This window comes from Pseudomonas guariconensis (genome assembly GCF_040822035.1).
Lineage (GTDB): Bacteria > Pseudomonadota > Gammaproteobacteria > Pseudomonadales > Pseudomonadaceae > Aquipseudomonas > Aquipseudomonas guariconensis.
The window spans coordinates 57,672-509,657 of sequence record NZ_CP162012.1 but is presented as its reverse complement, the minus strand read 5'-3'; the positions used below and the strand labels follow the sequence as shown (position 1 = coordinate 509,657).

411 protein-coding genes, 2 tRNA genes, 4 rRNA genes, 1 other RNA gene, 2 pseudogenes and 1 riboswitch (2 of these 421 running past the window's edge) are annotated in these 451,986 nt (G+C 63.1%); of the genes and pseudogenes, 196 read left to right on the top strand and 224 right to left on the bottom strand.

The window, feature by feature from the left end; translation table 11 throughout:
* From dbpA to yccS, 3 genes and pseudogenes are all read left to right on the top strand, one after another.
* Positions 1 to 211, top strand: the final stretch of a protein-coding gene (gene dbpA, locus AB1N67_RS02340; protein ID WP_367863853.1) for an ATP-dependent RNA helicase DbpA. Its footprint begins 1,127 nt before the window's first position; the window shows 211 of its 1,338 coding nt (coding positions 1,128-1,338); the start codon falls outside the window, past its left edge; the stop codon is at positions 209 to 211.
* An 88-nt stretch (positions 212 to 299) separates the two neighbouring features.
* Positions 300 to 1,514: pseudogene (locus AB1N67_RS02335) on the top strand (NAD(P)/FAD-dependent oxidoreductase); the annotation flags it as partial.
* Between the two features lie 129 nt (positions 1,515 to 1,643).
* Positions 1,644 to 3,827 (top strand): YccS family putative transporter, encoded by a 2,184-nt coding sequence (yccS, locus tag AB1N67_RS02330; protein ID WP_043207349.1) that lies wholly within the window; start codon positions 1,644 to 1,646, stop codon positions 3,825 to 3,827.
* A 47-nt stretch (positions 3,828 to 3,874) separates the two neighbouring features.
* Here yccS and AB1N67_RS02325 read toward each other — a convergent pair whose 3' ends face one another.
* Entirely contained in the window at positions 3,875 to 4,612 is a 738-nt protein-coding gene (locus tag AB1N67_RS02325) for a substrate-binding periplasmic protein (protein WP_367863504.1), read from the bottom strand.
* A gap of 224 nt (positions 4,613 to 4,836) precedes the next feature.
* Between AB1N67_RS02325 and AB1N67_RS02320 the strand changes: the two genes are divergently transcribed.
* Positions 4,837 to 5,289 (top strand): GNAT family N-acetyltransferase, encoded by a 453-nt coding sequence (locus tag AB1N67_RS02320; RefSeq protein ID WP_043207347.1) that lies wholly within the window; start codon positions 4,837 to 4,839, stop codon positions 5,287 to 5,289.
* 34 nt (positions 5,290 to 5,323) lie between these two features.
* On the opposite strand, the gene AB1N67_RS02315 is transcribed toward AB1N67_RS02320, so the two are convergent.
* The 8 genes from AB1N67_RS02315 to tkt form a co-directional block, all read right to left on the bottom strand.
* Positions 5,324 to 5,620 (bottom strand): helix-turn-helix domain-containing protein, encoded by a 297-nt coding sequence (locus tag AB1N67_RS02315; RefSeq protein ID WP_043207283.1) that lies wholly within the window; start codon positions 5,618 to 5,620, stop codon positions 5,324 to 5,326.
* Positions 5,621 to 5,632: 12 nt separating this feature from the next.
* Positions 5,633 to 6,133 (bottom strand): M48 family metallopeptidase, encoded by a 501-nt coding sequence (locus tag AB1N67_RS02310; protein WP_070571097.1) that lies wholly within the window; start codon positions 6,131 to 6,133, stop codon positions 5,633 to 5,635.
* A 104-nt stretch (positions 6,134 to 6,237) separates the two neighbouring features.
* On the bottom strand, positions 6,238 to 7,302 hold the full coding sequence (gene fba / locus AB1N67_RS02305; protein WP_043207275.1) for a class II fructose-bisphosphate aldolase: 1,065 nt from the start codon (positions 7,300 to 7,302) through the stop codon (positions 6,238 to 6,240).
* A gap of 99 nt (positions 7,303 to 7,401) precedes the next feature.
* The gene (locus tag AB1N67_RS02300; RefSeq protein WP_070571096.1) at positions 7,402 to 7,731 is read right to left on the bottom strand and encodes an MliC family protein; all 330 of its coding nucleotides are present in this window, start codon (positions 7,729 to 7,731) and stop codon (positions 7,402 to 7,404) included.
* 79 nt (positions 7,732 to 7,810) lie between these two features.
* The gene (locus AB1N67_RS02295) at positions 7,811 to 8,026 is read right to left on the bottom strand and encodes a hypothetical protein (RefSeq protein ID WP_043207346.1); all 216 of its coding nucleotides are present in this window, start codon (positions 8,024 to 8,026) and stop codon (positions 7,811 to 7,813) included.
* A 32-nt stretch (positions 8,027 to 8,058) separates the two neighbouring features.
* A complete protein-coding gene (locus AB1N67_RS02290) occupies positions 8,059 to 9,222 on the bottom strand; it encodes a phosphoglycerate kinase (RefSeq protein WP_043207267.1) in 1,164 nt (387 codons plus the stop codon).
* A 12-nt stretch (positions 9,223 to 9,234) separates the two neighbouring features.
* Complete coding sequence (epd, locus tag AB1N67_RS02285) at positions 9,235 to 10,296, bottom strand: erythrose-4-phosphate dehydrogenase (protein WP_070571095.1); 1,062 nt, start codon at positions 10,294 to 10,296, stop codon at positions 9,235 to 9,237.
* 148 nt (positions 10,297 to 10,444) lie between these two features.
* A complete protein-coding gene (tkt, locus tag AB1N67_RS02280; RefSeq protein ID WP_043207258.1) occupies positions 10,445 to 12,442 on the bottom strand; it encodes a transketolase in 1,998 nt (665 codons plus the stop codon).
* A 249-nt stretch (positions 12,443 to 12,691) separates the two neighbouring features.
* On the opposite strand from tkt, the gene AB1N67_RS02275 reads away from it, so the two are divergent.
* The 5 genes from AB1N67_RS02275 to AB1N67_RS02255 all read left to right on the top strand — a co-directional run bounded on the left by AB1N67_RS02275 (position 12,692) and on the right by AB1N67_RS02255 (position 17,707).
* The gene (locus AB1N67_RS02275; RefSeq protein ID WP_043207256.1) at positions 12,692 to 13,684 is read left to right on the top strand and encodes a metalloregulator ArsR/SmtB family transcription factor; all 993 of its coding nucleotides are present in this window, start codon (positions 12,692 to 12,694) and stop codon (positions 13,682 to 13,684) included.
* Positions 13,685 to 13,704: 20 nt separating this feature from the next.
* The gene (gene metK / locus AB1N67_RS02270; protein ID WP_043207253.1) at positions 13,705 to 14,895 is read left to right on the top strand and encodes a methionine adenosyltransferase; all 1,191 of its coding nucleotides are present in this window, start codon (positions 13,705 to 13,707) and stop codon (positions 14,893 to 14,895) included.
* A gap of 168 nt (positions 14,896 to 15,063) precedes the next feature.
* Positions 15,064 to 16,734, top strand: a complete 1,671-nt coding sequence (gene ligB / locus AB1N67_RS02265) for an NAD-dependent DNA ligase LigB (protein ID WP_367863503.1) — start codon at positions 15,064 to 15,066, stop codon at positions 16,732 to 16,734.
* Positions 16,735 to 16,794: 60 nt separating this feature from the next.
* Positions 16,795 to 17,190 (top strand): DUF1090 domain-containing protein, encoded by a 396-nt coding sequence (locus tag AB1N67_RS02260; protein WP_043207250.1) that lies wholly within the window; start codon positions 16,795 to 16,797, stop codon positions 17,188 to 17,190.
* 121 nt (positions 17,191 to 17,311) lie between these two features.
* A complete protein-coding gene (locus tag AB1N67_RS02255; protein ID WP_102081301.1) occupies positions 17,312 to 17,707 on the top strand; it encodes a DUF1090 domain-containing protein in 396 nt (131 codons plus the stop codon).
* 136 nt (positions 17,708 to 17,843) lie between these two features.
* On the opposite strand, the gene AB1N67_RS02250 is transcribed toward AB1N67_RS02255, so the two are convergent.
* Entirely contained in the window at positions 17,844 to 18,290 is a 447-nt protein-coding gene (locus tag AB1N67_RS02250) for a cytochrome c (RefSeq protein ID WP_043207244.1), read from the bottom strand.
* Between the two features lie 116 nt (positions 18,291 to 18,406).
* Between AB1N67_RS02250 and AB1N67_RS02245 the strand changes: the two genes are divergently transcribed.
* Entirely contained in the window at positions 18,407 to 19,558 is a 1,152-nt protein-coding gene (locus AB1N67_RS02245; protein WP_090343247.1) for a murein transglycosylase A, read from the top strand.
* A 109-nt stretch (positions 19,559 to 19,667) separates the two neighbouring features.
* Here the strand turns inward: AB1N67_RS02245 and AB1N67_RS02240 are convergent, their stop codons facing one another.
* Together AB1N67_RS02240 and AB1N67_RS02235 are read right to left on the bottom strand one after the other, a co-directional pair.
* Positions 19,668 to 20,054: an MAPEG family protein gene (locus AB1N67_RS02240; RefSeq protein ID WP_043207241.1), complete on the bottom strand. Its 387-nt coding sequence runs from the start codon at positions 20,052 to 20,054 to the stop codon at positions 19,668 to 19,670.
* 30 nt (positions 20,055 to 20,084) lie between these two features.
* Complete coding sequence (locus AB1N67_RS02235; RefSeq protein ID WP_043207239.1) at positions 20,085 to 20,918, bottom strand: EamA family transporter; 834 nt, start codon at positions 20,916 to 20,918, stop codon at positions 20,085 to 20,087.
* Between the two features lie 214 nt (positions 20,919 to 21,132).
* Between AB1N67_RS02235 and AB1N67_RS02230 the strand changes: the two genes are divergently transcribed.
* Positions 21,133 to 22,368, top strand: coding sequence for a sodium:proton antiporter (locus AB1N67_RS02230; RefSeq protein WP_043207237.1), 1,236 nt, complete (start codon positions 21,133 to 21,135; stop codon positions 22,366 to 22,368).
* A 32-nt stretch (positions 22,369 to 22,400) separates the two neighbouring features.
* Here AB1N67_RS02230 and AB1N67_RS02225 read toward each other — a convergent pair whose 3' ends face one another.
* On the bottom strand, positions 22,401 to 22,802 hold the full coding sequence (locus AB1N67_RS02225; RefSeq protein ID WP_043207235.1) for an acyl-CoA thioesterase: 402 nt from the start codon (positions 22,800 to 22,802) through the stop codon (positions 22,401 to 22,403).
* 179 nt (positions 22,803 to 22,981) lie between these two features.
* Positions 22,982 to 23,077: riboswitch (S-adenosyl-L-homocysteine riboswitch) on the top strand.
* Between the two features lie 21 nt (positions 23,078 to 23,098).
* On the opposite strand from AB1N67_RS02225, the gene ahcY reads away from it, so the two are divergent.
* The 5 genes from ahcY (at position 23,099) to AB1N67_RS02200 (ending at position 29,637) form a co-directional block, all read left to right on the top strand.
* Positions 23,099 to 24,508 carry an adenosylhomocysteinase gene (gene ahcY, locus AB1N67_RS02220; protein ID WP_043207233.1) on the top strand — a complete coding sequence of 470 codons (1,410 nt, stop codon included), beginning with the start codon at positions 23,099 to 23,101 and terminating at the stop codon, positions 24,506 to 24,508.
* Positions 24,509 to 24,665: 157 nt separating this feature from the next.
* Positions 24,666 to 25,511 carry a methylenetetrahydrofolate reductase [NAD(P)H] gene (metF, locus tag AB1N67_RS02215; protein ID WP_043207230.1) on the top strand — a complete coding sequence of 282 codons (846 nt, stop codon included), beginning with the start codon at positions 24,666 to 24,668 and terminating at the stop codon, positions 25,509 to 25,511.
* 93 nt (positions 25,512 to 25,604) lie between these two features.
* Positions 25,605 to 26,681 (top strand): hypothetical protein, encoded by a 1,077-nt coding sequence (locus tag AB1N67_RS02210; RefSeq protein ID WP_332771528.1) that lies wholly within the window; start codon positions 25,605 to 25,607, stop codon positions 26,679 to 26,681.
* A gap of 48 nt (positions 26,682 to 26,729) precedes the next feature.
* Entirely contained in the window at positions 26,730 to 27,518 is a 789-nt protein-coding gene (locus tag AB1N67_RS02205; protein WP_043207226.1) for an ABC transporter substrate-binding protein, read from the top strand.
* Positions 27,519 to 27,735: 217 nt separating this feature from the next.
* On the top strand, positions 27,736 to 29,637 hold the full coding sequence (locus tag AB1N67_RS02200) for a DEAD/DEAH box helicase (RefSeq protein WP_317848027.1): 1,902 nt from the start codon (positions 27,736 to 27,738) through the stop codon (positions 29,635 to 29,637).
* Between the two features lie 64 nt (positions 29,638 to 29,701).
* On the opposite strand, the gene AB1N67_RS02195 is transcribed toward AB1N67_RS02200, so the two are convergent.
* The 3 genes from AB1N67_RS02195 to AB1N67_RS02185 form a co-directional block, all read right to left on the bottom strand.
* A complete protein-coding gene (locus AB1N67_RS02195; protein WP_043207221.1) occupies positions 29,702 to 30,280 on the bottom strand; it encodes a YceI family protein in 579 nt (192 codons plus the stop codon).
* A 34-nt stretch (positions 30,281 to 30,314) separates the two neighbouring features.
* Positions 30,315 to 30,866: a cytochrome b gene (locus AB1N67_RS02190; protein ID WP_043207219.1), complete on the bottom strand. Its 552-nt coding sequence runs from the start codon at positions 30,864 to 30,866 to the stop codon at positions 30,315 to 30,317.
* A gap of 270 nt (positions 30,867 to 31,136) precedes the next feature.
* Complete coding sequence (locus AB1N67_RS02185) at positions 31,137 to 32,978, bottom strand: FAD-dependent oxidoreductase (RefSeq protein WP_367863502.1); 1,842 nt, start codon at positions 32,976 to 32,978, stop codon at positions 31,137 to 31,139.
* A gap of 231 nt (positions 32,979 to 33,209) precedes the next feature.
* Between AB1N67_RS02185 and AB1N67_RS02180 the strand changes: the two genes are divergently transcribed.
* Positions 33,210 to 34,616, top strand: a complete 1,407-nt coding sequence (locus tag AB1N67_RS02180) for an adenosylmethionine--8-amino-7-oxononanoate transaminase (RefSeq protein WP_090343256.1) — start codon at positions 33,210 to 33,212, stop codon at positions 34,614 to 34,616.
* 144 nt (positions 34,617 to 34,760) lie between these two features.
* Positions 34,761 to 35,480, top strand: a complete 720-nt coding sequence (locus AB1N67_RS02175) for a 16S rRNA (uracil(1498)-N(3))-methyltransferase (RefSeq protein WP_090343258.1) — start codon at positions 34,761 to 34,763, stop codon at positions 35,478 to 35,480.
* Here the strand turns inward: AB1N67_RS02175 and AB1N67_RS02170 are convergent.
* From AB1N67_RS02170 to AB1N67_RS02140, 7 genes are all read right to left on the bottom strand, one after another.
* A complete protein-coding gene (locus tag AB1N67_RS02170) occupies positions 35,477 to 36,094 on the bottom strand; it encodes a hemolysin III family protein (RefSeq protein WP_043207212.1) in 618 nt (205 codons plus the stop codon). The genes AB1N67_RS02175 and AB1N67_RS02170 overlap by 4 nt on opposite strands.
* 110 nt (positions 36,095 to 36,204) lie before the next feature.
* The gene (locus AB1N67_RS02165) at positions 36,205 to 36,666 is read right to left on the bottom strand and encodes a chemotaxis protein CheW (RefSeq protein WP_043207211.1); all 462 of its coding nucleotides are present in this window, start codon (positions 36,664 to 36,666) and stop codon (positions 36,205 to 36,207) included.
* Positions 36,659 to 41,944, bottom strand: coding sequence for an Hpt domain-containing protein (locus tag AB1N67_RS02160; RefSeq protein WP_367863501.1), 5,286 nt, complete (start codon positions 41,942 to 41,944; stop codon positions 36,659 to 36,661). Before AB1N67_RS02160 ends, AB1N67_RS02165 begins: the two co-directional genes overlap by 8 nt.
* Before the next feature lie 10 nt (positions 41,945 to 41,954).
* Positions 41,955 to 43,958: a methyl-accepting chemotaxis protein gene (locus AB1N67_RS02155; RefSeq protein WP_232092099.1), complete on the bottom strand. Its 2,004-nt coding sequence runs from the start codon at positions 43,956 to 43,958 to the stop codon at positions 41,955 to 41,957.
* A 71-nt stretch (positions 43,959 to 44,029) separates the two neighbouring features.
* The gene (locus tag AB1N67_RS02150) at positions 44,030 to 44,584 is read right to left on the bottom strand and encodes a chemotaxis protein CheW (protein WP_043207204.1); all 555 of its coding nucleotides are present in this window, start codon (positions 44,582 to 44,584) and stop codon (positions 44,030 to 44,032) included.
* On the bottom strand, positions 44,581 to 44,946 hold the full coding sequence (pilH, locus tag AB1N67_RS02145; RefSeq protein ID WP_043207202.1) for a twitching motility response regulator PilH: 366 nt from the start codon (positions 44,944 to 44,946) through the stop codon (positions 44,581 to 44,583). The genes AB1N67_RS02150 and pilH overlap by 4 nt, the downstream gene beginning before the upstream one ends.
* 49 nt (positions 44,947 to 44,995) lie before the next feature.
* Positions 44,996 to 45,397 carry a PleD family two-component system response regulator gene (locus tag AB1N67_RS02140; protein ID WP_043207200.1) on the bottom strand — a complete coding sequence of 134 codons (402 nt, stop codon included), beginning with the start codon at positions 45,395 to 45,397 and terminating at the stop codon, positions 44,996 to 44,998.
* A 239-nt stretch (positions 45,398 to 45,636) separates the two neighbouring features.
* On the opposite strand from AB1N67_RS02140, the gene gshB reads away from it, so the two are divergent.
* From gshB to AB1N67_RS02070, 14 genes are all read left to right on the top strand, one after another.
* On the top strand, positions 45,637 to 46,590 hold the full coding sequence (gene gshB / locus AB1N67_RS02135) for a glutathione synthase (RefSeq protein WP_043207196.1): 954 nt from the start codon (positions 45,637 to 45,639) through the stop codon (positions 46,588 to 46,590).
* A 140-nt stretch (positions 46,591 to 46,730) separates the two neighbouring features.
* Entirely contained in the window at positions 46,731 to 47,630 is a 900-nt protein-coding gene (locus tag AB1N67_RS02130) for an energy transducer TonB (protein ID WP_043207195.1), read from the top strand.
* A 119-nt stretch (positions 47,631 to 47,749) separates the two neighbouring features.
* Positions 47,750 to 48,319 carry a YqgE/AlgH family protein gene (locus tag AB1N67_RS02125; RefSeq protein ID WP_043207193.1) on the top strand — a complete coding sequence of 190 codons (570 nt, stop codon included), beginning with the start codon at positions 47,750 to 47,752 and terminating at the stop codon, positions 48,317 to 48,319.
* Positions 48,319 to 48,744 carry a Holliday junction resolvase RuvX gene (gene ruvX / locus AB1N67_RS02120; RefSeq protein WP_182817036.1) on the top strand — a complete coding sequence of 142 codons (426 nt, stop codon included), beginning with the start codon at positions 48,319 to 48,321 and terminating at the stop codon, positions 48,742 to 48,744. The genes AB1N67_RS02125 and ruvX overlap by 1 nt, the downstream gene beginning before the upstream one ends.
* 51 nt (positions 48,745 to 48,795) lie before the next feature.
* Positions 48,796 to 49,314 (top strand): bifunctional pyr operon transcriptional regulator/uracil phosphoribosyltransferase PyrR, encoded by a 519-nt coding sequence (gene pyrR, locus AB1N67_RS02115; RefSeq protein WP_043207188.1) that lies wholly within the window; start codon positions 48,796 to 48,798, stop codon positions 49,312 to 49,314.
* A gap of 12 nt (positions 49,315 to 49,326) precedes the next feature.
* Positions 49,327 to 50,331: an aspartate carbamoyltransferase catalytic subunit gene (locus AB1N67_RS02110; protein ID WP_043207186.1), complete on the top strand. Its 1,005-nt coding sequence runs from the start codon at positions 49,327 to 49,329 to the stop codon at positions 50,329 to 50,331.
* The gene (locus AB1N67_RS02105; RefSeq protein WP_043207184.1) at positions 50,328 to 51,599 is read left to right on the top strand and encodes a dihydroorotase; all 1,272 of its coding nucleotides are present in this window, start codon (positions 50,328 to 50,330) and stop codon (positions 51,597 to 51,599) included. The genes AB1N67_RS02110 and AB1N67_RS02105 overlap by 4 nt, the downstream gene beginning before the upstream one ends.
* Before the next feature lie 192 nt (positions 51,600 to 51,791).
* Positions 51,792 to 52,322 (top strand): ATP-dependent protease subunit HslV, encoded by a 531-nt coding sequence (hslV, locus tag AB1N67_RS02100; RefSeq protein ID WP_043207181.1) that lies wholly within the window; start codon positions 51,792 to 51,794, stop codon positions 52,320 to 52,322.
* Between the two features lie 76 nt (positions 52,323 to 52,398).
* Positions 52,399 to 53,742 (top strand): ATP-dependent protease ATPase subunit HslU, encoded by a 1,344-nt coding sequence (gene hslU, locus AB1N67_RS02095; protein ID WP_367863500.1) that lies wholly within the window; start codon positions 52,399 to 52,401, stop codon positions 53,740 to 53,742.
* Between the two features lie 143 nt (positions 53,743 to 53,885).
* Positions 53,886 to 54,263: a gamma-butyrobetaine hydroxylase-like domain-containing protein gene (locus AB1N67_RS02090; protein WP_070571077.1), complete on the top strand. Its 378-nt coding sequence runs from the start codon at positions 53,886 to 53,888 to the stop codon at positions 54,261 to 54,263.
* A 351-nt stretch (positions 54,264 to 54,614) separates the two neighbouring features.
* Positions 54,615 to 56,294, top strand: a complete 1,680-nt coding sequence (phaC, locus tag AB1N67_RS02085; RefSeq protein ID WP_043207173.1) for a class II poly(R)-hydroxyalkanoic acid synthase — start codon at positions 54,615 to 54,617, stop codon at positions 56,292 to 56,294.
* A 60-nt stretch (positions 56,295 to 56,354) separates the two neighbouring features.
* Complete coding sequence (phaZ, locus tag AB1N67_RS02080; protein ID WP_043207169.1) at positions 56,355 to 57,212, top strand: poly(3-hydroxyalkanoate) depolymerase; 858 nt, start codon at positions 56,355 to 56,357, stop codon at positions 57,210 to 57,212.
* A gap of 68 nt (positions 57,213 to 57,280) precedes the next feature.
* The gene (gene phaC, locus AB1N67_RS02075; protein WP_367863499.1) at positions 57,281 to 58,963 is read left to right on the top strand and encodes a class II poly(R)-hydroxyalkanoic acid synthase; all 1,683 of its coding nucleotides are present in this window, start codon (positions 57,281 to 57,283) and stop codon (positions 58,961 to 58,963) included.
* Positions 58,964 to 58,967: 4 nt separating this feature from the next.
* On the top strand, positions 58,968 to 59,582 hold the full coding sequence (locus AB1N67_RS02070; protein WP_043207165.1) for a TetR/AcrR family transcriptional regulator: 615 nt from the start codon (positions 58,968 to 58,970) through the stop codon (positions 59,580 to 59,582).
* 112 nt (positions 59,583 to 59,694) lie between these two features.
* Here the strand turns inward: AB1N67_RS02070 and AB1N67_RS02065 are convergent, their stop codons facing one another.
* The 3 genes from AB1N67_RS02065 to AB1N67_RS02055 all read right to left on the bottom strand — a co-directional run bounded on the left by AB1N67_RS02065 (position 59,695) and on the right by AB1N67_RS02055 (position 61,354).
* Entirely contained in the window at positions 59,695 to 60,471 is a 777-nt protein-coding gene (locus AB1N67_RS02065) for a phasin family protein (RefSeq protein WP_367863498.1), read from the bottom strand.
* A gap of 10 nt (positions 60,472 to 60,481) precedes the next feature.
* Positions 60,482 to 60,904, bottom strand: a complete 423-nt coding sequence (locus AB1N67_RS02060) for a phasin family protein (protein ID WP_043207160.1) — start codon at positions 60,902 to 60,904, stop codon at positions 60,482 to 60,484.
* 174 nt (positions 60,905 to 61,078) lie between these two features.
* The gene (locus AB1N67_RS02055) at positions 61,079 to 61,354 is read right to left on the bottom strand and encodes a polyhydroxyalkanoic acid system family protein (RefSeq protein ID WP_043207157.1); all 276 of its coding nucleotides are present in this window, start codon (positions 61,352 to 61,354) and stop codon (positions 61,079 to 61,081) included.
* A gap of 124 nt (positions 61,355 to 61,478) precedes the next feature.
* On the opposite strand from AB1N67_RS02055, the gene ubiE reads away from it, so the two are divergent.
* From ubiE to AB1N67_RS02005, 10 genes are all read left to right on the top strand, one after another.
* On the top strand, positions 61,479 to 62,249 hold the full coding sequence (gene ubiE / locus AB1N67_RS02050) for a bifunctional demethylmenaquinone methyltransferase/2-methoxy-6-polyprenyl-1,4-benzoquinol methylase UbiE (protein WP_043207154.1): 771 nt from the start codon (positions 61,479 to 61,481) through the stop codon (positions 62,247 to 62,249).
* Positions 62,249 to 62,872, top strand: coding sequence for an SCP2 domain-containing protein (locus AB1N67_RS02045; protein ID WP_070571072.1), 624 nt, complete (start codon positions 62,249 to 62,251; stop codon positions 62,870 to 62,872). The genes ubiE and AB1N67_RS02045 overlap by 1 nt, the downstream gene beginning before the upstream one ends.
* Positions 62,869 to 64,479, top strand: a complete 1,611-nt coding sequence (ubiB, locus tag AB1N67_RS02040) for a ubiquinone biosynthesis regulatory protein kinase UbiB (protein WP_043207148.1) — start codon at positions 62,869 to 62,871, stop codon at positions 64,477 to 64,479. The genes AB1N67_RS02045 and ubiB overlap by 4 nt, the downstream gene beginning before the upstream one ends.
* Positions 64,480 to 64,552: 73 nt before the next feature.
* Complete coding sequence (gene hisI, locus AB1N67_RS02035; protein ID WP_027592414.1) at positions 64,553 to 64,945, top strand: phosphoribosyl-AMP cyclohydrolase; 393 nt, start codon at positions 64,553 to 64,555, stop codon at positions 64,943 to 64,945.
* 1 nt (position 64,946) lies between these two features.
* Positions 64,947 to 65,282: a phosphoribosyl-ATP diphosphatase gene (locus AB1N67_RS02030; protein WP_043207145.1), complete on the top strand. Its 336-nt coding sequence runs from the start codon at positions 64,947 to 64,949 to the stop codon at positions 65,280 to 65,282.
* A gap of 163 nt (positions 65,283 to 65,445) precedes the next feature.
* Positions 65,446 to 65,718 (top strand): twin-arginine translocase TatA/TatE family subunit, encoded by a 273-nt coding sequence (locus AB1N67_RS02025; protein ID WP_043207142.1) that lies wholly within the window; start codon positions 65,446 to 65,448, stop codon positions 65,716 to 65,718.
* Between the two features lie 3 nt (positions 65,719 to 65,721).
* Entirely contained in the window at positions 65,722 to 66,099 is a 378-nt protein-coding gene (gene tatB / locus AB1N67_RS02020) for a Sec-independent protein translocase protein TatB (RefSeq protein WP_043207140.1), read from the top strand.
* Positions 66,096 to 66,887, top strand: a complete 792-nt coding sequence (tatC, locus tag AB1N67_RS02015; RefSeq protein WP_182942194.1) for a twin-arginine translocase subunit TatC — start codon at positions 66,096 to 66,098, stop codon at positions 66,885 to 66,887. The genes tatB and tatC overlap by 4 nt, the downstream gene beginning before the upstream one ends.
* Complete coding sequence (locus tag AB1N67_RS02010; protein WP_043207137.1) at positions 66,884 to 67,591, top strand: 16S rRNA (uracil(1498)-N(3))-methyltransferase; 708 nt, start codon at positions 66,884 to 66,886, stop codon at positions 67,589 to 67,591. Before tatC ends, AB1N67_RS02010 begins: the two co-directional genes overlap by 4 nt.
* Positions 67,592 to 67,688: 97 nt before the next feature.
* A complete protein-coding gene (locus AB1N67_RS02005) occupies positions 67,689 to 69,293 on the top strand; it encodes a methyl-accepting chemotaxis protein (RefSeq protein WP_043207133.1) in 1,605 nt (534 codons plus the stop codon).
* Between the two features lie 98 nt (positions 69,294 to 69,391).
* On the opposite strand, the gene AB1N67_RS02000 is transcribed toward AB1N67_RS02005, so the two are convergent.
* From AB1N67_RS02000 to hutC, 14 genes are all read right to left on the bottom strand, one after another.
* Positions 69,392 to 70,126: an amino acid ABC transporter ATP-binding protein gene (locus AB1N67_RS02000; protein ID WP_043207132.1), complete on the bottom strand. Its 735-nt coding sequence runs from the start codon at positions 70,124 to 70,126 to the stop codon at positions 69,392 to 69,394.
* Positions 70,119 to 71,081, bottom strand: a complete 963-nt coding sequence (locus AB1N67_RS01995; protein ID WP_043207130.1) for an amino acid ABC transporter permease — start codon at positions 71,079 to 71,081, stop codon at positions 70,119 to 70,121. Before AB1N67_RS01995 ends, AB1N67_RS02000 begins: the two co-directional genes overlap by 8 nt.
* Before the next feature lie 109 nt (positions 71,082 to 71,190).
* Complete coding sequence (locus AB1N67_RS01990) at positions 71,191 to 71,988, bottom strand: transporter substrate-binding domain-containing protein (protein ID WP_043207344.1); 798 nt, start codon at positions 71,986 to 71,988, stop codon at positions 71,191 to 71,193.
* 247 nt (positions 71,989 to 72,235) lie between these two features.
* Positions 72,236 to 74,809 carry a glucans biosynthesis glucosyltransferase MdoH gene (gene mdoH, locus AB1N67_RS01985; RefSeq protein ID WP_102081308.1) on the bottom strand — a complete coding sequence of 858 codons (2,574 nt, stop codon included), beginning with the start codon at positions 74,807 to 74,809 and terminating at the stop codon, positions 72,236 to 72,238.
* Entirely contained in the window at positions 74,802 to 76,523 is a 1,722-nt protein-coding gene (locus tag AB1N67_RS01980) for a glucan biosynthesis protein G (protein ID WP_367863497.1), read from the bottom strand. The genes mdoH and AB1N67_RS01980 overlap by 8 nt, the downstream gene beginning before the upstream one ends.
* A 263-nt stretch (positions 76,524 to 76,786) precedes the next feature.
* Positions 76,787 to 77,224: a D-aminoacyl-tRNA deacylase gene (gene dtd / locus AB1N67_RS01975; RefSeq protein WP_043207126.1), complete on the bottom strand. Its 438-nt coding sequence runs from the start codon at positions 77,222 to 77,224 to the stop codon at positions 76,787 to 76,789.
* Entirely contained in the window at positions 77,221 to 78,192 is a 972-nt protein-coding gene (pip, locus tag AB1N67_RS01970; RefSeq protein WP_367863496.1) for a prolyl aminopeptidase, read from the bottom strand. The genes dtd and pip overlap by 4 nt, the downstream gene beginning before the upstream one ends.
* Positions 78,193 to 78,371: 179 nt before the next feature.
* The gene (gene hutG / locus AB1N67_RS01965; RefSeq protein WP_090343280.1) at positions 78,372 to 79,175 is read right to left on the bottom strand and encodes an N-formylglutamate deformylase; all 804 of its coding nucleotides are present in this window, start codon (positions 79,173 to 79,175) and stop codon (positions 78,372 to 78,374) included.
* A 10-nt stretch (positions 79,176 to 79,185) separates the two neighbouring features.
* Positions 79,186 to 80,391 carry an imidazolonepropionase gene (gene hutI / locus AB1N67_RS01960; protein ID WP_317848014.1) on the bottom strand — a complete coding sequence of 402 codons (1,206 nt, stop codon included), beginning with the start codon at positions 80,389 to 80,391 and terminating at the stop codon, positions 79,186 to 79,188.
* A 15-nt stretch (positions 80,392 to 80,406) separates the two neighbouring features.
* Positions 80,407 to 81,804, bottom strand: coding sequence for an amino acid permease (locus AB1N67_RS01955; protein WP_043207117.1), 1,398 nt, complete (start codon positions 81,802 to 81,804; stop codon positions 80,407 to 80,409).
* Positions 81,805 to 81,948: 144 nt separating this feature from the next.
* Positions 81,949 to 83,481: a histidine ammonia-lyase gene (hutH, locus tag AB1N67_RS01950; protein ID WP_043207115.1), complete on the bottom strand. Its 1,533-nt coding sequence runs from the start codon at positions 83,479 to 83,481 to the stop codon at positions 81,949 to 81,951.
* Between the two features lie 86 nt (positions 83,482 to 83,567).
* A complete protein-coding gene (gene hutU / locus AB1N67_RS01945) occupies positions 83,568 to 85,241 on the bottom strand; it encodes a urocanate hydratase (protein WP_090343286.1) in 1,674 nt (557 codons plus the stop codon).
* Between the two features lie 203 nt (positions 85,242 to 85,444).
* On the bottom strand, positions 85,445 to 86,017 hold the full coding sequence (locus AB1N67_RS01940; RefSeq protein WP_182942186.1) for a HutD family protein: 573 nt from the start codon (positions 86,015 to 86,017) through the stop codon (positions 85,445 to 85,447).
* Entirely contained in the window at positions 86,014 to 86,724 is a 711-nt protein-coding gene (gene hutC, locus AB1N67_RS01935) for a histidine utilization repressor (protein ID WP_177343683.1), read from the bottom strand. The genes AB1N67_RS01940 and hutC overlap by 4 nt, the downstream gene beginning before the upstream one ends.
* A gap of 146 nt (positions 86,725 to 86,870) precedes the next feature.
* Between hutC and AB1N67_RS01930 the strand changes: the two genes are divergently transcribed.
* The gene (locus tag AB1N67_RS01930; protein WP_367863495.1) at positions 86,871 to 88,238 is read left to right on the top strand and encodes a formimidoylglutamate deiminase; all 1,368 of its coding nucleotides are present in this window, start codon (positions 86,871 to 86,873) and stop codon (positions 88,236 to 88,238) included.
* 74 nt (positions 88,239 to 88,312) lie between these two features.
* Here the strand turns inward: AB1N67_RS01930 and AB1N67_RS01925 are convergent, their stop codons facing one another.
* From AB1N67_RS01925 to AB1N67_RS01905, 5 genes are all read right to left on the bottom strand, one after another.
* Entirely contained in the window at positions 88,313 to 88,885 is a 573-nt protein-coding gene (locus tag AB1N67_RS01925; protein ID WP_043212575.1) for a lipocalin family protein, read from the bottom strand.
* Positions 88,882 to 89,136, bottom strand: a complete 255-nt coding sequence (bamE, locus tag AB1N67_RS01920; RefSeq protein ID WP_043212571.1) for an outer membrane protein assembly factor BamE — start codon at positions 89,134 to 89,136, stop codon at positions 88,882 to 88,884. Before bamE ends, AB1N67_RS01925 begins: the two co-directional genes overlap by 4 nt.
* A 218-nt stretch (positions 89,137 to 89,354) precedes the next feature.
* Positions 89,355 to 89,951, bottom strand: coding sequence for a DUF924 family protein (locus AB1N67_RS01915; RefSeq protein WP_090343300.1), 597 nt, complete (start codon positions 89,949 to 89,951; stop codon positions 89,355 to 89,357).
* Between the two features lie 3 nt (positions 89,952 to 89,954).
* Positions 89,955 to 90,965 (bottom strand): class 1 fructose-bisphosphatase, encoded by a 1,011-nt coding sequence (locus AB1N67_RS01910; RefSeq protein ID WP_013974568.1) that lies wholly within the window; start codon positions 90,963 to 90,965, stop codon positions 89,955 to 89,957.
* A gap of 242 nt (positions 90,966 to 91,207) precedes the next feature.
* Positions 91,208 to 93,658, bottom strand: a complete 2,451-nt coding sequence (locus AB1N67_RS01905) for a glycogen/starch/alpha-glucan phosphorylase (RefSeq protein ID WP_367863494.1) — start codon at positions 93,656 to 93,658, stop codon at positions 91,208 to 91,210.
* Between the two features lie 180 nt (positions 93,659 to 93,838).
* Between AB1N67_RS01905 and AB1N67_RS01900 the strand changes: the two genes are divergently transcribed.
* Complete coding sequence (locus tag AB1N67_RS01900; protein WP_043212564.1) at positions 93,839 to 94,243, top strand: YkgJ family cysteine cluster protein; 405 nt, start codon at positions 93,839 to 93,841, stop codon at positions 94,241 to 94,243.
* A 159-nt stretch (positions 94,244 to 94,402) separates the two neighbouring features.
* Here the strand turns inward: AB1N67_RS01900 and typA are convergent, their stop codons facing one another.
* Both typA and thiI read right to left on the bottom strand, forming a co-directional pair.
* Complete coding sequence (gene typA / locus AB1N67_RS01895) at positions 94,403 to 96,223, bottom strand: translational GTPase TypA (RefSeq protein WP_043212561.1); 1,821 nt, start codon at positions 96,221 to 96,223, stop codon at positions 94,403 to 94,405.
* 127 nt (positions 96,224 to 96,350) lie between these two features.
* A complete protein-coding gene (gene thiI, locus AB1N67_RS01890; protein ID WP_043212559.1) occupies positions 96,351 to 97,805 on the bottom strand; it encodes a tRNA uracil 4-sulfurtransferase ThiI in 1,455 nt (484 codons plus the stop codon).
* 490 nt (positions 97,806 to 98,295) lie between these two features.
* Between thiI and glnA the strand changes: the two genes are divergently transcribed.
* From glnA to ntrC, 3 genes are all read left to right on the top strand, one after another.
* Complete coding sequence (gene glnA / locus AB1N67_RS01885; protein ID WP_043212556.1) at positions 98,296 to 99,702, top strand: type I glutamate--ammonia ligase; 1,407 nt, start codon at positions 98,296 to 98,298, stop codon at positions 99,700 to 99,702.
* A gap of 354 nt (positions 99,703 to 100,056) precedes the next feature.
* On the top strand, positions 100,057 to 101,142 hold the full coding sequence (gene glnL / locus AB1N67_RS01880; protein WP_090343303.1) for a nitrogen regulation protein NR(II): 1,086 nt from the start codon (positions 100,057 to 100,059) through the stop codon (positions 101,140 to 101,142).
* Complete coding sequence (gene ntrC, locus AB1N67_RS01875; RefSeq protein ID WP_367863493.1) at positions 101,139 to 102,575, top strand: nitrogen regulation protein NR(I); 1,437 nt, start codon at positions 101,139 to 101,141, stop codon at positions 102,573 to 102,575. Before glnL ends, ntrC begins: the two co-directional genes overlap by 4 nt.
* Positions 102,576 to 102,821: 246 nt before the next feature.
* On the opposite strand, the gene AB1N67_RS01870 is transcribed toward ntrC, so the two are convergent.
* The gene (locus AB1N67_RS01870; protein WP_043212550.1) at positions 102,822 to 103,259 is read right to left on the bottom strand and encodes a hypothetical protein; all 438 of its coding nucleotides are present in this window, start codon (positions 103,257 to 103,259) and stop codon (positions 102,822 to 102,824) included.
* Here AB1N67_RS01870 and trmL point away from each other — a divergent pair.
* On the top strand, positions 103,258 to 103,719 hold the full coding sequence (gene trmL / locus AB1N67_RS01865; RefSeq protein ID WP_043212548.1) for a tRNA (uridine(34)/cytosine(34)/5-carboxymethylaminomethyluridine(34)-2'-O)-methyltransferase TrmL: 462 nt from the start codon (positions 103,258 to 103,260) through the stop codon (positions 103,717 to 103,719). The genes AB1N67_RS01870 and trmL overlap by 2 nt on opposite strands.
* 91 nt (positions 103,720 to 103,810) lie before the next feature.
* Here trmL and secB read toward each other — a convergent pair whose 3' ends face one another.
* From secB to AB1N67_RS01850, 3 genes are read right to left on the bottom strand one after another with little or no spacing between them, the layout of a single operon-like run.
* Complete coding sequence (gene secB / locus AB1N67_RS01860; RefSeq protein WP_043212546.1) at positions 103,811 to 104,293, bottom strand: protein-export chaperone SecB; 483 nt, start codon at positions 104,291 to 104,293, stop codon at positions 103,811 to 103,813.
* A 38-nt stretch (positions 104,294 to 104,331) separates the two neighbouring features.
* Positions 104,332 to 104,586 (bottom strand): glutaredoxin 3, encoded by a 255-nt coding sequence (gene grxC / locus AB1N67_RS01855; protein ID WP_043212544.1) that lies wholly within the window; start codon positions 104,584 to 104,586, stop codon positions 104,332 to 104,334.
* Between the two features lie 2 nt (positions 104,587 to 104,588).
* Positions 104,589 to 105,002, bottom strand: coding sequence for a rhodanese-like domain-containing protein (locus AB1N67_RS01850; RefSeq protein WP_043212541.1), 414 nt, complete (start codon positions 105,000 to 105,002; stop codon positions 104,589 to 104,591).
* Positions 105,003 to 105,204: 202 nt separating this feature from the next.
* On the opposite strand from AB1N67_RS01850, the gene gpmI reads away from it, so the two are divergent.
* The 5 genes from gpmI to AB1N67_RS01825 all read left to right on the top strand — a co-directional run bounded on the left by gpmI (position 105,205) and on the right by AB1N67_RS01825 (position 110,856).
* Positions 105,205 to 106,740 (top strand): 2,3-bisphosphoglycerate-independent phosphoglycerate mutase, encoded by a 1,536-nt coding sequence (gene gpmI / locus AB1N67_RS01845; protein WP_043212538.1) that lies wholly within the window; start codon positions 105,205 to 105,207, stop codon positions 106,738 to 106,740.
* A 168-nt stretch (positions 106,741 to 106,908) separates the two neighbouring features.
* Positions 106,909 to 108,192, top strand: coding sequence for a murein hydrolase activator EnvC (locus AB1N67_RS01840; RefSeq protein WP_090343308.1), 1,284 nt, complete (start codon positions 106,909 to 106,911; stop codon positions 108,190 to 108,192).
* Between the two features lie 79 nt (positions 108,193 to 108,271).
* Positions 108,272 to 109,597, top strand: coding sequence for a S41 family peptidase (locus AB1N67_RS01835; RefSeq protein ID WP_043212530.1), 1,326 nt, complete (start codon positions 108,272 to 108,274; stop codon positions 109,595 to 109,597).
* Between the two features lie 8 nt (positions 109,598 to 109,605).
* The gene (locus tag AB1N67_RS01830) at positions 109,606 to 110,370 is read left to right on the top strand and encodes a divergent polysaccharide deacetylase family protein (RefSeq protein ID WP_043212528.1); all 765 of its coding nucleotides are present in this window, start codon (positions 109,606 to 109,608) and stop codon (positions 110,368 to 110,370) included.
* 87 nt (positions 110,371 to 110,457) lie between these two features.
* Positions 110,458 to 110,856 (top strand): hypothetical protein, encoded by a 399-nt coding sequence (locus tag AB1N67_RS01825; protein ID WP_070571688.1) that lies wholly within the window; start codon positions 110,458 to 110,460, stop codon positions 110,854 to 110,856.
* Positions 110,857 to 110,914: 58 nt separating this feature from the next.
* On the opposite strand, the gene AB1N67_RS01820 is transcribed toward AB1N67_RS01825, so the two are convergent.
* Entirely contained in the window at positions 110,915 to 112,861 is a 1,947-nt protein-coding gene (locus AB1N67_RS01820) for a BCCT family transporter (protein ID WP_232092098.1), read from the bottom strand.
* A gap of 476 nt (positions 112,862 to 113,337) precedes the next feature.
* Between AB1N67_RS01820 and betI the strand changes: the two genes are divergently transcribed.
* The 7 genes from betI to trxC all read left to right on the top strand — a co-directional run bounded on the left by betI (position 113,338) and on the right by trxC (position 124,788).
* Positions 113,338 to 113,994, top strand: coding sequence for a transcriptional regulator BetI (gene betI / locus AB1N67_RS01815; protein WP_070571690.1), 657 nt, complete (start codon positions 113,338 to 113,340; stop codon positions 113,992 to 113,994).
* 38 nt (positions 113,995 to 114,032) lie between these two features.
* A complete protein-coding gene (betB, locus tag AB1N67_RS01810; RefSeq protein ID WP_043212517.1) occupies positions 114,033 to 115,505 on the top strand; it encodes a betaine-aldehyde dehydrogenase in 1,473 nt (490 codons plus the stop codon).
* 77 nt (positions 115,506 to 115,582) lie between these two features.
* The gene (betA, locus tag AB1N67_RS01805) at positions 115,583 to 117,280 is read left to right on the top strand and encodes a choline dehydrogenase (protein WP_043212515.1); all 1,698 of its coding nucleotides are present in this window, start codon (positions 115,583 to 115,585) and stop codon (positions 117,278 to 117,280) included.
* 263 nt (positions 117,281 to 117,543) lie between these two features.
* On the top strand, positions 117,544 to 119,286 hold the full coding sequence (locus AB1N67_RS01800) for a potassium/proton antiporter (protein ID WP_043212513.1): 1,743 nt from the start codon (positions 117,544 to 117,546) through the stop codon (positions 119,284 to 119,286).
* 35 nt (positions 119,287 to 119,321) lie between these two features.
* Positions 119,322 to 122,630, top strand: coding sequence for a mechanosensitive channel MscK (gene mscK, locus AB1N67_RS01795; RefSeq protein WP_043212512.1), 3,309 nt, complete (start codon positions 119,322 to 119,324; stop codon positions 122,628 to 122,630).
* 160 nt (positions 122,631 to 122,790) lie between these two features.
* Positions 122,791 to 124,251, top strand: coding sequence for a protein adenylyltransferase SelO (selO, locus tag AB1N67_RS01790; protein ID WP_367863492.1), 1,461 nt, complete (start codon positions 122,791 to 122,793; stop codon positions 124,249 to 124,251).
* A 102-nt stretch (positions 124,252 to 124,353) separates the two neighbouring features.
* Complete coding sequence (gene trxC, locus AB1N67_RS01785) at positions 124,354 to 124,788, top strand: thioredoxin TrxC (protein ID WP_043212507.1); 435 nt, start codon at positions 124,354 to 124,356, stop codon at positions 124,786 to 124,788.
* Here trxC and AB1N67_RS01780 read toward each other — a convergent pair.
* Positions 124,785 to 125,558, bottom strand: a complete 774-nt coding sequence (locus tag AB1N67_RS01780; RefSeq protein ID WP_043212506.1) for a ParA family protein — start codon at positions 125,556 to 125,558, stop codon at positions 124,785 to 124,787. The genes trxC and AB1N67_RS01780 overlap by 4 nt on opposite strands.
* A 308-nt stretch (positions 125,559 to 125,866) precedes the next feature.
* On the opposite strand from AB1N67_RS01780, the gene AB1N67_RS01775 reads away from it, so the two are divergent.
* From AB1N67_RS01775 to AB1N67_RS01695, 17 genes are read left to right on the top strand one after another with little or no spacing between them, the layout of a single operon-like run.
* Entirely contained in the window at positions 125,867 to 126,583 is a 717-nt protein-coding gene (locus tag AB1N67_RS01775) for a beta-ketoacyl synthase chain length factor (protein WP_367863491.1), read from the top strand.
* Complete coding sequence (locus AB1N67_RS01770; protein WP_043212502.1) at positions 126,559 to 127,377, top strand: 1-acyl-sn-glycerol-3-phosphate acyltransferase; 819 nt, start codon at positions 126,559 to 126,561, stop codon at positions 127,375 to 127,377. Before AB1N67_RS01775 ends, AB1N67_RS01770 begins: the two co-directional genes overlap by 25 nt.
* Positions 127,346 to 127,618 carry a phosphopantetheine-binding protein gene (locus tag AB1N67_RS01765; RefSeq protein WP_043212500.1) on the top strand — a complete coding sequence of 91 codons (273 nt, stop codon included), beginning with the start codon at positions 127,346 to 127,348 and terminating at the stop codon, positions 127,616 to 127,618. The genes AB1N67_RS01770 and AB1N67_RS01765 overlap by 32 nt, the downstream gene beginning before the upstream one ends.
* A 9-nt stretch (positions 127,619 to 127,627) precedes the next feature.
* On the top strand, positions 127,628 to 127,882 hold the full coding sequence (locus tag AB1N67_RS01760; protein WP_070091934.1) for an acyl carrier protein: 255 nt from the start codon (positions 127,628 to 127,630) through the stop codon (positions 127,880 to 127,882).
* Positions 127,879 to 128,424 carry a hypothetical protein gene (locus AB1N67_RS01755; RefSeq protein ID WP_090343318.1) on the top strand — a complete coding sequence of 182 codons (546 nt, stop codon included), beginning with the start codon at positions 127,879 to 127,881 and terminating at the stop codon, positions 128,422 to 128,424. The genes AB1N67_RS01760 and AB1N67_RS01755 overlap by 4 nt, the downstream gene beginning before the upstream one ends.
* Positions 128,421 to 130,100, top strand: a complete 1,680-nt coding sequence (locus tag AB1N67_RS01750; protein ID WP_367863490.1) for an AMP-binding protein — start codon at positions 128,421 to 128,423, stop codon at positions 130,098 to 130,100. The genes AB1N67_RS01755 and AB1N67_RS01750 overlap by 4 nt, the downstream gene beginning before the upstream one ends.
* Positions 130,093 to 130,827, top strand: coding sequence for a glycosyltransferase family 2 protein (locus tag AB1N67_RS01745; RefSeq protein ID WP_090343324.1), 735 nt, complete (start codon positions 130,093 to 130,095; stop codon positions 130,825 to 130,827). The genes AB1N67_RS01750 and AB1N67_RS01745 overlap by 8 nt, the downstream gene beginning before the upstream one ends.
* The gene (locus AB1N67_RS01740) at positions 130,824 to 131,762 is read left to right on the top strand and encodes a glycosyl transferase (protein ID WP_102081442.1); all 939 of its coding nucleotides are present in this window, start codon (positions 130,824 to 130,826) and stop codon (positions 131,760 to 131,762) included. Before AB1N67_RS01745 ends, AB1N67_RS01740 begins: the two co-directional genes overlap by 4 nt.
* Entirely contained in the window at positions 131,743 to 133,287 is a 1,545-nt protein-coding gene (gene hutH / locus AB1N67_RS01735; RefSeq protein ID WP_182817006.1) for a histidine ammonia-lyase, read from the top strand. Before AB1N67_RS01740 ends, hutH (AB1N67_RS01735) begins: the two co-directional genes overlap by 20 nt.
* Complete coding sequence (locus tag AB1N67_RS01730; RefSeq protein WP_043208556.1) at positions 133,280 to 133,705, top strand: thioesterase family protein; 426 nt, start codon at positions 133,280 to 133,282, stop codon at positions 133,703 to 133,705. The genes hutH (AB1N67_RS01735) and AB1N67_RS01730 overlap by 8 nt, the downstream gene beginning before the upstream one ends.
* Positions 133,702 to 134,304, top strand: a complete 603-nt coding sequence (locus tag AB1N67_RS01725; protein WP_043208558.1) for an outer membrane lipoprotein carrier protein LolA — start codon at positions 133,702 to 133,704, stop codon at positions 134,302 to 134,304. The genes AB1N67_RS01730 and AB1N67_RS01725 overlap by 4 nt, the downstream gene beginning before the upstream one ends.
* On the top strand, positions 134,294 to 136,615 hold the full coding sequence (locus tag AB1N67_RS01720; protein WP_336202487.1) for an MMPL family transporter: 2,322 nt from the start codon (positions 134,294 to 134,296) through the stop codon (positions 136,613 to 136,615). The genes AB1N67_RS01725 and AB1N67_RS01720 overlap by 11 nt, the downstream gene beginning before the upstream one ends.
* Complete coding sequence (locus AB1N67_RS01715; RefSeq protein WP_102081439.1) at positions 136,612 to 137,097, top strand: DUF3261 domain-containing protein; 486 nt, start codon at positions 136,612 to 136,614, stop codon at positions 137,095 to 137,097. Before AB1N67_RS01720 ends, AB1N67_RS01715 begins: the two co-directional genes overlap by 4 nt.
* Positions 137,094 to 138,287: a beta-ketoacyl-[acyl-carrier-protein] synthase family protein gene (locus tag AB1N67_RS01710; RefSeq protein WP_090343337.1), complete on the top strand. Its 1,194-nt coding sequence runs from the start codon at positions 137,094 to 137,096 to the stop codon at positions 138,285 to 138,287. The genes AB1N67_RS01715 and AB1N67_RS01710 overlap by 4 nt, the downstream gene beginning before the upstream one ends.
* Entirely contained in the window at positions 138,284 to 138,754 is a 471-nt protein-coding gene (locus AB1N67_RS01705; protein ID WP_367863489.1) for a hotdog family protein, read from the top strand. The genes AB1N67_RS01710 and AB1N67_RS01705 overlap by 4 nt, the downstream gene beginning before the upstream one ends.
* On the top strand, positions 138,747 to 139,475 hold the full coding sequence (gene fabG, locus AB1N67_RS01700) for a 3-oxoacyl-ACP reductase FabG (RefSeq protein WP_102081438.1): 729 nt from the start codon (positions 138,747 to 138,749) through the stop codon (positions 139,473 to 139,475). Before AB1N67_RS01705 ends, fabG begins: the two co-directional genes overlap by 8 nt.
* Positions 139,475 to 140,701, top strand: coding sequence for a beta-ketoacyl-ACP synthase (locus AB1N67_RS01695; RefSeq protein WP_043208697.1), 1,227 nt, complete (start codon positions 139,475 to 139,477; stop codon positions 140,699 to 140,701). Before fabG ends, AB1N67_RS01695 begins: the two co-directional genes overlap by 1 nt.
* Positions 140,702 to 140,755: 54 nt before the next feature.
* Here AB1N67_RS01695 and AB1N67_RS01690 read toward each other — a convergent pair whose 3' ends face one another.
* Entirely contained in the window at positions 140,756 to 141,649 is an 894-nt protein-coding gene (locus AB1N67_RS01690; RefSeq protein WP_043208570.1) for a LysR family transcriptional regulator, read from the bottom strand.
* A gap of 123 nt (positions 141,650 to 141,772) precedes the next feature.
* Here AB1N67_RS01690 and AB1N67_RS01685 point away from each other — a divergent pair, with 123 nt between their 5' ends.
* Positions 141,773 to 143,017 carry an MFS transporter gene (locus AB1N67_RS01685; RefSeq protein ID WP_102081437.1) on the top strand — a complete coding sequence of 415 codons (1,245 nt, stop codon included), beginning with the start codon at positions 141,773 to 141,775 and terminating at the stop codon, positions 143,015 to 143,017.
* Positions 143,018 to 143,138: 121 nt separating this feature from the next.
* Here the strand turns inward: AB1N67_RS01685 and hemE are convergent, their stop codons facing one another.
* The 10 genes from hemE to pilM all read right to left on the bottom strand — a co-directional run bounded on the left by hemE (position 143,139) and on the right by pilM (position 157,826).
* The gene (hemE, locus tag AB1N67_RS01680) at positions 143,139 to 144,203 is read right to left on the bottom strand and encodes a uroporphyrinogen decarboxylase (protein WP_043208573.1); all 1,065 of its coding nucleotides are present in this window, start codon (positions 144,201 to 144,203) and stop codon (positions 143,139 to 143,141) included.
* Between the two features lie 238 nt (positions 144,204 to 144,441).
* Positions 144,442 to 145,860, bottom strand: a complete 1,419-nt coding sequence (locus AB1N67_RS01675; RefSeq protein ID WP_043208574.1) for an FAD-dependent oxidoreductase — start codon at positions 145,858 to 145,860, stop codon at positions 144,442 to 144,444.
* A 123-nt stretch (positions 145,861 to 145,983) separates the two neighbouring features.
* On the bottom strand, positions 145,984 to 150,429 hold the full coding sequence (gene gltB / locus AB1N67_RS01670) for a glutamate synthase large subunit (protein WP_043208577.1): 4,446 nt from the start codon (positions 150,427 to 150,429) through the stop codon (positions 145,984 to 145,986).
* Between the two features lie 364 nt (positions 150,430 to 150,793).
* Positions 150,794 to 152,431, bottom strand: a complete 1,638-nt coding sequence (locus AB1N67_RS01665) for an AAA family ATPase (RefSeq protein WP_043208580.1) — start codon at positions 152,429 to 152,431, stop codon at positions 150,794 to 150,796.
* A 15-nt stretch (positions 152,432 to 152,446) separates the two neighbouring features.
* The gene (aroB, locus tag AB1N67_RS01660) at positions 152,447 to 153,544 is read right to left on the bottom strand and encodes a 3-dehydroquinate synthase (protein ID WP_090343351.1); all 1,098 of its coding nucleotides are present in this window, start codon (positions 153,542 to 153,544) and stop codon (positions 152,447 to 152,449) included.
* Positions 153,545 to 153,641: 97 nt separating this feature from the next.
* Positions 153,642 to 154,160, bottom strand: a complete 519-nt coding sequence (gene aroK / locus AB1N67_RS01655) for a shikimate kinase AroK (protein ID WP_043208585.1) — start codon at positions 154,158 to 154,160, stop codon at positions 153,642 to 153,644.
* Positions 154,161 to 154,164: 4 nt separating this feature from the next.
* The gene (locus AB1N67_RS01650) at positions 154,165 to 155,412 is read right to left on the bottom strand and encodes a type IV pilus secretin PilQ (protein WP_043208699.1); all 1,248 of its coding nucleotides are present in this window, start codon (positions 155,410 to 155,412) and stop codon (positions 154,165 to 154,167) included.
* On the bottom strand, positions 155,357 to 156,373 hold the full coding sequence (locus tag AB1N67_RS01645) for a pilus assembly protein PilP (protein WP_238556597.1): 1,017 nt from the start codon (positions 156,371 to 156,373) through the stop codon (positions 155,357 to 155,359). Before AB1N67_RS01645 ends, AB1N67_RS01650 begins: the two co-directional genes overlap by 56 nt.
* Positions 156,370 to 156,906, bottom strand: a complete 537-nt coding sequence (locus AB1N67_RS01640; RefSeq protein ID WP_102081435.1) for a PilN domain-containing protein — start codon at positions 156,904 to 156,906, stop codon at positions 156,370 to 156,372. The genes AB1N67_RS01645 and AB1N67_RS01640 overlap by 4 nt, the downstream gene beginning before the upstream one ends.
* Positions 156,906 to 157,826, bottom strand: coding sequence for a type IV pilus biogenesis protein PilM (gene pilM / locus AB1N67_RS01635; RefSeq protein WP_102081434.1), 921 nt, complete (start codon positions 157,824 to 157,826; stop codon positions 156,906 to 156,908). The genes AB1N67_RS01640 and pilM overlap by 1 nt, the downstream gene beginning before the upstream one ends.
* 160 nt (positions 157,827 to 157,986) lie before the next feature.
* On the opposite strand from pilM, the gene AB1N67_RS01630 reads away from it, so the two are divergent.
* Positions 157,987 to 160,440 carry a penicillin-binding protein 1A gene (locus AB1N67_RS01630; RefSeq protein WP_102081433.1) on the top strand — a complete coding sequence of 818 codons (2,454 nt, stop codon included), beginning with the start codon at positions 157,987 to 157,989 and terminating at the stop codon, positions 160,438 to 160,440.
* 145 nt (positions 160,441 to 160,585) lie between these two features.
* Here AB1N67_RS01630 and AB1N67_RS01625 read toward each other — a convergent pair whose 3' ends face one another.
* The 3 genes from AB1N67_RS01625 to rpmE form a co-directional block, all read right to left on the bottom strand.
* On the bottom strand, positions 160,586 to 161,854 hold the full coding sequence (locus tag AB1N67_RS01625) for a malic enzyme-like NAD(P)-binding protein (RefSeq protein ID WP_043208592.1): 1,269 nt from the start codon (positions 161,852 to 161,854) through the stop codon (positions 160,586 to 160,588).
* A 180-nt stretch (positions 161,855 to 162,034) separates the two neighbouring features.
* On the bottom strand, positions 162,035 to 162,856 hold the full coding sequence (locus AB1N67_RS01620; protein WP_102081432.1) for a thermonuclease family protein: 822 nt from the start codon (positions 162,854 to 162,856) through the stop codon (positions 162,035 to 162,037).
* A gap of 2 nt (positions 162,857 to 162,858) precedes the next feature.
* Positions 162,859 to 163,074, bottom strand: coding sequence for a 50S ribosomal protein L31 (rpmE, locus tag AB1N67_RS01615; RefSeq protein ID WP_023378219.1), 216 nt, complete (start codon positions 163,072 to 163,074; stop codon positions 162,859 to 162,861).
* A gap of 170 nt (positions 163,075 to 163,244) precedes the next feature.
* Between rpmE and AB1N67_RS01610 the strand changes: the two genes are divergently transcribed.
* From AB1N67_RS01610 to AB1N67_RS01600, 3 genes are all read left to right on the top strand, one after another.
* A complete protein-coding gene (locus AB1N67_RS01610) occupies positions 163,245 to 165,464 on the top strand; it encodes a primosomal protein N' (protein ID WP_102081431.1) in 2,220 nt (739 codons plus the stop codon).
* 191 nt (positions 165,465 to 165,655) lie between these two features.
* The gene (gene argS / locus AB1N67_RS01605; protein WP_043208601.1) at positions 165,656 to 167,392 is read left to right on the top strand and encodes an arginine--tRNA ligase; all 1,737 of its coding nucleotides are present in this window, start codon (positions 165,656 to 165,658) and stop codon (positions 167,390 to 167,392) included.
* A gap of 1 nt (position 167,393) precedes the next feature.
* Positions 167,394 to 168,101 carry an SPOR domain-containing protein gene (locus AB1N67_RS01600; RefSeq protein WP_043208603.1) on the top strand — a complete coding sequence of 236 codons (708 nt, stop codon included), beginning with the start codon at positions 167,394 to 167,396 and terminating at the stop codon, positions 168,099 to 168,101.
* 43 nt (positions 168,102 to 168,144) lie between these two features.
* Here the strand turns inward: AB1N67_RS01600 and AB1N67_RS01595 are convergent, their stop codons facing one another.
* The gene (locus tag AB1N67_RS01595; RefSeq protein WP_043208605.1) at positions 168,145 to 168,561 is read right to left on the bottom strand and encodes a TM2 domain-containing protein; all 417 of its coding nucleotides are present in this window, start codon (positions 168,559 to 168,561) and stop codon (positions 168,145 to 168,147) included.
* A gap of 167 nt (positions 168,562 to 168,728) precedes the next feature.
* Here AB1N67_RS01595 and AB1N67_RS01590 point away from each other — a divergent pair, with 167 nt between their 5' ends.
* On the top strand, positions 168,729 to 169,358 hold the full coding sequence (locus AB1N67_RS01590; protein ID WP_043208607.1) for a C40 family peptidase: 630 nt from the start codon (positions 168,729 to 168,731) through the stop codon (positions 169,356 to 169,358).
* Positions 169,359 to 169,521: 163 nt separating this feature from the next.
* Here the strand turns inward: AB1N67_RS01590 and AB1N67_RS01585 are convergent, their stop codons facing one another.
* A complete protein-coding gene (locus tag AB1N67_RS01585) occupies positions 169,522 to 170,520 on the bottom strand; it encodes a PilT/PilU family type 4a pilus ATPase (RefSeq protein ID WP_336202454.1) in 999 nt (332 codons plus the stop codon).
* 66 nt (positions 170,521 to 170,586) lie between these two features.
* On the opposite strand from AB1N67_RS01585, the gene AB1N67_RS01580 reads away from it, so the two are divergent.
* From AB1N67_RS01580 to AB1N67_RS01540, 9 genes are all read left to right on the top strand, one after another.
* A complete protein-coding gene (locus AB1N67_RS01580) occupies positions 170,587 to 171,273 on the top strand; it encodes a YggS family pyridoxal phosphate-dependent enzyme (RefSeq protein ID WP_043208611.1) in 687 nt (228 codons plus the stop codon).
* Between the two features lie 38 nt (positions 171,274 to 171,311).
* Positions 171,312 to 172,130 carry a pyrroline-5-carboxylate reductase gene (gene proC, locus AB1N67_RS01575; RefSeq protein WP_043208613.1) on the top strand — a complete coding sequence of 273 codons (819 nt, stop codon included), beginning with the start codon at positions 171,312 to 171,314 and terminating at the stop codon, positions 172,128 to 172,130.
* Positions 172,131 to 172,140: 10 nt separating this feature from the next.
* On the top strand, positions 172,141 to 172,728 hold the full coding sequence (locus tag AB1N67_RS01570) for a YggT family protein (protein ID WP_043208615.1): 588 nt from the start codon (positions 172,141 to 172,143) through the stop codon (positions 172,726 to 172,728).
* A gap of 87 nt (positions 172,729 to 172,815) precedes the next feature.
* Positions 172,816 to 173,955 (top strand): homoserine O-acetyltransferase, encoded by a 1,140-nt coding sequence (locus AB1N67_RS01565; RefSeq protein WP_070571721.1) that lies wholly within the window; start codon positions 172,816 to 172,818, stop codon positions 173,953 to 173,955.
* 7 nt (positions 173,956 to 173,962) lie between these two features.
* Positions 173,963 to 174,583 (top strand): methionine biosynthesis protein MetW, encoded by a 621-nt coding sequence (gene metW, locus AB1N67_RS01560; protein ID WP_043208620.1) that lies wholly within the window; start codon positions 173,963 to 173,965, stop codon positions 174,581 to 174,583.
* 31 nt (positions 174,584 to 174,614) lie between these two features.
* Positions 174,615 to 175,049, top strand: coding sequence for a DUF4426 domain-containing protein (locus AB1N67_RS01555; RefSeq protein WP_043208621.1), 435 nt, complete (start codon positions 174,615 to 174,617; stop codon positions 175,047 to 175,049).
* Entirely contained in the window at positions 175,046 to 175,642 is a 597-nt protein-coding gene (gene rdgB / locus AB1N67_RS01550; protein ID WP_102081429.1) for an RdgB/HAM1 family non-canonical purine NTP pyrophosphatase, read from the top strand. Before AB1N67_RS01555 ends, rdgB begins: the two co-directional genes overlap by 4 nt.
* On the top strand, positions 175,639 to 176,826 hold the full coding sequence (gene hemW, locus AB1N67_RS01545; protein ID WP_102081428.1) for a radical SAM family heme chaperone HemW: 1,188 nt from the start codon (positions 175,639 to 175,641) through the stop codon (positions 176,824 to 176,826). Before rdgB ends, hemW begins: the two co-directional genes overlap by 4 nt.
* 9 nt (positions 176,827 to 176,835) lie before the next feature.
* Positions 176,836 to 177,162 carry a DUF3392 family protein gene (locus AB1N67_RS01540; protein WP_043208627.1) on the top strand — a complete coding sequence of 109 codons (327 nt, stop codon included), beginning with the start codon at positions 176,836 to 176,838 and terminating at the stop codon, positions 177,160 to 177,162.
* Positions 177,163 to 177,207: 45 nt separating this feature from the next.
* On the opposite strand, the gene AB1N67_RS01535 is transcribed toward AB1N67_RS01540, so the two are convergent.
* The 5 genes from AB1N67_RS01535 to AB1N67_RS01515 all read right to left on the bottom strand — a co-directional run bounded on the left by AB1N67_RS01535 (position 177,208) and on the right by AB1N67_RS01515 (position 181,026).
* Positions 177,208 to 178,614, bottom strand: coding sequence for a trypsin-like peptidase domain-containing protein (locus tag AB1N67_RS01535; protein WP_102081427.1), 1,407 nt, complete (start codon positions 178,612 to 178,614; stop codon positions 177,208 to 177,210).
* 157 nt (positions 178,615 to 178,771) lie between these two features.
* Positions 178,772 to 179,494 carry a tRNA (guanosine(46)-N7)-methyltransferase TrmB gene (gene trmB / locus AB1N67_RS01530; protein ID WP_102081426.1) on the bottom strand — a complete coding sequence of 241 codons (723 nt, stop codon included), beginning with the start codon at positions 179,492 to 179,494 and terminating at the stop codon, positions 178,772 to 178,774.
* Between the two features lie 9 nt (positions 179,495 to 179,503).
* Positions 179,504 to 180,298 carry a thiazole synthase gene (locus tag AB1N67_RS01525; protein WP_043208630.1) on the bottom strand — a complete coding sequence of 265 codons (795 nt, stop codon included), beginning with the start codon at positions 180,296 to 180,298 and terminating at the stop codon, positions 179,504 to 179,506.
* A gap of 52 nt (positions 180,299 to 180,350) precedes the next feature.
* Positions 180,351 to 180,551 (bottom strand): sulfur carrier protein ThiS, encoded by a 201-nt coding sequence (gene thiS, locus AB1N67_RS01520; protein ID WP_028689131.1) that lies wholly within the window; start codon positions 180,549 to 180,551, stop codon positions 180,351 to 180,353.
* Positions 180,552 to 180,654: 103 nt separating this feature from the next.
* Positions 180,655 to 181,026 carry a DUF423 domain-containing protein gene (locus AB1N67_RS01515; protein WP_043208631.1) on the bottom strand — a complete coding sequence of 124 codons (372 nt, stop codon included), beginning with the start codon at positions 181,024 to 181,026 and terminating at the stop codon, positions 180,655 to 180,657.
* A gap of 64 nt (positions 181,027 to 181,090) precedes the next feature.
* Between AB1N67_RS01515 and mtgA the strand changes: the two genes are divergently transcribed.
* A complete protein-coding gene (mtgA, locus tag AB1N67_RS01510; RefSeq protein ID WP_043208711.1) occupies positions 181,091 to 181,789 on the top strand; it encodes a monofunctional biosynthetic peptidoglycan transglycosylase in 699 nt (232 codons plus the stop codon).
* 96 nt (positions 181,790 to 181,885) lie between these two features.
* Here the strand turns inward: mtgA and rpoH are convergent, their stop codons facing one another.
* The 4 genes from rpoH to ftsY all read right to left on the bottom strand — a co-directional run bounded on the left by rpoH (position 181,886) and on the right by ftsY (position 186,051).
* Entirely contained in the window at positions 181,886 to 182,740 is an 855-nt protein-coding gene (rpoH, locus tag AB1N67_RS01505; RefSeq protein ID WP_043208632.1) for an RNA polymerase sigma factor RpoH, read from the bottom strand.
* Positions 182,741 to 182,852: 112 nt separating this feature from the next.
* Positions 182,853 to 183,878, bottom strand: a complete 1,026-nt coding sequence (ftsX, locus tag AB1N67_RS01500) for a permease-like cell division protein FtsX (RefSeq protein ID WP_043208634.1) — start codon at positions 183,876 to 183,878, stop codon at positions 182,853 to 182,855.
* On the bottom strand, positions 183,875 to 184,546 hold the full coding sequence (gene ftsE / locus AB1N67_RS01495) for a cell division ATP-binding protein FtsE (RefSeq protein WP_043208636.1): 672 nt from the start codon (positions 184,544 to 184,546) through the stop codon (positions 183,875 to 183,877). Before ftsE ends, ftsX begins: the two co-directional genes overlap by 4 nt.
* Positions 184,543 to 186,051, bottom strand: a complete 1,509-nt coding sequence (gene ftsY / locus AB1N67_RS01490; RefSeq protein ID WP_102081425.1) for a signal recognition particle-docking protein FtsY — start codon at positions 186,049 to 186,051, stop codon at positions 184,543 to 184,545. Before ftsY ends, ftsE begins: the two co-directional genes overlap by 4 nt.
* 230 nt (positions 186,052 to 186,281) lie before the next feature.
* Between ftsY and AB1N67_RS01485 the strand changes: the two genes are divergently transcribed.
* From AB1N67_RS01485 to AB1N67_RS01460, 6 genes are all read left to right on the top strand, one after another.
* Positions 186,282 to 187,637: a pitrilysin family protein gene (locus AB1N67_RS01485; RefSeq protein WP_090343382.1), complete on the top strand. Its 1,356-nt coding sequence runs from the start codon at positions 186,282 to 186,284 to the stop codon at positions 187,635 to 187,637.
* Positions 187,630 to 189,126 carry a pitrilysin family protein gene (locus tag AB1N67_RS01480; RefSeq protein ID WP_090343385.1) on the top strand — a complete coding sequence of 499 codons (1,497 nt, stop codon included), beginning with the start codon at positions 187,630 to 187,632 and terminating at the stop codon, positions 189,124 to 189,126. The genes AB1N67_RS01485 and AB1N67_RS01480 overlap by 8 nt, the downstream gene beginning before the upstream one ends.
* Positions 189,126 to 189,728, top strand: a complete 603-nt coding sequence (rsmD, locus tag AB1N67_RS01475; RefSeq protein WP_102081424.1) for a 16S rRNA (guanine(966)-N(2))-methyltransferase RsmD — start codon at positions 189,126 to 189,128, stop codon at positions 189,726 to 189,728. Before AB1N67_RS01480 ends, rsmD begins: the two co-directional genes overlap by 1 nt.
* Positions 189,729 to 189,902: 174 nt before the next feature.
* The gene (locus AB1N67_RS01470) at positions 189,903 to 191,162 is read left to right on the top strand and encodes a M16 family metallopeptidase (protein ID WP_367863488.1); all 1,260 of its coding nucleotides are present in this window, start codon (positions 189,903 to 189,905) and stop codon (positions 191,160 to 191,162) included.
* Complete coding sequence (locus tag AB1N67_RS01465; RefSeq protein ID WP_367863487.1) at positions 191,159 to 192,565, top strand: M16 family metallopeptidase; 1,407 nt, start codon at positions 191,159 to 191,161, stop codon at positions 192,563 to 192,565. Before AB1N67_RS01470 ends, AB1N67_RS01465 begins: the two co-directional genes overlap by 4 nt.
* A gap of 60 nt (positions 192,566 to 192,625) precedes the next feature.
* Positions 192,626 to 193,618 carry a hydrolase gene (locus tag AB1N67_RS01460; RefSeq protein ID WP_043208643.1) on the top strand — a complete coding sequence of 331 codons (993 nt, stop codon included), beginning with the start codon at positions 192,626 to 192,628 and terminating at the stop codon, positions 193,616 to 193,618.
* 49 nt (positions 193,619 to 193,667) lie between these two features.
* Here AB1N67_RS01460 and AB1N67_RS01455 read toward each other — a convergent pair whose 3' ends face one another.
* Together AB1N67_RS01455 and AB1N67_RS01450 are read right to left on the bottom strand one after the other, a co-directional pair.
* Entirely contained in the window at positions 193,668 to 194,522 is an 855-nt protein-coding gene (locus AB1N67_RS01455; RefSeq protein WP_102081422.1) for a sulfurtransferase, read from the bottom strand.
* Between the two features lie 35 nt (positions 194,523 to 194,557).
* Entirely contained in the window at positions 194,558 to 195,223 is a 666-nt protein-coding gene (locus AB1N67_RS01450) for a TetR/AcrR family transcriptional regulator (RefSeq protein ID WP_043208646.1), read from the bottom strand.
* A 237-nt stretch (positions 195,224 to 195,460) separates the two neighbouring features.
* Here AB1N67_RS01450 and AB1N67_RS01445 point away from each other — a divergent pair, with 237 nt between their 5' ends.
* From AB1N67_RS01445 to AB1N67_RS01425, 5 genes are all read left to right on the top strand, one after another.
* Positions 195,461 to 196,891, top strand: coding sequence for a coniferyl aldehyde dehydrogenase (locus AB1N67_RS01445; protein ID WP_090343393.1), 1,431 nt, complete (start codon positions 195,461 to 195,463; stop codon positions 196,889 to 196,891).
* A gap of 13 nt (positions 196,892 to 196,904) precedes the next feature.
* Positions 196,905 to 197,390, top strand: a complete 486-nt coding sequence (locus AB1N67_RS01440) for a twin-arginine translocation pathway signal protein (protein WP_070571732.1) — start codon at positions 196,905 to 196,907, stop codon at positions 197,388 to 197,390.
* A 15-nt stretch (positions 197,391 to 197,405) separates the two neighbouring features.
* Positions 197,406 to 199,004 (top strand): GMC family oxidoreductase, encoded by a 1,599-nt coding sequence (locus AB1N67_RS01435; RefSeq protein ID WP_102081421.1) that lies wholly within the window; start codon positions 197,406 to 197,408, stop codon positions 199,002 to 199,004.
* A gap of 112 nt (positions 199,005 to 199,116) precedes the next feature.
* Positions 199,117 to 199,596, top strand: a complete 480-nt coding sequence (gene coaD / locus AB1N67_RS01430; protein ID WP_043208653.1) for a pantetheine-phosphate adenylyltransferase — start codon at positions 199,117 to 199,119, stop codon at positions 199,594 to 199,596.
* 109 nt (positions 199,597 to 199,705) lie between these two features.
* Entirely contained in the window at positions 199,706 to 199,957 is a 252-nt protein-coding gene (locus AB1N67_RS01425) for a YfhL family 4Fe-4S dicluster ferredoxin (protein ID WP_043208655.1), read from the top strand.
* Between the two features lie 133 nt (positions 199,958 to 200,090).
* Here the strand turns inward: AB1N67_RS01425 and mutM are convergent, their stop codons facing one another.
* Both mutM and AB1N67_RS01415 read right to left on the bottom strand, forming a co-directional pair.
* Entirely contained in the window at positions 200,091 to 200,903 is an 813-nt protein-coding gene (gene mutM / locus AB1N67_RS01420; protein ID WP_102081420.1) for a bifunctional DNA-formamidopyrimidine glycosylase/DNA-(apurinic or apyrimidinic site) lyase, read from the bottom strand.
* A gap of 6 nt (positions 200,904 to 200,909) precedes the next feature.
* Positions 200,910 to 201,722 (bottom strand): HDOD domain-containing protein, encoded by an 813-nt coding sequence (locus tag AB1N67_RS01415; RefSeq protein WP_178113791.1) that lies wholly within the window; start codon positions 201,720 to 201,722, stop codon positions 200,910 to 200,912.
* Positions 201,723 to 201,915: 193 nt separating this feature from the next.
* On the opposite strand from AB1N67_RS01415, the gene AB1N67_RS01410 reads away from it, so the two are divergent.
* From AB1N67_RS01410 to ilvD, 3 genes are all read left to right on the top strand, one after another.
* The gene (locus AB1N67_RS01410) at positions 201,916 to 202,452 is read left to right on the top strand and encodes a type 1 glutamine amidotransferase domain-containing protein (RefSeq protein ID WP_043208659.1); all 537 of its coding nucleotides are present in this window, start codon (positions 201,916 to 201,918) and stop codon (positions 202,450 to 202,452) included.
* Positions 202,453 to 202,624: 172 nt separating this feature from the next.
* A complete protein-coding gene (locus AB1N67_RS01405) occupies positions 202,625 to 203,821 on the top strand; it encodes a class I SAM-dependent rRNA methyltransferase (RefSeq protein ID WP_043208660.1) in 1,197 nt (398 codons plus the stop codon).
* A 303-nt stretch (positions 203,822 to 204,124) separates the two neighbouring features.
* Complete coding sequence (ilvD, locus tag AB1N67_RS01400; protein ID WP_070571736.1) at positions 204,125 to 205,966, top strand: dihydroxy-acid dehydratase; 1,842 nt, start codon at positions 204,125 to 204,127, stop codon at positions 205,964 to 205,966.
* A 90-nt stretch (positions 205,967 to 206,056) separates the two neighbouring features.
* Here ilvD and AB1N67_RS01395 read toward each other — a convergent pair whose 3' ends face one another.
* Positions 206,057 to 207,112: a phosphorylcholine phosphatase gene (locus AB1N67_RS01395; RefSeq protein WP_043208665.1), complete on the bottom strand. Its 1,056-nt coding sequence runs from the start codon at positions 207,110 to 207,112 to the stop codon at positions 206,057 to 206,059.
* A gap of 245 nt (positions 207,113 to 207,357) precedes the next feature.
* Between AB1N67_RS01395 and AB1N67_RS01390 the strand changes: the two genes are divergently transcribed.
* Positions 207,358 to 208,749, top strand: coding sequence for an L-cystine transporter (locus tag AB1N67_RS01390; RefSeq protein WP_367863486.1), 1,392 nt, complete (start codon positions 207,358 to 207,360; stop codon positions 208,747 to 208,749).
* 105 nt (positions 208,750 to 208,854) lie between these two features.
* Here the strand turns inward: AB1N67_RS01390 and AB1N67_RS01385 are convergent, their stop codons facing one another.
* Complete coding sequence (locus AB1N67_RS01385) at positions 208,855 to 209,370, bottom strand: dihydrofolate reductase (RefSeq protein WP_043208669.1); 516 nt, start codon at positions 209,368 to 209,370, stop codon at positions 208,855 to 208,857.
* 53 nt (positions 209,371 to 209,423) lie between these two features.
* Here AB1N67_RS01385 and AB1N67_RS01380 point away from each other — a divergent pair, with 53 nt between their 5' ends.
* A complete protein-coding gene (locus AB1N67_RS01380; protein ID WP_102081418.1) occupies positions 209,424 to 210,815 on the top strand; it encodes a DUF2868 domain-containing protein in 1,392 nt (463 codons plus the stop codon).
* Positions 210,808 to 212,172 carry a GTPase/DUF3482 domain-containing protein gene (locus AB1N67_RS01375; protein ID WP_102081417.1) on the top strand — a complete coding sequence of 455 codons (1,365 nt, stop codon included), beginning with the start codon at positions 210,808 to 210,810 and terminating at the stop codon, positions 212,170 to 212,172. Before AB1N67_RS01380 ends, AB1N67_RS01375 begins: the two co-directional genes overlap by 8 nt.
* Positions 212,173 to 212,205: 33 nt before the next feature.
* Here AB1N67_RS01375 and AB1N67_RS01370 read toward each other — a convergent pair whose 3' ends face one another.
* The 6 genes from AB1N67_RS01370 to AB1N67_RS01345 all read right to left on the bottom strand — a co-directional run bounded on the left by AB1N67_RS01370 (position 212,206) and on the right by AB1N67_RS01345 (position 220,054).
* Positions 212,206 to 212,757: a phosphonate degradation HD-domain oxygenase gene (locus AB1N67_RS01370; protein WP_102081416.1), complete on the bottom strand. Its 552-nt coding sequence runs from the start codon at positions 212,755 to 212,757 to the stop codon at positions 212,206 to 212,208.
* Between the two features lie 131 nt (positions 212,758 to 212,888).
* On the bottom strand, positions 212,889 to 213,914 hold the full coding sequence (locus AB1N67_RS01365; protein ID WP_043208679.1) for a putative 2-aminoethylphosphonate ABC transporter substrate-binding protein: 1,026 nt from the start codon (positions 213,912 to 213,914) through the stop codon (positions 212,889 to 212,891).
* Between the two features lie 30 nt (positions 213,915 to 213,944).
* On the bottom strand, positions 213,945 to 215,669 hold the full coding sequence (locus AB1N67_RS01360) for a putative 2-aminoethylphosphonate ABC transporter permease subunit (protein ID WP_090343411.1): 1,725 nt from the start codon (positions 215,667 to 215,669) through the stop codon (positions 213,945 to 213,947).
* A 1-nt stretch (position 215,670) separates the two neighbouring features.
* On the bottom strand, positions 215,671 to 216,735 hold the full coding sequence (locus AB1N67_RS01355) for a putative 2-aminoethylphosphonate ABC transporter ATP-binding protein (protein ID WP_043208682.1): 1,065 nt from the start codon (positions 216,733 to 216,735) through the stop codon (positions 215,671 to 215,673).
* A 180-nt stretch (positions 216,736 to 216,915) separates the two neighbouring features.
* Positions 216,916 to 217,785 (bottom strand): LysR family transcriptional regulator, encoded by an 870-nt coding sequence (locus tag AB1N67_RS01350; RefSeq protein ID WP_043208684.1) that lies wholly within the window; start codon positions 217,783 to 217,785, stop codon positions 216,916 to 216,918.
* A gap of 10 nt (positions 217,786 to 217,795) precedes the next feature.
* Positions 217,796 to 220,054 carry a heavy metal translocating P-type ATPase gene (locus AB1N67_RS01345; protein WP_043208686.1) on the bottom strand — a complete coding sequence of 753 codons (2,259 nt, stop codon included), beginning with the start codon at positions 220,052 to 220,054 and terminating at the stop codon, positions 217,796 to 217,798.
* 112 nt (positions 220,055 to 220,166) lie between these two features.
* On the opposite strand from AB1N67_RS01345, the gene cadR reads away from it, so the two are divergent.
* Positions 220,167 to 220,610, top strand: coding sequence for a cadmium resistance transcriptional regulator CadR (gene cadR, locus AB1N67_RS01340; protein ID WP_043208688.1), 444 nt, complete (start codon positions 220,167 to 220,169; stop codon positions 220,608 to 220,610).
* A 33-nt stretch (positions 220,611 to 220,643) separates the two neighbouring features.
* Here the strand turns inward: cadR and AB1N67_RS01335 are convergent, their stop codons facing one another.
* Genes AB1N67_RS01335 through AB1N67_RS01325 form a run of 3 tightly spaced genes read right to left on the bottom strand, consistent with a single transcriptional unit; the run spans position 220,644 to position 223,272 of the window.
* Positions 220,644 to 221,615, bottom strand: a complete 972-nt coding sequence (locus AB1N67_RS01335) for a thymidylate synthase (RefSeq protein ID WP_043208690.1) — start codon at positions 221,613 to 221,615, stop codon at positions 220,644 to 220,646.
* Between the two features lie 48 nt (positions 221,616 to 221,663).
* Positions 221,664 to 222,473: a prolipoprotein diacylglyceryl transferase gene (gene lgt, locus AB1N67_RS01330; RefSeq protein WP_043208691.1), complete on the bottom strand. Its 810-nt coding sequence runs from the start codon at positions 222,471 to 222,473 to the stop codon at positions 221,664 to 221,666.
* A 16-nt stretch (positions 222,474 to 222,489) separates the two neighbouring features.
* On the bottom strand, positions 222,490 to 223,272 hold the full coding sequence (locus AB1N67_RS01325; protein WP_043208693.1) for a sulfite exporter TauE/SafE family protein: 783 nt from the start codon (positions 223,270 to 223,272) through the stop codon (positions 222,490 to 222,492).
* A 131-nt stretch (positions 223,273 to 223,403) separates the two neighbouring features.
* Between AB1N67_RS01325 and AB1N67_RS01320 the strand changes: the two genes are divergently transcribed.
* Positions 223,404 to 224,150, top strand: a complete 747-nt coding sequence (locus AB1N67_RS01320) for an NRDE family protein (protein WP_102081415.1) — start codon at positions 223,404 to 223,406, stop codon at positions 224,148 to 224,150.
* 58 nt (positions 224,151 to 224,208) lie between these two features.
* Here the strand turns inward: AB1N67_RS01320 and ptsP are convergent, their stop codons facing one another.
* From ptsP to ilvA, 4 genes are all read right to left on the bottom strand, one after another.
* Entirely contained in the window at positions 224,209 to 226,488 is a 2,280-nt protein-coding gene (gene ptsP / locus AB1N67_RS01315) for a phosphoenolpyruvate--protein phosphotransferase (RefSeq protein ID WP_070571747.1), read from the bottom strand.
* A 22-nt stretch (positions 226,489 to 226,510) separates the two neighbouring features.
* Positions 226,511 to 226,990 (bottom strand): RNA pyrophosphohydrolase, encoded by a 480-nt coding sequence (locus tag AB1N67_RS01310; RefSeq protein WP_029614755.1) that lies wholly within the window; start codon positions 226,988 to 226,990, stop codon positions 226,511 to 226,513.
* A 281-nt stretch (positions 226,991 to 227,271) separates the two neighbouring features.
* Entirely contained in the window at positions 227,272 to 227,697 is a 426-nt protein-coding gene (locus AB1N67_RS01305) for a DUF2269 family protein (protein WP_102081414.1), read from the bottom strand.
* Positions 227,698 to 227,735: 38 nt separating this feature from the next.
* Positions 227,736 to 229,250, bottom strand: coding sequence for a threonine ammonia-lyase, biosynthetic (ilvA, locus tag AB1N67_RS01300; RefSeq protein WP_090343422.1), 1,515 nt, complete (start codon positions 229,248 to 229,250; stop codon positions 227,736 to 227,738).
* Positions 229,251 to 229,391: 141 nt separating this feature from the next.
* Between ilvA and rpiA the strand changes: the two genes are divergently transcribed.
* A complete protein-coding gene (rpiA, locus tag AB1N67_RS01295; RefSeq protein ID WP_043211467.1) occupies positions 229,392 to 230,066 on the top strand; it encodes a ribose-5-phosphate isomerase RpiA in 675 nt (224 codons plus the stop codon).
* A gap of 103 nt (positions 230,067 to 230,169) precedes the next feature.
* Here rpiA and AB1N67_RS01290 read toward each other — a convergent pair whose 3' ends face one another.
* From AB1N67_RS01290 to AB1N67_RS01275, 4 genes are all read right to left on the bottom strand, one after another.
* Positions 230,170 to 231,075 (bottom strand): SdiA-regulated domain-containing protein, encoded by a 906-nt coding sequence (locus tag AB1N67_RS01290; protein WP_043211469.1) that lies wholly within the window; start codon positions 231,073 to 231,075, stop codon positions 230,170 to 230,172.
* A gap of 65 nt (positions 231,076 to 231,140) precedes the next feature.
* Positions 231,141 to 232,064 carry an SdiA-regulated domain-containing protein gene (locus tag AB1N67_RS01285; protein WP_090343424.1) on the bottom strand — a complete coding sequence of 308 codons (924 nt, stop codon included), beginning with the start codon at positions 232,062 to 232,064 and terminating at the stop codon, positions 231,141 to 231,143.
* A gap of 145 nt (positions 232,065 to 232,209) precedes the next feature.
* Positions 232,210 to 232,875: a fumarylacetoacetate hydrolase family protein gene (locus AB1N67_RS01280; protein ID WP_102081413.1), complete on the bottom strand. Its 666-nt coding sequence runs from the start codon at positions 232,873 to 232,875 to the stop codon at positions 232,210 to 232,212.
* Between the two features lie 26 nt (positions 232,876 to 232,901).
* Positions 232,902 to 234,299 carry an FAD-binding oxidoreductase gene (locus AB1N67_RS01275; RefSeq protein WP_090343430.1) on the bottom strand — a complete coding sequence of 466 codons (1,398 nt, stop codon included), beginning with the start codon at positions 234,297 to 234,299 and terminating at the stop codon, positions 232,902 to 232,904.
* Between the two features lie 170 nt (positions 234,300 to 234,469).
* On the opposite strand from AB1N67_RS01275, the gene serA reads away from it, so the two are divergent.
* Together serA and AB1N67_RS01265 are read left to right on the top strand one after the other, a co-directional pair.
* The gene (serA, locus tag AB1N67_RS01270; protein WP_043211478.1) at positions 234,470 to 235,699 is read left to right on the top strand and encodes a phosphoglycerate dehydrogenase; all 1,230 of its coding nucleotides are present in this window, start codon (positions 234,470 to 234,472) and stop codon (positions 235,697 to 235,699) included.
* A 108-nt stretch (positions 235,700 to 235,807) separates the two neighbouring features.
* Positions 235,808 to 237,027 (top strand): IS3 family transposase gene (locus AB1N67_RS01265; RefSeq protein WP_102081846.1). Its coding sequence is split into 2 segments (ribosomal slippage): positions 235,808 to 236,156 and positions 236,156 to 237,027, totalling 1,221 coding nucleotides; the frame shifts between segments, so codons are not numbered across the junction.
* Between the two features lie 166 nt (positions 237,028 to 237,193).
* Here the strand turns inward: AB1N67_RS01265 and AB1N67_RS01260 are convergent.
* Complete coding sequence (locus AB1N67_RS01260; RefSeq protein WP_043211481.1) at positions 237,194 to 237,670, bottom strand: DUF4399 domain-containing protein; 477 nt, start codon at positions 237,668 to 237,670, stop codon at positions 237,194 to 237,196.
* A gap of 227 nt (positions 237,671 to 237,897) precedes the next feature.
* Here AB1N67_RS01260 and AB1N67_RS01255 point away from each other — a divergent pair, with 227 nt between their 5' ends.
* A complete protein-coding gene (locus AB1N67_RS01255) occupies positions 237,898 to 238,377 on the top strand; it encodes a transporter substrate-binding domain-containing protein (protein WP_043211568.1) in 480 nt (159 codons plus the stop codon).
* Between the two features lie 54 nt (positions 238,378 to 238,431).
* Here AB1N67_RS01255 and AB1N67_RS01250 read toward each other — a convergent pair whose 3' ends face one another.
* Together AB1N67_RS01250 and AB1N67_RS01245 are read right to left on the bottom strand one after the other, a co-directional pair.
* The gene (locus AB1N67_RS01250) at positions 238,432 to 238,935 is read right to left on the bottom strand and encodes a DUF523 domain-containing protein (protein ID WP_102081412.1); all 504 of its coding nucleotides are present in this window, start codon (positions 238,933 to 238,935) and stop codon (positions 238,432 to 238,434) included.
* Positions 238,922 to 239,557 (bottom strand): 2OG-Fe(II) oxygenase, encoded by a 636-nt coding sequence (locus AB1N67_RS01245; protein WP_232092096.1) that lies wholly within the window; start codon positions 239,555 to 239,557, stop codon positions 238,922 to 238,924. The genes AB1N67_RS01250 and AB1N67_RS01245 overlap by 14 nt, the downstream gene beginning before the upstream one ends.
* A 109-nt stretch (positions 239,558 to 239,666) precedes the next feature.
* Here AB1N67_RS01245 and AB1N67_RS01240 point away from each other — a divergent pair, with 109 nt between their 5' ends.
* Positions 239,667 to 240,419 carry a DUF2059 domain-containing protein gene (locus tag AB1N67_RS01240; RefSeq protein ID WP_090343438.1) on the top strand — a complete coding sequence of 251 codons (753 nt, stop codon included), beginning with the start codon at positions 239,667 to 239,669 and terminating at the stop codon, positions 240,417 to 240,419.
* Here AB1N67_RS01240 and AB1N67_RS01235 read toward each other — a convergent pair whose 3' ends face one another.
* On the bottom strand, positions 240,420 to 241,349 hold the full coding sequence (locus AB1N67_RS01235; protein ID WP_090343441.1) for an alpha/beta hydrolase: 930 nt from the start codon (positions 241,347 to 241,349) through the stop codon (positions 240,420 to 240,422).
* Positions 241,350 to 241,482: 133 nt separating this feature from the next.
* On the opposite strand from AB1N67_RS01235, the gene AB1N67_RS01230 reads away from it, so the two are divergent.
* On the top strand, positions 241,483 to 242,046 hold the full coding sequence (locus AB1N67_RS01230) for a DUF6436 domain-containing protein (protein ID WP_043211490.1): 564 nt from the start codon (positions 241,483 to 241,485) through the stop codon (positions 242,044 to 242,046).
* On the opposite strand, the gene AB1N67_RS01225 is transcribed toward AB1N67_RS01230, so the two are convergent.
* Positions 242,025 to 242,591 (bottom strand): sugar O-acetyltransferase, encoded by a 567-nt coding sequence (locus tag AB1N67_RS01225; RefSeq protein ID WP_043211492.1) that lies wholly within the window; start codon positions 242,589 to 242,591, stop codon positions 242,025 to 242,027. The genes AB1N67_RS01230 and AB1N67_RS01225 overlap by 22 nt on opposite strands.
* 87 nt (positions 242,592 to 242,678) lie before the next feature.
* Here AB1N67_RS01225 and AB1N67_RS01220 point away from each other — a divergent pair, with 87 nt between their 5' ends.
* Together AB1N67_RS01220 and AB1N67_RS01215 are read left to right on the top strand one after the other, a co-directional pair.
* Positions 242,679 to 245,042, top strand: a complete 2,364-nt coding sequence (locus tag AB1N67_RS01220; RefSeq protein ID WP_336202437.1) for a penicillin acylase family protein — start codon at positions 242,679 to 242,681, stop codon at positions 245,040 to 245,042.
* 41 nt (positions 245,043 to 245,083) lie between these two features.
* Positions 245,084 to 245,902, top strand: coding sequence for an alpha/beta fold hydrolase (locus AB1N67_RS01215; RefSeq protein WP_367863485.1), 819 nt, complete (start codon positions 245,084 to 245,086; stop codon positions 245,900 to 245,902).
* Positions 245,903 to 246,245: 343 nt separating this feature from the next.
* On the opposite strand, the gene AB1N67_RS01210 is transcribed toward AB1N67_RS01215, so the two are convergent.
* The 14 genes from AB1N67_RS01210 to AB1N67_RS01145 all read right to left on the bottom strand — a co-directional run bounded on the left by AB1N67_RS01210 (position 246,246) and on the right by AB1N67_RS01145 (position 260,814).
* Entirely contained in the window at positions 246,246 to 247,031 is a 786-nt protein-coding gene (locus AB1N67_RS01210; RefSeq protein WP_043211500.1) for a MetQ/NlpA family ABC transporter substrate-binding protein, read from the bottom strand.
* A gap of 195 nt (positions 247,032 to 247,226) precedes the next feature.
* Positions 247,227 to 248,162 carry a sigma 54-interacting transcriptional regulator gene (locus AB1N67_RS01205; protein ID WP_090343451.1) on the bottom strand — a complete coding sequence of 312 codons (936 nt, stop codon included), beginning with the start codon at positions 248,160 to 248,162 and terminating at the stop codon, positions 247,227 to 247,229.
* A 63-nt stretch (positions 248,163 to 248,225) separates the two neighbouring features.
* A complete protein-coding gene (locus AB1N67_RS01200) occupies positions 248,226 to 248,807 on the bottom strand; it encodes an alpha/beta hydrolase (protein ID WP_070571765.1) in 582 nt (193 codons plus the stop codon).
* A gap of 231 nt (positions 248,808 to 249,038) precedes the next feature.
* Complete coding sequence (locus tag AB1N67_RS01195) at positions 249,039 to 249,440, bottom strand: biopolymer transporter ExbD (RefSeq protein ID WP_043211507.1); 402 nt, start codon at positions 249,438 to 249,440, stop codon at positions 249,039 to 249,041.
* Position 249,441: 1 nt separating this feature from the next.
* The gene (locus AB1N67_RS01190) at positions 249,442 to 250,164 is read right to left on the bottom strand and encodes a MotA/TolQ/ExbB proton channel family protein (RefSeq protein ID WP_043211508.1); all 723 of its coding nucleotides are present in this window, start codon (positions 250,162 to 250,164) and stop codon (positions 249,442 to 249,444) included.
* Positions 250,165 to 250,199: 35 nt separating this feature from the next.
* Positions 250,200 to 250,994, bottom strand: coding sequence for an energy transducer TonB (locus tag AB1N67_RS01185; protein WP_367863484.1), 795 nt, complete (start codon positions 250,992 to 250,994; stop codon positions 250,200 to 250,202).
* A 369-nt stretch (positions 250,995 to 251,363) separates the two neighbouring features.
* Positions 251,364 to 252,353 carry a sulfate/molybdate ABC transporter ATP-binding protein gene (locus AB1N67_RS01180; RefSeq protein WP_070571769.1) on the bottom strand — a complete coding sequence of 330 codons (990 nt, stop codon included), beginning with the start codon at positions 252,351 to 252,353 and terminating at the stop codon, positions 251,364 to 251,366.
* Between the two features lie 3 nt (positions 252,354 to 252,356).
* Positions 252,357 to 253,229, bottom strand: a complete 873-nt coding sequence (gene cysW / locus AB1N67_RS01175) for a sulfate ABC transporter permease subunit CysW (protein WP_043211515.1) — start codon at positions 253,227 to 253,229, stop codon at positions 252,357 to 252,359.
* Positions 253,230 to 253,242: 13 nt separating this feature from the next.
* Positions 253,243 to 254,061: a sulfate ABC transporter permease subunit CysT gene (gene cysT, locus AB1N67_RS01170; protein ID WP_043211517.1), complete on the bottom strand. Its 819-nt coding sequence runs from the start codon at positions 254,059 to 254,061 to the stop codon at positions 253,243 to 253,245.
* Between the two features lie 113 nt (positions 254,062 to 254,174).
* Positions 254,175 to 255,182 (bottom strand): sulfate ABC transporter substrate-binding protein, encoded by a 1,008-nt coding sequence (locus AB1N67_RS01165; protein WP_043211519.1) that lies wholly within the window; start codon positions 255,180 to 255,182, stop codon positions 254,175 to 254,177.
* Between the two features lie 48 nt (positions 255,183 to 255,230).
* Positions 255,231 to 255,413, bottom strand: coding sequence for a sulfur starvation response protein OscA (oscA, locus tag AB1N67_RS01160; protein WP_043211521.1), 183 nt, complete (start codon positions 255,411 to 255,413; stop codon positions 255,231 to 255,233).
* 198 nt (positions 255,414 to 255,611) lie between these two features.
* A complete protein-coding gene (locus AB1N67_RS01155; protein WP_043211523.1) occupies positions 255,612 to 258,665 on the bottom strand; it encodes an efflux RND transporter permease subunit in 3,054 nt (1,017 codons plus the stop codon).
* Positions 258,662 to 259,729 (bottom strand): efflux RND transporter periplasmic adaptor subunit, encoded by a 1,068-nt coding sequence (locus AB1N67_RS01150; protein WP_043211525.1) that lies wholly within the window; start codon positions 259,727 to 259,729, stop codon positions 258,662 to 258,664. The genes AB1N67_RS01155 and AB1N67_RS01150 overlap by 4 nt, the downstream gene beginning before the upstream one ends.
* Positions 259,726 to 260,814 (bottom strand): efflux RND transporter periplasmic adaptor subunit, encoded by a 1,089-nt coding sequence (locus AB1N67_RS01145; RefSeq protein ID WP_102081404.1) that lies wholly within the window; start codon positions 260,812 to 260,814, stop codon positions 259,726 to 259,728. Before AB1N67_RS01145 ends, AB1N67_RS01150 begins: the two co-directional genes overlap by 4 nt.
* 147 nt (positions 260,815 to 260,961) lie before the next feature.
* Here AB1N67_RS01145 and AB1N67_RS01140 point away from each other — a divergent pair, with 147 nt between their 5' ends.
* Positions 260,962 to 262,122, top strand: coding sequence for an AAA family ATPase (locus AB1N67_RS01140; RefSeq protein ID WP_102081403.1), 1,161 nt, complete (start codon positions 260,962 to 260,964; stop codon positions 262,120 to 262,122).
* Between the two features lie 117 nt (positions 262,123 to 262,239).
* Here the strand turns inward: AB1N67_RS01140 and AB1N67_RS01135 are convergent, their stop codons facing one another.
* The 7 genes from AB1N67_RS01135 to AB1N67_RS01105 all read right to left on the bottom strand — a co-directional run bounded on the left by AB1N67_RS01135 (position 262,240) and on the right by AB1N67_RS01105 (position 270,551).
* On the bottom strand, positions 262,240 to 263,133 hold the full coding sequence (locus AB1N67_RS01135; protein WP_043211529.1) for an ABC transporter permease subunit: 894 nt from the start codon (positions 263,131 to 263,133) through the stop codon (positions 262,240 to 262,242).
* Positions 263,130 to 264,050: an ABC transporter permease subunit gene (locus AB1N67_RS01130; RefSeq protein WP_043211531.1), complete on the bottom strand. Its 921-nt coding sequence runs from the start codon at positions 264,048 to 264,050 to the stop codon at positions 263,130 to 263,132. Before AB1N67_RS01130 ends, AB1N67_RS01135 begins: the two co-directional genes overlap by 4 nt.
* A complete protein-coding gene (gene potA / locus AB1N67_RS01125) occupies positions 264,047 to 265,189 on the bottom strand; it encodes a polyamine ABC transporter ATP-binding protein (RefSeq protein WP_043211532.1) in 1,143 nt (380 codons plus the stop codon). The genes AB1N67_RS01130 and potA overlap by 4 nt, the downstream gene beginning before the upstream one ends.
* Before the next feature lie 71 nt (positions 265,190 to 265,260).
* Complete coding sequence (locus AB1N67_RS01120) at positions 265,261 to 266,355, bottom strand: polyamine ABC transporter substrate-binding protein (protein WP_043211534.1); 1,095 nt, start codon at positions 266,353 to 266,355, stop codon at positions 265,261 to 265,263.
* A gap of 160 nt (positions 266,356 to 266,515) precedes the next feature.
* Positions 266,516 to 267,613 carry a polyamine ABC transporter substrate-binding protein gene (locus tag AB1N67_RS01115; RefSeq protein ID WP_043211536.1) on the bottom strand — a complete coding sequence of 366 codons (1,098 nt, stop codon included), beginning with the start codon at positions 267,611 to 267,613 and terminating at the stop codon, positions 266,516 to 266,518.
* Between the two features lie 169 nt (positions 267,614 to 267,782).
* Positions 267,783 to 269,144 (bottom strand): aspartate aminotransferase family protein, encoded by a 1,362-nt coding sequence (locus tag AB1N67_RS01110; RefSeq protein WP_102081402.1) that lies wholly within the window; start codon positions 269,142 to 269,144, stop codon positions 267,783 to 267,785.
* A 48-nt stretch (positions 269,145 to 269,192) separates the two neighbouring features.
* Positions 269,193 to 270,551, bottom strand: coding sequence for a glutamine synthetase family protein (locus AB1N67_RS01105; RefSeq protein WP_043211541.1), 1,359 nt, complete (start codon positions 270,549 to 270,551; stop codon positions 269,193 to 269,195).
* A gap of 667 nt (positions 270,552 to 271,218) precedes the next feature.
* Here AB1N67_RS01105 and AB1N67_RS01100 point away from each other — a divergent pair.
* A complete protein-coding gene (locus tag AB1N67_RS01100; RefSeq protein ID WP_043211544.1) occupies positions 271,219 to 272,595 on the top strand; it encodes a glutamine synthetase family protein in 1,377 nt (458 codons plus the stop codon).
* A gap of 73 nt (positions 272,596 to 272,668) precedes the next feature.
* Here AB1N67_RS01100 and argA read toward each other — a convergent pair whose 3' ends face one another.
* Positions 272,669 to 273,967 carry an amino-acid N-acetyltransferase gene (gene argA / locus AB1N67_RS01095; RefSeq protein ID WP_043211546.1) on the bottom strand — a complete coding sequence of 433 codons (1,299 nt, stop codon included), beginning with the start codon at positions 273,965 to 273,967 and terminating at the stop codon, positions 272,669 to 272,671.
* A gap of 224 nt (positions 273,968 to 274,191) precedes the next feature.
* Positions 274,192 to 275,334: an acetylornithine deacetylase gene (gene argE / locus AB1N67_RS01090; protein WP_043211548.1), complete on the bottom strand. Its 1,143-nt coding sequence runs from the start codon at positions 275,332 to 275,334 to the stop codon at positions 274,192 to 274,194.
* Positions 275,335 to 275,456: 122 nt separating this feature from the next.
* Here argE and AB1N67_RS01085 point away from each other — a divergent pair, with 122 nt between their 5' ends.
* Positions 275,457 to 276,824: an inorganic triphosphatase gene (locus AB1N67_RS01085; RefSeq protein WP_090343462.1), complete on the top strand. Its 1,368-nt coding sequence runs from the start codon at positions 275,457 to 275,459 to the stop codon at positions 276,822 to 276,824.
* 98 nt (positions 276,825 to 276,922) lie between these two features.
* On the opposite strand, the gene AB1N67_RS01080 is transcribed toward AB1N67_RS01085, so the two are convergent.
* Positions 276,923 to 277,393 (bottom strand): Lrp/AsnC family transcriptional regulator, encoded by a 471-nt coding sequence (locus tag AB1N67_RS01080; protein ID WP_043211551.1) that lies wholly within the window; start codon positions 277,391 to 277,393, stop codon positions 276,923 to 276,925.
* Between the two features lie 125 nt (positions 277,394 to 277,518).
* On the opposite strand from AB1N67_RS01080, the gene AB1N67_RS01075 reads away from it, so the two are divergent.
* The 3 genes from AB1N67_RS01075 to AB1N67_RS01065 all read left to right on the top strand — a co-directional run bounded on the left by AB1N67_RS01075 (position 277,519) and on the right by AB1N67_RS01065 (position 280,064).
* Positions 277,519 to 277,845, top strand: coding sequence for a hypothetical protein (locus AB1N67_RS01075; protein WP_043211552.1), 327 nt, complete (start codon positions 277,519 to 277,521; stop codon positions 277,843 to 277,845).
* 129 nt (positions 277,846 to 277,974) lie between these two features.
* The gene (locus AB1N67_RS01070; protein WP_367863483.1) at positions 277,975 to 279,657 is read left to right on the top strand and encodes a GspE/PulE family protein; all 1,683 of its coding nucleotides are present in this window, start codon (positions 277,975 to 277,977) and stop codon (positions 279,655 to 279,657) included.
* A 92-nt stretch (positions 279,658 to 279,749) separates the two neighbouring features.
* Positions 279,750 to 280,064: a DUF2388 domain-containing protein gene (locus AB1N67_RS01065; protein ID WP_043211555.1), complete on the top strand. Its 315-nt coding sequence runs from the start codon at positions 279,750 to 279,752 to the stop codon at positions 280,062 to 280,064.
* Between the two features lie 224 nt (positions 280,065 to 280,288).
* On the opposite strand, the gene gcvP is transcribed toward AB1N67_RS01065, so the two are convergent.
* The 10 genes from gcvP to AB1N67_RS01015 all read right to left on the bottom strand — a co-directional run bounded on the left by gcvP (position 280,289) and on the right by AB1N67_RS01015 (position 292,651).
* Positions 280,289 to 283,162: an aminomethyl-transferring glycine dehydrogenase gene (gcvP, locus tag AB1N67_RS01060; protein ID WP_090343467.1), complete on the bottom strand. Its 2,874-nt coding sequence runs from the start codon at positions 283,160 to 283,162 to the stop codon at positions 280,289 to 280,291.
* Between the two features lie 168 nt (positions 283,163 to 283,330).
* Entirely contained in the window at positions 283,331 to 283,714 is a 384-nt protein-coding gene (gene gcvH / locus AB1N67_RS01055; protein WP_043211560.1) for a glycine cleavage system protein GcvH, read from the bottom strand.
* Positions 283,715 to 283,761: 47 nt separating this feature from the next.
* Positions 283,762 to 284,844 carry a glycine cleavage system aminomethyltransferase GcvT gene (gene gcvT / locus AB1N67_RS01050; RefSeq protein ID WP_043211562.1) on the bottom strand — a complete coding sequence of 361 codons (1,083 nt, stop codon included), beginning with the start codon at positions 284,842 to 284,844 and terminating at the stop codon, positions 283,762 to 283,764.
* A gap of 126 nt (positions 284,845 to 284,970) precedes the next feature.
* Positions 284,971 to 286,593: an iron ABC transporter permease gene (locus AB1N67_RS01045; protein WP_070571786.1), complete on the bottom strand. Its 1,623-nt coding sequence runs from the start codon at positions 286,591 to 286,593 to the stop codon at positions 284,971 to 284,973.
* Positions 286,594 to 286,743: 150 nt separating this feature from the next.
* Positions 286,744 to 287,745, bottom strand: coding sequence for an extracellular solute-binding protein (locus AB1N67_RS01040; RefSeq protein ID WP_102081398.1), 1,002 nt, complete (start codon positions 287,743 to 287,745; stop codon positions 286,744 to 286,746).
* 95 nt (positions 287,746 to 287,840) lie between these two features.
* Positions 287,841 to 289,058 carry a 2-octaprenyl-3-methyl-6-methoxy-1,4-benzoquinol hydroxylase gene (locus tag AB1N67_RS01035; RefSeq protein ID WP_167358063.1) on the bottom strand — a complete coding sequence of 406 codons (1,218 nt, stop codon included), beginning with the start codon at positions 289,056 to 289,058 and terminating at the stop codon, positions 287,841 to 287,843.
* A gap of 9 nt (positions 289,059 to 289,067) precedes the next feature.
* Positions 289,068 to 289,550: a DUF4442 domain-containing protein gene (locus tag AB1N67_RS01030; RefSeq protein WP_317848079.1), complete on the bottom strand. Its 483-nt coding sequence runs from the start codon at positions 289,548 to 289,550 to the stop codon at positions 289,068 to 289,070.
* Complete coding sequence (gene ubiH, locus AB1N67_RS01025; protein ID WP_090343476.1) at positions 289,547 to 290,746, bottom strand: 2-octaprenyl-6-methoxyphenyl hydroxylase; 1,200 nt, start codon at positions 290,744 to 290,746, stop codon at positions 289,547 to 289,549. Before ubiH ends, AB1N67_RS01030 begins: the two co-directional genes overlap by 4 nt.
* Positions 290,743 to 292,077 carry a Xaa-Pro aminopeptidase gene (gene pepP / locus AB1N67_RS01020; RefSeq protein WP_043212152.1) on the bottom strand — a complete coding sequence of 445 codons (1,335 nt, stop codon included), beginning with the start codon at positions 292,075 to 292,077 and terminating at the stop codon, positions 290,743 to 290,745. The genes ubiH and pepP overlap by 4 nt, the downstream gene beginning before the upstream one ends.
* A gap of 19 nt (positions 292,078 to 292,096) precedes the next feature.
* Positions 292,097 to 292,651: a YecA family protein gene (locus AB1N67_RS01015; protein ID WP_043212150.1), complete on the bottom strand. Its 555-nt coding sequence runs from the start codon at positions 292,649 to 292,651 to the stop codon at positions 292,097 to 292,099.
* A gap of 180 nt (positions 292,652 to 292,831) precedes the next feature.
* On the opposite strand from AB1N67_RS01015, the gene AB1N67_RS01010 reads away from it, so the two are divergent.
* The 4 genes from AB1N67_RS01010 (at position 292,832) to AB1N67_RS00995 (ending at position 294,215) form a co-directional block, all read left to right on the top strand.
* Positions 292,832 to 293,014 carry a TIGR02449 family protein gene (locus AB1N67_RS01010; protein WP_102081456.1) on the top strand — a complete coding sequence of 61 codons (183 nt, stop codon included), beginning with the start codon at positions 292,832 to 292,834 and terminating at the stop codon, positions 293,012 to 293,014.
* Positions 293,011 to 293,328 carry a cell division protein ZapA gene (locus AB1N67_RS01005; protein WP_043212146.1) on the top strand — a complete coding sequence of 106 codons (318 nt, stop codon included), beginning with the start codon at positions 293,011 to 293,013 and terminating at the stop codon, positions 293,326 to 293,328. The genes AB1N67_RS01010 and AB1N67_RS01005 overlap by 4 nt, the downstream gene beginning before the upstream one ends.
* Before the next feature lie 17 nt (positions 293,329 to 293,345).
* Positions 293,346 to 293,525, top strand: a non-coding RNA gene (ssrS, locus tag AB1N67_RS01000) — 6S RNA.
* An 81-nt stretch (positions 293,526 to 293,606) separates the two neighbouring features.
* On the top strand, positions 293,607 to 294,215 hold the full coding sequence (locus AB1N67_RS00995) for a 5-formyltetrahydrofolate cyclo-ligase (RefSeq protein ID WP_102081397.1): 609 nt from the start codon (positions 293,607 to 293,609) through the stop codon (positions 294,213 to 294,215).
* Positions 294,216 to 294,233: 18 nt separating this feature from the next.
* On the opposite strand, the gene AB1N67_RS00990 is transcribed toward AB1N67_RS00995, so the two are convergent.
* Positions 294,234 to 294,383, bottom strand: a complete 150-nt coding sequence (locus AB1N67_RS00990) for a hypothetical protein (RefSeq protein ID WP_167358061.1) — start codon at positions 294,381 to 294,383, stop codon at positions 294,234 to 294,236.
* A 177-nt stretch (positions 294,384 to 294,560) separates the two neighbouring features.
* Between AB1N67_RS00990 and AB1N67_RS00985 the strand changes: the two genes are divergently transcribed.
* Positions 294,561 to 295,013, top strand: coding sequence for an EVE domain-containing protein (locus AB1N67_RS00985; RefSeq protein ID WP_102081396.1), 453 nt, complete (start codon positions 294,561 to 294,563; stop codon positions 295,011 to 295,013).
* 73 nt (positions 295,014 to 295,086) lie between these two features.
* Here AB1N67_RS00985 and AB1N67_RS00980 read toward each other — a convergent pair whose 3' ends face one another.
* Entirely contained in the window at positions 295,087 to 295,491 is a 405-nt protein-coding gene (locus AB1N67_RS00980) for a flagellar basal body-associated protein FliL (protein WP_043212140.1), read from the bottom strand.
* A gap of 157 nt (positions 295,492 to 295,648) precedes the next feature.
* Between AB1N67_RS00980 and AB1N67_RS00975 the strand changes: the two genes are divergently transcribed.
* A complete protein-coding gene (locus AB1N67_RS00975) occupies positions 295,649 to 296,626 on the top strand; it encodes an NADPH:quinone oxidoreductase family protein (protein WP_090343480.1) in 978 nt (325 codons plus the stop codon).
* A gap of 75 nt (positions 296,627 to 296,701) precedes the next feature.
* Here the strand turns inward: AB1N67_RS00975 and AB1N67_RS00970 are convergent, their stop codons facing one another.
* The 5 genes from AB1N67_RS00970 to trxA all read right to left on the bottom strand — a co-directional run bounded on the left by AB1N67_RS00970 (position 296,702) and on the right by trxA (position 302,184).
* Positions 296,702 to 297,352 carry a gamma-glutamylcyclotransferase gene (locus AB1N67_RS00970; RefSeq protein WP_043212177.1) on the bottom strand — a complete coding sequence of 217 codons (651 nt, stop codon included), beginning with the start codon at positions 297,350 to 297,352 and terminating at the stop codon, positions 296,702 to 296,704.
* A gap of 278 nt (positions 297,353 to 297,630) precedes the next feature.
* Positions 297,631 to 298,599, bottom strand: a complete 969-nt coding sequence (locus AB1N67_RS00965; protein WP_043212136.1) for a CDP-6-deoxy-delta-3,4-glucoseen reductase — start codon at positions 298,597 to 298,599, stop codon at positions 297,631 to 297,633.
* Positions 298,599 to 300,065, bottom strand: a complete 1,467-nt coding sequence (gene ubiD, locus AB1N67_RS00960) for a 4-hydroxy-3-polyprenylbenzoate decarboxylase (protein WP_070093669.1) — start codon at positions 300,063 to 300,065, stop codon at positions 298,599 to 298,601. Before ubiD ends, AB1N67_RS00965 begins: the two co-directional genes overlap by 1 nt.
* 205 nt (positions 300,066 to 300,270) lie before the next feature.
* Positions 300,271 to 301,530, bottom strand: a complete 1,260-nt coding sequence (rho, locus tag AB1N67_RS00955; RefSeq protein ID WP_043212134.1) for a transcription termination factor Rho — start codon at positions 301,528 to 301,530, stop codon at positions 300,271 to 300,273.
* Between the two features lie 327 nt (positions 301,531 to 301,857).
* Positions 301,858 to 302,184 carry a thioredoxin TrxA gene (gene trxA, locus AB1N67_RS00950; RefSeq protein ID WP_012274768.1) on the bottom strand — a complete coding sequence of 109 codons (327 nt, stop codon included), beginning with the start codon at positions 302,182 to 302,184 and terminating at the stop codon, positions 301,858 to 301,860.
* Between the two features lie 247 nt (positions 302,185 to 302,431).
* Between trxA and ppx the strand changes: the two genes are divergently transcribed.
* Positions 302,432 to 303,934: an exopolyphosphatase gene (gene ppx, locus AB1N67_RS00945; protein WP_043212175.1), complete on the top strand. Its 1,503-nt coding sequence runs from the start codon at positions 302,432 to 302,434 to the stop codon at positions 303,932 to 303,934.
* Here ppx and ppk1 read toward each other — a convergent pair.
* Both ppk1 and AB1N67_RS00935 read right to left on the bottom strand, forming a co-directional pair.
* Complete coding sequence (gene ppk1, locus AB1N67_RS00940) at positions 303,921 to 306,146, bottom strand: polyphosphate kinase 1 (protein ID WP_043212132.1); 2,226 nt, start codon at positions 306,144 to 306,146, stop codon at positions 303,921 to 303,923. The genes ppx and ppk1 overlap by 14 nt on opposite strands.
* Complete coding sequence (locus AB1N67_RS00935; protein WP_043212130.1) at positions 306,143 to 306,367, bottom strand: hypothetical protein; 225 nt, start codon at positions 306,365 to 306,367, stop codon at positions 306,143 to 306,145. The genes ppk1 and AB1N67_RS00935 overlap by 4 nt, the downstream gene beginning before the upstream one ends.
* 208 nt (positions 306,368 to 306,575) lie before the next feature.
* Here AB1N67_RS00935 and AB1N67_RS00930 point away from each other — a divergent pair, with 208 nt between their 5' ends.
* Positions 306,576 to 307,220: a DedA family protein gene (locus AB1N67_RS00930; protein ID WP_167358062.1), complete on the top strand. Its 645-nt coding sequence runs from the start codon at positions 306,576 to 306,578 to the stop codon at positions 307,218 to 307,220.
* Between the two features lie 501 nt (positions 307,221 to 307,721).
* Here AB1N67_RS00930 and AB1N67_RS00925 read toward each other — a convergent pair.
* Positions 307,722 to 308,348 (bottom strand): annotated as a pseudogene (locus tag AB1N67_RS00925) (sterol desaturase family protein); the annotation flags it as partial.
* Positions 308,349 to 308,461: 113 nt separating this feature from the next.
* Between AB1N67_RS00925 and elbB the strand changes: the two are divergent.
* Positions 308,462 to 309,127 (top strand): isoprenoid biosynthesis glyoxalase ElbB, encoded by a 666-nt coding sequence (elbB, locus tag AB1N67_RS00920; RefSeq protein WP_043212126.1) that lies wholly within the window; start codon positions 308,462 to 308,464, stop codon positions 309,125 to 309,127.
* A 53-nt stretch (positions 309,128 to 309,180) separates the two neighbouring features.
* On the opposite strand, the gene AB1N67_RS00915 is transcribed toward elbB, so the two are convergent.
* From AB1N67_RS00915 to bcsE, 16 genes are all read right to left on the bottom strand, one after another.
* A complete protein-coding gene (locus AB1N67_RS00915) occupies positions 309,181 to 309,633 on the bottom strand; it encodes a YaiI/YqxD family protein (protein ID WP_070571798.1) in 453 nt (150 codons plus the stop codon).
* A 98-nt stretch (positions 309,634 to 309,731) separates the two neighbouring features.
* Complete coding sequence (locus AB1N67_RS00910; protein WP_090343489.1) at positions 309,732 to 311,675, bottom strand: cytochrome c/FTR1 family iron permease; 1,944 nt, start codon at positions 311,673 to 311,675, stop codon at positions 309,732 to 309,734.
* Between the two features lie 127 nt (positions 311,676 to 311,802).
* Positions 311,803 to 313,224 carry an efflux transporter outer membrane subunit gene (locus tag AB1N67_RS00905; RefSeq protein WP_090343492.1) on the bottom strand — a complete coding sequence of 474 codons (1,422 nt, stop codon included), beginning with the start codon at positions 313,222 to 313,224 and terminating at the stop codon, positions 311,803 to 311,805.
* Positions 313,221 to 314,096 (bottom strand): efflux RND transporter periplasmic adaptor subunit, encoded by an 876-nt coding sequence (locus tag AB1N67_RS00900; RefSeq protein WP_367863482.1) that lies wholly within the window; start codon positions 314,094 to 314,096, stop codon positions 313,221 to 313,223. The genes AB1N67_RS00905 and AB1N67_RS00900 overlap by 4 nt, the downstream gene beginning before the upstream one ends.
* Positions 314,093 to 314,305, bottom strand: coding sequence for a DUF1656 domain-containing protein (locus AB1N67_RS00895; protein WP_332771288.1), 213 nt, complete (start codon positions 314,303 to 314,305; stop codon positions 314,093 to 314,095). The genes AB1N67_RS00900 and AB1N67_RS00895 overlap by 4 nt, the downstream gene beginning before the upstream one ends.
* Complete coding sequence (locus AB1N67_RS00890) at positions 314,302 to 316,392, bottom strand: FUSC family protein (protein WP_332771286.1); 2,091 nt, start codon at positions 316,390 to 316,392, stop codon at positions 314,302 to 314,304. Before AB1N67_RS00890 ends, AB1N67_RS00895 begins: the two co-directional genes overlap by 4 nt.
* Positions 316,389 to 316,841 (bottom strand): MarR family winged helix-turn-helix transcriptional regulator, encoded by a 453-nt coding sequence (locus AB1N67_RS00885; RefSeq protein WP_043212113.1) that lies wholly within the window; start codon positions 316,839 to 316,841, stop codon positions 316,389 to 316,391. The genes AB1N67_RS00890 and AB1N67_RS00885 overlap by 4 nt, the downstream gene beginning before the upstream one ends.
* A 171-nt stretch (positions 316,842 to 317,012) precedes the next feature.
* Positions 317,013 to 320,534, bottom strand: coding sequence for a cellulose synthase complex outer membrane protein BcsC (gene bcsC / locus AB1N67_RS00880; RefSeq protein ID WP_367863481.1), 3,522 nt, complete (start codon positions 320,532 to 320,534; stop codon positions 317,013 to 317,015).
* Positions 320,522 to 321,631 carry a cellulose synthase complex periplasmic endoglucanase BcsZ gene (gene bcsZ, locus AB1N67_RS00875; protein ID WP_367863480.1) on the bottom strand — a complete coding sequence of 370 codons (1,110 nt, stop codon included), beginning with the start codon at positions 321,629 to 321,631 and terminating at the stop codon, positions 320,522 to 320,524. The genes bcsC and bcsZ overlap by 13 nt, the downstream gene beginning before the upstream one ends.
* 2 nt (positions 321,632 to 321,633) lie before the next feature.
* Positions 321,634 to 323,913, bottom strand: coding sequence for a cellulose biosynthesis cyclic di-GMP-binding regulatory protein BcsB (gene bcsB, locus AB1N67_RS00870; RefSeq protein ID WP_090343504.1), 2,280 nt, complete (start codon positions 323,911 to 323,913; stop codon positions 321,634 to 321,636).
* Positions 323,910 to 326,522 (bottom strand): UDP-forming cellulose synthase catalytic subunit, encoded by a 2,613-nt coding sequence (gene bcsA / locus AB1N67_RS00865; protein ID WP_090343507.1) that lies wholly within the window; start codon positions 326,520 to 326,522, stop codon positions 323,910 to 323,912. The genes bcsB and bcsA overlap by 4 nt, the downstream gene beginning before the upstream one ends.
* Positions 326,519 to 327,226: a cellulose biosynthesis protein BcsQ gene (gene bcsQ / locus AB1N67_RS00860; RefSeq protein ID WP_090343510.1), complete on the bottom strand. Its 708-nt coding sequence runs from the start codon at positions 327,224 to 327,226 to the stop codon at positions 326,519 to 326,521. Before bcsQ ends, bcsA begins: the two co-directional genes overlap by 4 nt.
* A complete protein-coding gene (gene bcsR / locus AB1N67_RS00855; RefSeq protein ID WP_090343513.1) occupies positions 327,223 to 327,441 on the bottom strand; it encodes a cellulose biosynthesis protein BcsR in 219 nt (72 codons plus the stop codon). Before bcsR ends, bcsQ begins: the two co-directional genes overlap by 4 nt.
* On the bottom strand, positions 327,438 to 329,048 hold the full coding sequence (gene bcsG / locus AB1N67_RS00850; RefSeq protein ID WP_182942118.1) for a cellulose biosynthesis protein BcsG: 1,611 nt from the start codon (positions 329,046 to 329,048) through the stop codon (positions 327,438 to 327,440). The genes bcsR and bcsG overlap by 4 nt, the downstream gene beginning before the upstream one ends.
* A complete protein-coding gene (gene bcsF / locus AB1N67_RS00845; RefSeq protein ID WP_090343520.1) occupies positions 329,041 to 329,214 on the bottom strand; it encodes a cellulose biosynthesis protein BcsF in 174 nt (57 codons plus the stop codon). Before bcsF ends, bcsG begins: the two co-directional genes overlap by 8 nt.
* Positions 329,211 to 330,701 carry a cellulose biosynthesis protein BcsE gene (gene bcsE, locus AB1N67_RS00840; protein WP_090343543.1) on the bottom strand — a complete coding sequence of 497 codons (1,491 nt, stop codon included), beginning with the start codon at positions 330,699 to 330,701 and terminating at the stop codon, positions 329,211 to 329,213. Before bcsE ends, bcsF begins: the two co-directional genes overlap by 4 nt.
* A gap of 542 nt (positions 330,702 to 331,243) precedes the next feature.
* Here bcsE and AB1N67_RS00835 point away from each other — a divergent pair.
* The 5 genes from AB1N67_RS00835 to AB1N67_RS00815 all read left to right on the top strand — a co-directional run bounded on the left by AB1N67_RS00835 (position 331,244) and on the right by AB1N67_RS00815 (position 337,370).
* Positions 331,244 to 331,936 (top strand): GntR family transcriptional regulator, encoded by a 693-nt coding sequence (locus AB1N67_RS00835; protein WP_197852738.1) that lies wholly within the window; start codon positions 331,244 to 331,246, stop codon positions 331,934 to 331,936.
* Between the two features lie 116 nt (positions 331,937 to 332,052).
* A complete protein-coding gene (locus AB1N67_RS00830; protein WP_043212089.1) occupies positions 332,053 to 332,553 on the top strand; it encodes a sigma-70 family RNA polymerase sigma factor in 501 nt (166 codons plus the stop codon).
* Complete coding sequence (locus AB1N67_RS00825; protein ID WP_269475559.1) at positions 332,537 to 333,517, top strand: FecR domain-containing protein; 981 nt, start codon at positions 332,537 to 332,539, stop codon at positions 333,515 to 333,517. Before AB1N67_RS00830 ends, AB1N67_RS00825 begins: the two co-directional genes overlap by 17 nt.
* Positions 333,518 to 333,781: 264 nt before the next feature.
* Positions 333,782 to 336,106 carry a TonB-dependent siderophore receptor gene (locus AB1N67_RS00820; RefSeq protein ID WP_367863479.1) on the top strand — a complete coding sequence of 775 codons (2,325 nt, stop codon included), beginning with the start codon at positions 333,782 to 333,784 and terminating at the stop codon, positions 336,104 to 336,106.
* A gap of 82 nt (positions 336,107 to 336,188) precedes the next feature.
* A complete protein-coding gene (locus AB1N67_RS00815; protein WP_367863478.1) occupies positions 336,189 to 337,370 on the top strand; it encodes a PepSY-associated TM helix domain-containing protein in 1,182 nt (393 codons plus the stop codon).
* Positions 337,371 to 337,426: 56 nt separating this feature from the next.
* Here the strand turns inward: AB1N67_RS00815 and rrf (AB1N67_RS00810) are convergent.
* The 8 genes from rrf (AB1N67_RS00810) to AB1N67_RS00775 all read right to left on the bottom strand — a co-directional run bounded on the left by rrf (AB1N67_RS00810) (position 337,427) and on the right by AB1N67_RS00775 (position 345,807).
* Positions 337,427 to 337,542: ribosomal RNA gene (gene rrf, locus AB1N67_RS00810) — 5S ribosomal RNA — on the bottom strand.
* A 109-nt stretch (positions 337,543 to 337,651) separates the two neighbouring features.
* A 5S ribosomal RNA gene (gene rrf / locus AB1N67_RS00805) occupies positions 337,652 to 337,767 on the bottom strand.
* Positions 337,768 to 337,894: 127 nt separating this feature from the next.
* Positions 337,895 to 340,785, bottom strand: a 23S ribosomal RNA gene (locus tag AB1N67_RS00800).
* Positions 340,786 to 341,019: 234 nt separating this feature from the next.
* Positions 341,020 to 341,095: transfer RNA gene (locus AB1N67_RS00795), tRNA-Ala, on the bottom strand.
* 22 nt (positions 341,096 to 341,117) lie between these two features.
* A tRNA-Ile gene (locus AB1N67_RS00790) sits at positions 341,118 to 341,194 on the bottom strand.
* Positions 341,195 to 341,279: 85 nt separating this feature from the next.
* Positions 341,280 to 342,816: ribosomal RNA gene (locus AB1N67_RS00785) — 16S ribosomal RNA — on the bottom strand.
* Together the 16S, 23S and 5S rRNA genes with 2 tRNA genes alongside form the textbook arrangement of a ribosomal RNA operon.
* 574 nt (positions 342,817 to 343,390) lie before the next feature.
* On the bottom strand, positions 343,391 to 344,611 hold the full coding sequence (locus AB1N67_RS00780; RefSeq protein WP_043207788.1) for a CaiB/BaiF CoA-transferase family protein: 1,221 nt from the start codon (positions 344,609 to 344,611) through the stop codon (positions 343,391 to 343,393).
* A 14-nt stretch (positions 344,612 to 344,625) separates the two neighbouring features.
* Entirely contained in the window at positions 344,626 to 345,807 is a 1,182-nt protein-coding gene (locus AB1N67_RS00775) for an acyl-CoA dehydrogenase (protein WP_043207786.1), read from the bottom strand.
* Between the two features lie 162 nt (positions 345,808 to 345,969).
* On the opposite strand from AB1N67_RS00775, the gene AB1N67_RS00770 reads away from it, so the two are divergent.
* From AB1N67_RS00770 to AB1N67_RS00725, 10 genes are all read left to right on the top strand, one after another.
* Positions 345,970 to 346,887 carry a LysR family transcriptional regulator gene (locus tag AB1N67_RS00770; RefSeq protein ID WP_043207782.1) on the top strand — a complete coding sequence of 306 codons (918 nt, stop codon included), beginning with the start codon at positions 345,970 to 345,972 and terminating at the stop codon, positions 346,885 to 346,887.
* 419 nt (positions 346,888 to 347,306) lie between these two features.
* Positions 347,307 to 348,428 carry a Re/Si-specific NAD(P)(+) transhydrogenase subunit alpha gene (locus AB1N67_RS00765; RefSeq protein ID WP_317847760.1) on the top strand — a complete coding sequence of 374 codons (1,122 nt, stop codon included), beginning with the start codon at positions 347,307 to 347,309 and terminating at the stop codon, positions 348,426 to 348,428.
* 11 nt (positions 348,429 to 348,439) lie between these two features.
* Positions 348,440 to 348,754, top strand: coding sequence for an NAD(P) transhydrogenase subunit alpha (locus tag AB1N67_RS00760; protein ID WP_023631272.1), 315 nt, complete (start codon positions 348,440 to 348,442; stop codon positions 348,752 to 348,754).
* Between the two features lie 2 nt (positions 348,755 to 348,756).
* A complete protein-coding gene (locus tag AB1N67_RS00755; RefSeq protein WP_367863477.1) occupies positions 348,757 to 350,187 on the top strand; it encodes an NAD(P)(+) transhydrogenase (Re/Si-specific) subunit beta in 1,431 nt (476 codons plus the stop codon).
* 204 nt (positions 350,188 to 350,391) lie between these two features.
* A complete protein-coding gene (locus AB1N67_RS00750; RefSeq protein WP_102082118.1) occupies positions 350,392 to 351,885 on the top strand; it encodes an acetyl-CoA hydrolase/transferase family protein in 1,494 nt (497 codons plus the stop codon).
* A 377-nt stretch (positions 351,886 to 352,262) separates the two neighbouring features.
* Complete coding sequence (locus AB1N67_RS00745) at positions 352,263 to 352,478, top strand: DUF1127 domain-containing protein (RefSeq protein ID WP_043207772.1); 216 nt, start codon at positions 352,263 to 352,265, stop codon at positions 352,476 to 352,478.
* A 294-nt stretch (positions 352,479 to 352,772) separates the two neighbouring features.
* Positions 352,773 to 353,090, top strand: a complete 318-nt coding sequence (locus tag AB1N67_RS00740) for a DUF2388 domain-containing protein (RefSeq protein ID WP_043207771.1) — start codon at positions 352,773 to 352,775, stop codon at positions 353,088 to 353,090.
* A 168-nt stretch (positions 353,091 to 353,258) separates the two neighbouring features.
* On the top strand, positions 353,259 to 353,552 hold the full coding sequence (locus AB1N67_RS00735; RefSeq protein WP_043207769.1) for a DUF2388 domain-containing protein: 294 nt from the start codon (positions 353,259 to 353,261) through the stop codon (positions 353,550 to 353,552).
* A gap of 36 nt (positions 353,553 to 353,588) precedes the next feature.
* On the top strand, positions 353,589 to 353,909 hold the full coding sequence (locus AB1N67_RS00730) for a DUF2388 domain-containing protein (RefSeq protein ID WP_043207767.1): 321 nt from the start codon (positions 353,589 to 353,591) through the stop codon (positions 353,907 to 353,909).
* On the top strand, positions 353,906 to 355,864 hold the full coding sequence (locus AB1N67_RS00725) for a DUF4105 domain-containing protein (RefSeq protein WP_197852483.1): 1,959 nt from the start codon (positions 353,906 to 353,908) through the stop codon (positions 355,862 to 355,864). The genes AB1N67_RS00730 and AB1N67_RS00725 overlap by 4 nt, the downstream gene beginning before the upstream one ends.
* A gap of 33 nt (positions 355,865 to 355,897) precedes the next feature.
* Here AB1N67_RS00725 and AB1N67_RS00720 read toward each other — a convergent pair whose 3' ends face one another.
* Positions 355,898 to 356,299, bottom strand: a complete 402-nt coding sequence (locus AB1N67_RS00720; protein WP_367863476.1) for a GFA family protein — start codon at positions 356,297 to 356,299, stop codon at positions 355,898 to 355,900.
* Between the two features lie 269 nt (positions 356,300 to 356,568).
* Between AB1N67_RS00720 and AB1N67_RS00715 the strand changes: the two genes are divergently transcribed.
* The 9 genes from AB1N67_RS00715 to AB1N67_RS00675 all read left to right on the top strand — a co-directional run bounded on the left by AB1N67_RS00715 (position 356,569) and on the right by AB1N67_RS00675 (position 366,830).
* Positions 356,569 to 357,876, top strand: coding sequence for a CitMHS family transporter (locus AB1N67_RS00715; protein WP_043207764.1), 1,308 nt, complete (start codon positions 356,569 to 356,571; stop codon positions 357,874 to 357,876).
* Between the two features lie 69 nt (positions 357,877 to 357,945).
* Positions 357,946 to 358,716, top strand: a complete 771-nt coding sequence (locus AB1N67_RS00710) for a TerC family protein (protein ID WP_043207762.1) — start codon at positions 357,946 to 357,948, stop codon at positions 358,714 to 358,716.
* A gap of 253 nt (positions 358,717 to 358,969) precedes the next feature.
* Complete coding sequence (locus AB1N67_RS00705; protein WP_367863475.1) at positions 358,970 to 360,628, top strand: Na/Pi cotransporter family protein; 1,659 nt, start codon at positions 358,970 to 358,972, stop codon at positions 360,626 to 360,628.
* Between the two features lie 33 nt (positions 360,629 to 360,661).
* The gene (locus tag AB1N67_RS00700; RefSeq protein ID WP_250034278.1) at positions 360,662 to 362,068 is read left to right on the top strand and encodes a pitrilysin family protein; all 1,407 of its coding nucleotides are present in this window, start codon (positions 360,662 to 360,664) and stop codon (positions 362,066 to 362,068) included.
* A gap of 104 nt (positions 362,069 to 362,172) precedes the next feature.
* The gene (locus tag AB1N67_RS00695) at positions 362,173 to 363,195 is read left to right on the top strand and encodes a DUF5924 family protein (protein WP_043207757.1); all 1,023 of its coding nucleotides are present in this window, start codon (positions 362,173 to 362,175) and stop codon (positions 363,193 to 363,195) included.
* Between the two features lie 148 nt (positions 363,196 to 363,343).
* Entirely contained in the window at positions 363,344 to 364,477 is a 1,134-nt protein-coding gene (locus AB1N67_RS00690) for an ABC transporter permease (RefSeq protein ID WP_043207755.1), read from the top strand.
* A complete protein-coding gene (locus AB1N67_RS00685; RefSeq protein WP_182816882.1) occupies positions 364,474 to 365,268 on the top strand; it encodes an ABC transporter ATP-binding protein in 795 nt (264 codons plus the stop codon). The genes AB1N67_RS00690 and AB1N67_RS00685 overlap by 4 nt, the downstream gene beginning before the upstream one ends.
* 3 nt (positions 365,269 to 365,271) lie before the next feature.
* Complete coding sequence (locus AB1N67_RS00680; protein WP_043207751.1) at positions 365,272 to 366,210, top strand: MlaD family protein; 939 nt, start codon at positions 365,272 to 365,274, stop codon at positions 366,208 to 366,210.
* Positions 366,207 to 366,830: an ABC-type transport auxiliary lipoprotein family protein gene (locus AB1N67_RS00675; protein WP_043207750.1), complete on the top strand. Its 624-nt coding sequence runs from the start codon at positions 366,207 to 366,209 to the stop codon at positions 366,828 to 366,830. Before AB1N67_RS00680 ends, AB1N67_RS00675 begins: the two co-directional genes overlap by 4 nt.
* On the opposite strand, the gene AB1N67_RS00670 is transcribed toward AB1N67_RS00675, so the two are convergent.
* The 6 genes from AB1N67_RS00670 to AB1N67_RS00645 form a co-directional block, all read right to left on the bottom strand.
* Positions 366,812 to 368,041 carry a nucleoside recognition domain-containing protein gene (locus AB1N67_RS00670; RefSeq protein WP_043207747.1) on the bottom strand — a complete coding sequence of 410 codons (1,230 nt, stop codon included), beginning with the start codon at positions 368,039 to 368,041 and terminating at the stop codon, positions 366,812 to 366,814. The genes AB1N67_RS00675 and AB1N67_RS00670 overlap by 19 nt on opposite strands.
* Before the next feature lie 173 nt (positions 368,042 to 368,214).
* Positions 368,215 to 369,567: a glutamate/aspartate:proton symporter GltP gene (gene gltP, locus AB1N67_RS00665; RefSeq protein WP_043207745.1), complete on the bottom strand. Its 1,353-nt coding sequence runs from the start codon at positions 369,565 to 369,567 to the stop codon at positions 368,215 to 368,217.
* A gap of 731 nt (positions 369,568 to 370,298) precedes the next feature.
* Positions 370,299 to 370,769, bottom strand: coding sequence for an inhibitor of vertebrate lysozyme family protein (locus tag AB1N67_RS00660; RefSeq protein WP_253132586.1), 471 nt, complete (start codon positions 370,767 to 370,769; stop codon positions 370,299 to 370,301).
* A gap of 2 nt (positions 370,770 to 370,771) precedes the next feature.
* Positions 370,772 to 370,933 (bottom strand): DUF1328 domain-containing protein, encoded by a 162-nt coding sequence (locus AB1N67_RS00655; RefSeq protein ID WP_003252966.1) that lies wholly within the window; start codon positions 370,931 to 370,933, stop codon positions 370,772 to 370,774.
* A gap of 41 nt (positions 370,934 to 370,974) precedes the next feature.
* The gene (locus AB1N67_RS00650; RefSeq protein WP_043207741.1) at positions 370,975 to 371,259 is read right to left on the bottom strand and encodes a hypothetical protein; all 285 of its coding nucleotides are present in this window, start codon (positions 371,257 to 371,259) and stop codon (positions 370,975 to 370,977) included.
* 173 nt (positions 371,260 to 371,432) lie between these two features.
* Positions 371,433 to 372,254: a BON domain-containing protein gene (locus tag AB1N67_RS00645; RefSeq protein WP_043207740.1), complete on the bottom strand. Its 822-nt coding sequence runs from the start codon at positions 372,252 to 372,254 to the stop codon at positions 371,433 to 371,435.
* A 213-nt stretch (positions 372,255 to 372,467) separates the two neighbouring features.
* On the opposite strand from AB1N67_RS00645, the gene algB reads away from it, so the two are divergent.
* Both algB and AB1N67_RS00635 read left to right on the top strand, forming a co-directional pair.
* Positions 372,468 to 373,814 (top strand): sigma-54-dependent response regulator transcription factor AlgB, encoded by a 1,347-nt coding sequence (gene algB / locus AB1N67_RS00640; protein WP_043207739.1) that lies wholly within the window; start codon positions 372,468 to 372,470, stop codon positions 373,812 to 373,814.
* Entirely contained in the window at positions 373,811 to 375,589 is a 1,779-nt protein-coding gene (locus AB1N67_RS00635; protein WP_367863474.1) for a KinB sensor domain-containing domain, read from the top strand. Before algB ends, AB1N67_RS00635 begins: the two co-directional genes overlap by 4 nt.
* A 116-nt stretch (positions 375,590 to 375,705) precedes the next feature.
* Here AB1N67_RS00635 and AB1N67_RS00630 read toward each other — a convergent pair whose 3' ends face one another.
* The 8 genes from AB1N67_RS00630 to AB1N67_RS00595 form a co-directional block, all read right to left on the bottom strand.
* Complete coding sequence (locus AB1N67_RS00630; RefSeq protein ID WP_043207735.1) at positions 375,706 to 377,307, bottom strand: EAL domain-containing protein; 1,602 nt, start codon at positions 377,305 to 377,307, stop codon at positions 375,706 to 375,708.
* A gap of 101 nt (positions 377,308 to 377,408) precedes the next feature.
* Complete coding sequence (locus AB1N67_RS00625) at positions 377,409 to 378,185, bottom strand: N-acetylmuramoyl-L-alanine amidase (RefSeq protein WP_043207733.1); 777 nt, start codon at positions 378,183 to 378,185, stop codon at positions 377,409 to 377,411.
* An 81-nt stretch (positions 378,186 to 378,266) separates the two neighbouring features.
* A complete protein-coding gene (locus AB1N67_RS00620) occupies positions 378,267 to 378,662 on the bottom strand; it encodes a hypothetical protein (protein WP_052352394.1) in 396 nt (131 codons plus the stop codon).
* A gap of 96 nt (positions 378,663 to 378,758) precedes the next feature.
* Positions 378,759 to 380,729, bottom strand: a complete 1,971-nt coding sequence (locus tag AB1N67_RS00615) for a GGDEF domain-containing protein (protein WP_253132584.1) — start codon at positions 380,727 to 380,729, stop codon at positions 378,759 to 378,761.
* Between the two features lie 28 nt (positions 380,730 to 380,757).
* The gene (locus AB1N67_RS00610; protein WP_043207730.1) at positions 380,758 to 381,612 is read right to left on the bottom strand and encodes an endonuclease/exonuclease/phosphatase family protein; all 855 of its coding nucleotides are present in this window, start codon (positions 381,610 to 381,612) and stop codon (positions 380,758 to 380,760) included.
* A gap of 12 nt (positions 381,613 to 381,624) precedes the next feature.
* Positions 381,625 to 382,257, bottom strand: coding sequence for a thiol:disulfide interchange protein DsbA (gene dsbA, locus AB1N67_RS00605; RefSeq protein WP_043207728.1), 633 nt, complete (start codon positions 382,255 to 382,257; stop codon positions 381,625 to 381,627).
* 186 nt (positions 382,258 to 382,443) lie between these two features.
* Positions 382,444 to 383,061, bottom strand: a complete 618-nt coding sequence (locus tag AB1N67_RS00600; RefSeq protein WP_043207726.1) for a cytochrome c — start codon at positions 383,059 to 383,061, stop codon at positions 382,444 to 382,446.
* A 31-nt stretch (positions 383,062 to 383,092) separates the two neighbouring features.
* A complete protein-coding gene (locus AB1N67_RS00595) occupies positions 383,093 to 383,395 on the bottom strand; it encodes a cytochrome c5 family protein (protein ID WP_043207724.1) in 303 nt (100 codons plus the stop codon).
* 208 nt (positions 383,396 to 383,603) lie between these two features.
* Here AB1N67_RS00595 and yihA point away from each other — a divergent pair, with 208 nt between their 5' ends.
* Positions 383,604 to 384,233, top strand: coding sequence for a ribosome biogenesis GTP-binding protein YihA/YsxC (gene yihA / locus AB1N67_RS00590; RefSeq protein ID WP_070575832.1), 630 nt, complete (start codon positions 383,604 to 383,606; stop codon positions 384,231 to 384,233).
* A 378-nt stretch (positions 384,234 to 384,611) separates the two neighbouring features.
* On the opposite strand, the gene polA is transcribed toward yihA, so the two are convergent.
* Entirely contained in the window at positions 384,612 to 387,377 is a 2,766-nt protein-coding gene (polA, locus tag AB1N67_RS00585; protein ID WP_367863473.1) for a DNA polymerase I, read from the bottom strand.
* 75 nt (positions 387,378 to 387,452) lie between these two features.
* Here polA and AB1N67_RS00580 point away from each other — a divergent pair, with 75 nt between their 5' ends.
* Both AB1N67_RS00580 and AB1N67_RS00575 read left to right on the top strand, forming a co-directional pair.
* A complete protein-coding gene (locus tag AB1N67_RS00580; protein ID WP_043207720.1) occupies positions 387,453 to 387,740 on the top strand; it encodes a DUF2782 domain-containing protein in 288 nt (95 codons plus the stop codon).
* 69 nt (positions 387,741 to 387,809) lie between these two features.
* Positions 387,810 to 388,760, top strand: coding sequence for a homoserine kinase (locus tag AB1N67_RS00575; protein ID WP_043207718.1), 951 nt, complete (start codon positions 387,810 to 387,812; stop codon positions 388,758 to 388,760).
* A gap of 112 nt (positions 388,761 to 388,872) precedes the next feature.
* On the opposite strand, the gene AB1N67_RS00570 is transcribed toward AB1N67_RS00575, so the two are convergent.
* Complete coding sequence (locus tag AB1N67_RS00570; protein WP_102082107.1) at positions 388,873 to 389,778, bottom strand: zinc ABC transporter substrate-binding protein ZnuA; 906 nt, start codon at positions 389,776 to 389,778, stop codon at positions 388,873 to 388,875.
* 66 nt (positions 389,779 to 389,844) lie between these two features.
* On the opposite strand from AB1N67_RS00570, the gene zur reads away from it, so the two are divergent.
* From zur to AB1N67_RS00550, 4 genes are all read left to right on the top strand, one after another.
* Positions 389,845 to 390,330 (top strand): zinc uptake transcriptional repressor Zur, encoded by a 486-nt coding sequence (gene zur, locus AB1N67_RS00565; RefSeq protein WP_043207713.1) that lies wholly within the window; start codon positions 389,845 to 389,847, stop codon positions 390,328 to 390,330.
* Positions 390,327 to 391,100 (top strand): zinc ABC transporter ATP-binding protein ZnuC, encoded by a 774-nt coding sequence (gene znuC / locus AB1N67_RS00560; RefSeq protein ID WP_043207710.1) that lies wholly within the window; start codon positions 390,327 to 390,329, stop codon positions 391,098 to 391,100. The genes zur and znuC overlap by 4 nt, the downstream gene beginning before the upstream one ends.
* A complete protein-coding gene (gene znuB / locus AB1N67_RS00555; RefSeq protein ID WP_043207707.1) occupies positions 391,093 to 391,875 on the top strand; it encodes a zinc ABC transporter permease subunit ZnuB in 783 nt (260 codons plus the stop codon). The genes znuC and znuB overlap by 8 nt, the downstream gene beginning before the upstream one ends.
* 129 nt (positions 391,876 to 392,004) lie before the next feature.
* Entirely contained in the window at positions 392,005 to 392,712 is a 708-nt protein-coding gene (locus AB1N67_RS00550) for a PA5502 family lipoprotein (protein ID WP_367863472.1), read from the top strand.
* Between the two features lie 81 nt (positions 392,713 to 392,793).
* Here AB1N67_RS00550 and katE read toward each other — a convergent pair whose 3' ends face one another.
* Positions 392,794 to 394,953, bottom strand: coding sequence for a catalase HPII (gene katE, locus AB1N67_RS00545; RefSeq protein ID WP_367863471.1), 2,160 nt, complete (start codon positions 394,951 to 394,953; stop codon positions 392,794 to 392,796).
* A gap of 206 nt (positions 394,954 to 395,159) precedes the next feature.
* Here katE and AB1N67_RS00540 point away from each other — a divergent pair, with 206 nt between their 5' ends.
* From AB1N67_RS00540 to AB1N67_RS00530, 3 genes are all read left to right on the top strand, one after another.
* The gene (locus AB1N67_RS00540) at positions 395,160 to 396,167 is read left to right on the top strand and encodes a methionine ABC transporter ATP-binding protein (protein WP_043207700.1); all 1,008 of its coding nucleotides are present in this window, start codon (positions 395,160 to 395,162) and stop codon (positions 396,165 to 396,167) included.
* Positions 396,167 to 396,838, top strand: a complete 672-nt coding sequence (locus tag AB1N67_RS00535) for a methionine ABC transporter permease (protein WP_043207697.1) — start codon at positions 396,167 to 396,169, stop codon at positions 396,836 to 396,838. Before AB1N67_RS00540 ends, AB1N67_RS00535 begins: the two co-directional genes overlap by 1 nt.
* 64 nt (positions 396,839 to 396,902) lie before the next feature.
* Positions 396,903 to 397,673: a MetQ/NlpA family ABC transporter substrate-binding protein gene (locus AB1N67_RS00530; RefSeq protein ID WP_043207694.1), complete on the top strand. Its 771-nt coding sequence runs from the start codon at positions 396,903 to 396,905 to the stop codon at positions 397,671 to 397,673.
* A gap of 118 nt (positions 397,674 to 397,791) precedes the next feature.
* Here the strand turns inward: AB1N67_RS00530 and AB1N67_RS00525 are convergent, their stop codons facing one another.
* From AB1N67_RS00525 to AB1N67_RS00505, 5 genes are read right to left on the bottom strand one after another with little or no spacing between them, the layout of a single operon-like run.
* Positions 397,792 to 398,424, bottom strand: a complete 633-nt coding sequence (locus tag AB1N67_RS00525) for an SCO family protein (RefSeq protein ID WP_070575736.1) — start codon at positions 398,422 to 398,424, stop codon at positions 397,792 to 397,794.
* Positions 398,421 to 399,320 carry a heme o synthase gene (gene cyoE, locus AB1N67_RS00520; RefSeq protein ID WP_367863470.1) on the bottom strand — a complete coding sequence of 300 codons (900 nt, stop codon included), beginning with the start codon at positions 399,318 to 399,320 and terminating at the stop codon, positions 398,421 to 398,423. The genes AB1N67_RS00525 and cyoE overlap by 4 nt, the downstream gene beginning before the upstream one ends.
* Positions 399,305 to 400,378 carry a heme A synthase gene (locus tag AB1N67_RS00515; RefSeq protein ID WP_090344084.1) on the bottom strand — a complete coding sequence of 358 codons (1,074 nt, stop codon included), beginning with the start codon at positions 400,376 to 400,378 and terminating at the stop codon, positions 399,305 to 399,307. Before AB1N67_RS00515 ends, cyoE begins: the two co-directional genes overlap by 16 nt.
* A 9-nt stretch (positions 400,379 to 400,387) precedes the next feature.
* On the bottom strand, positions 400,388 to 400,972 hold the full coding sequence (locus AB1N67_RS00510; protein ID WP_102082105.1) for a hypothetical protein: 585 nt from the start codon (positions 400,970 to 400,972) through the stop codon (positions 400,388 to 400,390).
* Positions 400,938 to 401,678 (bottom strand): SURF1 family protein, encoded by a 741-nt coding sequence (locus tag AB1N67_RS00505; protein WP_367863469.1) that lies wholly within the window; start codon positions 401,676 to 401,678, stop codon positions 400,938 to 400,940. Before AB1N67_RS00505 ends, AB1N67_RS00510 begins: the two co-directional genes overlap by 35 nt.
* A 63-nt stretch (positions 401,679 to 401,741) precedes the next feature.
* Here AB1N67_RS00505 and AB1N67_RS00500 point away from each other — a divergent pair, with 63 nt between their 5' ends.
* A complete protein-coding gene (locus AB1N67_RS00500; RefSeq protein WP_043207682.1) occupies positions 401,742 to 401,945 on the top strand; it encodes a twin transmembrane helix small protein in 204 nt (67 codons plus the stop codon).
* 57 nt (positions 401,946 to 402,002) lie between these two features.
* Here AB1N67_RS00500 and AB1N67_RS00495 read toward each other — a convergent pair whose 3' ends face one another.
* The 4 genes from AB1N67_RS00495 to coxB are packed head-to-tail and all read right to left on the bottom strand — an operon-like array spanning position 402,003 to position 406,244.
* Complete coding sequence (locus tag AB1N67_RS00495; RefSeq protein WP_043207681.1) at positions 402,003 to 402,890, bottom strand: cytochrome c oxidase subunit 3; 888 nt, start codon at positions 402,888 to 402,890, stop codon at positions 402,003 to 402,005.
* Positions 402,891 to 402,906: 16 nt separating this feature from the next.
* Positions 402,907 to 403,473 carry a cytochrome c oxidase assembly protein gene (locus AB1N67_RS00490; RefSeq protein ID WP_070575720.1) on the bottom strand — a complete coding sequence of 189 codons (567 nt, stop codon included), beginning with the start codon at positions 403,471 to 403,473 and terminating at the stop codon, positions 402,907 to 402,909.
* 10 nt (positions 403,474 to 403,483) lie between these two features.
* Positions 403,484 to 405,073, bottom strand: a complete 1,590-nt coding sequence (gene ctaD, locus AB1N67_RS00485) for a cytochrome c oxidase subunit I (protein ID WP_043207679.1) — start codon at positions 405,071 to 405,073, stop codon at positions 403,484 to 403,486.
* A 43-nt stretch (positions 405,074 to 405,116) separates the two neighbouring features.
* Positions 405,117 to 406,244 (bottom strand): cytochrome c oxidase subunit II, encoded by a 1,128-nt coding sequence (gene coxB / locus AB1N67_RS00480; RefSeq protein ID WP_043207676.1) that lies wholly within the window; start codon positions 406,242 to 406,244, stop codon positions 405,117 to 405,119.
* Between the two features lie 376 nt (positions 406,245 to 406,620).
* Between coxB and AB1N67_RS00475 the strand changes: the two genes are divergently transcribed.
* Positions 406,621 to 407,262, top strand: coding sequence for a hypothetical protein (locus AB1N67_RS00475; RefSeq protein WP_043207674.1), 642 nt, complete (start codon positions 406,621 to 406,623; stop codon positions 407,260 to 407,262).
* 59 nt (positions 407,263 to 407,321) lie between these two features.
* On the opposite strand, the gene AB1N67_RS00470 is transcribed toward AB1N67_RS00475, so the two are convergent.
* The 6 genes from AB1N67_RS00470 to prlC form a co-directional block, all read right to left on the bottom strand.
* Positions 407,322 to 408,857, bottom strand: a complete 1,536-nt coding sequence (locus AB1N67_RS00470; RefSeq protein WP_367863468.1) for a SulP family inorganic anion transporter — start codon at positions 408,855 to 408,857, stop codon at positions 407,322 to 407,324.
* 186 nt (positions 408,858 to 409,043) lie between these two features.
* A complete protein-coding gene (locus tag AB1N67_RS00465; protein ID WP_043207671.1) occupies positions 409,044 to 409,763 on the bottom strand; it encodes a carbonic anhydrase in 720 nt (239 codons plus the stop codon).
* Positions 409,764 to 410,046: 283 nt separating this feature from the next.
* Positions 410,047 to 411,105, bottom strand: a complete 1,059-nt coding sequence (locus AB1N67_RS00460) for a PA0069 family radical SAM protein (RefSeq protein ID WP_367863467.1) — start codon at positions 411,103 to 411,105, stop codon at positions 410,047 to 410,049.
* An 81-nt stretch (positions 411,106 to 411,186) separates the two neighbouring features.
* On the bottom strand, positions 411,187 to 413,187 hold the full coding sequence (locus AB1N67_RS00455; RefSeq protein ID WP_367863466.1) for a M3 family metallopeptidase: 2,001 nt from the start codon (positions 413,185 to 413,187) through the stop codon (positions 411,187 to 411,189).
* A 128-nt stretch (positions 413,188 to 413,315) separates the two neighbouring features.
* On the bottom strand, positions 413,316 to 413,597 hold the full coding sequence (locus AB1N67_RS00450; RefSeq protein ID WP_043207663.1) for a YheV family putative zinc ribbon protein: 282 nt from the start codon (positions 413,595 to 413,597) through the stop codon (positions 413,316 to 413,318).
* Positions 413,594 to 415,645 carry an oligopeptidase A gene (gene prlC / locus AB1N67_RS00445; RefSeq protein ID WP_250034257.1) on the bottom strand — a complete coding sequence of 684 codons (2,052 nt, stop codon included), beginning with the start codon at positions 415,643 to 415,645 and terminating at the stop codon, positions 413,594 to 413,596. Before prlC ends, AB1N67_RS00450 begins: the two co-directional genes overlap by 4 nt.
* Positions 415,646 to 415,748: 103 nt before the next feature.
* Here prlC and AB1N67_RS00440 point away from each other — a divergent pair, with 103 nt between their 5' ends.
* Positions 415,749 to 416,297 carry a gamma carbonic anhydrase family protein gene (locus AB1N67_RS00440; RefSeq protein WP_043207659.1) on the top strand — a complete coding sequence of 183 codons (549 nt, stop codon included), beginning with the start codon at positions 415,749 to 415,751 and terminating at the stop codon, positions 416,295 to 416,297.
* A gap of 103 nt (positions 416,298 to 416,400) precedes the next feature.
* The gene (locus tag AB1N67_RS00435) at positions 416,401 to 417,051 is read left to right on the top strand and encodes an HAD family hydrolase (protein ID WP_043207657.1); all 651 of its coding nucleotides are present in this window, start codon (positions 416,401 to 416,403) and stop codon (positions 417,049 to 417,051) included.
* A 96-nt stretch (positions 417,052 to 417,147) separates the two neighbouring features.
* On the opposite strand, the gene AB1N67_RS00430 is transcribed toward AB1N67_RS00435, so the two are convergent.
* Entirely contained in the window at positions 417,148 to 418,239 is a 1,092-nt protein-coding gene (locus tag AB1N67_RS00430; RefSeq protein WP_043207653.1) for an aminopeptidase, read from the bottom strand.
* Between the two features lie 66 nt (positions 418,240 to 418,305).
* Between AB1N67_RS00430 and AB1N67_RS00425 the strand changes: the two genes are divergently transcribed.
* Both AB1N67_RS00425 and AB1N67_RS00420 read left to right on the top strand, forming a co-directional pair.
* Entirely contained in the window at positions 418,306 to 418,722 is a 417-nt protein-coding gene (locus AB1N67_RS00425) for a hypothetical protein (RefSeq protein ID WP_367863465.1), read from the top strand.
* Between the two features lie 78 nt (positions 418,723 to 418,800).
* Complete coding sequence (locus AB1N67_RS00420) at positions 418,801 to 419,214, top strand: hypothetical protein (protein ID WP_043207647.1); 414 nt, start codon at positions 418,801 to 418,803, stop codon at positions 419,212 to 419,214.
* Positions 419,215 to 419,234: 20 nt separating this feature from the next.
* Here the strand turns inward: AB1N67_RS00420 and AB1N67_RS00415 are convergent, their stop codons facing one another.
* On the bottom strand, positions 419,235 to 419,468 hold the full coding sequence (locus AB1N67_RS00415) for a DUF1161 domain-containing protein (RefSeq protein WP_043207645.1): 234 nt from the start codon (positions 419,466 to 419,468) through the stop codon (positions 419,235 to 419,237).
* 70 nt (positions 419,469 to 419,538) lie between these two features.
* Entirely contained in the window at positions 419,539 to 419,964 is a 426-nt protein-coding gene (locus tag AB1N67_RS00410) for an OsmC family protein (protein ID WP_043207643.1), read from the bottom strand.
* 151 nt (positions 419,965 to 420,115) lie between these two features.
* On the opposite strand from AB1N67_RS00410, the gene AB1N67_RS00405 reads away from it, so the two are divergent.
* Positions 420,116 to 421,120 (top strand): LLM class flavin-dependent oxidoreductase, encoded by a 1,005-nt coding sequence (locus AB1N67_RS00405; protein ID WP_070575681.1) that lies wholly within the window; start codon positions 420,116 to 420,118, stop codon positions 421,118 to 421,120.
* A gap of 82 nt (positions 421,121 to 421,202) precedes the next feature.
* On the opposite strand, the gene AB1N67_RS00400 is transcribed toward AB1N67_RS00405, so the two are convergent.
* The gene (locus AB1N67_RS00400; protein ID WP_043207638.1) at positions 421,203 to 421,424 is read right to left on the bottom strand and encodes a DUF1161 domain-containing protein; all 222 of its coding nucleotides are present in this window, start codon (positions 421,422 to 421,424) and stop codon (positions 421,203 to 421,205) included.
* Positions 421,425 to 421,530: 106 nt separating this feature from the next.
* Positions 421,531 to 421,746 carry a dodecin gene (locus AB1N67_RS00395; protein ID WP_043207635.1) on the bottom strand — a complete coding sequence of 72 codons (216 nt, stop codon included), beginning with the start codon at positions 421,744 to 421,746 and terminating at the stop codon, positions 421,531 to 421,533.
* Between the two features lie 153 nt (positions 421,747 to 421,899).
* On the opposite strand from AB1N67_RS00395, the gene AB1N67_RS00390 reads away from it, so the two are divergent.
* Positions 421,900 to 422,223 (top strand): YqjD family protein, encoded by a 324-nt coding sequence (locus AB1N67_RS00390; protein ID WP_043207633.1) that lies wholly within the window; start codon positions 421,900 to 421,902, stop codon positions 422,221 to 422,223.
* Here the strand turns inward: AB1N67_RS00390 and AB1N67_RS00385 are convergent.
* A complete protein-coding gene (locus tag AB1N67_RS00385; protein ID WP_043207631.1) occupies positions 422,220 to 423,116 on the bottom strand; it encodes a LysR family transcriptional regulator in 897 nt (298 codons plus the stop codon). The two genes, AB1N67_RS00390 and AB1N67_RS00385, sit on opposite strands and share 4 nt — an antisense overlap.
* A 161-nt stretch (positions 423,117 to 423,277) precedes the next feature.
* Here AB1N67_RS00385 and trpB point away from each other — a divergent pair, with 161 nt between their 5' ends.
* On the top strand, positions 423,278 to 424,495 hold the full coding sequence (gene trpB / locus AB1N67_RS00380) for a tryptophan synthase subunit beta (RefSeq protein WP_043207629.1): 1,218 nt from the start codon (positions 423,278 to 423,280) through the stop codon (positions 424,493 to 424,495).
* A complete protein-coding gene (gene trpA / locus AB1N67_RS00375) occupies positions 424,492 to 425,301 on the top strand; it encodes a tryptophan synthase subunit alpha (protein ID WP_043207627.1) in 810 nt (269 codons plus the stop codon). Before trpB ends, trpA begins: the two co-directional genes overlap by 4 nt.
* A gap of 84 nt (positions 425,302 to 425,385) precedes the next feature.
* On the opposite strand, the gene AB1N67_RS00370 is transcribed toward trpA, so the two are convergent.
* Positions 425,386 to 425,715 carry a DOPA 4,5-dioxygenase family protein gene (locus tag AB1N67_RS00370; RefSeq protein WP_043207625.1) on the bottom strand — a complete coding sequence of 110 codons (330 nt, stop codon included), beginning with the start codon at positions 425,713 to 425,715 and terminating at the stop codon, positions 425,386 to 425,388.
* Positions 425,716 to 425,769: 54 nt separating this feature from the next.
* Between AB1N67_RS00370 and AB1N67_RS00365 the strand changes: the two genes are divergently transcribed.
* Positions 425,770 to 426,387, top strand: coding sequence for an NAD(P)-dependent oxidoreductase (locus AB1N67_RS00365; protein ID WP_367863464.1), 618 nt, complete (start codon positions 425,770 to 425,772; stop codon positions 426,385 to 426,387).
* Between the two features lie 45 nt (positions 426,388 to 426,432).
* Here AB1N67_RS00365 and AB1N67_RS00360 read toward each other — a convergent pair whose 3' ends face one another.
* Positions 426,433 to 427,332, bottom strand: coding sequence for a LysR family transcriptional regulator (locus tag AB1N67_RS00360; protein WP_090344097.1), 900 nt, complete (start codon positions 427,330 to 427,332; stop codon positions 426,433 to 426,435).
* A gap of 109 nt (positions 427,333 to 427,441) precedes the next feature.
* On the opposite strand from AB1N67_RS00360, the gene betC reads away from it, so the two are divergent.
* From betC to AB1N67_RS00345, 3 genes are all read left to right on the top strand, one after another.
* Positions 427,442 to 428,959, top strand: coding sequence for a choline-sulfatase (betC, locus tag AB1N67_RS00355; RefSeq protein ID WP_090344099.1), 1,518 nt, complete (start codon positions 427,442 to 427,444; stop codon positions 428,957 to 428,959).
* 14 nt (positions 428,960 to 428,973) lie between these two features.
* A complete protein-coding gene (gene choX, locus AB1N67_RS00350) occupies positions 428,974 to 429,900 on the top strand; it encodes a choline ABC transporter substrate-binding protein (protein ID WP_090344101.1) in 927 nt (308 codons plus the stop codon).
* 87 nt (positions 429,901 to 429,987) lie between these two features.
* On the top strand, positions 429,988 to 431,553 hold the full coding sequence (locus AB1N67_RS00345; protein WP_182816838.1) for a SulP family inorganic anion transporter: 1,566 nt from the start codon (positions 429,988 to 429,990) through the stop codon (positions 431,551 to 431,553).
* Positions 431,554 to 431,580: 27 nt separating this feature from the next.
* On the opposite strand, the gene aroE is transcribed toward AB1N67_RS00345, so the two are convergent.
* Both aroE and hemF read right to left on the bottom strand, forming a co-directional pair.
* The gene (gene aroE / locus AB1N67_RS00340) at positions 431,581 to 432,405 is read right to left on the bottom strand and encodes a shikimate dehydrogenase (protein ID WP_070575653.1); all 825 of its coding nucleotides are present in this window, start codon (positions 432,403 to 432,405) and stop codon (positions 431,581 to 431,583) included.
* Positions 432,406 to 432,429: 24 nt separating this feature from the next.
* Positions 432,430 to 433,341, bottom strand: coding sequence for an oxygen-dependent coproporphyrinogen oxidase (hemF, locus tag AB1N67_RS00335; protein ID WP_043207607.1), 912 nt, complete (start codon positions 433,339 to 433,341; stop codon positions 432,430 to 432,432).
* 132 nt (positions 433,342 to 433,473) lie between these two features.
* On the opposite strand from hemF, the gene AB1N67_RS00330 reads away from it, so the two are divergent.
* Positions 433,474 to 434,451, top strand: a complete 978-nt coding sequence (locus AB1N67_RS00330; RefSeq protein WP_090344114.1) for an NADPH:quinone reductase — start codon at positions 433,474 to 433,476, stop codon at positions 434,449 to 434,451.
* 80 nt (positions 434,452 to 434,531) lie between these two features.
* Here AB1N67_RS00330 and AB1N67_RS00325 read toward each other — a convergent pair whose 3' ends face one another.
* From AB1N67_RS00325 to dprA, 3 genes are all read right to left on the bottom strand, one after another.
* Positions 434,532 to 434,840 (bottom strand): hypothetical protein, encoded by a 309-nt coding sequence (locus tag AB1N67_RS00325; protein WP_367863463.1) that lies wholly within the window; start codon positions 434,838 to 434,840, stop codon positions 434,532 to 434,534.
* Positions 434,841 to 435,196: 356 nt separating this feature from the next.
* The gene (locus AB1N67_RS00320; RefSeq protein ID WP_043207599.1) at positions 435,197 to 435,754 is read right to left on the bottom strand and encodes an L-threonylcarbamoyladenylate synthase; all 558 of its coding nucleotides are present in this window, start codon (positions 435,752 to 435,754) and stop codon (positions 435,197 to 435,199) included.
* Between the two features lie 37 nt (positions 435,755 to 435,791).
* A complete protein-coding gene (gene dprA, locus AB1N67_RS00315; protein WP_043207790.1) occupies positions 435,792 to 436,883 on the bottom strand; it encodes a DNA-processing protein DprA in 1,092 nt (363 codons plus the stop codon).
* Positions 436,884 to 437,097: 214 nt separating this feature from the next.
* Between dprA and def the strand changes: the two genes are divergently transcribed.
* From def to AB1N67_RS00290, 5 genes are read left to right on the top strand one after another with little or no spacing between them, the layout of a single operon-like run.
* Positions 437,098 to 437,604, top strand: a complete 507-nt coding sequence (def, locus tag AB1N67_RS00310; protein WP_016394290.1) for a peptide deformylase — start codon at positions 437,098 to 437,100, stop codon at positions 437,602 to 437,604.
* A 60-nt stretch (positions 437,605 to 437,664) separates the two neighbouring features.
* Positions 437,665 to 438,597 (top strand): methionyl-tRNA formyltransferase, encoded by a 933-nt coding sequence (gene fmt, locus AB1N67_RS00305; protein ID WP_043207598.1) that lies wholly within the window; start codon positions 437,665 to 437,667, stop codon positions 438,595 to 438,597.
* Positions 438,594 to 439,904, top strand: coding sequence for a 16S rRNA (cytosine(967)-C(5))-methyltransferase RsmB (rsmB, locus tag AB1N67_RS00300; RefSeq protein ID WP_090344116.1), 1,311 nt, complete (start codon positions 438,594 to 438,596; stop codon positions 439,902 to 439,904). Before fmt ends, rsmB begins: the two co-directional genes overlap by 4 nt.
* Before the next feature lie 22 nt (positions 439,905 to 439,926).
* Positions 439,927 to 441,300, top strand: a complete 1,374-nt coding sequence (gene trkA, locus AB1N67_RS00295) for a Trk system potassium transporter TrkA (RefSeq protein ID WP_043207594.1) — start codon at positions 439,927 to 439,929, stop codon at positions 441,298 to 441,300.
* Positions 441,301 to 441,312: 12 nt separating this feature from the next.
* A complete protein-coding gene (locus tag AB1N67_RS00290; RefSeq protein WP_043207591.1) occupies positions 441,313 to 441,627 on the top strand; it encodes a tetratricopeptide repeat protein in 315 nt (104 codons plus the stop codon).
* Between the two features lie 95 nt (positions 441,628 to 441,722).
* Here AB1N67_RS00290 and AB1N67_RS00285 read toward each other — a convergent pair whose 3' ends face one another.
* Positions 441,723 to 442,610, bottom strand: a complete 888-nt coding sequence (locus AB1N67_RS00285; protein ID WP_043207587.1) for a lysophospholipid acyltransferase — start codon at positions 442,608 to 442,610, stop codon at positions 441,723 to 441,725.
* A 41-nt stretch (positions 442,611 to 442,651) separates the two neighbouring features.
* Positions 442,652 to 443,203: a DNA-3-methyladenine glycosylase I gene (locus AB1N67_RS00280; protein WP_043207586.1), complete on the bottom strand. Its 552-nt coding sequence runs from the start codon at positions 443,201 to 443,203 to the stop codon at positions 442,652 to 442,654.
* 87 nt (positions 443,204 to 443,290) lie between these two features.
* Between AB1N67_RS00280 and glyQ the strand changes: the two genes are divergently transcribed.
* From glyQ to AB1N67_RS00260, 4 genes are all read left to right on the top strand, one after another.
* Complete coding sequence (gene glyQ / locus AB1N67_RS00275; protein WP_043207584.1) at positions 443,291 to 444,238, top strand: glycine--tRNA ligase subunit alpha; 948 nt, start codon at positions 443,291 to 443,293, stop codon at positions 444,236 to 444,238.
* Positions 444,235 to 446,289: a glycine--tRNA ligase subunit beta gene (gene glyS / locus AB1N67_RS00270; protein ID WP_043207582.1), complete on the top strand. Its 2,055-nt coding sequence runs from the start codon at positions 444,235 to 444,237 to the stop codon at positions 446,287 to 446,289. The genes glyQ and glyS overlap by 4 nt, the downstream gene beginning before the upstream one ends.
* A gap of 3 nt (positions 446,290 to 446,292) precedes the next feature.
* Positions 446,293 to 446,820, top strand: coding sequence for a D-glycero-beta-D-manno-heptose 1,7-bisphosphate 7-phosphatase (gene gmhB, locus AB1N67_RS00265; protein ID WP_043207580.1), 528 nt, complete (start codon positions 446,293 to 446,295; stop codon positions 446,818 to 446,820).
* Positions 446,821 to 446,884: 64 nt separating this feature from the next.
* Complete coding sequence (locus AB1N67_RS00260) at positions 446,885 to 447,655, top strand: 1-acyl-sn-glycerol-3-phosphate acyltransferase (RefSeq protein WP_070575627.1); 771 nt, start codon at positions 446,885 to 446,887, stop codon at positions 447,653 to 447,655.
* Between the two features lie 249 nt (positions 447,656 to 447,904).
* On the opposite strand, the gene AB1N67_RS00255 is transcribed toward AB1N67_RS00260, so the two are convergent.
* Both AB1N67_RS00255 and AB1N67_RS00250 read right to left on the bottom strand, forming a co-directional pair.
* Complete coding sequence (locus tag AB1N67_RS00255; protein ID WP_043207576.1) at positions 447,905 to 449,527, bottom strand: MFS transporter; 1,623 nt, start codon at positions 449,525 to 449,527, stop codon at positions 447,905 to 447,907.
* A 96-nt stretch (positions 449,528 to 449,623) separates the two neighbouring features.
* Positions 449,624 to 451,270, bottom strand: a complete 1,647-nt coding sequence (locus AB1N67_RS00250) for a GMC family oxidoreductase (protein WP_043207574.1) — start codon at positions 451,268 to 451,270, stop codon at positions 449,624 to 449,626.
* 237 nt (positions 451,271 to 451,507) lie between these two features.
* On the opposite strand from AB1N67_RS00250, the gene AB1N67_RS00245 reads away from it, so the two are divergent.
* Positions 451,508 to 451,986 carry the 5' portion of a LysR family transcriptional regulator gene (locus tag AB1N67_RS00245; protein ID WP_070575617.1) on the top strand. Its footprint extends 409 nt past the window's final position, so only the first 479 of its 888 coding nucleotides appear in the window; the start codon lies at positions 451,508 to 451,510; the stop codon falls past the right edge of the window.

The window sequence follows — 451,986 nt, the reverse complement described above, 5'->3', positions numbered from 1 at the left end:
CGCCGCAGGCCGCAAGGACAAACTGCGCCCAGGCGATATTCTCGGCGCGCTGACCGGCGACGCAGGGATCCCCGGTAAACAGGTGGGCAAAATCGCCATCTTCGACTTCCAGGCCTTCGTGGCGGTGGAGCGCGCTGTGGCCAAACAAGCCATGCAGCGCCTGAACAGCGGCAAGATCAAGGGTCGGTCCCTGAAAGTCCGCATCATCTAAAGATCTGCACGACTCTGTGGAAGCGGGTTTACCCGCGAAGGCGGCAGTGAGTCCACCATCGCATTGCGGGTAAACCCGCTTCCACGGGGGCCAGTGTGTCATTTCAGAAAAGGTTTACACCGTGCATTCCACCGACGTGATCATCATCGGCGCCGGCGCCGCCGGCCTGATGTGCGCCCAGCTCACCGCCCGCCGAGGACGCCGGGTGCTGGTGCTCGACCACGCCAACAAGCCGGGCAAGAAGATCCTCATGTCCGGGGGCGGTCGCTGCAACTTCACCAACATGTACACCGAGCCCGCCAACTTCCTCTCGCAGAACACGCACTTCTGCAAGTCGGCCCTGGCCCGCTATACCCAGTGGGATTTCATCGAACTGGTGTGCAAGCACGGCGTGCCTTACCACGAGAAGAAACTTGGCCAGCTGTTCTGCGACAACAAGTCCAGCGACATCCTCGACATGTTGCTCGCCGAATGCGACGAGGCCGGGGCCCAGATACGCCTGCAGACCAGCATCGAGCAGATCGAGAAGACCGCCGAAGGCTATTGTCTGCAAACCTCCGCCGGCCCGTTCGCCTGCCAGTCCCTGGTGATCGCCACCGGCGGCCTGTCGATCCCGACCCTGGGCGCTACCGGCTTTGGCTACCAGGTCGCCCGTCAGTTCGGCCATACCCTGCTGCCGACCCGCGCGGGTCTGGTGCCCTTCACCATCACCGAGCCTCAACTCAAGGCCCTGTGCACCGAGCTCTCCGGCACCGCACTGGACTGCGTCGCCAGTTGCAACGGCACCAGTTTCCGGGAAAACCTGTTGTTCACCCACCGCGGCCTGAGTGGCCCGGCGATCCTGCAGATTTCCTCGTTCTGGGAGGCGGGCGATACCGTGGAGATCAACCTGTTGCCCGATCGAGACGCCCTCAGTTGGCTGCAACAGCAGCAGGCCGAACGCCCCAACAGCGAGCTGAAGACGCTGCTGGGCGAGGTTTTCACCCGCAAGCTGGCCAATCTGCTGGCCGAGCAATGGTTCGTGTCCAAGCCGATGAAGCAGTACACCCCGGCCGAACTGGCCCAGGTGGCGGATAAGCTGTCGGCCTGGCAACTGGTGCCGGCCGGTACCGAAGGCTATCGCACCGCGGAGGTGACCCTCGGCGGCGTCGATACCCGCGAGGTGTCTTCAAAGACCATGGAATCCCTCAAGAGTCCTGGGCTGTACTTCATCGGCGAAGTGCTCGATGTCACGGGCCACCTGGGCGGGTTCAATTTCCAGTGGGCATGGGCCTCGGCCAACGCTGCAGCGCAGTTCGTGTAGAGTAGAATCCTTTCAGCAGCACGGAACGCTTCTTGCTGGTCTGTGCTGAGGTGCCGATTTTCTGGGGCTGCTGCGCGGCCCACTATGAATGGCGCCAAGGTATTCATTCGATCACTGCCCAGGGCCATCATGTCATCGAGCTCGTTCCGCCATTCATTGCGTCGTTTGTGGGGCCAAGACAAGTTCAGCTACAGCATCAGGGTAACGATCGCACTCACCGGCAGCCTGGCGCTTTGCTGGTACCAGGACGAAATGGCGCTGTTGATCCCGCTGTTCCTCGGCATCATCGCCAGCGCCCTGGCCGAGACCGACGACGGCTGGCAAGGCCGCCTGAGCGCCCTGGCCGTTACCTTGGTGTGTTTCGCCATCGCCGCCTTGTCGGTGGAGCTGCTGTTCCCTTACCCCTGGATCTTCGCTGGCGCACTGGCCCTGGCAGCCTTCGCCCTGACCATGCTCGGTGCCTTGGGCGAACGCTACGGCGCCATCGCCTCGGCGACGTTGATCCTCTCGGTGTACACCATGATCGGCGTGGACCAGCGCGGCGGGCAGGTCAGCGATTTCTGGCACGAACCGTTGCTGCTGGTGGCCGGTGCGGCGTGGTATGGGCTGCTCTCGGTCCTGTGGCAGGCGCTGTTCTCCAACCAGCCGGTGCAGCAGAGCCTGGCAAAGTTGTTCATGGAGCTTGGCCGCTACCTCAAGCTCAAGGCCAACCTGTTCGAGCCGATCCGCAACCTGGACCTGGAAGCCCGCCGCCTGGAACTGGCCCAGCAAAATGGCAAAGTAGTGGCGGCGCTGAACGCAGCCAAGGAAATCATCCTGCACCGGGTTGGCAACAGCCAGCCGAACGCCAAGGTCAGCCGTTATTTGAAGCTGTACTTTCTGGCTCAGGACATCCATGAGCGGGTCAGTGCCTCGCACTATCCCTACAACGCACTGGCCGAAGCGTTCTTCCACAGCGATGTGATGTTCCGCTGCCAGCGCCTGCTGCGCCAGCAAGGCTCGGCCTGCCAGCAACTGTCCCACTCGATCCGCCTGCGCCAGCCGTTCGTCTACGGCGGCGGGTTCGCCGAAGCGCTGGAAGACCTCAACGCCTCCCTGGAACACTTGCGCCAGCAAAGCAATCCAGCCTGGCGCGGCCTGTTGCGCTCTTTGCGGGCGCTGGCCGGCAACCTGGCGACCCTGGACCGCCTGCTGGGCGCCGCCAGCAACCCCGACAGTCTGGCCGATGCCAGCGACAGCAGCCTGCTCGACCGCTCGCCACGCAACCTCAAGGATGTCTGGAGCCGCCTGCGCACGCAGCTGACGCCCACTTCGCTGTTGTTCCGCCATGCCCTGCGCCTGTCCCTGGCGCTGTCGGTGGGCTACGGCATGGTGCACCTGATCCACCCGACCCAAGGCTACTGGATCATCCTGACTACCCTGTTCGTCTGCCAGCCCAACTATGGTGCGACCCGCCGCAAGCTGGTGCAGCGCGTAGTGGGCACGGCTGTCGGCCTCACGGTGGGCTGGGCGCTGTTCGACCTGTTCCCCAGCCCGGTCATCCAGTCGATGTTCGCGGTGGTCGCCGGGGTGGTGTTCTTCGTCAACCGAACCACCCGCTATACCTTGGCCACGGCGGCGATCACCCTGATGGTACTGTTCTGCTTCAACCAGATCGGCGATGGCTACGGCCTGTTCCTGCCACGCCTGTTCGATACCCTCGTGGGCAGCCTGATTGCCATCCTGGCGGTGTTCCTGTTCCTGCCGGATTGGCAGGGGCGGCGCCTGAACAAAGTGCTGGCCAATACGCTGACCTGCGCCAGTGCCTACCTGCGCCAGATCATGCAGCAATATGCCCATGGCAAGCGCGACGACCTGGCCTATCGCCTGGCCCGGCGCAACGCCCACAACGCCGATGCGGCACTGTCGACCACACTGGCCAACATGCTCATGGAGCCTGGGCACTTCCGTAAGGAAGCCGATGTGGGCTTCCGCTTCCTGGTGCTCTCGCACACCCTGCTCAGCTACCTCTCCGGGCTCGGTGCACACCGCGACACGGCGCTGCCGCCGGAGGTTCACGAGCAGTTGATCGATGGCGCCGGCCAGAGCCTGGCCAACAGCCTCGATGAGATCGCCAATGGACTGGCCGCCCGCCTGCCCGTGGCCATCCACAGCGATGCCGAGGAAGCCCTGGCCGGCGCCTTGGAACAGATGCCCGAAGAGTTGGACGAACATCAGCGTCTGGTGCAAACCCAACTGGCGCTGATCTGCCGCCAACTCGGGCCGCTGCGTACCCTGGCGGCGCACCTGATCAAGGAAAGCCCAACGGGCTGACGCTCCCAGGCCAACCCGCTCTTGAAGCCAGAGGGCGCTGAGGCGGATCAGAACCCGTGTTGGCGCAACAGACGGGCATAGCTGCCATCGGCCTTCATCGCGGCGATGGCGCGGTCGAAGCGCTCGATGATCTGCTGATGATGGGGATGCTTGAGGCTGACGAGGATGTGCAGGTTGTTTTCGCCCAACGCGGGCTCTACGAAGGTCACGGCCTCACGCACCTCCTTCGGCTCGCGTTGCAGGCTGTAGCGCGCGACGAATTCGTCCTCCACCGTCAGGTCGACCCTGCCCGCCGCCAGCATGCGCACCGCCGAGGAGAAGTTGCGCACCGCCACCTTGTGCAAACGGGCGTCGTCGTCGAATTCCGGGGAATAGGCGTAATCGCGTACCACGGCAATGGAATAGTCGTAGAGGTCGGCCAGCTGACGGTAGCTCAAAGGCGTATCTTGCGGCCTGAGCAGGCGGATGCGGTTGACCAGGTAGGGTTTGGAAAATGCGCCCAGACGCGTGCGCGAGTCGTTGTACCAGGTGTTGACCAAGATGTCGTAGCGGCCTTCGCCGATACCCATCAAGGCCCTGGCCCAGGGCACCTGCTCGACATTGCTGGTGTAGCCAGCACGGGTCAGTGCCGCGGTGACGATGTTGGTGGCCAGGCCGCCGCCGGGCAAGTCGCTGTCTGTGAACGGCGGCCAACTGTCGGCCACAAGACGCAACTTCTCGGCCGCCACGGCGGGAGTGACCAGCACGATCAACAGTAAACCAAGCGCGCAAAGCAATGGCCGCATGCTCGAGTCCTTTCGCAGGTGGGTGATCCACTCTGATGGTGGCGATCCGCACTACTACAGGATGGGCAGATTACACAAAGCCCTCTCGGACGGCAGCCGACAAATGATATCAAATAGCCTCTATTTTGGCCGAATGCGGTTGAAGCCGTTTTTGGGCAATGTCTGACTCGTCGCCAGCGCCGGGATTTGCGATGATCGACCGCCCCTTCAAAGAGTTCATACCCATGTCCATCGAGTGGATCTGCAAGCACCATACCGACCTTGGCAAGGAGCAACTCTATGCCATCCTGCAGTTGCGCACTGAAGTCTTCGTGGTGGAGCAGCAATGCGCCTACCAGGAGGTCGACGGCCAGGACCTTTGCGCAGATACGCTGCACTTGATGGGTTGGGAACAAGACCGCTTGGTGGCCTACCTGCGCCTGCTCGACCCCCAATCCCAAGGCGGCGACGTGGTCATTGGCCGGGTGGTAACCGCCCCCGCCGCGCGCGGTGGCGGCCTGGGCCATCAGCTGTTACTCAAGGGGCTGGAGTGCGCCGAGCACTGCTGGCCTGGGACACCGATCTACCTGTCGGCCCAGGCACATCTGCAGGCCTACTATGCGCGGCATGGATTCGAGGTGGCGGGAGAGCAGTACCTGGAGGATGGCATTGCGCATATCGGTATGCGCAAGGCTTGAGGCGAGAGGGCATCGAGCGGCTGGGGCGCTCAGGTCATGGATACCCCAGCACGTCCCTGATCTTGCGCAGGTGCTGGATGATCCACTGCTTGTCGATGGCACCCCAATCGTGGATGCGGTAGTGCCCGGCGTGATTACGCGCCCCGGCCTGCTGCTCGAATTCACAAACGATATCCAGGTCGGCCAGTGCGGCGATGGTGTCCTGTGCGGTGCGACGAGGCATGCCGGTAGCCTCCATCAGCGCCGGAACACTGGTTGCGGTCTGGCTGTCGATCAACCAGGCCACATAGAGACGCCGGTAGAAACTGCTCTTGGTCTTGCTCACATCCATGCTGCTCGATCCTCAGGTGGTGCCCGGCAGCTCCTGGTAGGTCAGGTAGACGCGCAGGTCGAATTCCAATTGATGATAGTCCGGCTCCATGTGCTGACAGAGCTGGTAGAACGCTTTGTTGTGGTCCCGCTCGCGCAGGTGCGCCAACTCGTGCACCACGATCATGCGTAGAAACTGGGGCGCCGCGTCCTTGAACAGCGAGGCGATGCGGATTTCCTTCTTGGCCTTGAGTTTGCCGCCCTGCACACGGGAGACAGCAGTGTTCAGGCCCAGGGCGCGATGGGTCAGATCCAGGCGGTTGTCGAACAGCACCTTGTCCAGATTCGGCGCACTGCGCAGATATTGCTGTTTCAAGTCCTGGGCATAGCTGTACAGCGCTTTGTCGCTCTGTACGTCGTGTCGATCCGGGTAGCGCTGGCGCAGGTAATCGCCCAGGCGATCGGAGGCGATCATCTGGCGGACCTGCTCTTGCAGGTGAGGCGGGTAGGCTTGCAGGTAGCGTAATGCGGTCATTGCACGGCGTTCAGCGAGAAGAGCCGCGAGTGTATCCGATCCGCATCCAATATGAACGAGGGGCCGTTTCGCCAGCGCGAAACGGCCCCTCGTTCATGGCAGGATCAGTTGACCTTGGCGGCCAGCTCACCTTTGGCGTAACGCTGGAACATGCCCTCCAGGGAGATCGGCTTGATCTTGGAGGCGTTGCCGGCGGTACCGAAGGCTTCGTAACGGGCGATGCAGACATCACGCATGGCCTTCACGGTCTCGGCGAAGAACTTGCGTGGGTCGAACTCGCTCGGGTGCTGGGCCATGTAGCGACGGATGGCACCCGTGGAGGCCAGGCGCAGGTCGGTATCGATGTTGACCTTGCGCACGCCGTACTTGATGCCTTCGACGATTTCTTCGACCGGCACGCCGTAGGTTTCCTTGATATCACCGCCGTATTCGTTGATGACCTTCAGCCATTCCTGCGGCACCGAGGAAGAACCGTGCATGACCAGGTGGGTGTTGGGAATGCGCTTGTGGATTTCCTTGATCCGGTCGATGGCCAGGATGTCACCGGTTGGCGGCTTGGTGAACTTGTAGGCGCCGTGGCTGGTGCCGATGGCGATGGCCAGGGCGTCGACCTGGGTCTTCTTGACGAAGTCGGCGGCTTCTTCCGGGTCGGTCAGCATCTGGCTGTGATCCAGAGTGCCTTCGGCGCCGATACCATCTTCTTCACCGGCTTGGCCGGTTTCCAGGCTGCCCAGGCAACCCAGTTCGCCTTCGACGGACACGCCGCAGGCGTGGGCGAATGCCACGGTCTGCTGAGTGACGCGAACGTTGTACTCGTAGTCGGACGGGGTCTTGCCGTCTTCCTTGAGCGAGCCGTCCATCATCACCGAGCTGAAGCCCAGCTGGATGGAACGCTGGCAGACGTCAGGGCTGGTGCCGTGATCCTGGTGCATGCACACCGGGATGTGCGGGAACTCTTCGATCGCCGCCAGGATCAGGTGACGCAGGAACGGGGCACCAGCGTACTTGCGGGCGCCGGCCGAGGCCTGGACGATGACCGGGGAGTCGGTGGCATCCGCAGCTTCCATGATGGCGCGCATCTGCTCGAGGTTGTTGACGTTGAAAGCCGGAACGCCGTAGCCGAACTCGGCGGCGTGGTCCAGCATCTGGCGCATGCTAATGAGTGCCATTGTGTATCTCTCTCCCGACAAGCGTCGTTGTTTCGTGCAAGCCTGCCGCAGGGGCGGTTGCTGTTCAAGTAGTGTGGGCCACCGTCGCGGCCCGGCCAGTCACGGTGCCTTGCAGCCCCGCCCAATCAGATCGTTGGTCGCCACCCAATACACCAGGCCTTCGTCGCCCTTGGTGTGGAAGGCAAGTACCCCGTCGCTGTACAGCGCGCCCGAGGCGCCCGGCTCGGACTTGAGCCGGTAGACCTGGTCGCCGCCGCCTAGGCGTACGTCGACCGCATCCTGGCTCGCATCGGCGAATCGCCAGAGCACTTCGGCCTGGCTGTCGCAGACCCAGCGGGTCCAGTTGTCCGCCGGAGCGGATGGGGCCGGTTGCAGCAGCGAGCATCCTGCCAGGGTCGCCAGGGCCAATGCGGCCAGAAGCGCTTTCATCCAAAAACCTCGTCGTGGATCCGCTACGCGGCCCCTAATCCAAGACCACAAAACCCAACCTTGGTTGCCTGGCGCCCGATCAAGGGCAGCCCGGCGCCTGGCGCTGGTGTTCGTCGTCGTACTTTTCCAGGCCCTCCGGGCCCATGCGCTTGTTGATGACCGGCGCAGTTTCCGCTTGCCACTGAGACTGGTAGCAGCCGCCCTTGGGCGGCTGCGACGGCTCGGTATCGGCAGACTTGCTGGAGCAGGCGCCCAGCAACAGGGCCAGGATCATCACAGGCAATTGCTTGACCATCAGGTCGCTCCCTTTGCCAGGCGCCGCCATACTCAGGCCTTGGCCCGCTCTTCCAAGATAGCCACGGCGGGCAGGACCTTGCCTTCGACGAATTCGAGGAACGCGCCGCCACCGGTAGAAATGTAGGAGATATCAGCGCCTACGCCATATTTGTCGATGGCCGCCAGGGTGTCACCGCCACCGGCGATGGAGAAGGCGGCGCTGTCGGCGATGGCCTTGGCCAGCACTTTGGTACCGTTGCCGAACTGGTCGAACTCGAACACGCCGACCGGGCCGTTCCACAGAATGGTCTTGGACGACTTGAGCAGCTCGGCGAACTGTTCGGCAGTCTTCGGGCCGATATCCAGGATCATGTCGTCATCGGCCACATCGGCGATGGATTTGACGGTGGCTTCGGCGCTCTCGGCGAACTCCTTGGCAACCACTACGTCCACCGGCAGCGGCACGCTGACCTTGGCGGCGATCGCCTTGGCGGTGTCGACCAGGTCAGGTTCGTACAGCGACTTGCCGACCTTGTGGCCCGCCGCGGCGAGGAAGGTGTTGGCGATGCCGCCACCGACGATCAGTTGATCGCAGACCGTGCTCAGGCTGTTGAGCACATCCAGCTTGGTGGAGACCTTGGAGCCGGCGACGATGGCGGCCATCGGTTTGGCCGGGGCTTTCAGGGCCTTGCCCAGGGCATCGAGTTCGGCCGCCAGCAGCGGGCCTGCAGCCGCAACCTTGGCGAACTTGGCAACCCCGTGGGTCGAACCCTCGGCGCGGTGGGCGGTACCGAAGGCATCCATGACGAATACGTCGCACAGGGCGGCGTACTTTTGCGCCAGCTCGTCGGCGTTCTTCTTCTCGCCCTTGTTGAAGCGCACGTTCTCGAACAGCACCAGATCGCCGGCCTTGACCTCGACACCGTCCAGGTAGTCAGCGACCAGCGGCACGTCGCGGCCCAGGGCCTTGCTCAGGTAATCAGCCACCGGCTTGAGGCTGTTCTCGGCGGAGAACTCGCCTTCGGTGGGGCGACCCAGGTGCGAGCAGACCATGACGGCAGCGCCCTTCTCAAGGGCCAGCTTGATGGTCGGCAGCGCGGCCAGGATACGCGCATCGCTGGCTACCACACCGTCTTTCACAGGGACGTTGAGGTCTTCGCGGATCAGTACGCGCTTACCTTGCAGGTCGAGGTCGGTCATCTTCAACACGGTCATGAATGCAGTCCTTCAGGGCTGTTTGGTGCGGGTTTGGTGGACGACGTGCAGGAAATGACCGGCAACGTCGAGCATACGGTTGGCGAACCCCCATTCGTTGTCGAACCAGGCCAGCAGGTTCACCAGGCGGGGGCCGGAAACACGGGTCTGGCTGGCATCGACGATGGCCGAATGCGGGTCATGGTTGAAATCACAACTGGCGTGGGGCAGCTCGGTATAGGCCAGCAGCCCTTTCAGCGGGCCGTTCAGCGCAGCCTCGCGCAACACCCGGTTGACCTCTGCCGCGCTGGTATCACGGGCGGTCTGCAGGGTGATGTCCAGGCACGAGACGTTGACGGTCGGCACGCGTACGGCTTTGGCCTGGATTCGACCGGCAAGTTCCGGAAGCAGGCGCTCGATGCCGCGCGCCAGACCAGTGGACACCGGGATCACCGACTGGAATGCCGAACGGGTGCGGCGCAGGTCCTCATGGTGATAGGCATCGATCACCGGCTGGTCGTTCATCGCCGAGTGAATGGTGGTGATCGACACATACTCGATGCCAAACGCCTGGTCCAGCACGCGCAACAGCGGCACGCCGCAGTTGGTGGTACAGGAGGCGTTGGACACCAGGCGCTCCTCGCCGCTCAGGCAGTCCTGGTTAATGCCATAGACCACCGTGGCGTCGACATCCGCTTCACTGGACATCGGCTGGGAGAACAGCACCCGCGGCGCGCCGGCATCGAGAAAGCGCTGGGCATCGGCACGAGTGTTGTAGGCCCCGGAGCACTCCAGCACCAGATCGACGCCCAGCGCCGCCCAGTCGATGCCCTCCGGGGTGGCGCTGCGCAGGACCTTCACACAGTCGCCATTGATGTGCAGGCAGTCGCCGTCAACCCTCACCTCGCCAGGGAATCGCCCGTGGGTGGAGTCGAAACGGGTCAAGTATTCGAGGCTGGCCTGATCGGCCAGGTCGTTCAGCGCGACGATCTCGAAGCCGGCGTCCGCTCCTCGCTCGAACAGTGCGCGCAAGACACAACGACCGATACGGCCGTAACCGTTGAGTGCAACTTTGTAGGGACGCGGATGGGGCATTCGATACTCACGGAACAGATCTATTGTCAGCAGCCTGCGGGATTGCGGTGTGGCATTCGCAGGCAAGCCCGCTCCCACAGGGATACACGACCACCGTGGGAGCGGGCTTGCCCGCGAATCGGGGCGACACCGCCCGCAGATCCTTACATCAGTCTTCCAGCAGCTCTTCAGCGGTACCCAGAATGTTCTCCAGGGTGAAGCCGAATTCCTCGAACAGTGCGGAGGCCGGCGCCGACTCACCGTAGGTGGTCATACCGATGACGCGGCCTTCCAGGCCCACGTACTTGTACCAGAAGTCCGCGTGGGCAGCCTCGATGGCGATACGCGCACCGACTTCCAGCGGCAGAACGGACTGCTTGTAGGCGGCGTCCTGGGCGTCGAACACGCTGGTGCACGGCATGGAAACCACACGCACCTTGCGGCCCTGCTCGGTCAGCTTGGCATGCGCCTGGACCGCCAGCCCCACTTCGGAACCGGTGGCGATCAGCAGCAGCTCAGGCTCGCCGGCGCAATCCTTGAGGATGTAGCCGCCGCGGCTGATGTTGGCGATCTGCTGGGCATCGCGCTCCTGGTGCTGCAGGTTCTGACGGGAGAAGATCAACGCCGATGGGCCGTCCTTGCGCTCCAGGGCCTGCTTCCAGGACACGGCGGATTCCACCGCGTCGGCTGGACGCCAAGTGTCCAGGTTCGGCGTGCTGCGCAGGCTGGTCAGCTGCTCGATCGGCTGGTGGGTCGGGCCGTCTTCGCCCAAGCCGATGGAGTCGTGGGTATAGACATGGATGACGCGCTGCTTCATCAGGGCGGACATGCGTACCGCGTTGCGGGCGTATTCCATGAACATCAGGAAGGTCGCGCCATAAGGCACCAGGCCGCCGTGCAGGGCGACGCCGTTCATGATGGCGGTCATGCCGAACTCGCGCACACCGTAGAACACGTAGTTGCCGCTGGCGTCATCGGCGCTGACGCCTTTGCAGCCTTTCCACAGGGTCAGGTTGGAGCCGGCCAGGTCAGCCGAGCCGCCGAGGAACTCAGGCAGCAGCGGGCCGAAGGCATTCAGGGCGTTCTGGCTGGCCTTGCGGCTGGCGATGGTTTCACCCTTGGCGGCGACTTCGTTGATGTAGGCCTGGGCCTTCTCGGCGAAGTCGGCCGGCAGCTCGCCGCGTTCACGGCGCTTGAACTCGGCGGCCAGCTCAGGGTAGGCCTTGGCATAGGCGTCGAAGCGCTGGTTCCAGTCGGCTTCGAGCTTGGCGCCGGCGGCTTTGGCGTCCCATTCTGCGTAGATGTCGGCCGGAATCTCGAACGGACCGTGGTTCCAGTTCAGTTCCTTGCGGGCCAGGGCGATTTCATCGTTGCCCAACGGCGCGCCGTGGCAGTCTTCCTTGCCCTGCTTGTTGGGCGAACCGAAGCCGATGATGGTCTTGCAGCAGATCAGGGTCGGGCGATCGCTCTTGCGGGCGGTCTCGATGGCAGTCTTGATCTCGTCGGCGTCATGACCATCGACGTTGCGGATCACCTGCCAGTTGTACGCCTCGAAGCGCGCCGGGGTGTTGTCGGTGAACCAGCCGTGCACTTCGCCGTCGATGGAGATGCCGTTGTCGTCGTAGAAGGCGATCAGCTTGTTCAGGCCCAAGGTGCCGGCCAGGGACGCGACTTCGTGGGAGATACCTTCCATCATGCAGCCGTCGCCCAGGAACACGTAGGTGTGGTGGTCGACGATGGTGTGGCCTTCACGGTTGAATTGGGCCGCCAGGACTTTTTCCGCCAGGGCGAAGCCCACGGCGTTGGCGATACCCTGGCCCAGCGGGCCGGTGGTGGTCTCGACGCCTGCGGTGTAGCCGTACTCCGGGTGACCCGGCGTGCGACTGTGCAGTTGACGGAAGGCCTTGAGGTCGTCGATCGACAGGTCGTAGCCGGTCAGGTGCAGCAGCGAGTAGATGAGCATCGAGCCGTGGCCATTGGACAGCACGAAGCGGTCGCGGTCGGCGAATTTCGGATTGCTCGGGTTGTGCTTCAGGTAATCGCGCCAAAGCACTTCGGCGATATCCGCCATGCCCATGGGGGCACCTGGGTGGCCGCTGTTGGCCTTTTGCACGGCATCCATGCTGAGGGCACGAATGGCGTTGGCACGTTCACGACGGCTGGGCATCGCTGAGTCTCCTGGGGATTGAAAAGGTAGTGAAACGAAAAAGGCCGCCATTTTCGCCCACAGGCGGGGCCGGGGGCAAACTTTTCCAGCCACAGGCGACAAGCTCGACACTGCAAGCAGAGGCAGATCGGCGCCCGATCTGCTCCAACCTTGCAGCTTGCCCCCTGCAGACCGCAGCTCATCGCCAATATCAAAACTTTTTGATATTGCTATTGCTACGACAGCATCCCCTGTCTAGACTGCCGCCTCATGAACCAAAGCGCGCCCATCACCCCTCAACGCAGCGACGAGCTGGCCGCCCTGTGCAAGGCCGGCGGCGACCCGCTGCGCCTGAACGTGCTGCGCGCGCTGGCCAGCGACTCGTTTGGCGTGCTGGAGCTCGCACAGATTTTCGACATCGGCCAATCGGGCATGAGCCATCACCTCAAGGTACTGGCCCAGGCTGAACTGGTGGCCACGCGCCGCGAGGGCAATGCGATCTTCTACCGCCGCGCCTTGCCCGACAGCCTGCGCTTGGGCGGTCGCCTGCACGCAGCCCTGCTCGAAGAGGTGGACGGCCTGGCCCTGACGCAGGACGTGCAGGCCCGTATCGCCCAGGTGCAACAACGCCGCGCCGCCACCAGCCAGGACTTTTTCCTGCGCGTGGAAGAAAAGTTTCGCGCCCAGCAAGACCTGATCGCCGGCCTGCCGCAGTACCGCGACAGCCTGCTGGCTCTGCTCGACAACCTGAGTTTCGGCCCCGAGGCCAGCGCGCTGGAAGTCGGTCCAGGCGATGGCGGCTTCCTGCCGGACCTGGCACGGCGCTTCAATCAGGTCACGGCCCTGGACAACAGCTCGACCATGCTCGAATTGGCCCGCCAGGTCTGCGAGCGCGAAGGGCTGGATAATGTAAACCTGCAGTTGGCCGATGCACTGGGTGCAACGGATGTGGAAGCCGACTGCGTAGTGCTGAACATGGTATTGCACCATTTCAGCGACCCGGCCCTGGCCCTGCGCCTGCTGGCCAAACGGGTGAAAGCGGGCGGCAGCCTGCTGGTCACCGAGCTGTGTAGCCATGATCAGAGCTGGGCGCGGGAAGCCTGCGGCGATCTCTGGTTGGGCTTCGAGCAGGAAGACCTGGCCCGTTGGGCCCGGGTAGCGGGGCTAGTACCCGGGGACAGCCTCTATGTGGGCTTGCGTAACGGTTTCCAGATTCAGGTCCGCCATTTCCAGCGGACGACTGGCGACACTCACCATCGGTAAATTTTTAGGAACCCGTCGAGATGAGCGAATACTCCCTTTTCACTTCCGAGTCCGTGTCCGAAGGGCATCCGGACAAGATCGCCGACCAGATTTCGGACGCGGTCCTTGATGCAATCATCGCCCAGGACAAATACGCCCGCGTTGCTTGCGAAACCCTGGTCAAGACCGGTGTCGCCATCATTGCCGGTGAAGTGACCACCTCCGCCTGGGTCGACCTGGAGGAGTTGGTGCGCAAAGTCATCATCGACATCGGCTACAACAGCTCCGACGTCGGCTTCGACGGCGCGACCTGCGCCGTGATGAACATCATCGGCAAACAGTCGGTGGACATCGCCCAGGGCGTCGACCGCTCCAAGCCGGAAGACCAGGGTGCGGGCGACCAGGGCCTGATGTTCGGCTACGCCAGCAACGAAACCGACGTCCTGATGCCTGCCCCGATCTGCTTCTCCCATCGCCTGGTCGAGCGCCAGGCCGAAGCGCGCAAGTCCGGCCTGTTGCCGTGGCTGCGTCCGGACGCCAAGTCTCAGGTCACCTGCCGTTACGAAAACGGCAAGGTCGTGGGTATCGATGCCGTGGTCCTGTCGACCCAGCACAACCCGGAAGTCTCCTACAAAGATCTGCGTGAAGCCGTCATGGAGCTGATCGTCAAGCACACCCTGCCTGCCGAACTGCTGCACAAGGACACCCAGTTCCACATCAACCCGACCGGCAACTTCATCATTGGTGGCCCAGTGGGCGACTGCGGCCTGACCGGTCGCAAGATCATCGTCGACTCCTACGGCGGCATGGCGCGTCATGGTGGCGGCGCGTTCTCCGGCAAGGACCCGTCCAAAGTCGACCGCTCGGCAGCCTACGCCGGCCGCTACGTGGCCAAGAACATCGTTGCCGCAGGCCTGGCCGACCGTTGCGAGATCCAGGTGTCCTACGCCATCGGCGTGGCCCAGCCGACCTCCATTTCGATCAACACCTTCGGCACCGGCAAGATCGCCGACGACAAGATCGTACAATTGGTCCGCGAGTGCTTCGACCTGCGCCCGTACGCCATCACCACCATGCTCGACCTGCTGCACCCGATGTACCAGGAAACCGCTGCCTATGGTCACTTCGGCCGTATCCCACAGCAGAAGACCGTCGGCAACGACACCTTCACCACCTTCACCTGGGAACGCACCGACCGCGTCGACGCCCTGCGCGCCGCAGCCGGCCTGTAAGGGTAAGCGGCTGATTGCAGGCCGCACGCTACAGGTTGCAAGGAAAAGCCCCTGCCGAGTGATCGGCAGGGGCTTTTTCGTGACATATCGACTGACAACTCCGCCCGCCGCCCTGGCCTGCGATTGCCTAGGCTGAGCATTCCCTCCTGCCAAGCAAGGATGCTGGCCATGCCCCCAATGCTCATCGCTGCATTGCTCATACTTCTGCCGATCGTCAGTCAAGCCGACGTCTGTCCATCCTGGCCCCCGGCCCGTGCCCACGAGGAAATCACCCGACTGCGCGAAACCCTGGCCACCTGGGACGACCAGTACCACCGCCAAGGCCATTCACCCGTGGCGGACGAACTCTACGACCAGAGCCGGCAGCGCCTGCACGCGTTGCAAATCTGCTTCGACCTGCCAGGCAGCGATGAGCCGCTGGCCAGCGCCCGCGGCGCCCTACCTCACCCGATACCTCACACCGGCGTGATCAAACTGGCCGATGAACAGGCAGTGGTAGCTTGGCTGCAAGGCAAGCGCGATGTCTGGATACAACCGAAGGTGGATGGCGTCGCAGCGTCGTTGGTGTACCGCGAAGGGCGCTTGGTGCAGTTGCTCAGCCGCGGCGATGGCCTTCTGGGACATGACTGGAGTCGCCATATTCCCCACCTGAGCGGCATCACTCGGCAACTGCCGGAGCCGATCGACCTCGTGCTGCAGGGCGAACTCTATTGGCGTCGGGACAATCACACGCAAGCTCTGGCCGGCAGCGCCAACGCCCGCGGTACGGTGGCAGGCCTCCTGGCGCGCAAGAGCCTGGATGATGCCCAAGGTGGCGGCATCGGTCTGTTCGTTTGGGATTGGCCCGATGGGCCGCCCCGTCAGGCCGACCGCCTGTCACGGCTGGCGCAGCTCGGCTTTGCCGATAGCCAGCGCTACAGCGTCGCCATCGAGACCTTCGACCAAGCCTCGCACTGGCGCCAGCATTGGTACCGCTCCCCCCTGCCCTTCGCGACCGATGGCGTGATTCTGCGCCAGGACAGTCGGCCGCCGGCCAAACGCTGGCGGGCCAAGCCGCCCTCTTGGATAGCGGCCTGGAAGTACCCATTCCAACAAGCCCTGGCCGAGGTGCGCGAGGTGCGCTTTCGGGTAGGACGGACCGGTCGCATCACGCCCATGCTGCACCTGCACCCGGTCGTATTGGATGACCGCCGCATCAGCCTGGTCAGCCTCGGTTCGCTGGCCCGCTGGCAGCGGCTGGACATACGCCCTGGTGACCAAGTGGCGATCACCCTGGCCGGGCTGACCGTGCCGCGACTGGAAAGCGTGGTGCACCGCTCGACGCACCGGGAGCCCGTGACGCCGCCGGACGCCACACAGCACCATCCACTCAGTTGCTGGCGGCCCGACGACACCTGCAAGGAGCAGTTCCTCGCCCGCCTGGCCTGGTTGAGCGGCCGCCAGGGTTTGCAGATGCCCAACCTTGGCTCCGCCATCTGGGCGCGCCTGGTGGAAAGCGGGGCCGTGAGCAGCCTGCATGACTGGCTGGCCTTGGAGCGCGACGACCTGCAGCGCATATCGGGCATCGGCACGGCGCGTGCAGAGCAGTTGCTGCAAGCCTTTGCCAATGCTCGGCAGCAACCGTTCGAGCGCTGGTTGCGGGCCCTCGGTGTCCCGGCTCCGCGCAACCTCCCACTGGGACCGGATTGGCAGACCCTCGCGGCCAAGCGCCGTGAACAATGGCTGGCCGAGCCCGGTATCGGCCCTGGACGCGCCGCGCAACTGGAGGCGTTCTTCACGGATGAAACGCTGGCCCTGCTGGCCATGCAATTGCGCGCACACGCAATCCAGGGTTTCTAATTTCGTCAGATCAGGGCAGCATTTCGTTTTCCGCTGTCCTGCCTTCGAATGGAGTCCCCGATGAAATTGCTTTCGTCTCTTGCACTGTCCGCTTTGCTCAGCATCGCCGCCAGCCCTCTGCTGGCCGCCGAAGAGCAGCCTGGGCTGACAGGCTGCGCGGCCAAGCGCCAGGCTATCAGCGAACAGCTCGAACAAGCGCGCAGCCATGGCAACAGCGAGCAGCAGGCCGGCCTGGAAAAGGCCCTGGCCGAAGTCACCGAACACTGCACCGATTCCAGCCTGCGCAAGGAGCGTGAGCAGAAGGTCCTCGAGGCCCGCCACGAAGTGAACCAGCGCACCAAGGACCTGGACAAGGCCATGAAGAAAGGCGACCCGGAGAAGATCAACAAGCGCAAGGAAAAGCTCGCCGAGGCCAAGAAGGAGCTGCAAGAAGCCGTCGATGGACTGGAGCGCTGAGTCAGTCACGCCGGAGTAGGGTTTTTCTGAAAGCGATGTAGCACCCGTTTCCAGGGTTCACTCGGCAAACGGTTGTAGGCACTATCCCCTACAAATTTTGTTGCTATTGAAGGAAGTGTTCATGAAAGCCCGTTCCGCCCTGACAATTCTGGCCATCCTCGGCCTGGCCGCTGGCACTGCGCAGGCAGCGCAGCCCGCCCCAGGCCTGACCGGTTGCGCGGCCAAACGCAGCGCCATCGAGAACCAGCTCGAATACGCCCGCAAGCACAACAATTGGGGTCAGATCCGTGGCCTGGAAAAAGCCTTGAAGGAAAACGCCGCCCACTGCACCGATGCCGGCCTGAAACACGAGCGTGAAGCCAAGGTCGCCGAGGCCAAGGCGGAAGTGGCCGAACGCAAGGGAGACCTCGCCGAGGCTCATGCCAAGGGCGACAAGGACAAGATCGCCAAGCGCGAGCGCAAGCTTGCAGAGTCCCAGGCTGAACTCAAGCAGGCCGAGCTGGAGCTGGACAAGTGACATCGGCTCCCTGGGCTACCGCTGAGAGGGGCAGTGCACGGTAGTTGTGCCCCTGCATATCGGGGCCGTTGCGCGGCCCTTCGCAGTTTCCCGCAGGCATTGCGGGAAGCAGCCTCAAGCCCGGCCATGCGGGCAATCAATGATTGCGAAATTCCGTGTGGCAGGCCTTGCATGCGGCCTCGACCTTGTCCATTGGCACCTTCAGGCTTGCCGCCTCCAGCGGCTGGTCACGGGTCACGCTGACCAGCTCGCCCGTCACCCCTTCCAATTGCCGAGCCAAATCCTGGAAACGCGCCTGACGCTCCCACACCTCAGGCCGCGCGCTGCTGTCACCCTCATCCTTGACCTGCGGAAAATGCTGCCACGGCTCGCGGGACAGACCATCGAGCTTCACCGCACCCTCGGCGAACCGGGCGCCGTCAAACGGTAATCGTCCCCGCAGCATGCCGCCCATATCCTCGCTGGTCTTGAGCATTTGCTTGAAGATCGCCTTGCGCTGACCCAGTGGTGAGTTAGGATCGACACGGTCACAGGCCGCCAGGGACAGGCCGACCAACAGCAGAACGGTGAAACATTTCAACATCACGGTCACATTGGCAGAGGGAAAGGGCCGACAGTATCCTCGCCTGCTCGACAAAGACCAATACCCCCACGAAAAACATGGGCAGCCGTACAGGCCGCCCATTCAAGGATTCAACCATGAGATCTGCTCTGCGCCACCTTGCCTGGGCGCTTCCCACCCTGGCCCTGCTGGCCGGTTGCAACGGCGGCGAGAATGCCAAACCCGAACCCCACGCCGTGGCGACCTACGCCCCGGCCACCTGGCAAGACCTGCCAAGCGTCAGCGACGACGACCTGTTGGCCGGTTTCCAGGCCTGGCGCAACGGATGCGAAAAGCTCAAGCGTGACCCGGTCTGGGCCGCTACCTGCGAGGCCGCGGCCCGCATGCCTGAAGACGCCGCCCAGATCCGTGCCTTCCTACAGCAGAACCTATCGGTCTACGGCCTGCGTTCAGCGCAGAACAACGCCCACGGCCTGATCACCGGTTACTACGAACCGGTCTACCCCGGAAGCCTCAGCCGTACCGAGACCGCCCACGTGCCGGTGTACGGTATTCCCGAAGACATGATCGTGGTCGACTTGGCCAGCATCTACCCGGAACTAAAAGGCAAACGCCTGCGCGGGCGCCTCGATGGCCGCGTGCTCAAGCCCTACGACACCGCTGAAGTGATCAACCGCGACGGCGTGAAAGCGCCGGTACTGGCCTGGCTGACCGATCCGATGGACCTGCAATTCCTGCAGATCCAGGGCTCCGGGCGCATTCAGCTAGAAGACGGACGCCAACTGCGCCTGGGCTACGCCGACCAGAACGGCCATCCCTACCGTCCCATCGGTCGCTGGCTGGTGGAGCAAGGCCAGTTGAAGAAAGAAGACGTGACCATGGGCAGCATTCACGCCTGGGCCCAGGCCAACCCGCAGCGGGTTCCCGAGCTGCTGGCCAGCAACCCCAGCTACGTATTCTTTGGCACCCGTCCAGACAGCAATGAAGGCCCGCGCGGCTCGTTGAACGTGCCGTTGACCGCCGGTTACAGCGTCGCCATCGATCGCAAGGTGATCCCCCTGGGCAGCCTGCTGTGGCTGTCCACTACCCGTCCGGATGGTAGCCCGGTGGTGCGTCCGGTGGGCGCCCAGGACACCGGCGGCGCCATCACCGGCGAGGTCCGCGCAGACCTGTTCTGGGGAACTGGCCCGCAGGCCGGCGAACTGGCAGGGAACATGAAGCAGCCAGGGCAGATCTGGATGCTGTGGCCCAAGGGCGCGGCGCTGCCTGAGGTGCCGAAAGTCCCTTGATCAGGGTTGGATGCTTCGCGGCGGAACCCGCTCCCACAAGCCTGCACAGACCTCAAGACCCACAGTGCCATGGGGGAGCGGGTTTAACCGCGAAGAGCGCGACACGCTTTCAGATGGAAACCACGAAAAACGCAATGATCAGCGCCAGCCCGGCAAACCACACCAGTGAACGCAGGATGGCCAGGTCGGCCAGGTAGCAGATGATGAAGAGTAGGCGACTGGTGATGTACAGCACCGCCAGTACATCCTGCGTCACCTGCTCCGCGTTACCGACGATATCGGCAACGAGCACCGCGGCAGCAAAAGCGGGAAAGGCCTCGAAGCCGTTCTGCTGGGCGGCATGGGCACGGCGTGGCAGGCCCGACAAGGTATCGAGGAAGGCGCGCGGATCGTGGTTTTCACGCAAGCCGAAACGGCCACTGCTCAGTTTCGCCGTCAACCCACACAGCGGCGGCAGGATCATGGCAATCAGGATGCACCACAGGGCAACGGTCATGGAAAGGACTCCTTGTTCAAATGATCGGTTTCAGAGCTTCATCACCAGCATGCCAGCCAGGACCAACCCGCAAGCTAGGAGTCTTGGCCCGCCAAAAGGTTCTTTGAGGTAGCGCATGCCCAGCAGCACCACGAGGATCACGCTCAGCTCCCGCAATGCCGCCGCTTCGGCAACCGACCCCAGGTGCATGGCCCATAGCACCAGGGCATAGCTCAACAACACGCACAACCCCACCGCCAACCCCAGGCGCCACTGGGTGCGCCAGAACAACACGAACGGCGCCCGCCGCGCCACGCTTGCCAGCAACGGAAACGGCCAAGCACTGAGCAAGGTCAACCACACCAGGTAATCCAACGGCTTGCCCCAGATTTGCACGGCCCTGCCGTCGAACCAGGTGTAGCAACCGATGCACAGACCGATCAGCGCGACCACTGGCAGCATCGACCACGGCAGCCGATCCCCGCCGCCGCCCTGCCAGAGCAGGCAGGCCATGCCGCACGGAATCAGCAGGATGCCAATGATCTGCTTGTCGCTGAGCGATTCTCCGGCAAAGGCCAGCGTCAGCCCCAGCACCACCAAGGGCGACAGGCCGCGCATCAGAGGATAGACCAGCCCCAGATCGCCAACCCGATACGCCTGGATCAACAAAAAGCGGTACAGCTGCTCGGCCAGCGCCGATGCGAGCAACCAAGGCCAGATGTGCGCCGGAGGAATGTCTACGAACGCCACCGCCGCCACGGCGAAGGCGAGGGCTACCAGGTCCATGCTGGCAATCACCAGCAAACGCTCGCCACTGAATTTGATCAGGGTATTCCAAGTCGCGTGGAGCAGGGCCGCGACCAAAACCAGCGAAGTTGCCAACACGGGAGGGTCCTTGCACAGAGTCCAGGCCCTCGTTGGCCTGATTGTCCGACACTATATCGATTTCCAGTCCTAATGTAGGAATCAGCGCCCTGTCCGGCGGAACGAATCTTTCGGATCGGGTCATAAGGTGTGTCCCGAAACGCTCACCAGGCCATCAAAGAACTGCCCGAGCATTTCGGGTAACGACTTGGAAGCCACTGTCACAGGATTTCGGATGCTTGAACTTGTTGCCGCTTTTATCTGCCTGACCACCCTCCTCACCTACGTCAATTACCGCTTCATCGGCCTGCCGCCGGCCATCGGCGTGATGGTCACCGCCCTGCTGTTCTCCTTGATCCTGCAAGGCCTGAGCCTGATCGGCTTCCCCGGCCTGGAAGCGCGCGTCGAGGGGCTGATGAACCAGATCGATTTCAACGACCTGTTGATGCACTGGATGCTGTCGTTCCTGCTGTTCGCCGGCGCGCTGCACGTCAACCTTGCCGATTTGCGCAGCTACCGCTGGCCGATCGGCCTGCTGGCCACCTTCGGAGTACTGATCGCCACGCTGGTCATCGGCTATCTGGCCCATTGGGTTTTCTCGATGTTCGGTTGGAACGTGCCGCTGATCTACTGCCTGCTGTTCGGCGCGCTGATCTCCCCCACCGACCCGATCGCCGTACTCGGCGCACTGCGTACCGCCAATGCCTCCAAGCCACTCAAGACTACGATCGTGGGCGAGTCGCTGTTCAATGACGGCACGGCGGTGGTGGTATTCACCGTCCTGCTGGGCATCGTCCAGCTCGGCGAGGCGCCAAGCTTTGCCGACACCGCCTTGCTGTTCGCCCGAGAAGCCATTGGCGGGATCGCCTTTGGCGGTGTGATTGGTTACGCCACCTATCGCATGATCAAGAGCGTCGAGCAGTACCAGGTCGAGGTGATGCTGACCCTGGCATTGGTGATCGGCGGCTCGGCCATGTGCTACGAGCTGCATGTGTCGGCGCCGATCGCAATGGTGGTGGCCGGCCTGATCATCGGCAACCTGGGGCGTAACCTAGCGATGAACGACATGACCCGTCGCTACATGGACGGTTTCTGGGAATTGATCGACGACATGCTCAATGCCCTGCTGTTCGCCCTGATCGGCCTGGAATTGTTACTACTGCCGTTCAACTGGCTGCACCTGGCCGCCGGGAGCGTGCTGGCCGTGGCAGTGCTGCTGTCGCGCCTGCTGACCGTGGCGCCTGCGATCGTATTGCTGCGCCGCTGGCGCAGCGTGCCCAAGGGGACTGTCCGCGTACTGACCTGGGGAGGTTTGCGCGGCGGAGTGTCGGTGGCCCTGGCGCTGTCGCTGCCCGCTGGCGCCGAGCGTGACCTGCTGCTGTCGATCACCTACATCGTGGTGCTGTCTTCGATCCTGGTGCAGGGGTTGAGCATCGGGCGGGTGGTGCGCGGGGTTACTGCACAGCCTTGAGGCTTTTGGGGCTGCTTTCGCGGCCCCCGATGTCATTCCACCGCGGTATCGGGGAACTGGTCCTGGATGTACTTGATCTCGGTTCGCCCATGGGGGGCCGGCAGGCCGTCCTCGCCCAGGTTGACGAAGACCATCTTGTCGACGGTCAGGATGCTTTTACGGGTGATCTTGTTGCGCACTTCACACTTGAGAGTGATGGACGTACGGCCGAACTCGGTGGCGGTAATGCCCAGCTCGATGATGTCGCCCTGACGCGAGGCACTGACAAAGTTGATTTCCGACATGTACTTGGTGACCACGCGCTGGTTGCCCAACTGGACGATGGCGTAGATCGCCGCCTCTTCGTCGATCCAGCGCAGCAAGCTGCCACCGAACAGGGTGCCGTTGGGATTGAGGTCTTCGGGTTTTACCCATTTGCGGGTGTGGAAATTCATCGGTACTCCTGACCTGCTTGGCTAACGTAGGGTAATGATGGCAGAGCCTTTGGCACCTCTCCATTGAACATCGACTATCGTCTCGATTAAGCGACAGAAAACCTTGGGCGTGGCACGACGCCACGGCTATAATCCCTGCCGATTCACATGGCCACCCGCCGCGGGGGCCATCCCGCCACCCATCCGAGGGGCGCTGCAGCAGGCTCGGCCTGTCAGGCTCGGTTGGGGCGTTGTCCGCACTGCGGACGCCTAACGCACAACGGCGCCCATTCGCACACTACGAATGGAGGCTCTCGATGAGCGCTGTAAACACGCCTGCAGGTTTTTCCGACTTCAAGGTCGCCGACATTTCCCTGGCCGACTGGGGCCGCAAGGAAGTCATCATCGCCGAATCGGAAATGCCCGCGCTGATGGGCCTGCGTCGCAAGTACCAGGCTGAGCAACCGCTCAAAGGCGCCAAGATCCTGGGCTGCATCCACATGACCATCCAGACCGCCGTGCTGATCGAGACCCTGGTCGCCCTGGGTGCCGAGGTGCGCTGGTCGTCGTGCAACATCTTCTCGACCCAGGACCAGGCCGCTGCCGCCATCGCCGCCGCCGGCATTCCGGTTTTCGCCTGGAAGGGCGAGACCGAGCAGGAGTACGAATGGTGCATCGAGCAGACCATCCTCAAGGACGGTCAGCCATGGGACGCCAACATGGTTCTGGACGACGGCGGTGACCTGACCGAAATCCTGCACAAGAAGTACCCGGCGATGCTGGAGAAGATCCACGGCATCACCGAAGAAACTACCACTGGCGTGCACCGTCTGCTGGACATGCTGGCCAAGGGCGAGCTGAAAGTTCCGGCGATCAACGTCAACGACTCGGTCACCAAGAGCAAGAACGACAACAAATACGGTTGCCGTCACAGCCTCAACGATGCCATCAAGCGTGGTACCGACCACCTGCTGTCGGGCAAGCAAGCCCTGGTGATCGGCTACGGAGACGTGGGCAAGGGCTCGGCCCAGTCCCTGCGTCAGGAAGGCATGATCGTCAAGGTCACCGAAGTCGACCCGATCTGTGCCATGCAGGCCTGCATGGACGGCTTCGAAGTCGTCTCGCCGTTCAAGGACGGTATCAACACCGGCACCGAGGCCGGCATCAACAAGGACCTGCTGGGCCGCATCGACCTGATCGTCACCACCACCGGTAACGTCAACGTCTGCGACGCCAACATGCTCAAGGCCCTGAAGAAGCGCGCCGTTGTCTGCAACATCGGTCACTTCGACAACGAGATCGACACCGCCTTCATGCGCAAGAACTGGGCATGGGAAGAGGTCAAGCCGCAGGTTCACAAGATCCACCGTACCGGCGCTGGCACCTTCGATCCGCAGAACGACGACTACCTGATCCTGCTGGCCGAGGGCCGCCTGGTGAACCTGGGCAACGCCACTGGCCACCCAAGCCGCATCATGGACGGCTCGTTTGCCAACCAGGTGCTGGCCCAGATCTTCCTGTTCGAGCAGAAGTTCGCCCAACTGCCTGCCGCACAAAAGGCCGAGCGCTTGACCGTGGAAGTACTGCCCAAGAAACTCGACGAAGAAGTGGCCCTGGAAATGGTCCGCGGCTTCGGCGGCGTGGTCACCCAGCTGACCCCGCAGCAGGCCGAATATATCGGCGTGACCGTCGAAGGCCCGTTCAAGCCGGACACCTACCGCTACTAAGCGGCCAGCTTCAAGCGGCAAGCAGCGGCAGAGCGCGCCGATGCCGCTTGAAGCCCAGGCTAAGGAATCTTGAACGATGCCAAGCCAGATCGGCCATCACCGATCTGGCTTTTACTTGCAGCTTGCCGCGTGAGGCGGGCTGCACGAGGAACGAGTGATGTCACAAGAACGCCGCTACAGTTTCGAGTTTTTCCCCACCAAGACCGATGCCGGCCATGAAAAGCTGATGGCGGTCGCTCGCCAGCTGGCGGGCTACAACCCCGATTTCTTCTCCTGCACCTACGGTGCCGGTGGTTCCACCCGCGATCGCACCCTGAACACGGTGCTGCAGCTGGAAAGCGAAGTGAAGATTCCTGCCGCGCCACACTTGTCTTGCGTCGGTGACAGTAAGGAAGAGCTGCGCGCCCTGATCGCCCAGTACAAGGCAGCAGGCATCAAGCGCATCGTTGCCCTGCGCGGCGACCTCCCGTCGGGCATGGGCATGGCCTATGGCGAGCTGCGCTATGCCAGCGACCTGGTCGAGTTCATCCGCCAGGAAAGCGGCGATCACTTCCATCTGGAAGTCGCGGCCTACCCGGAGATGCACCCTCAGGCGCGCAATTTCGAGTCCGATCTCACCAACTTCGTGCACAAGGTCAAGGCCGGTGCAAACAGCGCCATCACCCAGTACTTCTTCAATGCCGAGAGCTACTTCTATTTCGTAGAGCGCGTGCAGAAGATGGGTGTGGACATCCCGGTCGTGCCCGGCATCATGCCGATCACCAACTACAGCAAGCTGGCGCGCTTCTCCGACGCCTGCGGTGCTGAGATCCCCCGCTGGATTCGTAAGCAGCTGGAAGCCTATGGCGACGACACCGCCAGCATCCAGGCGTTCGGCGAAGAGGTGATCACCCGCATGTGCGAGCAGTTGCTCCAAGGCGGCGCACCGGGCCTGCACTTCTACACGTTGAACCAGGCCGAGCCGAGCCTGGCGATCTGGAACAACCTGAAGCTGCCGCGCTGACATATTTCGCTAACAGGTCCTTAAGGCAGCTTTAAGGCTTAGGTATTAGGCTAAAACCTTTCATCCAGTCTTAGACCTGTTAGCGAGCCGCCCATGCAGCCTTTGCCTTCCTCGGCACCTCAGCTCATCTATCTAGCGTTCGGTGCAAAGACCTACCATCAGGAAGCTTGCTTCAGCATCATCAGCGCCCTCGCCCAGCTGAAAGAGTCCGGCAGCCAAGCCCTGGACATCCAGGTCCATACCGACGACCCCGCGCCCTACGCGAAACTCCCGGTCACCGTTCACCTTATCTGCGATGCCACGCGCGCGGCCTGGGCCCAACCCCATGGCTACCATTTTCGCAGCAAGCATGTTCTGTTACGCCAGGCCCTCGAGCAGCATTCCCAGGCGGTGCTGATCGACACCGACACGTTCTTCCGCCAATCGCCGATGGAACTGCTGCGTCGCGTCAAGCCCGGCCATCTGCTGTGCAACGCCATCTGCGCACGCTATGGCGAAAACCCGAACACCGACCTGTACCAAGGCCTGCGCAACATCCTGCACGCGCGCGGCCTGGCGGATGACCACATGAACCTGGTCAACTCCGGCGTCATCGGCCTTGCGGCAGAGGATTCAGGAGCACTCGACCAATCGATCGCGCTGATGGACGAGTTCCACCCCATCGTCCCCAACGCCTATACCCTCGAAGAGTTCTGTCTGGCCGTGGCGGCCTATCGCACGCTGACGCTGACCGACTGCACCGACGTCATCCACCACTACTGGAGCCGCAAGGACCTGTTCCGCGCCAAGATCCAGGCCTGGTTGCACAAGCACGGGGATGACCCTCTGGGCGAGGCCGCCCTGGCCGACGTAGCCCTGGTCAACGACCGCCTGCCAAAACCGCCCACCTTGCATCGCCTGGGATACAAGGCCCTGAGCCTGACACTGCCCCGCCACCAACGCCAATTTGCTCGGGAGTTGCTGTACGGCTGCTACCCCTATGCCAACGAATTCGATCGGGCCTGTACCTTCGCCTGGTGGGACAAGGCACTGGAAAATCTTCAGCAACGCCAAGGGCGCCTGAACAGCGAACAACTGCACCAATTGCTGCACCACCCTGGCTTACGTCTGTCTTTGGGGTGCAAGTATCAGGACGTGCGGGATCATCTGCTCAAGCCTGACAAAGGCTGACGACAGGCTTCACTGGCCTCGGACACACATTGGACGTACGCTGCCGCCATGCCTGACTTAACCCCCCTTCTTTGCGCCCTGCTGCTCGTCTGCCTGAGCCCGTTTGCCAAGGCGGAGCGCCTGCGCTTGGTTAGCGATGACTGGGCGCCCTATATCTACTGGCACGAAGGCCAGCCCAAAGGCATCGACTACGAAGTCGCCAACGAAGTGCTCAAGCGACTCGGCATCGATGTCGACTGGCAACTGCTGCCCTGGAAACGCTGTCTCGCCATGGTGGAGCAAGGTGCGGCCGACGGTGTGCTGGACATCTTCCAGGTCGATTCGCGCAAACCGTTCATGGTCTACCCGGACGAGGCACTCTCGGAGGTTGAGTTCGTGCTGTTCCAGGCCGACGCCAGGCCTCACGCCATCGAACGCCTGAAAGACCTTGCGGGCCTTACCGTAGGGACCTCGCCGGGCTACACCTACAGCCGGGCGTTCAGCGAGTCCTTCCTGTTTCGTCGAGAGCCGGCGCCCACCCATGAGGCGAATTTCGGCAAGTTGATGCTCGGGCGCATCGATCTACTGGTGACAGACCGCCGTGCGGGGCGCCTGTTGCGGCGGCAATTGGGGCTCGAGGGACAGGTTCAGGAGCTACCCTTGGTAATCAGCCGACACCCTCAATACCTGGGACTTGCGAACAAGCCCGGAAGGGAACGCTTGGCACAGGCGTTCGCCGACGAGCTGCGACGCTTCAAGCAAGACCCTGCATATGCGGCCATCAATGCCCGTTACGACAGCGACCTCGGCAATATTCCTGACGCCGTTGAGCAGCACGAACACAGCAGAGCGCGATAGCTCTGTTATACTCGGGCCTTCCCGCCCGGCTCACGCCCGGACGCTCGGCCTCGCAACAGGCATCTCGACCCGTCGGCAACGCACCCAGTGCCGCCCGCCGCCTCCCGGATGCGCAGTGAATGCCCAGCTGGACCGGACGCGATCGCATCTCGCCGATGCCCGTCGCGCCAGGCAGATCATCCCATCGGGCCCAGCCCCCACGAGAACAGGATTGCCCATGTCCTTTGCTTCCCTCGGTCTCTCCGAGGCTCTTGTCCGCGCTATCGAGGCTGCGGGCTATACCCAGCCCACTCCGGTGCAACAGCGGGCCATTCCCGCCGTGTTGCAAGGTCGCGACCTGATGGTCGCTGCCCAGACAGGTACTGGTAAAACCGGCGGTTTTGCACTGCCGATCCTCGAGCGTCTGTTTCCCGGTGGCCACCCTGACAAGTCCCAGCGCCACGGCCCGCGTCAGCCTCGCGTACTGGTGCTGACCCCGACCCGCGAGCTGGCAGCTCAGGTACACGACAGCTTCAAGGTTTATGCCCGTGATCTGAACCTGATCAGCGCCTGCATCTTTGGCGGCGTCGGCATGAATCCGCAGATCCAGGCCATGGCCAAGGGCGTCGATGTCCTGGTCGCCTGCCCGGGCCGCCTGCTCGATCTGGCCGGCCAAGGCAGCGTGGACCTGTCCCATGTGGAAATCCTGGTGCTCGACGAAGCCGACCGCATGCTCGACATGGGCTTCATCCATGACGTCAAGAAAGTCCTTTCCCGCCTGCCGGCCAAACGTCAGAACCTGCTGTTCTCGGCGACCTTCTCCAAGGACATCACTGACCTTGCCGACAAGCTGCTGCACAACCCCGAGCGCATCGAAGTCACGCCGCCGAACACCACGGTCGAGCGTATCGAGCAACGTGTCTATCGCCTGCCGGCTAGCCACAAGCGTGCCCTGCTGGCCCACCTGATCACCCTCGGCGCCTGGGAGCAGGTGCTGGTATTCACCCGTACCAAGCATGGCGCCAACCGCCTGGCCGAGTACCTGGAAAAGCACGGCCTGAGCGCTGCCGCGATTCACGGCAACAAGAGCCAGAACGCCCGCACCAAGGCCCTGGCCGACTTCAAGGCCAACACCGTGCGCGTGCTGGTCGCCACCGATATCGCCGCCCGCGGCCTGGATATCGACCAACTGCCTCACGTGGTCAACTTCGAGCTGCCTAATGTCGAGGAAGACTACGTCCACCGCATCGGCCGTACCGGTCGAGCGGGCCGTTCGGGCGAAGCCATCTCCATGGTCGCGCCGGATGAAGAAAAACTGCTCAAGAGCATCGAGCGGGTCACCAAGCAGAAGATCCCGGACGGCGACCTGATGGGCTTCGACCCAAGCCAGGTGGAAGCCGAGAAGCCGGAAGTGCGCGAACGTCCGCAGAACAACGGTCGTGGTGGCCGCAATCAGCAGCGCGCCGAAGGCAGCAAGGACGGCAGCGGCGGTCGCAAGGACAAAGGCAAGGATAAAGGCAAGGCCAAGCAGCACGCCGCCGAGAAGCCAGCCGAACAGGAAAAGTCCGGCGAGAAATCCCAGCAACAGCGCAAGTCGCGCAACAAGAAACCCCGCCAGCAGCAAGCGGCCCAAGGCCAGAGCGGCATGCCGTCGGTTCCGGTGGACCGTGATCCAGAAGAATTCCTGGACGACGACATCGACAACTTCGGCAACCGCGCCGACTACGTCAGCCCCTACCAAAACGCCAAGAACCAAGGCCGTAACCGTCGTCCAGGCGGCGGCCAGGGTCAAGGCCAAGGGCAGGGCCAACGCAACGGCAGCGGCCAGCCACGCAACAATGGCGGCGGCCAGCGCAAAGGCCAAGGTCAGAGCCAGGGGCAAGGTTCCGGCGAGAAACGCACCCGCAACAACAACGGCGGTGCACGCCGCGACAATAATGGCGGCGGCCGCAACCGCTCCTCGAGCCGTGACGACTTCTCCCGCCAAGAGCCAGCCGTTCGCAGCCCGCGTGAAACCCATCAGCCGGTGATCATCCGCAAGGAGTCCAAGCTCGATCGCTATCCGACACCGGAGCAACTCGATGACTTGCCGAGCCGCCCACGCGGTGAGCGTCCTGCTTTGCTGACCCGCAAGGGCTGAGCCAGCACTCGCGCAAACGAAAACGCCGCCCAATGGGCGGCGTTTTTCGTCAGGGCAAAGCGAATTACTTCTGCTTCACGCCTTCGACGCTGATGTCCAGGTCCAGGGTCTGGGAGGACGGGCCTGGGCCTTTGATGCCGAAGTCGTTCAGGTTCAGCGTGGTGGTGGCGTTGAAGCCGGCACGCTCGCCGCCCCATGGATCCTTGCCTTCGCCATTGAAGGTTGCCTTGAAGGTGACAGGTTTGGTCACGCCGTGCATGGTCAGATCGCCGGTCACGTCAGCGGTCTTTTCACCGGTCGACTTGACGCTGGTGGAGACGAACTTGGCTTCCGGGTACTTCTTAACGTCCAGGAAGTCAGCGCTGGCGATGTGCTTGTCACGCTCGGCGTGGTTCGACCACAGGCTCGCGGTCTTCAGATTGACGGCGATCTTGCTGGCCTCAGGCTTGGCGCTGTCCCAAGTGAAGTTGCCGTCGAAGTCCTTGAAGGTACCGTGGATGAAGCTGTAACCCAGGTGGCTGATCTTCCAGTCGACGAACGCGTGCTGGCCTTCCTTGTCGATCTTGTACTCGGCAGCCATGGCCTGGCCGGCGGAGAGCAGTGCGGTACCGAGCGCCAGTGCGGCAAAAGTCTTTTTGAACATCCTTACTTCCTTCCTATGCAATTGAGGTAGAGAGTCAAGCTTTGCGGCCCAGCATACGGCTCAGGGTCGCGTCACGGTCGATGAAATGGTGTTTCAGAGCTGCCAAGGCATGCAGGATGGCAAAAATCACCAGCCCCCAGGCCAGGTAGAGGTGAATGGCTCCGGCGGTATCCGCCTGATCGGGCAGGTCACTGACCAGCGCCGGAACCTCGAACCAGTCGAATACCGGGATGCCCACCCCATCAGCGGTGGAAATCAGGTACCCGGCAATCATCACGGCGAACAGCCCAAGGTACAGCACCGCATGGCCAAGCTTCGCGGCCAGGCGGGTGAATGCGCCATGGTTGGCAGGTGCCGGCGGTGGCGGGCTGACGAAACGCCAAAGTACACGCAGCACCATCACCGCCAACAGCACCAGGCCGATGCTCTTGTGCAAATCGGGCGCGGACTTGCGCCAGGGGCTGTAGTAGTCCAGGCCGACCATCCACAGGCCGAGGCCGAACAACCCGAAGACCGCCAGGGCCACGCCCCAATGCATGACGATACTGACCAGGCCGTAGCGAGAAGCAGAGTTGCGCAGTTGCATGTTGGCGTGATTCTCCGTGAAAGCTGTGCACAGACTAACGCGTAACGTATCGAAAGAAAGCGGAAAAATTCGCTTGGGATTATCGACAAATACGATAGGTATTTTGGAAGTTTCCTATTAAGAAAACATTAACGATAGATGTTCAGCGGCGGGTTGTCGTAGTGCGGTGTAAACCCGCTCGCAATCGGTTGCAATGTCCTAAAACAACGCAATCCGAATGGGAGCGGGTTTACCCGAAAAGAAGCGGCTCACCGCGAGGGGCCCGAGTCCTCAGCCAGCCTTGGCCTGGGTATTGGCCAGTGGTTTTTTCACAGGCTCGGATTTGGCCGTGGCCTTTTTCACCGGCGCGGGCTTGTGGGCCTGTTTGGCGGACGGCTTGTGGGCCTGGGCGGGCTTGGCAGGTGCAACCTTGCTCGCCGCTGGCTTGACGGGCTCCTCCTTGGCCACTGGCGCTGGGGCAGGCTCAGGTTCCGGCGCTACCACCGGTGCGACCTCGTCAGCCTTGGCGATCGGCGCAGCTTTGGCCTGGGGCTTGTCGCCGCCACCGAACAGGCGCGAGAAGAAGCCTGGCTTGTCCTGCTTGGCTTCCTCTGCCTTCACCGCGTCCGCCTTGGCAGGTGCCTTGCCGGACGATCCGCCGAACAGGTTGGAGAAGAATCCACCCTTGTCCTTGGCGGCAACCGCGCCCGCTGCGGCGGCGGCGGCAACCGGTGCAGCCTTGGCCGGATCGAACGACTTGCCGGCCGCCAGGTCCTGCACCTGGCTGGCAGCACGCTGGCCGCTGCGCAGCGCGCCTTCCAGGGTGCCAGGGTAGAGTGCATCGGTGTGCTCGCCGGCGAAGGCTATGCGTTGCACCGGACGCTCCCACAGACGCCAGTACTTGCTGATCTGGCCTGGGCCATAGGCCAGATAGGCGCCGCCAGTACCGGCGTCGGTGCTGTAGCGGCGCACTTCGTAGCCGGTGAACGCGCCCCGGGCCTGCGGATAGAACGCGTGCAGTCGAATCAGCACCTGATCGACCATCTGCTTGTCGCCAAAGGCCTGCAGCAGTCGGGCATTGTCCCCCGAGAGGTTGATCACCACATTCGCGCCGCCTTTGAGCGCCGGCTCGATCCACAACATGCCAAGGCCGGCATTGCTGAAGATTTCGCCGGACATGCGCGCACGGCTTTCCCAGACGGGTTTCTTGAACTTGAGCATCATCTGGTCGCGCCAACCGTAGTTGGTGCCTTTCAAGGCCGCCAGGTGCTGGCTGTCCAGCCCCGGAGTCATCTGGATCTTCGCCAGGGCGCGCAGCGGCACGGCCATGACCAAATAATCGGCCTGGTAGCCGACGCTGCCGACCTTGACCGTCACGCCTTTGCTGTCCTGGACGATCGAGGTGACCGGCGAGCTGGTCTTGATGGTCTTGAGTTGCTTGACGAAGGCCTGCGCCAGCACCGGGCTGCCGCCTGGCAGGCGGGCAGCGCGCAGGTCACGATCACTGATACCGCGGTAGACCCGGTTCTGCTGGGCGAAATAGAGCAGCGACAGACGCGACGGCTCGTCGTAACGGGTGCGGATCTGCTGGTTGATCAATTGCCGTGCCGTGGCAGGCAGTTGCAGTTTGTCCAGCCAGGTGGAGACGTTCATCTGGTCGAGGGCAAACAAGGTGCTGGTGGCGGCCGGGTTCAGCGGGTCCTCGATCGAACGGGCCAGATCATCGAGGGTCTTCTCGTAACGCTTGAGCGCATCGGCGGTGGCCGGTTGCTTGGTGGCCAGATCGCTGGCGCTGAAATACTCGCCGTCGATCAGGTAGCCGGGGGTGCGTACGAATTCAGGCGCGGGCAGTGTTTCAAGCTTGAAACGGTCCAGGTACTGGTTGAGCACCGGCTGGCTCTTGCCGTTGCCGATCCACTCGCTGGTGGCCAGGCCCGAACGGCCGCCCATGCCGGACTTGGCCTCCAGCAGCGTGACCTGCCAGCCTTTGTTCTGCAGTTCATAGGCCGCGGTCAGGCCTGCCAGGCCCCCACCCACGACGATCGCCGTGGGGCTCGTGTCCTTGGCCAGCGCGGCACCGCTGGAGACACCAATCAATACCAACGCGCACAGGCGCACCCAAGCAGCAGCCATGTTGGCGAACTCCGGATCAGAAGTGACAGAAAAGAGGGGGAGAGTGCCCCTGGGACGAGATGCGTTAAGAATACGTCAGGTCTCCAGACCCTGCCAGCGTAGTGACATCAAGTGCTTGCCAGCACAGGAAATTTAATTTTCGACGCAATCACGCGCTGCGCGTCGGTTGTCCTGCGCGGCCCCATTGCTTAGGCTTGTCGGCCTCAGCACGCCCCGCCAGGAGATCTGCCCATGGGCCTCAACCAACAGTGGATGCAACGTGACCTAAAGGTCCTCTGGCACCCCTGCACCCAGATGAAAGACCACGAGCAGCTGCCGCTGATTCCGATCCGCCGTGGTGAAGGCGTGTGGCTGGAGGACTTCGAAGGCAAGCGCTACCTGGACGCCGTCAGTTCTTGGTGGGTCAATGTGTTCGGCCACGCCAATCCGCGCATCAACCAGCGCATCAAGGACCAGGTCGATCAGCTCGAGCACGTGATCCTGGCCGGCTTCAGCCACCAGCCGGTAATCGAGCTGTCCGAACGCCTGGTGGCCATGACACCGGCGGGGCTGGACCGGGTGTTTTATGCCGACAACGGCTCGTCGTGCATCGAAGTGGCGCTGAAGATGAGCTTCCACTACTGGCAGAACAAAGGCCAGGTGAACAAGAAGCGCTTCGTCACCCTGACCAACAGCTATCACGGAGAAACCATCGCCGCCATGTCGGTGGGCGACGTGCCGCTGTTCACCGAGACCTACAAGGCGTTGCTGCTCGACACCATCAAGGTGCCGAGCCCGGACTGCTACCTGCGCCCCGAAGGCATGGGCTGGGAAGAGCACTCACGCAACATGTTCGCGCTCATGGAACAGACCCTGGCCGAGCACCACGCCAGCATCGCCGCTGTGATCGTCGAACCGCTGATCCAGGGCGCTGGCGGAATGCGCATGTACCACCCGGTATACCTCAAGCTGCTGCGCGAGGCCTGCGACCGCTATGGTGTGCACCTGATCCACGACGAAATCGCCGTAGGCTTCGGCCGCACAGGGACGATGTTCGCCTGCGAACAGGCCGGGATCCGCCCGGACTTCCTGTGCCTATCCAAGGCCCTGACCGGCGGATACCTGCCGCTGGCCGCTTGCCTGACCACCGATGATGTCTACCAAGCGTTCTACGACGATTACCCGACCCTGCGGGCGTTCCTCCATTCGCACAGCTACACGGGCAACCCGCTGGCCTGCGCCGCGGCCCTGGCGACGCTGGACATCTTCGAGCAAGACAACGTGATCGAGGCCAACAAGGCCCTGTCGGCACGCATGGCCAGCGCCACTGCGCACCTGGCCGACCACGCCCATGTCGCCGAGATCCGCCAGACCGGTATGGCCCTGGCCATCGAGATGGTCCAGGACAAAACCAGCAAGACTGCCTACCCCTGGCAGGAGCGGCGCGGCCTGAAGGTCTTCGAACACGCCCTGACCCGCGGCGCGCTGCTGCGACCGCTGGGCAGCGTGGTGTATTTCCTGCCGCCCTACGTGATCACCCCGGAGCAGATCGACTTCCTCGCCGAAGTGGCCAGCGAAGGCATCGACATCGCCACCCGCGACAGCGTCAGCGTGGCGGTGCCGGCCAACTTCCACCCCGACTTCCGCGATCCGGGCTAACCCTGAGGCTCGCCTCGCCCCCTGTGGAAGCGGGTTCATCTGCGAATGCGGATCGAGGATTTCCCCTCGCATTCGCCAGTAAATCGCAGCGGCCCAACGCCACTTCCACGGGGACGATGTCCATTTCATTTCCTGAGCAAAGCCATGAGACTGTCCCGCTTCTTCATCGACGCCCCCCTGAGCCTCGGCGAGCACGAGTTGCCCGAAGCCCAGGCCCACTACATTGGCCGCGTGCTGCGCATGGCGCCCGGAGACGCTGTGCAACTGTTCGACGGCAGTGGCCAGGAGTTTCGTGGCCAGTTGCTCGACGTCGGCAAGAAATCCGTGCGCGTCACCCTGGACCAGGCCTTGCCCGGCCAGGCCGAGTCCCCATTGCATGTCCACCTGGGCCAGGGCCTGTCCCGCGGCGAGCGGATGGACTGGGCGATCCAGAAGGCCACCGAGCTTGGCGCCAACGCGATCACGCCAATCGTCAGCGAACGCTGCGAAGTGCGCCTGAAGGACGAACGCGCCGACAAGCGCCTGGCCCATTGGCGGCAAGTGGCGATCAGCGCGTGCGAACAGTGCGGCCGCTCGACGCTGCCGGTGATCCACCCGCCGGTGACCCTGGCCGAATGGCTCAAGGATACCGAGGCCGACCTCAAGCTGGTGCTGCACCCGGTCGCTGAACCGCTGACCAGCCATGCACACCCCGGCCGCCTGGCATTCCTGATCGGCCCCGAAGGCGGCTTGAGCGACGCCGAAGTCGACCAGGCCAAGGCCGCCGGCTTCCACGCCGCACGCCTTGGCCCACGGGTACTGCGCACCGAGACCGCGCCGGTCGTGGCGCTGTCGGTGGCCCAGCAGCTGTGGGGCGACTTCTAACGCACGTAGAAGAACACCGCGACGAAGTGCATGAGACTGCCGGCGATGACGAACAGGTGCCAGATGCCATGCCAATGGCGAAAGCGGCTGTCGAAGGCGAAGAACAGGATGCCGATGGTGTAGAACGCACCGCCGGCCGCCAGCCAGGCGAAGCCGGCGCCGCCCAGGCTCTGCAGCAACGGCTTGACCGCCACCAGGACGATCCAGCCCATCACCGCATAGATGATGATCGACAGCACCCGCGCCTCGGAGCGCGGCTTGATCTCCTGGAGCATGCCGATCAAGGCCAGGCCCCAGACCACGCCGAACAGGCTCCAGCCCCAGGGGCCGCGCAGGCTGACCAGACAGAACGGCGTGTAGCTGCCGGCGATGAGCAGGTAGATCGACAGGTGATCGAGCTTGCGCATGATCACCTTCGCCCGCCCACGGGTGCTGTGGTAGAGCGTTGAGATGCTGTAGAGCAGCAGGAGAGTGCTGCCGTAGATGGAAAAGCTGACGATCTTCCACGGATCGCCCTGCAATCCGGCCACGACGATCAGCCAGATGGCACCGATACAGGCCAGCACGGCACCGACCAGGTGCGTCCAGGCGTTGAAGCGTTCACCGTAATACATGCAAACACTGACCTCCCTGACAGCTTCAAGTTTCAAGCTGTAAGCCTCAAGCAAAGCACGGGGACGACCCCGACACAGCTAGCTTGCCGCTTGAAGCTTACAACTTGAAGCTAGTGAAGATCCGCGTCACGCACCATGCGCTCCAGCGCCGCCAAGTCAGGTACCCGCGCCACCTGCTCGCCAACCTGCACCGCCGCCAGCTCCAGGCTCGCCAAGGGGACATCCACATAGTTGAGCTGGCTGTCCAGCTTGCAGGAGCGTGGGATGTCCTGCAGTAGCAACGCCAGGTAGCGCAGGCCGGTATCGCCCAGCGCGTTGAGCACCACCACCCGTGCCCGCTCGCCACAAACGGTCTCGCCGCCACAGGCGGCCTCCAGGCCGATCAGCGGCAAGCGCTGCTGACGCCAGTCGATCCAGCCCAGGTGCCAGGCCGGGTCGCCCGCCTGGCAGGCGAAGGTGCGCTGGCCGATCAGCTCGGCCACCGCCACATTGGGCAGCACCAGGGTGCGGTCGCTCAAAGGCAGTAGCAGACCGGTCAGGCTGCTGCGCTGGCCGGCGATGTATTCAAGCATGGGGTTGGCTCCAATGGGCGATGCTCTGCAACAGGACCGACTCCTGATAAGGCTTGCCCAAGTAGTCGTTGACGCCGATGGCCATGGCCCTGTCGCGGTGTTTCTGGCCGGTACGCGAGGTGATCATGATGATGGGCAGATCCTTCAGACGGACATCGCGGCGGATGCGCGTGGCCACCTCGAAGCCGTCCATGCGCGGCATCTCGATGTCCAGCAGCAGCACATCGGGGCGGTGCTCCTCCAGCAAGGCCATGGCATCCACACCGTCCTTGGCCGTCAGCACACTCATACCGTGGCGCTCCAGTAGACGACTGGTGACTTTGCGCACGGTGACCGAGTCGTCCACCACCATCACCAGCAGACGCTGACGCGGTGCCGGGCCAAACACCGGACGCGCCCCCCCGTAGCCACCCGGCAGGCGCGCCAGACGCCGCTGCTGCCCGCGCAACTGGCCGAGCAAATCGAGAATCAGCACTACCCGGCCATCCCCCAGCAAGGTCGCGCCGGACAGCCCAGGCACCGCCGCGAACTGCGGCCCCAGGCTCTTGACCACGATCTCTCGGCTTGGCGACAGGCTGTCCACCTGGATGGCGAACGACTGCTCCTGGGAATGCACCAGCAACACAGGCAATGGCACGCTTTGCCCCAGCAGACTTGGCCGAGGCACACCGCCCTGGAGCACCTCCCCGAGATAGCGCAGGTCGTACTCGTGACCGGCATAGGCATAGCGCGGTGCGCTCAGCTGGTAACAAGCCTCAAGCTCAGCGGGCGGCACGCGCACGATGCCTTCGATGGTATTGAGCGGGATTGCGTACTGCTCCTCGCCCAGGTGCACCATCAGCGCTCGGTTCACCGACACGGTGAACGGCAAGCGGATCAAGAATCGCGCGCCTTTGCCCGGGCTCGACTCGATGCTCATCGAGCCGCCCAACTGCTTGACCTCCTCATGCACCACGTCCATCCCCAGACCCCGGCCAGAGATCTGGGTGATCTTCTCAGCGGTAGAGAAGCCCGGACGCAGGATGAATTGCAGGATCTCGTGATCGCTCAAGTATGCTTGCGGGTCCAGCAGGCCACGCTTGATGGCCTTGTTGCGCACCGCCTCCAGGGGCACTCCGGCCCCGTCGTCGCTCATCTCGATGACGATATCGGCGCCTTCGTGCAGCAAGTTCAGATGGATGGTGCCCTGCTCCGGCTTGCCCGCCGCCAGACGCGCTTCGCGCGACTCCAGGCCGTGGTCCACGGCGTTGCGCAGCATGTGCTCCAGAGGCGCCACCATGCGCTCGAGCACGCTGCGGTCCAGCTCGCCCTCGGCGTTGCCCACCACCAGTTCGACCTGCTTGCCCAGCTCGCTGGCCACCTGGCGGACCACCCGCTGCAGGCGCGGTACCAAGCGTTCGAAGGGCACCATCAAGGTGGCCGTGAGACCTTCTTGCAATTGACTGTTCACCCGCGCCTGCTGCTGGAGCAGGCTGTAGGCTTCCTGGGCACGCTGTGCGAGGGTTTCCTTGAGGTCGAGCAGGTCCGAAGCCGACTCGAACAACGCCTGGGACAACTGCTGCAACTGGGAATGGCGGTCCATCTCCAGTGGGTCGAAATCCTCGTACGCATCGCCCTCGGCCTGGTAGCGGCTGGACATCCGTCCCTGGGTCTCGATATCCAGGCGCAGCAGCTGGTCGCGCATGCGCTCGAGCGTTGTTTCCATCTCGTTGAGGGCGAATTGGGCATCGTTGACTTGCTGCTCGATGCGCCCGCGAATAACAGAGTGCTCACTGGCCAGGTTGCCCAAATCGTCCAGCAGCTCGGCGTCCACCTTGACCATGTCGCCCGGCGCGCGCTCCGGCGCGGCGGCCGGCGCCTCCGGCGACGGCGCTTCGACCGGGACCTGGCCGGCCGCGCTGTCGGTCAACGCGGCACTGCTGAAATTGCGGATATAGTCGATCAGCGCCGTGGCTGCGTGCAGGGGCTGACCGAGGCGCACGGCGTCGAGCATGTGTGCCAGACGGTCATGGCAGTTTTGCAGCAAGGAGAACAGCGCCGGGCTCGGCGGCAAGCGGCCGGCGGCGAGCAGTTCGTACAAGAATTCCAGTTCATGGGCCAGATCGCCGATAGCGGCGATCTCGACCATCCGCGCGCCCCCCTTGAGGGTATGCAGATCACGCAGCAGGTTCTCCACCTCGACGCTGTTACGCGGATCGGCCTGCCAGCGCGCCAGGGCCGCAGCGGCGCTTTCGACGATATCCGAACTTTCTTCGAGAAAGACCTCGAGCAGTTCGTTATCGCTCGAGCGTTGGGCTTCGTCCGCCGCTGCCTCGACGGCAGCAGGCGCAGGTGGGGCATGGCGGTACTCGCGCAGCTCGCCCAGGAGCGCCGTTGCCGAAGCCGGCGCCTGCCCTTCGCGTAGCGCGTGCAGCATCTGCCCGAGGGTCTGGTGGCCGCGCCGCAACAGATCGAGCAGCTCGGCAGTAGCCCCCAGGCGGCGATCCACCAGGCCCTCGTAAAGCGCGACCAGCGCGTGGGCCAACACCTCCACCGCACCCACGCCAGCCATCTGCGCACCGCCTTTGAGGGTCTGGAGGTCGTGCTGCAGGGTCGACAGTGCCGAGTGGTTGTCCGGGTCCTGAGCCCATTGCGCCAATGCCTGGTCGGCGCCATCGAGGATATCGCCCGCCTCGTCGAGGAACAGTTGCACCAATGCAGGATCGTTCGCTGTCGTGTAGACCGCCAGCGGTGCCACCGCATCCTGGCCCACCACGCCCATGATCCCGGGGTCCAGGGCGTCGTCCAACAGGCCGCGCATGGCCGCGATGCAATCGACGCGGGCGCTGAGCGCCTGGCCGGCAGCTATCTCGTCGAACATGTCGAGCAGCGCCTCATGGGCCTGCTGGGCCAGGGCAAAGAATCGCGGGCTGGCGGCCAGACTGCCCTCTTCCACCGCGCCATACAGGTCAAGCAACGCCTCGCAGACTTCATCCACCTGCCACAACTCGGCCAGATACGCCGACTGGCCGAGGGTGGTCAACTCGTCCAGCAGCGTTTCCAAGACCGAGCGGTCGCCGGGTTGCGCCTGCCAACGCGACAGCAGCGCCTCGGCCTCGAGCAGGATATCCATGCCCTGGGTCAGGAACGCGGCGATTCGCTGCGGATCGCGTTTGGGTCGATGGCTGTGCTGTGGGTCCTGCTGCAGGAAGGCCAGGCGCACATCCACCGACTGCCCGACCTCCTCGATCAACTGCGCCGCCCCCGGGATAGGGGCCAACGGCGTGCTACCCAGTTGCGCAAGGCCGAGGTGGAACAAGGCGCGGGCCGCCTCCAGCCACTCCAGCTCCGCCGCCTGCAAGGGCAGTTCGTGGCCTTTGTACTCACGCACCAGCCGATCGAAGGCGGTGGCCAGCTCGGCGATCGGCATGACGCCCGCCATCGCCGCGCTGCCCTTCAAGGTATGCAGTGCGCGCTGCAGGCTGTCGTTGACGGGCGTGCCATGGCCATCGGCATCGCGCAGGAACGTCTCCAGACTGGCGAGATGGCCTTGGGCCTCGTTGCCGAAGATCGCCAACAATTGTGGGTCGAGCCCGTCGACCTGCGCCGGCGCCGACACATCATTGATCGCCAGATGATGCAAGTGGCCGGCTAACGGCTCGACCTCGACCCGCGACGGCAGATGGCCCACCGCGAAGTCGGCGAGCAAGTCCGGGAGCCGGACGAACACCTGTTGCAGGGCCAGCACCCCTTCGGCGCCAAGGGTGATCCGCCCTTCCAGTACACGGTTGAGCAAGTGCTCGGCGCCCCAGGCAAGCTCGGCCAGCGCCTCGGCATGGACCATGCGACCACTGCCTTTGAGTGTATGCAGGGCTCGGCGCACCTCGACCAGAGCCTCGCGCAAGGCATTGTCGGCGCGCCAACGCAGCCAGTGGCGTTCGATTTCCGGAAGCAGCTCGCCGGCCTCTTCGAGGAAGACATCCCGCAATTCTTCATCGACCGCTTCGAACTCGACGCGAGCCTCGGCCTGCCCGCACGACACACCCAGCGCCGCCAGGCTGGCCCGCGCCCTGTCGATGAATGGTTGGGCATCGACCAGCGGATCGGCCACCCGCCATTGCACATAGCACTCGCCAGCGCTCAAGGCTTCGGCCAGATGCGCCAGCTCGTCTGCAGGTGGCGGCTGCTCCAGATGCGACAGCCAACCCTGCACATAACCTGCGCAGCCACCGAACACCTCGGCGGCCTCCGGCCACATGAGCATCGTCAGCGCGCCACGGATCTGGTGCAAAAGCCCCGGCAGCGGCTGCAAGCGTTCTGCCGGCCAGCCCGACTCCAGGCAATCGCCGATCAAGTCCTTGGCCTGTTGCAGCACCGCCAGGGACTCATTGAGTACCAGCTGGCGGATCTCCGTCAGGTCCGCGCCCGGCAGGCCGCCTTGGCCGGTCTCCTCCAGCGGGCCGACCATCCCATTAAGGGTGGCCTCCACGTACAGCAGGGCGCCGGCCACATCCATCAGCACGGCGTCGTCCACCGCCTGCTCGCCTTGGGCCAGGGCCTGCAGCACCAGTACTTGGTCGATGATCACCCGACGCGGCTGCTGGAAGGCGAGCACCGCCAAGGTATCGGCGACCTGGCGCAACGGCGCCAGCAGGGCCTCAAGTTGCTCACGCTGCTCACGATCGCCGCGCATGTACTGATCGAGTCGGTCCTTGATGCGCATCAGGTCATCGCACAGTGCCGTCACCACCGAGCGCAGGGCGTCGCGTCCATGGCCGGCCTGCAAATGTTCGCGCCAGTTGCCCAAGGACAGGTCCAAATCCGCCAGGTCCGCCGCCCCAGCCAGACGCTGCGCCACGCCGCCGACCAGGCTGCCCTGGGGCAACGGCTCGACGCCACGGCAGCCGCGCAGTTGGTTGAGCAATGGCACCACCACCAACGGCAGGTCGTGTCGCGAGCCGCGCAGCCGTTCCAGATACGGCGGCAATTGCTCGAGCCCGCGGAACAGCGCACCCAGACAATCGCCTCGGGGGCTGACCTGACCATCGGCCATGGCCCGGCCCAGCAGCTCCAGCTCCTCGGCCAGGTGCGCTGCACCGCGCAGTTCGAGCATGCGCAGGCAACCCTGGACCTGATGCAGGTTGTCGACGAAGAAAGCCAGCATCGCCGGATCGCCCGGTTCGCTGGCGAATCGCTCCAGGGCCTGGCGGGCCTGGCCCAGGCAATCGAGGATCGGCGCCTTGACCCACGCCAGGGCGACGGTGTCGTGGCGCTCGGGGCTCACTGCTGAAGCAGCCATCTGTCGCTCCTCAACGCCGCTCGGCGGGTGCCGGCAGGGTAAAACCGGAGACCGAACGACGCATCTCGCTGGCCATGCGCGCCAAGTGGCGGATGCTGTCGGCGGTGGCGCTGGAACCGGCCGAGGTCTGGGCGGTGATCTGCTGGATCACCGCCATGGTGTGGGAGATCTGCCCGGCCGAGGAGGTTTGCAACTGGGCTGCGTCGGAGATGCTGTGGATCAGCTCGGCGAGGGTCTGCGATACGCCTTCGATCTCGGCCAGCGCCACCCCGGCGTCCTGGGCCAGGCGCGCACCGCGCACCACCTCGGCGGTGGTTTGCTCCATGGAGATCACCGCCTCGTTGGTGTCGACCTGGATGGTCCGCACCAGCGCCTCGATTTGCCGAGTAGCCGACGAGGAGCGCTCGGCCAGGCGCTGCACTTCGTCGGCGACCACCGCAAAACCACGCCCGGCCTCGCCAGCGAGGGAGGCCTGGATCGCGGCATTGAGCGCAAGGATGTTGGTCTGGTCGGCAATGTCGTCGATCAGGCTGACGATATCGCCGATTTCTTGGGAAGACTCGCCCAGGCGTTTGATCCGCTTGGCGGTGTCCTGGATCTGCTCGCGGATGTTGTCCATGCCGTGGATGGTGTTGTGCACCACCTCGTTGCCCTTGTTGGCAATGGCCACCGAACGCTCGGCCACCTTGGCCGATTCGTAGGCGTGGGAGGACACACGGTCGATCGACTCGACCATGTCGCCCACCGCCAGGGACGCCTCGCTGATCTGCTCGGCCTGGTGTTCGGAGGCCTTGGCCAGCTGGCGCGCTGTGTTCTGGGTGTCCTGCACGGCGGCGGCGACCTGCTCGGCACTGTGGTTGATGGTGGCCACCAGGTCGCGCAACTGGTCGACCGAATAGTTGATCGAATCGGCAATGGCGCCGGTGAAGTCCTCAGTGACCGACACCGTGACGGTGAGGTCGCCATCGGCCAGCTCCTCGATCTCGTCCAGCAAACGCATGATCGCTTGCTGGTTGCGCTCGTTCTTCTCGGCGGTCTCGCGCAACTGGCGGTGGGTGGCGCGCACCATCACCAGGCCGATGAGGATGATCGAAGCCAGCGCCACCAACCCCAGCAGATAGCCACCGACAGTAGCCAGGGTGCGCCCGCTGGCCAGGTTCTCGAAGCTGTTGGCTAGGTGCGAGGCTTCATCGAGCAAGGTTTGCGACAGACTGAAGATATTGCCGGCCGCCTCGCGCACGCGCAGCAGTTCAGGCGACGTTTCGAGGATCTCGTCCACGGACCCGGAGACGAACTGGAACAGTTCGGCGATCTCCGCGAGGCGGGCGCGAGCATCGGCGTCCTCGACCTTGGTCACGTGAATCGCCGGGTTGCCGCCAAGCATGCCTTCGAGCACCTGGCCGAAACGGCTGGCGTCGCGGCCAAAGGCATCGGCGGCCTGTACCGAGGTGTCATCACCGGCCAGCACGGTGTTGACCGAACCCAGAATGCGCTCGGCCAACAGCAACTGACGCTGGGCCACCGCCACCTGGCTCGCCGGCGCTCCGCTCTGCAGGAGGATCTCCACTACTTTTTCGTATTCGACCTGCAACTGAGGCACGGTCTCGGCCAGCGTTGCCGCCACTTGGTGCAGCGACAGCACGGTCTGCTCGCTGGCCAGGATGGTGTCGGTATTCTTGCGCAGGTTGTCCCAGTCCTGACGGACCGCGTCCATCTCGTCCCGCACGGTCAGCGGCGCCGGCGGCAGCCCGGTGGCCTTGTCGCCCTCGCGCAGATAACGCCAGCGCCGCTCGAAGTCATTGCGCGCATCGGACAGCAGCTTGAACGCCAGGGCCTTGCCGGCCGCCGCTTCGGTGGCGTTCTTGGCGATGCGCTGGGACAGCACGCGCAACTCGCCGGCGTGGCCGATGTACTGTTTGTCGTAGTTGGACTGGGTATTGAGGTACGCGAAGTTGGCGAACAGCAGGATGATCGCCAGGATGAGCACCAAAAACAGTGCGGTGATCTGCGCAATACTGCGGCTGCGCTGGCTTTCGGCAACCGGAGCGACGGGGGTGGCGGGTTTGTTCACGGTCGAAGCATCCTCTACAACGCCACGTCGAGAAAGCCTGGCGCCTGGGCCAGGGCGAACGGGCTGAAGATCGCCCAGTTGCGCTCACGGGGAAAATGCCCCTGGACGAAGGGCGCCGCGGCACGCAGCAAGGGCTGCGGTGGCGACAGCTCCAGACTGCTCAGGGCAAAGTGTTGAAGGCCCAGGACTTCGTCCACCAATAGGCCGGCGAACAGTTCTTCGTGGTCCAGCACCAACACACGCCGCTGCTTGCCCGCCGCCGCAGGGCCTAGGCCGAAGAAGGCGCTCAAGTCCATAACCGGCAGCAGCCGGCCACGCAGATTGGCCACACCGCAGACCCAGGGCTGCACGCCGGGGACCCGGCTAGTGCGCGGCTCATGCAGGACCTCGGCGACTTCGCCCATGGGGGCCACGAACCACTGCCCGGCAATGCGAAACCCAATGCCGCTCCATTGCTGCAAGCGGGTGTCTTGCAAGGGCTGGTCCGCTACCAACAGGCGACAACGCCGGTCGATGTCCAGCAACAGCTCGAAGGCGGTCAGCGACGCGCCATGGGGGCGGGTGGTCAAGCCCCGAGCACTTCTTTGAGTTTGCTGATCAGGGCCGCCTCTTCCACAGGCTTGGTCAGGAAGTCGCGCGCGCCCTGGCGTGTGGCCCAGACCCGGTCGGTTTCCTGGTCCTTGGTGGTGACCACGATCACCGGAATGGCGCGGGTCTCAGGGTCCTTGCTCAGCTGACGGGTAGCCTGAAAACCATTCATGCCCGGCATGACGATGTCCATCAGCACCGCGTCGGGTTTCTCCTGACGGGCCAGGGCCACGCCATCGGCGCCGTTGTCGGCCTTGAGCACCTGGTGGCCATGCTTCTCCAGCCAGGCGGTCAGTCTGTACATCTCTGTCGGCGAATCGTCGACGATCAAAACTCGGGCCATGCTGTTTCCCCATTTAAAGGAAAAGAAGACGCCGCCAGGCGCGGCGGTGTCAGGGTGCGTGTTGTTCTTGCACGACGAAACCGGGCACATGAGCCCTGATCGCATCGAGCAGTTCTTCCTTGCTGAATGGCTTGGTCAGGAACTGGTCTGAGCCGACCACCCGACCGCGGGCCTTGTCGAACAGGCCGTCGCGCGAGGACAGCAGGATGACCGGGGTATCCTTGAAGGTGCTGTTCTGCTTGATCACCGCGCAGGTCTGGTAGCCATCCAGGCGAGGCATCAGTACATCGACGAAGATGACCTGGGGCTTGTGGTCGACGATCTTGGCCAGGGCATCGAAACCATCACTGGCGGTGATCACCTCGCAGCCGGCCTCGCCGAGCAACATCTGTGCGGTGCGGCGGATCGTGCGCGAATCGTCGATCACCATCACCTTCAGGGGTTGTTCCATAGTTGCCTACCAGTGGGAATTAGCTGCAGTTGCAAGCATCAAGCTGCGAGAAAAAGCGCGCCGACGCATGGCTGGTTTTTCTCAAGGCTTGTAGTTCAAGGCTTGCAGCTGCACTTTTAGCACACTCCGGATAGCCATTCCATCCGCCGAACCCCTTGACCATCGGCGCTCCCGGCGCCACCCTGAGCCACTTTTCTTTCGAATCACCGCGGCCCCGCGCCGCCAAGAGGAACCACCCCATGAGCGTTCGCCTCGGGATTGTCATGGACCCTATCGCGTCCATCTCCTACAAAAAGGACAGCTCGCTGGCCATGCTGCTGGCGGCCCAGGAACGTGGCTGGAGCCTGTTCTACATGGAGCAGCGCGACCTCTACCTGGGCGCGGGCCAGGCCCGGGCCCAGATGCGCCCCCTGAAGGTGTTCGCCGATCCGGCCCGCTGGTTCGAACTGGGCGAGGAGCAGGACAGCGCCCTGAGCGAGCTGGATGTGGTCCTGATGCGCAAGGATCCGCCCTTCGACATGGAGTTCGTCTACAGCACCTACCTGCTGGAGCAGGCCGAGCGCGAAGGCGTGCTGGTGGTCAACCGCCCGCAGAGCCTGCGCGATTGCAACGAGAAGCTGTTCGCCACCCAGTTCCCGCAGTGCATGGCGCCCACGCTGGTCAGCCGCCGCGTGGACATCCTGCGTGAGTTCGCCGACAGCCGTGGCGACGTGATCCTCAAGCCGCTGGACGGCATGGGCGGTGCCTCGGTGTTCCGCCACCGCAAGGACGACCCCAACCTGTCGGTGATCCTCGAGACCCTCACCCAGCATGGCACCCAGCAGATCATGGCCCAGGAATACCTGCCGCAGATCAAGGACGGCGACAAGCGCATCCTGATGATCGACGGCGAACCGGTGCCCTACTGCCTGGCGCGCATCCCGGCCAGCGGCGAGACCCGTGGCAACCTGGCCGCTGGCGGTCGAGGCGAAGCCCGCCCGCTGACCGAGCGCGATCGCTGGATCGCCGCCCAAGTTGGCCCGACCCTGCGCGAGAAGGGCCTGCTGTTCGTCGGCCTGGACGTGATCGGCGACTACCTGACCGAGATCAACGTCACCAGCCCGACCTGCATTCGCGAAATCGACGCCGCCTACGACACCCACATCGGCGCCCAGCTGATGGACGCCATTGATCGCAAGCTCAAGGCGCGCTGACCGAGGACACGTGGCAATGCCACGCAGTGGGGTATGATGCGCAGCTTCAAGCTGCAAGCTGCACGTACGGGCAGGCCTGCACCGGGCCGCTTTTACTTGAAGCTTGCAGCTTGTGATTCGAAGCTGCCCTTGGATACCTGATGACGCTGCCTGCCGACATCCCTGCCGACCTGCTCCCACCCCGCGTCCGCCCGGTGGACCGGCTTGGCTTCACCCTGTTCCTGGCTGCCTTGGTGCACCTGGCGCTGATCCTCGGCGTGGGTTTCACCATCAGCAAGCCCAGCGAAATCCGCCACACGATGGACATCACCCTGGCCACCTTCAAGAGCGAGAAGCCGCCCGAGAAGGCCGACTTCCAGGCCCAGGACAACCAGCAAGGCAGCGGCACCCTGGAAAAGAAAGCCGTACCCAAGACCACCGAGGTCGCGCCCTTCCAGGACAGCAAGATCAACAAGATCACCCCACCGCCAGCCGCTCGCCAGGAAACCCCGCCCCCGCCGCAGAAGTCCGCGGTGGCCACCAAGGCACCCAAGGTGCAGAAGGTCGAGCCCAAGCCCAAGGAAAGCAAGGCGCAGCCCAAGCCCCAGGCAGCGGTGCCGGACTTCGACAGTTCGCAGCTCTCCAGCCAGATCGCCAGCCTCGAGGCGGAGCTGTCCAACGAACAGCAGATGTATGCCAAGCGCCCGCGCATCCATCGCCTCAACGCAGCCTCGACCATGCGCGACAAAGGCGCCTGGTACAAGGAAGAATGGCGCAAGAAGGTGGAGCGCGTGGGCAACCTCAATTATCCCGAAGAAGCGCGACGCCAACAGATCTACGGCAACTTGCGGATGATGGTCTCGATCAACCGCGACGGCTCGCTGTACGAAGTGCTGGTGCTCGAATCCTCTGGTCAGCCGGTGCTCGACCAGGCGGCCCAACGCATCGTCCGTCTGGCCGCGCCGTTTGCACCGTTCACAGGCGACCTGGCGGAGTTCGACCGCCTGGAGATCATCCGTACCTGGCGCTTCGCCCGCGGGGACCGGTTGTCCAGTAACTAGCCGCACGTCACACGCCTCAAACGGCAAGAAAAAAGCGCGGGCATTCACAGCCGTGCTTTTTCTTGCCGCTTGAAGCTTGCAGCTTGAAGCCGAGCCCAGCTGACGCCACACTATCACTCATGAAAACCCTCAGCCCGAGCTACCTCAAGCATCAGTTCCTGATCGCCATGCCGCACATGGTCGATCCGAACTTTGCCCAGACCCTCACCTATATTGTCGAGCACAACGCCAACGGCGCCATGGGCCTGGTGATCAACCGCCCGCAGGAGCTGAACCTGGCCGACATCTTGGAGCAGCTACGCCCGGATGAGGAGCCACCGGCCAGCACCCTGCAGGTGCCGATCTACCAGGGTGGCCCGGTGCAGACCGATCGCGGCTTCGTGTTGCACAGCAGCGACTGCAGTTATCAGGCCACGGTGGAGCTGCAGGGGCTGTCGCTCTCGACCTCCCAGGACGTGCTGTTCGCCATCGCCGAAGGCGTAGGGCCCAAGCAGAGCCTGATCACCTTGGGTTATGCCGGTTGGGAAGCCGGCCAACTGGAAGCCGAGCTTGCCGACAACGCCTGGCTCAACTGCCCCTTCGACGCCGAGATCATCTTCGGACTGGCCAGCGAGCAGCGCCTCGAGGCAGCCGCCGCCAGCCTGGGGATCAACCTCAGCCTGCTGACCAGCCAAGCGGGTCACGCCTGATGGCCGAGCTGCGCCTGCTGCTGGGCTTCGACTATGGCAGCAAACAGATCGGCGTGGCCGTCGGCCAGGTGGTCACCGGCCAGGCCCGCGAATTGTGCACGCTTAAAGCCCAGAACGGCGTCCCGGACTGGGCCCAGGTGGAAAAGCTCATCACCGAATGGAAGCCCGACGCCATCATCGTTGGCCTGCCGCTGAACATGGACGGCACGCCCAGCGAAATGAGCGCCCGGGCCGAGAAGTTCGCCCGCCGCCTGCATGGCCGCTACAACCTGCCTGTGCACACTCATGACGAGCGTCTGACCACCTTCGAAGCCAAGGGCGAGCAGATGGCCCGAGGCATGCGCCATGGCAGCTACCGCGACAACCCGGTCGATGCCATTGCCGCCGCCCTGCTCCTGCAGGGCTGGCTGGAGGCCAATACTTAAATCCGCTTCGCCGCCGGCCCAGCCCGGCGCCCCCCTTCCGAGGAGCACGCAATGAGCCTACCCAATCCCGCCGACCTGATCCGGCAGATGGCCGTCGACCTTCGCGCCCACCTGGCCCGTCGCACTATCACCGAGCCGCGCTTCATCGGCATCCGCACCGGCGGCGTATGGGTAGCCCAGGCCCTGCAGCAGGAGCTGGGCGACAGCAGCCCGCTGGGCACCCTGGACGTGTCCTTCTACCGCGACGACTTCAGCCAGAACGGCCTGCACCCGCAAGTGCGTCCGTCCGAGCTGCCCTTCGAAATCGAAGGCCAGCACCTGGTGCTGGTGGACGACGTGCTGATGAGCGGTCGCACCATCCGCGCCGCGCTCAATGAACTGTTCGATTATGGCCGCCCGGCCAGCGTCACCCTGGTCTGCCTGCTGGACCTGGACGCCGGCGAATTGCCGATCCGCCCGAACGTGCTGGGCGCCACCTTGCAACTGGCGCCCACTGAACGGGTAAAATTGACCGGACCGGCACCGCTCGTCCTCGAGCGCCAGGACCTCGCCACCGCTTCCGCCCTTTAAGAGTCCCTCGCGATGACGCCATTCGACGCCAAGCGCCCGCTGCAGCTCAATGACCAGGGCCAGCTGCGCCACTTTCTCTCGCTCGACGGTTTGCCCCGCGAACTGCTGACCGAGATCCTCGACACCGCCGACTCCTTCCTGGAAGTCGGCGCCCGGGCCGTGAAAAAAGTCCCGTTGCTGCGCGGCAAGACCGTCTGCAACGTGTTCTTCGAAAACTCCACCCGTACCCGCACCACCTTCGAGCTGGCCGCCCAGCGCCTGTCGGCGGACGTGATCAGCCTGAACGTGTCGACCTCCTCGACCAGCAAGGGCGAGACCTTGTTCGACACACTGCGTAACCTCGAAGCCATGGCCGCCGACATGTTCGTCGTGCGCCACTCCGACTCGGGCGCCGCCCACTTCATCGCCGAGCATGTCTGCCCGGAAGTCGCCGTGATCAACGGCGGTGACGGCCGCCATGCGCACCCGACCCAGGGCATGCTCGACATGCTGACCATCCGTCGCCACAAAGGCAGCTTCGAGAACCTCTCGGTGGCCATCGTCGGCGACATCCTGCACTCGCGCGTGGCCCGCTCCGACATGCTGGCGCTCAAGGCCCTCGGTTGCCCCGACATCCGCGTGGTCGGCCCCAAGACTCTGATCCCGGTGGGTATCGAGCAGTACGGGGTGAAGGTCTACACCGACCTGGCCCAGGGCCTGAAAGATGTCGACGTGGTGATCATGCTGCGCCTGCAGCGCGAACGCATGGCCGGCGGCCTGCTGCCCAGCGAGGGCGAGTTCTACCGCCTGTTCGGCCTGACCACCGCACGCCTGGCCGGCGCCAAGCCCGATGCCATCGTCATGCACCCCGGTCCGATCAACCGTGGGGTGGAGATCGAGTCGGCGGTAGCCGACGGTCAGCACTCGGTGATCCTCAACCAGGTGACCTACGGCATCGCCGTGCGCATGGCCGTGCTGTCCATGGCCATGAGCGGCCAGACCGCGCAACGTCAATTCGACCAGGAGAACGCCCAGTGACCATCAGCATTATCGGCGCCCGGGTCATCGATCCTGCCAGCGGCCTGGACACCATCACTGACTTGCACCTCGACGGCGGTCGCATCGCGGCCATCGGTGCAGCGCCCGCCGGCTTCACTGCCAACCGCACGATCCAGGCCGACGGCCTGGTGGCAGCCCCGGGCCTGGTCGACCTCGGCGTCTCCCTGCGCGAGCCGGGATACAGCCGCAAGGGCAACATCGCCAGCGAGACCCGCGCTGCGGTCGCCGGTGGTGTCACCAGTTTGTGCTGCCCGCCGCAGACCAAACCGGTGCTGGACACCTCGGCCGTGGCCGAACTGATCCTCGACCGCGCCCGTGAAGCGGCCAACAGCAAGGTCTACCCGATTGGCGCCTTGACCAAGGGCCTGGAAGGCGAGCAACTGGCCGAGCTGGTCGCCTTGCGCGACACCGGCTGCGTGGCCTTCGGCAACGGCCTGAAGGAAATCCCGAACAACCGCACCCTGGCCCGCGCGCTGGAATATGCCGCCACCTTCGACCTGACCGTGGTTTTCCACTCCCAGGACCGCGACCTGGCCCAGGGCGGCCTGGCCCACGAAGGCCCGATGGCGAGCTTCCTCGGCCTGCCGGGCATCCCCGAGACTGCCGAGACCGTGGCCCTGGCGCGAAACCTACTGCTGGTCGAACAAACTGGCGTACGCGCGCACTTCAGCCAGATCACCAGCGCCCGCGGTGCACGACTGATCGCCCAGGCCCAGCAGCTTGGCCTGCCGGTCACCGCCGATGTGGCGCTGTACCAGCTGATTCTCACCGACGAGGCGCTGCGCGACTTCTCCAGCCTCTATCACGTGCAACCGCCGCTGCGCACCGCCGCCGACCGCGATGGGCTGCGCGAGGCGGTCAAATCGGGTGTGATCCAGGCGATCTCCAGCCACCACCAACCCCACGAGCGTGACGCCAAGCTGGCACCATTCGGTGCCACGGAGCCTGGGATCAGCAGCGTCGAGCTGCTGCTGCCATTGGCCATGACGCTGGTCGAAGACGGCCTGCTCGACCTGCCGACCTTGCTGGCCCGCCTGAGCAGCGGCCCGGCGGCGGCCATGCGTCTGCCGGCCGGCGAGCTCAAGGTCGGCGCAGCGGCGGACCTGGTGCTGTTCGACCCGAACGCTTCCACGGTCGCGGGCGAGCAATGGTTCTCGCGCGGCGAGAACTGCCCGTTCATCGGCCACTGCCTGCCGGGCGCGGTGCGTTATACCTTGGTCGACGGGCACGTCTGCCACGAGGCCTGAGCGAATCCATTTCGCGGGTAAGCCCGCCTCCACAGGGATCCTAGCGCCTGTGGGAGCGGGCTTACCCGCGAATGGGCAACACCGATGGCCCTGCCCGGCACGACCATTCATCCCCCCCGGTTGAAATCCTTCCCCCCACCCCCATATGAGTCTGCAACAGGCATTTTCGCCCCGCTGCGTGGAGACTCTCCCTTGACTACCATCGTTTCAGTCCGCCGCCACGGCAAAGTCGTCATGGGCGGCGACGGCCAGGTTTCCCTCGGCAATACCGTGATGAAAGGCAACGCGAAGAAAGTCCGTCGCCTGTACCACGGCCAGGTCATCGCCGGCTTCGCCGGTGCCACCGCCGATGCCTTCACCTTGTTCGAGCGTTTTGAAGGCCAGCTGGAAAAACACCAAGGCCACCTGATCCGTGCCGCCGTCGAACTGGCCAAGGAGTGGCGCACCGACCGTTCCCTGAGCCGCCTGGAAGCCATGCTCGCCGTGGCCAACAAGGATGCCTCCCTGATCATCACCGGCAACGGTGACGTGGTCGAGCCCGAAGACGGCTTGATCGCCATGGGTTCCGGCGGTGCCTACGCCCAGGCCGCTGCGCGCGCCCTGCTGAACAAGACCGACCTCTCGGCTCGCGAGATCGCCGAGACCGCCTTGAACATCGCCGGTGACATCTGCGTGTTCACCAACCACAACCTGACCATCGAGGAGCAGGACCTGGCCGAGTGATCAGCTGTTTTGGCGCCCGGTCCCGGTGACAGGGCTTTTCCACGCTGACCCACTCTGATCAAGGACCATTTTCATCATGTCCATGACCCCCCGCGAGATCGTTCACGAACTCAACCGCCACATCATCGGCCAGGACGACGCCAAGCGCGCCGTGGCCATTGCCCTGCGCAACCGCTGGCGCCGCATGCAGCTGCCGGCCGAGCTGCGCGCAGAAGTCACCCCCAAGAACATCCTGATGATCGGCCCAACCGGCGTGGGCAAGACCGAGATCGCCCGTCGCCTGGCCAAACTGGCCAACGCGCCATTCCTCAAGGTCGAAGCCACCAAGTTCACCGAAGTGGGCTATGTCGGCCGTGACGTCGAATCGATCATCCGCGACCTGGCCGATGCCGCGCTGAAGATGCTCCGCGAGCAGGAGATCATCCGCGTGCGCCACCGCGCCGAGGACGCTGCCGAGGACCGCATCCTCGACGCCCTGCTGCCCCAGGCCCGGGTCAGCAGCTTCGCCGAGGAAGCCTCCCAGTCGAGCAGCGACTCCAACACCCGCCAGCTGTTCCGCAAGCGCCTGCGCGAAGGCCAGCTGGACGACAAGGAAATCGAGATCGAAGTGGCCGAGTCCATGGGTGTCGAGATTGCCGCGCCACCCGGCATGGAAGAAATGACCAACCAGCTGCAAAGCCTGTTCGCCAACATGGGCAAGGGCAAGCGCAAGGCGCGCAAGCTCAAGGTCAAGGAAGCGCTCAAGATGGTGCGTGACGAGGAAGCCAGCCGCCTGGTCAACGAGGAAGAGCTCAAGGCCAAGGCCTTGAAAGCGGTCGAGCAGCACGGCATCGTGTTCATCGACGAAATCGACAAAGTGGCCAAGCGCGGCAACGTCGGCGGCGCCGATGTCTCCCGCGAAGGCGTGCAGCGCGACCTGCTGCCGCTGATCGAAGGTTGCACCGTCAACACCAAGCTGGGCATGGTCAAGACCGACCATATCCTGTTCATCGCCTCCGGCGCGTTCCACCTGAGCAAGCCAAGCGACCTGGTACCTGAGCTGCAAGGCCGGCTGCCGATCCGTGTCGAGCTCAAGGCGCTGACCCCGGAAGACTTCGAGCGCATCCTGCAAGAGCCGCACGCCTCGCTCACTGAGCAATACCGCGAGCTGCTCAAGACCGAAGGCCTGAACATCGAGTTCGCCGCCGACGGCATCAAGCGCTTGGCCGAGATCGCCTATCAGGTCAACGAAAAGACCGAGAACATCGGCGCCCGCCGCCTGCACACCCTGCTCGAGCGCCTGCTCGAAGAGGTGTCGTTCAGCGCGGGCGACCTGGCCAGCGCCCATGACGAAGCGCCGATCCGCATCGACGCGTCCTACGTGAACAGCCACCTCGGTGAGCTGGCGCAGAACGAAGACCTGTCGCGCTACATCCTGTAAGCCCAGCCTCGCCTTCTTCACGGGTAACCCGCTCCACAAGGATTGCAGTGACCTTGTGGGAGCGGGTTCACCCGCGAATGGGCCCTTGAATCCCTCCACAAGAAGCTGGAAGCTTGCCTTATCAGCTCCCGAGAGATTCCCCCATGGCCCGCCTGCCCACCGCCATCAACCTGCACAAAGCCTCCAAGACCCTCAGCCTCACTTACGCCCCCGGCGAGGTCTATCACCTGCCCGCCGAATTCCTGCGGGTGCACTCCCCCTCCGCCGAGGTCCAGGGCCACGGCAATCCCATCCTGCAGTTCGGCAAGATCAACGTCGGCCTTACGGGCCTGGAACCTGCCGGGCAATACGCCCTGAAACTGATCTTCGATGACGGCCACGACAGCGGCCTGTTCACCTGGGAGTACCTCGAGCAGTTGTGCCTACGCCAGGAGCAGCTGTGGGCCGAGTACCTCGATGAGTTGCACAAAGCCGGCAAATCCCGCGACCCGGCCGAATCCGTCGTCAAACTCATGCTCTAGTGCAAGACTTCCACGCTTTAGAGCGCGTTTTCTAATCTCATCTGTTTGAATGCCCTACAGACAGCTCATGCACGAGCTGTCTTGCGCATTACATGAAAGTCGGGTAACCAATGGAGCTGGCAAGTTCCCTGCATCGTCGAACGCGCGGGCAGGGTCGGGCCGGTATGTAGAGGTCGCGAGCGAAAGCAGGCTGTCTTCACACGCAGAAAATCCCGCAGCTCATCGCCTGACGCATCCGGTCGCAGCACCGCTGTTTCTTATCACTGGTCACCCGAGCAGCAGTACCGGGCAATCGTCTGTGTACCCGCCACAGCCAACCGGTACTCGTCTCAGGACAACGGAGCGTCGTAGATGAGTAACAAGAACAACGATGAGTTGCAGCGGCAGGCCTCGGAGAACACCCTGGGCCTGAACCCGGTCATCGGCATTCGTCGCAAGGATCTGCTGACATCGGCGCGCACCGTCTTGCGCCAGGCCGTTCGCCAGCCGCTGCACAGCGCCAAGCACGTGGCGCACTTTGGCCTGGAACTCAAGAACGTGCTGCTGGGCAAGTCCAGCCTGCAGCCCAGTGGCGATGACCGCCGCTTCAATGACCCGGCCTGGAGCCAGAACCCACTGTATCGCCGCTATCTGCAGACCTACCTGGCCTGGCGCAAGGAGCTGCAGGACTGGATCGGCAACAGCGACCTCTCCCCTCAGGATGTCAGCCGCGGGCAGTTCGTCATCAACCTGATGACCGAGGCCATGGCCCCGACCAATACCCTGGCCAACCCGGCAGCGGTCAAGCGCTTCTTCGAGACCGGCGGCAAGAGCCTGCTCGATGGCCTGTCCAACCTGGCGAAGGACCTGGTCAACAACGGTGGCATGCCCAGCCAGGTGAACATGGACGCCTTCGAAGTGGGCAAGAACCTGGGCACCAGCGAAGGGGCCGTTGTGTATCGCAACGACGTGTTGGAGCTGATCCAGTACAGCCCCATCACCGAACAGGTGCACGCCCGTCCGCTGCTGATCGTGCCGCCACAAATCAACAAGTTCTATGTCTTCGACCTGAGCCCGGAAAAAAGCCTGGCGCGCTTTTGCCTGCGCTCGAACCAGCAAACCTTCATCATCAGTTGGCGCAACCCCACCAAGGCTCAGCGCGAATGGGGCCTGTCGACCTACATCGATGCACTCAAGGAAGCCGTGGACGCGGTGCTGTCGATCACCGGCAGCAAGGATCTGAATATGCTCGGTGCCTGCTCCGGCGGCATCACCTGCACCGCGCTGGTCGGCCACTACGCGGCGCTGGGCGAGAACAAAGTCAACGCCCTGACCCTGCTGGTCAGTGTGTTGGACACCACCATGGACACCCAGGTCGCGCTGTTCGTCGACGAGCAGACCCTCGAAGCCGCCAAGCGCCACTCCTACCAGGCCGGCGTGCTCGAAGGCAGCGACATGGCCAAGGTGTTCGCCTGGATGCGCCCGAACGACCTGATCTGGAACTACTGGGTCAACAACTACCTGCTCGGCAACGAGCCGCCGATTTTCGACATCCTGTTCTGGAACAACGACACCACGCGCCTGCCCGCCGCCTTCCACGGCGACCTGATCGAGATGTTCAAGAACAACCCGCTGACCCGCGCCGACGCCCTGGAAGTGTGCGGTACCGCCATCGACCTGAAGAAGGTCCACTGCGACATCTACAGCGTCGCCGGCACTGCCGACCACATCACCCCGTGGCAGTCCTGCTACCGCTCGGCGCACCTGTTCGGCGGCAAGATCGAGTTCGTGCTGTCCAACAGCGGGCATATCCAGAGCATCCTCAACCCGCCCGGCAATCCCAAGGCGCGCTTCATGACCGGTGAAGACCGCCCGGACGATCCCGTGGCCTGGCAGGAAAACGCGATCAAGCACGCCGACTCCTGGTGGCTACACTGGCAAGCCTGGCTGGGTGAACGCGCAGGTGAGCTGAAAAAGGCGCCGACCCGCCTGGGCAATCGCGCCTACACCGCAGGCGAAGCCGCACCGGGGACGTACGTCCACGAACGATGAGACCTGTCGCCATGGCCGCTTGGTCGCGTCATGGCGTCTTTTTGACCTAGAGTTCCGTGCATGCCGCAACCCTACATATTCAGGACAGTCGAGCTGGACAACCAGTCCATCCGCACCGCGGTCCGCCCCGGCAAGCCGCATCTGACGCCTTTGTTGATCTTCAATGGCATCGGCGCCAACCTGGAGCTGGTGTTCCCGTTCATCGAGGCGCTGGACCCGGACATCGAGGTCATCGCCTTCGATGTGCCGGGTGTCGGCGGCTCGTCCACGCCCAGCCGCCCTTACCGCTTCCCAGGCCTGGCCAAGCTGACTGCGCGCATGCTCGACTACCTCGACTATGGCCAGGTCAATGTCATCGGCGTGTCCTGGGGCGGCGCACTGGCCCAGCAGTTCGCCCACGATTACCCCGAGCGCTGCAAGAAGCTGATCCTCGCCGCGACCGCTGCTGGGGCCTTCATGGTGCCGGGCAAGCCCAAGGTGCTGATGATGATGGCCAGCCCCCGGCGCTATGTGCAGCCCTCCCATGTGATCCGCATCGCGCCGTTGATTTATGGCGGTGGTTTTCGCCGCGACCCCGACCTGGCCCTGCACCACGCGGCCAAGGTGCGCTCGGGCGGCAAGACCGGTTATTACTGGCAACTGTTCGCTGGCCTTGGCTGGACCAGTATTCACTGGCTGCACAAGCTCCAGCAGCCGACACTGGTACTGGCCGGCGACGATGACCCGTTGATTCCGCTGATCAACATGCGTCTGCTGGCCTGGCGTATTCCCAACGCACAGCTGCACATCATCGACGACGGGCATTTGTTCCTGATTACCCGGGCCGAAGCCGTGGCGCCGATCATCATGAAATTCCTTCAGCAGGAGCGCCAGCGCGCGGTCATGCATCCTCGCCCGGCCCCTGGCCCTGGCGGCTGAACCCTGCCCCACCGGTGGTGATGGTTACGCGAGACGAACGTGGATGAGGCCTTACGACGGAGTGTGGGATGACAGATAAACCGGTAAAAGGGACGACACCGGTCCCCGCCACGAGCATCAATGTACAGAACGCGATCACCGGCCTGCGCGGGCGCGATCTGTTCTCGACACTGCGCAATGTCGGCCGTCTTGGCCTGCGCAACCCCTTGCACACCGCCCATCATCTGCTTGCCCTGGGCGGTCAACTGACCCGGGTGATGCTCGGCGACAGCCCGCACCAGCCCCACCCGCGCGACAACCGCTTCAGCGACCCGACCTGGAGCCAGAACCCTTTCTACCGTCGCGGGCTGCAGGCCTACCTGGCCTGGCAGAAACAAACTCGCCAATGGATCGAGGAAAGTACGCTGGACGACGATGACCGCGCTCGTGTCCACTTTCTGTTCAACCTGCTCAACGATGCCCTGGCTCCGAGCAACTCGCTGCTCAACCCTCTGGCGGTCAAGGAAATCTTCAACACCGGCGGCCTGAGCCTGGTCCGCGGCGTGGCCCACCTGCTCGACGACCTGCGTCATAACGACGGCCTGCCGCGCCAGGTGGACGAGCGCGCTTTCGAGGTGGGCGTGAATCTCGCCGCCACTCCTGGCGCCGTGGTGTTTCGCAATGAGCTGCTGGAGCTGATCCAGTACAAGCCGATGAGCGAAAAACAGTACGCCCGACCGCTGATGGTCATTCCGCCGCAGATCAACAAGTACTACATCTTCGACCTTGGGCCGACCAACAGCTTCGTGCAGTACATGCTCAAGAACGGCCTGCAGGTGTTCATGGTCAGTTGGCGCAACCCCGATCCACGCCATCGCGAATGGGGGTTGTCCAGCTACGTGGAAGCGCTGGAAGAGGCCCTCGTCGCCTGCCGCAGCATCAGCGGCAGCCGCGACCCCAACCTGATGGGCGCCTGCGCCGGTAGCCTGACCATGGCCGCCCTGCAGGGCCACTTGCAGGCCAAGGGCCAATTGCGCCGGGTACGCAGCGCCACCTACCTGGTCAGCCTGCTGGACAGCCAATTCGACAGCCCGGCGAGCCTGTTCGCCGACGAGCAGACCATCGAGGCGTCCAAGCGCCGCTCGTACCAGCGCGGTGTGCTCGATGGCGGCGAGGTGGCGCGGATCTTCGCGTGGATGCGGCCCAACGACCTGATCTGGAACTACTGGATCAACAATTACCTGCTGGGCAGGACACCACCGGCTTTCGACATCCTTTACTGGAACGCCGACAACACGCGTTTGCCCGCGGCGTTTCATGGCGAGCTGCTGGACTTCTTCAAGCTCAACCCCTTGACCTACCCGAACGGCATGCAGGTGTGCGGGACACCGATCGACCTGAGCCAGGTCACCCTGGACAGCTTCACCGTTGCCGGCAACAACGATCACATCACCCCGTGGGACGCGGTGTACCGCTCGGCCTTGCTGCTCGGTGGCAAACGCCGTTTCGTGCTGGCCAACAGCGGCCATATCCAGAGCATCATCAACCCGCCTGGCAACCCCAAGGCGCATTTCCTGGAGAACCCCACACTGTCGAGCGACCCACGTGCCTGGGTGCACGACGCCACACGCCACGAAGGCAGCTGGTGGCCCCAATGGCTGGAGTGGATCGGCCAGCGCTCCGGGCGCCTGAAAGCCCCCGCGACCGAGCTGGGCAACGCCAGCTATCCACCGCTGGGCCCGGCTCCGGGCAGCTATGTCAGGGCACGCTGAAACGATGAAGACCCGTGATCGTATCCTCGAATGCGCCTTGCACTTGTTCAATCGCCAGGGCGAACCCAACGTCTCGACCTTGGAGATCGCCAACGAATTGGGCATCAGCCCGGGCAACCTCTATTACCACTTTCATGGCAAGGAGCCGTTGGTGCTGGGGCTCTTCGAGCGCTTCGAGGAAGCGCTCATGCCGCTGCTGGACCCACCCCTGGGCGTGCGCCTGGACGCCGAGGATTATTGGTTGTTCCTGCACCTGATCGTCGAGCACATGGCCCAGTACCGTTTTCTGTTCCAAGACCTGTCGAACCTGACCGGACGCCTGCCGAAGCTGGCCCGCGGCATGCGCAGCCTGATCAATGCGCTCAAGCGCACACTGGCGGCCCTGCTCGCCAGCCTCAAGAGCCAAGGCCTTGTGAGCAGCGACACGCAAGCGCTGGGGCAACTGGTGGAGCAGATCACCCTGACCCTGATGTTTTCGCTCGATTACCAGCGGGTGCTTGGGCGTGAAGGGGACGTGGGCATCGTGGTGTATCAAGTGATGATGCTGGTGGCGCCACATCTGGTAGGCCCTGCACGCGGGGCTGCCGAACAGCTGGCGGGCAGATACCTGGAGGGGTAAGGCGCACGCGATGCGTTGCCTGGCCTGACGCTTTCGCGGGTAAACCCACTCCCACAAGGTTCAACGCTGAACCTGTGGGAGCGGGTTTACCCGCGAAAGGGGCGACGCGGTATTAGGCCTGGGTAGCGGCGTTCACCGGTGCCGATGGCGTGCTGCTGGCCGGCGCAGCGGCGGGTGCCGGAGCGGCGGTTGCAGCGGGGGCGGCGCTGGCGGCCGGCACGGCTGGCTTGGCTGCCGCGGGCTTGACGGGTGCTTTTTTCGCCGCGGGCTTCTTCGCCGCAGCGGGTTTGGCGGCAGTCGCCTTGGCAGCCGGTTTTGCCGCAGCGCTCTTCGTCGCAGGCTTGGCAGCCGCCTTGGCTACAGGCTTCGCAGCCGGCTTGGCGGCCGGTTTCGCCGCAGCCGTCTTCGCCGCAGGCTTGGCAGCCGCTTTCGCCAGAGGCTTGGCGGCGGTCTTGCTGGCAGCAGCCTTGGACACTGGCGTCACCGAAGCACCGGTGAGTTTCTCGATCTGCTTGGTGAGGCTATCGACCTGCTGGTGCAGGGCCTTGATCTCGTTGCGGCTTGGTACGCCCAGGCGCGAGATGGCGCTATTGAGGCGCTTGTCGAAGGCTTCTTCCAGCTCGCTCCACTTGCCCAACGCGCGCTCTTTCACATCGGAGACACGAGAGGATGTGGACGACTTGGCGCTTTGCTTCACGTCATCGACATTCTTCTTGGCTTGTTTTTCGGCCTTTTCACCATCCTTGACCAGCGACTCGAACAGCTTCGGGCCGTCCTGGTCGATCTTGGAATAGATACCCAGGCCAGCCAGCCAGATCTTGCGGGAGTACTTCTCGATCCCGCCGACCCAGGAGCTGCCTTCTTTCTCGGTGTTCTTCTTGCCAGCCATCCTGCTCTCCTTATGGTTTGCGCGCGACACGCTCGAGCAACTCGGTCAGCTGTTCGAGTTTGATGGACAACGCTTCAACGTCATGTTTAGACGGTATGCCGAGGCGATTCAAGGCGCGGGCGACCCGTGCATCGAAAGCTTTCTCGATCTTGTCGAGTTGAATCTCGACCTTGCCCCGAACACGGCTTACCTGCACGGTCGCTTCGTCGATCTGGTTGTTGGCGGCGTCGAGCTGTTGGTCGACGCGTTTCTTGCCACGCTTCTCGACGCCTTCGCCGGCCTTGACCAACTCCTTGAAGTAGTCCGAGCCTTCCTGGCCGACACGGGCATAGGCACCTAGGCCCGCCAGCCAGATCTTGCGCGCGTAGCCGCGCACCTCGCCCAAGGTGCTGCCTGGGGCGTCGTCTTTTTTCTTCAGGTTCACTTTGGCCATGCTCTGCACCTCACTCGCTTGAGGGAATGGAGGAACTGCCCATGGAACGCGGGCTTGAGCATAAGGTAGGGCGGAAAATTAGAATCCTCACCCTAAGAGCGCAGCTGCAAGAGAAAGCAAAATCCCGCCGTACGCGATTCTGCTTTTTCTTGCAGCTTGGTACTCGGAGGGCCGTCAGGCCAGGGCCTTGTCCAGCGCTCGCTCGATCTCGCCCTTGATGGTGCCGCTCATCATCGACAGCATCATCCCAAGCTTGAGCTCCACGCGGATGGTGTCCTCGCCGATATGCACGCTGCCATTGGCACCGCTGCGCGACACGTCGACGCGGTCGCCCTGCCAGCTTGCCTTGAGGTCGTACTCGCGGGTCAGCCGGTCCACCAGCACCTCGGCCTTGGCGCGGGCGGCCTCGCGGCCGAGGGAGTGTTTGCGTTCAACGCTGATCTGGGTCATGCGGGCAATCCTGGATATCAACACAATGACGCCATTATGCCCGCGCCCATCCCACGGAGCACCCCGCCAAGACAAATCCGCCCGTTGCCCCTAGAATGGCCGTAATTTTTTTCGGTGAAGCGATATGAACGACCAGCGCAAAGGCGACCACGCCGAACCCACCACCCACTTCGGCTACCAAAACGTACCCGAGAGCCAGAAAGCGAAGAAAGTCGCCGAGGTTTTCCACTCGGTAGCCGCCAAGTACGACCTGATGAACGATGTGCTTTCCGGGGGCATGCACCGCCTGTGGAAGCGCTTCACCATCGAGCTGTCGGGCGTGCGCAGCGGCAACCGAGTGCTGGACATCGCCGGTGGCACGGGCGATCTGGCCGCCAAGTTTTCGCGCCTGGTAGGCCCCACCGGCCAAGTGGTGCTCGCCGACATCAACGAGTCGATGCTCAAGGTCGGCCGTGACCGCCTGCTCGACCGTGGCGTGGCCGGCAACATTGAGTTCGTCCAGGCCGACGCCGAGAAGCTGCCTTTCCCGGACAACCACTTCGACTGTGTGACCATCGCCTTCGGCCTGCGCAACGTCACCCACAAGGACGAAGCCATCCGCTCGATGCTGCGCGTCCTCAAGCCCGGCGGTCGCCTGCTGGTGCTGGAGTTCTCCAAACCCACCAACAAGCTCATGTCCAAGGCCTACGACGCCTACTCGTTCGCCTTCATGCCACTGGCCGGCAAGCTGATCACCAACGACTCGGAAAGCTACCGCTACCTGGCCGAATCGATCCGCATGCACCCCGACCAGGAAACCCTCAAGGCCATGATGGTCGAGGCCGGCTTCGACCGCGTCACCTACCACAACATGACCAGCGGCATCGTCGCCGTGCACCGGGGAATCAAACCCTGATGCTCCTGGCCGGCCTGCTCGCCAGCGTCGAGCATGGGCTCAACCGGGTCCTGCGCATGGACAGCACGGCCTTGCCGCGCCTGGCTGCGCTCGAAGGCAAGGTGATCGAGATCGACTGCCGCCAGCCGGCCTTGCAGCTGTACATCCTGCCCGATGAACAAGGCCTGATGCTCGCTGCCCACTGGGAAGGCGAGGTCGATTGCAGCCTGCGCGCGCCGGCCGGCAGCCTCGCCCAACTGGCCTTCGCCAAGGACAAGACCGCCGTGCTGCACAGCCCTCAGGTCGAACTGCATGGCGACAGCGCCGTGCTGCTGGACCTGGTCGGTGTGCTCCAAGACCTGGAACTGGACTGGGAATACGAGCTGTCGCGCTGGCTGGGGCCGGTCGCCACTGCACTGGTCGCCGGGCATATCCGCCTGCGCGCCCGCTGGACCCGCCAGGGCCTTTCACGCTTCAGCCAGAACCTCTCCGAGTACCTGGCCGAAGAGTCCCGCACCCTGGTCGGCCGGCGCGAAGCCGAAGCGGCCTTCAGTGAGCTCGATGCCCTGAAGGTCGACGTTGAACGCCTCGAGGCGCGCCTGCGCCGCCTCGCCCGATCCCTTGATACCAGCGATAACGCATGAAGCTGCTCGCCGTCCGCCGTCTGTTGCGCATCCAGCGCGTCGTGATCCGCTACCGCCTCGATGACCTGCTGTTCGACCTTCCCCTGCCCTGGTGGCTGATGAGCCTGCGCGCCTTGCTGCCCTGGCGCTGGCTCCCGCGCAAACCGTCCGAGCTCAGCCGCGGTGCACGCCTGCGCATGGCCCTGCAGGACCTGGGGCCGATCTTCATCAAGTTCGGCCAACTGCTGTCCACCCGCCGCGACCTGCTGCCCACCGACATCGCCGATGAACTGATGCTGCTGCAGGACCGCGTGCCGCCATTCGACCCCAAGCAGGCCGTGGCGCTGATCGAGGAGCAGCTGGGCGCCAAGGTCGGCGAAGTGTTCAGCCGCTTCGACGTCGAGCCCCTGGCCTCGGCGTCGGTGGCCCAGGTGCATGCCGCACGCCTCAAGAGCGGTGAAGAGGTCGTGGTCAAGGTGGTGCGCCCTGGCCTCAAGCCGGTGATCGCCCAGGACCTGGCCTGGCTGTTCCTGATCGCCAAGGGCGCCGAGCGGGTCTCGGCTGACGCCCGACGCCTGCACCCGGTGGAAGTGGTCAGCGACTACGAAAAGACCATCTTCGATGAGCTCGACCTGCTGCGCGAGGCAGCCAACGCCAGCCAGCTGCGCCGCAACTTCGAAGGCTCGGAATTGATGTACGTACCTCAGGTGTATTGGGACTGGTGCCGCCCCAAGGTGCTGGTGATGGAGCGCATCTACGGCGTGCCAGTCACCGACCTGGCGACCCTGGCCGACCAGCGCACTGACATGAAACTGCTCGCCGAGCGTGGTGTGGAGATCTTCTTCACCCAGGTGTTCCGCGACAGTTTCTTCCACGCCGACATGCACCCGGGCAACATCTTCGTCAGCACGGTCAAGCCCTGGAGCCCGCAGTACATCGCCATCGACTGCGGCATCGTCGGCAGCCTCACCTCCGAAGACCAGGACTACCTGGCGCGCAACCTGATCGCCTTCTTCAAGCGCGACTACCGCCGCGTCGCCCAACTGCACATCGATTCGGGGTGGGTACCGGCGCAGACCAAGGTCAATGAGTTCGAGGCGGCTATCCGTACCGTGTGCGAGCCAATCTTCGAGAAACCGCTCAAGGACATCTCCTTCGGTCAGGTACTGATGCGCCTGTTCCAGACGGCCCGACGCTTCAACATGGAAGTCCAGCCGCAGCTGGTCCTGCTGCAGAAGACCTTGCTCAACATCGAAGGCCTGGGCCGCCAGCTTTACCCCGACCTCGACCTGTGGAGCACCGCCAAGCCGTACCTGGAGCGCTGGATGCGTGATCGCATGAGCCCCAAGGCAGTGTTCGGCAACCTGCAAAGCCAGGTAGAGCAATTGCCGCACCTGGCCGACATGACCCGCGACCTGCTCGAGCGTCTGTCGCAGCCGCACCTGAACGATCCGCAACTGCCGGAGCGCCGCCGCCAGGGCGACCGCTGGGCTCTGCGTTTGCTCGGTGCCGGCCTGCTCGGCGGCGGTGCCACCCTGGCGGCCGGGGCGGCCAGCCTCAGCGCCCCGGCGGCCTGGCCAGCCTGGCTGATGCTGGCGGCCGGGCTCTACCTGATCGTGCGCCAATAGCCAGCCGCGCGGCTGGCTGGCACACTAGCGCAAGGGGCCCGACACAGGCGTGGGTCCGGATTTGGAGTCGACGATGAAAGACTGGCTGGACGAGATCAAGTGGAACAGCGATGGCCTGGTGCCGGCGATCGCCCAGGACCATAAGACCGGACGCGTATTGATGATGGCCTGGATGAACCGCGAATCCCTGGCCCTGACCGCTGCCGAGCAACGCGCCATCTACTGGTCGCGCTCACGTGGCAAACTGTGGCGCAAGGGCGAGGAGTCCGGCCATGTGCAGAAGCTGCACGAAATGCGCCTGGACTGCGACGCCGACGTGATCATCCTGATGGTCGAGCAATTGGGCCATATCGCCTGCCACACCGGCCGCGAAAGCTGCTTCTATCGCGTCTTCGAAGACGGCCAGTGGAAAACCGTCGACCCGGTCCTCAAGGATCCGGATGCCATCTACAGCGCAGGACACTGACATGAGCGACACCCTCAACCGCCTTGCCGAAGTACTCGAGCAACGCAAGCAAGCGGCGCCCGACAGCTCCTACGTGGCCAGCCTGTACCACAAGGGTCTGAACAAGATCCTCGAGAAACTGGGCGAAGAGTCCGTCGAAACCATCATCGCCGCCAAGGATGCCGCCATCAGCAAGGATTACGGCGATGTCATCTACGAAACCGCCGACCTGTGGTTTCATAGCTTGGTGATGCTCAGCGCGCTGGGCCAACACCCACAGGCCGTGCTCGATGAACTGGAGCGCCGCTTCGGGCTCTCCGGGCATGACGAGAAGGCCGCACGCCAGCCTTCCAACTGATGTATTCCCGGGGCGCAGCGCGTCCCTGTGGAGCGGGTTTCCCCGCGAAGAATGCAACGCGGTAGAGAGCACTGGCTTGGCCGGTGTTCGCGGGTGAACCCGCTCCTACAGGGGCCGCGCTGTCAGAAAAATTCGCTGTACCTGTAAATTTCAGGAGTACGAAATGGGTATTTTTGACTGGAAACACTGGATCGTCCTGCTGGTCGTCGTAATCCTGGTCTTCGGCACCAAGAAGCTGAAGAACCTGGGCAGCGACCTGGGCGAATCGATCAAGGGCTTTCGCAAGGCGATGAACGAGGAAGAAAACAAACCGGCCGAGCAGACCCCGCCGCCGGCCCAGCCCGCAGCCCCCGTGCAGAACACCGCCCAGCAGCCCCAGGGCCAGACTATCGAAGGCCAGGCCCAGCCGGTCCAAGAGCCGCAGCGGAAAGACTGACCCATGTTCGGCATCAGCTTCAGCGAGCTGCTGCTCGTCGGTCTGGTCGCCCTGCTGGTGCTCGGTCCCGAGCGCCTGCCTGGTGCCGCGCGTACCGCAGGCCTGTGGATCGGCCGACTCAAGCGCAGCTTTAACGCCATCAAGACGGAAGTCGAGCGCGAGATCGGTGCCGACGAGATCCGCCGCCAACTGCACAATGAGCACATCCTGCAGATGGAGGAACAAGCCAAGCGCATCCTCGATCCGAGCAGGCCAGCCACGCCATCCATCGGCAACAGCGAAACACCGGCGCCATCGACCACCCCTGCCGCTCCCGGCAGCAGCGCCCCGGTATCCCCTGCCGCCCCCACTGAGCCGCCGCAGCCGCCACGAGCCCCATGAGCGATAGACCGGAACACGACCAGCCGATGCCGCTGGTTTCGCACCTGACCGAACTGCGTACCCGCCTGCTGCGCTGCGTAGCCGCCATCTTCCTGATCTTCGCTGGGCTGTTCTCCTTCGCCCAGCAGATCTACACCCTGGTCTCGGCGCCCCTGCGCTCACACTTGCCGGCCAACGCGACGATGATCGCCACAGACGTGGCCTCGCCGTTCCTGACGCCGTTCAAGCTTACGATGATCGTCTCGCTGTTCCTGGCCATCCCGTTCATCCTCCAGCAGATCTGGGGCTTCATTGCACCGGGGCTGTACCGCCATGAAAAGCGCATCGCCATTCCGCTGCTGGTCTCGAGCATCATCCTGTTCTATGCCGGCATGGCGTTCGCCTATTTCCTGGTGTTCCCGCTGATCTTCGGCTTCTTCGCCAGCGCCACGCCCGAGGGCGTGTCGATGATGACGGACATCTCCAGTTACCTGGACTTCGTCATGACCCTGTTCTTCGCCTTCGGCGTCGCCTTCGAGATCCCGGTGGCAGTGGTGCTGCTGGTGTGGATCGGCGTAGTCGATGTGCAGTACCTGAAGAAGATCCGCCCCTACGTCATCATCGGCTGCTTCGTGGTCGGCATGATCCTGACCCCACCGGACATCTTCTCCCAGACGCTGCTCGCCGTGCCCATGTGGATGCTGTTCGAGGTCGGCGTGCTGTGCGGCAGCCTGATCCGCAAGCGCAGCCAGCCCGAAGAAGCAGCCTCGGATGACCACAACGACCAGCCGCCAGCGACCCAACCGTGAACCTGCTGTTACTTGAAGAGGCCGACTTCATCGCGGCCGATCGCGTGGTGCTGGCTGACCGGCGCTTCACTCACATGCAGGAGATCCACGGCGTCGAAGTGGGCGATACCCTGCGCGTCGGTCAGGTCAATGGCTTGATGGGCAAGGCCACGGTGCTGCGCCTGGCAGGGCATGAAGCCGAGCTGCAGGTGGCCTTCGACCAGCCGCCCCCGGCCAAGCTACCGCTGACCCTGGTGCTGGCCGTGCCACGCCCGAAAATGCTTCGTCGCCTGTTCCAAACCGTCGCCACCCTGGGGGTGCCACGGCTGATCCTGGTCAACAGCTACAAGGTCGAGAAGAGCTTCTGGCAAACGCCCTTCCTGAACCCCGAGACGATCCGCGAGAACCTCATCCTGGGCCTGGAGCAGGCCCGTGACACCGTGCTGCCCGAGGTGATCGTCGAGAAGCGCTTCAAGCCGTTCGTCGAAGACCGTCTGCCTGCCATCGCGGCCGGTACGCTTGGCTTGGTCGCTCATCCAGGCCCCTACCCGGCCTGTCCACGCGCCGTGGAGTCGCCTGTGACCCTGGCCATCGGCCCGGAAGGCGGGTGGATCCCCTATGAGGTCGATCTGCTGGGCAAAGCAGGCTTGGCGCCGGTGCAGCTGGGCGATCGTATCCTGCGTGTGGAGACCGCCGTGACGGCATTGCTGTCGCGCATTTTCTGACGAGCGGGTCAAACACCTCCCATCAAGTTTCCCCCCGGCAAGCCGATGGCCTTGGAAGCATGACAAAAATGCGACCAAGCCGACGGGGGAGTGAAGCATGTATCAAGGGTTTGCCCATTTTCTGGGGAACATGAGCGTCAATCGCAAGTTGGGCTTTGGCTTCGGCCTGGTGTTGCTGCTGACCCTGGCGATCACTGCCACAGGTTGGACAGGTATCGACAACGTCACCAACCGCGGCGACAAGCTGGGCAACATTTCGCTGATCTACCAGACCACCCAGGAGCTGCGTATCGCCCGCCTGAACTATACGACCCGTCACGACCAAGCCTCGCTCACCGAGCTGGACAAGACCCTGGACAAGCTCGAGCAGCAAGTGCAGGCGATGCTCGGGCAAATCGAACAACCTGTCGATCACCAGCGCCTAGAGCAGCAGCTGGAAGCTGTGCGCCAGTACCGCCAAGGCTACGAGCAGCTCCAGCAGGCCGACCAGCGCCGCGCGACACAACCTGACAGCGCGCAAACCGCAATCGAACAGGCGCTGCAGCACATGGCCACGCAAGGCAACGTGCTGCTCGAGTCCAGCGCGGCCATGACAGTCTCGCAAACCAAGGTACGCGACGAAGGTACCCGCCAAGCCAAGCGTATGCTGGCCGCTGCCACCGCCCTCGCCCTGTTGCTGGGTCTGCTGGCCGCCTGGACCATCACCCGGCAGATCATCGTGCCGCTGCGCCAGATCCTCGCGGCCGCCGAGCGCGTGGCCAATGGCGACCTCAGCCAGGACGACCAATCGATCGAGCGCCGCGACGAGCTGGGCCAGCTGCAAGCGAGCATGAAACGCATGAACCAAGGCCTGCGGACGCTGATCAGCGGCATCGGTGACGGCGTCACCCAGATCGCCAGCGCGGCCGAGGAGCTGTCGGCGGTGACCGAACAGACTAGCGCCGGGGTCAACAATCAAAAGGTCGAGACCGATCAGGTCGCCACTGCCATGAACCAAATGACCGCCACCGTGCATGAGGTCGCCCGCAGCGCCGAGCAGGCCTCCGAGGCGGCGCTGATGGCCGATCAGCAGGCCCGTGAAGGCGATCGCGTGGTCGGTGAAGCCATCGCCCAGATCGAGCGCCTGGCCAGCGAAGTGGTCAATTCCAGCGAGGCCATGAACCAGCTCAAGGCCGAGAGCGACAAGATCGGCAGCGTGCTGGACGTCATCAAGTCGGTGGCCCAGCAGACCAACCTGTTGGCGCTCAACGCGGCCATCGAGGCCGCTCGTGCAGGTGAAGCCGGTCGTGGTTTCGCCGTGGTCGCAGACGAGGTGCGCAGCCTCGCCCAGCGCACCCAGCAATCGACCGAGGAAATCGAAGAACTGATCGCCAGCCTGCAAAGCGGCACCCAGCGCGTGGCGGGGGTGATGGATGGCAGCCGCGCCCTGACCGACAGCAGCGTCGAATTGACCCGTCGCGCCGGAGGTTCTCTGGAAACCATCACCCGCACCGTCTCGTCGATCCAGGCGATGAACCAGCAGATCGCCACGGCAGCCGAGCAACAGAGCGCCACGGCTGAGGAGATCAACCGCAGCGTGATGAACGTACGTGACATTTCCGACCAGACATCGGCAGCCAGTGAGGAAACCGCGAGCTCCAGCGTCGAACTGGCGCGCCTGGGGACACACCTTCAGGGGCTGGTAGCACGCTTCCGGCTTTAAAGCAGCTGCAAGCTGCAAGCACAAGAAAAAGCCGAACGGAGATGAGTTCACCATCTCGGTTCGGCTTTTTTCATGCCGCTTGAAGCTTGCTCCCCGCTCTACAGCACCTGACGCAGGAAGGCCTGGGCGCGCAGGTCTTTGGGAGCCGCGAAGAACTGCTGGGGCGGGGAGTCTTCGAGGAGCTTGCCGTGGTCGAAGAACAGCACGCGGTCGGCCACTTCACGGGCAAAGCCCATTTCGTGGGTCACGCAGACCATGGTCATGCCTTCCTGGGCCAGGGTCTTCATGACATCCAGTACCTCGCCGACCATTTCCGGGTCCAGCGCCGAGGTGGGTTCATCGAACAGCATCACCTTCGGCTCCATCGCCAGGGCTCGGGCGATGGCCACGCGCTGCTGCTGGCCACCGGAAAGGCGCGAAGGGTATTCGTTGGCTTTCTGGGCAATGCCGACCTTCTCCAGCAGCGCGCGCGCCTTGGCTTCGCGCTCGGCTTTGCCACGTTTGCGCACCACCTTCTGGGCCAGGCACAGGTTCTCGAGCACCGTCATGTGCGGGAACAGGTTGAAATGCTGGAACACCATGCCGACTTCGCGGCGGTAGGCGTTGATGTCGGTCTTCGGATCATCCAGCTGCAGGCCGTCGATGGACACATGGCCATCGTCGAAATGCTCCAGGCCGTTCAGGCAACGCAGGAAGGTCGACTTGCCCGAGCCTGACGGCCCAAGCACCACCACCACTTCGCCCTTGGCCACGCGAGTGGAGACGTTGTCCACCGCGCGCACCACCTGGCCACGGGTGTCGAAGACTTTTACCAGATCACGGACTTCAATCACTTTGCGCAAGCCTCCGCTCGAGCCGGCTGGCCATGTGCGACAGCGGCAGGTTGATCAGCAGGTACAGGCCTGCCACGCAGAACCAGATCTCGAAGGTCGAGAACGAGGTGGTGATAGCCTCGCGGCCGCTCTTGGTCAGTTCGGTGATGGCGATCACCGAGACCAGCGAGGTGTCCTTGACCAGGCTGATGAACTGGCCGGCCAGCGGTGGCAGCACGCGCTTGAACGCCTGGGGCAGGATCACGTGACGCATCGACTGGCTGGCGTTCAGGCCCAGCGAGCGTGCCGCTTCGTTCTGCCCCTTGGCGATCGACTGCACACCGGCGCGCACGATCTCGGCTACGTAGGCGCCAGTGAACAACGCCAACGCCGCCACCCCCGCGAATTCCCGGGACAGGTTGAGCACGGTGCCGATAAAGAAGTAGAAAATGAAGATCTGCACCAGCAGCGGTGTGCCGCGTACCAGCTCGACATAGACGGTGGAAAGATCGCGCAGGGTCGGGTTGTTCGACAGCCGGCACAAACCGGCGAACAGGCCGATCACCAAGCCCAAGGCGCCGGACACTACCGAGATCCATAGGGTGGTCCACAGGCCCCAGGTCAAGGGGCCAATGGCCCACTGGCGGGTCACGCCGATCTGGTCGCCCTCGGCGACGTCATCGCCACGGCTCAGCAGCAGGCTGTCCTTGGCGACGGTGACGACCTGCTGACCGCCGCCTTCATCCTTGAGCGTCACGCGGGCGGTGTCGCCCGAGAGGGTGATGTCTTCGACAGAGCCGTTTTCAGCGGCGCGCTGCGCTTCTTCGGCCTGGTAGGCGAAATATTGGGGAACGCGGTTCCAGCGCCACTCGTAGGAAATCATCGAGGTGGCCAGGTAGAGGCTGAACGCCAGCCCCACCAGGACCAGCGCGGTCAACCCGTGCCAGGGCCACTGGGCTTTCTTGTGCTTGATCAATTGGGGTACTCCAGAAAGCGGCAAGCCGCAAGCAACACGCGGCAAGAACAGGCCAAGCGTAGGCTCTGTTTCATCTTGCAGCGTGCAGCTTGCGGCTTGTAGCTACTGCTTATTCCATGTCCTTCAGCCAGTCTTTGTTCTTGAACCATTTGTCGTGAATACGATCGTAGGTCCCGTCGTTCTTGATCTGGTGCAGGAAGTTGTTGATGAAGTTGATGCTGTCGTAGTCGCCCTTCTTCAGACCGAAGGCAAGCGGCTCGTAGGTGAACGGCTCTTCGAGGAACAGCAGCTTGCCGGCACCGGCCTTCTCGACCGCTACCACGTTGTACGGGGCGTCGTAGACGAAAGCATCGGCCTTGCCGTTGACCACGTCCATCACGCCCTCTTGCTCGTTGTCGTAACCGTGATACTTGGCCTTGCTGATGAGTTTCTTGGAAACCATCTCGCCGGTGGTGCCGAGCTTGGAGGTGATGCGGTACTTCTCGTTGTTCAGGTCTTTGTAGGACTTGATCTCGCCCGCGAGTTCCTTGCGGATCAGCAGGGTCTGGCCGACGACGATGAAGGGTTCGCTGAAGTTCAGGCGCAGGTTGCGCTCCTGGGTCAGAGTCATGCCGCTGCCGATCATGTCGAACTTATCGGTCAGCAAGGCTGGGATGATGCCGTCATAGGCGGTGGAGACGGTTTCCAGCTTGACGCCCATGGACTTGGCCATGGCTTTGAGGATGTCCACCTCGAAACCGATGATCTCGCCACGCTTGTTGGTCATTTCGAAGGGCATGTAGGTCGGGTCCATACCGACCCGCAAGGTACCGCGTTTGACGGCGTCTTCGATGGCGCCCGCCTGGGCGGCGGTGACGGCGACCAGTGCGGTGACACCGACCAGCAGTCGCGACAGGTATTTCTTCATCATTACCAAGTCCCCTAGCAAAGTGTTGCGAATTTTATTGTTGGAAAGGTCGATAGACCGATACGCAATATCGAGAGGGATGCTAACGCATGCGCGGCCTAGGACCTAGAGCCGGGGGGGACATTGTTGGCCAAAATAGAGACACAGGCCCTGGCCGCAGGCTTCAGCAGCCTCCACAGGTTCGGTGAAGACACCGGAGGACTCTGGCGAAGCCTGGGAAAAGGGCCGCAAAGCGGCCCTTGGGGAATCAGGCGCCGACCAGTGAAGGCTGGGCCTGGTTTTCCGGGTGCAACGGCAGCAGCGGCGAGTGTGGATCGTTGGTGATGGAGCTGCGCCATACCCCGATCCAGGCCTCGTTGTTCGATGCCCATACCTGCTCATGCAGGCGCGAGAGCGCCACCGGGTCGCTCAGTAGCGCCAGGCGGGTGTTGCCATCCAGGCCCTTGGGCCCGACTTCCAGGGCCTTGGCCACACGCTCGATGCGCAACGCCTCGATCGGCGCGGCCTGACCATGGCGTGCGGTAGCCATGGCGCACGCCAGGGCGTTCTGCCGTGGGTCGACCACCGCACGAACGAAGCCGTCGTGCAGGGCATGCCAGCGGTTCTCATGGGTGTACTGATCGGTCGCCAGCAGCTCCTGCGGCGTCGCGTATTCCTCGGGGATGAGGAACAGCTTCTCGTCCTTGGCCGCCAGGCCCAGGCGCGTACGGCTGGAAATCACCGAGACCGGAATCGACAGCACCAGCGAGCCCACGATCGGCGCCAGCCACCACAGGAAGCTTGGGTTCAGCCAAGCCACCAAGGCCGCCCAGGCGATGCCCAGCAGCGTCTGCGGACCGTGGCGACGGACTGCCTCGCTCCACGGCGTGGAGTCGTCGTCACGCTGCGGCGAATTCCAGGTCGCCGCCCAGCCGAGGAACGCGGCCAGGACGAAGCGGGTGTGGAAAATCATCCGCACCGGCGCCAGCAGCATGGAGAACAGCATCTCGATCAGCATCGACACGGTGACCTTGATGCGCCCCCCGAACTCCGTGGCGCCCTTGGCCCAGATCAGGATGACGCTGAGCAGTTTGGGCAGGAACAGCAGCACGACGGTGGTGGAGAACAGCGCGATGGCCTTCTCCGGATGCCATTGCGGCCACAGCGGGTAGAGCTGGAACGGCTCGATGAAGTACTGCGGCTCCATCAGCGTGTTGGTCGCCAGCAGCGCGGTCGAGAGCACCAGGAAGAAGAACCACAATGGCGCCGACAGGTACGACATGACACCGGTCAGGAACACCGCGCGGTGTACCGGGTGCATGCCCTTGACCAAGAACAGTCGGAAGTTCATCAAGTTGCCGTGGCACCAGCGCCGGTCGCGCTTGAGTTCATCGAGCAGGTTCGGCGGCAGTTCTTCGTAGCTGCCCGGCAGGTCATAGGCGATCCACACACCCCAGCCGGCACGGCGCATCAGCGCGGCCTCGACGAAGTCGTGGGAGAGGATCGCACCGGCGAACGCACCCTTGCCCGGCAATGGCGCCAGGGCGCAATGCTCGATGAAGGGCTTCATGCGAATGATCGCGTTATGGCCCCAGTAGTGCGATTCGCCCAGTTGCCAGAAGTGCAGGCCGGCGGTGAACAGTGGGCCATAGACGCGGGTGGCGAACTGCTGCAGGCGCGCATAGAGGGTATCCATGCCCGAGGCCTTGGGCGCGGTCTGGATGATGCCGGCGTCCGGGTTGGCCTCCATCAGGCGTACCAGGCTGGTCAGGCACTCACCGCTCATGACGCTGTCGGCGTCGAGCACGACCATGTACTTGTACTCGCCCCCCCAACGACGGCAGAAGTCGTCCAGGTTGCCGCTCTTGCGCTTCACGCGACGACGGCGGCGGCGATAGAAGATACGGCCGAAGCCCTTGGTCTCACGGCACACGTCCAGCCAGGCCTGTTGCTCGGCCACGGCGATGTCAGTGTCGTTGGTGTCGCTGAGCACGAAGAAGTCGAACCGGTCCAGGTCGCCCGTGGCGGCCACCGACTCGAAGGTCGCACGCAGGCCGGCGAACACCCGTGGCACGTCTTCGTTGCAGATCGGCATGACCAGCGCGGTACGCGCCTGGGGCGCGATCGGCTCGTTGCCGGCGCTGCTGCCGGAGATGCGGTACTTGTCACGACCGGTGAGCAATTCGAGAAAGCCCATCAGCGCGGTCCAGAAGCCCGCCGACACCCAGCAGAACAGGATGCCGAACAGGATCAGGATGCTCGTCTGCAAAGCATAGGGCCAGACCTGCACCACCGACTCCCAGAGCGACTGGGCCATGATTTCGTCGAGCGAAACGAACGACCAGCCCTGGTACGGCAGGATGCCCTTCATGTACCAGCCGGCAACGAGGGTCTGCCCGATCATCAAGGCCAGGAGAATATAGCGGCGCAGGGAGCCGACCCGGCGCCAGCGGGCCGGTGGCAACTCGCGCTTGGGCGGTTGCGGTGCATTGGTGCGCCCGGTGAGCCGGCGCCACATGCGCACCAGGATGTTGGTGCGCCATGGCTCGGGGATTACGCGGGTACGCTTGATCGGCGGTGCGATCTTCAGGCACAGCCGGCCGCTGCCGTCGACGCCGAGCATTTCGGCGTCCTCGAGCTCGGCGGCGCTACCCACGGTCAGGCGTGGGCCCACCGAGGCCTGCACGGCCTCGGCGGGGTTGGCGGCCGGTCGGGCCGCCAGGCGTTGGTGCAGCTCACTGAACGATTGGCAGCTGGCGAGTTCCGCGCGCTGCTCATCGCTCAGGGGAAGGTGGGCCAGGTATTCGCCAAGCGATTCTGGCCGTGCGCTTGAGTTACTCATCGGCAGGCAACTGATAGCTCCAGGTCTCGGTCATCACTTTTTCGGTGGTGGCCGGTGCCCCGTTGGTGGGTGCCGCATCGGCGGCAGGTTGTTCAGCCTTGGCGGCTTTCTCGGCCTTGGCGTGCTTGGCTGCGGCCTTGTCCTGCTTGCCTTCCTTGGCCGGTTTGGCCGGTTCCACCGGAACGTCACGCACCAGTGCGGCGCGCATCTCGGTGGACTTGCTCGGATCCTTGACCTTCAGTCGCAGGGTCAGGCGCCAGCCCTTGGTTTCAGGGTTATAGCGCAGGTTGTTCTCGACCACCTCGGCGTTGTCGCCGACGCTGACCTGGCTGCGCAGGGCGGTGTCTTCCGGCAGGGCGGCCAGGGTCGGCCCCTCGAAGTCGACCAGGAAAGCCACGCTGCCATCGGCTTCGCGGATCAAATTGGACTGTTTCACATCACCAGTGGAGCGCATGGTCTTCTTGACCCAGCCCAGCTCTGGCGAGTGCAGTTGGGACTCGTTGATGGTCCAGCGCAGGCGGTACTCGAACTCTATCGGCTTGCCAGGCTCAGGCAGCTTTTCTGGGCTCCAGAAGGCCACGATGTTGTCGTTGGTCTCGTCGGCGGTCGGAATCTCGACCAGGTCGACGGTGCCCTTGCCCCAGTCGCCACGCGGCTCGACCCAGGCGCTTGGACGCTTCTGGTAGTTGTCGTCGAGGTCTTCGTAGGCGCTGAACTCACGCTGGCGCTGCAGCAGGCCGAAACCACGGGGGTTCTCCACGCTGAAGCTGCTCACGGCCAAATGCTTGGGATTGTTAAGCGGGCGCCACAGCCATTCGCCGTTGCCCGCGTGGATCGACAGGCCCTCGGAGTCGTGCAGGGCCGGGCGGTAATTGAGGACCTTGGACGGCTGGTTGGCGCCGAACAGGAACATGCTGGTCAGCGGGGCAACGCCCAGGCGGCTGACATGGTCACGCAGGAAGACCTTGGACTTGACGTCCAGTAGGGTATCGCTGCCTGGACGCAGGGTCAGCTTGTAGGCGCCGGTGGAGCGTGGCGAATCCAGCAGGGCGTAGATCACCAGGTGCTTGTCGGTCGGCTTTGGCTTTTCGACCCAGAACTCGGTGAAGCGCGGGAATTCCTCGCCCGACGGCAGCGCGGTGTCGATGGCCAGGCCACGGGCGGACAGGCCATACACGTGGCCCTTGCCGACGACGCGGAAATAGCTGGCGCCAAGCAGGGTCATGATCTCGTCCTGCTTGTCGGCCTTGTTGATCGGATAGAGCACGCGGAAACCGGCATAGCCGAGGTTTTCGACGGTCTTGGGGTCGTGCGGGACGTCACCGAACTCGAAGCGGCTCGGGTCGTACTTGATTTCTTCGACCTTGGTGGCGGTGACCTGGTTGATCTTTACCGGCGTGTCGAAGTGCATGCCCTGATGGTAGAAGGACAGTTTGAACGGCGTCTTGTCCTTGGCCCACTCGGCCTTTTCCTGGATGAAACGGATTTTCTGGTAGTCCCCGAACTTCATGTCACGGAAGACCGCTGGCAGGTTGCTCTTCGGTGCTTCGTACTTCTGACCGGCGAGATCCTTTGCCTTGGCTGCAACATCGTCAAGATTGAATGCCCAAAGCTGGCCAGCGCTCATCAGGCCAACCAGCGCGACGCCTGCCGCCAGGGCCTTGCGAAGCCGATTTCCGGGGATTCTTTGTGCAATACAGGGACTAACAATCACGAGCAACCCTCGCCGAAAACAGATCATGAAACCAACGGCCAGCGACCAATGCCGGGTTGGCGAGCACTGTTCGGACCCCGTAAGGGCCTAATGATTCCCCAAACGGTTCCAGACAGTGCTCGAGTCAGAGTGAAACGAGCCTACGAACGTAGGCTCACGCAGCGCGCGATTATCCAGCAGGGCGCGTTACAACGCATCAGGCTGAAACAACTATTTATCGTACAAACCCACTTGTTTTCCTTCAAACAAGGGGTTTTTTAACCTCATATTTGTAACATAAATGTTACGGGGCCATCATTGACCAAATGCACCTGCATGTCCGCCCCGAATCGGCCGCTGGCGACATCGCCATGGGCGGCGCGGGCCCGCTCAAGAAGATAGTCGAATATCTCGACGCCGAGCGCAGGCGGCGCAGCGGTGGAGAAGCTGGGACGCATGCCATTGCGAGTGTCGGCGGCCAGGGTGAACTGGGACACCAGCAGCAGGCCGCCGCCGATGTCCTTAAGGGACAGGTTCATCTTGCCCTGGGGGTCGCTGAATACCCGGTAGTTGAGCAGCTTGTGCAGAAGCTTGTCGGCGTGCTCACGGGTATCCCCCGGCTCGACGGCCACCAGCACCAGCAGGCCCTGATCGATCGAGCCGACGATCTGGCCCTCTACTTCGACGCGCGCACCGCGTACGCGCTGCAGCAGCCCTTTCATGCTTCTTCCAGAGGCAGGTCGAGCAGGCGCCGGGCCATCTGGTCGGCAGCGCGCACCAAGGCGTCGGTGATCCCCGGCTCGGAGGCGGCGTGGCCTGCGTCGCGGATCACCTTCAGCTCGCTGTTGGGCCAGGCTTGGTGCAACGCCCAGGCGTTATCCAGCGGGCAGATCACATCATAGCGACCATGGACGATCACTGCCGGCAAATGGGCGATCTTCGGCAAGTCGCGGATCAACTGGTCCGGCTCGAGGAAGGCATTGTTCATGAAGTAGTGGCACTCGATACGCGCGATGGACAGCGCGCGCTGCGGCTCGGAGAAGCGATCGACCACCAGAGGGTTGGGACGCAGGGTCGCGGTCCGGCCTTCCCAGGTCGACCAGGCCTTGGCCGCGTGCATCTGGGCAATCTGGTCGTTGCCGGTCAGGCGCTTGTGGAAGGCCTTGACCAAGTCGCCCCGCTCCTCCGGCGGAATCGGCGCGATGTAGTCCTGCCAATAGTCGGGGAACAGGCGGCTGGCGCCTTCCTGGTAGAACCATTGGATCTCCTGCGGGCGGCACAGGAAGATGCCGCGCAGGATCAGGCCATGAACCCGCTCGGGGTGGGTCTGGGCATAGGCCAGGGCCAGGGTGGAGCCCCAGGAGCCGCCGAACAGCACCCACTTGTCGATGCCCAGGTGCTCACGGATGCGCTCCAGGTCCTCGACCAGGTGCCAGGTGGTGTTGCTTTCCAGGCTCGCATGCGGAGTCGATCGGCCACAGCCGCGCTGGTCGAAGGTGATGATGCGGTAGAGGGTAGGGTCGAAGTAGCAACGGCTCTGGGCATCGCAGCCCGCGCCGGGGCCACCGTGGATGAATACCACCGGCAGACCTTCTGGCGATCCGCTTTCGTCTACATACAGCACATGCGGTGCTTCCACGGCCAGATCGTGCCGGGCGTAGGGTTTGATCTGCGGGTACAGGGTCTGCATTGCGCACTCCGTGTGAGGATTTAATCTGCCGCCTGGCATCATAAACCTGAATTGCGCTTTGAGCATGTGTCACGGTGAAACAGGTGGATGTGTGCGGGGCCGTTCGCGGGAATCCCCGCTTCCACGGCTCTGGCGATGAACCTGTGGAAGCGGGTAGACCGGCGAACAGGACAGCGGACCTACCGCCCGTAGCGCTCCCTGCCCCAGGCCAGGACGGCCTCGAGCAACTGCTTGAGCACCACTTGGGTCGGCTGGGCCAGGTCCTCGCGGTACTTGAACGGCTCGAGCTCTTCCATATAGGTGCTCTGCGCCAGCTCCAGTTGCACCGCATGGATGTGGTTCGCCGGATCGCCGTAATGACGGGTGATGTGCCCACCCTTGAAGCGCCCGTTGAGCACGCAGGTATAGCCCTGGGCCTGCGCGCAGACACCCAGCAGACGCTCGGCCAGGACCGGGTCACAGCTGGCGCCGCTGAAGGTCCCCAGGTTGAAGTCCGGCAGCTTACCGTCGAACAGGTGTGGGATGACCGAGCGGATCGAGTGGGCATCCCACAACAGGGCATAGCCGTGAATCTCGCGCAGGCGCGCGAGCTCCTGGCGGATCGTATCGTGGTAAGGACGCCAGATGTGCTCCAGGTAGCCTTTGCGCTCATCAGCTGAGGGTTCCTGGCCCGCCTTGAACAACGGCTCACCCTCGAACAGCGTCGCCGGGTACAGGCCTGTGGTGGCGCCGGCGTACAACGGTTTGTCGTCATCCGGGCGGTTCAGGTCGATGACGAACCGCGAATACTGGGCGGCCACCACGCTGGCACCCAGGTCCCTGGCGAAATCGTACAGACGTGGGATGTGCCAGTCGGTGTCTGGCAGGCTGCGCGCCTGCTCGACCAAGCCGTCACGCACGGCGTCGGTCAGGCCAAGGCCTGCGTGAGGCATGCTGATCAGCAGCGGCAGCTGGCCCTGGTGAAAACTCAATACCTTGTCCATGTGCCCTCACTCAGTTGGATATCTCATGACCCAGGCGCACCACCCGCTTGGGCAGGTCGCCGCCGAGCCAATAGCTCAGATCCGCCGGGCGCTCGATCTGCCAGGCGATGAAATCCGCGACCTTGCCCACCTCAAGCGAGCCATGGCTTTCGCCTAACCCCAAGGCCGTGGCCGCATGCACGGTCACGCCCGCCAGGGCTTCTTCAGGCGTCATACGGAAGCAGGTGCAACCCATGTTCAGCATCAAGCGCAACGACAGCCCGGGCGAGGTGCCCGGATTGAGGTCGCTGGCAAGGGCGATCTTCACGCCATGGCGGCGCAAGGCATCCATCGGCGGCAACTGGGTTTCGCGCAGGAAGTAGAACGCGCCCGGCAACAGCACGGCGACAGTGCCGGCCTCGGCCATGGCGATGGCGTCTTCCTCGGTCATGAACTCCAGGTGGTCGGCCGACAGCGCCTGGTAGCGTGCCGCCAGGCTCGAGCCGTGCAGCGACGACAACTGCTCGGCATGCAGCTTGACCGGCAGGCCCAGTTCACGTGCCTTGATGAAGACTTTTTCGACCTGGGCCGGCGAGAACGCCAGGTGTTCGCAGAAGGCATCGACGGCGTCCACCAGGCCCTCTTCGGCCAGGGCCGGGAGCATTTCGTCGCAGATATGCGCAACGTAGTCATCCGCCCTGCCAGCATATTCTGGCGGCAGGGCGTGGGCGGCAAGGCAGGTGCTGCGCACGGTCAATGGCAGCTCCTCACCCAGACGCCGAGCGACCCTGAGCATCTTGCGCTCGTTGGCCAGGTCCAGGCCGTAGCCGGATTTTATCTCCAAGGTGGTCACGCCATCGCGCATCAACGCCTTGACCCGCTGACGAGCACTGGCCAGCAGCTCGTCTTCGCTGGCCGCGCGGGTCGCCCGTACGGTGCTGGCGATACCGCCGCCGTTGGCCGCGATCTCGGCATAGCTGACGCCCTGCAGGCGCTGCTCGAACTCACCGCTGCGATTGCCGCCGAACACCGCATGGGTATGGCAATCGATCAGGCCCGGGGTGACCCAGGCGCCGCCCAAGTCCACCGTGCGCTCGGCATCGACCACGGGCACCTCGCCACGCGGGCCGATCCACTCGATCAACCCGGCGTTGGTGACGATCGCGGCGTCCTCGATGATCGAGTAAAGGCCCTGGGCCATTGTCGCCACGTGGCAGTGCTGCCAGAGGGTTCTCATAAGCGTTCTCCGTGACTAGCGGTGCAGCTCGGCCGGCTCGCGAACCCGTTGGCCCTGCCCTGCCCGTGGCTTGCACCACAGCAGGTAGGAGGCCACCAGGAACACCACCCAGATCACGCCGACGATCAACGCGGCCTGAGTGTCCGGGAAGTAACCGAGCACACCAAAGATGAACAACATGAAGGCAATGGCCATTGCCGGCCCATAAGGCCAGAACGGTACCGGGAATTTCAGCTCGGCGATCTGCTCGCGTGTCATGCTGCGGCGCATGGCCACCTGACTCATCAGGATCATCAGCCATACCCACACGGTGGCGAAGGTGGCGATCGAGGCGATCAGCAGGAACACGTTCTCTGGGATCACGTAGTTGAGCACCACGCCGATCAGCAACGCAGCGCCCATCACCAGCACGGTCATCCACGGCACGCCGTGCTTGGACAGCTTGCCGAAGCTACGAGGCGCATGGCCTTGCTGGGCCAGGCCATACATCATGCGGCCAGCGCCGAAGATGTCACTATTGATGGCCGAGACGGCCGCCGAAATCACCACGATGTTCAGCACCGCGGCCGCCGAGCCGATGCCCAGGTTGCTGAAGATCTGCACGAACGGGCTGCCTTGGCTGCCGATCTGCGGCCACGGGTAAAGGCACATCAGTACGAACAGGGTCAGCACGTAGAAGAGCAGGATACGCAGCGGTACAGCGTTGATCGCCTTGGGAATGACGCGTTGAGGATCTTTCGCCTCACCGGCGGTGACGCCAATGATCTCGATGCCGCCAAAGGCGAACATCACCACCGCGAAACAGGCGATCAGACCGCTGATGCCGTTGGGCATGAAGCCGCCGTGGCTGAACAGGTTGCTCACACCGACAGTGGCACCAGTGCTGGCCTGGCCCATGCCGAAGATCATGATGCCGAAACCTGCCAGGATCATCGCCACGATGGCGCCGACCTTGAGCAGCGATAGCCAGAACTCCATCTCACCGAAAACCTTGACGTTGCACAGGTTAAGGCCGCCGATGATGAAGACGATGCCCAGCACCCAGATCCAGCGGGCTACTTCCGGGAACCAGAAGCCCATGTAGATCCCGAACGCGGTGACATCGGCGATGGCGACGATGACCATCTCGAAGGCGTAGGTCCAGCCGAGGATGAAGCCCGCCATGGGGCCGAGGTAGGTACTGGCGTAGTGACCGAAGGAGCCGGCCACCGGATTGTGCACGGCCATCTCGCCGAGGGCCCGCATGACCATGAAGACCGCCGCGCCACCGATCAAGTAGGCCAGCAGCACTGCCGGGCCGGCCATCTGGATGGCCGATGCCGAACCGTAGAACAGCCCGGTACCGATCGCGGAACCGAGCGCCATGAAACGAATGTGCCGAGCCGTTAGCCCGCGCTTGAGACCTTCTTGCATTTCGCACCCTTATTATTGTTCTGCCGGTGATGGCTACAAGGGCCGCTTCGCCTCCCATCGCAGGCTTCGCCAGCGCCTCCAGGCAGTTGCGATCCTGCGGGCGCTGGCGAAGCCTGCGATGGGCCGCGAGCGGCCCCGAGGGTATTACAGGCTGGGCAGTACGCCAGCTGGCAGCAGGCCGGTCAGGCAACCCTTGGCCAGCAGCTCGGCAGCGGCTTCGATGTCCGGCGCGAAGAAGCGGTCACGGTCGTAGTGCGGGACTTCACGGCGCAGGGCCAGACGGGCCTGCTCCAGCTTGGCGGAGGTCTTCAGGCCTTCACGCAGGTCCAGGCCCTGGCAGGCGCCCAGCCACTCGATGGCGAGGACGCCACGGGTGTTTTCGGCCATTTCCCACAGACGCTTGCCGGCGGCCGGCGCCATGGACACATGGTCTTCCTGGTTGGCGGAGGTCGGCAGGCTGTCGACGCTGTGCGGGTGCGACAGGGCCTTGTTCTCGCTGGCCAGGGCGGCCGCGGTGACCTGAGCGATCATGAAGCCGGAGTTGACGCCGCCGTTTTCCACCAGGAACGGCGGCAGCTGGGACATGTGCTTGTCCATCATCAGCGAGATGCGGCGTTCACTCAGCGCGCCGATCTCCGCAATGGCCAGGGCGATGTTGTCGGCGGCCATGGCCACAGGTTCTGCGTGGAAGTTGCCACCGGAAATGACGTCACCCTGGGCAGCGAAGACCAGCGGGTTGTCCGACACAGCGTTGGACTCGATCGCCAGCACTTCGGCGGCCTGGCGCAGTTGGGTCAGGCAGGCGCCCATGACTTGCGGCTGGCAACGCAGGGAGTACGGATCCTGGACCTTGCCGCAGTTTTCGTGGGAGCGGGACACTTCGCTGGAGTCGCCCAGCAGGTCACGGAAGCAGGCCGCGGTGTCGATCTGGCCGCGCTGGCCACGGACTTCGTGAATACGTGCGTCGAACGGCGAACGCGAGCCTAGGGCCGCTTCGACGGTCAGGCTGCCACAGGCGATGGCTGCGGCGTACAGGTCTTCGGCATGGAACAGGCCGCGCAGGGCGTAGGCGGTGGACGCCTGAGTGCCGTTGAGCAGGGCCAGGCCCTCTTTGGCAGCCAGGGTCAGCGGCTCCAGGCCGGCGACGGCCAGAGCCTCGGTGGCAGGCAACCACTGACCTTTGTAACGTGCCTTGCCCTCACCCAGCAGGACCAGCGACATGTGCGCCAGCGGTGCCAGGTCGCCAGAGGCGCCGACCGAGCCCTTGAGCGGGATGTGTGGATAGACTTCGGCGTTGACCAAGGCGATCAGCGCGTTGATGACCTTGCGACGGATGCCGGAGAAGCCGCGGCTGAGGCTGTTGATCTTCAGGACCATGATCAGACGCACCAGGTCGTCGTCCAACGGCGCGCCGATACCGGCGGCGTGGGACAGCACCAGCGAGCGCTGCAGGTTTTCCAGGTCATGGCTGGCGATGCGGGTCGAAGCCAGCAGGCCGAAACCGGTGTTGATGCCGTAGGCGGTGCGGTCTTCGGCAATGATCTGCTCGACGCAGGCAACGCTTGCGTCGATGGCCTGGTCGGCGCTGGCATCCAGTTGCAGGCGCACGGGCGCTGCATGGATGGCCCGTAGTTGGGCCAGGGTCAGGGTGCCGGGCTTGAGAGTCAGTTCGGTCACTTCGCTACTCCAATTCGCATGGGGCCCGCAGGCCCCTTCTTGTTTTCAGTATCAACGTTGTTCGGCAATTACCAAAGGAACGTCGATCAGCCCGTGATCATGGGCAGGTCCAGGCCCTGCTCCTTGGCGCAGTCGATGGCGATCTGGTAGCCGGCATCGGCGTGACGCATCACGCCAGTCCCTGGGTCGTTGGTCAGCACGCGAGCGATACGCGCGGCCGCTTCGTCGGTACCGTCACAGACGATGACCATGCCCGAGTGCTGGGAGAAGCCCATGCCCACGCCACCGCCGTGGTGCAGCGAAACCCAGGTGGCGCCGCCTGCGGTGTTGAGCAAGGCGTTGAGCAGTGGCCAGTCGGAGACGGCGTCGGAGCCGTCACGCATGGCTTCGGTTTCGCGGTTCGGGCTGGAGACCGAGCCGGAGTCCAGATGGTCGCGGCCGATGACGATCGGTGCCGACAGCTCGCCGCTGCGGACCATTTCGTTGAACGCCAGGCCCAGCTTCGCGCGCAGGCCCAGGCCCACCCAGCAGATACGTGCCGGCAGACCCTGGAAGCTGATGCGCTCGCGGGCCATGTCCAGCCAGCGGTGCAGGTGGGCGTCGTCCGGGATCAGTTCCTTGACCTTGGCGTCGGTCTTGTAGATGTCCTCGGCGTCGCCGGACAGCGCCGCCCAGCGGAACGGGCCGACACCGCGGCAGAACAGCGGACGGATGTAAGCCGGCACGAAGCCTGGGAAGTCGAAGGCATTGGCCACGCCTTCTTCCTTGGCCATCTGGCGGATGTTGTTGCCGTAGTCGAAGGTCGGCACGCCCATTTTCTGGAAGTCCAGCATGGCTTGTACGTGCACGGCCATGGACTGCTTGGCGGCCTTGACCACCGCAGCGGCGTCGGTCTGGGCGCGGTCGCGGTACTGCTCCCAGGTCCAGCCGGCCGGCAGGTAGCCGTTGAGCGGGTCGTGGGCGCTGGTCTGGTCGGTGACCATGTCCGGGCGCACGCCCCGCTTGACCAGCTCAGGCAGGATTTCAGCAGCGTTGCCGTGCAGGGCGATGGAGATGGCCTTGCCTTCGGCGGTGTACTTGGCGATGCGCGCCAGGGCGTCGTCCAGGTCCTTGGCCTGCTCGTCCACGTAGCGGGTCTGCAGGCGGAAGTCGATGCGGCTCTGCTGGCATTCGATGTTCAGCGAGCAGGCGCCGGCCAGGGTCGCGGCCAGTGGCTGGGCGCCGCCCATGCCGCCCAGGCCTGCGGTCAGGACCCATTTGCCGGTCAGGTTGCCGTCGTAGTGCTGACGTCCGGCCTCGACGAAGGTTTCGTAGGTGCCTTGGACGATGCCCTGGCTGCCGATGTAGATCCAGCTGCCGGCGGTCATCTGGCCGTACATGGCCAAGCCTTTGGCGTCCAGTTCGTTGAAGTGTTCCCAGTTGGCCCAGTGTGGCACCAGGTTGGAGTTGGCGATCAGCACGCGCGGGGCATTGGCGTGGGTCTTGAAGACACCGACCGGCTTGCCGGACTGGACCAGCAGGGTCTCGTCGTCTTCCAGGCGGGTCAGGGTCTCGACGATCTTGTCGTAGCACTCCCAGTTACGTGCGGCACGGCCGATACCGCCGTAGACCACCAGCTCCTTCGGATTCTCGGCGACCTGAGGGTCGAGGTTGTTCATCAACATGCGCAGCGGCGCTTCGGTCAGCCAGCTCTTGGCGGTCAGCTTGTTGCCACGCGGGGCGCGGATTTCTACGTCACGGTATTTGTTGTTGTCGGTCACGGGAATGTCCTCTGCGGTCAGGTCGACGGCGGTGTGTCGATGTGAATATACAAACACACCTTTACTTGTATGTACAAGCATGGACAACCAAATTTTTCGTACCGTTCCTCGGGAAGCCGAAAAACAAAAAGGGCCGCTGCGCGACCCAACCGCAGGAAAACCCGCGATCAGGCCGCGCAGCAGCCCCTTTCACAATGCCGGGTTTACCGCGGCATCAATTCGATCAGGCAGAACCGCCCTTGCACATCCAACCCGAACAATCCGTCATTGCCTTCCAGGTGCAGACAGTCATACAAACCGAGCTGCTGCTTGGCCTGTCCCGATGCCGACACCTCTACCTGCCCGCTGGCGGCGAACAGCAATACCGTCGAGGCCGAGCTGAATATCCGGCTGGTGCCGTCGAACCACTGCAACCGCGCGCGGTAGCGTTGCGGCGCGTAGATCAGGTTGAAATCGCGGATCGCGCCACCGAGCAGCTTGCAACTGACCTGGCTTTCGCCATTGAAAGCAAAGGCGTCGAACGGCAGCAGCGGCCGGCTGGCCTGGCCATCGACCAGCAAACGCATGCCATCGCCTTGCAGCACGGTGATGATCCGCTGATAGCCAGCGAAGGTGGAAAATCCGCCAGACTCCTCGATGTCGGCGATCGACAGGCGCCAGCCGAAGCCATCCAGGCCTTCGCCGGCGTCGCGGGTGATCTCTTCGGTGAAACCGCCACCGTTCTTCCAAGGCATGCGCGGGTAATCTTTGGCACGCAGCAACTGCAAATGAGTCATTTACTGAATCGTCCTTCGAGGCGATGACGGGAACCGGGGTGGATCAGCCGCGCCGCAGTCACCGGCTGGCGACCGGACCAAGTGCGGCGGCGAATCAGCAAGCAAGGCTCACCTTGCTCAATTTGCAGCAATCGGCATTCCTCGGGTTCGGCGAGGATCGCCTCCACCACGTGCTCGCCCTCGGTCAGTGGCGCGACCTGCGAAAGGTACGCATAGGGCGTTTGCTGGGTGAAGTCCTGCTTGAGGTAGTCCGGGGCGATCTGGGCATTGACGTAGCGATCTTCGATCTGCACCGGCACGCCGTTCTCGTAGTGCACGATCAGCGAATGGAACACCCGCTGGCCTTCGCGCATGTCCAAGGCCAGGGCGCGCTCGGAACCGGCGGTCTCCTCGGCGAGACGGATGACCTGGCAGCTATGCTGATGGCCACGGCCGGCGATCTCGTCAGCGATGTTGTTGACCTCGAACAGCGCCGAACGGGTCTTGGGCTCGGCGACGAACGTGCCAACGCCCTGCATGCGCACCAGCAGCCCTTCTGCGGTGAGCTCTCGCAGGGCACGGTTGATGGTCATGCGACTGAAGCCCAGTTGGCTGACCAGCTCGCTCTCGGACGGTACCCGGTGATGCGGCGGCCAGCTGCCATTTTCGATCTGCTGGACGATCATCTGCTTGACCCGGGCGTAGAGCGGCGCCGGCCCTTCGCCCATCTGGGCAACCAGCGCGGAGACAGGAGGTGTCGGCACGGCGTTGAATCCTTGTGCAATTTGATTGAGCGGTAGCTTGCCGCAGTTTACCCGGCAGGCAAACGCCTGTATATGTATATACAAGTTAAACAATAACAGGATTTTCCCCGATGCCTGCCTTTTTCGCCGAACGCGCCCTGCTGCCTACTGGCTGGGCCAGCAATGTCCGCCTGGAAGTTGCCGAGGATGGCCGCTTGACCCATGTCGAGGCCGACGCCTCGGCCGAAGGCGCCGAGCGCCTGGGTGGTCCGGTGCTGCCGGGCATGCCGAACCTGCACTCCCACGCCTTCCAACGTGCGATGGCAGGCCTGGCGGAAGTGGCTGGCAACCCTAACGACAGTTTCTGGACATGGCGCGACCTGATGTACCGTCTGGTCGGGCGCATTACCCCCGAGCAAGTGCAGGTCATCGCCCGCCAGCTGTACATCGAGATGCTCAAGGCCGGTTACACCTCGGTCGCCGAGTTTCACTACGTCCACCACGACCATAACGGCCACGCCTACGCCGACCCGGGCGAGCTGTCGCTGCGTATTAGCGCCGCCGCCGCCGACACGGGTATCGGCCTGACCCTGCTGCCCGTGCTCTACAGCCACGCAGGCTTCGGCGGTCAGGCGCCGAGCGAGGGCCAGCGCCGCTTCATCAACTCCAGCGAGCAGTACCTGCGTCTGCAGGAGCGCCTCGCCCCGCACCTGGCGGCCCAGCCAGCCCAGCGCCTGGGTTTGTGCTTCCACTCCCTGCGCGCAGTCACGCCGCAGCAGATCGCCGAAGTGCTGGCTGCCGGCGACCAGGCGTGCCCCGTGCACATCCATATCGCCGAGCAACAGAAGGAAGTCGACGATTGCCTGGCCTGGAGTGGTCGCCGTCCCTTGCAGTGGCTCTATGAGAATGTCGAGGTAGACGCGCGCTGGTGCCTGGTCCATGCCACTCACGCCGAGGCCGACGAGGTCAGCGCAATGGCCCGCAGCCATGCCGTGGCCGGCCTGTGCCTGACCACCGAAGCCAACCTGGGCGACGGCATCTTCCCCGCCGTCGACTTCATGGCCCAAGGTGGGCGCATGGGCATCGGCTCGGACAGCCATGTGTCACTCAGCGTCGTGGAGGAATTGCGCTGGCTGGAATACGGCCAGCGCCTGCGTGACCAGCGCCGCAACCGGCTGTATCGCGGTGACCAGCCAATGGTCGGTCGTACCTTGTACGACGCAGCCTTGGTCGGCGGCGCCCAAGCGATGGGCCAGGCTGTCGGCGAGCTGGCTGTCGGCAAACGCGCCGATTGGCTGGTGCTGGATGGACAGGACCCCTACCTCCTCGCCACAGCCAGCGGTGATGGGATCCTCAATCGCTGGCTGTTCGCCGGGGGCGATCGCCAGGTGCTTGACGTGATGGTCAATGGGCAGTGGGTTGTGCGCCAGGGCCGCCACGCGCAGGAGCAAGCGAGCACTCGAGCGTTCATGGAGGTACTGCGTCAGTTGCTGGACTGATCCGTCACCTGCCCAAACGCAATCGCGGCGGCCCGTTATGCCGGACCGCCGCGATTGCGTTCTACCTGCCTGAATTAGTGCGAAGCGACGATCTGCTTGTCCGAGGCACGCCAGATCAGGCGGGTAGTGTCATAGCCTTGCTGACGCGCCTTGGCCAGCAGGCTTTCGCGCTCCACCGCCGGCAGGGTCTGGGTTCGCGAGAGCAGCCACAGGTACTTGCGGTCCGGGCTGCCGACAATCGCCGTGCGGTAGCGCTCGTCCACATACAGCACCCAGTACTCGCCCTTGGCCACGCCCGGCACCAGCTTCGTGAACCAATTGTTGAACTCTACCCACAGCCGGTCATTGTGCCCCGGCTCCTGCGGCCAGGCCGAACCTTCGGCGCGCAGCCATTCGCCATCGAACATGCGGCAGCGATTGAGCACACCCATCGTGCCATCGGGCCGCAGGTTGTAGTGGGCTTCGGACTGGGCGCAGTCACGCTGGAACAGCATCGGCAAGCGTGCCAGCTCGAACCACTTGCCTTCATAGCGCTTGAGGTCGATGTTTCCGGCAGTCTTGGGTACCAGAGGATCGGTCGCCGAAGTGGCGCAGCCACCCAGGACGACTACCGCGCAGAACGCCAACAGCAGGTGCAAACGCTTCATTTGAGACCCTGCCCGGAATAGATAAGGACTTTGTCCGCCGCATACTGCACGCTGATGAAGCTCTTTTCGTCCCCCCAGGTGCAGCTGCTCATGCCCAACGCGCCCGAACACTCGGCCGGGGTGCCGAGCAGTTGCTCCACTTCAGCCTTGCTCATGCCCGTCTTGAGCTTGGAATAGTTTTCCTGGTTGATCTTGCTGCAAGCGGTCAGGACGACGCACAAGGACAACAGGGCGAGGGAACGCAACGACATGAAGGGACACTCCTGGAGATGAAGGCACAGGCATGGTGGCCTGCAGACAGCTTAGAAGACAAAAAGCCGCCTCGGTTCCCTAGTCCCTTGGTTTTCACCCTACGCCATTGGTCGGCTGGCGCGCGCCGTGAGACGCTGATCACAGCGGAAACGATTGCGGGGCAGTTCACGTCCACGACAAGCGTGGGAGCGAACTGCCCCGCAATCGATTCAAATGCTCAGAAACGCGAACCCGGCTCCAGCAGAAAGTCCATTTCTTCGCTGGTGCTCGGTCGGCCCAGCACCAGGTTGCGGTGTGGGAAGCGGCCGAAGCGAGCGATCACCCGTTGATGCTGCTCGGCATAATCGAGGAAACCCTCGAACAACCGGGCATTGGCCTCGGGCTGCTCGTCGAGCAGCATCTGGTAGCGCTCGACACACAGGTTTTGCCAGTCCAGCACCTCGGCATGCTCCAGCACCAGCAGCACGAACACACGCTGGATCGGCAGCAGCTGGTAGTCCCAGCCCTTCTGCAGGCCCTGCATGGCGATCACCTGGGCACGACGGTCGCCATCGAAGGCGCGCGGCGTGTCACGGTAGATCATGCGCGGCAGCTGATCGAGCAGCAGGAGCAGGCCAAGCCAACCCTGGGGGCTTTGCTGCCACTCGTCCAAGCCGCCGGCCAGGGCATGCTCGACCAGCTCGCCGAAATACTCACGGGCTTCATCGTCATGGTGCTTGCCGAACCACAGCGAGCTCTTCTCGTCAGCCACGGCCTGGGGGCTACTACCCCATCCGAACCACCATTCCAGTAACGGCTGCCAAGGTGCGAGCATGACTTACTCCTTGTGGTAGGCGGTGACGCGCTCGACCTCTTCCTTCGAGCCGAGGATCACCGACACACGCTGGTGCAGGCTCTCTGGCTGGATGTCGAGGATGCGATCGTAACCGTTGGTGGACGCGCCGCCAGCCTGCTCGATGATGAACGACATCGGGTTGGCCTCGTACATCAGGCGCAGCTTGCCCGGCTTGCTCGGCTCGCGGGCATCGCGTGGGTACATGAACAGGCCGCCACGGGTCAGGATCCGGTGCACATCGGCCACCATCGAAGCGATCCAGCGCATGTTGTAGTTCTTTTTCAGCGGACCGGTCTCACCGGCCAGCAGCTCGCCCACGTAGCGCTGGACCGGAGCTTCCCAGTGACGCTGGTTGGACATGTTGATGGCGAACTCGGCGGTGGTTTCCGGTACGCGGATGTTTTCGTGGGTCAGGACGAAGCTGCCCAGTTCACGATCCAGGGTGAAGCCCTTGACGCCATTGCCCAGGGTCAGGATCAGCATGGTTTGCGGGCCGTAGATGGCGTAACCGGCGGCGACCTGCTGGGTGCCGGGCTGCAGGAAGGCTTTTTCGTTGAGGGTTTCGTTCTGGCTCAGGTATTCGTTGGGGCAACGCAGTACCGAGAAGATGGTGCCGACCGAAACGTTGACATCGATGTTCGACGAGCCGTCGAGCGGGTCGAAGACCAGCAGGTAGGCGCCTTTGGGATATTTGCCCGGAATCTGGTAGGCGTTGTCCATTTCCTCGGAGGCCATGCCGGCCAGGTGGCCACCCCATTCGTTGGCTTCGAGCAGGATGTCGTTGGAGATGACGTCCAGCTTCTTCTGCACTTCGCCCTGCACGTTTTCGGTGCCCATGCTGCCCAGGACACCGCCCAGGGCGCCCTTGGAAACGTGGTGGCTGATTTCCTTGCACGCACGCGCCACCACTTCGATCAGGAAGCGCAGATCGGCAGGGGTATTGTTGCTGCGGGTCTGCTCAATCAGATAGCGACTCAGGGTAACGCGGGACATGTATGGCTCCGAAATGGAAAGGGGGAGAAAAACCCCCGCAGTTTACAGGGAGAGTTGCGGGCTAGCGAGCGATGAGACTCGCCACGGCTCTCAGACGGCACAATAGGTGGGTAGTTCAGCCCTTGCCAGGCCGGTGGTCGGCGTTAGGGTCCATTCGCGGGCGGGCCGGTTCCCAAAGGACCGCATTCCCCCCAGGCCTGCGATGCACCCGTGGAGGCGGTCTACCCGCGAATGGCGACACCTCAGTCCAATGCCTTCCAGATCTCGCTGGCATATTCGCGAATGGTCCGGTCCGAGGAGAACCAGCCCATGCGCGCCGTGTTGAGCACCGCCATGCGCCACCAGTCCTGCGGCGCATGCCACAACGCCTCGACCCGCCGCTGGGCGTCCCAGTACGCATCGAAATCGGCGCACACCAGGAAACGGTCGTAGGCCACCAGCGCGTCCACAAGCCCGGTGTATCGCGCCGGATCATCCGGCGAGAACACCCCGCTGCGGATCGCCTGCAGCACATCGGCCAGGCGACTGGACGCCGAGACCGCAGCGCCGGCGCCAAAGTCACCGGAGCGCCGCCGTTCCTCCACCTGCTGGGCGGTCAGGCCGAAGATGAACATGTTCTCGCCTCCCACTTGCTCGCACATCTCCACGTTGGCGCCGTCGAGGGTGCCGATGGTCAGCGCGCCATTGAGGGCGAACTTCATGTTGCTGGTGCCGGAAGCCTCATAGCCGGCTGTGGAGATCTGCTCGGAAAGATCGGCTGCCGGAATGATGCTCTCGGCCAGGCTCACGTTGTAGTTGGGCAGGAACACCACCTTGAGCAGGCCGCGCACGGTCGGGTCGTTGTTGACCACCCGGGCGATGTCGTTGGCCAGCTTGATGATCAGCTTGGCTTGGTGATAGCTGGCCGCAGCCTTGCCCGCAAAGATCTTCACCCGCGGCACCCAGTCGGTCCCGGGCTCGGCGCGCATGGCCTGGTACAGGGCCACGGTGTGCAGCAGGTTGAGCAATTGGCGCTTGTACTCGTGGATGCGCTTGACCTGCACGTCGAACAGCGCCTGCGGGTCGACCGTGACCCCGACCCGATCCTGGATGATGCTGGCCAGCGCCCGCTTGCTGTGCAGGCGCTGGGCGGCGAACTGTTTGCGGAAGGTCGCCTTCTCGGCAAACGGCACCAACGCCTTGAGCCTGCTTTCCGGGTCGTCCAGCACCTCCGGGCCCAGCGCGTCGACCAGCATCGCGGTGAGCTGCGGGTTGGCCTGGTACAGCCAGCGTCGGAAGGTGATGCCGTTGGTCTTGTTGTTGATCCGTTGCGGGTAGAGCTTGTGCAGCTCGGCGAACACCGTACTGCGCATCAGCCGGCTGTGCAGGGCCGACACGCCGTTGACGCTGTGTGAGCCGAGGAAGGCCAGGTTGCCCATGCGCACCCGACGGCCGTTGTCCTCTTCGATCAGCGACACCGCCCGCAGCACGTCGAAGTCATGCAGGCCTTTGGCCCGCAGCGCATCGATGTGGTAGGCGTTGATCAGATAGATGATCTGCATGTGCCGTGGCAGCATGCGCTCCATCAACGCCACCGGCCAGGTTTCCAGGGCTTCGGGCAGCAGGGTGTGGTTGGTGTAGGCCAGGGTGTTGACGGTCAGCTCCCAGGCGGTATCCCAGGGGATCTCGTGCTGATCCACCAACAGGCGCATCAACTCGGCCACAGCTATGGATGGGTGCGTGTCGTTGAGCTGAATGGCCGCCGCGTCCGGCAGGTTGAGCAGGTTGTCATGCATGTTCAAGTGGCGGCGCAACAGGTCCTGCAGGGAGGCCGACACGAAGAAGTACTCCTGGCGCAGGCGAAGTTCCTGGCCCGCCTCGGTGCTGTCGGCCGGGTACAGCACCCGCGAGATACTCTCGGCCCGTGCCACCTCGGCCACAGCGCCCAAATGGTCCCCGGCATTGAAGCGCTCCAAGTGCAGCTCTTCGAGTGCCCGGGCGCGCCACAAGCGCAGCGTGTTGACGCTCGCCCCGCGCCAGCCGACCACCGGCGTGTCGTAGGCCACCGCCCGCACCGTCTCGCCCGGCCACCAGACCTGACGCGGTTGGCCGTGGGTGTCCTGCACCGTCTCGACGCTGCCGCCGAAGCTGATCGGGTAGATCACCTCGGCCCGCTCGAACTCCCAAGGGTTGCCGAAATCCAGCCAGTTCTCGGTCTGCTCCTGCTGCCAGCCATCGACCATGGCCTGGCGGAACAGACCATGCTCGTAGCGGATACCGTAGCCATGGGCGGCAATCCCCAAGGTCGACATGCTCTCCATGAAGCAGGCCGCCAGCCGCCCCAGGCCGCCATTGCCCAGCGCGGCATCCGGCTCGAGCAGGCGGATGCGTTCGAGGTCCACATCCAGGCCTTCGAGGGCCTCGCGGGCGATGTCCAGCAGTCCGAGGTTGCTCAGGCTGTCGTAGAGCAGCCGGCCGATGAGAAATTCCAGCGAGAGGTAATAGACCCGCTTCTGGCTGCGTCGATACGCCTGGCGGGTGTGGTCCATCCAATGATCGACCATGTGGTCGCGGGCAGCCAGGGCAATGGCTTCGAACCAATCGTGATCGAAGGCATGCTCCGGATCCTTGCCGACCGCGTAGGTCAGCTTGGCCAGTACAGCGGCGCGGAACTCAGCCACTGCTGCATCACGCGCTTTGGGTTCCTGGGACATGCGGCATCCTCGGGCAAGTTTGACGAAAGCACAGGTTGTTCAGCCTAGACGCTTCGACACAGAGCGACAGCGTGGGTTCGCGGTTTTCACATCCACTCGGCGATTCGGGCGAAAGGTTGTTCACAATTTGAACAACTCCGGTATTATCGCGCGCCCCAACTGTGATACGCCCACACAACGATGAAACCGACCCTGATCGCCGCCGCCGAAGTCGACCGCCTGGAAACCTGGCAACGCTATGCCAGCCATATGTGCGGGGGCTGCCACTCGACCTGCTGCACCCTGCCGGTGGAGGTCAAGATCAAGGACCTGATCCGCATCGGCGTGGTGGACGAGTTCGAAAAGGACGAACCCCCGAAGAACATCGCCAAGCGCCTGCAAAAGGACGGCATCATCGAGCGCTTCAACCAGAAGTCGGGGATCTTCACCCTGACCCGGATGAGCAACGACGACTGCCTGTACCTAGATCGCAAGAGCCGGCTGTGCACCATCTACGACAAGCGCCCGGACACCTGCCGCAATCACCCGAAAATCGGGCCACGCCCCGGGTATTGCGCCTACAAGCCCAAGGCGACCACCCGCTGATCGCTTGCCTGTAACGACCTGTTCGCGCCCCCCACAGCGGTCACTGGGAACCCTGTGGGCGCGGTTTCCGACAGCCAGGGCGACACCAGAACATAAGACAAACAAAAACGCCCCCGGCCTTTCGACCGGGGGCGTTTTCGTTCAGCTCAGGCTAGTACATCAAGCCTTGGCTTTCTTGGCAGCGCGGGTACGCTCGCCTTCGTCGAGGATCTTCTTGCGCAGACGGATCGACTTCGGCGTGACTTCGCACAGCTCGTCGTCCTGGATGAATTCCAGGGCCTGTTCGAGGGTGTGGCGAACCGGCGGAACCAGAGCGATGACTTCGTCCTTGCCCGAAGCACGCATGTTGTCGAGCTTCTTGCCTTTGGTCGGGTTCACGCCCAGGTCGTTGTCACGGCTGTTCAGGCCGATGATCTGACCGTTGTAGATGTCCTGGCCGTGCTCGATGAACAGCTTGCCGCGAGCCTGCAGGGTTTCCAGCGAGTAAGTCAGGGCCTTGCCGGTCTCGATCGAAACCAGAACACCGTTCAGACGGCCCGACATGGTGCCTGGCTTCATGGTGTCGTAACGATCGAAGATCGAGGTCAGGATGCCTGCACCGTTGGTCAGGGTCAGGAACTGGTTACGGAAACCGATCAGGCCACGGGCCGGAACGTTGTACTCCAGACGCACACGGCCTTTGCCATCTGGCGCCATGTTGGTCAGGTCGCCCTTACGCAGACCCATTTCTTCCATGACCTTGCCCTGGGATTCTTCAGGGATGTCGATGGTGACGTTCTCGAACGGCTCCTGCTTGACGCCGTTGACTTCGCGGATGATCACTTCAGGACGGCCTACGGCCATTTCGAAGCCTTCGCGACGCATGGTTTCGATCAGAACCGACAGGTGCAGCTCACCACGACCGGAAACCTTGAACTTGTCGGCCGAGTCGCCTTCTTCAACGCGCAGGGCAACGTTGTACAGCAGCTCTTTGTCCAGACGCTCTTTGATGTTACGGCTGGTGACGAACTTGCCTTCCTTGCCGCAGAACGGCGAGTCGTTGACCTGGAAGGTCATCGAAACGGTCGGCTCGTCGACGGTCAGCGGCTTCATCGCTTCGACGTGGTTCATGTCGCACAGGGTGTCGGAGATGAACAGCTCGTCGAAACCGCTGATGCAGACGATGTCGCCGGCGGTGGCTTCTTCGACGTCAACGCGGTGCAGACCGTGGTGACCCATCAGCTTGAGGATACGACCGTTGCGCTTCTTGCCTTCGGTGTCGATGGCGACGACCGGGGTGTTCGGCTTGATGCGGCCACGGGCGATACGACCAACGCCGATAACGCCCAGGAAGCTGTTGTAGTCCAGTGCGGAGATCTGCATCTGGAACGGGCCGTCGACGTCGACGGTCGGTGCCGGCACGTGGTCGACGATGGCCTGGTACAGCGGGGTCATGTCTTCGGCCATGTTGGTGTGGTCCAGGCCGGCAATGCCGTTCAGGGCCGAGGCGTAGACCACCTGGAAGTCCAGCTGGTCGTCGGTGGCACCAAGGTTGTCGAACAGATCGAAGATCTGGTCCAGAACCCAGTCAGGACGCGCGCCCGGACGGTCGACTTTGTTGATCACGACGATCGGCTTCAGGCCGGCTTCGAACGCTTTCTTGGTCACGAAGCGGGTTTGCGGCATCGGGCCGTCCTGGGCGTCGACCAGCAGCAGCACGGAGTCGACCATCGACATCACGCGCTCGACCTCGCCACCGAAGTCGGCGTGGCCGGGGGTGTCGACGATGTTGATGCGGTAGTCGTTCCAGCGGATGGCGGTGTTCTTCGCCAGGATGGTAATGCCGCGCTCTTTTTCCTGGTCGTTGGAGTCCATCACGCGCTCGTCGTTGAGCTCGTTACGCTCCAGGGTGCCCGACTGGCGCAGGAGTTTGTCGACCAGGGTGGTTTTACCATGGTCAACGTGGGCGATGATGGCGATGTTACGCAGATTTTCGATCACAACTGTATCTCGATCAGAGGATTCGGTTGCCGCCAGTTTAGGCGGCGATTATGTACGGTTTGAGGCTCAGCGGGCCCGATGGTCGGGAGGGCGATGGCGGATGCTGCCGCCATACAGCCCTGGCGTCTTATGCCGGACGATAAACACGCACATTGGCATGTCCCTCACTGAGCAGGTGGTGTGCGTGCAGACGGCTCATCACACCCTTGTCGCAATACAGCAGGTACTGGCGGTTGGCATCCAGATGCTTGAACTTGCTGTTGATCGCGTAGAACGGCATGGCCTGGACTTCGACGCCGTCGATCACCAGGGGTTCGTCTTCCTGGGCATCGGGATGACGAATGTCGAGAACGATCTGGCCTGGCAAGGCCTCGGCCACTTCCTCGATCTCGATGTCCTTGCCCAGCTCGTCGATGACGTGGTCGATCGAGATGAACTTGGCGCGCTCCAGGGCTCGCTCGAGCACCGCCATGTCGAATTGCTTCTCTTCGTGCTCCATGCGGTGGCGCTTGGCATGGGTGGTCGGGTTCACCGAAATCACGCCGCAGTATTCAGGCATGTGCTTGGCGAACTCGGCAGTGCCGATCTGATAAGCGGTGTCGATGATGTCCTGCTTGTGGCTCGCGAGCAGCGGGCGCAGCACCAGCTTGTCGGTAGCCGAGTCGATGATCGACAGGTTCGGCAAGGTCTGGCTGGAAACCTGGGAGATCGCCTCGCCGGTGACCAGCGCCTCGATTTCCAGGCGGTCGGCCATGCGTGCGGCGGCGCGCAGCATCATGCGCTTGAGGGTCACGCCCATGTAGCTGTTGTCGACCTTGTTCAGGATCTCGCCGACCACTTCTTCGAACGGCACGCTGATGAACAGTACGCGCTGGCTGCTGCCAAACTTCTTCCACAGGTAATGGGCGACTTCCATCACGCCGAGCTCGTGGGCGCGGCCGCCAAGGTTGAAGAAGCAGAAGTGGGTCATCAGGCCACGGCGCATCATCTGGTAGGCCGCGACGGTGGAGTCGAAGCCACCGGACATCAGCACCAGGGTCTGCTCCAAGGCGCCCAGCGGATAGCCGCCGATGCCCTGATGCTGGTTATGGATCACGTACAGGCGCTGATCGCGGATCTCGATGCGCACCAGGACTTCCGGGGTCTTGAGGTCGATGCCGGTGGCGCCGCACTGCTGGCGCAGTTGGCTGCCGACATAACGGTCGACATCCATGGAGGTGAAGTCGTGGTGACCACCGCGCTTGCAGCGTACGGCGAAGCGCTTGCCGGCCAGCAGGTGGCCGAAGTGGTGCTTGCACTTGGCGACGATGTCGTCGAAGTCGCCCAGCGGATACTCCTCCACCTGCAGGAAGTGGGTGATGCCCGGCGTGCAGGTCAGGCGTTCGATCATCTCGCGCTGGATCTTCTCGTCCTCGACGCGGGTGACCACCTCGAGATTGTCCCAGACGCCATCGACCGCGAGCTCAGGATCCAGATCCTTGAGCACGACGCGGATGTTCTTGCCGAGCTGGCGGATGAAACGCTTGCGCACCGGCCGGCTTTTGATGGTGATCTCTGGGAAGACTTTGACGATAAGTTTCATTGGTTTAACAGCGCGCACCGGGCCTGCCGAAAATGAGGGGCGCGAATTATAGCGGAAATTGCTCAAGCTTTGAGCAACTTTTGATCAGAAGCTTCCAGATATTGCCGAAGGCGCATTTTGCGCTGCCTGTGCTGCCCCTTTTGGGGTAATGCCCCTGCCGCCAGGGTCAGCATGAATTGCAGCCGGTGTGCGCCCCTTGCAGGAGCGCTTTTAGTCGCGAACGGACCTCAAGGGAAACACGCCACCCAAAAGAATGCACACATTTGGTGCGCGCACTTAAAAACACGCCTCGCAAGAGTGCATTTCTCGCCGCACCGGGGGCCCCAATTGCCTGTAACCGCCCCCTTTTGTCCCGCCTTCGCCATTTTCGGGCACTGGCATGCAATTTGCTCCCTTGTGAGGCAGGCAAGCTTGGCCGACTATCCGCGCCCGGCGACACCCTTTTTCCAGGGCAGCGGCCCACCGCGCCCTAGACCATCCGGAGGACACTATGTCGAAGTCGGTTCAACTCATCAAAGATCATGACGTCAAGTGGATTGATCTGCGTTTCACGGACACCAAAGGCACTCAGCACCACGTGACCATGCCGGCGCGCGATGCGCTGGAAGACGACTTCTTCGAAGTCGGCAAGATGTTCGACGGTTCCTCCATCGCTGGCTGGAAAGGCATCGAAGCCTCCGACATGATCCTGATGCCGGTCGATGAAACCGCCGTACTGGACCCGTTCACCGAAGAGCCGACCCTGATCCTGACCTGCGACATCGTCGATCCTTCGAGCATGCAGGGCTACGACCGCGACCCACGTGCGATCGCCAAGCGCGCCGAAGAGTACCTCAAGAGCACCGGCATCGGTGACACCGTCTTCGCCGGTCCGGAGCCTGAGTTCTTCATCTTCGACGAAGTGAAGTTCAAATCGGACATCTCCGGCTCGATGTTCAAGATCTTCTCCGAGCAAGGCTCGTGGATGACCGACGCCGACGTGGAAGGCGGCAACAAAGGCCACCGTCCAGGCGTCAAAGGCGGCTACTTCCCGGTCCCACCGTTCGACCACGACCACGAAATCCGTACTGCCATGTGCAACGCACTGGAAGAAATGGGTCAGACCGTCGAAGTTCACCACCACGAAGTGGCGACTGCCGGCCAGAACGAAATCGGCGTCAAGTTCAACACCCTGGTTAAGAAGGCTGACGAAGTACAGGCCCTGAAGTACGTCGTGCACAACGTTGCCGATGCCTACGGCCGCACCGCCACCTTCATGCCGAAACCACTGTACGGCGACAACGGCTCGGGCATGCACGTGCACATGTCGATCTGGAAAGACGGCAAGAACACCTTCGCCGGCGAAGGCTATGCCGGCCTGTCCGACACCGCCCTGTACTTCATCGGCGGCATCATCAAGCACGGTAAGGCCCTGAACGGCTTCACCAACCCATCGACCAACTCCTACAAGCGTCTGGTCCCAGGTTTCGAAGCCCCGGTCATGCTGGCCTACTCGGCTCGCAACCGTTCCGCCTCGATCCGTATTCCTTACGTCGGCAGCCCTAAAGCCCGCCGTATCGAAGCGCGCTTCCCGGACCCATCGGCCAACCCGTACCTGGCCTTCGCAGCCCTGCTGATGGCCGGCCTGGACGGCATCCAGAACAAGATCCACCCAGGCGATGCTGCCGACAAGAACCTGTACGACCTGCCGCCTGAAGAGGCCAAGGACATCCCGCAGGTTTGCGGCAGCCTGAAAGAAGCCCTGGAAGAGCTGGACAAAGGTCGTGCGTTCCTGACCAAGGGCGGCGTGTTCTCCGACGACTTCATCGATGCCTTCATCGAGCTGAAGAGCGAGGAAGAGATCAAGGTCCGTACCTTCGTTCACCCGCTGGAATACGAGCTGTACTACAGCTGCTGATCTGATCGGCGCCTCGCGCCGATGACATGATCAAAAACGGCCTCCCTCGGGAGGCCGTTTTCGTTTCTGCCCACGCAGAAACCTTCCCCACCACGCTATGCTCTATCTTGGTGCACGCCAGTGCGCCTAACCGCAGACTGTTCCCCAATCTGGTTCAAATGAAACGCTTCACCCAGAGTTTCTGGTCCGGATTTGCGCAAATCCAGGCCTTTATCGGTAAATGCCGCATCTTTTCAGAGCTTTGGTTTGTTTCTTGCATTTTTTAAAAGACGGAATCGCACCCGCGGATCCATCCCGCGCCCGGCCCTTCCAAAACAGTGCCTGGCAAGCGCCAAAAGAGGTCGACGACGCCTTATGACCATCAGCGATGCACAGCACCGACTGCTCCTGGACAACCTGACCACGGCCACGCTCTTGCTCAATGCCGAGTTGCGCCTGGAGTACATGAACCCTGCCGCTGAAATGCTGCTGGCGGTCAGTGGTCAGCGCAGTCACGGCCAGTTCATCAGCGAGCTGTTCACCGAGTCGGTCGAAGCGCTCAACTCTCTGCGCCTGGCCGTGGAGCAGGCGCACCCGTTCACCAAGCGCGAAGCGCAACTGACCTCGCTGACCGGCCAGAGCATCACCGTCGACTACGCCGTGACGCCGATCCTGCACCAGGGCCAGACCCTGCTGCTGCTGGAGGTCCACCCCCGTGACCGCCTGCTACGTATCACCAAGGAAGAAGCCCAGCTGAGCAAGCAGGAAACCACCAAGCTGCTCGTACGCGGCCTGGCTCACGAGATCAAGAACCCCCTCGGCGGCATCCGCGGGGCGGCGCAACTGCTGGCCCGGGAGCTGCCGCATGACGACCTTCGCGACTACACCAATGTGATCATCGAGGAGGCCGACCGCCTGCGAAACCTCGTCGACCGCATGCTCGGCTCCAACAAACTGCCATCTTTGGCCATGACCAACATCCACGAAGTGCTGGAGCGGGTCTGCAGCCTGGTGGAAGCCGAAAGCCAGGGCGGCATCACGCTGGTGCGCGACTACGACCCGAGCCTGCCGGATGTGCTGGTCGACCGCGAACAGATGATCCAGGCAGTGCTCAACATCGTGCGCAACGCCATGCAGGCGATCGCCAGCCAGAACGACCTGCGCCTGGGCCGCATCACCCTGCGCAGCCGCGCGGTGCGCCAGTTCACCATTGGCCATGTGCGCCATCGGTTGGTCGCGCGGGTCGAGATCACCGACAACGGCCCGGGCATCCCCGCGCAACTGCAGGACACCCTCTTCTACCCCATGGTCAGCGGCCGCCCGGACGGCACCGGGCTTGGCCTGGCCATCACTCAGAACATCATCAGCCAGCACCAGGGCTTGATCGAATGTGACAGCCACCCCGGCCACACCACCTTCTCGATCTACCTGCCCCTGGAACAAGGAGCCACCGCCTCATGAGCCGAAGTGAAACCGTCTGGATCGTCGATGATGATCGCTCCATCCGCTGGGTACTGGAAAAAGCCCTGCAGCAAGAAGGCATGACCACCCAGAGCTTCGACAGCGCCGACGGCGTCATGGGCCGCCTGGCCCGCCAGCAACCGGACGTGATCATCTCCGACATCCGCATGCCCGGCACCAGCGGCCTGGACCTGCTTGCACAGATCCGCGAGCAACACCCGCGCCTGCCGGTCATTATCATGACCGCCCATTCGGACCTAGACAGCGCCGTCGCCTCCTATCAAGGTGGCGCCTTTGAATACCTGCCCAAGCCGTTCGACGTGGACGATGCAGTCTCGCTGGTCAAGCGCGCCAATCAACATGCCCAGGAACAACAGGCACTCGATGTGCCGACAAGCCTGGCCCGCACGCCGGAAATCATCGGCGAGGCGCCGGCGATGCAGGAGGTGTTCCGCGCGATCGGTCGCCTCAGCCATTCCAACATCACGGTACTGATCAACGGCGAGTCCGGTACCGGCAAGGAGTTGGTCGCCCACGCCCTGCACCGCCACAGTCCGCGGGCGGCATCACCCTTCATTGCCCTGAACATGGCGGCAATCCCGAAGGACTTGATGGAATCCGAACTGTTCGGCCACGAGAAAGGCGCCTTCACCGGGGCCGCCAACCTGCGCCGCGGCCGCTTCGAGCAGGCCGATGGCGGTACGTTGTTTCTCGACGAGATCGGCGACATGCCCGCCGACACCCAGACCCGCCTGCTGCGGGTCCTGGCCGACGGCGAGTTCTACCGGGTGGGTGGTCATGTGCCGGTCAAGGTGGACGTGCGCATCATCGCCGCGACCCACCAGAACCTGGAGTCGCTGGTGCAGGCCGGCAAGTTTCGCGAAGACTTGTTCCACCGCCTGAACGTGATCCGTATCCATATTCCGCGCCTGGCCGATCGGCGCGAGGACATCCCTGCCCTGGCGCGGCACTTCCTTGGTCGCGCCGCCAAGGAACTGACCGTCGAGCCCAAGCTGCTCAAGCCGGAAACCGAAGAGTTCATGCGCAATCTGCCCTGGCCGGGCAACGTCCGCCAATTGGAGAACACTTGCCGCTGGATCACCGTCATGGCCTCCAGCCGCGAAGTGCTGATCGGCGACCTGCCGCCGGAGTTGCTCAACCTGCCGCAGGACTCGGCACCGGTCACCAACTGGGAGCAGGCCCTGCGCCAGTGGGCCGACCAGGCCCTGGCCCGCGGCCAGTCGAACCTGCTCGACAGCGCCGTGCCCAGCTTCGAGCGCATCATGATCGAGACCGCCCTCAAGCACACCGCAGGCCGCCGCCGGGATGCCGCCGTACTGCTGGGCTGGGGACGCAATACCCTGACACGCAAGATCAAGGAACTGGGAATGCGCGTCGACGGCGGGGATGAGGAAGATGGCGACGATCATTGATCCTCGCTGAATCCGCCATTTTTTATTGTGGGGCCGCACCGCGGCCCCCAGCAGCCCCAAAGGCTCCATCTGCACCGATCCTGTGCCCTCTGCACCGCACCGAGGCACAAAATCTCGAAAAACCCCGCCAAAACCGCTCAATACCCAGCGTTTCTGTAGATTCAGAAACTGGCACGGCATCTGCAATAAGACAGATATCTCCAGTTTCGGGGACCTCGGTACAGGCAGGCCGGGACATCCCCTCTTTTATTCGTGCAGCCTCACCTGCACCCGCCAGCGCCCAGCGTCCTGTGCACCGCTCCACTCGCCGTGCAGAGGGCGCGCGGCGACCACCGTCAGCAACAAACCTTCCTCGCTGTTCTGTAACCGCCAGCCAGCCGGCTTTCCTTGCACTTGCAACTGGCCTCGCTGGGGCTGGCCCTCGGCCTGGAACACAACAGCCACCGTGCCCTGCACCGTTTCACCGTGCAGCTTGGGCTCGTCGTTGAACCACAAATCCAGGCCGTCCTGCACCACTTCCACCTGTTCGAGCACCCGCTCTTGGGGCGCAGTCAGGCGTCCGATCATCAACCCCACCATCATGCCGACGATTGCCAGGGACAACAGCACACGTGGCCAAGCCTTCGAACGCAGGTCGGGTTCAAGAGTAGAATGCTCGTCATCTTCACGCCTGGAGCCGTGCATGTTTCACGTCATCCTCTTTCAACCAGAGATTCCGCCGAATACCGGCAACATTATCCGCCTCTGCGCCAATAGCGGCTGCGCCCTACACCTGATCGAGCCGCTGGGCTTCGAGCTGGACGACAAGCGCTTGCGCCGGGCAGGGTTGGATTACCACGAGTATGCCACGCTCAAGCGCTACCAGAGCCTGGCTGACTGCCTGGAGAGCCTCGGCCAGCCGCGACTGTTCGCCTTTACCACCAAAGGCTCGCATGCCTTCCACGAGGTCGATTACCAGCCGGGCGATGCCTTCCTGTTCGGCCCCGAGAGCCGGGGCTTGCCCACCGAGGTGCTGGACAGCCTGCCTGCGCAGCAGCGCCTGCGCCTGCCCATGCGGCCCGGCTGCCGCAGCCTGAACCTGTCCAACACCGTGGCGGTAACCGTCTACGAGGCGTGGCGCCAGCAGGGCTTTGCCGGCAGTTGATGCCCAGCCTGTTCGGGGGCAAACCCGCGAACCGGGAACTCACCGACAAAAAAGGGCGACCGAAGTCGCCCTTTGCTTTTTTTTACAGCGATTACTGCATGGTCGGCGCTTCGCCGGCTTCCTGCATGCGCTGCATTTCCTGCGCGTACAAGGCGTCGAAGTTGACCGGGGAGAGCATCAGCGCCGGGAACGAACCACGGGTCACCAGGCTGTCCAGGGTCTCGCGGGCATACGGGAACAGAATGTTCGGGCAGAACGCACCAAGGGTATGGCTCATGGAGGCCGCATCCAGGTTCTTGATCAGGAAGATACCGGCCTGCTGCACTTCGGCGATGAAGGCCACTTCTTCACCGTTCTTGACGGTCACGGACAGGGTCAGCACCACTTCGTGGAAATCGCTTTCCAGGGCTTTCTGGCGGGTGTTGAGGTCCAGCGAGACGCTCGGTTCCCACTGCTGACGGAAGATCTGCGGGCTCTTCGGCGCCTCGAAGGAAAGGTCGCGCACGTAGATGCGCTGCAGGGAGAATTGCGGGGAATTGTCGTCGGCGGCGCCGTTGTTCTGCTGGTCAGTCATGGCAGATCTTTTCCTAATGGTTATGTAAGAGCTGTGATTCAAGCCTCGAGCAGGGCATCGAGTTTGCCCGCCCGCTCCAATGCATAGAGGTCATCGCATCCGCCAACGTGGGTGGTGCCGATCCAGATCTGCGGTACCGAGGTGCGGCCCGCCTTCTGGCTCATCTCGGCGCGCACTTGCGGCTTGCCGTCGACCTTGATTTCCTCGAAGGCCACGCCCTTGCTCTCAAGCAGGTACTTGGCACGCATGCAATAGGGGCAATAGTCGCTGGAGTAGACGATGACAGGCTTCATGATCACTTCACCAGGGGCAGGTTATCGGCTTTCCAGCTGGAAACGCCACCGCTGAGCTTGGCGGCAGTGTAACCAGCCTTGAGCAGCTCGCGGCAGATGGTGCCGGACTGCTGGCCCATGCTGTCAACGACGATCAGGGTCTTGCCCTTGTGCTTGTCCAGCTCGGCCATACGGTTGACCAGTTTGTCCTGCGGGATGTTCAGGGCGCCGACGATATGGCCCGACGAGTATTCCTTGCTCGGACGGATGTCGATCACCACGCCTTTGTCGGCGTTGACCAGCGCGGTCAGCTGGCCGTTGCTCAGACTCTGGCCACCACGGCGGATTTCGTTGATGAGCAGCAGGACCAGTAGAACAACGAAGATCGCCACCAGGATGTAGTGGTTTGTCGCAAATTGAATCAGGTTAGCAACCATCTGAGGGTGTTCCACGCGATTGAAAATGCCGGCCAGTATACACAGCCCCCCAGGCCCGCCAAAGCCCGGCGGCCCCACTGGAAAATCCCTCGTATCGACAGCCTGTCGGGCACTGCCCGTTCATTTGGAGGAAATTGGCCGCCGCTGGCCGATTTGCCCTAAAATGCGTGTCTTTATCATCTTGCAACCGTGAGTAGGATTGATGACGAACACGCCAAAACCCTTGGTCCTGATTATCCTCGATGGTTTCGGGCATAGCGAAAGCCCCGAATACAACGCCATCTTCGCCGCCAATACACCGGTCTACGATCGCCTGCGCGCCAGCCAGCCCAACGGGTTGATCTCCGGTTCCGGCATGGATGTCGGCCTGCCCGACGGCCAGATGGGCAACTCCGAGGTCGGTCACATGAACCTCGGTGCCGGGCGAGTGGTGTACCAGGACTTCACCCGGGTCACCAAGGCCATCCGCGATGGCGAGTTCTTCAGCAACCCGGTGCTCACCGGCGCGGTGGACAAGGCCGTGGGCGCCGGCAAGGCCGTGCATATTCTCGGCCTGCTGTCCGACGGTGGCGTACACAGCCACCAGGATCACCTCATCGCGATGGCCGAACTGGCCGCGCAGCGTGGCGCCGACAAGATTTACCTGCATGCCTTCCTCGATGGCCGCGATACTCCACCGCGCAGCGCGCAGTCGTCCATCGAACTGCTCGATGCCACCTTCGCCAAACTGGGCAAGGGCCGCATCGCCAGCCTCATCGGCCGCTACTACGCCATGGACCGCGACAACCGCTGGGACCGTGTCAGCGCCGCCTACAACCTGATTGTCGACAGCGTCGCCGACTACACCGCGCCATCGGCCCTGGCCGGCCTGGAAGCGGCCTATGCCCGTGATGAAAGCGATGAGTTCGTCAAGGCCACCCGCATCGGAGAAGCCGTCAAGGTCGAGGACGGCGACGCCGTCATCTTCATGAACTTCCGTGCCGACCGTGCCCGCGAGCTGTCCCGCGCATTCGTCGAGGCAGACTTCAACGAGTTCCCTCGCGCCCGTCTGCCCAAGCTGGCCGCCTATATTGGCCTGACCCAATACTCGGCCAAGATCCCGGCCCCGGCCGCGTTCGCCCCAGCCAGCCTGGACAATGTACTCGGCGAATACCTGGCCAAGAAGGGCAAGACCCAGCTGCGCATCGCCGAGACCGAGAAGTACGCCCACGTCACCTTCTTCTTCTCGGGTGGTCGTGAGGAGCCGTTCGAAGGCGAGGAGCGCATCCTGATCCCATCGCCGAAGGTCGCCACCTACGACCTGCAGCCGGAAATGAGCGCACCGGAAGTCACCGATCGTATCGTCGAGGCCATCGAGCAGCAGCGCTACGACGTGATCGTGGTCAACTACGCCAACGGCGACATGGTCGGCCACACCGGTGTGTTCGAAGCCGCGGTCAAGGCGGTCGAGGCGCTGGACGGCTGCGTCGGACGCATCGTCCAGGCACTGGACAAGGTGGGCGGCGAAGCGCTGATCACCGCCGACCATGGCAACGTCGAGCAGATGGAAGACGCCTGCACGGGCCAAGCGCACACCGCCCATACCACCGAGCCTGTGCCGTTCATCTATGTCGGCAAGCGCAACCTCAAGGTTCGCGAAGGCGGCGTGCTGGCGGACGTGGCGCCAACCATGCTCAAGCTGCTGGGCCTGGAAAAGCCTGCCGAAATGACCGGTACGTCGATCCTCGTCGACGACTGATCCACACGTCGCGAAGCACACGCTGCAAGTGGCAATAAAAAGCGGGCCAGCGCTCGCTGTTTCTTGACACTTGCAGCTTGAAGCTGACCGCTGACACTGCGAGACGTTTTTTTTGCAGGCCCAGGCGGGCATACTAGGCCAGTCTCCATCCCTGGTACGCCCAACTCCATGCTTCGCGCCCTGATCCTACTCGCCCTGTCCTGCCTGCTCAGCCCGGCCTTTGCCGACGAGCGCGCGCAGACCCAGCAACAACTGGAAGCCACCCGCCAGGACATCGCCGAGCTGAAGAAGATGCTGGGCAAGCTCCAGGAGGAAAAGTCCGGCGTGCAAAAAGACCTCAAGTCCACCGAGACCGAAATCGGCGACCTGGAAAAGCAGGTGGAGGCTCTGCAACAAGAACTAAAAAAGACCGAGGGCGAGCTGGAGCGCCTTGATACCGAGAAAAAAAAACTCCAGAGCGCCCGCGTTGAACAACAGCGACTGATCGCCATCCAGGCCCGCTCCGCCTACCAGAGCGGCCGCGAGGAATACCTCAAGCTGCTGCTCAACCAGCAGAATCCCGAGAAATTCGCCCGCACCCTCACCTATTACGACTACCTGAGCAAGGCGCGCCTCGAACAACTGCGCACCTTCAACGAGACCCTGCGCCAGCTGGCCAACGTCGAGCAGGACATCAGCCGCCAACAGGCGCAATTGCTGGCCCAGCGTGGCAACCTCGACAGCCGCCGCCAGGAACTTGAGGCCGTGCGCAACGAACGCCGGCAAGTCCTGGCCAAGCTCAACACCGACATGCAGGCTCGCGACCAGAAACTGCAGTCCCGCCAGCAGGATCAGGCCGAGCTGACCAAGGTCCTCAAGACCATCGAGGAAACCCTCGCCCGCCAGGCCCGCGAAGCCGAAGAAGCCCGCAAGAAAGCCTTGCTGGCCCAGCAGCAGGCCGAAGAGCAGCGCCGCCAGCAGCAGGCCCTTGCCGCCAACGAAGAAGAAGCCCCGAAAAAAACCCGCACCACCCTCGGCCCCCTCGTTTCCAGCGAAGGCGCAAGCTACGGCGGCGCTTTTTCTGCTGCCCGCGGAAAACTTCCCTGGCCGGTCAATGGTCGATTGCTGGCACGCTTCGGCGATGCACGCGGTGGCGATGACCGGGCCAAGTGGGACGGTGTGATGATCGGCGCCAACCCGGGCACCCAGGTGCGCGCCGTACACGGCGGGCGCGTGGTGTTCGCCGACTGGTTGCGTGGCGCTGGACTTCTGGTCATTCTCGACCATGGTAATGGTTACCTGAGTCTGTACGGCCACAACCAGAGCCTGCTCAAGCGCGCCGGCGACATCGTCAAGGCCGGAGAGGCCATCTCCACCGTTGGCGACAGCGGTGGACAGGACAGCTCGGGCCTGTATTTCGCCATTCGCCAGCAGGGTCGCCCCACCGACCCTTCGCAGTGGTGCCGCGGTTAGTCACCTTTTTTACGGCATAGCCACAGCTGCGCCGATGCTCCTTCGAGGGAGCACCAACAGGATCAGGAGTTCGTTCGACATGCTGCACTCGTCTCGCCTCACCCAGCTGGCCCTGACCATCGCCCTGGTGGTCGGCGCGCCCCTGGTTTCCGCCGCCGAGCCGGCCGCACCGGCCAGCCGCGCGGCGGTACCGGCCACCGAGGTGACCGCCAAGGCGCCACTGCCGCTGGATGAGCTGCGCACCTTCGCCGAGGTCCTTGATCGCATCAAGGCCGCCTATGTCGAGCCGGTGGACGACAAGACCCTCCTGGAAAACGCCATCAAGGGCATGCTGAGCAATCTCGACCCTCACTCGGCCTATCTGGGCCCAGAGGACTTCCAAGAGCTGCAGGAAAGCACCAGCGGCGAGTTCGGCGGCCTGGGGATCGAAGTGGGCATGGAGGACGGCTTCGTCAAGGTGGTGTCGCCGATCGACGACACCCCGGCCTCGCGCGCCGGCATCGAGGCAGGCGATCTGATCGTCAAGATCAACGGCGCCCCGACCCGCGGCCAGACCATGACCGAAGCCGTGGACAAGATGCGCGGCAAGGTGGGCGAGAAGATCACCCTGACCCTAGTCCGCGACGGCGGCACGCCCTTCGACGTGACCCTCGCCCGCGCGGTGATCCAGGTCAAGAGCGTCAAGAGTCAGCTGCTGGAGAACGACTACGGCTACATCCGTATCACCCAGTTCCAGGTCAAGACCGGCGAGGAAGTCGGCAAGGCATTGGCCAAGCTGCGCAAGGACAACGGCAAGAAACTGCGCGGCGTGGTCCTGGACCTGCGCAACAACCCCGGCGGCGTCCTGCAATCGGCGGTGGAAGTGGCCGACCACTTCCTCACCAAAGGCCTGATCGTCTACACCAAGGGCCGCATCGCCAACTCCGAGCTGCGCTTCTCCGCCGACCGGGCCGACGCCAGCGAAGGCGTGCCGCTGGTGGTGCTGATCAACGGCGGCAGCGCCTCGGCTTCGGAAATCGTCGCAGGCGCCCTGCAGGACCAGAAGCGTGCGGTGCTGATGGGCACCGACAGCTTCGGCAAGGGCTCGGTACAGACCGTGTTGCCGCTGAACAACGACCGCGCGCTCAAGCTCACCACCGCGCTGTACTTCACGCCCAACGGCCGTTCGATCCAGGCCCAGGGCATTGTCCCGGACATCGAGGTACGCCCAGCCAAGCTCACCGCCGAAGCGGACACCGAGAACTTCAAGGAAGCCGACCTGCAGGGCCACCTGGGCAACGGCAACGGCGGTGCCGACCGTCCGACCGGCAGCAGCAAGCGCAAGGAGCGGCCGCAGGATGGTGACTTCCAGCTCAGCCAGGCCCTGAGCCTGCTCAAAGGCCTGAACATCACCAAGGGCGACTGACCCGTCTCATGCGTTACCTGCTGTTGACGCTGTTCTGCCTGTTGGCCGGCACCGCCCATGCGGCGCCGGCCAAGGCCTACATGAGCATCATCATCGACGACCTGGGCCAGAGCAGCGAGCGCGACAGCCGCACCCTCGCCCTGCCGGGCCCGATCACGATGGCTATCATGCCCGATACGCCCCATGCCACCGACTTCGCCCGCCAAGCCCACAAAGCCGGGCGCACGGTGATCCTGCACATGCCCATGGACCCTGCCACCGGCCCGTACGCCTGGCACCCAGGCACCCCGATCGAAGAGCTCGCCCGCCGCCTGGATGCCGCCTTGGCCAAAGTGCCCTTCGCCGCCGGCATCAACAATCATATGGGCAGCCGCATGACCTCCCAGGCCGAGCCCATGACCTGGCTGATGGCAGAGTTGCAGCGGCGCCACCTGTTCTTCGTCGACAGCCGCACCAGTGCCGCCACCGTGGCCGCGGCCAAGGCCCAGGCACTTGGACTGGCGCATGTTTCGCGAGATGTCTTCCTGGACGATACCCGCACCACCGAGGCCATCTCCGCGCAGCTGCAGCAGGGCGTGGCCTTGGCCCGCAGACAAGGCTCGGCGGTGCTCATCGGCCACCCCTACCCTCAGACCCTGGACGTGCTGGAACGAGAACTTCCCCGACTCAAGCAGCAGGGCATAGAGCTGATCGGCCTTCACCAGATGATCGCCGAACGGAGCAACCAGGCCATGCCCGCCCATGGCAAGCATGGCCGTTACAGCAACCGCTGAAGCCATCACGCTTCACTAAAGATGTACCGCGCTGCGCTCACTTTCAGCACTCACAGTGGCCCTTCTACACAAATAAGGAGGGTCACCATGCTCGCGCGACATTCGATCTGCCTAGGGCTGGCATTCGCCTGGATTGCCTCGCCTGCGTTGGCCGGCCCAGTGCCCGGTATGCAGGCCTGGCCTTCTGCGCGGATGCTCTGGCCAGCGCCCGTTCCCGATCCGGACATGACCCTAGAGCGCCTCGACAACGGCGACATGAAGGTCACCTGGAAGATCGCCCCGCCGGACCTTCAGTGCTATCGCATCAAGCACGGCCCACCCGGGACCCTCGACTGCAACGAGCCGGCTGGCTACCAAATGCTTCGCCATGCCAGCCAGGAATTCAAATGGCAGGACCTGCCCCTGAAGCTCTGCACCAAAGCCGAGGACATCGCCAAACACCACTCGGCGCCACGCGAAGACCTGTTGCTCCTGCAAGCCCCCTGAAACGACAAAGGCCCGACTCTCGCGAGTCGGGCCTTTGTCATGACAAGCTCAGGCGCTATCAGCTATAGACACGGCCCAGCAACTGGCGGTGGCTTTCGAACTGATCCAGCACGTCGCGCACGATCTGCTCCGGCGTGAAGCCCATCAGGTCGTATTCCTGGCTGCCATCATGCAGGTAGACCTCAGCGCGGTAGAAACGCTGGCGCACTTCTGCCTCACCTTCTGCCGCGGCCTCGCTCGGCGCGGCCTGGTAGCCATCCAGGCTCACTTCGTAGACGAAGGGATTACCCTCTTCCATCATCACGCGCAGACCCATCAGCGAACGGGAGTGACCGGCACGTGCCTCGACATCGAAGCCCTGGTTACGCATCTGCGCGGCAGCTTCCTTGAGCGCCGGGCTGACGTACTTGTCCATGAAGCGCTGGACCACGGCCTGGCTCGGCTGCAAATCCATCTGGCTCAGGCGCTCGCTGAAGCCACGACGGCCACGGGCAGCCAGTTCGGCACGCTCCTGCTCGACCGCAACGTCCTGCTTCATGGCCTTGTACAGACCGAACATGAACAGCACCAGCACCACGGAGAACGGCAAGCCAGCCAGAACCACCATGGTCTGCATGGCTTCGAAGTTACCGGCGAACAGCAGGCCGATGGTTACCAGCGTAATGACGACCGACCAGAACACCACCATCCAGTGCGGGGCGTCTTCATCCACCTTGCCGCCTTTGCACGACAGGTTGGCCATCATCACTGCACCGGAGTCGGCCGGGGTGAGGAACAGCACGAAGCCGACGAACACCGCCACACCGATGACGAACTTGGCTGCCGGGAAGAATTCCAGCAACTGATAGATCGACATCGACGGCTGTTCCAACGCGGTCTTGCCCAACTCCACAGCGCCCTGGTTAACCACCAGGTCCAGCGCGGTGTTGCCGAAGATCGACAGCCACGCCAGGGTAAAGCCCAGCGGGATCAACAGCACGCCACTGACCAGCTGGCGCACGGTACGGCCCTTGGAGATACGGGCAATGAACATACCGACGAATGGGCCCCAGGAGATCCACCAGGCCCAGTAGAACACGGTCCACAGGCCCAGCCAGCGCTCGGACTTGGCGCCGTCGCCTTCATAGACGTACAGGTCGAACGTCTTGAGCACGATGCCATTGAGGTAGTCACCGATGTTCTGCACGAAGCCGTTGAGCAGGTGCAGGGTGTTGCCACCCAACAGAACGAAGATCAACAGACCACTGAACAGCATGATGTTCAGGTTGGACAGACGGCGGATACCGTTTTCCACGCCCGACACCGCAGCCACGGTCGCCACGCCGGCCATGACCAGAATCACCGCCAGCAGGTTGGTCTTGCTGTGGTCGATGCCGAACAGGTACTCAAGGCCCGACGCCACCTGCATCGAACCGATACCCAGGTTGGTCACCAGGCCCAGCAAGGTGACGAACATGCCGAAGATGTCCACTGCGTTGCCGGCAGCGCCCTTGACCCAGCGCTCACCGACCAGCGGGTACAGAGCCGAACGCAGGGCCAACGGCTGGTTGTGGCGATAGGCGAAGTAGCCCACGGCCAAGCCAACCAGGGCGTAGATCGCCCAGCCATGCAGGCCCCAGTGCAGGAAGGTCAGTTGCAGCGCCTGGCGCGCGGCTTCATGGCTCGCGGCGGCACCTTCAGGCGGGTTGAAATAATGGTCCAGCGGCTCGGAGGCGCCGAAATACAGCAGCGAGATACCGATACCTGAGGAGAACAGCATGCCGGCCCAGGCGCCGTAGCTGAAATCGGGTTGGTCATCTTTGCCGCCAAGCTTGAGCTTGCCGAAGTCGGAGAAGGCCAGATAGACGACGAACAGCAGGTATCCGCAGATCACCAGCATGTAGTACCAACCGAAGGTACGGGTCAGCCAGGCCTGCGCCACGCTCAGCACACGGCCGGCGGTTTCAGGGACAGCGATAAGCAGGGCGGTCAAAACGAGGACCAGCAACGCGGAGGTATAGAACACAACGCGGTTGACCCGTACCCGTTCGGCGGGAGGGTTGGTTAGGGAGGCAGAACTCATTGCACGAATGCTCCGGGCAGTGCGGGAGTGGAGGCTAATCAGTCTTCCCGAGCAAATGGTGCAATAGCCCCACAGCATCAGGTGTTATAAAAGCACCTAGGAAATCGCGATCCCGAATCGAATCGTTGCAAATAAAACAGATCCAAGCCCGCTCCAGTGGCTGCCCGCGCGGCCCATGACCGCTCGGCGGAATCTGCATTTCGCATCGCTCTTGCCCGTCAACGCCTTGTATTCCGGGGGTTACGCGATTTCCTGGGGTGTCAATCCGTGCCTTCTCGATCAGCTGAAAAACTGTCAATGGCACAAATTGTCGCAGAGCTTATTCTTTATTGATTGAACGTTCAATCAAAACAAAATAGACTGGCCTTCGCCGAGGCAGCCGCTCGTCGTCTGCTCGCAGGCCTGAGGAGATATGCAACATGCCCAAGGTCGGTATGCAACCCATCCGCCGCCAGCAGTTGATCGAAGCCACGTTGCAGGCGGTCGATCAGGTGGGACTGGGAGATGCCAGCATTGCGCTGATTGCCCGTTTGGCCGGTGTGTCGAACGGCATCATCAGTCACTACTTTCGGGACAAGAACGGCCTGATCGCAGCGACGATGGGTTACATCATGAGCATGCTCAACGAAGGCGTTGCGGCGCGTCGCCAGGCACTGACGGACGACAGCCCGCGCGCCCACCTGAAAGTGATCATCGAGGGCAACTTCGATGCGAGCCAGGTGAACGGCCCGGCAATGAAAACCTGGTTGGCCTTCTGGGCCTCCAGCATGCACCAGCCAGACCTGCACAGGTTGCAGCGGATCAACGACCACCGCTTGTATTCCAACCTGTGCTGCCAGTTCCGTCGCGTCCTGCCGCTCTACCATGCGCGCAAGGCTGCCCGCGGACTGGCGGCCCTGATCGATGGCCTGTGGCTGCGTGGCGCGCTGTCCGGTGATGCATTCGACACCGACCAGGCAATACGGATTGCTTACGAATACATGGATCTACAACTGGCTAAACAGCAGAGTCTGGACACTACCGACCAGGCCTCTGAACAACCGCGCGCGGCGATTGCCAACCAGGCAGGAGCGTGACGCGGTAGCCAACCACACACTGCACTTGCGAGGACACTATGGCCCGTTTCGGAACGCAAAAACTCTACATTGATGGTGGTTACGTCGACGCTAGCACCGACGCCACTTTCGAAGCCATCAACCCGGCCACCGGCGAAGTCCTCGCCCACGTGCAACGTGCCACCCAGGCTGACGTCGAGCGCGCCGTCGAAAGCGCCGAGCGTGGCCAGAAAGTCTGGGCCGCAATGACCGCCATGCAGCGTTCGCGCATCCTGCGCCGCGCCGTCGAGATCCTGCGCGAGCGCAACGACGAGCTGGCCATGCTGGAAACCCTGGACACCGGCAAGTCCTATTCCGAAACCCGTTACGTCGACATCGTCACCGGCGCCGACGTGCTGGAATACTACGCAGGCCTGGTTCCTGCCATCGAAGGCGAGCAGATCCCGCTGCGCGAGAGTTCCTTCGTCTACACCCGCCGCGAGCCACTGGGCGTGACCGCCGGCATCGGTGCCTGGAACTACCCGATCCAGATCGCCCTGTGGAAATCCGCCCCGGCCCTGGCCGCCGGCAACGCCATGATCTTCAAGCCTTCGGAAGTCACCTCGCTGACCACCCTGAAGCTGGCCGAGATCTACACCGAAGCCGGCCTGCCGGACGGCGTGTTCAACGTCCTGACCGGCAGCGGTCGCGAAGTGGGCACCTGGCTGACCGAGCACCCGCGCATCGAGAAAGTCTCCTTCACCGGCGGCACCACCACCGGCAAGAAAGTCATGGCCAGCGCCTCGAGCTCCACGCTCAAGGAAGTCACCATGGAACTGGGCGGCAAGTCGCCGCTGATCATCTGCGACGACGCCGACCTGGACAAGGCCGCCGACATCGCCATGATGGCCAACTTCTACAGCTCCGGTCAGGTCTGCACCAACGGCACCCGCGTATTCATCCCGTCGTCGATGAAAGCGGCCTTCGAAGCCAAGATCGCCGAACGCGTCGCCCGCATCCGTGCCGGCAACCCGGAAGACGAGAACACCAACTTCGGTCCGCTGGTCAGCTTCGCGCACATGGAAAGCGTCCTGGGCTACATCGCCAAGGGCAAGGAAGAAGGTGCCCGCGTCCTGTGCGGCGGCGAGCGTCTGATGGCCGGTGACTTCGCCAAGGGCGCGTTCGTTGCCCCGACCGTCTTCACCGACTGCACCGACGACATGACCATCGTCAAGGAAGAGATCTTCGGCCCGGTCATGAGCATCCTGACCTACGAAACCGAAGAAGAAGTCATCCGTCGCGCCAACGACACCGAGTACGGCCTGGCCGCCGGCGTCTGCACCAACGACATCAGCCGCGCCCACCGCATCATCCACAAGCTCGAAGCGGGCATCTGCTGGATCAACGCCTGGGGCGAATCGCCGGCCGAAATGCCGGTCGGCGGTTACAAGCAGTCGGGTGTCGGCCGTGAGAACGGTGTCAGCTCGCTGGCTCAATACACTCGCATCAAGTCGGTCCAGGTCGAGCTGGGCGGCTACAACTCGGTTTTCTGAACCCTGTCTAGCCACGCCCGTGCCGCTGCGCACGGGCGTTTCCGCTCCCTGATCACCGCCAACATGAGGGTACTTTCATGTCCAAAGAATACGATTACATCATCGTCGGTGCCGGCTCCGCCGGTAACACCCTGGCGACCCGCCTGACCGAAGATGCCGGCGTCACTGTACTGCTGCTGGAAGCCGGTGGCCCCGACTACCGCTTCGACTTCCGTACCCAGATGCCAGCCGCCCTGGCCTTCCCGCTGCAGGGCCGTCGCTACAACTGGGCATACGAAACCGATCCTGAGCCGCACATGAACAACCGCCGCATGGAGTGTGGCCGTGGCAAGGGCCTGGGTGGCTCTTCGCTGATCAACGGTATGTGCTATATCCGCGGCAACGCCATGGATTTCGACGGCTGGGCGAAATTGCCAGGCCTCGAAGACTGGACCTACCTGGACTGCCTGCCGTACTTCCGCAAGGCCGAAACCCGCGATATCGGCCCGAACGACTACCACGGCGGCGAAGGCCCGGTCAGCGTGACCACGCCTAAAGCTGGCAACAACCCACTGTTCCACGCCATGGTCGAAGCCGGCGTGCAGGCGGGTTACCCACGTACCGAAGACCTCAACGGCTACCAGCAGGAAGGCTTCGGTCCGATGGACCGTACCGTGACCAAGAACGGTCGTCGCTCCAGCACCGCCCGCGGCTATCTGGACCAGGCCAAGAAGCGTCCGAATCTGACCATCGTCACCCACGCCCTGACCGACCGCGTGCTGTTCGACGGCAAGCGCGCCATCGGCGTGACCTACCTGGTCGGCGACAGCGAAGAGCGCGTCGAAGCCCGCGCCCGCAAGGAAGTCATCGTCAGCTCCGGCGCCATCGCCTCGCCGCAGCTGCTGCAGCGCTCCGGCGTCGGTCCGCGCGAACTGCTCGAAAGCCTCGACATCCCGGTCGTCCACGACCTGCCAGGCGTCGGCGAGAACCTGCAGGACCACCTGGAGCTGTACCTGCAATACGCGTGCACCCAGCCGGTTTCGCTGTACCCGTCGCTGCTGTGGTGGAACCAGCCAGCCATTGGCGCTGAATGGATGTTCAACGGCACTGGCATCGGCGCCAGCAACCAGTTCGAGGCAGGCGGTTTCATCCGCACCCGTCCTGAGTTCGAATGGCCGAACATCCAGTACCACTTCCTGCCGGTTGCGATCAATTACAACGGCTCCAACGGCGTGAAGGAACACGGTTTCCAGGCCCACATGGGTTCGATGCGCTCGCCTAGCCGTGGCCGCATCAGACTCAAGTCCAAGGATCCGCGCCAGCACCCAAGCATCCTGTTCAACTACATGGCCACCGAGCAGGACTGGCAGGAATTCCGCGACGGCATCCGCCTGACCCGCGAGATCATGGCCCAGCCGGCGCTGGATCCATACCGTGGTCGCGAGATCAGCCCGGGCGCCCACGTGCAGACCGACGAGGAACTGGACAAGTTCATCCGCGAGCACGCCGAAACCGCCTTCCACCCGTCCTGCTCGTGCAAGATGGGCACCGACGACATGGCGGTGGTCGATGGCGAAGGCCGCGTGCACGGCATGCAGGGCCTGCGTGTGGTCGACGCATCGATCATGCCGATCATCATCACCGGCAACCTCAATGCCACCACGATCATGATCGCCGAGAAAATCTCGGACAAGATCCGTGGCCGCAAGCCGCTGCCGCGCAGCACCGCCAAGTACTACGTGGCCAATGGCGCACCGGTGAAGGGCAAGCCTATGCGCGAGGTCAAGCAGGGCTGAACCTGTCCCGGCTTGTCCGTGACCAACGCCGCTCCCACAGGGATATCGCTGCCCATAAGCGCAGCGCAGTACCTGTAGGAGCGGGCTTGTCCCGCGATAGCGCCGTACTGGTAACACCGAAAAAGGCACCCTCCGGGGTGCCTTTTTCATTTTCAGAAACGCTTTACAGGCTGCCAATTCATCAGGTTAGAATCGATTGGCACGCGACCTGCTAGTCAACGCTATCAAGTCCTTTTTCCCCGCGATGTACCGGAGTACTGCCTTTGGATGCGAGCACCATCAACAGCCTGTTTCTGATCGGCGCACTGCTGGTCGGGGCAAGTATCTTGGTCAGCTCGCTGTCATCGCGCCTTGGCATTCCTATCCTGGTCATCATCCTCGCCGTCGGCATGGTCGCCGGCGTCGATGGTGGCGGCATCATCTTCAACAACTATCCGACCGCCTATCTGGTGGGCAACCTGGCCCTGGCCGTGATCCTGCTGGACGGCGGCCTGCGCACGCGGGTGGCGAGCTTTCGCGTGGCGCTGTGGCCCGCGTTGTCGCTGGCCACGGTCGGCGTGCTGATCACCACCGGGCTGACCGGCATGGTCGCCGCCTGGCTGTTCGACCTGAGCCTCATCCAAGGCCTTCTGATCGGCGCCATCGTCGGCTCCACCGACGCCGCGGCGGTGTTCTCCCTGCTCGGTGGCAAGGGCCTGAACGAGCGTGTCACCGCGACGCTCGAGATCGAGTCGGGTAGCAACGACCCGATGGCGGTCTTTCTCACCGTCACCCTGATCGACATGATCGCCAGCGGCCAGACCGGCCTGCACTGGAGCCTGCTGACCCACTTGGTGCGCGAGTTCGGCATCGGCAGCCTGCTGGGCCTAGGCGGTGGCTGGCTGATGCTGCAACTGGTCAATCGCATCAACCTGGCCGGCGGGCTGTATCCGATCCTGGTGATCGCCGGCGGCCTGGTGGTGTTCTCGCTGACCAACGCCTTGCACGGCAGCGGTTTTCTGGCGGTCTACCTGTGCGGCCTGGTGTTGGGCAACCGCCCCATCCGCAGCCGTCACGGCATTCTGCACATGCTCGATGGCATGGCGTGGTTGGCGCAGATCGGCATGTTCCTGGTGCTGGGCCTGCTGGTCACGCCTCACGATCTGCTACCGATCGCCTTGCCAGCGCTGGGCCTTGCGCTATGGATGATCCTGTTCGCGCGCCCCCTGTCGGTGGTGGCCAGCTTGCTGCCGTTCAAGGCCTTCCACGGCCGCGAGAAAGCCTTCATCAGCTGGGTCGGCCTGCGCGGCGCCGTGCCGATCATTCTTGCCGTGTTCCCGCTGATGGCCGGCCTGCCCGATGCCCAGCTGTTCTTCAACCTGGCCTTCTTCATCGTCCTGGTCTCGCTGTTGGTGCAAGGCACCAGCCTGCCGTGGATGGCCAAGCTGTTGAAAGTCACCGTGCCGCCGGACCCGGCCCCGATTTCCCGCTCCGCTCTGGAGGTGCACATCACCAGCGAGTGGGAGCTGTTCGTCTATCGCCTGGGTGCTGAAAAATGGTGCATCGGCGCCGCCCTGCGCGAGTTGAAGATGCCAGAGGGCACCCGTATCGCCGCACTGTTCCGCGGCGAGCAACTGCTGCACCCCTCAGGCAGCACCGTGCTGGAGGTCGGCGACATGCTGTGCGTGATCGGCCACGAGCACAACCTGCCGGCCCTGGGCAAACTGTTCAGCCAGGCGCCGCAGCGGGGGCTGGACCTGCGCTTCTTCGGCGACTTCGTGCTCGAAGGCGATGCCGAGCTCGGCGCGGTGGCGGCGCTTTATGGTCTTAAGCTGGACGGATTGGACGCGAAAATGCCGCTTGCCCAGTTCATCCGACAGAAGGTCGGAGGCGCTCCAGTAGTGGGCGACCAGGTCGAATGGAACAGTACGATCTGGACCGTGGCGACCATGGACGGGAACAAGATCCAGAAAGTGGGCGTCAGATTCCCGGAAGGTACTCGACCCGGCCCCGGGTTGTTCCTCTAAACTTCGATTTGCCTCGTTTCGCAAGAATTCTGCCTATGTCCCTGCGTGTGTCCCTCCGCGCAGCCCTGCTCGGGCTGTGCCTGTCCCTCTCGTTCGCCGTCATGGCGGCCGAGGTCCCGACCACCGCCAGCGTCCAGCACAGCCTCGACAAGATCGCCGAGCGCAAACTTCCGGAAGCCGAGCAGAAGGCCCTGCAGCAAGTGCTCGAGCAGACCCTGGTCCTGCTCGCCAGCAAGGAAGACAGCGAAAAGAAACTCGCCGAGCTCAAACAGCAGCTGGCCAGCGCGCCCAACGAGATCCGTGACGGTCAACGCGAGCTGACCAAGCTCAAGCAAACCAAGAGCGTGCCGGTGGCTGAGCGCTATGCCAACCTGGCCGTACCTCAGCTGGAGCAGATGCTCAGCGAGCGCAGCACTGAGCAAGGCGAACTGCAAAAAGCGCTCTCCGAAGCCAACAGCCTGATCATCAACTCCCAGACCCGCCCTGAACGGGCTCAGGCCGAAATCAGCAGCAGCCAGACCCGCATCCAGCAGATCAACAGCAGCCTAAAATCGGGCAAGGACGGCGGCAAACCGATTTCCGCAGACCAACGCAACCAGCTCAACGCCGAGCTGGCCGCGCTCAATGCACGCATGGCTCTGCGCCGCCAGGAAATGACCAGCAACAGCCAACTGCAGGATCTGGGCAATGCCCGCCACGACCTGTTGATCGAGCGCGCCGCGCGCCTAGAGCAAGAAATCCAGGAGCTGCAGACGCTGATCAACGACAAGCGTCTGGCCCAGTCCCAGCAGACCGTCACCCAACAGTCGCTCGAAGCCCAGAAGGCCGGCAGCAGCACCTTGCTGGCCACCGAGAGCACCGCCAACGTCAAGCTTTCGGACTACCTGCTCAAGAGCACCGACCGGCTCAACGAGGTCACCCAGCAGAACCTGCGCACCAAACAGCAACTCGACAGCCTGACCCAGGCCGACCAGGCTCTGGACGAACAGATCGACGTGCTCAAGGGCAGCCTGCTGCTATCGAAGATCCTCTACAAGCAAAAGCAATCCCTGCCGCACCTGAAAGTCGATCGCAACCTGGCCGACCAGATCGCCGACATTCGCCTCTATCAGTTCGAGATCAATCAGCAGCGCGAGCAGATGAGCAGCCCCTCGATCTACGTCGACAAGCTGCTGGCCGCCCAGCCCGAGGAAGAGGCCACACCACAGCTGCGCAAGGCCTTGCTGGAGGTGGTGATCACCCGCAGCGACCTGCTCGAGCGCCTGAACCGCGAGCTGTCGGCGCTGCTCAATGAGTCCATCACCCTGCAGCTGAACCAGAAGCAATTGCTCAGCACCGCCCAGAGTCTGCGCACCACCCTGGAAGAGCAGATGTTCTGGATTCCCAGCAACAAGCCGCTGGACTGGGAGTGGCTGAGCCATGTGCCCGAGCGGTTTGCCGACCAGGTCGCCAACCTGCCATGGGGCTCGGGCCTCAAGGAGCTGACCGACGGCCTGGCGCAGCGCCCGCTGTTGTTCCTGCCGCTGCTGCTGGTGATCGGCGCACTGCTATGGCGGCGCAAGTACCTCTATCAGCGCCTGGGCAAGGTTCACCAGGACATCGGCCACTTCCGTCGCGATAGCCAGTGGCATACGCCCCAGGCGATCCTGATCAATATCCTCCTGGCCATGCCGGTCGCCCTGGCCCTGGCCCTGGGCAGCTACGCCCTGCAGATCGACGCTCGCGGCCAGAACGCTAACCTGGGCGCCGCCCTGTGGCAGATCGCCCAGGCCTGGCTGGTGTTCTACACCGCCTACCGCATCCTCGCGCCGGGCGGCGTTGCCGAGATCCACTTCCGCTGGCACAAGCCGCAGGTCGAGTTCCTGCGCGGCTGGGTGCGCCGACTGGGCACCGTGGTGCTGGCCCTGGTAGGTGTGGTGGCGGTGGCCGAGCATCAGCCGTCGGCCCTGGCCGATGATGTGCTGGGCATCGGTGTGGTGCTCACCTGCTATGCCCTGATGGCCTGGTTGCTCAGCCGCCTGCTGCTGAGCAGCCCCGCGCACCGAGACACCTCGCTGTTCCGCAAAGCGGTTGGGGTGGCCTTCACCGCGCTACCCATCGCCCTATTCGTGGCCGTGTGCTTCGGCTACTACTACACCGCGCTCAAGCTCACCGACCGACTCATCTATACCCTTTACCTGCTGTTGTTCTGGCTGGTGATCGAGGCCGCGTTCGTACGCGGGCTCTCGGTTGCGGCCCGGCGCCTGGCCTACCAGCGCGCCCTGAGCAAACGCCAGGCTGCCAAGGAAGGGCTGGACGGCGAGGTGATCGTCGAAGAACCAACCTTGGATATCGAACAGGTCAACCAGCAGTCGCTGCGCCTGATCCGCCTGGCCCTGCTTGGCGGCTTCATCGCCGGCCTGTACTGGGTCTGGTCGGACCTGATCTCGGTCTTCGCCTATCTCAACAACTTCACCTTGTACGAATACACCAGCGGCACTGGCGCGGCGGCCAGCATGGTGCCGATCAGCCTGGGCGACCTGCTCGGTGCGTTGGTGATCGTCGGTATCACCTTCGCCCTGGCCGGCAACTTGCCGGGCCTGCTGGAGGTGCTGGTGCTGTCGCGCCTGAACCTGGCCCAAGGCAGCGCCTACGCCACCACCACGCTGCTCTCTTACACCATCGTGGGTGTGGGCATCGTGAGCACCCTGTCGACCCTCGGGGTGAGCTGGGACAAGCTGCAATGGCTGGTGGCGGCCCTGTCGGTGGGCCTGGGCTTCGGCATGCAGGAGATCTTCGCCAACTTCATCTCCGGCATCATGATTCTGTTCGAGCGCCCCGTGCGCATCGGCGACACCATCACCATCGGCAATCTATCCGGCACGGTGAGCAAGATCCGCATCCGTGCGACCACCATCACCGACTTCGACCGCAAGGACATCATCGTCCCCAACAAGACCTTCATCACAGGCCAGCTGATCAACTGGTCCCTGACCGACACCGTCACCCGCGTCACGCTCAAGCTGGGCATCGACTACGGCTCGGATTTGGATCTGGTGCGCGAACTGCTGCTCAAGGGCGCCCACGAAAACCCACGGGTGCTCAAGGATCCTGAGCCGATCGTGTACTTCCTCAACTTCGGCGAAAGCTCGCTGGACCACGAACTGCGCATGCACGTCCGCGACCTGGGCGACCGCAACCCGACGCTGGACGAGATCAACCGTTACATCAACCGTGAGTTCAAGGCGCACAACATCAAGATCTCGGTGCGCCAGGTCGAGGTGTTCCTGATGGACATGCAAGGCGGCAAACAGCAATTGATTCCGGTGGAGAACCCGAAACCGGATGGCACTGCACCGGCCTGAGTGCACTCGAATACTTTATTCTGTGCACAACCCTTGCGAGGGCTACGCCCTCGTTCGCGGGTAAACCGCTCCTACAGGCACAGCGCTGGACCTGTGGGAGCGGGATTACCCGCGAAGGGCCGCAAAGCGGCCCCTGACCCCCGATCCCAGGAGCCGGCCTGTGAAAGCCCTCGACCAACTGACCTTCGACAACCGCTTCGCCCGCCTGGGCGATGCCTTTTCCACCGAGGTCCTGCCCGACCCGATTGCCGAGCCACGCCTGGTGGTGGCCAGCGAATCGGCCATGGCCCTGCTCGACCTCGACCCGGCCCAGGCCGAACTGCCGGTGTTCGCCGAGCTGTTCAGCGGCCACAAGCTTTGGGAAGAGGCAGAGCCGCGGGCGATGGTCTATTCCGGGCACCAGTTCGGTTCCTACAACCCACGCCTGGGCGACGGCCGTGGCCTGCTGCTGGGCGAAGTGCTCAATGACGCCGGCGAGCACTGGGACCTGCACCTCAAGGGCGCCGGCCAGACCCCCTATTCGCGCATGGGCGATGGCCGTGCCGTACTGCGCTCCTCGATCCGCGAGTTCCTGGCCTCCGAGGCCCTCCACGCCTTGGGCATTCCCAGCAGCCGCGCATTGTGCGTGATCGGCTCGAGCACCCCGGTGTGGCGAGAGACCCGCGAAAGCGCCGCGATGCTCCTGCGCCTGGCGCAAAGCCATGTGCGCTTCGGTCACTTCGAGTACTTCTACTACACCCGCCAGCCAGAGCAGCAGCGCCAACTCATCGACCATGTCCTGGAGCAGCATTACCCCGAGTGCCGGGAGGCAGAACAGCCCTACCTGGCCATGTTCCGCACCATCGTCGAACGCAACGCCGAGCTGATCGCCCGGTGGCAGGCCTACGGCTTCTGCCATGGCGTGATGAACACCGACAACATGTCGATCCTGGGCATCACCTTCGACTTCGGCCCCTACGCCTTCCTCGACGACTTCGACGCCAATTTCATCTGCAACCATTCCGACGACCGCGGTCGCTACAGCTACGCCAACCAGGTGCCCATCGCCCACTGGAACCTGAGCGCCCTGGCCCAGGCCCTGACCACGGTGATCGAGGTGGAGCCGCTCAAGGACGCGCTGGGCCTGTTCCTGCCGCTGTACCAGGCTCACTACCTGGATCTGATGCGTCGGCGCCTGGGCTTCACCACAGCCGAGGACGGTGACATGGCCTTGGTGGAGCGCCTGCTGCAACGCATGCAGAGCGGCGGCGTGGACTACACCCTGTTCTTCCGCAGGCTTGGCGACCAGCCCGTGGCCGATGCCCTCAAGGTGGTGCGCGATGACTTCATCGACCTGGCCGGGTTCGACGCCTGGGGCGAGGATTACCTGGCCCGCTGCCAGCGTGAACCCGCCAACGCCGAAGGCCGGCGCGAGCGCATGCATGCGGTCAACCCGCTGTACATCCTGCGCAATTACCTGGCACAAAAAGCCATTGAAGCGGCCGAAGCGGGGGATTACAGCGAAGTACGCCGGTTGCATCAGGTGCTGAGCAATCCATTCGAAGAACAACCTGCAATGCAGGCCTATGCCGAACGTCCGCCCGAGTGGGGCAAGCACCTGGAAATCAGCTGTTCCTCGTGAATGCCCTGCCAGGGCTGTCGCCAGTGTCCACAAGATGTGGCTGCTTCAGATCAGGCCCCGTGGGCGCTGCGACAGCCTGCGATAAACCGAACAGGAGATGAAATGTCCGAACCTCTGCTGATTCCCTGCCCCCATTGCAACGGCCTCAACCGCCTGCCCGCCGAACGCCTGGGGGACCACCCCAAGTGTGGACGCTGCAAGCAAGAGGTACTGCTGGCCACGCCGTTCGACCTCGATGAACGCAGCTACGCCAGCCAGATCAAAGGCGATTTGCCCCTGCTGCTGGACGTCTGGGCAGACTGGTGCGGGCCGTGCAAATCGTTCGCCCCGGTCTTCGAACAAGCCGCCCGCCAGCTTGCCGGGCGCTGTCGCCTGGCCAAGCTGGACAGCGAGGCCAACCGCAACCTCGCCGGTCAGTTGGGCATCCGCTCGATCCCCAGCCTGATCCTGTTCAAGAATGGTCGTGAGGTCGCCCGCCAGGCAGGCGCGTTTCCACTCCAGTCTTTGCTGGAGTGGTTGCGCAGCCAGGGGGTCTAGGCGTTCTCTTCGAGCAGCGCGTGCAGCTCGACGAACTGCTGGGTCAGCTTGTGTCGAGGCTCCAGGTGTATCAACGGCAAGCTCGCATGGTGGGATTCACGCATCTTCACCGAACTGGCCAGATACACCGGCAGGACCGGCAAGCCCTCGGCCAGCAACTCGTCGAGCATCTGCTGCGGCAGGCTGGCGCGTGACTGGAATTGATTGACGACGATGCCTTCGACCAGCAGGTCTTCGTTGTGGTCGTCCTTGAGTTCGTCGATTTCCGCGAGCAGGCCATACAGCGCCTGGCGTGAGAAGCTGTCGCAGTCGAATGGGATTAGCACCCGATCGGCGGCGATCAACGCAGAAACCGCGTAGAAATTGAGCGCAGGTGGCGTATCGATGTAGATTCGCTCGTAGTCATCGTCCAGCTCATCGAGCAGTTTGCGCAGCTTGTTGATCTTGTGCTTGGCCTCGAGCTTGGGCTGCAGGTCGGCCAGTTCCGGGGTCGCAGTGACCACGTGGAGGTTGTCGAACGGCGTTTCGTAGATATCGACCTTGTTCTTCTTGGCAAAGGGCCCGCTGGAGAGGGTTTGCTTGAAGAAGTCGGCGATGCCCATGGGAATGTCCTCGCCGGTCAGCCCGGTGAGGTACTGGGTGGAGTTGGCCTGGGCATCCAGGTCGATCAACAGGGTCCGATAGCCTTCACTGGCACTGACCGCCGCCAGGTTGCAGGCGATGCTCGACTTGCCCACGCCACCTTTCTGATTGAACACCACGCGCCGCATGGAAGACCTCCGTGTATCAACGAATGCCCGAGTATGTGTCCGGCGAGCGACAATGACCAGTACCGCCCGCTCAACCTTTCCTACCCCGGTGCCGATAACCTTCGTAACCGTTCATCGGAAACCGCGGGTAATCGATCGGAGCGGGTCGACTAGCCAGAGCGTTGTTCATTGGTCATTGTCCAAGGCGTATTTGCTAGCGGTCCCCTGCACCGGGATAATGCGCGCCACTCGGCGAGTGTGAATCCCTCAGGCCGCTCCGAGCCACTCCGACGCCAAAGGTCGCCCGCAGGGCGGGAAACAAGCACATCGTGATCACTTTCAACATCAGCCAATGGCGCGCCTGGGCCCCCGGTCTGCACACGCCCGCCGACTGGCGTGCCTGGGCCGACGGTGAGTCCGTGTCGCCAGGCGACAGCCAGGTGCCGGACGTGTCCTTCCTTCCGGCCCTGCAGCGCCGGCGCCTGAGCCCGTTGGCACGCATGGCGTTCGCTGTCGGCTGGCCGCTAGCCGAGGGGTACGAATCGCTGCCGCTGGTGTACGTCTCGCGCCATGGTGAAACCCCGCGCACCTTCTCCATCCTCAACGACCTCGCCCAGGGCGAGCCGCTCTCGCCCACCCAGTTCAGCCTCTCGGTGCACAATGCGGTGATCGGCCTGTGGTCGATCCTGCGTGGGCAGAGCTGCGAAATGACCGCCCTGGCCGCGGCCGACGACGGATTCGAACATGGCCTCGTCGAGGCGGCCGGCCTGCTCCATGAAGGCGCGCCGGCCGTATTGCTGATCGTTGCCGAAGAACTGCCGCCAGCGGCTTATGCGCCCTGGATCAGCGACGTACCGCTCTCCTATGCCCTAGGGCTGCTATTGACCCCTGGCAAGCAATGGCAGTTGGACCTGACCCCAGGCAGCGAAGCCGTCCCTGGCAACTTGCCCCACGCCTTGAGCTGGCTGCGCGCCCTGCTGACCGACCAGTCCAGGCTCACCCACCCAGGAAAGCAACGCTCATGGAACTGGCAACGGCTCGCGTGAACAAGCCACGGGATGCCTACCCCTGGCGCCTGGTGGCGACCGCACTGAGCTTTGCCCTGTTCGGTGTCGGCAGCCTGTGCCTGCGCGTGTTGGTGTTTCCGCTGCTCGCCTGCCTGCCCGGTGGCGTCGAACGCCACCAGCAACGCGCCCGCCGAACCATCGGCTGGCTGTTCTGGCGGTTCATACGTTTCATGCGGGTCAGCGGCGTGCTCACCTACGAGGTCGTCGGAGCCGAGGGTCTGGGCCGTCCGGGGCAGCTCATCATCGCCAATCATCCATCGCTGATCGACGTGGTGTTTCTAATCGGCCTGGCCCGCAACGCCAATTGCGTGGTCAAGCAGAGCCTGTTCGACAACCCCTTCACCCGCGGCCCGGTGCGCGAGGCACGCTACATCGGCAACGATGGCAGCGTGCAGATGCTCGAAACCGCCGCCGACACCCTGCGCCAGGGACAGCCGCTGATCATCTTCCCCGAGGGCACCCGCACACCGCCCGGCCAGGCCCCGGCCTTTCATCGCGGTGCCGCCGCGATCGCCTTGCGCGGTGCGAAAATCATTACACCCGTGACCATCAGCGTCAGCCCCAGCACCCTGACCAAACATGAGCCCTGGTACCGCATTCCGCGCCGACGCGTGCATTTTCGTCTACATGTCGGTGCCGATATCGACCCCGCCTCGTTCGCTGCGCTGGGCCCGGCACCGGTGGCCTCTCGACGCCTCAACGATTACCTGCATCAGTATTTCATCAAGGAGCTCGCCGAAGATGAGCGATCCACAGCAAGACCTGCACCGTGATATCAAGCAATTGATCATCGACGCCCTGGGGCTGGAAGACATCGACGTCCAGGACATCGATGACCAACAACCCCTGTTCGGCGAGGGCCTGGGCCTGGACTCGGTGGACGCCCTGGAGCTCGGCCTGGCCTTGCAGAAACGTTTCGGGATCAAGATCGACGCCGACGCCAAGGACACCCGCTCCCATTTCACCAATATCGCCACCCTGGCAGCATTCGTCACTGCCCGTCAGGCCGCCTGAGACCGCACCATGCAAAACCGCGAAGACATCTTCAACCTCCTGCGCAACGCCCTTGTCGAGCTGTTCGAGCTCGACCCGGCCAGCATCAGCCTGGAGTCCCACCTGTACCAGGATCTGGAAATCGATAGCATCGATGCCATCGACCTGATCGATCACATCAAGCGCCAGACCGGCAAGAAGATCACCGCCGAGGACTTCAAGTCGGTGCGCACCGTCAATGACGTGGTCGAAGCGGTCTTCCGCCTGGTCAACACCGCAGCATGAAACGCCTGTTCGGCCTCGCTCTGGTCATCGCCGGGGTGCTTTATCCCTTCGCCGTGTACTTCGGCCTGGCCCGGTTCGCACCCTGGCAGTTCGCCTTGCTGCTAGCTGCCCTTTGGCTGGCCCGCGCCGTGGGCACGGCGCGCAGGCCAGGCGACCTGGGGATGACCGCCGTGGCCCTGGCGTTCTGCGCTGTGCTGGCCTTGAGTGACAGCGCGCAGTTGCTGCGCTGGTACCCGGTACTGGTCAATGCGTTCATGTTGGCCCTGTTCGCCTCGAGCCTGAAGTACGGCCCGCCCGTCGTCGAGCGCATGGCACGCCTGCGCGAGCCTGACCTGCCGCCTGCGGCCGTCGCCTATACGCGGCGCGTGACGCAGGTTTGGAGTCTGTTTTTCGTGATCAATGGCGTGATCGCCGCCGGGCTCACACTATGGGCGCCACTGACCTGGTGGACGCTGTACAACGGCCTGATCGCGTACCTGGCGATGGGCGTGCTGTTCGCTGCCGAATGGCTGACACGACACCATGTGCGAGGACGTTCATGAACTGGATCGATCCCGAGCACCTGTTGCGCCCACTGACGACCGCGCGCCCAGTGACCCTGGAGCCGCCCCTGGACCACGAAGGGCTGCGAAATGCCGCCCTGGGCCTGGCCGCGGCCCTGCAGCAGCGGGGCGTGCGCCGTCTGGCGGTGCATCTGGAAGACGCCGCCGACCTGGCCATCGCGCTATTGGGTGCCTGGCGCGCAGGCGTCCAGGTCCTGCTGCCCGCCGACCTGCAGCCCCAGACCCGGCTGCGCTGGAACGACCAGGTCGACCTGTGGCTCACTGATCAGCCTGGCGACCTCGACCTGGCGTCGCTGCATACTTCCCCGCTGGCGCCGGTCGACCTCGATCCGGACCAATGCCGCATCGGCCTGTGCACTTCGGGCTCGAGCGGCGAACCCAAGCTCATCGGCAAGACCCTGCGCCAGCTGGCCAACGAGGTACGCGCCCTAGAGCAGCAATGGGGCACCGCGTTGGGCGACGCCTGGATCATCGGCAGTGTCGCCTCGCAGCACATCTATGGGCTGCTGTTCCGCGTGCTCTGGCCGCTGTGCGCCGGGCGCGGCTTCCTGCGGCGTCAGGTGCCGTTCCCTGAAGACCTGCAACGCGCCAGCCTGGCCCAGCCAGCCTTTGCCTGGGTCGCCAGCCCCGCCCTGCTCAAGCGCATGGGCGACAATCTGGACTGGACGGCCCTGGCCAAGGTGCGCTGCGTGTTCTCATCGGGCGGCGAACTGCCCGGCGATGCCGCGCAGCGCTTGCAGCAGCGCCTGGGGCAATGGCCGGTGGAAATCCTCGGCAGCTCCGAGACAGGCGGCATCGCCTGGCGCCAAGGGGAGCAGCGCTGGTCGCCCTTCGCAGGCGTGGTCTTGAGCCTGTCGGCCGAGGGTGCCCTGTGCGTGAGCTCGCCCTACCTGCCCGAGGGGCACGTGGAACACACCGCCGATGCAGCGCACATCGAGGCCGACGGACGCGTACGCCTGCTCGGGCGGCTGGACCGGATCGTCAAGCTCGAAGAGAAACGCATCGCCCTGCCCAGGCTGGAGCAAGCCCTGTGCACCCATGCCTGGGTCAGCGAGGCGCGTTTGGGCATGGTCGAGCAAGGCCGTGCCTTCCTCGGCGTCTTGCTGGTACTCACCCCTCTGGGGCTGCACCAATTGCGCAACCATGGGCGGCGTGCCCTGATCGAGGCGCTACGCGAGCACCTGGCCCAGCACTGCGAAGCCGTGGCCCTGCCCCGGCGCTGGCGCCTGGTGCGCCAACTGCCGCTCAATGCCCAGGGCAAGCTGCCCCAGGCGCAGATCCAGGCCCTGCTGGCAGCGCCCAGGAGTAATGCGCCGGAGGTCCTCGATACCCTGCAGGACGCCCATCAGTTGCGCGTGAAACTGGCAGTACCAGCGGATCTGGCCTGCTTCACCGGCCACTTTCCAAGCACCCCTATTCTGCCGGGTGTGGTGCAGATCGACTGGGCCATGGACCTCGCCGCGCCGCTGATTCCCAGCGGGCATCGGTTTGCCGGCATGGAAGTGCTGAAGTTCCAGCAATTGGTCCGCCCCGGAGACGAGATCGAGCTGACGCTTCGTTTCGACGCCGAGCGCGGCAAGCTCTATTTCACCTACACCAACGGCGAGCAGGCCTGTTCCAGTGGCCGCATCCTCCTGGAGCACGCCGGTGCATAATCCCTGTGCGGTCATTCCGGTGTACAACCATGAGCGCGCCGTGCCCACGGTGGTCGCCGAGTTGTTGCGTGCAGGGCTGCCCTGCATTCTTGTGGACGATGCCAGTCACCCTGGTTGTGCCCAGGTGCTGCGCGAGTTGGCGCAGCAGCCGCAAACATTCCTCGTTCGCCTGGACCTGAACCAGGGCAAGGGCGGCGCGGTGATGACCGGCTTGCGCGAGGCCGCGCGGCTGGGGTTCAGCCATGCCCTGCAAGTGGACGCCGATGGCCAGCACGACCTGACAGCGGTCGGGGACTTCCTGGCGCTGTCGCGTGCCCAGCCCCAGGCGCTGGTGTGCGGTTATCCACAGTACGACGCCAGTGTCCCGAAGGGCCGGCTCTACGCCCGCTACCTGACCCACGTGTGGGTCTGGATCAACACCTTGTCCCTGGCCATTCCGGACTCCATGTGCGGCTTTCGTGTCTATCCCCTGCCGCCGACCCTGGCGCTGATCGACTCGGTGCGCCTGGGCCGGCGCATGGATTTCGACACCGAAATCCTGGTGCGCCTGTCGTGGCGTGGGCAACCGATGCGCTGGCTGCCGACCCGGGTGCACTACCCCGCCGACGGCGTCTCGCATTTTCGTCTGCTCCATGACAACGTTCTGATTTCGCGCATGCACGCCAGATTGTGTGTTGGCATGCTCCTGCGTGCGCCGATGATCCTCTGGCGCAGGTGGCGTCGATGAGCGACCGATCGCAGCATTGGGCGGCGCAACGTGAACGCGGCAGTTTCTGGTTGATGAAACTCACCGCCGTGCTGGCGCGCCTGCTCGGTCGTCGTCTGCTCAGCCCCTTGATCCATGCCATCGTGCTGTACTTCTTCCTGTTCGGTCGCAAGGCCCGGCGCAGTGCCTGGCAATATCAGCAGCGTTTGTGGCAATGCAGTGGTGGCCGAACTCCGCCGCCCAATCACTGGCGAGTGTTTCGCCAGTTCATGGCCTTTGCAGAAGCCCTATTGGACAAACTCGATGCCTGGAACGGCAGGCTGCGCCTGGAAGACATCGAGATCCGCGACACCAGCGAACTGCGCCAGCAACTGCGCGGCGCACGTGGACAATTGCTGGTGGGCGCGCACCTGGGCAACCTGGAGGTGTGCCGAGCCCTTGCCGAACTGGGAGAGCAGGTGCGCATGAACGTGCTGGTGCACACCCGCCACGCCGAACGCTTCAACCGTCTGCTCGGCGAGGCCGGCGCCAGCCACCTGCGGCTGATCCAGGTCAGCGAGCTGGACCCGGCGATCATGCTGCAGCTCTCCGAGCGCCTGGAGCGCGGCGAATGGCTCGCAATTGCCGGCGACCGCATCCCCTTGCATGGCGCCCGTACGGTCGAGGTGGACTTCCTCGGCTATCCGGCGGCCTTTCCCCAGGGCCCTTGGCTGCTGGCCGGCCTTTTGAAGTGTCCCGTCAACCTGCTGTTTTGTCTCAAGCAGGACGGGCGCTACCGGATCACCCTGGAGCCCTTTGCCGAGCAACTGCACTGGCGCCGCGAGCAGCGCCAGCAGGTGATCGCCCAATGGGCCGGTCGCTATGCCGCCCGCCTGGGCCATTATTGCCAGCAGGCGCCGGACCAATGGTTCAACTTCTACCCTTTCTGGAGCGACGATGACGACGCATCCGCATGAGTCCGTGACCTTCGGCGAAGCGCCGTTGGCCATCGAGGACATCCTTGCCCTCAGCCAACGCCACGCCCGCCCCTTGCTGCAGGCCGACGCCGAGTACCGGGAGCGCATCGCCCGCGGCGCACGTTTTCTCGATACTCTGCTGCACAAGGAAGGGGTGATCTACGGCGTCACCACCGGTTACGGCGACTCCTGCGTGGTGGCCGTGCCCCTGGAGCACGTCGAGGCCCTGCCGCGCCACCTGTACACCTTCCATGGCTGCGGCCTGGGACAGTTGCTCGATGCGCCCGCCACCCGTGCGGTGCTGGCGGCGCGTCTGCGCTCGCTGAGCCATGGCATGTCTGGCGTGCGCCTGGAGCTGCTGGAGCGCCTGCGCGATTTTCTCGCCCACGACATCCTGCCGCTGATTCCCGAAGAAGGCTCGGTGGGCGCCAGCGGCGATCTGACGCCGCTCTCCTACGTCGCCGCCGCGCTCTCGGGCGAGCGTGACGTGATGTACCAGGGCGTGCGCCGCAGCAGCGCGGACGTGCACCGCGAACTGGGCTGGCAGCCACTGGTGCTACGCCCCAAGGAAGCCCTGGCGCTGATGAACGGTACCGCCGTGATGACTGGTCTGGCTTGCCTGGCCTATGCCCGTGCCGACTATCTGCTGCATCTGGCAACGCGCATCACTGCGCTGAACGTCATCGCCCTGCAAGGCAACCCCGAGCACTTCGACGAACGCCTGTTCGCCGCCAAGCCGCACCCAGGCCAGAACCAAGTCGCGGCCTGGCTGCGCCAGGACCTGGCCCTCGACGCCCCAGCCGCCCCCCTGCACCGCCTGCAGGACCGCTATTCGCTGCGTTGCGCGCCGCATGTGCTGGGCGTTCTGGCCGACAGCCTGGGCTGGCTGCGCAGCTTCATCGAGACCGAACTCAACAGTGCCAACGACAACCCCATCATCGATGGCGATGCCGAGCGGGTGCTGCACGGCGGGCATTTCTATGGCGGGCACATCGCCTTTGCCATGGACAGCCTCAAGACCCTGGTGGCCAACGTCGCCGACCTACTCGACCGCCAGCTCGCCCTGCTGGTGGACACCCGCTACAACCATGGCCTGCCCAGCAACCTCTCCGGGGCCCAGGCCGACCGGGCCATGCTCAACCATGGTTTCAAAGCCGTGCAGATCGGCGCCAGCGCCTGGACCGCCGAGGCGCTCAAGCAAACGATGCCGGCCAGCGTGTTCTCGCGCTCCACCGAATGCCACAATCAGGACAAAGTCAGCATGGGCACCATCGCCGCCCGGGACGCGCTGCGCGTTCTGCAACTGACCGAACAGGTCGCCGCCGCTACCTTGCTGGCCGCTAACCAGGGCGTCTGGCTGCGCGGCCGCCAAGCCGTTACCGCCCCGCTGCCGCCTGCCCTTGCGCAGATGCACCAGGCGTTGCTGGCGGACTTCGCCCCGGTCATCGAAGACCGCGCCCTGGAACACGAACTGCGGCTGTGCCTGACGCGCATCGGCGAACGCCATTGGAGGCTGCATGCGTAACCCCGGCGTGTTCCATGTCGACAGTGAGATCGTCGTGCCCTTCTTCGACGTGGACAGCATGCACGTGGTCTGGCACGGCCATTACGTGAAATACCTCGAAGTCGCCCGCTGCGCGCTGCTCGAACGCCTCGGGCAAGACTATCGGCGCATGCAGGCCAGCGGCTACATGTGGCCGGTGATCGACTTGCAGTTGCGCTATATCCGTGGCGCCACCTTCGGCCAACGCCTGAAGGTCCGCGCCAGTCTGGTGGAATGGGAAAGCCGCCTGAAAATCCACTACCTGATCAGCGACGCAGACACCGGTGAACGCATGACCCGCGCCAGCACCGTACAGGTCGCGGTGCACATCGAGAGCGGCGAAATGCAGTTGGCCTCGCCCCAGGTGATGCTCGATGCCGTAGCCAAGGTGCTGCCATGAACCGCTTGCACCGCTTGCTGGCGGTATTGCTGATGCTGCTTTCAAGCCCGATGGCGATGGCCTTCGACCTGGCCGACTTGCAAAAGCAGTTGAGCGCGCCAGCGGTGGTCAGCGGCAACTTCGTGCAGGAGAAACACCTGCGTGCCCTGGCGCAACCGCTGACGAGCCAGGGCCGCTTCGTCCTGGCACGCGACCATGGCTTGCTCTGGCTATTGCGCACCCCGCTGCGTCAGGACTACCGCATCGACGCAAGCGGCATCGCCCGTCGTGATCCGGGTGGCTGGCAACCGCTGCCCAGCCAGAGCGCCGGAGCACAGCAGAACCGTTTGTTCTTCGCGGTCCTGCAAGGCGACAGCAGCGGCCTGCAACGGGACTTCGAGCTGAGCCTGAGCGGTGACGCCGAGCATTGGCAACTGCGCCTGACGCCGCGCTCGATGTTGCTCAAGCAGATCTTCACCCGCATCGATATCACCGGCGGGCGATTCGTCGAACGCATCGTGCTGGCCGAAACCCAGGGCGACAGCACGGTCCTGCGCATGCAGGACAGCCGCGGTGCCAGCGCCTTGAGCGACTCGGAGCGTCGTGACTTTGCCGATTGAACGCCTGTTGCCGCGCCTGTTTCTCGCCCTGTTGCTGGCCATGCTCGCGCTCGCGGCCTGGCAGTGGCACCGCGGTGCGCCCCTGTCCTCCGACCTGATGACCCTGGTGCCTGGCGCGCCCCAGGACCCGCTGGTGCAACGCGCCGAACAACGCATGCAGGCGCCGCTGAACCGCGAAATGCTGGTGCTGGTTGGCCACCCTGATCGCCAGCAAGCCCTTGCCCTGGCCGAGGGCCTGGCCACCCGGTGGCAGGCCAGCGGCCTGTTCGAGAAGGTGCAGTGGAACCTGCACACCGACCTGCAGGCGGTGCGTGCGCAGCTCCTGCGAGGCCGCCTGGCGATGCTCTCGGCCGCTGACCGGCAGCAACTGGCCGAACAGCCCGACGCCTTCATCGAGCAACGCGTCCAGAGCCTGGTCGACCCCTTTGCGGGCTTGAGCCTGGTCTCGAGCCAGGACGACTGGCTGGGCCTGAGCGGACGCATCCAGGCCAGCCAGCCCAGGCCCGCCAATGTCCAGCTCGACACCGCCAGCGGCGCGCTGGTGGCCGAAGCGGACGGCAAGCATTGGGTGCTGCTGCGCGCGGGCACCGTGGGCAACGCCTTCGACCTGAACTTGCCCTTGCAAGTAGAGGCGTTGCTCGCCCAGGCCCGTCGGCAGGCCGACCAGGCAGGCGCCCAGCTGCTGGCGGCCAGCGGCCTGCTGCACGCCGCCGCCGGTCAACGCCAGGCCAGCCGGGAGATCACCTGGGTGGGCGGCGGGGCAACCGTGGGCATTTTCCTGCTGCTGTTGCTGGCCCTGCGGCGCTGGCGCGCGCTGCTGGCGTTCGTACCGGTGGCGGTCGGCATGCTGTTCGGCTCGGTGGCCTGCGTCGCGCTGTTCGGCCAGATGCACGTGATGACCCTGGTGCTCGGGGCCAGCCTGATCGGCGTGGCGGTGGACTACCCGCTGCACTACCTGTCCAAGGGCTGGAGCTTGCGCCCCTGGCACAGCTGGACGGCGCTGCGCCTGACCTTGCCCGGCATGACCTTGAGCCTTGCGACCAGTTGCATCGGCTACCTGGCCCTGGCCTTCACGCCGTTCCCGGCATTGACCCAGATCGCGGCGTTTTCCGCCGCAGGCTTGCTGGGTGCCTACCTGTGCGCCGTCTGCCTATTGCCTGCGCTGTTGCAGCACATGGACCTGCGTCCTTCCCCCTGGCCGCTGCGCGTGGCCCAGGCCCTGACCGACCTGCGCGAGCGCCTGCTGCGCAAAGTGCCCAGCGTCATGCTGCTCGGTCTGTTGCTGGTGTTCTGTGTGGCCGGGTTGTGGCAGTTGCAAAGCCGCAACGACATCCGCCAGTGGATCAGCGCCCCACCGCAACTGCTCGAACAGGCCCAGGCCGTGGCGCGCATCACTGGCTACCAGCCGACCAGCCAGTTCTTCCTGGTGCGTGCCGATAACCAGAGCCAATTGCTCGACCGCTTGCAGACGCTGAGCGGCAAGCTCGATGAGTTGGTCGACCTGGGCAAGCTCAAGGGCTACCTGTCCCTTAGCCAGTTGGTGACCAGCCCAGCGACGCAGCAGCAAGTGCGCAACGCCCTGCTGCAGTTGCCTGGGCATTGGCAGCCATTGCTGGCCCTTGGTGTGCCCGAGCAGGCCTTGCAGACGGAGATCGCTCAACTGCAGACATTGGCACCGCTGTCGATCGACGAGGCCCTGCAGGGACCGCTGGGCGAAGCCTGGCGCCCCTTGTGGCTGGGCCAGGACGGCCAGGGCGTGGCGGCGATCGTCAGCCTGCAAGGCCACGCAGATGTCTCGCTGTTGCGCCTTCAGGCCCAGGACCTGCCCGGCGTACACTTGGTCGATCGCCTAGGCGAGCTCAACCAGCTGTTCACCGCCACTCAGGTCAGTGCCGCCGAACTCAAGTTGCTGTCGTGCGCGTTGATAGGGATGGTGCTGATGCTGCCGTTCGGCCTGCGCAGCGCCCTGCGCATCGTCGCCCTGCCGCTGCTCGCGGCGTTGTGCAGCCTGGCGAGTCTTGGTTGGCTGGGACAACCGCTGACCCTGTTCAGCCTGTTTGGCCTGCTGCTGGTGACCGCCATCGGCGTGGACTATGCAATCCTGATGCATGAGCGCGTCGGCGGCAGTGCCGTCAGCCTGCTGGGTACCTTGCTGGCAGCACTCACCACGTGGCTGTCGTTCGGTTTGCTGGCGCTTTCCAGCACCCCGGCAGTGAGTAATTTCGGCATGGCCGTGAGCCTGGGCCTGGTGTTCAGTTTTCTCCTGGCGCCCTGGGCCGGCGCCAACGATGGAGGGCCTCGGCAACCATGAAACATCTGTGGATTCTGCTGGCCTGCCTGCTGCTCGGCGCCTGCACCGGTCGAGCCCCCCTGCCTGAGCGGCTGCCGGAGTTGCAGTTGCCTCGTCAGTTGCATGTACAACGCGAACAGGATGGCCAGCGCCAGGACTGGCTGCTGGTGATCCAGCGAGAGGAGGGCCGCTTGCGCTGGTCGTTGCTCGATCTGATGGGCATTCCCCAGGCGCGCCAACTGTTCGACGGCCGTCAATGGCACGCAGACGGTCTGCTGCCCCCCAACCCGGCTGCCCGCGAACTGTTCGCCGCCGTGCTCTTCGCGCTTACCCCAGAGGCCCAACTGAGGCAGCTCTATCCCGGTGCCCTCCAGCGCGGACAGCAGCGTTCGCTACAGACGCGTTGGCAGGTGGACTACCAAGACCCGGATGATTTCACCTTGAACCTCGGCCAGGGCCTGCGTTATCTAGTCACCCCCTTGCCCAGCGAGAACACGCCATGACCGCCTTCCTCGACGCCCTGGGCCTGGTCTGCGCCCTCGGCCACGGCCAAGCCCAGGTTGCCCGCGCACTGTTTGCCGGCGACTGCGGCGGCATGCAGCCGCAAGAGGGTTGGGTAGCCGGACGCCGTCTGCCCGTCGGGGCCGTGCCAGGCCCTCTGCCCGAGCTGCCATTGCCCGGTCACCAAAGCCGTAACAACCAATTGCTCTATAGCGCGGCACTGCAAATCGAGCCTGCCATTCGCCACGCCATCGAACGCCACGGCCCACAGCGCGTGGGCGTGGTGCTGGGCACCAGCACTTCGGGGATCGCCGAAGGCAGCGACGGCGTCGCGCAGTACGTGCGCACCGGCCGCTTCCCGGATAGCTACGACTACGCTCAACAAGCCCTCGGCGCACCGGCCACATTCCTGGCCGCATGGCTGCAACTGTCAGGCCCGGCCTATGTGTTGTCGACCGCATGCACCTCCAGTGCCCGAGCGTTGCTCAGTGCCCGCCGCCTGCTCGACCTGGGTCTGTGCGATGCCGTGCTGTGCGGAGGCGTGGATACCTTGTGTGGCCTGACGCTCAACGGCTTCAGCGCGCTGGAGGCCGTCAGCGCCGAGCGCTGCAATCCCTTCTCGGCCAACCGCGACGGTATCAACATCGGCGAGGGCGCAGCCCTGTTTCTCATGACCCGCCAACGCGCAGGCGACGGGCCAGGCATCGCCCTGCTCGGCGCAGGCGCAAGCTGCGATGCGTTTCATATCTCAGCACCAGAGCCCACCGGCAAGGGCGCCTTGCAGGCCATGGGCAAAGCACTGGACAATGCCGGCCTAACGCCTGCACAGATCGACTACCTGAACCTGCACGGCACCGCCACCGTCCACAACGACGCCATGGAGAGCCTCGCCGTGCACGGTCTGTTCGGCGATCGCGTGCCCTGCTCCTCCAGCAAGCCCATGACCGGCCATACCCTGGGGGCCGCCGGCGCCTTGGAAGCGGCGTTCTGTTGGCTTGCCCTGAGCCGGCACAACCCAGAGGGCCTGTTGCCGCCTCATGTCTGGGATGGCCAGCGCGACCCCCGGTTGCCGGCCCTGAACCTGGTCGATGGCAGCCAACGCCTGCCTCCGCAGGGGCCGCGCCGCCTGATGAGCAACTCGTTCGCCTTCGGTGGCAACAATGTCAGCCTGATTCTCGGAGACGCCCCATGAACACCTGGCCACTGGCCGAACTGCTGCCGCATGCCGCAGATATGATCCTCATCGACCGCATCGACAGCTGCGACGACGAACAGATCCATACCCGTGCAACGGTCCGCCCGGGCGGTCAGTTCAACCGCGCCGACGGCAGCCTGCCCGCCTGGCTGGGCCTGGAGCTGATGGCCCAGAGCGTGGCCGCCTATGCTGGGTACCAGGCTCGCCGCGCCGGGCGTGCGGTGGAAATGGGCTTTCTGTTGGGTACCCGTCGCTTCGAATGCGATGTGGCGCAGTTCCCGGCCGGCGCCGAGCTGCGCATCCATGCCCTGCGATCGCTTGAAGACGAGAGCGGCATGGGCGTGTTCGAATGTCACCTGCGCGGTGAGGGTATCCATGCCAGCGCGCGCCTGAACGTCTACCGTCCGCCCCAGGCCACTGGCTACCTGGCCGAAGCGGCACCCGAGGAAAAACCCCATGACTGACACCATCCTGGTCACCGGCTCCAGCCGCGGTATCGGCCGCGCCATTGCCCTGCGCCTGGCACGCGCAGGCTTCGACCTGGTGCTGCATTGCCGCAGCGGCCGCGACGCGGCCGAGGCGGTCGCCGAACAGGTGCGTGGGCTGGGGCGTCAGGCGCGGATCCTGCAGTTCGACGTCGCCGACCGGGCGGCCTGCGCCCGCATCCTGGGCGAGGACGTCGAAGCTCACGGGGCCTACTATGGAGTGGTGTGCAATGCCGGACTGACCCGCGATGGCGCATTCCCTGCGTTGAGTGAAGACGACTGGGACCAGGTCATGCGGACCAACCTGGACGGCTTCTACAACGTCCTGCACCCGCTCATGATGCCCATGATCCGCCGTCGCGCACCTGGTCGCATCGTCTGCATCACTTCAGTATCCGGCCTGATCGGCAACCGCGGCCAGGTCAACTACAGCGCCTCCAAGGCGGGCGTGATCGGTGCCGCCAAGGCTCTGGCCATCGAGCTGGGCAAGCGCCGCATCACGGTCAACTGCGTGGCCCCGGGGCTGATCGACACCGACATGCTCGATGAACAGGTACCGGTCGATGAACTGCTCAAGATGATTCCTGCCCAACGTATGGGGACCCCGGAGGAAGTGGCCGGCGCGGTCAATTTCCTGATGTCGGACGAAGCGGCCTACATCACCCGCCAGGTACTGGCCGTCAACGGAGGGCTATGCTGATGCGTCGCGTTGTGGTCACCGGCATGGCCGGCATCACTGCCCTGGGCAGCGACTGGGACAGCATTGCCCGGCAATTCGCCGCCAATCGCAGTGGTATCCGGCGCATGGACGAGTGGGACCGCTTCGAAGAACTCAACACTCGCCTGGCCGGCCCTGTGGATGACTTCCAAGTGCCAGGGCACTGGACACGCAAGCAACTGCGCAGCATGGGACGCGTGTCAAGGCTGGCGGTCGCCGCAGCCGAACGCGCCCTGGCCGATGCCGGGCTGCTGGACGACCCGAGCATCCGCGATGGACGCATGGGCGTGGCTTGCGGGTCATCGATCGGCAGCACCGAAGAGATCAAGGCCTTCGGCAACATGTTGCTCAATTCAAAGGCCGACGGGCTCAATGCCAACTCCTACGTGCGCATGATGCCGCACACCACAGCCGCCAACATCAGCATTTTCTTCGGGCTGACCGGGCGCCTGATCCCGACATCCAGCGCCTGCACCAGCGGCAGCCAGGGTATCGGTTATGCCTATGAAGCAATCAAGTTCGGGCGCCTGCCGCTGATGCTGGCCGGCGGTGCCGAGGAGCTGTGCCCCAGCGAGGCGATGGTGTTCGATGCCCTGTACGCGACCAGCCTTAAGAATGACACCCCCACCCTGACGCCGCGCCCCTATGACCGCGCACGCGATGGGCTGGTGGTGGGTGAAGGCGCCGGCATGCTGGTACTGGAAGAGCTGGAGCATGCATTGGCCCGGGGCGCGCATATCCACGCCGAGATCGTAGGGTTTGGCAGCAACGCCGACGGCCAGCACATCACCCGCCCGGAGCAGGTGACCATGCGTCGGGCGATGGAACTGGCGCTCGAAGATGCCGGCCTGCCCGTCGAGGCCATTGGCTACGTCAACGGCCATGGCACTGCCACCGAACAAGGCGACATCGCCGAGACCCTGGCCACCCACGCGCTGTTCGGCCCGCGCATGCCGATCAGTTCCCAGAAAAGCTTCCTTGGCCACACCTTGGGCGCCTGCGGCGCGCTTGAGTCCTGGTTCAGCATCGAGATGATGAATCGCGACCAGTACGTGCACACCCTGAACCTCGATGACATCGACCCTCGCTGCGCCGAGCTGGATTACCTGCGCGGGGGCATGCGCGCCATGAGCCATGAGCATGTGATGAACAACAACTTTGCCTTCGGCGGCGTGAACACCTCGTTGATCTTCCGGCGCTGGCGCTGAGGCTTGCACGGATTCCTCGGGGAGCGGGTTTACCCGCGCAGACCGCATTCATCCTCAATCCAGTACCTGCTGCGTCAACAACTCGGCAAAGGCACGGGCCATGGCCGATCCGCCGAGCTGGCGCTGGACAAGCCATACCGCCGTGATCGCGCCCTCGTCCAGCAATGTGCGATAGACCACCCCGTCGATGCGCATGCGCTGGAACGACGCCGGCAATACCGACACCCCCAACCCCGCCGACACCAACCCGATGATGGTCATCGCCTCCCCTGCCTCCTGGGCAAAATGCGGGCTGAACCCAGCCTGGCGCGCCAGGCTCAGTAACTGCGCATGCAGGCCACTGCCGTAGCTACGCGGAAAGAACACGAAGGGCTCATGGGCCAAGGCTTCCATATACAGCCCCTGCTCATTGCCCTGGGCCAGCGGATGAGAGGCATTGATCACCGCCACCAGCGGCTCGCTGAACAACTCGGTGGCGACCAACCCCTCCGGCAAGGGCATCGGCCGCATCAGGCCGACTTCGATGGACTCGTCGAACACCGCCTCGGCCACATCCCGACTGCTCATCTCCCGAAGGCTCAGGTGTACCGCCGGAAACCGCTGGCGGAACGCATGCAATGCTTTGGGGATTTTTGACGTGAAGGGGGCCGATGAGGTGAAGCCGATCTTCATTTCGCCCAACTCGCCCAACTGCGCCCGCCGGGCGACATCGGCAGCCTTCTCCACCTGCGCCAGGACCTGACGCGCCTCTTCGAGAAACAAGCGCCCGGCCTCGCTCAGTTCCACCCGCCGATTGGTGCGCTCGAACAGGCGCGCGCCAAGCTCCTGCTCCAGGGCCTGGATCTGCTGACTCAAAGGTGGCTGGGAAATCCCCAGTTGCTGGGCCGCGCGTCCAAAATGCAGTTCTTCAGCCACGGCGATGAAATACCGCAAATGGCGCAGTTCCATGAAGCCTCCGAATCAGTCGCAGAACCTATTAAAGAGGTCGAACAATATATTGGATCTAATCATTAGCCAGCTATATGCTTTTTTCCATCGCAACGCCGGCCCCGCGCCCCGAGGTACCCTGCCGTGAAATCCGCCGTCGCCCCGCTATCCCTTGAGCCTGACCCCGTCCTGAACGACGCCTGGATAGAGAAAGGCACCCCCGCCTTCATGAAGACCGTACTGGCCTTGTTCAGCGGCGGCTTTGCCACCTTTGCCTTGCTCTACTGCGTGCAGCCGATGATGCCGTTGTTGTCGCGGGAGTTTTCCATCAATGCGGCGCAAAGCAGTCTGGTGCTCTCGGTCTCCACCGCCACACTGGCCTTCGGCTTGCTGGTCACAGGGCCAATCTCGGACCGCATCGGGCGCAAGCCGGTCATGGTCTTCGCCCTGCTGTGCGCGGCGCTTGCGACGCTGGCCAGCGCAGTGATGCCTAGCTGGGAGCTGGTGCTCGCTACCCGCGCCTTGGTCGGCCTGTCACTGAGCGGCCTGGCGGCCGTGGCGATGACCTACCTGAGCGAAGAGATCCACCCGCAACACATCGGTCTGGCCATGGGCCTGTACATCGGCGGCAATGCCATTGGCGGCATGAGCGGTCGGTTGATCACGGGCGTGCTGATCGACTTCGTCAGCTGGCACACGGCAATGCTGGCCATCGGCGGCTTGGCGTTGATGGCGGCGCTGGTGTTCTGGAAGGTATTGCCCGAGTCGCGTAACTTCCGCTCCCAGCCGCTGAATCCGCGCAGCCTGTTGGATGGCTTCGTCATGCACTTCAAGGACGCCGGGCTGCCTTGGCTGTTCCTCGAAGCCTTCCTGCTGATGGGTGCATTCGTCACGCTGTTCAACTACATCGGCTATCGCCTGCTGGCCGAGCCCTACCACATGAACCAAGCCTTGGTCGGCCTGCTCTCGGTGGTGTACCTCTCAGGTATCTACAGCTCCGCGCAGGTCGGCGCCCTGGCCGACAGGTTGGGTCGGCGCAAGGTGTTCTGGGCGAGTATCGTGGTGATGGCCGCGGGGCTGCTGATGACCCTGACCAGCCCGCTGGTGATCGTGATCCTGGGCATGCTGGTGTTCACCTTCGGCTTTTTCGGCGCCCACTCGGTGGCCAGCAGCTGGATAGGACGCCGGGCGCTCAAGGCCAAGGGCCAGGCTTCGTCGCTGTACCTGTTCAGCTACTACGCAGGTTCGAGCATCGCCGGCACCGCCGGTGGCGTGTTCTGGCACCAGGCCGGCTGGAACGGCATCGGCCTGTTCATCGGCAGCCTGTTGGTCGTGGCGTTGCTGGTGGCCCTGCATTTGAGCCGGTTGCCTTCCAAGACCCCTGCCTGAAACCGCGCAAACCGGCTCCAGCGCCAATTCGACCCTGGCCTGGAGCTGTTCGGCCTTGCGACGACTGCAAGGCAGCCGCTGGCACACCTGCATCAGCAGATGCAGGCGGCCATACTCGAACTCAAGCGTGGTATTGCGCCGACAGCTCGTGCACGGCGTTGATGAACGCACCGGCGTGTTCCGGGTCGACTTCAGGCGTAATGCCATGGCCCAGGTTGAACACATGACCGCTGCCATGGCCATAGCTTGCCAGGATCCGCGCCACTTCCTTGCGGATGGCTTCGGGCTTGGCATACAGCACAGTCGGGTCCATGTTGCCCTGCAGAGCGACCTTGTCACCGACCCGGCGACGGGCATCGCCGATCTCGCAGGTCCAGTCCAGGCCCAAGGCGTCGGCGCCGGCCTCGGCGATGCTTTCCAGCCACAGGCCGCCGTTTTTGGTGAACAGGATAACGGGCACCTTGCGCCCTTCGTGCTCGCGGATCAGGCCGCTGACGATCTTGCGCATGTAGGCCAGGGAGAATTCCTGGTAGGCCGCCGCCGACAGGTTGCCGCCCCAGGTGTCGAAGATCTGCACGGCCTGGGCGCCGGCCTGGATCTGGCCGTTGAGATAGCTGGTGACCGACTGGGCGAGCTTGTCCAGCAGCAGATGCAGGGCCTGGGGATTGTCGTAGAGCATGGCTTTGGTCTTGCGGAAGTCCTTGGACGAACCGCCTTCGACCATGTAGGTGGCCAAGGTCCAAGGGCTGCCGGAGAAGCCGATCAGCGGTACGCGGCCGTTGAGCTCACGGCGGATGGTGCTGACGGCATCCATCACGTAGCCAAGGTCTTTGTGCGGATCTGGGATCGGCAGCGCTTCGATGTCGGCCGGGGTGCTGATGACCTTCTTGAAGCGAGGGCCTTCGCCGGTCTCGAAGTACAGGCCTTGGCCCATGGCATCGGGGATGGTGAGGATGTCCGAGAAGAGGATCGCCGCGTCCAGCGGGTAGCGGTCCAGCGGCTGCAAGGTGACCTCGCAGGCGAACTGCGGGTTCATGCACAGGCTCATGAAGTCCCCCGCTTTGGCGCGGCTGGCGCGGTACTCCGGGAGGTAGCGACCGGCCTGGCGCATCATCCAGACCGGGGTGACGTCTACGGGTTGCTTGAGCAGTGCACGCAGGAAACGATCGTTCTTCAGGGCAGTCATGTCGGCATCCAGCAAAAAAGTGCGGGCATTTTCTCAGACGCCGACACAAAAGGCACGGCCAAGGCCATGCGTTTTGTCTATTGAGTGCCGTAGATCAAGCATTTTTGTATACAAAAATGCTTCCGGGGCGGCCTTTCGTCGCCCAGGTCCACACATCTCACACCCTTATCGAGACCTTGCTGTACCTGTGGGAGCGGCTTTGGCCGAGATAGGGCTGCAAAGCAGCCCCACTGACGGATCAGACGCCGAGATAGTCAAGAATGCCTTCAGCTGCAGTGCGGCCTTCGAAGATCGCCGTCACCACCAGATCCGAACCGCGCACCATGTCGCCACCGGCGAACACTTTCGGGTTGCTGGTCTGGTGTTTGAACTTGGCCTTCTCCGGTGCCACCACGCGGCCCTGGCTGTCGGTCTGGATGTCGAACTGCTCGAACCACGGCGCCGGGCTCGGACGGAAGCCGAACGCGATCACGACGGCATCGGCCGGCAAGATTTCCTCGGAGCCTGGAATCGGCTCAGGGCTACGACGGCCACGGGCATCCGGCTCGCCAAGACGGGTCTCGACCACCTTCACGCCTTCGACTTTGTCCTCGCCGACGATGGCGATGGGCTGACGGTTATAGAGGAACTTCACGCCCTCTTCCTTGGCGTTCTTCACCTCGCGGCGCGAACCCGGCATGTTGGCCTCGTCGCGGCGATAGGCGCAGGTCACCGATTTGGCACCTTGGCGGATCGAGGTGCGGTTGCAGTCCATCGCGGTGTCGCCACCGCCAAGCACCACCACCTTCTTGCCCTGCATGTCGACAAAGTCTTCCGGCGACTTCTCGAAGCCCAGGTTGCGATTGACGTTGGCGATCAGGAAGTCCAGCGCGTCATGCACGCCCGGCAGGTCCTCGCCTGGGAAACCGCCCTTCATGTAGGTGTAGGTACCCATGCCCATGAACACTGCATCGTATTCGGCGAGCAGTTGTTCCATGGTGATGTCCTTGCCCACCTCGGTGTTCAGGCGGAACTCGATGCCCATGCCGGTGAAGACTTCGCGGCGATTGCTCAGCACGGTCTTTTCCAGCTTGAACTCGGGGATACCGAAGGTCAGCAGGCCACCGATTTCAGGGTTGCGGTCGAACACCACCGGAGTCACGCCCGCACGCACCAGCACGTCGGCGCAGCCCAGGCCCGCCGGGCCTGCACCGATGACTGCGACACGCTTGCCAGTCGGTTTGACCTTGGACATGTCCGGGCGCCAGCCCATGGCGAAGGCAGTGTCGGTGATGTACTTCTCCACTGAGCCGATGGTCACCGCGCCGAAGCCGTCGTTGAGGGTGCAGGCACCCTCGCACAGGCGGTCCTGCGGGCACACACGACCGCACACTTCAGGCAGGGTGTTGGTCTGGTGCGACAGCTCCGCCGCCGCCAGGATATTGCCTTCGGAGACCAGCTTCAGCCAGTTGGGGATGAAGTTGTGCACCGGGCACTTCCACTCGCAATACGGGTTGCCGCAACCCAGGCAACGGTGTGCCTGTTCGACCGACTGCTGGGGCTTGAAGGGTTCGTAGATCTCCACGAACTCCTTCTTGCGCTGGCGCAGCAGTTTTTTCTTAGGGTCCTTACGGCCCACTTCGATGAACTGGAAGTCGTTGTTCAGACGTTCAGCCATTTTTCAAAACCTCTTAACAGCAGCTGCAAGCTAAGCGCTGCAAGCCGCAAGACGATCACTTAAGCCGGGCGAACCTCGAACCGCTTCAACTTGCAGTTCGAGGCTCGCCACTTGCAGCTGCTTTTACTGCGGGTTGGCACGGGTGCTGGACAACAGTTGCTTGAGGTTGGCGGCCTTGGGCTTGACCAACCAGAAGCGACGCACGTAGTCGTCCAGGTTCTCCGAGAGCTCGCGCCCCCACTCGCTGCCGGTCTCTTCCACGTATTCGCCAAGGACCCGCGCCAGATGGCTGCGGTAGGCCTCCATCGCCTCACCACTGATGCGCTGGATTTCCACCAGCTCGTGGTTGAGTTTGTCGACGAAGGTGTTGTCCATGTCGAGCACGTAGGCGAAGCCGCCAGTCATGCCAGAACCGAAGTTGTAACCGGTCTTGCCCAGGACGCAGACAAAGCCGCCGGTCATGTATTCACAGCAGTGATCGCCGGTACCCTCGACCACAGCGTGGGCGCCGGAGTTACGCACAGCGAAGCGCTCGCCCGCGGTGCCAGCGGCGAACAGCTTGCCGCCAGTGGCGCCATACAGGCAGGTGTTGCCGACGATGGCGCTGTGCTGGGTTTCGAACGGGCTGCCGGCAGGCGGCACGATGGTCAGCTTGCCGCCGGTCATGCCCTTGCCCACGTAGTCGTTGGCATCCCCTTCCAGGTGCAGGTTCAGGCCACCGGCGTTCCACACGCCAAAGCTCTGGCCGGCAGTGCCCTTGAAGCGGAAGGTGATTGGCGCACCGGCCATGCCCTGATTGCCGTGCAGGCGGGCGATCTCGCCGGAGATACGCGCGCCGATGGAACGGTCGCAGTTGCAGATGTCCAGGCTGAATTCGCCACCGGAAAGATCGCGAATCGCCGGCAGGGCCATCTCGACCATTTTCTCGGCCAGCTCGCCTTTGTCGAACGGCGGGTTCTTGTCGACTTCGCAGAACTGCGGCTTGTCGGCCGGAATGTGCGAGCTGCCCAGCAGCGGCGACAGGTCCAGGTACTGCTGGCGCTCGGTATCGCCTGGCAGGATGTCGAGCAGATCGGTACGCCCGATCAGCTCGCCCAGGCTACGCACGCCCAGCTTGGCCAGCCACTCACGGGTTTCCTCGGCGACGAAGGTGAAGAAGTTCACCACCATGTCGACGGTACCGATGTAGTGGTCCTTGCGCAGCTTGTCGTTCTGGGTGGCAACGCCGGTAGCGCAGTTGTTCAAGTGGCAGATACGCAGGTATTTGCAGCCTAGGGCGATCATCGGCGCGGTGCCAAAACCGAAACTCTCGGCGCCAAGGATGGCCGCCTTGATCACGTCCAGGCCAGTCTTCAGGCCACCGTCGGTCTGTACCCGCACCTTGCCACGCAGGTCGTTGCCGCGCAGGGTCTGGTGGGTCTCGGCCAGGCCCAGCTCCCACGGCGCACCTGCGTACTTGATGGAGGTCAGCGGCGAGGCGCCGGTGCCACCGTCGTAGCCGGAGATGGTGATCAGGTCCGCGTAGGCCTTGGCCACGCCAGCGGCGATGGTGCCCACGCCGGCCTCGGCCACCAGCTTGACCGACACCAGCGCCTGCGGATTGACCTGCTTGAGGTCGTAGATCAGCTGGGCCAGGTCTTCGATCGAGTAGATGTCATGGTGCGGAGGAGGCGAAATCAGGGTGACGCCCGGCACGGCATAGCGCAGCCGTGCGATCAGGCCGTTGACCTTGCCGCCAGGCAGCTGGCCGCCCTCGCCGGGCTTGGCGCCCTGGGCCACCTTGATCTGCAGCACTTCGGCGTTGACCAGGTATTCCGGGGTGACGCCGAAGCGGCCGGTGGCCACCTGCTTGATCTTCGAGCTCTTGATGGTGCCGTAGCGGGCCGGGTCTTCGCCGCCCTCGCCAGAGTTGGAGCGCGCGCCCAGGCGGTTCATCGCCTCGGCCAGGGCCTCGTGGGCTTCCGGCGACAGGGCGCCGAGGGAGATGCCCGCGGAGTCGAAGCGCTTGAGGATGTCCTCCAGCGGCTCGACCTGATCCAGCGCCAACGGCTGCTCGGCCAGCTTGACCTTGAGCAGGTCGCGAATCATCGACACCGGACGCTGGTCGACCAGTGTGGTGTATTCCTTGAACTTGGCGTAGTCGCCCTTCTGCACTGCTGCTTGCAGGGTGTTGACCACATCCGGGTTGTAGGCGTGGTACTCGCCGCCGTGGACGAACTTGAGCAGGCCGCCCTGCTGGATCGGCTTGCGCGCGCTCCAGGCTTCGGCCGCCAGCAGCTTCTGGTCGTTCTCAAGGTCCACGAAGCGTGCGCCCTTGATGCGGCTGGCCACGCCCTTGAAGCTCAGGCCGACCACTTCCTCGGCCAGGCCCACGGCTTCGAACAGCTGGGCGCCGCGGTAGGAGGCGATGGTGGAGATGCCCATCTTCGACAGGATCTTCAGCAGGCCTTTGGAGATGCCTTTGCGGTAGTACTTGAACACTTCATCCAGGTCGCCCAGCACCTCGCCGGTGCGGATCAGGTCGGCCAGCACTTCATAGGACAGGTAAGGGTAGACGGCCGAGGCACCGAAGCCCAGCAGCACGGCGAAGTGGTGCGGGTCACGGGCGGTGGCGGTTTCGACCAGGATGTTGCTGTCGCAGCGCAGGCCTTGCTCGGTCAGACGATGGTGTACCGCACCGACCGCCAGGGAGGCATGCACCGGCAGCTTGCCTGGGGCAATGTAGCGGTCGCTCAGCACCAACTGAGTCTTGCCGCTGCGTACGGCTTCCTCGGCCTGGTCGGCGATGTTGCGGATGGCCGCTTCCAGGCCGACGCTCTCTTCATAGTTGAGGTCGATCAGCTGGCGATCGAAGCCTTCGCGCTCCAGGTTCATCAGCGAACGCCACTTGGCAGGCGAGATGACCGGGGAGCTGAGGATTACCCGCGAGGCATGCTCGGGGGATTCCTGGAAGATGTTGCGCTCGGCGCCCAGGCAGATCTCCAAGGACATGACGATCGCCTCGCGCAGCGGGTCGATCGGCGGGTTGGTTACCTGGGCGAACTGCTGGCGGAAGAAGTCGTACGGCGAGCGCACGCGCTGGGACAGCACGGCCATCGGCGTGTCGTCGCCCATCGAGCCGACCGCTTCCTGGCCCTGCTCACCGAGCGGACGCAGCACCTGGTCACGCTCCTCGAAGGTGACCTGGAACATTTTCATGTATTGCTTGAGCTGGTCAGCGTCATAGCTGGCCACGCCTTGGTCGTCGGTCAGGGTCGCCTGGATGCGCAGGGCGTGCTGACGCAGCCAGCGCTTGTAGGGATGGCGCGACTTCAGACGATTGTCGATAGCGTCCGTGTCGAGAATCTGGCCGGTTTCGGTGTCCACGGCGAAGATCTGGCCCGGGCCAACGCGCCCCTTGGCCAGCACATCCTCGGGCTTGTAGTCCCAGACGCCGATTTCCGAGGCCAGGGTGATGTAGCCGTTCTTGGTGGTCACCCAGCGTGCCGGACGCAGGCCGTTGCGGTCCAGCAGGCAGACCGCGTGGCGGCCCTCGGTCATGACGATACCGGCCGGGCCGTCCCACGGCTCCATGTGCATGGAGTTGTACTCATAGAACGCGCGCAGGTCGGCGTCCATGGTCTCGACGTTCTGCCAGGCTGGCGGTACCAGCATGCGCACGCCGCGGAACAGGTCGATGCCGCCGGTGACCATCAGCTCGAGCATGTTGTCCATGCTCGAGGAGTCCGAACCCACGCGGTTGACCAGCGGGCCGAGCTCTTCGAGGTCGGGGATCAGATCGTTGGCGAACTTGGTGCGACGGGCGATAGCCCAGTTGCGGTTGCCGGTGATGGTGTTGATCTCGCCATTGTGGGCGAGGAAGCGGAAGGGCTGCGCCAGCGGCCACTTCGGCAGGGTGTTGGTGGAGAAGCGCTGGTGGAACACGCAGATCGCGGTTTTCAGGCGCTCATCGCCCAGGTCCGGATAGAAGGCGGAAAGATCCGCCGGCATCATCAGGCCTTTGTAGATGATGGTCTTGTGCGAAAAGCTGCAGATGTAGTGGTCGGCGTCGTGGGCATTGGCCACGGACGAGCGACGACGGGCACTGAACAGCTTGATGGCGAACTCCTGGTCGCTCAGGCCTTCGCCGCCGATGAAGACCTGCTCGATCTGCGGCAGGCGCTCCAGGGCCAGGCGGCCAAGCACGCTGGTGTCGATCGGGACTTTGCGCCAGCCGACCAGCTTCAGGCCAGCATTGATGATCTCGCGATCCATGTTGGCGCGGGCCGCTTCGGCCTTCACCGGGTCCTGATTGAAGAACACCATGCCGACGGCGTACTGCTTGGGCAGCTCGACGGCGAAGTGTTCCTGGGCCACGGCACGCAGGAATTGATCGGGCTTCTGCATGAGCAGACCGCAACCGTCGCCGGTCTTGCCGTCGGCGTTGATTCCGCCGCGGTGGGTCATGCAGGTCAGCGCCTGCATGGCGGTTTGCAGAAGATGGTGGCTCGCCTCGCCCGTCATATGGGCGATCAGGCCGAAACCACAGTTGTCCTTGAATTCTTCGGGATGGTACAGACCTGTTTTCATAGACACTTTCTCACCAGGTTCGCCTCTCAACCAAGGCAAATCTCTTTTTAGTACAACCACTTACCATCCACGCCGATCGAATGCCAGCTTTTTGCGGTGGGCAATGGGAAACCATTGTTGCACAGGGACAGCAACGCCCACAAATTTTCATGACGCATCACTGAAAACTTATGTCGCATTTTTGAATGTTTTTGCGCCATGTGCCGTGGTAACGGCTTGGCTCGAGTCTGAAGCGTTTCAGCCATGACTGCAAGAAAGGGCTTGTGGCCGGCAGTCCGGGACAGAAAAGCCTGCCGCGCTCAGGCGCAGCAGGCTTATCGAAACTCAGGCAACTGGGCAGCAGGGTGGAGCCGCCCGGAAGGTGTCAGCGGGCCGTGGCCAGCTCTTGTTGGACGCTGCCTACGGTTCGTGGCCAAGGTTTACCAGCCTGGACCTTGGCTGGCAAGTTCTTGATTGCCGCAACCGCTGCATCGCGGCTGGCGAAGTTGCCGTAGGTCACCACGTAGAGGGGTTTGCCCTGCAGGGTCTTCTTGAAGTAGCGATAGTCGCCACCCTGGGCTTTGACGAAGGACTGGGCGGAGGCCTCGGAGCTGGTGCCGAAGATCTGCACCACGTAATTGCCCGGTTTCTGACCACTGTACCAGCCGCTATTGCCCGCGCCACCAGCGGTTGGCTTGGCAGCCGGCTTGGCGGTGGCGACCTGGGTCGGCGCCGGGGCAGGCTTGGCAGGTGCAACCGGCTTGGCCGGCTGGGTTGCGACTGGCTTGGGCGCAGGTGCAACAGGTTGGGCTGGTGCGGTGGCGACACTCTGAGCCGGCGCGCTAGTGACAGGCTGAGCCGGTACCGGGGCTGGGCCTGCGGTGGCACCTTGCGGCGGCGCGATGGTCGTGACAGTCGGCGGGTTGGCCGGCTGCAGTGCGGTGTTGCCGGCCGGGCCGCCCTCCTCGCCATCACCCATGCCGGCCGCCTGGGCCAGCGGCTCGCGCATCACCGGTTGCGACTGCCCAACCAGCGGCAGTGGCATTGGCTGGGAAGAGCCGGAGAACTCGATGGCTGGACCACCATTATTGGACTGGGCATTGGCCGGCTGGCCTTCACCCAGCGGCAACTGGGCCTGGGCGGCAGGCGCTTCGGCAGGCTTGTCACCGCCCTTCTTGGGCATCAGGACCGCCGCGGCAACCGCGACCACGACGACAGCGGACAGCGCGAGCACGTGTTTCTTAGGCATATTGAACCCCATGGATGGTCGCTTCACCGTACTGCGGCTAGCGATCATGGCTTCGATCAAGGTATCGCGGGCGACCTGGTTAATGTTGCCAGGCCAGCCGTCGGAGTTTTCATGGATGTCGACGATCTGTTCACGGGTGAACACCTCGATGCCCCGGCCTGCGCCATCCAGACGCTGCTCCAGGTACTCGCGGGTTTCCTCCTCGCTGTAGGGCGCAAGCTCGATGACATGGAATCGCTCTCCGTCGGCATCGAGCCCTTCCAGTGCGGCGATCAGTGACGGCTCACCGAACAGGAACACGTGCGGACGGCCCTCCGGAACACCCGCCGCCAGCTCCAGCAACGCTTGGAGTGCCGACTCGTCGAGTTGTTCCGCATCGTCCACCAGCAAATAGACTTCCTGCCCGGTCAGCGCCAGTTGCACGACTTGGGCGAGGATGGTCTGCACTTCGGCATTGGCGACATTGAGTGCCTGTGCCACCTGGGCCAGAACGCTGGCCGCGTCGCCCGCGCCACGGGCCGAGACCACCACGCTCTGCACCGACTGCTTGTTGGTGCTGGCCACCAGGGCCTGGCGCAGCAGGGTCTTGCCGCTGCCCACAGGGCCTGTGACCACCAGCATCAGCTGGCTATAACGCGCCAGATGATGCAGTTGGCCCAGCACCGGCTTGCGCTGGGCGGGGAAGAACTTGAAACCGGGCACACGGGGCGCGAACGGATCGTGGCTCAACTGATAGTGGTCGAGAAACGCCTCATCGGCATGCAAACTGGTCATTGCGCTGTCACAACCTCAAAGCTGGGCCACGATTGCGCGGTAATCCGCTGCCAACGTGGCCTGAAGAATCTCTTTCGGATAGTCGTCGGTCACCACGGCCTCGCCCATCTGGCGCAGCAGCACCAGGCGCAAGCGACCGTCGAGGACCTTCTTGTCGACCGCCATGTGTTCCATGAAGTGCTCAGGGGTCATCTCCTGGGGAGGCACCACCGGCAAGCCGGCCGCCTGCAGCAGACGAATGCCGCGATCTCGCGCAGCCTGGTCGATCCAGCCCAGGCGCATGGACATTTCCAGCGCCATCACGGTGCCGGCCGCCACGGCTTCGCCATGCAGCCAAACGCCATAACCCATGTGGGTCTCGATGGCATGGCCGAAGGTATGACCGAGGTTCAGCGTGGCCCGCACGCCGGATTCGCGTTCGTCAGCCCCAACCACCGCAGCCTTGGCCGCGCAGGAGCGGCGGATGGCTTCGGTGAGCGCGACGGGCTCCAGCTCGCGCAGGTCATGGATGTGGGCTTCAAGCCAAGTCAGGAACGGCTCGTCGCAGATCAGGCCGTACTTGATGACCTCGGCCAGGCCCGCCGACAGTTCGCGTGCCGGCAGGGTCTTTAGGCTGGCGGTGTCGATCAGCACGGCGTTGGGCTGATAGAACGCGCCGACCATGTTCTTGCCCAAGGGATGATTGATACCGGTCTTGCCGCCCACCGAGGAATCGACCTGGGACAACAAGGTAGTCGGTATCTGAATGAAGTCGACGCCGCGTTGGTAACAGGCAGCGGCGAAGCCGGCCATGTCACCGATGACACCACCGCCCAGGGCCACCACGGTGGTCCGGCGATCATGCCGGGCGGTGAGCAGGGCATCGAAGATCAGTTGCAGGGTTTCCCAGTTCTTGTGGGCCTCGCCATCGGGCAACACCACGGGCAATACCGCATAGGCACCGAGGGTGCGGCGCAGACGTTCGAGATACAGGGGGGCAACGGTTTCGTTCGAGACAATGGCGACCTGCCGTCCGGCAATGTGCGGCGCCAGCAGTTCGGGCTGGTCCAGCAGGCCTTCGCCAATGTAGATCGGGTAGCTGCGTTCGCCCAGGTCGACCTTTAATGTCTGCATGTATCCCCACAATGTACTAGGGCGCGGCATCGTCCAGGCGACCCCGCGCGGTAACGTTCAACCCGCCTCGGCGTTGGTCGCCGAGAATAGTCCCGGCTTACCGGGGCGGCAACTTCTGCAAGCGCTCAAGGATGTCGAGCACCACCATGCGCGGCGGCCGTTCGTCGGTTTCCACCACCAGGTCAGCGATTTCACGGTAAAGCGGGTCGCGGGTTTCCAGCAGGGCGCGCAGGGTCGCCTCCGGGTTGGCAGTGCGCAACAGTGGCCGGTTGCGATCACGCGCTGTGCGCCCGACCTGCTGCTCGACCGAGGCGTGCAGGTAGATCACCCGTCCGCCCTCACGCAGCGCCCTGCGATTGGCTTCACGCATCACCGCGCCGCCGCCGGTCGCCAGGACCACGCCATCGAGGCCACTGAGTTCGGCGATCATGGCCTGCTCACGGTCACGAAAGCCCGGCTCGCCTTCTTTGTCGAAGATCCACGGGATGTTGGCGCCGGTTCGCAGCTCGATTTCCTTGTCGGAATCCTTGAACAACAGGCGCAGCTCTTTGGCCAATAGGCGTCCGATGGTGCTTTTTCCAGCGCCCATGGGTCCCACAAGTATCAAATTTCGCACAGAATCAACGACTCACAGCAATCGCCTGGTCACTCATGATACGCGGAGTCAGGAAGACCAGCAGCTCGGATTTTTTCTCTTGTAATACATCGCGTCGAAACAGCCTGCCAACATACGGCAGATCGCCTAAAAATGGCACCTTGTCGACCACATTGTTTTGCGTGGTCGAGTAAACGCCACCGATGACGATCGTCTCGCCGTCCGCCACCCGCACCTTGGCGTTGACCTCATTCTTGCGGATGGGCGGGACGTTGTTCAGTGCATTGACGTAGTCAGGCTCGTCCTTGGTCACCCTGACAGCCATCACGACTTTGCCATCGGGCGTGATCTGCGGCGTCACCTCAAGCGATAACGATGCCTCGCGAAACGAGATGGAGGTCGCGCCGCTCTTGCTGGTTTCCTGGTAAGGCACCTCGGTACCCTTGATGATCCGCGCGGTCTCCTTGTCAGCGGTGACCACCTTCGGCTGGGAGATGATCTCGCCGTTTCCGCTCTTTTCCATGGCACTGAGCTCCAAGTCCAGCAGCGTCCCGCCTCGTAGCACCCCCAACCCAATGCCGGACGTCCCCCGCTCCACACCCAGGTCCACGAACAGTTCTTTTCCCAGACGAGCGGTATCGCCTTGCAGGGGCGCGCCCCAGCGCACACCCAGGCTTTTTTCGTAATCGACGTTGGCCTCGACGATCCGCGCCTCGATCAGCACTTGTCGCACCGGCACATCCAGCTGCCCCACCAGTCGCCGCAACTCGGCGAGTCGGTCGGCCGGCTGGTAGGCCACCAAGGTGTTGGTCCGTGGGTCGACACTCAGGCTGCCGCGCCCGGTGAGAATGCCCTCGTCGGCGAGCGCGGCCAACAGCAACTCTGCCATGTCCGCCGCCTTGGCGTGATGGATCGGCAGCAGCTCACGCCGCATGGGTTGCAATTGCGCATCCAGCGCCTGCCCAGACCGGGCTTCACGAAACTGCTCTGCCAGCTCCGCGATGGGCGCGACCACCAGAACGTTACCCTCCTCGCGCCGGGCCAGTCCTTTGCTGCGCAATACAAGGTCCAGCGCCTGATCCCAGGGCACGTCTTCCAGGCGCAAGGTAAGACTGCCTTGTACCGTGTCGCTGGCAACCAGGTTGATGCCGGCATGATCGGCCAGCACCTGCAGCGCCGCGCGCACTTCGATGTCCTGGAAATTCAGGGACAGCGGCTCACCTCGATAGAGCGATGCTGTCGCCGCCGGGCTCGACAGCATTGCCATCACCATGCCGATCTTCAGTTTGTTCAGCGTCATCCATGACCTCGTTGTTGACCCGCTTTCCCATGGCCAGGTAGACCGACCGCTCGTGCCACACTCCCGCGACGAACACACGCTCGCGCACCTCGATCTGGTGTCGATCGATCCGTACCACGACACCCTCATTACGCCCCACACGGTCCCCAGAACACACCCGATACAACCGTCCAGCCGACCACAGCAGAGCCTGGTGATGCCCAGCCTGCGACAGGCTGCCGACCATCTCCAACTGATCCAGGGGCACGCCAGCCAGCCCCGTCACGGCGGCCTGAGTCGACCAGGGCACGAACAGGTCCACGCGCGGAGGGCGGGCCGCCGGCCTCGCCGGCTCATGGGCCAGCGAGGCCGGTGCCGGCAGTTCTTCGCCCGGGTGATACGAAGCGACCTGCACCTGCAGGCGCAGCAGGCCTGGACGCTCGGGCAAGTCGACCAGCCGCAGGCTCGTTGCCCGCAAGAGACGAACCTGGCCGAACCATTCGTCCAGCCACATCCGCAGCGCGGCATAACGCCCCACGACCTCTACCCGCAGCGGCACCATCTGGTAGCCAGTCTCCACGCGCGCCTGCTCCACATCGAGCTGTTCGAACACCAACCCATGGGCATGTCCCGAACTGGTCAGCTCGTCGAGCAGATCACTCATGTTCACACCCGCAGCCAGGCGCCAACGCGCATCGCGCAACTGCAGCGTGGCATCGTCCAGCGCCAGCCGGGCAGACTCGTGCAGGTGCAGCGCCTGCGAATTGCCCGACAGCGCCAAGTTCAATGATTGCTCTTGGCCCTTGCCCAACTGATAGGTCCGATACCGCCCTTGGAGAAGCCCGAACCACCCGGCAAGCAACACCAGGGCGATCAACGTCGCCAGAATCGCAGCAATGAAACCCCGCGAACGGATCCCCCACTCCCGCCAGTCGGTCATCTCGGCCCACGTCATGACCACGAAACCGGCACCTGGGCCAACAACAAGAACTCTTCCCCCGCTGGCACATTGCGAAGGCGTTTTAGCTCCAGCCCCTGAAGGACGGCAGACTGCTCGAGCGCGCGCATGAGCTGCGCCAGGACAGCGGGGGACGCCGCCAACCCAAGCACTTGCACGCGATTTTCCTGCAAGGTCAGTTCGCTCAAGCTCAATCCCTCTGGCATGGCCCGCTCAAGCTCGGCGAACACCACCAAAGGCAGACCTTGATCGGCACGCAGGCGAGCGAGGGCTGAAGTTTGCGCCTGCACGGCCTCGCGCCGCTCACGCAGCCCATCGATGCGCGCGAGCTCCGCTTGCTGCTCTTGCAACAAAGCCTGGCTTTGCGCAATGGCCAATTCCTGGCTCTGCAAACGCTGACGGGCCATATGGTCGAGCAGCATCACGCCGCAGAAGGCGACCAGGACACTGGCGAGCACGGCCAGCTTGAAGCGCCGAACTGCCGCAAGGCGCTGCCGTTCGCGCCAGGGAAGCAGGTTCAACCGCAGCATCACTGCCCTCCTCCCAATGCCAGTCCGTAGGCTAGCGCCATGCCACCAGCCTCCCTGCACGACAGCGTGGAATCCATGGCCAGGCCCGCCAGCGCCAGGCCAGCGAAAGGCCAGAGCGACTCACACGGCATCGCCAGTTGCTGCGCGAGCCCTTCCAGCCAGCCGTCTTCCGGCACATCGCACGGTGCGACGTGAAGGCATTCGACGGATGTTCCGGGCAGCGCACTGCGCAGCCAGTGCCCGATACGTTCGAGGCGTTGTGCCTGGTCCTGCTCGGGCACCATGCGCAACTCCAGACGCTGAGGCATGAAAGGCTCCGACCAGGTATGCACGGTGGCACGAACAGCCTCGATCCTGAGGACCGCCGCTGCGGTAAGTCGGCCAGGGGCGAGCGTGCGGGCCAAGGCCAGGCTGTCGACTTCGACCATCACCAACTGCAAGCCAGCGCTGTGGAACACCTGCTCCAACGGCTCCAACAGACAGTGGCGGCAAGCCCCCACCAGCACGCTCACCTCATCGACCGGCCCCGGCACCGCCTCGAGCGTCTGGAAATCCAGCGCGAGGTCCTGCAATGGAAACGGAAACAGGCGCTCGGCCTCGGCCAGCAACTGCGCCTCCATCTCGCTGTCGGACAATCGCGCCGGCAGCCGATGTACCTTGCAGATCACCTCAGAGCCCGGTAACGCCACTGCGGCCTGACGCTGACGAGACCCACTACGCTGCCAGGCTCGTTGCAAGGCCTTGGCCACCACATCAGGATGTGCCGTCCAGTGCCCCGGTGGCGCCTCGAAAGGCTCCACGGCCCAGGCGCAGACTGCATGGCCGCCCTGGCGCCGTTGCAATTGAAGGATTCGAACGGAACCGGAGGCGATTTCCACCCCCAGCAGTGAACCGGCATCCCTGCCGAAACGTCCAAGCATGGTTCTTCCTTGAAAGATCGTCGCAGTGCCGCACTACAGGAGCCGACCGTCCAGGCCGGCCGGTCGCCCCGGCAAAGCGAAAAATGCTTATAATGCCCAGCGTTTTTTCCTGTCCGCCGGACCGCGTGCAATCCACTCCCAACCTGGACACCCAAAAGCCTTGATACGTCTGCTGAAGTTCTTCTGGTGGTCTTTCGTCGCAGTCATCTGCGCGCTCGTACTCGGTGTGAGCGGTGCGTTTCTGTATCTTAGCCCCAGCCTCCCCTCGGTCGAGTCCCTCAGAAGCATCCAGTTGCAGATCCCCTTGAGGGTGTACAGCAGCGACGGCAAGCTGATTGCGGAATTCGGCGAAATGCGCCGCTCGCCTATCCGTTTCGCGGATATTCCCCCGCAGTTCATCCAGGCGCTTCTGTCAGCAGAGGACGACAATTTCCTCAATCACTATGGAGTCGATCCGAGCAGCCTGATGCGCGCCGCGACCCAGCTGGTGAAATCTGGCCACATCCAGACCGGCGGCAGCACGATCACCATGCAGGTGGCGAAGAACTTCTTCCTCACCAGCGAGCGCAGTTTCTCGCGCAAAACCAATGAAATCCTCCTGGCCTTGCAGATCGAACGCGAGCTGACCAAGGACGAAATCCTCGAGCTGTACGTCAACAAGATCTACCTGGGCAACCGCGCCTACGGCATCGAAGCCGCTGCACAGGTGTACTACGGCAAGTCCATCCGCGACATCAGCCTGGCCCAGATGGCCATGATCGCTGGCCTGCCCAAGGCGCCGTCTCGCTTCAACCCGCTGGCCAACCCGGTGCGCGCCAAGGAGCGCCGCGACTGGATCCTGGGCCGCATGTACAAGCTCGGCAAGATCGACCAGGCCAGCTACGAGGCCGCCCTGGCCGAGCCGCTCAATGCCAGCTATCACGTCCCGACACCCGAGGTTAACGCGCCCTACATCGCCGAAATGGCCCGCGCCGAAATGGTCGGCCGCTATGGCAGCGATGCCTACACCGAAGGCTTCCGCGTGACCACCACGGTGCCGAGCGACATGCAGGAGATGGCCAACAAGGCCGTGCTCACTGGTTTGACCGACTATGACGAGCGCCATGGCTATCGCGGCCCAGAATCGCGTTTCCCAGGCAAGACCCACGCCGCCTGGCTGCAGGAGCTGAGCAAGCAGCGCACCCTTGGGGGCCTTGAGCCTGCCATCGTCACTCAGGTCGACAAGAGCGGCCTGAAGGTGCTGACCCGCAGTGGCGAAGAGGAGCACGTAGCCTGGGACACCATGAAATGGGCCCGGCCATTCCTCAACAGCAATGCTCAGGGTCGCTCCCCTCAATCGCCCGCCGACGTAGCCCAGGTCGGTGATCTGATCCGTGTGCAGCGCCTGGAAGACGGCAAGCTCAAGTTCAGCCAGGTGCCTGGTGCCCAGAGCGCACTGGTCACTCTGGATCCTTACAACGGCGCCATCCGCGCACTGGTCGGCGGTTTCTCGTTCGAACAGAGCAATTACAACCGCGCCATGCAGGCCAAGCGCCAGCCCGGTTCGAGCTTCAAGCCCTTCGTCTACAGCGCCGCACTGGACAGCGGCTACACCGCCGCCAGCCTGGTCAACGACGCACCGATCGTGTTCGTCGACGAGTACCTGGACAAGGTCTGGCGCCCGAAGAACGACACCAACACCTTCCTCGGCCCGATCCGCATGCGCGAAGCCCTGTACAAGTCGCGCAACCTGGTCTCGATCCGACTGCTGCAATCGATGGGCGTGGGCAAGACCATCGACTACATCGCCAAGTTTGGCTTCAACAAGCAGGACCTGCCGCCGAACCTGTCTCTGGCGCTGGGGACCGCAACCCTCACGCCGATGGAAATCGCCACGGGCTGGAGCACTTTCGCCAACGGCGGCTACAAGATCAGCCCCTATCTGATCGAACGCATCGAGAGCCGCAACGGCGAAACCCTGTTCACCGCCAATCCGGCGAGGGTTCCTCAAGAGGGTCAGGACCAGGCCGGCATCGCCGCGCCGGAACAGCCGATCAGCATCCAGCCGCTGCCAGGCGAAGCACCCTCGACACTGGGCCAGGTGGCACCCGCGCCACAGGCACCGGTCGTGGCCGAGCGCATCGTCGACGGTCGTACTACCTATATTCTCACCAGCATGCTGCAGGACGTGATCAAGCGCGGCACCGGCCGCCGCGCCCTGGCCCTTGGTCGAAACGATCTGGCGGGCAAGACCGGCACCACCAACGAGTCCAAAGACGCCTGGTTCACTGGCTACAACGCCGACTACGTGACGACCGTGTGGGTTGGCTTCGACCAGCCGGAGACCCTGGGCCGGCGCGAGTATGGCGGCACCGCCGCGCTGCCGATCTGGATGAACTTCATGGGCGCGGCGCTCAAAGGCAAGCCCGAGCACGCCCCAGCCGAACCGGAAGGCATCCTCAGCCTGCGGGTCGATCCGGTCAGCGGCCGCGCCGCCACGCCAAGCACTCCGAATGCCTATTTCGAGCTCTTCAAGGCCGAGGATTCCCCGCCTTCGGTAGACGAGCTGGGCAACGGTGCGGCACCAGGCAGCCCGCTGCCGGCCGATGAAGCGGCGCCGATGGATCTGTTCTAAGCAGCACAAGCGACAAGCAAGAAGAAGGGCGCGCCGGCTCTCCCGGCCCCCCTACAGACAACCTCGAACAACGTGTCGCTCGCAGCTCCAAACTCGAAGCAAAAAAAACCGGCTCATTTGAGCCGGTTCTTTTTTGCGTTCTGCATTAACCGTTGAACACGTCGTTCACGTTCTGCAGTGGGTAGTGCTTCGGATACGGCAGGGTTGCAACGCCGGACTCGATGGCAGCCTTGGCCACGGCATCGGAGACGACGGTGATCAGGCGTGGGTCCATCGGCTTCGGAATGATGTACTCACGGCCGAATTCCAGCGCCTGCACGCCGTAGGCGTCGCAGACTTCCTGCGGCACTGGCAGCTTGGCCAGGTCCTTCAGGGCGATGGCGGCGGCGATTTTCATTTCTTCGTTGATGCGCTTGGCACGTACGTCCAGAGCGCCACGGAAGATGAACGGGAAGCCCAGCACGTTGTTGACCTGGTTCGGGTAGTCGGAACGACCGGTAGCCATGATCACGTCGCTGCGGGTCTGGTGGGCCAGCTCTGGCTTGATCTCCGGATCCGGGTTCGAGCATGCGAACACGATCGGGTTCGCAGCCATGCTCTTCAGGCCTTCCGGGCTCAGCAGGTTCGGGCCGGACAGACCCACGAAGACATCGGCACCTTCCAGTGCGTCAGCCAGGGTGCGTTTGTCGGTGGCGTGCGCGAATTGGGCCTTGTACTGGTTCAGATCGTCACGGCCTGCGTGGATCACGCCGGTGCGGTCGATCATGAAGATGTTCTCGACCTTGGCACCCATGCTGACCAGCAGCTTCATGCAAGAGATGGCGGCAGCGCCAGCGCCCAGGCAAACGATCTTGGCTTCGTCGAGCTTCTTGCCGGCGATTTCCAAGGCGTTGATCATGCCGGCCGCAGTGACGATCGCGGTGCCGTGCTGGTCATCGTGGAAGACCGGAATGTCGCACTGCTCGATCAGCGTGCGCTCGATCTCGAAGCACTCAGGCGCCTTGATGTCTTCCAGGTTGATGCCACCGAAGGTGATGGAAATACGCTTGACGGTGTCGATGAAGGCTTGCGGGCTTTCGGAGTCGACTTCGATGTCGAATACGTCGATGCCAGCGAAACGCTTGAACAGAACACCCTTGCCTTCCATGACCGGCTTGGACGCCAGCGGACCCAGGTCACCCAGGCCGAGGATGGCGGTACCATCGGAAATCACCGCAACCAGGTTGCCTTTGCCGGTGTACTTGTAGGCCAGCTCTGGATCACGGCCGATCTCACGCACAGGCTCGGCGACGCCCGGGCTGTAGGCCAGGGCCAGGTCACGGGCGGTTGCGGTCGGCTTGGTGAGTTCGACGCTCAGTTTCCCCGGACGAGGCTGAGCGTGGTATTCGAGAGCGGCGGTTTTCAGGTCTGACATGGTGGGCATTCCGCTTGTTTACTGTTCTGACGGACCGCCGAGGATACGCAAAGAGCCGGGGGGCCACAAGACTGCCCGGTCACTTGTGTCAAGGCCTTTAGCCTACGACTTTACGCTATAACCCACGGGGGCATACACCATCAAGTGTGTACAATTTAATAGCGAAATGTCTACAACTATTTACCCTGAAATCCGTTCGAGCATGCTCGGATCGGTCAACGGCAATTCCCAGCGTCGCTGCCCAGGCTTCAGCCCACCCTTGCGGGAACGATCCAGCACCCAGCCGCGCGCCTCGACCTGGCGTCCCTTGAGGTTATCGAAGAAGCTCGAGGGGAAGTTGCGCTGCAGACGAGCGGGAATGCGAAGCACCACCGCATTGCCAAGTTCCAGCCAAACACCACCACGATTGCGCTCGATAGCCTTTACTTTGCCGCTTATGACAGCAAAGCCCGACTGCCGGACATCACCCTCTCGCAGCACTGGCGACTGCCGCCATAACCCGATCCGCGCCGCCCTGGCCGCCTGCTCGGCCTCTTGCTGGCAGCGGGAAAGCTTGACGTTGGGCGCCACCGCGACGCGATAGCCCAAGCCCTCGCTGAGCAGTGTGGCTTCAAGATTGTTGCCATCCCGGCCATAGATGTGCGCCAAGGTGCGACCGTACTTGTCCTTTCCCTCTACCCCCGCCACCAGCCCGACCCGTCCGTCGCTGGCTTTGACCAACGCCTGCAAACGCTGCCTGGCGGCCTCGGCATAGGGCTCGCTGGTGCGACCTTTACGGCCGATTTCCGGTGCATTGATGCCGATCATCCGAACGCTGCGTCCATCACTCAGACGCAAGGTGTCGCCATCGACCACCTGTCGCACCGCCACCTGCTGCGGCTTGTCGGGCAATGGGCAGAAAGCCAGCGCGGGAAAATGCCAGATCGCGCCCACAAAAAAAGCGCCCACAAGGGGCGCCTTTTTTTGCAGCAGCGCGAAACCCGAGGGATTCGCCATGCGCATGATTACTTCTTGGTACCGAACATACCGAAGCGATCGGCGAACTTCTGTACGCGACCACCGGTGTCCAGGACTTTCTGCTTACCAGTGTAGAACGGGTGGCACTGGGAGCACACGTCGATCGCCAGCGGCTTGGCCAGGGTCGAACGGGTTTCGAATTTGTTGCCGCAGCTGCAGGTGACTGCAACTACTTCGTAGTTCGGATGAATATCTGCTTTCATGGTCACTTCCTCGAGCTGCGTGCCGCCACCCAACACCAATTGTTGAATACCGCACGTAATTAGGCGGCGAATAATACCAGAGCAAGGCGCCAGCGCAAGTTGTCGCGATCACCGACTGTCGTCTGCTAGGCTCGCGGAACTTGTAAACCTGCCATCCAGAGACCTCCCGCGTGTCCGACGTCATTCTGCGCCTAGCCCTGCCCTCGCCTTTGCGTCGCCTGTTCGACTATAGGGCACCAGCAAGCATGGCCCGCCAGGCCTTGACGCCTGGCATGCGCATCCGCGTGCCGTTTGGCCGCCGGGAGATGATCGGCGTACTGGTGGAGGTCTGCGACAAGAGCGAAGTGCCCGCCGACAAGCTCAAGCCCGCCAGTGCCCTGCTCGATCCGGTCTCACCGCTGCCGTCGGCACTGTTCAAGCTGTGCCTGTGGACCGCGCAGTACTACCAGCACAGCCTCGGCGACACCTTGAACTGGGCCTTGCCCACCTTGTTGCGCCAGGGCGAGCCGGCCGAGATGCGCCAAGAGCGTTTTTGGCATGTCGCTCCCGGCGCCCGCCTCGAAGACCCGCGTATCGCACGCGCTCCCCGCCAGCGTGACGCCCTCAAGGCCCTGGCCCAGCATCCGCACGGCGTCGCCCACAGCGTGCTGTCCAAGCTGGGCCTGAGCAAGGACAGCCTCGATTTGCTGCTGGCCAAGGAACTGGTTCAGGTAGAGGTCCGCCGCCATTTGCCCCAGCCCCGTCACGAACACTGGCTGGCACAGCCGGAGCTGCCCCTGAACGAAGAGCAACTGGCCGCATTCGACGCCGTGCGCTCGGGCTTCGGCGCCTTCCATGCCTTCTTGCTGGCGGGGGTGACCGGTAGCGGCAAGACCGAGGTTTACCTGCAACTGATCCGTGAAACCCTCGAGGCCGGCAAACAAGCACTGATCCTGATTCCGGAAATCAACCTTGGGCCGCAGACCTTGGCGCGCTTCGAGCAACGCTTCAACGCTCGCATCGCCCTGCTGCATTCGGCGGTCGGTGATCGCGAACGCCTGGATGCCTGGCTCGCCGCCCGCGACGGCGAGGCCGATATCATCATCGGCACCCGCTCGGCACTGTTCACACCGATGAAAAATCCCGGGCTGATCATCATCGACGAGGAGCACGACGGCTCCTATAAACAGCAGGAAGGCCTGCGCTACCACGCCCGGGACCTGGCCGTGGTCCGCGCCCACCAAGAGAACATCCCGATCCTGCTGGGCTCGGCCACCCCCTCGCTGGAAAGCCTGCACAATGCCCACAGCGGCCGCTACGGCCTGCTGCGCATGAATCAACGCGCCGGCGGCGCTCGCGCACCGCGCTTCCTGCGCCTGGACGTACGCAGCCTGCCGCTGGACAGCGGCATCAGCGGCCCGCTGCAACAGGCCATCCGCCAGACCCTGGAAGCAGGCCAACAAGTGCTGGTGTTCCTCAATCGCCGCGGCTTCGCGCCGACCCTGCTGTGCCACGATTGCGGCTGGCTGTCCGAATGCCCCCGCTGCGACGCCCGGATGACGGTGCACCAGCGCTCCGGCGTGTTGCGCTGCCACCACTGCGGCCACGACGAACGCCTGCCCCACCAGTGCCCGCAATGCGCCCATGTCGACCTGCGCCCGGTGGGCGCGGGTACCGAGCGCGCCGAGGAGCGTCTGAAGGTGCTGTTCCCGGACTATCCCATCCTGCGGGTCGACCGCGACAGCACATCGCGCAAGGATGCGATGCACAACCTGTTCACCACTATTCAGCGCGGACAGCCGAGCATCCTGGTCGGCACCCAGATGCTGGCCAAGGGTCACCACTTCCCCCGGGTAACCCTGGTGGCCATCCTCGACGCCGATGGCGGCCTGTTCTCCGGGGACTTCCGCGCCAGCGAACGCATGGCGCAGTTGATCGTCCAGGTCGCCGGCCGCGCTGGTCGGGCAGAGGAGCCCGGCAAGGTGATCATCCAGACCCACCTGGCCGAACATCCGCTGCTGGTGCAACTGACCGAGCAAGGGTATTTCGCCTTTGCCGAGCAGGCCCTGAGCGAACGCCGCGCGGCCGGCCTGCCGCCCTTCTCCCACCTCGCCCTGCTCCGGGCCGAGGCGCACAAGCCAGGCCAGGCCGAGGGTTTTCTGGACGAGGCCTGCAGCGCCGCTGAACGGCTGTTGGCCGAGCAGAACCTGCAGGGTATCGAGCTGCTCGGCCCGGTACCTGCGCCCATGGAGCGCCGTGCGGGGCGTTTCCGCGCGCAATTGTTGCTCCAGGCCAATGCCCGGGCGCCCTTGCATCGACTGATCAGCGCTTGGTTGCTAGTGTTGGAACACATGCCATCCGGGCGCCAGGTGCGCTGGTCGCTGGACGTAGATCCGGTCGACCTTTATTGAGCTGCAAGCAACAAGCAAGGGCAGGCCGTGCACGCTGCGCTTTTTTTGCAGCTTGAAGCTTGAAGCTTGCCGCTCCATACCCAGCTTGCCGCTCAAAGGTTGGCAACACGCCCCCGGGAACGGATAATGCCCAGTTTTTCCACCTGCGCATCGAAGCGCCCCACCGCGCTTGCGGTCGAAAAGAGAACGCCATGAAAGACACCATTCGCCAGCTCATCCAGCAAGCCCTCACCCAACTCGTCACCGACGGCGTGCTGCCTGAGGGACTGACGCCGGCGATCCAGGTGGAAAACGCCCGGGACAAGACCCACGGCGACTTCGCCAGCAACATCGCCATGATGCTGGCCAAGCCGGCCGGCATGAAGCCGCGCGACCTGGCTGAAAAGCTCATCGACGCCCTGCCGGCCAGCGCCGACATCACCAAGGTCGAGATTGCAGGCCCGGGCTTTTTGAACTTCTTCCAGAACACCCAGGCCTTGGCCAACCGCCTGGACGCAGCCCTGGCAGACGATCATCTGGGCGTGCGCAAAGCCGGCCCTAGCGAGAAAGTGGTGATCGACATGTCGGCACCGAACCTGGCCAAAGAGATGCACGTCGGCCACCTGCGCTCGACCATCATCGGCGACAGCGTCGCACGCGTGCTGGAGTTTCTCGGCGACCAAGTGATCCGCCAGAACCACGTGGGCGACTGGGGCACCCAGTTCGGCATGCTGCTGGCCTACCTGGAAGAAAACCCGATCACCAGCGACGAGCTGTCGGACCTGGAGAACTTCTACCGCGCGGCGAAAAAGCGCTTCGACGAGTCCGAGGAATTCGCCACCCGCGCCCGTGGCCTGGTGGTCAAGCTGCAAGCCGGCGACCCTGAGTGCATGGCCCTGTGGACCCGCTTCAAGGACATCTCCCTGTCCCACTGCCAGAAGACCTACGAGCTGCTCAACGTCAAGCTGACCATGGCCGACGTGATGGGCGAAAGCGCCTACAACGGCGACCTGGCCAACGTGGTCGCCGACCTCAAGGCCAAGGGCCTGCTGGTCGAGGATCAGGGCGCCCAGTGCGTGTTCCTCGATGAATTCAAGAATGCCGAAGGCGAGCCGCTGCCGGTGATCGTGCAGAAGGCCGATGGCGGCTACCTCTATGCCACCACCGACCTGGCGGCCGTCCGCTATCGCAGCAACGTCCTCAAGGCCGACCGTGCCCTGTACTTCGTCGACCAGCGCCAGGCCCTGCACTTCAACCAGGTGTTCGAAGTCGCGCGCCGCGCAGGCTTCGTCGGCCACCCAATGCAGATGGAACACATGGGCTTCGGCACCATGAACGGCGCTGACGGCCGCCCGTTCAAGACACGTGACGGCGGCACCGTAAAACTGATCGACCTGCTGACCGAGGCCAAGGAGCGTGCCTACGCACTGGTCAAGGACAAGAATCCGAGCCTGTCCGAAGACGAACTGCGCCACATTGGTGAAGTGGTCGGGATCGGCGCGGTGAAGTACGCCGACCTGTCCAAGCACCGCACCAGCGACTACAGCTTCAACTTCGAGCTGATGCTCAACTTCGACGGCAACACCGCACCCTACCTGCTGTATGCCTACACCCGAGTGGCCAGCGTATTCCGCAAGCTGGGCAAGGGCTTCGAGGAAGTCGAGGGCAACATCGTCCTGCAGGCGACCCATGAGCAGGATCTGGCCGCTCGCCTGGCGCAGTTCGGTGAAGTACTCAACAATGTCGCCGAGAAGGGCACCCCACATGTGCTGTGCAGCTACCTGTACGACATCGCAGGCCTGTTCTCCAGCTTCTACGAGAACTGCCCGATCCTCGCCGCCGAAACCGCCGAACAGCAGCAAAGCCGTCTGCGTCTGGCCGCTCTGACCGGCCGTACGCTCAAGCAAGGTCTGGAACTGCTCGGCCTGGAAACCCTGGAGCGCATGTAAGTTGGCTGCCAAGAAAAAACCTGCACCCAAGCGTGGCGCCAGCCGCAACCAGGCACCGGCCAAACAGCCGATTCCTGGTTGGATCTGGCTGGCGGTCGGCCTCACCGTAGGCGCTTTCGTTGTCTTTTTGATGAAGCTCGAGCCAGGCAGCGAAGACATCAAGCGCGCCAAGCCTGAGCAGCAAAAACCCGCCAAGGTCGCCGAAGCCGGAAAGACCAGCGCACCGACGACACAGCAGCCGGTCAAGCCGAAGTACGACTTCTACACCCTGCTGCCGGAGTCAGAGGTCATCGTGCCGCCGGAGGCCGTACCGGAGAAAACCCCACCGGTACCGGCCCAGCCAGTGCAGCCGGTCAAGCCGGTAACGCCAGCGGAAGCTGCGAAGATCGATACCGCGCGCGCCCAGGCCGCCCTGATGGGGCAGACGCCTCCGCCCGCCCCTCCGGTGATCAAGCCTGCGGCGACTACCACCTTCTTCCTGCAGGCCGGCTCGTTCCGCAAACAGGCCGATGCCGACAAGGTTCGTGCGCAAATCATCCTGCTTGGCCAAGCGGTCAAGGTGGAGTCAGGGACAGTGAAAGATGAAACCTGGTACCGCGTCCTGGTCGGCCCGTTCAGCAACCGTGAGCAGTTGACGGTCGCCCAGAAGCAGCTTGCCGGGGCAGGGTTCAGCAACCTGCTGCTGCAACAGCGCCAGACCCGCCAGTAACGAAAAAGGCCTTGCCGCTCGATGCGACAAGGCCTTTTTTCTGTCAGCGGCGCTGGGCGTTGACCTGGGAGATCTGGCTGTTCAAGGTCCAGAAATCGTACAGCACACCAATCAGGAACAAGCCCCCGGTGAGCAGATAGATCAACGCGCTGATCCACTTGCCCAGGTACAGCCGGTGCACGCCGAAGATCCCGAGGAACGTCAGGAAGATCCAGGCCAGGTTGTAGTCCACGCGACCGGACTGAAAGCGCATGTCCGCCTCACGGTCCATCGACGGAATCAGGAACAGGTCGATCAGCCAGCCGATACCGAGTAACCCCAGGGTGAAGAACCAGATCGTCCCGGTGATCGGCTTGCCGTAGTAGAAGCGGTGCGAGCCGGTGAAACCGAAGATCCACAAGAGGTAGCCAAGGACCTTGCTGTGGGTGTCGTGCAGCCCACCCTGTTGATAACCGTTCATGCTTGTCCTCCGTGGGTTAGCAAAAAATTTTCTAACGGAAAATGTGACTTTTCCGTGGGAAGCCGACGTATGGTACCCGCGCAATCGACCAACGGAGCAAAAAATCACCCGAAGCTGTTATAGAGTTGCGCGCCACAGCCAACACATACCTAAAAAGAGCTTCAACTATGCCGCCTCTGTTCAAGACATGGCTGACCCTCTGCCTATTGTTGCCCCTGGCCGCCCACGCCACCAATCGTGAGCAACGTCTTCCCAATGGTTTCACCGGCTATACCACCAACGCCTCGGTGAAACACGCGCCGGTCAAATACAGCACCTTGCGCGCCCGCCCAAGCAATGCCGCCAAGGCTTCGAGCAATCTGCCCGTCGTGGCCATGTCGGCCAAGCAGAGCAGCAACGTGCTCAGCCGCGCAGTGAATGTACTGGGCACGCCCTATCGTTGGGGCGGCAGCAGCCCGAGCAAGGGCTTCGACTGCAGCGGCCTGGTCAAGTACGCCTTCACCGATGTCGCCGACGTCGACCTGCCGCGCACCTCCAATGCCATGGCCAAAGGGCACGGCGTCAAAGTCGCAAAAAGCGACCTCAAGCCTGGCGACCTGATCTTCTTCAACATCAAGAGCCGCCGGGTCAACCACGTCGCCATCTACCTGGGCAATGACCGCTTCATCCATGCGCCACGCACCGGCAAGCGGGTTAGCATCGACACCCTGAGCAAGCCGTACTGGCAGAAGCACTACGTGGTGGCCAAGCGCGTGCTGCCTAAAGAACAGCAGACCCTGGCCCTGGCCAAACGCTGACCTGCCCCTCGGTGGAGCCCAGGTTCTTCGAACTGCCTGACATCACCGGGACTGCTGCTCGGCCCATTCGCCGGTGAACCCGCTCCCACAAGAACCGCGCCAATCCCAGCTCCGCGCGGTGGGTGGAGGCGGTTTTATCCGCGAATGGGCCGAAGATCCAACCTCAGCCTGACGCGATCAGCCCCGCCCCCTGCAATTGCTGCATCGCCATCTCCATCGTCCTCATCCCCGCCGCCGCTCCGGTCTGCATCACTGAATGCAACTGCGCCATGCGACCTTCACGGATCAGGTTGCGTACGGCGGGCGTAGCCACCAGCACTTCCCTGGCCGCCACACGCCCGCCATCCAATCGTCTGATCAATGTCTGCGCCACCACCATGCGCAGCGACTCCGCCAGCATGCCCCGCACCAGAGCCTTTTCCTCTGGCGCAAACACCTCCACCAGGCGGTCGATGCTGTTCACCGCCGAGCGGGTATGCACCGTCGCCAACACCAGGTGCCCCGTTTCCGCAGCGCGCAAGGCCAGGCGGATGGTTTCCAGATCACGCAGCTCGCCGATCACGACTACATCCGGATCCTGGCGCAATGCACTGCGCAGGCCTTGGGCAAAATTTCGGCAGTCGCGGCCGATCTCGCGCTGGTTGACCAGACTGCGCTGGCCGCTGTGGATAACTTCGATGGGGTCTTCGAGGGTGACGATGTGCAGCGCCTGCGTTCGATTGAGCTGATCGATCAGAGCCGCCAGGGTCGATGACTTGCCGCTGCCTGTCGGCCCGCCGACCAGCACGAGGCCATCGCGCCACTGGGCAATCGCTTGAAACACTTCCTCCAGGCCCAGCTCATCGAGGCTGGGAATGCGAGCCGGCAGCAGTCGCAGGCTCACGCCTGGCCCACGATGCTGGCGATAGAGGTTCGCACGCACGCGCACGGCGCCTGGCAGTGTCAAGGCAATATCCAACTCATCGCCCTGCGCCCACTGGCGGCGCTGGACTTCATCGAGCAGCGGAGCAAAGCCATCGTTCAGGGTCGCAGCCGCCAGAGGCGGCAGATCCAGGCGCTGCAGCTCGCCGTCCAGGCGCAGCACCGGTACTTCGCCCGTCGCCAGGTGCAGGTCGCAAGCGCCCGCAGCCACGGCCCGGGCCAACAGGTCGGTCACATCCATGAGACTCCCCAAAGGCCATCAAGCAGGTAGAATGCCGCAGACCACTGAGCCGTCGGCATCGATTCCATGTCCACCATAGCAGACAACCTGTCCGCCCTCGCCGCTCGCATCGACAGCGCGGCCAAGGCTGCCGGACGCGACCCGGCCAGCATTCAACTGCTGGCGGTGAGCAAGACCAAACCCGCCAATGCCGTGCGCGAAGCCCACGCCGCTGGCGTGCTCCACGTCGGCGAAAACTACCTCCAGGAAGCCTTGGCCAAGCAGGAAGAATTACGCGACCTGCCCTTGACCTGGCACTTCATCGGCCCCATCCAGTCGAACAAGACCCGTTCAATCGCCGAACATTTCGACTGGGTACATTCCGTGGACCGTCTGAAGATCGCCCAACGCCTGTCCGAACAACGCCCTGCCGACCTGGCACCGCTGAATGTCTGCCTGCAGGTGAACGTCAGTGGCGAGGACAGCAAGTCCGGCTGCCAGCCAGCCGATGTGCCGGCCCTGGCCAGTGCCATTGCCAGTCTGCCCGGCCTGCGTCTGCGGGGCTTGATGGCGATCCCCGAACCCACCGAGGACCGTGTCGCCCAGGAAGCGGCCTTCGCCACCCTGCGCCAGTTGCAGGAGGGCCTTGGACTGGGCCTGGACACCTTGTCCATGGGCATGAGCCATGACCTGGAAGCGGCCATTGCACAGGGAGCGACCTGGGTGCGCATCGGTACCGCCCTGTTCGGTGCCCGCGACTACGGACGCCCCTGATTCCATGCTTTACTCACTCTTTCCTTCAAGGACCTGACATGAGCAAGACACGTATTGCCTTTATCGGCGCCGGCAACATGGCCGCCAGCCTGATCGGCGGCCTGCGTGCCCAGGGTCTGGACGCCGCGCAGATCCGCGCCAGCGACCCGGGCGCCGAGACCCGGGCCAAGATCCAGGCCGAGCACGGCATCGAAGCCTTCGAAGACAACGCCCAGGCCATCGCCGACGCGGATGTGATCGTCCTGTCGGTCAAGCCGCAGGTCATGAAGGCCGTGTGCCAGGCTCTGCAGCCCAATCTGGCGCCAGGTCAACTGATCGTTTCCATCGCCGCCGGCATCACTTGCGCCAGCCTGCAAGCCTGGCTGGGCCCACGCCCGGTGGTTCGCTGCATGCCCAACACTCCGGCCCTGTTGCGCGAAGGCGCCAGTGGCCTGTACGCCACCGCCGAGGTGTCTGCCGAGCAGCGGCAGCAGGCCGAGCAACTGTTGCGCGCCGTGGGCACCGCCCTATGGCTGGACCAGGAGCAGCAACTCGATGCCGTCACCGCCGTCTCCGGCAGTGGTCCGGCTTATTTCTTCCTGCTGATCGAAGCCATGACCGCAGCCGGCGAAAAACTTGGCCTGCCGCGTGAAACCGCCTCGCAGTTGACCTTGCAGACCGCACTGGGCGCCGCACGCATGGCCGTCTCCAGCGACGTGGACGCCGCCGAGCTGCGTCGGCGCGTCACCTCGCCAGCCGGTACCACGGAAGCGGCGATCAAATCGTTCCAGGGCAACGGCTTCGAGGCGCTCGTCGAGCAGGCACTGGAGGCCGCGGCAAAACGTTCCGCCGAGCTGGCCGAGCAATTGGGCAAATAAGGAGCTGTCGATGAATGCATTGTCCGGCGCCATGATCTTCGTGGTGCAAACCCTGGTCAGCCTGTACCTGGTGATCGTCCTGCTGCGCTTCGTGCTGCAACTGGTCAAGGCCGACTTCTACAACCCCCTGAGCCAGTTCGCGGTGCGCGCCACCCAGCCGCTGCTCAAGCCGCTGCGCCGCATCATCCCCAGCATCGGCGGCCTGGACACCTCGTCCTTGCTGCTGTCGGTGGCCATCCAGGCGCTGTTGATGGCCTTCGTGATGATGTTCGTGCTCTACAGCTACAGCCCGCTGCAACTGGTGATCTGGGCGATCATCGGCGTGACCTCGCTGTTTTTGAAGATCTTCTGGGTGGCGATGATCGTCATGGTGATCGTCTCGTGGGTCGCGCCCAACAGCCACAACCCTGCCGCCGAACTGGCCTACCAGATCAGCGAGCCGGTGCTGGCGCCGTTCCGCAAGCTCATTCCTAACCTGGGCGGGCTGGATATTTCGCCGATCTTCGCCTTCCTGGCGATCCAGGTCATCCAGTCCTACGCCATGCCGGTACTTGCCGAATATGTCGGCATGCCGGAGATCCTCTGGCGCATGATCTGACCCTGGTGTTTCCAGCGGCAAGCCTTTGCTTGCCGCTGGGGATAGCGCTCTTTAGACTTACGCCTCCGTCAAGCGTGAGCAGGGTCGATGTCCACTGTCTTTCCCGAAGATTCCGTTGGTCTGGTAACACCGCAAATTGCCCGGTTCGATGAGCCGCTGGCGTTGGCCTGTGGCCGTTCGCTGGCCAGCTACGAGCTGATCTACGAGACCTATGGCACCCTCAACAGCACCGCCAGCAATGCCGTGCTGATCTGCCATGCGCTCTCCGGCCATCATCATGCCGCAGGCTATCACGCCCCCACCGACCGAAAGCCCGGCTGGTGGGACAGCTGCATCGGCCCCGGCAAGCCGATCGATACCAATCGCTTCTTCGTGGTCAGCCTGAACAACCTCGGCGGCTGCAACGGCAGTACGGGGCCGAGCAGCGTCAACCCTGCCACCGGCAAGCCCTATGGCGCCGACTTCCCGGTCCTGACCGTCGAAGACTGGGTACACAGCCAGGCGCGGTTCGCCGATCGCCTCGGCATCCAGCAGTGGGCGGCGGTGGTCGGCGGCAGCCTGGGCGGCATGCAGGCCCTGCAATGGACCATCAGCTACCCGGACCGAGTACGCCACTGCGTGGACATTGCCTCGGCGCCCAAGCTCTCGGCACAGAACATCGCCTTCAACGAAGTCGCCCGCCAGGCCATCCTCACCGACCCTGAGTTCCACGGCGGCTCGTTCCAGGACAAGGGCGTGGTGCCCAAGCGCGGCCTGATGCTGGCGCGCATGGTGGGCCACATCACCTACCTGTCCGATGATTCGATGGGCGAGAAATTCGGTCGCGAACTCAAAAGCGACAAGCTCAACTATGACTTCCACAGCGTCGAGTTCCAGGTCGAGAGCTACCTGCGCTATCAGGGCGAGGAGTTCTCCGGGCGCTTCGATGCCAATACCTACCTGCTGATGACCAAGGCGCTGGACTACTTCGACCCGGCCGCCACCCACGGAGGGGACCTGGCGGCAACGCTGGAGCATGTCACGGCGGACTACTGCATCATGTCGTTCACCACCGACTGGCGCTTCTCGCCGGCGCGTTCTCGAGAAATCGTCGATGCACTGATGGCCGCGCGCAAGAACGTCTGCTACCTGGAGATCGACTCACCTTACGGGCACGATGCCTTCCTGATCCCCACGCCTCGCTACATGCAAGGTTTCGCGAACTACATGAACCGCATCGCCATCTGAGGACAGCATGAGAGCCGACCTGGAAATCATCCACGACTGGATCCCCGCCGGCAGCCGGGTACTCGACCTGGGCTGCGGCAACGGCGAGCTGCTGGCCTCGTTGCGCGATCGCAAGAACGTCACCGGCTACGGGCTGGAGATCGACGCCGACAACATCGCCGCCTGTGTGGCCAAAGGTGTCAACGTCATCGAGCAGGACCTGGACAAAGGCCTGGGCAACTTCGCCAGCAACAGCTTCGACGTGGTGGTCATGACCCAGGCCCTGCAGGCCGTGGAATACCCTGACCGCATCCTGGACGAAATGCTGCGGGTGGGCCGCGAGTGCATCATCACCTTCCCCAACTTCGGCCACTGGCGTTGCCGCTGGTACCTGGCGACCAAGGGCCACATGCCCGTCTCGGACTTCATGCCGTACACCTGGTACAACACGCCAAACATCCACTTCTGTACCTTCGCCGACTTCGAGGACCTGTGCCACGAACGTCGCGCCAAGGTGATCGACCGCCTGGCGGTCGACCGTCTGCACCGTAATGGGTGGGCAGGCCGGCTTTGGCCTAATCTTCTAGGAGAAATCGGTATCTATCGCGTCAGCAGCCGAGGCCTGCAGGAACATCAGGTCGCGGTCTGACATCGAGCCCATCCCACTGGAGGATCGCACCATGCGTCGCCTTGCACTTTTCTTGATCAGCCTGTGCCTGGCCTTGCCAGTTCTGGCTGCAGACCCCGCCAGGCCGGAACGCAAGGAAGTCTTCGGCGACGTGACGGTCCACTACAGCGCCTTCACCTCAAGCATGCTGCAACCGGATGTGGCCGCGGCCACGGGCCTGACCCGCAGCAAGAATCAAGGCGTGCTCAATATCGCCGTGCTCAAGGCCGGCAAGCCAGGCATGGCGGTGGTCAGTGGCACCGTAAAGGACCTCACCGGGCGTAGCAGCCCGTTGTCGTTCAAGCAGATCACCGACCAGGGCGCGGTCTACTACATCGCCCAGTTCAAGATTGACCAGGCAGAAACCCTGACCTTCGACCTGAACGTCGAGACCGGCGGCGTCAGCCACAAACTCAGCTTCAACCAGGAAGTGTTCCCAGGCGAATGATGAATTTCCAACAGCTCGTATTGGCCAGCCACAACGCCGGCAAACTCAAGGAACTCCAGGCCATGCTCGGCGAGTCCGTGCAACTGCGTTCGATCGGCGAATTCAGCCAGGTCGAACCGGAGGAGACCGGCCTGTCGTTCGTCGAGAACGCCATCCTCAAGGCACGCAACGCTTCTCGTATCTCCGGCCTGCCGGCCCTGGCCGACGATTCGGGCCTGGCAGTGGACGCTCTGGGCGGCGCACCGGGCATCTACTCGGCGCGCTATGCCGACGGCAAGGGCGATGCGGCGAACAACGCCAAGCTGCTCCAAGCACTCCAGGATGTACCCGCCGAAGAGCGCGGCGCGCAGTTCGTCTGCGTGCTGGCCCTGGTGCGTCACGCCGATGACCCGCTGCCGATTCTGTGCGAAGGGTTGTGGCATGGCAGCATCTTGTTCGAGGCCAGCGGCGAGCACGGGTTTGGCTACGACCCGTTGTTCTGGGTCCCGGAGCGCAAGTGCTCCAGCGCCGACCTCAGCCCTGTCGAAAAGAACCAGCTCAGCCACCGCGCCCGCGCCATGGCCCTGCTGCGTCAACGTCTGGGCCTGGCATGACCGAAACGTTGTCCACCCAGCTGCGCCATTGCGGCGCGGCAGGTTTCGCCGCACTCCCACCTCTGGCCTTGTATATCCATATTCCCTGGTGCGTGCGCAAATGCCCTTATTGCGACTTCAATTCTCACGCTGCCGGGCCTGATCTGCCGGAAGAGGCGTACGTCGATGCGCTGCTGACCGACCTGGATCAGGAGATGGCTGCGGTCCAGGGACGCCCCATCAGCTCGATCTTCTTCGGCGGCGGCACTCCAAGCCTGTTCAGCGCCAAGGCTTTGGGGCGTTTGCTGCGCGGCGTGGAGCAGCGCATCCCGTTCGCCGTCGACATCGAAATCACTCTGGAAGCCAACCCAGGGACCTTCGAGCAAGAGAAATTCAAGGCGTACCGGCAAACCGGCATCAATCGCTTGTCCATCGGCGTACAGAGCTTCCAGCCCGCCAAGCTCCAGGCCCTGGGGCGTATACACAACGGCGACGAGGCGATCCGCGCCGCGGACATGGCACGCGCAGCCGGCTTCGACAACTTCAACATGGACCTCATGCACGGCCTGCCCGACCAGTCCCTGGACGACGCCTTGGCCGACCTGCGCCAGGCCATCGAGTTGGCGCCGACGCACCTGTCCTGGTACCAGCTGACGGTGGAGCCGAACACGGTGTTCTGGAACCAGCCGCCGGAGCTGCCCGAAGACGACATTCTCTGGGACATCCAGGAAGCCGGCCAGGCCCTGATGGCGGCGAACGGCTTCCAGCAGTACGAGGTCTCGGCGTATGCGCAGCCGGGCCGGGCCGCGCGCCACAACCTCAACTATTGGCGTTTCGGCGACTTCATCGGCATCGGTGCCGGGGCCCACGGCAAACTGACCTTTGCCGACGGCCGCATCCTGCGCACCTGGAAGACCCGCCTGCCCAAGGACTACCTGAACCTGGCCAAGCCGTTCAAGGCCGGCGAAAAGCTCCTGCCCGCGCAGGAGTTGCCGTTCGAGTTCCTGATGAACGCCCTGCGCCTGACCCAGGGTGTGGAAGCCGACCTATTCACCCAGCGTACCGGCTTGCCCCTGTCGCAGCTGGCAGAGGCCCGGCGCGAGGCAGAACGAAAGGGCCTTTTGCAGGTCGAACCGGATCGATTGGTGGCCACACCACGCGGCCAGTTGTTCCTCAACGACCTGTTGCAGTATTTCTTGACCTAAGGATGACCCATGGATTTGGTACTTGACCTGCTCGCGACCGTCTCCCGCTGGAGCCGCAGCAACCTGTCGGAGATTTCCCTGGCCTTGGTAGGCTGCATGCTGGTGCTGTTTGGCACCGACATCAAGGGTTGGGTGGAGCAACGCCTGGGCGGCCTGGCCGGCGCCCTTCGCGTCCCCTTCATGGCATTGCTGGTGATGATCGGCAGCGGCGCGGCGCTGATCTACGCAACGCCGTGGGTGGTGAAGGGCTTGGCCCAGTTCAACAACTATGCCCTGGCGCCGGTATTGCTGGTGGTACTGGTATTGATCGGCGTGGTGGCTGATCGACGGGGGTAAATGAACGGGTGCGCGGCGGCAGGCCTGCTTGCGCCCCCATTCAAATCAGGGTTGCAACCGTACCTCTATGGGTACAGAGCGCTGCCCGGCATGATCAATGCCCACTGCACACAGCCGTGTATCCTGCCCGACCACGATCTTTCCCGTTGCCGTAGCGGGTAAATCACCGTAGTTCTGAAGGTTCGCGCAATCAGTGCCCTGCCAAGGGCCCAGCTTGAATTCCACCCTTCGGAACAAGAGGTGCCTGGAGGGAAAACGCACTCGGTAGGCCTTGCGCCCGTGATGATCATAGTAAGGTGCGCTGATTTTCAGCTCCGGCTGCGCGGCCGGCCCCGGCTGGAGCACTACCACCGGCAGAGCCACAGCGTTACGGCTAGCAGGCTCGGGAGCACTAGCCTCACGCCCCCAAATGCACAACGCCAGCACCGTGGGATTGGTTGGTGAAAGAGTGAATCCCTCCAAGTGTAGATTCAGCGCAACGCCCGATGCCTGTGGCGCGCCATACCCACTCGATTCCTCGCACTGCTCCGGCCACTGCGCAAGCTTGGCCTGGTACAGAGAAGTCGTCGAATACACCGAAGAATCAATGAGCATTGGCGCCTGATCGGACGGCTTGTAGATCAGACGATCGTCATCGTCTTTTTCCACCACGACATTGAAGACATTGTCCAATCCACAACCTTTGGCCTCAGCGCTGAAGCGTCCCTGACGTAAGCACGCCGGCAGGAAGCTCATATCTGACGCATGGGCGCCGCCTGGCACAACGCTGTGCACGACCGCCAAGACACTATGATTGCTGGCATCCACGATCGGACTACCGGAGTCCCCGTCGTGCAGGCTGACGTCGTTCAACATCAAAAGGTGTCGGAACAAGCTTCCCTCGCCAGTCTGCATGTCGATCCAGGGCAATGCTTGTTCCGGCCAGCTGGCGACACCACTGACACTACCCTGGCACGTCGCGGCAATGATCGTTTCGCCATCAACTGCCTTGCGTCCAGCCAGAACTAAAGGCGTAATGCCCAATGCCTTGAGCGCGCCCTGCGTCTGATGCAACTCGAAAATGGCGAAGTCCAGACCTCGACGCGAGGCAAATCGCACGTGGGCGACCTCGAAGGTTGCGTCTGGAAGGTCCCGGAATCTGACCAGACCGATCCCCGTCAGTTGCGTAGCGACCTGATCGAACACGTCGAGCACCGCATGCCCGCTGCCCACCAGCAAGGCCGGCGCGGCGTCGTTGCCGCTGTCGATCAGAAACGCCGTGCTCTTCTCGACTTTGCGCAAACCGAAATGCAGGCCACTGTCGCTGAGCGAGCGCTGGTACATCGCAATGGCAGAGGTATCCAGCCCGCCCCCAACGGCAGCGGATTCAGCGATGACCAGCGTCGGAACGCCCAGCAGGGCACCGACCAACAGCGAACGCAGCAATGATGAGAGATAGCGCTGTGTGTACATATTGAGCCTCCTGGCGTCTCCGGGCGTCGTTACCCGAGGTCAGGAGGCTCACATAGCGCATGAGCTGCGGTGACATATCATGCGCTACGCACCTACCAAAGCAGGATGGTCAAGCAACAGACAGGTAAGAGAAGGCGTGCGGCGCTCCTCTGAAGGATCAGGCCAGCTTTTCGAACTTCAAATCCCACACCCCATGCCCCAGTCGCTCGCCACGGCGCTCGAACTTGGTGATCGGGCGTTCCTCTGGGCGCGGCACGTAAGTCCCGTCGGCGGCCTGGTTGCGGTAGCCCGGGGCGACGCTCATCACCTCCAGCATATGCTCGGCATAGGGCTCCCAGTCGGTAGCCATATGGAACACACCACCCACCTTGAGCTTGCGACGCACGAGCTCAGCGAACTCCGGTTGGACAATACGGCGCTTGTGGTGGCGCGCCTTGTGCCATGGGTCCGGGAAGAACAGCATCAAGCGGTCGAGGCTGTTGTCGGCCACGCAGCGGTTGAGCACTTCGATGGCGTCACAATCATACACACGCAGGTTCTTCAGGCCCTGAGTGAGCACACCGTTGAGCAGTGCACCGACACCAGGACGGTGTACTTCGACACCGATGAAGTCCTGCTCAGGCGAGGCAGCGGCCATTTCCAGCAGGGAATGGCCCATGCCAAAGCCGATCTCCAGGGTACGCGGCGCCGAGCGCGCAAACACCTGGTCGTAGTCCACCGGGCTATCGGCCAGGGGCAGGATGAACAGCGGACCGCCCTGTTCCAGACCACGCTGCTGGCCTTCAGTCATGCGCCCGGCGCGCATCACGAAGCTCTTGATGCGGCGGTGTGGGCGCGCTTCGCCGTCGGTGGTAATCGGCGTTTCTTGCGATTCAGTCATCAGAGGCTCTTACTTGATCAGACCTTCCAGCGGCGACGAGGCGCTGGCATAGAGTTTTTTCGGCATGCGCCCGGCCAGGTAGGCCATGCGACCGGCGACGATTGCGTGCTTCATGGCTTCGGCCATCAGCACCGGTTGCTGGGCATGAGCGATGGCCGAGTTCATCAGCACTGCCTCACATCCCATTTCCATGGCGATGGTCGCGTCAGAGGCCGTACCCACGCCCGCATCGACCAGCACCGGTACCTTGGACTCTTCCAGGATGATTTGCAGGTTGTAGGGGTTGCAGATACCCAGGCCAGTGCCGATCAGACCTGCCAGCGGCATCACCGCGATGCAGCCGGCTTCAGCCAACTGGCGGGCGATGATCGGATCGTCGCTGGTGTAGACCATCACGTCGAAACCGTCCTTGACCAGCACTTCGGCGGCCTTGAGGGTCTCGATCACGTTGGGGAACAAGGTTTTCTGGTCGGCCAGGACTTCCAGCTTCACCAGATTGTGGCCATCGAGCAGTTCTCGGGCCAGGCGGCAGGTGCGCACTGCCTCGACCGCGTCGTAGCAACCGGCGGTGTTCGGCAGGATGGTGTAGCGATCGGGAGGCAGCACGTCGAGCAGGTTCGGCTCGCCCGGGTTCTGGCCGATGTTGGTACGGCGCACGGCAACGGTGACGATTTCGGCACCCGAGGCCTCGATGGCCAGGCGGGTTTCTTCCATGTCACGGTACTTGCCGGTGCCAACCAGCAGGCGCGACTGGAAAGTGCGCCCGGCCAGGGTGAAGGGCTTGTCGCTACGAACGTTGCTCATCGTGGATCCTCGGGAAAAGGTTACGGGACTTGCAGGTGAATCACCGGGCGGATCAGCCGCCACCGATGGCATGGACCACTTCGACCTGGTCGCCTTCACTGAGCCGCGTGCTTTCATGCTGGCTACGCGGGACGATATCCAGGTTCAGTTCCACCGCCACTCGGCGACCAGCGAGCTCCAGCCGGCCCAGCAGGGCAGCGACGCTCTCGCCATCGGGCAATTCGTAAGGTTCACCGTTCAGTTGAATGCGCATGCGCACGGCCACCATTGTGCTTTGGGGGTCGGCATTCTAGCCCTGATCCGCACTTCAACCCAAGGCCAGCCAACGCCATTAGTCGCGATTGTGGACCACTTGGTCAGCTCAGGCGCCAGGCCGCCAGACCCAGGCACAACCAACCGGCCAGAAAGCACAGCCCGCCGATGGGCGTGATGATGCCAAGCTTGCCCAGGCCACTGAGGGTCAGCACGTACAAACTACCGGAGAACAGCAAGATTCCGACGGCGAACAGGCCACCGGCCCAGCCGATTAACCGACCCGGTAGGTGCACAGACAGCAGCGCGACGCCGAACAGCGCCAAGGCATGCACCAACTGGTAGGTCACGCCGGTGTGAAAGATCGCCAGGTAGTCGGCCGTCAGGCGGTTCTTCAGGCCGTGGGCGGCGAAGGCGCCCAAACCGACCCCGGTGAAGCCGAAGAAAGCGGCGAGCATCAGGAAGCTGCGAAGCATGGGACGACTCCTCGAAAGGGGTCTGTATAATGGCCCGTTCCAACGGTCCGGCCAAGCCATCACCATGCTGTCATCCCTAATCCGTCGCCTCGCCCGCGCCCTGCTCTGGTTCGCCGCCGGCAGCATCGTCGTGGTGCTGGCCCTGCGCTGGATACCGCCACCGGGCACGGCGCTGATGGTCGAGCGCAAGGTGCAATCCTGGATCAACGGCGAGCCGATCGACTTGCAACGTGAATGGACGCCTTGGGAGCGGATCTCCGACGACCTCAAAGTCGCGGTCATTGCTGGCGAGGACCAGAAGTTCGCCAGCCATTGGGGCTTCGACCTGCCGGCGATCCAGGCTGCACTGGCCTACAACGAACGCGGCGGCAAGATCCGGGGGGCCAGCACCCTGACCCAGCAGGTCGCCAAGAACCTGTTCCTCTGGTCCGGTCGCAGCTGGCTGCGCAAAGGCCTGGAGGCCTGGTTCACCGGGTTGATCGAGCTGTTCTGGTCGAAGGAGCGGATTCTCGAGGTCTATTTGAACAGCGCTGAATGGGGCAAGGGTGTGTTCGGGGCACAGGCCGCCGCCCGCTACCACTTTGGCGTCGATGCCAGCCGTCTTTCCCGCCAGCAGGCCGCTCAACTGGCCGCCGTACTGCCCAGTCCGCTGAAATGGAGCGCTAGCCGGCCCAGCGCCTATGTCGCCAGCCGCGCTGGGTGGATTCGCCGGCAGATGAGCCAGCTGGGTGGGCCGAGCTACTTGATGCAACTGCGTCCTTGAGTGCCCACAGCGAGGACAGCTTGCCCCCTTCATGAAGCCAAAAGAAAAGCCGCTTGCCCAAAGGCAAGCGGCTTTTCGTGTATGGCCAGGTCTTGATCAGATCGTGATCAGCGCCTTGACCTTGTTCATTGCGTTCTTTTCCAGCTGGCGAATCCGCTCGGCCGAAACACTGTATTTGTCCGCCAACTCATGCAGCGTTGCCTTTTCCTCGGCCAGCCAACGCTGATAGAGGATGTCACGGCTGCGCTCATCAAGACCCTGCAACGCAACGTGCAGGTTGCTGGTGGAGTTGTCGCTCCAGTCTGCGTCTTCCAGCTGTACGGCCGGGTCGTAGCGGTGATCTTCCAGATAATGCGCGGGCGACTGGAAGGCGCTGTCGTCGTCAGCTTCGGCCGCCGGGTCGAAAGCCATGTCCTGGCCACTCAAGCGGCTCTCCATCTCGCGCACTTCACGGGGTTCGACACCCAGGCTCTCGGCCACTCGATGGACTTCTTCATTGTTCAGCCAGGCCAGACGCTTCTTCTGGCTGCGCAGGTTGAAGAACAGCTTGCGCTGGGCCTTGGTGGTGGCCACCTTGACGATGCGCCAGTTGCGCAGAATGAACTCATGGATCTCGGCCTTGATCCAGTGCACCGCAAAGGACACCAGACGCACGCCCATTTCCGGGTTGAAACGCTTTACCGCCTTCATCAGGCCAACATTGCCTTCCTGGATCAGGTCGGCCTGGGCCAGCCCGTAGCCAGCATAGCTGCGAGCGATATGTACGACGAAACGCAGGTGGGCCATCACCATTTGCCGAGCGGCCTCAAGATCCTGCTCGTAGTAGAGACGCTCGGCCAGTTCACGCTCCTGCTCGGCCGTCAGCAGGGGAATGCTGTTGACCGTGTGCACATAGGCTTCCAGGTTTGCACCGGGAACCAGGGCATATGCAGGTTGCAACGAATTGGTCATTCAAGAACCTCCGACTTACTAAACTCGCGCCTTGTGGGCACTGCCAACATTGACCGGAAACCACGAAACAAGTTCCCAGAACGGTAGAAAAGTCAATGCTGGCGTAAAAACATTATCGTGGTGCCAGCTCGTTCAGGTGACGAGCGACCGCGATCCACGCACCGATATACCCCAACAGTACAGCACCGATCAAGAGCGAAAGTCCATCAGACCCTGGCACACCTGCCAGGGCGAAGTCGCTCCCGTACAGCCCGGAAAGGTCCACGACCGCATCGTTGAGCCAGTCCAGCGAGAACGCCAGGATCCCCCACGCCAACACGCCGGCACCCAGGCCGTAGAGCGCGCCCATGTAGAGGAAGGGCCGGCGCACATAGCTGTCGGTACCGCCCACCAGCTTGATCACTTCGATCTCGATGCGGCGGTTCTCGATATGTAGACGAATTGTGTTACCGATTACTAACAGCAGGGCCGAAATCAGCAAAACAGCCAAGCCGAAGACGAATCGATCGCCCAACTTGAGGATCGCCGCCAGGCGCTCGACCCAGACCAGATCCAGCTGCGCCACTTCGACTCGCGGCAGCTCCGACAGCCGTTGGCGCAGGGCCTCCAAGGCCGGCTTGTCGACCTCTGTCGGCGTCACCACCACAACGCCAGGCAGCGGGTTGTCCGGCAGCTCGCGCAGGGCCTCGCCCAAACCGGACTGCTGCTGGAATTCCTCCAGCGCCTGCTCGCGGCTGACGTACTGGGCATCGGCCACACCGGGCATGCCTTTGATCTCGTCGCGCAGCGCTTCACCTTCACGGCTGCCGGCATCGAGCTTGAGGTACAGGGAGATCTGCGCGGCGCGCTGCCAGGAACCGCCGAGCTTCTCGACGTTCTTGAGCAGCAACGACAACCCCATGGGCATGCTCAGGGCCACGGCCATCACCAGGCAGGTGAAGAAACTGCCGATCGGCTGCTTGCCCAGGCGGCGCAAGCTGTCGATCAGGCTGGCGCGGTGGCTCTCCAGCCAGGCGTGCAGCAGGCTGCGAAAATCCGGGCCATCGTCATCGTGGCCGCCGCGCTGCTTGGATGGCTGCGGATCGGCAGCCTTCGGCGCGACACGCTCGGATACCTTAGGCGTACGTGTAGTGGTCATTGCCCGGCCTCCCCATCGCCGATCAGACGACCGCGCTGCAGAGTCAGCATGCGGTGCCGCATGCGCGCGATCAGCGCCAGGTCGTGACTGGCGATCAATACGGTGGTCCCCAGGCGGTTGATGTCCTCGAACACGCCCATGATTTCCGCGGCCAGGCGCGGGTCCAGGTTACCGGTAGGTTCGTCTGCCAGCAGCAAGGCCGGCTGGTGAACGATGGCACGGGCGATACCCACCCGCTGCTGCTGGCCCGTGGACAGGTCGGCTGGGAACAGCTCGCCCTTGTCGCTCAGGGACACACGCTCCAGGGCCGAGTCCACGCGCTTGGCGATCTCGGGTTTGGACAGCCCGAGAATCTGCAACGGCAGGGCGATGTTGTTGAAGACGGTGCGATCGAACAGCAGTTGGTGGTTCTGGAACACCACGCCGATCTGCCGGCGCAGGAACGGGATCTGCGCATTGCTGATCTGCCCCAGGTCCTGCCCAGCCAACAGCAGCTTGCCGCTGGTCGGACGCTCCATGGCCAACAGCAAGCGCAGCAAGGTGCTCTTGCCCGCGCCCGAGTGCCCGGTGACGAACAGGAACTCGCCCCGACGCGCCCGGAAGCTCAGCTCATGCAAGCCGACATGGCCATTGGGATAGCGCTTGGCAACCTGTTCGAATCGGATCATGGGTGCTCCCGCTCGGCAAACAGGGCTTTGACGAACGGCTCGGCCTCGAAGGTGCGCAGGTCATCGATGCCCTCGCCGACACCGATGAAGCGGATCGGCAGGTTGAATTGCTTGGCCAGGGCGAAGATCACCCCGCCCTTGGCGGTGCCGTCCAGCTTGGTCAGGGCGAGGCCTGTCAGCTCGACGCTCTGGTTGAAGTACTTGGCTTGGCTGATGGCGTTCTGGCCGGTGCCGGCATCGAGCACCAGCAGCACCTCGTGGGGCGCCTCGGCGTCGAGCTTGCCGATGACCCGACGGACCTTCTTGAGCTCTTCCATCAGGTTGTCCTTGGTGTGCAGGCGACCGGCGGTATCGGCGATCAGTACATCGACGCCCCGTGCCTTGGCGGCCTGCACGGCGTCGAAGATCACCGAGGCGGAATCCGCACCGGTGTGCTGGGCGATGACCGGAATCTGGTTGCGCTCGCCCCACACCTGCAACTGCTCCACCGCTGCTGCGCGGAAGGTATCGCCAGCGGCCAGCATGACCTTCTTGCCTTCGAGTTGCAGTTTCTTGGCCAGCTTGCCGATGGTGGTGGTCTTGCCGGCGCCGTTGACGCCCACGACCAGGATCACGTACGGCTTGTTCTGGACCTGGACTTTCAGCGGTTGCTCGACCGGGCGCAGCAGGGCAGCCAGTTCTTCCTGCAGCGACTTGTACAGGGCATCGGCGTCGGCCAACTGCTTGCGAGCGACCTTCTGCGTCAGGTTCTGGACGATGACCGACGTGGCTTCGACGCCAACGTCGGCGGTCAGCAGACGGGTCTCGATCTCGTCGAGCAGGTCGTCGTCGATGGCCTTCTTGCCCAGGAACAGGCTGGCCATGCCTTCGCCGATGCTGGCGCTGGTCTTGGACAGGCCCTGCTTGAGGCGGGCGAAGAAGCCGGGCTTGGCGGGTTCGGCGACAGCCGGCGCGGGAGCCTCGGCCGGCTCGGGTGCGGGGTCACGCGGTGTCGGTGCTGGCTCGACGGGTGCCTTGGGCGCCTCGGGAGTGGCCACCGGGGCCATCTCGACCACTGGACGCTCAGGTATGACCGGCGGGGCCTTGGGCTCCAGATCCGGGACCAAGGCCACGGGTTCCTCAGCCACCGGCAGCACCAGATTGCTCACCGGCGCTGCAGGCGCGACCACTGGCGGCACAGCCTGTACAGGCGTGGAGGCGACCGGCTCCGGAGCAGGCGCCTGCAGCGGCATGGACGCGATCGGCTCAGGCTGCGGGGCCTGCAATGGCTCGGACGCGACCGGCTCTGGGGTCGGCGCTGCAATGACCGGGGCCACCGGCTCGGCCGGAACAACCTCGGGCTGCTCTACGGGGGCCTGCGGCGCGACCGGTTCTACGGTTTGCGGTTCAGGGGTTTGCGGCTGTTCGGCGACAGGTTGCTGCGGCTTCTTGCGAAACCAGCTGAACAGGCCTTTCTTTTCGCCAGCCTCGGCCGGCGCTTTTTTGTCGTCGTTGGAACCAAACATGGAAGACGGCTATCTCAGGGTAGCGATGGGCCATCAGCGGCGCATCGGGAATTCTCTAAACGCAGAACAGACTATTTTGAATCCGGCTGGTTCATGCGCAATATTTTGTCGTCAGGCCCGCAGGCCAGAACGGCGACAGGCATGGTCGCCAGGCAACCGGATCAGTATCCTAGCACCTCCTGGCCCGCCGACGCTAAACCCTGCGGGCCGCCGTACAGGTTATCCAACGTATGAATGCTCTAGCCCGCCGCGCCGCTGGCCTGTTGCTCAGCACGCTCTGCCTGCCGTTCGCGGCCCTTGCCGCCGATCCGCAACCCACCCACGAGTTCATTCTCGACAATGGCCTGAAAGTGGTCGTGCGCGAAGACCATCGCGCACCGGTGGTGGTCTCGCAGATCTGGTACAAGGTCGGCTCCAGCTATGAGACGCCAGGCCAGACCGGCCTGTCCCATGCCCTCGAACACATGATGTTCAAGGGCAGTGCCAAGATCGGTCCGGGCGAAGCTTCGCGCATCCTGCGCGACCTGGGCGCAGAGGAAAACGCCTTCACCAGCGACGACTATACCGCCTACTACCAAGTGCTGGCCCGCGACCGCCTGCCGGTGGCCCTGGAGCTCGAAGCCGACCGCCTGGCGAGCCTGCGTTTGCCGGCCGATGAGTTCAGCCGCGAAATCGAAGTCATCAAGGAAGAGCGCCGCCTGCGCACGGACGACCAGCCCAATGCCAAGGCCTACGAGCTGTTTCGCGCGATGGCCTATCCGGCCAGTGGCTATCACACACCGACTATCGGCTGGATGGCCGACCTCGAGCGTATGAAGGTCGAGGAGCTGCGCCACTGGTATGAATCCTGGTACGCCCCGAACAATGCCACGCTGGTAGTCGTCGGCGATGTCACCCTCGACGAGGTCAAGGGCTTGGCGCAGAAGTACTTCGGCGCAATCCCCAAACGAGCCGTTCCTCCCGCCAAGCTGCCTCTGGAACTGGCCGAGCCCGGCCTGCGCCAGCTGACCTTGCATGTACGCACCCAGTTGCCAAGCCTGATCTACGGCTTCAACGTGCCCAGCCTGGCCACCGCCAAGGATGCGCGCGCGGTCAATGCCCTGCGACTGATCTCGGCCCTGCTCGATGGCGGCTACAGCGCGCGCATGCCGTCACGCCTTGAGCGTGGCCAGGAACTGGTGGCCGGCGCCTCGTCGGGCTACAACGCCTTCACCCGCGGTGACAGCTTGTTCATGATCTCGGCCACGCCGAACGTGCAGAAGCAGAAAACCCTGGCCGACGTCGAGAAAGGCATCTGGCAACTGCTCGACGAACTCAAGACCACCCCGCCCACCGCCGAGGAGCTCGAACGCGTGCGCGCCCAGGTGATCGCCGGGCTGGTCTACGACCGCGACTCCATCAGCAGCCAGGCCACCACCATCGGCCAGCTGGAGACCGTGGGCCTGTCTTGGAAGCTGATCGACAGCGAGCTGGACGAGCTCAAGCGCGTGACCCCGCAGGACATCCAGGACGCCGCACGCACCTATTTCACCCGCGAACGCCTGAGCGTTGCCCACGTACTGCCCGAGGAGTCCGCTCATGAGTGATCGCAGCGCCCCACGCTACACCCTGTTCGGCCTCGGGATCATCACCTTGGTCGTGGCCCTGGCCCTCGTGCTGGCCCGCCCGGCTCAGTCGGACAACGCCGCAAAGGCCCAGGACACGGCGGCGCGCCCGGCCAATACGTTGCAGTCGCTGGCCGAGCTGGACGGCAAGGCGCCCAGTCGGCGCCAACTGAACATCCAGAGCTGGAGCACCGCCGAAGGCGCGCGGGTGCTGTTCGTCGAAGCGCGTGAGCTGCCGATGTTCGACCTGCGCCTGACCTTCGCGGCCGGCAGCAGCCAGGACGGCGATGTGCCGGGGCTTGCGACCTTGACCAATGCCATGCTCAACGAAGGTGTGGCCGGTAAGGACGTGACCGCCATCGCCCAAGGCTTCGAAGGTCTGGGGGCGGACTTTGGCAACGGCTCCTACCGCGACATGGCCGTGGCCACCCTGCGCAGCCTGAGCACCCCGGACAAGCGCGAGCCAGCCCTGAAGCTGTTCGCCGAAGTGGTGGGCAAGCCAACATTCCCGGATGACGCCCTTAAGCGCATCAAGAACCAGCTGCTGGCCGGCTTCGAGTACGAAAAGCAGAACCCGGGCAAGATCGCCGGCAAGGCCCTGTTCAACCAGCTCTACGGCAACCACCCTTACGCCCATCCCAGCGATGGCAGTGCCGAAAGCATCCCTGGCATTAGCCTGGCGCAGCTGCGGGCGTTCCACGCCAAGGCCTATGCTGCCGGCAATGCCGTGATCGCCCTGGTCGGCGACCTGAGCCGGGCCGAGGCCGAAGCCATCGCCGCCCAGGTCTCCAGCGCGCTGCCCAAGGGGCCGGCGCTGGCCAAGCCTGCTCAGCCGGCCGAACCCAAGCCTGGCCTGACCCACATCGACTTCCCGTCCAAGCAGACCCACCTGATGCTGGCGCAGTTGGGCATCGACCGCCAGGATCCGGACTGGCCGGCGCTGTCCCTGGGCAACCAGATCCTCGGCGGCGGCGCTTTCGGCACACGACTGATGAGCGAAGTACGCGAGAAGCGCGGCCTGACCTACGGCGTGTACTCGGCCTTCAGCCCCATGCAGGTGCGCGGACCGTTCATGATCAATCTGCAGACTCGTGCCGAACTGAGCGAAGGCACGCTCAAGTTGGTCCAGGACATCCTCGCCGATTACCTCAAGACCGGCCCCACCCAGCAAGAGCTGGACGATGCCAAGCGCGAACTGGCCGGCAGCTTCCCGCTGTCGAACGCCAGCAACTCGAGCATCGTCGGCCAACTGGGCGCCATCGGTTTCTACAACCTGCCGCTGACCTGGCTCGAGGACTTCATGCAGCAGTCCCAGGCCTTGACCGTCGAGCAGGTCAAGGCCGCCATGAACAAGCACCTGGCGGCGGACAAGCTGGTGATCGTCACCGTCGGCCCGACCGTGGCGCAGAAACCACTGCCGCCGCCCACTGACAAACCCGCCGAGCAGCCGCTCGGCATACCGGAGCATTAATGGCCAAGCCATCGACCCCTGCCCGTCCGGGCCAGGCCCAGAGCAAGGGCCCAGGACACTTGCGCGTCATCGCCGGCGAGTGGCGCAGCCGCCGCCTGACGGTCCCGGAAGGTGAAGGCCTGCGGCCGACACCGGACCGCGTCCGCGAGACCCTGTTCAACTGGTTGGCGCCCTATATCGAGGGTGCTCTGGTGCTGGATGCCTTCACTGGTAGCGGCGCCCTGGTACTCGAGGCCCTGTCGCGGGGAGCCAAGGATGCCGTCGCCCTGGACAGCAACCCAGCGGCCATCGCCAACCTCAAGGACAACCTGGAAGTGCTGCGCTGCCCGCGTGGCCAGATCCTGCAGACCGATGCCCTGCGCTACCTGCAAGGCCCGGCCAAACAACAGTTCGACGTAGTGTTCCTCGATCCGCCCTTCCACCAGGACCTGCTGGCCGACACCTGCAACCTACTTGAAGACCGCCAGTGGCTGAGCGAAAGCGCCTGGGTTTACACCGAGAGCGAAGCGGCGCCTTCCACCTTGCAGATGCCCGGCAACTGGCGCTTGCACCGGGAGAAAAAGACCGGGCAGGTGCATTACGCGCTCTGGCAACGGGGCTGAATCGACGGTCTGCCTACTTATGTAACGCAGATGGACCTTTTCTATCGCTGAAGCTGCTCCGGCTTATCGCCCATGAGGAGCACTTCAGCGATGATTTCTTCCCCAACTCCACCCAATCAGGCCCACACAGGTTGCGCCAGTCTCGACGTACTGGCATCAGCCAAGCCTGCCCCTTTGCACCATTTCAGGCTCGACAACGGCCTATCGGTCTACCTGCATGAAAACCACAGCGCCCCACTGGCAGCCGTCCAGTTGTGGTACCACATCGGCGCAAGCCACGAGCCACCGGGGCATTCGAACCTGTCGCACCTGCTCGAGCACCTGGTTTTCCAAGGTAGCAGTAAACTCCCGGCTGGACAGTACTCCCGATTGATCGCCCGCCTGGGCGGTGTGGCCAATGCCACCACACATGACGACGCCACTTCGTTCGAGATGATCTTGCCTGCCTCCCGGCTGCCTGTTGCTCTGGAACTCATGGCCGATGCCATGAAGAACGCCACACTGGACCCGGCTGCATTCGAACAGGAAGTCAAAGCCGTTGCCGACGAACGCCGCTTCAGAGTGGACAATTCGCCGATCCAGCTGGCATTCGAACAGCACCGAATGCTCGCCCACGGGGACAACGCTTATGCCATGCCCAGCTTCGGATATTCGATCGACCTCGAAGAGATGAGCCTGGCATCGGTACGGACGTGGTATCAGACGTGGTATCAACCGAACAACGCGACCTTGGTGGTCGCGGGCGCGGTCGATCCCAAAGTCCTGCGTCACCAGGTAGAGACTTACTTCGCGGCCCTGCCACCCGCCCCCCTTGATGCCAAACCCGCTCCTCGGCACAGAGGCGTGCTTGCCGAACGCAGCCAGACGCTCGTTCAGCCCACGCTGGTGGATGGCCTGTTCATGTCGTTCAACGTCCCGAGCCAGGCCACAGCCCCTTCTCAGGAAACCGTCCTGGCGCTGCGCTTGCTCTGCCAAGTTCTGGGCACTGGCTACAGTGCCCGGCTGTACAGCCAACTGGTGCGTGACAAACGCCTCCTCAAATACGCTCAACTCTCCTATGACCACCACGTGCGGGGCGACACCCTGATGACGCTCTCGAGCGCCACGGTCCCGGACAGGGCCACTGCCCAACAGGCGGCTACCGAGGTATGGCAACTGATCGACACGCTTCGAACTGCTGCACTACCAGAAACAGAGCTCGAAGGTGCAAAGCTGCGCCTGCTGGCCAAGCAGTTCTACGAGCGGGACGACCTCGCGCACCAGGCGACGCTCATTGGCCATGCGGCCGCGGCCGGCCTGGATCCGGCGCTACACGATGAAGCGCCACGAATCATCCGCGACCTCACCAGCGCCACCCTGCAACGTGTCGCCAGCGAATACCTGAGGCGGGAGCGGCTGACGACAACCTACCTGCAGCACGGAGTGCCAGCATGAACGATCTCTCTTCCCCCTCGGCGAACGCCGAAACCTGCAACCCTCTTGCGCCGGACACCTTCACCGAGACGCTGGCCAACCTCGCATCGGCGCAGGCCCTGGACCTCGACCCGTTCCCGCTCGTGAAGCACGACGTACAGCATTGGCGTACGAAAGAAGGCACTCGCGTGCGTTTTCTGGCTACCCACGAACGGCCGATGTTCGACCTGGTGTTGCGTTTCAAGGCTGGCAGCGCCCTGGACGGCGATACGCCCGGTCTGGCAGCCCTGGCCCTGTATGCGCTGGACCAAGGCACTGCCGAGCTCAACGCCACCCAATTCACCGAGCGACTGGAGGGTCTGGGCGCGGTCATGAACCGGCAGGTGACCCAAGACTGCGCGATCGTCACGCTGCGCAGCCTTAACACGCCGGACCTGCGCGCTTGCGCCTTGCGCTTGATCACCGAGATGGTCGCCCGGCCTGCCTTGCGCCCAGAAGATGTCGCCAAGATCAGCGCGCGCCTTGTCGGTGCACAGCAAAGCAGCCTCCAGCCTCTGCATGCACGGTTGTTCGACGCCACGATGGAGCAATTGCTCGCAGGTCATCCCTATGCCACCCCACTGGCCGGAACACTCGATGGCCTGGGCTCCCTGACGCCAGACGATGTACGCGCCTTCCATCGACAAGCCTACTCCGCCAACAATCTCGACATCGGCCTGGTTGGCGATCTGTCCCGTGAAGAGGCCCAAGCGCTGGTAAACGATCTTACCCAGGCACTGCCGCAGCAGTGGGCCGCCGTGCCTCCGCCAGCGCTGCCAGTATCTGCCGCTGGTCCCCTGCATCTTGAGCGTCCAGGCGCCAGCACTCAGGTGCTGCTGACACTCCCGCTGCATGTCTGGCCAAAGGACGAGGATTACCCAGCCCTGCTCATGGCCACTGAAATCCTGGGAGCGGGGTTCGAGTCCCGATTGACCGCCGAGCTGCGCACACGTCGCGCGCTGACCTACAGCATCTATGCTGTATTAGAACCGATGGATGCGGGATGCCTGTGGCAGGTGAGCTGGGATATCGCACCTGAATACCGGGATGCCTCCAGGGTCCTGGTATCGAACGTGCTTGAATGCTTCATCGCCCATGGGCCCACCCAGGCCGAGTGCGACCTGGCCCTGAACCAGCTGGCGGGCAAGCTGATGCGTGGCATGGCCGACAATGCGGTGCTGGCAAACGGGTTGGCAGCATTCAGCCATCAGGGGCTGCCAGCCAATCATCTGGCGAGCTACCAGGAGAAACTCGCAGCCTTGACACCCGAGGGCATTCGACAAGCCGCTCGGGGCTGGCTCGATATAAAAAAGGCTTTCTTCGCCACCCTTGGCCCTGCCGTCGATCAGCAGCCGTTGCCCGAGCCACCGACCATAGGCGTATAGGGCAACCCCTGAAGAGGCGCTTCATGGCAAGCTAGGCGAGCACATGACGAGTTGTCCAGCATGCCAAGTCCTATCGCCCAGTTCACGCCCGCCATCGGCCTCTCCAATCCGCATCTGCAAACCTTGTGGGGCCCGCTCTGGCGTAAAACGCCCGAGTTGCATCGCACCCGCGAGCGAATGTGGCTTTCCGATGGAGATTTTCTCGACCTCGACTGGCTTGGCCCCAATCAGGTCAACGCACCCGTGGTCCTAGTGCTCCATGGCCTGACCGGCTCGTCCCACTCGCCCTATGTCAAAGGCCTGCAGCAGGCCCTGCAGGCCCATAGCTGGGCCAGTGTCGCAGTGAACTGGCGAGGCTGCTCGGGCGAGCCCAACCTATTGACGCGCAGCTACCACTCCGGCGCCAGCGAGGACCTGGCCGAGACCATCCGTCACTTGCGTGTCCAGCGACCCTTGGCACCGCTCTATGCGGTGGGGTATTCGCTGGGCGGCAATGTGTTGCTCAAGTATCTGGGGGAAAGCGGCTCGGCCAGCCAACTGCAAGCGGCAGTCGCAGTATCGGTACCGTTTCGCCTGGACCAAAGCGCAGACCGTATCGGGATGGGTTTCTCGAAGGTCTACCAAGCGCATTTCATGCGCGAATTGCTGGCCTATGTGCAACGAAAACAGCGGCACTTTCGCGACAACGGCCATGTGGAGCGGCTGGCCGAACTGGAACGGCTCGGGTCATTGCGCAACCTACGCAACTTCTGGGACTTCGACGGCAAGGTCACCGCGCCCCTGAACGGCTTCAGCGATGCCTACGACTACTACCGGCGCTCGTCGAGTCGCTACTACTTGGGCGAAAACCGCACCCCGACGCTGATCATCCAATCCAGCGACGACCCTTTCGTCTTCGACCATAGCCTGCCGACTGCGAGTGAACTGGCGCGCGACACGCATCTGGAACTGCACAGCAGAGGTGGCCACGTGGGCTTCGTGGAAGGCAGCCTGCGCAATCCAGGGTATTACCTGGAGCGCAGGATTCCGCAGTGGTTGGTGCAGGGGGCTTGATCGTCGAAGGGATTGGCCTGTATCACGCCCCCGCTTTCCTCAGGTGGCGTCAATCACCGGTTGCCACACCGTGGCCAGGGTCGTTGATCCACTCGCTCCACGACCCGGCGTAGAGTCTGCCTAGCGGGTACCCCGCCAATGCCAGGGCGAACAAGTTGTGGCAGGCGGTCACGCCCGATCCGCAGTAGGCCACCAACTGTTCTGGCGCCCGCCCTGCCAGTTTCTGGGCAAAACGCTGCTTGAGCTGTTCGGCCGGCAAAAAGTGCCCATCCGGCCCCAAGTTGTCGGTGAAGGCCGCGCACTGAGCCCCGGGAATATGCCCGGCCACTGGGTCGATCGGCTCGACCTCACCGCGAAAACGCGGCAGGCCACGGGCATCGATCAGAGTCATTTCTGGATTGCCCAACCCCTTGGCCAGATGCTCGGCGTCGATCACCAGTTTCATGTCCGGCGCACCGGTGAAGGTGCCCTCACGCTTGGCCGGAGGGTCCAGGCTCAGCGGCTGATGCGCGGCGTGCCAGGCCTTCAGGCCTCCGTCGAGAATCGACACCCCCTCGCGTTTGCCCAGCCAGGCCAGCAGCCACCAAGCGCGGGCAGCGAAGGCGCCCGGGCCGTCGTCGTAAAGCACCACCTGACTGTCGTTGTCCATCCCCCACTCACGCAGGCGCTCGACCAGCCGTTGCGGATCCGGCAACGGGTGACGGCCCGTCACGCCCTTGACCACCGGCCCGCTCAGGTCTCGCTCCAGATCCGCGAAGTGCGCGCCGGCGATATGCCCGAGGGCGTAGCTGCGTTGGCCGTAGTCCACATCTTCCAGGGCAAAGCGACAGTCGAGGATCACCAACCCAGGCGCGCCCAGGCGCTCGGCCAGCTGCGTTGGGGTGATCAATTGCGCAAGAGGCATGACAATCTCCTGATCGATAGCACGAAAGCCCGGGGTCACTGCTCCAGGGCCTGGTTGAACGGAACGTGGAACTCCTCGCAGAGGGCATCCACGGCGGCACGCGCGCTGGCAGTGACGAAGCCCAGTTCGAGCACCAGCACCTGGTAGACACCACGCTTGAAGGCTTCTTCTCCCAGATGCGCGGAATGTTCGCGTGTAGTACTGAGAAAACGTACCCAGGATGTCAGCACGATCCAGGCATTGATGGTCAACGATTCGACCTGCGCGGCATCCATCGCAAGAATGCCAGCATCGACGAAGCCCCGGTAGATCGCCTGGCCCTGCTGCAGGCAACGCTGGGAAAAACGGCGGTAACGGGCAGCCAGTTCCGGGTCGCTGTCGAGCAGGTGCTCGAGGTCCCGGTGCAGGAATCGGTAGTTCCACATGGCCGCCAGCAAGGCCTTGAGGTAGAAACGTTTGTCCTCGACCGTGGCGACACGCCCCTGTGGCGGACGCAGGAAGCTGTCTACCAGCTCTTCGTATTGGTTGAAGAGCACGGCGATGATCGCCTGCTTGTTGGGGAAGTGGTAGTAGAGGTTGCCGGGCGAAATTTCCATATGCGCGGCGATGTGGTTGGTGCTGACGCTACGTTCGCCCTGTTGATTGAACAGCTCCAGGCTGTTCTGCACGATGCGCTCGCGAGTCTTCATGCGCGGGGCCATGCTCAGCTCCAGGTTCGTTGATGGTTCATCTTACGGCGTATCGACCAGGCAATGCACGGTGCTGCGGGCGCGGGGGTCCGTGGGAACGGGTTTACCTGCGAAAAGTCCGGCAGGGTGGACGGCAGGCAGACGAGTCCGCACTGTCGGTAAATTTTCAAGACGGCACACCTTAATTGAATGTCCAGGCAACGGATTAGAGTATATGCTCTAGCCACCGAGCACCCCAGCGGAGCAGCCATGACCTCGCCGATCACTCAGCTTCCAGTGCATTCCGACCTCGACCTGCCCGCGTTGTTCGATGCCCAGCGCCAAGCCTTCGCAAACAATCCCATGCCGCCGGCGGCCCAACGTCGGCAATGGCTCCGGAGCCTGCGCGAAGCGCTGCTGCAAAACCAGCAATCGCTGATCGAGGCGATCGACCGAGACTTCGATGGCCGCAGCGCCGACGAAACCCTGCTCGCCGAGCTGATGCCGTCGATCCAAGGCCTGCGTCATGCCGAGCGTCACCTGCAACGCTGGATGAAACCTTCGCGACGCACGGTCGGCCTGGCCTTCCAACCGGCCAGCGCCCAGGTGCTCTATCAACCGCTGGGCGTGGTCGGGGTCATCGTGCCGTGGAACTACCCCTTGTTACTGGCGATCGGGCCGTTGACCTGCGCCTTGGCCGCCGGCAACCGGGTGATGCTCAAGCTCAGCGAGGCCTCACCGGCCAGCGGGAAGGCTCTCAAGACCCTGCTCGAGCGCGTGTTCCCGGCGGACTTGGTCAGCGTCGTGCTCGGCGAGGTCGAAGTCGGCCAGGCCTTCGCGCGCCTGCCTTTCGACCACCTGCTGTTCACCGGGTCCACCAGCGTGGGTCGACAAGTCATGCTGGCTGCCGCCACCAACCTCACCCCGGTGACCCTGGAACTGGGCGGCAAGTCGCCGGCCATCGTCTGCGCCAGTGTGCCGCTGGAAACCGCCGCCGAGCGCATCGCTTTCGGCAAAGGTCTCAATGCCGGCCAGACCTGCGTCGCCCCTGACTATGTGCTGGTTCCTCGCGAGCGCCTCGACGCCTTCGCCGAAGCCTACCAACGCGCCATGCGCCGTCTGTACCCGCGCATCGCCGACAACCCCGACTACAGCGCCATCATCAACACCCGGCAACTGCAACGCCTGGAGCGGCTGCTCACCGATGCCCGCGACAAGGGCGCCCGGGTGCTCGACCTGTATGCCGACGAGCCCCGCCAGGGTCGTCGCCTGCCCCCTCACGTGCTGATGGCGGTGAATGACGACATGCAGGTGATGCAGGACGAGATCTTCGGCCCCTTGCTGCCCCTGGTGCCATACGACAACCTCGATCAGGCCCTGGCCTACATCAACCAGCGCCCGAGGCCCCTGGCGCTGTACTACTTCGGCTACGACCGCGCCGAGCAGGCCCACGTGCTGCGCAACACCCATTCCGGCGGCGTGTGCCTGAACGACACGCTGTTGCATGTGGCCCAAGATGATCTTCCCTTTGGCGGCGTCGGCCCCTCGGGCATGGGCCACTACCATGGTCATGAAGGCTTCCTGACCTTCAGCAAGGCCAAGGCGGTGTTGGCCAAGCAACGCCTCAACACCGCCCGGCTGATCTACCCTCCCTATGGCAAAGCCTTGCAGCGCCTGATTTTCAAGCTGTTCATCCGTTGAGCGAGGGGATGCCATGCACCGCCGAGACCTGCTTCGGTTCAGCCTGGGTGCCAGCGTTTTCTTGAGCACCGCCAGCCTGGTCGGCTGTGCGCCGCAGACATCCGCTGCAGGTTTCTCGGTGCTACGCGAAGACGACTTGCCGATGCTGGCTGCGGTGATTCCGGTGGTGCTCGCCGGCACTCAGGCCAGCGACGCACTGGTACTGCACAGCCTGGATCACAAGCTGGCAGCGCTCTCGCCTGAAATGCTCAAACTCACCCGCCAGTTGTTCGACGTGCTCAGCCTGCCGCTGACCCGTGGACCATTGACGGGCATCTGGGGCAGTTGGGAAAACGCCAGCAGCGCCCAGGTGAACACCTTCCTGCGACGCTGGCGCGACAGTTCGCTGGACATGCTGCGCATGGGCCACGCCTCGCTGCTGCAACTGCTGCTCATGGCCTGGTACGAACGCCCCGAGGCCTGGGCGGCCTGCGGCTATCCCGGCCCACCGAAGATCTGACCAAGAGGCTTGCCCATGCCTGTCGCCGACCCGTTTCGCCAAGGCCTCGCCCGAGGCTGGATCACCTACGATGGTTCACGTCTGGACCAGGACCTGACGCTGGAGGCCGACATCGCCGTGATTGGCAGTGGTGCTGGCGGCGCCACCAGCGCAGAGCTGCTCAGCGCCGCAGGCTTCAAGGTGCTGTTGATCGAGGAAGGCCCGCTCAAGACCAGCAGCGATTTCCACCTGCAGGAAAACGAGGCCTACGCCCAGTTGTACCAGGAAGGGCTCGGGCGCATGAGCAAGGATGGCGCCATCACCATCCTCCAAGGGCGCGCCGTGGGCGGTACCACCTTGGTCAACTGGACCTCCAGTTTCCGCACCCCTGAGCAAACCCTCGAGCACTGGGCCCGGGAGCACGGCGTCAAAGGGCTCGCCAGCGAAGACCTGCACCCTTGGTTCGAGCGCATCGAGCAACGCCTGGGTATCAGCCCCTGGGCCCTGCCGCCTAACCCCAACAACGACGTGCTGCGCCGGGGCTGCGAAGTGCTCGGCTACCGCTGGGCAGTGATTCCGCGCAATGTGCGCGGCTGCTGGAATTTGGGCTACTGCGGCATGGGTTGCCCGGTCAACGCCAAGCAATCGATGCTGGTGACCAGCATTCCCACCACCCTCGACAACCACGGCGAGCTGCTCTATCTGGCCCGTGCGCAGCGATTCGAACATGACGGCAGGCGCATCACCCAACTGCTGTGCCAGGCCCTGGACCGCCGGGGCGTGGAGCCGACCGGGTACCAGGTACGGATCCGCGCACGGCACTATGTACTGGCTGGCGGCGGCATCAACAGCCCAGCCCTGCTGCTGCGCTCCGAGGCGCCCGACCCGCACCGACGGCTGGGCAAGCGCACCTTCCTGCACCTGGTCAATTTCAGCGCGGCCTTGTTCGATGAGCGCATCGATCCGTTCTATGGCGCGCCTCAGTCCATCTACAGCGACCAATTCCAGTGGCGCGACGGCGTCGATGGGCCGATCGGCTTCAAACTCGAAGTGCCCCCGCTGCATCCGGCGCTGGCAAGCACGCTGCTGGGCGCCCATGGCCAGGAAAGCGCCCGGCGCATGGCCGCGTTGCCACATACCCATGTCATGCTGGCGTTGCTGCGCGATGGTTTCCACCCCGAGAGTCAGGGCGGCCAGGTGGAGCTGCGCGGCGACGGCTCGCCGGTGCTCGATTATCCCATCACCGACTACTTGCGCGATGGCCTGCGCCGGGCCTACTTGAGCATGGCGCGCATCCAGTTCGCCGCCGGCGCTACCCAAGTGATACCGGTGCACAGCGATGCCCGCTACACCACAGACCTGCCCCAGGCGCAGGCGTTGATCGACGAATTGCGCCTGGAGCCGTTTCGCACGCGCCTAGGCAGTGCCCACGTAATGGGCGGCTGCGCCCTTGGCGAGGATCCACGCCAGGCCGTGTGCGACAGCCTGGGGCGGCACCACCAGTTGGAGAACCTGTCGATCCACGACGGCTCGCTGTTCCCCACCAGCATTGGCGCCAACCCGCAACTGTCGGTCTACGCCCTCGCCGCCCGGCTCAGCGACGCCCTGGCCACCCGCCTGGCACGGGGCGCATGACAACGAACGGCCTGGCTGTCTATAGTGCCCTCATTCGGCCGCGCGACTTGGCCGGGCAGCAGTCGCTGCGCTACCATCCGACTCCCCAACGCACTCCAGCCAGGATGACGCGATGAACCGAGTGTTGTACCCGGGTACTTTCGACCCCATTACCAAAGGCCACGGCGATCTGGTCGAGCGCGCCTCGCGTCTGTTCGATCACGTGATCATCGCAGTCGCCGCCAGCCCGAAGAAAAACCCGCTGTTCCCGCTGGAGCAACGCGTGGAGCTGGCCCGTGAGGTCACCAAGCACCTGCCCAATGTCGAGGTCATCGGTTTCTCGAGCCTGCTGGCGCATTTCGCCAAGGAGCAAGGTGCCAATGTCTTCCTGCGCGGCCTGCGTGCAGTCTCGGACTTCGAGTACGAGTTCCAGCTGGCCAACATGAACCGGCAACTGGCGCCGGACGTCGAAAGCCTGTTCCTGACGCCGTCGGAGCGCTACTCGTTCATTTCCTCGACCCTGGTCCGGGAAATCGCCGCCCTGGGTGGCGACATCAGCAAATTCGTCCACCCGGTGGTGGCCGAGGCGCTGACCCTACGCTTCAAGAAGTGACACCCACCGCCTGATCATCGCGCCAGCGTGCACTGCGGGCGCGAATGCGGCACAATTGTGCCCACTGGTTTGATACATGCCCGGGCCAAGAGCCCCGGCCGGAGCCCCCATGTCCCTGATCATCACCGACGATTGCATCAACTGCGACGTCTGCGAACCCGAGTGCCCGAACGCCGCTATCTCCCAAGGCGAAGAGATCTATGTGATCGACCCGAACCTGTGCACCCAGTGCGTAGGTCATTACGACGAGCCGCAGTGCCAGCAGGTCTGCCCGGTCGACTGCATCCCTCTGGATGAAGCTCACCCGGAGACCCACGACGAGCTGATGGAAAAGTACAAGCGGATCACCGGCAAGGCTTGAAGCGCTCGGCAAGGGTTTCGCACTTCTTCGCGGGTGAACCCGCACCCACAGATTCTGCGGTGCTCTTAAGACCACCAGTAACCTGTGGCGACGGGTTCACCCGCGAAGGCCCATGAGGCGATCCCAATCATGATCAGCGCTGGCAGCGCGGGCAGTAAACGCTGGCCCGCTGCCCCAGCTTCACTTCCCTGAGCGTCGTGCCGCAGACCTTGCACGGCTGTTCCCCGCGGCCATACACGAACAACTCCTGCTGGAAGTATCCCGGCTGCCCGTCGCCTCCGATGAAGTCGCGCAGTGTCGTGCCGCCCTGCTCGATCGCCGCTGCCAGCACCCGCTTGATCTCGATCGCCAGCCTCACATAACGCGCCCGAGAGACGCCGCCGGCCTCGCGCCGCGGGTCGATGCCGGCCGCGAACAGCGCCTCGGTAGCGTAGATGTTACCCACCCCCACCACCACGGCGTTATCCATGATGAACGGCTTGATCGCCATGCTCCGCCCGCGGGATAACTGGAACAACCGCTCGCCATCGAACAGGTCGGTCAGCGGCTCCGGCCCCAGACGCATGAGCAACTCATGATTGAACGGGTCCAGGCTCCAGAGCATCGCGCCGAAACGACGCGGGTCGGTGTAGCGCAGGGCTAGCCCCGATTCCAGTTCGATGTCTACGTGCTCGTGCTTGCCCACCGGCAAGCCCTGCTCCACCAGGCGCAGGTTGCCCGACATGCCCAGGTGGCTGATCAAGGTGCCGACCTCGGCATTGATCAACAGGTATTTGGCGCGCCGCTGAACGGTGACGATGCGCTGCCCGGAAAGACGCACATCCAGGTCCTCAGGGATCGGCCAGCGCAGGCGCCGGTCACGCACCACCACGCGGCTGACCCGCTGACCTTCCAGGTAAGGCGCGATACCGCGCCGGGTAGTCTCGACTTCAGGTAGTTCCGGCATGGTCTTTCAGTGTCCGCCCAATTCGCGAATGGTTTGCTTGAGGTGCTCGAAGTCGTACTCCGACAGGCCGATGTAGTCGAGCACCAAGGGCCCGACCACCTGCCACTCATGGTCTTCGGCCTGGTTGCCCAGTACCCGGTAAGAGGCGCAGATGTGCTCGGCCATCTTCAACACCGCGAGCAGGTTCTTCAGTCGAGTATCGCCCGAAGCGTCGTCGCGAAACACTGCCAGGGCATTGTGATGATTGGCGATGGCCGCCGTGATGTGCTCCGGCAGGCGCCAGGACTTGGCGGTGTAGTAACCCACCACCGAATGGTTGGTGTTGAACATGCGGTTTTCGGTGTCCACCACCCGCGTCTGCTCGCTGGCCTGGGCATAGGCGGTTTCCAGCACGCTCATGTAGTCGGGGAAGCGCTTGAGCATCAGCGGCACGCCGCAATCATGGAACAAGCCCAGGGTATAGGCCTCGTCCACGGCCGGGATGTCGGTGTGCCTGGCCAGGGTCAGGCAGGTCATGGCCACGTCCTGGGCGGTGTCCCAGAAGCGATTGAGCGTGACGATGGTTTCATCGCTCATCTCGCCCTTGATCGACAAGGCGTTGATCAGGTTGATGATCGAACCGCTGCCCAACAGCGCCACGGCGCGCTGGATCGAACCGACCTTGTCGGCCAGCCCGAAGTGCGGGGAATTCACCAGTTTGAGCAAGGCCCCCGAGAGCCCCGGATCCTGGGCGATCAGCCGGCAGATGGTGTCCAGGTCCGGGTCTGGCATGTACTGCTCGAACTGCAGATCGACCATGATCTGCGGTTGCGGCGCGATGCTGATTCCTTGCAGGACCTGCTGGATCTGTTCGGGACTGAGTTCCTGGGACATGGTGCACACATACATTGAGGACGGCGAATTCTACCGTCCTCCGCCCGGCAGGGCACCCACCACTGGCGAACTGCGCCGGAACTTTCCCCCACGCCACTGGCCTGCACTCTCAAGACCCACCCTCAAAGGAGAACCTCCCATGAGTGCAATACTGAACGGCAAGCGCGTGGCTTTCTTGGTCACCGATGGCTTCGAGCAGGTGGAATTGACCGGCCCACGCGAGGCCCTGGAACGCAACGGCGCGGTGGTCGATATCCTGAGCGACAAGGAAGGCACGGTGCGCGGCTGGAACCATGACAAGCCCGCTGATGAGTTCGCCGTGGACGCCACCTTCGAAGGCGCCAGCCTGGACCTGTACGACGCCCTGGTGCTGCCAGGCGGTGTGCAGAACTCCGATACCATCCGGATCATCCCGGCTGCCCAGAAGCTGGTGAAAAGCCATGATTCGGCCCGCAGGCCGCTCGCCGTGATCTGCCATGGCGCCTGGCTGCTGGTCTCTTGTGGCCTGGCCAAGGGGCGCCGGTTGACCAGTTACAAGACCCTGCAGGACGACATCCGCAACGCTGGCGGCGAGTGGGTCGACGAAGAAGTGGTGGTCGATGGCAACCTGATCACCAGCCGCAAGCCCGACGACATTCCGGCATTCAGCGAACAGCTGGTCAAGGCGCTGGCCTGAGACGCGGGCAACCCCGTACCCACAGGCTAAGCGGTGTCGCTGGGCACCACTGAACCCTGTGGGAGGGGTTGACCCGAAAAAGCGCCTGTCCGGGCAGCGGAAAACCGACGGGGCAACGCTCAGCGTATGGCCAACACGCTATAATCCCGCTCTTTTTTCCCGGAGCGACGTCATGTCCCTGCCCAGCCTTCGCCTCAAAGCCAATGCCGACCGCCGCCTGCGCGCCGGCCACCTGTGGGTCTACAGCAATGAAGTCGATGTTGCCGCAACCCCGCTGCAAGGCCTGAAGGCCGGTCAGCAGGCCATCCTCGAAGCCGCCAACGGCAAGCCCTTGGGCGTGGTGGCCATGAGCCCGAACAACCTCATCTGTGCACGCCTGCTGTCCCGTGACGCCAAGCTGCCCCTGGACAAGTCGCTGCTGGTTCACCGCCTCAATGTGGCCCTTTCCCTGCGCGAGCGTCTGTTCGACCAGCCCTGCTACCGCCTGGTCTACGGCGATTCCGACCTGCTGCCGGGCCTGGTGGTGGACCGCTTCTACGACATGCTGGTGGTCCAACTGGCCTCGGCCACCATGGAGGCACACAAGGACGATGTGATCGCCGCCTTGGTGCAGGTGCTCAAGCCCAGCGGCATCCTGTTCAAGAACGACTCCGCCGCCCGTGATGCCGAAGGTCTGGAACGTTATGTCGAGACGGTCTACGGGGAAGTCCCGGACTGGGTCCCGCTACAGGAGAACGGCGTGAAGTTCGAAGCGCCTGTGCGTGATGGCCAGAAGACCGGCTGGTTCTACGACCACCGCATGAACCGCGCGCGCCTGGCCCCGTACGTCAAGGGCAAGCGTGTACTGGACCTGTTCAGCTACATCGGTGGCTGGGGCGTGCAGGCCGGTGTGTTCGGCGCCAGCGAAGTGTTCTGCGTCGATGCCTCGGGCTTCGCCCTCGACGGCGTCGAGCGCAACGCAGCGCTCAACGGTATCAGCGAGAAGCTGACCTGCATCGAAGGCGACGTGTTCGAGGCCCTGCGCGAGCTCAAGGCCGCCGAGGAACGCTTCGACGTGATCATCGCCGACCCACCCGCCTTCATCAAACGCAAGAAGGACCTGAAAAACGGCGAGGCTGCCTATCGTCGCCTGAACGAGCAAGCCATGCGCATGCTCACCAAGGATGGCATCTTGGTCAGCGCCTCCTGCTCGATGCACCTGCCCGAGGACGACCTGCACAACATCCTGCTGACCAGCGCCCGCCACCTGGACCGCAACCTGCAGTTGCTCGAGCGCGGCGGCCAAGGCCCAGACCACCCCGTGCACCCAGCGATCCCCGAGACCCGCTACATCAAGAGCATCACCTGCCGCCTGCTGCCCAACAGCTGACCGTTGCAAGCTGCAAGAGGGTAGCCTCACCGCACCCGTCTTGCAGCTTGTAGTTCCAAGCTCGTAGCTCCAAGCTCAAAACGTACCACCTGTACCTGAACCATTCCCTCGCCGCGCCAGCGGTGTAGAATCGGCCTATTCATCGCCAGACATCCCCGGCGGGTTTATGAGCTCTGGTCGAGCACACGGCGATCCCGTGACGCTTTCGGCCTCATCCGTGCCAGCGGCAACCGGCCTTCGGCGCAAAGGAAAGACAAGCTCACTCCCCATTTTGTGACCTGATTAAGCCGCCAGGAGTGCTTCATGCCTGATTATCGTTCCAAGACTTCCACCCAGGGCCGCAACATGGCCGGCGCTCGTGCCCTGTGGCGCGCCACCGGGATGAAGGACGAAGACTTCAAGAAACCGATCATCGCCATCGCCAACTCGTTCACCCAGTTCGTCCCAGGCCACGTGCACCTGAAGGACCTGGGCCAGCTGGTCGCCCGCGAAATCGAACGCGCCGGAGGCGTGGCCAAGGAATTCAACACCATCGCGGTCGACGACGGCATCGCCATGGGCCATGACGGCATGCTGTACTCCCTGCCGAGCCGCGAGATCATCGCCGACGCCGTGGAATACATGGTCAATGCCCACTGCGCCGACGCCATCGTGTGCATCTCCAACTGCGACAAGATCACCCCCGGCATGCTGATGGCCGCCCTGCGCCTGAACATCCCGGTGATCTTCGTCTCCGGTGGCCCGATGGAAGCCGGCAAGACCAAGCTGGCCAGCCACGGCCTGGACCTGGTCGACGCCATGGTCATCGCCGCCGACTCCAGCGCCAGCGACGAGAAAGTCGCCGAGTACGAGCGTAGCGCCTGCCCGACCTGCGGTTCGTGCTCCGGCATGTTCACCGCCAACTCGATGAACTGCCTGACCGAAGCCCTGGGCCTCGCCCTGCCGGGCAACGGCTCCACCCTGGCCACCCACGCCGACCGCGAACAGCTGTTCCTGACCGCTGGCCGCACCATCGTCGAGCTGTGCAAACGCTACTACGGCGAGAACGACACGTCCGTCCTGCCGCGCAGCATCGCCAGCTTCAAGGCGTTCGAGAACGCCATGACCCTGGACATCGCCATGGGCGGCTCGACCAACACCATCCTGCACCTGCTGGCCGCCGCCCAGGAAGCGGAGGTGGACTTCGACCTGCGCGACATCGATCGCCTGTCGCGTAAAGTCCCGCAGTTGTGCAAGGTGGCGCCGAACATCCAGAAGTACCACATGGAAGACGTGCACCGCGCCGGCGGCATCATCAGCATCCTCGGCGAACTGGCCCGCGGCGGCCTGCTGCACACCGACCTGCCGACCGTGCACAGCCGCAGCATGGAAGAAGCCATCGCCAAGTGGGACATCACCCAAACCGATGACGAAGCGGTACACACCTTCTTCAAGGCAGGCCCTGCCGGCATCCCGACCCAGACCGCCTTCAGCCAATCGACCCGTTGGGACACCCTGGACGCCGACCGCGCCGAAGGCTGCATCCGCAGCGTCGAGCACGCCTACTCCCAGGAAGGTGGCCTGGCGGTGCTGTACGGCAACATCGCCCTGGACGGCTGCGTGGTGAAGACCGCCGGTGTCGATGACTCGATCCTGGTGTTCGAAGGCAACGCGAAGATTTTCGAAAGCCAGGACAGCGCCGTGCGCGGCATCCTGGCCGACGAAGTGAAGGCCGGCGATGTGGTGATCATTCGCTATGAAGGCCCCAAAGGCGGTCCGGGCATGCAGGAGATGCTGTACCCGACTTCGTACCTCAAGTCCAAGGGCCTGGGCAAAGCGTGCGCCCTGCTCACCGACGGCCGCTTCTCTGGCGGCACCTCGGGCCTGTCGATCGGCCACGCCTCGCCGGAAGCCGCTGCAGGCGGCGCCATCGGCCTGGTGCGCGACGGCGACAAGATCCTCATCGACATCCCTAACCGCACCATCAACCTGTTGGTCAGCGACGAGGAACTGGCGCACCGTCGCATCGAGCAGGACAAGAAAGGCTGGAAGCCTGCCGAAGCCCGCCCACGCAAGGTGACCACCGCCTTGAAGGCCTACGCCCTGCTGGCCACCAGCGCCGATAAAGGCGCTGTGCGCAACAAGGCGATGCTCGAAGGGCTTTAAGGCCTGAAGGCATAAAAAAACCGGCGCCCCGTGCGCCGGTTTTTTTGTGGGAGCGGGTTTAACCGCGAATCCAATCAAGCAACACAGGAGCTACTGAATCTGCTCCGGCGTCACGATCACCCAGTTCTTGTCCGCCGTCACCGGCAGCCCTTCCTTGGCCTGGGCCGCTGCGTTCTTGGCGATCATCCCGTTCATCTGGTCCATGTACTTGGCCTTGCGGTTGACCCATAGATGGATGCCGCCCTTGTTCACATCGACGCTGTGAAACTGCATGTAGCCATCGCTGGTGGGGGTGTCGCCGCCGACCAGCACGGGCTTTTTCCATTCGTCGATGTAGGTGAGGATGGCGGCCTGTTTACCTGCCATCCAGGTGGCCGGAGTCCACAGGTAGGGTGTCAGCTCCAGCTCCTGATTGGCCTTGGCGTCGTAGTTGCCTTCGCTGATCTGCTTGCGAGGCGTGGTCAACTGCCCGGTGGTGCGGTTCTTGAGCAACAGACTGACGCCAATCACGTTTTGCGGTTTGACGTTGTAGCCGTACTTGGGGTCCGAGGCGACCATGCGCACCAAGTCCTCGGACGCTGCGGAGATCACGTACACGTCGATCCCGTTTTCCATCAGCTTGTTGTACAGCTCTGTCTGCCCGGTGAAGACCTTCGGCGGCTGCACCTCCATCTGCTTGACCTGGTCGCCGTCGTAATAGGTGGTCGGGATCGGCTTGCCGGAGGCCATCAGCTCATCGACTTGCACCTTCAGTTCCTTGAGGGTGAAGCCTGAAAACACCTGGGCCACCCAGGGATAGCAGACCATGTCGTCGATTTCGCAGAGGCGGTAGTAGTAACTGAACAGGCTCTCCTTGTGATCAGCGGTGTCCTTGAACGGGATCAGCTTCAGGGAGGGGTCGAGCTTGTCGCGGGTGATCAGCCCTTTGTTTTCCATGAACGGCAGCAGGGACTCTTCCAGGTCGAAGCGGTAACTGGTGTTGTCCATGTCGAACACCGCGTAGTTACCTTTGTTGGCATTGGCGGCGATCATGCTGTCCAACTGCTTGGCGGCCTCTGCGGGCCAGTGCTTGAGCTCGGTGGCCCAGGTCTCGACGCTCAGCAGCAGGGCCAGGCCCGCCGCGAGTACTTTCGGAGCAGACTTCATTGCAAGTTCTCCTGAACAGTGGACCTGCAACGCTAGACAAACCCCCGCCACTACAAGGGCCCGACAGCGACGTCGAACCTTCTCCACGCGCCACGTGATGTTCCAGGTGCGACGCCTTTATATTCCAGAAACGACTAAGCACATTCGATTTGGGTATAAATTCGTTTGTTTTCAGGCTGTTAGCATTTGCGTTCGCAATCGCTCAATCAGAGGCGATGCCTCTTGTGCTTTACCCTGGAGCTTCAATGAACCTGCCGTTGTCACTCAACCTGCTGGCCTTCGTGGTCTTGTTACTGGGCCTTTCGCAAACCCGCCGTACCGACTGGAGCCTGGCCCGGAAAGTCCTGCTCGGCCTGGTGCTGGGCGTATCGTTCGGTCTGGTGCTGCACACGCTCTATGGCGCGGGCCATCCGGTACTCAAGGCGACGATCGCCTGGCTCGACCTGGTCGGCAACGGTTACGTGGGCCTGTTGCAGATGATCGTGATGCCGCTGATCTTCGCCTCGATCCTCAGCGCCGTGGCTCGCCTGCACAACGCATCGTCCCTGGGCCGGATCAGCGTGCTGAGCATCGGCATCCTGTTGCTGACCACCGCGATCGCGGCGCTGATCGGCATCACCCTGACCAACCTCTTCGGCCTGAGCGCCGACGGCCTGGTGGCCGGCGCCCAGGAAACCACGCGGCTGCAAACCATCCACAGCGACTACGCGGGCAAGGTCGCCGACCTCAACATCCCGCAGTTGCTGCTGTCGTTCATCCCCACCAACCCGGTGGGTGACCTGGCGCGGGCCAAGCCGACCTCGATCATCAGCGTGGTCATCTTCGCTGTGTTCCTGGGCCTGGCTGCCTTGCAACTGATCAAGGACGACGCCGACAAGGGCAACCGCGCCTTGGCGGCCATCGATACCCTGCAGGCCTGGGTGATGCGCCTGGTGCGCCTGGTGATGAAGCTCACTCCCTACGGCGTGCTGGCGCTGATGGCCAAGGTGGTCGCCAGCTCCAACCTCGAGGACATCCTCAAGCTGGGCAGCTTCGTGGTGGTGTCGTACCTGGGCCTGGGCCTGATGTTCGTGGTGCATGGCGTGATCCTGGCCGCGACCGGCGTCAGCCCGCTGCGCTTTCTGCGCAAGGTCTGGCCCGTGCTCACCTTCGCCTTCACCAGCCGCTCGAGCGCAGCGAGCATCCCGCTGAACATCGAAGCGCAGACCCGGCGCCTGGGCGTTCCGCCGTCCATCGCCAGCTTCAGCGCCTCGTTCGGCGCCACCATCGGCCAGAACGGCTGTGCCGGCCTGTACCCGGCCATGCTGGCAGTGATGGTCGCGCCTGCGGTGGGCATCGATACCTTCGACCCACTGTGGATCGCCACCTTGGTGGCCATCGTCACCCTCAGCTCGGCAGGTGTAGCCGGTGTGGGCGGCGGCGCGACCTTCGCTGCGCTGATCGTGCTGCCCGCCATGGGCCTGCCGGTGGAGCTGGTCGCGTTGCTGATTTCCGTGGAGCCGCTGATCGACATGGGTCGCACTGCATTGAACGTGAACGGCTCCATGACGGCAGGCGTAGTCACCAGCCAGTTGCTCAAGCAGACCGACCAGCAGGTGCTGGCCGATGATGCCCATGCCGAACTGAGCCATTCCTAGCTCCGTGGCGACTGCTTCGCGGGTAAATCCGCGCCCACAGGGTTGGTGGTGATCCTTGCGGGAGCGGGTTCACCCGCGAAGGGCTGCAAAGCAGCCCCGGTAGTTTCAAACCTTGTCCCACACCTCGAAGTGATACGCAGGCTTGCCTTCCTCGGCCTGCGGCTCACTCGACACCAAGCGCCAGTGAGCCTTGTCGAACTCAGGGAACCACGCATCCCCCTCCGGCGATAGCTCCACCCGGGTCAGGTACATGCGGCTGACCAAGCCCTTCTCCAGCGCTTGCCCGTACAACTGCGCCCCGCCGATCAACATAAGCTCGCCGACGCCCTGTTCCCGCGCCCACTGCTCGGCCCGTACCCGAGCTGCCTCCAGCGAGGGAAACACCTCGGCGCCCTGCAATTGCAGGCCCGGCTGGCGGCTGACCACGATGTTCAGGCGCCCCGGCAAGGGGCGGCCCAGCGAATCCCAGGTCTTGCGCCCCATGATGATGGGCTTGCCCAGGGTGGTGGCCTTGAAGTACTTGAAGTCCCCCGGCAGGTGCCAGGGCATGGTGTTGTCGATGCCGATCACACGGTTCTCGGCGAGTGCCGCGATCAGGCTGAGGGGGAGTGATGTATTCATGGTGGCGAGGATAGCACCCGACGCCTGGGTTATGCTTTGCCCTGACTTGTGCAATGGAAGAGCTCGTGACTGCACCCACCCTATTCGACAAACGCTGGCTCACCGAAGCGGTGCGCCTGCGCGAGGAACAGGCCGGCCCCCTGGAGGATCAGGAAGCCAACCGCCGCGCCCGCCAACAAGGTGGCGACCTGGCGGCGCGCATCGAAACGCGCGCGCTGTGGCTGGCCGAACGCGATGGTATGACCCACGCCCTGCGCCATTGGAAACAGGGCGCGCGCCTGGCCCTGCTGGCCCTGATGGTACTGGCCGTTCTCAGCGGCGCCGGCCTGGGGCTGGCGGCCCTGGGCGACGGGCAGCGCCCGGTGAATGTGTTCTGGGCCCTGGGCAGCCTGCTGGGGCTGAACCTGCTGATGCTGCTGGGATGGGCCGCCGGGCTGTTGCTGGCCGGCGAGCACGACACAGGCCTTGGCCGTCTGTGGCTATGGCTCAGCGAACGCCTGGCCCGCGATGCGCAGGCCGCGCACCTGGCCCCCGCCTTGCTGGTGATGCTACAACGCCAACGGCTCAACCGCTGGCTGCTCGGCGCGCTGGTGCATGGCCTGTGGCTGCTGGCAATGGTCGCCGCAGTGGGCATGCTTCTGGCGTTGCTGGCCACCCGGCGCTACGGCTTCGTCTGGGAAACCACCCTGCTCGCCGCAGAATCGTTCATCCATCTGACCCAGACCCTCGGCGCTCTGCCTTCGTTATTGGGCTTCGCGGTGCCCGATGAAGCCCTGATCCGCGCCAGCGGCGACACCCTGCCCGCGCTCGACCTGGCACGCCAGGCCTGGGCCAGCTGGTTGCTTGGCGTGGTGCTGGTGTACGGCTTGCTGCCGCGCCTGTTGCTCGCCCTGCTCTGCCTGTGGCACTGGCATCAGGGTCGCGCGCGTTTGAAGCTGGACCTGAACCTGCCCGGCTACAGCCACCTGCGCGATGTGTTGATGCCCAGCAGCGAACGGCTCGGCGTGCAGGACGCCGCGCCTCACGCCCTGCCCGAGTTCCGGGCCGGCCAATTGGGCGTTCAGGATGGCGGCGCCCTGCTGGTCGGCCTGGAGCTGGATGACCAGCGTCCTTGGCCACCCATTCTGCCCAAGACCGTGGCCAACGCGGGCGTGCTGGACAGCCGCGAATCGCGCAACAAGCTGCTGGAGCAACTGAGCCGCTTCCCGCCAGCCCGCCTGGCCATCGCCTGCGACCCCCGTCGCTCGCCTGACCGTGGCAGCCTCGCACTGCTGGCCGAACTGGCACGTAACGCAGGGGCCACACGCATCTGGCTGCTCCAGGCCCTCCCAGGCGAGCCGCTGGACGCCGATCGCCTGGGTGATTGGCATGACGCCCTGGATCGCCTCGGTCTGCCCCACGCCGACACCTCGCCCATGACCTGGTTGGAGCACGGCCATGACTGAGCCCCTGAAGCTGGCCGTGGTCGGCCACACCAACGTCGGCAAGACCTCCCTGCTGCGCACCCTGACCCGTGACGTCAGCTTCGGCGAGGTCTCCCACCGGCCCAGTACCACCCGTCACGTGGAGGGCGCGCGGCTGTCGGTGGAAGGCGTGCCGCTGCTGGAGCTGTACGACACGCCCGGCCTGGAAGATGCCATCGCCCTGCTCGATTACCTGGAACGCCTGGAACGCCCCGGCGAACGCCTGGACGGCCCGGCACGGCTGGAGCGGTTTCTCCAGGGCAGCGAGGCGCGCCAGCGTTTCGAACAGGAAGCCAAGGTCCTGCGCCAACTGCTGGCGAGCGATGCCGGGCTCTATGTCATCGATGCCCGCGAGCCGGTGCTGGCCAAGTACCGCGATGAGCTGGAGGTCCTGGCCAGTTGCGGCAAGCCTTTGTTGCCCGTGCTCAACTTCGTCGCCAGCCAGCAACATCGCGAGCCGCAGTGGCGCGAAGCCCTCGCCCGTCTTGGCCTGCACGCCTTGGTGCGCTTCGACAGCGTGGCGCCGCCCGAGGATGGCGAACGGCGCCTGTACGAGAGCCTGGCCCTGCTGCTCGAGGACGCCCGCCCCGCCCTGCAACGCTTGATCGACGACCAGCAAGCCCAGCGCAAGGCACGCCAGCAAAGTGCCAAGCGCTTGATCGCCGAGTTGCTGCTCGACTGCGCCGCCTGCCGACGCAGCGTCGAGGCCGAACCTGTCGCCGAAGCCCAAGCCATCGAAACCCTGCGTCATGAGGTGCGTCAACGCGAGCAACGCTGCGTCGAAGCACTGCTCAAGCTCTATGCCTTCCGTCGCGACGACGCCCATGCCGGTGACCTGCCCTTGCTCGATGGGCGCTGGGGGGATGACCTGTTCAACCCGGAGACTTTGAAGCTGCTCGGCGTGCGCCTGGGCAGCGGCGTGGCGGCCGGGGCTGCCGCCGGGGCTGGCGTGGACCTGCTGGTGGGTGGCCTGACCCTGGGTGCCGCCGCCCTGGCCGGGGCCATTGCCGGTGGCGCACTGCAAACGGCGCGCAACTATGGGTCGCGCCTGATGGGCAAGCTCAAAGGCCAGCGCGAACTGACCGTGGACGACACAGTGCTGCGCCTGCTGGCGCTGCGCCAACAACAGCTGATGGTAGCGCTCGACAGCCGCGGACATGCCGCGCAAGACAGCATCCGCCTAAGCGAGCCGGATGAAAAAGCCTGGCGTGAGGGCAAGCTGCCCGAGGCCCTCAAGCGCGCCCGGGCGCACCCCCAGTGGTCGACGCTCAACCCTGGCGCGCGAGTCAATCAGGCCGAGCGGCAGGAGCAACTCGAAGCCCTGGTGAACGACTTGTAGATCCCTTCGCGGGTTTACCCGCGTAGAGGTCTGTCAGAGCAACGCCAGGGCCTTTTCCTTGAGCAGCGCCAGGTCGATCACCGGTACCCCGACCTCCTTGGCCATTTCGTCCCACTCGCGCATGCGCAGACTGACCTTGAACAACGGGTCCTGCTCGAATGCGTCGGCCTCGGCATCGCTCATCACCCCGCCTTGATATTCGAGCGTACGCCGACTCGCCTCGCTCAGGCGGTCGTAGTAACCCGGCTGGCGCAAGGTCAGGTAGCGCTTGGCCTCGACGTGGTACTGCACCAACCGGGCCATGCGCTCGCCGAAACCGCAGCGGCGCAGGTACTCGGCCCCGATCCGCTCGTGGCTGACCACCCCATAGCCGCCCATGTCCCCTGCGCCCTCCCCGCACAGATGGCCGATGTCATGGAAGAACGCGGCCAACACCACTTCATCGTCGAAGCCCTCGGCCATGGCCAATTCGGCGGCCTGGGACATGTGCTCGATCTGGGTGATCGCCTCGCCGATGTAGTCGTCGGCGCCGTGGCGTTCGTAGAGGGTGAAAGTGGTATGGATGATCTGTTCGGGGGTGGGCATTGCTCATCTCCAGAATTAGGTACCAATACATTCGCGGGTAAACCCGCTGCCACAAGGTTCAGCATCATCCCTGTGGCAGCGGGTTTACCCGCGAATGAGGGCAAGCGGCCCTCGCAAGAGACTAGCCGCGATTACTGCTGAGCGACTTTCTCCGACTTGCCGTCATAGCGCTTGCGCCACTCGCTCAGGATCTCGTCGCGGTTCTTCGAGGCCCAGGCGAAATCGTTTTTGATCAGGCGCTGCTCGTAATCTGCCGGCAGCTCGGTCTGCGGCTTGGCGATGCCAGGGGCGGCAAGCACGGCGAAGTTTTCCTTGTACAGCTCCATGGCCGCGGGGCTTGCCGAGAAATCGGCCAGGCGCTTGGCGGCCTCGGCCTTCGGCGAGCCCTTGATGACCGCGGTGGCTTCGATTTCCCAGCCCAGGCCTTCCTTGGGCAGGATGATATCCAGCGGCGCGCCCTGGCGCTTGAGCTGCACGGCCGGGTACTCGAAGGAGATACCGATCGGGAACTCACCGGCCGCAGCCAGCTTGCACGGCTTGGACCCGGAGTGGACGTACTGGCCGATGTTCTGGTGCAAGGCGTCCATGTAGGCCCAGCCCTGAGGCTCGCCGAAGGTCTGCAGCCAGGCACTGACATCCAGGAAGCCGGTGCCCGACGAGGCCGGGTTCGGCATGACGATCTTGCCCTTGTACTCAGGCTTGGTGAGGTCCTGCCAGCTCACCGGCTTGCTCAGGCCCTGCTTCTCGGCCTCGACGGTGTTGAAGCAGAGGGTGGCAGCCCAGACGTCCATGCCGACCCAGGCAGGCGGGTTGGCGGCGTCGCGGTAGTTGGGGGAGATCTTGCCCAGGTCTTTGGGCGCGTAGGCTTCGAGCATGCCGTTCTGGTCGAGGATGGCCAGGCTGGAGGCAGCCAGGCCCCACACCGCGTCTGCCTGCGGGCGGTCTTTTTCGGCCAGCAGCTTGGCGGTGATGATACCGGTGGAGTCACGCACCCATTTGATCTCGATGTCCGGGTTGGCCTTCTCGAAGGCCTGCTTGTAGCTCTTGAGCTGCTCGGCTTCCAAGGCGGTGTAGACCGTCAGTTGGGTCCCGGCGGCCGAAGCCTGCAGGCTGAACACGGCGGATACGGCAGCGACAAGTGCGAGGGGCTTGAACATGATGCGGTTCCTTACAGGGTTGGCAGTCGGTCAATGGCCGGGCGCACGCTGGCGCCAGGCCTGGGAGCGGCGCAGCAGGCCGCGGGATGCACCGGCCAGCAGCAGCGAAGCGGTCGCGCTGGTCAGCAGGATCAAAGTGGACATGGCGGCGGCGCCGCCCACATTGCCGGCGTCGTCCATGTTCAACACGGCGACGGCGGCGAGAATGGTGTCGGGGCTGTACAGGAAGATCGCTGCCGACACGGTGGTCATCGCCGAGACGAACAGGTAGCGGATGATGTCCAGCAGCGCCGGCAGGCAGATCGGCACGGTCACCCGCATGAAGTGCTTGTACAACGGTGCCTTGAGCGATAGCGCGGCGGCTTCGAACTCACTGTCGAGCTGGCGCAGGGCAGTGGTCGCGGTCATCTGCGCCGTGGTCAGGTAGTGGGCGATGGTGCACACCACCAGCAGCGCCATGCCGCCATAGAACACGTGCAATGGGTTGCCGTTGAGGTTGAAGAAGAACACATAGCCCAGGCCAAGGACGAGGCCCGGCACCGCCATGGGAATGAAGCTCAGCAGGCGCAGGGACTGGTTGAGCAGGCGCTGGCCCTGGGTCTTCTCCATCAGGTAGGCGCCGGTGAAGATCACGAGGCTGCCGATCAGCGCCGTGGCCAGCGCCATGGTCACGCTGTTGCGGTACGCCAGCCAGCCGCCACCGGCGGTGTCGTCGAACATATAGTGCTTGAACGACAGCGACAGGTTGTACGGCCAGAACTTTACCAACGACGAGTACACCGCCATACCGATGACCAGCAACAGCACCGCGCAGACCAGCAGCACGATGGCCAGGAAGCACGCATCACGGCGGCGCGACGGCTGGGGCTGGAACACCTGCGCACGACCACTCATGGCATCGCCCTGGCGTCGGCGCAGCCAGGCATCGACGGTAAAGCTCAGCAACGCGGGCACCAGCAACACCATGCCGATTAACGCCCCCCGACCGAACTGCTGCTGGCCGACCACCGCCTTGTAAGCTTCCAGCGCCAGCACTTGATAGTCGCCTCCCACCACGACCGGCACGCCGAAATCGGTGATGGTCAGGGTGAACACCAGGCAGAACGCGGCGAACACCGCTTGGCGGGTGCCGGGCCAGGTGATGCTGCGAAACGCGCGCCAGGGCCCGGCGCCCATGCTCGACGCGGCATCGAACAGACGTGCATCCGCCAACGTCAAAGCCGACAGCAGGATCATCAAAGCATGGGGGAAGGTGTAGATCGCCTCGCCCAGCACGATGCCCCAGAAGCCATAGACGTTATCGGTCAGCAGCCCGCGCAACAGGCCCTGGTTGCCGAACAGGTAGACCAGCGCGATCGCCGGCAGCATCGACGGCGCCAGCAGCGGCAGCAGCGAGATGCCTCGCCACAGCCCCTTGGCGGGGATCAGCGTGCGTTGCAAGGCATAGGCGAACAGATAGGCCAGCGGCACGACAATGGCCGCGACACTGAAGGCGACCTTCAGGCTGTTGCCCAACAGCCAGTGGAAGTTCTCGCTGGCGAACAGTTCACGGGCGGCGACCAGGCCGCCACCTTGACCGGCCTCACCATTGAAGCCACGCCAGAAGATCGCCAGCAGTGGCATCAGCACGGCGAGGATGAGCAGGAGCAGCAGCAAGCACTTGCCGCCGACGACGAAGAGTCGATCGCCCAGAGCGACACCACTGCGTGGTGCCGACTTGGCCTGGGGGATCGCGACGGACAGGGGCGCGGCCATCTCAGGCAAAGACCTGCAGGCTGCGCGGCGGCAAGGCCACCCAGATGTCCTGGGACCCCAGGCGCGGCATGGCCTCTGGCGCCAGCTCCGCCAGCAGCGAATGGCCAGGCAGGGCCTTGAGCTCGAAGCTCATGCGGCAGCGGTTACCCAGGAAGGTGATCTCCTGGACCATGGCCGGGAACAGGTTCTCCTCATGCACCACCGGGTTGACGGTGATCGCCTCAGGGCGACAGAACAGTCGACCGCTGCTGCTGTGCACCGCCCCAGGGGCCAGGCGCATGTTCATGCCCCCCACCTGGGCATGGCTGTCGCCGCTGCGCTGGAAGGGCAGCCAGTTGCCCTGACCGACGAACTCGGCCACGAACGGCGTGGCGGGCTGGTCGTAGATTTCCTGCGGGGTGGCGTACTGCTCGACCTGGCCGTTGTTCATCACGGCGATGCGGTCGGCCATCAACATGGCTTCGTCCTGGTTGTGGGTCACCATCAGGGTGGTGATGCCCAACTGGCGCTGAAGCTGGCGCAACTCGGTGCACAGGTGCTCGCGAACACGTGCATCGAGTGCCGACATGGGCTCGTCGAGCAACAACAGCGAAGGCGACGGCGCCAGGGCGCGGGCCAGGGCCACGCGTTGCTGCTGGCCGCCGGACAGCTGGCCGGGGTATTTCTTCTCGCTGCCCGAGAGACCGACCAGTTCGAGCATCTGCGCCACACGATGGCGTGCCTGCTCGCGGCTACTGCCGGTCAGACCATAGGCGATATTGGCCTCGACGGTCAGATTGGGGAACAGCGCATAGGACTGGAACAGGATGCCGTAGTCACGGGCCTGGGGCGGCAAGTGGGAGATATCGCGTTCGCCGATGTACAGCTCGCCACGGTCCTGGCGCTCTAGACCGGCGATGCAGCGCAGCAGCGTGGTCTTGCCACAGCCGGAAGGGCCCAGCAGACAGACCAACTCGCCGGCGGCGATGTCCAGGGAGACATCGTTGAGGGCCGTGAAGGCGCCGAAACGCTTGTGGATGTTGCGCACTTTCATTTGTGCGCCCGGGGCGGGGATAGCGTTGTTCATGGCAGGGCCTCATCGAACAGATGGGGCCATGCTAGGAACTCAATGCGAAGGTTATGTGGCTGGTAAGCAAAAGCTGCCGATAGTGCCATTCACGGATTTTTGTAGTGAACTCAACGGCGCTTTCACGGGAAACCCGCTCCTACAGGGTTCAGCACACACCCCCAAGGAGCCAACACCGATCTAGAACTGCGATCCCACCACCTCTTGTGCCACGCCCAGGAACGCCGCCGGCAACCTGGCCTGGCGCCGCTCCTTGAGGCAGTACAAGTACTCGTGCATCACTGGAGCATTCTCCAGCGTCAACACCCGCAGCTCCGGGTTATGCGGCACTTCATGGCGGGCAATGATGCTGATGCCGATGTTGCGCAGCACCGCCTCGCGGATCGATTCACGGCTGCCAATTTCCAACAGCGTCCCACCGTTGACCCCGGCCTCCTCGAGCATGCGCTCGGTCAGCTTGCGAGTGGTCGAACCAGGTTCACGCATCAACAGACAGTGCCCGGCCAGCGCGTCGATGGAAACTGCGTGGCGATGGGCCAGCGGGTGGTTGCGGTGCACCGCCACGACCAGCGGGTCGCTACCCAGCACGCGACGCACCAGACGATTGTCTTCCACCAGTTGGGAAGAGGCAGCGATGTCCACCCGGTAGTCCTCGAGCATCTCCAGCACCTGCTGGGAATTGCCGATTTCTACGGTCAGTTCCACCTGTGGCAAGCGTTCACGGAAGATCTTCACCAGATCGAGGATGTAATAGGGTGCGGTGGCGGCAATGCGCAAACCGCCCTGGGCCTGACCACTGTTGCGCAGCTCGAACTCGATGTCGGCTTCCTGTTGCAGCAAGGCCTTGACCATCGGCAACAGTCGCGCGCCCTCCTCGCTCAGCACCAAGCGCCGCCCACCCCGGTAGAACAGCTCAACTGCGTACTGGCTCTCCAGGTTGCGGATCTGCGTGGTCACCGTGGGCTGGCTGAGCCCGAGCTTCTTCGCAGCCAAAGTGATGCTGCCCAGGCGGGCCACCATGTAGAAGGCTTTGAGCTCCGCGCTCAGCATCGAATTACCTCTATTTACGCAGCAGGCGCAAGCCGTTGAACACCACCAGCAGACTCACGCCCATGTCGGCGAACACCGCCATCCACATGGTCGCCATGCCGGCGAAGGTGATCGCCAGGAAAATCGCCTTGATGCCCAATGCCAGAACGATGTTCTGCGTCAGGATCGCCGCACTTTGGCGCGACAGCCTGACGAAGGCGGGGATTTTGCGCAAGTCATCGTCCATCAGCGCCACGTCGGCGGTCTCGATGGCGGTGTCGGTGCCAGCCGCCGCCATGGCAAAGCCGATCTCGGCGCGGGCCAGGGCCGGCGCGTCGTTGATGCCATCACCGACCATGCCGACACGATGCCCTTGGCCGTACAGTGCCTCGATGCTGCCGAGCTTGTCCGCCGGCAAAAGGTTGCCTTCGGCGCGGTCGATGCCCACCTGGGCGGCGATGGCCTGGGCGGTATGGGGATTATCGCCGGTCAGCATGACAGTCTTGATACCCAGCGCATGCAGCTCGGCGATGGCCTGGCGGCTACTGTCCTTGACCGTGTCCGCCACGGCGAACAGCGCCAGCGGTCCGGAGCCGTCGAGCAGCAGCACGACGGTCTTGCCCTGGCGCTCGAGCTGGTCCAGTTCGGCCTCCAGAGCCGGCGAGCACAGGCCCAGCTCTTCGACCAGGCGATGGTTGCCCAGGTGATACAGGGTGCCGTCGATTTCGCCCCGCACGCCGCGACCAGCCAGGGCGGTGAACTCACGCACGTCGCTCAGCTCCAGGGCCTGCGCCTGGGCATGCTGGGCGATGGCGCCCGACACCGGGTGGTCGGAGCGCGCCGCCAGGCTTGCCGCCAACGCCTGGGCGCGGCCTTCGAACAACGGGTCGAGCACCTTGCTGTCGGTTTGTACCGGCTTGCCATGGGTGATGGTGCCGGTCTTGTCCAGAGCCAGGAAGTCCAACTTGCGCCCGCCTTCGAGGTACACGCCGCCCTTGATCAGGATGCCCTTGCGCGCCGCCGCCGCCAGGCCACTGACGATGGTCACCGGGGTGGAGATCACCAGGGCGCAAGGGCAGGCCACCACCAGCAGGACCAGCGCGCGGTAGATCCAGTCGAACCAGGCGCCGGCCATGAACAGCGGCGGAATGATCGCCACCGTCAGGGCCACCGCGAACACCGCCGGGGTGTAGATGCGCGAGAACTGGTCGACGAAGCGCTGGGTCGGCGCCCGGGCGCCTTGGGCCTCTTCGACGGCCTTGATGATGCGCGCCAAGGTCGACTGCCCTGCCGCCGCAGTGACCCGGTACTCCAAGGCACCGGCCTGGTTGATGGTGCCGGCGAACAGCTTGTCGCCGACAGCCTTTTCGATCGGCAGGCTTTCGCCGGTGATCGGCGCCTGATCGACGCTAGATTGCCCACTGACCACTTCGCCGTCCAGGCCGATGCGTTCACCAGGGCGCACGCGCACCAAGGCGCCGATAGTCACATCTCGCACCTCGACCTCACGCCATTGGCCGTCAGCCTGCTGCACCGTGGCCAGGTCCGGGCTCAGTTGCATCAGCCCACCGATGGCATTACGGGCGCGGTCCAGCGAGCGCGCCTCGATCAATTCGGCAACCGTGAACAGCACCATGACCATGGCCGCCTCCGGCCATTGGCCGATCAACACGGCACCGGTCACGGCGATGCTCATCAATGCATTGATGTTGAGGTTGCGGTTCTTCAGGGCGATCCAGCCCTTCTTGTAGGTGCCCAGGCCACAGCCGAGGATGGCTGCCAGCGCCAACAGCGCCACGACCCACTCCGGTGCCTTGCCGGAGAAATGCACGAGCTCGGCGGCGATCGCCGCCACACCCGACAACGCGAGCGGCCACCAACGGGGCTTGTGGGCCAGGGGCGCGGCTGGGGCATCGTCACCCTCAGCACTCATAGGCTCGGCTTTCATCCCCAGGCTGTCGATGGCCTGCTCGATCTGGGCCGTACCCTCCAGCGTGTGGCGCACGCCGAGCACGCGGTTGATCAGGTTGAATTCCAGTTGTTCGATGCCCGCCAGCTTGCCGAGCTTGTCCTGGATCAGGCTCTGCTCGGTGGGGCAGTCCATGGCCTCGATGCGGAAACGGCTGAGCCGTGCCTGGCCACTGGCCCTCTCGGTCAATTGCACCCTGGCTGGCGCGGCACTGGAGCTGCAGCAACCGTGACCATGGGAGGCATGGCTGTGCGCCTTGTCGCCATGATCGTGATCATGGCCGTGGTCATGCTGATGTTCGGGGCTGACAGGCTGGTTCATGGAATCATCCTTAACGTGAGCGCTGACCTCTGCAGGTATCCACAGAGTGGGTTGTTGCCAAGTGAACACCCTGTAGCCACTATAGGGTCAAGCCCCTCTCCTGGAGATTGCCATGAAGATCGGAGAACTGGCCAAGGCCACCGAGTGCGCCGTGGAGACCATCCGCTACTACGAGCGCGAGCAATTGCTACCGGCCCCCGCCCGCACCGAAGGCAACTACCGGCAATACACCCAGGCCCATGTGGAGCGCCTGACCTTCATCCGCAACTGCCGCACCCTGGACATGACCCTGGACGAAATCCGCAGCCTGTTGCGCCTGCGCGACAGCCCCGACGATTCGTGCGGCAGCGTCAATGCGCTGATCGACGAGCATATCGAGCATGTGCAGGCGAGAATCGATGGGTTGATGGCGCTGCAGGCGCAGTTGGTGGAGCTGCGCCAGCAGTGCAACGCCAAAGGATCGGAGTGCGCGATCCTTCAGCAACTGGAGACGAACGGGGCGGTATCGGTACCCGAAACCGAGCACTCCCACGTGGGACGCAGTCACGGGCATTGAGGGGGGGCTGCGAGCAGCCCAGCCCTCTCAGGGTCAGACCGCCATCGGCGCGGTCATCGGTGCATGGTGCTCGTACCCTTCCAGCCAGAAGTCGCTCGGCTCGATCTTCTCCAGCCACTCGGGCTCGTACTTGCCCGTCTCTGCGAACGCCGGCACGCGGTCGCTGATCACCAGTTTCGGCGCCGCCAATGGCTCGCGCTTCATCTGCTCGTTCAGCATGTCCAGGTGGTTTTCATACACATGGGCATCGCCGATGAAATAGGTGAACCAGCGCGGGGTGTAGCCGGTCAGCCGGCCGAATAGCGACAGCAGCGCCGCGCCTTCGGTGAGGTTGAACGGTGTGCCCAGGCCCAGGTCGTTGGAACGGATGTAGAGCGTCAGGGAAATTTCCTTGGTCTCGACATTGGGGTGGAACTGATACAGCAGGTGGCACGGCGGCAGGGCCATTTCATCGAGCTGGGCGCAGTTCCAGCCGTGGAACAGAATGCGGCGGCTGCCCGGGTCGTGGGCGATGGTGTCCAGGCACTGGCGCACCTGGTCGATGGCCTTGTACAGGATGACGAACGCCTGGCCGTCTTCTTCATCCTGGGCGATGCGGCGAAAGCCTGCCTTCTCGGCCATCTCGATGGCCGCCGGATTGCTCAGCGGGATGCGCTTGTAGCCCGGCCACTGGCGCCATTGCACGCCGTAGATTTCACCCAGGTCGTCGTGGCCCTGGCGGAAGGGATTGGCCAGCCACTGAGCGTTCTCGTTGGCGTTCTGGTCCCAGACCTTGCAGCCCAACTCACGGAACTGCCCGGCATTCTTCACGCCGCGCAAAAAACCCACCATCTCGCCGATCGCCGACTTGAACGCCAACTTGCGCGTGGTGATGGCCGGGAAGCCCTTCTGCAGGTCGAAACGCAGCATGGCGCCCGGCAGACTGATGGTGCGGATGCCGGTGCGGTTTTCCTGCAACGTACCGTTTTCGATGACGTCACGGACCAGGTCTAGATACTGTTTCATGGCTTACCTGTAGCAAGAACGGCAGGGGGATCGCCCCTGCCGTGAGAGTCAAACGGTGGCCTTGGCCGTAGGTTTGCGGTTGTAGGCCCACCAGATCAGGAAGATGCCGCCGGCGATCATCGGCACGCAGAGCAACTGACCCATGGTCAACCAGCCGAAGGCGATGTACCCCAGCTGGGCGTCGGGTACCCGCACGAATTCAACGATGAAGCGGAAAATCCCGTAGAACAGCGCGAACATGCCGGAAACGGCCATGGTCGGGCGCGGTTTGCGCGAGTACAGCCAAAGGATGACGAATAATGCCACACCTTCGAGGGCGAACTGGTACAGCTGCGACGGGTGACGCGGCAGTTGCGCCGGGTCGCTGAACGGCGGGAAGACCATCGCCCAAGGCAGGTCGGTGGCCTTGCCCCACAGCTCGGCGTTGATGAAATTGCCGATGCGCCCGGCGCCCAGGCCGATCGGCACCAGCGGGGCGACGAAGTCCATCAGCTCGAAGAACGACTTGTTGTTGCGCTTGCCGAACCACAATGCCGCCAGCATCACGCCGATGAAGCCACCGTGGAACGACATGCCGCCCTTCCAGACCTCGAAGATCAACGTCGGATTGGCCAAGTACTGGTGCAGGTCATAGAACAGCACATAGCCCAGGCGCCCACCGACGATCACCCCCATGGACAGCCAGAACACCAGATCGGAGAGTTTCTCGCGGGTCCAGGTGGGATCGAAGCGGTTCAACCGGCGCGAGGCCAGCAGCCAGGCGCCGCCGATGCCGATCAGGTACATCAGGCCGTACCAGTGGATTTTCAGCGGCCCGATGGCCACGGCCACGGGGTCGATCTGCGGGTAAGGCAGCATTGTCATTCCTCTCGGGTTAAATCAAAAAGCTCAGTCCGACGCAAAACAGCAGCGCGGCGAACAGGCGCTTGAGCAAACGCGGCGACAACCTGTGCGCCAGGCGGGCACCGAATCGGGCGAAGAACATGCTGGTGACCGCGATACCCACCAGCGCAGGAAGATAGACGTAACCGATGCTGTGAGCCGGCAAGTGCTGCTCGTTCCAACCCAGCCACATGAAGCTCAGGGCACTGGCCACGGCAATCGGCAAACCACAGGCCGACGAGGTCGCCACTGCCTGCTGCATCGGCAGGCTGCGCCAGGTCAGGAACGGCACGGTCAGCGAGCCGCCGCCGATGCCGAAGATCGCCGAGGCCCAGCCGATCACGCTGCCAGCAGCGGTCAGGCCAGGCTTGCCGGGGATACCACGGCTGGCCTTGGGCTTGAGGTCCAAGGCCATCTGCGCGGCGATCACCAGGGCGAACACGCCGATGATCTTCTGCAGCATCGGGCCTTGGATCAGCGAGGCAGTCTTGGCCCCGACCAGCGCGCCGAGCAGGATGCCCAGGGTCATCCAGGCGAAGATCGGCCACTGCACCGCGCCCTTGCGCTGATGCTCGAGCACGGCATTGATCGACGTGAAGACGATGGTCGCCAGCGACGTGCCGACGGCCAAGTGAGTCAGTACCGAAGGGTCGAAGCCCTGCAGGGTGAAGCTGAACACCAGCACCGGCACGATGATGATGCCACCGCCCACACCGAACAGCCCGGCCAACACACCGGCGCAGGCCCCCAACAGCAGATAGAGTACGAATTCCATTCGTCGCCCCTTATAGAAACAATCCGCCATGGTAGCGGAAGCCAGCCCCGTGGCTCTAGTGAACTCTCTGTCAGGTGATGGATAGACGCAGCCCTAGTGGGTAGAGTGGCCAAAACAACCGAGGCCCTGACATGTGCCTGATCGTTTTCGCCTGGCGGCCGGGGCACGCCCTGCCGCTGATCGTCGCGGCCAACCGTGACGAGTTCTACGCCCGCCCGACCCAGGCCCTGGCCGCCTGGGAGGACGCCCCGGGCGTGCATGCCGGTCGCGACCTGGAAGCCGGTGGCACCTGGCTGGGCATCGGCCCCCTGGGACGCTTCGCGGCGCTGACCAACATCCGTGACCCACAACAGCCACTCGGGCCACGCTCACGCGGCGAGCTGGTGGCGGCCTATCTGCGCGGGGACCTGGGCGTGGAGGCTTACCTCGACCAGGTGGCCAGCCGCAGCAGCCAGTACTCAGGATTCAATCTACTGGTGGGCGATGCAGGGCAGCTGGGTTACCTGAACGCACGCCAGACCTCGCCGCGCCTGCTGGAGCCTGGGGTGTACGGGCTGTCCAATGCCGGGCTGGATACGCCCTGGCCCAAGCTGATCAAGGCGCGTAATGGGCTGGAGGCGTTACTTGAGGATCCTCAGCCGGAGCATCTGCTGGCGTTGCTCGCCGATGCAGCGCCGGCCCATGACAGCGATCTGCCGGAAACTGGCGTGGGGTTGGCGACCGAGAAGCTGCTGTCGAGCGTGTTCATTGCCAGCCAGAACTATGGAACACGGGCGAGTACGGTATTGCTGGTCGATGACCAAGGACGGCGGCGAATCATCGAGCGCAGTTTCGGGCCCTTTGGCGGGCACTTGGGAGAGGTCGAGCTGCTGGTCTGAAAGGCATTGGTGTATCGGCCTCTTCGCGGGTTTACCCACGAAGAGGCCAGGAGTGATGTCAGAGGGTCTTGTTGGCCCCAGGCCCGATCATCCGCGCCAGCCCCAGGTTCTTCAGGGCCAACTGCAGCGAACTGTGGATAACCTGCGGGTTGTCATGGCTCATGGCATCGACCAGCAGTTCCTTGGCCTTGCTCATGTTGATCTGACGCAGCATCCACTTCACCTTTGGCAGGTTGGTGGCGTTCATCGACAGGCTATCGAAGCCCATCGCCATCAGCAGCACGGCGGCAGCTGGATCGCCGGCCATCTCACCGCAAATGCTCACCGGTTTGCCTTCTTCATGGGCGACGCTGACCACGGTCTGCAAGGCCTGAAGCACCGCTGGATGCAAGTAGTCGTAGAGGTCGGCGACGCGCGGGTTGTTGCGATCGACCGCCAACAGGTACTGGGTAAGGTCGTTGGAACCGACCGACAGGAAGTCCACCTGACGCGCAAGCTCGCGGGTCTGGTACACCGCGGCAGGAATTTCGACCATCACCCCGACCGGCGGCATCGGCACATCGGTGCCTTCGTCCCGCACCTCGCCCCAGGCGCGGTGGATCAGGTGCAGCGCCTCTTCCAGCTCATGGATGCCGGAGATCATCGGCAGCAGAATGCGTAGATTGTTCAGGCCCTCGCTGGCCTTGAGCATGGCGCGGGTCTGCACCAGGAAGATTTCTGGGTGGTCGAGGGTCACACGGATGCCACGCCAGCCCAGGAAGGGGTTTTCTTCCTTGATCGGGAAGTACGAAAGCGCTTTGTCGCCGCCGATATCGAGGCTGCGCATGGTCACAGGCAGCGGATGGAACGCCTGCAGTTGCTCACGGTAGATCGTCAGCTGTTCCTTCTCGCTGGGGAAGCGCTGGTTGATCATGAAAGGCACTTCGGTGCGGTACAGGCCCACGCCTTCGGCACCACGCTGCTGGGCACGGGCGACATCGGCCAGCAGCCCCGTGTTGACCCACAACGGCATGCGGTGGCCATCCGGGGTCACGCACGGCAGCTCACGCAGGGCATCCAGCCCCTGGGCCAGCTGGCGCTCCTCCTCGACCACGTCGCTGTACTGCTTGCGCAGCACCTCGCCCGGGTTGGTGAACACCTCACCCTTGTAGCCGTCGACGATCATTTCGATGCCGTCGACCTTCGAGTACGGCAGGTCGACCAGGCCCATGACCGTCGGGATACCCATGGCCCGAGCCAGGATCGCCACGTGGGAGTTGCCCGAGCCGAGTACCGAGACCAGGCCGACCAGCTTGCCCTCCGGTACCTCGCCGAGCATCGCCGGGGTCAGTTCCTCGCTCACCAGGATGGTGTTGTCCGGGTAGACCAGCGTCTGCGAGCGCGCCTCCTGGAGATAGGCCAGCAGGCGCCGGCCCAGGTCCTTGACGTCCGATGCCCGCTCACGCAGGTAATCGTCGTCCATCAACTCGAAGCGGCTGACGTGCTCGCCCACCACCTGGCGCAGGGCGCCCTGGGCCCATTGGCCGGTCTTGATGACCTGCGCCACCTCGCCGCCCAAAGCCGCGTCCTCGAGCATCATCAGGTAGACGTCGAACAGCGCGCGCTCTTCCGGGCGCAACTGGGTGGCGAGCTTGGCCGACAGCTTGCGCATGTCGGCGCGCACACCTTCCAGAGCGGTGTTGAACAGCTTGAGTTCGGTGTCGATGTCCTCGACGGTCTTGTCCGGGACCACTTCCAGATCGGCCGGCGGCAGCATCACCACGGCCTTGCCGACGGCGGCGCCCGGCGAGCCAGGCACACCGACGAAGCGCGCCTCCTGGATGCCCTTGCCCTGGCGGCCCAGGCCCCGGATGGAGCCGGTGGCCTCGGCATGGGCGATAACGCCTGCGAGCTGGGCGCTCATGGTGACCAGGAAGGCTTCTTCGCCTTCGTCGAACTGGCGGCGCTCCTTTTGCTGGATGACCAACACCCCGACCACACGACGGTGGTGGATGATCGGTGCACCGAGGAAGGAGGCGAAGCGCTCCTCGCCGGTTTCGGCGAAGTAGCGATAACGGGGGTGGGCGGCGGCGTCTTCGAGGTTCAGCGGCTCTTCCCGGGTACCGACCAGGCCGACCAGGCCTTCGTTGGGGGCCATGCTGACCTTGCCGATGGAACGTTTGTTCAAGCCCTCGGTGGCCATAAGCACGAAACGGTTGGTATCCGGATCGAGCAGGTAGACCGAGCAGACCTGGCTGCCCATGGCTTCCTTGACGCGCAAGACAATGATCCCCAACGCCGTCTTGAGATCTTTGGCGGAGTTCACTTCCTGGACGATCTTGCGCAGCGTATTGAGCATGGCTCGGGGTCGGACTCCGTCGTCAGTCGCGCGTCAACAGGCGCGGGGCTAGCTCTTTCAAGGCGCGGCGATAGACCTCACGCTTGAATGTCACCACCTGGCCCAAGGGATACCAGTAGCTGACCCAACGCCAGCCGTCGAATTCCGGCTTGCCGGTCAGGTCCATGCGTACCCGCTGCTCATTGCTCACAAGGCGCAGCAGGAACCACTTCTGTTTCTGGCCAATGCACAGGGGCTGGCTGTGGGTGCGCACCAGGCGCTGGGGTAAACGATAACGCAACCAGCCACGGGTGCAGGCAAGAATTTCCACATCCTCGCGTTCCAGGCCTACTTCTTCGTTCAGCTCGCGGTACAGGGCGTCTTCCGGCGTCTCGTCAGGGTTGATGCCACCCTGGGGGAATTGCCAGGCATCCTGGTTGATCCGTCGAGCCCATAGCACCTGCCCGGCATCATTCGTAAGAATGATCCCGACATTGGGGCGAAAACCATCCGGGTCGATCACGGCAGCAACCTCGCAAACGCATGTCAACGCATTGTTCCACAAAGCTCACGAGCGCAGCAACGCGCCCGCCAAGCTTATGTGAGGCGAGGTGAAAACTCTGTGTTCCATGGGGTCTTGCCGGGGCCCGGCTCATGAACGTCGCCGAGGGTCTGTAACGATATACCGCGGTTTCATGAAGGGTTGGTGACGGAGCATCGCAGCTGCGCCAGCGCCTACCTTTCAAAGCGGATCCAGGTGGAAGCTGGCCACCTACGATGGGGCGTGGAACGACCCCTTGGGGCTCAGATCGGCTTGGCGCCCATCAGTCCGGCGATGGAGAGCAAGCACACGCCACTGATCAACGCCAACGCCAGGGTGAAGCGCAACCCCGTGGGTTCAGCCTTGCGCAGCCGGTTGAGACGGACCAGCAACCACCAGGCAGTGAACGCGCCAACGCTGTAGATGACGCTGGAGGCCAGTAACCACGTCTGCCCCAGGGGCCAGCCGATCAGGTGCACCAGCCACCAACCGGTGAACGGCATGCTCACCAAGCAAACGCCCATCAACAACCAGACAAACACCAGAGGCCGGCGCAGCAGCTTGCCGTAGGCCTCGGCATCGCCACGACGGCGGGCAGCGACGGTCCAGGTCGCCAGGCCCAGCGCGCCCAGTAGCAACAACACGGTGGCACCGATGTGCAGGGCCTTGAGGGTGGTCAGGTATTCCATATCTTCACGTCCTTGAGCGATAGGGCAAGCTTAGTCGTTTAGCCCAGGAACAGCTTGTAAGCCGGGTTATCGGTCTCGTCCCAGTAGGGGTAGCCGATCTTGGCCAGTGCCGCCGGTACCAGGTGGCGTTCGTCGTCCGGTACCTGCAGGCCTGCGACCACTCGGCCATCGGCTGCGCCGTGATTGCGGTAGTGGAACATGGAGATGTTCCAGCGACCGCCGAGTTTATTGAGGAAATTGAACAGCGCCCCTGGGCGCTCGGGGAACTCGAAGCGCAGCACCATCTCGTCGCTGGCCCCTGCCGAGTGCCCGCCGACCATGTGGCGGATATGCAGCTTGGCCAGTTCGTTGTCGGTCAGGTCGGTGACAGGGAAGCCTTGCTCGGTCAGTTGCTGGACCAGCATCGCCCGCGGATCGGTTTCAGGGTGAGTCTGCACGCCAACGAAGATGTGCGCTTCCTTGTCGGCGTGGTAACGGTAGTTGAACTCGGTGATCTGGCGCTTGCCGATCGCCTCGCAGAATGCCTTGAAGCTGCCCGGTCGCTCCGGAATGGTCACAGCGATGATCGCCTCGCGCTTTTCGCCCAGTTCGGCGCGCTCGGCCACATGGCGCAGGCGGTCGAAATTGACGTTGGCACCCGAGTCGATCGCCACCAGGGTCTGGCCGGATACGCCATACAGCTCGACGTATTTCTTGATGCCCGCCACGCCCAAGGCGCCTGCAGGTTCGGTGATCGAGCGGGTATCGTCGTAGATATCCTTGATGGCAGCGCAAATCTCGTCGGTGCTGACCGTCACCACCTCGTCCACATACTGTCGGCAGATGTCGAAGGTATGCTGGCCGATCTGCGCCACCGCCACGCCGTCGGCGAACAGGCCGACCTGCGGCAGCACCACGCGCTCGCCTGCAGCCATCGCGGCCTGCAGGCAGTTGGAATCGTCCGGCTCGACGCCGATCACCTTGATCTCGGGACGCAGGTACTTCACATAGGCGGCGATGCCGGCGATCAGGCCACCGCCGCCGACGGGCACGAAGATCGCGTCCAGGCGCCCCGGGTGCTGGCGCAGGATTTCCATGGCCACGGTGCCTTGACCGGCAATGGTGTGGGGGTCGTCATAGGGGTGGATGTAGACGAAGCCCTTCTCGTCGACCAGCTTGAGCGAATAGGCCAGCGCCTCGGGGAAGGAGTCGCCGTGCAGCACCACCTTGCCGCCGCGCGAGCGCACGCCTTCGACCTTGATCTCCGGGGTGGTCTTAGGCATCACGATGGTTGCCTTGATACCCAATTCGCGCGCCGCCAGTGCCACACCTTGGGCATGGTTGCCGGCCGAGGCGGTGACCACGCCGCGGGCCAGTTCTTCTGGGCTCAGCTGCGCCAGTTTGTTGTACGCCCCACGGATCTTGAAGGAGAACACCGGCTGCAGATCCTCGCGCTTGAGCAGGACCTGGTTGCCCAGCCGCTTGCTCAACTGGCCAGCGCTCTGCAGCGGGGTTTCGACAGCGACGTCGTAGACGCGCGAGGTGAGGATCTTCTTGACGTACTGTTCGAGCATCGGGAAAGCATCACTGGCCGCGGGACAAGGCCTGGGAGTCTACCGCAGCGCTACGTCGGGCGACCACAGCGAAACCGAGGTTTTGCCGGCACTTGCGTCTATAATACCGGGCTTTGAAATCCCGCCCCTCTCGGAGCCCGCATGACCCAGGACCAACTCAAACAGGCCGTCGCCCAGGCTGCCGTCGACTTCATTCTGCCCAAGCTGGATGAGAAAAGCGTCGTCGGCGTCGGCACCGGTTCGACCGCCAACTTCTTCATCGATGCCCTGGCCAAGCACAAGACCGCCTTCGACGGCGCTGTCGCCAGCTCCGAAGCCACCGCCGAGCGCCTGAAGTCCCATGGCATCCCGGTGTACGAACTCAACAGTGTCAGCGAACTGGAGTTCTATGTGGACGGTGCCGACGAGAGCGATGCGCACCTGAACCTGATCAAGGGCGGCGGTGCGGCCCTGACCCGGGAGAAGATCGTCGCGGCGGTGGCCAAGACCTTCATCTGCATTGCCGACGCCAGCAAGCTGGTGCCCGTGCTGGGCGCCTTCCCGCTGCCGGTCGAGGTGATCCCCATGGCCCGCAGCCACGTGGCTCGCCAGTTGGTCAAGCTCGGCGGCGACCCGGTGTATCGCGAAGGCGTAGTGACCGACAACGGCAACGTCATTCTTGACGTGCACAACCTGCAAATCACCGACCCGGTCGGCCTGGAGTCGCAGATCAACGCCATCGTCGGCGTAGTCACCAACGGCCTGTTCGCGGCGCGTCCGGCGGACCTGCTGCTGCTCGGCACCGCCGAAGGCGTCAAGACGCTCAAGGCCGAGTAACCCTTCTGGGGCTGCATTGCAGCCCGTTGAAGACTTCGCCAGTTTCCACCGGTATCCGGTGGGAGTTGGCGACTTTGAGCTCAGACCTGCTAGCGACCCGCGTTCAATCTGTCGATTGCCTGAAGACGTAGAACAGGTTCGGCTCACTGACCAGATAGATGGTCCCCTCCTCGTCCATGGCCAGGCCCTCGGCCTGCGGCACACTGCGCTTGAGCCCCTGAAAGCCTTTGTTCAACGAAAGCGTGCTCAGCGGCCGGCCCTCCACATCCAGTTCCACCACCAACCGAGACTCATCCGACAGCGCCAGCAAATGCCCCGTGCGCTCGTCGAACTGCAGGCTCGACAGGTCACGCACGAACAACCGCGAATCGCGCTTGCGGTCCTGCACCACATGCACCGCATAGGGTTTTCCGGGTTTTCCGTGGGGGAAGCCGTGAATCTCGTAGATCATCATCGGGTCGCGCTCCTTGGCCACGAACAGGCGCTTGCCTGCCGAGTCGTAGGCTAGGCCTTCGAAGCCCTTGTTGCCATTACGGCCAATGGCCAAGGTGAGCTGCTCGGCATCGTTGGCGTCGAGAAACAGTGTGTCGTCGTCCAGATGCACGCGGATCAGCCGCTGCTCACGCTCGTCGGTGATCACATAACTGTTGGTTCCCACGTATTCCACCGCCTCGGGATCGCCGAAGCCGGTCAGGGGGACGCGGCGCAGGATGCGACCTTCCAGCGACAGTTCGATGAGTTCGGAGCGTTTGTTGGTGACGGTAAAGAGGGTCTTGCGGTCGGGGTCGAAGGTCAGCGCCGAGATATCGTCATCCAGCCCTGCGATAGGCTGGGCTTCGAGCGTCACACGGTAACGATCAAGGCCTATGCCCTGCTCGGCAGGCTGCCACCAAGCCTGAAGATTGAACCAGCCACGCTCGAACAGACGAAACTCATGGGCGGCCAATCCACCCGCCAGCAGCGCAAGGCACGGCACCAGAACAAGGAACAGGCGTGAACGACGACACATGAAGATAGATCCGATAAGAAAGGCCGGAATCTAATCATGGTCGACTGAAATAAAACTTAATGCCGTCAGTTCTTTCTGAAACGATAGAAAAGGTCTGGCTCACTCACCATGTACAGGTTGCCCTGGTCATCCGTCGCCACGCCCTCGGCGCGCGGAATGGTGTGCTTCAAGCCGTTGAAACCGCCGAGCAACGTCATGAAGCTGACCTGTTTGCCCTTTTCGTCCAGTTCCAGCAGCAAGTTGGAATCAGCCGACAAGACCAGCAAATGGCCCGTGCGGGGATCGATCCACAAGGCGGAGAGATTGCGCACATCGAGCTGGTCGCTGGGCACAACCTGCTTTTCGCCTTTGAGCGGGCTTTTGCCATCGGTGCTCCAGGCATACAGTTTGGGCGGACGCTCTTCACCCAACAGCAGACGCTGGCGGACAGGGTCCCAGGCGATGGCCTCGAAACCCTTGTTGCTGTTGGCTGACTTGCCCAGGTCGTGGTGCGGATGGTCCGCGTAGGTCAAGCTGGCGGTGCTGGCATCCACGCTCACCAGGGTCATGTCATGCTTGCGCTCGTCGACGATCGCGATCTGGCCATCGGCCAACACCGCGACCCCTTCGGGGTTGTCCCAGCCCACCAGCGGGATCTTGCGCAGCACATCACCCTCGAGGCTCAGCTCGACCAGGAAAGGGTTGTTCCCCATTACCGCGAACAGGGTCCGGGTAAACGGGTTGAACGCCAGGTCCGATGGCTCATCGTCCGACATGCCCGGCAATACCTTGGCATCGATGTCCGCCACGTAGTCCGGCAGCCAGACGCTTTCACCGCGCTCGACCTTGTTCTCGAAGCGCTCCTTGACCCACAGCACGGCGCGATCGTCCCAATGCATGATCACCGCCAGGACATAGCCCAACACTGCGACTACCCCTACCCATACCTGCCAACGACGGAAAATACCGCGCTTGCGAACTGGGCGTGGAGCACTGGAGGTAAATGCCATAGAAGAGCGCTTCCTGGTATCGCCGAGTTCTCCCTAACTTCGGCTAATGAAATATCCGGGGCATTATCCGGATGATTTGTGAAAAAAACGGCAAATATCGCGTTGAATACGATGACAGCCCGATAAGACTGTCATCGTCAGCGGGTCACAACACGCGGCTTTCGAAGCGGCTCGCGCCGGGAAGCTCCAACACCAACTCATCGCCCACCCTCAAGGGGCCGACGCCAACGGGTGTACCGGTGAGGATGACATCACCCGGGAGCAGGGAGAAGTGAGCGGCAATATGCTGGATGACCGGCACGATGGGGTTGAGCATCATCGCGCTGTTACCGTCCTGGCGGACTTCGCCGTTGATCGACAGGCGAATGCCGATATCGGTCAGGTCCTCGAAGGTGTCGGCGACCACGAACGGCGGCAGGACGCAGGCACCGTCGAAGCTCTTGGCCAGTTCCCAAGGCAGGCCCTTCTCCTTGAGCTTGGCCTGCACGTCGCGCAGGGTCAGGTCCAAGGCCGGGGCAAAGCCGGAAATGGCATCGCGCACTTCTTCTTCGCTGGGGTGGGTCGACAGCGGCTTGCCGACCAGCACGGCAATCTCCGCTTCATAATGCACGGCCCCCCGCTCGGTCGGGATCTTGAAACCACCCTCCAAGGGCACCACACAACTGCCGGGCTTTATGAACAGCAGAGGCTCGCTGGGGATTGGGTTGTCCAGCTCCTTGGCATGTTCGGCGTAGTTACGGCCTATGCAGACCACCTTGCCCAGGGGAAAGTGGATGCGCGTGCCGTCTAGGTACTGGTGCTGGTAACTCATGGCCGACTCCTCTGGATACTGCGTACTTATTCAGGAGCGAAGATCTTACCCGGATTCATGATGCCGTTCGGGTCGAACACCCCCTTTATTGCCTTCATGCAGGCAATTTCCTCAGGTGAGCGGCTGTAGCCCAGGTAGTCGCGCTTGGTCATGCCCACGCCATGCTCGGCGGAGATCGAGCCGTTGTAACGCTGGACGATCTCGAACACCCATTTGTTGACCTTGGCGCAGGTGGCGAAAAACGCGTCCTTGGCCATGTCATCGGGCTTGAGGATGTTCAGGTGCAGGTTGCCGTCGCCGATATGGCCGTACCAGACCACTTCGAAGTCCGGATAGTGCTGACCGACGATGGCATCGATGTCCCGCAGGAACGCCGGCACCTTCGAAACCGTGACGGAAATGTCGTTCTTGTAGGGTGTCCAGTGGGAAATGGTTTCGGAGATGTACTCGCGCAGTTTCCATAGGTTCTTGAGTTGGGTCTCGCTCTGGCTCATCACGCCATCGAGTACCCAGCCCTGCTCGACGCAATGCTCGAAGGTGGCCAGGGCTTCGTTGGCCACATCTTCGGTGCTGGCTTCGAACTCCAGCAGGGCATAGAACGGGCAATCGGTCTCGAACGGCGGCGGCACGTCGCCACGCCCCATGACCTTGGCCAAGGCCTTGTCGGAGAAGAATTCGAACGCGGTGAGGTCGAGCCGGCCCTGGAAGGCATGCAGCACTGGCATGATCGAGTCGAAGTCCGGCGTACCCAACACCATGGCGGTCAAGTTGCGCGGCGCACGGTCCAGACGCAGCGTGGCCTCGACCACGAAGCCCAGGGTGCCTTCGGCGCCAATGAACAGCTGACGCAGGTCGTAGCCGGTGGCGTTCTTGATCAAGCCCTTGTTCAACTCGAGCAGCTCACCCTTGCCGGTCACCACTTTCAGCCCTGCTACCCAGTTACGGGTCATGCCATAGCGAATGACCTTGATGCCGCCGGCATTGGTGCCGATGTTGCCACCGATCTGACTGGAGCCCGACGAGGCGAAATCCACCGGGTAATAAAGGCCGTTGTCCTCGGCGAACTGCTGCAACTGGCGAGTGATCACGCCCGGTTGGCACACCACGGTGCGGTCGAAGGCGTTGAAGTCGAGGATCCGGTTCATGTAGTCGAAGGCCACCACCACCTCGCCGTTGGCGGCCACCGCGGCGGCAGAGAGGCCGGTGCGCCCGCCCGAGGGCACCAACGCGACTTGATGTCGATTGGCCCAGGCGACAATGGCCTGCACCTGCTCGATGGACCGAGGGAAGACGATCGCCGAGGGCGCCGGTGGATAGTGCTTGGTCCAGTCCTTGCCGTAGGCCTCCAGCGAAGCCGGGTCGGTAAGAACCTTGCTCGGGTCGACCAGGGTCATCAGTTCATCAAGTACCGCGGTGTTGGTCATCGGCTGAACTCTCGAACTATTCATAGTCACCCTGAGCACTCTTCACCTGTCGGGATAAGCTCAGATTCTGTCGCGTATGCTAGCATAGCGCTCCCGCCGTTCGTGCTAAGGCCGACGCCGCGCCGCTTTACCCCCCCTGCCATTTTTCTCCGGGATACAGGTTTACGCAGATGAGCAAGACTTCTCTCGACAAGAGCAAGATCAAGTTCCTTCTTCTTGAAGGTGTGCACCAGAATGCGGTCGATACCCTCAAGGCTGCCGGGTACACCAATATCGAGTACCTCACTGGTTCCTTGCCGGAAGCAGAGTTGAAGGAAAAGATCGCTGATGCCCACTTCATCGGCATTCGCTCTCGCACCCAGCTGACCGAAGAGATCTTCGACTGCGCGAAGAAACTGGTCGCTGTCGGCTGCTTCTGCATCGGTACCAACCAGGTCGACCTGAACGCAGCCCGCGAGCGCGGTATCGCCGTGTTCAACGCGCCGTTCTCCAACACCCGCTCCGTTGCCGAGCTGGTGCTGGCCGAAGCCATCCTGCTGCTGCGTGGCATCCCCGAGAAGAACGCTTCCTGCCACCGTGGCGGCTGGATCAAGAGCGCGGCCAATTCCTTCGAGATTCGTGGCAAGAAACTGGGCATCGTCGGCTACGGCTCGATCGGCACCCAATTGTCGGTCCTGGCCGAAAGCCTGGGCATGCAGGTCTACTTCTACGATCCGCTGACCAAGCTGCCGCTGGGCAACGCCACCCAGGTGACCAGCCTGCATGAGCTGCTGGGCCTGGCCGACATCGTCTCGCTGCACGTGCCTGAGCTGCCATCCACCCAGTGGATGATCGGCGAGAAGGAAATCCGTGCGATGAAGAAGGGCTCGATCCTGATCAACGCCGCCCGTGGCACCGTGGTCGAACTCGACCACCTGGCCGCCGCGATCAAGGATCAGCACCTGATCGGCGCCGCCATCGACGTCTTCCCGGTCGAGCCTCGCTCCAACGACGAGCAGTTCGAAAGCCCGCTGCGCGGCCTGGACAACGTGATCCTGACCCCACACATCGGTGGCTCCACCGCCGAAGCCCAGGCCAACATCGGCCTGGAAGTGGCCGAGAAGCTGGTCAAGTACAGCGACAACGGTACGTCCGTATCGTCGGTCAACTTCCCCGAAGTTGCCCTCCCGGCGCACCCAGGCAAGCACCGCCTGCTGCACATCCACCAGAACATCCCCGGCGTACTCAGCGAGATCAACAAGGTCTTCGCCGAAAACGGGATCAACATCTCCGGCCAGTTCCTGCAGACCGACGAGAAAGTGGGTTACGTGGTCATCGACGTGGATGCCGAATACTCGGACCTGGCGCAGGAAAAACTCCAGCAGGTCAAGGGTACTATCCGCTCTCGCGTGCTGTTCTAAGTTACTGCGCTGCATAAAAAAAGGAGGCCCGGGTGGCCTCCTTTTTTTTGCCTGTTGTCCCGTCCTGAATAAGGTTTACACCTTTCCCCCGAGAATCTGGAGACCTCGATGGTGCATGGTGTGAAGCGAACACAGCGTGATTACTCGCTGACTTTTAAATTGGCTGTAGTGGATCAGGTCGAAAAAGGTGAATTGACCTGTACTCAGGCCCAGGAGCGGTACGGTATCCAGGGCAAATCTACAGTTCTGGTATGGTTGCGTAAGCATGGTCGGCAGGATTGGAGCCAAGGGGCGTCGATCCGGGCCGAGAGGAGCTTCGCGATGTCCGACCCCAAAACGCTCACTCCAGAGCAGCGGATCAAAGAGCTTGAGCAGCAGCTTGAGCTGATGAGCCAGAAGGCTCAGTTCTTTGAGACCGTCGTTGATGTCCTGAAGAATGACTACGGTGTATCGGTCGTAAAAAAGCGATCCGGCAAGTCCTCTCGCAAGGTCAAGTCGCAGGACTGAGCATTGCCAGGGCTTGTCAGTTTCTAGGCATTAGCCGGCAGGCTTATTACAAGCGCAATCGAGCTGCCGACAGTAAAGCGCATCAGGCAGATCGGGTTGTCGAGTTTGTTCAGAAAATCCGGATGCGTCAGCCGCGACTGGGAACACGGAAACTGCACTATCTGCTGCATTGCCAGCCTGATAAACGAGTCCAAGTTGGCCGAGACCGGCTGTTTGAGGTTTTGGGCGAGCGCCGCTTGCTGGTGCTGCCCAAGCGGGCGTATCACAAGACAACCCAAAGCTATCATCGCTTCTACCGTCATCCCAATCTTCTCAAAGCAGGCCCAAATCAGGTAGTTCCGTCAGGGCCAGAGCACGTCTGGGTGGCGGATATTACCTACCTGCCCTCCAGAAGCGGCCCGCTGTACCTGAGCCTGGTAACGGATGCATATTCCAGAAAGATTGTTGGCCATCATGTCCATGAAAGCCTACATGCCGAGTCGGTTGCACAAGCCTTTAGACAGGCCCTGCGCAAGCGGCGGCGCCACCAGCCGTTAGTCCATCACTCCGACCGCGGTATTCAATACTGCTCAGCGCTATACCAGTCGCTGCATACAAGGCACGGAGTTCATTGCTCGATGACTGACGGGTACGACTGCTACCAGAACGCTCTAGCCGAGCGCATCAACGGAATCCTCAAAACAGAGCTGTTGCTGAGTAACCCAGAAGATCTGGAGCAGGCACGGAAGATGGTTGATGAGGCCGTGCAGATCTATAACACGGAGCGGCCTCACATGGCCCTGAAACACAAAACGCCCGATGCGGTGCATCGGGCGTTTTGAGGCCTACCGGCCTACCTGAACAGGTGTAAACCTATTTCAGGACTAGACATGTGTATCGACGGTGTCTGTTTCGCGGGTAAATCGGAGCGCCGAACCGCCGCTCCCACAGGTCATGTATCGCTCTCAAGCATCTCGCTGTGCCAGAGGGCCGCGAAAGAGTCGGGATTTACTTCACCTGCACGGTGATCTTCTGCGACTCGACGCTTGGCTTGAACGGCACATGGAACCGGTCCCCCAGGACCAGTTGCAGGGTGTGCTTGCCTGGCGTCAGGGTGATGGTGGCTTCGGTCTGCGCCTTGCCGAAGTGCAACACTTGCGGGCCGGCCGGCAGTGGTGCGTTGTTCTCCGGCATCAAGGTGGTCGGCAGCGGCTGGTCAGCCGCAGGCTCTTTGTCGACATCAACCAGCAGATGATGGTGACCCGTGTGCGGGGTCGCATCGCCCGCAGGCTTGAGCCCCATGCCCTCGATGCCGAACTTGACCGTGAAGGTCTTGTCGACGGTCGCTCCGTCAGCGGGGGAAACGATGAAGACCTTGGCGCCCTCGGGCGGCTCCTGACTCTTCAGCGCGTCCGCGGCGCCCGCGAACACCGACACCCCCATCAACAAGCCGGCAACGGCAGCACGCGAAAATAGGCTGTTCATTCACATCTCCTGTGTTTCACTTTCATTGACTACTGTCCATTAACGAACCGCAGCGATAAATCACCATAGTTCAATTGGGCGCCAAGGTCTTGCCGGACAGGATCAGAAAAAATGATCGCCGCTCAAAACATTGCAGCGCAGCTAAGGTCATAGCCTGCATTCGACCGTAACAAGTCAGAAAGTCGCGGCGAAACATATTCAACTGCCAAAAGAAAATGGGGGCATTCATGCGTTTGAGCACTGGCGTACTTCTGGCACTTTTGATCAGCCCATTGGCCCAGGCCGAGCTGATAGACGACGTCAACGACCGGGGCGAGCTGCGCATTGCCGTGCAATCCGATACCCCACCCTACGCCTACAAGGAAAACGAACACCTGACTGGCTTTGAAATCGAGCTGGGCCAGGCCATCGCCAAGGAACTGGATGTGCGTGCGCAATTCGTCGAGGCCCCTGCGGATCAGTTGCTGCCTGGCGTTCAGAGCGGCAAGTTCGACATCGCCCTCGATCAGCTCGATGCCAAACAGACACTCGATGGGCAATTGGATATCAGCCAGCCCTATGGCGCCGACGCACGGGTGATTCCATTCCAGAAGGACAACCCGGCGTTCGAAAGCGCAGTGAACAATGCCCTGCAGCGCATCAAGGACGACGGCCGTCTGACGGCATTGGAACAGAAGTGGCTCAAGAACCAGGCAGCGAGCCAGTGATGGCCTGCCAAACGCTGCAGGGGGCATCGACCTTTATCGTCTGGCGAATCCTTGCTAGTGGCCCATACCTTCCAGCGCTCGCTGTGCGTCTTCGAGCTCCAGCTCGCTGAACACCAGCACGCCTTCGCGGCGCAACAGCGCTGTGGTCACCCCTTCCCCCGGGACCTTCACGCCGCTGAAGGTCCCATCGTAGGTCAACCGGTTGCCACATGAAGGGCTGCCTGCCTTGAGCACCGCCACACGGATGCCATGTTCACGCACCAGCGCCAGGGCCTGCCGGGCGCCAGCAAGAAAGGCTTCGCTGACATCCAACCCGGTCACCGTCACTACCTGGGCCTGCCCGTCCAGCACCGCCGCCCCCTGCCCCCCCGGAATTTCCGCTGGGGGGCGGGGTGTCGGCAGGCCGCCCGCCACTTCTGGACATAGCGGCACCACGCGGCCCTCGGCCTGCCAGCGCTGAAGAAGATCCGGGTGCCCGCTGTCGCGCCCGTCGTAGCGCACCGGCTGCCCCAGCAGACAGGCGCTGACCAGAACCCTGGGCAAATCAGAACGGTTCATTGCCACGACGGCGGAACCAGCCGGTCAGAGACAGGCGATCACGCCTGGCCGGCAAGACTTCATGGGGGATATCGCCAGACAGGAACACCACCAGGCTGCCCGCCTCCGGCTGCACATCCAGCTGCGCGTCCTCGGCGAGGAACATGCGCAACTGGCCACCGTCCTGGGGTTGCCAATTCTCGTTGAGGTAGAGGATGGCCGAGACCGCGCGTCGGTCGTCGTCGCGGAAACGGTCCACATGACGGCGATAGAAGGCGCCTGGTGGATACAAGGCGAAATGACACTCGAAGTCCTCAAGGCCCAGGTACAAGCCCTGGTTCAGCGCCTGGCGCAGGCTGTCCATGGCCGTCAGGTAACGGTCACAGGCCTCGGACTCACCCGGCTCCAGCCATTGGATGCGGTCGCCACGGATCGCTTCGCGCACCTCTTGTCCGGTGCCGCGCCCCACGCCGGCCGGGCTCAATTCGCCCTCGGCGGCACGGTGTCGGCACTCGGCCGCCAAGGCGCTGATCAATGCTTCGGGCAGGAAAAAAGGCTGGCGGGACCAACCACGGTTGGCCAGGTCGTCGACGATGGTAGAAAGCATCGGATATTCAAGAGAGATGGGCATGGCGCATAGTATCGACTCGCCGTGAAAACCGACAGCGCCACTTGGCCGCCAACCGTCATCGGCGTCTCGACAAAGCCACGCCGCCCCAAGGACAATAGCGGCCTGCCGACAGGAGTCCTGAATGCGCCGTTTGTTTTCCCTGCTGCTGATGATGATCTGCACCATGCCTGTCTGGGCAGACAGTCTCGATCAGCTGTACAAGGTCGCCGGCTGGCCCGACCAGCGCGCCCACTTCACCGATGCCGTGAGCGCTGCCCAGCAGCGCTACAAGAACAGCCTGCCGCCTGCGGTCTACCAGGCGCTGGTCAACAACAGCAACCAGCGTTTCCAGGCCCAGGCCATGGACCGCCGGGCCCAGGCGCAATTGCGCGCCAACCTGCCCAACCCTGCGCCTGCGCTGGCCTTCTTCCAGTCGCCGCTTGGGCGCAAGGTCGTGGCCGCCGAACTGCTGGCTACGCGCAAGGACCAACTGGCCAAGAATGCCAAGGGCCTGCCGAAGATCCAGGCCAGCGACAACCGTATGCTGATCATCGGCCACCTGGCCCAGGCCCTGCCTGCCCGGGAAGCCGGTGCCGAGGTGAGCCTGGCAATCGCCGGCGTCGCGGCCGACAGCCTCAGCTCCATGATCCCCGGCCTGTTCGGGGCAGGTCAGGCCAGCAGCCTGCTCGATGGCCAGCGCCAGCGCCTGATGCAGCAGATCGGCGAGGATTTGAACAACACCCTGTTGTACGTCTACCGCGACCTGTCCGACGCCGAGCTCGAGGAATTCGCCACCTTCGCCGAATCCGCCGAGGGCAAGGCCTACTACAAGGCAGCCCTGGAAGCGGTGCGCGCCGGTCTGGCGGTGGGGCGGAGCGCCGCAGACCTGCAGTGATCAGCCAAGGCGCTGATCGATGAAGGCGAAGTAGCGCTGGCGAATGGCCGGCAACTCGTTGGCCAGATGATGACGCGCCTCGGGCAGCATGAGGATCTGCGGCTCGGCGAACTTGGCCTTGAGCACCTTGAGGTTGTAGGGCCAATCCACCGTGGCGTCGGCTTCCCCCTGCACGATCACCGGTCGCCGCACGCTGCGCGGCGCGGCCTCGATACGCTTGACCCAGGCCACCAGGGCCCCGACCCAGGCCGTCGGCAACCGCCGCGGTTGCAGTGGGTCGGCCTCCAGGAACGGCAGGAACGCCGGATCGTTGCTGTTCTCGCTGAAGCGCCGCTCGATGCCGTTGACGAAGTGGCGCAGCACGCAATAGCTGAGTTTCGACCAATACCACGAGCGTGGCCGCACCAAAGGCGCCAGCAGGATCACTTGGCCATCGGCCGGGCTCTGCTCGCCGTGGTGCAGCACGTGATCCACCACGATCGCCCCGCCAGTGCTCTGCCCGCACAGATGCCATGGGCGTGGCAAGTCGAGCAGACGGGCCTGTTCGAACAAAGCATCGAGCATCTGCTGGTAGACGGCGAAATCAGTGATGCTGGCCCGTTCGCCACTCGACAACCCATGGCCTGGGAGGTCGCAACTGATGACCGCGAACCCCTGACCCAACGCCCATTCGATCACATGGCAGTACAGCCCCATGTGGTCGTAGTAGCCGTGCAGCAGAAACAGCGTCGCCACAGGCCGCTGCGGCAACCACACCTGCCCCACCAACTCGAAGCCCGCCGCCTTGAAGCCGCCCAGCCAGCTTTGGCGCACCGGCAGGTCCAGGCCATAGAAACGCTGGTAGTCCAGGCCTTGGGACGACAGAGGGTGGCGGGCCGCCAAGGGCGCAAGGCTGGCGCGCAGGAGGTCGGGGTGAAAGGTGGCGGGCATCGGGCGGATCCACAGCGAAGCGAGTATTGACCTGTGATATTCAGCTCTGGGCGTCATCGTGGCAAGCTAGACCCTTTGCCAGAACAGACCGCTCCCACAGGGTTCTCGCTGCCCCAAATCCTGCGGACACACCATGCCCACCCGTAAATCCCTGCTCACCGCCTTCGCATTGCTGCTCTGCGCTGCCGTCCTCTGGTGGGCGTACGCCAGTTTCCAGGCGCGTTACCTGCGCACGTTCGACGACCAGACAACGCTGTTCGAGGGCAGCCAGTTGCAGTTGCCTGCCGAGCTGGCCGGCCCAGGCCCGATCCGGGTGGTGCATTTCTGGGACCCGGCCTGCCCCTGCAACGTCGGCAACCAGCAGCACCTGGGCGAGCTGATCGAACATTTCGCACCTCAAGGCGTGCGCTTTCATGTGGTGCAAAAGCCCGGTAGCCAAGGCCAGTTGCCTGACAACCTGGCGGCGCTCCAACCCTTGGCCGCGCTGCCCGGCAGCGAGCACCTGCCAGCGTCTCCCGCCGTGGCCATCTGGGACCGCGAAGGCCGCCTGGCCTACTTCGGCCCTTATAGCGAGGGCGCCGTGTGCAATGCCAGCAACAGCTTCATCGAGCCGGTCCTCAAGGCGCTGGTCGAAGGCCGCAAGATCAACGCGTCCAACACCCTGGCCCAGGGCTGCTACTGCCCTTGGGCCGGCTGACGCACCCGCGCGGGGTTGCCCACCACGATCGCCCCGGCCGGCACGTCGCGGGTGACCACGCTGCCGGCGCCCACCACGGCGTTGTCGCCGATACTCACGCCCGGCAGGATGATCGCCCCGCCACCGATCCACACGTTGTTGCCAATGCGCACCGGCCGGCCGCTCTCCAACCCGCTGCGGCGCACCTCGGGGTCCAGCGGATGGTCAGCGGTGTAGATCTGCACCGCAGGGCCGATCTGGCAGTCCTCGCCGATATGGACCGGCAACACATCGAGAATCACGCAATTGAAATTCATGAAGGTGTTGGCACCCACGCTGATGTTGTAGCCGTAGTCGCAATAAAATGGCGGACGAATCACTGCGCCTGGGCCGGCATGGCCGAAGTGCTCGACCAACAGCGCGTGGCGGGCGTCGTTGAGCAGCTCGACACTGCTGTTGTAGCGGTGCATCCAGTGCTTGTTGGCGATCTGCTCGGCTTGCAGTTCAGGGCAGCCGGCATGGTAAAGCTGGCCAGTCAGCATTTTCTGTTTTTCGCTGAGGGACATGGAGACTCCTTCCAGGGGACTATGCTCAGTTCGCGAATCCGTCGATGATCGGACCACACTTTTCGCTCGAATGCACAAGGAGTCTTGATGAAGCGCAGCCTGACCCTGCTGGCAGTGGCGATTGCCGCTGCCGTAGGCGCCGGTTACTGGTACGTGCAAGGCAAGCAGCCACAGCGCGAGGGCCAGGCAAGTGTTGCCGGCCTCGAGGCGCCGGTCAGCGTACGCTACGACGCTCGCGGCGTCCCTCATCTGCAGGCGCAGAACGAGTCTGACCTGTACCGTGCCCTGGGCTATGTGCATGCCCAGGACCGGTTGTTTCAGATGGAAATCCTGCGGCGCCTGGCCCGTGGAGAGCTGGCCGAAGTGCTGGGCGCCGACCTGATCCCCACCGACACCCTGTTTCGCAGCCTGCGTATCCGCGAACAGGCCACACGCATGGCCCAGCGCCAGGACCAGCAATCGCCGGCCTGGCAGGCGCTACAGGCCTACCTGGACGGGGTCAACCAATGGCAGGCCAGCCACCCCAAGCCCATGGAGTTCGACCTGCTGGGCATCCACCCACGCCCCTTCACCGCCGAGGACACGCTCAGCATCGCCGGCTACTTGGCGTACAGTTTTGCCGCTGCCTTTCGCACCGAGCCTGCGCTGACCTATATCCGCGATCAGCTCGGCCCTCAGTACCTGGAAATCTTCGATCTCGACTGGCAACCGGACGGCGCCCTGGCCGCGCCCCTGGCTGCTGCGGACTGGCGCAGCCTGGAGCAGTTGGCACGCTTGAGTCACGAGGCCTTGGGCGAGGCCGGCATCCCCCAGTTCGAAGGCAGCAATGCCTGGGCCGTGTCTGGCACCCGCACGCGCAGCGGCCGCCCATTGCTGGCCGGCGATCCGCACATTGGCTTTGCCGTCCCGGCAGTGTGGTACGAGGCTGAACTGTCGGCACCGGGGTTCAACCTGTATGGCTACTTCCAGGCGCTCAACCCCTTCGCCCTGCTCGGTCACAACCTGGACTTCGGCTGGAGCCTGACCATGTTCCAGAACGACGACGTGGACCTGATCGCCGAGCAGGTCAACCCGAACGACCCCGATCAGGTCAGGGTCGCTGGCAGGTGGCAGCCGCTGGAAAAAGTCGAGCAGCAGATCGCTGTCAAAGGCCAGGCCCCCGCGTCTATCACCCTACGTCGCTCGCCCCACGGCCCGATCGTCAACGATGTGATCGGCGCCACCGCCGGGCCTAGGCCGATTGCCATGTGGTGGGCATTCCTGGAAACCGACAACCCCTTGCTCGATGGCTTCTATCAGGTCAACCGCGCCGATACCCTGGGCAAGATGCGCGACGCGGCAGCGAAGATCCATGCCCCCGGCCTGAATCTTGTCTGGGCCAATGCCCGTGGCGACATCGGGTGGTGGGCAGCAGCGCAATTGCCGGTGCGCCCAGAGGGGGTCAATCCGTCGTTCATTCTCGATGGCAGCACGTCCCAGGCCGACAAACCCGGCTTCTACCCGTTCAGCGTGAACCCACAGCAAGAGAACCCTGCCAGCGGCTACATCGTCTCGGCCAACTTCCAGCCTCCGGCCGTCGTGCCGGTCCCTGGCTATTACAACCTGCCCGATCGTGGTCGCCAGCTCGACCGACACCTGGCCGTGCCAGGTATCCAGTGGGACACCCAAAACACCCAAGCTTTGCAGCTCGATACCGCCACCGACTACGGCCCACGCACCTTGGCACCGCTGCTGGGCACTTTGCGCGCCATCGCTCAGGGCGAGCAGGAGAAGGAACTGGTGGAACAATTGGCCGCCTGGCGGGGCGACTACCCGCTGGATTCGACCAGTGCCACCCTGTTCAACCAGTTCCTGTATGAACTGGCCTTCGCAGCCCTGCACGACGAACTGGGAGATACCTGGTTCCCGGTCCTGATCAACACCCGCGTCATCGATGCAGCCCTGCCGCGCCTGGCGGCCGATCCCGAGTCGCCTTGGTGGGCGCTACGCGGCGCCAGCGAACATACCGACCGCACCGCTATCGTCAAGCTGGCCTGGCAACGCAGCCTCGCTCACCTGCGCGAGACGTTCGGCAAGGACCCGGCCCGCTGGCAGTGGGGCAAAGCCCACACCCTGACCCACAACCACCCGCTGGGAGTGAAGAAGCCGCTGAACCTGCTGTTCAACGTTGGCCCCTTCGCCGCACCCGGTACCCATGAGGTGCCCAACAACCTCTCGGCGAAGATCGGTCCGGCACCCTGGGCAGTCAACTACGGCCCCTCAACCCGGCGCCTGATCGATTTCGCAGACCCCGGCGCGGCCCTGACCATCAACCCGGTAGGCCAGAGCGGTGTGCTGTTCGACCCGCACTATGGCGACCAAGCCGAGGATTACATCAATGGGCGATATCAACGGGCGCAGATGGGTGTGATTCCAGCGCAAAGCACCTTGCGACTGCTGCCCGTACAGTGACGGCCCGAGCCATGACCTTCAACCCGCTCCCGAGGATCCCGATGCACAAGCACTTCATTGAAATCGACGGCGCCCGCATGAGCTATGTCGACCAGGGCCAAGGTTTCCCCGTGCTGCTGGGCCACAGCTATTTGTGGTCGGCGGCCATGTGGCAGCCGCAGATCGAGGCACTGTCGAAACACTACCGGGTGATCGTGCCCGAGCTTTGGGGCCACGGCGACTCCGCAGCGCCACCGCCCACCACCACCGACATGAGCGTGTTGGCGCGCCAGCACCTGGCATTGCTCGATGCCCTGGATATCCCGAAATGCCATCTGGTCGGCCTGTCGGTCGGCGGCATGTGGGGCGCACAACTGGCCATCGAGCACCCCCAGCGCATCGACCGCCTGGTGTTGATGGACACCTACCTGGGCGCCGAGCCGGACGCCACCCGCCTGAAATACTTTGGCCTGCTCGATGCCGCGAGCGCAGCGGGCGGGTTCAGCGATGCCTTGCTCGACATCGTCGTACCGATCTTCTTCCATGCCGGGGGCCAGACGGTGCCTGAGATCCGTGAGCAGTTTCGCGCCCAGCTCAAGGCCAGCAGCGCCCAGGCAATCCGGGAAAGCCTCGAGCCGATGGGCCGAGTGATTTTCGGCCGGCCAGACCTGCTGACGCGGCTGGGCGAATTGCCAGGCGAACGTACTATCGTGCTGTGTGGCGACCAGGACATTCCCCGGCCACCGGCAGAGTCCAACGAAATGGCCCGCTTGATCGGCTGCCTGGCGGCGCAGATTCCGTTCGCGGGGCACATCTCGAGTCTCGAGAGCCCGCAGGTGGTGAATGAGTTTCTGTTGAACTGGTTGCCGCGCAATAGCTGAAATCCCCGGGGCTGCCATGCAGCCCCACCCGCTCCCACAGGTACGGCGACATTCTTCGGCTTGGCGCTGTGCCCTTGGGAGCAAAGCCTGCGATCGGCCGCAACGCGTACCCTTCGTCGGCGGGCGCGGAAATTTCGTCCTGACCTGGGATCTTTCCTGTCGATGGCCTCTCAAAGGGCACTCAGACAGCCTTCAGGAATCCCCCAATGAACAGCGCCTGCCCACCCATTTCGAACGAGCAACTTCAATGGCTCCTGGCCTTGCGTCGGGCGCTGGCCAAATCGGGGGCATGAACGAAAACGCCGACGCAAATGCGTCGGCGTTTTTCTTTCAGGCGTGAAGATCAGAACGCCGGCAGCACCGCACCGCTGTACTTCTTGGCGATGAATTCCTTCACCTGCGGGCTGGTCAGGGCTTTGGCCAGTTTCTGGATGGCCTCGCTGTCCTTGTTGTCCGGGCGGGCAACCAGGAAGTTCACGTACGGCGAGTCGCTGCCTTCGATTACCAGGGCGTCCTTGGCCGGGTTCAGACCGGCTTCCAGGGCGTAGTTGGTGTTGATCATGTCCAGGTCGACCTGATCGAGCACGCGCGGCAGCATGGCCGATTCCAGCTCGCGGAACTTCAGGTTTTTCGGGTTCTCGGCGATGTCCTTGGGCGTAGCCAGGGCATTCTTCGGATCTTTCAGGGTGATCAGACCCGCCTTTTGCAGCAGGATCAGCGCACGGCCGCTGTTGCTGCCTTCGTTGGGGATGGCGACAGTGGCACCGTCCTTGAGCTCAGCCAGGCTCTTGACCTTCTTGGAGTAGCCACCGAACGGCTCGACGTGTACGCCGATCACGGTTTCCAGGTGAGTACCCTTGCCTTCGTTGAAGTTCTTCAGGTACGGCAGGGTCTGGAAGTAGTTGGCATCCAGACGCTTCTGGTCGACCTGCACGTTAGGCTGGACGTAGTCGGTGAAGACCTTGATCTGCAGGTCCACGCCTTCCTTGGCCAGAGTTGGCTTGATCAGTTCGAGGATTTCGGCATGGGGTACGGGGGTAGCAGCCACGACCAGCTTCTCGGCGGCGTTGGCGAAACCGGCCAGCGACAGGGCAGCGGCCAGGGCAGTGGTCAGCAGAGTTTTTTTCATGGTGATCCTTGTTATCAAGCTGGAGCCATTGATGATGGCGAAGTCGGTGCCCACCCTTTGAATGGGGGCGTGAAGCGGACGATACCGGGAATTTTTATTCCGGAACAATATCTTTTGCTTAGCCGCTTATAACTAAAACAAATTGCCATTACCGCATTCGCTTCTGACCAACGGTTACCCGCTCTAGCACAGGGTTTATCCCAGGCTCGCCAACGTCGAAGCCAGCAATTGGCGCACCGCCGATTTCGTTTGCGGCTCCTGGCTCTGGCCCAGTTGCGCAAGTTGGCGCGCCAGGCTGGCCAGCGGCGTGGTGTCGGGCAGGTCCAGGTGCTGCGGGAGGATTTCCCCGGCATCGCTCACCAACAGGGCAAAGTGGATGACGTTTTCCAGCTCGCGGGTATTGCCGGGCCAGGCATGGGCCTCAAGGGCCTGCTGGGCGGCTTCGCTGATCAGCGGCACCGGAACGCCCAGGCGTAGGCTGTAGATTCCGATGAAGTATTCGGCCAGCGGCAGGATATCCCCCACCCGCTCGCGTAGCGCCGGCAATTCCAGCTGGCCTTCGCGCAGGTAGAGGTAGAGTCGCTCGTTGAAGCGCCCGGCACGCACGGCCTGGGCCAGGTCGATACTGGACGCCGCCACCAAGCGGACATCCACCGGCTGCGGCCGCTGGGCGCCGACGCGGGTGACTTCGCGGTTCTCCAGCGCCGCCAGAAGCTTGCCCTGGATCGCCAGCGGCAGGTCGGCGATCTCGTCCAAGTACAGGGTGCCGCCATTGGCCGAGCCGAACCAGCCCGCCCGGCCGCTGGCGGTTCCCCCTAGGGTGCCGGCGCTGTAGCCGAACAACTCGGCATCGGCGTAGGTCGGGCTGATCGCCGCGCAGCTCACCGAGACGAACAACCCACTGCGGTCACTGGCACGATGGACCTGTCGGGCCAGCAGTTCCTTGCCGGTACCGGTCTCGCCGCGGATTAGCACCGGCACCGGTTGCGGTGCCAGGTGCTCCAAGGCATCGCGCAGCTGTTGCGAACGAGGGTCGATGAACACCAGCGCCTTGGCGCGGATGCTCAATGGGCTTTTGTCTTGCTCGGGGAAGGTCAGCAAAGGCTGACCGAAAGTGTTGTGGATGGTCATGACGCGCTCCCGCCCGAGGCCGCCGCCGGCCGGGCGTCTTGGTGTACGTGAACGGTTCGCGGATCAGGCGCGGCGCAAGGCCCGCTGTTCGATACGGCCTTGCAGGCGATAGAGGTAGGCAAAACCTTGCTCCCAGCGCTCATGGCCGGACTTGACGTTGATATGCCCGGCATTGGCCAGCAGCCCCGCCTCGGCGCCCCAGGCCCGTGCCAGGTGCAATGCACGCGGCACACTGACGGCCGGGTCGTTGTCCGAACTGACCACCTGACTCGGGAATGGCAGCGGCTGCAGCGGGATCGGTGCGAAATTGCGCAGCGCGGGCGAGCAGGTGGGACGCTCGACATCCGCCGGAGCCACCAGCAATGCGCCGCGCACTTGGCGCAGCAAGGCCGGGCGGGCCTGGGCGGCCCAATGAGCGACGGTGATGCAGCCCAGACTATGGGCGATCAGGATCACCGGCGAGCGTTCGGCGGCGATTGCCTGCTCCAGCGCCTGGACCCAGTCGCGCCGCTGAGGCGTGAGCCAGTCGCGCTGCTCGACCCGGACGCTGTTGGGCAGACTACGCTGCCAGTGACTTTGCCAATGGTTGTCTGGCGATCCTTGCCAGCCCGGCACAATCAGGTAACGGATCGACTCATTGCGCATGGGGACGCCTCCTGGAAGTTTGCGTGCTTGGGACCAGTATTGAGGAGACGGTTATATCAGTAAAGGAATAAGGCGCTATTTATTAATAGCTTTAAGTTTTAAGCGACACGCTTCAGTCGCTAACTCGTGCCCTCTTGCCGCACGAAGCTCAAAACGTACAGCCCAAAAAAAAGGGCCATCCCCTGCCAAGGAAAATGGCCCTGAAGCACTTGCCTGAAGAGGGTTTGCCGGTCAGCGTGCGGTGATCACCGCCAACTTGCTGATCCCGGCGCGTTCGATGGCAGCCATGGCCCGCGCCACTTCGCCGTAATTGACGCCATCGTCGGCCTGCAACTGGACGCGCAGCTCGGCGTCCTTGGCCTTGGCGTCCTTGAGGTTGGTTTCCAGCAGATCGGGCTGGATCTCGTCCTTGTTGATGAACAGCTTGCCGCTGCCATCGATGCTCACCACCAGCGGGTCCTTCTGCTCGACCGGGGCCACGGCCTCGGTCTTGGGCAGGTTGATGGGGATGGCGTTGGTCAGCAGCGGTGCGGTGACGATGAACACCACCAACAGCACCAGCATGACGTCCACCAAGGGCGTGACGTTGATTTCACTGAGGACTTCATCGCTGTCCTGGGTCGAGAAGGCCATATCAGGAAGCCTCCTTCACCGGTTGGGTGAATCCGGTCTGGGCCTTGTGCACTGCAGGGTGCACGAGTACGCGGAAGGCACTCTTCTGCGCCAGGCTGTAGAAGTCATGGGCGAAATCGTCGAGGTCGGCGGCGGTCAGCTTGAGGCGACGCAGGAAGTAGTTGTAGACCAGCACCGCAGGCACTGCGACGGCGATACCGACCCCGGTGGCCACCAGCGCCGCGCCGATCGGCCCGGCCACGGTTTCAAGGCTCGCCGAGCCTGCCGCGCTGATGCCTTTGAGCGCTTCCATGATGCCCCACACAGTGCCGAACAGGCCGATGAAAGGCGAGGTGCTGCCGATGCTGGCGACCACTGCCAGGCCCGTTTCCAGGGAGCGGCGTTCACGCACGATCTGCTGACGCAGCGCGCGCTCCAGACGGTCCTGATGATTGATGGCATGGCTCAGGTCATTGGCCTGGCCCGGCTCCCCGACGGCAATCGCCGCGTAGCCTGCCTGGGCCACCCGGGCGGCGGGGCCGGGCAGATCGTGGCTGGGCTGGGCTGCCGCATCGAGGCTCGAGGCCGCCCAGAACTGCTCATGGAAGCGCCGATCCTGGTGCTTCAGGCGCACGAACTGCACGACCTTGACCAAGGCCAACGCCCAAGTGGCCACGGAAAAACCAACCAGCAGCCAGATGACGGCGCTTTCAACGGATTCGAGTGGGGATGCCAACAGGCTCATGATGAAGTCTTCCTTTGTACGTCAATGGGCGCGAATTAACGAAGCTTGAAATCGATCGGCACGCTGACCCAGCCAACCTGGGCCACCTCGCCCTGCTTGGCCGGCACGAAGCTCCAGCGCTTCACTGCGGCGAGGGCCGCGTCATCCAGCACCTGGCGACCGCTGCTCTTCTGGATCTGGATCTGCCCAGGCTTGCCGCTGGCGAGCACCTCGACACGTAGCAGCACCGACCCCTCCCAGCCCCGGCGATGGGCCATTTGTGGGTACTGCGGCGCGGGGTTCTTCAAATAGGCAGCGCTGGCCGAAGGTGGCGTAACCGGCGCCGGTGCCGGCGGAGCCATCGGCGCGGGGGCCGCCACCGGTGGAGCGGGCGGCGCCTCGACGGGCTTGGGCTGCGGCTTGGCCACTGGTTTGGGCGCAGGTTTCGGCTTGGGCTTGGGTATCGGTTTTGGCGCAGGCTTGGCCGCCAGCTCGTCCACCACAGGGGGTGGCGGCTCGACCACGGGCGGCGCTGGAGCCGGTGGAGGGGGCTCGACCACAGGTGGTGCGGGCGCGGCGAACTCGATGGTCATCGGCGGAATCTGTGGTGGAACCACGGGCAATACTGGAGTCGGCGCCTGGCTGATCCAGTAGGCCGCAGCGCCATGCAGGGCCAACACCAGCAGCCCTAGTGCCAGCGTGTCGCGACGCTTGAGGCCACTGACAGGCGTGCGTTGCAGGCGCAGTTGGCCCAATGGCAGGCGAAGCGTGCGTCCAAGCTCGACCAGGTCGCCCGATGCCGGACGCCATGGCTGGTCGTAGGCCCTGACGGCCGACTGGACATTACCCATCGATAGAACTCCCTGGGGGCGTGATTCATGGCTGAATCATCGGGCGCGAAGGCTTATCCCAGAAAGTAATATTTAAAATTAAAAATAGATCTTTTTTGAATATAGAGAAGCTACGGTTGCGCCCAGGCCGCGTCGTTCAAGGGCTGCAGCAGTGCACCGAAAAAACGATGCCTGCCCGGCATATGAAATATAGCGACAAGGCATGGCCCTGGCGCACAGGTGGGGTTGCACACCCTCCGTAGGAGCGGGTTCGCCCGCGACTACGCCCGCCTCTTCACCACGCATCCGCGGGCAAAACCCGCTCCCACAGATTCCTGCAGTCCAAAAAAAACCCGGGGCGATGCCCGGGTTATCGGTGTGCACGATGGATCAGATGTCCGTTACCTTCTGCCAGACCTTCGGCCGGAAGAACAACGTCTCCCCCCGCGCCAGCCCCGACAGGCTGTCGTGGTCCTTGACCACTTCCGCCTCGATCAACTCGCTCTGTCCTGGCACCTTCAAGGTGACACGCGTGGTCGCCCCCAATGGGCGGATGTCGCGCACTTCGGCGGCCTGGTGGCCTTCGGTCTCATGGCGCGACAGCGACACTTCGTGCGGACGGAACAGCACATGCTGGCCCTCGCTCAGACTCAGGCGGTTGGAGTCGCCCAGGAAGTGATAGACGAAGTCGTTGGCAGGGTGTTCATACACCTCGCCCGGCGAACCGATCTGCTCGATCACACCCTTGTTCATCACCACGATGCGGTCTGCCACTTCCATGGCTTCTTCCTGGTCGTGGGTGACGAATACCGAGGTCAGGTTGATGTCCTCGTGCAGGCGCGCCAACCAACGGCGCAGCTCCTTGCGTACCTTGGCGTCCAGCGCACCGAAGGGCTCATCGAGCAGCAGCACCTTGGGCTCCACCGCCAGGGCACGGGCCAGGGCGATACGCTGGCGCTGACCGCCGGACAGCTGCTCAGGGTAGCGGTCGGACAACCAGTCCAGTTGCACCATGTTCAGCAGCTCGTGCACTTTCTCGGCGATCTTGCTCTCGCTCGGGCGTTCACCCTTGGGCTTCATGCGCAGGCCAAAAGCGACGTTGTCGAACACGCTCATGTGGCGGAACAACGCGTAGTGCTGGAACACGAAACCGACGTTGCGATCACGCACGTCATGGCCGGACACGTCCTCGCCATGGAACACGATATTGCCCTGGTCGGGCGTTTCCAGGCCGGCGATGATGCGCAGCAGGGTGGTCTTGCCGCAGCCGGACGGGCCCAGCAGGGCCACCAGCTCGCCGCTGTTGATATCCAGGTTGATGTTGTCCAGGGCCTGGAAGGCGTTGAAGCGCTTGCTGACGTTACGAACTTCGATCGACATGAATCATTCCTCCGCGGCGCTGTGGCGCAGGCGGTTAATACGGTTCTCGCTCCACTGCTTGAGCAGCAGGATGAAGAGCGCCAGGATCAGCAGCAGGCTGGCCACGCTGAAGGCCGCGACATGGTTGTACTCGTTGTAGAGGATCTCCACGTGCAGCGGCAAGGTGTTGGTGACGCCACGGATATGCCCGGACACCACCGACACGGCGCCGAACTCACCCATGGCCCGCGCGGTGCACAGCACCACGCCGTAGATCAGGCCCCATTTGATGTTCGGCAGCGTCACGTGCCAGAACATCTGCCAGCCGTTGGCGCCGAGCAGGCGCGCGGCCTCCTCCTCCTGCGTGCCCTGTTCCTGCATCAGCGGGATCAGCTCTCGGGCCACGAAAGGCACAGTCACGAAGATGGTCGCCAGCACGATGCCCGGCAGGGCGAACACGATCTGGATGTCGTGGTCCTGCAGCCAGGGGCCGAACAGCCCCTGGGCACCGAACATCAGCACATAGACCAGACCGGCGATCACCGGCGAAACCGAGAACGGCAGGTCGATCAGGGTCACCAGCAGGCTCTTGCCGCGGAAGGTGTACTTGCTCACGCACCAGGCGGCGCTGACGCCGAACACCAGGTTCAACGGCACCGAGATGATCACCGCGAACAGGGTGAGCTTCAGCGCCGACAGGGCGTCGGGCTCGAAGATGGCTTCGAAGAACGTGCCAAAGCCATTCTTCAGGGCCTGGGACACGACGATGAACAGCGGCAGCAGCAAGAACAGCGCGAACACCAGCCAGGCCAGGGCAATCAGCACACGCCTTGAGGTGGCACTGCCACGGCGGGCGGCGTTGGCGGCGGCCGCTGCGCCAAGGGATGACGAAGACATTACCGGGCCTCCTTCAAGGGGTTTCGATGCGCCGCTGCAACAGGTTGATCAGCAGCAGCAGGATGAAGGAAACCACCAGCATCAGCACGCCAATGGCGGTGGCACCGGTGTAATCGTACTGGTCGAGCTTGACCATGATCAGCAACGGCAAGATCTCGGTCTTCATCGGCATGTTGCCGGCGATGAAGATCACCGAACCATACTCGCCTACGCCCCGGGCGAACGCCAGGGCGAAGCCGGTCAGCCAGGCCGGCAGCAACGCCGGGGCCAACACGTGGCGGAACACCTGCAGCGGCTTGGCACCCAGGCAGGCAGCGGCCTCTTCGACTTCACGCGGAATATCGGCCAGCACCGGCTGCACCGTGCGCACCACGAACGGCAGGGTGACGAAGGTCAGCGCCAGGGTAATGCCCAGTGGGGTGTAGGCGATCTTGAAGCCCAGGTCGGTCGCGAACTGCCCAACCCAGCCGGCCGGCGCATACAAGGCGGTCAAGGCGATACCCGCCACAGCGGTGGGCAAAGCGAACGGCAGGTCGATCATCGCATCGATGATCTTGCGACCGGGAAAGCTGTAGCGCACCAGCACCCAGGCCAGCAGGGTGCCGATCACACCATTGATGAGGGCGGCGAACAGGGCGGTGCCGAAGCTCAGCTTGAGCGCGGCCAGAACCCGCGGAGCGCTGACGATACTCCAGAACTGTTCCCAGGTGAGCTGCGCGGCATGCACGAACATGGCGGCCAGCGGTATGAGCACAATCAGGCTGAGATACACCAAGGTGTAGCCCAGTGTCAGCCCGAAGCCGGGTATGACGGGGGAAATACGACGTGACATAAAGTTCCCTGGTTGAACGCACGAAGCCCGGGCGTGATCCCGGGCTGGTGCAGGCTACTGAAGGGTGTTGCTTTTCGGGGCCTCACCGCGGCCCCGCAAGTTTTCATGGCCGATCACTGTGCCTGATAAATCTGATCGAACACACCACCATCGTTAAAGAACTTGGGCTGTGCAGTTTTCCAGCCACCGAAGTCCTTGTCGATGGTCACCAGCTCCAGTTTCGGGAACTGCTTGCCGAACTCGGCAGCGACCTTTTCGTCACGCGGGCGGTAGAAGTTCTCGGCGGCAATCTTCTGGCCGGCCGGGCTGTACAGGTGCTTGAGGTACTCGGTGGCGATCTCGGTGTTGCCTTTCTTCTCGGCGTTCTTGTCGACCACGGCTACCGGTGGCTCGGCGAGGATCGACAGGGACGGCACGACGATCTCGAACTTGTCGCTGCCGCCGTCTTCCTTCAGGGCCAGGAACGCTTCGTTCTCCCACGCCAGCAGCACATCGCCCTGGCCGTTGTTGACGAAGGTGATGGTCGAGCCACGGGCGCCGGTATCGAGCACCGGCACGTGCTTGAACAGCTCTTGCACGTACGCCTTGGCTTTGTCTTCGCTGCCGCCGGTCTTCAGGCCATAGGCCCAGGCGGCGAGGAAGTTCCAGCGGGCGCCGCCGGAGGTCTTGGGATTGGGGGTGATGACCGAGACGTCCTTCTTGATCAGGTCGCCCCAGTCCTTGATGCCCTTGGGGTTACCCTTGCGCACCAGGAACACGATGGTGGACGTGTAGGGCGTGCTGGCCTCAGGCAGGCGTTTCTGCCAGTCCTGCGGCAGGCTCTTGCCGAGCTTGGCCACTTCATCGATGTCGCCGGCCAGGGCCAGGGTCACCACGTCCGCGCGCAGGCCATCGATCACCGCACGGGCCTGCTTGCCCGAGCCGCCATGGGATTGCTGGATCTTCACCTTGTCGCCGGGATGAGCGGCCTGCCAGTGCTTGATGAACTCGGCGTTGTACTGCTGGTACAGCTCGCGGGTCGGGTCGTAGGACACGTTCAGCAGTTCGTAGTCCTTGGCGATCGCGGAACCGGCAAAAACGGCACTGGCCAGAGCGGCAAGCGCATAACGGCGGATGGACATGGTGAAGCTCCCGATTGGCATTTTTCTAGTTTGTTAGAGGGGGCGGTATCAGCCGGACTTGTTGCCTGGCTGCTGGAGGCGGAATTTTTCCTTGCGCTCGATCTGCACGACCTGGGCGTTGTGCACGGTGATCTCCACCGCACCGAAGCGCAGATCGCGCAGCGCGCTCTGGATTTCACGCAGAATGGTGGTTTCGTCCTGACCGTCGATGCTACGCACAGATGCACTCATGCTCGTTCTCCTTGGGTATGAAGTGCCGGGCAGAGGAAGGTGATTGCGCCTGGCTTGAGGGCAATCTTAGAGACGTGTATTTATTCTGAAAAATACTGTTTAAGAATTTTTATATAACTAAAATTCCGCGCCGATTTCGAAGGTGGCAACGGGTCTGTGGGAGCGGATCTACCCGCTCCCACAGACCCGTTGCGTGCCCTAACGTTGTGTCTGCGGCTCGCGGATCTTGTACCAGGCCACATAGAGCGCCGGCAGGAACAACAGCGTCAGCAGCGTTGCACTGATGATGCCGCCGATCATCGCGTAGGCCATCGGCCCCCAGAACACTTCCCGAGCGATCGGGATCATGCCAAGGCTCGCCGCCGCCGCGGTCAGCAGGATCGGTCGGCGGCGGTGGTTGGTCGCCTCCACGACGGCATCCCAGGGCGAGAACCCTTGCGCCTCGAATTCGTCGATCTGAGTCACCAGGATTACCGAGTTGCGGATGATGATGCCGGCCAGGGCCAGGATACCGAGAATGGCCACGAAGCCCATGGGCGTGCCGGTGGGCACCAGCGCCAGCACCACGCCGATCAGCCCCAGTGGCGCCACGCTGACCACCAGGAACAGCTTCTGCACGCTGTGCAGCTGGATCATCAGGAAGGTCGCCATGAGGAACAGCATCAGCGGAATGACCTTGCGGATCGGCCCTTGGGCTTTGGCGCTTTCTTCCACCGTACCGCCGGTGGCCACTTCATAGCCGACCGGCAGCTTGTCGATGAACTGGTCGATTTCAGGCTTGAGCTGGGCCACCAGGTCGGTAGGCTGGATGTCGCCGTTGACCGAGGCCTTGATGGTAATGGTTGGCTTGCGGTCGCGGCGCCATACCAGGGGCTGTTCCAGCTCGTAGCGCACGGTGGCGAAGGCCAGCAGCGGGATCGAGGTGCCGTTGGGGGTGAGGATCTGCAGGTTCTGCAGAGTATCGGGCGAGCCACGCTCGCTGTCTTCGGCACGGGCGACCACGTTGATCAGGTAGATGTTGTCGTTGACCTGGGTGATCGGCGTGCCGCTGACGATGCTGTTCATCACGTTGGCTACGTCCTCGGACGACAGCCCCAACTGGCGCGCCTTGTCCTGGGCGATCTCCACGCGCAGCACCTTACCGGGCTCGTTCCAGTCGTAGATCATCTCGCCGATGTGCTCGTTGGCGTCGAGCAGGGTGGCAAGCTCGATTGCATGCTTGCGCACCTGGTCGATGTCCTTGCCACTGACCCGGTACTGGATCGGACGTCCCACCGGCGGGCCCATTTCCAGCGACTGGACGTTGGTACCGATGCCCACGAACTCTTCGCGCAGGATCTTCTCCAGGCGCTTCATCATGCCCTGGCGCTCTTCGAAGCCCTTGCTGACGATTACCAGCTGCGCGTAGTAGGGGTTCTGCAATTGAGCATCCAGCGGTAGGTAGAAGCGAATCGCCCCCTGGCCGATGTAGGTGCTCCAGCGCACCAGGTCCGGGTCGTCCTTGATCCTGGCCTCGAACCGGTCGACGACCTTGCGGGTTTCCTCGATCGACGCGTTCTGGGGCAGGTTCAGGTCAACCAGGATCTCGGGGCGGTCGGACGAAGGGAAGAACTGGTTCTGCACGAAGCGCTCGCAGATCAGCGCCAGGACAAACAGCAACACCGTGCCGATGATGGTCAGCCAGCGATGACGCATGCACCACAGCAGGCTGTGCTCGAACGCCCGTCCCACGCGGCCAGGCTCGGCCTCATGGGCCTTGAGCTTGCTGCTGCTCAGGATATGCACGCCCAGCACAGGCGCGAAGAACACCGCCACCACCCACGACACCAGCAACGCCACCGCGATGACGGCGAACAAGGTGTAGGTGTATTCACCCGCAGAGCTGGCGTTGAGCCCGATCGGCACGAAACCGGCCACGGTCACCAGCGTGCCGGTAAGCATGGGGAAGGCTGTGGAGGTGTAGGCGAATGTCGCCGCCTGCTCCTTGCTTTCGCCCATCTCCAGCCGCGTGACCATGACCTCCACCGTGATCATCGCATCATCCACCAGCAGGCCCAGGGCGATGATCAGCGCTCCGAGGGAGATCCGCTGCATGGTGATGCCGCTGTACTCCATGAACACGAACACCATGGCCAGCACCAACGGGATCGAGCACGCCACCACCAGACCTGCGCGCACGCCCAGGCTGACGAAGCTCACCCCCAGCACGATCACCACCGCCTCGAACAGCGCACTGGTGAAGCCGCCCACCGCCTGCTTGACCACCACGGCCTGGTCGGACACGGTGTGCACGCCCACGCCCACCGGCAGGTCGGCGACGACGCTGTCCATCTTCTTCTTCAGCGCGGCGCCAAACACTTGGATGTTGCCACCGGCCTTCATGCCGATCGCAAGGCCGATGGCCGTCTGGCCGTTGTAACGGAACATTGGCGAAGGTGGATCGACATAGCCACGTTCGATATCGGCGATATCCGCGAGGCGGAAGAAGCGGTCGTTGATCCGCAGGTTGACGGTCTGCAGGTCCTTTTCCGAGGCGAATTGCCCGGTCGTACGCACTGAGATGCGCTCGGGGCCCGCTTCGATCACGCCCGCCGGGGTGACCGCGTTCTGCGATTGCAAAGCCTGCATCACCTGGCGCTGGTCGATGCCCAGGGCCGCCAGCTTGCGGGTGGAGAAGTTCAGGTAGAGCACTTCGTCCTGGGTGCCGATCAGCTCGATCTTGCCGATGTTGGGCACATCGCGCACTTCGGCCCGCGCCACTTCCACGTAGTCGCGCAGCTGGCGCAAGGTCAGGCCATCGGCTGTAAAGGCATAGATCGAACCGAACACATCGCCGAATTCGTCGTTGAAGGCAGGGCCCTGGATGCCCGAGGGGAACTGGCCGCGGATATCCTGGATCTTCTTGCGCACCTGGTACCAGATTTCCGGGATGTCCTTGGCCTTGGTGGTGTCGCGCAGGTAGACATAGACAGTGGATTCACCAGGGCGGGTATAGCTCTTGGTGTAATCGAGCGAGTCGAGCTCCTCGAGCTTCTTTTCGATGCGGTCGGTGACCTGATACAGCGTCTCGTCCTGGGTCGCCCCTGGCCAGCGGGTCTGGATCACCATGGTCTTGATGGTGAAGGACGGGTCTTCCTCACGTCCTAGGTTGAAATACGAAAAAATCCCCATCAGCAGCCCGACGAACATCAGGTACCAGACGAACGATTGGTGCCTGAGCGCCCACTCGGACAGGTTGAAGCTTCCTTTCATTGCGCGTCCTCATCGAATGCGACCTTCTGGCCCGGCTTGAGGCTGTTCACGCCGGCTGTGACCACCCGCTCGCCTGGCTGAACGCCGGACGTCAGGACGATGCTGTCCTGCGTGCGCTCGATCAGGGCTACGTCACGGATGGCCACGGTCTTCTGTTTCGGGTCGATCACCCACACCTGGGTCTTGCCGTCGCGTTCGAGCAAGGCGCTCAGCGGCAGCTGGCTGCGCGGCGAAACCGCGGAGCTCAACGTCACGCTGATGGCAGTGCCCAGGTGGAAGGCGGCCGGCGTGCTGGCCAGGGTCAGCCGCGCACGACGGGTTCGCGTCGTGGCATCGGCCTGGGGCTCCAGCTCGCGCAAGGTAGCGGTGGTGTTGATGGTGGGGTCCAGTTGCGAGGCGACGGTGAACGTCAGGCCTTTGTTCAGTTGCTCGGCCAGACCGATAGGCAGATCGATCACCGCTTCCTTGACGTCCGGACGGGCCAGCGTGACCACGGCCTGCCCGGCCGTCACCGTCTGCCCGGCCTCGGCCTGCCAGGCGGTGATGACGGCGGCGTGGTCGCTGCGCAGGGTGCTGTAGTCGAGCTGGTCACGGGCCTGACTCACTGCCGAACGGGCTTGTTCCAGTGCAGCGCCTGTGGTCTTGAGGTTGGTCTGGGCGATGTCCAATTGCGCCTGGGCGCCAACGCCTCGATCAAATAGTTGCTGTTGCCGTCGTGCATCGGCCTGGGCGTTGATCCACTGCGCTTGCACCTTGGCCAGGTCGCCTTCGGCAGCGCGCAGTTGGTTCTGCTGATCGGTCGGATCGAGGGTGGCCAGGGTATCGCCGGGCTTTACCTGGGCGCCGACGTCCAGCCAGCGCCGGGCGATACGCCCGGACACACGAAACCCCAGCGTGCTTTCGAAGCGGGCCTGGATACTGCCCGCAAAGCGCCCCAGCTGCGACTGTACCTGGGGTTCGACGGTCATCGACAACACCGGCCGGATCGGCTCGGGTGCTTGCTCCTCGCTGGAACAGGCGGCCAGCAGTAGGCTGGCCGGCAACACAAGCAGCACGCGCTTCATGGCGCCTCTCCCCCGTCCTTGGCGTCGACCTTGTGCACCTGCATGTTCGGGTGCAGCAATTGCCCACCACTGACCACGACGGTTTCACCACTTTTCAGGCCGCTGGCGACCACGATCTTGCCGGTCAGGTAACGTGTGACCTCGACCTTGCGCAATTCGACCTTGTCCCCCTCGCCCACCACCCAGACCGCCGGCTCGTGCAACGCTTTGGTCAAGGCCGACCAGGGCAGCTCGACACTCGGCCGCCCCTGGGCATTGGTGGTGGCGGTGACCGGCGCGCCCAGCTGCATACCGGGAGGTACGTTGCGCAGCCCTACCTTGACCTGCACCGTGCCACTCTGCGCGGAGACGGTCGGCGTGATTTCCCGGACAAACCCTTGCGCCTGGATCTTGGGATCGTCCAGCAGACTGACAATGACGCCTGCATCGCTCGGCGGCGCCACCAGCAGGGACTCATACACGTTGAACACCGCATCGCGGTCGCCGTCGCGGGCGAGGCTGAAGATCGGCATGGTCGCCTGCACCACCTGGCCGACTTCGGCCTGACGCTCGGTGATGACCCCGTCGGCCTCTGATACCAGCGCGGTATAACTCAACTGCTCCTGGGCATCGGCCAACTGCGCCTGGGCAGCCTTGAGCGCACTCTGGTCGCTGCGCAGCGACGCCTGGGCGGAGTCGTACTCGCTCTGGCTGGTGTAGCCCTTGGGCAGTAGCTTTTGCTGACGCACGAAGGCCGCGCTGGTCTGGGTGACACGCGCCTGGGCGGCGAATACTTCGGCCTTGGCCGAATCGACGTTGTTCTGCAGATCCTTGGGGTCCAGGCGCGCCAACACCTGGTTGGCTTTGACGTGATCGCCTACATCCACGCTACGGGAAATGATCTTGCCGCCGACCCTGAACGACAGGTCGGTCTGAACCCGCGCCTGGACATCGCCGGTCAGGGTCACCCTGGCGGCAAAATCGGTAGGTTTGACCTGGATTACACCCACCCTGGGGAGTTCAGCTTTCGACTCTTCCTTGCTACAGCCCGACAGCATGGACAGCAGCCCCAGGCAAACGACCATCAGCGGACGCGCTAACGTCATGCAGGCTCCTTGCTTGTGCCAATTGGATTGAGGGACGCGAGTGAAAGCGTAGATCAGGCACGGACAACTGGCACTGACTCAGATCCATCAAAACTTCTGCACGCAGAATCGGGGATACTGCCGCTTCACAGGACAAGGAAAAGGCCCATGCTCAACACCCTGGCCATTGCCAACTACCGCTCGATCAACCAGCTGGTCATCCCCCTGGGCCGGTTGAACGTGATCACCGGCGCCAATGGCAGCGGCAAGTCCAACCTCTACAAAGCCCTGCGCCTGCTGGCCGAGACGGCCCGTGGCGGGGTAGTCAACGCCCTGGCCGCCGAGGGCGGCCTGGAGTCGACGTTCTGGGCCGGCCCCGAGACGATCAGCCGGCGCATGCGCCAGGGCGACGTGCCCGTGCAGGGTGGGCCGCGTCAACATGTCAAACGTCTGCGCCTGGGGTTTGCCGACGACGATTTCGGTTACGCCATCAGCCTCGGATTGCCCGAGCCGAGCCGGTCGAAGTTCGCCCTCGACCCGCAGATCAAGCACGAGGCGATCTGGGCTGGCCCGGTGTGCCGCCCTGCCAGTCTGCTGGTTGAGCGTAGCGCGGCCATGGTCAAGGCACGCCAGACGCGCCAGTGGCAGGTGCGCAACCAGCACATGACCGAATTCGACAGCCTGTTCGACCACGTCGGCAGCCTGCAGGATTCGCCGGAAGTCCTGCGCCTGCGCGAACGCATCCGCAGTTGGCGCTTCTACGATCACTTTCGCACCGACGCCGAGGCACCGGCACGCCAGCCACGCCTGGGCACCCGCACCCCCGTGCTGCACCACGATGGCCGCGACCTGGCCGCTGCCTTGCAGACCATCGATGAAATCGGTGACTTCGGCGCCTTGCAGCAGGCCATCGGCGACGCTTTCCCTGGGGCTCATCTGAAAGTCGATGCGCAGCCCGGGGGCTTGTTCAGCCTGCGTTTTCACCAAGCCGGGCTGCTGCGCCCGTTGAGCGCCGCGGAACTGTCCGACGGCACCCTGCGCTATCTGCTGCTGGTGGCCGCCCTGCTGACGCCCAGGCCGCCGAGCATGATGGTGCTCAACGAGCCGGAAACCAGCTTGCACCCGGACCTGCTACCGGCCTTGGCGCGTTTGATCCGCCACGCTGCGCAGCATTGCCAAGTGTGGGTGGTCTCCCATGCTCCGCGCTTGGTGGCGGCGCTGGAAGAAGACGAAGCCTGTCACTCGATCCGCCTGGAAAAAGATCTCGGGCAGACGTTGATGGCTGGGCAGGGGATGCTCGATGAACCGGCCTGGAACTGGCCGGATTGAGCCTGGGGATGCGTCGCAGCCCTCGCGCGGCCCCGATGCGCTCCTGCAGGTATCGCATGCGATACCTGCAGGAGCTCGCGGAGCCTGCGAAGGGCCGCAAAGCGGCCCACGGATGGATCAGACCGACGCGGTAGCCTGAACCGGACGCTTGACCTGCGGCTGCGAAACATTCGCCGCAGCGCCCTCTTCGATGGCTTGCTGGATAGCCTTGCGACGACGCTCTTCGGCCTGGCGGCTGAAGTACCACACCAGGAAGGTCACCAGCGATACCGACAGCAGGATCAAGCTGGCCACGGCGTTGATTTCCGGCTTCACGCCAAGGCGCACAGCGGAGAACACTTCCATCGGCAAGGTGGTCGAACCTGGACCGGACACGAAACTGGCCAGTACCAGATCATCCAGCGACAGGGCGAAGGACATCATGCCGCCCGCCGCCAGCGATGGCGCGATCATCGGGATGGTGATCAGGAAGAACACCTTCCACGGCTTGGCACCCAGGTCCATGGCAGCCTCTTCGATGGACAGGTCCAGCTCACGCAGGCGCGCCGACACCACCACCGCCACATAGGCTGCGCAGAAAGTGGTGTGAGCGATCCAGATGGTGACGATGCCACGCTCCTGCGGCCAGCCGATCATCTGCGCCATGGCCACGAACAGCAGCAGCAGCGACAGACCGGTGATCACCTCAGGCATCACCAGAGGCGCTGTTACCAGGCCACCGAACAGGGTACGGCCCTTGAAACGGGTCACCCGGGTCAGCACGAAGGCGGCCAGGGTACCCAACGCCACGGCGGCGATCGCGGTGTAGCAGGCGATCTCCAGCGAGCGCATCACCGAGCCCATCAACTGACTGTTGTCCAGCAGGCCGACGTACCACTTCACCGACCAGCCGCCCCAGACCGTCACAAGCTTGGAGGCGTTGAACGAGTAGATCACCAGGATCAGCATCGGCAGGTAGATGAACAGCAAGCCGAGCACCAGCATCAGCTTGGAGAAACCGAAGCGCTTCATGCTCTGCCCTCCATTTCTTTGGCCTGGCTGCGGTTGAACAGCAGGATGGGCACGATCAGGATCGCCAGCATCACCACCGCCAGGGCGGATGCCACCGGCCAGTCACGGTTGTTGAAGAACTCCTGCCACAGCACCTTGCCGATCATCAGGGTTTCCGGGCCGCCGAGCAGTTCAGGAATCACGAACTCGCCCACCACCGGGATGAACACCAGCATGCAGCCGGCGATGATGCCGTTCTTCGACAGCGGCACAGTGATCTTCCAGAAGCTGTTGAAGGTGCTCGAACCCAGGTCGCTTGCGGCCTCGAGCAGGCTCGGGTCGTGCTTGACCAGGTTCGCGTACAACGGAAGGATCATGAACGGCAGGTACGAATAGACCACGCCGATGTACACCGCCAGGTTGGTGTTGAGGATCTGCAGCGGCTGGTCGATCAAGCCGATCCACAGCAGGAAGCTGTTGAGCAGGCCGTTATTGCTGAGGATGCCCATCCAGGCATAGACGCGGATCAGGATCGCGGTCCAGGTCGGCATCATGATCAGCAGCAGCAGGACCGTCTGGGTTTCCTTGCGGGCATTGGCGATGGCGTAGGCCATCGGGTAGCCGATCAGCAGGCACAGAAGGGTGCTGAAGAAGGCCATCTTCAGCGAGCCCAGATAGGCCGAGATGTACAGTTCATCCTCGGTCAACAGGCCGTAGTTGGCCAGGTTGAGCACCAGTTGGATCTTGTCCTCGACGTAGCTGTAGATCTCCGTGTAGGGCGGGATCGCCACGTCGGCTTCAGCGAAGCTGATCTTCAGGACGATGAAGAACGGCAGCATGAAGAACAGGAACAGCCAGATGAACGGCACGCCGATCACCAGATGGCGGCCCTCCGGGGTCACTTTGTTGAGTGCTCGCTTGAGCTTGCGAATGTTCATGAGCGCAATACCACGCCGCTGTCGTCTTCCCACCAGACGTACACTTCATCGCCCCAGGTCGGGCGGGTGCCCTGGCGCTCGGCGTTGGCGACGAAGGACTGGACCACTTTCCCGCTCGGCAGCTCCACGTAGAACACCGAATGACCACCCAGGTAGGCGATGTCATGGACCTTGCCACGCGACCAGTTGTACTGGCAGGTCGGCTGCTCGGAGGTCACCAGGAGTTTTTCCGGACGCAGGGCATAAGTGATGTGCTTGTCTTCGACCGAGGTGGTGACACCGTGGCCCACGTAGATATTGCGTTCGAGCTCAGGGCTTGCGATCAGCGCATGGCCTTCGGCGTCGTCGACCACTTCACCCTCGAACAGGTTGACGTTACCGATGAACTCGCAGACCAGGCGGCTGGTCGGGGTCTCGTACACATCCACCGGGCTGCCGATCTGGGCGATCCAGCCCAGGTGCATGATGGCGATGCGTTGGGCCATGGTCATGGCCTCTTCCTGGTCGTGGGTCACCATCACGCAGGTCACGCCGACCCGCTCGATGATTTCGACCAGCTCCAGTTGCATTTGCGAGCGCAGTTTCTTGTCCAGGGCGCCCATCGGTTCGTCCAGCAGCAGCAGCTTGGGGCGTTTGGCCAAGGAGCGGGCCAGGGCCACACGCTGGCGCTGGCCGCCGGAAAGCTGGTGCGGCTTGCGCTTGGCGTACTGAGTCATGTGCACCAGCTTGAGCATCTCGGCCACGCGGGCGTCGATCTCGGCCTTGGGCATCTTGTCCTGCTGCAGGCCGAAGGCGATGTTCTGCGCCACGGTCATGTGCGGGAACAGCGCGTAGGACTGGAACATCATGTTGATCGGCCGCTCGTAGGGCGGCATGTCGGTGATGTCGACGCCATCGAGGAAGATCCGCCCTTCGGTCGGACGCTCGAAGCCGGCAAGCATACGCAGCAAGGTGGACTTGCCGGAGCCGGAGCCACCCAGCAGGGCGAAGATCTCACCCTTGCGGATTTCCAGGGACACATCGTCCACGGCTACCGTTTCGTCGAACTTTTTTGTGACCCGGTCGATTTTGACCAGCACCTGCTTGGGTTGCTGGCCACCCTCGAGGGCTTTTTTATAGGCACCGGAGGCAACTGCCATGAGTGAAACTCCCAACAAGATTTTTATGCCCACACGGCCTGTTTTGGCAGGAACGTAGAGGGTCTGGATGATTACTTGCCCGACTTGACCTTGGTCCAGCTACGGGTCATCAGACGTTGCACCTTCGGTGGCAACTCAGCATTGACGAACATCTTGTCCAGCACTTCCTGCGGAGGGTAGACCGCAGCGTCAGTCCTCACGGCCTGATCCATCAGGTCGCCAGCCCTGGGGTTCGGGTTGGCGTAACCGACATAATCGCTGACCTGAGCGATGACCTCAGGTTTCAGCAGATAGTTGATGAAGGCATGGGCCTCCTTGACGTTGCTGGCGTCCTTGGGAATCGCCAGCACATCGAACCAGAGGTTGCCGCCTTCTTTTGGAATGGCGTAGGCCAGTTTCACGCCCTTGCCGGCCTCTTCGGCGCGGGCCTTGGCCTGGAACACATCACCGGAGAATCCGGCGGCGACGCAGATATCGCCATTGGCCAGGTCAGTGATGTATTTCGAGGAATGGAAGTAGGTCACGTAGGGACGCACGGCCAGGAGTTTCTTTTCGGCCGCCTGGTAGTCCTTGGGATTGCTGCTGTTAGGGTCCAGGCCCATGTAGTTGAGCACGGCCGGCAGCATTTCGTCGGCCGAGTCCAGGAACGCCACGCCGCACTGGGAGAGCTTCTTCATGTTCTCGGGCTCGAAGAGCACGGCCCAGGAGTCGATCTTGTCGGTGCCCAGCACCGCCTTGACCTTCTCGACGTTGTAACCGATGCCGTTGGTGCCCCACAGATACGGCACGGCGTACTGGTTGCCCGGGTCATTGCGCTCGAGGCGCTTCATCAGAGCCGGGTCCAGGTTGGAATAATTCGGCAGCAGGCTGCGGTCGAGCTTCTGGAAGGCGCCCGCCTTGATCTGCTTGCCCAGGAAATGGTTGGACGGCACGACCACGTCATAGCCGGTGCGACCGGCGAGCAGCTTGCCTTCCAGGGTTTCGTTTGAATCGAAGACGTCGTACTTGGCCTCGATGCCGGTTGCCTTCTGGAAATCGGCGAGGGTCGTCGGGCCAATGTAGTCCGACCAGTTGTAGATATGCACCGTGGGCGCTGCTTGGACGCCGAATGCCAGCGTCAGACCCGCTCCAGCCATCATGGCCTTGCGAAATACGGAAATAGACAAGTGGATGGTCCTCACAATCAGTGCCTCTGGGTGACGGCGACGCTGCCGTACACGCAAAACCGGCGCGCAACTTACCTTTGCTGCATCGATGCCGCAAACAAAATTGCCTTACACGCCTTCCGGGCCGGGAAACCCCGGCCCAGAGGGCTTCGAGACGGGCTTACTTGCCCGACTTGATCTTGGTCCAGCTGCGAGTGATCTCACGCTGTGCTTTGGCACCCGGGTCGGCGATCGCGTACAGCTTTTTCTTCACGTCAGCTGGCGGGTAGATGCTCGGATCGCTGGTGATTTCCTTGTCTACCAGTGCAGTCGCAGCTTTGTTGCCGTTCGGGAAGCGCACGGCATTGGTGATGCCAGCCATGACTTCCGGTTGCATCAGGAAGTCCATGAACTTGTAGGCGGCTTCGACGTTTTCGGCATCCTTCGGAATGGCGACCATGTCGTAGAAGGTACCGGCGCCTTCCTTCGGAATGACGTAGCTCAGCTTGACCTTGTCGCCGGCTTCGTGGGCACGGGCCTTGGATTGCTCCAGGTCGCCCGAGTAGCCGACTGCCACGCAGATGTTGCCGTTGGCCAGGTCAGAGATGTACTTGGAGGAGTGGAAGTAGGTGATCGAAGGACGAATGCTCAGGAACAGCTCTTCGGCGGCCTTCAGGTCTTTCTTGTCGGTGCTGTTGGACGGTTTGCCCAGGTAGTGCAAGGCCGCCGGGATCATTTCGGTCGGTGCATCCAGGAAGCTCACGCCGCAGCTCTTGAGCTTGGCGATGTTCTCAGGCTTGAACACGGCGTCCCAAGAATCGATCTTGTCCACGCCCAGCGCGGCCTTGACCTTCTCCGGGTTGTAGCCGATGCCGATCGAGCCCCACATGTACGGGAAGGCATGCTTGTTGCCCGGGTCGCTGGCATCGCCCACGGCCTTGAGCAGGTCTTCGTCCAGGTTCTTCCAGTTCGGCAGCTTCGAGCGGTCGAGCTCCTGGTAGACACCTGCCTTGATCTGCTTGGCCAGGAAGTTGTTCGACGGCACGACCACGTCGTAGCCGGATTTGCCGGCCAGCAGCTTGGCTTCCAGGGTCTCGTTGCTGTCGAAAACGTCGTAGACGACCTTGATGCCGGTCTGCTTCTCGAAGTTGGCGATGGTGTCCGGTGCAATGTAGTCGGACCAGTTGTAGACGTGCAGCGTTTTGTCGTCAGCCTGAACAGCGGTAGCCATGGCACCCATCAGGGCCGCGGCCAGCAACGTCTTGCCCATTTTCTTCATGCGTAATGCTCCAGAATTTATTATCAAGCCATCTGTTCAGCAGCCAAGATCCCACGGTACAGCGCTGGGCGACTGAAACAGCCGCTAGTCTGGCAAGTTACAAGGCGCTGTTTCAAGGAAAGCAGGGCCCTGTAACCGCTTAATGTCGCTTTGCCAGCCTAGCAGACCGTCACTTGATCGCTTCGTACGTCAAGTCCAGGCACTTGCGCGCCTTTTCAATCAACTCATCGATCTCTGCGTGGCTGATCACCAAGGGCGGCGCGATGATCATGGTGTCGCCCACCGCACGCATCACCAGCCCGTTCTCGAAGCAGTGCGTACGGCAGATCATGCCGACGCCCTTGCCCTCGTGACGGGTGCGGGTCGCCTTGTCCTTGACCAGCTCGATCGCACCGAGCAGGCCCAGGCCGCGTACCTCGCCCACCAGTGGGTGGTCTTGCAGTTCACGCAAACGCTTTTGCAAATAAGGTGCCGTTTCGGTCCTGGCGCGCTCGACGATCTTCTCATCGCGCAGGATGCGCAGGTTTTCCAGGCCCACGGCAGCGGCCACCGGGTGGCCTGAGTAGGTAAAGCCGTGGTTGAAGTCGCCGCCTTCGCTGAGAACCTGGGCCACGGTGTCACGCACGATCACACCGCCCATGGGGATGTAACCGGAGGTCAGGCCCTTGGCGATGGTCATCAGGTCGGGTTCCAGACCGTAGTAGTCCGAGCCGAACCACTCGCCGGTACGGCCGAAGCCGCAGATCACTTCGTCGGCGACGAACAGAATGTCGTACTTGGCGAGGATCTCCTTGATCTTCGGCCAGTAGGTGTCCGGTGGAATGATTACCCCGCCCGCCCCCTGGATCGGCTCGGCGATGAACGCCGCGACGTTGTCTTCGCCCACTTCCAGGATTTTCTTTTCCAGTTGCTCGGCAGCCCATACCCCGAACGCATCAGGGGACATGTCGCCGCCCTCACCGAACCAGTACGGCTGTGGAATGTGCACGATGCCCGGGATCGGCAGGCCGCCCTGCTCGTGCATGCCGCTCATGCCGCCGAGGCTTGCGCCAGCGACGGTGGAGCCGTGATAGCCGTTGATGCGGCCGATGATGGTCTGCTTGCCAGGCTTGCCCTTGAGCGCCCAGTAGTGGCGAACCATACGCAGCACGGTGTCGTTGCCTTCGGAGCCGGAACCGGTGAAGAACACATGGGTCATGCCCTTGGGCGCCACATCGGTGATCGCCTTGGCCAGTTCCAGGGCTGGCGGGTGAGCGGTCTGGAAGAACAGGTTGTAGTACGGCAGCTCTCGCATCTGTTTTTCCGCCGCCTGCACCAGTTCTTCACGGCCATAGCCGACGGCCACACACCACAGGCCGGCCATGCCGTCGAGGATCTTGTGACCCTCGCTGTCCCACAAATGCACGCCCTGGGCCTTGGTGATGATGCGCGGTCCTTTTTCCTTCAGTTGCTTGTAGTCGCTGAAAGGCGCCAGGTGGTGCTCACCGCTCAAGGTTTGCCATTCACGGGTTTGCGGGTTGTTGACGCTCATGTGCTTCTCCGTTATCCGACAGCCGCGCTGAAGCGGCCCCAAGTTTGATCAGACGGCAAACAGCAGGAACTCTCGCTCCCAGGAGCTGATTACCCGTTTGAAGTTCTCGTGCTCGGCCCGCTTGGTGGCCACATAGCCGCTGATGAATTTCTTGCCCAGGTACTGTTCCAGCGCACGGCAGTTTTCCATGCGCTCCAAGGCATCTTCGATGGTCAGCGGCAGGCGCAGATTGCGCCGCTCGTAGCCACGGCCCTGGACCGGCGCGCTGGCGCCGATGCCCTCGACCATACCGATGTAGCCGCACAGCAAGCTCGCGGCAATGGCCAGGTAAGGGTTGGCGTCGGCGCCTGGCAGACGGTTTTCCACGCGGCGGTTCTGCGGCCCGGCATCAGGCACACGCAGGCCAACGGTGCGGTTCTCCTCGCCCCATTCGACGTTCACCGGTGCCGAGGTGTCCGGCAGGAATCGGCGGAACGAGTTGACGTTGGGGGCGAACAGCGGCAGCGCTTCAGGGATGAACTTTTGCAGGCCGCCGATGTGGTTGAGGAACAGCTCGCTCATGCTGCCGTCCTCGTTGGAGAAAATGTTCTTGCCGGTGGCCACGTCCACCACGCTCTGGTGCAGGTGCATGGCGCTGCCAGGCTCGCCGGTCATGGGCTTGGCCATGAAGGTCGCGGCCACGTTGTGCTTGAGCGCCGCCTCGCGCATGGTGCGCTTGAACACCAGGATCTGGTCGGCCAGGTGCAGAGCGTTGCCGTGACGGAAGTTGATCTCCATCTGCGCCGTGCCGTCTTCGTGGATGAGTGTGTCGAGGTCCAGTTGCTGCAGTTCGCACCAGTCATAGACGTCCTCGAACAACGGGTCGAACTCGTTGGCAGCCTCGATGGAGAACGACTGGCGACCGGTCTCCGGACGGCCGGAGCGACCCACTGGCGGTTGCAGCGGGAAGTCCGGATCCTCGCTGCGCTTGGTCAGGTAGAACTCCATCTCAGGCGCCACGATCGGCTGCCAGCCTTTGTCGGCGTACAGCTTCAGGACTTTCTTGAGCACGTTGCGCGGCGACAGCTCGACCGGGTTGCCCTTCTTGTCGTAGGTGTCGTGGATGACCTGGGCGGTCGGCTCGATGGCCCATGGCACGAGGAACACAGCGCTCTCGTCTGGGCGGCAGATCATGTCGATGTCGGCCGGGTCCAGCAGTTGGTAATAGATGTCGTCGTCGACGTAGTCGCCGGTCACGGTCTGCAGCAGGACGCTTTCGGGCAGGCGCATGCCCTTTTCGGCGATGAACTTGTTGGTCGGCGAAATCTTGCCGCGGGTGATGCCGGTCAGGTCGCTGATCAGGCATTCCACTTCGGTGATCTTGTGCTCTTTCAACCAATCGGTGAGCTGGTCGAGGTTGGTACTCATAAATACCTCAGGAGGTAATGTGGCCCGGCTGACGATAGTCGGGCGCCGCTGACGCCTGGCGTCGATCAAGACGGACGCTGCCTGGCCGCAAATGCCATGGCAGACCCGCGCCTTGATTCTGGATGCAGTGCTTGGCTAAAGCAAAAACCCACGCGCAAGACGACAGCAGATACACTCGAAACAAGCGTGTCCGCGATACAAACAAAGGGCAGAGAAGCGAAAGGACGTGCAGGAAACTGCTACGAACGGAGGATGGACCTGACCAGCCGTCAATTATTGCGAGCAGAGCGCGCGCGCAGGACTCGATGCGTGCGCAGCCTTCGCGGCGAATGCTGGGAACACCTGTGTGCGCGGCGCAGGCAGCGCTTTCAGGTCTCGGCAGGCGGACCATGTGACCCTCGTATTATTGTGTTCTGGGTTGAGGCCGAGCTTAGCCTTGTTCATTTTTTTACACAACCACTCCGTAAAAAATAAACCACGCTCAGCCTGCGATAGCCCTTTGGGGCCAAAATAGCGGATAATGAGTTGCCCCCAGATGCAGCATTTCTGCCGTTGCTGTGCCATTTCGGGGCATCATGGGGTTGGCTTGACTTCGCTAGGTCTTTCGGATTGACTGGGCTTGCAAGCCCCCCTTGATTGATATTTTTAACAACAAAGGTGTTGCATCATGTCGGTACCCCCGCGTGCCGTTCAGCTTAACGAAGCGAACGCGTTCCTTAAGGAACATCCTGAGGTTCTCTACGTTGACCTTCTGATTGCAGATATGAATGGTGTGGTGCGCGGCAAGCGCATAGAGCGCACCAGCCTCCACAAGGTTTACGAGAAAGGCATCAACCTGCCCGCCTCCCTCTTCGCCCTGGATATCAACGGTTCCACCGTCGAAAGCACCGGCCTTGGCCTGGACATCGGCGATGCCGACCGCATCTGCTACCCGATCCCCGGCACCCTCTCCAACGAACCCTGGCAGAAGCGCCCCACCGCTCAACTGCTGATGACCATGCACGAACTGGAAGGCGAGCCGTTCTTCGCCGACCCGCGCGAGGTCCTGCGCCAAGTGGTGAACAAGTTCACCGAGATGGGCCTGACGATCTGCGCAGCTTTCGAGCTCGAGTTCTACCTGATCGACCAGGAAAACGTGAACGGCCGTCCCCAGCCGCCGCGTTCGCCAATCTCGGGCAAGCGTCCGCAATCGACCCAGGTGTATCTGATCGACGACCTGGACGAGTATGCCGATTGCCTGCAGGACATCCTCGAAGGCGCCAAGGAGCAAGGCATTCCGGCCGACGCCATCGTCAAGGAAAGCGCCCCGGCCCAGTTCGAAGTCAACCTGCATCACGTCCCCGACCCGCTCAAGGCCTGTGACTACGCCGTACTGCTCAAGCGCCTTATCAAGAACATCGCCTACGACCATGAGATGGACACCACCTTCATGGCCAAGCCCTACCCGGGCCAGGCGGGCAATGGCCTGCATGTACACATCTCCGTGCTGGACAAAGATGGCAACAACATCTTCACCAGCGAGGATCCCGAGCAGAACGCCGCGCTACGTCACGCTGTCGGCGGTGTGCTCGAGACCCTGCCCGCGTCCATGGCGTTCCTGTGCCCGAACGTCAACTCGTACCGTCGCTTCGGTGCACAGTTCTATGTGCCGAATGCGCCGAGCTGGGGCCTGGACAACCGTACCGTAGCCCTGCGCGTGCCAACCGGTTCGCCGGATGCCGTGCGCATCGAGCACCGCGTGGCCGGTGCCGACGCCAACCCGTACCTGATGATGGCCGCCGTATTGGCCGGTGTGCACCATGGCCTGACCAACAAGGTCGAGCCGGGTGAGCCGATCGAAGGCAACTCGTACGAACAGCTGGAGCAGAGCCTGCCGAACAACCTGCGCGATGCCCTGCGCGAGCTGGACGACAGCGAAATCCTGAACAAGTACATCGATCCGAAGTACATCGACATCTTCGTCGCGTGCAAGGAGAGCGAGCTGGAGGAGTTCGAGCACTCGATCTCCGACCTCGAGTACAACTGGTACCTGCATACCGTGTAAACGAAAACGCCGCCCCAAGGGGCGGCGTTTTTCATTCCGGGACCGTGTCGCCCGCGAAGAGATCAGCACAGTCTCAAAGCGGCTTCTCGAAAATCTTCGAATTGCGCTGGTAGTTGTACAGCGATGCCCGCGCCGCCGGCAGCCGCTCCACCCCACTGGGCGCGAAGCCGCGTTCACGGAACCAATGCGCGGTACGGGTGGTGAGCACGAACAAGGTGCTAAGGCCCTGCTGCCGCGCCCGGCTCTCGATCCGCTCCAGCAACTCGTCGCCACGTCCGCCATGGCGATACTCAGGGTTCACCGCCAGGCACGCCAGCTCCCCTGCATCGGAATCGGCGATCGGATACAGCGCCGCGCAGGCGATGATCATGCCCTCGCGCTCGACGACGCTGAACTGCTCGATCTCTCGCTCCAACACTTCACGCGAGCGCCGCACCAGGATCCCCTGCTCCTCCAGCGGACTGATCAGCTCCAGCAAACCGCCCACATCGTCGATGGTCGCCTCACGCACCACTTCGAACTGCTCCTGGGACACCAGCGTGCCCCCGCCGCCACGCGTGAACAGCTCGGTCAGCAGCGCGCCGTCCTCGGCATAGCTGACGATGTGACTGCGCGCCACACCGCCCTTGCAGGCTTCGGCGGCGGCATCGAGCAGTTCGCCCTGATAGTCGCTGCCCAAGCGTTGCAGATGCGCGGGTACCTGTTGTGGACGCAGCTCACGCACCAGCTTGCCCTGCTCGTCCAGCAAGCCGGGTTCGGCACCGAACAGCAGCAGTTTGTCGGCGCCAAGCTCGATGGCGGCGCGGGTCGCCACGTCTTCGCAGGCCAGATTGAAGATCTCGCCGGTAGGCGAATAGCCCAAGGGCGACAGCAACACGATGGAGCGCTCGTCGAGCAGGCGGTTGATGCCCTTGCGGTCGATCCGCCGCACCTCGCCGGTGTGGTGATAGTCGACCCCTTCGAGCACCCCGATCGGCCGGGCGGTGACCAGATTGCCCGACGCCACCCGCAGCCGCGAGCCTTGCATCGGCGAGGCGGCGATGTCCATCGACAGGCGCGCCTCGATGGCCAGGCGCAGGGCGCCGACGGCATCGATCACGCAGTCCAGGGTCGCCGCGTCGGTGACACGCATGCCGCGATGATAATGAGGTGTCAGGCCGCGATCGGCCAGGCGGCTCTCGATTTGCGGACGCGAGCCATGGACCAGCACCAGCCGCACGCCGAGGCTATGCAGCAGCACCAGGTCGTGGACGATGTTGCCGAAATTGGGGTGTTCCACGCCATCGCCTGGGAGCATGACCACGAAGGTGCAGTCGCGATGAGCGTTGATGTAGGGAGAAGCATGGCGCAGCCAGTTGACGTAATCGGGCATGACAAGGCCTGTGGATAAGTGAACGGAGAACGGCGAACAAACGGCGGCGTTCAAAATCATCGTCGGAACAGGCTTGCGGTCACGCGCGGTCTCCTCTAGGCAGGGACGAATCAGGTCAATGGACGTTTAGGCGTTGTACGAAATGTATCCGCTCTGGCCCATGCTGCGTTGGAACAGGGCTCCAATGCGCGTGTACGCGCGGGCGAACACATTTCATACAGACCCTAGCTCAGGCAATAGTGCCGGATCAGATCACGCAATAGACGCACGGTAGGCTCGATACGTGACATTTCAAGGTATTCGCCCGGCTGGTGGGCACAGGCAATGTCGCCCGGGCCCAGCACGATGGTCTGGCAGCCCAGTTGTTGAAGATAAGGCGCTTCGGTGCCAAAGGCCACTGCCTCGGCGCGATGGCCGGTCAGACGTTCGGCCAATTGCACCAGTTCGGCGTCGGCGGCCTGCTCGAACGGTGGGACTTCCGGAAACAACGGCGCATAGTCGATGCGCACTTCGTGGCGTTCGGCCACCGGCACGAGTTTTTCCCGGATCGCCGCGCGCAGCTGTTCGACATCCATGCCAGGCAGCGGACGCAGGTCGAACTCCAGGGCGCATTGGCCGCAGATGCGATTAGGGTTGTCGCCGCCGTGGATGCAACCAAAGTTCATCGTCGGGGTCGGCACGCTGAACTGCGGGTTGCGGTAGGCCTGCTGCCATTGCTGGCGAAGGCCCATCAGCTCGCCCATCACCGCATGCATCGCCTCAAGGGCACTGTGCCCAAGGCTTGGGTCAGAGGAATGCCCGCTGCGTCCCAGGATGTCGATACGGTCCATGAGGATGCCCTTGTGCATGCGAATCGGCCGCAAGCCCGTGGGCTCACCGATCACTGCCGCGCGGCCTAGGGGCTGACCGGCCTCAGCCAGGGCGCGGGCGCCGGACATCGAGCTCTCCTCGTCGCAGGTCGCAAGAATCAGCAGCGGTTGCTTGAAATCGTGTTCCAACAGCGGCAACACGGCCTCGATGACCAGCGCAAAGAAGCCTTTCATGTCGCAACTGCCCAAGCCCACCCAGCGGCCATCGACCTCGGTCAGCTTGAGCGGATCGCTGGCCCACAGTTGTGGATCATAGGGCACGGTGTCGCTGTGTCCGGCCAACACCAGGCCGCCGGGGCCCGTGCCACGGCTGGCCAGCAGATTGAACTTGCCAGGCGTTACCTGGCGGATCTCGCAGACAAAGCCAAGATCGCCAAGCCAGCCGGCCAGCAAGTCGATGACCTGACGGTTGGACTGGTCCAGCGCAGCCTGGGTGCAACTGACCGACGGTGCGGCGATCAGGGCGGCGAACTGGTCTTTCAGCGACGGCAGGGGCATAAGCGCTCTCCTCGGGCTCGAGGCCCATCATAGCAATGCATCCCGTCCCCGGAACAACCCAACAGCCGGGAGCCGACTCCTGTAGACTGCACGACAACGATGCCCCCTCCTTCGAGTCTGCGATGCACAAAGAAACCGAACTCAAGCTCCGCGCCAGCCGCGAGACCCTTGCCGCCCTGCGCGAGCACCCCCTGCTGAAGAAGCGCAACAAGTCCGGCTGGCAGACCCGCGAACTGCTCAACCAGTACTTCGACACCCCAGACCGCGACCTCGCGGCTGCCCGCGTTGCCCTGCGCCTGCGTCGGGACGGCGAGGTCATCATCCAGACCCTCAAGTGCCGCGGCCAGAGCGTGGCCGGGCTGTCCGAGCGCAACGAACACGAATGGCACCTGGACAAGGTCAAGCTGGACCTCAAGAAGCTCGACCACACCTGCTGGCCAGAGCAGCTAGCGGGGCTGGACAAAAAGACCATCAAGCCGCTGTTCACCACCGACTTCACCCGCGAATTCGCCGAGATCGCCTGGGGTCGTGGCAAAGCCAAGGTGGTGATCGAAGCCGCCCTTGACCAAGGCTTCGTCATCGCTGGCAAGCGCAAGGAAGAAATCTGCGAGCTGGAGCTTGAGCTGCGCGAAGGTGCCCCTGAAGCGCTGCTGGAACTGGCCGCCGAACTGGCCGCCAGTCTGCCGCTGATGCCCTGCGACATCAGCAAAGCCGAGCGCGGCTACCGCCTGCTCGAGCCCGAAAGCTATGAGCTGAGTTTGCCGAACACCGAACTTGAAGCCGAAACCTCGGTGGACGACGCCTTCGCGGCGCTGGCCTGGCAGTTGCTCGGCAGTAGCCAGCGCCTGGCCGAGCAGTACCGTCACAGCGGCCATTGGCGCCTGCTGCAGGACTGGGTGCAGTGCCTGGCCGAGCTGCGTGCCCTGGTCAGCACTCTGGGCCAGGCCGCCCCCCGCGCGACCACACGTGACCTACGTCTGCGCCTGGACGCCCTGCTGGAAGACTGGCGTCCGTTGGTACAGGCCGGCAACGACGACGAAGACGTCCGCCGCGCCGCCCCCGAGCAGTTCGCCGACGAGCTCGAAGACACTCGCTGGGGTCAGTTCTCCCTGGAAACCTCGCGCTGGCTGCTGGCCCGTACCTGGACCGTCGAGCGCGCCGGCCGGGGCGAGCGCCAGGGCAAGGCGCACCTGGCCAGCTGGCTGGCGCACCTGCTGGGCGAGGAAGGCCGTTCGCTGAAGTTGCCGCTGTATGCCCAGCGTCCAGAAGACCTTGCCGAGCAACTGCCGCGCATCGAGCAATTGCTGGCCTGGCTGCACCACGCGCGTCACGTCCTCGAGGCGCCGCAGATGGACCGGCTGTATGGCGACCTGAAGAAGCTACATGAGCTGGCGGAACTGCCGATCAGCGATGAACTGCTGGAGGCGCGGATCGAGCAGGCCCGCGTCATCGATCAGAGCAGGGGCTGGAAGCATTTGCTCAAAGTTTGATACCGGCTCGCTACTTCACGGGTGGACCCGTTCCTACAGATACGGCGCAGATCCTGGTTTTGCGCAGCCCTGTGAGCGCGGGTTCCCCTGTGAACGCTTCACCTCGATAACGGCAGGCTGGTGGTGGATTTGATTTCGGACAGGGCCACGATCGAATTGACTTCCTGGATCCCTGGCACGTTGGACAATTTCTCGAAGAAGAACCGTTCGTAGGCTTCGATGTCCGGCGTGACGATGCGCAGCAGGAAATCAACCGATCCCATTAGCACATAACACTCCAGCACCTGCGGAAAACCCCGGATCGCCTCAGTGAACTCGGTGAAGTTAGAACGCCCATGGGCATTGAGCTTAACCTCGGCAAAGATCTGCGTATTGAGGCCAACCTTCTTGCGGTCGAGCAAGGTCACCTGGCCACGAATGATCCCCTCGTCCTTCAAGCGCTGTATGCGCCGCCAGCACGGCGATTGCGAAAGGCCGATGCGCTCGGCGATCTGCGCGCTGGACAGCGAAGCATCCTCTTGTAACAGCTCCAGGATGCGGCGATCGTAAGCGTCAAGCTCGCTTTGCATGAATAATTCTCCATTCCGCACAGATTCGAATAGAAATAGCTGCCAAGGGGCGATTGGCTGGAATCATAGCGAAAAAATACCCCCCTCGACCTGCCAGAATTTCTCCCTCGACGATGGAGATCGGCATGAACGCACTCGAACGCCCCGACACCCCGCAACGCACCGACACCTGGGCCGCCAGCGCCGCTCACTGCACCGCACGCTATCGCCTGCAGGCCGAGGCCGAGCCGGACAGCCTGTGCCGGGTGCTCAATCTGTTCGCGTTGCAGTTTCTGACTCCGCACAGCGTCCATGTGCAACAGCAGGACGATCTGCTGGATATCGAAGTGGGTGTGGACGGACTTAGCTGGCATCGGGCCGAAGTCATTGCACAGAAATTGCGCAACCTGGTGTGTGTCGGTGAAGTGCGCCTTGAGAACATGCCGCGGATGGCCGAGGTGGCTGCAAGCTGAGGACTGCGAGACGGGGGTGGCCTCGTTCGGCTTCTCTGAGCAAGATCCAGACACTTTTTGCCCCGACTCCTTCACCTGACGCCGGCTAGCCTTCCCCGGGACCGATCCACCCTGGCAAGGAAGCCATCTATGTATACCGACGACACCCACGCCCTCGACCTGAGCCGAGTGCTCGACGCCCTGCTCATCGAACAGCACCTGGACGCCAGCGACACCCTGCGCGTTCTCGAACAGGCCCACCGCCACCCAGATCAGCATCCGCTCGAGACCATCGCCAGCCTCGACCTCCATGACCGTCGCCACCCCGACCGACGCCTGGACTTGGACATCCTCTGCCAATGGCTCGCCAACCGGGCCGGCCAACCGTTCATGCGCATAGACCCACTGCAAGTCGACCTGCAGCAGGTCAGCGGCCTGATGTCGCCAGCTTTCGCCCAGCGCCACGGCATCCTCGCCGTGGCTGTGGACGACAGCTGCGTCACGGTGGCCAGCGCCCAACCCTACCAGTGCGAATGGGAGGCCGACTTGGTCCGCAGCCTGGGCAAGCCGATCCGCCGCGTACTGGCCAGCCCGGTGCAGGTTCGCCAATTGGCCCAGACCTTCGTTCGCCTGGCCCACTCGGTCAAGGGCGCACAGCGCCAGCAGACCACTGGCCTGGGTGAACTGGAGCATCTGCTGGAGCTCGGCCAGCGCCACACCGAGGCCAGCGCCGACGACGCCCACATCGTGCACATCGTCGACTGGCTGCTGCAGTACGCCATCGAACAGCGCGCCAGCGATATCCACCTCGAACCGCGCCGAGAACAGGGCCAGCTGCGATATCGCATAGATGGCTTGCTGCATACGGTCTATGCCTTTCCGGCAGGTGTCACCCTGGCGTTGGTCAGCCGCCTCAAGCACTTGGGGCGCATGGATGTCGCAGAAAAGCGCCGCCCCCAGGACGGTCGACTGAAAAGCCGTCTGCCGGGGGGTGGCGACGTGGAACTGCGGCTGTCCACATTACCCACGCCTTTCGGCGAAAAACTGGTACTGCGGCTGTTCGACTCCCAACAATCGCACCAGGACTTTCACCACTTGGGCCTGGAGGGCGACTTGCTACGCCAATGGCAAGGGCTGCTGAACCACCGCCAGGGTATCGTCCTGGTCACAGGCCCCACAGGCTCGGGCAAGACCAGCACGCTCTACGCCAGCCTACGCCAACTGGCCACGCCCCAGGTCAACCTGTGCACCATCGAAGACCCTATCGAGCGTCTGGAGCCTGCGTTCAACCAGCTGCAGGTCCAGCCGAGCCTCGACCTGGGGTTTGCCAATGGCGTGCGCGCCCTGCTGCGCCAGGATCCGGACATCATCATGATCGGTGAGATACGTGATCGCGAGACCGCCCAGGTCGCGGTGCAAGCAGCCCTGACGGGGCATCTGGTGCTGTCCACCCTTCACACCGACGACACCTGCAGCGCGATCACCCGTCTACAGGAGCTGGGTGTGGCGGACTACCTGCTCAAAGCCACACTGCTCGGCGTCATGGCCCAGCGCCTGGTGCGTACCTTCTGCTGCGACTGCCAGGGCACGGCGGCCCTCGACGGTGTTGCCTGTCGTGCTTGCCGAGGGACGGGGTTTCATGGCCGCACGGGGCTGTTCGAGCTGTTGATCCCAAGCGAAGGCCTGCGCGCCAGTATCGGCTCCAACAGCGATCTGGCCGCCCTGCGTCGGATGGCTCTGGCGGAAGGTTTGCAGGACCTGCGCCACTGCGGGGAGGTGAAAATCAGCGCCGGACAGACCAGCCTGGCGGAGGTGCTCAGGGTCTGCTCCTGAGCAAAATTCCCTTGTATTCAGGGAACTTGCGTCACTCAGACACGATCCAAACGGCCATTCCCACAACCCTCACCACTCGAGGTGAATGCACCATGCGTCTCAAAACCGCCATCGCAGCCGCCGCCCTGCTCTCGCTGCCTGTTGGCTCCGCCATGGCCGATACCTTCTGGCGTAACGTCATGACTTCCGGCGCGACCACCGCGTCGAGCTACCTGACCTCCAAAGACCACAAGATGGTCGTGGCCGCCCAAGACGATGCCGGCAGCTTCGTTGCCAGCGAAGGCGCCATCCGCGGGCCATACCTGGAGGCAGCGCTCCGTAAGGTGCGCGCCGACAACCCTGGCATGCAAGCGACCGACATGGACCTGGCCAACGCTATCCTGGCCAAGAACGCCGTCGTCGAGTAACACCGCAGGGTCCTTCCGACAGATCCATCTCGGGCCTGTATGAGCAACGGTCTTGCTCCGTGGCGTCTTGTTCGCGGGTAAACCCGCTCCCACTGGTCCGCGCTGGCCCTGTGGGAGCGGCTGACCCGCAAGCAGACGACTCAGATGCTGGGGTCATCTAACCGCTGCTTCAATCGCCCATTTCCCTCTGCTTCCTACCTACCTTGGGTGGCCTAGCATCAGCCTCAGCGATACGCCTCCACTGGCACGCACGAGCAGAACAGGTTCCTGTCCCCATACACATTGTCGACCCGGTTCACCGCTGGCCAATACTTGTGCAAGCGCACATGAGCACTGGGAGCTACGCCTTGCTCCAGGCTGTAGGGGCGCGTCCAGGGCGCCAGCACATCGGCCAGGGTATGGGGGGCATGCTTGAGCGGGTTGTCCTCGGCGGGCCAGTTGCCTTCCTTCACTTCATCGATCTCCGCCCGGATCGCCAGCATCGCCTCGACAAAGCGGTCCAGCTCAGCCTTGGATTCGCTCTCGGTAGGCTCGACCATCAAGGTACCCGGCACCGGGAAGGACATGGTCGGGGCATGGAAGCCGTAGTCCATCAGGCGCTTGGCCACGTCCTCCTCGGTGATTCCAGTCAGCGCCTTGAGCGGGCGCAGATCGAGGATGCACTCGTGGGCGACACGCTCGTTGCGCCCCCGGTACAACACCGGGAATGCCCCATCGAGCTGGTGAGCCAGGTAGTTGGCTGAAAGAATCGCCACCTCACTGGCATCGGCGAGTTGCGGCCCCATCATCGCGATGTACATCCAGCTGATCGGCAAGATGCTCGCACTGCCCCAGGGCGCGGCGCTGACTGCGCTATTGTTCGGGTCGAGCCCTGGCACCGGCACCACCGGGTGGCTGGCAACGAACGCCTTGAGGTGGGCACGCACCCCGATCGGCCCCATGCCGGGCCCCCCGCCGCCATGGGGGATGCAGAAGGTCTTGTGCAGGTTCATGTGCGAGACATCGGCACCGATGTCGGCCGGCCGTGTCAGGCCGACCTGGGCATTGAGGTTGGCGCCGTCCATGTACACCTGGCCCCCCTGCTGGTGGATCACCTCACAGATCTCACGAATGCCTTCTTCATACACCCCATGGGTCGAGGGGTAGGTGATCATCAGGCAGGAAAGTCTATCGCCAGCAGCGCGCGCCTTGGCCTTGAGGTCGCCGAGGTCGACGTTGCCATCATCGTCGCAGTCGACGATCACCACCTCCATGCCAGCCATCTGCGCCGATGCAGGGTTGGTGCCGTGCGCCGATGATGGAATCAGGCACAGGGTCCGCTGCGGCTGATGGCGACTCTGGTGATAGCGGGTGATTGCCATCAGCCCTGCATATTCGCCTTGGGCGCCCGAGTTGGGCTGCATGCAGATGGCATCGAAGCCGGTGATGGCGCACAACCAGCTTTCCAGCTCGTCGATCATGGCCTTGTAGCCCTGGGCCTGGCCGGCCGGGACGAAGGGGTGCAGCGAGGCGAAGCCAGGCCAGGTGATGGGGATCATCTCGCTGGTGGCATTGAGCTTCATGGTGCACGAGCCCAGCGGGATCATCGACTGGTTCAGCGCCAGGTCCTTGTTCTCCAGCTGCTTGAGGTAGCGCAGCATCTCGGTTTCGCTGTGGTGCAGATTGAACACCGGATGGGTGAGCAACGGCGTACGCCGGACCAGCGCCCCCGGAATGCCTTCGGGGAGCGCTTGGGCGTCGAGGTCGGCGATGCGCAGGCCATGGTCGACGCCCAAGAAGACATCGAACAGACGCATGACCGTCGCCTCGGTGCAGGTCTCGTCCAGGCTGACGCCCAGGTGTCCGCGCCCGAGAATGCGCAAATTGATCCGGGCCTTCTCGGCGCTTTCGATGATCGCCGCCTGGGTACCGCCAACGTCGAGGGTCAAGGTATCGAAGAAGTGCTGGTTCACCCGCTTGATGCCCTTGGCTTCGAGGCCTGCGGCTAGGACGAACGTCAGCCGATGCACACGCTGAGCGATGCGCCTGAGCCCTTCAGGGCCATGGTAGACCGCGTAGAACCCGGCGATGTTGGCCAGCAGCACCTGAGCGGTGCAGATGTTGGAATTGGCCTTCTCGCGGCGGATGTGCTGCTCGCGGGTCTGCAAGGCCATGCGCAGGGCGGTATTGCCGCGAGCATCGCGCGAGACGCCGATGATGCGCCCCGGCATCGCGCGCTTGAACTCATCACGACAGGCGAAATATGCGGCATGGGGGCCGCCATAGCCCATGGGTACGCCAAAACGCTGGGTCGAACCCAGCACCACATCGGCCCCCAGCTCACCGGGTGGGGTCAGCACCACCAGGCTGAGGATATCCGCCGCGACGCAGGCCAAGGCGTGTTGGCCATGCAATTGCTCGATCAGTGGACGCAGGTCGCGCACTTCCCCATGGGTGTCGGGATACTGCATCAAGGCGCCGAACACCTGATGCTTGGCCAGGTTGTCCAGTGAATCGACGATCAGTTCGAAGCCGAACCCCTCGGCGCGGGTGCGCAGCACCGAGAGTGTTTGCGGATGGCAGTGCTCGTCGGCAAAGAAGACATTGCTTTTGCTCTTGGCCATCCGCTTGGCCAGGGCCATGGCCTCGGCCGCCGCAGTGGCTTCATCGAGCAACGAGGCATTGGCCAGGGCCAGGCCGGTGAGGTCGATCACCATTTGCTGGAAGTTCAGCAGCGCCTCCAGCCGCCCTTGGGCGATTTCCGGCTGGTAAGGCGTGTAGGCGGTGTACCAGCCCGGATTCTCCAGCACATTGCGCAGAATGACGGTGGGCGTGACGGTGCCGTGGTAACCCATGCCGATCAGGCTGGTCCAGATCTGGTTCTGCTCCGCGTACCCAGCCAGTTTGGCCAGGGCAGCTTGCTCATCCAGGGCGGGCGGAAGGTCCAGCGGGCGGGCCAGGCGGATGCCCGGGGGGACGGTCTGTTCGATCAGTTCGGTGCGACTGGCGATGCCGAGGGCATCGAGCATGGCCTTCTGCTCTGAGGCATCAGGCCCCAGGTGACGACGCAGGAAGGGGTTGAGCTCTTGCAGTTGACTCAAGGATGGCGACTGGGACATGGCGATCGTCTCTTCCTGGACCAGGTCTCATGGAGACTTACAAGTCTAGGAAGGGATTGCCCATGCTGCGTGAAATCTTGCGTTGCCCAGTGACTTCTTCACGTATAAACCCGCTCCCGCAGGGCTCGGATCGCGCCTGCAGGAGGGGTTTAGTTGTGCCAGGAAGGCTTACTCGCCGATGGCAGCTTGGTAGCCAGCAGCGTCCAGCAGGTTGTCCAGATCGGCTGGGTTGCTTGGCTTGAGCTTGAATATCCAGGCAGCGTAGGGCTCTTCGTTGAGCAGCTCAGGGCTGTCGGCCAGTTCTTCGTTGACGGCGATGACTTCGCCGGCCACAGGTGCGTAGATATCCGAAGCGGCCTTGACCGACTCGACCACGCCCGCGGCGTCGCCAGCGGCAAACACCTTGCCCACTTCTGCCAATTCGACGAACACCACATCACCCAGGGCTTGCTGGGCATGATCGCTGATACCGACGGTCACGCTGCCATCGGTCTCCAGGCGTGCCCACTCGTGGCTTTCGGCAAAACGCAGTTCGGCGGGGATATTGCTCATCTGTTGTCTTCCTCGATTGGCTCAGCGGTCAGCCCGCCGGTAATTGTTCAGATCAGAATCTTTCCATGGCGCACGAAGGTCGGCTTGACCACCCGCACCGGATACCACTTGCCACGAATCTCCACCTCGGCACGCTCGCCCGTAGCCATGGGCACACGCGCCAAGGCGATGGATTTGCTCAGCGTAGGCGAGAAACTACCACTGGTGATCTCCCCTTCGCCAATCCCGGCTACCCGCACCACCTGATGGGCGCGCAGTACACCACGCTCTTCCAGCACCAGGCCGACCAGTTTCTCTTGCACACCCTGCTCGATTTCCGCAAGCAGGCCGGTACGCCCGATGAAGTCGCGCTCGGCCGGTTCCCAGGCGACACTCCAGCCGAGGTTGGAGGTCAGTGGCGTATGGTTTTCGTCAATGTCCTGGCCGTAAAGGTTCATGCCGGCTTCCAGGCGCAACGTGTCGCGCGCACCTAGGCCGCTCGGCGCAATGCCTGCACCGACCAGGTCGTTGAAGAAGGCTGGCGCCTGCTGGCCGGGGAAGATGATCTCCAGGCCGTCCTCGCCGGTGTAGCCGGTGCGGGCAATGAACCAGTCACCTTCGGCAACCCCTTCGAACGGGCGCAGCTCACGGACCAGTGCAGCACGCGGGGCACTGAGCAACTGGGCGACTTTTTCGCGGGCATGGGGGCCTTGGATGGCGAGGATGGCGAGCTCGGAGCGCTCGACGAAGTTGATGGCGAAACCGGCGCTCTGCGCCTGCAGCCAGGTGAGGACCTTGTCGCGGGTGGCGGCGTTGGCCACCAGGCGATAGCCGATTTCCGTGCGGTAGGCGATCAGGTCGTCGATGACGCCGCCGTCGGCGTTGAGCAGCGGGCTGTACAGCGCCTTGCCTAGGCTATCCAGACGGGCCACATCGTTGGCCAGCAAACGTTGCAGCCAGGGTGTGGCCTGGTCGCCGGCAACATCGATGACGGTCATGTGGGATACATCGAAGACGCCGCAATCACTGCGCACCTGGTGGTGCTCCTCGACTTGCGAACCGTAGTGCAGGGGCATGTCCCAACCACCGAAATCGACCATCTTGGCGCCGAGCGCCAGGTGCAGGTCATACAGAGGCGTACGCTGTCCCATGGGTTTCTCCTTCCGGGCGTGGCGAGGCAGCGGCGGTCGGCAACGTTGATCCGTCGCCTGATCTTGTTCAGGACCCGCCGCAGCGAATGCCGCGCATTGTAGCCGCAAGGGCGGAGCCTGGCACCCTCAGTGACGATGCCCGGGACGCCGAGCCGAACGGCGGATCAACCCGATGACCGGCAGCAGGCCGACCAGCACCAGCGTCAACGCTGGCAGCGAGGCTCGTGCCCATTCGCCTTCGCTGGTCATCTCGAACACCCTGACGGCGAGGGTGTCCCAGCCGAACGGTCGCATCAGCAGCGTCGCCGGCATCTCCTTGAGCACATCGACGAACACCAGCAGCGCCGCACTCAGGGCGCCCGGCACCAGCAATGGCAGATACACCTTGAAAAACAACCCCACGCCACCGACCCCCAGACTGCGCGAAGCCTCCGGCAGCGACGGCCGTATACGCTCCAGGCTGCTCTCCAGCGGACCGTAGGCCACGGCCATGAAGCGCACCAGGTAGGCCAGCAGCAAAGCCCAGAGGCTGCCCAGCAACAACGGTTTGCCGGCGCCGCCCAACCATCGGGACAACGGAACCACCCATTGGTTGTCCAGGTAGCTGAAGGCAAGCATGATCGACACGGCCAGTACCGAGCCCGGCAGGGCATAGCCCAGGTTGGCCACGCCCACCCCGGCGCGGATGCCTCGGGTTGGCGACTGACGCCGCGCAAAGGCCAACAGCAGGGCCACGCTGACCGTGATCAAGGCAGCCATGGCGCCCAAGTAGAGGGTATGCAGCACCAAGCCAATGTACCGCTCGTCAAGGTCATGCCGCCCCCGCTGCCAGAACCACGCCAGCAATTGCAGCAGTGGGATGACGAAAGCACAGGCGAATACCAACAGGCACCAGCCGGTAGCCGCCAGCGCTTTCAGGCCACGCAGGTGATAGAGCGCCTGCCCCCGGGGCCGCTCGTTGCCATGGCGGCTTTTGCCACGAGCCCGCCGCTCGCCGTACAGCACCAGCATCACCACCAGCAGCAACAGGCTGGCCAGTTGCGCTGCGCTGGAAAGGCTGAAGAAGCCATACCAGGTCTTGTAGATGGCCGTGGTGAAGGTGTCGAAGTTGAACACCGCCACGGCGCCGAAATCTGCCAGGGTCTCCATCAGGGCCAAGGCGATGCCTGCACCGATGGCGGGCCTGGCCATGGGCAGCGCCACACGCCAGAACGCCTGTAGCGGCGACAGCCCAAGCACCCGCGCCGCCTCCATCAACCCTTTGCCTTGGGCCAGGAAGGCGCTACGCGCCAGCAGATAGACGTAGGGGTAGAACACCAGCACCAGCACGGTGATCACGCCACCGGTGGAGCGCACCCGAGGCAGGCGCATGGGCCCGAACACCTCGCGCAGGGCAGTCTGCACGGGGCCGGCGAAATCGAGCAGGCCGACGAAGACGAATGCCAATACGTAGGCTGGGATGGCGAAGGGCAGCATCAGCGCCCAGTCCAGCCACCGCCTGCCGGGGAATTGGCAAAGGCTGGTCAGCCAGGCCAGGCTCACACCCAGCACCGTCACCCCGACGCCCACTCCCAGCACCAGCGTGAGCGTGTTGCCCAGCAAGCGGCTCATCTGGGTGTCGAGCAGGTGCGACCAGATCTGCACGTCGATCGACTGCCAGGACAGCAGCAGCACGCTCAGGGGCAAGAGCACCAAAGCAGCGACGAGAAAGACCGGGAAGTACCAACGGCGTTGGAGGGTGTGGGGCAAGGCGAACGTCTCTGTGCTGATGGCGACCGCTGCGCGGTCGTTCGCAGGTAAACCCGCTCCCCAGGAACACCCTCGAGGGAGCGGGTGTTCCTGGGGAGCGGGTTTACCCGCGAAGGGCCTTTGCAGGCCCTGAAGGATAAAGCCTGGGTCTTAGTTCCAGCCAGCCCGGTCCATCAAGCGAATGGCCTCGGCCTGGCGTTTGCCGGCCACTTCCACCGGAATGCTGTCGGCCTTGAAACTACCCCAGGCCGCGACTTCCTCGGACGGCTGGACCTTCGGGTTGGCCGGGAATTCCTGGTTGATGTCGGCAAACAGCTTCTGCGCCTCTACGCCGGTCATCCACTCGACCAGCTTCTTCGCCGCCTCCGGGTGCGGCGCGTGCTTGGTCAGGCCGATGCCCGACAAGTTGACATGCACGCCACGGTCGCCCTGGTTGGGCCAGAACAGCTTGACCGGCAGGTTGGGCTTTTCATTGTGCAGACGACCGTAGTAATAGGTGTTGACGATGCCCACGTCGCACTGACCGGCCTCGATGGCCTGGAGCACGGCGGTGTCGTCGGAGAACACATCGGTGGACAGGTTGTTCACCCAGCCCTTGATGATTTCCTGGGTCTTGGCCTCGCCGTGGTTCTCGATCAGGGTCGCAGTCAGCGACTGGTTGTAGACCTTCTTGGCCGTGCGCAGGCACAGACGGCCTTCCCATTGCTTGTCGGCCAGGGCTTCGTAGGTGGTCAGCTCTTGGGGTTTTACCCGCTCGGTGGAGTAGGCAATGGTCCGCGCACGCAGGCTCAGGCCTGTCCAGTCGTGGGAGGAAGCGCGGTACTGGGAAGGGATGTTCTGGTCGATGACGTCCGATTTGATCGGTTGCAGGATGCCCATTTGTTCAGCCTGCCAGAGGTTGCCGGCATCGACGGTGAGCAGCAGGTCGGCCACGCCGTTCTCGCCCTCGGCCTTGATGCGTTGCATCAATGGGGCTTCCTTGTCGGTGATGAACTTGATCTTCACGCCGGTCTTGGCGGTGTAGGCGTCGAACACTGGCTTGATCAGCTCGTCGATGCGCGAGGAATACACCACCACTTCGTCCGCCGCCTGGGCAGTGCCGCCGAACAGGGTCAGGGCCAGAGCGGCCAATAGGGGCTTGCGTGGCAACATCGGGGTCTTCCTCGCTGAGTTGAGAGGTGCAAATGGTAGTGAATCCCATTATCTACCTCACCTGCGCAGACGTTACCGAATGTTGCCGGACGCCCTCAGGCCTTGGCCAAGGCCGGCAGATCCCCGGAAAGCCCCAGCGCCTGGCGCACGAACAACGCCTTTGCCTCCGGCATCTGCTCCACCAGCTTCAACCCGCTGTTGCGTAGCCAGCGCAGCGGCAATGGATCAGCCTGGAACAGCCGCTCGAAACCTTCCATCGCTGCCATCAACGCCAAGTTGTGCGGCATGCGTCGCCGCTCGAAGCGGCTCAGCACCTTCACGTCGGCGAGCCGTTCGCCACGTTCGCAGGCGCGCTCCAGCTCCTCGGCCAACACGGCAGCATCCAGAAAGCCCAGGTTGACGCCCTGTCCGGCCAGCGGATGGATGGTGTGCGCGGCGTCGCCGATCAGCGCCAGCCCCTCGTCCACATAGCGCTTGGCATGGCGCTGGCGCAGCGGCACGCAAAGCCGTGGATCGGCACTCACCACCTCACCCAGGTGCCCCTCGAAAGCACGACCGAGCGCCTCGCAGAAGGCGGCGTCATCCAAGGCCATGAGTTTCTCGGCCTGCTCCGGCGTGGTCGACCAGACGATCGAGCACCAGGCCTGCCCGTCATCACGGGACAACGGCAGGAAAGCCAGCGGCCCTTCATCGGTAAAGCGTTGCCAGGCCGTGGCCTGGTGCGCCTCGCTGCAGCGCACGCTGGTGACGATGGCGTGGTGCAGGTAATCCCACTCACGGGTTTCACAACCGGTCAGCTTGCGTACCGCGGAGTTGGCGCCATCGGCGGCCACCACCAGCGGCGCACGCAGGGTCCGCCCATCGGCCAGGGTCAGCAGCCATTCGTCGCCGGAGCGGCGCATCTGCTCCAGGCGAGCATTGGGCAGCAGGCCGACGTCACTGTCGTGAAGACGCTCCAGCAGGCTATCCTGCACCACGCGGTTCTCGACGATATGGCCAAGCACCTGGGCGTGCACGCTGGCTGCCGAGAAGTGGATCTGACCCGTACCGCTGCCATCCCAGACGTGCATGTCCGTATACGGCGAGACCCGGCGCCCGGCGATGCCTTCCCAGGCGCCCAGGCGCTCGAGGATACGCTGGCTGGCCGCCGACAGTGCGCTGACGCGGGGTTCGAATGGCCCTTGGGCATCGAAGGGTTTGACCGACAGCGGGCTGCCGTCGAGCAGGAGAATTTCCAGGCCGCTGTGGCGCAAGGCCAAGGCCAGGGCGCTGCCGACCATACCGGCACCGACAATCAACAGATCTGCGCGCATTTCCATGCCTTACGCCTGCCTCGCTTGCGGCTTGAGCCGCACATAAAGGGTTTTATCGACCCGCGCAACCAGTTCGCCGGCACCGTCGCGGATATCGACCTGCAAACGAGGCAGGTACTTCTTGCCGCTGGCGGTCTGCTGGCGAATGTCCTCCAGCAACGCGTCATCGACATGGAATTCGGCGAATACCGGGCCTTTGCCGGGTGCGATGAAATCGATGGTGGCGGCCTTGTCCCAGACGATGTATTCACGCCCGAGTCGCTCGATCAACAACAACATGTAGAAAGGATCGACCATCGAATAGAGGCTGCCACCGAACTGGGTGCCGACGTAGTTGCGGTTCCAACGGGTCAGCTTCATGCGCACCCTGATGCTGCGCATGTCGGGACTGATGTGCTGCACGCAGATACCGGCGCCCAGATAGGGTGGGTAGAGGTTGAGCAGCCACCGCAACATGCGGGCCTTTCGGGCGAGCCTGCGCGAATCGCTCATGCACGGCCTCGCGGGTCGGGACGGGTACCCAGGCCCATGGCCTGTCGGGCGAACCAGCGCTTGGCCGGCGGCAGCAGGTCCAGGCCGAGCAACCCAAGGTTGCGACCGGCTGCCAGCAAAGGCTGGCTGCTGCCGAACAAGCGGGTGACCTGGTCGGAAAAACCGATGGTCATGGCCTGGTCCAGTTGCTGACGCTGATGGTAGGCCTGCAACGTGGCAAGGTCGCCCAGCGGCTGCGGGCCGGCCAGCAGGGCTTCGGCCAGCGACTGCACGTCACGCAGCGACAGGTTGAAGCCCTGCCCTGCGATCGGGTGCAGGCTGTGGGCCGCGTTGCCCAGCACCACCAGATGTGGACGCACCTGCTCCTGGGCTTCGATCAAGGCGAGCGGATACAGATGGCGCACCCCTACCTGACGCAGGGCGCCCAGGCGGTAGCCGAATACATCTTGCAGTTCACGCAGGAAGCTGCGTTCGTCGATCTCAGCCAGGCGCTGGGCGTCCATCCCTTGGCGGGTCCAGACGAGCGCACAGCGGTTTTCCGGCAGCGGCAGCAAGGCCATCGGGCCCTGCTCGGTGAAACGTTCGAAGGCCTGCCCGCGATGGGCTTCGCCCGGGGTGATGTTGGCGATCAGTGCGCTTTGTTCATAGGGGGTACGCCGGACATGGATGCCCAGTTGTTCGCGCAAGCCCGAGCGGCCACCGTCGGCGAGTACCGCGAGGTCGCACTCAAGGCTGGTGTCGTCGTCCAGCAGCAAGCGGTAGCCGCCGGCGACAGCCTGCATGGCCTTGACCTCGGCCGGACAACGCCAGCTCACCACATCGGCATCAAGGCTCTGCCACAGGCATTGGCCAAGCCAGGCGTTCTCCACCACATAGCCCAGCGCCGGCACGCCTTCCTCGATCGCATCCAAGCGGGTGGCGCCGAAGCGACCTCGGTCGGACACCTGGATCTGGCTAATTGGCTCGGCGCGTTGGCTGATCAGCTGCCACAGGCCCAAGTGCTCATAGATTTGCCGGGTGCCGTAGGACAACGCCGAGGAGCGGGCATCGTAGCTGGGCTGGAAGCTGTGACCCGGGGCGAACGGCTCGATCAGTAGAATCTTCCAACCGCGCGCCTTGGCGCCGGCCTGCAAGGCCAGGGCTAGGCTGGCCCCGACCAGGCCGCCACCGATGATCGCCAGGTTGACCCGGTTCATGCCGCGTCCTTGCGGGCGGCGGCCATCAACGCTTCGATCTCGGCAACCGTGCGCGGTACGTCGGAGGTCAGAATTTCACAGCCCTGCTTGGTCACCACCACATCGTCCTCGATCCTTACGCCGATGCCGCGCCATTTCTTCGCGACGTTCTGGTTGTCGGCGGCAATGTAGATACCGGGCTCGACGGTCAGCGCCATGCCCGGCTCGAGCACGCGCCACTGCCCGCCCACCTTGTAATCGCCCACATCGTGCACATCCATGCCCAGCCAGTGACCGGCGCGATGCATGTAGAACGCACGATGGGCCTCGCTGTCGATCAGCGCTTGCACGTCACCTTTGAGCAGCCCCAACTCCACCAGCCCCTCGGTGATAACCCGCACGGTCGCCTCATGGGCGTGGTTCCAGTGCTTGCCCGGCGCGATCTCGGCGAACGCGGCGGCCTGGGCCTTGAGCACCAGTTCGTAGATGGCTTTCTGCTCCGGCGAAAAACGCCCGCTGACCGGGAAGGTCCGGGTGATGTCGCTGGCGTAGCAGTCGATTTCACAGCCGGCATCGATCAGCACCAGGTCGCCATCCTTGAGTGGGGCGTCGTTCTGCTGGTAGTGCAGGATGCAGGCGTTGCGTCCGGCCGCAACGATCGAACCATAGGCCGGCATCTTCGCGCCGCCCTTGCGGAATACGTAATCCAGTTCTGCTTCCAGGCTGTATTCGTGCAACCCGGCCCGGCACGCCTGCATGGCCCGCACGTGAGCTTGCGCGGAAATCTTCGCGGCGGTGCGCATCACCTTCACCTCTGCCGCCGATTTATACAGGCGCATGTCGTGCAGCAGGTGATCCAGGGCAACGAATTCGTTCGGAGGCTGGGCGCCGAGCCGCGCCTTGGAGCGAATCACGTTGATCCACTCCATCAACCGGCGGTCGAACTCGGGATTGCTGCCCATGGCGGTATAGACCCGGTCGCGGCCTTCTATCAGGCCGGGCAGGATCTCGTCGATATCGGTAATGGGGAAGGCGTCGTCGGCGCCAAAGTCGCGGATCGCGCCTTCCTGGCCGGCACGCAGGCCATCCCACAGCTCACGCTCAGGGTTGCGCTCGCGGCAGAACAGCACGTACTCGCCATGCTCACGGCCAGGAATCAGCGCGATGACCGCCTCGGGCTCAGGGAAGCCACTCAGGTACTGGAAGTCGCTGTCCTGCCGGTAAACGTGCTCGACGTCGCGATTGCGGATGGCAACCGCGGCCGCCGGCAGGATGGCGATGCTGTTGGGGACCATCTGCGCCATCAGCGCCTTGCGCCGACGGGCATATTCGGCCTTCGGAATATGGCTCATGGGCAGGACCCCCGGGGTATCAGTGCAGCGATGGCTTGGGCGCGGGCGCAGCGGGTTTGGCCAGCTCGGTGTACAGCAACAACGGGGCGACGCGCAGGTACTCCATGACTTCCATGTAGTCGCTCTCACCGTCCTCGGACTCTTCGAGGGCGTCCTGAACCTGGGAAATGGCCACCAAGTCCTGTAGGACTTCCTTGGCTTCGTCGGAGAGGTCCTTGCCGCCGGCGTTGAGCCCGAAGCCTGTGATGAAGCCCTGGCACCATTGGCCCAGGGCAGTGGCACGCTCGGTCAGCGGCGCATCGTCGCCCGGCAGCAGCAGGACGATGGCAATGTCTTCGCCAGTGAGCTCGGCCTTGACCATTTCCTGCAGACCAAGCAAGGCGGCGCGCACGGCATCCACCGGCTCGTTCTCCAGCGCACCGGCGGCGTCGGCCAGCCAGGAATCAGCATCGAAGCCTGCGCCGGCGCAGCTGCGACCGATCAGCAGGCCGTGCAGTTCGGCGGGGGAGACAGGATGGCCATTGCTGGAGAGCAGCGTGGCGAAGGCAGTGTAGGGCGATTGGGTATTGGGCATGGGCAGCTAGGCGCCAGGCGGCGCAATGACTAGAATGAAGACCTTGTATCCTAGCACCGGCAGGCGCGCCAAGACCATCCGCACTGGCTGTACCGCCCCCGGAAGAGGCATGATCGCCAGGCAGTCAACGAGGGAGCGAATCGAGTGCAACCCACGCCAGAGAACGACTTGCAAGCGCTGATGAGCCGATTCGAGTTGCTGATCGAGCGAGTCGAGCAACTAAAACGGCAAAATGCACTCCTACTAGCGCAGGAAAAATCCTGGCGCGAGGAGCGCGCCCACCTCATCGAAAAGAACGAGATCGCAAGGCGAAAGGTCGAGTCGATGATTTTACGCCTCAAGGCCCTGGAGCAAGACTCATGAGTTCAAGCAATAGCGTCACCGTCCAGATCCTCGACAAGGAATACTCGATCATCTGCCCGCCGGAAGAGCGCAACAACCTGGTCAGCGCCGCCCGCTACCTGGATGGCAAGATGCGCGAGATCCGCAGCAGCGGCAAGGTGATCGGTGCGGACCGCATCGCGGTCATGGCAGCCCTGAACATCACCCACGAACTGCTGCACCGTCAGGAGCGTCCGGATGTTGCCGCCAGCGGCACCACACGCGAGCAAGTGCGCGACCTGCTCGAGCGGGTCGACCAGGCGCTGTCCGACGACGCGGATACCAAAATCGGCTGAGCTTGGTATACTGGCGCCACTCCCTGGGGGATGCGCCAGTCGGTTATGTCCCTGAGCCGATACGCACAACCACGGGGGTTGCACGCTGGGGCCGGTGTGCATGTCCGCCCGACGGAAAGCCTTAACGCCCCCTGCAATCTCCACCTTGAACTTTCGGGTTCAAGGGCTACACCGATAGCGGTCTTGTCGGGGAGCCTGAATTCTTTCTTGCCCGCCTGCCCTGGCGGGCAAATCGTCCGGTCGCCACGGCGTCCGGCACATCTGGGAACGCCTGTGCCATGACCGACACCGCGCCGCTCACCCGCCCCCAATTGCGCCGTCTGCTTCGCAATGCCCGCCGCGCACTGACGCCCGCCCAACAACGCCAAGCCTCCCTCGGCCTGTACCGCCAGCTGGCCCAGCATCCGTTGTTCCGCCGCGCCCGGCACATCGCCCTGTATCTGCCCAACGATGGCGAGATCGATCCGCGCCTGTTGCTGCGCGAGGCCCAACGACGCGGCAAGCGTGTCTACCTGCCGGTACTGCATGCCTGGCCGCGCACGCGCATGGTTTTCCAGCGTTTCGAGCACGGCGAAAAGCTGCGCCCCAACCGCTTCCGCATTCCTGAACCTGTGGTCGAACGCAAGCGCCAACGGCCGATCTGGTCATTGGACCTGATCCTGCTGCCATTGGTGGGATTCGACGAGGTGGGGGGGCGCCTGGGCATGGGAGGCGGCTTCTATGACCGCAGCCTGGCTTACCAGGCGCGCCGCAAGACGTGGAAGAAACCGCTGCTGCTGGGGCTGGCCCATGAGTGCCAGAAAGTGGAGCGGCTAGCTCAGGCCAGTTGGGATGTTCCGCTCAAGGGAACGGTCTCGGACCGAGGCTGGTACCTGGCGCCGGCTTGAACGGCGCCTGCGGACAGATCAGCGCTGCGGCTGGGCTGGATCTACCGGCATCTGGTAGGCGGCGTCCACCTTGCGCTCAAGGAAACTCTGCGCATAACCGGTGGTGACGACACCCAGGCCAAAGATAAAGACCAGGATCCAGAGCAGGTCCGGTTTGCGTTGGTTCATTGATGATTGCCCCCCTAGGCAAACAGTCAGGCTCGGCAACCTTCTTGGTGCTGCCGGAGCGTCAAGCTTAAAATCGGCGCATTTTCCGACAACCTGAGTCGACACGCAAACGTTGACGCCAACCGACTGTCGGTTAAATGCGTCAGGTTATTTCAAACTTTTTCAGGAGCCTCACCCATGGCCTATTGGCTGATGAAATCCGAGCCAGACGAGCTCTCCATCGAAGCCCTGGCAGGTCTCGGACAGGCGCGCTGGGACGGGGTGCGCAACTATCAGGCCCGTAATTTCCTGCGCGCCATGAGCGTGGGCGACGAATTCTTCTTTTACCACTCCAGCTGCCCACAGCCGGGCATTGCCGGTATCGCGCGCATCAATGCCTCGGCCTATCCCGACCCGACCGCGCTGGACCCCGAGAGCCATTACTACGACGCCAAGGCCACTGCCGAGAAGAACCCCTGGAGCGCCGTGGACGTTGCCCATGTGAAGACCTTTCGCCAGGTGCTGGGCCTCGGGCTGCTCAAGCAGCAGGCCGCCCTCGACGAACTGCCGTTGGTGCAAAAAGGCAGCCGCTTGTCGGTAATGCCGGTCACGGCCGAACAGTGGGCAGCGATTTTGGCGCTGACGACCTGACACACTGGTAAACCCGGCCCCGCAGGCCCGACGGTAAGCCTTGCGGGAACGGGTCCACCGGTGAAAAGCGCGTTTATTGCACGATCAGGTTGTTGAACAACAAGTCCTCGACGATCGGCTTGCCTTCCTCGGCTTCCATCACCTGCTGAACCTGCTTGAGCGCTTCCTGGCGCAGCTTTTCCTTGGCCTCGACATTGCTCATGTTGTCCACACCCTGCTGGGTGAACAGTGCCACCAGCTGGTTGCGAATCAGCGGTTCATGGTGCTTGACCGCGGTGGCCGCGGCATCACCGGTCACGCGCAGGGCAACGTCGGCCTTGTACACACGCAGCTTGGGGCTGCCGTCGAGGGCATAGTTGCCGACGAAAGGTGGACTTAGGCTGATGTAGGCCACCTTGGGCTCTCCTTCCTTGGCTTCCTCGGCCAGGGCCGCCGCTGGCAACAACAAGGCCAGCATCATCAAGATCCACGCTTTCACGAATTCGCTCCTCAATACAGTTGGCGCCAGCTTACCCAGCACATCGCTCAAACCCAAGCCCGGGCTTATGCCGCCCCATCAGGGCGGGGCATGCTCGTTGACCCGTCCTGTGCCCCTCCTACACTTATCGGCCAACGCACGCAAAGGAATAGCCCCGATGAAAGCAGTGTTGTGCAAAACCCTCGGCCCTGCGCAAAACCTGGTGCTGGAGGAGGTGGCAAGCCCGGTACCGAAGAAGAACGAGCTTCTGCTGGAGGTTCATGCCGCCGGCGTCAACTTTCCCGATACCTTGATCATCGAGGGCAAGTACCAGTTCCAGCCACCGCTGCCGTTCTCCCCTGGGGGTGAAGCGGCCGGCGTGGTAGCGGCGGTCGGGGATAAGGCCGGCGCCTTCGCGGTCGGCGACCGGGTCATGGCACTGACCGGCTGGGGCAGCTTCGCCGAGCAGGTCGCCGTGCCCTTCTATAACGTGCTGCCGATTCCCGCGTCGATGGACTTCGCCACCGCTGCAGCGTTCGGCATGACTTATGGCACCTCGATGCATGCTCTGCGCCAGCGCGGCCAGCTCAAGGCCGGCGAAACCCTATTGGTGCTCGGTGCATCCGGCGGCGTGGGCTTGGCCGCCGTGGAGATCGGCAAAGCCATGGGCGCCCGGGTGATCGCCGCAGCCAGCAGCGCCGAGAAGCTCGCCGTCGCCAAGGCTGCCGGAGCCGATGAGCTGATCGACTACAGCCAGGCCAGCCTGAAGGATGAAATCAAGCGCCTGACCGGGGGCCAGGGCGTCGATGTGGTCTACGACCCGGTGGGTGGCGAACTGTTCGAGCAGGCCGTACGCGGTCTGGCCTGGAACGGTCGACTACTGGTGGTGGGCTTTGCCAGCGGGACCATCCCCCAGTTACCCGTGAACCTGGCATTGCTCAAGGGCGCCGCAGTGCTGGGCGTGTTCTGGGGCGCTTTCGCCCAGCGCCAGCCCGAGGACAACGCAGCCAACTTCCGCCAGTTGTTCGTCTGGCATGCCGAGGGCAAGCTCAAACCGCTGGTGTCGCAGACCTATGCGCTGGCAGAAGCCGGTGCAGCCATCGAGCGATTGGCGCAGCGCAAGGCTGTGGGCAAGTTGGTGGTGCTGACCAAATAGGGGGCTGGGCGAGGCCTGCCCACGGACGGCAAGCCCCCCGAGAGTCGCAAGCACTTGATGGGGAACGGGCGTTTCTTACACCTCGCGCAGGTTATGGCACCTGCGAAACCGCGCTTCCAAATTGCGATCGGGCATCTGGTGGCTGCGCAAGGCGTTGAGCGTCTGTTCGACATAGTCCCGGGTACTGCCATAGCGCCCTTTGGCACTGGCCAGAATCTGACTGAGCAACGCGTCCGGCAGATTGCCGGCATAGCACGGCAGATGCCGCTCCAGCACAAAACCCAGGGCCTGCACCTTGCTGCCGTCGCTCAACCGGCAGTTGAGCCAGTGCGGCCGGTACGCCGGGTACGGCATCTCGCGTTGCCACAGGGCCATCAGCGAGTCATCCAGGTTGTTCTCGTCCAGGCGATAGGCAAAACCGCTGCACGAGCCACCACGGTCCAGGCCGAACACGAGCCCCGGGCAATCGGGCGTGCCACGATGCTCGTGGGACCATAGATACAGGCCCCTGTGGTACCCATGCACGCGCGCCCGCTGGCGCTCGACCGAATTGCATTCCGGCCGCCAGATCAGCGAACCATAGGCGAACAACCACACCGGTCCACCTTCGTGACGCGACATGGTCAGTTTCATGGAGTGATGCAACTGCTCTTCGGTCAACTGCTGACCGAAATCCAGCGAAGGAGGATAAGTCACCTGCCACGACGAACTTTCAAGTGTCGACATCATGCTGCCGCCATTATTCCCCGTAAACTACCGAAGGCTGTCACTGTAAAAGCCGTGACGCCTCGCTGGAATTACCGTACGGCAGAAAGTGTCCGGAACTCAAGTCAAAAGTATTGCGTGAGCCCAGTATTCATCTGCCTTTGCGGATAACAGACAGGTATTGTTCCGAGTATAGTGAAAGTTATTAACCGCGGCGGCAACAATGAGCGCCTTATAATACGAATGGCACACTTCGGTTATTAAAAACGGCACACCTTTGCGGTGTGCCGTGTGCTGTTTCAGGCCCGCGGTGCGTAGGCGAAAACATCGGCGCGCATGCGATGCGCATCCATACCGGCCTCGACCAACGCATCCAGAGTCGCGTAGACCATGGTGGGCGAACCGCTGGCATAGACATGCACCTGATTCAAGTCAGCGATATCTTCGCAGACCGCTTCATGCAACAGCCCACAGCGTCCTTCCCAACCGCACAGATCACTCACCACCTTGTGCAGGAAAAGATTCGGCAACTGCTCCCATTCGGACCAATGCTCGATCTGGTAGAAGTCCTCGGGTCGACGCACGCCCCAATACAGGTGAACCGGATGCTTGAAGCCTTGGGCGCGGCAATGCTCGATCAGACTGTGCATCTGGCCCATGCCGGTACCGGCGGCGATCAATACCAGCGGCCCGTCCGGCAATTCGGCCAGGTGCGCGTCGCCAAACGGCAGCTCGATGCGTGCCACGCCGTCGCGCTGCAACTGGCTAATCAGTTGCCGGGCGCTGTTTTCACGCGCCAGCACATGCAGCTCCAGGTCACGACCGCCATGGGGGGCCGATGCCAGGGAGAAGGCCGCCTTGTCGGCTCCCTCACGTTCGATCATCAGGTATTGTCCGGCGTGATAGCGCGGCGCCTTGCCGGCGGGGGCGCGCAGGCGCACGCGCCAGACGTCGCCACCAACCTCGACGCACTCACTCAAGGTGCAGGCCAGCTTGCGCACCGGCAACTCACCCAGGGCCAGCACACCATCCCAGAGCACCACGCAGTCCTCCAGCGGCTCGGCGATGCAGGTGAACAGCTCGCCATGATCGCGAACTTCACCTTCTTGGCGCACCCGCCCTTCTACCAGCAGCGCGGCGCAAACGTGGCAATTGCCGTTGCGGCAGCTGTTGGGGCAGTCATAACCCAGACGCCGGGCCGCATCCAGAATCCGTTCTCCGGGCTCGACGGCCAGTACCGCTCCGGACGGCTGCAACGTTACCTGCATCAATCTATTCCCAACTGATCCCACAGCTCATCGATACGGCGGGTGACGGCCTCGTCCTTGACGATGGCACGCCCCCATTCGCGTGTAGTCTCGCCCGGCCACTTGTGCGTGGCATCCAGGCCCATCTTCGACCCCAGGCCCGATACCGGCGACGCGAAGTCGAGGTAGTCGATCGGCGTGTTGTCGATCATCACCGTATCACGCTTGGGGTCCATGCGCGTGGTGATGGCCCAGATCACGTCGTTCCAGTCACGGGCGTTGATGTCATCGTCGGTGACAATAACGAACTTGGTGTACATGAACTGTCGCAGGAACGACCACACACCCAGCATCACGCGCTTGGCGTGCCCTGGATACTGCTTTTTCATGGTCACCACCGCCATCCGGTACGAGCAACCTTCCGGCGGCAGATAGAAATCGACGATCTCCGGGAACTGCTTCTGCAGGATCGGCACGAACACTTCGTTCAGCGCCACGCCCAGGATCGCCGGCTCATCCGGCGGACGGCCAGTGTAGGTGCTGTGGTAGATCGGCTTTTGCCGGTGGGTGATGCGCTCGACGGTGAAGACCGGGAAGCTGTCCACCTCGTTGTAGTAACCGGTGTGGTCGCCATACGGCCCTTCCGGGGCCATTTCACCTGGGTGGATCACCCCTTCGAGAATGATCTCGGCAGTGGCCGGCACCTGCAGGTCGCTGCCACGGCATTTGACCAGCTCGGTGCGATTGCCGCGCAACAGGCCTGCGAAGGCGTATTCGGAGAGCGTGTCCGGCACGGGGGTCACGGCACCGAGGATGGTCGCCGGATCCGCCCCCAAGGCAACGGCCACGGGGAATGGCTGCCCGGGGTGCTTCTCGCACCATTCACGGTAGTCCAGCGCACCGCCACGGTGGCTCAGCCAACGCATGATGACCTTGTTGCGGCCGATCAGCTGCTGGCGGTAGATACCGAGATTCTGGCGATCCTTGTTGGGGCCGCGGGTGACGGTCAGGCCCCAAGTGATCAGTGGCGCCACATCGCCCGGCCAGCAGTGCTGGATCGGAAGCTGGGTGAGGTCGACGTCCTCGCCCTCGACCACGACTTCTTGGCACACCGCGTCCTTGACGACCTTCGGCGCCATGGAGACGACTTTCTTGAAGATCGGCAGCTTGGACCAGGCGTCCTTGAGCCCTTTCGGCGGCTCGGGCTCCTTGAGGAAGGCCAGCAGCTTACCGATTTCACGCAGCTCATCGACCGACTCGGCGCCCATGCCCATGGCCACGCGCTCCGGCGTACCGAACAGGTTACCCAGCACAGGCATGTCGAAGCCGGTGGGCTTTTCGAACAGCAGCGCCGGGCCCTTGGCGCGCAGGGTGCGGTCGCAGACTTCGGTCATTTCCAGGATGGGGGAGATCGGAACCTGGATGCGCTTGAGTTCACCGCGCTGTTCCAGGCCACGGATGAAGTCGCGCAAGTCGCGATACTGCATGCAGAAGCCTCGTGTTGGCCGTATCGATCGGGGTTGCAGAGTGTAGCGCCGTTCAAGGCTTTGTTGGGGGCAAAAATGACTTGGGGCCGCTTCGCAGCCCTTCGCATGTAAACCTGCTTCCACCAGAATCGCACGAAACCTGTGGAAGCGGATTTACCCGCGAAGGGGCACGAGGCGGCCCCAATTACATCCTGATCTACAGCGCTTACTTGCGCTTCATCGACAGGAAGAACTCGTCGTTGGTCTTGGTCTGCTTGAGCTTGTCGACCAAGAATTCGATGGCGGCAACTTCATCCATCGGGTGCAGCAGCTTGCGCAGGATCCACATGCGCTGAAGTTCGTCGTCGGCGGTCAGCAGCTCTTCGCGACGGGTACCGGACTTGTTGATGTTGATGGCCGGGAACACGCGCTTCTCGGCAATGCGACGGTCCAGCGGCAGTTCCATGTTGCCGGTGCCCTTGAACTCTTCGTAGATCACTTCGTCCATCTTCGAGCCGGTTTCGACCAGCGCGGTGGCGATGATGGTCAGCGAACCACCTTCCTCGATGTTACGCGCCGCACCGAAGAAGCGCTTTGGCTTTTCCAGGGCGTGGGCGTCGACACCACCGGTCAGGACCTTGCCGGAGCTCGGAATGACGGTGTTGTAGGCACGGGCCAGACGGGTGATGGAGTCGAGCAGGATGACCACGTCCTTCTTGTGCTCGACCAGGCGCTTGGCCTTCTCGATGACCATCTCGGCAACCTGCACGTGACGGGTCGGCGGCTCGTCGAAGGTCGAGGCGACCACTTCGCCGCGTACGGTGCGCTGCATCTCGGTCACTTCTTCCGGGCGCTCGTCGATCAGCAGGACGATCAGGTGGCACTCGGGGTTGTTGCGGGTGATATTGGCCGCGATGTTCTGCAGCATGATGGTCTTGCCCGCTTTCGGCGGAGCGACGATCAGGCCACGCTGGCCTTTACCGATCGGAGCGCACAGGTCGATGACACGGCCAGTGAGGTCTTCGGTAGAGCCGTTGCCGGCTTCCATCTTCAGGCGCTCGTTCGGGAACAGCGGCGTCAGGTTCTCGAACAGGATCTTGTTCTTCGCGTTTTCCGGGCGGTCGAAGTTGATGGTGTCGACTTTCAGCAGGGCGAAGTAACGCTCCCCTTCCTTCGGCGGACGGATCTTGCCGACGATGGTGTCACCAGTGCGCAGGTTGAAGCGACGGATCTGGCTGGGCGAGACGTAGATATCGTCAGGGCCGGCCAGGTAGGAGGCATCCGCCGAACGCAGGAAACCGAAACCATCCTGGAGAATCTCCAGCACGCCGTCACCCGAGATCTCTTCGCCGCTTTTCGCATGCTTCTTCAGCAGGGCGAAAATCACGTCCTGTTTGCGCGAACGGGCCATGTTTTCGATGCCCATCTGTTCGGCCATTTCCAAAAGATCGGTAATCGGCTTTTGCTTGAGTTCAGTCAGGTTCATAAGGGGAGTGACGTAATCATGTAAGAAGGGAGAATTAAGCGTTGGCTTAATGAGGCCGCGCCGCTAGATGGCGACAGGATCGCGTACTGATTCGAATTAGGGATGCTTCGGCGACGGCGTGCAGAGGGCACTGGAGAAACAGTGCGAGGCCGAATGTAACACTTGCTTTTTTCGACGTCTAGGGGTTTTGACTGGGTAAATCGCGCCTCGTGGGAACCGGTTTACCTGTGAAGGCAGCCGTGGCTTCACCCTCGAATTCGCGGGCAATCCTGCACTCACAAGCGCTTGGGCCCAGAAAAAAGCCCCGCATGTGCGGGGCTTTTCACATCACAGGTGGGCGTCGAGGAACGCGGCCAGCTGGGACTTGGACAGGGCGCCGACCTTGGTCGCTTCGACGTTGCCGTTCTTGAACAGCATCAGGGTCGGGATACCACGCACGCCATGCTTGGCAGGGGTTTCCTGGTTTTCGTCGATATTCAGCTTGGCGACGGTCAGCTTGCCTTCGTAGGTAGCCGCGATGTCGTCCAGGACCGGAGCGATCATCTTGCATGGGCCGCACCATTCAGCCCAGTAGTCGACCAGCACCGGGCCTTGAGCCTGCAGTACGTCGGCTTCGAAGCTGGCGTCGGTGACGTGTTTGATTTTGTCGCTCATGGAAATCTCCAAGGTCGTAAGCAATAAAAAACGTTGCCCATCATAGCTGCACCTACGTCCTACAGGAAGTCGCGCACGATTGAGTGTAACTATAGTTGTGCAAGACGCCACGAATCGAAACTGTCACATCACTGTCATAGCATCGAGTGGCACATTGCCCTGCATCAATCCCGACAATTGTCATGCGTTGGCGCAAGCCATGGATCATGGCAGGATTGGCGGGTTATCGACCGAGAACATCGAGATCATGCCGCATACCACCGCGAAGAACCTGTCTCTGATCGCCGCCATCGACCTTGGCTCCAACAGTTTCCACATGGTCGTGGCCAAGGCCCACCACAGTGAAATCCGCATTCTCGAGCGGCTCGGGGAAAAAGTGCAGCTGGCCGCCGGCATCAGTGAAGAGCGTCAGTTGAGCGAAGAAGCCATGCAGCGGGGCCTCGAATGCCTCAAGCGCTTCTCGCAACTGATCAACGGCATGCCCCAGGGCGCCGTGCGCATCGTCGGCACCAACGCCCTGCGCGAAGCACGCAACCGCAACGAATTCATCCTGCGCGCCGAAGCCATCCTCGGCCATCCGGTCGAGGTCATCTCCGGCCGCGAGGAAGCGCGCCTGATCTACCTGGGCGTCTCCCACACGCTGGCCGATACCCCGGGCAAGCGCCTGGTCGCCGACATCGGCGGCGGCAGCACCGAGTTCATCATCGGCCAGCGCTTCGAGCCGCTGCTGCGCGAGAGCCTGCAGATGGGCTGCGTCAGCTTCACCCAACGATATTTCCGCGACGGCAAGATCACCCCCGCACGCTACGCCCAGGCTTATACCGCCGCACGCCTGGAGTTGATGAGCATCGAGAACGCCCTGCATCGCCTGACTTGGGACGAAGCCATCGGCTCGTCTGGCACCATCCGTGCCATTGGCGCGGCGATCAAGGCCAACGGCATGGGCAGTGGCGAGGTCAACGCCGAAGGCCTGGCGGCGCTCAAGCGCAAATTGTTCAAGCTCGGCGAGGTCGACAAAATCGATTTCGAAGGCGTCAAGCCGGATCGTCGCGCGATCTTCCCGGCAGGCCTGGCGATTCTCGAGGCGATCTTCGACGCCCTCGAACTGCAACGCATGGACCATTGTGACGGCGCCCTGCGCGAAGGCGTACTGTACGACCTGCTAGGCCGTCACCATCACGAGGACGTTCGTGAGCGCACCCTGAATTCGCTGATGGAGCGCTACCACGTCGACCAAGGCCAAGCGGCACGTGTCGAACGCAAGGCGCTGCATGCGTTCGACCAAGTGGCCAAGGCCTGGGGCCTGGAAGAAGGCAACTGGCGGGACCTGCTGAGCTGGGCGGCGAAAGTGCACGAGGTCGGGTTGGATATCGCCCACTACCACTACCACAAGCATGGCGCCTATCTGATCGAACACTCCGATCTGGCTGGTTTCTCCCGCGAGGACCAGCAGATGCTGGCCCTGCTGGTTCGTGGCCACCGCCGTAACATTCCCAAGGACAAGTTCGCGGAGTTCGGCGATGAAGGCGTGCAGTTGATCCGTCTGTGCGTGCTGCTGCGCTTCGCCATCCTGTTCCACCACATCCGCGGTACACAGCAGATGCCGAAGGTGGAGCTCAAGGCAGGCGAGGACAACCTGGAAGTGGTATTCCCGCAGGGCTGGCTGGAAGAAAACCAGCTGACCCAGGCCGACTTCGCCAACGAGGCGCAGTGGCTGGCCCGGGTCAACTTCATCCTCAGCGTACGTTGAGAACCGGATTGCTCAGGCGCTCGAGCAGGGCGGCCTGGGCATTGCGCGGGTTCTGGTTGCCGGTCGGCGTGCTGCGCACGTAGCGGCCGTCCGGCTGCAGGATCCATGCGTGGGTGTTGTCGGTGAGGTAACCCTCGAGCTCCTTCTTGACCCGCAGCACCAGCTTTTTACCTTCCACCGGGAAGCAGGTCTCGACGCGCTTGTCGAGGTTGCGCTCCATCCAATCGGCGCTGGACAGGAACATCTGCTCCTCGCCGCCATTGAGGAAGTAGAACACCCGCGTGTGCTCCAGGAAGCGACCGATGATCGAGCGCACCTGGATATTGTGTGAAACCCCCGGAATCCCTGGGCGCAGGCAGCACATACCGCGGACCACCAGATCGATGCGCACGCCCGACTGACTGGCCTTGTACAAGGCTTTGATGACCTTGGCATCGGTCAGCGAGTTGAACTTGGCGATGATGTGCGCAGGCTTGCCTTCCAGTGCGAACTGGGTTTCCCGGGCAATCATGTCCAGCATGCCCTTTTTCAGGGTGAACGGCGCGTGCAGCAGCTTCTTCATACGCAGGGTCTTGCCCATGCCGATCAGCTGACTGAACAGCTTGCCGACGTCCTCGGTCAGCGCATCGTCGGACGTGAGCAGGCTGTAGTCGGTGTAGAGGCGCGCATTACCGGCGTGGTAGTTGCCCGTGCCCAAGTGGGCATAGCGCACGATCTCGCCCTGTTCACGACGCAGGATCAACATCATCTTGGCGTGGGTCTTGAAGCCGACCACGCCATAGATCACCACCGCACCCGCAGCCTGCAGACGGCTGGCCATCTGTAGGTTGGACTCTTCGTCGAAGCGCGCACGCAGCTCGATCACCGCCGTGACCTCCTTGCCGTTGCGCGCCGCATCCACCAGGGCGTCGACGATCTCGGAGTTGGCGCCGCTGCGGTACAGGGTCTGGCGCACGGCGAGCACGTGCGGATCCTTGGCGGCCTGGCGCAGCAGGTCGACCACCGGGGTGAAGGACTCGAACGGGTGCATCAGCAGCACGTCCTGCTTGCCGATCACGCTGAAGATGTTGTCGGCGTTTTGCAGGATCTTCGGAATCGCCGGGGTGAATGGGGTGTATTGCAGCTCAGGGTGGCTGTCCAGGCCGGTGATGCTGAACAGCCGGGTCAGGTTGACCGGGCCATTGACCTGGTACAGCTCGCTCTCGCTCAGGCTGAACTGCTTGAGCAGGTAGTCCGACAGGTGTTTAGGGCAATTGTCGGCCACTTCCAGGCGCACAGCGTCCCCGTAGCGGCGCGAGAAGAGTTCGCCACGCAGAGCCCGCGCCAGGTCTTCGACATCCTCGGAATCCAGCGCAAGGTCAGCGTTACGGGTCAGGCGGAACTGGTAGCAGCCCTTGACCTTCATGCCTTGGAACAGGTCATCGGCGTGGGCGTGGATCATCGAGGACAGGAACACGAAGTTGTCCCCGGCGCCACCGACGTCTTCCGGCACACGAATCACCCGCGGCAACAGGCGCGGTGCCGGGATGATGGCCAGACCCGAATCGCGGCCGAAGGCATCGACACCTTCGAGCTCGACGATGAAGTTCAGGCTTTTGTTGACCAGCAGCGGGAAGGGGTGGGTCGGGTCCAGGCCGATCGGGGTGATGATCGGCGCGATTTCGTCGCGGAAGTAACGACGTACCCAGGTCTTGAGCTTGGTCGTCCAGTGCCGGCGGCGAATGAAGCGGATCTGGTGTTTCTCCAGCTCCGGCAGCAGCACGTCGTTGAGGATCGCGTACTGGCGTTCGACCTCGCCATGGACCAGCTCGCTGATGCGCGCCAGCGCCTGGTGCGGCTGCAGGCCGTCGGCACCGGCTTGCTCGCGGGCGAAGGTGATCTGCTTCTTCAGGCCCGCCACGCGGATCTCGAAGAACTCGTCCAGGTTGCTGGAGAAGATCAACAGGAATTTCAGGCGCTCGAGCAGCGGGTAGGATTCGTCCAGCGCTTGCTCGAGCACCCGAATGTTGAACTGCAGCTGCGAAAGCTCGCGATGAATGTACAGGCTGCTGTCGTCCAGGCTCGGAATGGCGATGGCAGGCGCGGGCGCAGGCGCGACAGCTTCGGCCGCAGGCTCGGCTGCTGGTGGCAGATCCGGCGGGGTCTGCACCATTTCTTCGGGAACCGCCTGGGCATCCTTGATCGCGACAGGTGTTAGCACTTCATTGTTCATCTGACGTTCCTGGAGGGCGTGACTGCCCTCTCGACAATTGAGCGGCGCGGGCAGCGAAAAGAGGTCAGGATGCCATCGGCGCCTGCCCGTTTGAAGCGGCACCAGTCCTGCGCAGCTTCCAGCGGTACATCGAGGGAGAGGATCCTGGTGGAAAACGCATCCCGACGGTCGCTGCGCAGCCTGGTGGCAAGAGGAAGGAGGATGAACGGGGCAACGCTCACGGCAGACTCCTGGGCCCGCGCACGCGGGCTGGCGCGACAGTTATAAGCCGCCATTATGACGCTGGGATGACAGTATTGGGCAACCCTTTGACCAGAGGCCAAAGCGACCTTTCCTGTAGGAATTGTTCACGTCGAGACACATTTGGACACTTTCCCGAACGCGCGCGAAGGGGTAGGCTGCGCGTTCATTTCGCTAGCACCCCAGAAAATGCTTCAACAATTCCTGCAGGATTTCGGCTACTTTGCCCTTTTTCTCGGCACGTTTTTTGAAGGCGAGACCATCCTGGTTCTTGCGGGCTTCCTTGCGTTCCGCGGATACATGGACATCAATCTGGTGGTGCTCACAGCGTTCTTCGGCAGCTATGCCGGCGACCAGTTGTGGTACTTCATGGGCCGCCGTCACGGCCGGGCCATCCTCGCGCGCAAACCACGCTGGCAAGCCATGGGCGACCGGGCACTTGACCACATCCGCCGCCATCCGGACATCTGGGTCCTGAGTTTTCGCTTCGTCTACGGCCTGCGCACGGTCATGCCCGTGGCCATAGGTCTGTCCGGCTACCCACCCCGGCGCTACCTGTTGCTCAACGGCATCGGCGCAGCGGTCTGGGCCCTGGCCCTGGGCGCCGCGGCGTACCACTTCGGCGCCATCCTCGAAGGCATGCTGGGCAATGTGAAGAAGTACGAGCTATGGGTGCTCGGCGGCCTGCTGGCGCTCGGTGGCCTGCTCTGGTTGCGCCGCCGGTTCCGCACTCTGCGCGCCGAGCGCAAGGCAGCCGCAGCGGGTCAGACCCCAGAGACTGGCAACGCTGTATCCCAGGAGCAGGAGCCACCCCAAGGGCGTGACCGGCCCTAAGCCCATGGCACCGGCCAGGTACAGCGCCGGTGCATTCGATGTCAGTCGTGCCAGCTCCAGGCGCCTGGCCCAAGGCCGATTCTCGAGTGCAGCGCCGAGCACGAACAAACCAAACGCCATGACTGTCCAGCCCAGCACGAGGCCGGCCGTGGGCACCTGTTCGGCCACCTGCATGAGGTAGCTGCCCAAGGCAACGTAGGCTGCAAACTGCGCCACGACGTAAACCTGTGACCTTCGCCCCAACGGAATCTCGAACTTGTGAAACCGCGCCAGGTCCGGCTTGGCCTGTGGATAACGTGCCGCGACGTCAGCCGGACGCCAGCCGGTGGGCATGAACCAAATACGCAGTTTGTCCCGCAGCGAGTGGGTACGCCTGGCATCCTCCCAGAGCTGTGCATAGAACTGCAGGTTGGCCCACAGCGGATTCCAGCTGGCCAGCGGTGTGGTCACGCCGAACACCACCGTTTCACGAGGGTCCTCTTCCTGGAAGGTGCCGAACAGCCGATCCCAGAGAATGAACACGCCTGCGTAGTTGCGATCCAAGTACAGAGGGTTTTGCGCATGGTGGACGCGATGGTTGGACGGCGTGATCAGCACCCATTCGAGCCAGCCCAGCTTGGGGATGTGCCGCGTGTGCACCCAGAACTGGTAGAGCAGATTCAGCGAGGCCACGGTAACGAACACCAGCGGTGGCACGCCGATCAGCGCCAGGGGCAGGTAAAAGATCCAGGAGAAGATGAAGCCGCTGCTGGTCTGGCGCAGGGCGGTGGTGAGGTTGTACTCCTCGCTCTGGTGATGCACCGAATGGGCGGCCCAGAGAATATTGCGCTCATGTCCCAGGCGGTGCAGCCAGTAGTAGCACAAGTCGTACAGCACGAAAGCCAGCAGCCAGGTCCACCAGGCGTCCCCCGGCAGGCGCGAGAAGGCCAGATATTCCCAGGCCAGGGCGTAGCTCACCAGCCCCACGCCTTTGGTCAACAGGCCGGTGCTGGTCGACAGCACGCCCGTGCTCAGGCTGTTGATCGCATCGGCCAGCCGGTAGTTGCGCTGACCACGCACGCGGTCGGCAATCAGCTCCACGGCGATCAGCACGAAAAAGAACGGCACGGCCAGCAGAATCAGGTCCATGGACAAGCATCTCCGGGGTCATCCCCAAAGATTAGGCCTCGTGCGTGGGAAACCCTATGGCGACATCTGCCAAACTAGAGGACATTTAGCGCCTCGACACTGGAGTAATGAGCATGACGAAAAAAGTTGCGGTGATACTTTCCGGCTGTGGCGTCTACGACGGCGCCGAGATCCACGAAAGCGTGATCACGCTGCTGCGCCTCGATCAGCGCGGCGCCCAGGTGCAGTGCTTCGCGCCCAACATCGCCCAGATGCATGTGATCGATCACCTCACTGGCCAGCCCATGCCTGAATCGCGCAACGTGCTGGTGGAGTCGGCGCGCATCGCTCGCGGCCAGATCAAGGACATCCGCGAAGCCAGGGCCGAGGACTTCGACGCACTGATCGTCCCGGGTGGCTTCGGCGCGGCGAAGAACCTGTCCAACTTTGCCGTCGAGGGCGCCAACTGCACCGTCAATCCGGACGTGCTGGCACTGGCCGAAGCGTTCGCCGAGGCGGGTAAGCCGGTGGGTCTGATCTGCATTTCCCCGGCGCTGGCGGCGAAGATCTACGGCCCGGGCGTGGTCTGCACCATCGGTACCGACGCCGATACCAGCGCGGCGGTGGTGAAGATGGGCGGTACCCACGAGGAGTGCGATGTGCACGACATCGTCGAGGACACCCAACGCAAGTTAGTGACCACACCCGCCTACATGCTGGCCACGTCCATCAGCGAGGCGGCCAGCGGTATCTACAAGCTGGTGGATCGAGTGCTGGAGCTGACCCACGAGAACGATTAACCAGCTCCGCCCCCAAGCAGTCGGATACCCATCCAACCCTTGGGGGCTGTTCGTCACACCTTCGACAGCCGGGTGAGAATCCGGTCCAGGGCATTGGCGAATGCCTGCTTCTCCCGCTCGCCATAAGGCGCCTGCCCTCCCCCGACCTGCCCTTGCTCGCGTAGCTCGGTGAACAGGTTGCGCACCGCCAGGCGCTCGCCCATGTTGCGCTCATCGAACTCACGCCCACGCGGGTCGAGGGCGGACACACCCTTCTTGATCAGGCGATCGGCCAACGGCACGTCGCTGCAGATCACCAGCTCGCCCGGCACGGCGTTTTCCACCAGATAGTCATCGGCCGCGTCCATGCCGCTGGGCACCACGATCAGCCGAACACAGGCAAACGCCGGCTTGATCTGGGCCTGGCCGGCCACCAGCACCACCTCGAACTTGCGCTTGAGGGCGAACTTGACGATCAGGTCCTTGGCCGCCTTGGGACAGGCGTCGGCATCGATCCATACACGCATTGCAGGTGTTTCCTCGAAATCGTTGGGGAGGGCTTGACCCTCCAATCGCGGCCCAAGGCCGCTCCCACAGGTTCACAGTATGCCTGCGGGAGCGGCTTTCAGCTCGCCGCGATCCGGCGCTTCTCGGCCAGGCGTGACCGCCCATAGAGGAACATGATCGCCAGCAATGCCAGCGCCTGCGCGCCGAGTGAATAGGCATCGGCATGAATGCCCAGCCAGTCGAACTCGAAGAACGCCACGGGCCGCGTGCCCAACACGCCGGCTTCCTGCAGCGCCTTGATGCCATGCCCGGCGAACACGACCGACAAGACGCACAGCAAGGCCGCATTGATCGTGAAGAACAGCGACAACGGCAGTTTGGCCGAGCCACGAAGGATCACCCAGGCCAGGCCCACCAGCAGCACCAGCGCAGTAGCCCCTCCGGCCAGCACGGCGTTGTGGCCCGCTGGGCCGGCCTGCAGCCACAGGGTTTCATAGAACAGGATCACCTCGAACAACTCGCGGTACACCGAGAAGAACGCCAGTACCGCAAAGCCGAAGCGCCCACCACCGCTGACCAGGCTGCTCTTGATGTAGTCCTGCCAGGCCGCAGCGTGGCGACGGTCGTGCATCCACACGCCCAGCCACAGCACCATCACCGCGGCGAACAACGCCGTACAGCCTTCGAGCAGCTCGCGCTGAGCACCACCGACGTCGATCACGTAGGCCGCCAGGGCCCAGGTAGCGAAGCCTGCGACCAGCGCCAGGCCCCAGCCGAGATTGACGCTGCGCACTGCCGATTGCTGGCCGGTATTGCGCAAGAAGGCCAGGATCGCCGCCAGTACCAGGATGGCCTCGAGCCCTTCACGCAGCAGGATCAACAGGCCGGAAACGAAACTCAGCGACCAACTCAGCCCATCGCCGCCCAGCAGCTTGGCGGCGCCGTCGAGCTTGGCCTTGGCCTCGGCCAGGCGCTGCTCGGCCTGGGCGACCGGCAGCCCGTCCTGAAGCGATTGACGATAGGCCATCAGGGCTTTCTCGGTGTCCTTGCGTGCCAGGGTGTCGATGTTATCCAGGGAGCTTTCGACCAGCTCGAAGCCTTCGAGGTAGGCCGCTACCGAGAGGTCATAAGCCTGGTCATGGTCGCCTTCGCGGTAGGCGGCCAGGCTCTTGTCCAGGGTGCTGGCGGTGTACTCGAGCAACTGCGCAGGGCCACGCTTGACCTGCGGCGGCTGGGCACGCTGGGCGCGGAAGGCGAGCACGGCTTCGGCGCCTTCACTGGCAGCGACTTCGGCCGGGGTCTGGCGCGCCAGGTCGGCCAAGTTCCAGGTCTTGTCGCCCTTGGCGGCCTGCGGGTCGGCCGTGAGGCTCGCCACGTAGGCGGCCACATCCCAGCGCTGACGTTCATCGAGCTGGTCGGCGAACGACGGCATCTCGGTGCCTTCGATGCCCAGCGCCAGGGTGTTGTAGAGGTCGAACAGGCTCAGCTGGTCGAGGCGCGCGACACTGCGCAGGTTGGCCGGCGGCGGCTCCAACCCCAGGCCCGCCGGGCCATCGCCGGCACCGGTATCACCGTGGCAGATGGCGCAGTTCTGTGCGTACAGCGAGGCGCCACGGGCCGGATCGGGGGTGATGATCGGCGCCTGGCTGACTTCATAAGCCACCGCCAGTCGTGCGCCCAGCTGGCGGGCCTGCTTGGCGACGACTGCACCCTCCTGGCGTTGGTCGATGGCTTGACGCAGTGCCTGCACGCCCTGTTCGAGCCCGTTACGCTCAGGATTGTCCGGCAGGGCCTTGAGCACTTCGGCCAGGACGGCGCTGAACTCCTGCTGCTCGCGGTATTCACCCGCATCCACCACCTTGCCGTCGTGCACGGTCGGTGGGTAGTCGGCGCCGATGTAGTCGAGCAGGTGCAACGCCTTGGCAGCCTCGGCGGGGGATTCGGCCAGCGCCGGGGTGCTGCTCAGCGCCAGTATCGGGCCGAGCAACAAGGCGGGCAGCCAGGCGAGCAGACGGAAGGGGAACATCATGGCCACTCTCGCGGTAAATACGAAAGAGAACATTGTTCACTTCCACTCCCTTTCGCTCAAGGCTCGTGGGCGGATTTCATGAAAAATCTTGTGACAAACTGACGACACTTGCGCCGCGCCGAGGGCATTGCCCTTGATCATGACGCTCGCGTATGGGTCCTCAAGGCTTGGCCGCCGCGCCCTGCCATCCACCGCCCAAGGCCAGGAACACCCCGATCTGCCCCATGGCCACCTGGGTATTGGCAGCAGCCAGCTGCGCGCGCACATCGGTATAAGTGCGGGTCGCCTGCAGATCGGCCAGGAACGACTCGCGTCCCACCTGGTATCGCAGGTGAGTCTGGTCCGCCGACTCCTTCGCCGAGCGCTCGGCGTCGGCCAGGGCGTCGCGGCGCTCCAGCAACGCGCTGTACTGGGCCAGGCGGGTCTGGGTTTCGCGGATGGCATTGAGTACCACGCCATCGAAATGCGCCAACGCCGCCTGGGTCGAGGCCTCGGCCATGCGGATGCGCGCCCGGGTGCCGTTGGTGGGGATCGTCCAGCTGACCTGCGGGCCGAATCCCCAACGGTTGGTCGACGGGTCACCGAGGTTTTCAAGGATACCGATGGTGCCGACCTGGGCGCCGATGCTGATGTCCGGATACAACGCACCGGTGGCCACGCCGATGGCGGCGGTGGCGGCGGCGAGCTGACGTTCGGCCTGGCGCACGTCGGGGCGGCGCTTGAGCAGCGCAGCGCCATCGCCTACCGGAAGCAACTGGGTGATGTGTGGCAGCTCCGCGCAGTCAGCGGTACCGGCCGGCAGCTGCTCGACCGGCTTGGCCAGCAGGGCCGCCAGGGTGTAAAGGCCAGCCTCACGCTCGGCCTTGAAGCGCGGCAGCTCGGCGCGCAAGGATTTGAACTGGGTCTGCGAACGGGTGACCTGGGTTTCATCCCCGCGGCCAGCGTCGCGCAGGCGCTGGTTCAATTGCACGCTCTGTTCCTGCAGGTCGAGGGACTCACGGGCGATGTGGTACTCCTCGTTGGCCGAGCACACCTGGGTGTAAGCCTTGACCACGTCGGCCACCAGGGTGATGCGCGCAGTATCGGCCGCGGCCTGCACCGCGTCGGCATTGGCCTTGGCGGCCTCGGTGCCACGCTTGAAGGTGCCCCACAGATCGAACTGGTAGCTGGCGCTGATGATCGCCTCGCCGATGTTGGCCACCGGCACCTTTTCCGGCAGCAGGAAAGCTTCGCCGGATTCCTGCAGCCGCTGGGCGCCGAGCTTGACCCCACCGTTGAAGCCACCCTGGGACTCGGCCACTTCCACCTGGGCACGAGCCTTGGCGATGTTGGCCGCCGCGACGCGTAGCTCGGTGTTGGCCGCCAGGGCCTGGCGCACCAGCTCGTTCAAGCGCTGATCCTGGTACAGCTGCCACCAGTCGTCTGGTACCGGCGCCGAGACCACGCTGTCGGCGTCCTGGCGCAGCGGGCCGTTGAGGTCGCTGCGCTGCACGGCGGCGTCCTTGGGCACTTCGTAGTCCGGGCCGACCATCATGCAGGCGCCCAGGGACAGGCACAGCCCCGCCAGGATCAGCTGTTTCATGGCCGCTGGCCCTCGATGATCGACACCGTGGCGGTACGCCCGGCGATCATGCGGAAGTCTTCTGGCACGTCATCGAAGGCGATACGCACCGGGATCCGCTGGGCCAGGCGCACCCAGCTGAAGGCCGGGTTGACGTTGGGCAACAGGTTGGCGCCGCTGCTGCGGTCTCGATCCTCGATGCCCGCCGCCAGGCTCTGCACATGGCCTCGCAGCCGGGTGTTGTCGCCCATCACGCGGATGTCCACGGCATTGCCGATGTGGATACCGCCGAGCTTGGTCTCTTCGAAATAGCCATCGACGTGGTACGAGGCGCTGTCGACCACCGACAGCACTGGCCGCCCGGCGGTGACGAATTCATGAGCACGCGGCGCGCGGTCGTTGAGGTAGCCGTCCACTGGGCTGCGCACTACCGAACGGTCGAGGTTGAGCTGGGCCGTGTCCACCGCCACCTGGGCCTCGCTGACCGCCGAACGAGCGCGTGCCTCACGCGACTGGCTCTCCTCCAACTGCTCGGCCGCCACCAGGTTGCCCAATTTACGGTTGCGCTGCGCCTCACGGGAGGCCTGGGCCAGGGTTTCCTGGCGCTCGGCCAGGGTCGCCTTGGCCTGGCGCAGGGCGAGGGTGAACCGATCTTGGTCGATGGTGAACAGAACATCGCCGCGCTTGATCATCTGGTTGTCGCGCACTTCGACCTTCTGGATAAGCCCCGATACGTCCGGGGCGATCTGGATCACGTCAGCACGAATGTGCCCGTCACGCGTCCAAGGCGCGAACATGTAGTACACGACCATCTGCCAGACCAGCACGGCCGCGAAGGTCACTACCAGCAATGTCAGGACCACTCGGCCCAAGGTCAACAACGGTTTTTTCATGGCAGCATCAGGTTTCGACAAAAGTGATCCACCGCGCCAAGCAGCACGGCGTAAAGGGCAACGTTGAACAACGCCCGGTGCCAGACCAGGCGGTAGAACCCAAGGCGCACCAGCACGGCGTGCACGCCCAGGAACAACAGGTAGGTGAAGACCATCATCACCAGCAGCGTGGGCAGAAATATCCCGCTGATATCCAGATCACCGATCACAGTGGGGCTCCATCGATGCCCGGGGGCAATTGCGGTTGGTCGGCCGGTTCGAGCATCACCTCGACGCCCGGCAACAGCGCCAGACGCAGGCCGCTCAAGGCATGCAACAGGTGCACGCGGGCATCGCCTCGGTCGTTGTCGTGCGCATCCAGGGCCAGCGCCTGGCGGGCGCGCTCCATGTTACGCAGCAGCGCCGCCGGGGCGTGCAGGCGCTCCTTGGCACGCAGGCACTGGGCGTAATGGGCGCCCACCTCCTCCACCACGGTCTGAAGGCACTTGCGAGGCCCCTGGCCGATCCGCGGCATGTAGGCCAGCAAGTCCAGCAGGTTAAGGCCCACACGCAGATCGCGCAGCGCCACGCCACTGTCCTGGCCGGTCTGGGCCAGGCGCGGCAGGTGCTGCATCAGGCGATCGAGCATCTGCACGCCGACATGGCGATGCTCGGCCAGGGTCGCGGGCTGAGTCATCTCGACGATGTCCTGCCAACTGAAGCGGGTCAGGCGCTTGGCCGCCAGCTCCACGCCGAACGGTCGCAGCAGCAGGGTCCAGATGAAGGCGAACAGCAGCCCCACAGGGCCCGCCAGGTTGGCGTTGATGAAGGTCAGGAAGTCGGCGTCGTAGGCACCCTGGATGCTGATGAAGGTGGCGGTGTTGACGATGGTCAGCAAGGTGCCGAGGTAGAAACGCGGCTGCACGGTCAGGGTGCCGACGCAGATGAACGGCACGGCGAAGGCCAGCACCAGCATCGGGAAGTCGTGCAGGTTGGGCAGCACCAGGAACAGGTAGACGCTGGAGAAAATCACCGACATCAGCGTCCAGAAGAAGAACCGATAGATCTGTGGTGCCGGGTCATCCATGGCGGCGAAGAAACTGCACGCCACGGCGGCGAGGATCACCGCGCTGCCACCATCGTTCCAACCGAGCAGGATCCACAAGCCACTGGCGACGATGATCGCGGTGACAGTGGAAAACACCGAGTAGAGCATCAGCCCGCGGTCAAAGAACGGCGTCAGCCGGCCCAGGCGCCAGTGGCGGTACACCGCACGCCATGGCGTGGCATCATCCTTGCGCAAGGCGTGCTGCAGCGCGCAGCAGTCCTGCCAGAGGTCGATCCATTCGCTCAGTCGGTAAAGGGCGTTGGAGAGCAGCAATTGCTGGCGTTGGTCCAGTGCGGCTGCGCTGGGCTGCAGGCGCTCGAGCTGCTCGTGCAGGGCGGTCCAGCGGGCCAGCGAGGCGTCTTGGGCGGTGCCTTCCAGCCAGGTGCGGGTTTCGGCCAGCAGTGGTTGGAGCTGAGCGAACTGGGCCGGGGCGCGGCTTTGCAGCGCGATCAGCGCATCGTCCAGGGCATCGATCACCGGCAGCAGGTGGATCATCCGTCCGCGCAGCTCCCGGGCATTTTTCAGGGTATGGGGGCCGGTGCCTTCATGACCGAGCTGGCCGATCATCATCTCCAGGCTGTTGAAGGTGGCGACCATCGAGGCGCGCATGCCGGCGACCTTGTCGGCGGCGACTTCGCGGGCCAGGTAGGTGTCGCTGTAGCGAATCGCCTCGTGGAACCAGCTGTTGGCCGAGCCGAGCACCACCGGCGCCAAGCGGCGCGGCCAGAAGATCGCGCCGACCACCGCCGCGCAGACGATGCCCAGGCAGATTTCCTGGGCTCGGGAGGAGGCCACATCGAACACCGCCAGCGGGTTGTCGACCACAGCCAGGGCGATCATAGGCAAGGTATAGCCGGCCAGCATCAGCACATAGTTGTTGGCCGTGCGCAGGTTCAGCGACAGGAACAGCAGCGTGCCGGTCCACAAGGCAATGGCGACGCAGAGCAGCGCTGGCGACTGTACCAAAGGCGGCACCAGCAAGACCGCCCCGCCGGCACCCAGCAACGTGCCCAAGGCGCGATACAGCGCCTTGGAGCTGGTCGGCCCGACGAAGGGGCTCGAGACGATGTACACCGTGGCCATGGCCCAGTAGGGACGTGGCAATTGCATGAGCAGGGCAATGTACAGGGCGATCATCGAAGCGGCGAAGGTGCGCACGCCATAGAACCAATCGCGGGCCGGTGGGACCGAACTGAAAAAACCGTTCATGCAAGCCCGCCCGGTGCGACTTGGCTGGCGTCTTCGAAGGCTTGGATCACCCGCAAGGTGGCCTCCAGGTCGGCTTGGTCGATCCCGCGCAACACCTGTCGGCGCAGGCGCACCAGCTCTTCTTCGATCGACTCGGCCAGACGGCGGCCCTCCTTGGTCAGGCTCAGGGCCTTGGCACGGCGGTCCAGGGGATCTTCGCTGCGACATACCAGCCCGGCCTTGCACAGCTGGTCGAGCAGGCGCACCAACGACGGGCTTTCCAGGCCGGCGGCCTGGGCCACCGCGACCTGGTGCACCCCATCGCCCAGGCGCACGATCATCAGCAGTGGCACAGCGCAGGCTTCGGAGATGCCGTAGCCCGTCAGGGCCGCCTGGCAGATGCGTCGCCAGTGGCGGGCGGCCACGACCATGCCGCTGCTGATCTTCATGTGCAGTGCATCAAGCGTCATGAGAGGAACCAAGGATATTCATAGTTTGCTAACTATCAATACTACGCCTTGCCCTCCCCCTGTCGTCAACCGGGGGCGATGGATCGCCTGGATGAATTGTTGTTCATCTTGGGGACCGTCTGGCCGCTTTCAGCAGGGGCAGGTGTTCCTGCTGAAAGCGGCTGCCAGGCCTCAACGCCACTCGCTGTAGGGCTCCAGCGGTTCCACCGGCAATAGCAGGTTGCCGCGCCAGGGCTCGAACAGATACCGAACGTAGAGCATGGCACTGCTCGGCGCATAGTCATCGCTGTGCTGCCAGTCGAAGCCCCCGCCCAAGGCCCAGTGGTCGCTCAGGCGGCGCTCGAACAAGCCTCTGAGGTGATAACCCACGCCGTTGCTGGTACTGCCCTCACTGATATCGCCGAGGTTCGAGCTTTCGAGATCATAGCGATTGATCATCTTGTCGTTCAGCGATTGGTTGGGATAGCGCGGACGGCTACCACTCTTAGCCTGGGACCAGCTGACCGAGGTTTCCAGCAATACCGACCAATCGTAGTTGCGCCAGGCATAGCTGAACGGCACGCCGATGGAGTTGTAGCGCTCCGGGCTGTAGTAGCCGCCCTGGCCCAGATAGTAATCGCCCAAATCCTTGTCATGCCGCCAGTGCATCACGGTCAGGCCGATACGCATGCGCTCGTCAGCCCGCTCCAGCAGACGGTAGTAGTAACCCGCCATGGCTCGGGTACGTTGGTTGTCGGTGACATTCTCACCATACAGCCAATGATGACCGAGGCTGGCCCATACACCATCGTCGCCGCCCTGGTCCCAGCTCAGCCCGAGCGTTGCGCCGTTAGCGGTGACCCCGCCCCAACGCACGCCCGTGCGCGGGTCCTTGGCACCACCAAACGAAAGCAGCGAATTGCTCATCGGCCGCCGTGAGGCGGTCAGCGACCAGCCAAGCTCTCCCAGGTCGCCATTGACCGTTGCACCGCCTAGCCAGTTGTTGACCTCGAAGCCATCGGTAGTGCCGAGGTCGGCAGCCCAGCGCTCCCCTTCCCAGCCCAGCGCCATGATCCGGCCATTGGCCGTCTGCGACCCGCCAGGACAACCGGCCGGCAACGGATTACCCGAACGGGTGGTACCGCTGACTTGGCATGTGCCGAACGCCTCGGTGTGCTGGCCATCTTCAAGGTCGAAACTACCAGCATCCAGGCCAATCCTTTCCAAACGCACGAACGCCTTGCCATCTTGCAACGGCATGTCGGCATGCAACAGGGTGGACTGGGTCTTGAGCTCCGAAATCCCAGCGGTGCCGTCGTCATTGCGCCAGCCATAGTCATGCATCAACGTGATGCTGGGGTTCTGCTGACGGTACAACTCATCAACGTCGCTGCGTAGGCTGCGCGCCAGCCAGTCGTCCTCGTCCTTGGCACGGCTCGCATAGGTCAGCGCCCGATCATCACGCGGTTCCAGCGCACGGCGCTCGAGCAGGTCGGCATCGGCCATCGCCGCGGCGTAAAGATCCAGTGCTCGTTGCGGGTCCTGCTGCACTGCCAATCGCGCAGCATCTCGACGCAATAGCGGATCAGGCTGGGCTTGCTCGGCCACCAGACGGTCTAGCAGCGACGCCGCCTGCGCCCGGTCGCCCACTGCCAGCCAGGCATTAGCCAGACGCCGCTGTGCGTCGATCTGCCCGGGCGGGAACTGGGGCGCACGCCGCTCCAGGGCCTGGCGTGCTCGGGGCAGGTTGCCTTCGGCTATCCAGCCCTCGATCAACCCAAGGCGGGCCTCAGGTTGCTCCGGCTGGCGCTCCAGCACGCGTTCGAAGTACGTTCGGGCTGTGCTGTGATCCCCCCGGGTCGCCGCCCAGTCCGCGAGCATCAGTAGGTCATCGGTGTCGCCTTCGCCGCGGGCAATCCCGGCCTCGAGCAGTGCGCTTGCCTCGGCTTCGCGCCCCTGGTCGCGCAACTGTCGCGCTTGAGCCAGAGTGACACGGCGCCGCGCGCGCTTTTCAAGGGCATGCATGTCGTCGGTCCATGCACCTTTGGGGACACCGGCAAGGCTATCCAGTGCCAAGGCATCACGGTCAGTGGACTCCAGGAACAGGCCATGGGCATAGCGCGCTTGCGGGTCGGTCGGATGCCGTTGCAACAGCTTGGCAAAGGCGGCATCGGCCTCGCCGATACGCCCTTGCTGACGAAGGCTGCCGGCGAGTTGGTAAACCAGCCAGGGTTCATCTGGCGCCAACTCGACTGCCCGCTTCAGCGCTGGGCTTGCCGCTGCCCAGTCCTGCCGCTGCACGGCTGCATCGGCTTCGCTGCGCAATTGCTCCAGTTCCAGGCTGCGGCGCAGGCTGGCGAACATTGCCTGTTGCCGAGGTGGCAGGCCGTTAAGGTAGGCACGCGCCTTGTCGGGTGATTGTGCTTGGTAGATCCGCATCAGGCCGCGCACAGCACTCTCGTTGTCCGGCGCCATGCGCCGAACCTGAAGGTACAACCGCTCAGCAGTGGCCGGATCGCCCTCGGCGACCGCCACGTCGGCCAAGCCAAGCACGGCGAATTCATCCTGGGGCCGCTGCTGACGCGCCTGTTGATAGATCGCACGGGCGGTGGAAATATCGCGCCGTTCCAGCGCCTGGTCGGCTTTCTTCAATTGCATCCAGTAATGGCTGGACGACTCCAGATCCTTCCACTGACTGATCCAATAGGTGTCCTGCTCCTTGGTGGCAGCCAGACGAAACGCGGCGTTGGCGTCCTCGAAACGGCTCTGGCGCATCAACGCATAACCCAAGGCGCCGTGCAGGCTGGCATCGTCGGGGTATTGGCGCAAGGCACGGCGCAACTGGGCCTCAGCCTCGGCGTTACGCCCTTGGTCGAGCAACTGCTTGCCACGCTGACCGGCCTGCCAAGCGGGATCGGCGATCAATTGACGTTGCTGGGCAAGGGTCTGGTTGGCCTGGGGCAACAGCGGTGATGCCGGATAGCGTTGGACGAAAGCTTTCCAGGCCGCCACGCTGGCAGCGCCCACGGGCTGCCCAGAGAGATAGTCGAATTCACGCTGCGCAGCAGAATCGCGTGCGCCTGGATCACGTGAGAGCAATTCGAGCAGGGCCAGCGCCTCGGGATCTCGTTTCTCAGCAAACAGCAGCCCCACCAGGGTCTGGCGCAGCCCAGCATTCCCTGGGTACTGCCGATCCAGAGCCTGCAATTGCTCGATCGCTTCGCGCCGCTGGCCAGGCAAGGCGCTGCGCACACGCCAGTAGTCCAGCGCCAGCTCCAGACTGGGCGGCTCACCCGCGAACAACTGATCGTAAATCTCCAGCGCCTCCTGATTGCGCCCGGTCACTGCGAACAGGCGTGCCTGTTGTAGGCGCCGGGTTGCCTCCGGCTGCTGCAACTCGATCAGACGCTTGGCCTTGTGCTCCTGGACGCTACCGGGCGCCTCCTGGCTAATGCGCGCCATGAGCTGGGTGACCTGGTCCTGATCACGCTCGCGCAGGGCCAGGCGCAACGAAGCGAACAGCACCTCGGCGTCGCGCGGCTCAAGCAGGCGCAAGCGACCCAGCGCATCGCGAACCAGATCATCGCGGTGCAAAGCCTCGCCCATGCGGATCTGCTCCAGCAGCCATTGGCGTTGCTCGCTGCGGTCAGTCGGTTGCGCGGCAACCTGGCTGCAAAGCCCTGTGAGCAGCACGATGCTAATCAATCGGTACATGACGTACTCCAGGCCGGCAACAAGCGACCCTCCTTGTCAAAGCGATACCGCGCCTCATCCCAGCCCTGGCCGAACAACGCCAACATCTGGCTGTAGTACGCACGAGGCTCTATCGGATGATCCTTTATTCGCTGGCGCTGGGCGCGCAGCCCTTCGTCGGCATTCGGTGTCACGGCCAGCAATGGCAGCAGTGCGGCCGAGAAACCAGCTGGTCCGCCACCACGAGCCTGGCCACTACGGGCGTCTACGGTTTCCGGCGGCTGTCCCTTTTGTGTCGTCAGCATGGCCATCGGCGCGAAATGCTGGAGTAGTTCAACCCGTTGGGCAGCGTCCTTGGCAAGCATGCCTACCCACAGATAGACACGAATGGCGTCATAGTCGCCGGCACTCCCATGTTGCGGGTCGGGCTCGATCTTGCCGGTGGGCGTCCATAGCAGCCAGTCGGGCGCAAAGCCTTTGGGAGAGGCATCGCGCAGCAGCCGACGGGTGTTGCCCGCAAGCTCGCCCCACAGGGGGTCGACCAGGGCGAAGCGGTCCAGCAGTTGCGGTGGCAGATAGCTCGGGTTAAGGCGCCAGCCTCGGGCATCGTCAAAACCGTAGTCCGCCGGCAGCAGCATGATGCCCAGGCCAGGCAGTTTGCGCAGGGTTTGAGCGCTGATGCGCCATAGCAGGTGCTGACCCAGCTGGGTATAGCTGGGTTCGTTCCACAAACGCCCCGCCTCAAGCAGGCTGTAGGCGATCCAAAGGTCAGCGTCGCTGGCATTGTTGGGGTCGAGTACCTGCCACTTGCCCTTGGCGTCACGCCCCCACAACCAGGCCGGCAAATGGCTCGAGAGGTCTCCTTCGGCCAGGTTGTTGCTGGTCCAGCGCAGCAGTTGAGCGAAGGTTGCCCGGTCATTGGCCACTAAGGCGAAGAACAGCCCATAGCTCTGCCCTTCGGAGGTGGTAATCAGGCGCTCATCACTGGGGTCCAGCACGCGTCCGTCCACACTCACCAGCTCTGTGCGCAAACGCTCCCAGGCCGGCCAAGGACAGTTTGGCGCTGCGCCCGCGATTGCGGGCAGGCTCAGCGCCAGCATCAGCACAAACCGCCACATGATCAGTCAGCCTCACCCAGCCGGCGTCGGGCAGCCCAACGCAGCGCGCGCCACAGCAGGAAGGCGAACAACAGCACGCTGATGGTGGCAAGGACCGCGAGCAATAACGGCTGCTCGGACAGGTGGAACCACAACAGCAGCCACCAGGGCAACTGGCCGACAAAATAATGCTCGCCCACGAACTGGCTGCTCACCCCGCTGGATCGCACCAGGGTGACCGAGCCGGCTACCGCATCGAGCTTGCCGGTATCGCCGAGCGCCTCACGCAGCAGCGCATAGTCGGCATCGGTATTGCCCAGCAAGGCGACCACGCTGCGCTGCTCGTGGAAGGGAGACTTGAGCCCTGTGATCGCGCCGATCGGCGCCTGGGCACTGATTGCCACATGGCTGCTGGCCGGCACGGGCGATGTGTCGAACCGGTGGCGACCGGGCATGTTTGTGGAGCGTCCTTGCGCCAGCCAGTCGCGCTGGGCGTTGAGCAGCAGGCCAAGGTTGCGCTCCTGGGCCAGCTCCTGGGGCAATGTGCCGATAACCAGCAGGTCGGCATCCGCCGAGGCCGCTTGCTTCCAGTCGTCGATCAGGCGAATCCCTAAGGCCGGGTAGCCGACTTGACCGGCAATGCTACCTACCACATCGAGCAGAATACCCACCTGCATCGGCGTCGGTTTGGCGGGTACCAAGACCTGGGTTTCGGACAGATCTGCCATGCGGCTGAACGGGAAACCGCTGCGGGCGAAGGCACGCAGGTCTGGCATGGCGATGTAGTGGTGATAACCGGAGAGGTCGATGGTGGAGTTCTCGTCGATGGCCGCGCGTACGTCCACCGGCAAGGAGGTCTGGCACTGATCACGCTGAGAGCTGCCGAGCTTACTGGCGAAGCTGAAGTCGAACCGCAGGCGGTTGCGGTCACCGATCTTCAGCGCAGGTACCAACGCCTGCTCGCTCAACGCGGTGCTGTCGCTGGACAGTACACTCAGGCGCAGCTCTTCGAGCGTGCCGCCACGGCGATCATTGCCCACCAGCGGCATGCTGGTGATGTATTGATCATTGACACTGATGGTCAGGCGCGATTCGTCCGTGACCGCCGGCGGCGTGTAGCGATACAGCGTGCGCAACGGAATGCCCTGGTTGCGCCAAACGAACAGGTCTGGCGGCAGGTTCACATCGAGGATGATCGCGTTCGGTTGCAAGCCGCTGACCTGCAACTGCTGCGGGTAATCGAGCAACTCGGCGAAACGTACCGGACGGTCGGTGCGGGTCCAGTTCGGCGCATCGTATGGCTTGCGAGGCTGCAGATCGCTCATCTGTTCGATCTTCACTCGGTCGCCACGGAACAGGTTGTTGCCCACCGCCAATGCCGAGGCAGCCTTGACCAGGTCCTCGTCGTTGCGCCCCAGCACCAGCAGCAGCTTGCTCCAACGATCGCTCGGATGGTCGATCAGTTGCACCACCGGGCCGTCCACCCGCGGGAACTTCTCGTAGTCGGCCAGAAATGCCGGACGACGCTCGTTGCTGGCAAAGACGATCGCCGGCTTTGGCTTGTCGCCTGCCGCCGGCAGGCTGTCGAAGAGCACCGGGAAGGTCGCCTTGCGCCAGCCCGCCTGGCTGCCGAAATAGGACGCGAGAATCGTGGCGGCACGTTGCTCCCCCAGCGTCGGGCTCGCGGCGAAGACCACCGGCAGGTCAACCTTGCCGGTATCGCGCGCGTCGAAGAACGGCAACGGGAAGAAGGCCAGGTCGTTTTCCATCGCCAGGGCCTGCTCGCGCAGATGAACCTCGCTCTTGCGATTGAGGTTCAGCCAAAGGCCGCTGTGCGCGGGGTCTTCACAGACGTCGGCGTAGTGCCCGACGAACTCCAGACGCACCCGGTTGAAGTCACTGATCAGCTTGGGATCGAGCGGCAGCTGACGCTGGACGCGCTGGCCAAGCTGGTCCTTTTCCACCGGCAACACGCCCATCAGCTCATCATTGAGGTAGACGCGCAGGTGCGACAGGGTCGGCAGCAGCGCCGGCGAGGGCGTGTAGTCCAACTGCAGGACAGCTTCGGTGGCGAGCCGGTCGCGACGCAGGCCGAATTCGATCTGCTCGCTGTTGCGCACACCGAGCAACAGTGTGTCGGCCGGATGCCCGAGCTGCTCGAACGTTCTCGCCACGGGCCAGTTGGGTACCACCGGCTCGGCAACGGCCTCGGGGGTGGGCGGGGTGGTGTCGGCGGTGGCCTGGAACACGCAGGCGAGCAGCGCCATCGCCAGGCCCCAGGTACGTGCGGGGTAACGAGTCATGATGCGTCTCGGGTTGAAAGATTCGTGGAAGGGAGAGGCCGCGGGGTGCGCGGCATGAAGGTGGCCAGCCAGCGCGCCAGCACGACCAGAGGTCGTACCGGCCCCAACAGCCGCACCGGAACGTACTCGAGCAGTCGCAGGTAGCCGACGCCACCCAGCTTCAGCACATCGACCAGGCTTTGCAGCGGGCGGTCGTGCTGATGCGCCTCCTGCCAGGCCAGCCAAGCGTCGGCACGGGCGAAGGTGCAGTGCACCAGGTCGATGCGTTGCTGTGTGTCCAGTTCATCGAAGGTCAGGCCGAGGTGGCGCCCAACCCGGCGGGTGATTCGTGCATCGAAGGCGAACTCACGCTCCCCTCGGCTGAGCAGCAGACGCACCCGGCCACCGGTCTTCGGTGCCAGGCCGTCACCCAGCTCAAGGCCGATACCGCTGTCCGAATAGTCCACCAGGGTGCACGGATAGGCGTGACCGTTCTCAAGAACCAGCGCAGCCGGCAGGTGCATCTGCACCCGGTGCGCACGTCGAACCTGGCGCACCTCGGCGGCCACAGCGGTCGCAGCACCGATGATCAACAGGTTGTAGGTCACCCAGAGCGAACTGACGATGACCGTGCCGATCTCTTCGGTCGGGCCAGTGAACAGGCGCCAGACCGCGAACCCGAGCCCGACGAAGTTGAGCACCGCCAGCAACAGGTAAGGCTGGGCGATACGCCAGTCGAACTGGCTCTCCTCCATCAGCCCGCCTTTGGCAGTGACGTTGAACTTGCCCTTCTTCGGCGCGAACAGGGCCACCGTGGTGGGCCGTGCGATGTACCACGCCAGCACGGTCTCGTAGACCTCACCCCAGAAGGTGCGCCGGTATTTGCCCTGCATGCGCGAGTTGGTCAGGCTGGCGTGGATCATGTGCGGCAGTACGTAGAGCAGGATCATCAGCGCCGGTGCATAGATGATGTAGGCATGCAGCAGCAGGAACGCCAACGGCGCGGTCAGGAACACCAGACGCGGCAGGCCGGCCAGGAAGTGCAGCATGGCATTGGCATAGCACACCCGCTGGAACAGGCTCAGGCCACGACCGAACAAGGGGTTGTCGGTGCGGAAGATCTGTACCATCCCGCGCGCCCAACGAATTCGCTGGCCGATGTGCGCCGACAGGCTCTCGGTAGCCAGACCAGCTGCCTGCGGCAGGCGCAGGTAGGCGGAGTTCCAGCCATGGCGGTGCAGGCGCAAGGCGGTATGGGCGTCTTCGGTCACGGTCTCCACGGCGAACCCGCCGATGTCTTCCAGGGCAGTACGCCGCAGCACGGCACAGGAACCGCAGAAGAAGGCCGCGTTCCACATGTCGTTGCCATCCTGGATCAGGCCGTAGAACAACTCGCCTTCGTTGGGGCGGTTGCGGAAGGTGCCCAGGTTGCGCTCGAACGGGTCAGGCGAGAAGAAATGGTGAGGTGTCTGCACCAGCGCCAGGCGTGGGTCCTTGAGGAACCAGCCCACCGTCATCTGCAGGAAGGAACGCACCGGCACATGGTCGCAGTCGAAGATCGCGATCAGCTCGCCGTCGGTGACACCCAGGGCGTGATTCAGGTTGCCAGCCTTGGCGTGCTTGTTGTCGGGACGGATGATGTAACCAACACCCATTTCCTCAGCAAAGGCGCGGAAGTTATCGCGGCGGCCATCGTCGAGCAGGTAGATGCGCAGACGCTCGCGCGGCCAGTCCAGGCCCAGCGCCGCGAGCACAGTGGTACGCACCACCGAGAGGTCCTCGTTGTAGGTGGGGATCATCAGGTCCACGGTCGGCCACTCGGTAAGCTGCTCCGGCAGGTTCGCCGGCTTGCGCTCCAGTGGCCAGCAGGTCTGGATATAACCCAGGATCAGCACGAACCAGGAGTAGGTCTCGGCAATCAGCAGGGTCAGCCCGCACACCAGGTCCAACGTATCGTTCCAGTTGAGCGTGGAGGTGTAGCGCCACCACAGGTAACGGCAGGAAATGATCGTCGAGAGGATGATCAACATCAGGGTCGGGAAGCGACCGGGCATGTGGCGCACCAGCATGGCGATGCCCCACAGCAGCAGAATGAACATCAGCTGGGCCAGGTAGCCGAATGGCTCGGTCACGCACAGCAGCGCCAGTGCAAGGGCGCACACCGTGAGCACAAAGTAGAACGCGCGCCGGGCACCTTTGCTCAGGCCCCGCAGCTGTTGGGCGGCGTTACGCTGCCAAGTGCTGGTGCGCACCTGGCTGGGCACCCGCCGCAACTTCTCGACCATGTGCAAGCGAAGGCGACGCAGGCGTTGCAGCAGGGCGGCCCCGGCGTCAAACAGGGCGCGGCAGCCGCGGGCCAGCGCGGACGGTTTGCGCGGTTGCGGCTCGTGTCGGATCAACAACCACGCACCTTGGATCAGCAAGCGCAGTGGGTCGCCCAAGGTCGGCGGTTTGCCGGCCACTTGCGGGAACAGCCGCCGCCGATCAGCCAGCAGCGCTTGCCAGGCCGGGGACTCCAGACGCAGCAGAAGGAAGGCCAGCCAGGTGCCCAGGGTGAACACCAGCGCAGTCAGGCGCGCCGCACCTAGGTGGGAGTAGTAGTGGTAGGCATTGGCCGGCGACAGTTTCACGATCGACGCCTCGTCAGGCAGCGCACAGCTAGGCTCTGTACGTCACGGGAGGCCAGGCTCTGGGGGGCGTAGTGGCCGACCGGAGCCTTGCAGGCCAGCGCCTCGACGAATGCCTCGTCGCGATGTATCACCTGCAGAGGAAGGCGGTTGTGGTAAAGCCTGCGCCAGACCATCAGCACATCGCTCTGCAAGCGACTGGCCGCGTCGAAACGGTTGATAAGCAGCAGATCGAAGCGCTCCGGCGCCTGGCGCTCCAGCAAAATGTGGCTGGTCATTTCAGCTTCTGCGACCAGTACACGTACATCGACCTCCACTTCACGCAAGGCGCCCGAAGATGGCAAATCGAATAGCACCCAGTCGAAGTGCCGGACCAACTGCGCCTGGCGGGCACTCCAGATCCCAGGGTTGAATGTCCCGCTCAGCTCGGCCAGGGCCGGTTCGTCAAGCTCGCCGAAGGGCATCACGCATAAGCCGTCGAACACTTCGAATACCTGATCGCCGAACGGGCGACCGTCCCGTTCGGCGTTCGCCCAACCGTCGCATCCAACCAGCGGCAGATTGAAGTGCAGGCCCAACAGGTTGTTCGAGCATAAGTCGACCAGCAGCACCCGCTCACCCAGTTCCCGCAGGGCATGCCCCAACGCGGCGAGCACGGAGCTACGCCCCAGGCCGCCACGCAGCCCATGCAGCGCAAGGCTGGTCATCGCGCGGTAGCCTTGGGCGCTGGAGCTATCTCATGGGCGAGGTCACTCATGGACTTCGCACAGCTTTCTCCCAGCAAGGGCCAGCGCCGCAGCGCCTCGCGCACCCCCACCATCAACGAGATGTCCTGGTAGTTCAGTTCGGGCATATCCAGATGCTGACGCAACCGGGCGATGTCATCACTGCGATCAGCGGGATCTGCTTTCCTTGTCATCAGTTGCTCTCCTTCGGGATCGGTTGCCAGTTCGGCTGGCCTTGCAGACGCATGTAGCTGGTGCCTTGGAAATCCATTACCTGGGCGCCGGACGTTTCAGCGACATGTTCGGTGGTGGGCAAATCTTTCAGCACACCAGGCAAATCCAGGACCTGGCCGGCTCCCTGGTTGGCATAGACGCGCGATACCAGTTCGGACAGGGCCAGGTAGCTGGTGGGCGCCGAGACATGCAGAGGCTCGCGCCGGCCTGGTTGATCCATGCCGATGAACTTGAGCCCTACCGGCACATGGGTGATCGATGGCGTAGGGATCTCGCGCATGCCGGGCAGCTGCATGCGGTCGCCGTGCAGCGCCGCGCCGTGCTCCGGTACGATCGCCACGACGACTCGGCGACCGCTGCGTTGCAGTTCATCCAGGAATTTGCCCAGGTCATCGAACAGACGCGTCGCGCGGGTGTTGTAGTCCGCCATACGGGTTCCCCCATCAGCAGTCACTATGCGATTGCCGTCATGCAGGCTGATGGTGTTGTAGAACAGCGAGACATGCGCTGCTCCCGACGCCTGGCGGCGCCCCCACCAGCCTTGCAGCACCTCCAGATCACTGGCGATAGGCGAGCCATCGAAACCGACCAGCGAGCGGCGGAAGTCGGTGCTGGACAGGCTCGGCTGCGGCATGTGCTGGGTAGTGATGTCACCCAGGAAGTTATCGAAGTGCCCACTGTGGTTGAGCAATGTCTCACGCTCGAAGCCCAGCCGGGCGAGGTTATCGAACAACAGGCACTGATCGGGTGCCGGCTTGTAGAGCATTTCATGCGAGGGCTGGCCACAGCTGGCCCGCAACACGCGGATCGCGGCCGGGCCACTGTACGAGGTAGCCGAGTTGAACTGGTCGAAGATCACGTCCAGGCGCGAGAACAGTGGGTTTTCATGCAGGCCGACAGCGGTGAGGTCATCCCAGGCCAGGGAGCAGACGTTGATCACCAACAAATCGAAAGGTTGCTCATCGGGCTTGACCACCGGGAAGGCGGTGACCCGCTGGCGCTCGCGGTCGAAGAAGCTATCCAGCTTGGCATTGAGCGTGGCATCGTCTGCTGCCACGGCAGCTGCCTCCTGCGTAGCAACGTCGGTCACGACCTGGCGCGAGGTGACCGGCGTGATCGACGGCAATCCGCTTGCGGCCAGCCACAGCAGTCCGACCACACTCAGGGTGCTCAGGCGCAACCAGTGTCTTAGGTAGAAGTAGCCCACCACCGTCAACAACAAGGCGCCCACCAAGTACCAATTGATGAAGCGGCCCAGCAGTTCCAGCATGTAGTCAGGCGTGAAATCGAGCACACCGGGCTGCGCGAGCAGACGCTCGAATGGCGGCAGCCAGGTGTCCTGATAAAACAAAGCGACGCCGATCGGCACAGCCACCAGTTGCCGCACGACACGTAACCAGCGCCCTGGCAGTGGCACCATCAGGAAGGCTGCGAACAGCAGGTTGGGCAACGGCTGGAAGTCCAGCAGCCCCGCGGCGAGCATGACGAACTTCGCCAGGAAATACAGGTTCCAGGCGCCCAGGCCCGGCCAACGGGACAGTGGGTGGGCAATGACCATCGAGTTACTCATGCTTCTCCCCACGTCGACGCACGCCCGCAGCTTTCATGTGACGTGGCGGCAAACGGTGTTTCAACCAGCTCTGCACCCAGGTTTTCAGGCGCAGCAGAGCGAACGCCAGGATCAGCGTGCCAAGCGCACTGATGCCGATGACTTGCAGCAGTTGCTCGAAATTCATGCCTTGCCTCGTCGTGGCAGCGATATGGGCCTTGGCTGCAATACGGCACGGACCTTGGACATCGGCACGCTGGCCGCATCGGCAACCGGTGCCACCGGCTGCGTCTCATCCATGAATGCCGGCGCGCCGAGGCTTTCAGGCGTGACAAGCAGTTCCCGGCCGATGAACAGCTCCCGCCAGGACAATTGGAAAATGTGGTCCAGCGCTTGCTCGACGCCTTCGGCGCGGCAAGCGAAGAGGAACAGGTACAGCATGTCGTCGACCACGCAGGCGATATCCCCGTCGCGGCGGAAGATACTGCGTGAACACGCTTGCAAGGAGGACAGACCAGGGGCGGGACGCAGCACCAGTAGCTGGTGGACGATTTCCCCGTTGCGCATGCCCTGCCACATCTGCAGCACGGCATCGGCGAAGGCGCGAGGTGAGACCAGGCCCGATATCGGCAGCGGCCGCAGGCGAGCCAGCAACGCATCGAAGTCAGCCGGCAGCCGACGGCGCCAGGTGTAGCCCTGGATGCTGTCGACCTGAGTCAGGAAGCGTGAAAGGCTGGCGCCGAAAGGCACGATCAAGCTGGCACCACAGGCCAGCAGCAATTGCTCGTCCTGATAGCGAAGCGTTGGTGCCATTTCGCGCACCACCAGTTTCAGGGCGTTGCCCCGCAACAGGCGCAGGGTGTGCAGTTGCCGCGCGAGAACGTCCAGGCGCTGCCCGCCGTCCATGGGGAAGATCACCGTGGCGGACACCGCCACACCAGCCCTGGCACCCAGTTCGCTGATGCTATCGAACAATTGCCAGTGCTCGGAGAAGGCCGGCGCGCCTTCCAGCACCTGTCGCTGGGCCAGGAACAGAAGCTCGTCGCCGCCGGTCTCGGCCAGCGGTTGAGGACGGCCTGCAAGCACGAAACCACCGGTGTGACGCGTCAGTTCGATATCTTCGGTGCCAACGACACCCAGCGCGTTGCGCCAATAATGCAACAGGTAACGTACCCCACCCTGGCCACGATAGAGCTGGGCCAACCCATCGAGATCCTGATTGCACCTACGCAGCTGCTCGAGCAGCCAGACGCTCTGCCCTTCGCTGACCATCAACAGGACGCTGCCCGCATCACGAAGGCTGTCGGCCATTTCGCGACACCAACTCCCTATGTCGCTGTCCTCCCAATCCGTCGCCGATACCCGGGCCACGATCACGCGACCGGTCGGGTCGATGCGTGGCAGGTCTTGGGCAAGATGGCGTGCGGCATGAGGCTGGGCTTGGTACAAGGCGAGTTGCCCCGGTCCACGGTCCGGAGCAAGCCCATCGACGATTTCGCGCACCCCCTGCGCACTGTCGATCAGCGTCGCTTTGGCATCGCCTGTCATTGCCTCGATGACCTGGCGGCAAATCGCGCTGGCATCTTCGGCCGTGTCACAGGCCACCCAGTACAGTCCTTGGGTGTGGAACTGGCAGTGCTCGGCACTCAGGCCGGGAATGGCCAAAGAAGGAATGATTTTCGCCAAAACTATGACTCTGTAATTCAGGACCGACGTTTTACCGATAGATGCCGCACATCCATTTGTCGGAGATCAAAAATATCGGTGCACTTTGTCAGAACGCAAAGCGTCAAAAAAACATCAGATCAAAGAGCACAGCTTAACAGGCGTCAATTGTACAGCACTCCCGCAGAATAGTGTCAATTCGCTGGTCGGTATCTTCACAGACTCAAACCAGCACGCCTGTTCCAGACAGCCTAGACGCCGATTCACAGGAAACAAGTTTCATTGCGCCCCTGTGACGATCATCACAAATCTATTGGAGTCGCCCCGCGCAAACGCTTGCGCATCATGCCTTGTAAAGCTTCGAAAATCCTCGGCCGGTGCGGATTTATCGCTGCATGAAGTAGCGCTTCCCTTACTACGGGACTTCCTTCACGATAGCCGTTCTTCGCGCCATGCCAGTCGGCTCAGCGCCTGTTATCGCGTTGGTTTGACACCCCCTTCGCTGCTTTCTAGTGTTATTGGATCCAATTTCTATCAAGGCAGACGTCCACGTGGCCGAAAAACCCCGACTTCTGAAAACTGTTCTGGGCGGCGAACAGGTGCCAGCGCATCTGGCACGCAGCGTGATCGAAGAGCGTCTGCGCAGCGCCATTGTCGACGGCCGCCTGCCACCTGGGACCGCCCTGCGGCAGCAGGAGATCGCCACATTGTTCGGCGTCAGCCGCATGCCCGTGCGCGAAGCCCTACGCCAGCTGGAAGCGCAGTCCCTGCTGCAAGTGGTGATGCACAAGGGCGCCGTGGTTGCCCCACTGATCGGCGAGGATGCGGTCGATACTTATGAATTGCGAGTCATGCTCGAGTCCGAGGCCCTACGCCAGTCGGTTCCCCTGCTCGAACCAGAAGACATCGCCCTGGCACGCGGCTATATCCAGCAGTTGGAGCACGAAACCCGCCATGCCGACATCGGCCGTCTCAACCGCTTGCTGCATATGACGCTCTACAGCAAGGCGCGCAACCAGAAGCTGCTGCGCATGATCGAGATCGAGCTCAACGAGGAAGAACGCTTCCTGCGTTTTCACCTGTCCTCGATGGGCCTGGGCAAGCTGACTCAGGACGATCACATTGCGTTGGTCGATGCCGCCAGCGCAAAGCAGGTGGACGAAGCCGTCAGCGTACTGGAGCGGCACCTGAACAACGCATCGCGCACCATTCGCAACTATCTGGACAGCCAGGCAGCACGCTAAAACCTGCAGGTAGGGCCCGCACGCCGAGCCCACCGCTCAAGGCAGTTGCAAAATAATTCCAGCCCGCTAACAATGAGACTTATTATCATTAATACCTAACAGCACAGCGCGCCTCCATGTCTTTCAGAGATTCCGTGCATACGCTCTACAGCCATCATCACGGCTGGCTGCACAATTGGTTGCGCAGCAAGCTGGGCAATGCCGCCGATGCCGCAGACCTCGCCCATGACACCTTCGTGCGTCTGCTGCAACGCGATCACCTGGAACTCAACGCCCCGCGCGCCTTTCTGCGCACGGTAGCGCGTGGCTTGGTGATTGATCACTGGCGACGCGAAGAGGTTGAACGAGCCTACCTCGAAGCGCTGGCCAACCTACCGCTGGCCGAAGCGCCCTCGGCCGAAACCCGCGAACTGATGCTGGAACTGCTCGAGCGCATTGCGCGCATGCTCGACGGCCTCAAGCCCAAGGTCCGCCGCGCCTTCCTGCTCGCCCAATGCGAAGGACTGAGCCACAAGGCAGTCGCCGAACAAATGGGTATCTCCCTGCGCTCTGTCGAACGCTATGTGGCGGACGCGCTGTATCACTGCTACCAGCTGCGTTATGACGATGAGCCATGAGCCGATAGGCGTCTGCCCGCCTTCGCCCAAGGTAGTCAAACAAGCCATCCAGTGGCTCCTGCGCCTGCGTGAAAGTGGCCATACCCCTGCGCTGCAGCTGCAATGCGAACAATGGCGCAGCGCCGATCATGCGCATGAAGTGGCCTGGCAGCGTGTCGTGAGCCTGCACCAGGATCTGGACCTGCGTGCCATGGCGGGCGTCAACGTCGCCCTTCAGACCCTCGAAACCAGCCAACGCCGCTTGAACCGACGCCAGGCACTCAAGCTGTTAGGCGGGCTCGCCCTGGTCGGTACGGCTGCCTGGCTGGGCAAGGATCAACAGGCACTGAGCAGTTGGGCCTCGGACTACGCCACAGGCACAGGCGAACGCCGAAGCATTGCGCTTGAGGACGGCTCATTGCTGCAGCTCAACACCCGCAGCGCCGTGAATTTGGCTTTCGACGAACGCCAGCGGCTCATCCAGCTGCGCCAGGGCGAACTCATGCTCACATGCAATGACGCACAGCGCCCCTTGTTGATCCAGACTCGTGACGCCCTCCTCGAAGATTTCGGTGGCCAGGTCGTGGTGCGTCAGGACGCCGATTGCACACGCATCAGCGTCAGCCAGGGCAAGGTAGCCCTGCACCGGCCCGATGGCGCGCCGTTGCAGTGGATCACCCCTGGCCAGTCCTGGCGCGTGGATGCCCTCGGGCCGCGACCGATCGAACGACAGCCGATGGACGCCAGCGCTTGGGCCGAGGGGCTGATTGTCACCCGCGACATGCGTCTGGCCGACTTCCTGGGGGAGGTGAGCCGCTATCGCCATGGCTACCTGGGATGCACTGAGGACATCGCCGACCTACGGCTGTCTGGCGTGTTCCGCCTGGAGGACACCGACAAACTGCTGCAATTGTTGCCGCAGACGCTACCGGTATTCGTTCGTCAACGCACCCGCTGGTGGGTCCGCCTGGAACGGCTGGCCTGATTTTTCATTTTCCTGCAGGTTTTTCTGGCGGGTTTTTCTCGCAAGTCCGGCTAGGACAGTAAGCGACTCCTTCAGCCCTTACCGAACCCACGGACCTTTTCCATGCCAGATGCCTTGCCTCAACTAAGCACCGTCGATAAGAATGATTTTCGACCTGTCTTGAATTGCGTTTTTCTAGGCCGAGCCATACGCGCAGCCCTGCTCGGCACGACCCTCGGTTTCTTGGGCGTTGCTCCACATGTCCTGGCCGCCGATCCGGTGGGTATGAGCCAGCCGTACTCGATCCCCGCCGGAAATCTGGATGACGTGCTCAACCAGTTCGCCCGCCAGGCGGGCATTACCTTGTCGAGCACCCCGCAGATGACAGGTAAGCTGCAATCGCCTGGCTTACGGGGCCAGTACGTCATCGACCAGGCCCTGCGCCAGTTGCTCAATGGCACAGGGCTGGAAGCCGTCAGCCAGGACGCAAGCAGCTATGTGCTGCGCGCGCAGCCTGAGGATGCTGCGCTGTTGTTGCCAAGCACCGACATCCGCAGCTTCACCCTGGGCAATGCCTTGGGCAGCATGGAAGGCTACAACGCCACTCATAGCCAAGTGGCCACCAAGACCAGCATGCCGATCCTGGAAACCACCCAGTCGGTCTCGGTGGTCACTCGCCAGCAGATGGACGACCAGGGCTCCCAGACCGTCGCCCAGGCCATGCGTTACACCCCTGGCGTCTTGACCAACCCCTACGGCGCGACCCATCGCTACGACTACGTAGCCATGCGCGGCTTCAACGACGGGTCTGTGGATAACATCTACGTAGACGGCCTGAAATCCATGGGCGATAACGGCACCTACAGCACCATGCAGGTGGATCCGTACTTCCTCGAGCGCATCGACATCCTCAAAGGGCCCTCCTCCGTGCTGTATGGCCGCAGCTCGCCAGGCGGGCTGGTGGCACTGACCACCAAGAAGCCACTGTTCGATCCTTATCATCAGATCCAGGCCACAGTTGGCACCCAGGGCCAACGTGGCATGGGTTTCGACTTCAGCGGCCCGCTGGATGACGACAAACGCATCGCCTATCGCCTGACTGGTCTTGCGGACGCTTCGGACACTCAATTCGATCACAACAAGGAAGAACGCTACGCAATCGCACCTGCGGTCAGCATCGACTTTAGCGAAGACACATCACTGACCTTGCAGGCCTACCTGCAGCACGACCCCAATGGCGGTTATCACGGCGGCAACCCGGCCGATGGCATGCTGCACCCTCGCAACGGCCTGCGTTTGTCCGACCACTTCTTCGAGGGCGAACCGGACATCGACGATTACGAGCGCACCCAGCAGTCGTTCAGCTACCAATTCGAACATCGCTTCAATGATGTCTTCACCGCACGTCAGAACTTCCGCTATCAAGATTCGGATGTGTCGATGGACCAGGTCTATTCGGCTGGCTGGGCGGATGCCACCAGCAACATCCTCAACCGCGCCTATACCGGCGGCGACGAACGCCTGCATTCGTTTATCGTCGATAACATGCTCCAGGCGGAATTCTTCACAGGCGCTGCTAAACACACCGTTTTGCTCGGCGCCGACTATCAGCGGCGCAAGGCCGATGTGACCTGGCGCTACGGCACTGTCGATCCGTTGGATGCCGGTAACCCGCACTATGGCAACGGCAACCTTCAGGTCCTCGGCGAAAACAACTACCTGCGGCGTCTGCAGCAAACCGGCGTGTACCTACAGGATCTGGTCGAACTGGACCAATGGCGCTTCTTCCTGGGCCTGCGTCAGGACTGGGTCAAGGTATCGGAGGAGAACCGCGACACCGATACCAAGGTCAACGACGACCGTTCCAAGTTCACCACCCGTGCGGGTGTGCTGTACCTGTTCGAAAACGGCGTTGCGCCTTACGTGAGCTACTCCGAGTCGTTCAACCCCAACACCGTATCCGACCAGAACGGCCGTCCGCTCGCGCCGACCGAAGGCACGCAGTGGGAGACCGGTATCAAGTACCAACCGCCCGGCACGGACAACTTGTTCACGGCCTCGGTGTTCCGCATCGAGCAAGAGAACCTGGCCTCCAAGCAACCGAACGAAGAGTTCTATCGTGCGGTGGGCGAGGTTCGCTCCCAGGGCCTGGAGCTGGAAGCTCATGTGCAGGTGACCGACAGTTTCAAGCTGATCGGGGGTTATACCTACACCGACATCGAATACACCAAATCGATGCCGAGCTTGGTGACCCCAGGCCTGGACAATAAAGGCCGTTCGCCGACCCAGGCGCCGGAACAGATGTATTCGCTGTGGGCCGACTACAACTTCCTCCAAGGCCCGCTTGATGGCCTGCGCCTGGGTGGCGGCGTGCGTTATGTGGGTTATAGCTGGGTCGATGCGGAAAACAGCATGAAGGTTCCCTCCTATACCTTGTTCGACGCCTCGGTCGGTTATGACCTGGGCAAGGTCGGGCTCAAGGGAATGGATGTGCGACTCAACGCCAATAACCTGACCAACGAATCCTACGTCGCGTCTTGTGCGAGCCTGAACTACTGCTACATGGGCGAAGAACGCAATGTCAGTGCCACGGTCAGCTATCAGTTCTGACTCGTTCCTTTCCATGCTCGAAGCCAGCTCCTGACCCAGGTGCTGGCTTTTTCGTTTCCGGCGCTTTCCTGGAGCCCTGTAAATGCGTCAACTCTATGTCCTGTTGCACCGCTACCTTGGCCTGGCCACGGCAGCGTTTCTGGCCGTCGCCGGCCTGACTGGCAGCGTGCTGGCCTTCCATCACGAACTCGACGAATGGCTCAACCCAGGTTTCTACGAAGCTTCGGCCACCGGGGCGCTGCAACAACCCGGCACGCTTGTGGACAAGTTGCAGACCCAGTATCCGCGGCTGCAAGTCTGGTACATGGAATATCCACAGGAGGCGGGGCACTCCGCGCTGCTGGCGATGGTTCCACGCAACGATCCACAGTCCGGCAAGCCCTATGACGAGAAGAACACCGTGTTCTATCTCGATCCGGTCAGCGGTGAGACTTTGGGCCAGCGCTACTGGGGCGAATGCTGCTTCTCACGCGAGAACTTCATGCCGTTCATGCTGGAGCTACATTACAGCCTGACTCTGCCGGGCAATTGGGGGATTGTGCTGATGGGTGTGGTGGCGATCCTCTGGGTCGTGGATTGCCTCATCGCTGTATTACTCACCCTGCCCCGCGGCCGGCCGTTCTGGCGCAAATGGAGCACCGCCTGGAAGATCAAGGGCGGGCACGCGTATCGACTGAACATGGATATCCACAGAGCCAGCGGCTTATGGCTGTGGCTACTACTGTTGCCCATCGCCATCAGCAGTGTGGCGATGAACCTGCCGGCCCAGGTCTTCAAACCCGCCATTTCGTTGTTTTCACCCGTTGAGCCGAGTGTCTACGAAGCCCGGGGCGTCATGCCCAAGGAGGCCCTGGGTGTGACACAGCTTACCTACCAACAGGCGTATCAACGCGCGCAGGAGGAAGGCGCAAGGCTTGGACTGAGCGCACCGATCGGTGAGCTCTATTACAGCTTCGAGTACAACTTTTATGGCGCGGGGTTTGGCCAGCACGATACACAAGCCCATGGTAAGTCCTGGCTGTTCTTTCACGGCACCGATGGCCAGCTAATAGGGCAGGAAATTGCCGGAGAAGGCACGCTGGGTGAGCAGTTCTATCGTTTGCAGCTTCCCATTCATGGGGGGCGCATCATCGGAGTCGCGGGGCAGGTGCTGATTGCGATTTTAGGGGTGGTGATCGCAGTGTTATCGATCACAGGGGTGTACATCTGGTGGCGCAAGCTACAGGCACGACGTAGCGGTAAGGTGCGCAGAACAGCAGCGTGACAGCCGGAAAAGACAAAGCCCCTGTTCGCATCGCGAACAGGGGCTTTGGGTTTGAATCTTGACGATGACCTACTCTCACATGGGGAAGCCCCACACTACCATCGGCGATGCGTCGTTTCACTTCTGAGTTCGGGATGGGATCAGGTGGTTCCAACGCTCTATGGTCGTCAAGAAATTCTGTGCGCTGGCCCGTCCCTCGGACGTGCCTGCGAATTTCTGGTCTCTCTACTTAAAGACAAAACCCCTACCTGCTCGCGCAGATAGGGGTTTTGCGAAATGAATCTTGACGATGACCTACTCTCACATGGGGAAGCCCCACACTACCATCGGCGATGCATCGTTTCACTGCTGAGTTCGGGATGGGATCAGGTGGTTCCAATGCTCTATGGTCGTCAAGAAATTCTGTTGCCAGACTGTCTTATGACACTCCAGCCAATTCGGATATGTGATCGTTGTGGTTGCGAACTTTCGGTTCTTTCGTCTTCACCACCGCAATCTGCAGAAGCAAATTGCTTGGGTGTTATATGGTCAAGCCTCACGGGCAATTAGTATCGGTTAGCTCAACGCCTCACAGCGCTTACACACCCGACCTATCAACGTCGTAGTCTTCGACGGCCCTTTAGGGGATTCAAGATCCCAGTGAGATCTCATCTTGAGGCAAGTTTCCCGCTTAGATGCTTTCAGCGGTTATCTCTTCCGAACATAGCTACCCGGCAATGCCACTGGCGTGACAACCGGAACACCAGAGGTTCGTCCACTCCGGTCCTCTCGTACTAGGAGCAGCCCCTCTCAAATCTCAAACGTCCACGGCAGATAGGGACCGAACTGTCTCACGACGTTCTAAACCCAGCTCGCGTACCACTTTAAATGGCGAACAGCCATACCCTTGGGACCGGCTTCAGCCCCAGGATGTGATGAGCCGACATCGAGGTGCCAAACACCGCCGTCGATATGAACTCTTGGGCGGTATCAGCCTGTTATCCCCGGAGTACCTTTTATCCGTTGAGCGATGGCCCTTCCATACAGAACCACCGGATCACTAAGACCTACTTTCGTACCTGCTCGACGTGTGGGTCTCGCAGTCAAGCGCGCTTTTGCCTTTATACTCTGCGACCGATTTCCGACCGGTCTGAGCGCACCTTCGTACTCCTCCGTTACTCTTTGGGAGGAGACCGCCCCAGTCAAACTACCCACCATACACTGTCCTCGATCCGGATCACGGACCTGAGTTAGAACCTCAAGGTTGCCAGGGTGGTATTTCAAGGATGGCTCCATGAGAACTGGCGTCCCCACTTCAAAGCCTCCCACCTATCCTACACAAGCAAGCTCAAAGTCCAGTGCAAAGCTATAGTAAAGGTTCACGGGGTCTTTCCGTCTAGCCGCGGATACACTGCATCTTCACAGCGATTTCAATTTCACTGAGTCTCGGGTGGAGACAGCGCCGCCATCGTTACGCCATTCGTGCAGGTCGGAACTTACCCGACAAGGAATTTCGCTACCTTAGGACCGTTATAGTTACGGCCGCCGTTTACCGGGGCTTCGATCAAGAGCTTCGCTTGCGCTAACCCCATCAATTAACCTTCCGGCACCGGGCAGGCGTCACACCCTATACGTCCACTTTCGTGTTTGCAGAGTGCTGTGTTTTTAATAAACAGTCGCAGCGGCCTGGTATCTTCGACCGGCATGGGCTTACGGAGCAAGTCCTTCACCCTCGCCGGCGCACCTTCTCCCGAAGTTACGGTGCCATTTTGCCTAGTTCCTTCACCCGAGTTCTCTCAAGCGCCTTGGTATTCTCTACCCGACCACCTGTGTCGGTTTGGGGTACGGTTCCCAGTTATCTGAAGCTTAGGAGCTTTTCTTGGAAGCATGGCATCAACCACTTCGTCGCCTAAAGGCAACTCGTCATCAGCTCTCGGCCTTGAAATCCCGGATTTGCCTAAGATTTCAGCCTACCACCTTAAACTTGGACAACCAACGCCAAGCTGGCCTAGCCTTCTCCGTCCCTCCATCGCAATAACTGGAAGTACAGGAATATTAACCTGTTTTCCATCGACTACGCTTTTCAGCCTCGCCTTAGGGACCGACTAACCCTGCGTCGATTAACGTTGCGCAGGAAACCTTGGTCTTTCGGCGTGCGAGTTTTTCACTCGCATTGTCGTTACTCATGTCAGCATTCGCACTTCTGATACCTCCAGCAAGCTTCTCAACTCACCTTCACAGGCTTACAGAACGCTCCTCTACCGCATCACCTAAGTGATACCCGTAGCTTCGGTGCATGGTTTGAGCCCCGTTACATCTTCCGCGCAGGCCGACTCGACTAGTGAGCTATTACGCTTTCTTTAAAGGATGGCTGCTTCTAAGCCAACCTCCTAGCTGTCTAAGCCTTCCCACATCGTTTCCCACTTAACCATGACTTTGGGACCTTAGCTGACGGTCTGGGTTGTTTCCCTTTTCACGACGGACGTTAGCACCCGCCGTGTGTCTCCCATGCTCGGCACTTCCAGGTATTCGGAGTTTGCATCGGTTTGGTAAGTCGGGATGACCCCCTAGCCGAAACAGTGCTCTACCCCCTGGAGTGATACATGAGGCGCTACCTAAATAGCTTTCGAGGAGAACCAGCTATCTCCGAGCTTGATTAGCCTTTCACTCCGATCCACAGGTCATCCGCTAACTTTTCAACGGTAGTCGGTTCGGTCCTCCAGTCAGTGTTACCTAACCTTCAACCTGCCCATGGATAGATCGCCCGGTTTCGGGTCTATACCCAGCGACTAAACGCCCTATTAAGACTCGCTTTCGCTACGCCTCCCCTATTCGGTTAAGCTCGCCACTGAATATAAGTCGCTGACCCATTATACAAAAGGTACGCAGTCACCTAACAAAGTAGGCTCCCACTGCTTGTACGCATACGGTTTCAGGTTCTATTTCACTCCCCTCTCCGGGGTTCTTTTCGCCTTTCCCTCACGGTACTGGTTCACTATCGGTCAGTCAGTAGTATTTAGCCTTGGAGGATGGTCCCCCCATGTTCAGACAAAGTTTCTCGTGCTCCGTCCTACTCGATTTCATTGATAAGAGACTTTCGTGTACGGGGCTATCACCCACTATGGCCGCACTTTCCAGAGCGTTCCACTAATCTCAAATCAACTTAAGGGCTGGTCCCCGTTCGCTCGCCACTACTAAGGGAATCTCGGTTGATTTCTTTTCCTCAGGGTACTTAGATGTTTCAGTTCCCCTGGTTCGCCTCTTGCACCTATGGATTCAGTACAAGATACCTAGGTTATCCTAGGTGGGTTCCCCCATTCAGAGATCTCTGGATCACAGTCTGTTTGCCGACTCCCCAAAGCTTATCGCAGGCTACCACGTCTTTCATCGCCTCTGACTGCCAAGGCATCCACCGTATGCGCTTCTTCACTTGACCATATAACCCCAAGCAATCTGGTTATACTGTGAAGACGACATTCGCCGAAAATTCGCATGTTGCTCAATAAAGAGCAGAACTCACAAATTTTACCTTAGCCTGATGGCCCACCAGTGAAAGTGGTCATCAGTCTATCTATCACATATCCGAATTTTTAAAGAACGATCTGACAAAAGTCAGAAATCAACATTCACATTGGAATGCTCATTTCTAAGTTCTGCAGGTAACGGCAAGTGGTGGAGCCAAGCGGGATCGAACCGCTGACCTCCTGCGTGCAAGGCAGGCGCTCTCCCAGCTGAGCTATGGCCCCGTAGTCATCTGCACCAAGCTAATGGTAGGTCTGGGCAGATTTGAACTGCCGACCTCACCCTTATCAGGGGTGCGCTCTAACCAACTGAGCTACAGACCTATAACAGGGTCGCGTTACAGCATCGTCTTCTTCAAGGAATCAAGCAATTCGTGTGGGAGCTCATCAGCAGGCTGATGTCTTCGATTAAGGAGGTGATCCAGCCGCAGGTTCCCCTACGGCTACCTTGTTACGACTTCACCCCAGTCATGAATCACACCGTGGTAACCGTCCCCCCGAAGGTTAGACTAGCTACTTCTGGTGCAACCCACTCCCATGGTGTGACGGGCGGTGTGTACAAGGCCCGGGAACGTATTCACCGCGACATTCTGATTCGCGATTACTAGCGATTCCGACTTCACGCAGTCGAGTTGCAGACTGCGATCCGGACTACGATCGGTTTTGTGAGATTAGCTCCACCTCGCGGCTTGGCAACCCTCTGTACCGACCATTGTAGCACGTGTGTAGCCCAGGCCGTAAGGGCCATGATGACTTGACGTCATCCCCACCTTCCTCCGGTTTGTCACCGGCAGTCTCCTTAGAGTGCCCACCATGACGTGCTGGTAACTAAGGACAAGGGTTGCGCTCGTTACGGGACTTAACCCAACATCTCACGACACGAGCTGACGACAGCCATGCAGCACCTGTGTCAGAGTTCCCGAAGGCACCAATCCATCTCTGGAAAGTTCTCTGCATGTCAAGGCCTGGTAAGGTTCTTCGCGTTGCTTCGAATTAAACCACATGCTCCACCGCTTGTGCGGGCCCCCGTCAATTCATTTGAGTTTTAACCTTGCGGCCGTACTCCCCAGGCGGTCAACTTAATGCGTTAGCTGCGCCACTAAAATCTCAAGGATTCCAACGGCTAGTTGACATCGTTTACGGCGTGGACTACCAGGGTATCTAATCCTGTTTGCTCCCCACGCTTTCGCACCTCAGTGTCAGTATCAGTCCAGGTGGTCGCCTTCGCCACTGGTGTTCCTTCCTATATCTACGCATTTCACCGCTACACAGGAAATTCCACCACCCTCTACCATACTCTAGCTCGCCAGTTTTGGATGCAGTTCCCAGGTTGAGCCCGGGGCTTTCACATCCAACTTAACGAACCACCTACGCGCGCTTTACGCCCAGTAATTCCGATTAACGCTTGCACCCTCTGTATTACCGCGGCTGCTGGCACAGAGTTAGCCGGTGCTTATTCTGTCGGTAACGTCAAAACAGCAAGGTATTAACTTACTGCCCTTCCTCCCAACTTAAAGTGCTTTACAATCCGAAGACCTTCTTCACACACGCGGCATGGCTGGATCAGGCTTTCGCCCATTGTCCAATATTCCCCACTGCTGCCTCCCGTAGGAGTCTGGACCGTGTCTCAGTTCCAGTGTGACTGATCATCCTCTCAGACCAGTTACGGATCGTCGCCTTGGTGAGCCTTTACCTCACCAACTAGCTAATCCGACCTAGGCTCATCTGATAGCGTGAGGTCCGAAGATCCCCCACTTTCTCCCGTAGGACGTATGCGGTATTAGCGCTCCTTTCGGAACGTTGTCCCCCACTACCAGGCAGATTCCTAGGCATTACTCACCCGTCCGCCGCTGAATCAAGGAGCAAGCTCCCGTCATCCGCTCGACTTGCATGTGTTAGGCCTGCCGCCAGCGTTCAATCTGAGCCATGATCAAACTCTTCAGTTCAATACTGCTTGGGTTTTTAAGAAACCCTAAACTTGGCTCAGCAATCTCAAATGACTATGTGATTTCTCGCATGGCCACTTGTGATGCTGATAATCTTGGCGACGATCAGTCCGTACTCACAAGCACCCACACGAATTGCTTGATTCGATTGTTAAAGAGCGAGTTGGTTAAGCGCTTTGCTCAACCGAGGCCGCGCATTCTACGCTTTCCTCTAAGTCTGTCAAGCGTTTATTTTGAAGTTTTTTCCGAGAAACCCGTTCAACTTCAACCGCTTAACTCGCTGCGATCTCTCGTAGCGGGAGGCGAATCATACAGCGTTAAAACCTGCTGTCAACTGCCTTTTTCACCGCTGCCGATCAGAAGACCGAAGCCCTTCCGATACTACCTGAAGCGTTCAACTCGTTGATTATCAAGGAGTTTTGCGTTTCGACTGCGTCGGAAGTGGGCGCATTATAAGGGGATTCGAAACCCCGTCAACACTTATTTTCAAAAAACCTTAATCCGGCTGAAAAGCAAAGCGGGGAGGCCTGACGGCCTCCCCGCTTCTCTATATATAGAGAGGGTAGGGAAAACTTCATAGCACTCCGGCGCTTCTCAAACGCAGCACCGCTTCGATATCCATACCCAACACCTCCTCCAACACAGCGTTAGTATGCTCACCGAGCAATGGCGGCGCCTGACGATACTCGACCGGCGTCTCGGACAACCGAATGGGACTGGCCACCTGCGGTACGCTACCCGCTAGCGGGTGAGCAATATCGAGCGCCAAACCACGCGCCAGCACCTGGGGATCCTGGAACATCTGCGCCAGGTCGTTGATCGGTCCGCAAGGCACGCCTGCCTTTTCCAACTCACTGACCCATTCAGCCGTGGTCTTGAACACCGTGGCCTGGCGAATCAACGGAATCAGCTCGGCACGATGGGCCACACGCTGTTTGTTGGTGGCAAACCTCGGGTCGTCTGCCCACTGTGGCTGGCCAGCCACTTCGGCAAACTTACGGAACTGCCCATCGTTGCCAACGGTGAGAATGAAGTTGCCATCCGCCGTCGGGAAATCCTGGTAAGGCACGATATTAGGATGTGCATTGCCCAACCGCCGTGGCGGGGTGCCCGTAGTCAGGTAGTTCATCGCCTGGTTGGCCAAGCAGGCCACTTGAACATCCAGCAACGCCATGTCCACGTGCTGACCGACGCCGGTCTGATCGCGATAGGCGAGGGCAGCCAGGATCGCCACTGTCGAATACAACCCCGTCAGGATGTCGGTCAAGGCGACCCCCACCTTGATCGGTCCCGCGCCTTCTTCACCTTCCGGGCGGCCGGTCAGGCTCATCAGCCCGCCCAACCCTTGGATCATGAAGTCATATCCGGCGCGCTTGGCATAAGGACCAGTCTGACCGAAACCGGTGATCGAGCAATAGATGAGCTTGGGATTGACCGCCTTCAGGCTCGCATAGTCCAGCCCATAGGCCGCCAAGCCGCCCACCTTGAAGTTCTCGATGACGATGTCGGACTTCGCCGCCAGCTCACGCACCAGGCGTTGGCCTTCAGGCTGGGTGAAGTCAATGGTAACCGACCGCTTGTTTCGGTTGGCCGACAGGTAATAGGCCGCTTCGCTGGTGTTCTCACCCTGGGCGTCCTTTAGGAAGGGCGGCCCCCAGGAACGGGTATCGTCCCCTGTGCCTGGGCGCTCGACCTTGATCACATCAGCCCCAAGGTCGGCAAGGATCTGACCGGACCAAGGGCCCGCCAGCACGCGCGAAAGATCCAGCACCCGCAGATGTGATAGCGCACCCATGGCCAGCTCCTTTATCAATAGAACGCCTGGATTCCAGTCTGGGCACGACCCAGGATCAGCGCGTGCACATCGTGGGTACCTTCATAGGTGTTGACCACCTCGAGGTTGACCAGATGGCGGGCCACACCGAACTCGTCGGAAATACCGTTGCCACCGAGCATGTCACGCGCCATACGGGCGATGTCCAAGGCCTTGCCGCACGAGTTGCGCTTCATGATGGAGGTGATCTCCACCGCTGCGGTACCCTCGTCCTTCATCCGCCCCAAGCGCAGGCAGCCCTGCAGCGCCAGGGTGATCTCGGTCTGCATGTCGGCCAGCTTCTTCTGGATCAGCTGGTTGGCAGCCAACGGACGGCCAAACTGCTTGCGGTCCAGCGTGTATTGGCGAGCGGTGTGCCAGCAGGCCTCGGCTGCCCCCAGGGCGCCCCAGGAGATGCCATAGCGGGCGGAATTCAGACAGGTGAACGGGCCTTTCAGACCGCGCACTTCAGGGAACATGTTCTCTTCCGGCACGAACACGTTGTCCATGACGATCTCGCCGGTGATCGAGGCCCGCAGGCCGACTTTGCCGTGAATTGCCGGCGCGCTCAGGCCTTCCCAGCCCTTTTCAAGAATGAAGCCGCGGATGTCGCCGGCATCGTCCTTGGCCCATACCACGAAGACATCGGCGATCGGGCTGTTGGTGATCCACATCTTGCTGCCGGTGAGACGGTAGCCGCCATCGACCTTGCGCGCGCGGGTGATCATCGAGCCCGGATCGGAGCCGTGGTTCGGCTCGGTCAGGCCGAAGCAGCCGATCCACTCACCGGCGGCGAGCTTGGGCAGGTACTTTTGTTTCTGTGCCTCACTGCCGAACTCGTTGATCGGCACCATCACCAGCGACGACTGAACACTCATCATCGAGCGATAGCCAGAGTCGATGCGCTCCACCTCACGGGCAATCAGGCCATAGCACACGTAGTTCAAGCCGCTGCCGCCGTATTCGACCGGGATAGTGGCGCCGAGCAGGCCGACTTCGCCCATCTCGCGGAAGATCGCAGGATCGGTCTGCTCGTGGCGGAAGGCCTCCAGCACACGGGGCGCCAGCTTGTCCTGGGCGAACTGATACGCGCTGTCACGGACCATGCGCTCTTCTTCAGTGAGCTGCTGGTCCAGCAGCAGCGGGTCGATCCAGTTGAAGCTTGCTTTACCGGCCATGAGCGAATACCTCGAAATAGAGAAGCTGAGTTTCTTGTGCCTTGATCCTAGGCCCGATCGGCCGTCTGGACAAACGAGGATTGCGCACCGTTTAGTGATATTTTCTCACTTCGAAAACTGAAAAATCCTAGATTCAACGGCTGACAAGTGAGGTTGACGTACATGCGCCGCAAGATTCCCAGCACCACGGCATTGGTCTGCTTCGAGGCGGCGGCACGCCACGAGAGCTTCACCAAGGCCGCTCAGGAATTGGCCCTCACCCAGGGTGCCGTTTGTCGGCAAATCGGTGGCTTGGAGGCTTTTCTGAATGTGGAACTGTTCCGCCGCTCTCGCCGCGGGGTGAAGTTGACCGAGGCGGGCTTGTCTTATAGTCGCCAGGTCGCGGCGCAGCTCGATGCGGTCGAGCGCGATACCTTGTCGGTAATGCGTCAGCAGGGTGCGAACGTGATCGAGCTGGCCGTGGTGCCGACTTTCGGCACGCAATGGCTGCTGCCGCGCCTGAAGGACTTTCAGGAGCGTCACCCGGACGTCACGGTGAACCTCACCAATCGCACGCGACCGTTCCTGTTCGCCGATACCGCCTTCGATGCGGCCATTTATTTCGGAGACGGGGACTGGTCCGGCACCCAATCCCATCGACTGATGGGCGAAAACCCCGTGCCGGTGTGCAGCCCGGCGCTACTGGAGGGGCAGGGCAGCCTGGAGCCGCGACGCATCGCCGAGTTACCACTGCTGCAACAGACCACCCGACCCTACGCCTGGCGGCAATGGTTTGGGCATCTGGACATGAATGTTGAGCGCGACATGACAGGCCCGCGCTATGAGCTATTCTCAATGCTCGCCCAAGCCGCCATGCACGAGATGGGCATCGCCCTGATTCCGCCGTTCCTGATCCAGCGTGAGCTGGAGGAGGGCAGGCTGGTCATCGCGAACCGCCACGCTCTGGCCAGTGCCAAGGCCTATTACCTGATGATTCCAGACCGCAAGGTGGAATCGGCATCGCTGCGCGCTTTCCGCGATTGGCTGGTGCAACAGGCCGACCACTACACCGCGACCCATCGTGACGCCACGAAAACCTGACCCTGTAGTTAATTATTTTAAACACCTACAGATATAAGGATTTGTCGCCAATTAGAAAACTGTTCAGGTTGCATTAAAAATGCCTTCAAACCGTGCAACCACGCGGCTTTCAGAGCTTATTTGCGACATCCACGAACGCATCCGCGAAACGCCTACAAAAAATTGCAGTTTTTACCTTAATCTCCGAATACCCTGTGTTTGACGGGCCGCTTTCGGCTTGTTGCGACATACGGTCACAGGGTGACTTGTAGTTTTGGCTTCGTATCGCTTCAGAACCGGTTGAAGCCCCTTCGGTTCGTCTGCAAAATGCTCGACCCGCCCCGGAACCGGCGGGTTCATGCTGAACGGCCGCACCAGACGCACCACCCGAAGTGCGCTGGCTTCAACAAAGACAAAAGGTCACCGCAGGAGAATAAGTCGTGCACATTGGTGTTCCTCTCGAGACGCAGACGGGCGAAACGCGGGTCGCCGCCACCCCGGAAACCATCAAGAAGCTGGTTGGCCAGGGTCATCAGGTCACCGTCCAACGGGGGGCAGGGCTCAATGCCAGCATTCCGGACAGTGCCTATGAGGCCGCAGGCGCTTCCCTGGGCAATGCCGCCGATGCCTTCGGCGCGCAATTGGTGCTCAAGGTAGTCGCACCCAGTGATCAAGAGCTTGCGCAGATCAACAGCGGCACGCTGCTGGTGGGCATGCTCAACCCGTTCAACAACGACATGATCGCCAAGATGGCCGAACGCGGTATCACCGCCTTCGCCCTCGAGGCTGCGCCACGCACTTCCCGTGCCCAGAGCCTCGACGTGTTGTCATCCCAGGCCAACATTGCCGGGTACAAAGCCGTGTTGCTGGCGGCCCATTACTATCCGCGCTTCATGCCGATGCTGATGACTGCTGCCGGTACGGTAAAGGCGGCTCGAGTGCTGATTCTTGGCGCCGGCGTCGCGGGCCTTCAGGCCATTGCCACAGCCAAGCGTCTCGGTGCGGTGATCGAAGCGTCGGACGTACGCCCGGCCGTGAAGGAGCAGATTGAGTCCTTGGGCGCCAAGTTCATCGATGTGCCCTACGAGACCGATGAGGAGCGCGAATGCGCCGAAGGTGTCGGTGGCTACGCCCGTCCCATGCCAGCCAGCTGGATGCAACGCCAGGCCCAGGCCGTGCACGAACGCGCCAAGCAGGCCGATATCGTCATCACCACCGCGCTGATTCCCGGGCGCAAGGCACCGACACTGCTCAGCGCCGAAACCGTCGCGCAGATGAAGCCCGGTGCCGTGGTCATCGACCTGGCCGCCGCCCAAGGCGGTAACTGCCCGCTGACCGTAGCGGATCAGGTGGTAATGGCAGAGGGCGTTACCATCGTCGGCCCGACCAACCTGCCAGCCCAGGTCGCTGCCGATGCCTCGGCGCTCTACGCACGCAATCTGCTGGACTTCATGAAGCTGCTGTTCGACAAGGACGGCGCGCTGGTGATCAACCTCCAAGACGACATCGTCGCCGCGTGCCTGATGTGCCGCGACGGCCAGGTCGTGCGCAAGAACGGTTAAGGAGCACGACAATGGAAGACATGCTGATTTCCCATGGCATCTACAACCTGATCATCTTCGTGCTGGCCATCTATGTGGGATACCACGTGGTCTGGAACGTCACCCCAGCGCTGCATACCCCGCTGATGGCCGTCACCAACGCCATCTCCGCGATCGTCATCGTGGGCGCCATGCTGGCCGCCGCGCTGACTGTGACCCCGGCAGGCAAGGTCATGGGTACCCTGGCCGTGGCCCTGGCGGCGGTCAATGTGTTCGGTGGCTTCCTGGTCACCCGTCGCATGCTGGAGATGTTCAAGAAGAAAACCAAGAACGAGGGGCAGAAGTAAGCATGAGCATGAATCTGGTAACGCTTCTCTACCTGGTCGCCTCCGTCTGCTTCATCCAGGCGCTCAAGGGCCTGTCGCACCCGACCACTTCGCGCCGGGGTAACCTGTTCGGCATGATCGGCATGGGGATCGCGATCCTCACCACGGTCGGCCTTATCTACAAGCTGGGTGCAGAGCTGGCGACTGCCGGCATCGGCTACGTGATCGTCGGCTTGTTGATCGGCGGCAGCGCCGGTTCGATCATGGCCAAGCGCGTCGAGATGACCAAGATGCCGGAGCTGGTGGCCTTCATGCACAGCATGATCGGTCTGGCAGCGGTGTTCATCGCCATAGCCGCGGTGCTCGAGCCGCAGTCGCTGGGCATCGTCGCCAGCATCAGCGACCCGATCCCCACCGGTAACCGCCTGGAGCTGTTCCTCGGTGCGGCCATCGGTGCGATCACCTTCTCCGGCTCAGTCATCGCCTTCGGCAAGCTGTCAGGCAAGTACAAATTCCGCCTGTTCCAAGGCGCACCGGTACAGTTCACCGGGCAGCACAAGCTGAACTTGATCCTGGGCCTGGCCACCATTGCCTTGGGCCTGCTGTTCACCTTCACTGGCCATTACAGTGCCTTCACCCTGATGCTCGCCTTGGCGTTCATCATGGGCGTGCTGATCATTATTCCGATCGGTGGTGCCGACATGCCGGTGGTGGTGTCCATGCTCAACAGCTATTCGGGCTGGGCAGCGGCCGGTATCGGCTTCTCGTTGAACAACTCGATGCTGATCATTGCCGGCTCCCTGGTCGGCTCCAGCGGTGCGATCCTCTCGTACATCATGTGCAAGGCGATGAACCGTTCGTTCTTCAACGTCATCCTCGGCGGCTTCGGCGCCGATGCCGGCGCCAGCGCAGGCTCCCAGGAGCAGCGTCCGGTGAAGTCCGGATCGGCCGACGACGCGACCTTCCTGCTGAGCAACGCCGACAGCGTGATCATCGTGCCTGGCTACGGCCTGGCAGTGGCCCGCGCCCAGCACGCGCTCAAGGAACTGACCGAGAAGCTGACCCATAACGGCGTGACCGTTAAGTACGCGATCCACCCAGTGGCGGGGCGCATGCCTGGGCACATGAACGTGCTGCTGGCCGAAGCCGAGGTGCCGTACGACCAGGTCTTCGAGATGGAAGACATCAACGCCGAGTTCGGCCAGGCCGATGTGGTGCTGGTGCTGGGCGCCAACGACGTGGTCAACCCGGCAGCGAAGAACGACCCCAAGTCGCCGATCGCCGGCATGCCGATCCTCGAGGCGTTCAAGGCCAAGACCATCATCGTCAACAAGCGCTCCATGGCCAGCGGCTACGCAGGTCTGGACAACGAGCTGTTCTACCTGGACAAGACCATGATGGTGTTCGGGGATGCCAAGAAGGTGATCGAGGACATGGTCAAGGCCGTGGAATGATCGCCAGACTCACCTGCACTTATATATAGAAGCGCAGGCAATCCCCTAAAACCCCTGGGTGTCATGCCCGGGGGTTTTTCGTTTGCATGATCCAGATCAACGGCTCTAAATCCAGCCTTCGCCTACGACCATGGTCGCGGGACGGCAACGGGCGAAATCTCTAGACTGCGCTCCAGTAGCTTCAGTAGCCCGAGATAACAATCCATGTACCGTGATCGTATCCGCTTGTCCTCCCTGCACAGCAAGGTAATGAGTGCGGCTGATGCCGCTGGCCTGATCCAGGACGGCATGACCGTCGGCATGAGCGGCTTCACCCGCGCCGGCGAAGCCAAGGCCGTGCCGCATGCCCTGGCCGAACGTGCCAAGCAGTCGCCCCTGAAGATCAGCCTGATGACTGGCGCCAGCCTGGGCAACGACCTGGACAAGCAGCTGACCGAGGCCGGCGTGCTCGCCCGCCGCATGCCGTTCCAAGTGGACAGCACCCTGCGCAAGGCCATCAACGACGGCCAGGTGATGTTCATCGACCAGCACCTGTCGGAAACCGTCGAGCAGCTGCGCAACCAGCAGCTCAAGCTGCCGGACATCGCGGTCATCGAGGCCGTGGCGATCACCGAGCAAGGCCACATCGTTCCAACCACGTCCGTAGGTAACTCGGCCAGCTTCGCGATCTTCGCCAAGCAGGTGATCGTCGAGATCAACCTGTCGCACAACGCCAACCTCGAAGGCTTGCACGACATCTATATCCCGACCTACCGCCCGACTCGCACCCCTATTCCGCTGGTTAAAGTCGATGACCGCATCGGCAGCACCGCAATCCCGATCGACCCGGCCAAGATCGTCGGCATCGTGATCAGCGACCAACCCGACTCGCCATCCACCGTGCTGCCGCCGGACGACGAAACCCAGGCCATCGCCGACCACCTGATCGACTTCTTCAAGCGTGAAGTGGATGCCGGCCGCATGACCAACAAGCTCGGCCCACTGCAGGCCGGCATCGGCAGCATCGCCAACGCGGTCATGTGCGGTCTGATCGAGTCGCCGTTCGAAGAACTGACCATGTACTCCGAAGTGCTGCAGGACTCGACCTTCGATCTGATCGACGCCGGCAAGCTGCGCTTTGCCTCGGGCAGCTCGATCACCCTGTCGACCCGCCGCAACGCCGATGTGTTCGGCAACCTGGAGCGCTACAAAGACAAGCTCGTCCTGCGTCCACAGGAAATTTCCAACCACCCCGAAGTGGTGCGTCGCCTGGGCATCATAGGTATCAACACCGCGTTGGAATTCGACATCTATGGCAACGTCAACTCCACCCACGTCTGCGGCACCAAGATGATGAATGGCATTGGCGGCTCCGGCGATTTCGCCCGCAACGCCCATCTGGCCGTATTCGTCACCAAGTCGATCGCCAAAGGCGGCGCGATCTCCAGCGTAGTGCCGATGGTCAGCCATGTGGACCACACCGAGCATGACGTGGACATTCTCGTCACCGAGCAAGGCCTGGCTGACCTGCGCGGCCTGGCCCCGCGCGAGCGCGCACGGGCGATCATCGATAACTGCGTGCACCCGGACTACCGCGCCGCGCTGAACGACTACTTCGACCGCGCCTGCCAGCGTGGCGGCCACACCCCGCACATTCTGCGCGAGGCGTTGAGCTGGCACGAAAACCTGGAAGAAAGCGGCCGCATGCTCGCCAGCTGATCCAGCACAGCCTGCCTGGACCTGTCGCGGGAGCAGCCCCATCCTCACCTCTGTGGGGGGGTGGGCTGCTCCCGCGATTGCATTCGGACCTACACAGTCTGTTGGCTTGCCCGCCTTTAACTCACAAAAACTGTACTACTGTACTGGTAAAAACGTCGATTTTGTGTCGACACGAAATCGGAGCGCGCTGTTTTTGCACCAAACAAGTGCGCACCGGTACAGTTTCGCCAATTTCAGGTGCAACAGTCGGCTTAGACAGTTAACTGAGTGATCGCAATACTGGTGAACTGTATCTACTGTTCTGGACGACGGAGGAGGATCATTGGCATCAGTTAAATCACTACCTAATGCCGCCATAAGCGGAAGGATGACACATCATGGAACGTACCCTCAGTTCCGATCTGGTTTTCGAAAACAACGCTCAAGCCTCCAACGCTTCGCTGCCTCTGCGCGCCCTGTCGACCTTGCTGCTGTGGCAGCGTCGTATCAGCAGCCGTCGTCAGCTGGCTCGCCTGGACGGTCGTCTGCTGGCTGACGCCGGTATCACCGAGTCCCAGCGTTACGAAGAGCTGAGCAAGCCGTTCTGGCGCTAAGCCCGGGCTCGCTGGCCTCGGCCGGCGCCCTAGAATTTCAAAAGCCCGTCGTGGGAAACCGCGACGGGCTTTTTGTTTGCAGGGCTCTAGTGCGCGTACCACAGCGCAAACCAGCACAGTTTTGATTAGCAGAGAATTGACCAGTACAGTTGCGCACAAAGCCCGTCCAGTTAACCTCTGCACCGCCGCCGCGTGATACGCTTCGTTCAGCCGCTTGGTTGAAAGCATCGCGAGCGATCAAACGTGCGGCAGATAACCAGAATCACCCAGACCCTTACGCAGGAGTCCACGACCATGTCCCGTAAACACCTCATCGGCGCCGCCCTGTTGCTGGCCCTGGCCGGCACCGCCAACGCCACCAGCTTCGTCGTCACCACCGACACGGTCGTGCGCGGCGTAGCCGCCTCCACCGACGCTACCTCCGATCTCTCTTCGTCGTTCCGTGACAGCAAGATCGTCCAGGCTGCCCGCGACGATGCCGCGACCTTCGTCGGCAGCGAAGGCGCAATCCGCGGCGCCAAGCTTGAAAGCGCGTTCATCCATATCCGCCAGCAGCTGCCAAGCCTGCAGGCAAGCGACGCGCAACTGGCCCAGGCCATCCTCGCGCTCTGACACTGCTTACCCAGCGCGGGTAAGCCCCAAGAAGCTGCCAAGTGCCAGTGGAAGGGGCTTTACCCGCGAGAGGGCTGCACATCGGCCCCATTCAAACCGGACACACTGGCCTTGGCCGACGTATCCGGGGTAGCCTTCGCCGTTCACCTCCGTCGCCTTCAGAACTCCATGCGTTATTCGTTGCCGTTACTGTTCGCCCTTATCGGCGTGGGAAGCGCCCATGCCATGGATGTCACCACCCAGAGCCTGGTCGCCAGCAGTTACGTCACCAGCAAGGTGACCTCCGCGCCGTTCGACCGCAAGCTGGTCATCCAGGCCCGCGACGACGCCGCAGCCTTCGTGGCCACCGACGGCCAGATCCGCGGAGCACGCCTGCAGGCGGCACTCGATTCGCTGCGTCATGCCCATGCGTACCATTGTGTCGGTGACCGTGAACTGGCCGAGGCAATTCTCGTCCAATAAACATGTCTGACTCCTTGTATCTTCCGGAGATGCTCCATGCGTAAACCGCTGATCGCCGCTGCCCTCGGCATGCTGCTGCTGGCCGACCTGGCCCAGGCACAAACCCTGGTGGCCACCAGCAATATCATCGTCCGTGCCTTTGGCCGTTCGATCGATTTCACCTCTGACACCACGACGTCCATCCGCGACTCCAAAGTGGTGCAACAAGCCCACGATGACGCCGCCAGTTTCGTCGCCAGCAATGGCGAGATCCGCGGCGCTCAACTGGAGGCCGCCTTCGACACCCTTCGCCAGCGCGTCCCAGAAGCACGCGATGCCAGCGACCAGGTTCTGGCCGAAGCCATCCTCGCTCTGTGAACCACGTGCGTGCCTGGCTGCTGGGCTGCGTCCTGACGCTGCTCAGCACGCCCGCCCTGGCTGGCCTGCAGCTCGAGCTGCAGGTCAGTGGCCTCGACCCACAGCAGCAGCAGGCCTCCCAAGCCCTGCTCGACGAGGCCATGGGCAAGCTTCCCTCCCGCTTCAAGCAACAGCTGGATCGACGCATCCAGGTCAGCTGGAGCGAGCGTATGCCTACCGACGCCTATGGACAGGCCTCGCCGGTCGCGACGCTTGAGCTCAACCGTCGCCTGCTGCCCAGCCTCACCGATGGCAGCGCGGCCAAAAAGAAGACCGACCGTCCTCACGGCACGGTCCGGCAGGAGCTGCTGGCGACCGTGCTTCACGAGCTGACACACATTTACGACCGCGCCCGCCTGTGGCCTGAAGCCGAACGCCAGCTGATCACCCGCTGCAAGCGCCAGCAGGACACCTTGGGCAAGATCGGCCTGCCTGAGCAGTGCCGAGGCCAGGCTGAAAGGCGCTTTACCCTGAGCGACGACCCGCGCCTGCTCGATTTGGCCGGATGGCCGCAATATGTCGGCCGTCGCGGCGATCGCGAGCAACACAATGGCCAGCTGGCCCGCAGCCCTGACAGCTATGAATTGAGCAGCCCCAAGGAGTTCGTTGCGGTCAACATGGAGTACTTCCTCCTCGACCCGAGCTACGCCTGCCGCCGCCCCGCCCTGAATCAGTACCTGCGCGACCACTTCGGCTGGGCCCCACAGCAGAACACTTGCGTCAGCGGTCTGCCATTTCTCAATGCCGGGACCGATTTCGCCCGCCAGCCTCTGGGCGAAATCGACCCGCAGCGGGTCTATGAAGTCGATTACCTACTGGCCGAAGCCAACCAGAACTGGGTGAGCCGTTGGGGCCACAGCATGTTGCGCCTGGTAATCTGCGCCCCAGGCAGGCCTCGTGGCCCAGACTGCCGGCTGGATCTGGACCAACACTTGGTGCTGTCGTACCGGGCGTTCGTCAATGACGTGCAGTTGTCCAGCTGGGACGGCCTGACCGGTGCCTACCCTTCGCGATTGTTCGTGCTGCCGCTGAGCCAGGTGATCGACGAGTACACCAAGACCGAACTGCGCAGCCTGGCGTCGATCCCGCTCAAGCTCAGCCGTCAAGAGGTTGAAAGCCTGGTGCGCCAGGCTGCGGAGATTCACTGGAGCTATGACGGCAACTATTACTTCCTGTCCAACAATTGTGCGGTCGAGTCCCTGAAACTGCTGCGCAGTGGCACTGGCAATCCACGGCTGAACGATCTGGACAGCATCATGCCCAACGGCCTTCTGGAAGTACTCAAAGGGCGAGGGCTGGCCGATACCAGTGTCCTGGATGACCCACGTGAGGCCCTGCGCCTGGGCTATCGCTTCGATTCCTACCGCGAGCGCTACCAGGCCATGTTCGATGTGCTGAAGAAGCAGCTGCCGATCAAGCAGAACAAAGTCGAAGACTGGCTGGCCCTGGATGCCAAGGACCGCAGTACCTGGTTCCAGCAGGCAGACCTGCGCACCAGCGCCGCGTTGCTGCTGCTCGAACAGGCCAGCCTTCGCCGCCAACTGCTGCTGGCCCAGGACGAGGTCAAACAGCGCTACCTGAACGCCACCGCCCTCAAGGACGGCAGTATCTCCAAGGCCAACGACACCTTGCAGAAAATGCTCGCAAACAGCGGCTTCCTCAGCCGCCCGGCGGAGTTGCTGGAAAACAAGGGCTACGGCTTGCCCCAGCCAGAAGAACGCAAGCAGCTCGAGAAGATCAGCAGCGAGCGCCAGGCCCAATTGCTGCGCCTGAGCACCGACCTGGACAAAGAAGTTAGGGCATTGCTCGAGCCTTCGCGGGCCCAGGAGATCGCGGCGGTAGAGGCCAATGTGAAGCAGATCGGCGTGCATCTGCGGGAATTGCACAAAGCCGCCGGCGGTTTGCAGCTTCCCTGATACCGCTCAGGTTGGTGGGGCTGTTTCCGGCCTTCAAAGGCTCTCCTGCGCCTCTCCAGGCAAATCCTCATCCAGATGCAACCAGGGCAACCGGCTGCTGGTCCAGATGTGCCGATTGGCACGTACGCGCTCCGGGTGGTCCAGGGTCGCCACCGTCACGTCGATGCTTGCGGGGCTGTGTAGCGTCAGCAACGCCACATGTGCCCCGCAGTTGGTGCAAAAGTAACGGCTGCAACTGGCAGGAGCGACATAACAGCCCGGCGTGCCCGTCAACCAACTGAAATCGTCACGAGGCAAGGTCAGCCAGGTCACCACCAGACCTCCGCTGACCCGCCGGCAGATCGAGCAGTGGCAATGGGCGACATCTGTAAGATCGCCTTGCAACCGATAGCGCAGGGCGCCGCAATGGCAGCCACCTTCCATTACATCGGTCATCGGCACTACCTCCTGTCGCCTGGTTTCAGCCGAAAGCTGGCTGAAAGCTTCCGCCAATAGGATAGCCCCACCACCGGCAGCAGACCGGTCAGCCAGGGCACCCGGAAGTTTCCGCGCCCGGCCCAATCAACAACAACAATGGTGATACCCGATGTTTTCCTGTGCCCGCCTGTTCGCTATACCTCTCCGGCTACTCCCCGCGCAGCGCCTGACGCGCTGACCCGCCCGAATCGACTTTCCTTTCGCAGCGCACCGCCTGGAGTACCGCCATGCTGACCTTCCTCGGCTTCGCCATGGTCATTTCGTTCATGTACCTGATCATGACCAAGCGCCTGTCGGCCTTGATCGCCCTGATCCTGGTACCGATCCTGTTCGCCCTGTTCGGCGGCTTCTACAGCCACATCGGCCCCATGATGCTCGAAGGCATCAGCAAGCTCGCGCCCACCGGCGTCATGCTGATGTTCGCCATTCTCTACTTCGCCCTGATGATCGACTCCGGCCTGTTCGACCCGGCCGTGCGCAAGATCCTCAAACTGGTCAAAGGTGACCCGCTCAAAGTGTCGGTCGGCACCGCGGCGCTGGCTCTAGTGGTCTCGCTCGACGGCGACGGCGCCACCACCTACATGATCTGCTGCGCCGCCATGCTGCCGCTCTACAGCCGCCTGGGGATGAGCCCGCGGATCATGGCCGGCCTGATCATCCTCGCTGGCGGCGTGATGAACATGACCCCGTGGGGCGGCCCCACCGCGCGTGCCGCCAGCGCCCTGCATGTCGACCCGTCCGACATCTTCGTGCCGATGATCCCGGCCATGGCGTTCGGCGTGGTGGCGATCCTGGCCATCGCTTACCTCTACGGCAAGCGCGAACGGGCTCGCCTGGGCGAACTGCACCTGCCCACCGACGACATCGACCACAGCGAAATCACCGTTTCGCAGTTTCCGGAAGCCCGTCGACCGAAGCTGATCTGGTTCAACGGCGCCCTGACCGCTGCGCTGATGGTCGCCCTGATCGCCGGCGCCTTGCCGCTGCCGGTGCTGTTCATGATCGCCTTCAGCATCGCGATGATCGTCAACTACCCATGCCTGCAACAGCAAAAAGACCGCATCGCTGCCCACGCCGGCAGCGTGCTGGCCGTGACCGGGCTGATTTTCGCCGCCGGTATCTTCACCGGCATCCTCTCCGGCACCGGCATGGTCGAGGCCATGTCCAAGAGTCTGCTGGCGGTGATTCCCGACGCACTCGGGCCGTACCTGGCGGTGATCACGGCGATCGTCAGCATGCCGTTCACCTTCTTCATGTCCAACGACGCCTTCTATTACGGGGTTCTCCCGGTACTCTCCGAAGCGGCCAGCCACTATGGCATCACTCCGGTGGAAATGGCCCGCGCGTCGATCGTCGGACAGCCGGTACACCTGCTGAGCCCCTTGGTACCCTCTACCTACCTGCTGGTGGCCCTGGCGGGTATCGAATTCGGCGATCACCAGCGCTTCACGCTCAAGTGGGCAGTGCTCGTGTGCCTGTGCATAATGCTCGCCGCGCTGCTCATGGGGATTTTCCCGCTGTTCAGCAGTCTGTAAGAAACGCGCACTATTCAACCGCGACGCACCCGCTTGGGTGCGTCGCCCTTATCGCTCAAAGGAAAACACATGGAATGGCTGACCAGCCCGGAAATCTGGGTTGCCTTTTTTACTCTTACGGCGCTTGAGATCGTTCTCGGTATCGACAACATCATCATGATCTCGATCCTGGTCAGCCGCATGCCCAAGCACATGCAGCCGCGCACGCGGATCTTCGGCCTGGCCCTGGCCATGGTCACCCGCATCATGCTGCTGCTGTCGATCACCTGGGTGATGCGCCTGACCGACGACCTGTTCGTCATCTTCGAGCAGGGCATCTCGGGGCGTGACCTGATCCTGTTCTTCGGTGGCCTGTTCCTGCTCTGGAAGAGCTCCCAGGAGATCTACCACGGCCTCGAAGGCGAGGACGAAAACGCAGAAGAGCCCAAGGGCGCAGGCGGCAAGTTCTTCTACACCATTATCCAGATCGCCATCATCGATATCGTGTTCTCGCTGGACTCGGTGATCACTGCCGTGGGCATGGTCTCCCACGTACCGGTGATGATCGCCGCGATCATCGTTGCCGTGCTGGTGATGATGCTCTGTGCAGGCACCATCAGCGAGTTCATCGACAAACACCCGTCGCTGAAGATGCTGGCCCTGTCGTTCCTGATCGTGGTCGGTACCGTGCTGATTGCCGAATCCTTCGACGTGCATGTGCCAAAAGGCTACGTCTACTTCGCCATGGCGTTCTCCCTGGCGGTCGAGGCGATCAACATCCGCATGCGCACCGCCTTGGCACGAAAGCAGGGCAAGGAGCATGAGCCGGTGAAACTGCGCAAGGACATTCCGGGTCAATAAGATCAGGAAGCGCAAGAAAGAAAGGGCCCTTCGGGGTCCTTTCTCGTTTCTGGCGCGAAGTTTCCTTGGGTTGATGACAGCCCTTTCATGACTCAAATGTTTCAAATGCCTGGCGAGCATGCGAAGCTGGCGGCAGGTCCGCAAAACAACTAAAGCTTCAGTGAGCCCCAAAAACAGCCCACCCCCGGGCCCGGCTCACAGCTTCACCTATTGGCCCCAGCCTGGGGCACAAGGCAACAAGGGGGCCCAGAACATGCTGACCCTGCTCAACCTGCTGTCCGCCGTGGCCTTGCTGGTGTGGGGCACGCATATCGTACGTACCGGCATCCTGCGCGTGTACGGCTCAAACCTGCGTCGTGTGCTCAGCCAGAACATGAGCAAGCGCCCACTGGCCTTCATCGCCGGCATCGTGGTCACCGCCATGGTGCAGAGCAGCAATGCCACCGCGATGCTGGTGACCTCGTTCGTGGGGCAGGGCTTGATGGCCATGACGCCGGCACTGGCGATCATGCTGGGCGCCGACGTGGGCACCGCGCTGATGGCGCGGGTGCTGACCTTCGACCTGTCGTGGCTGTCGCCGCTGCTGATCTTCCTCGGGGTGATCTTCTTCCTCTCGCGCAAACAGACCCGCGCCGGCCAGCTCGGGCGCGTGGGTATCGGCCTGGGACTGATCATCCTGGCCCTGCAATTGATCGTGCAGGCCGCCGCGCCAATCACCCATGCCCAGGGTGTGCGAGTGCTGTTCGCCTCGCTGACCGGCGACATCATGCTCGATGCCCTGGTGGGCGCGCTGTTCGCCCTGGTGTCCTATTCCAGCCTGGCCGCCGTACTGCTCACCGCCACCCTCGCGGGCGCCGAAGTCATCAGCCTGCCGGTGGCGATCGGCCTGGTGGTGGGCGCCAACATCGGCAGCGGCCTGCTGGCCTTCTTGACCACCAGCATGCAGAACTCCGCCGGCCGCCGGGTCGCCCTGGGCAGCCTGCTGTACAAGCTGATCGGCCTGGTGTTGATCATTCCCGTGCTGCATCCGCTGGTGGACTGGATGGACTCGCTGAGCTTCAGCCCCCAGGAACTGGTGATCGGCTTCCACCTGCTCTACAACACGTTGCGCTGCCTGGTCATGCTGCCCACAGTCAAACCCATGGGCCGGTTATGCAGTTGGCTGCTGCCAGAGCGCGAGAACGGCAATGGACCGATCAAGGCACGCCACCTGGACGCCACCGCCTTGGGCACACCGAGCCTGGCCCTGGCCAACGCTGCTCGCGAGACGCTGCGCCTGGGAGATATCGTCGATAACCTGCTCGAAGCCATGCTCGGCGCGCTGCGCGGCACCCAGACCGCACTGCCTCAGCAAGTGCGTGCCCTGGGCGAGGATGCCGAAGCCTTGTACAGCGCCATCAAGCTGTACTTGGCACAAATGTCCCGGGAAGACCTGAGCGAACAAGACAACCGCCGCTGGGCAGAGATCATCGAACTGGCCATCAACCTAAAGCTCGCCAGCGACCTGATCGAGCGCATGTTGCGCAAGGTCCAACAGCAAAAGACCTCGCAGCGCCGAGAGTTTTCCCAAGTCGGGCTGGAAGAACTCACTGACCTTCAGGAGCAATTGTTGGCCAACCTGCGTCTGGGCTTGTCGGTGTTCCTCAGCGCAGACCCTGAGAGTGCGCGTTTGCTGCTGCGCGAGAAGCGCCGTTTCCGCGCACAAGAGCGGCGCCTGGCCCACGCCCATGTCAGCCGTCTGCAACGTAAAGTGGTGCAAAGTATCGAGACCAGTTCGCTACACTTGGAGCTGATCGCCGACATGAAGCGATTGAACTCTTTGTTCTGCAGCAGTGCCTATGTCGTACTGGGCGGCGCGGATACGGGCGGACTTCTGCTCGACAGCGTGCCGGACGAGGCCCGCCTGTCCTGAAATTCGCACACACCTGGAGACCCGAGCTCGCCGATGCGTTGCCTGATGTTCGTTTGCCTGCTGATCTGCAGCCTGCCCTCGTTTGCCCTCGATCGTTCGCGGGTAGAGGGTTATCTGTTGCCCAATGGCCTGCAGGTGATCCTCAAGTCCGGCTATGAGCGCGATCACGTGGCCATTCGCCTGGTGGTCGGCGTCGGCCTGGATGACTTCGACTGCGACCAGAAGGAATTGCCGCATCTGCTTGAACACCTGCTGTTCAGCGGCATCGACGACACCGGCGAAGGGGGCCTGGAAGAGCGCCTGCAATCGCTGGGCGGCGAGTGGAATGCCTACACCAGCAGTGCCGACACCACCTTCGTGATCGAAGCGCCCGCGCGCAACCAACGCAAGGTCCTCGACCTGCTGCTGTCAGTGATCCGCGATACCCGCATCGACGCCACGTCCTTGGAGACAGCGAAAAAGATCATAGAACGCGAGGACGGCGGCCATTACGGCCACCTGCAACGCTGGCTCGACCGCCAGGACATCGGCCACCCAGGCAGCGACCAATTGGCCGTGGAGCTGGGCCTGAAGTGCGCCGAGCGCTCCAACCTCGAGGACATGACCCTCGAGCAGGTGAAAACCTTGCGCGAACGCTGGTATGCCGCAAACAACATGACCCTGATCGTGGTTGGCGGCCTGGACCGCCTGCTGCCGGCCTACCTGGAACGCACCTACGGCGAACTGCCGGCCACCGAGCCGGGCGAACGTCGAAACCTCGACACCATCACTCAACAGGCCGAACAACGCCGCGACCTGACCCGCGGCTGGCTAGGGGACAGCGTCAAACTGCACTGGCTGTTCATCGAACCTGCGGCCGACAACGACCAGAACGCCACCCTCGATCTGCTCTCGCGCTATCTGGACTGGGCCCTGTACGACCAGTTGCGCCTGCGCCATGGCTTGTCCTACGGACCATCGGTGCGGCGCGAAAGCTTCGGCGATACCGGCATGCTGGCCTTGAACGCAGACCTCGAGCGACAGGATGTCGACCAGGCGATCAAGGTAATGGAGCAGTTGTTCGATCATCTGCGCAAGAACGGCCTGGACCCGGACACCTTCGCTCGCATCAAGGACGCAGCCATCGCCCGGGAAAGCTGGAGCACCCAGGGCAACAGCGCCTTGGCGGACTATTACTGGGGTGCGCTCAACGACTACAACGACGGGCGCTTCCGTGACCCGGCGCGCAAGCTGCGCCAGGTGAGCCTCAAGCAGGCCGATGCCGCCTTGCGCGCCTTACTCAAGGAGCCCGGCTATTTGCGCATCGAAAAGCCGCTGCTGGGCTTCGACGAACTCTATGGGCTACTCGCTTTGCTGCTGGGAGTAATCCTGGCCGTTGGTCTGCTGCGTCTGCGACGCCATCGGGCAGCTGAGCCCGACGACGCTACACGCAAGCCCTGATTTGGCAGTATCCTGCGGCATCATCTTGCCAGTTCCATCCTGTCGCGAGCTTTTACCGCGATAGGGCCTGCCTGGCCTCACTCACGTTCTTGTCTGTTGCGTCCATGCCCCCGATACCCCATTTCGTCATCCGCGTGATCGAGCTGCTCAAGCGCTACCCCGGCGTCATCGCGCTGGGCGGTTTCTTGTCCGGCATCGGCAGTTTCATCCTTGTCGATCGCCAGGCCAGCCTGGCCAGCTGGGTTGCCGTGCTCATGCTGGTCAGCTGGGTCTGGCTGATGCTGGAGAATACCCTGACGGGCTTGTTCGCTAAGGTGTTCAAGCGCGAGATCCCACAGCCGTTGCTGCGTTACGCGACACAGATGATCCACCAGGAGAGCCTGTTCTTCGTCCTGCCGTTCTTCTTCATCACCACCACCTGGAACAGCGGCCAGCTGGTGTTCACGGGCTTGCTCGGCGCGGCCGGCCTCATCTCGATCATCGACCCGCTGTACTACAAGTGGCTGGCGCCCCGACGCTGGCTGTTCCTGGCGTTGCACACCCTGACGCTGTTCGCCGCCTTGCTGACCGCGTTGCCGATCATCCTGCACCTGACGACCGCGCAAAGCTTCAAGCTGGCATTGATTGCCGCAATGGCGCTGTCGTTCCCGAGCCTGGCCAGCAGTTTCCCGATCAACAACTGGCGCCGCGCGGTGGCGTTGGTGCTGGTGACGCTGACGGTCGGCGGCGGCGGTTGGCTGTTGCGCTCCTGGGTACCTCCGGCGACCCTGTGGATGACTGAAGTGGCCGTCAGTACTGAAGTGCAGAACCGCCAGCCCGGCGACTCTCTCGAGGAAGTCCCCGTCAGTCGCATCCGTAGCGGTGGCCTGTACGCCTACACCGCCATCAACGCGCCGCGCGGCCTGAACGAGCGCATCTATCATGTGTGGCAGTTGAACGGCAAAGAAGTCGACCGCATCGCCCTGGACATCCACGGCGGGCGTAAAGAAGGCTATCGAGCCTGGACCCACAAGCAGAACTTCCCACCCAACCCGGTGGGCAAGTGGCAGGTGAGGGTACTGACCGAGGATGGCCAGGTGATTGGCGTGCTGCGCTTCAAGGTGCTCGACGACGCACCAGCCCAGTGATGCTTGGGCGCGACTGTCTCGTGTTCTTTCACCGATATGTTCGCGGGTGAACCCGCGCCCCCAGTGCCGGTGGCAAGCGACAGCCCAGCAGCCCCAGCCGCTCTGGTGCGCTATGATCTGAGTCGACGCCTCGCGCCCTGTCAGATGCATGGAGCCTATGACCACCCCCAGCGCTACCCTGGACACCAGCAGCCAACCGGCCTGCCTGCGCATCGCCGGTGATTGGACCTTGGCCCACTACGCCAGCCTCAAGCGCGAGAGCGAACGGTTGCGCTCACAGTATGGCGACGACACGATCGCCGATCTGAGCCAGCTGGGTCGACTCGACACCGCCGGCGCCTCGCTGCTGGCCGAGTTGCTTGGCTCCGAGCGCCTGTCGCATTGCACCCATGACCTCCCCGAAGCCAGCCGCGCCTTGCTAAAGAACGTCTACTGCTCGGTGCAGGACTACTGCATCCCGGTCAAGGAAGCCGAGCGCCCCGTCTTGCTGCTGTTGCTCGAGCGCATCGGCTGCGCCGTCGCCACCCTCTGGGAGGACACCCGGCAATTGCTCGGCTTTATCGGCCTGATCCTCGAGACGCTCGCTCGCAGGGCCTGGCAGCCTCACCGCTGGCGGGTCACGCCGGTGGTCGCGCACATCGAGCAGACCGGCCTGGACGCCGCACCGATCGTGGCACTGCTTACCTTCCTGGTGGGCGCGGTGGTGGCGTTTCTCGGCGCCACGGTACTGGCGGATTTCGGCGCTACGGTGTTCACCGTGGACCTGGTAGCGTTTTCCTTCCTGCGGGAGTTCGCCGTGCTGCTGACCGCCATTCTCATGGCCGGACGCACTGCCAGCGCCTTTACCGCACAGATCGGCTCGATGAAAGCCAATGAAGAAATCGATGCCATCCGCACCCTGGGGCTCAATCCCATCGAACTGCTGGTGGTGCCGCGGGTGCTCGCCTTGCTGATCTCCCTGCCGCTGTTGACCTTCGTCGCGATGATCTGCGGCATCGTCGGCGGCGCCGTGGTCTGTGCCCTGTCCTTGGATATCTCGCCAGCGATGTTCCTTTCGCTGCTGCAGAGCGACATCGGCGTGCAGCATTTCATCGTCGGCCTGGTCAAAGCACCGTTCTTCGCCTTCCTGATCGCCGCCATTGGCTGCCTGGAAGGCTTCAAGGTCAGCGGCAGCGCCGAATCGGTGGGGGCGCACACCACCTCCAGCGTGGTCCAGTCGATTTTCGTGGTGATCGTGCTCGATGCGGTGGCCGCACTGTTCTTCATGGAGATGGGCTGGTGAGTGGCGTACCAGACGCAGTGATCGAAGCCCGGGGGCTATGCAACCGATTCGGCACCCAGAGCGTGCACGAGAATCTCGACCTGGACCTGTACCGCGGCGAAATCCTCGCCGTGGTCGGTGGCTCGGGCAGCGGCAAGTCGGTGTTGCTGCGCAGCATCATCGGGCTGCGCCGGCCCAACGCAGGGCAGGTCAACGTATTCGGCCAGGACCTGGCCACCCTGAACAGCGAGCAGCGCTCCCTGGTGGAACGACGCTTCGGCGTGCTGTTCCAGAAGGGCGCGCTGTTTTCCTCGCTCACGGTCACCGAGAACGTGGCCTTGCCCTTGATCGAGCACGCCGGCCTCTCTCGCGCCGACGCAGAGCACCTGGCGGGGGTCAAGCTGGCCCTGGCCGGCCTGCCGATCTCCGCCGCCGACAAGTATCCGTCCTCGCTGTCCGGCGGCATGATCAAGCGCGCCGCCCTGGCCCGTGCCCTGGCGCTCGATCCGGACATCCTGTTCCTCGACGAGCCCACCGCCGGCCTCGACCCGATCGGTGCCGCCGCATTCGATCAATTGATCCTGACCTTGCGCGATGCCCTGGGCCTTTCGGTGTTCCTGATCACTCACGATCTGGACACGCTCTATACCATCACCGACCGGGTCGCGGTGCTGTCACAGAAAAAGGTCCTGGTGGCCGGCCCCCTGGCCCAGGTCGAGCAGACCGACGATCCCTGGATCCACGAATACTTTCACGGCCCGCGCGGGCGGGCGGCGGAACAGGCCGCCGCTGGCGCCGGGCAGGAGCGCTGAACAATGGAAACCCGAGCTCATCATGTTTTGATCGGCCTAGTCACCGTCCTGGTGGTGGCCGGCGCCATGCTGTTCGGCCTATGGCTGACCAAGTCGAGCGTCGATGACACCTTCAAAGACTACGAAGTGGTGTTCAACGAAGCGGTGTCCGGCCTGTCCCGGGGCAGCCCGGTGCAGTACAACGGCATCAAGGTCGGCGACGTCAGCACCCTGCGCCTGGACCCCAAAGATCCGCGCCGGGTTCTGGCCCGCATCCGCCTGAGCGCCGACACGCCGGTCAAGGAAGACACCCAGGCCAAGCTGACGCTGGCTGGCGTCACCGGCAACTCGTTCATCCAGCTCAGCGGTGGTACGCCGAAAAGCCCTGAGCTCAAGGGCAAGGACGGCAAACTGCCGGTGATCGTCGCCTCGCCGTCGCCCATCTCGCGCCTGCTCAACGACAGCAGTGACCTGGTGACCAACATCAACCTGCTGCTGCACAACGCCAACCAGATGTTCTCCGAAGACAATATCGAGCGCCTGAGCAACACCCTGGCGAACCTGGAGCAGACCACCGGCACCTTCGCCAGCCACAAGGGCGGTATCAGCCAAGCCATCGATCAATTGGCCCAGCTCGGCAAACAGGCCAATGCCACCTTGGCCGAGACCCAGGCCTTGATGCGCAACGCCAACAGCCTGGTCGGCAGCGAAGGCAAGCAGGCCATCGACAGCGCTGAACAGGCCATGCAGTCGCTGGCCGAGAGTACCCAGACCATCAACCAGATGCTCAATGACAACCGCGAGGCCATCGACGGTGGCGCCCAGGGCCTGAATCAACTGGCGCCGGCCATCCGAGAACTGCGCGAAACCCTCAACGCGCTCAAGGGCATATCCCGGCGTCTGGAGGCCGACCCGAGCGGCTATCTGCTGGGCCGAGACAACAACAAGGAGTTCCAGCCATGAGACCGACGCTGCGCCTTCTGGCTTGGGCCGCCACCTTGAGCCTGGCCACCGCCTGTTCGATCCTGCCCAAGACCGAGCCGGTGGACACCTATCGCCTGCCCGTGAACCAACCCAGCCGAACCGCCAGCGCGCTGGACTGGTCGTTGCGTCTGAACAAGCCCCTGGCCAGTGAGGTCTTGGCCACACCCCGTATCGCAGTGATCCCCCAGGGCGATGTGATCAGCAGCTACAAGGGCGCACGTTGGAGCGATCCAGCGCCCTTGCTGATACGCAACCGCTTGCTCGACGGTTTCCAGCGCGACGGACGGGTGCAGCGCCTGAGCGCCGATGACAGCAACCTGCAGGCCGATTACGAGCTGGCCGGCGAGTTGCAGGCATTCCAGAGCGAGTACCGTGCACAGGACACGGTGGAGGTGGTGGTGCGCTATGACGCGCGCCTGGTGGACGGACGCAGCCAGCGCATCCTTGCCAGCCATCGCTTCGAAGTGCGCCAGCCGCTGGCCGACAAACAGGTGTCAGCGGTAGTGGCGGGGTTCGGCAATGCCAGCGACCAGCTAGTAGGGCAAGTGGTGAACTGGACCGTCACCCAGGCCGGCCAGGCTCAGGCGAAGAACCAGTAGCAAACCAAAATCGCCGCGATCACCCCGGACAGCTCGGCGAGCAGGGCGCACCCCACGGCGTGCCGCACCCGCTGGATGCCCACCGCGCCGAAGTACACCGCCAGCACATAGAAGGTCGTCTCGGTGCTGCCCTGCACCGTCGCCGCCACTAGGGCAGGGAAGCTGTCGACGCCGTGGGTCTGCATGGTCTCGATCAGCATGGCGCGTGCCGCGCTGCCAGAGAACGGCTTGACCAGCGCCGTGGGCAGACCCTCGACGAAACGGGTGTCCAGGCCGATCCACTCTACTGTGTGGCGAATGCCATCCAGCGCCAGCTCGAGGGCGCCGGACGCACGCAGCACACCGACCGCGCACAGCATGGCGACCAAGTAGGGCAGCAAGCCCTTGGCCACATCGAAACCTTCCTTGGCGCCCTCGACGAAGGCCTCGTAGACCTTGACCCGCCTCAGCGCACCAATGACCAGGAACAGAATGATCACGCCGAACAATGTCAGGTTGCCCAGGATCGACGACAGACTGGCCAGCGCCGTTGCCGAGAGGGTGCCGAGAAAAGCCATGAACGCCCCCAGCAACAAGGCGCCGGGCACCAGGTAGGCGAGCACCACCGGGTCCCACAGGCGCAGGCGCTGCATGACTGCCACCGAGAGCAGGCCGACCAGGGTCGAAGCACTGGTGGCCAGCAAGATCGGCAGGAACACCAAGGTCGGGTCCATGGCCCCTTGCTGGGCGCGGTACATGAAGATCGTCACCGGCAACAAGGTCAGGGACGAGGCATTGAGCACCAGGAACAGGATCTGCGCATTGCTCGCGGTGGTGCTGCTGGGGTTGAGCTCCTGCAGGGCGCGCATGGCCTTCAGGCCGATGGGTGTTGCCGCGTTGTCCAGGCCCAGGCCGTTGGCGGCGAAGTTCATGGTGATCAGGCCTAGGGCAGGGTGCCCAGGCGGCACTTCCGGCATCAGGCGAGCGAACAAGGGCCCCAGGACCTTGGCCAGCCACTCTACGATACCGGCCTGTTCGGCGATTTTCAGGAAGCCCAGCCAGAGAGTGAGGGTACCGAACAGCAGGACCATGACCTCCACCGACAGCTTGGCCATGGCGAAGATGCTCTCGACCATCGCCGCGAAGATGCCGGCATTGCCGCCCACCAGCCATTGGGCCAGGGCGCTGACCGCCGCCACCAGGAAAAAGCCGAGCCAAAGGCCGTTGAGCATCCGTGTGTTCCCCCTGAAAAATGCCCGAATGATAGCGTATCGCGCCAGTGGGCTGGAGCCAGGGCCAGGGCTTTGCCCTGGTCCACGGGTCAATCCGCTCCGGCAAAGCCCTGACAGATTGCCAGGCAACAAAAAGCCCCGATCGAGTCGGGGCTTTTTTTCAGCATGTGTGCTTAGTGGTTCTGCTGCACGGCCTTGGCAGGCTCGCTTGCAGTCGCAACCACGGCGTCATGCTTGTGGCCGGCCAGCAGCGAGCTGTAGTAGCGCTCGCCCTTGGCGGCGTCGTACATGCCTTCCCAACGGGCGATGACCAAGGCGGCCAAGGCATTGCCGATCACGTTCAGGGCGGTGCGGGCCATGTCCATGATGCGGTCGACACCGGCGATGAATGCCAGACCTTCCAGCGGAATGCCCACACTGCCCAAGGTCGCCAGCAAGACCACGAAGGAAACACCCGGCACACCTGCGATGCCCTTGGAGGTGACCATCAGGGTCAGCACCAGCAGCAGTTGCTGACTCCAGGACAGGTCGATGCCGTACAGCTGGGCAATGAAGATCGCCGCAATGCTCTGGTACAGGGTCGAGCCGTCGAGGTTGAAGGAGTAACCGGTCGGCACCACGAAACTGCAGATCGATTTCGGCGCGCCATAGGCTTCCATCTTCTCGATCACGCGCGGCAGGACGGTCTCGGAGCTGGAAGTGGAGTAAGCCAGGATCAGCTCGTCTTTCATGATGCGCATGATCTTGATGACCGAGAAGCCGAACAGGCGGGCAACCAGGCCCAGCACCATGAAGGCGAAGAAGGCGATGGCGAAGTACACCAGCAGGACCAGCTTTGCCAAAGGCAGCAACGAGGCGAAGCCAAAGTTGGCGACAGTGACCGCGATCAGCGCGAACACACCGATCGGCGCGTAGTTCATGATCATGTGAGTGACCTTGAACATGGTCTCCGACACAGCCTGGAAGGTGCGCACCAGCGGGTCGCGCAGATCGCCCGGCAGGCTCGACAGGCCCAGGCCGAACATTACCGAGAAGAAGATGATCGGCAGCATCTCGCCGCGGGCGACAGCCGCGAAGATGTTCGACGGGATCAGGTTGAGCAGGGTTTCGATGAAGGCATGCTCATGCTGCACCTCGGCCGCAGTGGCCTGGTACTTGGAGATGTCGACGGTGCCCAGGGTGCTCATGTCGATACCGGCACCTGGGTGGAACAGGTTGGCCAGCACCAGGCCCACGACGATGGCGATGGTGGTCACTACCTCGAAGTAGATGATGGTCTTCAGGCCAATGCTGCCCAGTTTCTTCGCGTCGCCAACTCCGGCGATGCCCACGATCAGCGACGAAATCACGATCGGGACGACGATCATCTTGATCAGGCGAATGAAGATGTCACCGGCAGGCTGCAGGACATTACTGATCCACCATGCCTTTTCTGCACTGAAATGGTTCAGCAGCGCGCCGATCGCAACGCCCAGGACAAGTCCGATGAGGATCTGCCAGGCGAGGCTCAGTTTTGCCTTCTTCATGTCTTTACCCTTTCTTCTAGTGGTCATGGGTGCCAGGCGGAAAAACGCATCCCAGAGCCTTTGCCAGCGTATTGGGTAGCGTTGGACTTCCGTGCGGCGACGCCATCGACGGTCACCGCAAGCGAGCGTCGGACGCTCCGGCCTGCGAAAAAAGGCGGCAACTATTGCGACGGGACGGGGGTCAGTCTAATGCCGTAAATGACTACCCCATGCCGAATCGGCATGAGGCTTGAGAGGGATTTCGCGCATCAGAAGGGGTTGGTTTTCCGGTGTTCGGATTCCCGAACAAGACCAAAGCGCCATTTTTCGGCCGATTTATCGGCATCCATACGAGGGTTTTCTACCTTTGTTCGACAATCCGAATGGTGTCAAAGGTACTAAAGGTACGCGATGCGCCCATCGAAAAAATTTCGATATACGGTCGAGACAAAATGTGTCTTGAGGGAAAAATACTGAAAGCAACCTGACGTCTTTCTTATATAGGCGTCTCGGAAGTCTGACCTGGCTTTGCGCCTAATCTGACACCGCCGGTCAAAACTTCCGATACCGCCCTACCTGACCCGGCCCATTGCGGAGGTACTCCCTGTACCCCTAGGCCACTCCGATCCTGCAACAATCAGAACAGCCCAGCCCCTTGGTCATGCGTCACCCCTCCTCGGAGTGGCGCACCATAGAAGCCTGAAAGATAAAAAGGTTCAGCTTCTAGGACGTTACACATGCGTGACCCTTGGTCAGTACCACTTCGGATCCCGCTTGAGCTGCTCCTGCAGCATGGCTTTAATCCCATCGTCCGGATCACCCAGCCAGCGATACTGCGCATGTCGGGTGGGTGACTTGTCCGCGGGCAGGCCTTCGGGGACTTCGACGAGCATCCCGTAGGCATGATCCTTGTCCCAACTGAACGCCACCACGAGGCGCTTGTACGTGCAGTTGGACGGGGATTCGCATAAAGGGCCCACCAAGTACCGGTCACCATCCTCGGTAACCGCCGACATCTGGTGTTGCGAGCTGCCGGATAAATTGATGACCCAATCGGGCAGGCGCTCCTCGCCCTTGATCGTGTCCTGCCACGTTTCGCGGTAATCGGGGTCCGAACCGAGCAGCTGATCGACCCGAACCTGGCCGTCATTGGCCGCCATCGCCGCTGCGCTACCGCCCAGTAACAGGGCAGTAGCCAGGGCTTTGCATAGCATCCGGCTCATGCTCAACCTCTGCCGCGTCCGAAGAAGAAAGAAGCCACGAACAGCACCAGGAAGACGATGAACAGAATCTTCGCAATACCCGTGGCGGCGCCGGCGATACCACCGAAGCCCAGCACGGCAGCAACGATGGCGATGATCAGGAAAGTGATAGCCCAACTCAGCATGATGGTTCTCCTTTCTTTTTGAAATCGATCCGGTACGGCATTCAGAACACCCAGCGTTCTTCATGGACGACAGTGTCCAGATGGGCTGGCGAAGCCTTGGCAGCCGGCAACGGCGCGGTGGCTTTGACCAAGGTGTTGGCACGGCTCGCCTGGATCTGCGTCAACAGCGCGGTTTGCGCCGCCACCTGCTCGGCCAACCGCGCCGTCTGCCAGCTGTAGTAAAACTGGCCAGCGGCCAATGTCAGCAGTAGCGCAAGGCCCAGAAACAGGCACTGACGCCAGGGCGAATCGGCGATCTGCGGGCGGTTGACGAATGGGCGATTCATGCCGGCTCCTCCTGCTGTGTTTTTATTCGAACCTAGACAGGAAGTTGCAGCCTGCATGCCAGTCTTCGCCTTCTCTTAAAATCCTTTTAAATCAATAACTTATATAGATCACCAAAGACCATCAAGCACGTATCCTGCACGATGGCCTATCTGGGGTCGTGCGTTTTGCACGATCAACCCTCAACCTTGCTCGCGACTTTCAACAGGTCGGCATCCACGCCTCGCACGCCGATGATCTGCCGTGCCACCTCCACGGCAATGGTCTTCTGCTCGCTGCTGACGACCTCACCGGAAAGCCGGACCATGCCTTGTTCGCTCGCCACCTTGAGGTTCAGGCCGTCGAGGTTGCGGCTGTAGCGGTAACTGCTTTGGATCTTGTCGACGATCCAGTTGTCGCTGGGCTGCGGGCCGACCGGTGCATCCACGGGCTTCTCCCGCGCCTTGGCCATGGCGGCGCTGTCCAGGCTGACCAGGTTGTTGACCAGGTGCACCCCATCGGTGGTCCGCGCCAACACGCCTGCCAGCTCCTTGGCCTCGGCGCTGTCGACCTTGCCACGCAGGGTGACCACGCCCTCGCGGCTTTCCACTTCGATAGCTGCCTTTTCGGTAATACGGCTCCAGAGCAGCCGGGCTCGGATCACCGCTGCCAAGGTGGCGTCCTCCAGACGCTGGGCATAGGCGCGCAGTTCAAGCGGCCGCTCGACCAGCGCCGGGTTTATCTGCAGTTGGTTGTCGACTTGCTCGATGCCGTGGGTGGCAAGCGCGACATGCTCGGCCAGCTGACGCTCGACATCGTTTTCCACCTCGCCGGTCAACCTGGCGTTCGCGCCATTGACTGTCACTTCGATGCGAAAGGGGTTGAGCACCCGGTTCAGCGACAGAGCTGTCTGCAGGGCGCCTTGCAGGCGCGCGTCCTGGACGGGATCGGCGAAAACCGGCGGCACGGCGGTCAGCATGCACGTCGTCAGCACCAGGATTCTCAGGGAAAAAGACATGTCAGCTCCTCCATCGGTGACATATAAAGAGAGAACCGTCGCAACCCCCATGCCAGTCCGCTGTCTTCTTTCTGAGCGCCTGCCCTGGCAGGGCCAGGAGGCAGGAAAGGCTATTGGCTAGCATGCAAAGGGCGGATTCCTTCAGAATTGACCATGCAACTTGCCCGATTTTTCCGACACTAATTGAGATCAATCCCGAAGGAGCGCAGGAAAATGGAATCAGCCCAGGACAACCAAGGCCGCATTCTGCTGGTGGATGACGAATCCGCGATCCTGCGAACCTTCCGTTATTGCCTGGAAGATGAAGGCTACAGCGTCGCCACGGCCAGCAGCGCCGCCCAGGCTGAAGCGTTGTTGCAACGCCAGGTGTTCGACTTGTGCTTTCTCGATCTACGCCTAGGCGAAGACAACGGCCTCGATGTCCTGGCGCAGATGCGCATTCAGGCACCGTGGATGCGCGTGGTCATCGTCACTGCCCATTCAGCGGTCGACACGGCGGTGGACGCAATCCAGGCCGGCGCTGCCGATTATCTGGTCAAACCCTGCAGCCCTGACCAACTGCGCCTGGCCACCGCCAAGCAGCTGGAGGTCCGTCAGTTGTCCGCCCGCCTGGAAGCGCTCGAAGGCGAGGTGCGCAAACCCAAGGACGGCCTCGACTCCCACAGCCCGGCCATGATGGCGGTGCTGGAAACTGCCCGGCAGGTGGCAAGCACCGATGCCAACATTCTGATCCTGGGTGAGTCCGGTACCGGTAAAGGTGAACTGGCCCGCGCCATCCATGGCTGGAGCAAGCGAATGCGCAAGGCCTGCGTGACCATCAATTGCCCCTCGCTCAATGCCGAATTGATGGAAAGCGAGTTGTTCGGCCACACCCGCGGCGCCTTCACCGGGGCCAGCGAGAGCACCCTCGGCCGCGTCAGCCAGGCGGACGGCGGGACGTTGTTTCTCGATGAAATCGGCGACTTCCCTCTGACCCTGCAGCCCAAGCTGCTGCGGTTCATCCAGGACAAGGAGTACGAGCGGGTTGGCGATCCTGTCACCCGCCGCGCCGATGTACGTATCCTCGCGGCGACCAACCTCAACCTCGAAGAAATGGTTCGTGAAAGTCGCTTCCGCGAGGACTTGCTGTACCGCCTCAACGTCATCACCCTGCACCTGCCCCCCCTGCGTGAACGCAGCGAAGACATCCTCATGCTCGCCGAGCGCTTCCTGGCCCGCTTCGTCAAGGAATATGCCCGGCCCGCGCGAGTGTTCAGCGACGAGGCCCGCACGGCACTGCTCAACTACCGCTGGCCGGGCAACATCCGCGAACTGCGCAACGTAGTGGAGAGGGCGAGCATCATCTGTCCGCAGGAGCGCGTGGAAGTCAGCCATCTGGGCATGGCCGAGCCTCCCACCAGTAACGCACCACGCATCGGCGCCGCCCTGAGCCTGGACGAGCTAGAGCGCGCCCACATCGGCGCGGTGCTGGCGGCCAGCGATACCCTGGACCAGGCGGCCAAGACGCTGGGGATCGACGCCTCGACTCTGTACCGCAAACGCAAGCAGTACAACCTATGAAGTGGCCCATGAAGCTGCGCACGCGGCTTTTCCTGAGCATCTCGGCCCTGGTCACGGTCGCCTTGCTCGGCCTGCTGCTCGGGCTGGTCAGCGTGATGCAGATGGCTACAGTGCAACAGCGATTGGTGGGGGACACCACCCATACGCTGGAGATCGCCCTCAAGCTACGACAGAACCTTGGAGAGCAGTTGAAGCTCATCCTCGATGCGGACACCGACCCACGCAATCTGATGACCCTGCAGGAAGACTTCCAATCCCTGCTCAACCAAGGCCTTGCCGAAGGCGGCGAGCGCACCGCCTTCAGCAAGGCCAGCAGCAATTACCAAGCCTTTCTCCAGGCCTACCGCGAAAGCGCGGCGCCCGCGCGCAGCATGGACACCGAGCAACCTTTGGGCGCCGCCTTCAATCAGGTCCGTACCGACCTGATCGACTCCCACAAGCAGGCCCTGGAGCGCATCACACGCAGCGAAGAACAAGCGCGCGACCGCGCCCTGCTGATCAGCGGCGTGCTCGGCTTGATGGGACTGTTGGTAGTGGTGCTCGGGTTCGTCACAGCGCACAACATCGCTCGCCGTTTCGGCCAACCCATCGAGGCCCTGGCCAAGGCCGCCGATCAGGTCGGCCAAGGCAATTTCGACGTCACCTTGCCAGTCACCCAGGCTACCGAGCTCAACCAGCTCACCCGGCGCTTCGGGTTGATGGCCGATGCCCTGCGCAAACACCAGGCCACCAACATCGATGAACTGCTGGCCGGCCAGCAGCGCCTGCAGGCCGTGCTCGACAGCATCGACGATGGTCTGCTGATCATCGACCGCCAAGGCCGCCTTGAACATTTGAACCCTGTGGCGCAACGCCAGTTGGGTTGGGACATCAGTCGAGTTGGAACGGGCCTTGCCGAAGCATTACAGCGCCCGGAGCTCGAGCCACAACTGCATCAGGTCTTGCGCGGCGGTAGCCTGGACCGACCGCCGGACGACCTGAGCATCGAGGTGGACGACGAAACCCGTCTGCTCACCTACAGCTTGACGCCGGTCAGCCACCCACAAGGGCCGATCCTTGGAGCCGTAATGGTGCTGCACGACGTCACCGAGCAGCGAGCGTTCGAGCGGGTGCGCAGTGAATTCGTCCTGCGGGCCTCCCACGAGCTGCGTACGCCGGTGACCGGCATGCACATGGCGTTTGGCCTGTTGCGAGAACGGGTGACGTTTCCACCCCAAGCGCGGGAGAACGACCTGTTGGACACCATCGGCGAGGAGATGCAGCGCCTGACCCAACTGATCAACGACCTGCTCAACTTTTCCCGCTACCAGAGCGGCCTGCAAAAGCTGGAGCTTTCGCCCTGCAGCATCGAAGAGCTACTCGAGCGTGCCCATTCACGCTTTGCCGAGCAGGCCGCGCAGAAGAACATCGAGCTGTTCATAGACGTCGAGCCCCCTCTACCACGCATCCCGGCAGACGCCGCGCAGCTGGACCGGGTGCTGGACAATCTGTTGCACAACGCGCTCCGTCATACCGCCAACGATGGGCGCATCCGGCTGCATGCGCGGCGGCATGCCGAACGAGTGATCATCGGGGTGGAGGACAACGGCGAAGGCATCGCCTATGGCCAGCAAGCCCGGATCTTCGAGCCCTTCGTCCAGGTCGGGCGCAAGAAAGGCGGAGCCGGTTTGGGCCTGGCGTTGTGCAAGGAGATCGTCCAGCTGCATGGCGGGCGGATGGGTGTGTATTCCCGTCCAGGGCAGGGGACGCAGTTCTACATGACCTTGCCCGTGTAGAACCTCCACCGCGGGCTGTGTGCTTCGCGAGTAACCTGCGCCCAGAGGATCCAGGCCGTTCTCGACAGCACCATTGAACTTGTAAGAGTGGGTTCACCCACAACCTTCGCCGCCGGCTATTTGCCTTTGCGCCGCTGACGGGTCACCAGTTCGGTGAACTGCCGGGCACTGAGCGGATGGGCAAACAGCCAGCCTTGCCCATAATTGACACCTTCGCTATTGAGTAACTCCGCCTGGTCCTCGCATTCGATCCCTTCGGCAATCACTCGCAGGTGCAGGGAGTGGGCCATGCGAATGATGTGCGGCGCCACGCCGCTGCTCGCAGCGTCATGCCCCAGCGCATCGATGAAAGCCTTGTCGATTTTCAGGCAGTCGACCGGGAGTGTCTGTAGGTAAGCCAGGCTGCAATAGCCTGTGCCAAAGTCGTCGATCAGGACCTGATGCCCCACCGCGCGCAAGGCCTGTAAATTGTCACGCGCCACCACCACATCGATCAGGCCCCGCTCGGTCACCTCGAAGGCGATCTGGCTGGCCGCCACCCGGTGATGCGCCAGCAATCGGGCCGCCACCCTTCCGATGCGTGGCACCATCACGTCACAGGCCGCCAGATTCACTGAAATGTACAGCGAAGGATTGGCCCGCAACAATTGGCCCAACTGCTCCAGCACCCGTTGCAACACGAAGTCCGTGATCTGGCGGATCTGCCCAGTGTTTTCAGCCAACGGGATGAACAGATCGGGACTGGTCAGCGAGCCATCCGGTCTGAGCCAGCGCACCAAGGCCTCAGCACCGACGCAACGGCGACTGTCGAGCTCGAAAATCGGCTGATAAAGCACCTGCAGCTCGCCCCGACGCAAGGCGTTCTGCAGCTCCGAACTCATCGAGCGCCGTTGCAGAATCAACTGCAGCACCAGCCAGCCGACGCAACAGGCCAATACCAGGCTGCCCGGAAACAGCAGCCAGAGCATCCCGTTCATCTTCAGAGGCAGGCCCGCCCGAGGCGCGATCAACACCAACTGGTAGTCGGGCGAGTTGGTCGGCATGTGATAGAGCAACCAGTCGTTCTTCTCCAGCAACGACTGGTTCGGTGGCGGCGGCCATTCCACTGTCGGCGGAGGCCAGCGCTGGGGCGGGCCGAGCACGGGGATCGCCCGGGTACCATGGTCGAGCACGACCAGCACGCTGCCACCCGGCGGCAAGTCGACCACATCGGAAAGATGACCCCGCGAGGTAGATACCAGGAACTTGCCGCGCCCCAGCATCAAGGCGGCCAGGTTCTCGTTCGGCTCGGTGCTGGTGTTGAGCCAATAGCTGTAGGTGGGCCCCTGGATGTCCGGAGCACGAAGGGGTTCGAGGGTGCTCTCGGCGCCACGGCTGGAGCAGACTACCGCGCCGTCCACATAGGCGGCCTCATAGATGAATCGCGAACTCAAGCCGATCTGCTGCAAGGCCGCAACCATCGCCGCATCACAACCGCGCAGAGGTTGCGCCTGCAATTGGTCCACGCCTTCGCGCAACTGGCCGAAGATCTGTTCAAGGCGCTCCAGGAAACGCTCGCCCCGGGCGTTCATCTGGGCGCTTTCGTTTTGTTTCATCTGCTGCAGCGCGACACCAAAGCTTCCTGCGAGCAGCACGATTGCGCTGGAAAATGCGGCCAGCCCAGCCAGCATCCAGGGACGGTGGAAAATTTGACGCAGTGTCGCAAGGAAGGCTGACATCACAGGCATCCAGTTGATTACCAAGAGGTATAGCAACTCTGCGAGAAGTCAGCCTGCCCGTTTGGCGTATGACACCATCAGAAAGGTTTCGTTACCGTTACTCAGCGCGAGCGATTCAAGACTTGCAGCATCGCCGCGGTCTGTGCATCCGGCATGCCGTCGAAGCGCTGAGGACGGAAGCGCATCTGGAAGGCCGCGATCACATGGCGAGTGGCAACATCCAGCTCGCCGGTCTGCTCGATCGCATAACCGAATCGCGCCAGTTGCTGCTGATACCAGCTGATGGTCGGAGGATTGACGCTGAAATATGCCTGTTGTCGTGCAACGGCATTTGCGTCTGGCCAAACGCCAAGGCCGGCATCGGCGAGACGTTTCCACGGGAACAGTGGGCCTGGATCAAGCTTGCGCAGCGGCGCGATATCACTGTGGCCGATGATGTGCCGTGGCTCGATGTGATTGCGCTTGACGATATCCTTGAGCAACGCGATCAAGGCCTGGATCTGAGCCTCGCTGTAGGGGTGCCAGACGCGCCCGTTGGGTGTGTCGGTGTAGCCTGGGTTGACGATCTCGATGCCGATGGAGCTGGAGTTGAGCCAAGTACGCCCTTGCCATTGGCTGTCGCCGGCATGCCAGGCCCGGCGGTTTTCATCAACCAGTTGATAAACGGTGGCTGGCCCATCGCCGACCAGGTAATGGCTGCTGACCTCGCCATGGGTCAGCAAGGCCAAGGAGCGCTCCAGGGATGCGTTGGTGTAATGCAGGACGATGAACTGGATACGGCTGTCATGGTTGACGGAAGGATGGTTACGGTCGATCCGCAGGCCGGTGGAGCAGCCAGCCACCATCAACAACATCAGCCCGGCAAAAAGCGTTTTCATGGGAGAGGGCACGTCAGTAAAGTAATCGGCAACAGCGCTACAGTATAACGTGCACTTCTCACTACAGCTCGAGAAACGCAATCACCGCGTGCACATCAAAAGAAACTCCAGGTCGTTGTCGCCACTGGGTCCTTTCTTGTCGACCAGCTGAGTCATCACGTCGACCTTTTCTGCCGAAGGCTTGCCCGTTACCTTGGCTTGTCCATGCAGCTGGCGATCGTAACTGCTGGCATCGATGGCAGAGACTGTGCAAAAGCCCGGGTCCTGCCGCACAACCTGCTTGTTCAACTTCAGCTTGTACAAGCTGAAGTAGTTGGGCTGGGGCTGATGGGTGATGTCGGAGATCCATTTCGGGGACTGCCGCAACAGCGTGCCATCCGCCGCCACATGAGCGGTAAACACATGTTCTTTGGCCATTGCGGTCGTCTGCACGGCCAGCACCATGGCAAACACGGCCAATCCGTTGAGTGCTTTCATCTGCTATTTCCTGTTCGATCAAGGGGCCGAAACCTGTCCATCAGGTTTCCGGTCGACCATTGTCAGCACCAGGGTCGCAGTGAATGCGGTAAATAATTATGCCTGCTCCACGCGATTGCGGCCCTGATCCTTGGCTCGGTACAGCGCGTCGTCCGCGCGCTTGAGAACCTGGTCGCCTCGCTCGCCAGAGCGGAAAGCGCTCAGGCCGATAGAGGTGGTGATCACCACCCGCTCGCCCTTGAAGTGGAACGGGCAGGCCTCGACGGCCGCTCGCAAGGTCTCGGCCAGCTTGAGGCCGACAGCAGGCGAGGTCTGCGGCAGCAGCACGACAAACTCCTCGCCGCCAAACCGGGCGATGAAATCCTGCCCTCGCAGACGCTTGCGCAACTGGTCGGCGACGATCTTGAGGACCTTGTCGCCAGCCAGGTGACCATAGTTGTCGTTGATCCGCTTGAAGTGGTCCAGGTCGAGAATAGCCATCAGCAGATGCCCGCCGTGGGCCTGCCAGTGCTGGACCTCCCGCTCGACGCGCTCCGACCAGGCCGCACGATTGGGCAGCCCCGTGAGGGGGTCGAGCAGGGCTTTCTGGCGCTGTTCCTCCAGGTGTTCGCGATAACCGAGGGCTTCCTGCTCCATGTTCGCCACTCGATCGGCCAGGCCCTTCAAGCGGTCCGCCAGCTCCTGCTCACGACGATCGCGCTCATGCTGGTGCTCATCCATGGTGTTCAGCAAGCCTTCGAGGCGGTTCTCCAGGATGAGCTTGAGGCTGTCCACGTCCGCGGCGCCCTGCACACTGCTTTGCAGGCCATCGACCTGCTCACGCAACTGGTTGTCCAGTTCACGCGCGGCGCAGCTGTTGTCGGCATGCCCGGCACTGGCCTCTTGCAGGTGGCTCTGGAAGGTTTCCAGGCGCCCGTTGAGCTGTTGCAGGTAGGCTTCGAATTCATGCTGGCCGCTGTCGGTGATGGCCAGCATAAGCACGGCCAAGTCATCGAGCACCGGAATCAGCTCGTACCAGTTCAACCCACGCGATACCCGCTCGCGCATGGCCAACGCCTGTGCCTTATGGCGCTCCGGTAGGCTCAGGTCGTCGAGCAGGCCGATCAGCGTCTGCTCGATATGCGCCGCGACGGTGCTGTAGGGGGGTTCCACAGCGTCAGGGAGGGCATACGGGCCTTCTGCTTCCAATGTGCTTTGCACATGAGCAAGCTCTTGCTCCGCGACGACGGCACACGCGTCGGCAGGCTCGATTTCAATGGGTGACGACGAAACCGCCTCAGGGCTTTCAGGCAGCGGCAGGGTTTCCAGCGCTCCTTCGTGCGGGCGAGGCTCGTCGGTACCGCTCAGCTCAGCTACTTCGACGTCCGTTTCAGGGGGCAGCGCATCGTCATCGCGCTCAGCAGCCTGCCCAGGGTCTATCTGCGGTTGCGCCAAGGGATGCAGTTCATCCACATCGGCCAGCGCCGCTGGTTCGGCCAGCGTTTTTTCGAGGATCTCGGCAGGCCTGGCCTCAGCAAGCTGGGTGGCCGGCTCCAAGTCCGCCTCGCGGCCGCCGAACAGCCGCTGGAGGAATCCTGGTCGCGGTTCTTCATCGGGCCTTTGCAGCACGCTCAGGGCGCGACCCTGCAGGCCGCTCAGCTCACCCAGCAGCGGCGGCAGCTCTCGGGACTGGCTAACCCCACCATCGAGTTTTTTTGAAAGTTTCTTCAGGGGCCGGGCGATATCACCGGGCAAGGGCAAGCGCTGCAGTTGCTCGACCAGCGAGGTCAGGGCTTCGCTGACCTGCGTCATGCGGGTCTCGCGGCGCTGCTCGGAGTCCAGCACGGCTTTTTCCAAGCGTGGCAACAGGCCCGCAAGCCCCGCGTCCATGTTGTCGCTGCGAATGACCTCGCGCATTTCCTTCATGCACTGGTCGACTGTCTTGTCGCTGCCCTCGGCCGCCAAGGTGCTGCGCACCAGGCCGCGACGCAGCAGATCGAGACGAGCTTCCCAACGGCGCTCCAGCTTCTCTTGCTGTTCGATGCTTTTGAGGTACTTCTCTTTCCAGCGCTCGCCTTCGTCTGTCATGCCTGGATCCGCAAACCGGTGATAGCAATCAGCCCAAAGCCGGCAGCGTATCCACAGTCAGTGCATCAGGCAAACGAATCTCGACGGCAACCGGAAGGTGGTCGGAAATTGGCTGGGCCAGCACCTCGACCCGTTCCAGGGTCAGGCTCGGGCTGAGCAGGATGTGATCCAGGCAGCGCTGGGGGCGCCAGCTGGGAAAGGTGGCCTCGACCTGCGGCGCGATGAGGCCCAGATCGCGAAGGGGCGAATGCTCGAGCAGGTCATTGGCATGAGTGTTCATGTCGCCCATGAGCACCTGATGGCGGTAGCCGCCGATCAACTCGCGGACATACGCCAATTGCCGGGCCCGTGTCTTGGCGCCGAGCGCCAGGTGCATCATCACCACGATCAGGGCGTCTTCGCCTTCGCCAAAACGTACCAGGATCGCACCTCGACCGGCTGGGCCAGGCAGGGGGTGATCTTCGAGATGCTGTGGCTTGAGGCGGCTGAGCACGCCGTTGCTGTGCTGGGCGAAACGCCCGAGGTTGCGGTTGAGCTGCTGGTACCAGTACGGAAATGCCCCGAGCTGGGCCAGATGTTCGACCTGATTGATGTAACCCGAGCGCAGGCTGCCGCCATCGGCTTCCTGCAAGGCCACCAGATCGAAGTCACCGAGCAGTTCGCCGATCCGCTGCAGGTTGCCGGCCCGCCCATTGTGCGGCAACAGGTGCTGCCAACTGCGGGTCAGGTAGTGCCGATAGCGCTCGGTGCTGATACCGACCTGGATATTGAAGCTGAGCAGGCGCAGTCGCCCATCCGCCGGCAAGCCTGATGCCTGCAGGTGATGCTCGTTGACCTGCGGTTGCCGCAGGCCAACCAGGCGTGTGGAGCGAAAGCGGCTCATGGGCAACGCCGCTTATTTAGCGGCGCGCTCCTTGGCGATCAGCTGGTCGGCGACATCCAGCACGCCTTCCGGCCCGCCGGCGGTACCCAGGTCGAAGCGGTACTTGCCGTTGACGACCATGCTCGGCACGCCAGTGATTTCGTACTTCTTCGCCAGGTCCTTGGCCTGCTGCACCTGGCCCTTGATGGCGAACGAGTTGAAGGTGGCGAGGAACTTGTCTTTATCCACGCCCTGGGTGGCGAGGAAGTCGGCCATTTCTTCAGGCTTGGTCAGGCGCATGCGCTTGTTCTGGATGGCATCGAAGACCGCGGCATGGACGTTGTGCTCGACGCCCATGGCCTCGAGGGTCAGGAACATCTGACCGTGGGCATCCCAGGGGCCGCCGAACATGGCGGGCACGCGCTTGAAGTTGACGTCGGCCGGCAGTTTCTCAGCCCATGGATTGATGGTCGGTTCGAAGTGGTAGCAGTGCGGGCAGCCGTACCAGAACAATTCGACGACTTCGATCTTGCCCGGGACGGAAACAGGAACGGGGTTGCTCAGCTCGAAATACTGCTGACCTTCGACAGGCTCCGCGGCCTGTACGGCGGTCACTCCGAATACGCTGGCGGCGACCAGCGCAGCGCTGAGAATCAGTTTACGCATGCTTTACTCCTGAGCAGTCATTGGTCGCCTCGACGCGACCGGTAGCTAAGACCGGTCGGGAAGGGCTCGGGTTCTGTAGTGTAACGGCTATGGACAGAAAAAAGGGCGGTCCAGGCCGCCCTTTCATCTTTGCCAGGCAGCATTAACCGAACGTTAATGCGCAGGGCCTGCGAGGGCCTACAGGGTTCAGTGCAAGCCCTGGATGTAACTGGCCAAGGCCTCGATGTCCTTGTTGCTCAGCTTGCCTGCGATCGAACGCATGGTCATGGCATCACCGTCATTGGTGCGGTTGCCTTCGCGGAAGTCGGTGAGCTGCTTGGCCACGTACTGGGCGTGCTGGCCCCCCAAGTGCGGGAAGCCCGCCAGGGCGATGCCTGCGCCATTGGGCGAATGGCAACCGGTGCAGGCCGGCATGCCTTTCTCCAGGTCGCCACCGTTGAACAGCGCGCGGCCTCGCTCGACCAGCTTGGGATCAGCCGCACCGACACTGCCCTTCTGGCTTGAGAAGTAGGCGGCGATATCGGCCAGGTCCTGATCGTTGAAGTTGGTCAGCATGCCGGTCATCTCCAGCACGGTACGCTTGCCGGACTTGATATCGTGCAGTTGTTTTTCGAGATAGCGCTGGCCTTGGCCGGCAAGTTTGGGGAAGTTCGGCGCCAGGCTGTTGCCGTCAGGGTTGTGGCAGGCTCCACAGACGGCTGTCTTGGCCTGACCGGCAGCAGCATCGCCTTTGATGGGTTCCGCAGCATTGGCCGCACCTGCGACACCCATGGTCAACAGCAGACTCACGAATAGTTTGTTCATCAGCTAATCCAACACGGCTAGGGGTGAAATGTTATGTATCGGGACTGTCGCTCATCCAGAGGATGACAGACCGGTAGTCCTCGGTACTGCAGTCCATGCACAATCCACGCGGCGGCATAGCCTTGAAACCCTGGGTAACATGCGCCACCAATACGTCCATACCTTGCGCAAGCCTCGGATTCCACGCTGCCCGATCACCCCGCTGGGGGGCCTGTGGCAACTGCCCGGCATGACAGGCCGCACACGTGCGGTTGTACAACGCCTCGGGATCCTGTGTAGCCTGAGCGCTTAAAAACGGCAGGAACATACCGACAGCAAGCAGCCATTTCGCCATGCGCAACGACCTTTCAGGGTTGGGGGCCGCGCTGCGTTCTAATGCGCGAGCTATTGTTCGACACCCCATGCACATCATCCTACGCCGGGATAATGCGCACACAAAAACTGGGGCATTATATACTTCCGCCATCCAAACGGAAACGACACAGCTTGCCGCGCCCGGCGCCTGAATGGCTGGCCTTGGCAACACCCATATCGGATATCCCATGCAAGTCAAAAACCCCATCCTCGGCCTCTGCCAGAAAGCCAAATTCGCCCTTAGCGCCGCCAAGGTCGAACAATGCCCTCAAGACCAGGGTTACGAGGTGGCTTTCGCCGGTCGTTCCAACGCCGGCAAATCCAGCGCCCTCAATACCCTGACCCATGCCAGCCTGGCGCGTACCTCCAAGACCCCCGGGCGCACCCAACTGTTGAATTTCTTCAGTCTGGACGATGAACGGCGTTTGGTCGACCTGCCAGGCTACGGATATGCAAAAGTCCCGATCCCACTCAAGCAGCACTGGCAGCATCACTTGGAAGCCTACCTGGGCAGCCGTGAGTGCCTGCGCGGAGTGATCCTGCTGATGGATGTGCGTCACCCGATGACCGATTTCGACAAGATGATGCTCGACTGGTCCAAGGCCAGCGCCATGCCAATGCACATCCTGCTCACCAAGGCCGACAAGCTCACCTTTGGCGCGGCCAAGAACACGCTGCTCAAGGTGCAGTCGGAAATCCGCAAGGGCTGGGGCGATGGGGTGACCATCCAGTTGTTCTCGGCCCCCAAGCGCCTCGGGCTCGAGGAAGCCTACGGCGTGTTGGCCGAGTGGATGGAGCTGGAAGACAAGCCCGCCTGAGGACAAGGCCGTGTCCGGTGGGAGCGTACGCTTGATACCCGATGGCGGGTAAAGCCGCTCCCACAGCGCCAGGCGCAAGTCGGTCGCCAAATTCCAGGCAAAAAAAACCCCGGACTTCGTATGGGGAGGGGGAAGTTCGGGGTTCAAGTCCGGACCGCTAGGGCGGGGTCCGGGTATCTGCCAACACTTAACACAACATAGGAGCATCGAAAGGCTTCACCAGCCATTCAGTTACTCTGAGTCCCGCTTCACCGGTTTAGTTCCAAGGCCCTGAAAACTATTTGCGATAGTTTCATGAAACCTCAGAACCGCCAGCGCTGAACCGACAGTGGATCCACGACTCTCGCCACACATCCTATCCTGCTTGCCCTGCTCGATTCAGTGAGCTTCGTCCCAATTCGAGCCAATGCCCACTTCCACCAGCAGCGGCACATCCAGCTGCGCGGCATTGCTCATGTAGGGACGGATCTGCTCCCGTACCTGTTCGACCAAGTCCTCACGCACCTCCAGCACCAGTTCATCGTGGACCTGCAGGATCACACGTGCATCCAGGCCGCTATCGGTCAGCCAGTTATCCACAGCCACCATGGCGCGCTTGATGATGTCCGCCGCGGTGCCCTGCATCGGCGCGTTGATCGCGGTGCGCTCGGCACCCTTGCGCAGCGCCGGGTTCTTCGCGTTGATGTCCGGCAAATACAGGCGGCGACCGAACAAGGTTTCGACGAAGCCCTGCTCGGCGGCCTGGGCGCGAGTGCGCTCCATGTACGCCAATACGCCAGGGTAGCGGGCGAAATAGCGGTCGATATAGTCTTGGGACTGCTTGCGATCGACACCGATCTGCTTGGCCAGGCCAAAAGCGCTCATGCCGTAGATCAGGCCAAAGTTGATGGCCTTGGCACTTCGGCGCTGGTCGTTGGTGACTTGCTCCAGCGGCACGCCGAAAACCTCCGCGGCGGTAGCCCGGTGCACGTCCAGGTCGTTGCGGAAGGCATGCAGCAGCCCTTCGTCCTTGGCCAGATGGGCCATGATGCGCAGTTCGATCTGTGAATAGTCGGCCGCCAGCAGCTTGTAGCCGGGGCTGGCGACGAACGCCTGACGAATCCGCCGGCCTTCGGCAGTGCGCACCGGAATGTTCTGCAGGTTCGGGTCGCTGGACGACAGGCGCCCGGTGGCGGCCACAGCCTGCTGGTAGGAGGTGTGGATCCGGCCGGTGCGCGGGTTGATCTGCTCTGGCAGCTTGTCGGTATAGGTGCTCTTGAGCTTGCTCAGGGAACGGTATTCCATCAGTACCGTAGGCAGTGGGTAATCCTGCTCGGCCAGTTCAGCCAGCACCGCTTCGGCCGTGGAGGGCTGGCCCTTGGCGGTCTTGCTCAGCACCGGCATGCCCAGCTTGTCGTAGAGAATCACACCCAACTGCTTGGGCGAGCCCAGGTTGAATTCCTCGCCTGCAAGCGCGAAGGCTTCACGCTCGAGCTCGGCCATCTTCACGCCCAGCTCACCGCTCTGCACCTTGAGCAGCTCGGCATCGACCAATGCCCCTTGGCGTTCGATCTTGGCCAGCACCGGCACCAGAGGCATCTCGATGTCCATCAAAACCGGCTGCACGCTGGGGGTCTTGGCCAGACGCTCCTGCAGGGCGTGGTGCAGGCGCAGGGTGATATCGGCGTCCTCGGCCGCGTAAGGGCCGGCCTTTTCCAGCGGGATCTGGTTGAAGGTCAGCTGCTTTGCGCCTTTACCGGCGATGTCCTCGAACGCGATGGTGCTGTGATCCAGGTACTTGAGCGCCAGGCTGTCCATGTCGTGGCGGGTGGCGGTCGAATCCAGCACGTAGGATTCGAGCATGGTGTCGTAGCTCACGCCGCGCATCTGGATGCCCTGCGCCGGGTCGCCGCCCAGGGCACAGTTGGCCAGAATATTGATGTCGTACTTGGCGTTCTGACCGATCTTGCCCTTGGCCGGGTCTTCCAGCAGCGGCTTGAGCGCCAACAATACGCTGTCGCGGTCCAGTTGCGTCGGAGCGCCCTCGTAGTCATGGGCCAGCGGCACATAGGCAGCCTCATGCGGCTCGACCGCGAACGACAGGCCGACCAGCTTCGCCTGCTGTGCGTCCAGGCTGGTGGTCTCGGTGTCGAAGGCGAACAACGGCGCCTGGCGCAGCTTGTCGAGCCAGACGTCGAAGCGCGCCTGGTCGAGAATGGTTTCGTACTTGGGCTCGATCTTGGCCTGCGACGCAGGGGGCGGTGCGACCACGTCACCGGCCTGGGCCGCATCGCGCTGAACCTCGGCGATCCAGCTCTTGAACTCCATCTCGGTATAGAGCGCCAGCAATGCGTCACGGTCCGGCTCGCCGCACACCAGCGCCTCGACTTCGATGTCCAGCGGCACATCGACCTTGATGGTCGCCAACTCGTAGGACAGGAACGCCGCCTCGCGGTGCTCCTCGAGCTTGGCCGGCAGGCCCTTGGCGCCACGAATCGGCAGCCCCGGTACCTTGTCGAGATTGGCGTACAAGTCGCTCAGGCCGCCACCGATACCCGTCAGCAAGCCGACCGCGGTCTTTTCGCCAACCCCCGGCACACCGGGGATGTTATCGACCTTGTCGCCCATCAGCGCGAGGAAGTCGATGATGTGCTCGGGACCGACACCGAATTTCTCGTGCACGCCAGCGACGTCCAGCACGCTACCGGTCATGGTATTGACCAGCGTAATGTGCCCGTCCACCAATTGCGCCATGTCCTTGTCGCCGGTCGAGATGATCACTGGCCGATTCAAGGCCGCGCTGCTGCGCGCCAGGGTGCCGATGACATCGTCGGCTTCGACACCTTCGACACACAGCAGGGGATAGCCCAAGGCCCTGACGCTGGCATGCAGCGGCTCGATCTGCACCCGCAGATCATCAGGCATGCTCGGGCGATTGGCCTTGTATTCGGCGAACATGGCATCGCGGAACGTGCCTCCCTTGGCGTCGAAGACCACCGCGAAGAGGCTGTCCGGATACTGCTTGCGCAGGCTCTTGAGCATGTTCAGCACACCCTTGACCGCACCCGTGGGCATGCCCTTTGAGGTGGTCAGCGGCGGCAGCGCATGAAAGGCGCGGTAGAGGTAGGAGGAACCGTCCACCAGGACGAGGGGCGCTTGGCTCATGAGGAGAATCAACCTTTTCGGCAGGTCCGGCGCTAGAATAGCGGGAACAATTGACGACAAAGGGACAAGGTTATCATGCGTACACTCAATCGCCTGTTACTGCTCGGTCTGTTGGCCACCATGCCAGTCGTCACCCTGGCGGCGGAAGACGCCCCATCGGCAGATCCCGATGTAACCATTCGCACGGAAGGCGACAAAACCATCCAGGAGTACCGGCAGAACGGTTTCCTGTATGCGATCAAGGTGACGCCCAAGCACGGCAAGCCTTATTTCCTGGTACGCGCCGATGGCTCCGAAGGTAACTTCATTCGATCCGACCAGCCGGACATGCTGATTCCGTCCTGGAAGATCTTCGAGTGGTAATCTGAGGCGTATCGTTCACATCAACCAGGCACTTCCGGGTGGAAGTGCCCGCATGGGCTTCTTTTCATCATGTCAGTCTTCACCCCTGTGACCCGGCCTGAGCTGGAAACCTTTCTGGCGCCGTATGAGCTGGGCCGCTTGCTCGACTTCCAGGGCATCGCCGCCGGCACCGAGAACAGCAATTTCTTCGTCAGCCTGGAGCAGGGGGAATTCGTCCTGACGCTGATCGAGCGCGGGCCAGCCGAGGACATGCCGTTCTTCATCGAATTGCTCGATGTGCTGCACGATGCCGACATGCCAGTGCCCTACGCCCTGCGCGACCGCGACGGCAATGCCCTGCGCGAACTGTGCGGCAAGCCCGCGCTGCTGCAGCCACGGCTGTCGGGCAAGCACATCAAGGCGCCGAACAACCAGCACTGCGCCCAGGTCGGCGAGTTGCTGGCGCATATCCACCTGGCCACCCGCGAGCACATCATCGAGCGTCGCACCGACCGCGGCCTGATCTGGATGCTCGAGGCCGGGGCCGAGCTGATGCCAGGCCTGGATACCGGGCAGGGCCAGATGCTGCAGGCTGCGCTGAACGAGATCGACGCGCACAAAGCGCAGATCCTGGCCTTGCCACGGGCCAACCTGCACGCCGACCTGTTCCGCGACAACGTGATGTTCGAAGGCACACACCTGACCGGCGTGATCGACTTCTACAACGCCTGTTCGGGGCCGATGCTGTATGACATCGCCATCACCGTGAACGACTGGTGCCTGGATGAAGCCGGAGGCATCGATGTGCCACGCGCCCAAGCGCTGCTGGCCGCCTATGCTGCACTGCGTCCGTTCACCGCTGCCGAAGCCGAGTTGTGGCCGGTCATGCTGCGCGTGGCATGCGTGCGGTTCTGGCTGTCGCGCCTGATCGCGGCCCAGGCGTTTGCCGGAATGGACGTGATGATCCACGACCCGAGCGAGTTCGAGGTGCGCCTGGCGCACCGTCAGCAAGTGGCACTGGGCCTGCCGTTCGCCCTCTGACCTCGTCTGCTTCTTCGCGGGTTAGCCCGCTCCCAACAGCATCAGCGCCAGCCTTGAAAGGTGGCGCTATCCCTGTAGGAGCGGGTTTTCCCGCGAAAACGCCTCCATCGATTCACAGCTGCTCCAGGCACCCCGTCAGCTCATTGCCCAGCTTCTCCAGCAACCGCTCATAGCCTTTGGCATCCACAGGATCGTTCCCTCCCAAGGCATCGAGCTCGGCCAGACGCACCGGCAGACCAGCCGTCAGTGTTTCGGCCAAGCGCGGGCGCAGTGGCGGCTCACTGAACACACAGGTCTTGCCCACTTCCTGCAGGCGTTTGCGCATGGCAGCGACATGCTGCGCGCCAGGCTGTACCTCGGCGGCCACATTGAACACACCGGTGTGCTTGAGGCCATATGCCGCCTCGAAGTAATCGAAAGCCTCATGGAACACGAAGTACGGCTTGCCTTCGACACCTGCTACCCGGGCCTTGATGCGCAGGTCCAAGGCATCCAGACGGTCGATGAAGGCCTTGAGGTTGGCCTGGTAACGAGCGGCATTCGTCGGATCGGTGGCGGCCAGGTCGCTGGCCATCTTCGCCGCGATCACCCGCGCGTTGGCCGACGACAGCCACAAGTGCGCATCCAGGCTGCCCGGGCGGTGGTCATGATCATGGTCATCGCCGTCATCCTCATGGGCATGGCTGTCCTCGCCAAAATGGCGCAGGTGCATGCCTTGGAGCGACTGCACCGCAACGCTAGGCTTGGTACGGCCGTTGATCACCCGGGGCAGGAAGCTTTCCATGTCCGGGCCGATCCAATACAAAAGGTCAGCATTGGCCACGCGCCGCACATCGGAAGGGCGCAAGGCATAGTTATGCGGCGAAGCGCCCGGCGGCAACAACACATCCGGGCTGCCAACGCCGTCCTGGACCGCCGCGGCGATCTGCTGCAATGGTTTGATACTGGTCAACACGCGCACCTCGGCGTGGGCCGAGAAGGCGATGAAAGCGACAAAAAGGGCAAGCAATCGGGACACGGTGAGTACTCGGCGGGCCAGAAAGAGGTAACATAATAACGTCTCTGTCCAGAACCGTCGCCGCCCATGTCCATCACGCCGCTGGCCAACCGTCCTCATGATCATTCCCACTGCGTGCACAGTGCACTGGCCGAGGCCGACGCCCTGTGCACACGCCAGGGCCTGCGCCTGACCGCCTTGCGCCGCCGGGTGCTGGAGCTGGTCTGGCAGAGCCACAAGCCGCTGGGTGCCTACGACATCCTGGCCGTGCTGAGCGAACAGGACGGCCGCCGCGCTGCGCCGCCGACCGTGTACCGCGCCTTGGATTTTCTTTTGGAAAACGGCCTGGTCCACCGCATCGCCTCGCTCAATGCCTTCATCGGCTGCAGCCACCCCGAGCACGTGCATCAGGGCCAGTTCCTGATCTGCCGCGCCTGCCATGTGGCCATCGAGCTCGAACAGCAAAGCATCAGCGAGGCCATCATCACCAGCGCCAAGGGCGTAGGCTTCACCGTCGAAACGCAGACCGTCGAAGTGGTCGGCCTGTGCGGCAGCTGCCGGGGGCAGGCATGAGCGACGCGTTGATCCGCCTCGAACAGGTCGGCGTCACCTTTGCCGGCGAATCGGTGCTCGACAGCATCGACCTGTCGGTGGCACCTCGCCAGATTGTCACCCTCATCGGCCCCAACGGCGCCGGCAAGACCACGCTGGTGCGCGCCGTGCTCGGCCTGCTCAAACCGCACCGTGGCAAGGTCTGGCGCAAGCCTCGGCTGCGTATCGGCTACATGCCGCAAAAGATCCAGGTCGACCCCACCCTGCCACTGTCGGTGCTGCGCTTCCTGCGCCTGGTACCGGGAGTGGACCGCGCCGCGGCGCTGGCGGCCTTGCAGGAAGTCGGTGCCGAACAGGTGATCGACAGCCCGATCCAGACCATCTCCGGCGGCGAGATGCAGCGTGTGCTGCTGGCTCGTGCGCTGCTACGCGAACCGGAGTTGCTGGTGCTCGATGAACCCGTGCAAGGCGTGGATGTGGCCGGCCAGGCCGAGCTGTACAGCTTGATAACCCGCCTGCGCGACCGCCACGGTTGCGGCGTGCTGATGGTCTCCCACGACCTGCACCTGGTCATGAGCACCACCGACCAGGTGGTGTGCCTGAACCGCCACGTGTGTTGTTCCGGGCATCCGGAGCAGGTCAGCGGCGATCCGGCGTTCGTCGAACTGTTCGGTCAGAACGCCCCGAGCCTGGCCATCTACCATCACCATCACGATCACCGCCACGACCTGCACGGCTCGGTGATCGCCCCTGGCGCCCACGTTCATGGAGAGCACTGCAAGCATGGCTGATTTTCTTCTCTATGCCCTGCTCGCAGGCTTGTCCCTGGCCCTGGTGGCCGGCCCCCTGGGATCGTTCGTCGTCTGGCGGCGCATGGCTTATTTCGGCGATACCCTGTCCCACGCGGCATTGCTTGGAGTCGCCCTGGGCCTGGCGCTGGATGTCAGCCCCGCCCTGGCGGTGACCGTCGGCTGCCTATTGCTGGCGATCCTGCTGGTCACCCTGCAACAACGCCAGCCGCTGGCCTCCGACACCCTGCTCGGCATCCTGGCACCGAGTACGTTGTCCCTGGGGCTGGTGGCATTGAGTTTCATGCACGACGTGCGCATCGACCTGATGGCCTACCTGTTTGGCGATCTGTTGGCCATCAGCCCCACCGACTTGGCCTGGATCCTGGGCGGCAGCGTCGTGGTCCTGCTGTTGCTCGCGGCCTTGTGGCGTCCGCTGCTGGCCGTGACCGTACATGAGGAACTGGCGATGGTCGAAGGCTTGCCGGTGGCGAGCCTGCGCCTGGCCTTGATGCTGTTGATTGCCGTGGTCATCGCCGTGGCCATGAAGATCGTCGGTGTACTGCTGATCACCTCGCTGCTGATCATTCCCGCCGCTGCGGCACAGCGTCACGCCCGCTCACCGGAGCAGATGGCCCTGGGCGCCAGCCTGTTAGGCGTGGTCGCCGTCTGTGGCGGGCTGGCGATGTCATGGTTCAAGGACACCCCGGCCGGCCCGTCGATCGTGGTGTGCGCCGCGGTGCTATTCTTGCTGAGCCTGGCGTTGCCCAAGCGCTGAAAATTTAAGGATGCGCGCAGGTGCATCCTGCAACCTTTTGTCAGGTAAAGGGTCTGTAAGACTTATTTTCGAGCGTGCGCACCAGGGTGTAGACTTGCTCGCTTTTTGCGCAAATAGAGAGTCGCAGGAATGAAGCCGTTCGCCTCCCGTTTTCTGCTTGTTGCCGTTTTTTCCCTGTTCTTGGCGGCCTGCTCCAGCACTCCGTCTGAACAGTCGAACGCGCCTGCCCAGACCGATGCCTGGCAAGCGCTGCAACAAAGCATTGCCAGCAATGAGCTGGCCACCGCTGAAGACCAGTTGGCCGCGTTGCAGGCACAATCGCCAGACGATGCACGCCTTGAGCAGTACCAACGCCAACTGGCCGAAGCCTACCTGCAGCGCAGCCAGATCGTGCTGCAGAAGGGCGACGTCAATGCTGCCGCGACCGCGCTGGCCCGTGCCCGCGCGCTGATGCCCCAGGCCCCGGCGGTCACGGGGGGCGACGCCGTGGCCCAGGCGCGCAAGGCCGAACTTGAAAAGGCCGAGGCCGCGCTCAAGGCCGCCGAGGCCAAGCCCAAGGCCCGCGTCATCGACCCCAGTGCGCCGAGCACCGTGGTGGCGCTCAAGACCACCGATATCCGCGCCATGCGCCGCCAGCTCGATGACATCGCCGTCGATGTGGTGAACTACCAGTGCGATGTGGTGTTTCAGGTGCCGCGCACCGACGATGCACCCTGGCTCAAGACCTTGCTCGACAAGCGCGTGCGCAAGCTCGATAGCGGTTTCGAGCTGAACCAGCGCCATGAAATCCAGCGCTCGCTGCCTGCGCAGGTAGTGCTGGTCCCACGTCAGCCCTGAGCATTGCGGGGCGCGCTGCGCCCCAATCGCAGGCATGGCCAGCTCCCGCACAGCGCGGGAACTGGCTAAACACAGCCTGGCCTACGCCGGGATTGCCTCGGCCACCGCCTCCCGCGCCCACACCCGATGTTGCTCCAGCGCTTTCACGAAGGCATCTACCGCCTGCTGATCATCCCCCAGCAGCAAGCCTGCATCCTCGTTCAAGCCCAAGGCATTGAGCAATGCCTTGCCCTCGCTGGCCATTCCCATGGGCTTGAGGTGCTTGTAGGCCTCAAGCAGATAATGCTTGGCCAAACCACTTTTCCCCAGCGCCTCCAGCGCCGCCTTGCCGGCCGGCACCCACAATCCATCGATCATTACCGATGGCATCCCCTCCATGGAGGCATCCACCGCCAACGCCTTGCCCTCGGCAGTCGTCACCGGCGCCGACGTCGGCCCCAGAACAAGCACGCGTGCGCTTTGGGCCTCGAAAGCCTTCACCAGCCGATCGACACTGGCGCCTTCCACCCCATCGGCCACCAACAAGGCAATCTTGCGTCCCTTGATGCCCACACTGCCGGGGTGGTTCATCTGGCTCAGCGCCGGTGATTGCGCTGGCGTCGATCCCTTGACCTGCACCGTTGCGGTCTTGGGCGCCGGCAAGCCGAGGTTGGTCGCCACGGCTGCGGCGAGGTCCAAGTCGATGTTGGCCAGGATCTCGTTCACCTCCCGCACCCGGATCGCCTCGCGCTCGACCTTGCCCAGCTCGAAGCTGTAGGCCTTGATGATGTGCTGCTGCTCGGTCGGGCTCATGCTCTGGAAGAACAACCGCGCCTGGGAGAAATGGTCGCTGAAAGAGTCGCTACGCTGACGGATCTTGTGCCCGTCGATGCGCTCCTGATAACTCTCGAAGCCACCGCCATGGGGTGCTGGCGGCGTTTCCTTGGGCCAACCGCCATCGATGGAATTGGGCTCATAGGAGGCACGCCCCTTGTCGATGGTCATGCGGTGCATGGCATCACGCTGGCTGCTGTGGTTGGGTACGATCGGCCGGTTGATCGGAATTTCATGGAAGTTCGGCCCGCCCAGGCGGCTGAGCTGGGTATCGGTGTAGGAGAACAGACGCCCCTGCAGCAACGGGTCGTTGGTGAAGTCGATTCCCGGCACGATATGCCCGGGACAGAAGGCGATCTGCTCGACTTCAGCGAAGAAGTTGTCCGGATTGCGGTTGAGCACCATCTTGCCCAGCGGCGTCACGGGCACCAGTTCTTCGGGAATGATCTTGGTCGGGTCGAGCAGGTCGAAGTCAAAATTGTGCTCGTCTGCCTCCGGCACGATCTGCACGCCCAGCTCCCACTCGGGATAATCACCGGTCTCGATCGCCTCCCACAGGTCGCGGCGATGGAAGTCCGGGTCCTTGCCGCCAAGTTTCTGCGCCTCGTCCCAGAGCACCGAGTGCACGCCCTGGCGCGGCTTCCAGTGGAACTTCACGAATGTGGCCTCGCCCTGGGCATTGATCAGGCGGAAGGTGTGTACGCCAAAGCCTTCCATCATGCGCAGGCTGCGCGGAATGGCCCGATCGGACATCGCCCACATGACCATGTGCGCCGATTCCGGTACCAGTGAGACGAAATCCCAGAAGGTGTCGTGAGCCGACGCCCCGGTGGGAACTTCGTTGTGCGGTTCGGGTTTCACCGCATGGACGAAATCCGGGAACTTGATCGCATCCTGGATGAAGAACACCGGCATGTTGTTCCCCACCAGGTCGAAGTTGCCCTCGTCGGTGTAGAACTTGACGGCAAAGCCGCGCACGTCGCGCACGGTGTCACCCGAGCCGCGCGGGCCCTGCACAGTGGAAAACCGCACGAACACAGGCGTGATTTTCTGCGGATCCTGCAGGAAGCCTGCCTTGGTCAACTGCTCGTGGCAGCCATAGCTCTGGAAGTAGCCATGAGCACCGGTGCCACGGGCATGGACGATGCGCTCGGGGATCCGCTCATGGTCGAAGTGAGTGATCTTCTCGCGCATGATGAAGTCTTCGAGCAGCGAAGGCCCACGCACGCCGGCCTTGAGGGTGTTCTGGTTGTCGGCAATCTTCACACCTTGATTGGTGCGCAGGGCCTGGCCGGTGGCATCGCTGCGCACGCTTTCCAGGCTTTGCACCTTGGCGTTGGTGTTGGCCCGGTCAGGCGTGTGGGTTCCGGCCAGCTGGCTGTCCCTGGGCGAATCCGGAGTCTTTGGCATGTCGGTTCTCCTCGTCATGGCTTTCAGGCGCCCCGTTCGGGCTCGTTCCTGTAGTGACTGGAGGCGCCCCGTGAGCGTTCAATCGGATTACCGGTTGTCGCGTTATGCCCAGCGGATTGGTTGATGACGAAATAAATGCTAAGAACAACTATGGGAAAAGGCTAAAATGCGCGACCCCGGCTAACCGCTGACCCAAATTCCATGCGCCCCACAAGGTTCGCTCAGTGATCGAGTTTCAACATGTCCACAAGACCTACCGCGTCGCCGGTAGGGATATCCCCGCCCTGAACCCGACCAGCCTGACCATTGAAAATGGCCAGGTGTTCGGCCTGATCGGGCATTCCGGCGCCGGCAAGAGCACCTTACTGCGCCTGATCAACCGCCTGGAGGCCCCAAGCGGCGGCAAGATCATCGTCGACGGTGAAGATGTCACCGCCTTCGACGCCAACCAGCTGCGCCGCTTCCGCCAGCAGGTCGGGATGATCTTCCAGCACTTCAACCTGCTGGCCTCCAAGACCGTCGCCGACAACGTCGCGCTGCCATTGACCTTGGCTGGCGAGCTGTCGCGTAGCGAGATCGACAAGCGTGTGACCGAACTGCTGGCTCGCGTCGGGCTGTCGGACCACGCCAAGAAGTACCCCGCCCAGCTTTCCGGTGGCCAGAAGCAGCGCGTGGGTATCGCCCGTGCCTTGTCCACCAACCCCAAGATCCTCCTGTGCGACGAGGCCACCAGCGCTCTGGATCCGCAAACCACGGCCCAGGTGCTGCAGTTGCTGGCCGAGATCAACCGTGAGCTGAAGCTGACCATCGTGCTGATCACCCACGAAATGGACGTGATCCGCCGGGTCTGCGACCGCGTGGCAGTGATGGATGCCGGGCAGATCGTCGAGCAAGGCGCGGTGGCCGATGTGTTCCTGCATCCGCAGCACCCGACCACCAAGCGCTTCGTCCAGGAAGATGAGCAGGTGGACGAAAGCGAGCAGCGCGATGACTTCGCCCACGTACCAGGGCGTATCGTGCGCCTGACCTTCCAGGGCGATGCCACCTACGCACCGCTTCTGGGCACCGTGGCCCGGGAGACTGGCGTTGACTACAGCATCCTGGCCGGACGTATCGACCGTATCAAGGACGTCCCCTATGGACAGCTCACGCTCGCCGTCACTGGCGGCGACATGGAAGCGGCGTTCGCCCGCTTCAAGGCTGCTGATGTTCATATGGAGGTACTGCGTTGATGGACGCTCTTAATTTCTTCGCCAACGTCGACTGGGCCGAAATCTGGCTGGCCAGCATCGACACCATGATCATGTTGTTCGGCTCGCTGTTCTTCACCGTGCTGCTGGGCTTGCCCCTGGGCGTGCTGCTGTTCCTCTGCGGACCGCGGCAGATGTTCGAACAAAAAGGCGTTTATGCGCTGCTATCGCTGGTGGTCAACGTGTTGCGCTCGCTGCCGTTCATCATCCTGCTCATCGTCATGATCCCGATCACCGTGCTGATCACCGGCACTTCGCTGGGTGTCGCCGGTGCAATCCCGCCGCTGGTGGTGGGTGCGACGCCATTCTTCGCACGCTTGGTGGAAACCGCCCTGCGTGAAGTAGACCGGGGCATCATCGAGGCCACCCAGTCGATGGGCGCCACCACCCGCCAGATCATCACCAATGCCCTGCTGCCCGAAGCCCGGCCAGGCATCTTCGCCGCCATCACCGTCACTGCCATCACCCTGGTGTCCTATACCGCCATGGCCGGCGTGGTCGGTGCCGGCGGTCTGGGCGACCTGGCCATCCGCTTCGGCTACCAGCGTTTCCAGACCGATGTGATGGTGGTCACCGTGATCCTGCTGCTGATCCTGGTTCAAGTTCTGCAAAGTGTCGGCGACAAACTGGTCGTGCATTTTTCCCGTAAGTAACCCCAATGGGGTCGGCCTGGCCGACCCGTTCGGGGGCCGTCGCGGCCCTCACAAGGAGTGATCAATGAAGAAGCTGCTTGCTGTCGTCGCCGCTGTCGCGGCCTTCTCGGCCAACGCCGAGTCCCTCACCGTCGCGGCCACCCCGGTTCCGCATGCCGAGATCCTCAACTTCGTGAAGCCGCAACTGGCCAAGGAAGGGGTGGAGCTGAAGGTGAAGGAATTCACCGACTACATCCAGCCGAACGTGCAAGTGGCCGAAAAGCGCCTGGACGCCAACTTCTTCCAGCACCAGCCGTACCTGGATGAGTTCAACAAGGCCAAGGGCACGAATCTGGTCAGCGTCGCCGGCGTACACCTGGAGCCGCTGGGCGCCTACTCGAGCAAGCTCAAGAAGCTCGACGAACTGCCGTCCGGCGCCACTGTGGTCATCCCCAACGATGCCACCAACGGTGGCCGCGCCCTGTTGCTGCTGGACAAGGCCGGTGTGATCAAGCTCAAGGACAACAAGAACATCCTCTCGACCGTCAAGGACATCACCGGCAACGACAAGGGCCTGAAGTTCCGCGAGCTGGAGGCGGCCACCATCCCACGCGTGCTGACCCAGGTCGACCTGGCGCTGATCAACACCAACTACGCGCTGGAGGCCAAACTCAACCCTGAGAAGGACGCCCTGGTCATCGAAGGCAGCGATTCGCCCTACGTGAACATCCTGGTTGCCCGTCCGGACAACAAGGACGCCGACGCCATCAAGAAACTGGCTGCCGCCCTGCATTCGCCCGAGGTGAAGCAGTTCATCACCGAGAAGTACAAAGGTGCGGTGATTCCGGCGTTCTAAGCCGTCTGCGCGCTGAATGTTTCGCGGGTAAACCCGCTCCCACAGAGACGCCACAGGCCAAAGCGCCGCGGTGAACCTGGGGGAGCGGGTTTACCCGCGAAGCTTTTCAGCCGCGGGTTCAGTCCCGCTTGACCAACCCTGGCAGCTGCGCCACCAGCTTCTGGTTGTTCATCGGCGCACGGATGAAACCACGCTGGCGACCATCCGGGCCGACCACCGCCAGGTTGCCGCTGTGATCGACCGTATATCCAGGCTTGCTGGTATCAGCCGGAATGAACGGAATGCTTAGCCCATTGGCCAGCGCCTGGGTATCTTCGATCGACCCCGTCAACCCCACGAAGTCCTTGTCGAAATAGCCCAGGTACTGCTTGAGCTGGTTCGGTGTGTCCCGGTTCGGGTCCACGCTCACCAACACCACTTGCAAGCGCTCCAGCGCCTCCTTGGGCAACTCGCTCTTGACCTGACGCAACTGGGCCAGGGTAGTCGGGCAGATGTCGGGGCAGTAGGTGTAGCCGAAGAACAGCAGCGACCACTTGCCCTTGAGCTGATCCAGCGCCACGGGCCGGCCGTCCTGGTCGGTCATGGTCACGTCCGGCACGGTGCGGCTCTGGGGTAGCAGAATGATGCCGGCGTCGATCAGCTCGGCCGGGTTCGCCTCGCTGCGACCATTGAGCACCTTGTTGACGGTCAGGCCGAGGATCAAGGCGACGACGGCGACGAGGATGAAGACGGTTTTCTGGGTTCGGGTCATAGGTTCGGCAACAGGTAGTGGTCCAAAAGCAGTGCGATGAACAGCAGGAACAAGTACCCGATAGAGTACTTGAAGGTCTTGATCGCAGCGTGCGGCCTGGTGCCACGGTACAACACCCAGGCCCAGTGGAGAAAGCGCAGGCCCAGGGCCAAGGCACAGATCAAGTAGAGCGGGCCGCTCATGTGGATGACGTATGGCAGCAGGCTCACCGCCAGCAGCACCAGGGTATAGAGCAGAATGTGCAGCTTGGTGTAGCGCTCGCCGTGGGTCACCGGCAGCATGGGGATGTCCGCCTTGGCGTACTCCTGCTTGCGGTGGATGGCCAGGGCCCAGAAGTGCGGCGGGGTCCAGGCGAAAATGATCAGCACCAGCAGCAACGGCTCGGCGCTCACATGCCCACTGACCGCCACCCAGCCCAGCAACGGCGGCGTTGCACCCGCCAGGCCACCGATGACGATATTCTGCGGCGTGGCGCGCTTGAGAAACCCGGTGTAGATCACCGCATAGCCCAGCAACGAGGCGAGGGTGAGCCAGGCGGTGACGGCGTTGGTGAAGACCAGCAGCACGGCCATACCCGCCAGCGACAAGGCCAGTGCGAAGCCCAGCGCCGGCAAGGGCGCGACCCGGCCGTCAGCCAGCGGTCGCTTGTGGGTACGGGCCATCAGTGCATCGATGCGCCGGTCCACCACATGGTTGACCACCGCCGCGCCCCCGGCGCAGAGGGCTATGCCTAGGTTGCCGAACAACAGGATGGACCAAGGCACCCCGGCCCGGGTGGCCAAGAACATTCCCGCCAGCGAGGTGATCAGCATCAGGAGCACCACCTTGGGCTTGGTCAGCTCCAGGTAGTCGCGCCACCCGGCTCGCGCCGGGCGTTCACTCAGAAGCGTCGCCACGCGTCAGCCCTCGTGTGCACGGTGCCACCTGCACTGGTGACCGGTGTGAGTCGCCAGCCATGGCCAACACGGACCTTGTCCACCACGCGAATCCGGTAATTCACCAGCACCATGCTCAGCAGCAACAGAGCACCGCCCGCGTTGTGCGCAACGGCCACCCCCAACGGCAGATGGAACAGTACGTTGCTGATACCCAGGCTGACCTGCACGCCCAGCACCAGCAGCACCAGACGAGCCAGCCCGGTGAGACCGTTGCGGTGCAGCTTCCAGCTCAACATTAGCAACACCGCAACGACCATCAGCGCGCCGAGCCGGTGACTGATGTGAATGGCGGTGCGGGCATCACTGTCCAGTTGTCCACCGAGGTAGTTGGGTCCCACGTGCTGGGTCAGGTGAAAGCCGTTGCTGAAGTCCGCCGCCGGCCACCATTGACCGTGGCAGGTGGGCAGATCGATGCAGGCCACTGCGGCATAGTTGGCACTGACCCAGCCCCCCAAGGCGATCTGCCCGATCACCACCAGCAGCGCCAGCGCCGCCACCCGACGCAGGCTCAAAGGCAGCTTGGGCAACGGCGCAAACGCGCGAGATAGACGCAGCGATAGCAGGAACAGCAGACTGAGCGTGGTGAAGCCGCCCAGCAAATGGGCAGTGACCACCTGCGGCCATAGCTTGAGCGTGACAGTCCACATGCCGAACGCCGCCTGGGCGAGCACCACCCCTAGCAACAGCACCGGCAGGCGGTACGGCTGGCCGTCCCGGGCATGACGGCGCACCGCCTGGAAGGCCAGCAGCGCGATCACCGTCGCCAGTGTGCCGGCAAAGTAGCGGTGGACCATCTCGGCCCAGCCCTTGGCCTCCTCCACCGGATGGTCCGGGAAGCGCAGCTCGGCGTGTGCCAGTTGGGCTTCGGTCTTGGGCACGCCAATGAAGCCGTAGCAGCCAGGCCAGTCGGGACAACCCAGGCCAGCGTGGGTCAGGCGGGTATAAGCACCGAGCAGCACGACCAGCAGCGCCAGCACGGTGGCAAACACAGCAAGGCGGTATCCGGGTCTGGCCATGGCGGCCTCCTAGCCGATGTTGGACAGCTTGAGCAGATGGCGCAGGTCGTCGAGCACCTGTTTACCGTTGACCTTGGCGTCGTAGCGCAGCACCAGGTTGCCGTGGGGATCGACAATCCACAGCTGCGGACCGGGTACATCGACCTTCTGGCCATAACGCTGGGTATCCAGCGGGTAACGTTGCAATTGCGGGTATTCACGCTCGAGCGTGCCCTGGAATTCGCCGGGCAATGGCTGGGCGGCGGCCAGGGCATGGCTGGCGCGGCTTGCATCGCGGCCCAGGCCAATCTGGATCTGCCGGGCCAGATAGACCAGTCGCTGGCAATCCTCGATGCAGGTAGCCGGGGCGCTGACCAGCAATTGCCAGCGTGCCTCTTGGGCATCGATGCCGATATCCGCGCGGCTTTGGCCGTTGCCGATCATCTCGCCGTGGTAGCTGCGCCCCTCTGGCACCCAGAACTGCAGCTTGTACATGCTGGTGGCCAGGATCATTGGGCCCAACACCACCAACAGGATCAGGATCAGCTGCAAACGCCCGCGGCTTCTGGGTTTGCCACGTTCAGGCACGTCCAGTGGACTCGTTACGCCGCCCATGGGGGTTCTCCTTTTTGTCATGCCAGCCGAAGTAGAGGTAAAGCAGCACCAGCGCCGTGGCCAGGGCGAACCACTGCACGGCGTAGCCCAGGTGTTTTTCCGGACCCAAGGTGACCACCGGCCAGTCCAGCCGGTAGCTGGCCGGGCCGTGTTCCAGACGCAGTTCATGGGCAAAACCCTCACGGCCGAGCTGTTGCCACAGTTGGGCAGGGTCGACGGCGGTCAGTAGATGTGGCCACTGGCCGCCGACCGGGTCTGGGTGCAGCTGGAAGGTGGCGCCCGGCGCGACATAGACCCAGGCCTCGAGCGCCAAGGCTTGGGCAGGTGTCTCGAAACGGACCGGCTCGCGACGATCCGGCCATGGCAGCCAGCCCCGGTTGACCAGCAGCCACAGGCCGCTGGCCTGGTCATGAAACGGTTGCAGCACCTCCACACCCGCCCGGCCGTCGCGAATGCTGTTGTCCAGCAGTAGGCTGTGTTCACCATCGAAGCGGCCATACAGGTGCACGCGACGATAGGCCGGGTTGGCCACCTGTGGCAGTTGGCCGCCGGCCAGGGGCGCCTCGATCCTGCGTTCGGCGAAGGTTGCCAGCAGTGCACGTTTTTCATCGGCACGGCCCAGTTGCCAACAGCCGAGCGCGATCAGGCCCGGCAGCAGCGCGAGCACCACCAAGGTTGGTACCAGGCCTGGGCGAAACGGCTTCACCGTGTCCTCGCCAGGTCGATCGCTATACTTGATTTCATCACCGCATCCCCCCGGAGTTTCGCCATGCTCAAGGCCGCGATTGTCCTGATGCTGTTGGCCACCATTGCCAGCCTGTTCAGCGGGCTGGTGTTCCTGGTCAAGGACGACGAACACTCGACCCGCTTGCTCAAAGCCCTGACCGTGCGAGTCACCCTGGCCACCCTGACCATCGCCCTGGTGGCCTGGGGCCTGATCAGCGGCCAACTGGTCTCCCACGCCCCCTTCTAAGTTTTCACCCGCTCCCATCTGGTCCGTCGGAGTTCTCTAAAGGCAGTTGCCCTCAGTTCAGAGCACGTACACGAAGATGAACAACCCGACCCACACCACATCGACAAAGTGCCAGTACCAGCTCGCCGCCTCGAAACCAAAGTGCTTGTCCGGATCGAAATGCCCGCGTAGCACGCGGCAGAACATCACGATCAGGATCAGCGTGCCCAAGGTCACGTGGGCACCGTGGAAGCCGGTGAGCATGAAGAAGGTCGCGCCGTAGATCCCTGAACCCAGCGTCAAGCCCAGTTCGGTATAGGCCTCGTGGTACTCGAAGGCCTGCAACGCCAGGAACGACAAGCCCAGCAGGATGGTCAGCCCCAGCCACAGCTTGAGCGGCCCACGATGGTTCTTGCGCAGGGCATGGTGGGCGATGGTGATGGTCACGCTGGAGCTCACCAGCAAGATGGTGTTGATCAGCGGCAGGTGCCACGGATCGATGATTTCCTTCGGTGGCGGAAACAGCTTCGGATCCGGTGTATGCAACAACGGCCAGGCAAACTCGAACGTTGGCCACAGCATATGGGCGATGCCCTTGTGTCCCTCGCCGCCGAGCCAGGGGCCGGCCAGAACTCGCACGTAGAACAGCGCGCCGAAGAACGCCAGGAAGAACATCACCTCCGAGAAGATGAACCAGCTCATGCCCCAGCGGAACGAGCGGTCCATCTGCGCGCTATAGAGCCCGGCGTGGCTTTCCTTGACCACCGCACCGAACCAGCCGAACAGCATGTAGGCCAGAAACAGCGCGCCGACGAAGAAGATCAGTGGCCCATGGGACTCGGGGTGACCGGCCTTGAGATCGTTGAACCAGGTCCCCAGGCCGAACACGGTGATGAACATCCCGATGGTCGCGATGATCGGCCACTTGCTCTGCGCCGGGACGTAATAGTGCTCATGACTTGCCATTGCTGTTCTCCTTCCCTTAGCGGGCGCCCTGGACGTCCTGGGCCGCGACATGAGCGACCGGTGGGTGGCGAGCGGTGATGTCGAACAAGGTGTAGGCCAGTGTCAGGTGCTTCACATTGGCCGGCAGGTCGCGATCGACGATGAACCGCACGGGCATCTCGATGCGCTCACCGGGTTGCAGCACCTGCTGGGTGAAGCAGAAGCACTCGGTCTTGTGGAAATACGCCGCGGCCTCGGCCGGGGTGATGCTGGGTATGGCTTGGGCACTCATGGGCCGGTCGGTGGGGTTGCGGGCGATGAAAATCATCTGGTTGACCGCGCCCGGGTTGACCTCCAGCTGGTCGGCGGTGGAATAGAAGTCCCAGACCATGTCGCTGGCGTTGGTGGACATGAACTGCACCCGCACCGTGCGCGACGGGTCACTCACCTGGCTGCCCTCGTATTGCCCGCCGGTCTTGCCATTGATGCCGAAGGCCTTGCACATCACGTCGTAGATGGGCACCAGGGCAAAACCAAAGGCGAACATCAGCACCGCCAGCATCAAGAGGCGCGTGACCAGGCGTCTGAGCGAAAGGCCGTTCATGCCCGGCGCCTCACTTCACATCCGGTGGTGTCTGGAAGGTGTGGTAAGGCGCCGGCGAAGGCACCGTCCACTCCAGGCCATCGGCGCCATCCCAAGGCTTGGCCGGTGCCGGCGCGCCGCCGCGGATGCACTTGATGACGATGAACAGGAACAGGATCTGCGTGGCACCGAAGGTGAAGGCCCCGATCGACGACACCATGTTGAAGTCGGCGAACTGCAGGTTGTAATCCGGAATACGCCGAGGCATGCCGGCCAGCCCCACGAAGTGCATCGGGAAGAAGGCCAGGTTCATGCCCACGAACGAAAGCCAGAAATGCAGCTTGGCCAGGGTTTCGTCGTACATGTGTCCGGTCCATTTCGGCAGCCAGTAGTAGGCCGAGGCGAAGATGCCGAAGATCGCCCCCGGCACCAGCACGTAGTGGAAGTGGGCCACGACGAAGTAGGTGTCGTGATACTGGAAGTCCGCCGGGGCGATGGCCAGCATCAGCCCGGAGAACCCACCGATGGTGAACAGGATGACGAACGCGATGGCGAACAGCATCGGCGCCTCGAAGGTCAGTGCACCCTGCCACATGGTGCTGACCCAGTTGAACACCTTCACCCCCGTGGGCACGGCGATGAGCATGGTGGCGTACATGAAGAACAGCTCGCCAACCACCGGAATTCCGACCACAAACATGTGGTGGGCCCAAACAATGAACGACAGGAAGGCGATCGCGCCAGTGGCATAGACCATCGAGGTGTAGCCGAACAGCGGCTTGCGCGAAAAGGCCGGAATGATCGAGCTGACCGCACCGAAGGCCGGCAGGATCATGATGTACACCTCAGGATGCCCGAAGAACCAGAACACGTGCTGGAACAACACCGGGTCGCCCCCGCCGGCAGCGCTGAAGAAGCTTGTGCCGAAGTGGATGTCCATCAGCATCATGGTTACCACGCCAGCCAGCACCGGCATCACCGCTATCAGCAGGAAAGCGGTGATCAGCCAGGTCCAGACGAACAGCGGCATCTTCATGAGCGTCATGCCCGGGGCACGCAAGTTGAGGATGGTGGCGATCACGTTGATCGCGCCCATGATCGAGCTGATCCCCATCAGGTGGATGGCGAAGATGAAGAACGTCACGCTGGCCGGCGCGTAGGTGGTGGACAGCGGGGCATAGAAAGTCCAGCCGAAGTTGGGGCCTCCGCCTGGGCTGAACAGGGTCGAGACCAGCAGCAGGAAGGCCGCTGGCAACAGCCAGAAGCTGAAGTTGTTCATCCGCGGCAAGGCCATGTCCGGCGCGCCGATCATCAGTGGAATCATCCAGTTGGCCAGGCCGACGAAGGCCGGCATCACCGCGCCGAACACCATGATCAGGCCGTGCATGGTGGTCATCTGGTTGAAGAACGCCGGTTCCACGATCTGCAGCCCCGGCTGGAACAGCTCGGCGCGGATCACCATGGCAAAGGAGCCACCGAGCAGGAACATGGTGAAGGCGAACCACAGGTACATCGTGCCGATGTCCTTGTGGTTGGTGGTCAGCACCCAGCGCATCAGGCCCTTGGCCGGGCCGTGGGCGTGGTCATGGCCGTGGGCGTGGTCGTCGATCACTGCACTCATGTCCTGTCTCCTGCAATCCATTGATTGCCGCGAGTTACCCGGTTCATTGCGCGTCTGCCTGCTTGAGCGCCAGCACGTCTTTCGGCGTGACCATGTCACCTTTGTTGTTGCCCCAGGCGTTGCGCTCGTAGGTCACCACGGCGGCGATGTCGACTTCCGAAAGCTGCTTGCCGAACGCAGCCATGGCGGTACCGGGACGGCCGTGGAACACAATGTTCAGGTGTTCTTCCTTAGGCCCTGTGGCGACCTTCGAGCCCTTGAGCGCTGGGAACATCGGCGGCAGGCCCTGGCCCTCGGCCTGGTGACAGGACACGCAGGTGGTGTGGTAGACCTTGTCGCCGCGCTCGACCAATTCCTCAAGCGTCCACTCCTTGCTGGTCAGCTCCTTGAGCTTGGCAGCCTCGGCTTTTCGCTCGCCCAGCCAGGCGTCGTAGTCGGCCTTGGACTTGACCTCGACCACCACCGGCATGAAGCCATGGTCCTTGCCGCACAGTTCGGTGCACTGGCCGCGGTAGATGCCGGGTTTCTCGATGCGCGTCCAGGCCTCGTTGACGAAGCCCGGAATGGCGTCACGCTTGACCGCGAAGGCCGGCACCCACCAGGAGTGGATGACATCGGCGGCAGTCACCAGGAACCGCACCTTGGCCCCGACCGGCAGCACCAGCGGCTGGTCGACTTCCAGCAGGTAATGCTCGTCCTTGGGCGCCTTGTTGTGGATCTGGTCAGTGGGCGTGGCCAAGTTGCTGAAGAACTCTACGTCCTGCCCTAGGTACTTGTAGTGCCACTTCCATTGGTAGCCGGTGACCTGGATGTCGAGGTCCGACTCGCTGGCGTCATAGATGTCGATCAGGGTCTTGGTGGCCGGGATGGCCATGGCAACGAGAATCAGGAAGGGAACGACGGTCCAGAGGATCTCGACCCAGGTGTGCTCGTGGAAATGCGCAGGCTCCTGGCCGGTGGAGCGGCGGTGGATGACCATCGACCAGAACATCGCGCCGAACACCACGATGCCGATGACCACGCAGATCCAGAAAATGGTCATGTGCAGGTCGAACACGGCGTTGGAAACTTCCGTCGCTCCCGGTGCCATGTTCACGGTCCAGGCGGCTTGTGCCTGGCCAAACACCAACCACAACAGGAGGCCCATCCAGACATGTGGATGTCGCATCATTGCGGGTTCCCCTTATCGTTCTTGTTGTCCCGGAGGCGTGGACGACCGTACGGCTAAGGAGGGGATGGCGGCCAAGACTGCCTGGCTTCGACGACCGAGCCCCTGCAAATGGCAGTCGGGCCTCATCAACGAATCACGTTCAACCCGAGTATAGACAGCGACCAATGGCACGCAACGAAGGCCATGAAAACAACTTCACCGATTGACGTAATCGCTTGAAAGGCTTGCAGTTACAGGGATAGAGCAAAATGGTGGCATATTGATATAACCACGCAAACAGACGTGCCTCGGGGTTATAACAAATGCGTCTTAGGCATTCTGGTAAGCGAGCTAACTTAGTGTCTTCCGTTTGTAACGCCTTGTCCCTGGAGTTGTCATGAACATCGCTGCTGTCCGCGAGCAGATCACCCACGCCCACCAACACGAGGGCCAGACCGGCCAACTGAAACAGCGCCTGGAACAACAACTGCCGCATCTGCATCCATCGATCCAACTGCCTGAGCAGGATGCCCAGGGTACTCTGGCGCGCTTCGTCAGCGCCTACATCGATCAGGTTCCGGAGCTGCTGGAGGCCGCCCATGAGGTGGCCCGCGAAGCCGGGATCGAGTCGCAGATCAAGCCGGTGCTGAAAATCGCCGAAGCCTACTTCCTGCAACCGCCCAGCGTCATGCAAGGCCACGTCGGCCTGGATTGCCTGCTGGACGAAGCCTACCTGGCCCATCGCCTGGTCGAAGAGGTCAATGACCTGTACATCCGTCACTTCCAGCAGCCGCTGATCCCGGTGGACACCACCGTGGCCAACCTGATCGCCCATCAGTTGATCGGCGAAACCTTCGCCAACCAGTTGGATGAAGTGGTGCACCACTCGGTGGACGAAATGCTCGACGACGAGAGTTTTGCCGTGGAGTCGGTCGAGACTTACCGGGAGAAACTGTGCAGCCCCGAAACCGGCGCGGCCTGGAAGCGCTGGCCCTGCCTGTCCCGCCAGCTGGGCGTGGAGCTCGGCCAGCCGGTCTGATCCACCTGACGCATGGGCGGGTTTACCCGCGAACGGGCCGCAAAGCGGCCCCTTTTGTGTCAGGCCCCAACACCCGCCGTCGTGCGCAGGCGCCCCTCGATACGCCGCTTGAGCCTGCGCTGCTCGAGCACCAAGCGAGACCCCTTGGCCGCATTGCTGCGCCCCCAGTCTTCGAGCAGTTCAAGGCAGGAGTGGTCGATATAGCTCAGGTTGCCCAACGGCACGTGCAGCGTGGTCCCTTGCGGCACGCGCTCCAGCACCTGGGTCAGCGCCGGTACTTTGAGGAACGTCGCCGCGCCGCTCAGGCGAAGCTCCATGTGCCCGGGTTGCGCCAGGGTGACCAGGCCGATCTTCAGCCGCGCCGCCTTGAGCGCCAGCTTGAGCAGGGTCAGGGCAAAGCCCAGCAGCACGCCAGTCAGCAAGTCGGTGAAGATGATCGCCAGCGCCGTCGCGGCATAGGTGAACATCGGCATGCGGCCATAGCGGCCCAGCCCCCGGAATGCCTTGAAGTCCACCAGTTTGATACCGGTGTACACCAGCACACCCGCCAGGCTGGCCACCGGGATCTGCTGCAGCACACTGCTAAGCGCCACCACGAAGGCCAGCAGCCACAGGCCATGGAAAATCGCCGACCAGCGGGTCTGCGCACCGGCCTGGACATTGGCCGAGCTGCGCACGATGACCCCGGTCATCGGCAGCGCACCGAGCACGCCGCACAACATGTTGCCCAGCCCCTGCGCCGACAGTTCCCGATCGAAGTCCGAGCGCTGGCCGCTGTGCATGCGGTCCACCGCAGCGGCGGACAGCAGGGTTTCGGCACTGGCGATGAAGGCCAATGCGAAGGCCGCGACCAGCAGGGAAGGGTCGGCCAGCTTGAGCAGATCATCCGGGCGCAGCCAGTCGATGGCTTCGGACAAATCCGCCGGCACCTGCACCCGGTTCACCGGCAGGGCCAGCCACAGGCTGACAGCGGTCATCGCCGCGACGCCCAACAGCGCGCCAGGTACAAAGCGTAGGCGCTGCGGCCGCCACCGTTCCCATGCCCACATCAAAGCAATGGTGCCCAGGCCTAGGGCACCGGCCTGCCAGCCATTGCCCGCGCGCTCCAAGGGCAGCGCCGAGGCCAGTGTTGCCGGGAAGCCCAGCAGGTTTTCCACACCCGAGGGCTGTGGCGCGCTGTCGAACATCACGTGCACTTGGGACAGCACGATCAGCACACCGATACCCGCGAGCATCCCATACACCACCGCAGGCGCCGTGACCCGGAACCAGCAGCCCAGGCGCAGGCGTCCTGCCACCAACTGCAACAGCCCCGCCAGCAACAGGATAGGCCCCAGCATGGCCATGCCATGCTGGCGCACCAGCTCGAACACCAGCACCGCCAGGCCTGCCGCCGGCCCACTGACCTGCAGGGGCGAGCCGGCCAAAAAGCCCACTACGATGCCGCCGATGATGCCGGTGATCAGGCCCTTGGCAGGTGGCATGCCAGAAGCGATCGCGATGCCCATGCACAGGGGCAGCGCCACCAGGAAGACCACCACCGAGGCCAACAACTCTCGCGGCAATGCCGCTTTGATCTGTGTCTTGTTCACCATGAAGCTCCTTTCTCAAGTTTGGCGGCCACTCCAAGGCCGCAGGCACGGGGAACCCTGACACGCGCGCAGGCGCGGGCCGCCAGCAAGCCGGCAGGTCTGTCAGGGAAATTCAAGGCAGCCGACAGCCAGGCCACACCCCGCAGGGGTGCGACCGGCTATCAAGAACAACGCAGGTGTTCGGGTCGCTTAGTAGCGGCCTCTCGGTGTAGCGCAGGGGATTGGCTCACCGGCAGTGAGCGGCAGGAAGCTGTCGGAAGCGGCGTCGTAGGCTTCGATCTGGCTGGTCTCGATGTCGTAGACCCAGCCATGGATGAACAGCTGGCCGGCTGCCAGGCGCGAGGCGACCGAAGGATGGGTGCGCAGGTGATGCAACTGGGCGATGACGTTTTCCTTGGTCAGCACCTGCATGCTTTCGTGCTCGCTGCCGCAGGAGCAGTTGTCCTCGACCACGGTACGGGCCACTTCGGCATGCCGCAGCCAGGCCTTGACCGTGGGCATCTTCTCCAGCGAGTTGGGGTTGAGCACCGCACGCATGGCGCCGCAGTCGGAATGACCACAGACAATGATGTGGTGCACGCCCAGGGCCATCACGGCGTATTCGATGGCGGTGGAAACACCACCGTTCATTTGACCATAAGGCGGAACGACGTTGCCGACGTTACGGGTCACGAACAGATCGCCCGGCGAGCTTTGAGTGATCAGCTCCGGAACGATGCGTGAGTCGGCACAAGTGATGAACATCGCGCGTGGCTTCTGCGCGGTGGCGAGCTTCTTGAACAGCTCTTGCTGCTCGGGGAAGACGTCATGGTGAAAACGCAGGAAGCCGTCGACGATATGCTTCAGGGCAGCATCGGCGCTTTCGGCAGGTGCAGCCGGGACGACCTTGTTTGGGTCCTTGACGGGCATGATTCATCCTCTTGGCGGTTGTAGGTAAGGTCCATTTTACCGGGGAAAGATTCTGGCTATGCAGGGCGTTAGATGACACGCACAGGCGATAAATCACAATCTCTTGTCGACTTACGCTACGGGAGAAAACTTAACTGAAACTGAATTCGGAGGCTCTAGAACGGGCGTTCTAGCTTCATGAGGCGGGACGTCGATAGTAGCAAAAAAATATCAATCGCCACTACTCCTGAATAAAAATCTCAGCTTGCATGAGCCAGGCTGAGGATGGCCATGGGACCGCACCTCAAAACAACGCCATCTGCCCACCCGGTGGGCAAAAGGCCGTGCAATCGAGCGCCTGCGCCTCGCGCCCCTCGAACCCCAGCCGCTTTGCCGCCTTGCGAAACCGCTGCGCCAGTAATTCAGCGAACACCCCCTCGCCACGCATGCGCGTCCCGAACCGGCTGTCGTACAGCTCGCCCCCGCGGCTCTGGCGAATCAGGCTCAATACGTGGGCGGCACGTTGCGGGTAGTGATCCTGCAGCCACTGCTCGAACAACGGCGCCACCTCCAACGGCAGGCGCAACATCATGTAGGCCGCGCTCTGGGCGCCGGCATCCTTCGCCGCCTCCAGCAGGTGTTCCAGCTCGCTGTCGTTGACCATGGGAATCATCGGCGAGCACAGCATCCCCACCGGCACCCCTGCCTCACGCAGGACGCGGATCGCCCGCAGACGTGCCTTGGGCGCCGCCGCTCTCGGCTCGAGGATGCGCTTGAGCGTGTCGTCGAGCGTGGTAAGGCTGATCATCACCCGCGCCAGGCGCTGGCTGGCCAGCTCGGCCAGCAGGTCAAGGTCACGCAGCACCAATGCTCCCTTGGTGACGATGGTCACCGGATGGCGATAGCGCAGCAGCACCTGAAGCAGGCGCCGGGTCAATTGCTGCTCCCGTTCGATGGGTTGATAGGGGTCGGTGTTGGAACCCAGGTTGATGGGGGCGCAGACATAGCCTGGCTTGCTCAGCTGTTGCTCGAGCACCTCGGCGGCGTTGGTCTTGGCGATCAGCTTGGTCTCGAAATCCAGGCCAGGGGAGAGGTCCCAGTAGGCATGGCTGGGTCGGGCGTAGCAGTAAATGCAGCCATGCTCGCAACCCCGGTAGGGGTTGATCGAGCGGTCGAAGGGCAGATCGGGCGAGGTGTTGCGGGTGATGATGGTCTTGGCGGTCTCGATGCGGATCTCGGTGCCTTGGGTCGCCGGCACGTCCTGGTACCAGCCATCGTCTTCCACAGTCGAATGGCTGGGAGAAAAACGATTGAGTGGATTGTGGGTCGTGCCTCGACCTTTTTGCGGCGCTGGGGAATACATCGCAGGCTCCAAATTACTGTATCCATGTACAGTACATCTGGATGATCATCCGTTCTAGCGCCTTACGTCAGCCAGTGCGCCTCATTCGAGACCGTACCAGTCCAACAGTGCCTCGATCTGCATAGGTCGTCCCAGAAACTCCTCGCATCCTTCGGGCATCGGCTTGGCATTGGCCCAGTTGGCGAATGCCGCCCGGAAGCGCTTACCCGCCCTGTTGTCGAACAACCCCCATTTTTCGAAGTGGGTGAATACGTCGATGGCATGTGCTTCGCCCCAGACGTAGCTGTAATAACCCGCCTCGTAACCGGCCACCAGATAGTCGAACGCGTGCGCCGGCTTCTCGAAGCTCGCCAGAGGCCAGCAGCCGCAACGTTCGCGGCATTCAGACAGGCGCTGCTGGATGGACTTGCCGTCGCCGGGCGAGCTGTGCAGCTCCAGATCGAACAGCGCCATGCTCACGTCGAAGGCGCACTTCTCCAACTGCGCCTCGCGCAGGTTGGCCAGGGCCGCCTGAGCCTGCGCCAGCGTGAGCGGCTCACCGGTCAGGTAATGGCTGGAGATGTCCGCCAGGTACTGCGCGTTCCACAGCCAACGCTCAAGAAATTTGCCGAAGAACTCCTGGCTATCCGAGCCTGCCCGGTTTGGATCGGACAGCAAATGGTTGGTGGCGGGCATCAGCAGGATGTGCAGCCCGTGGCCGAACTCGTGGAACAGTTTGCGCAGGGCCAGATGATCGAGCAGGGCTGGCTCGCCCCCCAAGCCTGGCTCGCCGTCGCTGACCACCATTACCGAAGCGCCATGCGTCCGGCCCTGTTCGTCCCGACGCCGATGGCGCACGGCAATAGTGTGAGCTCCGTCTTGCTTGCCTGGGTGCATCAGGACATCCAGATACAGCATGCCGACTTCCACGCCTTCCTGGTGCACGGTGAAGCTGCGCACGCTGGGATGCCACGCCGAGACAGAGCAGGGCGCAAGCGTCAGGTCGAAGACCCGCTCGGCCAGATCGACCAAGGCTTGCACCACCTTGTCCAGCGTGAAGTAGCCGCGCAGCGCTTCATTGCTCATGGCCTGCTTGCGGGCTCGCAGGTACCGGACGTCCCATGGTTGGACTGCATCCAAATCATGCTGCGCAGCCAGGCCCTGAAGCGCGGTGCGCGCTTTGAGCATGGCGGGCCGCAGCTTCTGCGCCAGCGTCTGGAGCAACTGATGAACAGGCTCGACGCTGCCTGCGGCCTTGCCCTGCAAGATCAGCTGCGCGTAGCTGGTGTTTCCGATCAGTTGCCCTTTCTGCTCCCGCAGAAGCGCCAGCTGCTGCAGGCGGTTGCCATTGTCTTGCTGTTCATCCGAATGAACACCCCGGGAGTGGTAGGCCGTATAGACAGCCTCGCGCAGACGCCGATCATCGGCGAATTCGAGAATGGCCTTGGCGTTGCGTTCATTGCAGAGAATCTGCCAGCCCTCCAGGCCGGCATCCTTGGCTTGCCGGGCCATCAGGTCGCGCAAGCGCTGGGGCACCCCTTGCAGGCGCGCCTCATCCTCGATCTGAATACTCGATCGTTCACTCGTTTCATCGAGCGTCTGATAGAAGCCCCCGATCTGTTCGTTGATGTCATCCTCCAGCTGCGCCAACGTGGCGTTTTGCTGCGCATCCAGATGTACACCGGCCAAGCGGTACTCCAGAAGGATCCTGCGCAGCGTGGCCTTTTCATAGACATCCAGGCTGGACTCATCCGTGGCCAGGCGTTGATAGAGGGCGTGCAGGGGCTTGTTTCTGCGGTTTTCCATGAACAGGCGCTGCGCTCGACGATAGCCTTCGCCAAATGCCGCATGCCAGGCCTCACCTTTGTTGGCCAGGGGCAAGGTCGCAAAGACGGTCGCCTGCAGATCGGCTATGACGTTGTCCATCGCCAACACCAACCCATCCCAGCTGGGCTGTTTTTGCTGACCTTCCAGCACTTGCGACAGACCGGTTTCATAGGCTCCGGCCACGGTGTCGAGGGCCGACTTAACATGCTCGAGCGTCACGCTGTCGTAATCGATGGGCGCACGATTGTCGTTCAGTAGGGGATTGCGGGCTTGCATGGGAGGTTCCTGCTCGGTTGATGATCAACGCGAGCATGGAACGCAAGGCCCTGCGCAGGTGGCTGCATAACTACCACCTGCCTGGGCAGGCACGCACCACCGGGCCTTGGCCCAGCGGTGCGACGGCCTCATTCGGCCGGTTTCTTCAGCTTAGGATTGGGGAAGAACTGCACGGTCTGCACCTTGGCCGGCGCGGCCTTGGGCGCCAAGTGGTTGACCCGGGTGCCCAGCTCGGTCGGCACCGACAGGCCCTGCTCGTTCAGGGTGTCGGTGAAACCGCAGGCTACGCACTCGCGGTGCGGCACACCGTCTTCATTCCACATCATCAGCTTGTCGGGCTCGCTGCACGCCGGGCAGACCGCCCCGGCGATGAAGCGCTTCTTGGTTTTGCTCACAGGAACCTCGCTCATGCCGCCGCATCCTCGGTCAGGCCACTATGGCGCAGCAGCGCATCGATGGAGGGCTCGCGGCCACGGAAGTCGACGAACAGCACCATCGGCTCGCGGGAGCCGCCACGGGCCAGGATTGCTTCGCGGAAGGCGCGGCCGGTCTCGGCATTGAACACGCCTTCTTCCTCGAAGCGCGAGAAGGCATCCGCCGAAAGCACTTCTGCCCACTTGTAGCTGTAATAACCGGCCGCGTAACCACCCGCGAAGATGTGGGCGAAGCTGTTCGGGAAGCGGTTGTACGCCGGCGGGCGCATCACCGACACCTCGTCGCGCACACCTTCGAGCACCTGCAGCACGCTGCGCCCATCGCCATGGTTGGCGTGCAGTTCGAAGTCGAACAGCGAAAACTCCAGCTGACGCACCATCATCATGCCCGACTGGAAGTTCTTGGCCGCCAGCATCTTGTCCAGCAGGTCCTGAGGCAGAGGCTCGCCGGTCTCGTAGTGGCCGGAGATCAGCGCCAGGCCTTCAGGCTCCCAGCACCAGTTCTCCATGAACTGGCTCGGCAGCTCCACGGCATCCCAGGCCACACCATTGATGCCGGAGACGCCCGCATGCTCGATGCGGGTGAGCAGGTGGTGCAGGCCATGGCCGAACTCATGGAACAGGGTGGTGACTTCGTCGTGGGTCAACAGCGCCGGCTTGCCAGGCGCGGCCGGGGTAAAGTTGCACACCAGGTTCGCCACCGGGCTCTGCAGGCTGCCGGCGGCAGTACGGCGACGGTCGCGAGCGCCGTCCATCCAGGCACCGCCACGCTTGTTGGCGCGGGCGTACAGGTCGAAGAAGAAGCGGCCCACGTGCTGGCCGTTTTCCTTGATCTCGAACAGGCGTACGTCCGGATGCCAGGTGTCGAAGCCCTTGAGCTCGGCAATCTCGATGCCGTACAGGCGCTGCACGATGGTGAACAGGCCCGAAAGCACCCTGTCGATCGGGAAGTAGGCGCGCAGGGCCTCCTGGGAGACGCTGTAGCGCTGCTCGCGCAGCTTCTCGCCGTAATAGCCGGCGTCCCAGCTCGAAAGCTCCTGGCAGCCCTGCTCGGCGGCGTAGGCCTTGAGCTGCTCCAGATCCTGAGCGGCGAACGGTTTGCTGCGTTTGGCCAGATCGCGCAGGAAGCTCAGCACCTGGTCGCTGGACTCGGCCATCTTGGTGGCCAGGCTCAGCTCGGCGTAGTTCTTGTAGCCCAGAAGCTCAGCGAGCTCCTGGCGCAGGTCGAGGATTTCGCTCATCACCGGGCCATTGTCGAACTGGCCGGCGTTCGGGCCTTGATCGGAGGCGCGGGTGCAGTAGGCGGCGTAGAGTTCTTCGCGCAAGGCGCGGTCATTGGCGTAGGTCATCACCGCGTAGTAGCTGGGGAACTCCAGGGTGATCAACCAACCGTCCAGGCCCTTGGCCTGGGCAGCGGCGGCCATCTGCGCCTTGGCCGAGTCGGTCAGGCCGGCGAGCTGCGCTTCGTCGGTGACGTGTTTGGTCCAGGCCTGGGTGGCGTCCAGCAATTGGTTGGAGAAGCGGCTGCCCAGCTCGCTCAGGCGGCTTTGCACCTCGGCGTAGCGCTGCTGCTTGTCGGCCGGCAGGTCGATACCCGACAGACGGAAGTCCCGCAGGGCGTGGTCGATGATGGTCTTCTGCGCCACATCAAAGCCCGCGGCTTCGGGGCTCTTGGCCAGGGCTTCATACGCTTCGAACAGGGCGCGGTTCTGCCCCAGCTCGGTGGAATAGGCGCTCAGCGCAGGCAAGCAGGACTCGTAGGCCTCACGCAGTTCCTTGCTGTTGCACACCGCATTGAGGTGGCTGACCGGGCTCCAGGCGGCGCCCAGGCGGTCGTTAAGCTCGTCCATCGCCAGCACCAGGCCGGCCCAGGTCGGGTTCTGGCCTTGCTGTTCAAGGATCTGGGCAATGGCTTTTCGGTTATCGGCCAGGATCTGCTCGATCGCCGGCAGCACGTGTTCGGCACGGATCGCCGAGAAGGGCGGCAGATCGTAGGACTGCAGAAGCGGGTTGTTCGCACTCACGGTTTAGATACCTTGGCAGGAGGAAACACGGGACCATCTTAATTACAATCGACGCCGACCGCAGCAGGCAGCCCGCCTATCGGCATTCAAGAGGGGCGCTATCATGGCCATCCGACGCTTTGCACAACACACTCCGAAAGTTGGACCCAGGGTTTTCATCGATCGTTCGGCGGTGGTGCTGGGCGACGTGGAGATCGGCGAGGACAGCTCGGTCTGGCCGCTGACCGTCATTCGCGGCGACATGCACCGCATCCGCATCGGCGCACGCACCAGCGTGCAGGACGCCAGCGTGCTGCACATTACCCACGCCGGCCCCTTCAACCCTGACGGTTTTCCACTGCTGATCGGCGACGATGTGACGATCGGTCACAAAGTGATGCTGCATGGCTGTACCCTTGGCAACCGCATCCTGGTCGGCATGGGCTGCACGATCATGGATGGCGCGGTGGTAGAGGACGAAGTGATCATCGGTGCTGGCAGCCTGGTCCCCCCCGGCAAACGCCTGGAGAGCGGCTACCTGTACGTCGGCAGCCCGGCCAAGCAAGCCCGCCCGCTGACCGACAAGGAACGGGCGTTCTTTACCTACAGCGCCGCCAATTACGTCAAGCTCAAAGACCAGCACCTGGCCGAAGGCTACGACCGGCCCGAATGACCGTCTTCGCGACTAACCGCGCCACAAGCCCTACGACTGACCTTGTGGGAGCGGGTCTACCCGCGAACAACGCCACGCAGCATTCAAGTGGAACCCTTTGTACATGCACCAGCAGAACATTCTCTTCGACCTCGACGGCACCCTGACCGACCCACGCCTGGGCATCACCCGTTCGATCCAGTACGCCCTGGCCAAGCTGGGCATCGACGAGCCGGACCTGACCCGCCTCGAACACTTCATCGGCCCACCTTTACTGCAAGCCTTCATGCAGTTCTATGGCTTCGACGAAGCCAAAGCCTGGGAGGCGGTGAACTTCTATCGTGAGCGCTTCCGTGTCACGGGCCTGTACGAGAACCTGGTGTTCGACGGCGTGCCAGAACTGCTCGAAACCCTCAACAGCCAAGGCCGCACGCTTTACATCGCCACCTCCAAGCCCTGGGAGTTCGCCCGGGAGATCGCCCGGCACTTTGCCTTCGACCACCACTTCAAGGTGATCTACGGCAGCGAACTGGATGGCACCCGCACCAACAAGGTCGAGCTGATTCGCCACCTGCTGGACGAAGAAGGGCTGGACCCGGCCCAGACGCTGATGATCGGGGACCGCAAGCACGACCTGATCGGTGCGCGCAGCAACGGCTTGCAGGCGGTGGCGGTGGGGTATGGCTTCGGCAGCCGTGAAGAGCTCACAGCCGAAGCGCCGGCATTTCATTTCGAGACCCTGGCGCAGATGCACCAGGCATTCGTCGGTCATTAAGTGCAGGGGGCGGCTGCTGTTGCAGCCCGTTCGCAGGCTCCTACAGGGCAGCGGTGACCCTTGTAGAAGCCTGCAAAGGGCGCAAGCCGGCCCCACTCACCGGCTTGCAGCCAATCGCGCCAACCGCGTCTTGCGCTCTTCGAGCGGCAACCGCCCCAGCGCCTCGACCTGCCGGTAGAACCGGCTCCAGTCTCCGCCCGCTTGCCTAAACAACGCCGCAAACGCCGGCACCCACTGGTCATACAGCCCGAACGGCAACAGCTTGGCGTTGTTCATCGGCCCATACATCCAGGCGTCATAGCGTTTGTCCCCTTGCCACTGCTCATCGCGCACCTGCCGATAGGCCTGGCGCAGCCGTGCGAACTCCGCCTGCTTGGCCGCCCGCTTGGCTGGCTCATTGCGTGGGCTTGCGTAGATCGCCTCGAGCCGCGCTCGACTGTCCAGCACCAGTTGGATGAACTGCTCGCGCTGGCGCAGCGAATCCTCCCGAATCGCTGCAAGCCCACGGGCTGCGCGCCATTGCCGCGATCCTTCCTGCTCGACGAACGAGGCAAAAGACTCGTTGAACTCTGTGTCGTCCTGCACATAGAAACGCTGGTGCGCCAGCTCGTGGAAGATCACCGCGGCCAGACGCTCGTCGCCCCAGCCGACCATCGAGGAGAGAATCGGATCGTCGAACCAGCCCAGGGTCGAATACGCTTCGACGCCCCCCACATAGGTGTCCAGTCCTTGCTGGCGCATCAGTGCCGCCGCCCCCCGGGCCGCGCCTTGTCGGTAGTAGCCGCGGTAGGCGACACAACCGGCGATCGGGAAGCAATGGGTCACCGGCTGCAACGATAGCTCCGGCGTGGCGAACACGTTCCAGACCACATAGGGTCGGCCCAGATCGGCGTAGATGCGGTAACTGCGGTTGTCCGGCAGTTTCAGGTGCTCGCTGGCGAACGACCGGGCCAGCTCGGCCTGCGCCAGTCGCTGGCGCAAGGGAGCAGGAGTGGTGGGGTCATCAAGCAGGCGCTGCACCGGCTGGCGTGCGCGCAGCAACTGCCATTGCCCTTCGGCCAGTTGTCCGTAATAGCCAAGGCTGCTGCAACCGTTCAGCAGGAGGGCTGCAAGGACGGGAACCAAACGGGTGAAAACGCGGTCGAGAGGCCCAGGGCTTGAGCGCTGTAAAAGAAAAAGTCGGAACATCAAGGCTGTCTATCTCGCTCACGGCCAGTGCGGTCCAAGACTATCTCGCCAGGGGGGCGTTTCGCCATGCGTTCAATGATTGTCATCGCCGGCACGCTCGTGCTGCTGTCCGGATGCTCCACGTTGCCGGCGCCAGACCCTAATCAGGCCTGGGTCGATCTCGCGCCTTTCGACAACACGTCACTGCACGCAATGCAGGTGGACGAACGCGACTGGGCCGACACCCGTTATTTCGAAGTCCAGCCTGGCAACCATGAGCTCACTGTGCGCTACCAGTTCGCCGTGGAGCCGAGCAACATCGGCCCGGTCGACGAACCCTTGTGGCGTGACTGTCAGCTCAATCTGACCTTCAAGGATTTCAGCGCCGGCCAACGTTACCAACTGCAAGCCGGCAGCATCGGTTTCCGCCCCTGGATCAAGCTGTACGACCAGCAGCGAAAACTCGTCAGCCAAGGCTTGCCAGCAGGCTGCCAGCGCACCTGAAAGACCACGACTTTCGCGACAGTGCGGGCCTGTCGGCGCTATGCTTATAGCTTGTGAATCGCAAGCGGGAGTTTCGCCATGCGCCAGCCCATGATGCTGATCGCCCTCAGTGCGCTGGGGGCCTGCGCCAGCCCCTTGCCGCCCGTCGACCCCAAGCAGGCCTGGGTCGATCTCTACACCATCACCCCCGGTAGGACCATCATGGCCGACCGCCTGGACGGCAAACGGCTCGATGATGGCCGCTACTTCCAGGTCACACCTGGCAGGCACGAGTTGGTGGTGCGCTTCGACTACGAGGTGTACGCAGGCGGCTTCTCGACCGATCCAACCGAACGCACCTGCTACCTGACCGTGCGCTACGACGACTTCAAGGCCGGTGAACGCTATCGTCTGGAAGCCCGAGCGCCGGTAATGCAGCCGCAGGTGCTGCTGTACGATGCCAAACGCACGGTGGTGGTGGACGAGCCCAGCAACGTTTTCTGCATTCCGTGACCCGCAAGCGCGGGCCCTTTCTACCGATCGTTTTTCTGGTAGATGATTTTCTTGGTCCCGCCATCACAGCTGCCGACGATCATGTTCTGGTCGCGGACCTCGCTATTGGGCACGATTTCCAAAGTGTAGGACGTCACGCCCGCGGCCTGGATCTTCGCTTCGATTTCGGCCTTGAGTTCTTCGCACGGCTTGGGCGCGGCCAGGGCGGTCGTGGCCAGCAGGGAAACCAGCACGGCGGTTGCAACGCGGATCATGGGACGGCTCCTGAAGAGGCAGACCAGCTGCCAACGCTGGTTAGACTACAGGAAACCGCCCCTGTTGCGCCTAGGCAACCAACCTCGCGTCCAGGCTGATCGTGGCGTTCAGTACCTTCGATACCGGGCAGCCGGCCTTGGCCTTGTTGGCGATTTCCTGAAACTGCGCCTCGCTGGCGCCAGGAACCTTGGCCTTGAGGATCAGGTGCACGGCGGTGATGGCGAAACCGTCCGGCTGCTTGTCCAGGCTCACTTCGGCAATGGTGTCGATGCGTTCTGCGGTCAAGCCGGCCTCGCCCAGCATCATCGACAGGGCCATCGAGAAACACCCCGCATGCGCCGCACCAATCAGCTCCTCCGGGTTGGTCCCAGGCGAGCCTTCGAAGCGGGTGTTGAAGCCATAGGGATTCTGCTTGAGCGCCCCACTCTCGGTGGACAGCGAGCCCTTGCCGTCCTTGAGCCCGCCTTGCCAGATCGCCGATGCTGTCTTTTTCATGCTGCCTCCTGGTCATAGGATGAGTACCTATGGGTTCTGAGGACGGCACCCTATGCAAGTTCAGAACAATCCGACGCTCAACATTGAAACCCCGGAAACTGCCCATACAGAGTCTTCAAGGCCCCTTGGCCAAATTTCAGCGGAGGCTCCAATGACGCACCTGCGTGACCTGAAGATTTCTACCCTCGACCTGGTACCGGTGCGCGCCGACGGCGGCCCGGCCCAGTCCCTGCGCAACTCGCTGGATCTGGCGCAGCACGTCGAACGCTGGGGCTACAACCGCTTCTGGGTGGCCGAACACCACAACATGGATGGCATCGCAAGCTCCGCCACGGCGGTGCTGATCGGCTACTTGGCCGGCGGTACCTCGAGCATCCGCATCGGCTCTGGCGGCGTGATGCTGCCCAACCACGCGCCACTGGTCATCGCCGAGCAGTTCGGCACCTTGGCCAGCCTGTATCCCGGCCGTATCGACCTGGGCCTTGGCCGTGCGCCAGGCTCCGACCAGATGACCGCCCGCGCACTGCGCCGCGAACGCTCCGGCAGCGCCGATGATTTCCCGGATGATGTCGAAGAGCTATCGCGCTATCTGGGCCCTCGCACGCCGGACCAGAAGGTCATCGCCGTGCCCGGCCATGACACCGACGTGCCGATCTGGCTGTTGGGCTCCAGTCTGTTCAGCGCCCAGCTGGCCGGCATGCGCGGGCTGCCCTACGCCTTCGCCTCGCACTTCGCCCCACGCTACATGCATGAGGCGATCCGCATCTACCGCGACCACTTCAAGCCCTCGACCGTGCTCGACAAGCCCTACGTGATGCTGGGCGTGCCGATGGTCGTGGCCGACACCGATGAACAGGCCGAGTATCTGGCCACCTCCGTGTACCAGCGCATCCTCGCGCTGATCCGTGGCCAAAGCCTGATGCAGCGACCACCGGTGCCGAGCATGGACGGCTTGTGGCTGCCCCACGAGCGCGATGCGGTGGGCAGTTTCCTGGGCTTGGCGATGATCGGCAGCCCGCAGAAGGTGCGGGCCAAGGTGGAAGTGCTGTTGGAGCAGACCGGTGCCGATGAGCTGATCTTCACCTGCGACCTGTATGAGCATGCGGATCGGTTGCGCTCTTACGAGCTGCTGGCCCAGGCGCTCAAGACCGAGTAGTGCTTTTCGCGGGTGAACCCGCTTCCACAGGCCTCAACGCAGAGCACGTGGTAGCGGGTTCACCCGCGAAGCGTTCATTCACTCAACCCCGTCGATAGACGATTTCCTTGGTACCGCCTTCGCAGGTACCGACCACTTTGCCCGCCGGCTCGCCCTTGTTCACGATCTCCAGCGTGTAGTCTTTCACGCCCTTGGCATCCAGCTTCGCCGCAATCTCGGCCTTGAGCTCTTCGCACGGCTTCCCAGCCGCAAATGCCCCGCCTGCCAGCGCCATCAAACCCACCGCCAGAATCAGTTTCTTCATCGATCGCTTTCCTTGTTCAGATCAAAAAAGGACAGGGTGCCATTATCGAAATGGCACCCTGCAACCTTTACCCCATCTGGCCGGGCGAAGCCAGCCTGGGCCTGTTTCAGCTGTTGGCGATGCGGAAACCGACCTTCAGCGTGACCTGGAAGTGCGCGACCTGGTTATCGCGGATATGGCCACGGGTATCGACGACTTCGAACCACTCCAAATGCTTGATGCTCTTGCCGGCTTCAGCCAGGGCATTGTTGATCGCGTCCTCGATGCTGGTGGGCGAGGACCCGACCAGCTCGATCTTCTTGTAGGTGCGATGATCGGACATGAGCGCTCTCCTTGTTGGCGTGTGAGATTTGAGCCTAGCAGCGCAGGCCCGCTTTACCTGCGAACTTGCATGGCAAACGAAAGTTCGATCGCACTTTCGCTTCGCTGCACAGTCGCAACCCTTACAACCCAACCCACGCGAAGGAGAGTCATCATGGCCTACAACTCGCTGCGTAAAGCGTCGCTGGAAAGCATGGAGGCGGAGATCGAAAGCCTGCTCAAGACCCTCGAACACCTCAAGCACGACGCCTCGGAAGAGTCGCAGAAATCCATGAAAGCGATCCGCAGCAACGCCGAGAACGCGCTCAGGCAGTCGCGAACACTGATGGGCGAAGCCTACGAAGAAGTCAAAGCCCGCACCCGCCAGACCGGCATCGCCACCCGCGATTACGCCCAGGAACATCCCTGGACCACCGCAGGCGTCGCCATCGGTGCCCTCGGCCTGCTGGCCGCCTGGCTGATGTGCAAGCGCAACTAAGTCGTTTGAAGGTCCAGCTCGTTGCGCAGCCACTGCGCCAACTGCTCGGCGCGCCCGTCCGCGGCGCGTCGCGGCACCCATAGCGCCAAGGCTGCGCGGGTAGGCGAGAAGCCCCAAGGTGCGCTCAGCCGCCCGGCCCGTAGGTCATCCGCCACCAGCGGTTGCGGAGCGATGGCCACCCCCAGACCGGCCACTGCGGCCTCCAGCAGGTAATACAAATGCTCGAAGGCTTGGCCGAACCTCAACGCGGCCGGGTCAAGCCCTTGCTGCTCGGCCCAGGTCGGCCAGGCCTGTGGGCGCGAGGTGGTATCCAGTAGGGCTTCATCGAGCAACGCTTTGGCCGGCGCGCTGCGCAAGCGCTCGAAACCCGCGAAATGCGGGCTCACCACCGGCCCGATGCGCTCCTGGGCCAACACATGAACCTGCATGTCCGCAGGCCACGGCGGCTCGGCATACACCAGCAAGGCATCCAGTCCGGGGCGCCGGGGGTCCAGGTCGCCTTCACCGGCGGACAAATGCAGCCGCAGCTCCGGCAAGTCAGCCTTAAGCCGTCCCAAACGCGGGATGAACCAGCGCGCCAGCAGACTGCCAGAACACCCCAGCACGAACGGCGCCTCGCTGACATCACGGCTGAGCTCCGCGCAGACCGTGCGCAGCCGATCGAAGGCATCGAAGCTCGCATCGCGCAGGCGTGACCCGGCATCTGTGAGTTTGATGCCGCGCCCATCCTTGACGAACAAGGCCACACCCAGATGCTCCTCGAGTACCTTGATCTGTCGGCTGACGGCGCCGTGGGTCACGTGTAGCTGCTCGGCAGCCTGGCTGACGCTGTTGAGCCGGGCAGTGGCCTCGAAGGCCCGCAAGGCATTGAGAGGGGGGAGATCCTGGCGCATTTTATATGTGAGATTTTCTGACAAGTTATCGCAATCTTATCGGTTTTCAGCCAGCCATGTCGTGGTTAGAGTAGGCCCATCGACGAGAAAGGCCTGTTCGCGGGTTCAGCTGCGCACAGGCCCACACGATTTCACTGATCACATCGCCTATGGAGCGCCCCATGACCCAGACCCAATACCGCGCCGGCCCCGACGCCAACGGCCTGTTCGGCTCGTTCGGCGGCCGCTACGTGGCCGAAACCCTGATGCCGCTGGTCTTGGACCTGGCCCGCGAATACGAAGCGGCCAAGGCCGATCCGAAGTTCCTCGAGGAACTGGCCTACTTCCAGCGCGACTACATCGGCCGTCCCAACCCGCTGTACTTCGCTGAGCGCCTGACCGAACACTGCGGCGGCGCGAAAATCTTCTTCAAGCGTGAAGAACTCAACCACACCGGCGCGCACAAGGTGAACAACTGCATTGGCCAAGTGCTGCTGGCCAAACGCATGGGCAAGAAACGCCTGATCGCCGAGACCGGCGCCGGCATGCACGGCGTCGCCACCGCCACCGTGGCCGCACGCTTCGGCCTGCCCTGCGTGATCTACATGGGCGCCACCGACATCGAGCGCCAGCAAGCCAACGTGTTCCGCATGAAGCTGCTGGGCGCCGAGATCGTCCCGGTCACCGCCGGCACCGGCACCCTCAAGGACGCCATGAACGAGGCCCTGCGCGACTGGGTCACCAACGTCGACGACACCTTCTACCTGATCGGCACCGTGGCAGGTCCTCACCCGTACCCGGCGATGGTCCGCGATTTCCAATCGATCATCGGCAAGGAAACCCGCGCCCAGTTGCATGAGAAGGAAGGCCGCCTGCCTGATAGCCTGATTGCGTGCGTCGGCGGTGGCTCCAACGCCATGGGCCTGTTCCACGACTTCCTCGATGATGCCAGCGTGCAAATCATCGGCGTCGAAGCCGGTGGCCACGGCGTGAACACCGACAAGCACGCCGCCAGCCTCAACGGCGGCGTCCCGGGCGTGCTGCATGGCAACCGCACGTACCTGCTGCAGGACGCGGATGGCCAGATCACCGATGCCCACTCGATCTCCGCCGGCCTGGACTACCCGGGGATCGGCCCTGAACACGCCTACCTGCACGAAGTGAAACGTGTCGAGTACGTCAGCATCACCGACGATGAAGCCCTCGACGCCTTCCACACCTGCTGCCGCCTGGAAGGCATCATTCCGGCCCTGGAGAGCTCCCATGCTCTGGCCGAAGCGATCAAGCGCGCACCGAACCTGCCCAAGGACCACCTGATGGTCGTGTGCCTGTCCGGACGTGGCGACAAGGACATGCAAACCGTGATGAACCATATGGCCGCCCAGGAGAAACAGCCATGAGCCGTCTTGAACACCGCTTCGCCGAGCTGAAGGCCCAAGGCCGCTCCGCGCTGGTCACCTTCATCACTGCCGGCGACCCTGGCTATGACGCTTCCCTGGCCATCCTCAAGGGCCTGCCCGAAGCAGGCGCCGACGTGATCGAGCTGGGCATGCCGTTCACCGACCCGATGGCCGATGGCGTGGCCATCCAGCTGGCGACCTTGCGCGCCCTGGATGCCGGTCAGACCCTGGCGAAAACCTTGCAGATGGTCCGCGAGTTCCGCGTCGGCAACCAGACCACGCCAATCGTGCTGATGGGCTACTACAACCCGATCCATCGCTTTGGCGTGGAGCGCTTCGTGGCAGAGGCCAAGGACGCCGGCGTCGATGGCCTGATCATCGTCGACCTGCCGCCTGAGCACGACGCCGAGCTGGCCACCCCGGCCCAGGCCGCAGGCATCGACTTCATCCGCCTGACCACCCCGACCACCGATGACGCCCGCCTGCCGCGGGTGCTGGAGCGCAGCTCCGGGTTCGTCTACTACGTCTCGGTGGCCGGCGTGACCGGTGCGGGCTCGGCCACCACCGAGCACGTGCAGCAGGCCATCGCTCGCCTGCGCCGCCACACCGACCTGCCCATCAGCGTGGGTTTCGGCATCCGCACACCGGAGCAGGCAGCGGCGATCGCCAAGCTGTCCGAAGGCGTGGTGGTCGGTTCGGCGCTGGTCGACAAGATCGCCCAAGCCAAGAGTGCCGACCAGGCAGTGGCTGATGTGCTGAGCCTGTGCTCGGCACTGGCTGAAGGCGTACGCGGCGCCCGCCTGTAACCTAGCGAGCGCAGCGCCAGCCCCGCGGGAGTCACCGCTCGCGGGGGCTGGCGATAGCCTGCGATGGGCCGCAAAGCGGCCCTTTCATTCGAATATCGACAAGTCCAGTGGCCGCACGGCCCCCATCCAGATCGCATGATCCCGGTGATCCGCCAGCTCATCCCCCGTCAGCGGATGCAGGAACACCACCAACCCCTTGCGATACAGCGCCAACCACGGCAACACCACGCCCACCACTTCCGGCCCGAAGGCCAGCTGGCAGCTCCAGTCCGGATGCGGCCCGACCGGCTTCTGGTGCATGCGCCCCATAGTCACGGGAAACAGCCGCGCCGCTTCCTCGCACAGCGCCCGGGCCTGCTCCATCGTCGCTGCGTCGTAATACACGTGGGCGTGATAACCCTTGATCCTTTGCACGATTACTCCCAAATGAGGTCAAAGGATCACTGGCCAGCGAAGGGGAGCGATCCTGTGAAAAATGCCGAGACTCCAGTGTTCAAACTGGTTCTGTTCGGTGCCGAAAGCAGCCTGGGCAGTGCATTGATCGTCGAGCTGCTGTCGCGCCAGCACGAGGTCACCGCGGTGGTCGATGACCTTAACCGTCACGCACCGCGTCCTGGGCTGCACTTCAAGCGAGGCGCGCTAGGTGACAAGCACCAGGCCGAACAGAGCGTGGCCGGAGGCTCGGCGGTGATCGCCTTGCTTTCAGCGCTGGCGCCAGACGATCTGCCTGCGCAACGGCAAATGGCCGAAGCCCTGGTGGCAGGCCTTTCGCGTACGACTATACGCCGGCTGTTGCTGGTGGGCGATTTCGATGTGCTGGACAAGCCGGCCGGGCACAGCGAAGCGCAACGGACGTGCGCAGACCAGATCGTCGATCAACTGCAACGCAGCGCGCTGCGCTGGACGCTGATCAACGCCCCTGAAGAGATGCCAGGCCTGGGCATCGAGCATTTCCACAACCTCGATGGAACCCTGGAGCCCGGACTGGCCGGGCCTTTGCAGCGATTGGCGCGGATTGCGGCAGGGATGGTCGATGCCCTGGAGTTGAATCTGCATCAGGGCGAGCACGTGAACTTCGTGCTCTAGAACGCGGGGCTGCCTGCGCTGGGCCGCAAAGCAGCGCCCGTGGCATCACAGCCCTCGCTCCTGCTCCAGCCAATCCACGAACCGCTGGATCAACGCCCCACGCCGCTTGCGCGGCGGCAATACCACGTAATACCCGCGCGTCGAGCGCAAACTGCCTTCGAGCGGCCGGCACAATAGCCCTTGGTCCACCAGCCCATCCACCAAATGTCGCCAACCGATCGCCACACCTTGGCCGGCAATCGCCGCCTGGATCAACAGCGTGTAATTGTCGAAACGCATCTGCCCAGGCGGGGGTGGACTGTGCAGACCGAACCCTCGAAAGACCCCCGTCCAATCGAACCAGCGACTGGCCTGTTCACCGCGCAGATGAAGCAGGGGTAATCGTTGCAAAGCCTCGGCTGACGCGGGTTTGCCACGCATCAGGTTGGGGCTGCAGACAGGGAAGACCTCTTCGTCGAACAGCCAGCGGCTCTCGCCCTGGTGAAAACGGCCATCGCCAAACAGCACCGCCACGTCGATGTCCGGACGCAGCATGGCCTGACTACGCTCACCGGTTACCAGGCTGACGTCCACCTGTGGATAAGCCTCATGGAAGCGCGGCAACCGTGGCATCAGCCAAAAGGCCGCAAAGGCGAAGTCGGTGGCCACCTGCAACACTTCGCGCTGGCCGCGCCCACTGGCCTGGGCGATGCCGTCGTCCATCGCCAGCAACGCTTGGTGAATCTGCTCGAACAGCGCCTGGCCGGTCTCGGTCAACTCAATTCCCCGGTAGATCCGGTCGAACAGGCGCGTGCCCAACTGGGCCTCAAGGCGCTTGACCTGCTGGCTCACCGCCGGCTGCGTAGTGCCCAACTCCAATGCCGCAGCGGTAAAGCCTCGCAACCGGGCGGCAGCCTCGAAGACCCGCAAGGTATCCAGAGAAACGTCAGCGAGGTGCTCAAACATAAGCGTAGCTAATCCCACTCATTGCCCGGCATGGGCTTTACCCATGTTATCCACAGTCGCATCCTCGATCGCAAGCGGTTCCCATAACCTCCAACGATGGAAGGCCCCCATGAAGCGACCCAACATCCTGTTCATCATGGCCGACCAGATGGCCGCGCCCTTGCTGCCCATCTACAGCTCATCCCCCATCAAGATGCCGCACTTGAGCCGCCTGGCCGAACAGGCGGTAGTGTTCGACGCTGCGTACTGCAACAGCCCGCTGTGCGCACCCTCGCGCTTCACCCTGGTCAGCGGGCAACTGCCCAGCCGCATTGGTGCCTACGACAACGCTGCGGATTTCCCAGCCGACGTGCCCACTTATGCTCATTACCTGCGTCGCCTGGGCTATCGCACCGCGCTCTCTGGCAAGATGCATTTCTGTGGGCCAGACCAACTGCACGGCTACGAAGAACGACTGACCAGCGACATCTACCCGGCCGACTACGGTTGGGCCGTGAACTGGGACGCACCCGACCTGCGCCCGAGCTGGTACCACAACATGTCCTCGGTACTGCAGGCCGGGCCCTGCGTGCGCACCAACCAACTGGATTTCGATGAAGAGGTGGTGTTCAAGGCCCGCCAGTATCTCTACGACCATGTTCGCGAGGGCGACGGCCGGCCGTTCTGCCTGACCGTCTCCATGACGCACCCCCATGACCCCTACACGATTCCCAAGCACTACTGGGATCTGTACGACGGTGTGGATATCCCCATGCCGCTTGCAACCATTGCCCAAGACGAGCAGGACCCGCACTCCCAACGCCTGCTCAAGGTCTATGACCTGTGGGACAAACCCCTGCCGCCGCACAAGGTCCGCGATGCCCGCCGCGCCTATTTCGGCGCCTGCAGCTATATCGACGACAACATCGGCAAGCTCCTGCAGACCCTGGAGGAATGCGACCTGGCCGAGGACACCCTGATCGTGTTTTCCGGTGACCACGGCGACATGCTTGGCGAGCGCGGGCTCTGGTACAAGATGCACTGGTTCGAGATGTCGGCCCGGGTGCCACTTCTGGTGCACGCGCCCAAACGCTTCGCCCCGGCGCGGATCAGCGCCAACGTCTCCACCTGTGACCTGTTACCAACCCTGGTGGAGCTGGCTGGTGGCGCAGTCGAACCAGCCCTGCACCTGGATGGCCGCTCCCTGGTCGGGCACCTGCAAGGGCAGGGTGGGCATGACGAGGTGATCGGCGAATACATGGCCGAGGGCACCGTCGGCCCGCTGATGATGATCCGCCGAGGCCCATACAAGTTCGTGTACAGCGAGGACGACCCATGTCTACTCTATGACCTGAGCCGCGACCCGCACGAGCGGGAGAACCTCACCGGCAGCCCGGATCATCAGGCGCTGCTGCAGGCATTTGTCGATCAAGCCCGCCAACGCTGGGACATTCCCGTCCTGCGCCAGCAAGTGCTGGCCAGCCAGCGCCGTCGTCGTCTGGTGGCAGAGGCGCTTTCCATCGGCAAGCTCAAAAGCTGGGACCACCAACCCTGGGTGGACGCCAGCCAACAGTACATGCGCAACCACATCGATCTCGACGACCTCGAGCGCAAGGCACGTTATCCACAGCCCGCACCCCTGGATTGAGCAGAGAGACCGCCATGAAGAAGTTCTCCACCGCCCTGATCGCCCTGGCCCTGGGCCTGACCGCCATCCCCGCCCACGCCGACAGCGATAGCCAATGCACCACCGTCAAAATGGCCGACCCCGGCTGGAGCGACATCGCCTCCACCAATGCCGTGGCCCGCCTGCTCCTGGAGAGCCTCGGCTACCAGGTGAAGATCGACAACCTGGCCGTACCGATCATCTTCGGCGGCCTCAAGGACGGTCAGGTGGATGCCTTCCTGGGCAACTGGATGCCCGCGCAGCAGGGCTTTCACGACAAGTTCGTCGCCAACGGCGACGTGCAGCGTCTGGCGCGCAACCTTGAAGGTACGCAATTCACCCTCGCGGTGCCGGATTACGTCTGGGAGGCCGGCGTGAAAGACTTCGCTGACCTGCAAAAACATGCCGACGCGTTCGGCAACAAGCTCTACGGCATCGGCTCCGGGGCACCGGCCAACCTGTCGCTCAAAGAAATCATCGGCAAGAACGCCTTCGGCCTGGGGCAGTGGAAGCTCGTCGAATCCAGCGAGCAGGCGATGCTGGCTCAGGTCCAGCGTGCGGTGCAGAAAAAACAGTTCATCACCTTCCTCGGCTGGACACCGCACCCGATGAACGTGAAGCTCAAGATGCATTATTTGACGGGCGGCGAGCAGTGGTTCGGCGATAAGGGGGAGGTGTACACCCTGGTGCGCAAGGGTTATCCACAGGCCTGCCCAAATGCAGCGAAACTGCTGGGCAACCTGCGCTTCAGTCTGGAGATGGAAAACAGCATCATGGCCGAGGTTGTGGACAAGAAGGTGAGTTTCGATGAAGCGGCCAAGGCCTGGGTGAAGGCGCATCCAGAATCGTTGAACACTTGGCTGGCCGGGGTGACCACCAAAGAAGGTGGGGATGCCCAAGAGGCTGTAAAAGCTAGACTTTGATCCGCTGAGCGACACATAACCCCTGTGGACACGGGTATACCCGCGCCCACAGGGCTGGTGAAAAATCTCCAGGAATCTGTACTCCCCATGCCCCACCTGAGCCACCTGCTGCCCTTCCTCACTTGGCTCCCCCGTCAATCGAGCCGCAGCCTGCGCCAGGACCTGCTGGTGGGCCTCAGCGGCGCGATCCTCGCGCTGCCGCAATCGATCGCCTACGCCCTGATCGCCGGCCTGCCCGCCGAATATGGCCTGTACGCCGCCATCGTGCCGGTGCTGGTGGCCTGCCTGTGGGGCTCGTCCTGGCACCTGATCTGCGGCCCGACCGCAGCCATCTCCATCGTGCTTTACGCCAGCATCAGCCCGCTTGCCGTGGCTGGTAGCGACGATTACATCACCTTGGTGCTGCTGCTGACCTTCCTAGGCGGCGTGTTCCAGCTATTGCTGGGGATGCTGCGTTTCGGCGCGCTGGTCAATTTCGTCTCCCACTCCGTGGTGCTCGGGTTCACCTTGGGCGCTGCGGTGGTGATCGCCCTCGGTCAGTTGCCCAACCTCATGGGCATGGACCTGCCCAGCCAGGCCACGGCGCTGCGCACATTGCAGGACTTGCTCAACCATGCCGGCGAGGTCGACCTGCCGTCGCTGGCCCTGGGCCTGGCGACCCTGCTGATCGGTGTAGTGCTCAAGCTCTGGCGCCCACGCTGGCCCAGCCTGTTGATCAGCCTGGTGGTGGTCAGCGTCATTGCCTGGCTGCTGCCGAGCGTCTTTGGTCACGTGCCCAGGGTGCCTGCCTTCGTTGGCCAGTTGCCGCCCTTGAGCCCGTTGCCGCTGCTGGATTTGGAACTGATCCTGCGCCTGCTGCCCAGCGCCGTGGCGGTGGGCATGCTCGGGCTGGTGACCAGCCTGTCGATTGCCCGGTCGTTGTCGGCGCGTTCCGAGCAACTGATCGACGCCAATCAGGAGATCCGTGCCCAGGGCCTGTCGAACATGGTCGGCGCGCTGTTTTCCGGTTATCTGTCATCGGGCTCGTTCACCCGCTCAGGCTTGAGCTACGACGCAGGCGCCCGTTCGCCATTGGCCGGGGTGTTCTCGGCATTGTGGGTGGCCCTGTTCGCCGTCACCGGCGCCGGGCTGATCGCACACCTGCCGATTCCAGCCATGGCCGGCAGCATTCTGCTGATCTGTTGGGGGTTGGTGGATCACCGGGCCATCCGCTCGCTGTTTCGGGTCAGCCGCTCGGAGTTTCTCGTCATGGCGTTGACTGCCGCCGCCACTTTGCTGCTGGAATTGCAGACTGCGATCTATGCGGGCGTGCTGGCATCGCTGTTCTTCTATCTCAAGCGCACCTCGCGGCCACGGGTGCAACAGAGCCGGGAAGGGGGGGTCGATGTGCTGCGAGTGGGCGGGTCGATTTTCTTCGGCGCCGCTCATTATCTGCAGGTGCGCCTGCAACGCTGCCAAGGGCCGCAGGTCGTGATCGACGCTCGGCAGATCAATTTCATCGACTACTCAGGGGTGGACATGCTGCACCGCGAAGCGCGGCGACTGAAGCGTAATGGCGGGAGCCTCACCTTGCATCGTGCCAGGCCGCAGGTGATCGAAGAATTGCAAAAGCTTGAAGGCGCCGCGCTGTGCCCGATCCGCTTCGAAGAGTGATGAGGGCCGCTGTGCGGCCCAACTCTGTCAGCCTCGCGCCAACTGCCGCCGGAGCTCATCCAGCACAGGTGCCGTATCCGGCCGCACCCCACGCCAGGTGAAGAATGCCTCGGCCGCCTGCTCGGCCAGCATCCCCAGGCCATCGAGCACCTTGGCCGCGCCCAACCGGGTGGCCCACTGGCAGAACGGCGTCGGCTCCTTGCCATACATCATGTCGTAGCAGACCGTGCGCCCCGGCTCGACCAAGCTGTCGGCAATCGGCGGCAACTCACCCGCCAGGCTCGCCGAGGTGGCATTGATGATCAGGTCCACCGGCTCCTGCAACCAGGCAAAACCACTGGCCACCACCGGCCCCAGGTCATCGAACTCCCGGGCCAGTTGCTCGGCTTTTTCCACCGTGCGGTTGGCGATCACCAGCGACTGCGGGTGATGCGCCAGAATTGGCTGCAACACGCCGCGCACCGCACCACCGGCACCAAGAATCAGGATGCGCTTGCCGGCAAGCTCCACGCCGGCATTGACCGTCAGGTCCCGCACCAGGCCGGCGCCATCGGTGTTGTCGCCCTGCAGCGTGCCGTCGGCCAGTTTGCTCAAGGTGTTCACGGCACCTGCACGCTGGGCCCGTGGCGTGAGGCTGTCGCACAGGCGGAAGGCTTCTTCCTTGAACGGCACGGTGACGTTGGCCCCCGCGCCTTGCTTGAAGAAGCCGCGGGCGCAATCGCTGAAATCATCCAGCGGGGCCAGCAGGGTGCTGTATTCCAAGTCCTGGCCGGTCTGGTCGGCGAACAGGCGGTGGATCAACGGCGACTTGCTGTGGCCGATGGGGTTACCGAAAACGACGTATTGGTCCATGGGAACTCCTCGTTATCCACAGGCTTACTGATTGAGCCAGTCACGGTCCTGCAGGAAGTACTCGGTCAGGCGCGCTTCCTCGCTGCCCGGCTCGGGTTTCCAGTCATAGCCCCAGCGGACCTGCGGCGGCAGCGACATGAGAATCGACTCGGTGCGACCGCCCGATTGCAGGCCGAACAAGGTGCCGCGGTCGTAGACCAGGTTGAACTCCACATAGCGCCCACGGCGGAACTCTTGGAACTCGCGCTGTGCGGGGGTGTACGGCGTGGCCTTGCGGCGCTGGACGATCGGCAGGTAGGCCTCGATGTAGGCATCGCCGATGGCGCGCAGGAAGGCGAAGCAGGTGTCGAAGTCCCACTCGTTCAGGTCATCGAAGAACAGCCCGCCAATGCCCCGTGGCTCGCCCCGGTGCTTGAGGTGGAAGTACCGGTCGCACCAGGCCTTGTAGCGCGGGTACACATCGGCGCCGAACGGCGCGCAGGCCTGCTCGGCGACCCGGTGCCAGTGGATGCAGTCTTCTTCGTTGCCGTAGTAAGGCGTCAGGTCGAAACCACCGCCGAACCACCACACCGGCTCCTCGCCTTCCTTCTCGGCGATGAAGAACCGCACGTTGGCGTGGGAGGTAGGCACATGTGGGTTGTGCGGGTGGATCACCAGCGACACGCCCAACGCCTCGAAACCACGGCCGGCGAGCTCCGGGCGGTGGGCACTGGCCGACGGCGGCAGGCCGGCACCGAACACGTGGGAGAAGTTAACACCACCCTTTTCGATCACCTTGCCTTCACCGATCACCCGCGTGCGGCCACCGCCCCCGGCTTCGCGCACCCAGGCATCCTCGACGAAGCGGGCGCCGCCGTCTTCGTTTTCGAGGGCAGAGCAGATGCGGTCTTGCAGGTCGAGCAGGTAGGCTTTCACGGCCTCGGTGCGGCTGGTCATCGGGTCACCTGGAAGGAGCGGAAAAATGTGCCGGCTAGCATACCATCGGCGCAAGCTACGCCGCAGTTGACGGCGATCAAGCAAAGGCGTCCGATAGAAGGCCTTCCCGATTCCCAGACAACGGAGTGTGAGATGGCCAAGCGTATCCAGTTCAACCAGCACGGCGGCCCGGAAGTCCTGCAGCTGGTCGAGTTCGAACCCGCTCCTCCGGGCCCGCAACAAGTCCGCGTGCGCAACCACGCGATCGGGCTGAACTTCATCGACACCTATTTTCGCAGCGGCCTGTACGCGCCGCCCGCGCTGCCCTCAGGCCTGGGCACCGAAGCTGCCGGCGTGATCGACGCGGTCGGCGAAGGCGTCAGCCGGCTGAAAGTGGGCGATCGCGTGGCTTATGCCGGCGGGCCGCTGGGCGCCTATAGCGAGGTGCACACCCTGCCAGAGGCCAACGTGGTCATGTTGCCGGAGGCCATCAGCTTCGAACAGGCCGCCGCAGTGATGCTCAAGGGCCTGACCACCCAATACCTGCTCAAGCAGACCTACGCCGTGCAACCGGGCGATTTCATCCTGTTCCATGCTGCTGCCGGTGGCGTGGGCTCATTGGCCTGCCAGTGGGCGAAAGCCCTGGGTGCCAAGCTGATCGGCACGGTCAGTTCCGCCGAAAAAGCCGAACGCGCCAAGGCTCTGGGCGCCTGGGCGACCATCGATTACAGCCATGAGGACGTGGCCAAGCGCGTGCTGGAGCTGACCGACGGCCAGAAGTGCGCGGTGGTCTATGACGGTGTGGGCGCCGACACCTGGCTCACTTCGCTGGACTGCCTGCGTCCACGCGGCTTGATGGTGAGCTTCGGCAACGCGTCGGGCGCAGTGACCGGGGTGAACCTTGGGATCCTCTCGCAGAAGGGCTCGCTGTACGTGACCCGCCCGACCTTGGGTAGCTACGCCAACAATGCCGAGAACACCCAGGCCATGGCCGACGATTTGTTCGGCATGATCAGCAGCGGCAAGTTGGTTGTGGATATCCAGCAGCGGTATCCGCTGAGCGAAGCGGCCAAGGCCCAGACGGAGCTGTCGGCACGCAGAACCGTTGGCTCGACTGTGCTGCTGCCCTGATCCGAGGCCGTTACGCGGTGGGTTGATTCAGAACGCCACCGGTGGGGAGCGGTTTTACCCGCTCCCACAGCGCCCACCGCTTAGCCGGCGGTCCTGATGGTTGCCGGCGCCGACTCGATGCCATCGAGCATCGCCTCCACCAAGCCCTCTGCCATTTCAATCGCGTGCAGGTTCGACCAGTACATGCCGCGGCCTGACTCGTGCAGGTGTTCGAGTGCCTGCAGGCCAGTCTCGTAGGCGCAGCGCAGGTAAAGCGCTACGTGGACGAGGGCGTCGTGGGCAGAGATGTTACGGTTTGTGGAGAAGAGGGGAGGATGACCGGCGTCGCAGCGGCCGAAAGGGCGAGATGTGGTGTTGGGTAGAGGTGGATCAGGGACAAGCTTTTTCATGGGAACCTACCTGTTGGCGCCAGCACTCAATCCGTTACCACACGAATTAGGTGGCAGCTGTACGCAGGGTGGTAAACCGGCGGTTCCCAATCCGGCAGGCTCGAAAGCCTCCCGCGCACAGCCGCCATGGACTGCCACGGAGAACCTAGACTGCCGGGTTACCACACCCGATCACCAAGTTGTTTGGCGACGGTCTGGAGCCTAGAGGCATGGGTTCCCTGCCGGAAGGTGACGGCAGCTGACGGATAGGTAGGGTATTTCCCTAAATTCCAGCTGGACAGCCGGGCGGAGGAAATCAGAAAAGTCCTGCAATACCTAGGGGCCGCGTGGCGATCCATCGCCGGGCCCTCCCTGGGTCAGCCGGCCCGAACGACCTCGCCTGTCACCAGGTCGCGAATCACGCTCGGATTCTTCCGCCCACCCAGCGCTCCGCCGAGCACCAGGTCCAATTGGCCATGGAAATACTGCTCCACCCGCAACCGGCTCTTGGCCGCCGGGCGCCCGCCTGGGTTGCACGAGGTGGAAATCAGCGGCCCGACCAGCGCGCACAGCTCGCGCACCAAGGGGTGATCGCTGACCCGCAGGGCTACGGTGTCGTGCATCCCGGTCACCCATTCAGGCAACAGGTCCTGGTGCGGTACCAGCCAGGTGTTCGGCCCAGGCCAGGTACTGCCCATGCGGTCGATCCAGTCCTGTGGAAAATCCTCGAACAGGAAATCGAACTGTCGAATGTTGTCAGCGACCAGAATCAGCCCTTTATCCACAGGCCGCGACTTGAGCGCCAGCAGGCGATACACCGCGTCCTCGTTCCATGGGTCGCAGCCCAAGCCCCAGACCGCTTCTGTCGGATAGGCGATGACCGCACCTGCCCGAATCTCACGTGCGGCTTGTTGCACACGCCAACTGCTCACCATTTTGTCTCTCCGCATTTAAGCCTGATGCGCAGTGTACTTAGCTGTTTCGGGCAAACCAACGCCCAGCTTCGTTGCTCACCCGCCCACCCAGCTCCAGTTCCGTGAGGCTGGCCAGCACCTGGGCCAGGGGCTGCCCGCTGCTGTGGGCCAGGGCTTCGCTGGTCTGGGGCGCGGCATGCAGCAGGGCGAGCAATGGGTGGTCCGAGTTTTCCACAGGTGCAGGGGGGAGGTTTTGCCAGCCTTTGAGGCTGTCGAGGATCTGCTCAACGCTTTCAACCAGCAAAGCACCGTCGCGGATCAGCTGGTGGCAGCCCTTGGAGCCGGGGTGGTGGATCGAACCGGGAATGGCGTACACCTCCCGGCCTTGCTCGGCCGCCAGTCGCGCGGTGATCAGCGAACCACTGGCCAGACTCGCCTCGACCACTAGCACTCCTAGCGACAGACCGCTGATGATCCGGTTGCGTCGGGGAAAATTCGCGGCATGCGGATTGGCATCCAAGGGAAACTCCGACACCAGCGCACTGCCACCTTCGATCATGTCCCGGGCCAGCTCGCGATGGCGCTGTGGATAAAGTTTTTGCAGACCCGTGCCGAGCACGCCGATGGTGTGCCCACCGGCCTGCAATGCCGCCCGATGAGCGGCACCATCGACCCCCAGAGCCAACCCGCTGGTGATGGTGAAACCGGCCTGGGCAAGACACCGGGAAAATGCCTTGGCGGTGTCCAGCGCAGGCGGCGTTGCGCGGCGACTGCCGACGACGGCCAGCTGCGGCCGCTCGAGCAATGTAGGGTCGCCGGCCACGAAGAGCAGCGGCGGGGCTGTGTCCGTCTCAGCAAGCAGCGCGGGATACGAAGGGGCGTCCCACATCAGCAAATGCTGGCCCGGACGCTCTAGCCAGGCCATTGCGGCGGCAGCGCCGTCACGAACTTCGGCGCTGCGACGGGCCTCGGCACAGGCCGCCGGCAAGCCCAGCGCACGCCAAGCGCTGGCGGGAGCTGTGAGGGCCGAAGCGGCATCGCCGAAGGCATCGATCAGGGCGTGGAAACGTCGCGGGCCCACCTCGGGCAGCTGATGCAAACGCAGACGCGCCTCGAGTTCGGCAGGTGGACAGGCGGGCACAACAGGCATGTTCATGGCGGATCATCCTTGATCGGCAAGGGGTCATCCACGTGGCACAACCTGTGGATAACTTTGTTGATAATACTTTGACAAGCTGTCCATGGAATGGACCTGATGCAGTCCTTTCACACCCTAGCCGAGCTTTGCCAGGTGCCGAATGCCCCGATTCCCTTTATTATGTGTGCTCAGTTTTCAACCGAACGCACAGTGACTGCCTGACCTTATGGCCATCTTGAACATTCTCGAATTCCCGGACCCGCGCCTGCGCACCATCGCCAAACCGGTGACGGAGTTCGACGACGCCCTGCGTCAGCTGATCGACGACATGTTTGAAACCATGTACGAAGCCCCTGGCATCGGCCTGGCCGCCACCCAGGTCAATGTGCACAAGCAGGTCGTGGTCATGGACCTCAGCGAAGACCGCAGCGAGCCGCGCGTCTTCATCAACCCCAGCGTCGAAGAGCTGACCCACGACATGGGCCAGTACCAGGAAGGCTGCCTGTCGGTGCCGGGCTTCTACGAGAACGTCGACCGTCCCCTGCGTGTACGGGTCAAGGCCCAGGACCGCGACGGCAAGCCGTTCGAGCTGGAATGCGAAGGCCTGCTGGCAGTGTGCGTGCAACACGAGTTCGATCACCTCAACGGCAAGCTGTTCGTCGACTACCTGTCACAGCTCAAACGCGACCGGATCAAGAAGAAGCTGGAAAAGCAGCACCGCCAGCAAGCCTGATCCCCACCTTCCAGAAGGCTTGCTTCGGCAAGCCTTTTTCTTTTTCAAAGCGAGAACTCCATGCGCATCGTCTTCGCAGGCACCCCAGAGTTTGCCGCCGAACACCTCAAAGCCCTGCTCGACAGCCCCTACGAAGTAGTGGCCGTCTACACCCAGCCCGACCGTCCGGCTGGCCGTGGCCAGAAACTCATGCCCTCGGCGGTCAAGCAGCTGGCCGTTGAAAACGCCATCCCGGTGTACCAACCGCAGAGCCTGCGCAACGCCGAGGCCCAGGCGGAGCTTGCCGCGCTCAAGCCAGACCTGATGGTGGTAGTCGCCTACGGCTTGATCCTGCCTCAGGTGGTGCTGGATATCCCGCGCCTGGGCTGCATCAACAGCCACGCCTCTCTGCTGCCGCGCTGGCGCGGCGCCGCGCCTATCCAGCGGGCAGTCGAAGCCGGCGATGCCGAAAGCGGCGTGACCGTGATGCGCATGGAGGCCGGCCTGGACACCGGCCCCATGCTGCTCAAGGTCGTGACCCCGATCAGCGCCGAGGACACCGGCGGCACCCTGCACGACCGCCTCGCCCAGATGGGCCCAGGCGCCGTGGTGCAGGCCATTGCAGGCCTGGCAGACGGCAGCTTGCAAGGTGAGGTTCAGGATGACGCTCTGGCCACCTACGCCCACAAGCTGAACAAAGACGAAGCACGCATCGACTGGAAACGCCCAGCCATAGAGCTGGAGCGTCTGATCCGCGCTTTCAACCCGTGGCCGGTGTGCCACAGCACCCTGGACGGCGAGAGCGTCAAGGTCCTGGCTGCGCAGTTGTCCACAGGCAAGGGCAACCCTGGCGAGATCCTTTCCGCCAGCAAGGATGGCCTGGTGGTCGCCTGCGGCGAAGGCGCCCTGAGCCTGACCCGCCTGCAACTGCCGGGCGGCAAGCCGCTGGCCTTCAGCGACCTGTTCAACAGCCGCCGCGAGAAGTTCGCTAGCGGTAAGGTACTCGGCCAATGAATCCTCGCCTGGCCGCCGCCCGTGCCTTGGCCGCCGTGCTCAGCGGCAAGGCCTCGCTCAACAGCTCGTTGCCCGCGCAACTGGACAAGGTCGAGGAGCGTGATCGCGGCCTGGTCCAGGACCTGGCCTTCGGTACCGCCCGCTGGCAGCCGCGCCTGGATCTGTTGGCCGCCCAGCTGCTGCAAAAGCCCTTCAAGGCCGCCGATGCCGATGTTCAGGCCTTGCTGCTGGTCGGCCTGTACCAGCTGTTCTACACCCGCATTCCGGCCCACGCCGCCATTGGCGAAACCGTCGGTTGCGCCGACAAGCTCAAGAAGCCGTGGGCCAAAGGCTTGCTCAATGCCGTGCTGCGCCGCGCCCAGCGTGAAGGCGAGGCACTGCTCGCCGACATGGAGCGCGACCCGGTGGTGCGCACCGCTCACCCACGTTGGCTGCAAAAGGCGCTCAAGGCATGCTGGCCGCAGCAGTGGGAAGCGATTTGCGCTGCCAACAACGCCCATCCGCCGATGATCCTGCGGGTCAACCGCCGCCACCACAGCCGTGACGCCTACCTGGCGCTGTTGACCGAGACCGGCATCAGCGCCAGCCCTTGCCAATACAGTCGCGATGGCATCCTGCTGGCCGAAGCCTGTGACGTGCGCGGCCTGCCAGGCTTTGCCGAGGGCTGGGTCAGCGTGCAGGACGAGGCCGCGCAACTGGCCGCCGACCTCATGGAACTGGCGCCCGGCCAGCGCGTGCTGGACGCCTGCTGCGCCCCTGGCGGCAAGACCTGCCACCTGCTCGAAGCCGAAGCCGGGTTGGCCGAAGTGGTCGCCATCGACCTGGAAGCCAAGCGCCTGGCGCGGGTGCGCGAGAACCTCGACCGCCTGCAGCTGGACGCCCAGCTGATCGCCTGCGATGCCCGCGACACCGCCAGTTGGTGGGACGGCAAGCCGTTCCAGCGCATCCTGCTCGACGCGCCCTGCTCGGCCACCGGCGTCATCCGTCGCCACCCGGACATCAAGCTGACCCGCCAGGCTGACGACATCCCGGCCCTGGCCGCGCTGCAAGGCGAGCTGCTCGATGCCCTGTGGCCGACCCTCGAAGTCGGCGGCATGCTGGTCTACGCCACCTGTTCGAGCCTGCCGACCGAAAACACCGAAGTGATCGAGGCCTTCCTCGCCCGCACCCCCGGTGCCCGCGAGCTGGACCTGGCACTCGAGGCCGGCCTGCGCCAGCCCCACGGCCGCCAGCTGCTGGCCCAGGAGGGCGGCCACGACGGCTTCTACTATGCCAAGCTGATCAAGATCGCCGCCTCGCGCGGATAAGCACAAGGACTAGGAGTAGCGGATGAAGATCATCATCCTCGGCGCAGGGCAGGTGGGCGGCACGCTGGCAGAGCACCTGGCCAGCGAAGCCAACGACATCACCGTGGTCGACACCGACGGCGACCGCCTGCGCGACCTGGGCGACCGCCTGGACATCCGCACCGTGCAAGGCCGCGGCTCGCTGCCCACGGTGCTGCGCCAGGCCGGCGCCGACGACGCCGACATGCTGGTGGCGGTAACCAACAGCGACGAGACCAACATGGTCGCCTGCCAGGTGGCCTATTCGCTGTTCCACACCCCGACCAAGATCGCCCGGGTGCGCGAGTCGGCCTACCTGACTCGTGAAGAGCTGTTCGACAACGACCACATCCCGGTGGATGTGCTGATCAGCCCGGAACAGGTGGTGACCAACTACATCAAACGCCTGATCGAGCACCCCGGCTCCCTGCAGGTGATCGACTTCGCCGACGGCAAGGCGCAACTGGTGGCGGTCAAGGCCTATTACGGCGGGCCACTGGTGGGCCAGCAACTGCGCCAGATCCGCGCCCACATGCCCAACGTCGATACCCGTGTGGCGGCCATCTTCCGTCGCGACCGCCCCATCACGCCGCGAGGCGATACGGTGATCGAAGCCGACGACGAAGTCTTCTTCATTGCCGCGCGCAAGGACATCCGCGCGGTGATGGGCGAGCTGCGCCGCATCGATGAAAGCAACAAGCGCGTGGTCATCGCCGGGGGCGGGCAGATCGGCGAACGCTTGGCCGAGGCCATCGAAAGCCGTTACCAGGTGAAGATCATCGAGATGAGCCCGACCCGCTGCCGCCATCTCTCCGACACCCTGGAAAGCACCGTGGTGCTGCAGGGCAGCGCCTCGGACAAGGACCTGATGCTCGAGGAGAACATCGCCGACGCCGACATCTTCCTGGCCCTGACCAACGACGATGAGGCCAATATCATGTCCTCGTTGCTGGCCAAGCGCCTGGGTGCACGCAAGGTGATGACCATCATCAACAACCCGGCCTATGTCGACCTGGTCCAGGGCGGCGATATCGACATCGCCATCAGCCCGCAGCTGGCTACCATCGGTACGCTGTTGGCCCACGTGCGCCGCGGCGACATCGTCAGCGTGCACTCGCTGCGCAGGGGCGCGGCGGAGGCCATCGAGGCGGTCGCGCATGGCGATGCCAAGTCGAGCAAAGTGATCGGCAAGGCCATCGAAGACATCGCCCTACCGCCAGGCACGACCATCGGCGCGATCATCCGCGACGAGCAAGTGCTGATCGCCCACGACGACACAGTGATCGAAGCGGGTGATCATGTGATCCTGTTCGTTGTGGATAAAAAGCACATCCGTGACGTGGAAAAGCTGTTCCACGTCGGCCTGAGTTTCTTCTAAGGAGAAAACGGCATGCGCGAATCGCTGGAAAAGATGCTGGCCAAGGGTGTGGATAACGCCCTGCTACGCTTTGGCCTGGGCAAGGCGTGGCTCGATGAAGGCAACGGTGCCGAGGCGGCGGTGCACTTGGCGCGCTGCGTGGAGCACGATCCGAAGTACTCGGCGGCCTGGAAGCTGCTGGGCAAGGCCTACCAGCTACAGGGCGACCTGGCGGCGGCGCGCAAGGCCTGGGAGGAGGGGATCGCGGCGGCGCAGGCCCACGGGGACAAGCAGGCCGAGAAGGAGATGGCGGTGTTCCTGAAGAAACTCGACAAGGCAGCAGGTTGACGCGGTCCCTATGGGGGCGGGTAAACCCGCTCCCACAGGGGCCCTGCTGAAACAGGCAGAGTTGTATGGAGCCTGTTCCAGCGGCGGTGGATAACTCAATACCAGCGCGCTTCGCCCGCCGGACGCTTCTTGAAGCGCTTCATGCTCCACATGTACTGGCTTGGATACTCGCGTACGTAACGCTCGACGACCTTGCTCATGGCGGCGGCCGCCACGGTCACATCCTCGCTGTACATCTCCTCGGGCGCAGCTTCCAGGAACACCTTGAAGCCAGAGCCATCCGGCAGACGCAGCGCATGCAGGAACACGCCTACCGCCTTGCCGCCCGCCAGCATGTTGGGCACGAACTTGCTGGTCAACGCCTGGGTGCCGAGAAATGGCACGAACACTCCGGCGGACTCGGCCGGCTCCGGGTCGGCCGGAATTCCCACCTGACCGCCCCGACGCACTTCCTTGATCACGCTGAGGATGCCTTCCTTGGTCGAAGGCGCCACGCGGTTACCCATCTGCACCCGCTGCTCGCGCAGCAAATCATCCACAGCTTTGAGCTTAGGTGGGCGGTAGAAGATGATCGGTTTGCACTGGCTGCAATAGAAGTGGTTCAACACCTCCCAATTGCCCAAGTGACTGGTGATGCCCACAACGCCCTTGCCCGAGGCCAGGGCCTGCTCCAGGACCTCCAGGCCATGCACTTCCTTGATCAGCTCCAGCGAGCGCTGGGGAGGCCAGATCCAGGCGCAGGCGCTTTCGACGAAGGACTTGCCGATGTCCTTCAGTGCACGGCCCACGAGTTGCTCGCGCTCGGCCGGGTTCATTTCCGGGAAGCATTTGGCCAGGTTGATGCGCACCACATTGCGCGAACCGTTGGGGATCTTCCACATGAGCCAGCCGATACCCGCGCCGACCCGCTGCACTGCGCCCCAGGGCAGCTTGGCGAACAGTCGCAGCACCCCGACCATCAGGGCGCCTTTGAATTTTTCCACAGCCGGATTCCTTATTTCTGCAAGGCGGGCATTGTAACGCTTCAGCGCAGCAACGCGGCGTAGCGATCACAGTCGGTGGTGTGGTCCATGACCATGCCGGTGGCCTGCATGAAGGCGTAGCAGATGGTCGGCCCGACGAACGTGAAGCCGGCCTTCTGCAGGGCCTTGCTCATGGCCCGGGCCTCGTCGGTAACCGCTGGCACCTCGCCGCGCGTCTTGAAGTGGTTGATCCTGGGCGCGCCACCGACGAACGACCACAACCACTCGGCCGGGTTATCCACAGCCAGCCAGGCCTGGGCATTGCGCCGCGCGGCCTTGAGCTTGAGGCGATTGCGGATGATCCCCGCGTCGAGCATCAGCTCTTCGATCCGCTCGTCGCTCATCTGTGACAGCTTCACCGGGTCGAAGCCATGCAGTACCTCGCGGTAGCGCTCGCGTTTCTTCAATACCGTGATCCACGAAAGCCCGGCCTGGAACCCTTCGAGTAAAAGCATCTCGAAGAGCAACGCCGGGTCACGCTGAGGCGTTCCCCACTCCTGGTCGTGATAGGCCTGGTACAACGGATCGTCGGTACACCAGAAGCAGCGTGGCATAAGGCTCCATTCCATGGGTAGAGGGCGAGGCGAATCGGGTTATACTCCCGCTCTTTACATCCGCATCCCCAGATACAGGTGAATTTCGTGAGCCAGCCTACGCCAGCCGTGCGTACCTTCCAAGACCTCATCCTCGCCCTGCAGCAATACTGGGCGGAGCAAGGTTGTGTGGTGCTTCAGCCCTACGATATGGAAGTAGGCGCCGGCACTTTCCATACCGCCACTTTCCTGCGCGCCGTCGGCCCGGAAACCTGGAACGCCGCCTATGTGCAGCCTAGCCGTCGCCCAACCGACGGACGGTATGGCGAAAACCCCAACCGCCTGCAGCATTACTACCAGTTCCAGGTGGTGCTCAAGCCGAACCCGGCCAACTTCCAGGAGCTGTACCTCGGCTCGCTGAAGGCGATCGGCCTGGACCCGCTGGTCCACGACATCCGTTTCGTCGAAGACAACTGGGAATCGCCGACCCTCGGCGCCTGGGGCCTGGGTTGGGAAATCTGGCTCAACGGCATGGAAGTGACCCAGTTCACCTACTTCCAGCAGGTCGGTGGCATCGAGTGCTTCCCCGTTACCGGTGAAATCACCTATGGCCTGGAGCGTCTGGCCATGTACATCCAGGGCGTGGACTCGGTCTATGACCTGGTCTGGGCCGACGGCCCGTTCGGCAAGGTCACCTATGGCGACGTGTTCCACCAGAACGAAGTGGAACAGTCGACTTACAACTTCGAGCACGCCAACGTCGAGAAACTGTTCGAGCTGTTCGACTTCTACGAAAGCGAAGCCAACCGCCTGATCAAGCTGGACCTGCCGCTGCCGACCTACGAAATGGTCCTGAAGGCGTCCCACACCTTCAACCTGCTCGACGCCCGCCGCGCCATCTCGGTGACCGAGCGTCAGCGCTACATCCTGCGCGTGCGTACCCTCGCCCGGGACGTGGCGCAAAGCTATCTGCAAGCCCGCGCACGCCTGGGCTTCCCGATGGCGACCCCTGAACTGCGTGACGAAGTGTTGGCTAAGCTGGAGGCTGCACAATGAGTGCTCAAGATTTTCTGGTCGAACTGGGCACCGAAGAGCTGCCACCGAAGGCCCTCGCCAGCCTCGGCGACGCCTTCCTGGCCGGCATCGAGAAAGGCCTGCAGGCCGCCGGCCTGAACTACACCGGCAAGCAGGTCTATGCTGCCCCGCGCCGTCTGGCCGTGCTGATCCGCCAACTGGACGTGCAGCAGCCTGACCGCAGCATCAACATCGACGGCCCGCCCCGCCAGGCCGCCTTCGACGCCGAGGGCAACCCGACCCAGGCCGCCCTGGGCTTCGCCAAGAAATGCGGCGTCGACCTGGCTGAGATCGACCAGAGCGGTGCAAAGCTGCGCTTCTCGCAGCACATTCCAGGCAAGGCCACCGCCAGCCTGCTGCCAACCATTGTCGAAGACTCGCTCAACGATCTGCCGATCCCCAAGCGCATGCACTGGGGCGCCAGCCGTGAAGAGTTCGTGCGTCCGACCCAGTGGTTGGTGATGCTGCTCGGCGACCAGGTCGTCGAATGCACCCTCCTGGCCCAGAAAGCCGGTCGCGAATCCCGTGGCCACCGCTTCCACCACCCGGAAAACGTGGTCATCACCACCCCGGCCAACTACGTCGAAGACCTGCGCAAGGCCTACGTGCTGGCCGACTTCGCCGAGCGTCGCGAGCTGATCGCCAAGCGCACCGCGGAGCTGGCAATGCAGCAGGAAGGCACAGCTGTCGTGCCGCCGGCGCTGCTGGACGAAGTGACCGCTCTGGTCGAATGGCCTGTGCCGCTGGTGTGCTCCTTCGAGGAGCGTTTCCTGGAAGTGCCGCAGGAAGCCTTGATCACCACCATGCAGGACAACCAGAAGTACTTCTGCCTGTTGGACAGCGAAGGCAAGCTGCTGCCGCGCTTCATCACCGTGGCCAACGTCGAGAGCCGTGATCCGAAGCAGATCGTGCTGGGCAACGAGAAGGTCGTGCGTCCGCGCCTGACCGACGCCGAGTTCTTCTTCAAGCAGGACAAGAAACAGCCGCTGGAAACCTTCAACGAGCGCCTGAAGAACGTGGTCTTCCAGGCTCAGCTGGGCACTGTCTACGACAAGGCCGAGCGCGTTTCCAAGCTAGCTGCGTTCATCGCTCCGCTGATTGGCGGCAATGCCCAGCGCGCAGGCCGCGCAGGCCTGCTGTCCAAGTGCGACCTGGCCACCGAGATGGTCGGCGAATTCCCTGAGATGCAAGGCGTTGCCGGCTACTACTACGCTCAGAACGATGGCGAGCCGGAAGACGTGGCCCTGGCGCTGAACGAGCAGTACATGCCGCGCGGTGCTGGCGCCGAGCTGCCGCAGACCCTGACCGGTGCCGCCGTGGCCATCGCCGACAAGCTCGACACCTTGGTCGGCATCTTCGGCATCGGCATGCTGCCGACCGGCAGCAAGGACCCCTACGCGCTGCGCCGTGCAGCGCTGGGCGTGCTGCGCATCCTGATCGAGAAGCAGCTGGACCTGGATTTGACCACCGCGGTCGAATTCGCCGTCAAGCAGTACGGTGCCAAGGTCAAGGCCGCCGGCCTGTCCGAGCAGGTGCTGGAGTTCATCTTCGACCGCCTGCGCGCGCGCTACGAAGACGAAGGCATCGACGTCGCCACCTACCTCTCGGTGCGTGCCCTCAAGCCGGGCTCTGCCCTGGACTTCGATCAGCGCGTGCAGGCCGTGCAGGCCTTCCGCAAGCTGCCTGAAGCCGAAGCCCTGGCCGCGGTGAACAAGCGCGTGTCGAACCTGCTGAGCAAAGCCGAAGGCGCCATCGCCGAGCACGTCGAGCCCAAGTACTTCGACAATGCCAACGAGTTCTCCCTGTATTCGGCCATCCAGCAGGCCGACCAAGCCGTGCAACCGATGGCTGCCGCGCGTCAGTACAGCGAGTCGCTGGCCCGCCTGGCCGCCCTGCGTGATCCGGTCGACGCCTTCTTCGAGGCGGTGATGGTCAACGCCGAAGATGCCAAGGTCCGCGCCAACCGTTATGCCCTGCTCAGCCGCCTGCGCGGCCTGTTCCTGGGCGTGGCCGACATCTCGCTGCTGGGGTAAGCCTTGAAACTGCTGATTCTTGATCGAGACGGAGTGATCAACCACGACTCCGACGCCTACATCAAGTCGCTGGATGAATGGATTCCCATTCCGGGCTCGATCGAGGCCATCGCGCAGTTGAGCAAGGCGGGCTGGACGGTGGCCGTGGCCACCAACCAGTCCGGCATCGCCCGCGGCTATTATCCGCTGGCGACCCTGGAGGCCATGCATGCACGCCTGCGCGCGCTAGTGGCCGAGCAAGGGGGAGAGGTGGGTTACATCGTGCATTGCCCGCACGGCCCGGACGACGGTTGCGATTGCCGCAAACCCAAGCCTGGCATGCTGCGGGCGATTGCCGAGCATTATCAGGTCGATCTGGCTGGCGTCTGGTTTGTCGGCGACAGCAAAGGTGACCTGGAGGCCGCCCTGGCCGTCGATGCACAACCTGTGCTGGTGAAGACCGGCAAAGGACAAAGGACGCTGGAAAAAGGCGTTCCGCAAAACACTTTGATTTTCGACGATCTGGCAGCCATCGCCAGAGAACTAATTTAAGTAGTGCGCCCGCTGTGGCGCACTTTTCCTTAGGCGGGCAGGCCCCGCAACGGTACATGCCACTATGTCGATCCTGCAGGCGATCAGAATCTTTCTTTTTTACCTGCTGTTGGGCACCAGTTCGCTGCTGTGGTGCTCGCTGAGTTTCTTCGTCGCACCGTTTCTGCCGTTCCACAAGCGCTACCGGTTCATCAATGTTTACTGGTGCCGCTGCGCCGTATTCCTGGCACGGGTGATCTTGGGCATTCGCTACAAGGTCACCGGCGCCGAGAATGTGCCCAAGGAGCCCTGCGTGATTCTGTCCAACCACCAGAGCACCTGGGAGACGTTCTTCCTGTCCGCCTATTTTTCACCGCTGAGCCAGGTGCTCAAGCGTGAGCTGCTGTACGTGCCGTTCTTTGGTTGGGCAATGGCGATGCTTCGCCCGATCGCCATCGACCGGAAAAACCCGAAGGAGGCCCTGCGCCAAGTCGCCAGCAAGGGCGACGAGCTGCTCAAGCAGGGCGTGTGGGTACTGATCTTCCCCGAGGGCACCCGGGTCCCCCACGGACAGATCGGAAAGTTTTCCCGAGGCGGCACCGCCCTGGCGGTAAATGCCGGGCTGCCGGTGCTGCCGATCGCGCACAATGCAGGCAAGTTCTGGCCACGTGAAGGTTGGGGCAAGCGCCCGGGGACCATCGAAGTGGTGATCGGCGAGCCGATGTACCCGGTGGGCACTGGCCCGCGGGCGATCGCAGAGCTCAACGACCGCGCCCAGGCCTGGAACGAGGCGGCACAGCGGGCCATGGGATCGCTGCCGCCGGTGGCGGAAAGCCAGGCGGAACACAATGTTTGACGATCTGTGGATAACTTGTGAGCAAGTTTTGGATCATTACCTCGAAATGCTACTTAAGTAATTGATTTAAAAGCTTATTTCTTTGTATGACCTTTTCTTGGAAATCGTGCATAAGTTTTTTCGCAGCATAAAAAAACCGGCTTTTACGCCGGTTTTTTTGTGTCCGCAGCACCGCTGATAGCGTGAAGACTTGCGGGAGCGGATAAACCCGCTCCCGCAAAATACCCTGCGCGCGACCAAGGCCAGGCACTAGACCTTGTCGATATCCACATCCTTGGTCTCTTTCAGGCAGAACAACCCCACCACCAGACTCACCCCGGTAATCAGCACCGGGTACCACAGCCCATAGAAGATATCCCCGGTGTACACCACCAAGGCGAACGACACGGTCGGCAGGAAGCCACCGAACCAGCCATTGCCAATGTGATACGGCAGGGACATGGAGGTGTAGCGGATGCGGGTCGGGAACAGCTCGACCATTACTGCCGCCAGAGGCCCATAGGTCATGGTGGCAATCAGGATCATGGCGACGATCAGCACCACCACCATCACCTGGTTGACGCTCGCGGGATCCGCCTTGGCCGGGTAGCCAGCCTGCTCGATGGCCGAGCGCATGGCCGCCTCGTCAAACCCATCGATGCGCTGCTCGCCGATGGAGACCTGCACCGCAGATCCCGCTGGCGCATCCACCGAGCTGTACGGCAGGCCTTGCTTGACCAGGAACGTCTTGACCTTGTCGCAAGGGCTGTCGAAACGAGCCTTGCCCACCGGGTCGAACTGGAATGTGCAGCCTTGTGGATCGGCCGTAACGACGATCGGCGCCTGCCGGCTGGCCGCATCGATTTGTGGGTTGGCGTAGTGGCTCAGCGCCTTGAACATCGGGAAGTACAGCACCGTGGCCAGTAGCAGGCCGATCATCAGGATCGGCTTACGCCCCACTCGGTCGGACAACCAGCCGAAGAACACGAAGAACGGCGCACCAATCACCACGCTGATGATCAGCAGGGTATTGGCCTGGGCCGGGTCCATCTTGAGCATCTGAGTCAGGAAGAACAGCACATAGAACTGCGCCGTGTAGAAGGTCACGGCCTGGCCGGCGTTGATACTGAACAGAGCGGTCAACACGACCTTGAGGTTCGGCCAGGAGGTGAAAGATTCGCGGATCGGCGATTTGCTGACCTTGCCTTGGGCCTTCATCTTCACGAAGGCGGGCGACTCTTCCATGCTCATGCGGATCCACGTGGAGATCGCCAGCAGGAAGATCGACAACAGGAATGGCAACCGCCAGCCCCAAGCCTCGAATTGGTCACCACTGATGTAGCGGCTGCCCAGCACGACGACCAGCGAAAGCAGCAAACCAAGCGTTGCGGTGGACTGGATGAACCCGGTATGAAAACCACGCTTGCCAGGCGGTGCATGCTCGGCGACGTAGGTTGCTGCGCCGCCATACTCACCGCCCAGAGCCAGGCCCTGAAGCATGCGCAGCACCACCAAGATGATGGGTGCGGCGATGCCGATGCTGGCATAGGTGGGCAATAGACCAACGGCGAAGGTCGACAGGCCCATCAGCACGATGGTCACCAGGAAGGTGTACTTGCGCCCGATCATGTCACCCAGGCGGCCGAAGACCAGCGCGCCGAACGGGCGGACCAGAAAGCCGGCTGCAAAGGCCATAAGCGCGAAGATGAACGCCGTGGTGTCGTTGACCCCTGCAAAAAACTGCTTGCTGATCACCGCCGCCAATGCGCCATAGAGAAAAAAGTCATACCACTCGAACACCGTCCCGAGGGATGACGCGAAAATGATCTTACGTTCCTCACGTCGGCTGACCGTGCTGGCAGCCGTACCTTGCTCTTGGATGTAATCCGACATCGTTGCTGTCCTCGGCCCGCAGGCCACAGTGATTATTGTTGTTTTCCACTGTCGGCGGCCTCTGACCGCAAGCCGCCGGTGTTGCACGCACCCGGGTCAGGGCGTCGGTATCGCGGTGTCGCTGAGGTTGGTCTGGGTGAGAGCCCCCTTGAGGATCAGTTGCGCCGCCTTCTCGGCGATCATCAACGTGGGTGAGCAGGTATTGCCCGAAACGATCTGCGGCATGATCGAGGCATCGGCTACCCGAAGGCCCGGCACGCCATGAACGCGCAGCTGGTTATCCACAACGTCCAGTGGGCCGCTGCCCATGCGGCAGGTGCCCACGGGATGGAAGATAGTGGTGCCGATCTTGCCGGCAGCCTCGTGCAATTGTTGTTCAGTCTGCAGTGCCGGGCCTGGCAGGTACTCACGCGGATCGAATGCTGCCAGGGCAGGGGCCTGAACGATGCGCCGAGTGATGCGAATGGCATCGGCGGCGACTTTGAGGTCTTGCGGATCACTCAGGTAATTGGGATCGATCAATGGCGCAGCAAGCATGTCCGCGCTGCGGATATCGATGCGCCCACGGCTGACCGGGCGCAGGTTGCAGACCGAGGCGGTGAACGCCGGGAAGCGGTGCAGCGGCTCGCCGAAGCGCTCCAGCGACAAGGGTTGTACGTGGTATTGCAGGTTGGCGGTGGCCTGCTCAGGGCCCGAACGCACGAAGGCACCCAGCTGGCTTGGCGCCATGGCCAACGGGCCACTGCGGTCATAGAGGTAGCGCAGGCCCATGCCCATCTTGCCCCATAGACTGTTGGCCATCTGATTGAGCGTGCGGGTGTTGCGGATCTGGTAGATCAGGCGCAGTTGCAGGTGGTCCTGCAGGTTGCCGCCCACACCCGGCAGCTCATGACGAACCCCGATGCCCAACCCCTCGAGCAACTTGCGCGGCCCGATGCCAGAGCGCTGCAGGATGCCAGGCGAGCCGACCGAACCGGCGCACAGAATGATCTCCCGGCGCGCCTTGAATGCCTGCCAGGCCCCTTGCCAGCGGGCCTTGACCGCTGAGGCCCGAGCATTTTCGAGGATGATCTGATCGACCTGAACACCGGTGAGCACCGTGAGGTTCGGACGCCCTTGCACCGGCCGGAGGAAGGCCTTGGAGGCGTTCCAACGCACACCGCTGCGTTGATTGACCTGAAAGTATCCACAACCTGCGTTGTCGCCGGTATTGAAATCCGCCACCTTGGCGATGCCGCTCTGCTCGGCCGCATCGCGGAAGGCATCGAGGATCGGCCAGCTGTAGCGCTGCTGTTCGACACGCCATTCGCCCTCGGCGCCATGGCTGTCGCTGGCACCGGCGAAGTGACACTCGCTGGCCTTGAACAACGGCAACACATCCTTCCACGCCCAGCCGTCATTGCCTTGTTCGGCCCAGCGGTCGTAGTCGGCTGCCTGGCCGCGCATGTAGATCATGCCGTTGATCGAGGAGCACCCACCCAACACCTTGCCCCGGGGATACCCCAGGCTGCGACCACCCAAGCCTGGCTGCGCCTCGGTCTTGAAGCACCAGTCGGTGCGTGGGTTGCCGATGCAGTAGAGGTAACCGACGGGAATGTGAATCCAGGGGTAGTTGTCGCGGCCACCCGCTTCGAGCAGCAGCACGCGGCAGGACGGGTCGGCGGACAAGCGGTTGGCCAGCAGGCAACCGGCTGGACCGGCACCGACGACCACATAGTCGAAGACTGAATCGGCTGATGGCATGTGAAACCTCGCGCCTGATTTTTATTCTTGTCCCTGACCATCTTATTGATTAATTTCGAGGACGAAACACGAGATTTCGCGCAGCCGCTGTGCGTTTTAGCACAGCGCTATACCTGAGCCGGCCCTTCACGGGTAAACCCGCTCCCATAGGTTATCGCCGAACTCAGGATCGGCGGAGAACCTGTCGGAGCGGGTTTACCCGCGAAAGGGCCAGCGCGAACAGCCAAAAGGATCAGCATGTTCGACTGGAACGATCTGCGGTTTTTCCTCGAGTTGCAGCGCAGCGGCCGTTTGCTCAGCGCCGCCAAACGCCTCAACACCACCCACAGCACCGTGGCTCGGCATATCGAGAGCATCGAGCAGAGCCTGGGTACTGCGCTGTTCGTCCAGCACGCTCAGGGTTATGAACTCACGCCGTCCGGACAGGCTCTGCTCAAGCATGCCGAAGCCATGGAGAATGTGGCCTTGCTCGCTCAGGAAGAGATCACCCAGGCCATCACGCCATTGGGCAAGATCCGACTGGGGGTCACCGAGGGCATCGGCATCATGTTCTTCACCCCACGTATGAACGCCCTGTTCGAGCGCTACCCGGGGCTGGAAGTGGAACTGGTGGCGGTGCCGCGGTTCGTCAGCATCCTCAACCGGGAAGCAGAGATCAGCATCCACCTGGAGCGACCCAGCGCAGACCTGCTGATCACTCGCAAACTCACCGACTA

What these genes read in the sequence shown, in the direction of transcription:
- yccS (WP_043207349.1), top strand. Translation starts at nt 1,644, where the DNA reads ATGTCATCGAGCTCGTTCCGCCATTCATTGCGTCGTTTGTGGGGCCAA.
- AB1N67_RS02325 (WP_367863504.1), bottom strand. Translation starts at nt 4,612, where the DNA reads ATGCGGCCATTGCTTTGCGCGCTTGGTTTACTGTTGATCGTGCTGGTC.
- AB1N67_RS02320 (WP_043207347.1), top strand. Translation starts at nt 4,837, where the DNA reads ATGTCCATCGAGTGGATCTGCAAGCACCATACCGACCTTGGCAAGGAG.
- AB1N67_RS02315 (WP_043207283.1), bottom strand. Translation starts at nt 5,620, where the DNA reads ATGGATGTGAGCAAGACCAAGAGCAGTTTCTACCGGCGTCTCTATGTG.
- AB1N67_RS02310 (WP_070571097.1), bottom strand. Translation starts at nt 6,133, where the DNA reads ATGACCGCATTACGCTACCTGCAAGCCTACCCGCCTCACCTGCAAGAG.
- fba (WP_043207275.1), bottom strand. Translation starts at nt 7,302, where the DNA reads ATGGCACTCATTAGCATGCGCCAGATGCTGGACCACGCCGCCGAGTTC.
- AB1N67_RS02300 (WP_070571096.1), bottom strand. Translation starts at nt 7,731, where the DNA reads ATGAAAGCGCTTCTGGCCGCATTGGCCCTGGCGACCCTGGCAGGATGC.
- AB1N67_RS02295 (WP_043207346.1), bottom strand. Translation starts at nt 8,026, where the DNA reads ATGGTCAAGCAATTGCCTGTGATGATCCTGGCCCTGTTGCTGGGCGCC.
- AB1N67_RS02290 (WP_043207267.1), bottom strand. Translation starts at nt 9,222, where the DNA reads ATGACCGTGTTGAAGATGACCGACCTCGACCTGCAAGGTAAGCGCGTA.
- epd (WP_070571095.1), bottom strand. Translation starts at nt 10,296, where the DNA reads ATGCCCCATCCGCGTCCCTACAAAGTTGCACTCAACGGTTACGGCCGT.
- tkt (WP_043207258.1), bottom strand. Translation starts at nt 12,442, where the DNA reads ATGCCCAGCCGTCGTGAACGTGCCAACGCCATTCGTGCCCTCAGCATG.
- AB1N67_RS02275 (WP_043207256.1), top strand. Translation starts at nt 12,692, where the DNA reads ATGAACCAAAGCGCGCCCATCACCCCTCAACGCAGCGACGAGCTGGCC.
- metK (WP_043207253.1), top strand. Translation starts at nt 13,705, where the DNA reads ATGAGCGAATACTCCCTTTTCACTTCCGAGTCCGTGTCCGAAGGGCAT.
- ligB (WP_367863503.1), top strand. Translation starts at nt 15,064, where the DNA reads ATGCCCCCAATGCTCATCGCTGCATTGCTCATACTTCTGCCGATCGTC.
- AB1N67_RS02260 (WP_043207250.1), top strand. Translation starts at nt 16,795, where the DNA reads ATGAAATTGCTTTCGTCTCTTGCACTGTCCGCTTTGCTCAGCATCGCC.
- AB1N67_RS02255 (WP_102081301.1), top strand. Translation starts at nt 17,312, where the DNA reads ATGAAAGCCCGTTCCGCCCTGACAATTCTGGCCATCCTCGGCCTGGCC.
- AB1N67_RS02250 (WP_043207244.1), bottom strand. Translation starts at nt 18,290, where the DNA reads ATGTTGAAATGTTTCACCGTTCTGCTGTTGGTCGGCCTGTCCCTGGCG.
- AB1N67_RS02245 (WP_090343247.1), top strand. Translation starts at nt 18,407, where the DNA reads ATGAGATCTGCTCTGCGCCACCTTGCCTGGGCGCTTCCCACCCTGGCC.
- AB1N67_RS02240 (WP_043207241.1), bottom strand. Translation starts at nt 20,054, where the DNA reads ATGACCGTTGCCCTGTGGTGCATCCTGATTGCCATGATCCTGCCGCCG.
- AB1N67_RS02230 (WP_043207237.1), top strand. Translation starts at nt 21,133, where the DNA reads ATGCTTGAACTTGTTGCCGCTTTTATCTGCCTGACCACCCTCCTCACC.
- AB1N67_RS02225 (WP_043207235.1), bottom strand. Translation starts at nt 22,802, where the DNA reads ATGAATTTCCACACCCGCAAATGGGTAAAACCCGAAGACCTCAATCCC.
- ahcY (WP_043207233.1), top strand. Translation starts at nt 23,099, where the DNA reads ATGAGCGCTGTAAACACGCCTGCAGGTTTTTCCGACTTCAAGGTCGCC.
- metF (WP_043207230.1), top strand. Translation starts at nt 24,666, where the DNA reads ATGTCACAAGAACGCCGCTACAGTTTCGAGTTTTTCCCCACCAAGACC.
- AB1N67_RS02210 (WP_332771528.1), top strand. Translation starts at nt 25,605, where the DNA reads ATGCAGCCTTTGCCTTCCTCGGCACCTCAGCTCATCTATCTAGCGTTC.
- AB1N67_RS02205 (WP_043207226.1), top strand. Translation starts at nt 26,730, where the DNA reads ATGCCTGACTTAACCCCCCTTCTTTGCGCCCTGCTGCTCGTCTGCCTG.
- AB1N67_RS02200 (WP_317848027.1), top strand. Translation starts at nt 27,736, where the DNA reads ATGTCCTTTGCTTCCCTCGGTCTCTCCGAGGCTCTTGTCCGCGCTATC.
- AB1N67_RS02195 (WP_043207221.1), bottom strand. Translation starts at nt 30,280, where the DNA reads ATGTTCAAAAAGACTTTTGCCGCACTGGCGCTCGGTACCGCACTGCTC.
- AB1N67_RS02190 (WP_043207219.1), bottom strand. Translation starts at nt 30,866, where the DNA reads ATGCAACTGCGCAACTCTGCTTCTCGCTACGGCCTGGTCAGTATCGTC.
- AB1N67_RS02185 (WP_367863502.1), bottom strand. Translation starts at nt 32,978, where the DNA reads ATGGCTGCTGCTTGGGTGCGCCTGTGCGCGTTGGTATTGATTGGTGTC.
- AB1N67_RS02180 (WP_090343256.1), top strand. Translation starts at nt 33,210, where the DNA reads ATGGGCCTCAACCAACAGTGGATGCAACGTGACCTAAAGGTCCTCTGG.
- AB1N67_RS02175 (WP_090343258.1), top strand. Translation starts at nt 34,761, where the DNA reads ATGAGACTGTCCCGCTTCTTCATCGACGCCCCCCTGAGCCTCGGCGAG.
- AB1N67_RS02170 (WP_043207212.1), bottom strand. Translation starts at nt 36,094, where the DNA reads ATGTATTACGGTGAACGCTTCAACGCCTGGACGCACCTGGTCGGTGCC.
- AB1N67_RS02165 (WP_043207211.1), bottom strand. Translation starts at nt 36,666, where the DNA reads ATGCTTGAATACATCGCCGGCCAGCGCAGCAGCCTGACCGGTCTGCTA.
- AB1N67_RS02160 (WP_367863501.1), bottom strand. Translation starts at nt 41,944, where the DNA reads ATGGCTGCTTCAGCAGTGAGCCCCGAGCGCCACGACACCGTCGCCCTG.
- pilH (WP_043207202.1), bottom strand. Translation starts at nt 44,946, where the DNA reads ATGGCCCGAGTTTTGATCGTCGACGATTCGCCGACAGAGATGTACAGA.
- AB1N67_RS02140 (WP_043207200.1), bottom strand. Translation starts at nt 45,397, where the DNA reads ATGGAACAACCCCTGAAGGTGATGGTGATCGACGATTCGCGCACGATC.
- gshB (WP_043207196.1), top strand. Translation starts at nt 45,637, where the DNA reads ATGAGCGTTCGCCTCGGGATTGTCATGGACCCTATCGCGTCCATCTCC.
- AB1N67_RS02130 (WP_043207195.1), top strand. Translation starts at nt 46,731, where the DNA reads ATGACGCTGCCTGCCGACATCCCTGCCGACCTGCTCCCACCCCGCGTC.
- AB1N67_RS02125 (WP_043207193.1), top strand. Translation starts at nt 47,750, where the DNA reads ATGAAAACCCTCAGCCCGAGCTACCTCAAGCATCAGTTCCTGATCGCC.
- ruvX (WP_182817036.1), top strand. Translation starts at nt 48,319, where the DNA reads ATGGCCGAGCTGCGCCTGCTGCTGGGCTTCGACTATGGCAGCAAACAG.
- pyrR (WP_043207188.1), top strand. Translation starts at nt 48,796, where the DNA reads ATGAGCCTACCCAATCCCGCCGACCTGATCCGGCAGATGGCCGTCGAC.
- AB1N67_RS02110 (WP_043207186.1), top strand. Translation starts at nt 49,327, where the DNA reads ATGACGCCATTCGACGCCAAGCGCCCGCTGCAGCTCAATGACCAGGGC.
- hslU (WP_367863500.1), top strand. Translation starts at nt 52,399, where the DNA reads ATGTCCATGACCCCCCGCGAGATCGTTCACGAACTCAACCGCCACATC.
- AB1N67_RS02090 (WP_070571077.1), top strand. Translation starts at nt 53,886, where the DNA reads ATGGCCCGCCTGCCCACCGCCATCAACCTGCACAAAGCCTCCAAGACC.
- phaC (WP_043207173.1), top strand. Translation starts at nt 54,615, where the DNA reads ATGAGTAACAAGAACAACGATGAGTTGCAGCGGCAGGCCTCGGAGAAC.
- phaZ (WP_043207169.1), top strand. Translation starts at nt 56,355, where the DNA reads ATGCCGCAACCCTACATATTCAGGACAGTCGAGCTGGACAACCAGTCC.
- phaC (WP_367863499.1), top strand. Translation starts at nt 57,281, where the DNA reads ATGACAGATAAACCGGTAAAAGGGACGACACCGGTCCCCGCCACGAGC.
- AB1N67_RS02070 (WP_043207165.1), top strand. Translation starts at nt 58,968, where the DNA reads ATGAAGACCCGTGATCGTATCCTCGAATGCGCCTTGCACTTGTTCAAT.
- AB1N67_RS02065 (WP_367863498.1), bottom strand. Translation starts at nt 60,471, where the DNA reads ATGGCTGGCAAGAAGAACACCGAGAAAGAAGGCAGCTCCTGGGTCGGC.
- AB1N67_RS02060 (WP_043207160.1), bottom strand. Translation starts at nt 60,904, where the DNA reads ATGGCCAAAGTGAACCTGAAGAAAAAAGACGACGCCCCAGGCAGCACC.
- AB1N67_RS02055 (WP_043207157.1), bottom strand. Translation starts at nt 61,354, where the DNA reads ATGACCCAGATCAGCGTTGAACGCAAACACTCCCTCGGCCGCGAGGCC.
- ubiE (WP_043207154.1), top strand. Translation starts at nt 61,479, where the DNA reads ATGAACGACCAGCGCAAAGGCGACCACGCCGAACCCACCACCCACTTC.
- AB1N67_RS02045 (WP_070571072.1), top strand. Translation starts at nt 62,249, where the DNA reads ATGCTCCTGGCCGGCCTGCTCGCCAGCGTCGAGCATGGGCTCAACCGG.
- ubiB (WP_043207148.1), top strand. Translation starts at nt 62,869, where the DNA reads ATGAAGCTGCTCGCCGTCCGCCGTCTGTTGCGCATCCAGCGCGTCGTG.
- hisI (WP_027592414.1), top strand. Translation starts at nt 64,553, where the DNA reads ATGAAAGACTGGCTGGACGAGATCAAGTGGAACAGCGATGGCCTGGTG.
- AB1N67_RS02030 (WP_043207145.1), top strand. Translation starts at nt 64,947, where the DNA reads ATGAGCGACACCCTCAACCGCCTTGCCGAAGTACTCGAGCAACGCAAG.
- AB1N67_RS02025 (WP_043207142.1), top strand. Translation starts at nt 65,446, where the DNA reads ATGGGTATTTTTGACTGGAAACACTGGATCGTCCTGCTGGTCGTCGTA.
- tatB (WP_043207140.1), top strand. Translation starts at nt 65,722, where the DNA reads ATGTTCGGCATCAGCTTCAGCGAGCTGCTGCTCGTCGGTCTGGTCGCC.
- tatC (WP_182942194.1), top strand. Translation starts at nt 66,096, where the DNA reads ATGAGCGATAGACCGGAACACGACCAGCCGATGCCGCTGGTTTCGCAC.
- AB1N67_RS02005 (WP_043207133.1), top strand. Translation starts at nt 67,689, where the DNA reads ATGTATCAAGGGTTTGCCCATTTTCTGGGGAACATGAGCGTCAATCGC.
- AB1N67_RS01990 (WP_043207344.1), bottom strand. Translation starts at nt 71,988, where the DNA reads ATGAAGAAATACCTGTCGCGACTGCTGGTCGGTGTCACCGCACTGGTC.
- mdoH (WP_102081308.1), bottom strand. Translation starts at nt 74,809, where the DNA reads ATGAGTAACTCAAGCGCACGGCCAGAATCGCTTGGCGAATACCTGGCC.
- dtd (WP_043207126.1), bottom strand. Translation starts at nt 77,224, where the DNA reads ATGAAAGGGCTGCTGCAGCGCGTACGCGGTGCGCGCGTCGAAGTAGAG.
- pip (WP_367863496.1), bottom strand. Translation starts at nt 78,192, where the DNA reads ATGCAGACCCTGTACCCGCAGATCAAACCCTACGCCCGGCACGATCTG.
- hutG (WP_090343280.1), bottom strand. Translation starts at nt 79,175, where the DNA reads ATGGACAAGGTATTGAGTTTTCACCAGGGCCAGCTGCCGCTGCTGATC.
- hutI (WP_317848014.1), bottom strand. Translation starts at nt 80,391, where the DNA reads ATGAGAACCCTCTGGCAGCACTGCCACGTGGCGACAATGGCCCAGGGC.
- AB1N67_RS01955 (WP_043207117.1), bottom strand. Translation starts at nt 81,804, where the DNA reads ATGCAAGAAGGTCTCAAGCGCGGGCTAACGGCTCGGCACATTCGTTTC.
- AB1N67_RS01940 (WP_182942186.1), bottom strand. Translation starts at nt 86,017, where the DNA reads ATGACTCATTTGCAGTTGCTGCGTGCCAAAGATTACCCGCGCATGCCT.
- hutC (WP_177343683.1), bottom strand. Translation starts at nt 86,724, where the DNA reads ATGGGCGAAGGGCCGGCGCCGCTCTACGCCCGGGTCAAGCAGATGATC.
- AB1N67_RS01930 (WP_367863495.1), top strand. Translation starts at nt 86,871, where the DNA reads ATGCCTGCCTTTTTCGCCGAACGCGCCCTGCTGCCTACTGGCTGGGCC.
- AB1N67_RS01925 (WP_043212575.1), bottom strand. Translation starts at nt 88,885, where the DNA reads ATGAAGCGTTTGCACCTGCTGTTGGCGTTCTGCGCGGTAGTCGTCCTG.
- bamE (WP_043212571.1), bottom strand. Translation starts at nt 89,136, where the DNA reads ATGTCGTTGCGTTCCCTCGCCCTGTTGTCCTTGTGCGTCGTCCTGACC.
- AB1N67_RS01915 (WP_090343300.1), bottom strand. Translation starts at nt 89,951, where the DNA reads ATGCTCGCACCTTGGCAGCCGTTACTGGAATGGTGGTTCGGATGGGGT.
- AB1N67_RS01910 (WP_013974568.1), bottom strand. Translation starts at nt 90,965, where the DNA reads ATGTCCCGCGTTACCCTGAGTCGCTATCTGATTGAGCAGACCCGCAGC.
- AB1N67_RS01905 (WP_367863494.1), bottom strand. Translation starts at nt 93,658, where the DNA reads ATGTCCCAGGAACCCAAAGCGCGTGATGCAGCAGTGGCTGAGTTCCGC.
- AB1N67_RS01900 (WP_043212564.1), top strand. Translation starts at nt 93,839, where the DNA reads ATGAAACCGACCCTGATCGCCGCCGCCGAAGTCGACCGCCTGGAAACC.
- thiI (WP_043212559.1), bottom strand. Translation starts at nt 97,805, where the DNA reads ATGAAACTTATCGTCAAAGTCTTCCCAGAGATCACCATCAAAAGCCGG.
- glnA (WP_043212556.1), top strand. Translation starts at nt 98,296, where the DNA reads ATGTCGAAGTCGGTTCAACTCATCAAAGATCATGACGTCAAGTGGATT.
- glnL (WP_090343303.1), top strand. Translation starts at nt 100,057, where the DNA reads ATGACCATCAGCGATGCACAGCACCGACTGCTCCTGGACAACCTGACC.
- ntrC (WP_367863493.1), top strand. Translation starts at nt 101,139, where the DNA reads ATGAGCCGAAGTGAAACCGTCTGGATCGTCGATGATGATCGCTCCATC.
- trmL (WP_043212548.1), top strand. Translation starts at nt 103,258, where the DNA reads ATGTTTCACGTCATCCTCTTTCAACCAGAGATTCCGCCGAATACCGGC.
- AB1N67_RS01870 (WP_043212550.1), bottom strand. Translation starts at nt 103,259, where the DNA reads ATGCACGGCTCCAGGCGTGAAGATGACGAGCATTCTACTCTTGAACCC.
- secB (WP_043212546.1), bottom strand. Translation starts at nt 104,293, where the DNA reads ATGACTGACCAGCAGAACAACGGCGCCGCCGACGACAATTCCCCGCAA.
- grxC (WP_043212544.1), bottom strand. Translation starts at nt 104,586, where the DNA reads ATGAAGCCTGTCATCGTCTACTCCAGCGACTATTGCCCCTATTGCATG.
- AB1N67_RS01850 (WP_043212541.1), bottom strand. Translation starts at nt 105,002, where the DNA reads ATGGTTGCTAACCTGATTCAATTTGCGACAAACCACTACATCCTGGTG.
- gpmI (WP_043212538.1), top strand. Translation starts at nt 105,205, where the DNA reads ATGACGAACACGCCAAAACCCTTGGTCCTGATTATCCTCGATGGTTTC.
- AB1N67_RS01840 (WP_090343308.1), top strand. Translation starts at nt 106,909, where the DNA reads ATGCTTCGCGCCCTGATCCTACTCGCCCTGTCCTGCCTGCTCAGCCCG.
- AB1N67_RS01835 (WP_043212530.1), top strand. Translation starts at nt 108,272, where the DNA reads ATGCTGCACTCGTCTCGCCTCACCCAGCTGGCCCTGACCATCGCCCTG.
- AB1N67_RS01830 (WP_043212528.1), top strand. Translation starts at nt 109,606, where the DNA reads ATGCGTTACCTGCTGTTGACGCTGTTCTGCCTGTTGGCCGGCACCGCC.
- AB1N67_RS01825 (WP_070571688.1), top strand. Translation starts at nt 110,458, where the DNA reads ATGCTCGCGCGACATTCGATCTGCCTAGGGCTGGCATTCGCCTGGATT.
- betI (WP_070571690.1), top strand. Translation starts at nt 113,338, where the DNA reads ATGCCCAAGGTCGGTATGCAACCCATCCGCCGCCAGCAGTTGATCGAA.
- betB (WP_043212517.1), top strand. Translation starts at nt 114,033, where the DNA reads ATGGCCCGTTTCGGAACGCAAAAACTCTACATTGATGGTGGTTACGTC.
- betA (WP_043212515.1), top strand. Translation starts at nt 115,583, where the DNA reads ATGTCCAAAGAATACGATTACATCATCGTCGGTGCCGGCTCCGCCGGT.
- mscK (WP_043212512.1), top strand. Translation starts at nt 119,322, where the DNA reads ATGTCCCTGCGTGTGTCCCTCCGCGCAGCCCTGCTCGGGCTGTGCCTG.
- trxC (WP_043212507.1), top strand. Translation starts at nt 124,354, where the DNA reads ATGTCCGAACCTCTGCTGATTCCCTGCCCCCATTGCAACGGCCTCAAC.
- AB1N67_RS01780 (WP_043212506.1), bottom strand. Translation starts at nt 125,558, where the DNA reads ATGCGGCGCGTGGTGTTCAATCAGAAAGGTGGCGTGGGCAAGTCGAGC.
- AB1N67_RS01770 (WP_043212502.1), top strand. Translation starts at nt 126,559, where the DNA reads ATGGAACTGGCAACGGCTCGCGTGAACAAGCCACGGGATGCCTACCCC.
- AB1N67_RS01765 (WP_043212500.1), top strand. Translation starts at nt 127,346, where the DNA reads ATGAGCGATCCACAGCAAGACCTGCACCGTGATATCAAGCAATTGATC.
- AB1N67_RS01760 (WP_070091934.1), top strand. Translation starts at nt 127,628, where the DNA reads ATGCAAAACCGCGAAGACATCTTCAACCTCCTGCGCAACGCCCTTGTC.
- AB1N67_RS01755 (WP_090343318.1), top strand. Translation starts at nt 127,879, where the DNA reads ATGAAACGCCTGTTCGGCCTCGCTCTGGTCATCGCCGGGGTGCTTTAT.
- AB1N67_RS01750 (WP_367863490.1), top strand. Translation starts at nt 128,421, where the DNA reads ATGAACTGGATCGATCCCGAGCACCTGTTGCGCCCACTGACGACCGCG.
- AB1N67_RS01740 (WP_102081442.1), top strand. Translation starts at nt 130,824, where the DNA reads ATGAGCGACCGATCGCAGCATTGGGCGGCGCAACGTGAACGCGGCAGT.
- hutH (WP_182817006.1), top strand. Translation starts at nt 131,743, where the DNA reads ATGACGACGCATCCGCATGAGTCCGTGACCTTCGGCGAAGCGCCGTTG.
- AB1N67_RS01730 (WP_043208556.1), top strand. Translation starts at nt 133,280, where the DNA reads ATGCGTAACCCCGGCGTGTTCCATGTCGACAGTGAGATCGTCGTGCCC.
- AB1N67_RS01725 (WP_043208558.1), top strand. Translation starts at nt 133,702, where the DNA reads ATGAACCGCTTGCACCGCTTGCTGGCGGTATTGCTGATGCTGCTTTCA.
- AB1N67_RS01715 (WP_102081439.1), top strand. Translation starts at nt 136,612, where the DNA reads ATGAAACATCTGTGGATTCTGCTGGCCTGCCTGCTGCTCGGCGCCTGC.
- AB1N67_RS01710 (WP_090343337.1), top strand. Translation starts at nt 137,094, where the DNA reads ATGACCGCCTTCCTCGACGCCCTGGGCCTGGTCTGCGCCCTCGGCCAC.
- AB1N67_RS01705 (WP_367863489.1), top strand. Translation starts at nt 138,284, where the DNA reads ATGAACACCTGGCCACTGGCCGAACTGCTGCCGCATGCCGCAGATATG.
- fabG (WP_102081438.1), top strand. Translation starts at nt 138,747, where the DNA reads ATGACTGACACCATCCTGGTCACCGGCTCCAGCCGCGGTATCGGCCGC.
- AB1N67_RS01695 (WP_043208697.1), top strand. Translation starts at nt 139,475, where the DNA reads ATGCGTCGCGTTGTGGTCACCGGCATGGCCGGCATCACTGCCCTGGGC.
- AB1N67_RS01690 (WP_043208570.1), bottom strand. Translation starts at nt 141,649, where the DNA reads ATGGAACTGCGCCATTTGCGGTATTTCATCGCCGTGGCTGAAGAACTG.
- hemE (WP_043208573.1), bottom strand. Translation starts at nt 144,203, where the DNA reads ATGACTGCCCTGAAGAACGATCGTTTCCTGCGTGCACTGCTCAAGCAA.
- AB1N67_RS01675 (WP_043208574.1), bottom strand. Translation starts at nt 145,860, where the DNA reads ATGGCTGAACGTCTGAACAACGACTTCCAGTTCATCGAAGTGGGCCGT.
- gltB (WP_043208577.1), bottom strand. Translation starts at nt 150,429, where the DNA reads ATGAAAACAGGTCTGTACCATCCCGAAGAATTCAAGGACAACTGTGGT.
- AB1N67_RS01665 (WP_043208580.1), bottom strand. Translation starts at nt 152,431, where the DNA reads ATGACCAGTTTGCATGCCGATGAGGCGTTTCTCGACCACTATCAGTTG.
- aroB (WP_090343351.1), bottom strand. Translation starts at nt 153,544, where the DNA reads ATGCAGACATTAAAGGTCGACCTGGGCGAACGCAGCTACCCGATCTAC.
- AB1N67_RS01650 (WP_043208699.1), bottom strand. Translation starts at nt 155,412, where the DNA reads ATGGTGATGGCAATGCTGTCGAGCCCGGCGGCGACAGCATCGCTCTAT.
- AB1N67_RS01645 (WP_238556597.1), bottom strand. Translation starts at nt 156,373, where the DNA reads ATGACGTGGGCCGAGATGACCGACTGGCGGGAGTGGGGGATCCGTTCG.
- AB1N67_RS01640 (WP_102081435.1), bottom strand. Translation starts at nt 156,906, where the DNA reads ATGCTGCGGTTGAACCTGCTTCCCTGGCGCGAACGGCAGCGCCTTGCG.
- pilM (WP_102081434.1), bottom strand. Translation starts at nt 157,826, where the DNA reads ATGCTTGGACGTTTCGGCAGGGATGCCGGTTCACTGCTGGGGGTGGAA.
- AB1N67_RS01625 (WP_043208592.1), bottom strand. Translation starts at nt 161,854, where the DNA reads ATGTCAGACCTGAAAACCGCCGCTCTCGAATACCACGCTCAGCCTCGT.
- AB1N67_RS01620 (WP_102081432.1), bottom strand. Translation starts at nt 162,856, where the DNA reads ATGCGCATGGCGAATCCCTCGGGTTTCGCGCTGCTGCAAAAAAAGGCG.
- rpmE (WP_023378219.1), bottom strand. Translation starts at nt 163,074, where the DNA reads ATGAAAGCAGATATTCATCCGAACTACGAAGTAGTTGCAGTCACCTGC.
- argS (WP_043208601.1), top strand. Translation starts at nt 165,656, where the DNA reads ATGAAAGACACCATTCGCCAGCTCATCCAGCAAGCCCTCACCCAACTC.
- AB1N67_RS01595 (WP_043208605.1), bottom strand. Translation starts at nt 168,561, where the DNA reads ATGAACGGTTATCAACAGGGTGGGCTGCACGACACCCACAGCAAGGTC.
- AB1N67_RS01590 (WP_043208607.1), top strand. Translation starts at nt 168,729, where the DNA reads ATGCCGCCTCTGTTCAAGACATGGCTGACCCTCTGCCTATTGTTGCCC.
- AB1N67_RS01585 (WP_336202454.1), bottom strand. Translation starts at nt 170,520, where the DNA reads ATGGATGTGACCGACCTGTTGGCCCGGGCCGTGGCTGCGGGCGCTTGC.
- AB1N67_RS01580 (WP_043208611.1), top strand. Translation starts at nt 170,587, where the DNA reads ATGTCCACCATAGCAGACAACCTGTCCGCCCTCGCCGCTCGCATCGAC.
- proC (WP_043208613.1), top strand. Translation starts at nt 171,312, where the DNA reads ATGAGCAAGACACGTATTGCCTTTATCGGCGCCGGCAACATGGCCGCC.
- AB1N67_RS01570 (WP_043208615.1), top strand. Translation starts at nt 172,141, where the DNA reads ATGAATGCATTGTCCGGCGCCATGATCTTCGTGGTGCAAACCCTGGTC.
- AB1N67_RS01565 (WP_070571721.1), top strand. Translation starts at nt 172,816, where the DNA reads ATGTCCACTGTCTTTCCCGAAGATTCCGTTGGTCTGGTAACACCGCAA.
- metW (WP_043208620.1), top strand. Translation starts at nt 173,963, where the DNA reads ATGAGAGCCGACCTGGAAATCATCCACGACTGGATCCCCGCCGGCAGC.
- AB1N67_RS01555 (WP_043208621.1), top strand. Translation starts at nt 174,615, where the DNA reads ATGCGTCGCCTTGCACTTTTCTTGATCAGCCTGTGCCTGGCCTTGCCA.
- rdgB (WP_102081429.1), top strand. Translation starts at nt 175,046, where the DNA reads ATGATGAATTTCCAACAGCTCGTATTGGCCAGCCACAACGCCGGCAAA.
- hemW (WP_102081428.1), top strand. Translation starts at nt 175,639, where the DNA reads ATGACCGAAACGTTGTCCACCCAGCTGCGCCATTGCGGCGCGGCAGGT.
- AB1N67_RS01540 (WP_043208627.1), top strand. Translation starts at nt 176,836, where the DNA reads ATGGATTTGGTACTTGACCTGCTCGCGACCGTCTCCCGCTGGAGCCGC.
- AB1N67_RS01535 (WP_102081427.1), bottom strand. Translation starts at nt 178,614, where the DNA reads ATGTACACACAGCGCTATCTCTCATCATTGCTGCGTTCGCTGTTGGTC.
- trmB (WP_102081426.1), bottom strand. Translation starts at nt 179,494, where the DNA reads ATGACTGAATCGCAAGAAACGCCGATTACCACCGACGGCGAAGCGCGC.
- AB1N67_RS01525 (WP_043208630.1), bottom strand. Translation starts at nt 180,298, where the DNA reads ATGAGCAACGTTCGTAGCGACAAGCCCTTCACCCTGGCCGGGCGCACT.
- thiS (WP_028689131.1), bottom strand. Translation starts at nt 180,551, where the DNA reads ATGCGCATTCAACTGAACGGTGAACCTTACGAATTGCCCGATGGCGAG.
- AB1N67_RS01515 (WP_043208631.1), bottom strand. Translation starts at nt 181,026, where the DNA reads ATGCTTCGCAGCTTCCTGATGCTCGCCGCTTTCTTCGGCTTCACCGGG.
- mtgA (WP_043208711.1), top strand. Translation starts at nt 181,091, where the DNA reads ATGCTGTCATCCCTAATCCGTCGCCTCGCCCGCGCCCTGCTCTGGTTC.
- rpoH (WP_043208632.1), bottom strand. Translation starts at nt 182,740, where the DNA reads ATGACCAATTCGTTGCAACCTGCATATGCCCTGGTTCCCGGTGCAAAC.
- ftsX (WP_043208634.1), bottom strand. Translation starts at nt 183,878, where the DNA reads ATGACCACTACACGTACGCCTAAGGTATCCGAGCGTGTCGCGCCGAAG.
- ftsE (WP_043208636.1), bottom strand. Translation starts at nt 184,546, where the DNA reads ATGATCCGATTCGAACAGGTTGCCAAGCGCTATCCCAATGGCCATGTC.
- ftsY (WP_102081425.1), bottom strand. Translation starts at nt 186,051, where the DNA reads ATGTTTGGTTCCAACGACGACAAAAAAGCGCCGGCCGAGGCTGGCGAA.
- AB1N67_RS01485 (WP_090343382.1), top strand. Translation starts at nt 186,282, where the DNA reads ATGAATGCTCTAGCCCGCCGCGCCGCTGGCCTGTTGCTCAGCACGCTC.
- AB1N67_RS01480 (WP_090343385.1), top strand. Translation starts at nt 187,630, where the DNA reads ATGAGTGATCGCAGCGCCCCACGCTACACCCTGTTCGGCCTCGGGATC.
- rsmD (WP_102081424.1), top strand. Translation starts at nt 189,126, where the DNA reads ATGGCCAAGCCATCGACCCCTGCCCGTCCGGGCCAGGCCCAGAGCAAG.
- AB1N67_RS01465 (WP_367863487.1), top strand. Translation starts at nt 191,159, where the DNA reads ATGAACGATCTCTCTTCCCCCTCGGCGAACGCCGAAACCTGCAACCCT.
- AB1N67_RS01460 (WP_043208643.1), top strand. Translation starts at nt 192,626, where the DNA reads ATGCCAAGTCCTATCGCCCAGTTCACGCCCGCCATCGGCCTCTCCAAT.
- AB1N67_RS01455 (WP_102081422.1), bottom strand. Translation starts at nt 194,522, where the DNA reads ATGCCTCTTGCGCAATTGATCACCCCAACGCAGCTGGCCGAGCGCCTG.
- AB1N67_RS01450 (WP_043208646.1), bottom strand. Translation starts at nt 195,223, where the DNA reads ATGGCCCCGCGCATGAAGACTCGCGAGCGCATCGTGCAGAACAGCCTG.
- AB1N67_RS01445 (WP_090343393.1), top strand. Translation starts at nt 195,461, where the DNA reads ATGACCTCGCCGATCACTCAGCTTCCAGTGCATTCCGACCTCGACCTG.
- AB1N67_RS01440 (WP_070571732.1), top strand. Translation starts at nt 196,905, where the DNA reads ATGCACCGCCGAGACCTGCTTCGGTTCAGCCTGGGTGCCAGCGTTTTC.
- AB1N67_RS01435 (WP_102081421.1), top strand. Translation starts at nt 197,406, where the DNA reads ATGCCTGTCGCCGACCCGTTTCGCCAAGGCCTCGCCCGAGGCTGGATC.
- coaD (WP_043208653.1), top strand. Translation starts at nt 199,117, where the DNA reads ATGAACCGAGTGTTGTACCCGGGTACTTTCGACCCCATTACCAAAGGC.
- AB1N67_RS01425 (WP_043208655.1), top strand. Translation starts at nt 199,706, where the DNA reads ATGTCCCTGATCATCACCGACGATTGCATCAACTGCGACGTCTGCGAA.
- mutM (WP_102081420.1), bottom strand. Translation starts at nt 200,903, where the DNA reads ATGCCGGAACTACCTGAAGTCGAGACTACCCGGCGCGGTATCGCGCCT.
- AB1N67_RS01410 (WP_043208659.1), top strand. Translation starts at nt 201,916, where the DNA reads ATGAGTGCAATACTGAACGGCAAGCGCGTGGCTTTCTTGGTCACCGAT.
- AB1N67_RS01405 (WP_043208660.1), top strand. Translation starts at nt 202,625, where the DNA reads ATGTCCCTGCCCAGCCTTCGCCTCAAAGCCAATGCCGACCGCCGCCTG.
- ilvD (WP_070571736.1), top strand. Translation starts at nt 204,125, where the DNA reads ATGCCTGATTATCGTTCCAAGACTTCCACCCAGGGCCGCAACATGGCC.
- AB1N67_RS01395 (WP_043208665.1), bottom strand. Translation starts at nt 207,112, where the DNA reads ATGAAGTCTGCTCCGAAAGTACTCGCGGCGGGCCTGGCCCTGCTGCTG.
- AB1N67_RS01390 (WP_367863486.1), top strand. Translation starts at nt 207,358, where the DNA reads ATGAACCTGCCGTTGTCACTCAACCTGCTGGCCTTCGTGGTCTTGTTA.
- AB1N67_RS01385 (WP_043208669.1), bottom strand. Translation starts at nt 209,370, where the DNA reads ATGAATACATCACTCCCCCTCAGCCTGATCGCGGCACTCGCCGAGAAC.
- AB1N67_RS01380 (WP_102081418.1), top strand. Translation starts at nt 209,424, where the DNA reads ATGGAAGAGCTCGTGACTGCACCCACCCTATTCGACAAACGCTGGCTC.
- AB1N67_RS01375 (WP_102081417.1), top strand. Translation starts at nt 210,808, where the DNA reads ATGACTGAGCCCCTGAAGCTGGCCGTGGTCGGCCACACCAACGTCGGC.
- AB1N67_RS01370 (WP_102081416.1), bottom strand. Translation starts at nt 212,757, where the DNA reads ATGCCCACCCCCGAACAGATCATCCATACCACTTTCACCCTCTACGAA.
- AB1N67_RS01365 (WP_043208679.1), bottom strand. Translation starts at nt 213,914, where the DNA reads ATGTTCAAGCCCCTCGCACTTGTCGCTGCCGTATCCGCCGTGTTCAGC.
- AB1N67_RS01360 (WP_090343411.1), bottom strand. Translation starts at nt 215,669, where the DNA reads ATGGCCGCGCCCCTGTCCGTCGCGATCCCCCAGGCCAAGTCGGCACCA.
- AB1N67_RS01355 (WP_043208682.1), bottom strand. Translation starts at nt 216,735, where the DNA reads ATGAACAACGCTATCCCCGCCCCGGGCGCACAAATGAAAGTGCGCAAC.
- AB1N67_RS01350 (WP_043208684.1), bottom strand. Translation starts at nt 217,785, where the DNA reads ATGCTGAGCGCGGAGCTCAAAGCCTTCTACATGGTGGCCCGCCTGGGC.
- AB1N67_RS01345 (WP_043208686.1), bottom strand. Translation starts at nt 220,054, where the DNA reads ATGAACCAGCCTGTCAGCCCCGAACATCAGCATGACCACGGCCATGAT.
- cadR (WP_043208688.1), top strand. Translation starts at nt 220,167, where the DNA reads ATGAAGATCGGAGAACTGGCCAAGGCCACCGAGTGCGCCGTGGAGACC.
- AB1N67_RS01335 (WP_043208690.1), bottom strand. Translation starts at nt 221,615, where the DNA reads ATGAAACAGTATCTAGACCTGGTCCGTGACGTCATCGAAAACGGTACG.
- lgt (WP_043208691.1), bottom strand. Translation starts at nt 222,473, where the DNA reads ATGCTGCCTTACCCGCAGATCGACCCCGTGGCCGTGGCCATCGGGCCG.
- AB1N67_RS01325 (WP_043208693.1), bottom strand. Translation starts at nt 223,272, where the DNA reads ATGGAATTCGTACTCTATCTGCTGTTGGGGGCCTGCGCCGGTGTGTTG.
- AB1N67_RS01320 (WP_102081415.1), top strand. Translation starts at nt 223,404, where the DNA reads ATGTGCCTGATCGTTTTCGCCTGGCGGCCGGGGCACGCCCTGCCGCTG.
- ptsP (WP_070571747.1), bottom strand. Translation starts at nt 226,488, where the DNA reads ATGCTCAATACGCTGCGCAAGATCGTCCAGGAAGTGAACTCCGCCAAA.
- AB1N67_RS01305 (WP_102081414.1), bottom strand. Translation starts at nt 227,697, where the DNA reads ATGGAATACCTGACCACCCTCAAGGCCCTGCACATCGGTGCCACCGTG.
- ilvA (WP_090343422.1), bottom strand. Translation starts at nt 229,250, where the DNA reads ATGCTCGAACAGTACGTCAAGAAGATCCTCACCTCGCGCGTCTACGAC.
- rpiA (WP_043211467.1), top strand. Translation starts at nt 229,392, where the DNA reads ATGACCCAGGACCAACTCAAACAGGCCGTCGCCCAGGCTGCCGTCGAC.
- AB1N67_RS01290 (WP_043211469.1), bottom strand. Translation starts at nt 231,075, where the DNA reads ATGTGTCGTCGTTCACGCCTGTTCCTTGTTCTGGTGCCGTGCCTTGCG.
- AB1N67_RS01285 (WP_090343424.1), bottom strand. Translation starts at nt 232,064, where the DNA reads ATGGCATTTACCTCCAGTGCTCCACGCCCAGTTCGCAAGCGCGGTATT.
- AB1N67_RS01280 (WP_102081413.1), bottom strand. Translation starts at nt 232,875, where the DNA reads ATGAGTTACCAGCACCAGTACCTAGACGGCACGCGCATCCACTTTCCC.
- AB1N67_RS01275 (WP_090343430.1), bottom strand. Translation starts at nt 234,299, where the DNA reads ATGACCAACACCGCGGTACTTGATGAACTGATGACCCTGGTCGACCCG.
- serA (WP_043211478.1), top strand. Translation starts at nt 234,470, where the DNA reads ATGAGCAAGACTTCTCTCGACAAGAGCAAGATCAAGTTCCTTCTTCTT.
- AB1N67_RS01260 (WP_043211481.1), bottom strand. Translation starts at nt 237,670, where the DNA reads ATGAACAGCCTATTTTCGCGTGCTGCCGTTGCCGGCTTGTTGATGGGG.
- AB1N67_RS01255 (WP_043211568.1), top strand. Translation starts at nt 237,898, where the DNA reads ATGCGTTTGAGCACTGGCGTACTTCTGGCACTTTTGATCAGCCCATTG.
- AB1N67_RS01250 (WP_102081412.1), bottom strand. Translation starts at nt 238,935, where the DNA reads ATGAACCGTTCTGATTTGCCCAGGGTTCTGGTCAGCGCCTGTCTGCTG.
- AB1N67_RS01240 (WP_090343438.1), top strand. Translation starts at nt 239,667, where the DNA reads ATGCGCCGTTTGTTTTCCCTGCTGCTGATGATGATCTGCACCATGCCT.
- AB1N67_RS01235 (WP_090343441.1), bottom strand. Translation starts at nt 241,349, where the DNA reads ATGCCCGCCACCTTTCACCCCGACCTCCTGCGCGCCAGCCTTGCGCCC.
- AB1N67_RS01230 (WP_043211490.1), top strand. Translation starts at nt 241,483, where the DNA reads ATGCCCACCCGTAAATCCCTGCTCACCGCCTTCGCATTGCTGCTCTGC.
- AB1N67_RS01225 (WP_043211492.1), bottom strand. Translation starts at nt 242,591, where the DNA reads ATGTCCCTCAGCGAAAAACAGAAAATGCTGACTGGCCAGCTTTACCAT.
- AB1N67_RS01220 (WP_336202437.1), top strand. Translation starts at nt 242,679, where the DNA reads ATGAAGCGCAGCCTGACCCTGCTGGCAGTGGCGATTGCCGCTGCCGTA.
- AB1N67_RS01215 (WP_367863485.1), top strand. Translation starts at nt 245,084, where the DNA reads ATGCACAAGCACTTCATTGAAATCGACGGCGCCCGCATGAGCTATGTC.
- AB1N67_RS01210 (WP_043211500.1), bottom strand. Translation starts at nt 247,031, where the DNA reads ATGAAAAAAACTCTGCTGACCACTGCCCTGGCCGCTGCCCTGTCGCTG.
- AB1N67_RS01205 (WP_090343451.1), bottom strand. Translation starts at nt 248,162, where the DNA reads ATGACCATCCACAACACTTTCGGTCAGCCTTTGCTGACCTTCCCCGAG.
- AB1N67_RS01200 (WP_070571765.1), bottom strand. Translation starts at nt 248,807, where the DNA reads ATGCGCAATGAGTCGATCCGTTACCTGATTGTGCCGGGCTGGCAAGGA.
- AB1N67_RS01195 (WP_043211507.1), bottom strand. Translation starts at nt 249,440, where the DNA reads ATGGCCTTCTCGACCCAGGACAGCGATGAAGTCCTCAGTGAAATCAAC.
- AB1N67_RS01190 (WP_043211508.1), bottom strand. Translation starts at nt 250,164, where the DNA reads ATGAGCCTGTTGGCATCCCCACTCGAATCCGTTGAAAGCGCCGTCATC.
- AB1N67_RS01185 (WP_367863484.1), bottom strand. Translation starts at nt 250,994, where the DNA reads ATGGGTAATGTCCAGTCGGCCGTCAGGGCCTACGACCAGCCATGGCGT.
- AB1N67_RS01180 (WP_070571769.1), bottom strand. Translation starts at nt 252,353, where the DNA reads ATGTCGATCGAAGTTCGTAACGTCAGCAAGCGCTTCAACGCCTTCCAG.
- cysW (WP_043211515.1), bottom strand. Translation starts at nt 253,229, where the DNA reads ATGTCTTCGTCATCCCTTGGCGCAGCGGCCGCCGCCAACGCCGCCCGC.
- cysT (WP_043211517.1), bottom strand. Translation starts at nt 254,061, where the DNA reads ATGTCACGTCGTATTTCCCCCGTCATACCCGGCTTCGGGCTGACACTG.
- AB1N67_RS01165 (WP_043211519.1), bottom strand. Translation starts at nt 255,182, where the DNA reads ATGTCCATCCGCCGTTATGCGCTTGCCGCTCTGGCCAGTGCCGTTTTT.
- oscA (WP_043211521.1), bottom strand. Translation starts at nt 255,413, where the DNA reads ATGAGTGCATCTGTGCGTAGCATCGACGGTCAGGACGAAACCACCATT.
- AB1N67_RS01155 (WP_043211523.1), bottom strand. Translation starts at nt 258,665, where the DNA reads ATGAAAGGAAGCTTCAACCTGTCCGAGTGGGCGCTCAGGCACCAATCG.
- AB1N67_RS01150 (WP_043211525.1), bottom strand. Translation starts at nt 259,729, where the DNA reads ATGAAGCGCGTGCTGCTTGTGTTGCCGGCCAGCCTACTGCTGGCCGCC.
- AB1N67_RS01145 (WP_102081404.1), bottom strand. Translation starts at nt 260,814, where the DNA reads ATGACGTTAGCGCGTCCGCTGATGGTCGTTTGCCTGGGGCTGCTGTCC.
- AB1N67_RS01140 (WP_102081403.1), top strand. Translation starts at nt 260,962, where the DNA reads ATGCTCAACACCCTGGCCATTGCCAACTACCGCTCGATCAACCAGCTG.
- AB1N67_RS01135 (WP_043211529.1), bottom strand. Translation starts at nt 263,133, where the DNA reads ATGAAGCGCTTCGGTTTCTCCAAGCTGATGCTGGTGCTCGGCTTGCTG.
- AB1N67_RS01130 (WP_043211531.1), bottom strand. Translation starts at nt 264,050, where the DNA reads ATGAACATTCGCAAGCTCAAGCGAGCACTCAACAAAGTGACCCCGGAG.
- potA (WP_043211532.1), bottom strand. Translation starts at nt 265,189, where the DNA reads ATGGCAGTTGCCTCCGGTGCCTATAAAAAAGCCCTCGAGGGTGGCCAG.
- AB1N67_RS01115 (WP_043211536.1), bottom strand. Translation starts at nt 267,613, where the DNA reads ATGAAGAAAATGGGCAAGACGTTGCTGGCCGCGGCCCTGATGGGTGCC.
- AB1N67_RS01110 (WP_102081402.1), bottom strand. Translation starts at nt 269,144, where the DNA reads ATGAGCGTCAACAACCCGCAAACCCGTGAATGGCAAACCTTGAGCGGT.
- AB1N67_RS01105 (WP_043211541.1), bottom strand. Translation starts at nt 270,551, where the DNA reads ATGAGTACCAACCTCGACCAGCTCACCGATTGGTTGAAAGAGCACAAG.
- AB1N67_RS01100 (WP_043211544.1), top strand. Translation starts at nt 271,219, where the DNA reads ATGTCGGTACCCCCGCGTGCCGTTCAGCTTAACGAAGCGAACGCGTTC.
- argA (WP_043211546.1), bottom strand. Translation starts at nt 273,967, where the DNA reads ATGCCCGATTACGTCAACTGGCTGCGCCATGCTTCTCCCTACATCAAC.
- argE (WP_043211548.1), bottom strand. Translation starts at nt 275,334, where the DNA reads ATGCCCCTGCCGTCGCTGAAAGACCAGTTCGCCGCCCTGATCGCCGCA.
- AB1N67_RS01085 (WP_090343462.1), top strand. Translation starts at nt 275,457, where the DNA reads ATGCACAAAGAAACCGAACTCAAGCTCCGCGCCAGCCGCGAGACCCTT.
- AB1N67_RS01080 (WP_043211551.1), bottom strand. Translation starts at nt 277,393, where the DNA reads ATGCAAAGCGAGCTTGACGCTTACGATCGCCGCATCCTGGAGCTGTTA.
- AB1N67_RS01075 (WP_043211552.1), top strand. Translation starts at nt 277,519, where the DNA reads ATGAACGCACTCGAACGCCCCGACACCCCGCAACGCACCGACACCTGG.
- AB1N67_RS01070 (WP_367863483.1), top strand. Translation starts at nt 277,975, where the DNA reads ATGTATACCGACGACACCCACGCCCTCGACCTGAGCCGAGTGCTCGAC.
- AB1N67_RS01065 (WP_043211555.1), top strand. Translation starts at nt 279,750, where the DNA reads ATGCGTCTCAAAACCGCCATCGCAGCCGCCGCCCTGCTCTCGCTGCCT.
- gcvP (WP_090343467.1), bottom strand. Translation starts at nt 283,162, where the DNA reads ATGTCCCAGTCGCCATCCTTGAGTCAACTGCAAGAGCTCAACCCCTTC.
- gcvH (WP_043211560.1), bottom strand. Translation starts at nt 283,714, where the DNA reads ATGAGCAATATCCCCGCCGAACTGCGTTTTGCCGAAAGCCACGAGTGG.
- gcvT (WP_043211562.1), bottom strand. Translation starts at nt 284,844, where the DNA reads ATGGGACAGCGTACGCCTCTGTATGACCTGCACCTGGCGCTCGGCGCC.
- AB1N67_RS01040 (WP_102081398.1), bottom strand. Translation starts at nt 287,745, where the DNA reads ATGTTGCCACGCAAGCCCCTATTGGCCGCTCTGGCCCTGACCCTGTTC.
- AB1N67_RS01035 (WP_167358063.1), bottom strand. Translation starts at nt 289,058, where the DNA reads ATGCGCGCAGATCTGTTGATTGTCGGTGCCGGTATGGTCGGCAGCGCC.
- AB1N67_RS01030 (WP_317848079.1), bottom strand. Translation starts at nt 289,550, where the DNA reads ATGAGCGATTCGCGCAGGCTCGCCCGAAAGGCCCGCATGTTGCGGTGG.
- ubiH (WP_090343476.1), bottom strand. Translation starts at nt 290,746, where the DNA reads ATGAACCGGGTCAACCTGGCGATCATCGGTGGCGGCCTGGTCGGGGCC.
- pepP (WP_043212152.1), bottom strand. Translation starts at nt 292,077, where the DNA reads ATGAGCCATATTCCGAAGGCCGAATATGCCCGTCGGCGCAAGGCGCTG.
- AB1N67_RS01015 (WP_043212150.1), bottom strand. Translation starts at nt 292,651, where the DNA reads ATGCCCAATACCCAATCGCCCTACACTGCCTTCGCCACGCTGCTCTCC.
- AB1N67_RS01010 (WP_102081456.1), top strand. Translation starts at nt 292,832, where the DNA reads ATGAGCCGATTCGAGTTGCTGATCGAGCGAGTCGAGCAACTAAAACGG.
- AB1N67_RS01005 (WP_043212146.1), top strand. Translation starts at nt 293,011, where the DNA reads ATGAGTTCAAGCAATAGCGTCACCGTCCAGATCCTCGACAAGGAATAC.
- AB1N67_RS00995 (WP_102081397.1), top strand. Translation starts at nt 293,607, where the DNA reads ATGACCGACACCGCGCCGCTCACCCGCCCCCAATTGCGCCGTCTGCTT.
- AB1N67_RS00990 (WP_167358061.1), bottom strand. Translation starts at nt 294,383, where the DNA reads ATGAACCAACGCAAACCGGACCTGCTCTGGATCCTGGTCTTTATCTTT.
- AB1N67_RS00985 (WP_102081396.1), top strand. Translation starts at nt 294,561, where the DNA reads ATGGCCTATTGGCTGATGAAATCCGAGCCAGACGAGCTCTCCATCGAA.
- AB1N67_RS00975 (WP_090343480.1), top strand. Translation starts at nt 295,649, where the DNA reads ATGAAAGCAGTGTTGTGCAAAACCCTCGGCCCTGCGCAAAACCTGGTG.
- AB1N67_RS00970 (WP_043212177.1), bottom strand. Translation starts at nt 297,352, where the DNA reads ATGTCGACACTTGAAAGTTCGTCGTGGCAGGTGACTTATCCTCCTTCG.
- AB1N67_RS00965 (WP_043212136.1), bottom strand. Translation starts at nt 298,599, where the DNA reads ATGCAGGTAACGTTGCAGCCGTCCGGAGCGGTACTGGCCGTCGAGCCC.
- ubiD (WP_070093669.1), bottom strand. Translation starts at nt 300,065, where the DNA reads ATGCAGTATCGCGACTTGCGCGACTTCATCCGTGGCCTGGAACAGCGC.
- rho (WP_043212134.1), bottom strand. Translation starts at nt 301,530, where the DNA reads ATGAACCTGACTGAACTCAAGCAAAAGCCGATTACCGATCTTTTGGAA.
- trxA (WP_012274768.1), bottom strand. Translation starts at nt 302,184, where the DNA reads ATGAGCGACAAAATCAAACACGTCACCGACGCCAGCTTCGAAGCCGAC.
- ppx (WP_043212175.1), top strand. Translation starts at nt 302,432, where the DNA reads ATGCCGCATACCACCGCGAAGAACCTGTCTCTGATCGCCGCCATCGAC.
- ppk1 (WP_043212132.1), bottom strand. Translation starts at nt 306,146, where the DNA reads ATGAACAATGAAGTGCTAACACCTGTCGCGATCAAGGATGCCCAGGCG.
- AB1N67_RS00930 (WP_167358062.1), top strand. Translation starts at nt 306,576, where the DNA reads ATGCTTCAACAATTCCTGCAGGATTTCGGCTACTTTGCCCTTTTTCTC.
- elbB (WP_043212126.1), top strand. Translation starts at nt 308,462, where the DNA reads ATGACGAAAAAAGTTGCGGTGATACTTTCCGGCTGTGGCGTCTACGAC.
- AB1N67_RS00915 (WP_070571798.1), bottom strand. Translation starts at nt 309,633, where the DNA reads ATGCGTGTATGGATCGATGCCGACGCCTGTCCCAAGGCGGCCAAGGAC.
- AB1N67_RS00910 (WP_090343489.1), bottom strand. Translation starts at nt 311,675, where the DNA reads ATGTTCTCTTTCGTATTTACCGCGAGAGTGGCCATGATGTTCCCCTTC.
- AB1N67_RS00905 (WP_090343492.1), bottom strand. Translation starts at nt 313,224, where the DNA reads ATGAAACAGCTGATCCTGGCGGGGCTGTGCCTGTCCCTGGGCGCCTGC.
- AB1N67_RS00900 (WP_367863482.1), bottom strand. Translation starts at nt 314,096, where the DNA reads ATGAAAAAACCGTTGTTGACCTTGGGCCGAGTGGTCCTGACATTGCTG.
- AB1N67_RS00890 (WP_332771286.1), bottom strand. Translation starts at nt 316,392, where the DNA reads ATGAACGGTTTTTTCAGTTCGGTCCCACCGGCCCGCGATTGGTTCTAT.
- AB1N67_RS00885 (WP_043212113.1), bottom strand. Translation starts at nt 316,841, where the DNA reads ATGACGCTTGATGCACTGCACATGAAGATCAGCAGCGGCATGGTCGTG.
- bcsC (WP_367863481.1), bottom strand. Translation starts at nt 320,534, where the DNA reads ATGTACCGATTGATTAGCATCGTGCTGCTCACAGGGCTTTGCAGCCAG.
- bcsZ (WP_367863480.1), bottom strand. Translation starts at nt 321,631, where the DNA reads ATGTGGCGGTTTGTGCTGATGCTGGCGCTGAGCCTGCCCGCAATCGCG.
- bcsB (WP_090343504.1), bottom strand. Translation starts at nt 323,913, where the DNA reads ATGACTCGTTACCCCGCACGTACCTGGGGCCTGGCGATGGCGCTGCTC.
- bcsQ (WP_090343510.1), bottom strand. Translation starts at nt 327,226, where the DNA reads ATGACCAGCCTTGCGCTGCATGGGCTGCGTGGCGGCCTGGGGCGTAGC.
- bcsG (WP_182942118.1), bottom strand. Translation starts at nt 329,048, where the DNA reads ATGAGTAACTCGATGGTCATTGCCCACCCACTGTCCCGTTGGCCGGGC.
- bcsF (WP_090343520.1), bottom strand. Translation starts at nt 329,214, where the DNA reads ATGAATTTCGAGCAACTGCTGCAAGTCATCGGCATCAGTGCGCTTGGC.
- AB1N67_RS00830 (WP_043212089.1), top strand. Translation starts at nt 332,053, where the DNA reads ATGTCTTTCAGAGATTCCGTGCATACGCTCTACAGCCATCATCACGGC.
- AB1N67_RS00825 (WP_269475559.1), top strand. Translation starts at nt 332,537, where the DNA reads ATGACGATGAGCCATGAGCCGATAGGCGTCTGCCCGCCTTCGCCCAAG.
- AB1N67_RS00820 (WP_367863479.1), top strand. Translation starts at nt 333,782, where the DNA reads ATGAGCCAGCCGTACTCGATCCCCGCCGGAAATCTGGATGACGTGCTC.
- AB1N67_RS00815 (WP_367863478.1), top strand. Translation starts at nt 336,189, where the DNA reads ATGCGTCAACTCTATGTCCTGTTGCACCGCTACCTTGGCCTGGCCACG.
- AB1N67_RS00780 (WP_043207788.1), bottom strand. Translation starts at nt 344,611, where the DNA reads ATGGGTGCGCTATCACATCTGCGGGTGCTGGATCTTTCGCGCGTGCTG.
- AB1N67_RS00775 (WP_043207786.1), bottom strand. Translation starts at nt 345,807, where the DNA reads ATGGCCGGTAAAGCAAGCTTCAACTGGATCGACCCGCTGCTGCTGGAC.
- AB1N67_RS00770 (WP_043207782.1), top strand. Translation starts at nt 345,970, where the DNA reads ATGCGCCGCAAGATTCCCAGCACCACGGCATTGGTCTGCTTCGAGGCG.
- AB1N67_RS00760 (WP_023631272.1), top strand. Translation starts at nt 348,440, where the DNA reads ATGGAAGACATGCTGATTTCCCATGGCATCTACAACCTGATCATCTTC.
- AB1N67_RS00755 (WP_367863477.1), top strand. Translation starts at nt 348,757, where the DNA reads ATGAGCATGAATCTGGTAACGCTTCTCTACCTGGTCGCCTCCGTCTGC.
- AB1N67_RS00750 (WP_102082118.1), top strand. Translation starts at nt 350,392, where the DNA reads ATGTACCGTGATCGTATCCGCTTGTCCTCCCTGCACAGCAAGGTAATG.
- AB1N67_RS00745 (WP_043207772.1), top strand. Translation starts at nt 352,263, where the DNA reads ATGGAACGTACCCTCAGTTCCGATCTGGTTTTCGAAAACAACGCTCAA.
- AB1N67_RS00740 (WP_043207771.1), top strand. Translation starts at nt 352,773, where the DNA reads ATGTCCCGTAAACACCTCATCGGCGCCGCCCTGTTGCTGGCCCTGGCC.
- AB1N67_RS00735 (WP_043207769.1), top strand. Translation starts at nt 353,259, where the DNA reads ATGCGTTATTCGTTGCCGTTACTGTTCGCCCTTATCGGCGTGGGAAGC.
- AB1N67_RS00730 (WP_043207767.1), top strand. Translation starts at nt 353,589, where the DNA reads ATGCGTAAACCGCTGATCGCCGCTGCCCTCGGCATGCTGCTGCTGGCC.
- AB1N67_RS00720 (WP_367863476.1), bottom strand. Translation starts at nt 356,299, where the DNA reads ATGACCGATGTAATGGAAGGTGGCTGCCATTGCGGCGCCCTGCGCTAT.
- AB1N67_RS00715 (WP_043207764.1), top strand. Translation starts at nt 356,569, where the DNA reads ATGCTGACCTTCCTCGGCTTCGCCATGGTCATTTCGTTCATGTACCTG.
- AB1N67_RS00710 (WP_043207762.1), top strand. Translation starts at nt 357,946, where the DNA reads ATGGAATGGCTGACCAGCCCGGAAATCTGGGTTGCCTTTTTTACTCTT.
- AB1N67_RS00705 (WP_367863475.1), top strand. Translation starts at nt 358,970, where the DNA reads ATGCTGACCCTGCTCAACCTGCTGTCCGCCGTGGCCTTGCTGGTGTGG.
- AB1N67_RS00700 (WP_250034278.1), top strand. Translation starts at nt 360,662, where the DNA reads ATGCGTTGCCTGATGTTCGTTTGCCTGCTGATCTGCAGCCTGCCCTCG.
- AB1N67_RS00695 (WP_043207757.1), top strand. Translation starts at nt 362,173, where the DNA reads ATGCCCCCGATACCCCATTTCGTCATCCGCGTGATCGAGCTGCTCAAG.
- AB1N67_RS00690 (WP_043207755.1), top strand. Translation starts at nt 363,344, where the DNA reads ATGGAGCCTATGACCACCCCCAGCGCTACCCTGGACACCAGCAGCCAA.
- AB1N67_RS00680 (WP_043207751.1), top strand. Translation starts at nt 365,272, where the DNA reads ATGGAAACCCGAGCTCATCATGTTTTGATCGGCCTAGTCACCGTCCTG.
- AB1N67_RS00675 (WP_043207750.1), top strand. Translation starts at nt 366,207, where the DNA reads ATGAGACCGACGCTGCGCCTTCTGGCTTGGGCCGCCACCTTGAGCCTG.
- AB1N67_RS00670 (WP_043207747.1), bottom strand. Translation starts at nt 368,041, where the DNA reads ATGCTCAACGGCCTTTGGCTCGGCTTTTTCCTGGTGGCGGCGGTCAGC.
- gltP (WP_043207745.1), bottom strand. Translation starts at nt 369,567, where the DNA reads ATGAAGAAGGCAAAACTGAGCCTCGCCTGGCAGATCCTCATCGGACTT.
- AB1N67_RS00660 (WP_253132586.1), bottom strand. Translation starts at nt 370,769, where the DNA reads ATGAGCCGGATGCTATGCAAAGCCCTGGCTACTGCCCTGTTACTGGGC.
- AB1N67_RS00655 (WP_003252966.1), bottom strand. Translation starts at nt 370,933, where the DNA reads ATGCTGAGTTGGGCTATCACTTTCCTGATCATCGCCATCGTTGCTGCC.
- AB1N67_RS00650 (WP_043207741.1), bottom strand. Translation starts at nt 371,259, where the DNA reads ATGAATCGCCCATTCGTCAACCGCCCGCAGATCGCCGATTCGCCCTGG.
- AB1N67_RS00645 (WP_043207740.1), bottom strand. Translation starts at nt 372,254, where the DNA reads ATGTCTTTTTCCCTGAGAATCCTGGTGCTGACGACGTGCATGCTGACC.
- algB (WP_043207739.1), top strand. Translation starts at nt 372,468, where the DNA reads ATGGAATCAGCCCAGGACAACCAAGGCCGCATTCTGCTGGTGGATGAC.
- AB1N67_RS00635 (WP_367863474.1), top strand. Translation starts at nt 373,811, where the DNA reads ATGAAGTGGCCCATGAAGCTGCGCACGCGGCTTTTCCTGAGCATCTCG.
- AB1N67_RS00630 (WP_043207735.1), bottom strand. Translation starts at nt 377,307, where the DNA reads ATGTCAGCCTTCCTTGCGACACTGCGTCAAATTTTCCACCGTCCCTGG.
- AB1N67_RS00625 (WP_043207733.1), bottom strand. Translation starts at nt 378,185, where the DNA reads ATGAAAACGCTTTTTGCCGGGCTGATGTTGTTGATGGTGGCTGGCTGC.
- AB1N67_RS00620 (WP_052352394.1), bottom strand. Translation starts at nt 378,662, where the DNA reads ATGAAAGCACTCAACGGATTGGCCGTGTTTGCCATGGTGCTGGCCGTG.
- AB1N67_RS00615 (WP_253132584.1), bottom strand. Translation starts at nt 380,729, where the DNA reads ATGACAGACGAAGGCGAGCGCTGGAAAGAGAAGTACCTCAAAAGCATC.
- AB1N67_RS00610 (WP_043207730.1), bottom strand. Translation starts at nt 381,612, where the DNA reads ATGAGCCGCTTTCGCTCCACACGCCTGGTTGGCCTGCGGCAACCGCAG.
- dsbA (WP_043207728.1), bottom strand. Translation starts at nt 382,257, where the DNA reads ATGCGTAAACTGATTCTCAGCGCTGCGCTGGTCGCCGCCAGCGTATTC.
- AB1N67_RS00600 (WP_043207726.1), bottom strand. Translation starts at nt 383,061, where the DNA reads ATGAACAAACTATTCGTGAGTCTGCTGTTGACCATGGGTGTCGCAGGT.
- AB1N67_RS00595 (WP_043207724.1), bottom strand. Translation starts at nt 383,395, where the DNA reads ATGGCGAAATGGCTGCTTGCTGTCGGTATGTTCCTGCCGTTTTTAAGC.
- yihA (WP_070575832.1), top strand. Translation starts at nt 383,604, where the DNA reads ATGCAAGTCAAAAACCCCATCCTCGGCCTCTGCCAGAAAGCCAAATTC.
- polA (WP_367863473.1), bottom strand. Translation starts at nt 387,377, where the DNA reads ATGAGCCAAGCGCCCCTCGTCCTGGTGGACGGTTCCTCCTACCTCTAC.
- AB1N67_RS00580 (WP_043207720.1), top strand. Translation starts at nt 387,453, where the DNA reads ATGCGTACACTCAATCGCCTGTTACTGCTCGGTCTGTTGGCCACCATG.
- AB1N67_RS00575 (WP_043207718.1), top strand. Translation starts at nt 387,810, where the DNA reads ATGTCAGTCTTCACCCCTGTGACCCGGCCTGAGCTGGAAACCTTTCTG.
- zur (WP_043207713.1), top strand. Translation starts at nt 389,845, where the DNA reads ATGTCCATCACGCCGCTGGCCAACCGTCCTCATGATCATTCCCACTGC.
- znuC (WP_043207710.1), top strand. Translation starts at nt 390,327, where the DNA reads ATGAGCGACGCGTTGATCCGCCTCGAACAGGTCGGCGTCACCTTTGCC.
- znuB (WP_043207707.1), top strand. Translation starts at nt 391,093, where the DNA reads ATGGCTGATTTTCTTCTCTATGCCCTGCTCGCAGGCTTGTCCCTGGCC.
- AB1N67_RS00550 (WP_367863472.1), top strand. Translation starts at nt 392,005, where the DNA reads ATGAAGCCGTTCGCCTCCCGTTTTCTGCTTGTTGCCGTTTTTTCCCTG.
- katE (WP_367863471.1), bottom strand. Translation starts at nt 394,953, where the DNA reads ATGACGAGGAGAACCGACATGCCAAAGACTCCGGATTCGCCCAGGGAC.
- AB1N67_RS00535 (WP_043207697.1), top strand. Translation starts at nt 396,167, where the DNA reads ATGGACGCTCTTAATTTCTTCGCCAACGTCGACTGGGCCGAAATCTGG.
- AB1N67_RS00530 (WP_043207694.1), top strand. Translation starts at nt 396,903, where the DNA reads ATGAAGAAGCTGCTTGCTGTCGTCGCCGCTGTCGCGGCCTTCTCGGCC.
- AB1N67_RS00525 (WP_070575736.1), bottom strand. Translation starts at nt 398,424, where the DNA reads ATGACCCGAACCCAGAAAACCGTCTTCATCCTCGTCGCCGTCGTCGCC.
- AB1N67_RS00515 (WP_090344084.1), bottom strand. Translation starts at nt 400,378, where the DNA reads ATGGCCAGACCCGGATACCGCCTTGCTGTGTTTGCCACCGTGCTGGCG.
- AB1N67_RS00510 (WP_102082105.1), bottom strand. Translation starts at nt 400,972, where the DNA reads ATGGGCGGCGTAACGAGTCCACTGGACGTGCCTGAACGTGGCAAACCC.
- AB1N67_RS00500 (WP_043207682.1), top strand. Translation starts at nt 401,742, where the DNA reads ATGCTCAAGGCCGCGATTGTCCTGATGCTGTTGGCCACCATTGCCAGC.
- AB1N67_RS00495 (WP_043207681.1), bottom strand. Translation starts at nt 402,890, where the DNA reads ATGGCAAGTCATGAGCACTATTACGTCCCGGCGCAGAGCAAGTGGCCG.
- AB1N67_RS00490 (WP_070575720.1), bottom strand. Translation starts at nt 403,473, where the DNA reads ATGAACGGCCTTTCGCTCAGACGCCTGGTCACGCGCCTCTTGATGCTG.
- ctaD (WP_043207679.1), bottom strand. Translation starts at nt 405,073, where the DNA reads ATGAGTGCAGTGATCGACGACCACGCCCACGGCCATGACCACGCCCAC.
- coxB (WP_043207676.1), bottom strand. Translation starts at nt 406,244, where the DNA reads ATGATGCGACATCCACATGTCTGGATGGGCCTCCTGTTGTGGTTGGTG.
- AB1N67_RS00475 (WP_043207674.1), top strand. Translation starts at nt 406,621, where the DNA reads ATGAACATCGCTGCTGTCCGCGAGCAGATCACCCACGCCCACCAACAC.
- AB1N67_RS00470 (WP_367863468.1), bottom strand. Translation starts at nt 408,857, where the DNA reads ATGGTGAACAAGACACAGATCAAAGCGGCATTGCCGCGAGAGTTGTTG.
- AB1N67_RS00465 (WP_043207671.1), bottom strand. Translation starts at nt 409,763, where the DNA reads ATGCCCGTCAAGGACCCAAACAAGGTCGTCCCGGCTGCACCTGCCGAA.
- AB1N67_RS00460 (WP_367863467.1), bottom strand. Translation starts at nt 411,105, where the DNA reads ATGTATTCCCCAGCGCCGCAAAAAGGTCGAGGCACGACCCACAATCCA.
- AB1N67_RS00455 (WP_367863466.1), bottom strand. Translation starts at nt 413,187, where the DNA reads ATGCAAGCCCGCAATCCCCTACTGAACGACAATCGTGCGCCCATCGAT.
- AB1N67_RS00450 (WP_043207663.1), bottom strand. Translation starts at nt 413,597, where the DNA reads ATGAGCGAGGTTCCTGTGAGCAAAACCAAGAAGCGCTTCATCGCCGGG.
- AB1N67_RS00440 (WP_043207659.1), top strand. Translation starts at nt 415,749, where the DNA reads ATGGCCATCCGACGCTTTGCACAACACACTCCGAAAGTTGGACCCAGG.
- AB1N67_RS00435 (WP_043207657.1), top strand. Translation starts at nt 416,401, where the DNA reads ATGCACCAGCAGAACATTCTCTTCGACCTCGACGGCACCCTGACCGAC.
- AB1N67_RS00430 (WP_043207653.1), bottom strand. Translation starts at nt 418,239, where the DNA reads ATGTTCCGACTTTTTCTTTTACAGCGCTCAAGCCCTGGGCCTCTCGAC.
- AB1N67_RS00425 (WP_367863465.1), top strand. Translation starts at nt 418,306, where the DNA reads ATGCGTTCAATGATTGTCATCGCCGGCACGCTCGTGCTGCTGTCCGGA.
- AB1N67_RS00420 (WP_043207647.1), top strand. Translation starts at nt 418,801, where the DNA reads ATGCGCCAGCCCATGATGCTGATCGCCCTCAGTGCGCTGGGGGCCTGC.
- AB1N67_RS00415 (WP_043207645.1), bottom strand. Translation starts at nt 419,468, where the DNA reads ATGATCCGCGTTGCAACCGCCGTGCTGGTTTCCCTGCTGGCCACGACC.
- AB1N67_RS00410 (WP_043207643.1), bottom strand. Translation starts at nt 419,964, where the DNA reads ATGAAAAAGACAGCATCGGCGATCTGGCAAGGCGGGCTCAAGGACGGC.
- AB1N67_RS00405 (WP_070575681.1), top strand. Translation starts at nt 420,116, where the DNA reads ATGACGCACCTGCGTGACCTGAAGATTTCTACCCTCGACCTGGTACCG.
- AB1N67_RS00400 (WP_043207638.1), bottom strand. Translation starts at nt 421,424, where the DNA reads ATGAAGAAACTGATTCTGGCGGTGGGTTTGATGGCGCTGGCAGGCGGG.
- AB1N67_RS00395 (WP_043207635.1), bottom strand. Translation starts at nt 421,746, where the DNA reads ATGTCCGATCATCGCACCTACAAGAAGATCGAGCTGGTCGGGTCCTCG.
- AB1N67_RS00390 (WP_043207633.1), top strand. Translation starts at nt 421,900, where the DNA reads ATGGCCTACAACTCGCTGCGTAAAGCGTCGCTGGAAAGCATGGAGGCG.
- AB1N67_RS00385 (WP_043207631.1), bottom strand. Translation starts at nt 423,116, where the DNA reads ATGCGCCAGGATCTCCCCCCTCTCAATGCCTTGCGGGCCTTCGAGGCC.
- trpB (WP_043207629.1), top strand. Translation starts at nt 423,278, where the DNA reads ATGACCCAGACCCAATACCGCGCCGGCCCCGACGCCAACGGCCTGTTC.
- trpA (WP_043207627.1), top strand. Translation starts at nt 424,492, where the DNA reads ATGAGCCGTCTTGAACACCGCTTCGCCGAGCTGAAGGCCCAAGGCCGC.
- AB1N67_RS00360 (WP_090344097.1), bottom strand. Translation starts at nt 427,332, where the DNA reads ATGTTTGAGCACCTCGCTGACGTTTCTCTGGATACCTTGCGGGTCTTC.
- betC (WP_090344099.1), top strand. Translation starts at nt 427,442, where the DNA reads ATGAAGCGACCCAACATCCTGTTCATCATGGCCGACCAGATGGCCGCG.
- choX (WP_090344101.1), top strand. Translation starts at nt 428,974, where the DNA reads ATGAAGAAGTTCTCCACCGCCCTGATCGCCCTGGCCCTGGGCCTGACC.
- AB1N67_RS00345 (WP_182816838.1), top strand. Translation starts at nt 429,988, where the DNA reads ATGCCCCACCTGAGCCACCTGCTGCCCTTCCTCACTTGGCTCCCCCGT.
- aroE (WP_070575653.1), bottom strand. Translation starts at nt 432,405, where the DNA reads ATGGACCAATACGTCGTTTTCGGTAACCCCATCGGCCACAGCAAGTCG.
- hemF (WP_043207607.1), bottom strand. Translation starts at nt 433,341, where the DNA reads ATGACCAGCCGCACCGAGGCCGTGAAAGCCTACCTGCTCGACCTGCAA.
- AB1N67_RS00330 (WP_090344114.1), top strand. Translation starts at nt 433,474, where the DNA reads ATGGCCAAGCGTATCCAGTTCAACCAGCACGGCGGCCCGGAAGTCCTG.
- AB1N67_RS00325 (WP_367863463.1), bottom strand. Translation starts at nt 434,840, where the DNA reads ATGAAAAAGCTTGTCCCTGATCCACCTCTACCCAACACCACATCTCGC.
- AB1N67_RS00320 (WP_043207599.1), bottom strand. Translation starts at nt 435,754, where the DNA reads ATGGTGAGCAGTTGGCGTGTGCAACAAGCCGCACGTGAGATTCGGGCA.
- dprA (WP_043207790.1), bottom strand. Translation starts at nt 436,883, where the DNA reads ATGCCTGTTGTGCCCGCCTGTCCACCTGCCGAACTCGAGGCGCGTCTG.
- def (WP_016394290.1), top strand. Translation starts at nt 437,098, where the DNA reads ATGGCCATCTTGAACATTCTCGAATTCCCGGACCCGCGCCTGCGCACC.
- fmt (WP_043207598.1), top strand. Translation starts at nt 437,665, where the DNA reads ATGCGCATCGTCTTCGCAGGCACCCCAGAGTTTGCCGCCGAACACCTC.
- rsmB (WP_090344116.1), top strand. Translation starts at nt 438,594, where the DNA reads ATGAATCCTCGCCTGGCCGCCGCCCGTGCCTTGGCCGCCGTGCTCAGC.
- trkA (WP_043207594.1), top strand. Translation starts at nt 439,927, where the DNA reads ATGAAGATCATCATCCTCGGCGCAGGGCAGGTGGGCGGCACGCTGGCA.
- AB1N67_RS00290 (WP_043207591.1), top strand. Translation starts at nt 441,313, where the DNA reads ATGCGCGAATCGCTGGAAAAGATGCTGGCCAAGGGTGTGGATAACGCC.
- AB1N67_RS00280 (WP_043207586.1), bottom strand. Translation starts at nt 443,203, where the DNA reads ATGCCACGCTGCTTCTGGTGTACCGACGATCCGTTGTACCAGGCCTAT.
- glyS (WP_043207582.1), top strand. Translation starts at nt 444,235, where the DNA reads ATGAGTGCTCAAGATTTTCTGGTCGAACTGGGCACCGAAGAGCTGCCA.
- AB1N67_RS00260 (WP_070575627.1), top strand. Translation starts at nt 446,885, where the DNA reads ATGTCGATCCTGCAGGCGATCAGAATCTTTCTTTTTTACCTGCTGTTG.
- AB1N67_RS00255 (WP_043207576.1), bottom strand. Translation starts at nt 449,527, where the DNA reads ATGTCGGATTACATCCAAGAGCAAGGTACGGCTGCCAGCACGGTCAGC.
- AB1N67_RS00250 (WP_043207574.1), bottom strand. Translation starts at nt 451,270, where the DNA reads ATGCCATCAGCCGATTCAGTCTTCGACTATGTGGTCGTCGGTGCCGGT.